The organism is Pseudomonas sp. UBA6562 (assembly GCF_002434265.1).
Taxonomy (GTDB): domain Bacteria; phylum Pseudomonadota; class Gammaproteobacteria; order Pseudomonadales; family Pseudomonadaceae; genus Aquipseudomonas.
On record NZ_DJJS01000007.1, the window covers coordinates 500775 to 833651 of the forward strand.

General features: G+C 63.8%; 300 protein-coding genes, 1 tRNA gene, 8 pseudogenes and 2 riboswitches. Of the genes and pseudogenes, 155 read left to right on the forward strand and 154 right to left on the reverse strand.

The genetic code is table 11. The annotated features are described in order from the left end of the window. On the forward strand, positions 1-1864 hold a 1864-nt coding region (locus B4M43_RS14280; RefSeq protein ID WP_296268085.1), incomplete at its 5' end, for a YDG domain-containing protein. A 13-nt stretch (positions 1865-1877) separates the two neighbouring features. Beyond that, complete coding sequence (locus tag B4M43_RS14285; protein ID WP_296268086.1) at positions 1878-3542, forward strand: ShlB/FhaC/HecB family hemolysin secretion/activation protein; 1665 nt, start codon at positions 1878-1880, stop codon at positions 3540-3542. Between the two features lie 1152 nt (positions 3543-4694). On the opposite strand, the gene B4M43_RS14290 is transcribed toward B4M43_RS14285, so the two are convergent. Then, entirely contained in the window at positions 4695-5099 is a 405-nt protein-coding gene (locus B4M43_RS14290) for a DUF2251 domain-containing protein (protein WP_296268087.1), read from the reverse strand. A gap of 332 nt (positions 5100-5431) precedes the next feature. Between B4M43_RS14290 and B4M43_RS14295 the strand changes: the two genes are divergently transcribed. Beyond that, positions 5432-6340, forward strand: a complete 909-nt coding sequence (locus tag B4M43_RS14295; protein ID WP_296268088.1) for a LysR family transcriptional regulator — start codon at positions 5432-5434, stop codon at positions 6338-6340. Here the strand turns inward: B4M43_RS14295 and B4M43_RS14300 are convergent. Further along, the gene (locus B4M43_RS14300) at positions 6326-7105 is read right to left on the reverse strand and encodes a substrate-binding domain-containing protein (RefSeq protein WP_296268089.1); all 780 of its coding nucleotides are present in this window, start codon (positions 7103-7105) and stop codon (positions 6326-6328) included. The genes B4M43_RS14295 and B4M43_RS14300 overlap by 15 nt on opposite strands. Positions 7106-7122: 17 nt before the next feature. Next, positions 7123-8421 (reverse strand): MFS transporter, encoded by a 1299-nt coding sequence (locus tag B4M43_RS14305; protein ID WP_296268090.1) that lies wholly within the window; start codon positions 8419-8421, stop codon positions 7123-7125. A 320-nt stretch (positions 8422-8741) separates the two neighbouring features. Here B4M43_RS14305 and B4M43_RS14310 point away from each other — a divergent pair, with 320 nt between their 5' ends. Further along, the gene (locus B4M43_RS14310) at positions 8742-9269 is read left to right on the forward strand and encodes a DMT family transporter (protein ID WP_296268091.1); all 528 of its coding nucleotides are present in this window, start codon (positions 8742-8744) and stop codon (positions 9267-9269) included. Between the two features lie 8 nt (positions 9270-9277). On the opposite strand, the gene B4M43_RS14315 is transcribed toward B4M43_RS14310, so the two are convergent. From B4M43_RS14315 to B4M43_RS14330, 4 genes are all read right to left on the reverse strand, one after another. Then, the gene (locus B4M43_RS14315; RefSeq protein ID WP_296268092.1) at positions 9278-10186 is read right to left on the reverse strand and encodes a LysR family transcriptional regulator; all 909 of its coding nucleotides are present in this window, start codon (positions 10184-10186) and stop codon (positions 9278-9280) included. A 219-nt stretch (positions 10187-10405) separates the two neighbouring features. Continuing rightward, positions 10406-10726, reverse strand: a complete 321-nt coding sequence (locus B4M43_RS14320; RefSeq protein ID WP_296268093.1) for a DUF6555 family protein — start codon at positions 10724-10726, stop codon at positions 10406-10408. Positions 10727-10869: 143 nt separating this feature from the next. After that, positions 10870-12042, reverse strand: a complete 1173-nt coding sequence (locus B4M43_RS14325; protein WP_296268094.1) for a zinc-dependent alcohol dehydrogenase — start codon at positions 12040-12042, stop codon at positions 10870-10872. Positions 12043-12143: 101 nt separating this feature from the next. Next, positions 12144-12353 carry a general stress protein gene (locus tag B4M43_RS14330; RefSeq protein WP_296268095.1) on the reverse strand — a complete coding sequence of 70 codons (210 nt, stop codon included), beginning with the start codon at positions 12351-12353 and terminating at the stop codon, positions 12144-12146. A gap of 310 nt (positions 12354-12663) precedes the next feature. On the opposite strand from B4M43_RS14330, the gene B4M43_RS14335 reads away from it, so the two are divergent. Further along, a complete protein-coding gene (locus tag B4M43_RS14335) occupies positions 12664-16794 on the forward strand; it encodes a CheR family methyltransferase (RefSeq protein WP_296268096.1) in 4131 nt (1376 codons plus the stop codon). A 57-nt stretch (positions 16795-16851) separates the two neighbouring features. On the opposite strand, the gene B4M43_RS14340 is transcribed toward B4M43_RS14335, so the two are convergent. Beyond that, the gene (locus B4M43_RS14340) at positions 16852-17403 is read right to left on the reverse strand and encodes an ATP-dependent Clp protease proteolytic subunit (protein WP_296268097.1); all 552 of its coding nucleotides are present in this window, start codon (positions 17401-17403) and stop codon (positions 16852-16854) included. Positions 17404-17748: 345 nt separating this feature from the next. On the opposite strand from B4M43_RS14340, the gene B4M43_RS14345 reads away from it, so the two are divergent. Genes B4M43_RS14345 through B4M43_RS14355 form a run of 3 tightly spaced genes read left to right on the forward strand, consistent with a single transcriptional unit; the run spans position 17749 to position 20716 of the window. After that, a complete protein-coding gene (locus B4M43_RS14345; RefSeq protein ID WP_296268098.1) occupies positions 17749-18534 on the forward strand; it encodes an endonuclease/exonuclease/phosphatase family protein in 786 nt (261 codons plus the stop codon). Next, positions 18531-19754: a cardiolipin synthase ClsB gene (gene clsB, locus B4M43_RS14350; RefSeq protein WP_296268099.1), complete on the forward strand. Its 1224-nt coding sequence runs from the start codon at positions 18531-18533 to the stop codon at positions 19752-19754. The genes B4M43_RS14345 and clsB overlap by 4 nt, the downstream gene beginning before the upstream one ends. Next, the gene (locus B4M43_RS14355) at positions 19754-20716 is read left to right on the forward strand and encodes a lysylphosphatidylglycerol synthase domain-containing protein (protein ID WP_296268100.1); all 963 of its coding nucleotides are present in this window, start codon (positions 19754-19756) and stop codon (positions 20714-20716) included. Before clsB ends, B4M43_RS14355 begins: the two co-directional genes overlap by 1 nt. Positions 20717-20743: 27 nt before the next feature. Here B4M43_RS14355 and B4M43_RS14360 read toward each other — a convergent pair whose 3' ends face one another. Beyond that, positions 20744-21436 carry a tRNA (adenine(22)-N(1))-methyltransferase gene (locus B4M43_RS14360; protein ID WP_296268101.1) on the reverse strand — a complete coding sequence of 231 codons (693 nt, stop codon included), beginning with the start codon at positions 21434-21436 and terminating at the stop codon, positions 20744-20746. A 150-nt stretch (positions 21437-21586) separates the two neighbouring features. Here B4M43_RS14360 and B4M43_RS14365 point away from each other — a divergent pair, with 150 nt between their 5' ends. The 3 genes from B4M43_RS14365 (at position 21587) to B4M43_RS14375 (ending at position 26304) form a co-directional block, all read left to right on the forward strand. Beyond that, positions 21587-21967 (forward strand): RidA family protein, encoded by a 381-nt coding sequence (locus B4M43_RS14365; protein ID WP_296268102.1) that lies wholly within the window; start codon positions 21587-21589, stop codon positions 21965-21967. A gap of 99 nt (positions 21968-22066) precedes the next feature. Then, positions 22067-24169 (forward strand): TonB-dependent receptor, encoded by a 2103-nt coding sequence (locus B4M43_RS14370; RefSeq protein ID WP_296268103.1) that lies wholly within the window; start codon positions 22067-22069, stop codon positions 24167-24169. A 131-nt stretch (positions 24170-24300) separates the two neighbouring features. Next, positions 24301-26304 (forward strand): peptidase U32 family protein, encoded by a 2004-nt coding sequence (locus B4M43_RS14375; protein ID WP_296268104.1) that lies wholly within the window; start codon positions 24301-24303, stop codon positions 26302-26304. A gap of 136 nt (positions 26305-26440) precedes the next feature. On the opposite strand, the gene B4M43_RS14380 is transcribed toward B4M43_RS14375, so the two are convergent. The 3 genes from B4M43_RS14380 to B4M43_RS14390 form a co-directional block, all read right to left on the reverse strand. Further along, positions 26441-27730 carry an NTP/NDP exchange transporter gene (locus tag B4M43_RS14380; protein WP_296268105.1) on the reverse strand — a complete coding sequence of 430 codons (1290 nt, stop codon included), beginning with the start codon at positions 27728-27730 and terminating at the stop codon, positions 26441-26443. 4 nt (positions 27731-27734) lie between these two features. Continuing rightward, positions 27735-28646 carry an aldo/keto reductase gene (locus B4M43_RS14385; protein WP_296268106.1) on the reverse strand — a complete coding sequence of 304 codons (912 nt, stop codon included), beginning with the start codon at positions 28644-28646 and terminating at the stop codon, positions 27735-27737. A 232-nt stretch (positions 28647-28878) separates the two neighbouring features. Continuing rightward, positions 28879-29337, reverse strand: a complete 459-nt coding sequence (locus B4M43_RS14390) for a beta-carotene hydroxylase (RefSeq protein ID WP_296268107.1) — start codon at positions 29335-29337, stop codon at positions 28879-28881. A gap of 399 nt (positions 29338-29736) precedes the next feature. Between B4M43_RS14390 and B4M43_RS14395 the strand changes: the two genes are divergently transcribed. Beyond that, complete coding sequence (locus B4M43_RS14395) at positions 29737-30450, forward strand: MgtC/SapB family protein (RefSeq protein ID WP_296268108.1); 714 nt, start codon at positions 29737-29739, stop codon at positions 30448-30450. A gap of 74 nt (positions 30451-30524) precedes the next feature. Here the strand turns inward: B4M43_RS14395 and B4M43_RS14400 are convergent, their stop codons facing one another. Next, a complete protein-coding gene (locus B4M43_RS14400; protein WP_296268109.1) occupies positions 30525-32090 on the reverse strand; it encodes a GGDEF domain-containing protein in 1566 nt (521 codons plus the stop codon). 220 nt (positions 32091-32310) lie between these two features. Here B4M43_RS14400 and B4M43_RS14405 point away from each other — a divergent pair, with 220 nt between their 5' ends. Beyond that, positions 32311-32577, forward strand: a complete 267-nt coding sequence (locus tag B4M43_RS14405) for a hypothetical protein (protein WP_296268110.1) — start codon at positions 32311-32313, stop codon at positions 32575-32577. 19 nt (positions 32578-32596) lie between these two features. Here B4M43_RS14405 and B4M43_RS14410 read toward each other — a convergent pair whose 3' ends face one another. Next, on the reverse strand, positions 32597-33622 hold the full coding sequence (locus tag B4M43_RS14410; protein WP_296268111.1) for a DNA-binding protein: 1026 nt from the start codon (positions 33620-33622) through the stop codon (positions 32597-32599). Between the two features lie 374 nt (positions 33623-33996). Here B4M43_RS14410 and B4M43_RS14415 point away from each other — a divergent pair, with 374 nt between their 5' ends. From B4M43_RS14415 to B4M43_RS14425, 3 genes are all read left to right on the forward strand, one after another. Continuing rightward, positions 33997-36345: a putative bifunctional diguanylate cyclase/phosphodiesterase gene (locus B4M43_RS14415; RefSeq protein ID WP_296268112.1), complete on the forward strand. Its 2349-nt coding sequence runs from the start codon at positions 33997-33999 to the stop codon at positions 36343-36345. A gap of 67 nt (positions 36346-36412) precedes the next feature. Then, positions 36413-37363 (forward strand): site-specific integrase, encoded by a 951-nt coding sequence (locus B4M43_RS14420; RefSeq protein ID WP_296268113.1) that lies wholly within the window; start codon positions 36413-36415, stop codon positions 37361-37363. 64 nt (positions 37364-37427) lie between these two features. Further along, entirely contained in the window at positions 37428-37610 is a 183-nt protein-coding gene (locus tag B4M43_RS14425; RefSeq protein ID WP_296268114.1) for a hypothetical protein, read from the forward strand. Positions 37611-37683: 73 nt separating this feature from the next. Here B4M43_RS14425 and B4M43_RS14430 read toward each other — a convergent pair whose 3' ends face one another. Both B4M43_RS14430 and B4M43_RS14435 read right to left on the reverse strand, forming a co-directional pair. Next, positions 37684-38694 carry an alpha/beta hydrolase family protein gene (locus tag B4M43_RS14430; protein ID WP_296268115.1) on the reverse strand — a complete coding sequence of 337 codons (1011 nt, stop codon included), beginning with the start codon at positions 38692-38694 and terminating at the stop codon, positions 37684-37686. A gap of 197 nt (positions 38695-38891) precedes the next feature. Next, on the reverse strand, positions 38892-39500 hold the full coding sequence (locus B4M43_RS14435; RefSeq protein WP_296268116.1) for an FMN-dependent NADH-azoreductase: 609 nt from the start codon (positions 39498-39500) through the stop codon (positions 38892-38894). Positions 39501-39730: 230 nt separating this feature from the next. Here B4M43_RS14435 and B4M43_RS14440 point away from each other — a divergent pair, with 230 nt between their 5' ends. Continuing rightward, complete coding sequence (locus tag B4M43_RS14440) at positions 39731-40660, forward strand: LysR substrate-binding domain-containing protein (protein ID WP_296268117.1); 930 nt, start codon at positions 39731-39733, stop codon at positions 40658-40660. An 11-nt stretch (positions 40661-40671) separates the two neighbouring features. On the opposite strand, the gene B4M43_RS14445 is transcribed toward B4M43_RS14440, so the two are convergent. Both B4M43_RS14445 and B4M43_RS14450 read right to left on the reverse strand, forming a co-directional pair. After that, positions 40672-41055 carry a DUF1294 domain-containing protein gene (locus B4M43_RS14445; RefSeq protein ID WP_296268118.1) on the reverse strand — a complete coding sequence of 128 codons (384 nt, stop codon included), beginning with the start codon at positions 41053-41055 and terminating at the stop codon, positions 40672-40674. A gap of 136 nt (positions 41056-41191) precedes the next feature. After that, complete coding sequence (locus B4M43_RS14450) at positions 41192-42022, reverse strand: undecaprenyl-diphosphate phosphatase (protein ID WP_296268119.1); 831 nt, start codon at positions 42020-42022, stop codon at positions 41192-41194. 284 nt (positions 42023-42306) lie between these two features. Here B4M43_RS14450 and pnuC point away from each other — a divergent pair, with 284 nt between their 5' ends. From pnuC to B4M43_RS14465, 3 genes are all read left to right on the forward strand, one after another. Beyond that, entirely contained in the window at positions 42307-42873 is a 567-nt protein-coding gene (pnuC, locus tag B4M43_RS14455) for a nicotinamide riboside transporter PnuC (RefSeq protein ID WP_296268120.1), read from the forward strand. Next, positions 42870-43400 (forward strand): AAA family ATPase, encoded by a 531-nt coding sequence (locus B4M43_RS14460; RefSeq protein ID WP_296268121.1) that lies wholly within the window; start codon positions 42870-42872, stop codon positions 43398-43400. Before pnuC ends, B4M43_RS14460 begins: the two co-directional genes overlap by 4 nt. Positions 43401-43526: 126 nt before the next feature. Further along, on the forward strand, positions 43527-45758 hold the full coding sequence (locus B4M43_RS14465) for an LTA synthase family protein (RefSeq protein WP_414707844.1): 2232 nt from the start codon (positions 43527-43529) through the stop codon (positions 45756-45758). A gap of 69 nt (positions 45759-45827) precedes the next feature. On the opposite strand, the gene B4M43_RS14470 is transcribed toward B4M43_RS14465, so the two are convergent. Together B4M43_RS14470 and B4M43_RS14475 are read right to left on the reverse strand one after the other, a co-directional pair. Next, a complete protein-coding gene (locus tag B4M43_RS14470; protein WP_296268123.1) occupies positions 45828-47126 on the reverse strand; it encodes an ATP-binding protein in 1299 nt (432 codons plus the stop codon). A gap of 6 nt (positions 47127-47132) precedes the next feature. Then, positions 47133-47834: a response regulator transcription factor gene (locus B4M43_RS14475; protein ID WP_296268124.1), complete on the reverse strand. Its 702-nt coding sequence runs from the start codon at positions 47832-47834 to the stop codon at positions 47133-47135. Between the two features lie 157 nt (positions 47835-47991). Here B4M43_RS14475 and B4M43_RS14480 point away from each other — a divergent pair, with 157 nt between their 5' ends. Genes B4M43_RS14480 through mobA form a run of 3 tightly spaced genes read left to right on the forward strand, consistent with a single transcriptional unit; the run spans position 47992 to position 52934 of the window. Further along, positions 47992-49167: an efflux RND transporter periplasmic adaptor subunit gene (locus tag B4M43_RS14480; RefSeq protein ID WP_296268125.1), complete on the forward strand. Its 1176-nt coding sequence runs from the start codon at positions 47992-47994 to the stop codon at positions 49165-49167. A gap of 11 nt (positions 49168-49178) precedes the next feature. Beyond that, complete coding sequence (locus tag B4M43_RS14485) at positions 49179-52304, forward strand: efflux RND transporter permease subunit (RefSeq protein WP_296268126.1); 3126 nt, start codon at positions 49179-49181, stop codon at positions 52302-52304. Positions 52305-52364: 60 nt separating this feature from the next. Further along, a complete protein-coding gene (mobA, locus tag B4M43_RS14490; RefSeq protein ID WP_296268127.1) occupies positions 52365-52934 on the forward strand; it encodes a molybdenum cofactor guanylyltransferase MobA in 570 nt (189 codons plus the stop codon). A 30-nt stretch (positions 52935-52964) separates the two neighbouring features. On the opposite strand, the gene B4M43_RS14495 is transcribed toward mobA, so the two are convergent. Together B4M43_RS14495 and B4M43_RS14500 are read right to left on the reverse strand one after the other, a co-directional pair. After that, on the reverse strand, positions 52965-54164 hold the full coding sequence (locus B4M43_RS14495) for an aromatic amino acid transaminase (protein ID WP_296268128.1): 1200 nt from the start codon (positions 54162-54164) through the stop codon (positions 52965-52967). A gap of 116 nt (positions 54165-54280) precedes the next feature. Continuing rightward, positions 54281-55300, reverse strand: coding sequence for an Ldh family oxidoreductase (locus tag B4M43_RS14500; protein WP_296268129.1), 1020 nt, complete (start codon positions 55298-55300; stop codon positions 54281-54283). A 303-nt stretch (positions 55301-55603) separates the two neighbouring features. Here B4M43_RS14500 and B4M43_RS14505 point away from each other — a divergent pair, with 303 nt between their 5' ends. The 7 genes from B4M43_RS14505 (at position 55604) to B4M43_RS14535 (ending at position 60229) form a co-directional block, all read left to right on the forward strand. Further along, positions 55604-56017 carry a hypothetical protein gene (locus tag B4M43_RS14505; RefSeq protein ID WP_296268130.1) on the forward strand — a complete coding sequence of 138 codons (414 nt, stop codon included), beginning with the start codon at positions 55604-55606 and terminating at the stop codon, positions 56015-56017. A 375-nt stretch (positions 56018-56392) separates the two neighbouring features. Further along, positions 56393-57205 carry a gamma-glutamyl-gamma-aminobutyrate hydrolase family protein gene (locus B4M43_RS14510; protein ID WP_296268131.1) on the forward strand — a complete coding sequence of 271 codons (813 nt, stop codon included), beginning with the start codon at positions 56393-56395 and terminating at the stop codon, positions 57203-57205. A gap of 178 nt (positions 57206-57383) precedes the next feature. Further along, positions 57384-57722, forward strand: coding sequence for a hypothetical protein (locus B4M43_RS14515; protein WP_296268132.1), 339 nt, complete (start codon positions 57384-57386; stop codon positions 57720-57722). Between the two features lie 343 nt (positions 57723-58065). Next, positions 58066-58902 (forward strand): bifunctional allantoicase/(S)-ureidoglycine aminohydrolase, encoded by an 837-nt coding sequence (locus B4M43_RS14520; RefSeq protein WP_296268133.1) that lies wholly within the window; start codon positions 58066-58068, stop codon positions 58900-58902. A gap of 234 nt (positions 58903-59136) precedes the next feature. Beyond that, entirely contained in the window at positions 59137-59346 is a 210-nt protein-coding gene (locus B4M43_RS14525) for a hypothetical protein (RefSeq protein ID WP_296268134.1), read from the forward strand. A gap of 172 nt (positions 59347-59518) precedes the next feature. Beyond that, positions 59519-59767 carry a cytoplasmic protein gene (locus B4M43_RS14530; protein ID WP_296268135.1) on the forward strand — a complete coding sequence of 83 codons (249 nt, stop codon included), beginning with the start codon at positions 59519-59521 and terminating at the stop codon, positions 59765-59767. Positions 59768-59842: 75 nt separating this feature from the next. Then, positions 59843-60229: a VOC family protein gene (locus tag B4M43_RS14535; protein WP_296268136.1), complete on the forward strand. Its 387-nt coding sequence runs from the start codon at positions 59843-59845 to the stop codon at positions 60227-60229. An 11-nt stretch (positions 60230-60240) separates the two neighbouring features. Here B4M43_RS14535 and B4M43_RS14540 read toward each other — a convergent pair whose 3' ends face one another. The 3 genes from B4M43_RS14540 to ptrR all read right to left on the reverse strand — a co-directional run bounded on the left by B4M43_RS14540 (position 60241) and on the right by ptrR (position 62418). Beyond that, complete coding sequence (locus B4M43_RS14540) at positions 60241-61113, reverse strand: Ku protein (protein ID WP_296268137.1); 873 nt, start codon at positions 61111-61113, stop codon at positions 60241-60243. 90 nt (positions 61114-61203) lie between these two features. Then, positions 61204-61386: a KGG domain-containing protein gene (locus B4M43_RS14545; RefSeq protein ID WP_414707845.1), complete on the reverse strand. Its 183-nt coding sequence runs from the start codon at positions 61384-61386 to the stop codon at positions 61204-61206. Positions 61387-61545: 159 nt separating this feature from the next. After that, complete coding sequence (gene ptrR, locus B4M43_RS14550) at positions 61546-62418, reverse strand: putrescine utilization regulator PtrR (protein ID WP_296268138.1); 873 nt, start codon at positions 62416-62418, stop codon at positions 61546-61548. A 105-nt stretch (positions 62419-62523) separates the two neighbouring features. Between ptrR and B4M43_RS14555 the strand changes: the two genes are divergently transcribed. Then, on the forward strand, positions 62524-63909 hold the full coding sequence (locus tag B4M43_RS14555) for an aldehyde dehydrogenase family protein (protein ID WP_296268139.1): 1386 nt from the start codon (positions 62524-62526) through the stop codon (positions 63907-63909). 16 nt (positions 63910-63925) lie between these two features. On the opposite strand, the gene B4M43_RS14560 is transcribed toward B4M43_RS14555, so the two are convergent. Both B4M43_RS14560 and B4M43_RS14565 read right to left on the reverse strand, forming a co-directional pair. After that, positions 63926-65839: an AAA family ATPase gene (locus tag B4M43_RS14560; protein WP_296268140.1), complete on the reverse strand. Its 1914-nt coding sequence runs from the start codon at positions 65837-65839 to the stop codon at positions 63926-63928. Positions 65840-65913: 74 nt separating this feature from the next. Beyond that, complete coding sequence (locus B4M43_RS14565; protein WP_296268141.1) at positions 65914-68430, reverse strand: UvrD-helicase domain-containing protein; 2517 nt, start codon at positions 68428-68430, stop codon at positions 65914-65916. A gap of 177 nt (positions 68431-68607) precedes the next feature. On the opposite strand from B4M43_RS14565, the gene B4M43_RS14570 reads away from it, so the two are divergent. From B4M43_RS14570 to B4M43_RS14590, 5 genes are all read left to right on the forward strand, one after another. Then, positions 68608-69306, forward strand: a complete 699-nt coding sequence (locus tag B4M43_RS14570; RefSeq protein WP_296268142.1) for a pirin family protein — start codon at positions 68608-68610, stop codon at positions 69304-69306. Positions 69307-69475: 169 nt separating this feature from the next. Then, the gene (gene mexE, locus B4M43_RS14575) at positions 69476-70717 is read left to right on the forward strand and encodes a multidrug efflux RND transporter periplasmic adaptor subunit MexE (protein WP_296268143.1); all 1242 of its coding nucleotides are present in this window, start codon (positions 69476-69478) and stop codon (positions 70715-70717) included. A gap of 12 nt (positions 70718-70729) precedes the next feature. Further along, positions 70730-73912 carry an efflux RND transporter permease subunit gene (locus B4M43_RS14580; RefSeq protein ID WP_296268144.1) on the forward strand — a complete coding sequence of 1061 codons (3183 nt, stop codon included), beginning with the start codon at positions 70730-70732 and terminating at the stop codon, positions 73910-73912. Continuing rightward, positions 73909-75324 (forward strand): efflux transporter outer membrane subunit, encoded by a 1416-nt coding sequence (locus tag B4M43_RS14585; protein WP_296268145.1) that lies wholly within the window; start codon positions 73909-73911, stop codon positions 75322-75324. Before B4M43_RS14580 ends, B4M43_RS14585 begins: the two co-directional genes overlap by 4 nt. Before the next feature lie 268 nt (positions 75325-75592). Next, complete coding sequence (locus B4M43_RS14590; protein ID WP_296268146.1) at positions 75593-76597, forward strand: FecR family protein; 1005 nt, start codon at positions 75593-75595, stop codon at positions 76595-76597. Positions 76598-76600: 3 nt separating this feature from the next. Here B4M43_RS14590 and B4M43_RS14595 read toward each other — a convergent pair whose 3' ends face one another. Beyond that, positions 76601-77920 (reverse strand): Na+/H+ antiporter family protein, encoded by a 1320-nt coding sequence (locus B4M43_RS14595; RefSeq protein WP_296268147.1) that lies wholly within the window; start codon positions 77918-77920, stop codon positions 76601-76603. A 652-nt stretch (positions 77921-78572) separates the two neighbouring features. Here B4M43_RS14595 and B4M43_RS21170 point away from each other — a divergent pair. Continuing rightward, positions 78573-79601: pseudogene (locus B4M43_RS21170) on the forward strand (HAMP domain-containing protein); the annotation flags it as partial. A 102-nt stretch (positions 79602-79703) separates the two neighbouring features. Further along, positions 79704-80459: a methyl-accepting chemotaxis protein gene (locus B4M43_RS21175; protein ID WP_414707856.1), complete on the forward strand. Its 756-nt coding sequence runs from the start codon at positions 79704-79706 to the stop codon at positions 80457-80459. A gap of 165 nt (positions 80460-80624) precedes the next feature. Here the strand turns inward: B4M43_RS21175 and B4M43_RS14605 are convergent, their stop codons facing one another. Both B4M43_RS14605 and B4M43_RS14610 read right to left on the reverse strand, forming a co-directional pair. Continuing rightward, positions 80625-81806 carry an MFS transporter gene (locus B4M43_RS14605; RefSeq protein WP_296268406.1) on the reverse strand — a complete coding sequence of 394 codons (1182 nt, stop codon included), beginning with the start codon at positions 81804-81806 and terminating at the stop codon, positions 80625-80627. A 102-nt stretch (positions 81807-81908) separates the two neighbouring features. Then, positions 81909-82583: an RraA family protein gene (locus B4M43_RS14610; protein ID WP_296268149.1), complete on the reverse strand. Its 675-nt coding sequence runs from the start codon at positions 82581-82583 to the stop codon at positions 81909-81911. 238 nt (positions 82584-82821) lie between these two features. Between B4M43_RS14610 and B4M43_RS14615 the strand changes: the two genes are divergently transcribed. Both B4M43_RS14615 and B4M43_RS14620 read left to right on the forward strand, forming a co-directional pair. Then, positions 82822-83799, forward strand: coding sequence for a hydroxyacid dehydrogenase (locus B4M43_RS14615; RefSeq protein ID WP_296268407.1), 978 nt, complete (start codon positions 82822-82824; stop codon positions 83797-83799). Positions 83800-83885: 86 nt separating this feature from the next. Continuing rightward, a complete protein-coding gene (locus tag B4M43_RS14620; protein WP_296268150.1) occupies positions 83886-85214 on the forward strand; it encodes an MFS transporter in 1329 nt (442 codons plus the stop codon). A 156-nt stretch (positions 85215-85370) separates the two neighbouring features. Here the strand turns inward: B4M43_RS14620 and B4M43_RS14625 are convergent, their stop codons facing one another. The 3 genes from B4M43_RS14625 to B4M43_RS14635 form a co-directional block, all read right to left on the reverse strand. After that, the gene (locus B4M43_RS14625) at positions 85371-86084 is read right to left on the reverse strand and encodes an IclR family transcriptional regulator (protein WP_296268151.1); all 714 of its coding nucleotides are present in this window, start codon (positions 86082-86084) and stop codon (positions 85371-85373) included. A 186-nt stretch (positions 86085-86270) separates the two neighbouring features. Further along, on the reverse strand, positions 86271-87653 hold the full coding sequence (gene cysS / locus B4M43_RS14630) for a cysteine--tRNA ligase (protein ID WP_296268152.1): 1383 nt from the start codon (positions 87651-87653) through the stop codon (positions 86271-86273). A gap of 9 nt (positions 87654-87662) precedes the next feature. Further along, a complete protein-coding gene (locus tag B4M43_RS14635; protein WP_296268153.1) occupies positions 87663-89366 on the reverse strand; it encodes a glutamine--tRNA ligase/YqeY domain fusion protein in 1704 nt (567 codons plus the stop codon). 232 nt (positions 89367-89598) lie between these two features. On the opposite strand from B4M43_RS14635, the gene B4M43_RS14640 reads away from it, so the two are divergent. Further along, positions 89599-90099 carry a peptidylprolyl isomerase gene (locus tag B4M43_RS14640; protein WP_296268154.1) on the forward strand — a complete coding sequence of 167 codons (501 nt, stop codon included), beginning with the start codon at positions 89599-89601 and terminating at the stop codon, positions 90097-90099. Next, complete coding sequence (lpxH, locus tag B4M43_RS14645; protein ID WP_296268155.1) at positions 90096-90839, forward strand: UDP-2,3-diacylglucosamine diphosphatase; 744 nt, start codon at positions 90096-90098, stop codon at positions 90837-90839. Before B4M43_RS14640 ends, lpxH begins: the two co-directional genes overlap by 4 nt. Here the strand turns inward: lpxH and B4M43_RS14650 are convergent. Further along, positions 90836-93142 carry an acylase gene (locus tag B4M43_RS14650; protein WP_296268156.1) on the reverse strand — a complete coding sequence of 769 codons (2307 nt, stop codon included), beginning with the start codon at positions 93140-93142 and terminating at the stop codon, positions 90836-90838. The two genes, lpxH and B4M43_RS14650, sit on opposite strands and share 4 nt — an antisense overlap. Positions 93143-93348: 206 nt before the next feature. Between B4M43_RS14650 and B4M43_RS14655 the strand changes: the two genes are divergently transcribed. Then, positions 93349-93714 (forward strand): fe2+ zn2+ uptake regulation protein, encoded by a 366-nt coding sequence (locus tag B4M43_RS14655; protein WP_296268157.1) that lies wholly within the window; start codon positions 93349-93351, stop codon positions 93712-93714. 37 nt (positions 93715-93751) lie between these two features. Here the strand turns inward: B4M43_RS14655 and B4M43_RS14660 are convergent, their stop codons facing one another. Next, entirely contained in the window at positions 93752-93943 is a 192-nt protein-coding gene (locus B4M43_RS14660; RefSeq protein ID WP_296268158.1) for a hypothetical protein, read from the reverse strand. A gap of 367 nt (positions 93944-94310) precedes the next feature. On the opposite strand from B4M43_RS14660, the gene B4M43_RS14665 reads away from it, so the two are divergent. After that, the gene (locus tag B4M43_RS14665) at positions 94311-94679 is read left to right on the forward strand and encodes a transcriptional regulator (protein ID WP_296268159.1); all 369 of its coding nucleotides are present in this window, start codon (positions 94311-94313) and stop codon (positions 94677-94679) included. A 130-nt stretch (positions 94680-94809) separates the two neighbouring features. Here B4M43_RS14665 and B4M43_RS14670 read toward each other — a convergent pair whose 3' ends face one another. The 3 genes from B4M43_RS14670 to B4M43_RS14680 are packed head-to-tail and all read right to left on the reverse strand — an operon-like array spanning position 94810 to position 100931. Next, positions 94810-98433: a translocation/assembly module TamB domain-containing protein gene (locus B4M43_RS14670; protein WP_414707857.1), complete on the reverse strand. Its 3624-nt coding sequence runs from the start codon at positions 98431-98433 to the stop codon at positions 94810-94812. A 59-nt stretch (positions 98434-98492) separates the two neighbouring features. After that, positions 98493-100235 carry an autotransporter assembly complex protein TamA gene (locus tag B4M43_RS14675; RefSeq protein WP_296268161.1) on the reverse strand — a complete coding sequence of 581 codons (1743 nt, stop codon included), beginning with the start codon at positions 100233-100235 and terminating at the stop codon, positions 98493-98495. Between the two features lie 51 nt (positions 100236-100286). Next, positions 100287-100931 (reverse strand): GNAT family N-acetyltransferase, encoded by a 645-nt coding sequence (locus B4M43_RS14680; protein WP_296268162.1) that lies wholly within the window; start codon positions 100929-100931, stop codon positions 100287-100289. 137 nt (positions 100932-101068) lie between these two features. On the opposite strand from B4M43_RS14680, the gene xthA reads away from it, so the two are divergent. Next, the gene (xthA, locus tag B4M43_RS14685) at positions 101069-101884 is read left to right on the forward strand and encodes an exodeoxyribonuclease III (RefSeq protein ID WP_296268163.1); all 816 of its coding nucleotides are present in this window, start codon (positions 101069-101071) and stop codon (positions 101882-101884) included. A gap of 219 nt (positions 101885-102103) precedes the next feature. Here the strand turns inward: xthA and sodC are convergent, their stop codons facing one another. From sodC to B4M43_RS14700, 3 genes are all read right to left on the reverse strand, one after another. Continuing rightward, positions 102104-102625, reverse strand: a complete 522-nt coding sequence (sodC, locus tag B4M43_RS14690) for a superoxide dismutase [Cu-Zn] SodC (protein WP_296268164.1) — start codon at positions 102623-102625, stop codon at positions 102104-102106. Positions 102626-102776: 151 nt separating this feature from the next. Further along, a complete protein-coding gene (locus B4M43_RS14695) occupies positions 102777-103724 on the reverse strand; it encodes a FecR domain-containing protein (RefSeq protein WP_296268165.1) in 948 nt (315 codons plus the stop codon). Continuing rightward, a complete protein-coding gene (locus B4M43_RS14700) occupies positions 103721-104236 on the reverse strand; it encodes a sigma-70 family RNA polymerase sigma factor (protein ID WP_296268166.1) in 516 nt (171 codons plus the stop codon). The genes B4M43_RS14695 and B4M43_RS14700 overlap by 4 nt, the downstream gene beginning before the upstream one ends. Before the next feature lie 174 nt (positions 104237-104410). Here B4M43_RS14700 and B4M43_RS14705 point away from each other — a divergent pair, with 174 nt between their 5' ends. From B4M43_RS14705 to B4M43_RS14720, 4 genes are all read left to right on the forward strand, one after another. Beyond that, on the forward strand, positions 104411-104779 hold the full coding sequence (locus B4M43_RS14705; RefSeq protein ID WP_296268167.1) for a glyoxalase superfamily protein: 369 nt from the start codon (positions 104411-104413) through the stop codon (positions 104777-104779). Between the two features lie 169 nt (positions 104780-104948). Then, positions 104949-106526: an ABC-F family ATP-binding cassette domain-containing protein gene (locus B4M43_RS14710; protein WP_296268168.1), complete on the forward strand. Its 1578-nt coding sequence runs from the start codon at positions 104949-104951 to the stop codon at positions 106524-106526. Between the two features lie 171 nt (positions 106527-106697). Continuing rightward, positions 106698-107147, forward strand: a complete 450-nt coding sequence (aroQ, locus tag B4M43_RS14715; protein ID WP_296268169.1) for a type II 3-dehydroquinate dehydratase — start codon at positions 106698-106700, stop codon at positions 107145-107147. Positions 107148-107152: 5 nt separating this feature from the next. Continuing rightward, positions 107153-107995: a shikimate dehydrogenase gene (locus tag B4M43_RS14720; RefSeq protein WP_296268408.1), complete on the forward strand. Its 843-nt coding sequence runs from the start codon at positions 107153-107155 to the stop codon at positions 107993-107995. A gap of 41 nt (positions 107996-108036) precedes the next feature. On the opposite strand, the gene B4M43_RS14725 is transcribed toward B4M43_RS14720, so the two are convergent. Both B4M43_RS14725 and quiC read right to left on the reverse strand, forming a co-directional pair. Then, positions 108037-108708 (reverse strand): TetR/AcrR family transcriptional regulator, encoded by a 672-nt coding sequence (locus B4M43_RS14725; RefSeq protein ID WP_296268170.1) that lies wholly within the window; start codon positions 108706-108708, stop codon positions 108037-108039. A 119-nt stretch (positions 108709-108827) separates the two neighbouring features. Next, the gene (gene quiC, locus B4M43_RS14730) at positions 108828-110735 is read right to left on the reverse strand and encodes a 3-dehydroshikimate dehydratase QuiC (RefSeq protein ID WP_296268171.1); all 1908 of its coding nucleotides are present in this window, start codon (positions 110733-110735) and stop codon (positions 108828-108830) included. A gap of 506 nt (positions 110736-111241) precedes the next feature. On the opposite strand from quiC, the gene B4M43_RS14735 reads away from it, so the two are divergent. Further along, on the forward strand, positions 111242-112615 hold the full coding sequence (locus B4M43_RS14735; protein ID WP_296268172.1) for an MFS transporter: 1374 nt from the start codon (positions 111242-111244) through the stop codon (positions 112613-112615). Between the two features lie 83 nt (positions 112616-112698). Here the strand turns inward: B4M43_RS14735 and B4M43_RS14740 are convergent, their stop codons facing one another. From B4M43_RS14740 to B4M43_RS14760, 5 genes are all read right to left on the reverse strand, one after another. Next, a complete protein-coding gene (locus tag B4M43_RS14740) occupies positions 112699-113577 on the reverse strand; it encodes a DMT family transporter (RefSeq protein WP_296268173.1) in 879 nt (292 codons plus the stop codon). A 459-nt stretch (positions 113578-114036) separates the two neighbouring features. After that, a complete protein-coding gene (locus tag B4M43_RS14745; protein ID WP_296268174.1) occupies positions 114037-116523 on the reverse strand; it encodes a sensor domain-containing protein in 2487 nt (828 codons plus the stop codon). 127 nt (positions 116524-116650) lie between these two features. Continuing rightward, positions 116651-117124 carry a GNAT family N-acetyltransferase gene (locus B4M43_RS14750; protein WP_296268175.1) on the reverse strand — a complete coding sequence of 158 codons (474 nt, stop codon included), beginning with the start codon at positions 117122-117124 and terminating at the stop codon, positions 116651-116653. A 98-nt stretch (positions 117125-117222) separates the two neighbouring features. Continuing rightward, positions 117223-117975 carry an anti-sigma factor family protein gene (locus B4M43_RS14755; RefSeq protein ID WP_296268176.1) on the reverse strand — a complete coding sequence of 251 codons (753 nt, stop codon included), beginning with the start codon at positions 117973-117975 and terminating at the stop codon, positions 117223-117225. Next, a complete protein-coding gene (locus tag B4M43_RS14760) occupies positions 117972-118493 on the reverse strand; it encodes a sigma-70 family RNA polymerase sigma factor (RefSeq protein ID WP_296268177.1) in 522 nt (173 codons plus the stop codon). The genes B4M43_RS14755 and B4M43_RS14760 overlap by 4 nt, the downstream gene beginning before the upstream one ends. A gap of 126 nt (positions 118494-118619) precedes the next feature. Between B4M43_RS14760 and B4M43_RS14765 the strand changes: the two genes are divergently transcribed. The 8 genes from B4M43_RS14765 (at position 118620) to B4M43_RS14800 (ending at position 129206) form a co-directional block, all read left to right on the forward strand. Next, positions 118620-119666, forward strand: coding sequence for a catalase family peroxidase (locus tag B4M43_RS14765; RefSeq protein ID WP_296268178.1), 1047 nt, complete (start codon positions 118620-118622; stop codon positions 119664-119666). Beyond that, positions 119663-120196 (forward strand): cytochrome b, encoded by a 534-nt coding sequence (locus tag B4M43_RS14770; RefSeq protein WP_296268179.1) that lies wholly within the window; start codon positions 119663-119665, stop codon positions 120194-120196. Before B4M43_RS14765 ends, B4M43_RS14770 begins: the two co-directional genes overlap by 4 nt. A gap of 145 nt (positions 120197-120341) precedes the next feature. Beyond that, complete coding sequence (locus B4M43_RS14775) at positions 120342-120887, forward strand: cupin domain-containing protein (RefSeq protein WP_296268180.1); 546 nt, start codon at positions 120342-120344, stop codon at positions 120885-120887. Further along, entirely contained in the window at positions 120820-121182 is a 363-nt protein-coding gene (locus B4M43_RS21230) for a DUF7693 family protein (RefSeq protein ID WP_422662666.1), read from the forward strand. The genes B4M43_RS14775 and B4M43_RS21230 overlap by 68 nt, the downstream gene beginning before the upstream one ends. A 142-nt stretch (positions 121183-121324) precedes the next feature. Continuing rightward, positions 121325-124672 carry a dermonecrotic toxin domain-containing protein gene (locus B4M43_RS14785; RefSeq protein ID WP_296268181.1) on the forward strand — a complete coding sequence of 1116 codons (3348 nt, stop codon included), beginning with the start codon at positions 121325-121327 and terminating at the stop codon, positions 124670-124672. After that, entirely contained in the window at positions 124630-126189 is a 1560-nt protein-coding gene (locus B4M43_RS14790) for an NEL-type E3 ubiquitin ligase domain-containing protein (RefSeq protein ID WP_296268182.1), read from the forward strand. The genes B4M43_RS14785 and B4M43_RS14790 overlap by 43 nt, the downstream gene beginning before the upstream one ends. Positions 126190-126516: 327 nt before the next feature. Then, positions 126517-128226 (forward strand): amidase, encoded by a 1710-nt coding sequence (locus B4M43_RS14795; protein ID WP_296268183.1) that lies wholly within the window; start codon positions 126517-126519, stop codon positions 128224-128226. A 56-nt stretch (positions 128227-128282) separates the two neighbouring features. After that, complete coding sequence (locus B4M43_RS14800; RefSeq protein WP_296268185.1) at positions 128283-129206, forward strand: pyridoxal-phosphate dependent enzyme; 924 nt, start codon at positions 128283-128285, stop codon at positions 129204-129206. 8 nt (positions 129207-129214) lie between these two features. Here B4M43_RS14800 and B4M43_RS14805 read toward each other — a convergent pair whose 3' ends face one another. Continuing rightward, complete coding sequence (locus B4M43_RS14805) at positions 129215-129733, reverse strand: GNAT family N-acetyltransferase (protein ID WP_296268186.1); 519 nt, start codon at positions 129731-129733, stop codon at positions 129215-129217. Positions 129734-129852: 119 nt separating this feature from the next. Between B4M43_RS14805 and B4M43_RS14810 the strand changes: the two genes are divergently transcribed. Next, on the forward strand, positions 129853-130344 hold the full coding sequence (locus tag B4M43_RS14810; protein WP_296268187.1) for a hypothetical protein: 492 nt from the start codon (positions 129853-129855) through the stop codon (positions 130342-130344). A 129-nt stretch (positions 130345-130473) separates the two neighbouring features. On the opposite strand, the gene B4M43_RS14815 is transcribed toward B4M43_RS14810, so the two are convergent. Next, a complete protein-coding gene (locus B4M43_RS14815; protein WP_296268188.1) occupies positions 130474-130929 on the reverse strand; it encodes an NUDIX hydrolase in 456 nt (151 codons plus the stop codon). A 166-nt stretch (positions 130930-131095) separates the two neighbouring features. Between B4M43_RS14815 and B4M43_RS14820 the strand changes: the two genes are divergently transcribed. Both B4M43_RS14820 and B4M43_RS14825 read left to right on the forward strand, forming a co-directional pair. After that, positions 131096-132121: a UV damage endonuclease UvsE gene (locus B4M43_RS14820; RefSeq protein WP_296268189.1), complete on the forward strand. Its 1026-nt coding sequence runs from the start codon at positions 131096-131098 to the stop codon at positions 132119-132121. Between the two features lie 41 nt (positions 132122-132162). Then, positions 132163-132630: a hypothetical protein gene (locus B4M43_RS14825; RefSeq protein WP_296268190.1), complete on the forward strand. Its 468-nt coding sequence runs from the start codon at positions 132163-132165 to the stop codon at positions 132628-132630. Between the two features lie 54 nt (positions 132631-132684). Here the strand turns inward: B4M43_RS14825 and B4M43_RS14830 are convergent, their stop codons facing one another. Continuing rightward, entirely contained in the window at positions 132685-134004 is a 1320-nt protein-coding gene (locus B4M43_RS14830; RefSeq protein ID WP_296268191.1) for an LLM class flavin-dependent oxidoreductase, read from the reverse strand. Beyond that, positions 134001-134984, reverse strand: a complete 984-nt coding sequence (locus B4M43_RS14835; RefSeq protein ID WP_296268192.1) for an ABC transporter substrate-binding protein — start codon at positions 134982-134984, stop codon at positions 134001-134003. Before B4M43_RS14835 ends, B4M43_RS14830 begins: the two co-directional genes overlap by 4 nt. A 288-nt stretch (positions 134985-135272) precedes the next feature. On the opposite strand from B4M43_RS14835, the gene B4M43_RS14840 reads away from it, so the two are divergent. Further along, positions 135273-135881, forward strand: coding sequence for a cysteine dioxygenase (locus B4M43_RS14840; RefSeq protein ID WP_296268193.1), 609 nt, complete (start codon positions 135273-135275; stop codon positions 135879-135881). Continuing rightward, positions 135878-137461, forward strand: a complete 1584-nt coding sequence (locus B4M43_RS14845) for a rhodanese homology domain-containing protein (RefSeq protein WP_296268194.1) — start codon at positions 135878-135880, stop codon at positions 137459-137461. The genes B4M43_RS14840 and B4M43_RS14845 overlap by 4 nt, the downstream gene beginning before the upstream one ends. Positions 137462-137855: 394 nt before the next feature. Here B4M43_RS14845 and pgm read toward each other — a convergent pair whose 3' ends face one another. The 3 genes from pgm to B4M43_RS14860 all read right to left on the reverse strand — a co-directional run bounded on the left by pgm (position 137856) and on the right by B4M43_RS14860 (position 143487). Next, a complete protein-coding gene (gene pgm / locus B4M43_RS14850) occupies positions 137856-139493 on the reverse strand; it encodes a phosphoglucomutase (alpha-D-glucose-1,6-bisphosphate-dependent) (protein WP_296268195.1) in 1638 nt (545 codons plus the stop codon). A gap of 83 nt (positions 139494-139576) precedes the next feature. Next, positions 139577-141838 carry a helicase C-terminal domain-containing protein gene (locus B4M43_RS14855; protein WP_296268197.1) on the reverse strand — a complete coding sequence of 754 codons (2262 nt, stop codon included), beginning with the start codon at positions 141836-141838 and terminating at the stop codon, positions 139577-139579. Then, a complete protein-coding gene (locus tag B4M43_RS14860) occupies positions 141835-143487 on the reverse strand; it encodes a VRR-NUC domain-containing protein (RefSeq protein WP_296268198.1) in 1653 nt (550 codons plus the stop codon). The genes B4M43_RS14855 and B4M43_RS14860 overlap by 4 nt, the downstream gene beginning before the upstream one ends. A 357-nt stretch (positions 143488-143844) precedes the next feature. Between B4M43_RS14860 and B4M43_RS14865 the strand changes: the two genes are divergently transcribed. After that, complete coding sequence (locus B4M43_RS14865; protein ID WP_296268201.1) at positions 143845-144402, forward strand: DUF1523 family protein; 558 nt, start codon at positions 143845-143847, stop codon at positions 144400-144402. 88 nt (positions 144403-144490) lie between these two features. Then, on the forward strand, positions 144491-145747 hold the full coding sequence (locus B4M43_RS14870; RefSeq protein ID WP_296268203.1) for a VWA domain-containing protein: 1257 nt from the start codon (positions 144491-144493) through the stop codon (positions 145745-145747). A 45-nt stretch (positions 145748-145792) separates the two neighbouring features. Here B4M43_RS14870 and B4M43_RS14875 read toward each other — a convergent pair whose 3' ends face one another. The 15 genes from B4M43_RS14875 to B4M43_RS14945 form a co-directional block, all read right to left on the reverse strand. After that, on the reverse strand, positions 145793-146371 hold the full coding sequence (locus B4M43_RS14875) for a TerD family protein (protein WP_296268205.1): 579 nt from the start codon (positions 146369-146371) through the stop codon (positions 145793-145795). A 30-nt stretch (positions 146372-146401) separates the two neighbouring features. Then, complete coding sequence (locus B4M43_RS14880) at positions 146402-146977, reverse strand: TerD family protein (protein WP_296268206.1); 576 nt, start codon at positions 146975-146977, stop codon at positions 146402-146404. 30 nt (positions 146978-147007) lie between these two features. After that, a complete protein-coding gene (locus B4M43_RS14885) occupies positions 147008-148042 on the reverse strand; it encodes a TerC/Alx family metal homeostasis membrane protein (RefSeq protein ID WP_296268208.1) in 1035 nt (344 codons plus the stop codon). Between the two features lie 11 nt (positions 148043-148053). Next, positions 148054-148503, reverse strand: a complete 450-nt coding sequence (locus B4M43_RS14890) for a tellurite resistance TerB family protein (protein ID WP_296268209.1) — start codon at positions 148501-148503, stop codon at positions 148054-148056. A gap of 42 nt (positions 148504-148545) precedes the next feature. Continuing rightward, a complete protein-coding gene (locus tag B4M43_RS14895; RefSeq protein WP_296268210.1) occupies positions 148546-149739 on the reverse strand; it encodes a TerD family protein in 1194 nt (397 codons plus the stop codon). Further along, positions 149736-150323: a TerD family protein gene (locus B4M43_RS14900; protein ID WP_296268211.1), complete on the reverse strand. Its 588-nt coding sequence runs from the start codon at positions 150321-150323 to the stop codon at positions 149736-149738. Before B4M43_RS14900 ends, B4M43_RS14895 begins: the two co-directional genes overlap by 4 nt. A gap of 2 nt (positions 150324-150325) precedes the next feature. Beyond that, positions 150326-151081 carry an HAD family hydrolase gene (locus B4M43_RS14905; protein ID WP_296268212.1) on the reverse strand — a complete coding sequence of 252 codons (756 nt, stop codon included), beginning with the start codon at positions 151079-151081 and terminating at the stop codon, positions 150326-150328. Continuing rightward, entirely contained in the window at positions 151078-152031 is a 954-nt protein-coding gene (locus B4M43_RS14910) for an HpcH/HpaI aldolase/citrate lyase family protein (protein WP_296268214.1), read from the reverse strand. The genes B4M43_RS14905 and B4M43_RS14910 overlap by 4 nt, the downstream gene beginning before the upstream one ends. Next, positions 152028-153122, reverse strand: coding sequence for a cysteine protease StiP domain-containing protein (locus B4M43_RS14915; protein WP_296268215.1), 1095 nt, complete (start codon positions 153120-153122; stop codon positions 152028-152030). The genes B4M43_RS14910 and B4M43_RS14915 overlap by 4 nt, the downstream gene beginning before the upstream one ends. Beyond that, entirely contained in the window at positions 153115-153873 is a 759-nt protein-coding gene (locus B4M43_RS14920) for a trehalose phosphatase (RefSeq protein ID WP_296268217.1), read from the reverse strand. Before B4M43_RS14920 ends, B4M43_RS14915 begins: the two co-directional genes overlap by 8 nt. After that, complete coding sequence (locus tag B4M43_RS14925; protein WP_296268218.1) at positions 153863-154984, reverse strand: phosphoribosyltransferase domain-containing protein; 1122 nt, start codon at positions 154982-154984, stop codon at positions 153863-153865. Before B4M43_RS14925 ends, B4M43_RS14920 begins: the two co-directional genes overlap by 11 nt. Positions 154985-155048: 64 nt before the next feature. After that, a complete protein-coding gene (locus B4M43_RS14930) occupies positions 155049-156182 on the reverse strand; it encodes a trypsin-like peptidase domain-containing protein (protein WP_296268220.1) in 1134 nt (377 codons plus the stop codon). A 66-nt stretch (positions 156183-156248) separates the two neighbouring features. Continuing rightward, positions 156249-157250 carry an ATP-grasp domain-containing protein gene (locus tag B4M43_RS14935; protein WP_296268222.1) on the reverse strand — a complete coding sequence of 334 codons (1002 nt, stop codon included), beginning with the start codon at positions 157248-157250 and terminating at the stop codon, positions 156249-156251. Positions 157251-157553: 303 nt separating this feature from the next. After that, a complete protein-coding gene (locus B4M43_RS14940) occupies positions 157554-158927 on the reverse strand; it encodes a hypothetical protein (RefSeq protein WP_296268224.1) in 1374 nt (457 codons plus the stop codon). A 224-nt stretch (positions 158928-159151) separates the two neighbouring features. Continuing rightward, a complete protein-coding gene (locus B4M43_RS14945; protein ID WP_296268227.1) occupies positions 159152-160177 on the reverse strand; it encodes a zinc-dependent alcohol dehydrogenase family protein in 1026 nt (341 codons plus the stop codon). Between the two features lie 209 nt (positions 160178-160386). On the opposite strand from B4M43_RS14945, the gene B4M43_RS14950 reads away from it, so the two are divergent. The 6 genes from B4M43_RS14950 (at position 160387) to B4M43_RS14975 (ending at position 165448) form a co-directional block, all read left to right on the forward strand. After that, positions 160387-161301: a LysR family transcriptional regulator gene (locus tag B4M43_RS14950; protein ID WP_296268228.1), complete on the forward strand. Its 915-nt coding sequence runs from the start codon at positions 160387-160389 to the stop codon at positions 161299-161301. A gap of 344 nt (positions 161302-161645) precedes the next feature. Further along, positions 161646-161945 (forward strand): His-Xaa-Ser system protein HxsD, encoded by a 300-nt coding sequence (hxsD, locus tag B4M43_RS14955; protein WP_296268229.1) that lies wholly within the window; start codon positions 161646-161648, stop codon positions 161943-161945. After that, the gene (gene hxsB / locus B4M43_RS14960; protein WP_296268410.1) at positions 161942-163429 is read left to right on the forward strand and encodes a His-Xaa-Ser system radical SAM maturase HxsB; all 1488 of its coding nucleotides are present in this window, start codon (positions 161942-161944) and stop codon (positions 163427-163429) included. Before hxsD ends, hxsB begins: the two co-directional genes overlap by 4 nt. Next, on the forward strand, positions 163429-164664 hold the full coding sequence (gene hxsC, locus B4M43_RS14965) for a His-Xaa-Ser system radical SAM maturase HxsC (protein ID WP_296268411.1): 1236 nt from the start codon (positions 163429-163431) through the stop codon (positions 164662-164664). The genes hxsB and hxsC overlap by 1 nt, the downstream gene beginning before the upstream one ends. Beyond that, positions 164661-165269: a His-Xaa-Ser repeat protein HxsA gene (gene hxsA / locus B4M43_RS14970; RefSeq protein ID WP_296268231.1), complete on the forward strand. Its 609-nt coding sequence runs from the start codon at positions 164661-164663 to the stop codon at positions 165267-165269. Before hxsC ends, hxsA begins: the two co-directional genes overlap by 4 nt. 50 nt (positions 165270-165319) lie before the next feature. After that, positions 165320-165448: a hypothetical protein gene (locus tag B4M43_RS14975; RefSeq protein WP_296268232.1), complete on the forward strand. Its 129-nt coding sequence runs from the start codon at positions 165320-165322 to the stop codon at positions 165446-165448. Positions 165449-165507: 59 nt separating this feature from the next. Here B4M43_RS14975 and B4M43_RS14980 read toward each other — a convergent pair whose 3' ends face one another. Further along, positions 165508-166470, reverse strand: coding sequence for an IS481 family transposase (locus B4M43_RS14980; RefSeq protein ID WP_296268233.1), 963 nt, complete (start codon positions 166468-166470; stop codon positions 165508-165510). 347 nt (positions 166471-166817) lie between these two features. On the opposite strand from B4M43_RS14980, the gene B4M43_RS14985 reads away from it, so the two are divergent. The 3 genes and pseudogenes from B4M43_RS14985 to B4M43_RS14995 all read left to right on the forward strand — a co-directional run. Continuing rightward, positions 166818-167375, forward strand: a complete 558-nt coding sequence (locus B4M43_RS14985) for a hypothetical protein (protein ID WP_172488780.1) — start codon at positions 166818-166820, stop codon at positions 167373-167375. 2 nt (positions 167376-167377) lie between these two features. After that, positions 167378-168046 carry a hypothetical protein gene (locus tag B4M43_RS14990; protein ID WP_296268234.1) on the forward strand — a complete coding sequence of 223 codons (669 nt, stop codon included), beginning with the start codon at positions 167378-167380 and terminating at the stop codon, positions 168044-168046. A 129-nt stretch (positions 168047-168175) separates the two neighbouring features. Continuing rightward, positions 168176-168401, forward strand: a pseudogene (locus B4M43_RS14995) (transposase); the annotation flags it as partial. 294 nt (positions 168402-168695) lie between these two features. Here the strand turns inward: B4M43_RS14995 and B4M43_RS15000 are convergent. Together B4M43_RS15000 and B4M43_RS15005 are read right to left on the reverse strand one after the other, a co-directional pair. Next, the gene (locus tag B4M43_RS15000) at positions 168696-169580 is read right to left on the reverse strand and encodes a type I restriction enzyme HsdR N-terminal domain-containing protein (RefSeq protein ID WP_296268235.1); all 885 of its coding nucleotides are present in this window, start codon (positions 169578-169580) and stop codon (positions 168696-168698) included. A 322-nt stretch (positions 169581-169902) separates the two neighbouring features. Continuing rightward, positions 169903-172833 carry a DEAD/DEAH box helicase gene (locus B4M43_RS15005; RefSeq protein WP_296268236.1) on the reverse strand — a complete coding sequence of 977 codons (2931 nt, stop codon included), beginning with the start codon at positions 172831-172833 and terminating at the stop codon, positions 169903-169905. A gap of 329 nt (positions 172834-173162) precedes the next feature. Here B4M43_RS15005 and B4M43_RS15010 point away from each other — a divergent pair, with 329 nt between their 5' ends. From B4M43_RS15010 to B4M43_RS15030, 5 genes are all read left to right on the forward strand, one after another. After that, complete coding sequence (locus B4M43_RS15010; protein ID WP_296268237.1) at positions 173163-173819, forward strand: hypothetical protein; 657 nt, start codon at positions 173163-173165, stop codon at positions 173817-173819. Positions 173820-173858: 39 nt separating this feature from the next. Continuing rightward, on the forward strand, positions 173859-174464 hold the full coding sequence (locus B4M43_RS15015; RefSeq protein ID WP_296268238.1) for a DMP19 family protein: 606 nt from the start codon (positions 173859-173861) through the stop codon (positions 174462-174464). A gap of 102 nt (positions 174465-174566) precedes the next feature. After that, positions 174567-175058, forward strand: coding sequence for a DUF1543 domain-containing protein (locus tag B4M43_RS15020; protein WP_296268239.1), 492 nt, complete (start codon positions 174567-174569; stop codon positions 175056-175058). A 104-nt stretch (positions 175059-175162) separates the two neighbouring features. After that, positions 175163-176026: a glucose 1-dehydrogenase gene (locus B4M43_RS15025; protein ID WP_296268240.1), complete on the forward strand. Its 864-nt coding sequence runs from the start codon at positions 175163-175165 to the stop codon at positions 176024-176026. A 128-nt stretch (positions 176027-176154) separates the two neighbouring features. Beyond that, positions 176155-176658 carry a CinA family protein gene (locus B4M43_RS15030; protein ID WP_296268241.1) on the forward strand — a complete coding sequence of 168 codons (504 nt, stop codon included), beginning with the start codon at positions 176155-176157 and terminating at the stop codon, positions 176656-176658. A 53-nt stretch (positions 176659-176711) separates the two neighbouring features. Here the strand turns inward: B4M43_RS15030 and B4M43_RS15035 are convergent, their stop codons facing one another. Continuing rightward, positions 176712-177311 carry a DNA methylase gene (locus tag B4M43_RS15035; protein WP_349681653.1) on the reverse strand — a complete coding sequence of 200 codons (600 nt, stop codon included), beginning with the start codon at positions 177309-177311 and terminating at the stop codon, positions 176712-176714. Here B4M43_RS15035 and B4M43_RS15040 point away from each other — a divergent pair. Then, the gene (locus tag B4M43_RS15040) at positions 177298-177807 is read left to right on the forward strand and encodes a GNAT family N-acetyltransferase (protein ID WP_296268242.1); all 510 of its coding nucleotides are present in this window, start codon (positions 177298-177300) and stop codon (positions 177805-177807) included. The two genes, B4M43_RS15035 and B4M43_RS15040, sit on opposite strands and share 14 nt — an antisense overlap. 43 nt (positions 177808-177850) lie before the next feature. Here B4M43_RS15040 and B4M43_RS15045 read toward each other — a convergent pair whose 3' ends face one another. The 5 genes from B4M43_RS15045 to cobW all read right to left on the reverse strand — a co-directional run bounded on the left by B4M43_RS15045 (position 177851) and on the right by cobW (position 184966). After that, entirely contained in the window at positions 177851-178288 is a 438-nt protein-coding gene (locus B4M43_RS15045) for a PACE efflux transporter (protein WP_296268243.1), read from the reverse strand. A gap of 171 nt (positions 178289-178459) precedes the next feature. Continuing rightward, positions 178460-179074: a vWA domain-containing protein gene (locus B4M43_RS15050; RefSeq protein ID WP_414707858.1), complete on the reverse strand. Its 615-nt coding sequence runs from the start codon at positions 179072-179074 to the stop codon at positions 178460-178462. A 53-nt stretch (positions 179075-179127) separates the two neighbouring features. Continuing rightward, positions 179128-180129 (reverse strand): ATP-binding protein, encoded by a 1002-nt coding sequence (locus B4M43_RS15055; RefSeq protein WP_296268244.1) that lies wholly within the window; start codon positions 180127-180129, stop codon positions 179128-179130. 1 nt (position 180130) lies between these two features. Continuing rightward, positions 180131-183892 carry a cobaltochelatase subunit CobN gene (gene cobN / locus B4M43_RS15060; RefSeq protein WP_296268245.1) on the reverse strand — a complete coding sequence of 1254 codons (3762 nt, stop codon included), beginning with the start codon at positions 183890-183892 and terminating at the stop codon, positions 180131-180133. Positions 183893-183895: 3 nt separating this feature from the next. Continuing rightward, complete coding sequence (gene cobW, locus B4M43_RS15065; protein WP_296268246.1) at positions 183896-184966, reverse strand: cobalamin biosynthesis protein CobW; 1071 nt, start codon at positions 184964-184966, stop codon at positions 183896-183898. Positions 184967-185073: 107 nt separating this feature from the next. Further along, positions 185074-185263: riboswitch (cobalamin riboswitch) on the reverse strand. Between the two features lie 82 nt (positions 185264-185345). Next, positions 185346-185572: riboswitch (cobalamin riboswitch) on the forward strand. Positions 185573-185664: 92 nt separating this feature from the next. Here cobW and B4M43_RS15070 point away from each other — a divergent pair. The 6 genes from B4M43_RS15070 to B4M43_RS15095 all read left to right on the forward strand — a co-directional run bounded on the left by B4M43_RS15070 (position 185665) and on the right by B4M43_RS15095 (position 191859). Continuing rightward, positions 185665-185850, forward strand: a complete 186-nt coding sequence (locus tag B4M43_RS15070; RefSeq protein WP_296268247.1) for a CbtB domain-containing protein — start codon at positions 185665-185667, stop codon at positions 185848-185850. Positions 185851-185860: 10 nt separating this feature from the next. Further along, complete coding sequence (locus tag B4M43_RS15075; RefSeq protein WP_296268248.1) at positions 185861-186550, forward strand: CbtA family protein; 690 nt, start codon at positions 185861-185863, stop codon at positions 186548-186550. After that, a complete protein-coding gene (locus tag B4M43_RS15080) occupies positions 186543-186944 on the forward strand; it encodes a cobalamin biosynthesis protein (protein WP_296268249.1) in 402 nt (133 codons plus the stop codon). Before B4M43_RS15075 ends, B4M43_RS15080 begins: the two co-directional genes overlap by 8 nt. Positions 186945-186975: 31 nt before the next feature. After that, complete coding sequence (gene cobM, locus B4M43_RS15085) at positions 186976-187722, forward strand: precorrin-4 C(11)-methyltransferase (RefSeq protein ID WP_296268250.1); 747 nt, start codon at positions 186976-186978, stop codon at positions 187720-187722. A 239-nt stretch (positions 187723-187961) separates the two neighbouring features. Then, positions 187962-188576, forward strand: coding sequence for a response regulator transcription factor (locus tag B4M43_RS15090; RefSeq protein ID WP_296268251.1), 615 nt, complete (start codon positions 187962-187964; stop codon positions 188574-188576). Positions 188577-188583: 7 nt separating this feature from the next. Beyond that, complete coding sequence (locus B4M43_RS15095; RefSeq protein WP_296268252.1) at positions 188584-191859, forward strand: transporter substrate-binding domain-containing protein; 3276 nt, start codon at positions 188584-188586, stop codon at positions 191857-191859. Here B4M43_RS15095 and B4M43_RS21180 read toward each other — a convergent pair. Together B4M43_RS21180 and B4M43_RS21185 are read right to left on the reverse strand one after the other, a co-directional pair. Next, positions 191834-192328, reverse strand: a complete 495-nt coding sequence (locus B4M43_RS21180) for a methyl-accepting chemotaxis protein (protein ID WP_414707859.1) — start codon at positions 192326-192328, stop codon at positions 191834-191836. The genes B4M43_RS15095 and B4M43_RS21180 overlap by 26 nt on opposite strands. 45 nt (positions 192329-192373) lie before the next feature. After that, positions 192374-193189, reverse strand: a pseudogene (locus B4M43_RS21185) (PAS domain-containing protein); the annotation flags it as partial. 353 nt (positions 193190-193542) lie between these two features. Here B4M43_RS21185 and B4M43_RS15105 point away from each other — a divergent pair. Next, entirely contained in the window at positions 193543-195093 is a 1551-nt protein-coding gene (locus B4M43_RS15105) for a sensor histidine kinase (protein ID WP_296268254.1), read from the forward strand. A 102-nt stretch (positions 195094-195195) separates the two neighbouring features. Here the strand turns inward: B4M43_RS15105 and B4M43_RS15110 are convergent, their stop codons facing one another. Further along, the gene (locus B4M43_RS15110) at positions 195196-196215 is read right to left on the reverse strand and encodes a LacI family DNA-binding transcriptional regulator (RefSeq protein WP_296268255.1); all 1020 of its coding nucleotides are present in this window, start codon (positions 196213-196215) and stop codon (positions 195196-195198) included. 210 nt (positions 196216-196425) lie between these two features. Between B4M43_RS15110 and B4M43_RS15115 the strand changes: the two genes are divergently transcribed. The 3 genes from B4M43_RS15115 (at position 196426) to B4M43_RS15125 (ending at position 198894) form a co-directional block, all read left to right on the forward strand. Further along, positions 196426-196965, forward strand: a complete 540-nt coding sequence (locus tag B4M43_RS15115; protein ID WP_296268256.1) for a gluconokinase — start codon at positions 196426-196428, stop codon at positions 196963-196965. Positions 196966-197071: 106 nt separating this feature from the next. After that, on the forward strand, positions 197072-198424 hold the full coding sequence (locus B4M43_RS15120) for a GntP family permease (RefSeq protein WP_296268257.1): 1353 nt from the start codon (positions 197072-197074) through the stop codon (positions 198422-198424). Positions 198425-198567: 143 nt separating this feature from the next. Next, complete coding sequence (locus B4M43_RS15125) at positions 198568-198894, forward strand: hypothetical protein (protein WP_296268258.1); 327 nt, start codon at positions 198568-198570, stop codon at positions 198892-198894. Positions 198895-198911: 17 nt separating this feature from the next. Here the strand turns inward: B4M43_RS15125 and B4M43_RS15130 are convergent, their stop codons facing one another. Then, the gene (locus B4M43_RS15130) at positions 198912-199826 is read right to left on the reverse strand and encodes a site-specific integrase (RefSeq protein WP_296268259.1); all 915 of its coding nucleotides are present in this window, start codon (positions 199824-199826) and stop codon (positions 198912-198914) included. Between the two features lie 440 nt (positions 199827-200266). Here B4M43_RS15130 and B4M43_RS15135 point away from each other — a divergent pair, with 440 nt between their 5' ends. Next, on the forward strand, positions 200267-200527 hold the full coding sequence (locus B4M43_RS15135; protein ID WP_296268260.1) for a DUF1652 domain-containing protein: 261 nt from the start codon (positions 200267-200269) through the stop codon (positions 200525-200527). Between the two features lie 10 nt (positions 200528-200537). Here the strand turns inward: B4M43_RS15135 and B4M43_RS15140 are convergent, their stop codons facing one another. The 6 genes from B4M43_RS15140 to B4M43_RS15165 all read right to left on the reverse strand — a co-directional run bounded on the left by B4M43_RS15140 (position 200538) and on the right by B4M43_RS15165 (position 211636). Next, positions 200538-202040 carry an efflux transporter outer membrane subunit gene (locus B4M43_RS15140; protein WP_296268261.1) on the reverse strand — a complete coding sequence of 501 codons (1503 nt, stop codon included), beginning with the start codon at positions 202038-202040 and terminating at the stop codon, positions 200538-200540. After that, the gene (locus tag B4M43_RS15145; RefSeq protein ID WP_296268262.1) at positions 202037-205144 is read right to left on the reverse strand and encodes an efflux RND transporter permease subunit; all 3108 of its coding nucleotides are present in this window, start codon (positions 205142-205144) and stop codon (positions 202037-202039) included. The genes B4M43_RS15140 and B4M43_RS15145 overlap by 4 nt, the downstream gene beginning before the upstream one ends. Beyond that, a complete protein-coding gene (locus B4M43_RS15150) occupies positions 205141-208239 on the reverse strand; it encodes an MdtB/MuxB family multidrug efflux RND transporter permease subunit (RefSeq protein ID WP_296268263.1) in 3099 nt (1032 codons plus the stop codon). Before B4M43_RS15150 ends, B4M43_RS15145 begins: the two co-directional genes overlap by 4 nt. Beyond that, entirely contained in the window at positions 208236-209492 is a 1257-nt protein-coding gene (locus B4M43_RS15155) for an MdtA/MuxA family multidrug efflux RND transporter periplasmic adaptor subunit (RefSeq protein ID WP_296268264.1), read from the reverse strand. Before B4M43_RS15155 ends, B4M43_RS15150 begins: the two co-directional genes overlap by 4 nt. 207 nt (positions 209493-209699) lie before the next feature. After that, positions 209700-210200 carry a thiol peroxidase gene (tpx, locus tag B4M43_RS15160; RefSeq protein WP_296268265.1) on the reverse strand — a complete coding sequence of 167 codons (501 nt, stop codon included), beginning with the start codon at positions 210198-210200 and terminating at the stop codon, positions 209700-209702. Between the two features lie 161 nt (positions 210201-210361). Beyond that, positions 210362-211636, reverse strand: coding sequence for an aromatic amino acid transport family protein (locus B4M43_RS15165; RefSeq protein WP_296268266.1), 1275 nt, complete (start codon positions 211634-211636; stop codon positions 210362-210364). A gap of 213 nt (positions 211637-211849) precedes the next feature. Here B4M43_RS15165 and alkB point away from each other — a divergent pair, with 213 nt between their 5' ends. The 3 genes from alkB to B4M43_RS15180 all read left to right on the forward strand — a co-directional run bounded on the left by alkB (position 211850) and on the right by B4M43_RS15180 (position 214669). Then, positions 211850-212524 (forward strand): DNA oxidative demethylase AlkB, encoded by a 675-nt coding sequence (gene alkB / locus B4M43_RS15170; RefSeq protein ID WP_296268267.1) that lies wholly within the window; start codon positions 211850-211852, stop codon positions 212522-212524. Positions 212525-212620: 96 nt separating this feature from the next. Beyond that, positions 212621-213550 (forward strand): LysR family transcriptional regulator, encoded by a 930-nt coding sequence (locus B4M43_RS15175; RefSeq protein ID WP_296268268.1) that lies wholly within the window; start codon positions 212621-212623, stop codon positions 213548-213550. A gap of 63 nt (positions 213551-213613) precedes the next feature. Continuing rightward, a complete protein-coding gene (locus B4M43_RS15180) occupies positions 213614-214669 on the forward strand; it encodes a tetratricopeptide repeat protein (RefSeq protein ID WP_296268269.1) in 1056 nt (351 codons plus the stop codon). Between the two features lie 65 nt (positions 214670-214734). Here the strand turns inward: B4M43_RS15180 and B4M43_RS15185 are convergent, their stop codons facing one another. After that, the gene (locus B4M43_RS15185; protein ID WP_296268270.1) at positions 214735-215193 is read right to left on the reverse strand and encodes a nucleoside deaminase; all 459 of its coding nucleotides are present in this window, start codon (positions 215191-215193) and stop codon (positions 214735-214737) included. A 213-nt stretch (positions 215194-215406) separates the two neighbouring features. On the opposite strand from B4M43_RS15185, the gene B4M43_RS15190 reads away from it, so the two are divergent. Further along, positions 215407-216204, forward strand: coding sequence for a CSS-motif domain-containing protein (locus B4M43_RS15190; RefSeq protein WP_296268271.1), 798 nt, complete (start codon positions 215407-215409; stop codon positions 216202-216204). 22 nt (positions 216205-216226) lie between these two features. On the opposite strand, the gene hppD is transcribed toward B4M43_RS15190, so the two are convergent. Beyond that, positions 216227-217303: a 4-hydroxyphenylpyruvate dioxygenase gene (gene hppD / locus B4M43_RS15195; RefSeq protein ID WP_296268272.1), complete on the reverse strand. Its 1077-nt coding sequence runs from the start codon at positions 217301-217303 to the stop codon at positions 216227-216229. A gap of 305 nt (positions 217304-217608) precedes the next feature. Between hppD and B4M43_RS15200 the strand changes: the two genes are divergently transcribed. After that, positions 217609-219195 carry an EAL domain-containing protein gene (locus B4M43_RS15200; RefSeq protein ID WP_296268273.1) on the forward strand — a complete coding sequence of 529 codons (1587 nt, stop codon included), beginning with the start codon at positions 217609-217611 and terminating at the stop codon, positions 219193-219195. A gap of 30 nt (positions 219196-219225) precedes the next feature. Then, positions 219226-220113, forward strand: coding sequence for an EamA family transporter RarD (gene rarD / locus B4M43_RS15205; RefSeq protein WP_296268274.1), 888 nt, complete (start codon positions 219226-219228; stop codon positions 220111-220113). Here rarD and B4M43_RS15210 read toward each other — a convergent pair. The 6 genes from B4M43_RS15210 to B4M43_RS15235 form a co-directional block, all read right to left on the reverse strand. Next, positions 220076-221647, reverse strand: coding sequence for a TerC family protein (locus B4M43_RS15210; RefSeq protein ID WP_296268275.1), 1572 nt, complete (start codon positions 221645-221647; stop codon positions 220076-220078). The two genes, rarD and B4M43_RS15210, sit on opposite strands and share 38 nt — an antisense overlap. Positions 221648-221905: 258 nt before the next feature. Beyond that, positions 221906-222283, reverse strand: coding sequence for a response regulator (locus B4M43_RS15215; RefSeq protein WP_296268276.1), 378 nt, complete (start codon positions 222281-222283; stop codon positions 221906-221908). Positions 222284-222327: 44 nt separating this feature from the next. After that, positions 222328-223554, reverse strand: a complete 1227-nt coding sequence (locus B4M43_RS15220; RefSeq protein WP_296268277.1) for a hybrid sensor histidine kinase/response regulator — start codon at positions 223552-223554, stop codon at positions 222328-222330. Next, positions 223548-224123 (reverse strand): chemotaxis protein CheB, encoded by a 576-nt coding sequence (locus B4M43_RS15225; protein ID WP_296268278.1) that lies wholly within the window; start codon positions 224121-224123, stop codon positions 223548-223550. Before B4M43_RS15225 ends, B4M43_RS15220 begins: the two co-directional genes overlap by 7 nt. Beyond that, complete coding sequence (locus B4M43_RS15230; protein ID WP_296268279.1) at positions 224120-224941, reverse strand: CheR family methyltransferase; 822 nt, start codon at positions 224939-224941, stop codon at positions 224120-224122. Before B4M43_RS15230 ends, B4M43_RS15225 begins: the two co-directional genes overlap by 4 nt. Continuing rightward, positions 224938-228411 (reverse strand): response regulator, encoded by a 3474-nt coding sequence (locus B4M43_RS15235; protein ID WP_296268280.1) that lies wholly within the window; start codon positions 228409-228411, stop codon positions 224938-224940. The genes B4M43_RS15230 and B4M43_RS15235 overlap by 4 nt, the downstream gene beginning before the upstream one ends. Before the next feature lie 255 nt (positions 228412-228666). Here B4M43_RS15235 and B4M43_RS15240 point away from each other — a divergent pair, with 255 nt between their 5' ends. Then, a complete protein-coding gene (locus B4M43_RS15240; protein WP_296268281.1) occupies positions 228667-229023 on the forward strand; it encodes a response regulator in 357 nt (118 codons plus the stop codon). Between the two features lie 6 nt (positions 229024-229029). Here B4M43_RS15240 and cobF read toward each other — a convergent pair whose 3' ends face one another. After that, positions 229030-229779 carry a precorrin-6A synthase (deacetylating) gene (gene cobF / locus B4M43_RS15245; RefSeq protein ID WP_296268282.1) on the reverse strand — a complete coding sequence of 250 codons (750 nt, stop codon included), beginning with the start codon at positions 229777-229779 and terminating at the stop codon, positions 229030-229032. Positions 229780-230061: 282 nt separating this feature from the next. On the opposite strand from cobF, the gene B4M43_RS15250 reads away from it, so the two are divergent. The 3 genes from B4M43_RS15250 to B4M43_RS15260 all read left to right on the forward strand — a co-directional run bounded on the left by B4M43_RS15250 (position 230062) and on the right by B4M43_RS15260 (position 231522). Continuing rightward, positions 230062-230424, forward strand: coding sequence for a histone-like nucleoid-structuring protein, MvaT/MvaU family (locus B4M43_RS15250; protein WP_296268283.1), 363 nt, complete (start codon positions 230062-230064; stop codon positions 230422-230424). A 225-nt stretch (positions 230425-230649) separates the two neighbouring features. Continuing rightward, positions 230650-231171 (forward strand): lactoylglutathione lyase, encoded by a 522-nt coding sequence (gene gloA / locus B4M43_RS15255; protein ID WP_296268284.1) that lies wholly within the window; start codon positions 230650-230652, stop codon positions 231169-231171. Positions 231172-231273: 102 nt separating this feature from the next. Then, positions 231274-231522: a hypothetical protein gene (locus tag B4M43_RS15260; protein ID WP_296268285.1), complete on the forward strand. Its 249-nt coding sequence runs from the start codon at positions 231274-231276 to the stop codon at positions 231520-231522. A 62-nt stretch (positions 231523-231584) separates the two neighbouring features. On the opposite strand, the gene B4M43_RS15265 is transcribed toward B4M43_RS15260, so the two are convergent. Beyond that, on the reverse strand, positions 231585-232412 hold the full coding sequence (locus B4M43_RS15265; protein WP_296268286.1) for a shikimate 5-dehydrogenase: 828 nt from the start codon (positions 232410-232412) through the stop codon (positions 231585-231587). A 187-nt stretch (positions 232413-232599) separates the two neighbouring features. Between B4M43_RS15265 and B4M43_RS15270 the strand changes: the two genes are divergently transcribed. Continuing rightward, positions 232600-232992, forward strand: coding sequence for a hypothetical protein (locus tag B4M43_RS15270; protein WP_296268287.1), 393 nt, complete (start codon positions 232600-232602; stop codon positions 232990-232992). Between the two features lie 228 nt (positions 232993-233220). Beyond that, the gene (pbpG, locus tag B4M43_RS15275; RefSeq protein ID WP_296268288.1) at positions 233221-234144 is read left to right on the forward strand and encodes a D-alanyl-D-alanine endopeptidase; all 924 of its coding nucleotides are present in this window, start codon (positions 233221-233223) and stop codon (positions 234142-234144) included. A 59-nt stretch (positions 234145-234203) separates the two neighbouring features. On the opposite strand, the gene B4M43_RS15280 is transcribed toward pbpG, so the two are convergent. Next, positions 234204-234860 carry a CoA transferase subunit B gene (locus tag B4M43_RS15280; RefSeq protein WP_296268289.1) on the reverse strand — a complete coding sequence of 219 codons (657 nt, stop codon included), beginning with the start codon at positions 234858-234860 and terminating at the stop codon, positions 234204-234206. A gap of 33 nt (positions 234861-234893) precedes the next feature. After that, positions 234894-235592: a CoA transferase subunit A gene (locus B4M43_RS15285; protein ID WP_296268290.1), complete on the reverse strand. Its 699-nt coding sequence runs from the start codon at positions 235590-235592 to the stop codon at positions 234894-234896. 111 nt (positions 235593-235703) lie between these two features. Between B4M43_RS15285 and B4M43_RS15290 the strand changes: the two genes are divergently transcribed. From B4M43_RS15290 to B4M43_RS15300, 3 genes are all read left to right on the forward strand, one after another. Further along, positions 235704-236609: a LysR family transcriptional regulator gene (locus B4M43_RS15290; protein ID WP_296268291.1), complete on the forward strand. Its 906-nt coding sequence runs from the start codon at positions 235704-235706 to the stop codon at positions 236607-236609. Further along, positions 236597-237418: an aldo/keto reductase gene (locus B4M43_RS15295; RefSeq protein ID WP_296268292.1), complete on the forward strand. Its 822-nt coding sequence runs from the start codon at positions 236597-236599 to the stop codon at positions 237416-237418. The genes B4M43_RS15290 and B4M43_RS15295 overlap by 13 nt, the downstream gene beginning before the upstream one ends. An 89-nt stretch (positions 237419-237507) precedes the next feature. After that, positions 237508-238170, forward strand: coding sequence for an HAD family hydrolase (locus B4M43_RS15300; RefSeq protein ID WP_296268293.1), 663 nt, complete (start codon positions 237508-237510; stop codon positions 238168-238170). Positions 238171-238179: 9 nt separating this feature from the next. Here the strand turns inward: B4M43_RS15300 and B4M43_RS15305 are convergent, their stop codons facing one another. Further along, the gene (locus B4M43_RS15305) at positions 238180-240351 is read right to left on the reverse strand and encodes a response regulator (protein WP_296268294.1); all 2172 of its coding nucleotides are present in this window, start codon (positions 240349-240351) and stop codon (positions 238180-238182) included. A 191-nt stretch (positions 240352-240542) separates the two neighbouring features. On the opposite strand from B4M43_RS15305, the gene B4M43_RS15310 reads away from it, so the two are divergent. Together B4M43_RS15310 and B4M43_RS15315 are read left to right on the forward strand one after the other, a co-directional pair. Continuing rightward, positions 240543-240938, forward strand: coding sequence for a MerR family transcriptional regulator (locus B4M43_RS15310; RefSeq protein ID WP_296268295.1), 396 nt, complete (start codon positions 240543-240545; stop codon positions 240936-240938). Between the two features lie 22 nt (positions 240939-240960). Next, complete coding sequence (locus B4M43_RS15315) at positions 240961-241872, forward strand: hydroxymethylglutaryl-CoA lyase (RefSeq protein ID WP_296268296.1); 912 nt, start codon at positions 240961-240963, stop codon at positions 241870-241872. Positions 241873-242563: 691 nt separating this feature from the next. Here the strand turns inward: B4M43_RS15315 and B4M43_RS15320 are convergent. Further along, on the reverse strand, positions 242564-243079 hold the full coding sequence (locus B4M43_RS15320; RefSeq protein ID WP_296268414.1) for an MgtC/SapB family protein: 516 nt from the start codon (positions 243077-243079) through the stop codon (positions 242564-242566). A gap of 159 nt (positions 243080-243238) precedes the next feature. Between B4M43_RS15320 and B4M43_RS15325 the strand changes: the two genes are divergently transcribed. Both B4M43_RS15325 and mapR read left to right on the forward strand, forming a co-directional pair. Beyond that, positions 243239-243478, forward strand: coding sequence for a DUF3203 family protein (locus B4M43_RS15325; protein ID WP_296268297.1), 240 nt, complete (start codon positions 243239-243241; stop codon positions 243476-243478). Positions 243479-243603: 125 nt separating this feature from the next. Further along, positions 243604-245013 (forward strand): GntR family transcriptional regulator MpaR, encoded by a 1410-nt coding sequence (gene mapR, locus B4M43_RS15330; protein WP_296268298.1) that lies wholly within the window; start codon positions 243604-243606, stop codon positions 245011-245013. 154 nt (positions 245014-245167) lie between these two features. On the opposite strand, the gene B4M43_RS15335 is transcribed toward mapR, so the two are convergent. The 4 genes from B4M43_RS15335 to B4M43_RS15350 form a co-directional block, all read right to left on the reverse strand. Further along, positions 245168-246703 carry a DHA2 family efflux MFS transporter permease subunit gene (locus B4M43_RS15335; protein WP_296268299.1) on the reverse strand — a complete coding sequence of 512 codons (1536 nt, stop codon included), beginning with the start codon at positions 246701-246703 and terminating at the stop codon, positions 245168-245170. After that, positions 246700-247914, reverse strand: coding sequence for an HlyD family efflux transporter periplasmic adaptor subunit (locus B4M43_RS15340; RefSeq protein ID WP_296268300.1), 1215 nt, complete (start codon positions 247912-247914; stop codon positions 246700-246702). Before B4M43_RS15340 ends, B4M43_RS15335 begins: the two co-directional genes overlap by 4 nt. 30 nt (positions 247915-247944) lie before the next feature. Next, positions 247945-248418, reverse strand: a complete 474-nt coding sequence (locus B4M43_RS15345; RefSeq protein WP_296268301.1) for a MarR family winged helix-turn-helix transcriptional regulator — start codon at positions 248416-248418, stop codon at positions 247945-247947. Positions 248419-248639: 221 nt separating this feature from the next. Then, positions 248640-249038 (reverse strand): hypothetical protein, encoded by a 399-nt coding sequence (locus B4M43_RS15350; RefSeq protein ID WP_296268302.1) that lies wholly within the window; start codon positions 249036-249038, stop codon positions 248640-248642. Between the two features lie 243 nt (positions 249039-249281). On the opposite strand from B4M43_RS15350, the gene B4M43_RS15355 reads away from it, so the two are divergent. The 14 genes from B4M43_RS15355 to B4M43_RS15420 all read left to right on the forward strand — a co-directional run bounded on the left by B4M43_RS15355 (position 249282) and on the right by B4M43_RS15420 (position 262197). Then, positions 249282-250616 carry a lysine N(6)-hydroxylase/L-ornithine N(5)-oxygenase family protein gene (locus tag B4M43_RS15355; RefSeq protein WP_296268303.1) on the forward strand — a complete coding sequence of 445 codons (1335 nt, stop codon included), beginning with the start codon at positions 249282-249284 and terminating at the stop codon, positions 250614-250616. Between the two features lie 187 nt (positions 250617-250803). Next, positions 250804-252015: a PepSY-associated TM helix domain-containing protein gene (locus B4M43_RS15360; RefSeq protein ID WP_296268304.1), complete on the forward strand. Its 1212-nt coding sequence runs from the start codon at positions 250804-250806 to the stop codon at positions 252013-252015. After that, positions 252012-252551 (forward strand): thiamine pyrophosphate-binding protein, encoded by a 540-nt coding sequence (locus B4M43_RS15365; RefSeq protein ID WP_296268305.1) that lies wholly within the window; start codon positions 252012-252014, stop codon positions 252549-252551. Before B4M43_RS15360 ends, B4M43_RS15365 begins: the two co-directional genes overlap by 4 nt. Further along, positions 252548-252868, forward strand: a complete 321-nt coding sequence (locus B4M43_RS15370) for a hypothetical protein (RefSeq protein ID WP_296268306.1) — start codon at positions 252548-252550, stop codon at positions 252866-252868. Before B4M43_RS15365 ends, B4M43_RS15370 begins: the two co-directional genes overlap by 4 nt. Next, entirely contained in the window at positions 252865-253434 is a 570-nt protein-coding gene (locus B4M43_RS15375) for a DUF6162 family protein (protein WP_296268307.1), read from the forward strand. The genes B4M43_RS15370 and B4M43_RS15375 overlap by 4 nt, the downstream gene beginning before the upstream one ends. Positions 253435-253449: 15 nt before the next feature. Continuing rightward, a complete protein-coding gene (locus tag B4M43_RS15380) occupies positions 253450-254367 on the forward strand; it encodes a metal ABC transporter solute-binding protein, Zn/Mn family (RefSeq protein ID WP_296268308.1) in 918 nt (305 codons plus the stop codon). Then, entirely contained in the window at positions 254364-255107 is a 744-nt protein-coding gene (locus B4M43_RS15385; protein ID WP_296268309.1) for a metal ABC transporter ATP-binding protein, read from the forward strand. Before B4M43_RS15380 ends, B4M43_RS15385 begins: the two co-directional genes overlap by 4 nt. Further along, on the forward strand, positions 255107-256006 hold the full coding sequence (locus B4M43_RS15390; protein WP_296268310.1) for a metal ABC transporter permease: 900 nt from the start codon (positions 255107-255109) through the stop codon (positions 256004-256006). The genes B4M43_RS15385 and B4M43_RS15390 overlap by 1 nt, the downstream gene beginning before the upstream one ends. A 2-nt stretch (positions 256007-256008) precedes the next feature. After that, on the forward strand, positions 256009-256926 hold the full coding sequence (locus B4M43_RS15395) for a metal ABC transporter substrate-binding protein (RefSeq protein ID WP_296268415.1): 918 nt from the start codon (positions 256009-256011) through the stop codon (positions 256924-256926). Positions 256927-257189: 263 nt separating this feature from the next. Further along, a complete protein-coding gene (lpxO, locus tag B4M43_RS15400) occupies positions 257190-258089 on the forward strand; it encodes a lipid A hydroxylase LpxO (protein ID WP_296268311.1) in 900 nt (299 codons plus the stop codon). Positions 258090-258171: 82 nt separating this feature from the next. After that, positions 258172-258738: a GNAT family N-acetyltransferase gene (locus tag B4M43_RS15405; RefSeq protein WP_296268312.1), complete on the forward strand. Its 567-nt coding sequence runs from the start codon at positions 258172-258174 to the stop codon at positions 258736-258738. Between the two features lie 194 nt (positions 258739-258932). Then, positions 258933-259877 carry a hypothetical protein gene (locus B4M43_RS15410; protein ID WP_296268313.1) on the forward strand — a complete coding sequence of 315 codons (945 nt, stop codon included), beginning with the start codon at positions 258933-258935 and terminating at the stop codon, positions 259875-259877. Positions 259878-260407: 530 nt separating this feature from the next. Further along, a complete protein-coding gene (locus tag B4M43_RS15415) occupies positions 260408-261730 on the forward strand; it encodes an MFS transporter (protein WP_296268314.1) in 1323 nt (440 codons plus the stop codon). 104 nt (positions 261731-261834) lie between these two features. Then, a complete protein-coding gene (locus tag B4M43_RS15420; protein WP_296268315.1) occupies positions 261835-262197 on the forward strand; it encodes a hypothetical protein in 363 nt (120 codons plus the stop codon). Between the two features lie 110 nt (positions 262198-262307). Here the strand turns inward: B4M43_RS15420 and B4M43_RS15425 are convergent, their stop codons facing one another. The 5 genes from B4M43_RS15425 to B4M43_RS15445 all read right to left on the reverse strand — a co-directional run bounded on the left by B4M43_RS15425 (position 262308) and on the right by B4M43_RS15445 (position 265858). Beyond that, complete coding sequence (locus B4M43_RS15425; RefSeq protein WP_296268316.1) at positions 262308-263411, reverse strand: DUF1615 domain-containing protein; 1104 nt, start codon at positions 263409-263411, stop codon at positions 262308-262310. Positions 263412-263567: 156 nt separating this feature from the next. Beyond that, entirely contained in the window at positions 263568-264287 is a 720-nt protein-coding gene (locus tag B4M43_RS15430) for a thioesterase II family protein (RefSeq protein WP_296268317.1), read from the reverse strand. 9 nt (positions 264288-264296) lie between these two features. Next, positions 264297-264518 (reverse strand): MbtH family protein, encoded by a 222-nt coding sequence (locus B4M43_RS15435; RefSeq protein ID WP_296268318.1) that lies wholly within the window; start codon positions 264516-264518, stop codon positions 264297-264299. Positions 264519-264649: 131 nt separating this feature from the next. Then, positions 264650-265051, reverse strand: a complete 402-nt coding sequence (locus B4M43_RS15440) for a hypothetical protein (RefSeq protein WP_296268319.1) — start codon at positions 265049-265051, stop codon at positions 264650-264652. Between the two features lie 96 nt (positions 265052-265147). Further along, positions 265148-265858 (reverse strand): NUDIX hydrolase, encoded by a 711-nt coding sequence (locus B4M43_RS15445; RefSeq protein ID WP_296268320.1) that lies wholly within the window; start codon positions 265856-265858, stop codon positions 265148-265150. Between the two features lie 143 nt (positions 265859-266001). On the opposite strand from B4M43_RS15445, the gene B4M43_RS15450 reads away from it, so the two are divergent. The 3 genes from B4M43_RS15450 (at position 266002) to B4M43_RS15460 (ending at position 269232) form a co-directional block, all read left to right on the forward strand. Further along, positions 266002-266652 (forward strand): nicotinamidase, encoded by a 651-nt coding sequence (locus B4M43_RS15450; protein WP_296268321.1) that lies wholly within the window; start codon positions 266002-266004, stop codon positions 266650-266652. Then, a complete protein-coding gene (gene pncB / locus B4M43_RS15455) occupies positions 266649-267851 on the forward strand; it encodes a nicotinate phosphoribosyltransferase (protein ID WP_296268322.1) in 1203 nt (400 codons plus the stop codon). The genes B4M43_RS15450 and pncB overlap by 4 nt, the downstream gene beginning before the upstream one ends. Before the next feature lie 166 nt (positions 267852-268017). Continuing rightward, positions 268018-269232, forward strand: coding sequence for an aldose 1-epimerase family protein (locus tag B4M43_RS15460; protein ID WP_296268323.1), 1215 nt, complete (start codon positions 268018-268020; stop codon positions 269230-269232). 11 nt (positions 269233-269243) lie between these two features. Here B4M43_RS15460 and B4M43_RS15465 read toward each other — a convergent pair whose 3' ends face one another. Continuing rightward, positions 269244-270794, reverse strand: coding sequence for an MFS transporter (locus tag B4M43_RS15465; RefSeq protein ID WP_296268324.1), 1551 nt, complete (start codon positions 270792-270794; stop codon positions 269244-269246). Positions 270795-270901: 107 nt separating this feature from the next. Here B4M43_RS15465 and B4M43_RS15470 point away from each other — a divergent pair, with 107 nt between their 5' ends. Continuing rightward, positions 270902-271864, forward strand: coding sequence for a LysR family transcriptional regulator (locus tag B4M43_RS15470; RefSeq protein ID WP_296268325.1), 963 nt, complete (start codon positions 270902-270904; stop codon positions 271862-271864). A gap of 76 nt (positions 271865-271940) precedes the next feature. Here the strand turns inward: B4M43_RS15470 and B4M43_RS15475 are convergent, their stop codons facing one another. Next, a complete protein-coding gene (locus B4M43_RS15475) occupies positions 271941-273353 on the reverse strand; it encodes an amino acid permease (RefSeq protein WP_296268326.1) in 1413 nt (470 codons plus the stop codon). A 651-nt stretch (positions 273354-274004) separates the two neighbouring features. Here B4M43_RS15475 and B4M43_RS15480 point away from each other — a divergent pair. Continuing rightward, positions 274005-275429 carry a PLP-dependent aminotransferase family protein gene (locus B4M43_RS15480; protein ID WP_296268327.1) on the forward strand — a complete coding sequence of 475 codons (1425 nt, stop codon included), beginning with the start codon at positions 274005-274007 and terminating at the stop codon, positions 275427-275429. On the opposite strand, the gene B4M43_RS15485 is transcribed toward B4M43_RS15480, so the two are convergent. Beyond that, a complete protein-coding gene (locus B4M43_RS15485) occupies positions 275415-275915 on the reverse strand; it encodes a hydrolase (RefSeq protein ID WP_296268328.1) in 501 nt (166 codons plus the stop codon). The genes B4M43_RS15480 and B4M43_RS15485 overlap by 15 nt on opposite strands. A gap of 265 nt (positions 275916-276180) precedes the next feature. On the opposite strand from B4M43_RS15485, the gene mrdA reads away from it, so the two are divergent. The 3 genes from mrdA (at position 276181) to B4M43_RS15500 (ending at position 280555) form a co-directional block, all read left to right on the forward strand. Then, positions 276181-278061, forward strand: a complete 1881-nt coding sequence (mrdA, locus tag B4M43_RS15490; protein WP_296268329.1) for a penicillin-binding protein 2 — start codon at positions 276181-276183, stop codon at positions 278059-278061. Between the two features lie 154 nt (positions 278062-278215). Next, positions 278216-279229: an XdhC family protein gene (locus B4M43_RS15495; protein ID WP_296268330.1), complete on the forward strand. Its 1014-nt coding sequence runs from the start codon at positions 278216-278218 to the stop codon at positions 279227-279229. 195 nt (positions 279230-279424) lie between these two features. Then, on the forward strand, positions 279425-280555 hold the full coding sequence (locus B4M43_RS15500) for a GAF domain-containing protein (protein ID WP_296268331.1): 1131 nt from the start codon (positions 279425-279427) through the stop codon (positions 280553-280555). An 86-nt stretch (positions 280556-280641) separates the two neighbouring features. Here B4M43_RS15500 and B4M43_RS15505 read toward each other — a convergent pair whose 3' ends face one another. Further along, positions 280642-280800, reverse strand: coding sequence for a hypothetical protein (locus B4M43_RS15505; protein WP_296268332.1), 159 nt, complete (start codon positions 280798-280800; stop codon positions 280642-280644). Positions 280801-281023: 223 nt separating this feature from the next. Between B4M43_RS15505 and B4M43_RS15510 the strand changes: the two genes are divergently transcribed. Next, positions 281024-281548, forward strand: coding sequence for a GAF domain-containing protein (locus B4M43_RS15510; RefSeq protein WP_296268333.1), 525 nt, complete (start codon positions 281024-281026; stop codon positions 281546-281548). A 79-nt stretch (positions 281549-281627) separates the two neighbouring features. On the opposite strand, the gene B4M43_RS15515 is transcribed toward B4M43_RS15510, so the two are convergent. Next, on the reverse strand, positions 281628-281861 hold the full coding sequence (locus B4M43_RS15515; protein WP_296268334.1) for a hypothetical protein: 234 nt from the start codon (positions 281859-281861) through the stop codon (positions 281628-281630). Positions 281862-282071: 210 nt separating this feature from the next. On the opposite strand from B4M43_RS15515, the gene B4M43_RS15520 reads away from it, so the two are divergent. After that, on the forward strand, positions 282072-282395 hold the full coding sequence (locus tag B4M43_RS15520; protein ID WP_296268335.1) for a hypothetical protein: 324 nt from the start codon (positions 282072-282074) through the stop codon (positions 282393-282395). A 67-nt stretch (positions 282396-282462) separates the two neighbouring features. Here the strand turns inward: B4M43_RS15520 and B4M43_RS15525 are convergent, their stop codons facing one another. Together B4M43_RS15525 and B4M43_RS15530 are read right to left on the reverse strand one after the other, a co-directional pair. Continuing rightward, positions 282463-282597 carry a hypothetical protein gene (locus B4M43_RS15525; RefSeq protein WP_296268336.1) on the reverse strand — a complete coding sequence of 45 codons (135 nt, stop codon included), beginning with the start codon at positions 282595-282597 and terminating at the stop codon, positions 282463-282465. A gap of 111 nt (positions 282598-282708) precedes the next feature. After that, a complete protein-coding gene (locus tag B4M43_RS15530; RefSeq protein WP_296268337.1) occupies positions 282709-282951 on the reverse strand; it encodes a hypothetical protein in 243 nt (80 codons plus the stop codon). Between the two features lie 348 nt (positions 282952-283299). On the opposite strand from B4M43_RS15530, the gene B4M43_RS15535 reads away from it, so the two are divergent. Further along, on the forward strand, positions 283300-283482 hold the full coding sequence (locus B4M43_RS15535) for a hypothetical protein (RefSeq protein WP_296268338.1): 183 nt from the start codon (positions 283300-283302) through the stop codon (positions 283480-283482). Between the two features lie 66 nt (positions 283483-283548). Here the strand turns inward: B4M43_RS15535 and B4M43_RS21190 are convergent. Continuing rightward, positions 283549-283729: pseudogene (locus B4M43_RS21190) on the reverse strand (methyl-accepting chemotaxis protein); the annotation flags it as partial. A 66-nt stretch (positions 283730-283795) separates the two neighbouring features. Continuing rightward, positions 283796-284860: pseudogene (locus B4M43_RS15540) on the reverse strand (PAS domain-containing protein); the annotation flags it as partial. Positions 284861-285118: 258 nt separating this feature from the next. On the opposite strand from B4M43_RS15540, the gene B4M43_RS15545 reads away from it, so the two are divergent. After that, a complete protein-coding gene (locus tag B4M43_RS15545; RefSeq protein ID WP_296268340.1) occupies positions 285119-285358 on the forward strand; it encodes a hypothetical protein in 240 nt (79 codons plus the stop codon). A 61-nt stretch (positions 285359-285419) separates the two neighbouring features. Further along, positions 285420-285929, forward strand: coding sequence for a hypothetical protein (locus B4M43_RS15550; RefSeq protein ID WP_296268341.1), 510 nt, complete (start codon positions 285420-285422; stop codon positions 285927-285929). A 9-nt stretch (positions 285930-285938) separates the two neighbouring features. Here the strand turns inward: B4M43_RS15550 and B4M43_RS15555 are convergent, their stop codons facing one another. Together B4M43_RS15555 and B4M43_RS15560 are read right to left on the reverse strand one after the other, a co-directional pair. Beyond that, entirely contained in the window at positions 285939-286247 is a 309-nt protein-coding gene (locus B4M43_RS15555) for a hypothetical protein (RefSeq protein ID WP_296268342.1), read from the reverse strand. Positions 286248-286340: 93 nt separating this feature from the next. Then, positions 286341-287267: a LysR family transcriptional regulator gene (locus tag B4M43_RS15560; RefSeq protein ID WP_296268343.1), complete on the reverse strand. Its 927-nt coding sequence runs from the start codon at positions 287265-287267 to the stop codon at positions 286341-286343. A 146-nt stretch (positions 287268-287413) separates the two neighbouring features. Here B4M43_RS15560 and B4M43_RS15565 point away from each other — a divergent pair, with 146 nt between their 5' ends. Both B4M43_RS15565 and B4M43_RS15570 read left to right on the forward strand, forming a co-directional pair. Further along, on the forward strand, positions 287414-287845 hold the full coding sequence (locus B4M43_RS15565; RefSeq protein ID WP_296268344.1) for a DMT family transporter: 432 nt from the start codon (positions 287414-287416) through the stop codon (positions 287843-287845). Positions 287846-287855: 10 nt separating this feature from the next. Continuing rightward, on the forward strand, positions 287856-288332 hold the full coding sequence (locus B4M43_RS15570; protein WP_296268345.1) for a DMT family transporter: 477 nt from the start codon (positions 287856-287858) through the stop codon (positions 288330-288332). A gap of 272 nt (positions 288333-288604) precedes the next feature. On the opposite strand, the gene B4M43_RS15575 is transcribed toward B4M43_RS15570, so the two are convergent. From B4M43_RS15575 to glnT, 5 genes are all read right to left on the reverse strand, one after another. After that, positions 288605-289906, reverse strand: coding sequence for an ammonium transporter (locus tag B4M43_RS15575; protein ID WP_296268346.1), 1302 nt, complete (start codon positions 289904-289906; stop codon positions 288605-288607). Positions 289907-289964: 58 nt separating this feature from the next. Continuing rightward, positions 289965-291290, reverse strand: a complete 1326-nt coding sequence (locus B4M43_RS15580) for an FMN-binding glutamate synthase family protein (RefSeq protein ID WP_296268347.1) — start codon at positions 291288-291290, stop codon at positions 289965-289967. Positions 291291-291305: 15 nt separating this feature from the next. Continuing rightward, on the reverse strand, positions 291306-291980 hold the full coding sequence (locus B4M43_RS15585) for a protein glxC (RefSeq protein WP_296268348.1): 675 nt from the start codon (positions 291978-291980) through the stop codon (positions 291306-291308). Positions 291981-292008: 28 nt separating this feature from the next. Continuing rightward, the gene (locus B4M43_RS15590) at positions 292009-292914 is read right to left on the reverse strand and encodes a class II glutamine amidotransferase (protein ID WP_296268349.1); all 906 of its coding nucleotides are present in this window, start codon (positions 292912-292914) and stop codon (positions 292009-292011) included. Between the two features lie 91 nt (positions 292915-293005). Beyond that, positions 293006-294340: a type III glutamate--ammonia ligase gene (glnT, locus tag B4M43_RS15595; RefSeq protein WP_296268350.1), complete on the reverse strand. Its 1335-nt coding sequence runs from the start codon at positions 294338-294340 to the stop codon at positions 293006-293008. 259 nt (positions 294341-294599) lie between these two features. Between glnT and B4M43_RS15600 the strand changes: the two genes are divergently transcribed. The 7 genes from B4M43_RS15600 (at position 294600) to B4M43_RS15630 (ending at position 302216) form a co-directional block, all read left to right on the forward strand. Further along, entirely contained in the window at positions 294600-295193 is a 594-nt protein-coding gene (locus B4M43_RS15600) for a helix-turn-helix domain-containing protein (RefSeq protein ID WP_296268351.1), read from the forward strand. 213 nt (positions 295194-295406) lie between these two features. After that, on the forward strand, positions 295407-296273 hold the full coding sequence (gene purU / locus B4M43_RS15605; protein ID WP_296268352.1) for a formyltetrahydrofolate deformylase: 867 nt from the start codon (positions 295407-295409) through the stop codon (positions 296271-296273). Then, positions 296270-297181 carry a bifunctional methylenetetrahydrofolate dehydrogenase/methenyltetrahydrofolate cyclohydrolase FolD gene (gene folD, locus B4M43_RS15610; RefSeq protein WP_296268353.1) on the forward strand — a complete coding sequence of 304 codons (912 nt, stop codon included), beginning with the start codon at positions 296270-296272 and terminating at the stop codon, positions 297179-297181. The genes purU and folD overlap by 4 nt, the downstream gene beginning before the upstream one ends. Next, the gene (locus B4M43_RS15615) at positions 297163-298404 is read left to right on the forward strand and encodes an FAD-dependent oxidoreductase (RefSeq protein ID WP_296268354.1); all 1242 of its coding nucleotides are present in this window, start codon (positions 297163-297165) and stop codon (positions 298402-298404) included. The genes folD and B4M43_RS15615 overlap by 19 nt, the downstream gene beginning before the upstream one ends. Before the next feature lie 15 nt (positions 298405-298419). Further along, entirely contained in the window at positions 298420-298725 is a 306-nt protein-coding gene (locus B4M43_RS15620) for a sarcosine oxidase subunit delta (RefSeq protein WP_296268355.1), read from the forward strand. Then, positions 298722-301625, forward strand: coding sequence for a 2Fe-2S iron-sulfur cluster-binding protein (locus B4M43_RS15625; RefSeq protein WP_296268356.1), 2904 nt, complete (start codon positions 298722-298724; stop codon positions 301623-301625). Before B4M43_RS15620 ends, B4M43_RS15625 begins: the two co-directional genes overlap by 4 nt. 3 nt (positions 301626-301628) lie before the next feature. After that, positions 301629-302216, forward strand: a complete 588-nt coding sequence (locus tag B4M43_RS15630; protein WP_296268357.1) for a sarcosine oxidase — start codon at positions 301629-301631, stop codon at positions 302214-302216. A 51-nt stretch (positions 302217-302267) separates the two neighbouring features. On the opposite strand, the gene B4M43_RS15635 is transcribed toward B4M43_RS15630, so the two are convergent. After that, a complete protein-coding gene (locus B4M43_RS15635) occupies positions 302268-302789 on the reverse strand; it encodes a cysteine hydrolase family protein (protein WP_296268358.1) in 522 nt (173 codons plus the stop codon). A gap of 166 nt (positions 302790-302955) precedes the next feature. Here B4M43_RS15635 and B4M43_RS15640 point away from each other — a divergent pair. Continuing rightward, positions 302956-303030 (forward strand) — tRNA-Asn (locus tag B4M43_RS15640). 22 nt (positions 303031-303052) lie between these two features. Continuing rightward, positions 303053-305359: a hypothetical protein gene (locus tag B4M43_RS15645; RefSeq protein ID WP_296268359.1), complete on the forward strand. Its 2307-nt coding sequence runs from the start codon at positions 303053-303055 to the stop codon at positions 305357-305359. A 40-nt stretch (positions 305360-305399) separates the two neighbouring features. Here B4M43_RS15645 and B4M43_RS15650 read toward each other — a convergent pair whose 3' ends face one another. The 7 genes and pseudogenes from B4M43_RS15650 to B4M43_RS15675 form a co-directional block, all read right to left on the reverse strand. Continuing rightward, positions 305400-305849, reverse strand: a complete 450-nt coding sequence (locus tag B4M43_RS15650) for a hypothetical protein (RefSeq protein WP_296268360.1) — start codon at positions 305847-305849, stop codon at positions 305400-305402. A 66-nt stretch (positions 305850-305915) separates the two neighbouring features. Beyond that, positions 305916-306788 (reverse strand): methyl-accepting chemotaxis protein, encoded by an 873-nt coding sequence (locus B4M43_RS21195; RefSeq protein WP_414707860.1) that lies wholly within the window; start codon positions 306786-306788, stop codon positions 305916-305918. Further along, a pseudogene (locus B4M43_RS21200) lies at positions 306774-307889 on the reverse strand (methyl-accepting chemotaxis protein); the annotation flags it as partial. The gene B4M43_RS21195 and the pseudogene B4M43_RS21200, both read right to left, overlap by 15 nt. A 55-nt stretch (positions 307890-307944) precedes the next feature. Beyond that, positions 307945-308304: a lipoprotein gene (locus tag B4M43_RS15660; RefSeq protein WP_296268362.1), complete on the reverse strand. Its 360-nt coding sequence runs from the start codon at positions 308302-308304 to the stop codon at positions 307945-307947. A 351-nt stretch (positions 308305-308655) separates the two neighbouring features. After that, positions 308656-309087 (reverse strand): carboxymuconolactone decarboxylase family protein, encoded by a 432-nt coding sequence (locus B4M43_RS15665; protein WP_296268363.1) that lies wholly within the window; start codon positions 309085-309087, stop codon positions 308656-308658. 26 nt (positions 309088-309113) lie between these two features. Further along, positions 309114-309734 (reverse strand): FMN-dependent NADH-azoreductase, encoded by a 621-nt coding sequence (locus tag B4M43_RS15670; protein WP_296268364.1) that lies wholly within the window; start codon positions 309732-309734, stop codon positions 309114-309116. Next, positions 309731-310177: a GNAT family N-acetyltransferase gene (locus B4M43_RS15675; RefSeq protein WP_296268365.1), complete on the reverse strand. Its 447-nt coding sequence runs from the start codon at positions 310175-310177 to the stop codon at positions 309731-309733. The genes B4M43_RS15670 and B4M43_RS15675 overlap by 4 nt, the downstream gene beginning before the upstream one ends. 87 nt (positions 310178-310264) lie before the next feature. Here B4M43_RS15675 and B4M43_RS15680 point away from each other — a divergent pair, with 87 nt between their 5' ends. Further along, a complete protein-coding gene (locus tag B4M43_RS15680) occupies positions 310265-311665 on the forward strand; it encodes a PLP-dependent aminotransferase family protein (RefSeq protein ID WP_296268366.1) in 1401 nt (466 codons plus the stop codon). 68 nt (positions 311666-311733) lie between these two features. Here the strand turns inward: B4M43_RS15680 and B4M43_RS15685 are convergent, their stop codons facing one another. Together B4M43_RS15685 and B4M43_RS15690 are read right to left on the reverse strand one after the other, a co-directional pair. Further along, positions 311734-313008: a Y-family DNA polymerase gene (locus tag B4M43_RS15685; protein ID WP_296268367.1), complete on the reverse strand. Its 1275-nt coding sequence runs from the start codon at positions 313006-313008 to the stop codon at positions 311734-311736. Next, positions 312998-313426 carry a LexA family protein gene (locus tag B4M43_RS15690; RefSeq protein WP_296268368.1) on the reverse strand — a complete coding sequence of 143 codons (429 nt, stop codon included), beginning with the start codon at positions 313424-313426 and terminating at the stop codon, positions 312998-313000. The genes B4M43_RS15685 and B4M43_RS15690 overlap by 11 nt, the downstream gene beginning before the upstream one ends. A 469-nt stretch (positions 313427-313895) precedes the next feature. Here B4M43_RS15690 and B4M43_RS15695 point away from each other — a divergent pair, with 469 nt between their 5' ends. From B4M43_RS15695 to B4M43_RS15705, 3 genes are all read left to right on the forward strand, one after another. Further along, positions 313896-315026, forward strand: a complete 1131-nt coding sequence (locus B4M43_RS15695) for a GGDEF domain-containing protein (RefSeq protein ID WP_296268369.1) — start codon at positions 313896-313898, stop codon at positions 315024-315026. 980 nt (positions 315027-316006) lie between these two features. Then, entirely contained in the window at positions 316007-316921 is a 915-nt protein-coding gene (locus B4M43_RS15700) for an alpha/beta hydrolase fold domain-containing protein (RefSeq protein ID WP_296268370.1), read from the forward strand. 298 nt (positions 316922-317219) lie between these two features. Next, positions 317220-317597, forward strand: a complete 378-nt coding sequence (locus B4M43_RS15705) for a hypothetical protein (RefSeq protein ID WP_296268371.1) — start codon at positions 317220-317222, stop codon at positions 317595-317597. Between the two features lie 87 nt (positions 317598-317684). Here B4M43_RS15705 and B4M43_RS15710 read toward each other — a convergent pair. The 3 genes and pseudogenes from B4M43_RS15710 to B4M43_RS15720 all read right to left on the reverse strand — a co-directional run. Continuing rightward, a pseudogene (locus B4M43_RS15710) lies at positions 317685-317990 on the reverse strand (IS66 family transposase); the annotation flags it as partial. 459 nt (positions 317991-318449) lie between these two features. Continuing rightward, the gene (locus B4M43_RS15715) at positions 318450-318983 is read right to left on the reverse strand and encodes a GNAT family N-acetyltransferase (RefSeq protein WP_296268416.1); all 534 of its coding nucleotides are present in this window, start codon (positions 318981-318983) and stop codon (positions 318450-318452) included. Between the two features lie 350 nt (positions 318984-319333). Then, on the reverse strand, positions 319334-319603 hold the full coding sequence (locus B4M43_RS15720) for a hypothetical protein (protein ID WP_296268372.1): 270 nt from the start codon (positions 319601-319603) through the stop codon (positions 319334-319336). A 378-nt stretch (positions 319604-319981) separates the two neighbouring features. Between B4M43_RS15720 and B4M43_RS15725 the strand changes: the two genes are divergently transcribed. Then, on the forward strand, positions 319982-320305 hold the full coding sequence (locus B4M43_RS15725) for a YceK/YidQ family lipoprotein (RefSeq protein ID WP_296268373.1): 324 nt from the start codon (positions 319982-319984) through the stop codon (positions 320303-320305). Between the two features lie 415 nt (positions 320306-320720). Then, positions 320721-321038 (forward strand): annotated as a pseudogene (locus tag B4M43_RS15730) (site-specific integrase); the annotation flags it as partial. Positions 321039-321450: 412 nt separating this feature from the next. Here the strand turns inward: B4M43_RS15730 and B4M43_RS15735 are convergent. From B4M43_RS15735 to B4M43_RS15745, 3 genes are all read right to left on the reverse strand, one after another. Further along, complete coding sequence (locus B4M43_RS15735; RefSeq protein WP_414707846.1) at positions 321451-321612, reverse strand: hypothetical protein; 162 nt, start codon at positions 321610-321612, stop codon at positions 321451-321453. 164 nt (positions 321613-321776) lie between these two features. Then, complete coding sequence (locus B4M43_RS15740) at positions 321777-322154, reverse strand: response regulator (RefSeq protein ID WP_296268374.1); 378 nt, start codon at positions 322152-322154, stop codon at positions 321777-321779. Positions 322155-322205: 51 nt separating this feature from the next. Further along, the gene (locus B4M43_RS15745) at positions 322206-322346 is read right to left on the reverse strand and encodes a DUF2514 family protein (protein ID WP_414707847.1); all 141 of its coding nucleotides are present in this window, start codon (positions 322344-322346) and stop codon (positions 322206-322208) included. 212 nt (positions 322347-322558) lie between these two features. Between B4M43_RS15745 and B4M43_RS21205 the strand changes: the two genes are divergently transcribed. Beyond that, on the forward strand, positions 322559-322927 hold the full coding sequence (locus B4M43_RS21205) for a response regulator (RefSeq protein ID WP_414707848.1): 369 nt from the start codon (positions 322559-322561) through the stop codon (positions 322925-322927). Positions 322928-323207: 280 nt separating this feature from the next. Here B4M43_RS21205 and B4M43_RS15750 read toward each other — a convergent pair whose 3' ends face one another. The 10 genes from B4M43_RS15750 to B4M43_RS15795 form a co-directional block, all read right to left on the reverse strand. Beyond that, entirely contained in the window at positions 323208-323720 is a 513-nt protein-coding gene (locus B4M43_RS15750; protein WP_296268375.1) for a DUF2514 domain-containing protein, read from the reverse strand. Beyond that, the gene (locus B4M43_RS15755; protein WP_296268376.1) at positions 323717-324160 is read right to left on the reverse strand and encodes a structural protein P5; all 444 of its coding nucleotides are present in this window, start codon (positions 324158-324160) and stop codon (positions 323717-323719) included. Before B4M43_RS15755 ends, B4M43_RS15750 begins: the two co-directional genes overlap by 4 nt. Before the next feature lie 59 nt (positions 324161-324219). Next, positions 324220-325263, reverse strand: a complete 1044-nt coding sequence (locus B4M43_RS15760; protein ID WP_296268377.1) for a phage late control D family protein — start codon at positions 325261-325263, stop codon at positions 324220-324222. A 62-nt stretch (positions 325264-325325) separates the two neighbouring features. Continuing rightward, entirely contained in the window at positions 325326-325532 is a 207-nt protein-coding gene (locus tag B4M43_RS15765) for a tail protein X (RefSeq protein ID WP_296268378.1), read from the reverse strand. Further along, entirely contained in the window at positions 325507-326352 is an 846-nt protein-coding gene (locus tag B4M43_RS15770) for a phage tail protein (RefSeq protein WP_296268379.1), read from the reverse strand. Before B4M43_RS15770 ends, B4M43_RS15765 begins: the two co-directional genes overlap by 26 nt. A gap of 9 nt (positions 326353-326361) precedes the next feature. After that, positions 326362-329805, reverse strand: coding sequence for a phage tail tape measure protein (locus B4M43_RS15775; protein ID WP_296268380.1), 3444 nt, complete (start codon positions 329803-329805; stop codon positions 326362-326364). Positions 329806-329940: 135 nt separating this feature from the next. After that, positions 329941-330234: a phage tail assembly protein gene (locus B4M43_RS15780; RefSeq protein WP_296268381.1), complete on the reverse strand. Its 294-nt coding sequence runs from the start codon at positions 330232-330234 to the stop codon at positions 329941-329943. A gap of 45 nt (positions 330235-330279) precedes the next feature. After that, positions 330280-330789 (reverse strand): phage major tail tube protein, encoded by a 510-nt coding sequence (locus B4M43_RS15785; protein ID WP_296268382.1) that lies wholly within the window; start codon positions 330787-330789, stop codon positions 330280-330282. 12 nt (positions 330790-330801) lie between these two features. Next, complete coding sequence (locus tag B4M43_RS15790) at positions 330802-331962, reverse strand: phage tail sheath family protein (RefSeq protein WP_296268383.1); 1161 nt, start codon at positions 331960-331962, stop codon at positions 330802-330804. 84 nt (positions 331963-332046) lie between these two features. Then, entirely contained in the window at positions 332047-332721 is a 675-nt protein-coding gene (locus B4M43_RS15795) for a tail fiber assembly protein (protein ID WP_296268384.1), read from the reverse strand. Between the last annotated feature and the right edge of the window lie 156 nt (positions 332722-332877).

A 332877-nucleotide genomic window follows, 5' to 3' on the forward strand; every position in this document is an offset into this window, starting at 1 on the left:
AGCCAATCTGGCGGTCACTGGTATAGCCGCTGCCGATAAGGTTTATGACGGCACCACTGCGGCAACCTTGAACGGCACCGCGCAGGTCAATGCGTTCGGCAACGACGCCGTGGTGCTAAGCGGTACCGGCACCGCCGCCTTTGTCGACAAAAATGCCGGCACGGGCAAGGCCGTCACGGCCAGTGGCTACACTCTAAGCGGAAGCGATGCGGGCAACTACGACCTCGTCCAACCGGTCGGCCTCAGCGCTTCGATTAGCAGAGCGACTCTGGCGGTCACTGGGGTTGCCGCTGCCGACAAGGTCTATGACGGCACTACTGCAGCGACTCTAAACGGCACCGCGCAGGTCAATGCGTTCGGTAACGACGCCGTGTCGCTAAGCAATACCGGCATCGCCGCCTTCGCGGACAAGAATGCCGGTACGGGCAAGACCGTAACGGCCAGTGGCTATACCCTGACCGGAAGCGACGCCGGCAACTACAACCTCGTCCAACCGATCGGCCTCAGCGCTTCGATCAGCAGAGCGAGTCTGGCAGTCACAGGCGTCACTGCGAGGGATAAGACCTACGACGGCACCACGCTTGCGGCCTTGACGGGCAACGCTTTGGTCACAGGATTTGGCAACGACGTGCTGCGTGTGGATGGTTCCGGCGTGGGTGCGTTCATCGACAAACAGGCGGGCACGGGTAAGTCCGTGCTGGTCAGTGGATACACCCTTGCAGGTGCCGACGCCGGTAACTACACGCTGATCCAACCCGCCGGGCTGACCGCCACCATTGCCAGAGCCGACTTGGCCTTGGCCGGGCTCAGCGCCAACGGCAAAGTCTACGACGGCACCACCGCCGCCACGTTGAGCGGGACGGCCAGCGTCTCGGCCCTGGCGGGCGATTCCGTTACCCTGAGCGGAAATGCCAGCGGCAACTTTGCCGACAAGCAGGTTGGGGTGGGGAAAGCGGTTACGGTTTCGGGCTACTCGTTAAGCGGTGCCGATGCCGTCAACTACAACTTGGTGCAGCCGACCGCGCTTACTGCCGACATCCGCAAAGCCGCACTGGACCTCTCAGGCCTCGCCGCCGCCAACAAAATCTACGATGGCACGACAGCTGCGACCTTGATCGGCGCCGCGTCGATCAACCCATTGGGTAACGACAGCGTTTTCCTCAGCGGCCCAGGGACCGCTGCGTTCGCCGACAAGAACGTTGGTGCGGGCAAGGCCGTCAGGGTCGACGGCTTCGGCCTCACCGGCGCTGACGCAGAGAACTACATGCTTGTGTTACCCATGGGCCTTTCGGCGGACGTCACCCCGGCCAGTCTCATGGTGTCGGGCATCAGCGCCAGCTCCAAGCTCTTCGACGGGGGCAGGGCGGCAGCGGTCGACGCCAGTGGCGCACGCCTGAATGGGCTCGTTGCGGGAGACGACGTGAAGCTGGCCTCGGCAGGTACCTTCGCCGACGCCTCCGTGGGCACCGGTAAAACGGTCACGCTGAGCAACGAACTGCTAGGCGCCGACAGCCGTAACTACCTGCTGGCCGGCCAGACCACGGCATTGGCTGACATTCTAGCGCTGCCCATCGTATCGCCTTTGCCGATCGAACCGGTGCTGACGGTACAGGACGCGGTTGCCCAGGTGCAGTCGTTCATCCTCGCCCCGCAGGCGAAAGTGCAGCCCAGGGCGCTTAGTTTCTCTTCGACCCTCGACGTACGCAACGTTCAGCAGGTCGGCGACGAGCCACGTAGCGGGGAGGGCGACCGCGACGACGTCCTCCTTGAGGCTACGCCCGCGTTCGCAGCCCCTGCGCCTCTACTGACCATCCAGAACGGTGGTGTGCAATTGCCGCCATTCGCCGCCAGTGAAAAGCGATAATCCAATGAAAAAAATGACCGTATCGCCATTCCTACACAGTCCCATGGCCGCTGCACTGGCGCTGGCCTGTTTCGCCCATCCGGCCGTCGCGCAGACGTTGCCGGATGCGGGTGTGATCTTGCAGCAGGTCGAACCCAGCCTGCCATCCCCGTCGCCCTCGGCGGCGCCGGCGGTAGAGGTGCAGTCGGGTGGTCAGGCGCCGCTGCCCGAGTCGCCGCCGTTTCTGGTGAACAAGCTGCTCATCACCGGTAACACCCTCTTTTCTGTCGATGAGCTGCACGGCTTGGTCGCACAGGAGGAGGGCAGGCCGATGACGCTGTCGCAGATCGACGCGTTGGCCGGCCGCATCACAGCTTTCTACCAGCAGCAGGGATATCCCCTGGCTCGGGCCATCATTCCCGCCCAGACGGTCAGCGAAGGCGCCGTGAAAATCCTGGTGGTCGAAGCGCGCTATGGCCAAGTGCAACTGAACAACCGAAGCGACGTGCGCGACGGCTTGCTCGATTCCACTTTGGCTCCGCTGCGCAGTGGGGCGGTCATCGATGACGCGTCCCTCAATCGCAGCCTTTTGCTGTTGTCTGACATTCCAGGTGTCGGCGTGGCGGCAACACTCAAGCCGGGCGCTGCCGTAGGGACGTCCGACTTGGACGTCGCTACAGTCGACAACCCGGTGCCGCTGGCCACCGTCGCCGTGGACAATTTCGGCAACCGCTACATCGGCCGCGAACGTCTGTCGGCCAACCTGACGCTGCTCAATCCGCTGCACCTTGGCGATGTCTTCACGACTACCCTGGTGACGTCCGGCAGCGGCATGAACTTCGGGCGCCTGTCTTATGAGGCACTGCTCAACGGCGCGGGCACTCGGGCTGGCGCTGCCTACTCGCACTTGAACTACAGGCTCGGCGACAGTTTCAGCGACCTGGACGCCAACGGCACTGCTGAATTGGCCAGTGTCTGGCTCAGCCAACCGTTGCTGCGCAGTCGAAACGCCAACCTCTATGCCCAGGCGCAATTCGACAACAAGCGCCTGCGCGACGACATCGATGCCACCGACCTCAGTAACGATCGCGACCTGAACAACTGGGTGCTCAGCCTCAACGGCGATGTCCGCGACGACTTTCTGGGCGGCGCGATCAGCGCCTGGAGCATCGGCCTGACCAGCGGCCGGGTGAACGTCAAGAGCGGACCGGTCACGAGCCAAGCCGAAGGAGGCTTTTCCAAGCTCAACGCCAACTTCTCCCGCCTGCAGGGCCTGACGCCGGCCGATGCGATCTACCTGAGCCTGGCCGCTCAGTGGAGCGACGTGAACCTGGATTCCGCCGAGAAAGTCACCGTCGGTGGGCCCTACAGTGTCCGTGCCTATGACGTTGGCGTGCTGTCGGGCGATATTGGCTATGCGGGCACGCTCGAATTGCGTCACGACCTTGGGACGGGATGGGCAGGGCGCTGGCAGGCGATTGGCTTCTTCGACAGCGCCTACGTGAAGATCAACCGTCGTCCTATTGGCGTGACGGACAACAGCGCGACGTTGTCCGGTGCTGGTGTCGGCCTGAACTGGAGCGGACCGCAGCAATGGCGCGCGTCGGCCTCATTGGCGACTCCGGTGGGCGACGAGCCTTCGGTGGCGGGTAGCCAGTCTACGGTGCGGGCTTGGGCGACGTTGAGCAAGGCGTTTTGAGTGGGATTTGGGGGTATCAGGGGTTCAGTTGCAGTATCAGAGACGGTGTGATGTGAATATACGGTTGCGACTCGCTCGAATCCGGATGCTCGAGATCGAACCGCCACGCCAGGTCTGGTGTGGCGGTACTGCAAGCCATAGCCTGTGCTTCGGGGAAATCGTGACTGCTCATCGCCGGTTCGAAAATCTCGGTACGCTACCCAGGCGCGTGGGCGCGTGAAGTCGCTCGCTCAACCATTCGGTCTGCTTGATCGATACAGCAACGCCATCAACGGACACTTTGTCGCCCTGAATCCTGAAAATAGCCAAGAGTCATCGAGCTCCGGAGTTTGCCGGTGATCATGGCTTTGGATTTGTCTGCGATCGTCATTCACTGATCAGCATTCGCTTGTGGCTGCCTTGGACGTTAAAGAGTCAGGGTTCGTCGAGCAGCTTCAATCCATCCAGTGCATTCAGTGCGCTAAGCCTGGGATTGATCATGTTGCCAACTGAGGTCAGGCGATCTTTGGCTTTATCGAAGCTCAATTCAATGCAGGCATCAGGTTGTGGAGTCTGGGGCTGAATAACCGAAGGGAAAGAGCAAGATAATGCTTAATTTAACATAATGCACATTATGCGCATCCGGCGATTGTGCTTCAATGTGGGTATGGGTAGACCGTGAAAGCCCAGAGATCAACTGGCACCCGTGTCATCTCTGTAAAAACACCCATACAGATCCTAGATCTGTTCAAACTGAAGAATCGCTCATTCCTACACGTGCCATGGTCATCAAGCGCTTCGGCTACCTCAAGACTGTTTGTCTAATCCCAAACGACTCACTGCTTCCAAATTCCCAACGTCACCCGATACAACCCGCCATTCGTTCAAGCACAAACACGTCCACCCAGGTGCGCAGACTCAAACACGATTCTAGTGCTGCACGCGTTGGCGATTGGGCTAAAGCAGTTAGGTCACCGGCGCAACATGCAAAACAAGTCAGTTATCAGGACAGGCGAAGTTCAAGAGTCCAGGCTCATCGAGCGATCCTTATGCCGATCAGGCCTCGGGCTAGGCCGCTCAACCCAAGTCAAGCGCCTTGTTAGCGTGAGCTATCCAGTCCTCATATCGCATGTCGGATGCCTACTGCATGTAGAAGGCATACAACCGATAGACCTACTCGAACAAACCCAACGCATCATCCGCCCATTGATGTCCAGACTCGGACCAGGACGTGCCCGAAGATTCAGGAAATCCACTACGGCAATACCCGCGCTTTGCCTCAAAATCGAACACTGCATGGGGGTAATCGTTGATCAATAGCACGGCTTTCTCATGGTCTTTCGACCAACCCACGCGCAGGTTTGAAGGCTTGTCGCGGTCTGAAATCTGCTGTACGTCGTAGATGTGTAAGGCATCCTGTATGGGGTTGTCGCCGTTGGCGATGTCGAGTGCATAGAAATAACCGGTTTCCCCGTCGTCTTCGAATACCACTACATTCGGGCCTTCGTGCGATGGAGCTTCTATTACCAAACCGGTGCCGGGCCGCAGTTCGATGTCGGCAGCTAGGTAAATTGGCATGTACAGCCTTCTTTTTCAGTAGTTTGAGGGCATTTCGGCTATCCATGAACGGTTGATTGAAGCTGTTCGCGGCTAGACCGGATCTCTAGCCATCGCTGGTTTCACTCCCCTGCGCATAGGGGCCATCCATGGATAACTCAACTAAATATTCATTTAGTCGAATTAACTTATTGTTGCTCCACAGTACATCTGAGTTTCACCTATCACCCTAACCTTTTATCCAAACACCTACCATTGCAGGCCTAAGCAATGCCGCTTCACATTGGCCCAGTCCGAACAACTCACGTAAAGTCACCCCCCCATCCTCAAGCCTTCAGCATGCGACTGCCCCCATGTCCCTCAATTTCGATCTGAACGACCTCCTGGCCTTCCGCGCCGTCGTCGAACACGGCAGTTTCCGCAAGGCCGCCGAGGCGATCTCCATCACCCAACCGGCGCTGAGCCGGCGTATCGAAAAGCTGGAAACCGCCCTCAACGTTAAGCTCCTGGTGCGCACCACCCGCCGAGTCGATCTGACCAGCGTCGGCCGCGCCTTCCTGCCACGTGCCGAGCGCATTCTCGATGAGGTCGATACTGCCCTCATGACCCTAGGCGACAGCAGCTTCATGATGACCGGCAAGGTCACCATCGCCTGCGTGCCCTCCACCGCCTACTACTTCATGCCCACGGTGATCAGCGCTTTCCACCGCACCTACCCCAACATCAACGTGCGCGTCTTCGATGCCAGTGCCAACGACGTCAACACGGCCGTGGCCTTCGGCGAAGCGGATTTCGGTTTGAGTTTCACCGGCAACCTGGCACCGGAGCTGGAGTTCGAACGCCTGCTGCGCGAGCGCTACGTGTTGGCCTGCCGCAAGGACCACGCCTTGGCGGACTACGGCAGCGTCACCTGGGAAGAGATGTTCACCCACGACTACATCGGTCTGGACAACACCTCCGGCAACCGCCTGCTGCTCGATCAGGCGCTCTCAACCCTGCGCCCTGCCCGCCCTTGCGTGTGCATGACGCGGCACGTCACCACCATGCTGGGCTTGGTCGAAGCGGGTCTTGGCGTGGCAGCGGTGCCCTCCATCGCCATGCCCATCGGCGATCATCCGATGCTGGTGAGCGTGCCGCTGGTGGAGCCGGAGGTATATCGCGATGTGGGCGTGATCAAGCGCCGGGGTCGAACCCTGACCCCGGCGGCGTTGGAGCTGGAAACGCGGATCCGTGCGATGCAACCTGTCTCAGCGGGGGACTGAGTCCAGGCCAGTGGCTTGCACGGTCGGCTGTACGGCAGGCGACGCCAGGTAATCGAGCAGTGCCTTGGCCTCTTTGGGGTGGTCGGCATTGACCGGGATACCGGCCGCGAAGCGGGTCACCGATTGCAGGTCTTCAGGGATCTTGCTGACGAACTCGGCACCTTCCACCGGCAGCAATTCCGCAACCTGCTGGAAACCGAGCTGATAATCGCCCTTCGCGACCACCGAACCCACCGGCGTACGCTCGATCATCTTGCTCTTGGGCTTGAGTTGCGCCTCGATGCCCAATTTCTTGAACAGCTCCTTCTCGATGTACACGCCGCTGGCGCTGTCCGAATAGGCGACCGATTTAGCACCGAGCAACACTTGCTTGAGCTCGGCATCGGTAGCGATCGACGGCTTGGGCGTCCCGGCCTTGACCGACATGCCGATACGCGAGTCAGCCAGTTCCACCCGCGAAGCAGGATCGACCTTGCCTTGCTTGATCAGCTCGTCCAGCGCATAGCCAACCATGATCACCACATCGGCGTGCTCGCCACGGGCCAGCCGGTTGGGGATCGCCTCGGCGGCCTGGCCCATGGAAGGCCCGGAAATGGTGGTCAGGGTGTCACCCGACAGCTTGGTGTATTCCGGCCCCAGGCGCTGGTAGGCGGCAGAGAACCCCCCGGAAGTCATGACGTTCAGCGATTCGGCCTGGGCCGTACCGGCGAGCGCCGCGCAGGCCAGAAACAGTGTGGCCAGTGAGGTTTTGTGCAGTGCGTGCATAACGGTTTTCCTGATGATCAAACGGCGAGACGGGGTTGCGCGGCCAGACGACGGTACAGCACCAACGTGGCGCACAAGGCGCAGGCGGCGGCGAAGGTCACCCAATAGGCAGGCGCTGCCTTGTCGCCGGTCAGGTGGATCAGCCAGGTCGACATGGCCGGAGTGAAGCCGCCGAACAGTGCCGTGGCCAGGCTGTAGGCCAGAGAGAAGCCAGCCACCTTCACTTCCGGCGGCATGATTTCGGTGAGTGCCGGAATCATCGCGCCGTTGTACATCGCATACAGGAACGAGAACCACAGCAGCACTTCGAGCATGTGCGCGAAGCTTGCGGCTTGGGCCAGGTACGACAGCGCCGGGTAGGCGGTGAGCACGGTCATCACGGTCATGGCCACCAACATCGGTTTGCGGCCGACGCGGTCGCTGAGCATGCCGCCGATGGGCAACCAGAAGAAGTTCGAGACGCCGACCAGCAACGTCACCAGCAAGGCATCGGTGGTGCTGAGGTTGAGTACGGTCTTGCCGAAGGTCGGCGCGTACACGGTGATCAGGTAGAAGGCGCTGGTGGTCATCGCTACCATGAGCATGCCGGCCAGCACGATGCTCCAGTTGCTGGCCAAGGTCGCCATCACCTGCTTCATGGTCGGGCGGTGGGTGCGCTTGGCGAAGGCTTCGGTTTCCTGCAAGTTGCGACGCAGCAGGAAGATGAACGGGATGATCATGCAGCCCACGGCGAACGGGATGCGCCAGCCGCCGTCGGTGATCTGGGCGGGCGTCATCCACTGGTTCAAGCCATAGCCCAATGCGGCGGCGACGATGATCGCCACTTGCTGGCTGCCGGACTGCCAGCTGGTATAGAAGCCTTTGCGCCCGGGTGTGGCCATTTCCGCCAGGTACACCGATACACCGCCCAGTTCCGCACCGGCCGAGAAGCCTTGCAGCAACCGCCCGATCAGCACCAGTGCCGGTGCCCACAGGCCGATGCTGGCGTAACCGGGCACCAGAACGATCAGCAGCGTACCGCTGGCCATGATCGACAAGGTGACGATCAGGCCTTTGCGCCGGCCGACGTCGTCGATATAGGAACCCAGCACCACGGCACCCAGCGGACGCATGAGGAACCCTGCGCCGAACACCGCGAAGGTCATCATCAGCGAGGCGAACTCGCTGGAGGCCGGGAAGAACGCGGTGGCGATCTGCGTGGCATAGAAGCCGAACAGGAAGAAGTCGAATTGTTCGAGGAAGTTGCCTGAGGTAACGCGGAATACGGCTGCGGCTCGGGATCGGGCAGAACCCGCAGCGGAAGGTGAAGCGTGCATGGTCATTCTCCAGCGATATTTTTGAAATGCTTGTTACGCTTGATGCGGAAGTATGAATGACACATCTTGAAACGATTAGTGCTAGTTTTTCATCGATTGATGCAAACCTATTATCAATGGGTGTTGGATTCAGGGAGGATTCTGTACTCAAGGGCTGCCCACTACATCACACCCCTACCCCCGCACTCCCTATGATTTTCTGTCCGGACGGCCTCCATCATTCGTTAGGCGAATACAGCTAGTGCGCCGATTCGATTTCAATTCGCACCACGCATATTCGAACATGCCTCATTGTCACCCTGGCTGTCGGAGGCCTGAAGATGTTCGGCAAACTGTCCCTTATCGCAATCGTCCCACTGGTGCTGGCCTTATGTGCAGGCGCACTGGTACCTCTACAGGCTTCGAGCAACGCTGCGCTGGGACGTGAACTGGGGCACCCGCTATGGGCCTCGTTGGTGTCCCTGCTGGTAAGTACGGCCGCTTTGCTGATCGCCCTGCTGGTGTTGCGCGTGTCCCCGCCTACCCTGGCAAACGCTGTGCAGGGCCCGTGGTGGCTCTGGATCGGCGGCCTGGGCGGTGCTTTCTACTTGGCAATGGCTACGGTTCTGCCGCCCAGGTTCGGTGTGCTGAATTTCATGCTGTTGGTCATGGTGGGTCAGGCTGTGGCGACCATGCTGATCGACCATTTCGGTCTGCTGGGCTTGCCTGCCAGGCCCGCCACTCTGCTGCGGGTGACCGGTATGCTGATCATCCTTTGCGGCTTGGTCATGGTTCAAATCGGCGCGAGCAGGCCTGCAGCCCCAACCTTAGTGACCATCTCTGCCCCCGAGACGCTGCCGCCCAAGTGAGGCAGGCGTCAATCCGCCCGGCTGCAGTCGGCAATCGCCTGACGCATCCAGCGATTGGCCGGGTCGCTCTCGCGACGGCTGTGCCAGGCCTGCTGGTACGACAAGACCGGCAACGCCAGCGGTGGATCGAAGGTACGCAGCGTGGGATACCTGGCCAATTCGCCCACCGACCAGCTGGCCACCGTGAGGATCAGATCCGTCCCCGCGATCAGCTCAATGGCCGCGCTCCAGTGCGGCAACGCCACCGCCACCCTCCGGCGCACACCCATGCGTGCCAACACCCGCTCGATTTCCTCATTGGCATCCGGCCGCAGCGCAAGCATCACGTGGGGGCGTTCCAGCCATTGTGCGAGGGTCATGCCACCGGGGTCGGGCAATGTCCCCACGTCCGCCAGACTAACGAAATGCTCGGCGAACAGGGTCTGTATCTGAATATGTTGCGCAGGCTCCGGGAAAATACCGAGTGCCACATCGAGTTCACCGTCAGCCAGTTGCGCCATCATCGATTCGCGGCTGGCCTGGCTCACCGCTAGGTCCACACCGGGCGCGTGGTGGCGTACGTGACGCACCAGTTTGGGCAACACGCGGTGCGAAGCATAGTCCGACAAGCCCAGACGAAAACGTGTTACCGAACACGTCGGCTCGAAAGCCGATGGTCCAACCAGGTCATTAAGGTGACGCAGAGCCGTTTCCAGCGGATCGAGCAAGCTTTGCGCCCTGGCGGTAAGCACGAGTTGGCCATCGCGGCGAATCAGCAACGGGTCGTCGAAATGCCGGCGCAATTGCGCAAGCGCATGGCTCACGGCAGGCTGGCTCTTGTGCAGGCGCACCGACGCACGGGTGACGTGACGCTCCAACAGGAGTGCGTGCAAGGTCAAGAGTAGATTGAGGTCGATTCTGCGCAGGGCTTCGAGCATGGGTCAGACCGGCATGGCGATGGGCAACGACCAGTTAAGCACGGGTACCCTGCTGCAGCGTGTGGTCGGTGACGAATATCCATCGGATGCATCGAGGCAGGAAAGGCAAGAATGGGACGTGAAGCGCTGTAGGGACCGTAGAAAAGTACATGAAACATCAGGCCTCTGCCAAGGCAGGGAATATGCCGAACGCGCGCATATTCGCAGAGGCCAGGGGCATCAGGCCAGAACGGTCGTTTCGCCACCGCTCGATACGTCTTCCCCACCGCGCTTGTGCGCCGCATGGGCTTGACCGCTTGGCGGCGTTTCCCGGCTACCCGACAAACGCCAATGCACCTCGGTGATGCCATAGCGCTCGGCCATCGGCCGGCTGACTTTGCGGATCTTTTCCCGACCGAACTTGGGAATGATCCCGATCCCGGCGTCACAGCTTGCCCAGTGCCATGCCTCTGCATTGTCCATGCGCTCCAAACGGATGATGAAGCTGCGCTCTTGGTCGTGCAGTCGGTAGTCGATGATGTAAAGCTGTGGAGCTGGCATCGAAGGGCCCTCCTAATTCTCCATGGATGACGTGTGGTTGATCGACGGCGTTCGGGAAAATTCAAAAGAAATCGACGCGCCTATACCAAAGGCCTGATGGCGATGTGCCGGTTGTCAGGCCATGGTCTTGAACGCGGGAGTGGTCAATTGCCTAATTGCAGCACGACCTTGCAGCAACCTTCGCGTTTTTCGTCGTACATCTCGTAGCCGCGCACGGCATCCTTGAGCGGCAACCGGTTGGTGATCAGCCGCTCGGGATGCAGCTTGCCCGCTAGAAGATGCTCGCACAGTTCCGGCAGGTGCTTGTGCACGTGCGTCTTGCCCATGTGGAACGACAGCCCTTTGTCGAATGCCGCACCCAGTTGCAGGCTGTGCATCAAGCCCGAATACATACCCGCCACGCTGACGATGCCGCCGCGGCGTACGGTCTCGATGCACTGACGCAGCGCCTTGCCGCTGCTGCCCTCGAAGCCGAAGATGTTCAGCACCGACTCCAGCGTGGTGCCGCTGGCTTCGAAGCCCACCGCGTCGATGACCGCATCGACGCCGCGCTCGCCCTGGGTCTGTTTGAGGATGGTCCGCGCCGCATCCTTGTCGTGATAGAAGTTGACCGGAATCACGCCATAGGTGTCGGCAGCGAACTTGAGCCGGTAACTGTATTCGTCGACCAGAAAGATCTGCCCGGCGCCCAGCATGCGTGCACATTCGGCAGCCAGCAGGCCGACCGGGCCGGCGCCGAAGATCGCCAGCGAAGAGCCCTCCCCGACCTTGGCATTGAGCACGGCCTGCCAAGCAGTCGGCAGGGTATCGGAGAGCAGCAGTGCCGCCTCGTCGGAGATGCCGTCGGGCACCTTGAAGGCATTGACGTTGCCCTTGGGCACCCGCACGTATTCGGCCTGGCCGCCCGCCACGCCACCATATAGATGTCCGTAACCGAACAGCGCAGCGCCACTGTGGGTAGGATGCTCGCCGGAAATGACCGTAGGCGTGGGATTGGTGGTTTCGCAAGCCGCATACAGCTGTTGCTTGCAGAAGTAGCACTCGCCGCAGGCGATGATGAACGGCACCACCACCCGGTCGCCTTCGGCCACGGCCGTCACCGCGCTGCCTACCTTGACCACGGTGCCCATGAACTCATGGCCGAGGATGTCGCCCTTCCGAACGCTGGGAATCTTGTCGTGGTACAGGTGCAGGTCTGAGCCGCAGATACCCGAGAGCGTTACCCGCACCAGCACGTCGTCGTCCTGCTGAAGGACGGGGTCGGGCACCGACAGCAACTGCAACTCACCTGCGCCTTGGTAGGTCAATGCGAGCATCGTGGTTCTCCTTCAGACGAAAAAGAAACGACCCCATGGGAAACAGATCCACGTGGGGTCTTCCATCCAGCCTAGCAAAGGCTCGGACGTTGCGTAGGCGGCTATTGCGCACCACTGCCCCGATGGCTGTTCTGACCGCCCTTGCGGCCGGCTTGGGAAGCGCGCTGCGGGTCGTTGGCGAAATTGCCGCCCGACACCTTGCCGCCTTTCTGGCCTGCGCGGGCGGCGCGGTCCGGGTCGTTGGCGAAGTTGCCGGCGTTGGTCTCTTTAGTTCCGCCACGTTGGCTGGGCTGTTGGGTATCGCGCGCCATGATGTTCTCCCTACTGGCTATGAGGTCGAAGGCAGCGGCCGGCTGCGGACGCTGTACAGCGTGTGAGCGCGACAAGGACAGGATGATTGCATGACGTCCAAGGCCAGCTGACAAACGGTGCGAAGCCACTTGCGTGAGTGGTTCGAAACGGGCAGCTGCGCGACCTTTGCCAGATCTTGAGTCCCAGGCTGGATTGTGGCGGATGTTTGCCCTCGGCTGTCGTCGATCCGTCTGCGACAGGCTTATACTCGCAGTCCTTTTGCCTGGTGACTGCTTCCAGGACCCTGTTCGCTCGCCCAAGGCACTGCCGATGACCCCACGCTCCCCAAAGCCCACCGTTGCGGGCCCTAAGAATAAATACCTGAGCCCCAGCCACCTGGACTTTCCCGTGGTGGGCATCGGCGCCTCGGCCGGCGGCCTGAAAGCCATCTGCAGCTTTTTCGAACACACCCCGGCCGATACCGGCATGGCCTTCGTCGTGGTCCTGCACCTGTCGCCGGACCACCATAGCCAGGCCGATCTGATCATCCAGCGCCATACGTCGATGCCGGTGCGCCAAGTCACCGAGCCGGTGCCGATTCAGGCGAACCACATCTACGTGATTTCGCCCGCCAACCGGCTTTCCACCAACGACGGTTACCTGCGCGTACGCCGCGCCGAGCGGCCTGGCGGCGCGCACACGGCCATCGACCTGTTCTTCCGCGACCTGGCCGACGTGCACCAGGAGCACGCCTTCTGCGTCGTGCTGTCAGGCACCGGCAGCGACGGCGCCGTGGGGCTCTCACGAATAAAGGAACAAGGCGGTGTGACGCTGGTCCAGAGCCCTGACGATGCCGAGTTCGACGGCATGCCGCGTGCTGCGCTGGAAACCGGACTGGTGGACATGGTCCTGCCGGTGGCGCAGATCCCTCAAAAACTCATGGAGCTGTGGCGCACTGCGCGGCAGGTGAACTTGCCCAGAATCGACGACGACCAACGCCCTCCCGCCATGGGCACCGAGCAGGCCGACCCGGAGCGCGCCGATCCCCTGCTCGACGACATCCTCGCGCAGTTGCACAACAGCACGGGTCACGACTTCCACCACTACAAGCGCGCCACCGTATTGCGTCGCCTGGAGCGTCGCCTGCACGTCACCGGCCAGACTGACCTGCGCGGCTACCTGAGCTACCTGGAAGGCGAACCCGAAGAGGCCCAGGCCTTGCTGGCCGACATGCTCATCGGCGTGACCAACTTCTTCCGCGACCGCGAAGCCTTCGAAGCACTGGAACGCCACGTGCTGCCGGCGCTGGTCAGTGACCGCGACGACCCGCTCGAGCACCACGAGATGCGCATCTGGTCGGCCGGTTGCTCGTCTGGCGAGGAAGCCTATAGCGTGGCCATGATGGTCATCGAGCAGCTGGCCATGGAGCAGCGCAGTGCCAAGGTGCAGGTGTTCGCCACCGACCTCGACGAGCGCGCCATCGCCCAGGGCCGCGCCGGGCTGTATACCGAGTCGATCGCCGCCGACGTCGCGCCCGCGCGCATTCGCCAGTTCTTCGTCAAGGAAGACCAGCACCTGCGGGTGCGCAAGGAAGTGCGCGAAAAGGTGCTGTTCGCCCGGCACAACCTGCTGTCCGACCCGCCGTTCTCGCATCTGGACCTGGTGGTCTGCCGCAACCTGCTGATCTACCTCGACCGCGACGTGCAGCGCGAGATCCTGCGCATGTTCCACTACGCCCTGCGGCCAGGCGGCTACCTGTTCCTCGGCAGTTCCGAGTCGGCCGACGTCGCCGCCGAGCTGTTCACGCCCATCGACAAGCGCAACCGCATCTTCCGCGCGCGCAACGTGCAAAGCCGCGCGCGGCGCTCCAGCCAGCTGCCTGCGTCGAGCGACAGTCTGACCAGTAGCGAGCCGGCCAAGGCCAAGGGCCGTCCGGGACGCAAGCTGTCCTACGCCGAGATCCACCACCGCGCCCTGGCCCGGCGTACCCCGCCAAGCCTGATCGTCGACCCCGATGGCCATATCCTGCACATGAGCGATGGCGCCGGGCGCTTCCTGCGGCACATGGGCGGCGAGCTCAGCCGCACCCTGCTCAATTTGGTGCTGGCGCCCTTGCGCCCGGCCCTGCGCAGTACGCTTCTGCAAGCCCAACATACCGGGCAGGCCGTGACCTCGCGGTCGGTCAACCTCGACAGCAGCCAGGTCGACATCCTGGTCCAGCCGCACACCGACGAGCCCAGCGGCAGCGAATGCCTGTTAGTGGTGTTCGAAGAGCGCGAACCCGACCGCCCCGTGCCGGTGGCCACCGGCATCCAGCAGACCGACGACATGATCCTCGCCACCCTCGAAGGCGAGCTGCAGCGCACGCGTTTGCAGTTGCAGGAAACCATCGAGCAATCGGAGATCTCCAGCGAAGAGCTGACCGCCTCCAACCAGGAAATGCAGGCCATCAACGAAGAGCTGCGCTCGGCCAGCGAAGAGCTGGAGACCAGCAAGGAAGAACTGCAGTCGATCAACGAAGAACTGCTCACGGTCAACTACGAGCTCAAGACCAAGGTCGAGGAAACCGACAAGGTCAACGACTACCTGAGCAACCTGATCGCCTCTACCGACATCGCCACGGTCTTCGTCGACCGCAATCTGCATATCCGCTGGTTCACCCCGCGCGCCACCGACATCTTCAGCATGCTGCCGGTCGATACCGGGCGCTCGCTGCTCGACATCACCCACCGCCTGGAATACCCGGAGCTCGCCGACGACGCCCGCGCCGTGGCCGAGCGCGAGACCACCATCGAACGCGAGATCGTCGGACGCAACCAGCGCTGGTACCTGGCTCGCCTGTTGCCGTACCGCTCCAGCGAGCAGCATATAGACGGCACCGTACTGACCTTCATCGACATCAGCCAAAGCCGTGCCGCTGAGGAGAACCTGCGCCTGGGCGAAGAGCGCATGCGTCTGGTGGCCGAAAGCACCCATGAGTTCGCCATCATCCTGCTCGACGAACACGGTGTGATCACCGACTGGAACACCGGCGCCGCGCTGATCTTCGGGTATGCCAAGGACGAAGTGATCGGGCGCCATTTCGAACTGATCTTCACCCCGGACGATCGCCGTGACGGCATACCCGAGCGCGAGTTGCGCGAAGCCCGGCACCAGGGCCGTGGCCAGGACGAACGCTGGCACGTGCGCAAAGACGGCAGCCGTTTCTACTGCAGCGGCGAAGTCACCCAATTGGCCGGCAACCGTCTGGCCTATGTGAAGATCGCCCGTGACCTGACCGGGCACAAGCGCCTGCACGACGAGCAGAGCAAGCGCCTGGCCGAATCGCAGAGCAGCAGCCATTTGAAGGACGAGTTCTTCGCGGTCATGTCCCATGAGCTCAAGCACCCGCTCAACCTGATCCAGCTCAACGCCGAAATCCTGCGTCGCCTGCCGCTGCTGAGCGGTTCCAGCTCGGCAAGCAAGGCCGTGGGGGTGATTTGCGAAGCGGTCACCAGCCAGGCGCGGATCATCGACGATCTGCTCGACGTGGCACGTATCCGCACAGGCAAGCTCAAGCTCAAGACCCAGCCGGTGGACCTGTGCGCCACCTTGCGCGGCATCCATGCCGTGGTGCAGAGCGAGCAGTACCCGTGCAATGTCGTCCTTGAGCTGCCACCCAGCGACGTCGAGGTGTACGTCGACGGCGACAACACGCGCCTGGAGCAGATCATCTGGAACCTGCTCAACAACGCCATGAAGTTCAGCCCTGCCCACAGCGACATCCACTTGGCCCTGTCGAGCCACGACGGCTGGGCGCAACTGGACGTGATCGACCATGGCATCGGCCTCAATCCCGAGAGTCTGGAGAACATTTTCGAGCTGTTCAGCCAGGCCGAGCCGCAGGTCGCACAGCCCGGCCGCGAGGGGTTGGGTATTGGCCTGTCGCTGGTGCGCCAACTGGTCGAAGCGCACGGAGGCAATGTGGTGGCCCGCTCGGCAGGTTTGGGCAAAGGCTGCACCTTCACCGTACGTCTCGAATGTTGCAACAACGACCAGCAGGCATCCGCAGCCGTGACTGACGAGCAAGAGGTCGGACGCCTGAGTGGCGTGCACGTGCTACTGGTGGACGATTCGCCCGATGTGCTCGATGTCATGCAACAACTGCTGGAGATGGAGAGCGCCCAGGTCACCGCGTTCAGTGACCCCATCCGGGCCTTGGCGGCAGCAGGCACGGGCAGTTTCGACATCATCCTCTCGGATATCGGTATGCCCGGTATGGACGGCCATGCGCTGATCAAGGCGTTGCGCAAGTTGCCGAACCTGCGCAGCACACCCGCGATCGCCTTGACCGGCTATGGCGCCAGCGCGGACCAGCACAAATCGCGGCAGTCCGGCTTCGATCGGCACCTGAACAAGCCGGTGGGCTATGACGAGTTGATCGACACCATCGAGTCGCTGAATGCCAGCGAACCTTACTGAGCCTGGGCAGCGGGGCCGCACGGGCGGCCCCTGCTACACGGCGCCCAGCCCAGAGGCTCAGGCATGCACGCTCCACTGCACCGCATCCACCTCGATCGGCAATTCGTCGATTTCGGTCAGCATGCCGCTGGCCAGGCCCTCCTTGGGGCTGAGAATGCGCGGGTGGGACATCAGGTAGCGCGGCACGTCCAACGGCTCGGCCGCGCCCGCCGTGCGCTCGGCCACGATATCGGCATACAGGCGCAGGTCGTAGTCCAGGCTCATGGCGTATTCGGCCATGCGGCCATGGTCGACCGAGCCGTGTAGCGTCCAGTGGAACGGGTGGAAGAGGAACTTGCTGTAGGTGCAGGCCGTACGGCGCTCGCCGGCCAGGAACAGAATGTTGCCCATCGACTCCACGGTGCCCAGGTTGTGGGTATGCACCGGGATCGGCAGCGAGCGCAGGAAGTTGTACAGGGTGAAGCCGTAGCTGCACTCGCCGCCCATGGTCGCGACGTTGATCTGGATGAGCGTCGCCCCTTGGTGCAGCGCCTTGGCACAGGTGTTGATGAGGTTGCCGCAGGTCGAAGAGTTGATCGGCCCGGTGTAGTGGATGATGTGTCTGGCCATGGGGGTCTCCGTCGGGGCGGGTGGCGCGAATGCGTCTCCGGTGGAATCGCAGGGCCGGGCAAAGTTCCACTGGCCCTACCCTGCACAGCGCTCAGGCGAGGCACTTTGTGACCGACGCCGCTTGCCCTGCGCACTGCTCACGACAGCTTGCGACCAACAAGCGCTACAGCCCGCAGCTGATTACGCCGGCCGGTGAACCTCGTGGACCCGCCGCAGGTCGATTCCATATCGACTTTTGGAGACTTTCCGCGTGCGCGAACCTCGCCTCGACCCCCGCCGCTGCCCAGCGGCCATCCCCTCTGTGCGAACGTGGCCAACAAGTGCGCGCATGTCCGGGGTGGCCCCATGACTGTCCGCAGCGCGCAATCCAATCCCGCTGTGGCCGCCGCTACGGCGGTCAACCGCCTCAACGTCCTGACGCTCAACGTGCACAAGGGTTTCACCCCCTTCAACCGACGCTTCATCCTGCCCGAACTGCGCGACGCGGCGCGCGCCACCGACGCCGACCTGGTGTTTCTGCAAGAAGTGCACGGCAGCCATCGCGAGCACGCCGAACGCCACCCGACCTGGCCTGAAGCGCCGCAATACGAGTTCCTGGCCGACAGCATGTGGCCGCAGTTCGCCTACGGTCGCAATGCCGTGTACCCCCATGGCGACCACGGCAACGCGCTGCTGTCGAAATTCCCCATCACGTCCTACGACAACCTCGACGTCTCGGTCCAAGGCAACGAGCAACGCGGGCTGTTGCACTGTCGCCTGGAAGTGCCAGGGCATGACGAAGTGCATGCCGTGTGCGTGCACCTGGGCTTGCGCGAAGCGCACCGCCAGCGCCAGGTCGGGCTGCTGCTGGAGTTGCTCGACAGCCTGCCGTCCAACGCGCCGGTGATCATCGCCGGCGACTTCAACGATTGGCGGCTCAAGGCCGACGCGGTGCTCTCCGAGCGCTTGATCGAAGCCTTCGGCGAGCGTTATGGCACGCCGGCGCGCAGCTTCCCGGCGCGCCTGCCGCTGCTGCGCCTGGACCGCATCTACCTGCGCAACGCCATGCCAAGCCACGCGCAGGTCTTGTCCAAATACCCCTGGTCGCACCTCTCCGACCATGCCCCCCTCGCTGCGCAGGTGATCCTATGAAACGCCCATGGGCACAAGGCAACAAAGTCGACCTGCTGATCAACGGCGAGCAATTCTACCCCCGGGTGTTCGAGGCGATCGCCCAGGCGCGGGAAGAGGTGCTGCTGGAAACCTTCATCATCTACGACGACAAGGTCGGCCAGCAGCTGCGCCAGGCGCTGATCGACGCCGCCAACCGCGGGGTGCGGGTCGAGGTAGCGGTGGACGGCTATGGCTCGGCGTCGCTGAGCGATGCCTTCGTTTCGTCCATGACCCAGGCCGGCGTGGGCTTTCATGCCTTCGACCCGCAACCGCGGGTGGCCGGCATGCGTACCAACCTGTTCCGCCGCCTGCACCGCAAGATCGTGGTGATCGACGGCGTGCGCGCCTTCATCGGTGGCATCAACTTCAGCATCGACCACCTGGGCGAGTTCGGGGCCATGGCCAAGCAGGACTATGCGGTGGAAGTCACCGGCCCCGTGGTGACCCAACTGCATTCGGCCAGCAAGCGCCTGATGAGCGCGGTGTTGCAGCCGCCCAGCCAAGTCCATCCGCAGCTCGAACCCACGGGCGAGGTGACGTGCGTGGTGGCCGAGCGCGACAACGGCATGCACCGCAAGGACATCGAGGCGTACTACATCGAAGGCATCCGCATGGCGCGCGAGCGCATCGTCATCGCCAACGCCTATTTCTTCCCGGGTTACCGCCTGCTGCGCGAACTGCGCAACGCGGCGCAACGTGGCGTGGAAGTGATCCTGATCCTGCAAGGCCAGCCGGACATGCGCTGGGTGCGTGCGGTATCGCGTCTGCTCTACAACTACCTGCTGCGCCACGGCGTGCACGTCTACGAGTACATCCAACGCCCGCTGCACGGCAAGGTGGCGCTGATCGACGACGAATGGGCGACCGTGGGCTCTAGCAACCTCGACCCGCTCAGCCTGTCGTTGAACCTGGAAGCCAACCTGATGATCCGTGACCGGGCCTTCAACCAGCAGTTGCATACGCATTTGCAGGAGCTGCTCGACCACCACTGCAAGACCGTGACCCTGGAACGCATGATCCGCGGCTATTGGTGGCGCGCGCCCCTGATCTTCATCGGTTTCCATGTGACGCGCTTCTTCCCCCGGGTGGCCGGCTGGCTGCCGGCGCACCGCCAACGCCTGCAATCGCTGCAGCCGGAGGTCCAGCACAGCACCAATACCCACCCCAACAACACCGACCTGCACGAGGGGCCGACCTGATGCCAGCCAAGCAAACCTGGATGACCTGGGGTAAGCGCGTGCTGACCCTGCTGTTCATCGTCCTCATCCCCGCCCTGCTGTATTCCCTGGCGCGCAACCTGGACTGGAACGAAGTGCGCGATTCGCTGATGGCCTACAAGCCCAGCACACTGGCCATCGGCCTGGGCATCGCCGCGTGCAGCTACGCGGTGTTCGCCAGCTACGACTTGCTGGCGCGGGCCTATACCGGACACAAGCTGCCCGCACGGCAAGTGCTGCCGGTGGCGTTCGTCTGCTACGCCTTCAACCTGAACTTCACCACCTGGGTGGGCGGCGTGGCCTTGCGCTACCGACTGTACGGGCGCCTGGGCCTGGACAATGCCACCATCACGCGCATCCTCACCCTGGGGCTGTTGACCAACTGGATGGGCTACATGCTGGTCGCAGGCAGCGTGTTCGCCTTGCGTCAGGTGCAGCTGCCGGACAACTGGGCGGTGGGTGTGACCGGCCTGCAATTGATCGGCGTGGCGATGCTGGCGGTGGTCGCGGCCTATCTGCTGGCTTGCGGGTTGGCCAAGCGCCGCGAATGGTCGGTACGCGGGCACGAAATCACTTTGCCGTCGCTGCGTCTGGCGCTGTGCCAGGTGGCCTTGGGCGGCAGCAACTGGCTGCTCATGGCCGCGCTGATCTGGTGGCTGATGCCGCAAGAGGTGTTCTTCCCTTCGGTGTTCGGCGTCTTGATGATCAGCTGCGTGGCCGGCGTGGTGGCGCACATTCCGGCGGGCCTGGGCGTGCTGGAAACGGTGTTCCTGGCGCTGCTGCAAGGCCAGCTGAGCCAGGGCAATCTGGTCGCGGCCCTGCTCGGCTACCGTACCTTGTACTACCTGATCCCGCTGGTGATCGCCGTGATCATGTACCTGGTGTTGGAAAAGCGCGCCAAGGCCCTGCGCAAGCAGACCGACACCCACCCCGCCCGCTCTTGAGCCCGCCTGGGCCGGCCTCGGTCGAGGTCAGCCCAGCAGCTCGGTGATCCATTGCACCTGCTGCCCCACTTCTTGTCTTTTCGCTTCCGACACGTCGCGTGCCTTGGGCCAGCTGGCCATCACCCGCTGCTTGCGTTGCAGGTTCAACCGCCACTTGGCCAGGAACAGCGGGCTGCGCTCGGCCATCAACAGCGGGCCGAAGTAGCATTCCTGTGGCGTATAGCGTGGTCCGTCGCCTCGCCGCGCCACGACGATCTCGTAAGTGAAGGCGTTTTCCTCGAGCATTTCTTCGTGGACGATGCGGTAGCCGTGGTCGTTCAGCCAGCCGCGGGTGACCCATTCGCGCACGTTGGGTTGCAGTACCAGCAGCTCGTTGCCGCTCAGGCGCTGGTGGTCGGCCTCAAGGATGTCGCGGATGGTTTCGCCGCCCATGCCGCACATCGTGACGGCGCTGACCGCATCGCCCGGTTGCAGCACGCTCAGGCCGCTGCCCAGGCGTACGTCGATGACGTCTTGCAGTTCGTGCTTGCGTACCATGCGCTGCGCCGACTGGAACGGCGTGCGCGCCACTTCGCCGGCAATGGCGCCGACGATGATGCCGCGCAGCGTCAGGGCGATAGGCAGGTAGCCGTGGTCCGAGCCGATATCGGCCAGGCGCGCGCCCTGCGGGACATGGGCAGCGACGCGCTCCAGGCGCTGCGACAATGTGTTCTCGTTCAACCCTGACCTCGGTATGCGCTTCGACTCTGTGGGGGCGCGATTCTGCGGATGCGTGGCGTGCATTACAAGCCATCACAGCCCACAGTCTCGACCGCGACGGGTCGCTGCAGTAGGCTTGGCGGCTTTCCCCTTCAGCCGGCAAGGACTTCCATGGCCCACCACGACATCACCTTCACCCCGGACAGCGATGCCGAGTCGATTTCCTCCGACGTCGCCGAATTCAACGGACTGCTGGTCACCACGCAGATCCCTACCCGCGCCGACGGCAGCCTGGAGCTGGGCGACATCGTCACCCAGTGCGAGTGCACCCTGCAGGCGCTCAAGGATGCCCTGGAACGTGCCGGCAGCGGTCTGGACCGCGTATTGCACCTGACCATCTACCTCACCGACATGGCCGACCGTGCGGTCTTCAACGAGGTCTACCAGCGCTTCTTCGCCAAGCCTTGGCCGGTGCGCGCTGCGGTGGGCGTGGCGTCGCTGGCCTTCGACGGCATGCGCGTTGAAGTCACCGCCATGGCTGCCAAAGCCTGATCGACCGCCAGCCATAGTCTGCGGCGGCCGAAGCCACGGCCGCCTTTTTCAACGGCGCTTGGCGCCGCTGTCACATCGCTTTCGCAGGATCCCCTTCGCATGCCCTCTTCTTTCTCCTGGCGCCGCCCGCTTACGGCGCTGCTGCCGGGCCTCGGCCTGTGTGGCGCCGCCTGGGCGCAGACGCCCGGGACCGTGACCTTGCTCGACCCCTTGGTAGTGACCGGCAGTTACGCGCCGAGCGCCAGTTTCGCCCTGTCGTTTTCGGTCGATACCGTTGAGCGTGAGCAATTCGCCGACGGCCAGTTGGGGGTGAATCTGTCCGAGGCGTTGAATCGGGTGCCGGGCGTGGTGGTGCAGAACCGCCAGAACTATGCCCAGGACCTGCAGATTTCCTCGCGTGGCTACGGCGCCCGTTCGGCCTTCGGCATCCGCGGCTTGAAGCTGATCAGCGACGGTATCCCGGCCAGCACCCCGGACGGCCAGGGCCAGGCCGCCTCGTTGAACCTCGACGTGGCCGAACGGATCGAGGTCTTGCGGGGCCCGGCGTCGGCCATCTATGGCAGCAATGCCGGCGGCGTGATCCAGATGTTCTCCCGCGACGGCAGCGGCGCGCCCAAGGTCGGCGCGGCCACCACGGTGGGCAGCGACGGTTTCGTCAAGAATCGCCTGTACGGCGAAGGCGGCAACGACCAGGCAGGTTTCCTCCTCGATGCCTCGCGCATGGACACCGACGGCTACCGCGACCACAGCGCCGCGCGCCGCGACCAGACCTTCGCCAAGGTGCATGTACGTCCCGACGAGGACAGCCGCCTGGCATTGATCGCCAGCACCCTTGAGCAGAACGGCACGCAGGATCCGCTTGGGCAGAGCTGGGACGCCTATCGGCACGACCCGCGCTCGGTCGCCGCCGTGGCCGAGCAGTACGACACGCGCAAGAGCATCCACCACCAGCAGTTGGGCATGAACTACGAACGGGCATTCGGCGATGCGACCTTGCAGTTCAACCTGTATGGCGGGCAGCGCAGTGTGATCCAGTACCTGTCGATTCCGCGCAGCACCCCGGGCAACGAGCGCGGCGGCGGCGTGGTCGACTTCGACCGCGCCTTCCACGGCGGCACCTTGCGCTGGATCCAACCGATCGCCAGCGCATCCGGCGAGCTGAGCCTGACTACGGGCCTGGACTACGACCAGAGCCGCGACGAGCGCCGTGGTTTCCAGAACTTCAGCGGCGACACCCTGGGCGTCAAAGGCGAACTGCGGCGCAAGGAAACCGACACCGCCACCAGCCTCGACCCTTACCTCCAAGCCCATTGGCAGCTCGACCGCTGGACCTTCGACGCCGGGCTGCGCCACAGCAGCATGCGCATGGAGGTGGACGACCGGTTCCTCGGCGACGGCGACTCCAGCGGCTCGAAAACCTACCAAAACACGCTGCCCAGTCTCTCGGCGATGTACGCCTTCACCCCCGCGCTGCAAGGCTACGTCAGCCTGGGCAAGGCCGTGGAAACCCCGACCCAGGCCGAGATGGCCTATGCACCGGGCGCCGCCGGGGCATTCAACTTCGGTTTGCAGCCAGCGACCAGTACCCAGTACGAGCTGGGCCTCAAGGCACGGCCCGATGCGCAGACGCGTGTAAACCTGGCCGTGTTCGAAATCCGCACCCGCGACGAAATCGTGGTCGCTGCCGCCAGCAATGGGCGCACCAGCTACCGCAACGCCGGCAAGACCTTGCGCCGGGGTCTGGAGTTGAGCGTGCAGCGCGAGCTGGACGAGCACTGGCAGACCAACCTGGCCTATACCCTGCTCGACGCCACCTACGAGCAAGCCTTCGAGCAGAGCGGCGCCATCGTCGACAAAGGCAACCGGCTGCCTGGCGTACCGCGCAGCAACCTGTTCGCCGAACTGTTGTGGAAGCCACGCGCGGGCATCAGCATGGGCCTGGAGGGCCAGCTGCGCAGCAAGGTGCAGGTCGAGGACAGCAACCAGTCCCGTGCAGCGCCAGGTTACGCGGTGTTCAACTGGCGCACGCGCTTCGAGCAGCACCTCGGGCCGTGGACGTTCGACCAGATGGTGCGCCTGGACAACCTGCTGGACCGCCAGTACGTCGGTTCCGTCATCGTCGGCGACCGCAACGGGCGCTTCTACGAAGCGGCGCCGGGGCGTTCCTGGTACGCAGGCGCCGGGCTCGAATACCAGTTCTGAACGCCGCTTCGCAGGCATGGGCCGGGCGCCGCACGGCAGCCCGGCCTGCAACTGGGCAGCTCGAGGGTGCCCCACACGCATTTCGCCGCTACAATCCCCCGCCTCGACCGTGACCAGCCTCTAATAACGATATGTCCCTTCCCAAGCACCACCTCGAACTGCTCAGCCCCGCCCGCGACGTGGCCATCGCCCGCGAAGCGATCCTGCACGGCGCCGACGCCATCTACATCGGCGGCCCCAGCTTCGGCGCGCGGCACAACGCCTGCAACGAGGTTAAAGACATCGCCGAGCTGGTGACCTTCGCCCGTCGCTACCACGCGCGGGTGTTCACCACCATCAACACCATCCTCCACGACAACGAGCTGGAGCCGGCCCGTGCGCTGATCCACCAGCTCTACGACGCAGGCGTCGATGCGCTGATCGTGCAGGATCTAGGCGTGATGGAACTGGACATTCCGGCCATCGAGCTGCACGCCAGCACCCAGACCGACATCCGCACCCTGGAGCGCGCGCGCTTCCTCGACCAGGCCGGCTTCTCGCAACTGGTCCTGGCCCGCGAGCTGAACCTGCAACAGATCCGCGAGATCGCCAGCCAGACCGATGCGGCCATCGAGTTCTTCATCCACGGCGCACTGTGCGTGGCCTTCTCCGGGCAGTGCAACATCTCCCATGCGCAGACCGGGCGCAGCGCCAACCGCGGCGATTGCTCCCAGGCCTGCCGCCTGCCCTACACCCTCAAGGACGACCAGGGTCGGGTGGTGGCGTTCGAGAAGCACCTGCTGTCGATGAAGGACAACAACCAGACCGCCAACCTGCGCGACCTGGTCGATGCCGGCGTGCGCTCGTTCAAGATCGAAGGCCGCTACAAGGACATGGGTTATGTGAAGAACATCACCGCCCACTACCGCCGCGAGCTCGACGCCATCCTCGAAGACCGCCCTGAGCTGGCGCGTGCCTCGAGCGGGCGTACCGAACACTTCTTCGTGCCCGACCCGGACAAGACCTTCCACCGCGGCAGCACCGACTATTTCGTCAGCGACCGCAAGATCGACATCGGCGCCTTCGATTCGCCGACGTTCACCGGTTTGCCCGTGGGCGTGGTGGAAAAGGTCGGCAAGCGCGACCTGCAGGTACTGACCGAGGTGCCGTTGAGCAATGGCGACGGCCTCAACGTACTGGTCAAGCGTGAGGTGGTGGGTTTCCGTGCCAACATCGCCGAGCTGCGCTCCACCTCCGAGCAGGACGGCGTAACCCAGTACCGCTATCGCGTGGAGCCCAACGAGATGCCGGCCGGGTTGCACGCTTTGCGCCCCAACCATCCGTTGTCGCGCAACCTCGACCATAACTGGCAGCAGGCCTTGCAGCGCACCTCGGCCGAGCGCCGGGTGGGCGTGAGCTGGCAAGCCGAGCTGCGCGAGTCGCACTTGCAACTGACCGCCACCAGCGAGGAAGGCGTCCGCGTCCAGGTGCGTCTGGGCGGCCCATTCGGCCCTGCGAACAAGCCGCAGCAGGCGCTGGAGCAGTTGCACGACCTGCTCGGCCAGTTGGGTACCACGCAGTACCACGCCAGCGCCATCGCGCTGGACGCCCCGCAGGCGTTCTTCATTCCCAACTCGCAGCTCAAGGCCCTGCGCCGCGAAGCGGTCGAGGCGCTGACCGAGGCGCGCGTGCAGGCCCACCCACGCGGGGCGCGCAAAGCCGAAACCGTACCGGCGCCGGTCTACCCGGAGGCGCACCTGTCGTTCCTGGCCAACGTCTACAACCAGAAGGCCCGCGACTTCTACCACCGGCACGGTGTGCAGTTGATCGACGCAGCTTACGAGGCGCACGAGGAGCATGGCGAGGTGCCGGTGATGATCACCAAGCACTGCCTGCGGTTCTCCTTCAACTTGTGCCCCAAGCAGGCCAAAGGCGTGACCGGCGTACGTACCAAGGTGGCGCCCATGCAGCTGGTGCAGGGCGATGAGGTGCTGACGTTGAAATTCGATTGCAAGCCATGCGAGATGCATGTGATCGGCAAGATGAAGGGCCACATCATCGATCTGCCGACCCCCGGCAGCGGTGGCGTGCATCAGGTGGTGGGGCATATCAGCCCCGAAGACCTGCTCAAGACCATTCACCGCGCGCCGCACTGATGCTGTCAGCCGTCCAGCAGTAGGCACTTCGCTTCTCTGCGGCCACATCGCCGCGATAGACGCTCTGTCTTCGGCCCGTCCATGCCCAGCATGGACGGGCCGAGTCGTTTATCGGCAACCGATGAGGGCGCAAATGCTAGCGTGAGGTCTCTTGTGCGGCTTCCAACAGGCGTTGACGGCGTCCCAACCAACGCCCGGTCAACCCCCAACCGAGCGCTAACACGGCGCCGATCAGCATGGCGGCTTGCGGATGGTCGCCGAGCATGTCCAGGGCTCGCTTCACCCAACCGCTGAGCGCATCACCGCCGCGGTAGACGACAGTGTCGATGAAGTTCTTGGCTTTGTACTTGTCTTCGGCCGGTAGCACGGTGAACAGCATTTCCCGACCCGGCCGCACCAGGGCGTACTCGCCAGCACGCCGGGCAACCATAACCAGCACGAACAGGGTAAAGGTCGGCAACAATGCCAGCGCCACGAACCCAACCGCCATCAGCAGCGGCACGCCCATCAGCAGCACCCCTACGCCAAGGCGCTTCGCCAAGCGGCCGGTAAAGAACAGTTGAGTGAGAATGGCCAGCGTCTGCACGGCGATGTCGATCAAGCCGAACACCTGGGTTTGCCGGGTACGGTCGGTGAAGGTCTCGCTGACGATGCGCGCCTGTTCGAAATACAGGAAGGTGCTGACGCTGGCCAACAGCAGCACGAACAGCGCGATGCCTAGCAGAAACGGCGAGCGCAGGACCGCGCTGGCACCGGCCCAGGGGTTGCCGCCCAGCGGCCGTGAGGGGGGCTGTGCGCTGCTGCACGGCAATGGATGACGCACCCGCCAGCGCTGCAGGTACAGTGCCGCGCCGATACTGCCCAGCAGGAAAACCGCCGCCAGCAGGAGCAGCCCGGCGTGCCCCAGCGGTGCCACCAGCAGCGTGCCCAGAATCGGCCCGCTCAGGCCGCCCAGGCTGGCACCGGCAGCGAGCAGGCCGAACAGGCGCTTGCTCTGCTCGCTGGAAAACAGGTCGGCCAAGACGCTCCAGGCCAGCGAGATCGCCAGCAGGTTGAACACCGACAACCAGATGTAGAACGCCCTGGCCTGCCCTACGCCATTCGGGTCCTGGGCCAGTAGCCAGGCGAACACCAGCAGGTGGCTGGCGAACAGGCCGTAGGTCCAGGGCAGGATGCGCTGACGCCGGACCTTCGACACCAGCCAGCCGAACAGCGGCAGGCACACCAGCGTGGCGATGAAGGTGCCGGTGAACACCCATTGCAGGTTGTCGACGCCGCCCGCCACGCCCATGGTTTCGCGTACCGGGCGCAGCATGAAGTAGCCGCAGAACAGCAGATAGAACAGGGCGAGCCCCGCACAGACCGGTGGGCCTTCGCCGGGCTCCAGATTCAGCCAGCGGTGCAGGCGCTGAGGCAACGTGCGCATCGGCTCAGGCGAACTGCTTGATCAACGCGCGGCGCTGCGTATCGTCGAGCATCGGGCCTTGGCCGGCCTTGAGCTGGTCGAGCTGACGATCGAGCCGTCCCGTGGCGGGAATCACCGCCGTGACCGCCGGGTGGTTGATGGCGAACTTGAGGAACAGTTGCGCCCAACTGCCGATGCCCATTTCAACGGCCCAGCCAGGCAGTGCCTGGCCTTTGACCTGGGCGAACAGGCGACCGTCGTCGAAGGCGCGGTTGACCAGCACGGCGACGCCTTTGGCTTGGCACAGCGGCAGCAGGGTCTCGGCGGCCTGCGGGGCATTGACGGCATAGTTGATCTGGACGAAGTCCAACGGCTCCTGCCGCACGATCCGCTCGACGTCGGCGTGGCCGCTATTGAGGTAGTGGGTGATGCCGACGTAGCGCGTCTTGCCTTGGGCTTTGAGCTCCCGGGCATAGGGCAGTTGACGCTTCCAGTCGCGCAGATTGTGGATCTGCAACAGATCGACCTTGTCGGTGCGCAGGCTTTGCAAGGTGCCAGCCCACTGCCGCTCGGCGGCCTCACGGCTGTCGGCGGCGATCTTGGTGGCCAGGAAGCATTGCCGGCGCCAGCCACCTTGCTGCAAAAGCTGGCCGAGCACGGCGTCGGCGCCACCATAATTGGGCGAGGTATCGATAATCCGTCCGCCCCCGGCGAAGAATGCGGCTACCGCTTGTTGCAGTTGCTGATAGGCCGCCGAACCCGGTTCCACTTCGAAACTGCCCGAGGTGCCTGCACCGATGACCGGCAATGCCTCGCCGCTGCTGGGGATGGTACGGGTGAGCAACCCGCTGTTGGTGGACGCCGCCGCTAACCAAGGGCTAGCGGCAAGCAGGCCTAAAGCGGCACCGGTGCGTAGGACATCACGGCGTCCATACATGGGAAATCTCCGATAGCAGGGCGGAAATTTCTAAGGCTAGACGTTGAGAACCATATAGGCCCGCTGCTATGTGTCTGAATGTGTACATGGATTTGGATTGGATGCTGGCTCTGGATTTGCTCCGTTTCTGCCTTCCTTCACTGAAGCAGTCAGGCCGGCGTTGCCGGCCATCGCGGCTCATCGGAGCGTCGAACCGGCCGCTCCTACACTGAAATCAGGCCAGGTACTCCTGTTACCTGAGCCGCTTGCGCAGCTGCCGCCTCAGCACTTTCAAAGGCGGCGCATAGAAAAAACCGAACGACACACTGCCGCGGCCCTTGACCGCATGGTGCAGGCAGTGGGCACGGTGCAGGCGCTTGAAATACCGGTTGAGCGCCTTGGGCGCACGCGGCCAGTGGCGGTGGAAGAGGCCGTCGTGCAGCACGACATACAACACGCCATAGCCAGCCACACCCCCGCCCACCCATTGCAGCGGCGCATACCCGGCCCGGCCCAGTGCCACCAGCCCGATCGCAATCAAGGCTAGCGCCAACAAGTACACGTCATTGAGCTCGAGCATGCCGAGTTGGGGCTCGTGGTGGGAGCGGTGCAGCCACCAGCCCCAGCCGTGCATGACGTACTTGTGGGCCAGGGTGCCGACACCCTCCATCGCCAGCAAAGTGCCGAACAGAACGGCGAGGTTGTACAGCATGGGACGGGTCCGCGAAAAACGAGGGCTGGCAAGGTTACCACTGCGGTGGTCGGCCTCGCCAATGCGCTCGTCGTGTAGGAAATTTCTGTGTTTGCTCGGCAACCTGAGCTGCCCGTTGACCTCCTCCCTGGGGATCCCTAACGTGCGCCTCGCACTTTTGCATCCCTACACAGGAGTCCTGCATTGGACAGTAGCCCTAGTCATGTGCGACAGGCCCACGGGTCGCGCTAGTCCGGCAGTCCAATCGCCAGGCTCGGCGCCCGCGTCGTCCCTGGTAACCCCGGCCCTTGGGCCAGGCTTCTCATTCCGTGCCCTTGTGGCCCTGCGCATCTCTGGTTCGATCCCTACCGCCTTGCGCGGTAAAAACGCAGGCAGTGGCCTGCACAGAGGTTTGTTGTCATGGAATGGAACGTCTTTCTGCTTCGCGCGGCCACCGCGCTCCTCCTCGGCGCGCTGATCGGCGCCGAACGTCAACTGCGCCAGCGCCTCACCGGCCTGCGTACCAATGCGCTGGTCAGCACCGGCGCCTGTCTGTTCGTGCTGATGACCCAAGCGGTGCCCGGGATGCAACCGGCCGATGCCTCGCGGGTGGCGGCCTATGTGGTTTCCGGCATCGGCTTTCTTGGTGGCGGCGTGATCATGCGCGACGGCTTCAACGTCCGCGGCCTCAATACCGCCGCCACGCTGTGGTGTACGGCGGCAGTCGGGGTGCTGTGCAGCCTGGGTCTGCTGCTCGAAGCGGCATTGGGCAGCCTGGTGGTGCTGTGCGCCAATATTCTCCTGCGCGAGGTCGCCCAGCGCCTCGATCGCCAGGACGTGGTGCCCGCCAGCGAGGTCGAACAGCATTTCGAAGTGCGGGTGATCTGCCGCGCGCAAGACGAGATTCAGGTGCGCAGCCTGATGCTGCACAGCCTCAACGATCCGCAACTGCGCTTGCAGTCGTTGCACAGCGAGGACTTGGCCGACAGCGACCGCCTGGAGGTGCGCGCCGAATTGCTGGGGGGCGCGCAAGCGCCGTTGCAATTGGAAAGAATGGTGAGCCGAGTGAGCCTGGAGAAAGGCGTCAGTTCGGTACGCTGGCAATTGTTGACACCCGCCCTGGCAGTGGACTGAACGACCAACGCACCGAGTGGTGCGGCATGCACGCCGTTCTACAGGGGCGACGCACCTGAACCGTCAGGGACGGATCAGCCAACACCGTCCGCCACGTCGCAGGTCACATGCAGGCGGTCGCGGCCTTGCTCCTTGGCGGCATACAACGCGCCGTCGGCCGCCGCCATCAAGGTCGCCGCCGTCAAGGCCTGCCGCGCCGGATAACCCACGGCGATACCGGCACTGATCGACACGATGCCCAACGGGCTGGCCATGTGTTCGATGCCCAGTCTGCGCAGGTTGTCGAGGATCTCCTGCACCAGGGTCGTGGCGCCGTCCACGTCGGTATCGGGCAACAGCAGGGTGAACTCCTCGCCGCCATAGCGCACCGCCAGATCGCCTGGGCGCTTGAGCGCCGTCTGCAACACCTCGCCTACCCGCTGCAAGCACCGATCGCCGGCTGGATGCCCGTAGTGGTCGTTGTAGCGTTTGAAATAGTCCAGATCGAGCATCACCACCGCCAACGAGTAATCCTGGCGTCGTGCGCGGCCCAATTCCGAGTCCAGCACACCGTCGAGTCGACGACGGTTGCCTAGGCCTGTGAGGGCGTCGGTCAGCGCCAGGGATTTCAATGTCTGATGCGCCTGCAACAATGCCCGCTCGATGGCGATGCGCTCACGCAACTGACGCAGCACGATCCAGCCGAAAGCCGAGAGGCCGATCAACAACAGCACCAGGATCAGCACACTTTTGATCATGTCATGGCGCCACGGCTCGACGATCGACTCCCGCGACAAACCCGCTTCGGCCACCAGGGGGTAAGTCGGCAAGGCCTGAAAGGCGTAGATGCGCTGGGTGCCGTCCACCACTGCCGTGGCTTCGGCCACGCCTTGGTCGGCATGGGGCAGATGCTTGAGGAAGATGTCGCTCTTGGCCAGGCTGGTGCCGATGATCTTGTCGCTGAAAGGCCGGCGCACCAGGATAGTCCCGTCGCGCATCGCCAACACCAGCGCGCCGCGCTGGTCGATCTTGAAGTCGCCGTAATATTGCAGGAACCAGTCGACCTTGATGGTCCCCAGCAGCACGCCGGCGAAGCTGCCATCGGGCGCATCGAGGCGGCGCGAGATGGGGATGATCAGCTCGCTGGTCGAGCGGCTCTTGATCACCGGACCGATGTGTACGTCGCGCGAAGCATGGGTGCGGTGGTACTCGAAATAGTCGCGATCGGCATTGTTGGCGTTGGCCGGAACGGAAGTCTTGTCCGTCACCAGCCAATAGCCTTGGGCGTCGTAGATGAACAGGCCGTGCAGTTGCGGCATGATCTGCGCTTGCTGATGCAGCAAGCGATGCAGACGCTTGCGATCGAGGTTGAGAATACCGTCGCCCTCCACTCGCTCGGCCAGCGCGGCGGTGATGGCGTCGACCTGGCGAATCGCGTCCTCGGCATGCTGGGCGGTGGCCCGCGCTAGGTTGCTGACCGAGTTCTCGGCATTGACGAAGGCGTGCCGGTAGTCGCGCCAGATGCGCCAACCCTCGACCAGCACGAAGGTGAGCATCACCACCGCCATGAAGCTTGCGACCAGCCGGAACAGCGTCGCCGCGCGCGCTTCTCCACTGGCGGTGAGCAGGCCTTCGTCGTCCTGTGGTTTGCCTGAACGCATTGCGATCCCTGTTGTAGAGCTATCCGGCCGTGACTATAGCGCCCGCGACGCCACTACGCAGCGCTTGTGTAGCATGGGAGCCGCGAGCGAACGGCACGGTTCCTTCGCAGTGCACCAACTTGGCGCAGAAAAAATTCAAACGTTTGCGCTCCGATGGGCTCAACCGTACTGCACATGGCGGCCATCGCTGTTCAGATGAACCCAACCTCGAGGTAACTACATGAGCAACCAAGCATTGCAATCCGAACTGCTGACGCGTCTCCTGCATGCCCATCCCCATGGGCTGGGCAAGGAGATCCTCGACAACTACCGTGGCGAAAAAGCCGTGGCCGGCATGCTCAAGACGCTGCAGGACCAAGGCCTGATCCATGACGGCAGCGTGACGGTGGACGAACACAATGTCAGCGTCAGCTACCCGATCAAACTGTCCAGCGCGGGTGTGGAATCGGCCAAGGCCGCCGAAGCGGCCAAGAACGGCGAACACTGATTTTCGACCGGCCCCTCGCCTAAGGCGTGGGGCCTATTTGCGTCTGCATCCCAGCTTCAAGCTGCTCCTCTAGCTGACCTGCGTGCGCCCTGCACGCCTGCCACCCTTCCCTAGCGTTCTGCAACTCCACCTGCAAACGCTCCAGTTGCCGAGCCTGCTCCGTACAGATGCCCTGCCGCTGCTCCAACGCTTGCGCCTGGCTCCCGACCTGTCGCCGCAGTTCGTCGCTGGCCCCCTGCACCTGCGCGAGCATCGAGCGCAAGCCGTCGATCTGCGCGTCGCGCTGTTCGAGATGCTCGTCGCGCACCTTGAGCTGCGCGACGGCTTGACGCTGCTCGGCGAGCAGCCGCTCGTTGTCGCGGTGCAGGCGGGTCAGCTCGTCCTGCTTGACGATGACGCTCTGCTGCACCTGGCGCAGTTCGACCTGCAGCTGTTGCACCTGTCCTTCGTGGCGACGCTGGTCCTGCTCGCGTTGTTCGCGGGTAGCGGCGCGGTAGTGCTCCAAAGCGTCGCGTGCGTGCCGATGCTTCTCCTCCAAAGAGCGCAGGTGTTCGTCCTTATCGGTTAAGCGTACCTGCAACTCGCCTAGGGTCTGGTTGAGGCTGGCGTTGCGCAATTGTTCAGCTTGCAAGGAGGCGGCGGTTTCGAGCAGCCGCTCGGACTCGGCGGCCAACGCCTCTGCTTGCACCTGCTGGTGCTGGTGGGCTGTAGCGAGCGCCTGCTGGGCCAGGTCGAGTTGGGATTGCAGGTGTTCGCGTTGCTGGTCGAACGCTGCTTGCGCACTGCTCAGCTCCGCCCGCGCTTCGTCCTCCACCTGCCCGGCCAGCAGCTGAACGAAATGGGCGAGCTGTTCGCTGAGCGTAGGTGCACCGCCTACGGCTGGATCTTGCGCTTCCAGCTCTTTGAGATAGCGGTGGATGGTGGTTTTCGAGCCGGTGTTACCCAGTTCGACACGGATCGCATCGATACTGGGGTTTTCTCCACGGGCCATGAGCGCCTGACGTGCCTGTTTGACCACTGCCTTGTTTATGCCGCCTCTGGCCATACCTACTCCGACAATTTCGTACTGTGTTACGTACCATGTAATTACGTAATATTTTGCGCTTAAAATTTCGAACTTTAAAGCGACTATTCACATTAAATAATCACGGCTTATCGCATCTGATAGGCCGTTTGAAGCTTTGTGCAGGTATTCCCGATAGCGACCAGTACGAAATGGCCGTTTTAGGCAATTTTGGAAAAAGCCCATAAAGCGGGCGTTTGAGGCATACGATCCGTTAGATGCCAAGACACAGGCCTCGCTTAGGGTTGGAAAAAAGCGATGAGATCGTCAGTAGACCGGCATTTCGCCACTAGTCATTCGGCTGTCATGTGCCTGCCGTACCTTCCCGGCCACCCCCAGGCCGAGGTGCCCTTACCGTGACCCGTCGTACGTTTTCCTCCGCCGGTCTGCTTCCACAGCTGTTGCTGACGTTGTGCGTCGTCACCCTGCTGTTTCTTTGGGGGCTGCATTTTTCGCAAAGGGCCGCCCTGCGCGAACAGGCGTTGCAAGCCAAGGCTGCCGAGCACTTGAACCTTGCCAGCGTCATGGCCCAGAGCCTGCGCCAGGTCGTCGACCGCGCGCAGGCGGTCGGACGGGTGTCGCGGGCAAGCGCCTATGACCAAGGGTCGGCACCTTTCAACTTGGCGCTGTTGCTGGCACAGGACCCTGTATTCGCCCGCATGGCGCTCTACGACCGGCAAGGCTCGTTGTTGTCGTCGAGCCAGCCGGACGACCTGATCAGTCTTCCCAGCGCTTGGATGGCGCAGTTGATCCGGCAGGTCGGGCGCAGCGGCTTCGCGCCGCTTCTGGTTCACTTCGATCTACCGGCCGATGCGGCATCCGCCGCGCCGCGCTTGCTGTTCATGCTGCCGCTCGATGCGCCAGCGCGCCGTCACGCAGGTCGTGCACCCGCGAGTGCACTCGACAGCGTCCTGCTGGTGGAACTGGATGCGGGTTATCTGGCGGCGCTGTCCCACTACATCGGTCTGGGAAGCAGCGGCCTGGTACGGGTTCTGCAGGACGACGGTCAGGAGCGGCTACGCATCGACCACCAGGGGGTGACGGCAGCGGGCCAGGTGCTGATGCCGACGCTGCCCGCCGATGCTGGCGATGCCGGGTTGATCACCCAAGCCAACGCGCAGGGTGTCTATCAGAGCCTGTACCGGCGTTTGCCCGGCTATGGCTTGAGCGTGGTGGTCAGTCAGTGCCACGAAGAAATTCTCGCCGCTGCCAGCGCGGCCACGCTTCGCCAGCTCTGGCTGAACCTGTGTATGACCGTGTTAATCCTGGCTGGTCTGGGATGGGGCCTGCGCCTGCTGCACAAGCGTCAGGACGCCTTCAATGCGCTGGAGCAGGCGCAACGCATCAACCAGCAGTTGATCGGTCGCCTGGAAGACGCGCACCGTCTGAGTAGCCACGCTGCGGCCACCGACCACCTGAGCGGTTTGCTCAACCGTCGGCAGTTCGTCGAACAAGCCGGCCAGGCGCTGATCGTGCAGCGCGGTCGGCGGCAACTGCTGGCCATCCTGTTCATCGATATGGATCGCTTCAAGTCGATCAACGACTCGCTCGGACACAAGGTCGGCGACCTGCTGCTGCAAGCTGTCGCCGGGCGCATTCGACGGCTGCTGGCAGACACCGACCAAGCCTCGCGCTTTGGCGGCGATGAATTCGTCGTGCTCCTGGCCGGTGAGCGCAGCGAAGAGCAGATCGACGCCTGGGTGCGCACCCTGGTGGAGAAACTCTCGGCCACCTACGCCCTGGACGGACAGGAGGTCAACACCAGCCCTAGCGTAGGCGTGAGTATCTGCCCGCGCGACGGCCAGGACATCGACAGCCTGATCCGCTGCGCGGATGCTGCGATGTATTCGGCCAAGCAGGCCGGCCGGGCCCAATACCGCTTCTTCGACCCGTCGCTGAACCTCTCCGACATCCAGGCCTTCACCTTGGAGCAAGCCTTGGGCAATGCTCTGGCCGAACGCCAGTTCGTCCTGCACTATCAGCCCCAGGTGCGCCTGGACACGTTGCAGGTCACCGGCTACGAAGCCTTGGTGCGCTGGCAGCATCCGCAGTTCGGCCTGCTCTATCCCGACCGCTTCATCGGCCTGGCCGAGCGCAGCGGCTTCATCGTCGCCTTGGGCTGGGAAGTGTTGCGCATGGCGTGTGTCGAGCTGGTGCGCTGGTCGCAGCGCGAGATGGCGACACGCTTGGCGGTCAACGTGTCGGCCTTGCAATTGCGCCAAGGCGATTTCAGCCAGCGGCTGCTGGCCAAACTGCGCCACCATGGCCTGACACCGTCGCAACTGGAACTCGAGATCACCGAAACCACGGTGCTGGACGGCGAAGGCATGGCGCTTGAGCACCTGCGCCGACTGCGCGCGGCTGGAATGTCCATCAGCCTCGACGATTTCGGGTGCGGCTATGCCGGTTTCGCCCACCTGCAAGCGCTGCCTTTGAGCAAGCTGAAAATCGACCGTGCCTTGATCGCGCCGCTGTGCAACAGCTATGACGACAGCCCGATCGTGTCCTCGACCATCATCCTGGCCAAGCGCCTGGGCCTGGAAGTGGTGGCCGAGGGCGTGGAAACCCGCGAGCAGTTGGTGTGCCTGAAGCTCGCCGGCTGCGACATCGCCCAGGGCTACCACTTCAGCCGTCCGCTGTGCGCCACGCAGTTGGAGCAGTACCCGCCCTTTCGCGGCGCTGCGCGCGCGGCGTGCAGCCATTGAGCCATGCCCTTGGCCGTGGCCGGACACTGGTTTAAGGTGGCGGCATTTCCTGCTTGAAACCGCCACCATGACCGACATCGAGCGCTACGTTCGCGCCGCCACCCGCGATAACACCCGCCGCAGCTATCAGGCGGCCGTGGAGCATTTCGAAGTGCATTGGGGCGGCTTTCTACCGGCGACCGCCGACAACATCGCCCGTTACCTGGCCGAGCACGCCGACGTGCATGCGGTCAGCACCTTGCGCCAGCGCTTGGCGGCGCTCAGCCAATGGCATGTCAGCCAGGGCTTCCCCGATCCGACCAAAGCCCCACTGGTGCGCCAGGTGCTGCGCGGTATCCGTACCCTGCACCCGGCGCCGCCGCGTCAGGCCGCGCCGTTGTTGCTGCAACACCTGCAAAGCGCCATCGATTGTTTCGAGCGCGAGGCGGCGCAGGCGCTCGCCGAGCATGATCTGCCGAACCTGCTGCGCGCCCGTCGCGACGGCGCCTTGCTGTTGCTGGGCTTCTGGCGTGGTTTTCGCGGCGACGAACTGGCACGGCTGCAGGTCGAACACATCCAGGCTCAGGCCGGTGTCGGCATCAGCCTGTACCTGCCGCGCAGCAAGGGCGACCGTGAGGCCCATGGCGTACAGCACCGCACCCCGGCGCTCAAGGCGCTGTGCCCGGTCAACGCCTATCTGCAATGGATCGAAGTCGCGGGCCTGGCCCACGGCCCGGTGTTCCGCAAGCTCGACCGCTGGGGCAACCTGGGCGATGCCCCCCTCAACAGCAACAGCCTGATCGGTCTGTTGCGGCGCATGCTCGAGCGTGCGCAGGTGCCTGCGGCCCTGTACACCGGGCACTCGCTGCGCCGCGGCTTCGCCACCTGGGCTACGGCCAATGGCTGGGAGCTGAAGTCACTGATGAGCTATGTGGGGTGGAAGGATGCCAAATCGGCCCTGCGCTACATCGACGCCGCGCAGCGCTTCGGCGAGTTGGCCATCGCAACGCCGCCCGTCTTGCTCGCGTCGAAAGACTGAACACACAGGTGCGTATGCGGACCTAAGGTTGTGTCGTCAATGCAAAACCTACAGGAGACTGGCCATGGCCGATCCACGCGACGCCGACCCGTACATCGACAACGACCTGCACATTCCAGGCGAACCCAAGCACGACAACCCCAACACCGATCCCAACCGTAGCGACACCACCTCGGATCAGGACGCCCCACCCGCACCCGAATGGCCCGAAGGCCAGGTGCCGCCGGAAGATCAATCCGGCGGTTGACTACCCGCCTCGTCTGCCACCCGCCTGGCTCGCAAGGGGCCGGTCGGTGGCCTGAGGCATCGGCCACATCGATTCAGCGTTGCACCTGCTGCTCACCGCTCTGCAAAGCCCTCCTGAAAAACCTCGCCGCCTCGCGTTGCAACGTGCGATGGATGCGCTGCCTGTCCACGCCTTCGGCGTCCTCGCACAAGACCTTCATGCGCTGCGCCTGCTGCGGTTCGCACGGCGCCATGAAGACGAAGTGCCCTGCGCCTTCCAGCAGCCGGTAGTCGGGCGGCTGTGGCAGTTTGCGCGCCAAGGCCTCGGCATTGCGTTCGAGCATGAGCAACTGATCGTGGTCGCCGCTGTAGATCAACGCCGGCACCTGCACTCGGGCAAGAGACTGGCGCCCGAACAGCAGGCTCAGCGGCGCCATCAACATCACCGCGCCGACCCGCGGATCGGTCCGCGGCCCGAGCTCCGCATGGTCCGCACGCAACACGCCCTGGTGTTGACAGGCGTCGGCGTCGTCGGGGTATTGCGCGCAGTGCTGTGGCAGGCGGGCCGGGTTCGGCTCGGCGCCCGCCAGGATCAGCGCGGTTTCGCCGCCTGCCGAGTAGCCGATGACGCCTACTTTGCCGTGGTCCAGCACGGCGCCCAAACGGGCGTCGGCGCGTACCGCAGTGATCGCAGCGCTGACCTGTAGCGGTCGGCCATACAGGTTGCTCGACGCACCCAGACGGCTATGGTCGCGGGCGTTGTCGCCTGGATGCTCTACCGCCACTACCACGAAACCTCGCCGTGCCAGAGCCGTGGCCAGATCGTGCAAGGCCAGGGGACTACCGCTGTTGCCGGGCGACATCACCAGCAATGGAAAACGACCGACCGCCAACGGCAGCCGCTCAGCGGCTTCGACCCGATAGCCTTCGAGCAAGGTCGAGGCAGGCGCCGCCTCGGACGGATAGAACGCCAGCGCCTGCATCGGCAGGCCGTCCACCGGATCGACCAGGTGCAGCGTTTGCAGGCCGGCGCTCCACGCGCTCGCCTGAGCGGGCAGGATCAGCGCGTTCAGGACCATGACGATTGCCAGACGCAGCGAGCCCATGTCGCGTTTCCCGTGCAGGGTTGCAGTGAGGTCAGAAAGATTTCCCAGGCATCTGTCCCGATTGGGGTCCAGAAGCGTTCAGCACTGGCTGAATAGCCACAGGCTAGAGCTTGGCACTGCACATCCAGATGAAATTTCGATGAAAAAAACCGGCTGACGCAGGAAGCGCCAGCCGGCTTTGGGCACGACACCGTCGATCAGGCGGCGAACAGCCCACCGGCAATCTGCGCCTGGGCAGCCGCCATCGCTGCGTCGCGTTGTTCAGGCCCGTATGCCAGGCCCTGGGCCCGCACGATCTGCAAGTCGGTGATGCCGATGAAGCCCAGGAACACCTTGAGGAAATCTTCGTGGCCTACGCCGCTCGCCTGCCCTTCGTGCAGACCGCCGGCGGTGGACACCAGCACTACGCGCTTGCCGCCGCACAACCCTTCGGGGCCGGATTCGGTGTAGCGGAAGGTCTGCCCGGCTACGGCGATACGGTCGATCCAGGCCTTGAGCTGGGTCGGTACGCTGAAGTTGTACATCGGCGCGCCGATCACCACGGCGTCGGCCGCGAGGAATTCGGCGAGGGTCTGCGCGCTGAGCTGCGCCTCGAAGGCTTGCGCGGCGTCACGCGCGGCTTCGGCCGTGCCGGCGGCGAGCAAGGTGGCGGACGAAAAGTGGCTGATGGCATCGGCCGCCAGGTCGCGGTAGGTGACCTCGACGCTGGGGTCCGCCGCCTGCCAGGCCTGCACGACCTGCTGGGTGAGTTGGCGCGAGGCGGAATGTTCGCCGAGGATGCTCGAGTCGATGTGCAGAAGTTTCATGGAAGTCTCCTAAAGGGCAGGCAAGCCGCAAGCTGCTTTGAATGCTGACCATCCTAAGGGAGATGGTAATGACTGATAAGTTAGTAAAAATACGCTTGATCGTCCTATTAGTAGGACGATCAATTTCGGCACGCTCGGCGCTGCCAAGATGTTCGGTACTGCAGGCGTACTCTTTTCGATGCTGGGTTGTGCTGGCTATGATGCCGTCCTTTATACGACCGGCCAGCGCCATGACCTCTGCACGCCTCCATTCAACCGCGCGAGACCTCAACGATCTGTTCTATTTCGCCGAGGTGGTAGCCGCCGGAAGCTTCGCTGAAGCCGGCCGGCGCCTGGGCATTCCCAAGTCGCGCCTGTCGCGCCGCATCGCCGAGCTGGAAGAGCGGCTGGGCACGCGCCTGCTGCAACGCACCACGCGCCAACTCAAGCTGACCGCGGTTGGCGAGCGCTACTTGCAGCATTGCCAGGCGATGCTGCTGGAGGCCGAAGCCGCCGACGAAGTGGTGGCCAGCATGAGCAGCGAACCACGCGGGCGGCTGCGGGTGTCGTGCCCGGTGGCGCTGGGCCATGCCTTCCTGCCGGACATCGTCCGCGGCTTTCTGGCGCAGTACCCGCAGGTGCAGTTGGATATGGTCCTGGTCAACCGTCGGGTCGACCTGATTGCCGAAGGCATCGACGTGGCCTTGCGCGTACGCGAGCCGGGCGACGAAGACGCGGCACTGGTCACCCGCCGCCTGGCCCAGGCGCAGATGCAACTGGTGGCCGCGCCGGGTTTTGCCACGGGCTTGAGCGACCCCGCGCAGTTGGCCGGCCTGCCGATACTGGGCGCGGTCGAAGCGGATCGTCTGGTACACCTGCGTTTGCTGCACGAGGATGGCCGTCGCCACGAACTGGCCCTGGAGCCGCGCCTGGCGGTGGACGACTTCGTCATGCGCAATGCGGCGGTGCGCGCGGGGCTGGGCTTTACCGCGCTGCCCAGTCTTTCCTGCGAGGCGGAACTGGCGCGTGGCGAGCTGGTGCGTCTGCTGCCTGGGTGGTCGTTGCCCCTGGCCTGGTTACAAGCGGTCTACCCTCATCGACGCGGACTGCTGCCGGCGGTGCGCGCCTGGATCGATCACCTGGCGGCGTCGTTCGAAACCTGTGGGGCGCGTTATGTGTGATGTCCAAGCAATCAGCCTGCCAGCCGGGCATTGAGCACAGGCACCAGCCACAGTCCTTGATGGATGGCCACGATCAGCCAGAACACGGCCTGATACGTCAGCTTGCGCGTCTTGTGCCGCCACAGTTGCTGCGCCAAAAGCGCGCCGGGCCAACCTCCACACAGTTCGAACAGGTGCAGGCAGCGCTCGGGTATGCGCTGACCTTGCAGGCGCGCCTGGCGCTTGTCATACCCATAAAGCGCCAGGGTGGCGAGGCTGGTCGCCACGTAAGCCCCCAGCACCCATGGCGCCAGCCAGGCCCACGCGCCGGTCATGGCGGCCAAATGCGTCAGACCAAGACCCGGCAGCGCGCAAAGCATGACGAAAACGATCAGTTTGACCCATGGGTGGCGCACGCCGGGGGTTGGCTCGGGCGCTTGTCGTCTACGTGGCGCGGTCCTTTCGGCTGCGGGGTGGTTAGACCGTTCGCTGACCGCCGTTATGCGTCGGTTAACGGCCTGGGTTGACCGCGAGCTTCCTCGGTTCGCCACCTCAGGCGCTCGCCGTCGACCAGTCGACCCAACCGAATTGCCAAGTGGCCAGGATCAGCAGACCGAAGACGATACGGTACCAGGCGAACACGGCGTAGCTGTGGTTGGCGATGAACTTGAGCAACGCCCGCACCGCGATCATGGCGAACATGAACGACACCACGAACCCGATGGCGAACACCGGCAGATCGCTCGGCTGGAACAGGTCTCGGTATTTGTAGCCCGAGTACACCGCCGCGCCGACCATGGTCGGCATCGCCAGGAAGAAGGAGAACTCGGTCGCCGCCTTGCGCGACAAGCCGAACAGCAGGCCGCCGATGATGGTCGAGCCCGAGCGTGAGGTGCCGGGGATCATGGCCAGGCACTGCACGAAACCGATCTTCAGAGCATGGTCCCAGCGCATCTGGTCGACGTGCTCGACCTCTATGCGATGCTCGCGCCGCTCGGCCCAGAGCATGATCACGCCGCCTATGACCAGGGCCGCGGCCACGGTGATGGGGTTGAACAGGTACTCATGGATCGTATCGGCGAAGATCACCCCAAGCACTACGGCCGGCATGAAGGCGATCAGCAGATTGAGGGTGAAGCGTCTGGCGGGGGCCCGGGTCGGCAGGCCCACCACCACGTCGAGGATCTTGCGGCGAAACTCCCAGACCACCGCCAGGATCGCGCCGAGCTGGATGATGATGTTGAACGCCATGGCCCGATCGCCGCGGAAGTCGATCAGATCGGCGACGATGATCTGGTGACCGGTGCTGGAGATCGGCAGGAACTCGGTGAGCCCTTCGACGATGCCCAGAATGATTGCCTGAGCGGCACTCCAAAAATCCATCCATACCTCACGATGCGAGAGTAGTCGTTGTCGGCCGGCACGAAGGCGCGGACACATGAAGGTGGCATGACGTGTCCATGTCTGCGTGATAACTGCGCAAGCGCGAAGAAAGGCGCCTTTTTACAGCGACCCTTGGGACCAATACCAGCAGAAAAGTTCAGCGTCACAAAGGTTTCATCCAATTCCTACGGTATAGGCACAAAGCAAGGTCCAGCTTCTGGACGGTAGCATTGTATGTAGGCCGGGTTACAATCGCCGCCCCTTTCCCTGTCACAGGAACGCCGATGTCCGGCCTAGAACTGTTCGCTGCCGCGCTCGGCGTCATCGCCGTCTGGCTCACGGTCAAACAGAACCCCTGGTGCTGGCCCATCGGGCTGGTCATGGTGGTGCTCTACAGCTGGATCTTCTACGAGGTGAAGCTGTATTCGGACATGCTCCTGCAACTGATCTATGCCGTGTTGCAGCTCTACGGCTGGTGGCAGTGGACCCGTCCCGGCCGCCCTGCCAAGGCCCGCCATGTGACGCGCCTGGGGCTGCCGGCGATGGGCGCCGGGTTGGCGCTGGGCCTGCTCGCCAGTTTGGGTCTGGGTGCGGCCATGGCGCACTGGACCGACGCCGCCCAGCCCTGGCTGGACGCTGCCCTCACCGCCTTCAGCCTGGTGGCGCAGCTGTGGATGGCGCAAAAGCGTCTGCAATGCTGGACGCTGTGGGTGGTGCTCGACGTGATCTTCGTCGGTTTGTTCCTGTACAAGGGGCTGTACCTCACCGCCGGGCTGTATGCCCTGTTCACCCTGATCGCCATGCGCGGGTTCCTCGAATGGCGACGCGACCCTGCATTGGTGCCGGCATGAAAGTGGTGGTGTTGTGCGGCCCGGAATCGAGCGGCAAGAGCTGGCTGAGCGGCGAGCTGCAGCGGGTGTTCGGCGGTGTGGTGGTCGGTGAGTACGTGCGTCATTTCATCGAGCGCGAGCAGCGCGACACCTGCTATGCCGACATCCCCGCCATCGCCGAGGGGCAACTTGCATGGGAAGACCAGGCCCGTGCCCAGGCGCCCGACCTGCTGATTCTCGATACCCATCTACTCAGCAACATCCTCTGGAGCCGAACGTTGTTCGGCGACTGCCCGGCCTGGTTGGAGGAGGCGCTGCTGGCCCGTCGATATGACCTGCATCTTTTGCTGCGTCCCGAGGGCGTGGACTGGGTGGGCGATGGCATGCGCTGCCAGCCGGCGCTGAGCGAGCGCCAACGGTTTTTCGATGACAGCCTGCAATGGCTGATCCTGCACCAGCGTCCCGTGCAGATTCTCCAAGGCGCCTGGGAGCCACGTCGGCAGGCGGCGATCGAGGCGGTGGCGCAGTTGTTGGGCCGGTCGACCTGAACCAGCGGGTGGTTCAGCGCTGAAACACCGATGCCCGTGCAGGCCGACCTCGGTGTGGCACTTGCCGCTTTCGGCTTGCCTGCGGCGGTGCCCTGTTATCATCACCCACACGTTTGTGACCATCCGATGACAACAAGGACTTTTCTCGTGAGCCACCCCACCGGCACGCCGCTGCGTTACGGCGCCCGCACCCTCACCCTGACGGCCCTGGTGCTGTTGATTCCGCTGGCCAGCCGTGCGCTGCTGGGCTGGTCTAACCCGGCCGGCTACCTGTCGGACCTGGCCATCGGCAGCGCCCTGCTGTTGCTCGTACAGCGCCGGGCCTGGTGGATGGCGTTGCCGGTGTTGCTGGTTTGGGCCGTGCTGCTCGTGGCTTCGGCCGAGCTGGTCAGTGCAGTCGGGCGACTGCCGACCAGCGCCGACCTGGGCTATCTGTTCGATGCGCAGTTCCTGGAAAACTCCGCCGGTGGCGCCCTCGCCCACGGCTGGTTGCCGTTGCTGCTGGGCGCTGGCGTGCTCGCCTGGCTGCTGAGCCGCTGGCGCGGCAGAGGTGCCAGCGAGCGACCGCTGCCAAAAGCGCTGTGGGCGCTGCCGCTGGCACTGCTCGGCGTGCACTGGGCCGGCCAGCACGTGTTGCCGTCCGAGGCCGAACCCTGGCGGCAATACAACCTCGGCCACCAATTGCTGGCCGCCGGCACCGGCGAGGTGCAGCGCGAGGTGGGCCACTGGCTGGGTACCGATACGCCGGCGCCGGCGCTGCCTACGGCCGGGCTGACCCAGAGCGATCTGATCGGTCAACGGTTGTTCGATGGTCCGGGCCAGGCGCGCAACCTGCTGCTGATCACCCTCGAAGGCATTCCCGGCGCTTACCTGCGGCCCAACCGCGAAGCGCTGCATAGCCGCTTCGACCAGGACCTGATGCCCAACCTCAGCCGCTGGGCCGAGCGCGGCATGAACACCCCCGACTATGTGTTGCACAGCCACCAGACCATTCGGGGGCTGTACGCCATGCTCTGCGGCGATTACGACAAACTGGCCGACGGCACGCCCAAGGGCGTCGAGCTGTTGACCCAGCAGGCGCGCAACCGCGATTGCCTGCCGGCCCAATTGCATGAAGCAGGGTTCGCCACCCACTACCTGCAAGCGGCCGGGCTGCGTTTCATGGCCAAGGACCGCATCATGCCGCACATCGGCTTCGAGGCTGTGCACGGCCAGGAGTGGTTCGCCAACGACAACTACCTCGAGTTCCCTTGGGGCAAGGACGACCGCGCTTTCTTCGAGGGCGCGCTGGACTACATCGGGCAACTACGCGATCGGCCGCAACCCTGGATGCTCACCCTGCTCACCGTCGGTACCCACCAACCCTACGCTGCGCCGGACGCCTACCTGGAGCGCTATGGCTCGCCCAAACAGGCCGCCGTGGCCCATCTGGACGATGCACTGGGCCGGTTCCTCGAGGCTCTGGAGCGTCAAGGCGTGCTCAAGGACACGCTGGTGGTGATCACATCCGACGAATCCCACGGCATCGATGGCGTGCGTCTGGCTTCATCGTGGGGGTTCAACCTGACTTTGGCGCCAGAGCAGGCGCAGTTGCCGCGGCTCAAGCCGGGTACCTTCGGCCATGTCGACCTGACCGCCTCGCTGCTGGACTATTTCGCCCTGCCCATCCCCGCCTCGCTCGGCGGACGGTCGCTGTTTCGCAGCTACGACACTGGCCGCGAGATGATCTCGTTCACCAACGGCATGCTGCGCTACCACGACGGCCACGACACCTTGACCGAATGCGATTTCCAACAGCGCTGCCGACGCTATGCCAGTCGCGGCTTCATCGCCGACCGCGCCACCTACTTGGGCCAAGCCGACGACAGCCGTGGCCCGCAGATCGCGGGGCTGGCCGAAGCGCTGGACCAGTCGCTGCTGAACACGCCGCTGAACCTGCGCTATCAGTTCGGCGGCCCTAGCGCCATTGCGCTGCAACCGCAGATCCGCGACGACTGGGCCGACAACCTGATCGGCGCCCAGTACCTGGAAATGCCCAAAGGCAGCCGTACCCGCGTGCACCTGAAAGTGCGCATGCTGGACCCGGCGCACACCGCCTACATCCAGCTCAAGGCCAAGGAATTCGAGCAGGACGTGCAACTCGGCTTTCCGCAAGAAATGCAGGTCACAGCCGAGCAACCGCTGGACATGCAGTTCGACTTCGACAATCCCACCCTACGCAAGGCATTCTCCTTCCACCTGCTAGGCTACGGCGGCGGCGAAGTGGAAATCAGCGACTTCAGTGTGATCACCGCACTGCCCGACGAAGAGCTGCCGATGGACGACCTGCAGGACAGCGCGCTGGCCCATTCCAGCTAGGCCCGCCCCTTCAGGCCCAAGGCCTTGCCAGCGCGCGACATGGGCAGGCTGCCGGGGCAACGTCTCGCTTCAGGCCCCAGGCAACCTGATCACGAAGCGTGCCCCACCCAAGGGTGACTGCTCGACCGTCAGGCTGCCGCCCTGGCCTTCGATGGCGCGTCGGCTGATCGCCAGGCCCAGGCCGAAACCGCCAGTGCTGCGGTCGCGGCTGCGGTCCAGGCGGTAGAACGGTTGAAAGATACGTTCGCGTTCTTCGGGCGGAATGCCGATACCGTCGTCCTCCACTGTCAACACGCAACCGCCCCCGGCCTCCAGGTGCAGGCGCAGCAGCAAGCGCCCGTCGCAATAGCGCATGGCGTTGCGCACCAGATTCTGTACGGCGCGGGCGGTCAGCCGCGGGTCGAGAACGAAGCGCGGCAGGGGCTCGTCGGCGCACACCTCCCAGGCGATGGCGCGGCTGTCGAGTTCCTCGGCGAAACCGCCGAGCACGCTGTCGAGCAACTCGGACAGCGACACCTCGACCTGCTCGCGGGCCTGTTCGGCATTTTCCAGGCGGCTGTAGGACAGCAACTCCAGCACCAGTTCGTCCAACTCGCGCACATGCCCGACCAACTCCATCAGACGCTTGCGGCTGGCGGCGGGCACCTCGTCGTAGAGCAATACCAGGCCGAAATCCAGGCGCGTCAGGGGCGTACGCAACTCGTGCGAAACCGCGTTGAGCAGCTCGCGCTGCTGGTTCAGGTGGCGCTCCAGGTCGCTAGCCATGGTGTCGAACACCCCGGCCAGTTCCCCGATGTTGGAGTGCGCCGAGATGTGCGTGCGCTCGCCGAGCTGCCCGCGCCCCAGCCGCCGTGCGGTGTGCTTGAGCCGTTCCAGGTCGCGCCAGTGCGGCCAGGCCCAGATCAGGATGCAGCCGAGCAAGGCGGCGCCGATCAGGACCGTCACGCCCCACGACAGCAGGTTGATGTCCAGCGGGTCGGGCGGGTTGTAGAGGCGCACTGCCCAGGTGTCGTCGATCGGCGCGAGCGCCGTTTGATAGAAGCCCCAGTCACCGAGGCGCACCACGTTCAGGCCCTGGCGCAGGCGCTGGCGTTCTTCGCTCGACAGGTCGGCGTCTTCCAGAGGCAGCAGAGTGACTTGCAGCGGGGCGAAACGTTCGTCGAGGTCTGCCGCCACGGCCGGCCACTGCGCCCTGGGCGTCTGGCGGAACTGCTGCACCAACAGCGATTGCACGCCCTTGGCCATCTCCAGGTTGTAGGCGGTGTAACGGCTGTTGAAGACACTGACGATGGTGTCGGGAATGAGCAGGATCGCGCTGGCGTAGGCCACGATGATCAACAGGTACAGGCGAATCAGCAGTTTGAGCATGGCGGCTCAGAACTCCCATTCGCTGCGGCTGAACAGATAGCCCTTGCCCCACACGGTCTTGATCTTGCGCGCCTCGCCCGCGCTGTCGTCGAACTTGCGCCGCAGCTTGGAGATGGCCACGTCCACCGAACGGTCGGTGCCGTTGAACTCGATGCCGCGCAGTTGTTGCAGGATGCGGTCGCGGCTGAGCACTTCGCCGGCATTGCGCGCCAGCACCACCAGCAGGTTGTATTCGCCGCTGGACAGCTCCACTTCCTCGCCACGCCAGCCGACCCTGCGTTCGGCGAGGTCGATGGACAGCCCGCCGATCTGGATCTGGTCGTGGTCCAGGCGCGGTTCGTTGACGCTGCTGCGGCGCAGCAAGGTGCGGATGCGCGCCAGCAGCACCCGTGGCTCGCAGGGTTTGGTGACGTAATCGTCGGCGCCCATTTCCAGGCCCAGGACCTGGTCGTGGCTGTCGTCGCGCGCGGTCAGCATCAGGATCGGCAGGCTTTGCGTCTCCTGGCGCAGGCGCCGGCACACCTGCAAGCCGTCCAGGCCGGGCAGCATCAGGTCGAGCACCACCAGGTCCGGGCGCTCGCGGTGCACGGCCTCGAGCACCTGATCGCCCCGAGCGATGACGTGCACATGAAAATCGTTGCGGCGCAGATAACTGGCGATCAGCTCGGACAGGGCAGTGTCGTCTTCGACCAGGAGAATGTTCGGCATAAGGGGCTTCGTCAGCGGGAGCAATCGGCGGAGGATAATGAATCCTACGCAGGTAAAGGCCGCTTCTTCACAGTTTTTCACACACGTCCTACAGAGCTTCACAGCTGACCAGCAAGCCTTGCCGTAGCATACGACGGTCATTCTCGGGAAAGTCCGTATGTCCACTCCACTCCCCCTCCCTCTGCGGCGTTGCGCGCTGCTTGTCCTGCTGGGCCTGGCACTGGCCGGCTGCAACGATGCCGCCGACCCGGAACAACAGCCCCCAGCGCCCAAGGTGCGTGTCGAAACCCTCCAACCGCGCGCGCTGGCCATCAGCACCGAACTCAGTGGCCGCCTGCTGGCGCCGCGGGTGGCCGAGGTGCGCGCCCGGGTTCCCGGTGTGGTGCTCAAGCGTATGTACCGCGAAGGCAGCGACGTGAAACAAGGCGACGTGCTGTTCCTGATCGACCCGGCGCCGCTCGAGGCCGACCAGGACAGCGCCCGCGCCGCCTTGGCCCGCGCCGAAGCCACGCGTTATCAAACGCGTCTGCAAGACCAACGCTATCGCCAGTTGGTCGACGAAAACGCCATCAGCCGCCAGGAAGCCGACAACGCCCGCGCCGCCGACCTCCAGGCCCAGGCCGCCGTGGCCGAGGCCAAAGCTGCGCTGGAACGGGCGCGGCTGAACCTCGGCTACGCCACGGTCACCGCGCCGATTGCCGGGCGCATCGGTCGCGCGCTGGTCACTGAGGGGGCGTTGGTCGGCCAGGGCGAAACCACGCCGCTGGCGACCATCCAGCAGTTGGACCCGATCCATGCCGACGTCACCCAATCGACCCGCGAGATCAACGCCCTGCGCCGCGCCTTGCGTGCCGGGCAGTTGCAGCAGGTGGGCCAGGACCAGGCCGAAGTCACCTTGATCCAGGACGACGGTCAGCCCTACCCGCGCCCGGGCAAGCTGCTGTTCTCCGACATCAGCGTCGATGCCAGCACCAACCAGATCACCCTGCGCAGCGAATTCCCCAACCCCGACCTCGACCTGCTGCCCGGCAGCTACGTGCGCGTGCGCCTGGAGCAAGCGGTGCAGCCCCAGGGCTTGAGCGTGCCGCAGCGCGCCATCAGCCGCGACACCGCCGGACTGCCCAAGGTGATGGTGGTCGACGACCAGTCGCGGGTCAGCGAACGGTCGATCACCCTGGGTTCGGTGCAGAACGACCGCTGGATCGTCACCGCCGGCCTCCAGGCCGGCGAACGCGTGGTGGTCGAGGGGCTGCAACGCATCAAGCCAGGCGAACCGGTGCAGGTCGAGGCGGCCGATACGGCGCCGGACCTCGCCAAGCACAACGACCAGTGAGGCGCTGACACATGCCGCAGTTTTTCATCGACCGGCCCATCTTCGCCTGGGTCGTGGCGCTTTTCATTCTGCTCGCCGGGGCGTTGGCCATTCCCAAGTTGCCGGTGGCGCAGTACCCCAACGTCGCGCCGCCGCAGATCGAAATCTACGCCGTCTACCCCGGTGCTTCGGCCACTACCATCGACGAGACCGTGGTAAGCCTGATCGAGCAGGAGCTCAACGGCGCCGACAATCTGCTGTATTTCGAGTCCCAGAGCAGCCTGGGCAGCGCCACCATCACCGCCACCTTCGAGCCCGGCACCCTGCCGGACCTCGCCCAGGTCGACGTGCAGAACCGTCTGAAGGTGGTCGAGTCGCGTTTGCCGCGTGCCGTGACCCAACAGGGCCTGCAAGTGGAAAAGGTGTCCACCGGCTTTCTGTTGCTCGGCACCCTCACCTCGGTCGACGGTAGCCTCGACGAAACGGCCCTGAGCGACATCCTGGCGCGCAACGTGATGAACGAGATCCGCCGCCTCAAGGGCGTCGGCAAGGCGCAGCTTTATGGCTCGGAGCGGGCCATGCGCATCTGGATCGACCCGCGCAAGCTCGTAGGCTACAACCTCACCCCTGTCGATGTGACCGACGCCATTGCCGCGCAGAACGCCCAGGTGGCACCTGGCAGCATCGGCGACCTGCCGGGGCGCAAGACCCAGGAAATCACCGCCAACGTGGTGGTCAACGGCCAACTGAGCACGCCCGAAGCGTTCGCTGCGGTGGTGCTGCGGGCCAACCCCGATGGTTCGGTGGTGACCCTCGGCGACGTGGCACGGGTGGAGGTCGGTGCGCAGGAGTACCAGTTCGGCACGCGTCTGAACGGCAAGCCGTCCACCGCTTTCGCCGTGCAACTGTCGCCGGGCGCCAACGCCATGGAGACCGCGACCCTGGTGCGCAACAAGATGGAGGAGCTGGCCAAATTCTTCCCCGAGGGCACCCGGTACGATATCCCCTACGACACCTCGCCCTTCGTCAAGGTGTCGATCAAGCAGGTGATCACCACCCTGTTCGAGGCCATGCTGCTGGTGTTCGCGGTGATGTTCCTGTTCCTGCAGAACGTGCGTTACACCCTCATTCCCACGCTGGTGGTGCCGGTGGCGCTGGCGGGCACATTCGCCGTGATGCTGGGGCTCGGCTTTTCCATCAACGTGCTGACCCTGTTCGGCATGGTCTTGGCCATCGGCATCCTGGTCGACGACGCCATCGTGGTGGTGGAGAACGTCGAGCGCATCATGGCCGAGGAAGGCCTGTCGCCGCGCGACGCGACGCGCAAGGCCATGGGCCAGATCAGTGGCGCGATCGTCGGCATCACCCTGGTGCTGGTGGCGGTGTTCCTGCCCATGGCCTTCATGAGCGGTTCGGTGGGGGTCATCTACCAGCAGTTCTCGGTGTCGATGGCGGTGTCGATCCTGTTCTCGGCGTTCCTGGCCCTGAGCCTGACGCCGGCCTTGTGCGCCACCCTGCTCAAGCCGCTGGCCAAAGGCGAGCATCACGAAAAACGTGGTTTCTTCGGCTGGTTCAACCGGCGCTTCGCGCGCATGACCGAGGGCTACGAGGGCTGGGTCGGGCAGGCCCTGACCCGGTCCGGGCGCTACCTGCTGGTATATGCGGCGTTGCTGGGCGCGCTGGCCTATGGCTTCAGCCAGTTGCCCAGCGACTTCCTGCCGACCGAGGACCAGGGCTATACCATCACCGACATCCAACTGCCGCCGGGCGCCAGCCGTGCCCGCACCGAGCAGGTAGCGGCGCAGATCGAGGCGCACAACGCGCAAGAGCCGGGTGTGGCCGATACCACGGTGATCCTGGGCTTCAGCTTCTCCGGCAGCGGGCAGAACGCCGCCCTGACCTTCACCACGCTCAAGGACTGGTCCCAGCGAGGGGGCGACGACAGCGCGCAGTCGATCGCCGACCGCGCCAACGCGGCGTTCAGCCAGATCAAGGACGCGGTGGCCTTCTCCGTGCTGCCACCGCCGATCGACGGTCTGGGCGAATCCACGGGCTTCCAGTTCCGTCTGCAAGACCGCGCCGGCCTCGGCCATGCGCAGTTGATGGCGGCACGCGACGCCCTGCTCGCCGCGGCAGGCGACAGCAAGCTGCTGACCAACGTGCGCGAGGCCTCGCTGGCCGAGAGCCCGCAGGTGCAGCTGGACATCGACCGGCGCCAGGCCAACGCCCTGGGCGTGTCGTTCGCCGACATCAGCGCGGTGCTCGACACGGCGGTGGGCTCGACCTACGTCAACGACTTCCCCAACCAGGGCCGCATGCAACGGGTGGTGGTGCAGGCCGAGGGCGACCAACGCAGCCAGGTCGAAGACCTGCTGGACATGCACGTGCGCAATGCCAGCGGCAAGATGGTGCCGCTCGCCGCCTTCGTCAGCGCCCGCTGGGTGACCGGCCCGGTGCAGTTGACGCGCTACAACGGCTATCCGGCCGTGTCGATCTCCGGTGAGCCGGCGGCGGGCCTGAGTTCCGGCGAAGCCATGGACGAAGTGCAGCGGCTGGTCGATCAATTGCCGGCGGGTGTGGGCCTGGAATGGACCGGGCTGTCGTTGCAGGAACGCTTGTCGGGCAGCCAGGCGCCGCTGCTGTTGGCGCTGTCGCTGCTGGTGGTGTTCCTGTGCCTGGCGGCGCTGTACGAAAGCTGGTCGATCCCGACCGCAGTGCTGCTAGTTGTGCCGCTCGGGGTGTTCGGCGCAGTGCTCGCGGTGATGCTGCGTGGCATGCCCAACGACGTGTTCTTCAAGGTGGGCCTGATCACCCTGATCGGCCTGTCGGCGAAGAACGCCATCCTCATCATCGAGTTCGCCAAAGCCCTGGTGGACCAAGGCTTGGACGCGCGCGATGCGGCCTTGCAGGCCGCGCGCCTGCGCCTGCGGCCCATCGTCATGACCTCGCTGGCGTTCATCCTCGGCGTGGTGCCGTTGGCCATCGCCACGGGCGCGAGTTCGGCCAGCCAGCAGGCCATCGGCACCGGGGTGATCGGGGGCATGCTCAGCGCCACCCTGGCGGTGGTGTTCGTGCCGGTGTTCTTCGTGGTGGTGATGCGCCTGGCCGGCCGTCGCGTGGCGGCCGATGTGCCGCAAGCCGGCGCGGAGCACGACTGACTGGACACGGTGCAGGCCACATGGGAGGGTTCCGGGCGTCATTGCCCGGAGCCCTTTTCCATGTCGGATGTTTCTTGCTGTTCGGTGCTGGTCCTGGCGGGAGGGCGCGGCCAGCGCATGGGAGGCCGTGACAAAGGGTTGATCCCTTGGCACGGCAAGCCCTTGATCGCCCACTTGCATGAAGTGGTGCGCCCCTGGACCGCTGACCTGATCCTGTCCTGCAATCGCAATGCCGCGCTGTACGCCGCCTACGCCGATCAAGTGGTCAGCGACGAGCAAGCGGACTTTCCAGGCCCGCTGGCGGGCGTGTTGGCGGGCTTGGGGGTGGCGCGCCAGCCCTGGGTGGCGGTGCTGGCCTGCGATGCGCCACGGATCGACCGGGCGCTGCTGGACGCGCTGCTGGCGCGGGCCCTCGAGGGCGGCGGCGCGGCGATGGTGCGTCAGGGTGTGTTCTGGCAGCCGATGTTCAGCGTGTTGCCGCGCACCAGCCTGGGCATGTTGCGCCAGGCGTGGGACGACGGAGAGCGCAGCTTGCACCGGGCCTTGGCCCGTGGCGCGTTGCTGGCGGTGGAGTGCGCCGAGGGCGATCCGCGCCTGGAGAACTTCAACAGCCCGGAGCATTACGCGTAGAGGCGGCCGACCGGCCGCCCCTACAGCGGTTTACCCGTGCTGGACGGCGGCGAAGGCTTCGGCGACGCGGCGCAGGTTGTCCTTGCGCAGGCCTGCCATGCACACGCGGCCGCTGTCGATCAGGTACACGCCGAACTCGTCGCGCAGGCGCTGCACTTGGGCCACGCTGAAGCCGGTGTAGCTGAACATGCCGCGCTGGCGCAGCAGGAACTGGAAGTCCTGCCCGGGCAACAGCTCGGCCAACTGATCGACCAACCCTTGGCGCATGTCCAGGATGCGCTGGCGCATGGCCTCGACCTCGGCCGCCCAGCCTGCATTGAGCGCGGCATCGCCCAGCACCCCAGCCACCAGCCGTGCGCCGTGGCACGGCGGGCTCGAGTAGTTGCGACGCACGGTGGCCTTGAGCTGGCCGAGCACGCGCTGGGCGCTGTCGGTGTCGTCGCTGACCACCGACAGGCCGCCGACGCGCTCGCCATACAGCGAGAAGATCTTCGAGAACGAATTGCTGACGAGGCACGGTACGCCGGCGCGGGCCATCTCGCGGATGGCGAAGGCATCCTGTTCCAGGCCTTCGCCGAAGCCCTGGTAGGCAATGTCGAGAAACGCGATCAGTTCGCCCGCTTTGACGACTTCGACCACTTGCTGCCACTGCTGCGGATCGAGGTCGACACCGGTCGGGTTATGGCAGCACGGGTGCAGCAGCACGATGCTGTGCTTGGTCAGCCCTCGCAGGGTGGCGAGCATGCCGGCGAAGTCCAGGCCGCGGGTGCCCGCGTCGAAGTACGGGTAGGTGTTCACGGTGAAACCCGCGCCTTCGAAGATCGCGCGGTGGTTGTCCCAGGTCGGGTTGCTGACCCACACCTGCGACTGCGGGAAGTAGCGCTTGAGGAAGTCGGCGCCCACTTTCAAGGCACCGGAGCCGCCCACAGTCTGCACCGTGGCGATGCGACCGGCCTGCAAGGCCGGGTGCTCGGCACCGAACAGCAGCGCCTGGGTCGCCTGGCGGTAGGCGGCCAGACCTTCCATCGGCAGATACAGCGACGCCTGATGCGGCTGGTCGGCCAGGCGCTGCTCCATCTCGGCGACCGCCTCCAGTTGCGGAACCACGCCGCCCTCGTCGTAGTAGAGGCCGATGCTCAGATTGACCTTGTCGGCGCGCGGATCGGCCTTGAAGGTTTCCATCAATGAGAGGATCGGGTCGCCCGCATAGGCATCGACATGTTTGAACACAGCGCACAGCTCCTTGGCTCAGGTCGGGGGGAAAAGCTGCCTGAGCATACCCGTCCTGTCGGCCGAGGAACATCACCGCGACGCAATGCGCGCCTGCAACCGCGCAAGCGCCGTATTCAGAGCTCGCGAAGTTGAGCCAGCGCCTCAGCCGCCAGCGCCACGCCTTCACGCGAGGCGATGGCGCGTTCGTGGTGTCGGCGCTCGCCTGGCAGCCGGCTCAGGCCCGCTTCCTGCATCCGTTCGAGCAATGCGCGGCTGCGCTGGGCGAAACGCTGGCCTTGGGTCTTGCTGGGGTCGATGAGCACGAGCAGCTGCCCAGTCCAAGGCGTTTTCGCGCCTGGGTGGCGGGTCCAGTCGAACTCCCAGGAAAAATGACCGCCGGTGAGCGCGGCGGCGAGCAGCTCGACCATCATCGACAACGCCGAGCCTTTGTGATCGCCGAAAGGCAACAGCGCTCCGCCCTCCAGCACCGCTTGCGCATCGGTGGTCGGCTCGCCTGCGGCGTCCACGCCCACGCCTAGGGGCAAGGGCCGGCCGGCGCGCGCGGCGAGCTGCACGTCGCCATGGGCCATGGCGCTGGTGGCCATGTCGAAGACGATGGGCGCTTGCCCTTCACAGGGTGCAGCGAAGGCAATCGGGTTGGTGCCGAAGACCGGCTTTCGCGCGCCGTGGGGCACCACACAGGTCATGCTGTTGACCACGCTCAAGGCGATCAGGCCTTGCTCGGCGAACGGTTCGACGTCGGGCCAGAGCGCTGCGAAATGGTGGGAATTGTGGATCGCCAACGCGGCCACCCCGGCACTGCGCGTCTTGTCGAGCAGCAGGTCGCGCGCTGCGGCCAGCGCAGGCTGGGCGAAGCCGCCGAAGGCGTCGACGCTGACCAAGCCTGACGCCACGTCGCTGACGCGCGGCTCGGCCTTGCCGTCGACCCAGCCGCTGTCCAGCGTCGAGACATAGCCCGGAACACGGAACACACCATGGCTGTGGGCACCGTCGCGCTGGGCGCTGGCGCAGTTGTGCGCCAGTACGGCGGCGACTGAGTCGCTGCAGCCATGACGCTGGAAAATGCCTCGCAGCAGCGCTGACAGTTCGGTGAAGGGAATACGCACGGTCGAGGCGGAATCAGGGACAGACACGGGGAGCTCCTTCCAGGGGGCGAGACACACCAGCATGGCCGTGGCCCAGGCATGACGCAACCAGGAAGCGCAGCAGAATGAGGCCGTCGATGGCTCGGCTCGATTCAGTAATGACTTGGCCGGACCAAAAGCGTTGTGTGGAGCGATTCGGCGCTTGCCGTGGGTCGGTGCTGACCGCTCGGCGCTCTGCCAGGGCGGGTTGGTTGAGTAGGCGCCAGGCAAGCGGTGCGTCGGCCTGGCATCGTGCTAGCATCGGCCCGGATTGCCCTATTCCCGGCGGCAACATCTAGGAGTGACATCGGTATGGCTGTGCCTTCTCGCTTTGCGGTCTTGGTCTTGGGCCTGATGGGCATCGCGTCGCTCGCGGGCTGTCAGTCGACGGACGATGTGCTGCCCCAGCGCCTCCCAATCCAGGCGCCTGAAGTCGAGCCTGCCCCGCAGCCCTCCGAGGTCTCCGCCGCGCTCCAGATCATGCTCCCACGGCGCTTGGTCGAGCAGCGCTCGCCGGCGCTTGGCCAGCAGCTGCAGTCATTGGGCGAGCAGTTGGCCAGTCATGGCGAATCGAGTCTGGTGACCATCGTCACCACCGATCCTGCGACATTCAGTTACTTGCAGAGCCTGATCGCCGTCGGCGCTGGAAGCAGTCCATCGGTGCAGTACGCATTGCAAGAACGACCGGATGCGCACCAGAGCCTGGTCCTGGTCAGCCATCCCTGATGGCCTTGCCCGGGTGTGCATCAGTTTCCGCACATAGGTGCGTAGCTCAAGATTTCCAATACGTTAGCGAAACATCATTGCAGCTGCGCAATGATTCGACTGCGCCCGTCAAGTATTGTTGACTTACCCAGGGGGGCAAGCCTTGCCGGGCAAGGCCTGCGGCGTGCAAGCGCCTGGCCGGTCCGGCCATGGCGATCGCCAGTAGCCTTGTAGGCCGTTTGACATATCGAACGGCTCTGGCAAGCTGTGGCCACCCCCCGACCGGATTGACAGCGTTTCCCGCTGTACCGGCAGTGCTCGGGGTGTCAGGCGCGTCGAGCCACCCGGTTCCGCCCTGCACGATCATGACGGGCCATGCCTGTCCCAAGGTGACATATGTCCAACAGCAACATTGGCAGTACCTCTACTTTCCCGCGCAAACCCGTGGTTCTGATGACCATGGGCACGCAAGAGCGTAAAGGCCATGACTATCAGGTCATGACTCACAAATACATCACCCCCCTGGTCGAGTTCGGCGGTTGCGTGCCGGTGCTGGTGCCCACCTGCTGCGGCATCGATGAGTTGGAAACCTACCTGTCCATGGCCGACGGGGTGTACCTCACCGGTGCGGGCAGCAACATCGACCCAGGCCTGTACGGGCAGGAGAACCAGACGCCAGGCAAGGCTCAGGACAAACACCGCGACGTATTCGACATTGCCTTGGTGCAATTGGCGTTGGCCCGTGGCCTGCCGATCTTCGGCATCTGCCGCGGCATGCAGGAAATCAACGTGGCGCTGGGCGGCGACATCTACCAGAAGGTCTATGCCGAACCCGGCTTCAACGACCACCGGGAAAACCCCGACGACCCTGTCGAGGCGCAATACGCGGCGGCCCATGGGGTACAGATCGCCACGGGCAGCTGGCTGGAAACGGCCCTGGGCACCGACCGTATACGCGTCAACTCGCTGCATGGCCAAGGCCTGCGCACCCTCGGTCAGGGTCTGGAAGCCCTGGCGGTAGCCGAGGATGGCTTGGTCGAAGCGATCCATGCCCCGAGCCTGTCGCCCTTCCTGTTCGCAGTGCAATGGCACCCGGAGTGGCAAGCCGCCAGCAATCCCAACTCCGTCGCTTTGTTCAAGGCTTTCGGCGACGCATGCCGTGCACGCGTGCAACAGGCCCAAGGCAGTGCCCGCGCCGCCATGGCGTGATGAACAACCTGACACTGATAGAACGCCACGCAAGGTGGCGTTCGCTCGAATGAACAGGTGTCGAGAACACCGCCCGTCGCTATTCGTTCTCCTGTAGCTATCTGACAGCATTTTGCTGGCCCCGTGCTTTTCTAGCACAAGGCAAAATCCTGCTTCTTCAAATGCTTAGGACGATTACATGCGGCTTTTTCTACTGTACTCATTCGGTGCCCTCACCTTGCTCAGCGCCCAAGCCCAGGCACGAGCATTGACCGAGCACGACCGCCAACTGTGCAATTGGGGTGGGCAGATCGCCGGCAGTGCCCAACAAGCCAAGCTGTCGGGCGTGAATGTGTATACGCAGCGTAAGCGCCTACAGAACCACAAGTTCGCCAAATCCTGGATGCGCATGACGGCCATGGGGATTACGGAGCAGACCTACAACAGCCGCTCACAGCTGCCGGCGGTTGAAATTAAGAAAACTTATATCGAGCAGTGCCTTCAGCATTCCAAGAATAAAAAGACAGTAAAATCATAGAGCTAATGATTCATGTTCATGTGGAATATTTAAAGTGGATTCTTGAAAATAGCTTCTGAAGTCCTCGGTTGCACCCGCTTGATGCATCCTGCCGGCATCTATAGCGCGCCTGCTGCCGGGCTGGCGATCTCGATTGCCCAGCTAGGGCCCATGGGCGCGTGTGCCCTCGGTAGGCCGATACGAGCATGGGATGGAAAGCAATTCAAAAAATAAATACGTAGCATTCCCACATTTAATTTGTAGATGACAGCTCGCGGCCACTATGCTCGCCGTACCTTCCCGGCGGCGCACCGGCCGGTGCGGTCCACGGCACGGGAAGAGAACAACAACGTCGAGACCGTCCATGTCCAAGCACTCCTATTTCGCTCCCCACGGTGGTCATCCGGGTCAAACCGAACTGCTGACCGACCGCGCGATGTTCACCGAAGCCTATGCCGTCATTCCCAAAGGCGTGATGCGCGACATCGTCACCAGCCATCTGCCCTTCTGGGACAACATGCGCATGTGGGTCATCGCGCGGCCCCTGACCGGCTTCGCCGAAACCTTCTCGCAGTACATCGTCGAAGTCGCCCCGCAAGGCGGCAGCGAGCGTCCGGAACTGGACCCCAACGCCGAAGCGGTGCTGTTCATCGTCGAAGGCCAGTTGGACATTACTCTGGACGGCCAGCAGCACACCCTGACCCCAGGCGGCTACGCCTTCATCGCCCCCGGCGCCGAGTGGAGCCTGCGCAACCGCAGCACCAGCAACGTCAGCTTCCATTGGCTGCGCAAGCACTACCAGCGTGTGGAGGGCCTGGATGCTCCGGCTTCGTTCGTGACCCACCGCGACAACGCCACCGTGATCGAAATGCCCGGCACCGAGGGCTGCTGGATCACCACGCGTTTCGTCGACATGGCCGACATGCGTCACGACATGCACGTCAACATCGTCACCTTCAAGCCGGGTGGCGTGATTCCTTTCGCCGAAACCCACGTGATGGAACACGGCCTTTACGTACTCGAAGGCAAGGCCGTGTACCGCCTGAACCAAGACTGGGTCGAGGTCGAGGCCGGCGACTTCATGTGGCTGCGCGCATTCTGCCCCCAGGCTTGCTACGCCGGGGGGCCTGGTCCGTTCAGCTATCTGTTGTACAAAGACGTTAACCGTCACGCACACCTCACGCTCAACCCCAAACGCTGATGCTGGCGCTGCTGCCTGGCTTACGTCGGGCAGTCCCCCAACACTTGCGTCAAGGCATAGCCTGGCATTTCTGTCAGTTGCCTGTACCGGAGCGGTCGACAACACTGACGGTCATACGCCACGTTCGCAGTTCGCGCATCGAGCCGCGAACATGGTCATCCGCGACGCGGCTCCGGGTCGTGCCTACCGGCCGGGCCCAATGCTGCGTGTCCCCGCTGCCAGGAGCTTTTAGCCATGACCCAATCACGCGTCAGTACCCAGTTTTTCTATCAGAACGATAAGTTGATTTCGTTGGTCCAGCCCGGAGCGAATCGCACGCTCTTTCGCGGCGAGGGCGTACCCTTGGCGGAACTCGCGCCCGATGACGACTCAGGCAACGTTCAGTTACTCGTGACCGACCAGCAGCAGTCGGTGCTTGGCGTGAGCGGCGAATCGCAAGACTGACTGCCCCCAGGGCGGAGCCCCCCACCGCCCTTGCCCTTCCCGCCGTTGGTCACGCGGAACCTTCCGCCCGTCGCGCCTATCTCACAGGCATGCAGCCAGGGCGCCGACGTCGTACCCTTCAACCGGGTCTACCGCGCTTGCGTCCGTCCCCGACCCCTGACGGAGCAGATTCGTGAACCATGACATCCTCAATGCTCACCGCTTTTCTTCGTGGAATCGCGAGCAATTGCTCACCAGCAAATATTGCGCCTGCTTCGCCTGCCTGGCCCGTTTCACCCCGGTCAAGATCAGCGAATGGACCGACGACGAGCAGACCGCAGTCTGCCCCGAGTGCCAAGTCGACGCCGTGTTGGGCAGCGCTTGCGGCGTCGATCTGACTGACGAGTTCCTGCAGCGTATGCACGAGTACTGGTTCGAGTAGCACGCCGCTCTGGACGGCCCCTACCGTCGCAAAGCTTTACCAATACGAACAATCACAACATTCAAGGAAACGCCCATGAAGATCGTGGTGACGCGGATTTTCGTCGATGACCAAGCCAAAGCCGGCACGTTCTATCACCATGTTCTGGGGTTCGAGCCCAAACAAGATGTTCCGATGGGCCAGCACCGCTGGCTGACCTTCACTGCACCTGGGGATTCCCAAGGCGTCCAGCTATCGCTGGAACCCAATCTGCACCCGGCCGCCAGCGCTTTTCAGACCGCCCTCAAGGCAGATGGCCTGCCGGCCATCACCTTCGAAGTGAAGCATGTCGAAGACGAATACCGGCGCTTGATCGAAGCAGGTGTGGAGTTCGTCAAACCGCCCACCAGTGACGAAGGCTTCGTCGTGGCCGTGTTCGACGATACGTGCGGAAACCTGGTACAGCTTGCCCAACGGCACTGACGCGCTGCCGGTCAGGACGCTTTACGCGAGCGCTTGGCCGGTTTCTTCTCGGCAGACGCCGAGCTTTTCTTTTCGCCGGTTTTCTTGGCAGTGCCTTTGCCCGCCAGACTGCGTTTGAGCAGTTCGGTGAGGTCAAGGATGTCCGCACCCTTGCCAGCGCCGCCGGCCTTGGGCTTCTTCACTGCACTGAGCTTGCCCTTGCGCGCCTTTTCCCGCACCAATTGCATGATGGTGTCGCGGAAGGCGTCATGGTACTCGTCCGGCGACCAAGGGCCGCTCATGTCTTCGACCAGGCGTTTGGCCATGTCGCGCTCTTGCTTGGTCAGGGTCGCCTTGGTGACTTTCTGATCCAGCTCGAGGGTGTCCAGGCCGCGGACCTCGTCAGGCCAGCGCAGTGTGATCATGACCAGGGCATCGTTCAGGGGGCGCAGCAAGGCCAAGTGCTGGCGGGTATGCAACACCACCGTGGCCAAGGCCACCTTGCCGGAGCTTTGCAAGGTTTCCCGCAGCAGGGCGTAGACTTTGCCGCCGCGCTTGTCCGGGCTCAGGTAATACGGGGTGTCGAAATGCTGCAGAGGAATTTCGGAGGCTTTTACAAAGGAAAAGATATCGATGGTCTGCGTCGCTTCAGGCCTGGCCTTGCGAATTTCATCTTCGCTGATCACCACGTAGCGGCCTTTTTCGTACTCTACCCCCTTGACCACGTTGTCCTTGTCGATGTCCTTGCCGGTGGTCTTGTTGATGCGTTTATAGCCGACGCGGTCCATGCTGCGCTTGTCGAGCCAGTCGAAGTCGACACGCTCGTCGCGTACGGCGGTATTGAGGCTGACGGGGATGTGGACCAAGCCAAAGCTGATGGCGCCCTTCCAGATCGCTCTCGCCATGGGCGGCTCCTTCATGACAGGGGGGGCTGCATAAAACGGGGGGTGAAAAATCGCAGTGCCAGCCAAGCTGACACTGCGTCTGGGTCGGTGTTAGGAGCGTCCGCCCTTGCCACCGCCCGAACCTGAATTGTCTTTGCTCGTACCGCTGGATGCCTTGCCGCCTTTCCTACCGGCTTCCGACGCTTTTTGCGGGTCGTTGGCAAAGTTGCCACCGTTACCCTTGCCGCCGTGGCTACCCGACTTCTCACTCGTCTTGCTGTCTTTCTTGTCCATGATCTTTCACCTATAGGGCTTCAGAAAATGCACGACAACATGCCGTACATAGCCTGGGAGTACGGTCAATGAAAAGGATTCGATACTCCGCGCCGTTGCCGGACCGGTGGCACTAACAGACGCTTGAGGGTTAATTGAGACGCCAAGCAACCGCCTGCATTAGAGCTTCTGCGAGACGTTTTCTTCGAGCAACTGGATGAACGTACTCAAACTGCGCGATACCGTCCCACGCCGCCAGACCAGCCAGGTTTTCAAATAGCGGAAATCTTCCGACATCGGCCAGGCGCTGACCATGCTGCACCCGGGCATGTTGTCGAGCATGCTGCGCGGCAGCATGGCCAGACCTGCGCCGGCGCTGACGCAGGCCAGCATGCCATGGTAGGACTCCATCTCGTGGATCTTGCCCGGCACGGCGTTGTCCTGCACGAACCAGTTGGCGAAGTGGTGGCGGTACGAGCAGTTGGGGCGGAAGGCGTAGATGTTCTCGCCGTTGACGTCCTGGGCACGGGTCACCGGGGCGTGGTTGAGGGGCGCGATGATGACCATCTGTTCTTCGAACACCGGCATGCCTTCCAGCGTGGGGTGCAGCACCGGTCCGTCGACGAAGGCGGCGACCAGACGCCCGCTCAGCACCCCTTCGAGCATGGTCCCGGAGGGGCCGGTCGAGAGATCCAGGTCCACTTTCGGGTAGCGCTGGTTGTAAGCCGCGAGCAGCGCTGGAATACGCACGGCGGCGGTGCTTTCCAGAGAGCCCAGGGCGAAGGTGCCTTGCGGGTCTTCACCGGCGACCGTCAGCCGCGCCTCATGCACCAGATCGAGAATGCGGCGGGTGTACTCGAGGAAATTCCACCCCGCTGGCGATAGGCGCAGGCGGCTCTTCTCACGGATGAACAAGTCGACGCCGAGGTCTTCCTCCAGTTGCTTGATCCGTGTGGTGAGGTTCGAGGGCACGCGGTGGATCTGCTGTGCGGCGGCGCTGATGCTGCCATGCTCGGCTACGGCCTTGAATATTTCCAGTTGCACCAGATCCATAATCATTCTCCAAACGTGAACATTGCGCTCATTATTATTCAGTTTTCAGTAGCAAGGCGAACCATTAGTCTGAACTCAATCACCCATGAGCACAGGTAGTTCGCCATGACCACGATCAGCAGCCACACCCACGCCATCTCCGTCGATCCGTTCACCGGCGAACAGATCGGTCACTATCCGTTCGACGATGCCGCCACTCAACAGGCCTCCCTGCAACGTGCGGCCGACGGCTTCAAGCAGTGGCGCAAGGTGTCGGTGGCAGAACGCAGCGAGCACCTGGCGCGTTTGGCCGACACCCTCGAAGCCGGGGCCGAAGCCTTCGCGCAGATGATCGCCCGGGAAATCGGCAAGCCGATCAGCCAGGCCCGTGGCGAAGTCGGCAAGTGCGTGGGCCTGTGCCGTTGGTACGCCGAACACGGTCCGGCCATGCTCGCCCCCGAAGCCACGCAGATCGCCACCGCGCGCATCGAGTACCGCCCGCTGGGGCCGATCCTGGCGGTGATGCCGTGGAACTTCCCAGTCTGGCAAGTGCTGCGCGGCGCCGTTCCGGCGCTGCTGGCCGGCAACACCTATGTGCTCAAGCACGCTCCCAACGTGATGGGCAGCGCCTACCTGCTGCTGGAGCTGTTCCAGCGCGCCGGTCTGCCGCAGGGCGTCTTCGAGCTGCTCAACGTCACCCCCGACGGTGTGACCCGTGCGATCAACGATCCGCGCATCGCCGCCGTCACCCTGACCGGCAGCGTGCGCGCCGGCATGGCGATCGGCGCCCAGGCAGGTGCCGCGTTGAAGAAGTGCGTGCTGGAACTCGGCGGTTCCGATCCGTTCATCGTGCTCGCCGACGCCGACCTGGACGCCGCCGTGAAGGCTTCGGTGATCGGTCGCTACCAGAACACCGGCCAGGTCTGCGCCGCTGCCAAGCGCATGATCGTCGAAGAAAGCGTGGTCGAGGCCTTCACCGCCAAGTTCGTCGAGGCGACGCGTGCCTTGACCGTGGGCAACCCGCTGCACGACGACACCTACATCGGCCCGATGGCACGCTTCGACCTGCGTGACGAGCTCGACGGCCAAGTCCAGGCCAGCCTTGCCGAAGGTGCCACGTTGCTGCTGGGCGGCCACAAACTCGAAGGCGTGGGCAACTTCTATGCACCCACCGTGCTGGGTGACGTGACCCGCGACATGACCGCCTTCCAGCAAGAGCTGTTCGGCCCCGTCGCGGCGATCATCAGCGCCCGGGACGCCGAGCACGCGGTGGAGCTGGCCAACGACAGCGAGTTCGGGCTGGCGGCGACCATCTACACGGCAGACCTGGCCTTGGCCGAACGCATGACCAGCGCCCTGGACACCGGTGGCGTGTTCATCAACGGCTATTGCGCTTCCGACCCCCGCGTGGCCTTCGGCGGCGTGAAGAAAAGCGGCTTCGGTCGCGAGCTGTCGCACTTCGGCGTACGCGAGTTCACCAACGTGCAGACCGTGTGGCTGGACCGCAACTGACCGACCGGGCCGCGCTTCAGCCGCGGCCTTGGTCCTTGACCCAATCGAGCACCCCGCCCGGCACGATCAATTCGTGCCGGGCGCGCGAGCAGGCGGTGTACAAACCGGCCAGGGTGCGCGCACGCTCGTTGCGCCCACCACCGGCACTGGGCGAGACCATGAGCTCTGGCGAGACCATCACACGTGAGAATTCGCGGTTCTTCACGTCTTCCACACGGGCCAGGAACAGGGTCGGCGTCTTGGTCCAGCGGTAGCGGCTCTTGGCCTTGGCGAAGTCTTCGGCGGTATAGCCCCTGCGCAGCATCTGCGCCACGGCGGTGAAGGCGCGGTCGTCGCTCTTGTCCTGCTCCAGGGCCTGCCAGCTGGCATATCGGAACAACAGGCGGTGGCGTGGCCGAGTGCCGTAGCGGAACAGCTCGATGCAGTCTTCGACGAACAGCTCGAATTCCTTGCGCGCTTCGGGCAACAGCACGAACGGCACCCGTTGGTGGCTCAGGCGCTGAAACCAGCCGAACAGGCCCCACTCGTCGTCCACCAGCAGCACAGTGGGCTGCTCGGGCACGCTTACCGCATCGTAGAAGCTGATCCGGGTGTAATGCTCGGCCGTGCCGGTGAACGCGGCCTGGATGCTGGCCGGATGGGCTTCGATCAGGGGGTTGAGCACCGCGTCCATGGCCGGGCCTGCGCGTAGTGAGCGGTGGATGATGCGCTGGCGGATGAAGCTGCCGTGGTGGGCGCTCAGGCCGTTGAGGTTTTGCAGCTCGTCGCCCAAGGCGATGATCGATTGCGGGCTGCGGTCGAGAATCGCCAGCATGGGCGCCGACAGTTCGTGGGCCTCGTCGACGATGGCATGGCTGAAGCGGCCGTCGATCACCTCGTCGAGCAGTGACAGCAGCTTGATGCGGTGGTAGTCGCGGATCGGCAGTTGCACCTCGCGCGCCGAAGGGCGGATCAGTTCTTGCCAGTAGCGCCGGGCCATCTCCAGCAATACTTCCTGGTCGAGCGTCGTCAGCCCCGGCCCGGCCCACGGCAAGTGGCGCAGTTGCACGTCTGGCTCACCGCCGTGGCAGAAGCTGCGCACCGCACCGATGCACACGGCGACCACCTCGCGCGCCGCCAGCGGGCCGACGTCGGGGATGCCCAGCCACTGCACGACCTTGGCCTCCTGCGGCCGCCACGACAGCTTGGTGCGGTAACGGTCGCGCACGCGCCAGCCTTGGGCCGTCTGGTCGCGGTCGAGGATCAGGTCGGCCAGCTGGCCGAAGGTCAGCGCGGTGAACGCATCGGCGTTCTTGACCCGTGCCTGCAACGCCCGCAACTGCGCCTCGGTGCGCGCCAACAGCAAGGTGCGCGGCGGCTCCAGCAGGCGCGCCAACTGATGGATGAGGAACGTCTTGCCGGTCCCGGCGAACCCCTGCACTGCCACCGACTCTTCGGCACCGCAAAGGAATTCGCGCAGCAGCCGTTGCTGCGGGTCGCTCAACACCAGGTCGCTGGCCAACCCCGGCAGTGGCGCAGGATGCAGTGGCGTGACGTGCTGGCGATAGCGCGGCGAGAAGCCGAAATCCCAGCCCCCTTCGGGCGTACGCAAGCTGGATCTGTCGAGCGCCACCTCGGCATCGAGCAGGCCAATGGCATTGACGCCCAGCAGGCCCAGACCCTTGGCGAAGGTAACGGCCTCGAAGCGCTGGCGCACCTGCTCCAGAAACCGACCCGGTGCGTTGGCCTCGACTTCGTCGGCGATCGCCAGCACCTCGGCGAAGCGCCGCTCCAAGGCTTCCACCCCCAGCGCCGTCGTGGTCTGGCGCGGCAAGTTGAGGATGAACAGGATTGCGGCGGCTTGCAGGGCATCGGCCTGGCGCAGCAAGCCGTGATCGGCGCCGCGGGCCAAAGCCTCGGCGTCGTCGTGGGTCAGGGGCAGGTAGAACATCGGCACCTCGGCGAACAATGCCCGGCACCATACCAACAATCGCTGCGCCCTGCCCGATTGGCGCTACCTGAGCCTCAAGGCAAGCGTTGGTCGTCGAAACAAGGCAGCTGGCTCTGCACCTGATTGGACGCCCGCGGCACCTGCGCCGCATCGGTGCTGGGCTTTTCCACGTGCCAGTAGCAGTACCGGACCGCGCGGGTCACGGCCACATACGCCAGGCGTTGCACTTCGTCTTTCTGCGCAGTGTCGAACGGCTGTGCGTCGCCTGCACGGCCTAGGCCAGCCAGGCGATACACCTGGTTCTTGTAGGGCGAGCTGGTCTGGTACTGGCAGTCGCCGAGCATGAACACCGCATCGGCCTGCAAGCCCTTGGCGCTATGGTAGGTCAACTGGCGCAGGCGCCGTTCTGCGGCGGGCAACCTAGAATCGGCTTTAACTACAGCTTCAATATGCTCTGAAATCAATAACTTATCGCTTCCTTTTCGAAACAACATCATAACCGTTTCGCCCGCGTCGTAGTGCTCTTTGAGCGTTGCGGCGAGGGCCGCCTCATTACGGTCCATGACGTTGACCGGCGTATTGGGCAGCGCCGCCGCCAAGCCGCTCGCCGTGGCCTTCTTGCCGGGGATCGCAGGCGTACCGCGCACTAGGTGCTCGGCCGCATCGATGATCGACTGCTGGCTGCGGTAGTTTTCCACCATCATCACCCGGGTATGGCTTGGCGACAGGAAGGTCTTGGTGAAGGCCATGAAGAAGGTCGGCGAGCTGCCGCGCCAGCCGTAGATCGATTGCCAGTCGTCGCCCACGCACAACAGGGACGACTGCTGCGCATTGCGCCCTGCATGCAGCTGCGGGCCACGGCGACGGATCTCCCTAAGGCTGGCCCGCAGCCAGCTGACGATCTGCGGCGAGACGTCCTGGAATTCGTCGACCATCACGTGCGCCAGCGGGCGCAGAAGCGGGTCGGGCAGCAGATGCAGGTTCTCCGGGTGGCGCTCGCTGAACAGCGCGAACATGCGGTTGTAGGTCATCACCGGCGGCGACTGCGCCAGCAGATGGGCCTCCAGTGCCTGATGGTACAGCGCTAGCGCCTCGAAAAAGGCAGCATCGCTGTCCCCTGGCGCGAAGCGCATCCCCGCCACCGCAGCATTGACCTCCAGACCAAGGTTTTCGATGAAGTTGCTGGCGGCGACGAACGCATCGAGCAACGGTGCGGCAGCCAGCTCGCCTTTGACCTTGAATTCGAAGCCAGGCCCGGCTACCGCCTCCCCGGCCAGGGCCGCCGCCAAGCGCTTTGCCGAAGCATAGTTGTCCAGCCATATCAAAGGTTTATCGCAGAAAGCTTGAAACAAGGTGCGTTTGACAGCCCATTCTGCGCGCACTGTGAGCTTGGCACCGGGGCGTTGGTATTGCGCGCTTTCGTTAGGATCGAAACCCAGCATGACCCAGGCATCCAGCCCTTCCAAGCGACCATGGACGTGGAAACGGCTGCCACGGATCTCAAGGGTTTCGCGGCACGGCTCGATACCCTGGATCGGCCAGGCGCCTGCGGCGAACCACAGGTCTTCGATCACATCGCACAGCTCTTCGTCGCGCTGGGCGGCAAGCTGGGTCACCTGCGCGCGTTTCTGCACGTCCGGGTGCTCGGGGTCCAGGGCCTTCAATTGCAAAGCCTCGCAGCGCATCTGGGCGACCAGTTCGGCGAAACGCGGGCTGCTGTGCAACAGGTCGCGATAGCACAGGTTCATCTGCTGGCGCTGTGCCTCGTTCAAGCGCAAGTCGAACGGGTTGCTGTCGGCGTCTTGCTCACGGCCTTGCGGCAGATCGTTGCCCAGCGTCTCGAACGCGCGCAACTCGCCAAAGCCCGGAAGGCCGCGTACCCAAGGCAGGATGCGTGAATGGAAGGTGCGCACCAGGTCACGGGCCTGTGCCGGGTCCAGGGCTACTTGCCAGAGGCCGAACACGTGCAGCAGCCGCTTGATGAAGTCCTTGCGCGATTCACGGGTGAAGGTCACCACCGTCATGGCGTCGAGTTCGAAGCCCAGGTAGCGGTGCAGCAACAGCAGCCGCAGCACCAAGGACGTCGACTTGCCGGCCCCCGCTCCGGCCACCACGCAGGTGGACGGGGTGTCGCTGAAGATCAACTTCCATTGCGCCGCACTCGGCTGGGCGGTGGCCGGCAGGCGCTCGGCGACATCAGCCTTGAAACGCTTCTTCAGTTCGGCGCTTAGTGGCAGGCGCCAATCTTCGAACAGGTTCAAGTCCTGCCCAGGCACGGCGGGTGTGGGTTCGCGGCTGTCGCGAATCACCAGCACCTGGCGACCGGCCTCGAAACCTTCGGCATGCCCTTGTTCGAAGCCTTCCCGACTGCCCTGGCCATGGCCTTTGCGTTGGCCGCTGGCGTGGCCGAGGAACCAGGAGTCGCGATGCTGTGCCTGCAACCCGCTCAGGCCGCGGCCCAACAGCCGCGCCGCGAACCGACGCAACCAGGGCAATTGGGCCGGAGGGGTCAGCGCCGGTGGCACCTCGGGGAAGTCGTCGGACACGGTCGTTTCCTTGTTCTTCAAATCAACGCGGCATGTTCGCCGCATCTGTAGGAAAGCGCCAGCGATTGCTTGTAGATCAGGGCATTAGCCGATGAATCGCAGGCAGATACGCAAGTAAATATATCTATTAATCGAATACTTTAAAGCCAAAATTTACGCTTTTTATCGATGATTCGAGCGCGCATGATGAATCCATTCCACCTTCCCACCTTGGAGCCTCCCATGCTGCAACTGCGCCCCTTCGCAACCCTTGGCCACGCCAACCATGGCTGGCTCGATGCCCACCACCATTTCTCCTTCGCCGAGTACCACGACCCGGCCCGCATGAACTGGGGCAACCTGCGGGTCTGGAATGACGATCTGATCGCTGCCGGCAGCGGCTTCCCTGCCCACCCGCATCGCGACATGGAAATCATCACCTATGTTCGTGAAGGTGCCATCAGCCACGAAGACAGCCTGGGCAACAAGGGCCGCACCGAAGCCGGCGACGTGCAGGTGATGAGCGCAGGCACCGGTATCGTGCACAGCGAATGGAACAGCGAGCCGGTCGATGTGCGTCTTTTCCAGATCTGGATCATTCCGGAGCGCCGTGGCGATGCGCCCTCCTGGGGCACCCGGCCCTTCCCGCGCGGCGAGCGCGACGAAGGCTTCGTGACCCTGGCCAGCGGTCGCGACGGCGATGACGACGCCCTGCGCATCCGCGCCGATGCGCGCCTGGCCGCCGCCACGGTGCGCGCGGGCGACACCGCGGTGTACACCTTCGAACCTGGCCGACGTGGGTACCTGGTACCGGCGCGCGGTGTGATCGAGGTCAACGGGCTGCGTGCCAATGCGCGCGATGGCGTGGCGATCGAGCAGGAACGCGAAGTGCACGTGACGGCCATCGAAGACGCCGAGATCGTGTTGGTCGACGTGGCCTGATCGAACGGGTGGGCGGTCCTCACTGGGTCCGCCTATCGCCGTTATCGACTGGCAGACATACTTTGCATCATTCAGATCGATAATAACCTTCGTCCCATTCGATTCGTCCGCTTCATGCCACCCGCGCACACTCCGCCCACTTTCCTATCGGTCAATGGCGGGCTCTCCCATGCAACGTTCCTCCCTTCCCTTGCGTTTTCCCCTGGCGGCCCTGGCCGTACTGGTGATCAGCGCTTGCGGCCGCGCGCCCGACGCGGTGCAGGCGCCCGCAGCTCCCAAGGTCACCGTGGCCAAAGTGATCGAACAGCCGATCAACGAATGGGACGAGTTCACCGGCCGCCTGGAAGCGCCGGAAACCGTCGAGGTGCGGCCACGGGTTTCCGGGCAGATCGACCGTGTGGCCTTCACCGAGGGTGCGCAGGTCAAGCAAGGCGACCTGCTGTTCCAGATCGACCCGCGCCCCTTCCAGGCCGAAGTGCGACGCCTGGAGGCGCAACTGCAGCAGGCCCGCGCCAATGCCAGCCGCAGTGACAACGAAGCCCAGCGCGGTGCCCGTCTGCGCGACAGCAACGCCATTTCCGCAGAACTCGCCGAATCGCGCAGCAGCGCTGCCGCCGAAGCCAAGGCCGGTGTCGCGGCGATCCAGGCCCAGCTCGACCTGGCGCGCCTGAACCTGAGCTTCACCCGCGTCACCGCACCCATCGCCGGGCGCGTAGGCCGCGCGCAGTTCACTGCGGGCAATATCGTCAGCGCCGACGTCACGCCGCTGACCACGCTGGTGTCCACCGACAAGGTCTACGCCTACTTCGACGCCGACGAGCGCGTCTACCTCAAGTACGCCCAGCTCGCCCGCCAAGGCCAGCGCGGCCAGACCACCCCGGTGTACCTGGGCCTGAGCAACGAGGTCGACACCCCGCACCTGGGCCAGATGAACTTCGTCGACAACCAGGTCAACCCGCGTACCGGCACCATTCGCGGCCGCGCCGTGTTCGACAATGGCGACGGGGCGTTCACCCCCGGCCTCTACGCGCGGCTGAAACTGGTCGGCAGCGCCCAGTACGACGCCGTGTTGATCAACGACGAAGCCGTGGGCACGGACCTGGGCAAGAAGTTCGTGCTGGTGATGGACAAAGACGACACCGCCGCCTACCGCAGCGTCGAACTCGGGCCCAAGCTCGAAGGCCTGCGCATCGTGCGCAGCGGCCTCGGCAAGGACGACCGCATCGTGGTCAAGGGCCTGCAACGGGTGCGCCCCGGCAGCAAGGTCACGCCCCAGGAAGCGCCGATGGCCAGCGATGCCACCCTCGCCGCCCTCGCCCGTCAGCGCCAGGCGCTGCAAGCCAGCCAGCCGGCCCCCAAGGCCGCAGCGGGCGACGCCAAGCTCGCCAGCGTTTCGGCCCCTCGCGGCTAAGGACTCAGACCGATGAACTTCTCCCGCTTTTTCATCACCCGGCCGATCTTCGCCGCAGTGCTGTCGTTGATCCTGCTGATCGCCGGCAGCATCGCGCTGTTCCAGCTGCCGATCAGCGAATACCCCGAAGTGGTGCCGCCGACCGTGGTGGTGCGCGCCAACTTCCCTGGCGCCAACCCCAAGGTCATCGGTGAAACCGTGGCGTCGCCCTTGGAGCAAGCCATCACCGGGGTCGAGAACATGCTGTACATGTCCTCGCAGTCCACCGCCGACGGCAAGCTGACCCTGACCATCACCTTTGCCCTAGGCACCGACCTCGACAATGCCCAAGTGCAGGTGCAGAACCGCGTGACCCGCACCCAGCCCAAGTTGCCCGAAGAAGTGACGCGCATCGGCATCACCGTCGACAAGGCCTCGCCCGACCTGACCATGGTCGTGCACCTGACCTCGCCCGACCAGCGCTACGACATGCTCTACCTCTCCAACTACGCCATCCTCAACGTCAAGGACGAGCTGGCGCGGCTGAACGGCATCGGCGACGTGCAGTTGTTCGGCATGGGCGACTACTCGCTGCGGGTCTGGCTCGACCCGAACAAGACCGCCTCGCGCAATCTGACCGCCAGCGACGTGGTCACCGCCATCCGCGAGCAGAACCGCCAGGTCGCGGCCGGCCAGCTCGGCGCACCGCCCGCGCCCGGCGCGACCAGCTTCCAGCTGTCGATCAATACCCAAGGCCGCCTGATCACCGAAGAAGAGTTCGAGAACATCGTGGTGCGCGCCGGCGCCAACGGCGAGATCACGCGCCTCAAAGACGTCGCCCGCGTCGAGCTGGGTTCGAGCCAGTACGCCCTGCGTTCGCTGCTGAACAACCAGCCAGCCGTGGCCATTCCGATCTTCCAGCGTCCAGGCTCCAACGCCATCGACATCTCCGATGCGGTACGGGCGAAGATGGCCGAGCTGAAGAAAGATTTCCCCGAGGGCATGGACTACAGCATCGTCTACGACCCCACGGTGTTCGTGCGCGGCTCCATCGAAGCGGTGGTGCATACCCTGTTCGAAGCGCTGATCCTGGTGGTGCTGGTGGTGATCCTGTTCCTCCAGACCTGGCGCGCCTCGATCATTCCGCTGCTGGCGGTGCCGGTGTCGCTGATCGGCACCTTCGCGGTGATGCACCTGTTCGGCTTCTCGCTCAATGCGCTGTCGTTGTTCGGCTTGGTGCTGGCCATCGGCATCGTGGTGGACGATGCGATCGTGGTGGTGGAGAACGTCGAGCGCAACATCGGCCTTGGCTTGAAGCCCATGGAAGCCACACAGAAAGCCATGGGCGAAGTCACAGGCCCCATCGTCGCCACGGCGCTGGTGCTGTGCGCGGTGTTCGTGCCGGCGGCGTTCATTTCCGGGCTGACGGGCCAGTTCTACAAGCAGTTCGCCCTGACCATCGCCATTTCCACGGTGATCTCGGCCTTCAACTCGCTAACCCTGTCGCCGGCCCTGGCCGCAGTGCTGCTCAAGGACCACCACGCGCCGAAGGACCGCTTCTCGCGCCTGCTGGAGCGCTTGCTGGGCGGCTGGCTGTTCGCCCCGTTCAACCGCTTCTTCGAGCGCGCCTCACTGCGCTACGTAGCGGGCGTGGGCCGGGTCATCCGCTCCAGCGGCATCGCGCTGTTCGTCTATGCCGGGCTGATGGCCCTGACCTACCTGGGCTTCGCCTCGACGCCCACCGGTTTCGTGCCTGCGCAGGACAAGCAGTACCTGGTGGCCTTCGCGCAACTGCCGGATGCGGCGAGCCTGGACCGCACGGAAGCCGTCATCAAGCGCATGAGCGAAATCGCCTTGAAGCAACCCGGTGTATCCGACTCGGTGGCCTTCCCGGGCCTATCGATCAACGGGTTCACCAACAGCCCCAACAGCGGGGTGGTGTTCACGCCGCTGAAACCCTTCGACGAACGCAAGGACCCAAGCCAGTCGGCCGCCGCCATCGCCGCCGCGCTCAACGCCCAGTTCGCCGACATCGAAGACGCCTACATCGCCATCTTCCCACCGCCACCGGTCCAGGGCCTGGGCACCATCGGCGGCTTCCGCCTGCAGATCGAAGACCGCGGCAACCTGGGCTACGAAGCGCTGTACCGCGAAACCCAGAACATCATCGCCAAGAGCCATGACGTGCCGGAACTGGCCGGGCTGTTCACCAGCTACCAGGTCAACGTGCCGCAGGTCGATGCCGCCATCGACCGTGAGAAAGCCAAGACCCATGGCGTGGCGATCAACGACATCTTCGACACCTTGCAGATCTACCTGGGCTCGCTGTACGCCAACGACTTCAACCGTTTCGGCCGCACCTACCAGGTCAACGTCCAGGCCGAGCAGCAGTTCCGCCTCGATGCCGAGCAGATCGGCCAGCTCAAGGTACGCAACGACCGTGGCGAGATGGTCCCGCTGGCGAGCTTCCTCAAGGTCAGCGACACCTCCGGCCCCGACCGGGTGATGCATTACAACGGCTTCATCACCGCCGAGATCAACGGCGCTGCGGCGCCCGGCTACAGCTCCGGACAAGCGGAAGCGGCGATCGAGCGGCTGCTCAAGCAGGAATTGCCCAATGGCATGGTGTTCGAATGGACCGACCTGACCTACCAGCAGATCCTCTCGGGCAATACCGCGCTGCTGGTGTTCCCGCTCTGCGTGCTGCTGGCGTTCCTGGTGCTGGCGGCGCAGTACGAAAGCTGGAGCCTGCCGTTGGCGGTGATCCTGATCGTGCCGATGACGCTGCTGTCGGCCATCACCGGGGTGATGCTGGCCGGTAGCGACAACAACATCTTCACCCAGATCGGCCTGATCGTACTGGTGGGCCTGGCGTGCAAGAACGCCATCCTCATCGTCGAGTTCGCCAAGGACAAGCAAGCCGAAGGCCTCGACCCGCTGGCGGCCGTGCTGGAAGCCTGCCGTCTGCGCCTGCGGCCGATCCTGATGACCTCGATCGCCTTCATCATGGGCGTGGTGCCGCTGGTGCTGTCGTCCGGCGCCGGGGCCGAAATGCGCCATGCCATGGGTGTGGCGGTGTTCTCGGGGATGATCGGGGTGACGCTGTTCGGCCTGTTCCTGACCCCGGTGTTCTTCTTCCTGATCCGCCGTTTCGTCGAACGTCGCGAGGCGCGCAAGGCCGCCGTTCGCCCCGTCGCCCTGGAGAGCCAGCCATGAACCTACTCAAAGCCCTGACCCCGAGCTTGTTGGCACTGGCCCTGGCGGCCTGTGCGGTGGGCCCGGACTACCACGCGCCGGATACCGTGCCGGCGCAGCTGGACGCGCAACTGCAAGGCCAGCGCCTGGACCGCGCGCGGTTCGAGAGCGCCTGGTGGCGGCAGTTCGACGACCCGGTGCTGAACCAGTTGGTCAGCGTCTCGCTGGCCGGCAACCGCGACTTGCGTGTGGCGTTCGCCCGGCTCAAGGCGGCGCGCTCGCTGCGTGAAGAAGACAGCCTGGACCGCGTACCGACGGTCACCAGCCGCGCCAGCAGCGAGCTGGGCAAAAGCCAGATTCCGGGGCAGACCGACGATCGGGTCAACATCGAGCGCTATGACCTGGGCCTGGACATGGCCTGGGAGCTTGACCTGTTCGGCCGCATCCAACGGCAGATCGAAGCCAGCCAGGCCCGTGAGGATGCCGCGGCCGCCGACTTGCAACAATTGCAGGTCAGTTTGATCGCGGAGCTGGTCGACGCCTACGGCCAACTGCGTGGTGCTCAACTGCGCGAACGCATCGCCACCGACAACCTCGACAACCAACGCCAGTCGCGCTCGCTCACCGAGCGGCTGCGCGATGCGGGCGTGGGCAACGAACTGGACGTGATGCGCGCCGAGGCGCGCCTGGCCGGCGTCGAAGCCACGGTGCCGCAATTGCAAGCGCAGCAGGCGCGGGCAAGCAACCGCATCGCCACCCTGCTCGGCCAACGTGCCGATGCGCTGAACGTCGACCTCTCGCCCAGGGCTTTGCCGGCGATCGCCAAGACCCTGCCGGTGGGCGACCCCGGCGAGCTGCTGCGCCGGCGCCCGGACATCCGCCGCGCCGAGCGCGAACTGGCCGCTGCCACGGCCTCGGTCGGCGTGGCCACAGCCGATCTGTTCCCACGGGTCAGCCTCAGCGGCTTCCTTGGTTTCACCGCCGGGCGAGGCTCGCAACTGGGCAGCGCCGCAGCCAACGCCTGGGCCTTGGGGCCTAGCATTCAATGGGCGGCGTTCGACTTGGGCAGCGTGCGCGCCCGCCTGCGCGGCGCCAAGGCCGACGCCGAGGGCGCACTGGCCAGCTACGAGCAGCAGGTGCTGCTGGCCTTGGAGGAGTCGGCCAATGCCTTCAGCGACTACGGCAAGCGTCAGCAGCGGCTGCGCGCCCTGGTGCGCCAGAGCGAGGCCAGCCGCAAGGCTGCGGAGCTGGCCTCGATACGCTACCGCGAAGGCAGTGTCGATTATCTGGTGCTGCTCGATGCCGAGCGCGAACGCCTGGCGGCCGAGGATGCGCAGGCCCAGGGCGAGGTCGAGCTGTACCAGGGCATCGTCGACATCTACAAAGCCCTGGGTGGGGGCTGGGAGCCGACGGTGGTGGCCAGCGCCCGCTGAATGCGAAAGGGGTGCGTCAATGGCGATGCCCCTATTGCAAGGTTCGAAGGGCCGCTGTGTTCGGCCCCTGACGACCACGAGGACTGCATACGACCGTTCGCCTGCGCATCGCGCAGGCACCCTCCATTTCGGCTGCCATGCAAGGTGGCGGTGAGCGACAACGGGTTGTGCAACCCAGCAGAAAAATCGCATCTGATAGTGGTTCGCCATTATCCCGGTTCTCGCACGGGGGCCGTCGGGGTTAGAATGCGCAAAATCCGGAGCGCCGATGAACCACGAACGCCTGCCCCCAAATGACCCCGATGCGATCACCGATGCCGCCGCGCACTGGTGCATGCGCCTGCATGCCGACGACTGCACCGAAGCCGAACGCCAGGCGTTCGCGCAGTGGTTGGCGGCCGATCCCCGGCATGCCGAGGAGTACAAGGCCATTGGCGCGATCTGGCAGAACGTCGAGCATGTACCGCGCAGCCAGACCCATCTGGTCTACAACCCGCCCTACCGTCGTCCGCCGCTGCGCTATCGCCTGCGTCGCTTTGCGCCCGCCTTCGCCTGCGCTCTGCTGGCCCTGCCCGTTGCCGGTTGGTTCGGCTGGGAGCAAGGACTGCTGCCCAACAGCTACCAGCACCTGAGCAGCGGCGCTACCCGGCAGACGGTGCAGTTGAGCGACGGCAGCCAGGTCGAGTTGAACCTGCACACCGAGTTGCGGTATTTCAACTTCAAGGACCAGCGCAAGGTGGTGCTGGTCGAAGGCGAAGCCTTCTTCAAGGTCGCCCACGACAGCGAACACCCGTTCATCGTGCAGGCCGGGCGCGGTCATACCCGCGTCACCGGCACGCAGTTCAACGTGTGGAAATATCAGGACCAGGTCAAGGTCACGTTGGTACAGGGCTCGGTGCTGGTCAGCAGCGACGGCGACGACGGTTATCGCCTCAGCCCCGGCATGCAGGCCACCTACCGCAAGGGCGACTTCGAGCCGCAACTGGCGCAGAACGACGACTACGAACGCAGCCTGGCCTGGCGCAGCGGCAAGCTGGTGCTGGACGACCTCAGCCTGCAACAGGCCCTGCCCATCATCAGCCGCTACCTCGACAAGCCGCTGCGCGTCGCCGACGACAGCACCGGCAAGATCCGCATCAGCGGCGTGTACAACACCGGCGAGGTCGAGCGCCTGGTGGCCATGTTGCCCAAGGTGCTGCCGGTCTACCTGACCCGCAGCAAGGATGGCGGCACCGTGCTCAACCGCATCGCCCTGCCGCCACCGCGCGGCTGAGCCTTACAGCACCATCGCCGCCAGCCAGCCGAAGGCCAGCAACGGCAGGTTGTAATGCAGGAAGGTCGGGACCACGGTGTCCCAGATGTGGTGGTGCTGGCCGTCGACGTTCAGGCCCGAGGTCGGCCCCAGGGTCGAGTCCGAGGCGGGGGAACCGGCGTCGCCCAAGGCCCCTGCCGTACCGACGATGCACACCGTGGCCAGCGGGTCGAAGCCCAGTTGCAGGCACAGCGGCACGAAGATCGCCGCCAGGATCGGCACGGTCGAGAACGACGAACCGATGCCCATGGTCACCAGCAACCCCACCAACAGCATCAACAGCGCGCCGATGCCCTTGCTGTGGTCGATCCACTGGGCCGCGGCCTCGACCAGCGACTTCACTTCGCCGGTGCTTTTGATCACTTCGGCAAAGCCCGACGAGGAAATCAGGATAAAGCCGATCATGGCCATCATCTTCATGCCTTCGGTGAACAGGTCGTCGGTGTCTTTCCAGCGCACGATGCCCGATAGCGAGAAGATCAAAAAGCCGACCATCGCGCCGATGATCATCGAATCCAGCCACAGCTGCACCACGAACGCGGCCAGAATGGCCAGCCCGGCCACCAGCAAGGTCAAAGGGTTGTACTGCACGCTGACCTGCTCGACCTGCTCGATGCGTGCCAAGTCATAGTCGCGCTTGCGCCGGTAGCTGACGAACACCGCCACCAGCAGGCCGAAGAGCATGCCAGCCGCAGGCAGGGCCATGGCATGGGTGACGTTGATGCCACTGACGTCGACTCCGGCGCGGCTGACGTTGGCCAGCAGGATCTGATTGAGGAAGATGTGGCCGAAGCCCACCGGCAGGAAGATATAGGGCGTGATCAAGCCGAAGGTGATCACGCAGGCGATCATTCGCCGGTCGATGCGCAGTCGGGTCAGCACATACAACAGCGGCGGGACCAGCAGCGGAATGAAGGCGATGTGGATCGGCAGGATGTTCTGCGACGCCACCGATACCACCAGCAGCAGCCCGATCAGCAGCCACTTGACCTTGCCGCCTTCGGCCTGCCCCTGGCGATCGAACATCGCCAGCGCGCGGTCGGCCAACGCGTGGGCCAGACCCGACTTGGCGATGGCCACGGCGAACGCGCCGAGCAAGGCGTAGGACAACGCCACCGTCGCGCCGCCGCCCAGGCCGGTGTTGAAGGCTTGCAGCGTGCCTTCGATGCCCAGCCCCCCGACCAGCCCACCGGTCAGGGCGCCGATGATCAACGCGATGACCACGTGCACACGGGACAGGCTCAGGACCAGCATGACGCCGACCGCGGCAATGACTGCATTCATTTCTTCGAGTACCTCGTTGCGACAGACGAAAGCGAGCGCACCGGCGCCAGGCTGCCTAAGGCAGGGCCGGTACGAAAGGATGGTTGTTCTTGGAGGGCGCACACTCTGAAGCAGCCCCGCCCGCTTGTCAAAGCGACGCAGCCCACGGCTCGCCCGCCCGCCAGGTTTTTCTTGAACGCTTGGATAAAGAAAAACTGGGCACCGCCGATGCAGTTGCGAGCCCAGGAAACCAACGACGGACCCGCGGGCCGACGCCAGGCTGGAGGGATCAAGCCGGGCGCTTGCAGGGCGCGCCTTCACGCAAGGCGCCCGGGCAGGAGTGCGTGGCAGCGCCACGGGATTACGCGGGTGGTGTCGTCCAGAACTAGAACCGATTCCAAGAGAGTGCCTCATGCCGCTGCGTCAATTGTCCATCCAATGGAAGATCACCCTGCTGGCCGGCTTGTGCCTGGCCAGCATCGTCACGTTGCTGGTCGGCCTATCGCTGTATCGTATGAACGCCAGCGCCGGCCTGGTCGAAGCCAGCAGCATGCAGATGCTGGGCAAGGTCGCCCAGGCGCGGCTGGAAGCGCAGAGCGAGGCCCAGGGCCTGAACGTGCGCCGCCAGTTCATGGACGCCTATCAGTACGGCGCCGGCGTCGCGCGCCAGGTGATGTTCGTGCGCGAGCAGGCGCGCAAGCGTCAGTTCGACGCCCGCGACCTGCGCCAGGACCTGACCGACCAAGTGCACAAGGCCTTGCAAGGCAACCCCGACCTGCTCGGCTTTTCGCTGGTCTTCGAGCCCAATGCCCTCGACCGCCAAGACAGCCAGTTCGCCGGTCAGGAGGCTTTGGGCAGCAACGCCGACGGCCGTTTCGCGTTGTACTGGTCGCAACCGCGCCCCGGCCAGCTCACCGCCATGGCCTTGCCCGAGCGGGACATGGCCGACACCAGCATCGGCCCGAGCGGCGAGCCGGCCAACACCTGGTGGGTCTGCCCCCGCAGCACGGCCAAGGTGTGCATCAGCGAACCCTACTTCTATGCCATCGACGGCCAACAGGTGCTGATGACCAGCATCGTCTTCCCGCTGATGGAGAACGGCAAGGCCATCGGTACGTTGTCCACCGACATCAACCTCAACAGCCTGCAAGCCATCAGCGAACGTGCCAGCGCCGGCCTCTACGAGGGCCGCACCACGGTCGGCATTCTCAGCCCGGCCGGGTTGCTGGCTGGCTACAGCGCCGACGCCAGCAAGCTTTCGCAGCGCTATGAGCAGGTCGACCCGGCGCAAGGCGCAGAGCTGGTGCGCACTCTAGGTCAGGGCCAGGCGCAGCAGGTGGTCGAACACGAGCACCGGCTCAAGGTGCTGACCAGCTTCGAACCGGTACCCGGCAGCAAACGCTGGGGCGTCTTGCTGGACCTGCCCAAAAGCGTGCTGACCGCACCTGCCGAAAGCCTGAAGAGCGAGCTCGACACCCTCAACCGTGAGGGCATGCTGCTGCAATTGGCCCTCGGCATCGCCGCGGCCATCGCCGGTCTGCTGCTGGTCTGGCTGCTGGCGCGCGGTGTGACCCGTCCGATCCTGGGCGTCGCGGCCAGGCTCAAGGACATCGCCAGCGGCGAAGGCGACCTCACCCGCCGCTTGACCTACGACAAGCGCGACGAACTGGGCGAGCTGGCCGGCTGGTTCAACCGTTTCCTCGACAAGCTGCAACCGACCATCGCCGAGGTGAAGGCCTCGGTGCAGGCCGCACGCGGCACCGCCGACCAGTCGGCGGCCATCGCCAGCCAGACCAGCGCCGGCATGGAACAGCAGTACCGCCAGGTCGACCAGGCCGCCACGGCCTCCCACGAAATGAGCGCCACCGCCCAGGACGTCGCCCGCAGCGCGGCCCAGGCGGCGCAAGCGGCGCGCGATGCCGACCAGGCTACCCGCGAAGGCTTGACGGTGATCGAACGCACCACGCAAAGCATCGACCACCTGGCCGCCGACATGAGTACGGCCATGGCCCAGGTGGCGGGGTTGGCACAGAACAGCGACAAGATCGGCTCGGTGCTCGAAGTGATCCGCTCGATTGCCGAACAGACCAACCTGCTCGCCCTCAACGCCGCCATCGAAGCGGCCCGCGCGGGCGAAGCGGGTCGCGGCTTCGCCGTGGTGGCCGACGAGGTGCGCAACCTGGCCCGAAGGACCCAGGAGTCGGTCGAAGAAACGCGCCAGGTGATCGAAGCCCTGCAAGCCGGCACCCAGGAGGTGGTCGGTGCCATGCAAGGCGGCCATCAACAGGCTCAAGGGGGCGTGGAACAGGTGTCTGCCGCTGCGGCTGCGCTGCAACGGATCGGCCATGCGGTATCGGTCATCACCGACATGAACCTGCAAATCGCCAGCGCTGCGGAAGAGCAAAGCGCCGTGGCCGAAGAGATCAACAGCAACATCGCCACCATCCGCGACGTGACCGAGTCGCTGTCGGGGCAGGCCAACGAATCGGCGCGGGTCAGCCAGTCGTTGAACCAGTTGGCGAATCAGCAGCAGGGGTTGATGGATCAGTTCCGCGTCTAGGGGCTTGGTAGACGGTACGGCCGGCCTTGCTGGCCGTGCCCGATGCACGGCGTTGGCAGCGCCTTGGTCAGCGCAGTTGCCATGACCGTGCATTACCCTCGCATGGGATTTGGCGGTTGGCCCGCGAGGCGTGCGCCGCCCCGCTCCAGCCGTTGCCCTGGCGTGCTAGCGCCGCCGCCTGGCGATTTCGCGCGCGACCGTCACCACCAGCAACATCCCGCCGGCCAACCCCAAGGTCAGCGACGCGCCCACCTGGGCAGCCACAGCGCCCGCCAGCAGACCACCGATCGCTTCGAAGCCAAAGCGCAGGGCGATGTAGAACGACACCACCCTGCCGCGCAAAGCGCTCGGTGCCCCACTCTGCAATTGCATGTTGGTGCTGACGTTGCTCACCGTGATGCCGAAGCCCAGCGCGCCCAGCGCCAGCAGTGCCACCGGCAACGGCCCAGGTGCCGCCAAGCCCAGCAGGCCTGCTGCGCAGAGCACGGCACCGGCGGTGATGAACCTTCGCAGGCGCGAAGACGAACCGCTAAAGGCCAGCACCAGCGTGGCGACGAATGCCCCTGCGCCGGCAGCGCCCCACAGCCAGCCCAGGGTCCGCGCATCTCCCTGGTACACCGACTTGGCCAGCACCGGCAGCAGCGCCGTGTAGCACGAGGCCAGGACATTGACCACCACCACGCTGACCATCAGGTGCCGCACATCGAGCGTGCACCACAGGTAGCGCAGGCCTTCGCGAAAGACCTCGCGGGTCGAGCCGCTGGCTTTGCTGGCAGGGCTGCCGCGCACCTTGAGCAGGCCTACCAGCAGCGCAGAAAACGCCAGCGCCGTGAGCAGAAAGCACAACGCCTCGCCCGCCCAGGCGATCAGCGCGCCGGCCAGCGGCGGGCCGACGAAGCGCGCTGCGTTGATCAGCATGGCGTTGAGTACCAAGGCATTGGGCAGGTCGGCCGGGTCGGCGACGAAGCTGCCGATCAACGCCTGGCGCAGCGGCGTTTCGAAGGCGTTGAGCAGGCCCAGCAGCAAGGCCATGCCGACCAGGCTCGACGCATTCAACAGGTGGGCATAGGCCAAGCCGGCCAAGGCCAGCGACTGCAGGGCCAGCAACGTCTGCACCGCGATCAGCAGGCGGCGCTTGTCATGGCGGTCGGTCCAGGCGCCGGCGATGGGGCCGATCAGCAACTGCGGCGCCAGGGTGACGAAAGCGATCACGCCGAGCAGCGTAGGCGAATCGGTCAGATGATAGGCCAGCCAGGCCAGGGCGACCTGCTGCACCCACTTGCCGAGGGTCGACACCGCCTGGCCGGTGAAATAGATCTGGAAGGCCGGATGCGCCAAAGCCCGCACGGGGGCGGGCCAGGCGCGTACGGGGACGCGGTGTGGATCGGGCAAAGCGCTACTCCTGTGGGTACGGCGACCGCTCGGCCCAGCCGCGCAACTGCGCGCAGGTCAAGGCAACAGGCAGCCTTTGGCTTTCAGCGAGGCCAGGACCCAGGTCCGGTCGTTGGTGCCCTGGGCTATCTGGTCGAGTTGTTTCTGTTCGGCGGCATGCTTGGCCGCGGCACGGTCGTATACCTCGCCCACCTGATCGAACGGGACGCACAGCAGGCCGTCGTCGTCACCGATGACCAGATCGCCGGGCTCGATCACCATGCCGTCGATGGCGATGGGCACGTTGATCTCGCCTGGACCGTCCTTGTAGGGGCCGCGATGGGAGATACCCGCCGCGAACAACGGAAAATCACCGGCACCGAGGGTGCCAGCATCGCGGATCGCGCCATTGATGACGATTCCGGCCACGCCGCGCTTGATGGCGTACGCGACCATCATCTCGCCGATCAGGGCGTTGGACAGGTCACCGCCGGCATCCACCACCACCACGTCGCCGGGTTCGGCGATATCCAAGGCGTAATGCAGCATCAGGTTGTCGCCCGGGCGCGCCTTGACCGTCAATGCCGCACCCGCCAGCACACCGGCGCGGTGCATGGGGCGGATGCGTGCGCCGCCGGCGGTCATGCGGTTCATCGAATCGCTGATATTGGCCACTGGCACGTCACGGTAGCGGGCGACCCATTCGGCGTCGACTTTACGGGCACGCTGCAGAACTCTGAATCCAATGCTCATGTGACCAACCTCTTGCTGGTGTCGTAGGTGAGCAGTAAGCCTGCCCCTTTTTTGTTTTTTCAGAATGGCATTTCATTTAAACCATTGCAACGCCTCTTAACTACACTTTCAAGCTTCTACAACAGGATTGGTTTTTGCTTATTGCAACGTCGTTTCAATATGGTTAGTGTTTGCTCAACTCGCCGCCGCGTGTGGCGTAGATGCTCCAACCACAAGAACAAGGCATACGACCATGAGCATGACCAAGACCGTTCTGCTGACCGGGCCCGAGCTCGCACCCGACGCCATGCGCTTGGCCGCCGACCAGGGCGTGCGTGTGGTTCCCACTGCGCCCTACCTGCCCGCCGCCGAGCTCGAGGCGATCATTCGCGCCGAGCAGCCCGACGCGATCATCGTCCGCCAGGGCGAACTCAACGCATCGATGATCGCTGCCTCCTCCAACCTGAAGGTGATCGCCAAGCACGGCGTGGGCTACAACACCATCGACATTCAGGCCGCCGCCGCGCGTGGCATTCCCGTGACCATCGCGGTCGGGGCCAATGCGCAGTCGGTCGCCGAACACGCCTTCGCCCTGCTCTTCAGCGTGGCGCGGCAAACGGCATCGCTCGACGCGCGCATGCGCGCCGGGCACTGGGACAAAGCGTCGGCCAATGGCGTAGAGCTGTTCGGCAAGACGCTCGGGCTGGTCGGCCTGGGTTCGATCGGCAGCGTGCTGATGGACCTCGTGGCGCCCTTGCAGATGAAGGTCAAGGTTTACGACCCGTTCCTGGGACAACTGCCTGAGCGTGCCCATGTCGAGCGGGAAACCGATTTCGACCGACTCCTCGGCGAAAGCGATATCATCAGCCTCCATTGCCCCCTGACCGAGACCAACCGCCACCTCATGGGCGCCGCCCAGTTCGCCCGTATGCGCCCGGGTAGCATCCTCATCAACACGGCCCGTGGCGAACTGGTCGACACCGCGGCACTGGTCGAGGCCCTACGCTCGGGCCAGCTTGCCGGCGCCGGGCTGGACACCTTCGAGCCAGAGCCGCCGCCGGCCGACAGCCCGTTGTGGAGCTTGCCGACCTTGGTCGCCACGCCGCACGTCGGCGCCAACACCTCGGCGGCGCGCGACCGCGTAGGTCTGCTCGCGTTGCAGCAGGTATTCGCGGTCTGGGCAGGCGAGCCGCTCGACCCGCGCTGCGTGGTCAACCGCCAACTGCTGAACAACTAGCCTTTCGCCGTACGGCCGGGCTTTGCCGAAAAAAGCCCCAACCCAGATCCGCGTAACTCCAGAAAAAATAACAATTGGAGCGCCCCATGACTGCGACCACTCCCCCCGTCAGCGAACTCGAGCGCGCCACCATGCGTCGCGTCGCCTGGCGTATCCTGCCGTTCCTGATCGTCTGCTATCTGATCGCCATTATCGACCGTGGCAACATCGGCATGGCCTCTTTGCAGATGAACGAAGACCTTGGCCTCACCGCCAAGGTCTTCGGTTTCGCCAGCAGCCTGTTCTTCTTCGCCTACTTCCTGGTCGAGGTGCCGAGCAACCTGGCCATGCAGCGCTACGGCGCGCGCATCTGGATCGCTCGGATCATGATCACCTGGGGCATCATCTCCGCCGGCACCGCCTTCGTAGGTGGTGCGAACTCGCTGTACGTCATGCGCTTTCTGCTCGGTGCGGCCGAGGCTGGATTCTTCCCAGGCGTGCTGCTCTACCTCACCTACTGGCTACCCGCCGCCTACCGCGCACGCATGGTGGCGATCTTCATGGTCGCGATCCCGGCGGCCAACTTCATCGGCTCGCCGCTCTCCGGCCTGCTGTTGAGCCTCGACGGTTGGCTGGGCATGCGCGGTTGGCACTGGCTGTTCATCATCGAAGGCATCCCTGCCGTACTGCTCGGCGTTGCTTGTCTGTTCGTGCTGACCGATCGGCCCGAGCAAGCCAAGTGGCTGACTGACGAGCAGCGCAGCTGGTTGATCCAGCGCCTGTCCGAAGAATCGGCGAAGAAAACCGCGATCGGCCACATCTCGCTGTGGAAACTGCTGCGGCACAAGGACATCTGGTTGCTGGCCCTGATCTACTCGGGCGCATCGGCTGCCGGCAGCACCATGAGCGTGTGGGCGCCACAACTGCTGAAGACCTTCGGACTCAGTTCGATGGAGATCGGCCTGGTCAACGCCATCCCCTATGGCCTGGCGTCGGTGATGATGGTGATCTGGGGCCGCAGCTCCGATCGCACCGGTGAACGCCGCTGGCACACGGCGATGACCATGCTGCTGATCGCGGCTGGCCTGCTGATGACCCTCTTCACCTCGTCCCTGCCCGCTACCGTGCTGATGCTGAGCATGGTGCTGATCGGCGCCTACTCCATGAAAGGTCCGTTCTGGGCGCTGGTGTCGGGCTGGCTGTCGTCCTCGACGGCCGCTGCGGGCCTTGCGGCCGTCGGCGCGTTGGCGAACCTGATCGGCGGCGGCCTGATGGTCAACGCCTATGGCGCCATCCACGACGCCACCGGTAGCTACGCCATCGCACTCATGCCGCTGGCTGCGCTGTGCACCTTGGCAGGCGTACTGGTACTGATCATCGGGCGCAAGCGCCAGCAAGAACAGGCCCAAGCGGCCCACGCTGCCGTGGCCAAGTAACGCTCCCGCACATCGTTCCTGCCCAGCCGTTGCATGGGCAGGAACCGATGCATACCCGCCGACCCAAGCCGATTGCCTGACCCCGCGGGCATGGAGCTGGCGTCGGCAACGTCGCATGCAAGCCAGCAACTGCTGAGCCTGCACCCACCTGCGGCGTCACTTCACAGACGCTGCGCCCTCTTCGATCTTGCAGCCCAAGCTGCGCATCAGATCGCGCGCGGTGTCGAAAAACACCTCGCGCAAGGTGTGCGCCGTCTCTTCCGTGAGGCGGCTGGCCGGACCGGACACCACCAGCGCCCCCATCAGCTCTTGCTGGGCACCATAGATGGGCAAGGCCATCGAAGCGGCATGCGGGTCGGTGGCACCGCGCGAATAATAAGGCTTTTCGAGCGCCATACCGGCCGCATAGTTGGCCCTCAGAGCCTGCGCGCCTGCGGCTTCGTCCATGGGACGCATGTCGCCGGGTTGCAGGTTCAGGCGCAGGCTGTGTGGCGAATTGACCCGGTATTGGCACATCCGGTAGGCACCGTGCCGGACATAGAAGGAGGCCGTTTCGCCCGTCTGTTGCGACAGGTGGTGCAGCCTGGGCATCACGTGCCGCTCTAGATCCAGCGCTTCCTGGTAGACGGCGTTGAGGCGCATCACCTCGCTGGCCAACTGATAGCGGCCGTCGGCCATACGCGTGATGAAACCGTGGGTTTCGAGCGACACCATCAGGCGCATGATGGTGCTCTTGATCAGCCCGGTGCGCTCGGCGAGGTCCACCAGGCTCAGCGCCGTGTCACCCATTTGGAAGGCCGTCAGGACAGTGAGCACCCGATCGGCCGAGGCCACACCATTCACCGCCGGGCGCGGTCGCGCTTTTACCATTGCGAATACCTTCTAAGGCTTGCAGCCCCTGGGGACTCGGGGCCGAGAAAAAGGAAATGAGGGGGCGGCATTGAGCGCGTGTGGCTGACCGGCTCGGCCAGTTGCACACGATGCCAATGCGCGAAGCGCGTCAGCGGCATGGCCGTCCGGCGGCCCTGGTGGTTAGGGCCGCCCTCCGCCGATCGATCAGTCCGCCAGGCGCCAGGTGGTGGTGCCTTTGCTGTCTTCCAGCACCACGCCCATGGCCGTGATCTGGTCGCGAATGCGGTCAGACTCGGCCCAGTTCTTCTCGCTGCGCGCTTGCAGGCGCGCCTGGATCAGCGCTTCCACTTCGGCGGCGTCGACCTTGCCTTCGGCACCTGCGCGCAGGAAATCGTCGGCCTCCAGCTGCAGCACACCCAGCACGTCGCCCAGCTCGCGCAGACGCCCGGCCAGCCCAGCGGCGGCATCAGGGTCGCTCTCGCGCAGGCGGTTGATTTCGCGGACCAGGTCGAACAACACAGCGCAGGCTTCGGGGGTGCCGAAGTCGTCGTTCATCGCCAGGGTGAAGCGTTCGACGAACGCCTCGCCACCGGCCGGCGCCATCCGCGGCAGCCCGCGCAGGGCATGGTAGAACCGCTCCAGGGCGGCCTTGGCGTCGCGCAGACTGTCTTCGGAATAGTTGATCGCGCTGCGATAGTGGCTGGCGACCAGCAGATAGCGCACCACCTCGGGATGGTACTTGTCGAGCACGTCGCGGATGGTGAAGAAGTTGTTCAACGACTTGGACATCTTCTCGCCATTGATGCGGATCATGCCGCAGTGCATCCAGGCGTTGGCGTACGGCTTGCCGGTGGCCGCTTCGCTCTGGGCGATCTCGTTCTCATGGTGCGGGAACTCCAGGTCGCTGCCGCCGCCGTGGATGTCGAAGCTCTCGCCCAGGCAGCAGGTCGACATCACCGAGCACTCGATGTGCCAGCCCGGACGCCCCGGCCCCCATGGCGACTCCCAGCTCGGCTCGCCGGGCTTGACGCCCTTCCATAGCACGAAGTCGAGCGGGTCCTGTTTGGCCTCGCCGACTTCGATGCGCGCGCCGATGCGCAGGTCTTCGACCTTGCGCCGCGACAGCTTGCCGTAGCCGACGAACTTGCCGACGCGGTAGTACACGTCGCCGTTGCCCGGTGCGTAGGCATAGCCCTTGTCGATCAGGGTCTGGATCATCGCGTGCATGCCGGGGATATGGTCGGTGGCACGCGGCTCCTGGTCCGGCGGCAGGATGTTGAGACGGCGTTCGTCCTCGTGCATGGCGTCGATCATGCGTGCGGTCAGTTCATCGAAGCGCTCGCCGTTCTGGTTGGCGCGGTTGATGATCTTGTCGTCGATGTCGGTGATGTTGCGCACGTAGGTCAGCGCATAGCCGCTCTTGCGCAGCCAGCGCGTGACCAGGTCGAAGGCCACCATGCTGCGGCCGTGGCCCAGGTGGCAGTAGTCGTACACGGTCATGCCGCACACGTACATGCGCACGTTGTTGCCGTCGAGCGGTTTGAAGACTTCTTTCTGCTTGCTCAGGGTGTTGTAGACGGTAAGCACGACGGTTCCTCAGCTGCCCCAGGAGTCACGCAGGGTGACGGTGCGGTTGAACACGGGACGGCCCGGCTGGCTGTCCTTGAGGTCGGCGCAGAAATAACCTTCGCGCTCGAACTGGAAGCGGTCTTCGGCCTGGGCCTGGGCCAGCGACGGCTCGGCGCGGCAACCGCTGAGCACTTGCAGCGAGTCGGGGTTGATGTTGTCGAGGAAGGTGCCGCCGTCTTCGGTCTTTTCAGGATTGGCCGAACGGAACAGGCGGTCGTACAGGCGCACTTCGCACTCGACGCTGGCCGCGGCCGGCACCCAGTGGATCACGCCTTTGACCTTGCGCCCTTCGGGGTTCTTGCCGAGTGTATCCGGGTCGTACGAGCAACGCAGCTCGACGATGTTGCCATCGGCGTCCTTGATCGCTTCGTCGGCGCGGATCACGTAGCTGCCGCGCAGACGCACTTCGCCGGCCGGCTCCAGGCGCTTGTAGCCCTTGGGCGGGGTTTCCATGTAGTCGTCGCGGTCGATGTACAGTTCGCGGGCGAACGGCAGCGTACGCACGCCCATGTCTTCCTTGGGGTGGCGCGCCAGCTCCAGTTGCTCGACCTGGCCTTCGGGGTAGTTGGTGATGACCACCTTCAGCGGGCGCAGCACGCACATGGCGCGCGGCGCGGTGCGGTCCAGGTCGTCGCGGATGCTGAATTCGAGCATCGACATGTCGACCACGCCATCGGAACGGTTGGTGCCGATCATGTCGCAGAAGTTGCGGATCGACGCCGGGGTGAAGCCGCGGCGGCGGTAGCCCGATAGCGTCGACATGCGCGGATCGTCCCAGCCCTCGACGTGGTTTTCGTCGACCAGCTGCTTGAGCTTGCGCTTGGAGGTGATGGTGTAGTTCAGGTTCAGGCGGCTGAACTCGTACTGGCGCGGGCGCGCCGGCACCGGCAGGTTGTCCAGGAACCAGTCGTACAGCGGGCGATGGCCTTCGAACTCCAGGGTGCAGATGGAGTGGGTGATGCCTTCGATGGCGTCGGACTGGCCATGGGTGAAGTCATAGTTGGGGTAGATGCACCAGGCGTCGCCCGTCTGGTGATGGTGCGCGTGGCGAATGCGATAGAGGATCGGGTCGCGCAGGTTCATGTTCGGCGAGGCCATGTCGATCTTGGCGCGCAGCACGCGCTCGCCATCCTTGAACTCGCCGGCCTTCATGCGCGCGAACAGGTCGAGGTTCTCTTCGACGCTGCGTTCGCGGAACGGGCTGTTCTTGCCCGGCTCGACCAGGTTGCCACGGTATTCCTTGGCTTGCTCGGGGGTCAGGTCGCAGACGTAGGCCTTGCCGCGCTTGATCAGCTCGACCGCCCACTCGTGCAACTGGCCGAAGTAGTCGGAGGCGTAGCGCACCTTGCCGGCCCACTCGAAGCCCAGCCACTTGACGTCGCGCTGGATGGCGTCGATGTATTCCTGGTCTTCCTTGGCCGGGTTGGTGTCGTCGAAGCGCAGATGGCACGCGCCGCCGAATTCCTCCGCCAAGCCGAAGTTGACGCAGATCGACTTGGCGTGGCCGATGTGCAGGTAACCGTTGGGCTCTGGCGGGAAACGGGTGACGATGCCGGCGTGCTTGCCGGCGTCCAGGTCGGCCTGGACGATGGGCCGCAGGAAGTTCGCAGGGGCTACGGGAGCGCCTTTGGCGGCAGCGTTGGGCGCGTGGTCGGCAGTGGGCTTGCTCATAGGATCCTTGAATGCACGTGTCGGGCCGGGTAGGCCGATCGAATCAAAACGCCTATCATAGCCGATGCAGTCAAGGGGCTGACAGCCGAACACCGCAATCCAGTGCGATTTGTCTCGGTCAGGCCCGGGCACGGCACCTTCGATGTGTCGCGCAGGTCCCATCCCTCGTCAGGTAAGCGCATGCGCCTGGCGCAGCGCCCATTTCCACATGCCTCAAAAAGCGAGTTCCCGCATGTCCAAAGTCAAACTGAGCACCAACCACGGCGACATCGTCCTGCAACTGAACGCCGAGAAAGCCCCGCAGACCGTCGAGAACTTCGTGCAGTACGTCAAGGAAGGCCACTTCGACGGCACCGTCTTCCACCGCGTGATCAAAGGCTTCATGATCCAGGGCGGCGGTTTCTCGGCCGAAATGAGCCAGAAGAAAACCCGCGCCAGCATCCAGAACGAAGCCGACAACGGTCTGAAGAACCAGAAGTACAGCATCGCCATGGCCCGCACCATGGACCCGCACTCGGCCTCCGCGCAGTTCTTCATCAACGCCTCGGACAACGAATTCCTCAACCACAGCGGCAAGAACACCCAGGGCTGGGGTTACGCGGTGTTCGGCGAAGTGATCGAAGGCCGTGAAGTGGTCGACGCCATCGAACAGGTCAAAACCGGTTCCAAATCCGGCCATCAGGACGTGCCGGTCGACGCGGTGGTCATCGAGAAAGCCGAGATCGTTGAGTGATACTGCTGATCTCCGATCTGCACTTGCAAGAACAACGCCCGGACATCACCCGGGCGTTTCTCGATCTGCTGTCGGGCCGTGCGCGGCAGGCCGAGGCGCTGTACATCCTGGGCGACTTCTTCGAAGCCTGGATCGGCGACGACGCCATGACGCCCTTCCAGCGCTCGATTTGTCAGGCCCTGCGCCAACTCAGCGACAGCGGCACCCAGGTGCTGCTGATGCACGGCAACCGCGACTTCCTCATCGGCAAGGCTTTCTGCAAGGCCGCCGGCTGCACCCTGCTGCCCGATCCATGCGTGGTGGAACTGGCCGGCGAACCGGTGCTGCTGATGCACGGCGATACCCTGTGCACGCAAGACGTGGCCTACATGAAACTGCGCCGCTACCTGCGCAACCCGCTGACGCTCTGGCTGCTGCGTCACCTGCCGCTGTCCACCCGGCATAAGCTGGCGCGCAAGCTGCGCAGCGAAAGCCGTGCGCAAACGCGCTTGAAAGCCAGCGACATCGTCGACGTCACCCTCGACGAAGTGCCGCGGCAGATGGCGGCCCATGGCGTGCGTACGCTGATCCATGGCCACACCCATCGCCCGGCGGTTCATGAGCTGCTGGTCGAAGGCCAGCCGGCGCGGCGCATCGTGCTGGGCGACTGGGACCGCAGCGGCTGGGTGCTGCAAGCCGACGAACACGGCCTGCAGCTGGACAGCTTCCCTATCGAGCAGCCGTCTGCGGACCGCGCTTAGCGCGGCCGTTGGGCCTCGTCGGCCTCACTGATGCTGTAGGCCCGGTACTGCGGATCGGCCTCGATCTGCGCTTCGGTGAACGGCAGTGGCGCCAATTGGCGCGCGGCGAAGGCGCGGGTCTGGTCGTCGAAATGCGGCGAAGCCGCTTCGCTGGACAGCGAGAACGCCAGCAAACCTTGGGCTTGCGGCCCTTGCGCGGTGAAGCTCACCACCTGCAAGTAGCTCGTACCGCTCACCACCCGCCGCTTACCCGGCGCCACCGGTACGCTGACCATCGAGTTGTACACCCCAAGGGCCTGCGACCCTCCCGCCACCGGGGTGCCCGCGGCCGACTGCTGGATTTGCCCCCACTTCGCGTGGTCGGCGATACCCGCCTCGCGCACCTTTTCCAACGACGCCAGCGCCGCTTCGCGCAGATGGGCGCGCACCGCCGCCTGCTCGACCGCAAGGCCGCGCGGGGTATGCTGCGGGTCGGCGGGATCGAACGGCACCCGCCACAGTTCAGGATGGTTAGCGAGGTCGGCGAACAGGTTCTGGAAGTGCACCCAGCCCAGCCCGCTGTCCAGATCGGCCTTGCCGTCCCAGGCCTCCAGGCTGGCGCACAGGGCCGCCAGGTCGCTCTGTACCGTGGCGCACCACTGTCGCAGATCGGGTCGCAGCAGCTGCGCCAGGTAGACCTCGTCGTCCAGCACCAGATCGCGCAACGCCGCAGCGTCGAGCTTGCCCTGCCCTTTCAGGCGTTCGAGCGCGAAGCGGCTGCGCAGGCCCAGCGGCTGCTCGGCGCGGCTCACCACTGGCGAGAAGCCGGTCAGCGGTTGCGCGGGGTTGACCATCCAGGCCGAATCGTTCGAATGCTGCACGAAATCGCGCCGTTGCAGGCTGGGCAGTTGATTGGCCGGAAAGATGCCCGGCTGCGCCGCCTGGGGGTCGACCTTCCATGCGCAGGTTTGGCGCGAGCCGTCGAGCACCACCAGTGGCTGGCCGGCAGCCGCCGGGTCGCTGCACGTGGCCAACAGCGCTTGGTCAACGTAGGGCACCACCGACTGGTTCAGGTACAACGCCTCACCGCCGGCGTCCACAGCCAGGGTGTTGACCCATGGAATGCCTTGGGTTTCACCAATGGTTCGTTTAAGCGCGCCCAGGCTGTCGGCGCGGTTGATCTGGTACCACTGTTGCAGCACTCGCGTATTGGCCAGGTTGGCATCGCGCAGGCTGTAGGCGTGCTGGCCGTCCCAGTCCAGGCGCCCAGGCCATTGCACGATGGGCCCGAAGACGGAGCTGTAGACTTCGCGGCGTACTGGGTTGAGCCGGCCCTGCTCGTCCTTGACGGTGACGGTCAACGTCTGGCGCTGCAAAGGTCGAGACACACCGTCGAGCAGGTAACGGGTCGGGTCCTTGGGGTCGAGCTGCAAGCGGTAGAGGGTGAAGTGTTTGGAGCTGTCGACGGTGTGCGTCCAGGCCAGGTGTGGGTTGAAGCCGATGTTGATCAGCGGCAGTCCGGGCAATGCGGCGCCCATGACGTCAAGCTGGCCGGCGATGGTCAGGTGCATCTGATAGAAGCGCAACCCGCCTATCCAGGGGAAGTGCGGATTGGCCAGCAACAGCCCATGACCGTTCGCCGAGCGCTGCGCGCCGACTGCGATGGCGTTGCTGCCACGCTCGCTGGCGAAGCGTTGCTGGCGCGCCAGGGCACTGGCGAAATGCGAAGCGGCGGGCGCCGTGGCCAGGCCCGGTGGCGTGGCGCCGGCCAATGCTTCGGCGAACTGCCCGACACCGCCTTCGGCGAGCAGGCGGCGGGTCAGCTTGGCCAGGTCGCGACTGGTGATCGGCCGTACGCCCGCACCGTCGCCACATTCGCTGGGCAGGCCCTGGGCGCGGCGCTCGGCCAGCACGCGGTTGTAACCACTGGCATAGCCGTCGAGCAAGGCGCGCACTGCTGCGGGTTGCGCCTGCAGGAAGTCGTCGACTGCGGCCGGGGTATTGAGCCAGGTGAAAAACAGGTCGCTGTCGAGGTTGTTACGCCGATCGACGGTCGTGCCTTGGCTGCCGTGGTAACGCGACCGCTCGCCGTTCACGGTCAGCACTTCGTCGGCCAGCAGGCACAGGTTGTCCTGGCCGTAGGCATAACCGATGCCATAGCCCAGGCCCCGCTCGTCTTTGGCCAGAATGTGCGGCACGCCGAATGTGGTACGACGAATCTGCGCGCTGGCCTCAAAGGGCGCGGCATGGACTTGGGCGCCGACGGCGGCGAGGAAGACGGCTGACAGACTGAGGCACGCCAGCGGGCGCGAACGTGTGGTCACAGGGGCTCCTGATCGATTCGAGGGTCATCACGATCAAACGAAGCGAAGGGCGCAGAAATTTACCTGGTCAGGTGCATGCGCGGAGATCGGACCGCACCCTGGCGTCGAATTTTTTCCAACTCGGGTGCAGTTTTTTCGTTCTCGTTCGTCTTACTTCATTGAGGCACACACATTTGGGACCGAAAACGAAAGGGAGCATTCTGCACATGTACAACCCGACACCGCGTGCTGAGCGAACCAAGCCGACCGGCCTAGGCCCAAGCGGCACCGCACAGGCCGCCCAGGATCGCCTTGGCAACGAACAGATCCGCGAATTGCTGCGTGTCTACGGCTTGCGCACCAGCCTGATCCGGCTGAAGGTGATCGACGCCTTGCACATGGCCGACAAACAAAGCCGCCGTATCGGTGTGCGTGGCGTGCACGCGCAGTTGGAGCAACTGGATATTCCGTTGTCGTTCCTGAGCGTGCGCGAAGTGCTCAAACGCTTGTGCGTGGAGGGCGTGCTCACCTTGGGCGACGACAAGTGCTACAGCCTCAATCCACCCGCGTTGGCGGTCCTCGAGAAGCGTTGACGGCCAGTATCGCCGGGCGCAATGACCGGCCTGAGACTCAGCGCTGCCTGACTTTGCGGCGCAGAATCCCGTTGATCACCACGACCACGACGGCAATGGCGATAGCCAGGTACTGAAAGGTCTGTTCGCTGATGGTGCCTTGCTTCTGCAGGTGGGACAGGCCCAGCATCAGGCCCAACATGACCACGAGAATCAGGATCGAGTATTTCAGGCGCTGCATGTGTGTCATCGAAAAAATCCCTGGCGCATCAAGTGAAAGGAGGATTGGACGTGGCGCGCATCATACCGCGCTGGCGCGGACGCTGCCTTCTCGGATGGGTTCGCCCAGTTGCTCGAGGGTGGCGCTAGGCATTTCAACTTCAACTGACATCCCACTCCGACAAATCAGCCTTAGCGGGCTTGCCAAGCGATTCTTCTTACGTCTGCGCACTATGATGCCTGCGAACTTGACCCCTCAATGACTACGAGAGGCGGCCCGATTGTCGCCTAGCGACCCCTCAGACGCTGTTCGACAATTCGCCCAGGTTCCGGGGTATTCAAGCGTGCCGCCATGTGCCGAATGCCTATCGTGCCCACCCCAATCTGAGGATCTCATCATGGATATGCCCGATCTGTCCCACATCGATACCCACCAACTTCCCGAATCGCTGCAGTCGCTCATCGAATGCATCGGCATCGAAAACGCCTACAAACTGACCCAAGCCTACGGTGGTCGACCCAAGTACATTCCCAAACACCGCGAACGCACCCGCCTGATCGACGTGCTACCCCTCGATGCGCTGGATTCGTTGATCAAACGTTTCTCCGGAATGGCCCTGGAAATCCCCAAGGTCGATCATTTCCAGCGGCAGATTCGCAATCTGCAAATCCAGCAAGAAAGTGCCAATGGCTGTTCGCGCAGCTTGTTGGCCGATAAATACGGCCTGAGTCTGCGCCAGATCGGCAACATTCGCCGCCAGCACTGATCCCTTTCCCCACTGGATATGATCCAGCCATGAGCCAGACCTACAGCCAGGATGCCGCAGGCCCTGCCCACCGCATCCTGGCCCTAGCCAGCGGCTCGAACGGCCTTGGGGCCAGAATGCCTAGGCAACGTCAGAAATCCCTTTTGTAGAAGATGTCCAGCGAACTGGCCACGCCACTCGCGGCTTCCACGTATACCTTCTTGCTCAGCTTGTAGCGCAGCGCGATGGTATTGGCCGGCTCGAATACGCCTACCCCATAACGCAGGCTCAGACGCTCCGTCAGATTGCCGCTGGCCACCACGCTGGTGGTGTCGCCGCTGCCTTCGGTATCGAGCTGGAAGTCCTCGATGCCCAACCGCGTGGCCAGGCCACCGGTTAAGCCTGCGCTGCCGGCCAGACCCAATCCCAACGCAGCCTGGGCGAGCATGTTGTTGTCCTCGCCGGTATTGCCCAGTGGACGCCCGAGTACCAGATACGACAGCGCCTGCTCTTGGCTCATGGCCGGCTCGGCGAACACGGTGGCGGTCGGCTGTTCGGCGTTGCCGGTCAGGCGGATCCCTGCGGTGACGTCATCGACCTGGCGGATCGCCTCGATATCCAGGTACGGCTGGGCGATGGGCCCGGCGAACAACAACCGCGCGCGGCGTATGGTCAGGCGTTGACCATAGGCACGATAGCGTCCGTCGGCCAAGTTGAGTTCACCGCGCGTGTCCATGTTGTCGCCGATGTGCACCCGTCCTTTGAGGTTGGCGGTGAGACCGAAGCCGCTGAACGCCAGTTTTTCGCGACCTACCTCGACGTCGATGTCCATCGCCATGGCCATGGGCGGTTTGCCCTCGGCAGTCTGCTCGCCCACGATCACCGTGTCGTCCGACACCTTGACCGTCGAGGGCGGCAGTTGGCGGATGGTGATGTCGCCTTTGGGTACCTGGACCTTGCCGACGATCGCCAGCTTGTCGTCGATCAGGCGGATGTTGAGGTCGGGCGCCACGTCCAGGGTGGCATAGGGTTCGACGGTAACCGGCAACTGCTGGCCCTGCACGCGCACGTCGACGCCCAGCGCCTGGCCCCAGGTGATTTGCCCACCGATTTGCCCTCGCCCCGTTTCGCCACTGCGCCAACGGCCATCGAGCTGCACCTGCTCACCGGCGATCGCGGCCTGGATCGACAAGTCCTGCAAGCTGAGGGGCAATTCCGGGCCGCTGACTTCGCCGCCGCTGAGCGTGACGTTACCGTTCACCAGGGGCGCCAGCAGCGTGCCGGAGATACGGCCACTGCCGTTGAGTTGCCCGGCCAGGCGCTCGACCATCGGCGCGAAGGGTCTGGCCACGGCCACGTCCAGCCCGCGCAAATTGAAATCGCCGGATAATGGCTTGTTCGTAGCGACCGGATCGATACGGGCGTTGAGAGTGAGCGCGCCCAGGCGGTTGCCCTGGAACGTCAGCTGGGTATCGACCTGACGTGGGGCCAAGGTGCTGTCAACACGCAGGGCCTGGTAAGGGAAGTCGATCCAGCGGTCGTTGTCACGCAGGCTCAGGGTGCCGCCGCTGGCATCCACGCGCACGGTGCCTTTCGGGCCGCTAGCCGGCACGTCGAGGTTGACGTCGGCATTGAGCAGGCCTTTCCAGGCGAAGTCCTTCGGCATCCACTGCGCCAGGCTCTGCAATGGGAACTGCTTGAGGTGATAGCGAATACGCGGATCGGGCGCCAGGCGTTGGTCGTCGCCACACAAGCTGGCCTGCCCGGAGCGCCAGCAGTGGGCGCCCAAGTCCAGTTGCCCGCTGGCGAGCCGTTTCACGCCCGCCGGGCCTTGCAGACGCCAGTCCTGGCCGCCGGCCTGTACCCGACCACTGGAAAGTCGGCCGCGCCAGTCGCCTTTAGCCATGACGCCGTCGAGCGCCAGGTCGAGTTTGAGCTGCGGGCCATCGAGCCCCAGGGTGACGGCCTGCTGGGCGCTGGTGCCCTTACCGTTGGCGACCAGGGTCCCCAGCGCCGTATCGCCGGCGTGGATCTGCGTGGCCTTGAGGTCGACCACGGCGCGCTGGTTCTTGTCCAGATTGGCGGCAAGGTCAAGGCGCTGAATGCGATTGGCGTCCTGCGCCAGCCCCACGCCCAGCACCTTCAACGAACCCTGCGGCGCGTCGAGGGTGCCGGCCACATCCAGGCGGCCGTTGGCCTGGCCTTGCAGACCCGGCCAGAGCTGGCCCAAACGCGGCAGGTCGAGGTCGATGCGGCCGGCCAGCCGCTGTTCCAGGCTACCGCTGCCTTTGATGGAATTGGCGCCCAACTGGATGGCCAGCGCACCCAGCGTCCAGCGCTCGCCAGCCCCTTGGGCATCGACCTTGAGCATGGCCGGCTGCCCACGCAGGCGCCCCTTGAGGTCCAACTGCGCATCGAGATCGAGGTGCTGGTCTTTCATCTGCCCTTTGCTACGTAGAGGGCCGGCCAAGGTACCGGGCAGTTCCGCAACCCAGTAGGCCGGATCGAGCGCCGACAGTTGCAGGTCGACGTCCCAGGCCAGGACGTCGGCGAAGCGCAGCGCGACGCTGCCCGCCGCCTTGCCCTGCCCGGCCTTGAGGGCCAGCTTGGGCAGGCGCACCTGAGTCAGATCGCCCTCGAATGGGCTGGCCAGGTTGAAAGCGCCGGCCGGCCCGTCCAGATCGCCATCGAACCGGCCACTGTAGTTGCCATCGACGTAGTTCACTTGCGCCTTGAAGCGCTTGAGCGTGACCTGCGGCGCCTGTTCGAGCGGGTACAGGCGCAGCCAAGGGAAGTCCAACCAGTCCAATCGAGCGTCGGCCTTGAAGCCTTTCTGCCAGTCGGCGTTTGCTTGCAGGTTGAGGCGTTGCTGCTCGCTGGCGGTCAGGTCGAGGGCTTTGAGCTGGGCGCCTTTGGCATCGGCCCGGCCCATAAGGGCCAAAGCGATGGGACCTTTATCCGCTGGCAGACTGGCTGAACCGCTGAGCGCGAAGCCTTCCTGCAAATCTCCATGAGCATCTAGCTGCAAATCATTGAATTGCAAGGTATCTGGGAGCGCTTGGCTGGGTTTGAACGCTTGTGAACGGATCTGTACCGTGGCGGGCAAATGCTCTGCCAGCGCTTGCACTTGGCCGGTCAGTGTCGCATCGAGGTAACCCTGGGTGACGGCCTCGACCGCCAAGGTCTTTTGCAGCTCGCCCTTGACGTCCAGTTGCAGGTGCAGCGGTTTGCCGTCAACTGGCGGCAACTGCACGTTGCCGCTCAACTGCAAGGGCCAGTCGCCATTGGGCGTCACCAGGCCTTGCAGCTCGGCGTGCAAGTCCTCGCGCTGCACCTGCAGGCGGTCGATGCGCAAGCCTTGGGCAGTCCAGTGTGCGGCCAGTTGCAGATCGCCCAACAGGTCGTTGCCGTCAAGGCGCAACTGGCCCACCTGCAACTCACCCAGCTCGATGGACAACGGCAGGTCCAAGTTCGGCAGCTGGAGCGGGCCGCTGTCCGGGTCGGGCTCACTGGGGGCGAAAGCCATGTCGATGCGCTGGGCTTGCAGACGGTCGATGCACAGCGCCGAGCGCAGCAGACAGGCCGGCGTCCAGTCCAGTTGCGGCGCTTGCACGACGACGCGATGCTTGCCGTCGTCCCATACCAGTTCACGCGCCTGCCAGTGGCCGCCGAGGTGGCCTTGGAAATCGCTGACCTGCAAGCCGGGCACTCGATCCAACGCCCAGCGACTGCCGCTTTGGCTGCCGAGCACCACGGCCAGGATGACAATCACCATCAGCAACAGCGCGGCGATCACCAATGCGCCGATCTTCACACCTTTCTTCACCCCTGCCCTCACAGTTCCGGCCCCATCGAGAAGTGCAGGCGGATGCCGCCGTCGTCGTCCAGCGCTTTGGCCAGGTCAAGGCGCAGCGGCCCGATCGGCGACACCCAGCGCACGCCGAAGCCGACACCGGTCTTGAGGTTGGGCAGGTCCAGGGTATTGAAGGCATTGCCCTGATCGATGAAGGTCGCCACGCGCCATTTCTCCGTCAGCGAATATTGGTACTCGGCGCTGGCCGCGACCATGTAACGCCCGCCGATACGGTCGCCGTCGCTGTTTTTCGGCGACAGCGTCTGATAGTCGTAACCGCGCACGCTCTGATCGCCACCGGCGAAGAAGCGCAACGAGGGCGGCACGTTGTTGCTATAGCTGTTGGTGGCGCTGCCGCCGAACTGCACGCGACCGAGCAGGCGGTGGTTCTGCGCCACCGTGGTCAGGCCCTTGAGGGTGACGTTGCCGTACAGCAGGTTGGTGTCCGAACCCAGCCCTTCCTTGGCCACCTTGGTGTCGAACTGCACGCGGTAGCCGTTGTGCGGATCGATGCGGTTGTCGCTGCGCAGATAGGCATAGCTGACGCCGGGCATCAGCAGGTTGCTCAGGCCCGAGTCGTCGCCGAGCTTGTATTCCTCGCGCTGGTACTTGAGCGAGATGACCCGCTGCCAGCCGCTGGGCAGCTTGCTGTGCCATTCGGGCCCGACGGTGAGCAGCTTGCTGAGGGTATCGGTGCCAGCGATCTCTTCGTTCTGGTAGCCGCCGGCAAAACGCAGCTTGTCGGTGAGCGGCGGGTCGAGCGGCACGTCGTACCACAGGCCGACGTTCTGCCGAGGCGCGGACAGTTCGGTTTCCCACCCGTAGCTGTGCCCCTGCGGGTTGACCCAGTGGCGCGTCCAGTTGGCCTTGCCGCGCGGCCCGACGTCGGTGGAATAGCCCAGACCCAGGCCCAAGGTGCGCGGCTTGCGGGTTTCCAGATTGACCGCCACCGGCACCTGTTCGCCGACCGCCGCCGTGGGCGCGGCATCCACGCGCACCCCTTCGAAATAACCGCTGGACTGCAAGTCGTTGGTGAGCTCGGCGATCAGCTCGGAATCGTAGGGCGTGCCGGGTTTGAAGCCGACCATGCGCTGCAGCAGGTCGTCGTCCAGCGGCGTGTCGCCGTCGAACCTCACCGCGCCCAGGCGGTAACGCGGCCCGCTCTGGTACACCAGGTCGATGTCGGCGATGCCGGCCCGCGGGTCCACCGCCAGGCGCTGCTGGGTGAAATGGCCGCTGAAGAAGCCATAGCGCGACGCCTGGTTTTCGATCAGTTGCTTGGCGCTTTCGTAATAGCCGTGGTTGAGCGGCTGGCCCGCGCGCAACAGCTTGCCGTCGGGCACGCGAAAAGCCGTCATTTCGCTGGCCGGGCCTTCGACGCGCAGGTTGACGTTGCGCAGCCGCACCGGCTCGCCGGGCACGATCGACAGCACCAGACGCGGCGCTTGCTCGGCCGTGGCCGGCGGTTGCACCTCGGAGGCGATCTGCGCCTGATAGTAGCCCAGCGCCTGTGCGGCCTTGCGCGCCTGCTCCTCGGCACCGCGACTGAAACGCAGCAAGGCGTCCTCGTCCCGGTCGCCCAGGCTGCCGACATAGCCCTCGACATTGGCCTTGAGCGCCTTGTTGGCCGGTTTGACCCGCACCACCAATTCGCTCTGACCCCACGCGCTGAAACTGGCGACCCAGATGATCAGGCCCCAGGTAACTCTTCCTGAATACGTCATGCGCGGCATGCTACCAGAGGCCAGTGTCGATGAAAGCGCTTTGCGGTGGATTCATGTCGGTAAGACCTGCGACGAGGTCGGTGCCGGATGGAAGAACACCTGCTCGCTGACCGGCCCCACTGCCACTTCGCCCAGCATCTGATAACCCTGACCTTGCAGGAACAGCATCGCGTGAGGGTTGCTGGTGTTGAGCACCACACCTTCGGTGTTGGGATCTTCGGCGCACCAGTCGTGCACCACCTGCAACAGCTTGTTGGCGTACTGCTCGCCCTGGAAATGCGGATGGATGCCCAGCAGCGGCAGCACGTGCACCTGATCGGTAGGCAGCCAGGTGGACAGCGCACCTTGGTAGTCCAAATAGCGTCGGGTGCTGCGCAGCCCCGCACCGAGGATCATGCGCAGGCGCCAGACCCAGCTGTCGGCCACCCCTAGACGGCGCTGCGGCGGGACGATCAGTGCGACGGCCACCAGGCGGTCCTGTTCCAGCAGGCCAATGGCGGGCAGGTTGAAGTTGAAGTGCTGACGCACCCACTCCTTGATCACCACGCGCAGCCTGCGCTCGTAACCGGCGCGTTTGGCGTCGAACAGGTAGGTGTAGGTGGGTTCGGGCGCATAGGCCTGGAACAGCAGCGTGCGCACCTCGCGGGCAAAGCCGCTGTCGAGCATGCAAACCTGCGTGGCAGACGGGGTCGTCATGGGCGATGGAACTCCTGGAGTGGGCGTTTAGCCTTGGAGGGGCGCCGCTTCGCTTCGTTCACCGCCGGCCGAGCACGCTGGTGATCGAGGGCGCAGTCCGCTAGCATCCGGCTTTTGACCAGGGCCAGCGTTTCCCCATGAAGATCGTCTGTTTCAACATCAATGGCCTGCGCGCGCGGCCCCATCAATTGGCCGCGCTGATCGAAAAGCACCAGCCCGACGTCATCGGCCTGCAGGAAACCAAGGTCAGCGACGAGCAGTTTCCCCTGGCCGAGGTGCAGGCGCTGGGTTACCACGTGCACTACCACGGGCAGAAAGGCCACTATGGCGTCGCCCTGCTCTCGCGCCAGGCGCCGCTGGAGCTGTTCAAGGGCTTCGCGGGCGACGAAGAGGATGCGCAGCGGCGCTTCATCTGGGGCACCTTCGCCGACGCCAACGGCATGCCGATCACCATCATGAACGGCTATTTCCCCCAAGGGGAAAGCCGCGACCACCCCACCAAGTTTCCGGCCAAGCAGCGTTTCTACAGCGATCTGCAAGCGCTGCTCGAAAGCCGTTTCAGCAACGAGCAACCGCTGATCCTCATGGGCGACCTGAACATCTCGCCGCAGGATTGCGACATCGGCATCGGCCCGGACAGCGTCAAGCGTTGGCTCAAGGCCGGCAAATGCAGTTTCCTGCCCGAAGAGCGCGAGTGGCTGGCGCGCCTGAAGAGCTGGGGCCTGACCGACAGCTTCCGCCATCTGCACCCCGAAGTGGACGACCGCTTCAGCTGGTTCGACTACCGCAGCCGTGGCTTCGAGGACACGCCCAAGCGCGGCCTGCGCATCGACCTGATCATGGCGTCCAATGGCTTGCTGCCCCGGGTCAAGGATGCGGGAGTGGATTACGCGCTACGCGCGATGGAAAAGCCTTCGGACCATGCGCCGATCTGGTTGGAACTGGAAGACTGAGTCCGATCGGGTTGGGATTCTGGGGTCCCAGCCAGGTGCTTGAAGACCGCCCCTGATGGAGCGGCCGGTTCGGCGTTCCGATCAGCGACGATGGCCTGCGTAGCAGACCCGATGGCTACGACAGGTTTCCACGGGATGCTCAGCAGTGAGTGAGACAGTGCGGCATCGTCGCCCATCGCGGCTAAAGCCGCTCCAACGTTGGAGCGGCCTTGCAAGATCTTACTTGACCACACCGCACGCCATGCGCGCACCGCCGCCGCCGAGTTTTTCCGGGTGGTCGCTGTGGTTGTCGCCGCCGGCGTGGACCATCAGCGCGTGGCCTTTGAAATCGTCGGCTTTCAAGCGCGGCGCCAGTACCGGGTAGGTGGCCTTGCCGTCGGCACCGACGTACAGCGCCGGCAGGTCGCCGCGGTGGCCGGTGTCGTCGTAAGGGCCTTTGTGCGCGTTGGTGGTGTCCGGGTCCCAGTGGCCGCCGGCGGCCCCGGCGGGCACGGTCTTGCCGTTGTCCTGGGAGGGGTCGCAGGAAGCGTTCTGGTGCAGGTGGAAGCCATGTACGCCGGGTGGCAGGTCTTTCAGATCCGGGGTCAGCAACGCGCCGTACTTGTTCTGTTCGATGGTGACGGTGCCGATCGACTTGCCCGCGCCATCAGGGCCGGCGAGCTTGAGCTCGACCGTCTGGGCGGCCTGGGCCAGGCCTGCGCTGGCCAACAGTGCGGTCATGAGAAGTGCTTTGGCTTTCATCTGGGTGTCTCCTTGGCATCGAAAAGGTGGGATCGTTCCTTGTACGGCAAGCCGGCGAACCGCCTGCGTGTCAGATGGGACTGCATCGGCGCGCTGCGATTCCATCGTGCCACAGCTTGTAATACTTAAGCCGTCGAACGCGACCGGCACCTCAGGCGGGCTGCGCGCGCGCACTCAGGGTCACCCAGTAGCGTGTGCGGTACTGCACCCGTAGCGGTAGGCTGGCGGCCAGCAAGGCCAGGATGCGGTCGGTATCGTCGAGCGTGAAGGTGCCGGTGACCGCCAACCGTTCAAGGCTGGCCGGCCAGCGCAGCAGGCCCGGCCGATAACGCTGCAATTCGCGCAGGAATTGGCCCAACGGCTGGTTTTCGACGATCAGCACACCCTGCTGCCAGCCTGGCAAGTGCGTATCGAAGGCATGCACGTTCTCAACGCCAGCCGTGCTTAGCCATGCACGCTCGCCGGCCACCAGCCGCCGTTCGCGCCCGAGCCGCGGCTGCACGCGCAGTTCGCCGCGCTGCACCGACACCAGACAGCGCTCGTCCCCATCGCGCACGCACAGGCTGGCGCCATCGGCATCGAGGTGGCCGTGCCGGGTGCTTACGCGCAAAGGCCCGCGACCGTCGAGCGCCATTTCGCCCTGAAGCATATCCACTTCGAGCAGGCTCGCGCCGTAGCGGATGTTTACCGCACTGTCCGTGTTGAGCTGCAAGCGGCTGCCATCGGCGAGCGCCAACCCTCGGCGCTCGCCGATGGCTGTGGCGAGGTCCGCGCGCCAGCGCTCGACGGGCAGTTCACGGTAGGTCAGCCAGGCCAAAGGGGCACAGGCCGCAAGGGTCAATGTCTGGCCCAACAGCTTGCGCCGTTGCGGGTCGGGGCGGTCGAGGCAACTGAGGCCGACCGGCGCCGGCACCTGGGCGAATCGGCGGCGCAACTGCTCGGCCCGCTGCCACAGCGCCTCGTGGGCGGCGCTGCGCGCGCGCCAGCCTTGCAGCCGGCGCTCGGCGTCGGCATCCATCTCTCCGGCATCCTGCAACGCCAGCCACTGCGCCGCCTCGCGGGCCAGGCGCCGGGCATGGCGGTCGACGCCTGCGTTCACAGGTCCACCAGCAAGCAATGCTCGTAGGCCTGGGCCATGTAGCGTTTGACGGTGCGCGAAGACACCTGCAAGCGCTCGGCGATGCTGGCGTAGTCGAGCCCTTCGAGTTGCGCCCAAAGGAACGCCCGTCGCACCGCCAGCGGCAGGCCGTCGAGCAGTTCGTCCAGCGCTTGTAGGGCTTCGAACACCAGCCAGCGCTGCTCGGCCGAAGGTGCCAGTGCTTCGGGCAAATGTTGCAGGGCCTCCAGATAAGCCCGCTCCAGACTGCGCCGCTGGTAATGGTTGACCAACAGACGCTTGCCGACGGTGAGCAAGTAGGCACGCGGCTCGCGCAAGCTCGGCAAACGGTTGCCGCGCTCTGCGGCCAGCACGCGCATGAACGTGTCCTGGGTGAGGTCGGCCGCCGCCCAGCGGTCGCCGAGCCGCTGGCGCAGCCAGCTTTCCAGCCAACGGCTGTGGTCGCGATAGAGGGTGCTCAGGCAAGGGGACGGCGCCGCAACGGAATCGGTCATACAGGGGCACGCCAGGCAGAGGAAGGATGTAAATGCGAGTGATTCTAATTGCTTCATGACAGGCCGCCAAGCCTGAACTCGGTATCGCGCTCTATACTTGGCAGGGCTGCGCATTGCGCTCGACATCGTCCATCCCGGACACCCCTTTCACTGCCTCGGCCAAACGGACTGACCATGCATTTGCAACCTGCCATCCCCGTACTGCGCATCTTCGACGTCGACAAGGCGAAAGCCTTCTACCTGGACTTTCTCGACTTCACGCTGGACTGGGAACATCGTTTTTCCGCCGATTTGCCGCTGTATGCCCAAGTGCATCGCGACGGGCTGATCCTGCACCTCACCGAGCACTATGGAGACGCCACCCCCGGCTCCACCGTCTTCGCCTGGGTCACGGACCTGCATGCACTCGAGCAGCAGTTGCAGGCAAAGCGCTACCCCTACGCCCGCCCTACCGTAGAGCCTGTCGATTGGGGTTTGCAGATGCAGATCCGTGACCCTTTTGGTAACCTCCTGCGCCTGTGCCAACACGGCGATCAGCCCTGAACGCCCGACGGGCCGGGCTTTACCCATACCGCCCGGTCCATTACCCTGGCGATCCTTCCCCCTACCGAGGTGTTCGTCCGATGCGCCATTGATGCCGCCGTCTCTCCGACGGCCAGCCTTCACCCCCCAGCCTTGCCTTGGGGATGTCGCGGCATGAATGGACTGCTCCATGACGAATCCTTCGATCCTGACGCTCGACCGCGTCACCTATGCCCTGCCCAACGGCCGGCTCCTGTTCGACGAGCTCGACGCCACCTTCGACCGACGCCCCACTGGCCTGGTCGGCGCCAATGGCGTGGGCAAGAGCCTGCTCGGCCGATTGCTGGCCGGCGACCTTGCACCCACGGCAGGACGCTGCTTGCGACATGGGCAGGTGCATCGCCTCGACCAGCACATTCTTCGGCGTAGCCGCAGCGTCGCCGACCTGGCGCAGCTCGCACCGGTGCTCGATGCCCTGCGCCGCATCGCCCAGGGTAGTGTCGACCCGGCCGATTTCGACACGGTGGGCGAGCGCTGGACGTTGGCCGAACAGCTACGCGCGCTGCTCGACCGACAAGGGCTCGGCGGCCTGGACCTGTACGGCAGCGCCCGCGACCTGAGCCCTGGCCAAGCGATGCGCGTGGCTATCGGCGGAGCGTTTCTCGCCCAAGCCGACTACCTGATTCTCGATGAGCCGAGCAACCATCTGGATCGGGAGGGCCGCGCCCACTTGCAAGCGCTGATCGAACAATGGCCGCGCGGCCTGTTGTTGATCAGCCACGACCGCGCGTTGCTCGAACCGCTGCAACGCACGCTGGAACTGAGCGCGCTGGGCCTGCGCAGCTACGGCGGTGGTTACGGTGCCTACCGCCAGGCCAAGTCCGGCGAACAGGCCAGCGCACAGCACGACCTGGACCGGCTCAAACGGCAACGCCAGCGTGACGCGCTCGACGCGCAAAAGCAGCGCGAACGCCAAGCGCAGCAGCAGGCACGCGGCCGCGGCGATGCCCGACAGGCCAACCAGGCGCAGATCCTGCTCGATCGCCAGCAGCAACGCAGCCAGGCCACAGCGGGCAAACGACAGCGCTCGCAGCTAAAGGCCCGCCAAGCCCTGCACGCGCAGATCGGCGAAGCCGCCCGCCTCGTCGAACGCACAACGGCGATCAGCGTGCAGCCGCCGACCGCGCAGCGCCCTCTCGGTCGCATCCTGCTCAGCCTGGAGCATGTGCAACTGCCCTACGGCCATGCCAAGCCCCTGAACCTGCGCCTGCTGGCCGGCGAACGCCTGGCGGTCACCGGCGCCAACGGCAGTGGCAAATCGACCCTGCTCAAGCTCATCCATGGCGATCTGTCGCCACGCGCGGGCTGCGTGCGCCTGCACGGCACCGTGGCCCTGCTCGACCAGCAGGCCAGTGCGCTGCCACCCGGCCGCAGTGCCTTCGAGCATCTGCGCCAGGCCAATGCCCAGCTCGATTCCGGCACCCTGCGCACGTGCCTCGCCCAAGCGGGGCTGGACGCTGCGCGGGTCGACCTGCCCAGCCGATTGCTCAGCGGAGGCGAGCGGATGAAGGCGGCGCTGGTCGCACTGCTGCACCGGCAACAGCCCATCGATCTGCTGTTGCTCGACGAGCCCGGCAACCACTTGGATCTGGCCGCACTGGAGGCTCTGGAACGGATGCTGGCGCAGTTCTGCGGCAGCGTGCTGGTGGTCTCCCACGACGAGGTGTTGTTGGAACGGTTGGAGCTGATGGGTCGGTTTGCGCTGTGAATCCGATCAAGACTTTGAAGAGAAAATTTTGCGGGGCTGAACACCTTCAATCAGTAGCTTTCCAGTGCGATTACCGCCCACTTTCCATACTCATTTTCATTGCTCTGTTGACGAATTAACTGCCTGGTACAAAGATCGGCAATATTCAACAACAACAAGGCGATAGCCCCCATGAATCCTCGAATCCTGGTGCTCAACGGTCCCAACCTCAACCTGCTGGGCGCCCGCGAGCCCGACCAGTACGGCAGCGAGACCCTGGCCGACATCGCCCACCTGTGTGCCACCAGCGCCGACCTGCATGGCTTGGCCCTTGAGTTTCGGCAAACCAACCACGAAGGCGAATTGCTCGACTGGATTCATGCCGCCCGCGGCCGCTGCCAGGGCATTCTCATCAACCCGGCCGCCTGGACCCACACCTCGGTGGCCATTCGCGATGCGCTGATCGCCAGCGACCTGCCCGTGATCGAGGTGCACCTGTCCAACGTGCACAAGCGCGAGCCCTTCCGCCACCGTTCGTTCGTCTCGTCGGTCGCCGTCGGCGTGATCTGCGGCCTGGGCAGCCACGGCTACGCGCTGGCGCTCAGCCATTTCGCCCAACTGCTCAAGGAGCGCGCCCAGTGAGCGACCTGCACGAATCGATTCTCGCCGGCCTGATCGGCCGCGGCATCCAGGCCTCGCGCACCCCTGCCCTGCACGAACGCGAAGGCGATGCGCAATCGTTGCGCTATCTCTACCGTCTGATCGACGCCGACCGCCTGCAGCTCGAAGACAGCGCCCTAGAAAGCCTGTTGCAAGCGGCCGAACGCACCGGCTTCACCGGCCTCAACATCACCTTCCCATTCAAACAGGCGATCGTGCCGCTGCTCGACGAGCTGTCGAGCGAGGCCCGCGGTATCGGTGCGGTCAACACCGTAGTGCTGCGCGATGGTAAGCGCGTGGGCCATAACACGGATTGCCTGGGCTTCGCCGAGGGCTTTCGGCGCGGCTTGCCTGGCGTGCGCAGGCGCCAAGTGGTGCAGTTGGGTGCAGGTGGCGCCGGTTGCGCCGTGGCCCACGCGCTGCTGGCCGAAGGCGTCGAGCAGCTGCTGCTGTTCGAGGTCGACGCGTCGCGTGCGCAAGCGCTGGTGGACAACCTCGCCGAACGCTTCGGCCCCGGCCGTGCCGTGCTAGGCCAGGACCTGGCCCGCGCCGTGGCCACCGCCGACGGCCTGGTCAACACCACCCCCGTGGGCATGGCCAAACTGCCCGGCACACCCCTGCCGCCAACCCTGCTGCACCCGCAGCTGTGGGTCGCCGAAATCGTCTATTTCCCACTGGAGACCGAGCTGCTGCGGCATGCCCGCGCGCTCGGCTGCCAGACCCTGGACGGCGGCACCATGGCCGTGTTCCAGGCGGTCAAGGCGTTCGAGCTGTTCAGTGGCCGCTTGGCGGACGCCGAGCGCATGCAGGCGCATTTCGCCAGCCTCTGACACCTGCGGGCCCGCGCGTCAGCGCTCGCCCGCACACTGCCTCAGGCTTGCATGTAGCGCATGACCACGTCGCAGATCATGTCTTTCTGCCGCTGCTTGATCTGCTCGTTCGACAACTCGATCTGGAACAGCTCGCCGAAGGTGTGGCGATTGGAAATGCGGTAGAAGCAGAACGAACTCATCAGCATGTGCAGGTCGATGACCTCGATGCCCGGGCGGAACACGCCCTCCTCCACCCCACGGGCCACGGCCCGGCCGAGGATCTCCAGCACCATGCTGCTCATCTCGCGGATGTGCGGGGTCTGCTTGACGTACTCGCCGTAGTGGATGTTCTCGGTACTGACCATGCGCACGAAATCGACGTTGCGGTCGTGGTGGTCGAAGGTGAATTCCACCAGGCGGCGGATCGCTTGCACCGGCGGCAGCGATTCGAGGTCGAGATCGTGTTCGGTCTTGCGGATGTCGCCGTAGAGCTTGCGCAGGCACTCGACGTAGAGCTGCTCCTTGCTGCCGAAGTAGTAATAGATCATGCGCTTGGAGGTGGCCATGCGCTCGGCGATGGCGTCTACCCGCGCACCGGCCAGCCCCTGTTGGACGAACTCCTGGATGGCGGCCTTCAGGATGTCTTCGCGGGTCTTCTCGGGGTTGTTCTTGCGCGGCTTGCGGCCCCGCGTGGCGCTGGGCTCGCGGGGGTTGACTTGCACATCACTCATACCGGCTCACAGGTTCTTGTTGGCGTCGGCCGATTATCCGTGAGGGCGGCAGCCCAGGGAAGCGCCATGGACCGTCGGTGGCGATGCGGCCGCCCCGGGCCGCCGCTGCATGCCTTTGTTCAGCGTACCGACTTGTGTGCTGCCCCGCTGCGCGCCTTGGCCATGGCGGTCAGGCGCACCGTCACATTGGCCGCGCCGTAGCCGGCGTAACCGCCTTTGCGCTGGAGGATTTCGAAGAAGAAGCGGTCTTCGAAGGCTTCGGTATACACATGGAACAGCTCGCCACCTTGCGCGTCGCGGTCGTACAGCACGTTGTAGTAGGCCAATTCGCTGAGGAACTCGTCGTCGAAGTCGAAGCGCGCGGCCAGGTCGTCGTAATAGTTGAGGGGGATTTCCAGCAGCGGCACACCAGCGTCCTTGGCCCGCGCCACTTCGCGGAAGATGTCTTGGCACTCGAAGGCGATGTGGTGCACCCCCGAGCCTCGATAGCTGGACAAGGCATGGGCGATGGCGGTGTTGCGGTTTTCGGAAATGTTCAGCGGCAGGCGCAAGGTGCCGCATGGGCTGCGCAAGGCACGGCTCTTGACCAGGCCGTAGGGGTCGGGCAGCACCACTTCATCGTCGGCGGTGAAATCGAACAGGCTCTTGTAGAACAGCACCCAGGTATCGAGCATCTCCGCCGGCAGGGCCAGGGCCATGTGGTCGATGCGCAGCAGGCCGCCTTCCCCGCCCGCTGGGGCACCCAGCTTGAAGTCGGTGTCGTAGAGGCTCTGACCGCCGCCCGCAGGCTCCACCAGGTAGATCAGGCTGCCGTCGGGCGCGCGCACGGCGGGCACTTCGCGCTCGTTGGGTCCGACCAGGCCGCGGTAGGGCTGGCCACCGTAGGCGGTGGCGCGTTGCAAGGCCGGCGCGGCCTGATCGACGCGCAGCGCCGTGGCGCATAGCGACGGGCCATGGGCTTCGAAGAAATTGTGGGCGAACGAGTAGGGCTCGGCGTTGAGCACCAGGTTGATGTCGCCCTGGCGCAGCAGGCGCACGTCCTTGCTGCGGTGTTCGCCGGCCTCGCTGAAGCCCAGACGCTTGAGCCAACCGGCCAGGCGCGCGCCAATGGCTTCGTCGACGGCGAACTCGAGAAACTCCACGCCCTGGTATCGACTGGCCGGTGCAGGTGCGAACAGCACGCCGGGCTCCAGTTCGGTGCCTTCGGCAGCCAGGCGCAGGCGAGTCTTCTCTTCCAGGTACAGCAGCGAGCGCAGGCCGTCGACGGCGTTCTGCCGCGGCGGCGCGGCGCGGAAGCCGTCGTTGAACACCTCCAGCGACAACGGCCCGCGGTAGCCGCTGGCCAGGATCGGCGCGAGGAAGCCGGCCATGTCCATTTCGCCCTGGCCGGGGAAGCAGCGGAAATGCCGGCTCCACTCCAGCACGTCCATGGCCAGGATCGGCGCGTCGGCCATTTGCACGAAGAAGATCTTGTCCCCCGGTATGTCGCGGATCGCGCTGGGGTCGCCCTTGAGCGACAGCGTATGGAAGCTGTCGAGGATGACGCCGAGCGAGGGGTGGTCGGCCTGGCGCACCACATTCCACACTTGCTGGTAGGTATTGACGTGGCGGCCCCAGGCCAGGCCTTCGTAACCGATGCGCAGCCCACGCCGGCCGGCATGCTCGGCCAGCAGGCGCAAATCGTCGACCAGAACATTTTCATCGCCCAAGGCGTCGGCCTGGGTGTTGCTGCACACCAGCACCAGGTCCGTACCCAATTCCTGCATCAGATCGAACTTGCGCTCGGCGCGGTCGAGGTTGCGCTGAAGACGGTCGCGGCGGCAGCCCTCGAAATCGCGAAACGGCTGGAACAAGGTGATGGCGATGCCTAAGTCCGCGCACATCTGCCGCACTTCGCGCGGGCTGCCGGCGTAGTACAGCAGGTCGTTCTCGAAGATCTCGACGCCGTCGAACCCGGCTGCGGCGATGGCTTCGAGCTTTTCCGGCAAGGTGCCGCTCAAGGACACGGTGGCAATCGAACGTTTCATGCGGCAATTCCTTGTAAAGTAGCGCGCGGCGCGATCGGCGCGGGCAAAGAGCGCGCAACGGGTTTCTTGGCAGGATCGATTATTGGCAGGTAAAGTCGCGCCCACAACGGGATTTGTACGGAATGGTTAGTTTTGCGTTCGATTACCGAACAGAACCGAATCACACGAATTGATTCACTTCATGGCACTGGACAACCATTGCGCTGCGCCCACCTCACACCTTCGGATCGCACTGCCTTGTCGACCGAGGGTTGGACACTGCGAGGGCGCACCTTGCGCCACCAAACAATAATTTCAATAAATCGGGTAACCCCCTATGCACAGCCCTGTCGTCCTTGCCCGCCCCTGCATGCCCCGCGCAAGTCGCTGCCCTTGCGCTCTTCGCTCTGCTCGACCGCCGCTGCCGGCACTCATTGCGGGCCTGCCGACGCCCGCCTGAATCCGCCTACCCGATGCGTTGCCGACACCGCCGCGCGCGGTGACTAACAAGAACAACGGAGAACACGATGGCCAAATCCAGCTCCCAAGCCAAGAAAGCGACCGCCAGCGGGTGGATCGGCTCGGCCTTGGAATACTACGACTTCTTCATCTACGCCCAGGCTGCGGCGCTGATCTTCCCGCAGATCTTCTTCCCGTCGATGGACCCGAAGATGGCCATCATCGCCTCGCTGGCGACCTATGGCGTGGGCTACCTGGCCCGGCCGCTGGGCGCCGTCGTGCTCGGCCACTGGGGCGATACCCGCGGGCGCAAGCACGTGCTGCTGCTGTGCATGTTCCTCATGGGCCTGTCGACCATGGCCGTGGGGCTGCTGCCGACCTACCACGACATCGGCATCGCCGCGCCGCTGATCCTGGTGCTGCTGCGACTGGTGCAGGGCTTTGCGGTGGCTGGGGAGATTTCGGGGGCCAGCTCGATGATCATGGAGCACGCCCCCGTGGGGCGCCGCGGCTACTACGCAAGCTTCGCCCTGCAAGGGGTGCAAGCCGGTCAGGTGCTGGCCGCTGCGGTGTTTCTGCCGTTGGCGTATTTCATGCCCAGCGAAGCGTTCAACGACTGGGGTTGGCGCATCCCGTTCCTGCTCAGCGTCCTGGTGCTGATCGCGGGGTTCATCATCCGCAAGGAAGTCCACGAGACGCCGGCCTTCGTCAACGAAGAAAAACAGGCTGCGGTGGCCAAGTCGCCGATCCGCGACGCCTTCCGCTACAGCTGGAAGCACATCGTGCTGGTGATGTTCATGGCGCTGATGAACGTGATTCCGGTGGTGGCCACCGTATTCGGTGCTGCCTACGCGGTGCAGCCGGCCTACGGCATCGGTTTCGACAAGAGCGTGTACCTGTGGATTCCGGTGATCGGCAACATCGTCGCCGTGTTGGTGATCCCTTTCGTGGGCAACCTGTCGGACCGCATCGGCCGGCGCCCGACCATGATCGCCGGGTGCCTGGGCTCAGGCCTGCTGGCGTTCGTCTACCTGTACGCGATCAGTATCCATAACGTACCGATGGCGGTGGTCACCTCGATCCTCATGTGGGGCTTGGTCTACCAGGGCTACAACGCTGTGTTCCCAAGCTTCTACCCCGAGCTGTTCCAGACCCGCTACCGCGTCTCGGCCATGGCCATCGCGCAGAACATCGGCACCATGCTCACCGCCATGCTGCCGGCGCTGTTCGCTGCCGTGGCACCGCCCGGCTCGGACAACATCCCGCTGGTGGTCGGTGGTTTGGCCTTCTTCATCACCTGCATCTGCGCACTGGCCGCCTACCTGGCGCCGGAAACCCACCGCTTGGCGATGGAGGACCTGGGCAAGGCCGATGCCCTGCCCATGGCCAAGGAGACGTACGAGGCCAGCCGGCAGAACAGCCTGCGCGCCATGAGCCACTGATTCATCCGCCGTCATGCAAAGGGGGCACGTCGCCGGCGACGTGCCCCCTTTGCCGTTCAAGCCCTGCAGCGGCCGGTCAGTGGTTACTTACGGCGTTGCATCAACGCCGCACCCAGGCCGCTGAGGCAGATGATGGCGATGCCGATCAGGCTGATGCTGTCGGGCATGTGGCCGAAGATCACCCACCCCAGCAAACCGGCGAAGACGATCTGGCAGTAGCTGAACGGTGCCAGCAAGGCCGGCGCTGCGAAGCGGAAGGCTTGCGTCAGCAGCAAATGCGCGCTCATGCCGAAACCGCCCAGCGCCAGCATCAGCAGGGCATGGTCCCAGCGCGGTGTGGCCCAGAAGAACGGTACCAGCACGCTCATGACCAGGGTGTTGCACAATCCCGCATAGAAATTGCTGGTGGTCGGGCTGTCGATGGTCGAGAGTTTGCGGGTCAACAGCTGGTAGAAGCAGAAGCCCAAGGCCGAACCCAGCGGAAACAGGATCGCCGGGGTGAACATGGCGCCGCCCGGATGCACCATCACCATGACCCCGATGAAGCCCAGCACCACCGCCAGCCATTGACTGCGGGTCACATGTTCCTTGAGCAGCGGCACCGACAGCGCGGTCACCAGCACCGGCGCCAGGAAGTTCACGGCCGTGGCTTCGGCCAGCGGCAGGTAATGCAGGCCGGTGGTGAACAACAGGCTGGTGCTGAGCAGGCTCAGGGCGCGCAAAGTCTGCAACAAGGGGCGGCGGGTGCGCAGCACGGCCATGCCGGATTTGGGCAGGAAGATGCCGGCCATCAGCAGCGTGTGCACCACGTAGCGCGCCCACACCACCATCACGATCGGGTAGATGCCGCCTAGAAATTTGGACAGGGCGTCGTGGCTGGCGAACAGGAAAGTGGCAGTCACCAGCAGGGCCATGCCATGCAGGGGTTGGTTGACGCCGGACAGCGGGGTACTGGAACTCATGCAGGTCTCGCGCAGAGACGCCATGGGGGACGGCGTCGAGGGGGCAAAAGGTGTGGCGTGCTGCGATTATGGGCGTAGGCGCCCGACAAGGCCATGCCGGGCGGGCGGCCAGCCGGTCATACGGGTGCCATTGCGTTTCACGACCGCCGGGCTGCCACTTCGATCAACGCAGGTGACGACAGTTCACGCGCCCAGGCGCATGGCCAGCGGTTAACGAAGCCAGGCGGGTCGGTCAACTCATCGCAGTCTGTTCGTACGGAAGCGGGAGTCTAGAAGAATGCGCGCAAAAAACCCTGCGCCATGTTCGGTAATCGACCAGTTTCGTGCGTCAAGTAACGTGTCTGGCTCACCGCGCAATATGCAGCCTTGGCATTCGACGCTCGGCGCCTAGTAAGCCCACTTGCCCCGGTCGCTTCGAAGGGGGCCCGTCCGCAGCTGTAGCCTCGGCCGCGATGCTCCCTACTCCTGCGAACGCTGCAAGCGCATCAGACGCTCGCTGGCAGGCACCGGCCGACCATAGAGATACCCCTGCAGGTGCGAGCAGCCTTCCGCCTTCAGGCGGCGCATCTGCTCGGTGGATTCCACACCCTCGGCGGTGGTCTTGATACGCAGGCTGTTGGACAGCTCGGTGATGGCGCGGATGATCGACATGGCTTCGCGGCTCTCGCACATGTCGTGCACGAACGACTTGTCGATTTTGATCCGGTCGAAGGGGAACGAGCGCAGGTAGCCCAGCGAGGAATAACCGGTACCGAAATCGTCCAGCGAAATCGACACACCCAGCGCTTTGAGCGCGCGCAGGGTCTGCAGGTTTTCCTCGCTGTTGCCCAACAGGACAGATTCGGTGATTTCCAGCTCCAGACGCGCGGCCGCCAGGCCCGAGTCGGCCAGGGCCAGGGCCACGACGTTCGGCAGGTTGACGTCTCGGAACTGCACCGGCGACAGATTGACCGCCACGGTCTGCTCGCCGGGCCAGCTTGCCGCCTCCTGACAGGCAAGGTTCAAGGCGCGGATGCCGATGTCGTGAATCAGCCCTGTCTCCTCGGCGATGGGGATGAAATCCATGGGCATGATCATGCCGCGTACCGGGTGCTGCCAGCGCAGCAACGCTTCGTAGCCGCTGACGCGGTCGTGGCGATGGTCGATCACCGGTTGGTAGTGCAACTGCAACTGCCCCAAGTGCAGCGCGGTGCGCAGGTCGGTCTCCACCAGCCGGCGCTGGCGCGCGGCGACGTCGAGTTCGACGTGGAAGCTTTCGAAGCGGTTGCGACCGTTGCGTTTGGCCTCGTACAAGGCCATGTCGGCGTAGCGCAGCAGTTGCTCGGCTTGGGTATGGTCATCGGGCGAGACGGCGATGCCGATGCTCACACCGATGCTCAACTGGTGGCCTTCGATGCGAAACACCGGGCCACTCGCGGCGATCAGACGTCGGGCAGTCTGGTAGGCGGCTTCGCGGTTGTCGAGCCGGGTCAGGACCACGGCGAACTCGTCGCCGCCCAAGCGCGCCAGGGTATCGTGCTCGCGCAGCTCGCCGCGCAGGCGCTTGCCCAAGGCCCGCAGCAGCTTGTCGCCGAAGGCATGGCCGAGGCTGTCGTTGATGTTTTTGAAGTTGTCCAGATCAAGGCACAGTGCCGCGACCAGCTTGCCCTGCTCTTCGCCACGCGCCAGCGCCTGCTTGAGCCGCTCGCTGAATAGTGTGCGGTTGGGCAGCCCGGTCAGGGCATCGTGGTGGGCCATGTAATGGATCTGGGCGTGGGCGGCCAACTGTTCGGTGGCGTCCTCGGCGACGAACAGCATGTAGTCGGCCTGGCCCTCGGAGCGCTCGCAGCGCAGCACGCGGCTGCGCAAGGTGCGCATGCCGAGTGCGGTTTCCACACGGCTCTCGTCGGCGAAGGGACGATCATTGAGCGCACCGCGCTGCAACTGCTGCGCCAGGTAACTGGCCGTGACCTCGGGCAGGCACTGCTCGGGCAACTGGCCGATCATGCTCGCCGCCTGGCCGCCGAACAAGCGCTCGGCCTGCTGGTTGGCCAGCAGGATCTGGCGACTGCTGGCGTCCTGCACGATCACACTGGCCGGAATGTTGGCGATCACCGAATCGAGGAACTGCGACAACCCGGCCATCTCCTGGCTGTGCTGCTCGGCCGCCTCCTTGGCCCGCAACAGGGCCTGCTCGTAGCCGCGCTGTTCGGTCATGTCGCGGGTCACCTTGGAAAAGCCGAGCAGCTCGCCGCTGTCTTCGTCGTGGATGGCTTCGATCACCACACTGGTCCAGAAATGCGAACCGTCCTTGCGCTGGCGCAAGCCTTCGGCTTGGAACCTGCCCAAACGCAGGGCGGTGTCCAGGCCGGCCTGGGGCAGCCCGCCCAGGCGATCCTGCTCGGTGTAGAACACCGAGAAGTGCTGGCCGACGATCTCCTCGGCGCGGTAGCCCTTGGTGCGTTCGGCGCCGGCATTCCAACTGGCGACATGGCCACGGGTATCGAGCAGGTAGATGGCGTAGTCGCTGACGCCCTGTACCAGCAGGCGGAAGTTGCGCTCCTGCTCGCGTTGGGCCATATGCGCCCGATATTGCTCGGTGCAGTCGCGGGTGATCTTGGCGAATCCGACCAGTTGCCGATCGTCGTCGTACACCGCATCGATCACCACGTGGGCGCGAAAGACCGTACCGTCTTTGCGCAAACGCCAGCCTTGCTCTTTGAAGCGACCGGTCTGTCGCGCCTGGGCCAGGTTGAGGTCGGGACAGCCGGCCAAACGCTCGGCTTGGGTGTAGAACAGCGAGTAATGCCGCCCCACCACTTCCTCGGCGCTGTAGCCCTTGGCGCGTTGGGCACCGGCGTTCCAGTTGGCGACGATGCCGTCTGGCGTGAGCAGATAGATGGCGTAGTCCACCACGCTCTGGATGAGCAAGCGGTACATGGCATCGGGGCTGGCAACTAGCGACATGGAAACGAACCTGTGGCATCGGCGAAGAAGGCGCTTGCCCCTGTATCGGGGACACCCTGGATTTCAGAATGGTGGCATTATGCCTTCTCTGAGTCGGTTTGTGTGTTTGGCGACCGTCGGCGACCGGTCATGCCGGCTGCAGCGCCTTGTGCATCGGGATGCAACGCAAGTGGACACCCGAAGGCGAGTGGTACACCGCTTCGCTGTCGCCAATGAAGCCGCAGCGGCGATAGAAGGCTGCGGCATTGAGCGTGGCCTCCAGGCTCAGATGGCTCCATCCGGCGGCGCGCGCCAAGTCTTCGAGGTGCTCCACCAGGCGCCGACCGATGCCTTGGCCCATGGCGTGGGGCGCGACGAACAGGGCGCCCAGCTCGCCCACCTGGGGACCGAGCATGATGGTCGCCACCACCTCGCCGTGTTGGCAGGCTACGTGGAAGTGACGCTCCACCAGGTCGGCGTACCAAGCTTGGGGCTCGCCTTGGGTCCATGTCAGCAGGTCTTCGCGCGAATAGACGCCCATGCACTGGGCGTGGATCGCTGCGCGGCGGATGTCGAACGTGGCCTGGGTATCGGCGCGGGTGGCAGGGCGAATCTCGATCATGGCGGTTCCTTGCGAGCGATCGGCGCGGTTTGACGGGCTGCGACGTTGCCCGTCGACCCTTGACCCTAACCGAGCGGGATCGGGATTTCACTCCTGTGTTACAAACTGAGGTCCAGCGCCTGGCGCAGTGGTTCACCGCGCACGTCGTCGGCAGCGCTGACCAGGGCGAAGCTATAGGCGCCATGGGACCAATAGCGGGCTGCCAGTTGCCCCTCGGTACGTTCGCCGCTCGGCATGCGCGCATAGCGCTCGCCGGGAGAGCGTAGGAACAGGCTGACACGCTGGCCCGTGCCGTCTTCGAACACCAGCAGTGCGGCGGCGCCCTGCTCGTTGCTCAACAACCGCGCACCCACCGGCAGCAGGCCATAGCCACTCAGATCGGGCAACTGCCCGACCCGGGCGAAGTGCTGGTCGAGCCAGGCTTGCAAGCGTTGCGGCTCGCGCGCCTGGATGTCTAGCGAAGCGCTGCTGGCGAACAGCCGGTGGGCCTGCAAGGCGTCGGCCATCGGCAACGCCTGCCCTGGCTCGCTGATGCTGCGCGCCTGCCAGCCGCCGACGCCGCCCAAGCCCAACGCCAGCACCAGTACCGCCGCGCTGGCCAGGCGCCGTTGCCGGCGTTGGCGCAGACGGCGTTGCAACTGCGCCAGTTGCAGCGGCTCGCCCTGGGGCTGGCCGGACATTCCGGCCAAGGCGGCGCGCAGGCGCCGGGCATCGTCCTGCCAGGCCTGAATGCGCATGGCCTGCTCTGGGTTGGCGTTGAGCCAGACCTGCACCTCGGCGCGTCGAGCGGCGTCGAGGCGCTCGTCGACGAAGGCATGCAGCTCGGCTTCGGTAGGGGTCAGACGGGTCATTTCAGTCTCCGCAAGGCCGGGGGGCGCGGCGTGTCTTCGGTCAGGTCGCGCAAGGCCGCGCGGGCACGCGACAAGCGCGACATCACCGTCCCGATGGGAATGTCCAGGGCCTGGGCGGCCTCTTTGTAGCTCAAGCCTTCGACGCTGACCAACAGCAACAATGCACGCTGTTCGCTGGGCAAACGGGCAAACGCACGCAGATCGGCTTGGGCCAGCACACTGGCCTGCGGCTCGTCGGCGGGGCCGTCGTGTTCCGCTTCGCTGCGCCCGAACCAGGCCAGCCACCGCGCATGCAGACGCTCGCGGCGTTTGCCGTCGAGGAACAGCCGGTATTCGATGGTGAACAACCAGGCGCGCAGTTGCTCGGGGTCGCGCTGCTGGCCGCGGCGGCTCAAGGCGCGCTCCACGGTGGCCTGCACCAGGTCGTCGGCGCTGGCGGCGTGGCGCGTCAGGCCCATGGCGAAGCGCCGCAGACGCAGCAGCAAATCACGCCATTGATGTTCGTCGAGTTCGTGCATAGCCGATGTGCGCCGCAATTGGGTATGTGCAGCAGACGCTCCGCCGGGAAATGTATTCCCTGGCGGCGGAATAAAATTTCTTCTGCTGCGTCGTACTCGCTCATCGACTGCTTCGGACCTTCTCCCATGAACACCCCTCTGCACGGTTCGGCCAAATGGCTGCGCCTGGTCGCCATCGGTGGCGCCCTGACGGCACTGGCCGGTACCTTCGCCTATGCCGGCGGCTGGCTCGGCGCTCCGGCATTGACCCCGCAACGCATCATCGACACCTTCGAAGCCCAGGCCGGGCACCATCCGGGTTATCGCAAGAACCACGCCAAGGGTCTGTGCGTGGCGGGTCGTTTCCTGAGCAGCGGCCAGGCCGCCTCGTTGTCGACGGCGCGCGTGTTCAGCCAGGCCGAAGTGCCGGTGATCGGTCGCTTCGCCATCGGCGGCGCCAACCCGTTCGCCCCGGACACCGCCGTGCCTACGCGCAGCCTGGCCCTGGACCTGCGCAGCGACGACGGCCAGACCTGGCGCACGGGCATGAACAACCCGCCCGTGCTGGCCGTCAGCACCGCGCAGGGCTTCTATGACCAGGTACTGGCCAACACGCCCGATCCAGCCACCGGCAAACCCGACCCGGCGCGCCAGCAGGCGTTCTTCGCCGCACACCCGGAAACCGCCGCCTGGCGCCGCTGGGCGGCGAGCTATAAGCCCAGCGACAGCTTCGCCAGCACCGCCTACCACAGCATCAATGCGTTCGTGCTGGTCGATGCCCGCGGCAACGCCCAGCCGGTGCGCTGGCAACTGGTGCCGCAAGCACCCTTCCAGCCCCTGCCCGCCCAAGTGGACGACAAACAGTTCCTGCAACACGACCTCCAGCGCCGCCTGGCGCAAGGCCCGCTGCGCTGGACTTTACGCCTGACCCTGGCCGAAGCCGGCGATGCGGTGGACGATCCGGCCCAGCAGTGGCCTGCCGAGCGGCGCAGCATCGACGCCGGCACCTTGCTCATCGAACGTGTCGAGGGTCCGGAACAAGGCGCCTGCCGCGACCTCAACTTCGACCCGTTGATCCTGCCCAGTGGTATCAAGGCCTCGGCTGACCCCATCCTTGCCGCCCGTTCGGCCGCCTATGCCGTGTCGTTCGACCGACGCAGCCGCGAAACCCTCAGCCCAGGAACCAAGCCATGAGCGCGCCCACCACCTTCCACCCTTTGGCGCGGCTGTTGCACTGGCTGATGGCGGTGCTGATCCTCGCCATGCTGTTCATCGGCGTGAGCATGGTCAGCGACCTGTCGCTGCGCCATCCCGTACTCCTGCAACTGCACAAGGCGACGGGCCTGGCGCTGCTCGCCCTGGTCATCGTGCGCATCGGCATGCGCCTGAGCGTGCCGCACCCGCCGCTGCCGAGCGATCTGCCGCGCCTACAGCGCTGGGCCGCCGGGGCCTCGCACCTGGCGCTCTACATGCTGATGCTGGGTATGCCGCTGCTGGGCTGGGCGATGCTGTCGGCCGGCGGTTACCCGCGCCCGCTGCAACTGCCGGCCATCGCGCCCCATGACTTGCAGCTGTACGCCGTGCTGCGCCTGGCCCATGGTTGGGCCGGCTACGCGTTGTTCGGCGTGGTGCTGCTGCACTTAGGCGCCGCCTTGATGCATGCGCTGGTCAGGCGCGACGGTGTGCTGGCGAGCATGTGGCCGGGTCGCCGTCGTCCCGAGTGAGCGAATGCCGCCCCTGCACTTGAGCACACCGTTATGGCCGCCCGGCACCTGCGCCTTCGTCGTTCGAGGGCGCAGCGCGCCTACGGGCGGAGTGTGTTTTAATGTTTCGCCCATTTTTATCGACACCTCTGACAACAAGGCGGCTATGGACACCGGGACTCGACTCAAGCTGGTGCGTGAACGCAACAACCTTTCCCAACGTGAACTGGCCCGCCGCAGTGGCCTGACCAACTCCACCATCTCGCAGATCGAACAGAACCGCGTCAGCCCCTCGGTCAGCTCGCTGAAAAAGCTGCTCGAAGGCATTCCCATGTCCCTCGCCGAATTCTTCAGCTTCGATGAACCGGCCCGCGAGGAACGCTACGTGTTCCGCGCAGGCGACCAGCCCGACCTGGGCCGCAACGGCCTGCGCATGCTGCTGGTCGGCGCCAGCGTCGAAGGCCGGCAGATGCGCATGCTGCGCGAGCTGTACGCGCCGGGGGCCGATTCGGGCGAGCCGATCGTGCATGCCGAAGGCGAAGAATGCGGGCTGGTCACGCGTGGCACCGTCGAGCTGTGGATCGACGGCCAGGTCAGCGTGCTCAACGCCGGTGACGGCTATTACATCCCCACTACCCTTCCCCATGCCTTTAAGAACCTTGGTCAGGACGAGGCCGAAATCATCAGTGCCAACACCCCCGCGAACTTCTGAAGTCGCCGCACCCAGCGCCCGCGAAGTCTGCCAACGTCTGCGCGAGGCTGCGCTGGGTGTGCGGGACTTGCACATTGTGGCCCGCAGCGGCGAAGGCGAGGTTCGCCTCGACATCGAAGGTTGGACACTGACCTTGCTGATCGACGCCGAGGGCTTGGCCCGCTGCCTGGATTGCCACACGGCAACGGGCGGGTCTGCAAGCCTGGACGACTGGCCCCGTTACGGCACCAACCCCACCGATCTGCTCAGCCTGTGGGAACGCCAGCGCCTGGAGCAGGCGTTGGGCGGCGACTGACGTTCGCATACCAACATTCAGGCCGGCGCTGGACTGAGCACAAGCGGGCGGCACAAGGCCCAGTATTGGTGGTGCCAACGTACTGCCTGCAACCGCCGCTTCTTTCATTTCATCGACGTTCCCACCTCCCGAGGAGTACGTCGTGACTCAAGCCACCCTACTGCACCACGCCCAAATACTGCGCACCTTGCCGCAATGGAGCCGCCAACTGCCGCCCGGCACCATTCGCGATGTCATCGCGCAAGCCCGTCCCGTCTACCTGGATGCCGATGGCAAACCCTACCCCTGGTACGCCGATGCCGCGTTATTGGAGCGCGAAGCACTGCTACGCGCGCTCGACCGGCGCCGGGTCAGCGCCAAAACGTTGCAGGCGCACTTGAGGGGCCTTCGAGGCGTCAGTGAATTCTCTGCGCCCTTGCTGCAACAACGTTTGGGCTTGCCAATGTCGGTGCTCGACGCGCAGTACCGTTACCAACCTGTAGAGGTCGCGCAGCCGACACCGCCCAGTGGCCCGAACGTGTCTACCGGTCTGCTGCCGGTGATCGCCAAGGGCGAACCACAGTTGCGCAGCCTGCTGGAGGCCGCGCTGCACAATTTCGAAGGCCTCCATGACACCACCCGCCTGAGCCAGTTGCAATGTAGCGCTGAAGATTTCTCGCCCATTCCGGGCCTGCACGTAGCTGACTTCATCGACCACTGCCGTGCTCTGGACCTGGGCCAACGTTACCAAGAGCACCTGAGCGAGGTGTACGACGGCACATCGGCCGCCGCCATCCGCGCTGCTGCCATCGCTGCGCGCCAAGACGAGTTCCGGGTCCAGGTACGTATCGCTGCGATGAAAGGCGCAGTCACGGCCACTTGGTCCGGCGCTCTACAGGCGCTCTGCAGCGATATGCCACTGACCCGCCCGCTACGCTGCTGGCAGATAGCCTTGTTCGGCATACCGATCCATGAACTGCTGTTGATCGCAGACACAGATCCGCAGAGCGACGCCACTGTAGTGGTGTACTGGCCCGACAGCCCCACCCCAATACGCGCTTTCGCATCGTTACAGGCAGCCTTCGCCGACATGCGCAGGCGCTTGGCCGAGCCCGACGTTCTGCGCCGACTGGTGGCGCTGGCGCCGCACCGCTTGCAGCCCGAACTGACCCTAAGGCTTGAGCGCGCGCTGTTCGAAGACCCCGACGCCAAGCCGTTAACCCGGCGCAACACCGTGCATCTGGACACCTCCGAGTACCCGCTGGACCACCCACTGTGGCACTCGCTCGAAGAAGAGCACGTTCGCCGCCTCAAGGGCGATGCGCGCAGTGTCGCCGTACCCACGGCCGATGTCGACCAAACGGTGCGCCTGAAACAGCTGGCCTACTGGCTCGATGTTGGGCTGACGGTGCTCAACGTAGCAGCGATGTGCGTGCCCGTGCTCAATCCGCTGTTGCTGACCATCGCCGCCGCGCAGATCACTGGCAACGTATTCGAGGGCATCTCTGCCTGGGAGGACGGCGACAATGTCGAGGCCCTGGCGCAGCTGGAGTCGATACTGCTCAACGTGGCCGTGTCGGCGGCAGTGGTCGGCGGCGGCGTGGCGCTGCAGGCTTCGGGCTTCGTCGATGCCATGCACAGCATCACCGTCGAAGGGGCCGAGCGCTTGTGGAGCCCCAGCCTGCGTGGTTACGCCAGCGAAACCGAGCTGCCTCTGCTTTCTGAAGCCAATGCCGCAGGCCAATACTATGTCGAGGGGCGCCACTTGGTGCGCATCGACGGCACCTTTTACGAGCAGTTCGAGGACGGCGTAGGCACCTGGCGAGTGCGTCACCCCAGCCACAGCGCCGCCTACGCGCCTGCGTTGGCACACAACGGTGAAGGGGCCTGGCGGCTGGCCTTGGAGCGCCCCCTGCAATGGGATCTGGACAGGTTGCTCACGCGCCTCGGCCAACAGAATCGATACCTGAACCTGGACGATGTACGCGGTGCCTGGCTGAGCACCGGGATCGCCCCGGAAGTGCTGCAGGCCCTGCACATCGATGGGCAACCGTTGCCGGCGTTGTTCAAGGATGCCTTGGCCTGGCTCAAGGCCGACCAGCGTGTCACGCAGGCTATCGATCGAATCCGTGCCGGTGCGCCGCTCAAGGCCTCGGACAACTTCGCGCTACCGAGCCTGGTGCATCTCGAAGGCTGGCCCGAGAACCACTTGATCGGAATCTTCGATGATCCCCAAGGCGCGCAGGCTTCGACCCTGTACGGCCGCCTGCCGATCCAGCCCGACGATGTGGTCATACGGGTCGGTCGCAGCGAGCTGGAAGCGGGCGGGTTGGTGCGCGCGGTACTCGATCAGATGGCCGATCCTTCGGTGTTGGACGATGCGTCGCAGCTTGGCGAATCGCTTGCCGACAGGGTTCAGGCACGTTTGGCCGAACACTTGCTGGAGCCTCGAGGTGCGATAACGCAGCGCTTCTATCAGCTCTTGGCGCCCACGCTGTCGGGTGCAGGAACGCTTTTGGCGGGGCAGTTCCCCGGGCTGCCCGTAGTCTCGATCGAGGCCATCGTCGGTAAAGCCAGCGAAGCGGAGCGTCAGACCATGCTGGCGCCGGCAGGTCGCATTCCTCTGCGGGTGCTGGAGGAAGCCCGCGTGATGCAGGCAAACGCCCGTTTGAACCGCGCCCTACTCGGGCTGTACAGGCCCACGCTGGCCAACCACGACACCGCCTTGCTGATCCAGGGGTGGCAGGCCGAAGATGCGCAACTGCAAGGCATGTCGCTCTGGCAACGGGCGACCAACGACCGTGCGCGCAGCGCCGAGTTGATCGGTCAGCAACCGATCCGGCCAGGTTACCGCTCGCCGCTCGCGCTCAGCCATGGGCGGATCGGCTACCCCCTGAGCGGACGCGGTGTGCCGCGACGGACGAATGTCGTCGCGCTGCACGAGCTGGGATCGATCTACCCTGGGCTGAGCGAGGACGAATTGATGACGCTGAGCGCCGAGATACAAGCCAGCGCCGGCCTGAGCACAGCGATCATCGCACTCAGGGCCGAACTGGAGGTGTTGCAACTCGACCTGCGCGACTGGGCGCGAGCGGCTACCGACAACCTGCAGCGCGACGACCGCCTGCGCTTCGGCGAGCGACTGACCGCAGCTTGGCGCAGAATGGGCAACACGCCCAACACCAGCCTCGCCCTCGAGCATCTGCAAATCGGCGAGCTGCCCACCATTCGGCACGGTTTCCCCATATCCGTAGCTTGCGTCTGGAGGACCTGGGCCTGCAACGGCTCGACAGGGGTTTCCTCGAACGCTTTCCTGCTGTCGAGCGGCTGGGCATCATTCAGCACCCTCAGATGGACGCCGAGTCGCTCTTCCAGGCCCTGCAAGCCACGCCCAATCTTGAGGTGCTGGACCTTGCAGAAAGCAATATCGCGCAATTGGGAGCCTCGGCCGAGCAGGCCCTGGGCGCGATGCGACGTCTGCGTGGGTTGTCGTTCAGGCGTAATCGGCTGACGCTGGACGAACCTGCACAAGCGCTGCTCGCTCGCCTACCACTCAACGTATTGAACCTTTCCAGCAACGGAATCACGCTCACCGAAGCACAAGCCCTGCGCTTCCAAGACTTGGTGCATCCCGAACAGTTGTCGCTGAGTTTCAACCCGCTGGGGATCGCGCCGGATCTGCGCTATATGGGGCGCTTGCATACGTTGTTGATGATCGACTGTGGGCTGGAGGTTTGGCCCGAAGGGCTGACCGTGCTCATGAGCCAGCCGCAATACCGATTGCGCAGCATCGAGCTGTCGATGAACCGGATAGCGGCCCTGCCCCAGACCGAAACCCTGCTTGCCACGCCCTACGCGCGGGATCTGGCAGCAGGACTGCCCGGACGCCGCTGGAACATGGACTTCAACGGTATGGACCCCGCCACGCGTAGCCGTCTGCAGCAAGCCCGCGTGAGCGTCGAGGAAAATGCGATTGAGCTGCCTGCGTGGCAGGTGCGCTGGCGTACCGGCATCACCGCGGAGCAGGATGCCTTGTGGGACACCTTGTTCGCCCAGGGTGGCAACCGACCCCTGGCCGGTGTGCTGGAGCGTCTGAGCGACTCTGCCGAAGCGCGCAGCCATGAAGACGGGCTGCGCGAGCGGGTCTGGAGCATACTCGAACGTGCCAGCCAGGACGATGCCCTGCGTCAGGCGCTGAACGAGGAAGCCGAAACGTTCCCGCCCACCTGTGGCGACGCGGGTGCCGACGCTTTCAGCGCGTTGGAAATTCGCCTGTTGATCCAGAATGCGAGCCTGGGCGCCGATCCGCTGCTCGATCAGTACCAGCTGCTGCGCCAGATTTTCCGCCGCGAGCAGGTCAATACCCTTGCGCAACGCATCGCTTGGCATCGCAGCGTGCGCAGGGCCGCGGTGCTGGAAGCTCAGACCACAGGCGACGAAAGCCACTTACCCCTGCTGGATGAGTTGGACGACGTAGCCGTCAGCTCGGACCGAATACTGTTGAACATGCCGGTCGACGAAATCGAAATACGTCTGGCGCTACGACAGATATTGGCCGGCCCACTGGATTATCCCGAGCCGAGTTCGGGCATGCTGTACGCGCAACTGGCCAACATCAACGCACGCATCGTGCAAAACGTCGCGACCGAGGTGGGCAGACTCGATCAGGATGTTGCGTTGCGGCGCCAGTGGCTGGTGGACCAACCACAGTGGCAGCACACCTTGCGCACGCAGCATGCCGAGCAGTTCGAAGCCCTGACCGACTTCTGGCGCACGGGCCTGGACTACCTCGACTACAGCCAGGACGAACATGCCGAGCCGGTCACACAACTGCCGCCGTCAGTGCGCACGCTGCTGGAAGACGTGCTGGGCGAGTCGCTGCTCGATGCCGCTGGCAACCTGAGCCGCGTCAGTGTTACCGAAGGCCAATACCTGGAGGCCGTCCGGCGCATCGGGCTACAGCGCGAGGAAACCGAGCGCGGCCTGTTGGACAGCCTGACCCGCGCGGTGGAACAGCGTTCGAACTGACCTGACCGTCGAGCTGCCGCTCGCCACGGGGGCTATCATGGCGCGGCAGGCCTCCAGGGCCTGGCCGTGCCGTTTTGCAAAGGCCCATTGCCGGGCCGCATGCCTGTTTCGCGATGACGCTTCTTGTACACTGCCGCGACGCCACACAGCGAAGCGTTTCCTGCCGCACACACCGCGTCGTCACTCCCGGGGGCGACGTAGGCCCGGCAGCACCCGCAAACGTTTCTGCTGCCACTGAACACACGAGCCCTGCACGTGCAGGCGGCCCGCGCGCCTGCGGCGTCCGATTGGCCAGTATCCACTCAGCCCCTTTTTTCAGGTGAACGCATGATCGAGGTAACCGAGCTTTCCATTGCCGACCTGCGCGAGGCGCTCGCCGCTGGCCGCACCACTGCGGTCGAGCTGGTCGAAGCCTACCTGGCGCGCATCGCAGCTTACGATGGCCATGCAACCGCCACCGCCCTCAATGCCGTGGTGGTGGACAATCCCGATGCGCTGCGCGAGGCGCAGGCGTCCGATGCCCGACGCGCCCGTGGCGAGTCGCTGGGGCCGCTGGACGGCATTCCTTACACCGCCAAGGACAGCTACCTGGTCAAGGGCCTGACCGCCGCTTCCGGCAGCCCGGCGTTCCGGCACCTGGTGGCGCAGCGCGATGCGTTCACGGTCGAACGCCTGCGCGCCGCCGGCGCCATCTGCCTGGGCAAGACCAACATGCCGCCCATGGCCAACGGCGGCATGCAGCGCGGCGTCTATGGCCGCGCCGAAAGCCCCTACAACGGTGCCTACCTCACCGCGCCCTTCGCTTCCGGCTCGTCCAACGGCGCGGGCACCGCCACGGCGGCCAGCTTCAGCGCCTTCGGCCTGGCCGAAGAAACCTGGTCGAGCGGTCGTGGCCCGGCTTCGAACAACGGCCTGTGCGCTTATACCCCCTCGCGCGGGGTGATCTCGGTACGCGGCAACTGGCCGCTGACCCCGACCATGGACGTGGTGGTGCCCTACGCGCGGACCATGGCCGACCTGCTGGAGGTGCTCGACGTGGTGGTGGCCGACGACCCTAACCCGCGCGGCGACCTGTGGCGCCTGCAACCCTGGGTGCCGATCCCGGCGGCCAGCAGCGTGCGCCCCGCGTCCTACCCTGCCCTGGCCGCAGACGCCAATGCCCTGCGCGGCAAGCGCTTGGGCGTGCCGCGCATGTACATCAACGCCGATGACGCGGCCGGCACCTCGGACAAACCCGGCATCGGCGGGCCTACCGGACAGCGCATCCACACCCGCGCCAGCGTCATCGACCTGTGGCAGGCCGCGCGCCAGGCCTTGGAAGCGGCCGGCGCCGAAGTGGTCGAAGTGGACTTCCCGCTGGTGTCCAACTGCGAGGGCGACCGCCCGGGCGCGCCCACGGTGTACAACCGCGGCATCGTCAGCCGCGAATTCCTGCACGATGAGCTGTGGGCCTTGTCGGGCTGGGCCTTCGACGACTTCCTGCGGGCCAACGGCGACCCGGCGCTCAACCGCCTGGCCGATGTCGACGGCCCGCAGATTTTCCCCCACGACCCCGGCACCCTGCCCAACCGCGAAGACGACCTCGCGGCCGGCATGGACGAGTACGTCAACATGGCCAAGCGCGGCCTGAAAACTTGGGACCAGATCGACACCTTGCCCGACGGCCTGCGCGGCCTGGAACAGACCCGCAAGCAGGACTTGGAAGATTGGATGGCCCACCTCGGCCTGGACGCCGTGCTGTTCCCAACCGTCGCCGACGTGGCGCCGGCCGACGCCGACGTCAACCCAGTCTCGGCCGACATCGCCTGGAGCAACGGCGTCTGGGTCGCCAACGGCAACCTGGCGATCCGCCACTTGGGCGTTCCCACGGTGACGGTGCCCATGGGCGTGATGGCCGACATCGGCATGCCGGTGGGCCTGACCTTCGCCGGCAAGGCCTACGACGACTCGTCGCTACTGCGCTACGCCTGCGCCTTCGAAGCCACCGGCAAACGCCGCCAGGTGCCACCGCGCACCCCCCCACTGGGCGCGCGTTGATTTGCCGGCCGAGCACCGCTATGGTGCTCGGCCGACCTCATTTGCGGAGTTGTCCGATGGCGCTGCACATCAATACCCCCCTGCTCGAATCGCGCCCCCTGTCGCTGGCGGCGCAGCGCAGCGTCTGGATCAAGCTCGATGCCTTGCAGCCCTGCGGTTCGTTCAAGCTGCGCGGCGTGGGCCATGCCTGCGAAGTGCACCATGCCTGCGGTGCCCGGCACTTTGTGTCTTCCTCGGGTGGCAACGCCGGCCTGGCGGTGGCCTATGCCGGGCGCCGCCTGGGCGTGCCGGTCACGGTCGTGGTGCCGGAAACCACCAGCGCCCACGCCAGGGCGCTGCTGGCCCTGGAAGAGGCCAAGGTGATCGTGCACGGCAGCGCCTGGCACGAGGCCAATGCCCTGGCGCAGACCCTGGTCGGCGAACACGATGCCTTCATCCACCCCTTCGATGACCCGCTGCTGTGGGAAGGCCACGCCTCCCTGATCGACGAAGTCGCCGCCACGGGGCTGCGGCCCGATGCGGTGGTGCTGTCGGTGGGCGGCGGCGGTTTGCTCAGCGGTGTGGTGCAGGGACTCAAGCGCAACGGCTGGAACGACGTACCGGTGCTGGCGGTGGAAACCCAAGGTGCCGCGTCGTTCAACGCGGCCGTGCAGGCCGATGCGCTGGTGGAGCTGGAGCGGCTCGACTCGATCGCCACCAGCCTGGGCGCCAAGCGCGTGGCCGAGCAGGCTTTGATCTGCCATCGCACCCACCCGGTGCAGAGCCATCGGGTGACCGACCTGCAAGCCGTGCAAGCCTGCGAGCGCTTCCTGCACGACCATCGCGTGCTGGTCGAGCCGGCCTGTGGCGCGGCGCTGGCCCTGGCCTACGCGGCCGAGGGGTTGGGCGAGTACCGCAATGTGCTGGTGGTGGTGTGCGGCGGCGCGACGGCGACGCTCGAGCAACTGCGCACATGGCGCGAGGCGCTGCTGCCAGCCTGAAGACGGCCTCAGGTCGGCAGTTGCCCGGGAGCGATCAAGGGCAGGGCCATGTGCGTGGTCTGCCACACCGGGTCGCTCTCGATGTGCTCGATGACGAAGCCCTGGCGCTGCCAGAACGTGATGGCACCTTGCAGGAACGGATGGGTGTGCAGGTATAGGCATTCCACGCCGGCGGCAACCGCCTCGTCGCGCAAGGCTTCGAACAGCGCCGCCGCCAGGCCCGCGCGGCGATACTCGGGCAGCACGAACAAGCGCACCACTTCCACAACGTCCACACCGCGATAATCGAGTTGGGCGAAGCGGTGGTCATACGGCACATAACCGATCACTGCGATCAGTCGGCCCTGGTCGCGGGCGGTGAGAAAACAGCCTTCGCCGTGCACGTAGGTGCGCTCGAAATGCAGCAAGTCCTCGGGCGTAGGCGTGTCGGCGAGCTTGGGAAACAGGCTGGCGCGGGCGCTGTCGACGAAGCGCACGATCTCGTCGGCGTCAGAGGCGCTGGCGCGTTGCAAGGTCCAGGTGGGCATGGGTGTCCAATGTCGAGTGGCGAAGACCCGCGGTTCTACCGCAGTCGGCGCTTGCCCGCAACCCGGCCGCGCTGCCATGCAGTACACTGGCGCCCCGCCTTGGCCCAGGTCGTCCGCGCATGTCCCGTTCCTTTGTTGTCTTGTTGACGCTGCTGGCCACGCTCGCCGGTTGCGACCAGCCCGCCGGCCATCCGACCCGCGAAAAGAAGATTCTCGCCCAATTGCCGTGGCAAGAGGCCTACACGCACAACATCGAGCGCATGGGCCAATTGCTCGCGCCGCGCTTCCCGGCGTTGTCCGAAGAACAGGTCGACCAGGTCCTGCGCGAGCACCTGACCATGGAGGACCAGCGCCAGGACCTGCTCCGGCTGTACAGCGAGCAGCACTTCAGCGACGTCGAGTTCGACCTGGTGCTAGCCGCCACTGCCGACCCGGTCAAGGCCAAGGCCTTGGGCCAGAGCCTGGAAGGCCGGCAGCTCAGCGAAAAGCTCACCCGCCTGATGCGCGAAAGCGCCAACGACCCGGACGCCAAGGCACGCGCGGCGCAGCGTATGCAGCAGATCGAAGAGGCGTTGGGCCGGATGCAGCGGCAGGCTCTGGAAGCAGGTTGAGGTGTGCCCCCTTCCAGCCAGGCCAATGTTGGTCTAGTGAGAGGTAAGGCACCCAAAGCGGGGGCGGCTTTCGTTACGACCACCATTAGGGCCAAGACGCTTCTGACACATCGCACCTGCCATGACGGCTTACCCACGCGGACGGCCGACCTGGGCTAACAAGGCCAGCAAATCGTCAGGCCAGACGATGTCCTGGGTCTCCAACAATTCCTGACGGCTCCACCAGCGGTGCGCGGCAAGCACCTCCACCTCGAGCGCCGTCCAGTTGACCTCGGATACCGTGGTGTCGGCTACCCGTACCACGAAAAACTGCTCGACGACCTTCACCGCCTCGCCACAGGGCAACGTCATGTCGAAGCGACGCTCGGCTACTGGCTCGCCCACATCGCCGACTTCGATGCCGGTTTCCTCCCACAGCTCACGCCGCGCCGCCTGGGCGAAGCTTTCCCCAGCCTCGACCCCTCCGCCGGGTGTGGCCCAGCACGAGGTGCCGGCCAGAGCCCCCTGATGGTGGACGAAATGGAACAGCAGGACCCGCTGTTGCGAATCGAGCACCAGCAACCGGGCCGAAGGGCGTTCTCGCATGCTGCACATCCTGAAAGGTGGGTGTCGGGAGCCCGCCGCGGGCACCTTGGTGGTGAGACCGGCCAACGCCTCGCGCGGTTCATCGCCGGCGCCTTGGCGGGCGATGGATCGTTCTGCCTCGGGCCATGGTCCACTGCCTGCCTGTCGCCGAACCTTGGAGCCAACGATGCCCCGCTTGGGCTTTGCCTGTATGTACCGCCACCCGCACCGCAGCCATTCGATCAAGGAACTGGAAGCCATCGAGCGGGCCTTCAACACCCGCACCACCACGTTGCGCTGGCTGTCCTCGGCCAGCCTGGAGGCGGCCCGCGACAAGCTGATCGATCTGATCCAGCACAACCTCGAGGCGCAGCTGCGCCTGGTCGACTACGTCGCCGGCCTGCCGCCGGCACTGCACATGCTGCGCCTGTCCAGCGACCTGCTGCCGCTCTACAGCCATCGCGACGTCGCCAGCTTCTACCAGGCCCCCGACATCCAAGCGCTGCTCGAGCCGCGTTTCGCCGCCATCGGCGCGCGGGCGCGCGAAGCCGGCGTGCGCCTGTCGTTCCACCCTGGGCAGTACTGCGTGCTGGGCTCGGACCGTCCGGAGGTGGTGGAAGCCAGCCTGGCCGAATTCGAGTACCACGCCGACATGATCCGCCTGATGGGCTACGGCAAGCAGTTCCAGGACTTCAAATGCAACGTGCACATCGCCGGGCGTCTGGGGGCGGCCGGCATGCGCGCGGTGTGGCCGCGCCTGTCGGAGGTGGCGCGCAACGTCATCACCCTGGAAAACGACGAGAAGACCTATGGCGTGGACGACTGCCTGGGCCTTGCCGACTTGGCGCCAGTCGTGCTCGACATCCACCACGCCTGGATCCACGAGAACGACTACGTGGCCCGCGACGATCCGCGCCTGCTGCGCATCATCGACAGCTGGCGCGGCGTGCGCCCGGTGATGCACTACTCGCAGCCGCCCGAGCGTTTACAGGACTTGGGTTTCAGCGCCGAACGCAAGCTGGAGATCCCCGCGTTGCTCGAAGCGGTGAACAAACGCGATCTGTATGGTCATAGCGATCTGATGTGGAACGACTGGACCAATCGCTACGCGCTGCAATTCGTCGACGCCTTCGACATCATGTTCGAGGCCAAGCACAAGAACCTGGCGACGCTCGACTTCTACCATCGTTACCTGCTCGGTGCGGCCATTTAGCCGCGTCTGGCCTCTATTTCACTCAAGCAAAGGTCACCCCCATGCTGCGTTCACCTCGATTCATCCTGCCCCTGCTGCTGGTCGGCGCCTTGGCCGCGTGCGGCAAAAACGACCGCGAGGCGCAGATCGACGCGCAATTCCCGCTGCAACAGAACTACCAGGGCACCATCGACAGCATCGTGCCGCCCTTTGCGTCGGCACATCCCAACCTGCCCGTGGAGAAGATCAAAGAGGTGGTGCGCGACCACTTCACCTTCGACGAATACCGCGACGACATCCACAAGCTGTACAGCGAAGAACACTTCAGCGATGCCGAATTCGCGCAGGTCACGGCCATGCTCAAGGACCCGGCCAAGGCCCAGCAATTGGGCAAGACGCCAGAAACCAAAGTCATCGGCGAGAAGCTCAACAACTACATGATGCAGACCGCCACCGATCCCAAGCTGCGCGAGCAGGCCACCGAGCGGGTCAAGGACATCAGCGAAGAGCTGGAGAAGATGGACAAGTAACTCCCTCAGGCGCGTCGGGGCGTTCGCCCCTTGCGCCTATCCGGGTCGCGCGGCCTAGTGACGATTGGCGGGAATTGCCAGGCCCAGGCTATCGCGCAACGTGGTGCCTTCATAGGCGGTGCGATACAGACCCCGCGCCTGCAGCAACGGAATCACCTCCTGGGTGAAACGCCTGAACTGTTCTGGGTGGCCGATGTACAGGTTGAAGCCATCCAGCGCCCGTGCCTCGAACCATTCGCTCATGGTTGCCGCTACGGTTTCGGCCGAGCCGACGAAGGCTCCAGGGCGCATTTTTCTGCCGAACTCCACGGCCTGGCGCAGGCTCAAGCCGTTATCGGCAGCGTGTTTGGCGATGCGCTGGGCGTTGGTGAAGAAACTGCTGCGGGCGTAGTCCAGACTTTGCTGGGGGAAAGGCGCGTCGAGGTCGTACTGGCTGAAATCGTGCCAGCCGAAATTGCGGCCGAACTCCTTGAGCGCCAGCTCGAAGCTGTGGTCGGTGTCGTGATAATGCCGCTCGATCTCGCGGGCATGGGCATCGGTATCGCCCACATAGATCTCGGCGCCCGGCAGCACCAGCAGTTGCTCGGGATCGCGCCCCAGCTGGGCCGCACGGCCCTTCACATCGCGATAGAACGCTTGGCCCTGCGCGATGCTGGCGGCATGGGTGAAGATCACGTCCGCCGTGGCCGCGCCCAGGGCACGCCCCTGCTCCGAGTCGCCGGCCTGGAAGATCACCGGCTGGCCTTGCGGCGAGCGTTGGATGTTCAGGGGGCCGACCACCTGGAAGTGCTCGCCGCGGTGGTGCAGGGTGTGCAGTTTGCCGGGGTCGAGAAACTGTCCGGTGTCACGGTCGCGGACCAGGGCACCGTCCTCGTAGGACTGCCACAACCCTTGCACCACCTCCACGTGTTCCTTGGCGCGGGCGTAACGGGTGTCGTAGTCGTAGTGCTCGTCGCGCCCATAGTTGCCGGCCGTACCGGCGTCACCACTGGTGACCACGTTCCAGCCCGCGCGGCCCTTGCTGATCAGGTCGAGGGACGCCAACCGGCGCGCGACGTTGAAGGGCGCGTTGTAGGAAGTGGTCAAGGTGCCGACCAGGCCCAGCCGCTTGGTGCTCACCGCCAGCGCCGAGAGCAGCGTCAAGGGTTCCAGGCGGTTGAGGTAGTGCGGTGGCGAGCCCTCGGTGATGAACTGGCTGTCGACGATGAAGATCAGGTCGAACAGCGCGGCTTCGGCCTGGCGGGCGATGTCGATGTACCAGTCGATGTTGACGCTGGCGTCGGTCGGCAGCGCCGGGTCGCGCCACAGGTTGTGCCGGCCGGGGCCGCCGCAGCCCATGGTCAGGGCGCCGAGCTTGATCTGACGCTGGCTCATGGTTGGGTGGCTCCTGCCTGGCGGTTGCCATCGGTGCCACTGGCCACGGGCTGCAAGGCGCCAGCGAAGGAGTCATCGAACAACGTTGCCGCCGAGTAAGTCTTGATCAGGCCCAAGTCGGCGAAGAAAGCCACGGTTTTCTGCGCGTCCTGCACCACCTGTGGGCTCAATGGGCCAAGGTCGGTACGAGCGCGGGCGAACCAGGCGCGGGCGATATCGCGGTCGGCGCGGGTGCGCTTGGACCAGGCATCGGCATAGGCTTCGGTGTGCGCCGGGTCGCTCAGCGTCCATGCTCGGGCTTGTTTGAGACGGCGCAGGAAGTCGTCGATCTGCGCGCGTTTCTCGCCCACCGCGTGGGCGTTGGCGACCACGAAGCTTTGCGCCGGAATCAACCCCTCGGCCGTGGCGATCACCCGTGCTCCGTGACGTTCGAGTTGCGTCACGTAGGGCTCCCAGGTGGCGATCACATCGACCGAACCGCCGTCCAGCGCATGGGAGGCGTCCAGGGCGCTGAGGTAGCTCAGCGACAGGGCATCGCGGGGTACACCGGCCTTGTCCAAGGCGCTGAGCAGCAATTGCTGGCTCCACGAGCCCTTCCACACCGCCGCGCGTTTGCCGCGCAGGTCTTGCAGGCTATGGATATCGGAGTCCTTGCGCACCACGATGGCCACGCCGGCGAGGTTCTGCCGGGTCACGGCGATGACCTTGATCGGCGCACCCAGAGCACCCAGGAACAAGGGCGGCGCATCGCCCAGCAGGCCCAGGTCGAGGCTGCCGACGTTGAGCGCCTCGGCCACGGGCGAACCTGCGGTGAATTGTTTCCACTCCAAGGTATAAGGCAGATCGGCGAGCACGCCCGCCGCTTCCATCACGGCGCGGGTGTTGAAGCTTTGGTCGCCGACCACCAGGGTCTGGGCGGCCGCGCTCAGGCTGAGGGTCGAGGCCAGCGCAAGGGCGGCCCAGCGTTTGAGATAGCGCACGTTCGTTCTCCATGTGCCGTTAAGGCAAGTTGGGCCGATCCGCGCGAGCGGTCTCGTATCGCTCCTGGGAGCTCATGTCGGGGTAGACGTTTTATTCATAAGCGATGATTTTTTTATAATCTAAACGTCTTTGTACGGGGCTGTGAAATTCGCTTTCGACCTAACCTAATGCCTTTCCGGTACGACACAAGAATATTATTTTGCATATTAGCTTATTGTTATTTTGCATTTTAATAATACTTTCAAGCTTGCTAGGGTGCAGCCAATCCGACAGCAAGAGCCGTTTCCATGAGCCATGACATTCACCCTGAGCGTATTCGCCAGTTTCTCGCCGAACTGAGCGAGCTGCTTGACCAGCAGCCTGCGGAAGCCGCCTTGCTCGAACGGGGCGAAGCCCTTTTGACACGGCTGGTCGCCCACGACGATTGGCTGCCTGCGGAACTCGCCGAGCCGCACCCGGAGCACTACCAGCAATACCTGCTGCATTGCGATGCGCGTCAGCGCTTCAGCGTGGTCAGCTTCGTCTGGGGGCCGGGCCAGCGCACGCCAGTGCACGACCACCGGGTCTGGGGGCTGATCGGCATGCTGCGCGGTGCCGAGGACGCCCAGGCGTATGGACGCGACAGCGCAGGCGCTCTGGTGCCGCACGGCGCTCCGGTGCGCTTGCGTCCCGGGCAGGTCGAGGCGGTGTCGCCGCGTATCGGCGACGTGCATCAGGTCAGCAATGCTTTGTCCGATCAGGTTTCGATCAGCATCCACGTCTATGGCGGCAACATCGGCGCCGTCAAACGTGCCGTCTACCTTGCCGACGGCAGCGAAAAACCTTTCATCTCCGGTTATTCCAACCGCCACCTGCCCAATCTCTGGGACTTGTCCAAGGAGCGCCCCGCGCCATGACTGCACGCCCTACCCGCCACTTCCAAGCCATCCAACGCGCGCTGCTCGCCGGGGAGGAACTGGCCTTGATCGATGTCCGCGAGGAACACCCGTTCGCCCAGGCCCATCCCTTGTTCGCCAGCAACATCGCCTTGTCGCGACTGGAGCTGGAGGCGTATGCGCGCATTCCACGGCGCGACACGGCCATCACCGTCTATGACGACGGCGAAGGCCTGGCCGACATCGCCGTGGATCGTTTGCGAGCCTTGGGCTATGTCGATGTGGCGCTGCTCGATGGCGGCCTGGCCGGCTGGCGCGAGGCCGGCGGCGAACTGTTCCGCGACGTCAATGTGCCGAGCAAGGCGTTCGGCGAACTGGTCGAGCACGAGCGGCAAACGCCGTCGCTGTCGGCCGAGGCCGTGCAAGCGCTGCTGGATGAAAAAGCAAACGCGGTCGTGCTCGACGCGCGTCGTTTCGACGAGTACCAGACCATGGGCATTCCCGGCGGCATCAGCGTGCCGGGGGCGGAACTGGTGTTGCGTGTGGCGGACATCGCGCCAGACCCCAAGACCCAGGTGATCGTCAACTGCGCCGGGCGCACGCGCAGCATCATCGGCACCCAATCGCTGCTCAACGCTGGCATCGCCAACCCGGTGGCGGCACTGCGCAACGGCACCATTGGCTGGACATTGGCCGGTCAGGCGCTGGCCCATGGTCAATCCAACGCCTTTCCCGAGGCCAGCACCAAACACCGTGAGGCTGCTGCCGACAAGGCCCGCGCCGTCGCCGACCGCGCCGGCGTGCTGCGCGTGACTGGCGACGAGCTAGCGCAGTGGCAGGCCGATGTCGCACGCACCACCTATGTGTTCGACGTGCGCACGCCGCAGGCCTACAGCGCCGGACATCTGCCGGGCAGCCGCTCGGTACCGGGTGGGCAATTGGTACAGGAAACCGACCATGTGGCCAGCGTGCGCGGTGCACGCATCGTGTTGGTGGACGACGACGGCGTGCGCGCCAACATGACGGCCTCGTGGTTGGCGCAGATGGGTTGGCAGGTGGCGGTGCTCGACGGTTTGGGCGCCGAGGACTTCAGCGAAGTCGGTGAAGGCCGGACCCATTTGCCGACGCCACCGGCGGTAAACGCGATCAGCCCGGCGCAACTGGCGCAATGGCAGGAACAGCCGGGCACGGTGCTGCTGGACTTCACCACCAGCGCCAACTACGTGCAACGGCACATTCCCGGCGCGCACTGGGCGATCCGTGCGCAGTTGCCCCAGGCGCTGGAACGCCTGCCAACGGCCGAACGCTACGTGTTGACCTGCGGCAGCAGCCTCTTGGCACGCTTCGCCAGCCGCGACTTGCAAGCGCTGACGCAGGTGCCGGTGTACGTGCTCGAAGGCGGCACGGCGCGTTGGATCGCCGAGGAGCGGGCATTGGACAGCGGCGAGCGGCACTTGGCGGTACCGCGCACCGATCGTTACCGGCGCCCTTACGAGGGCACCGATAATCCGCGCGAGGCAATGCAGGGGTATCTGGATTGGGAGTTCGGGTTGGTCGCGCAACTGGAGCGCGACGGCACGCATGGTTTCAGGGTGCTGTGAGAAATACAGGCAGTGCTATGCCTGAAACGGGCAAAGACCGCAGAGCGGTCTCGTGCCCGATGTCACTCGGTTGGCGAAGCGATGTTGATTGGGGCTGCTTTGCAGCCCATCGCGGCTAATCGGTGCGCCGAATCGGCCGCTCCTACTGGACAGGCGTGACTCTATGGAAGCAGCCGATTCGGCGGTCGTATTGGCCGGCAACGCCGCCCCGAGGGCTACCTTTAAACCCCCACGGCCCCTGTAGGAGCGGCTTCAGCCGCGATGGCCGGCAACGCCGGCCTGATGGCTCCTACTTCCTCCCATAAAGAGTAAACGCGCCTGATGCCAGAGCGGCGCTGCCGACCCGTGAACCGGAGCGCCGGCCGTCGCTCCTCGTATCACCCGCCAATCGCGATCAGGCGATGGCGGTATCCACCAGCACTTGCGCCTCGGCCACAAGACGCTGCAAATGCGCTTCGTCGACGAAGCTTTCTGCATAGATCTTGTAGATATCCTCGGTGCCCGAAGGGCGCGCGGCGAACCAGCCGTTGGCCGTCATCACCTTGAGGCCGCCGATGGCCTGACCGTTACCCGGCGCGTGGCTGAGGATCTGCTCGATAGGCTCGCCGGCCAGTTCCTTGGAAGTCACCTGCTCGGGGGCCAGCTTGCTCAGCAGGCCTTTCTGCCGTGCGTCGGCCTTGGCCTCGACGCGAGTGGCGTAAGGCTTGCCCAGGGTCGCGGTCAGGTCGGCATAGGCTTGGCTCGGCGTACGGCCGGTACGCGCGGTCATTTCGGCGGCCAACAAGGCCGGGATCAGGCCGTCTTTGTCGGTGCACCAGACCGAACCGTCCAGACGTAGGAACGATGCCCCCGCGCTTTCTTCGCCGCCAAAGCCCAGGGAACCGTCGAACAGGCCCTGTGCGAAGAACTTGAAGCCCACCGGCACTTCGAACAGCTCACGGCCCAGGCCCTGGGTGACGCGGTCGATCATGCCGCTGGACACCACGGTCTTGCCGACCTTGGCCTGTGGGTTCCAGTGCGGACGATGGCGGTACAGGTAGTCGATGGCCACGGCCAGGTAGTTGTTCGGCTGCAGCAGGCCGTCGGCCGTGACGATGCCGTGGCGGTCGTGGTCCGGGTCGCAGGCGAAGGCCACGTCGAAGCGCTCGCGCAGACCGATCAGACCTTGCATGGCGTGGGGCGAGGACGGGTCCATGCGGATCTGGCCGTCCCAGTCGACGCACATGAAGCGGAAGGTCGGATCGACTTCGCTGTTCACCACTTCCAGGTTCAACTGGTAGCGTTCGGCGATGGCGGCCCAATAGCGCACGCCTGCCCCGCCCAACGGATCGACGCCCAGGCGCAGGTTGGCCTTGCGGATCACGTCGAAGTCGATGACGTTCTCCAGGTCCGCCACGTAGTGGCTGACATAGTCGTGACGCTGCGTGGTCGGCGCCTGCAAAGCCTGCTCATGGCTGATGCGTTTGACGCCTGCCAGGTTCGCGGCGAGCAGTTCGTTGGCTTTGGCTTCGATCCACTTGGTGATGTCGCTGTCGGCCGGGCCGCCATTGGTGGGGTTGTATTTGAAGCCGCCGCTTTGCGGTGGGTTGTGCGAAGGGGTGATGACCACGCCGTCGGCCAGGCCTTCAGTGCGCCCGCGGTTGTAGCAGAGGATGGCGTGGGACACCGCCGGGGTTGGCGTGTATTCGTCGTCCTTGGACAGCATCACCTGCACGCCGTTGGCCGCCAGCACTTGCAGCGCCGTGGCCGCGGCTGGGGCCGACAACGCATGGGTATCGGCACCGATGAACAGCGGGCCGGTGATGCCATTGGCTTCACGGTACAGGCAGATGGCCTGGGAAATGGCCAGTACGTGGTCTTCGTTGAAGCTCAGTTCCAGGGAGGTGCCGCGGTGGCCCGAGGTGCCGAAGGCCACGCGCTGACCGGCGATGCCCGCGTCTGGATGGCCGGTGTAGTAAGCGGTCAACAGGCGGGGGATATCGACCAACACGCTGGCCGGAGCTGGCTTGCCTGCCAATGGACTGAGCGTCATGCAAAAACCTCGAGATCACGGAATGTAGGGGTAAGAGCGCACAGTGTACGAAGAGTTGCAGCATCGGGCGACGAGTACGGCGATTATTCCGTGGCGTAGCGCCACCAACCGGGAAACATCTGTTGCACCCGTGGCTCGGCGAAGCGCTCGTCGATCAACATCAACACGCCACGGTCCTGGTCGCCGCGGATCACCCGCCCAGCCGCCTGGATCACCTTGCGCACGCCCGGATACAGATAGGCGTAGTCGAAGCCGGCGCCGTACTGGCGGTGCAGGCGCTGCTTGAACTGCTCGTTGACCGGGTTGACCTGCGGCAGACCCAAGGTTGCGACGAACGCACCGATCAGACGGGTGCCGGCCAAATCCACGCCCTCGGCGAAGGCTCCACCCAACACCGCGAAGCCCACCCCCCGCCCATCGACCACGAAGCGTTCGAGGAAGGCTTCGCGCGCGGCCTCGTCCATGCCGGCGGCCTGGGCCCAGGTGGGAATCTGCGGATGACGCTCGGCCAGGTGCCCGGCCACTTGCTGCAAGTATTCGAAGCTGCTGAAGAACGCCAGATAGTTGCCGGGCTGGCGTTGGTACTGTTCGGCGATCAGCTCGACGATGGGCGCCACCGAAGCTTGGCGCTGTTGGTAGCGGGTTGACACCTGGCTGACGATGCGCACCTCCAGTTGCTCGGCCTGGAACGGCGCCTGCACTTCAAGCCAAGCGGTGTCGTCGGGCATGCCCAGCAGGTCGCGATAGAAGCGTTGCGGGCCCAAGGTGGCGGAAAACAGCGTGACGCTGCGCGCGGCGCGCATGCGCGGGTTCAACAAGCGCGCCGGCACTACATTGCGCAGGCACAGGGCGGCCAGCTTGCGCTTGCGCGGGCCGTTGCGCAGGGTGATGTCGAACAGGTAGTGCTCGTCGAACAGCTCCGCCACCCGGCTGAACTGCAGGGCACTGAAGTAGAACTGCAGCAGCGCCGGGTCGATCTGCGTCGGGGTCTGTTCCAGGCGCTCCTGCACCTGGCCGAGGAACTGCTGCAACACCCGCAGGAACGCCTCGGGCAACCGCTCGCTAGCCTGATACGGCGCGACCTGATCCCTGAACAGAGCGTTCCACTGGCGGTTGAGCTTGTCGAGGGTCTTGTCCAGACCTGCGGGCGGATTCTGCCGCAAGGCCAGCAGTTGCCCTTGATCGAAGCTGGCGCTGTACATCTGCCGGCCGCGCTCGACCAGGTTGTGCGCCTCGTCCACCAGCACTGCCACGCGCCACTGGTTGGCCTGGCTCAAGCCGAACAGCAAGGCGTGGGCGTCGAAGTAATAGTTGTAGTCGGCGACGACCACATCGACCCAGCGCGCCATCTCCTGGCCCAGGTAATAGGGGCAGACCCGATGCGCCTGGGCCACCTCGCGCAGGCTCGCCTGGTCCAGCACCGGGCGCAGCCCTGCGGCCTCGCGGGCGGCGGGCAGCCGATCGTAGAAACCTTGGGCCAAGGGACAGGATTCGCCGTGGCAGGCGCTGCCCGGATGCTCGCAGGCCTTGTCGCGGGCGATCAGCTCCAGGGTGCGCAGCGCCGGCTGGGTGCTGGCACGCTCGATCTGCTGCAAGGCGTCCAGGGCCAACTTGCGCCCCGGCGTCTTGGCCGTGAGGAAAAACACCTTGTCCAGCTGTTGCGGGACTACGGCTTTGAGCAGCGGAAACAGCGTGCCGAGGGTCTTGCCGATGCCGGTGCTGGCCTGGGCCAGCAGGCAACGGCCGGTGCTGACCGCCTTGTACAGGGTTTCGGCCAACTGGCGCTGCCCCTGACGGAACTGCGGATAGGGAAAGGCCAGGGTTTGCAGGCCTTGGTCGCGTTCGGCCAGACGGCGTTCCTGGGTTTGCGCCCAAACCAGGAACCGTTGGCACTGCAGGTCGAAGAACGCCTCGAGCTCCGCAGCGGTACAGGTCTGGTCGATCAGGGTCTGGCGATCGCTGTCGACGTCCAGGTACACCAACACGACTTCAATTGCGTCCAGCCCACGGCTCTGGCACAGCAACCAGGCGTAGACCTTGGCCTGGGCCCAGTGCAGTTGCCGATGGTTGTCGGGCTGGCGGGACAAGTCGCCGCGGTGGGTCTTCACCTCTTCCAGACGATTGCGCAGCGGGTCGTAGCCATCGGCCCGGCCGCGCACCTTCAGGCCCAGGTATTCACCGCTGAGGGGCACCTCGACTTCGTAGTCGGCGCCTCGGTTCGCCGCCACACGGCGGTGGCCCTCGATGCCCTCCTGCGCCGTAGGCGACGGCGTGAAGCGCAGGTCCAGATCGCCCACCTTGGCGCTGAACTCGCACAGCGCCCGTACGGCCACGCTGTAGGTCATGCCGCCTCGCGCCAGCGCACGTGGCAAACCTCCACGGGAAGCCCGTGCTGCTCGCAGAAGGCCAGCCAGCGCAACTGGTTGTCTTGCAGGCGGTCGCCAGGGCCTTTGACCTCGATCATCCGGTAGCGGCCCTGATCGGGCCAGAACTGGATCAGGTCGGGCATGCCGGTACGGTTGTTGCGGATGTCCTGCAACAGGCGCAGGAAGCAGGCCTGCAGGTGCGCCGGCGGCAGGCAGTGCAGAGCCTGCTCGAGCAGCGTCGGGGTCAGTACCTGCCAGATCACGAAGGGCGACTGCAAACCGTACTTGGCGGTGAAGCGTTCGACGATCACCTGGCGGTAGCTGCCGTCGGCCAGTTGCTCGAGGCAACGGTCGAATTGGGCTTGGCGGCGCAGCTGGAAGTCGACGTCGTGCAGGTCTTGCGGCGCGCTTTGGAACGGGTGGAAAAAGGCCCCTGGAATGGGCGCGAACACCGCATCCCAGCACAGTAGGCCGAACAGGCTGTTGAACAGCGTGTTCTCCACGTAATGCACCTCGCCGCCGGCGTCTTCGAGCAAGTGCTGACGCACGGCACGCTCGACGCCGAGCGCGGCCATCTCGCGCGGCAGCTCTAGCTCCAAGGTCTGTACCGCGCGGGCGCGGCGGCGCGACTGCGGCGGGCCGCCGAGCTTGCGCAGCAGGCGCGGCAGCATGCGTTCGCAGGCCTGGGCTTCCAAAGCGTTGGCAGGCGCCGCCGCCATCTGCGTGGCCAGCTCGAACGCTGCCTGCCACTGCTCGCTGCGCTCATGCACGCGGACCTGGCGAATGCGTGCTTCGGCGTGGCTGCAATCGCGGTACACCACCAGCGCCAGCGGCCAATCGGCCAGCCGCTCGCACTGCTGGCCGACCTGGAACAGCAAACGCGAGCGGCGCCGCTCCAGCCAGGGGTTGTCGGCGTGCAGGCCCTGCACGGCCGCATGCAGTTCGGCGGGCGACGCGCCTGCGTCAAGGCGTTCGGCGCATTGGTGCAAAGCCATGGCTAAAGCGACTTCGCTGCGCTGGCGCAACGCGCGGGAATCGGCGCAGAAGGCCACCCGTTCGAAGCGCAGTACGCCCATGTCGGCCAAGACGAATTCCGACCAATCCTGGTAGAGATTGCCGAAGAACAGCAGCCTCAGGCGATCGCACAGCGGTTGCAGCTGCCAGTGCAGAATGCGCACAGGCAACTGCGGCAGCCACTCGGCCAGCGGCCGGGCAGGCAATTTCAGTTCGGCAAGCTGCAACAGCAGCTGTGACTTGGCGGCCCGTGGCCGCGCCAGCAGATGGCCGAAGCCTTGGGCCAGCTCGTCCTTGAGCAGCACGGCGCCCAACTGTTCCAGACTCAACGACGTGTCGTCACGGACCCAGCCCTGCTCCAGAAGGGGTTGCAAGGCCAGGTGGGTGTCGCCGATCTCTGCGTAGTCGAGCCGATCGTCACGGAACAGCTCGCCTTTGCGCATCACCATGCGCACCAGCAAGGCCTGGGACGTTTCAGGCAGTTCGACGAATCGCCGGACGAATGCCTGCTCGTCGTCGTCGAGCAGATCGGCATAGCGCATCTCGACCCAAGCCAGCACCTGGCGGAAGTTATGCAGGTAGTAGAGCGGGTCTTCGACGGAGTGGGCGATCACAGTGCAAGGGCCGGGCAGCGTAAAAGGGGCACTGTTTATACATACAGATCCGCTTCGGTGACAAGCGCCGTGGATCGGATGGGCTACCGTGCCTTTGCTGCCCTTTCCTTCTATCGCCCGTAATTGCTTGGTTAGCTGGCGATCATCGGAATTTGGCTTGGGTAGCTTTACTGACGGGCGGCATGGTTTCGACTTATCCAGAGGCGCCCACTTGGCGCTGTTTCAGCCTGGATTCGGCCCTGGGCCTGCACACCTGCACGCACGCCTGGAAAGACGAAGGATTTTGCAACATTTAAGCGTTACACCCGCTATCGTTTCCCCTGCATATTCGCCCATTTCCAGCAGAGTGAACCCCGTATGCCTTGGTTGAAACGTTTGATCGCGGTGCTGTGCCTGCTCGTGCTCGCAGCCCTGGCGCTGAGCCTGCATTACTACCTCCCGCGCCATGAAGTGGTGCGCGTCACCGGGGTCGAGGTCAAGCGCATGGACGCCGACGGGGTGATCAACGCCGAGAACCCGGCCGACGGTCCGACCCGCGACGTCTACTTCATCAACACCGTCACCAACGACGCCACCCGCGACGTGACCGTGTACCGCAACGAAGACACCGGCTGGGGCTTCCCCTGGTACTTCAAGTTCGACAGCGCCGACCTGCAGGCCAAGGCCCAGGACTATTCGCGCGACGCCAACCAACTGGCGGTGATCCGCTACTACGGCTGGCGCTTCCAGATGTTCTCGATGTTCCCGAACGTCACCGACATCAAGGCCACCAATACCGCAAGCACGCCGTTCCCAGTGTTCAACACCCTGTTCTTCGCGGTGTTGCTGCTCATCGTTCTGGGCATCGTGCTGGCGGTGCGCAACCGCTTGCGCCGCCGCCACCGGCCGATGGCGCCGGACATGCCGCCGCGCTGAAAGCGATTGCCGACATTGCCGCTGCGCCAAGGTCCGATGAGGCGCAGCGGCCTCCCTGCCCTGCTTAGCATTCGAACAAGGAGATTCCATGCAACTTACTCAGGGTCAGCGCCTCCCTTTGAGCAGCCTCGGCCTCGGCACGCGCGTCAGCGTGGCGGTCAGCATCGAATGTCGGCATGAAATCGACTTCGCCTGCTTCGGCCTCGACAGTCAAGGCAAACTCTCGGACGACCGCTTCATGGTCTTCTTCAACCAACCCAGCGCCCCTGCAGAAGCCATTCGCTTGCGTGGCCCAGGCCAATTCGATATCGATCTCGCCGCGCTGCCGGCCAGCATCGAACGGCTGGTGTTCACCGCAGCCATCGATGGCGACGGGGCGATGAACGCGATCGCGAGCGGACGCTTCACGGTCACAGGCACCGGTCAGTCCGCCCCAGCCACGTGCGAGTTCGGGCCGAGTATCTTCAGCGCCGAGAAAGCCATCATGGTCCTCGACCTTTACCGCAAGGGCGGCGAATGGCGCGTGCTGGCCAACCTGCAAGGCTTCAGCGAAGGTTTGGCTGCATTGGTTCGACACTTCGGCGGTGAAGTGCTGGACGAGCCTGCACCCGTACCCGCAGCCGCTACCGTGCAGGCCACCTTCTCGCTCGAGAAGAAAGTCGCCGCTGCGGCACCGGCGCTGGTCAGCCTGGCCAAGAAGGCGCAAATCAGCCTGGAAAAGAACAACCTCACCCAGGTCAAGGCCAAGGTGGCGGTGGTGCTGGATGCCTCGGGCTCGATGAATGGCCAATACAGCCGTGGCCGTGTCCAGGAAGTGCTCGATCGTCTACTGCCCCTGGCGGTGGCCTTCGACGACGACGGCGAGCTGGACGTATTCGCTTTTGGCGCCAAACCGGTGCAACTCTCCCCTGCTACGCTGCACAACTACCAGCACTACGTGACCAGCGATCAAGGCGGCTGGCGCAAGTGGAACGTCGGCGCACGGATCAATGACGAGCCCAAGGCCATGCGCCTGGTCATGGATTACTACCGCCAGGCGGGCGACAGAACTCCGGTGTACATCCTGTTCGTCAGCGACGGCGGTGTGCACGAAAACCGCGCCATTACCCGCCTGATGATGGAAGCGTCCAACCAGCCTTTCTTCTGGCAGTTCGTCGGCCTGGGTGGGTCCAATTACGGGATATTGGAGAAGCTCGACGACATGGCTGGCCGTGTCGTGGACAACTGCAACTTCTTCGCCTTGGACGACCTGCACGATGTGTCCGAAGAAGTGCTGTACGACCGGCTGATGGAGGAATTCCCCGGTTGGCTGCGGGAAGCGAAAAGTAAAAACATCATCGCCTAGACGAAAAAAACCCCTGCAAGCAGGGGTTTTTTCATGGCGTCGGGGTTAGCCGATGCTTACACCATGGGCTTCGGCCAGGGGCTTGAGGCCACCCGCAAAACCTTGGCCAATAGCCTTGAACTTGAACTCGTCGCCATTGCGGTACAGCTCACCGAAGATCATGGCCGTTTCGGTGGAGGCGTCTTCGCTCAGGTCGTAGCGCGCCAGTTCCTTGCCGTCGGCCTTGTTGATGACGCGGATATAGGCGTTGCTCACCTGACCGAAGCTCTGCTTGCGTGCATCCGCGTCATGGATGGTCACGGCGAAGACCAGCTTCTTCACGTCCGGGGCCAAACCGGTCAACTTCACATTGACCTGCTCGTCGTCGCCATCGCCCTGACCCGAACGGTTGTCGCCCAAGTGTTCGATGGAGCCGTCGGCCGACGTCTTGTTGTTGTAGAAGATGAAGCCGGCATCGTTCAACACTTTGCCGTTTTCACCCACTACGAACACCGATGCGTCAAGGTCGAACTCTGCGCCGTCGGTGACGCGTGCGTCCCAACCCAGACCGACCGTGACTTCCGCAAGGCCCGGGGCCTCTTTGGACAGCGATACGTTACCGCCTTTGCTCAAGCTGACTGCCATGGGGTGTGTTCCTTCTTCAAGAATGAGAAATCAGAATGCGAGACCGAAGCCGGTCGCAACGGCTTTGAGGCCGCCTGCATAGCCCTGGCCTACGGCGCGGAACTTCCACTCACCGGCGTTGCGGTAGAGCTCGGCGAAGATCATCGCTGTTTCGGTCGAGGCGTCCTCGGCCAGGTCATATCGCACCACTTCATTGCCATTTGTTTCGTTGACCACGCGGATGAAGGCGCCGCCCACTTGACCGAAGTTCTGCCGACGCGCGTCGGCGTCGTGGATGGTCACGGTGAACACGACCTTTTCGACATCGGCCGGAACGCGGCTCAAGTCGACCTTGATCACTTCGTCGTCGCCGTCACCAGCACCGGTCCGGTTGTCGCCGGTGTGCTCGACCGAGCCATCGGCGCTCTTGAGCTGGTTGTAGAAGATGAAGTCGGCTTCGCTGCGCACCTTGCCGTCGCCCTTGAGCAGGAAGGCACTGGCATCGAGGTCGAACTCTTGGCCGTCGGTCGCGCGCGGGTCCCAACCCAGGCCTACGATCACCCGAGTCAGAGAGGGATCGGTCTTGGTCAGGCTGAGGTTGCCACCTTTGGAAAGGCTGAGTGCCATTTGACTAACTCCTTGTGTTTTACCGAGATTTCACTTGGATTCTGCCGATGCGTCGTCCTTTGCGGGGAAGATCACACTGGCGAGGATACCGATGACCAGGGTCACCATGACGATGAGCAAGCTGGTGTTCGGATCGATGGTGTAGCCGTGGTGGAACATGTGGTCAGTGGCGTTGAGCGCCAGTTTCAAAGCGATGAAGAACAGCAGAGCGATGACCGCTTTCTCCAGGTGCACCAGATAGCGCTTGAGCGCCTCGAGCACGAAGTACATGGTCCGCAGGCCAAGAATGGCGAACAGCATGGCCGAATAAACGATCAACGGCTCTCGGCTGACGGCGATCACCGCCGGTACCGAGTCGAAGGCGAACAGCACGTCGGACACTTCCACCACCACCAGGCAGAGGAACAGCGGCGTGGCGAACAAGGTGCCTTTGGCAGCCAGGCTCATGCCCTTGTTCTCGGGTTTGAGCAGCTCACCTTCGAGCTCCTTGCGGCGCACGAAGAAGTGGTTGCCGTGCAGTTTCGGCCAAACCGGGAACAGCATCTTGGCGAAGCGGTAGGCGATGTGCTTGGAGTAGTCCTCCTCCTCTTCGTCGTCGCCGCCGCTTCTGAGCATCATGATCGCCGTCCAGGCAACGATCACCGCGAACACCACCTCGACCCACGGGCCGAAGGCCAGCAGGCCGGTACCGATGGCTACGAACACACCGCGGAAGACGATGGCGCCGATGATGCCCCAGTACAGGATGCGGTGACGCAGGTTATCCGGCACCTTGAACCAGGCGAAGATGGCCATGAAGACGAACAGGTTGTCGACGCTCAGCACTTTTTCCAGGGCATAGCCGGTCACGAACAGGCTGGCCACCTGTGGGCCGTGATGGATGTAGAGGAAGCCTGCGAATGCCAGGGAGATGGCGATCCAGAACACCGACCAGATGGAGGCGTTGGCCAGGGTGATCTGCTTGTCGCCACGGTGCGTGACCATGTCCAGCAGCAGCGCGCCGACCGCGATGCCGATGAAGACCGCCATGGTCAGCGGGGGAAAACCGATATGGGTAGCTTCCACAGTTGTTTACCTTAGAGTTCGAAATCAGCCGGGTTGAGACCCAGCTCCATGCACATCTGGCGGCAAGCCGCCTTTTCCTTCTCGTCGAAATCGCCGTCCGACGCCCCGATGGCGCAGGTCACGCGGATCAGCAGGCGTGCGGCGCTTTCGTTGTCCTTGATCCTGCCGATCACCTTCAAGGCCTCTGCCTGACCGATCTGCGGGTCGAACTCGAACTTGGCCACCGCATCGTTGAACACGGCCAGCACGTCAGTGAGGCTGAACACCTTGAGTTCCGGGGAGGTATTGAGAAACGCCGCCATCTTCTGCTTTTCTTCGGCACCCGCGCCATTGCTGGCCATGGCCACCATGGCGCTGGCGTTGGAAATCGCCTCCATGAATTTGCGGTTCTTGTGCTTGGCCACCTCGGTGGTCAGCGTTTCGCGGGCTTTAGCCGCGTTGGTTTTGAGCCATGCCAGCATGGGTATCACCTCTACAGACGGGCTCGGCCCGTGAATGATGAGTCACTTGGAACCTGCGCTCCAGCGCATGCCCCAGTTGTAAGCCTTGTCCATCGGTTCCTGGGAACGGTGGAAATCGACACGGCGGGTCACTTTGACCGAGCCGCCGTCGTTTTCCAGCAGCGCGATGGCGCAGCAGCCCAGGCGGCCGCCCTCCTCGTTCAGGCGCACCTCGATTTCCGGTTGGCCTGGGACGAAGATCGTCACCACGCCATCGGTTTCGGCCCAATTGGGTGCGCCCTCGTAGATGAAGGCGTAGACCAATATGCGGCGTACTTCGCTCCAGCGGTCGCCATTGATATGCAGCCATTCGCCGCCGGACACGGACCCGGTACGGTCATCGCCCATCAGTTGCACGTACGGCTCGTCGTGCAGCGAACCGAACGCGTTGCCCAGCGCCTGGACCACGCCTTTATAGCCGTTTTGCAGTTCGAACAGGCAACCGACATCGAGGTCGACCGATTTGCTGCGGCCGAAGAACCCCGTCTTGCCTTTGTTCCAGTTGAGGTTGACGCGAATCTCACCGAAACCGCCGGCCTTTTTGTCGAGGCTGATGGACGCGCGGGACTTGTCGAGGGTGATCTTGCTCAGGCTGACGCTGGGCTTAGGCGCAGGTGGGGGCGCTGGCGTGGCGGCCGGTGTCGGTGCGGGCGCAGGGCTCGGGGCCGGTGCAGGGCTGGCAGCGGGCTCGGGTGCGGCGATGTCCACGCCGAAATGGGTCGCCAGCGGGGCCAGCCCGCCGGCGAAACCTTGACCGACGCAGCGGAATTTCCAGGCGCCCTGCCGGCGGTAGAACTCGCCCAGAATGAGCGCGGTTTCGTTCATGCCCGCCGTCGGAATCTGTGCCTCTGTCCCGTTTGAAAGGCGAACGCTGAGGCTGGAAACGCGCGCAAAAGCGGCCTTGTTCTCGTGGATGGTGGCAGTCAGCGCGACCTTGTCGATGGCGGCGTCGAGACGGGGCAGGTCGATCGAGAACACCGCGCGCCCAGGGTTGCTTTCGACCAGTTGTATGGCGCCCGACAGCACGTTGGGCTGGCCATAGAAGCACATGTCGTGGTCGCTGCGCACCTTGCCGCTGACGGCCAGGGCGAACGCCGAGACGTCGATGTCGGCACCGGGAATGGCCGAATAGACCACTTCCACTCGGCTGAGCGCGGTGTCGACCGCAGCGTTGGCGCCCGGAGCGAGGCTGGTCATGCGCGCACCGCCTGGGCCGCGAGACCGACCAGATCGTCGACCGTACGCCCGCTGGCGGTCGAGCCGATGGTGTGGAACTCCCAGCCCGTCGCGCCTCGCGACAGGCGCGCCATGACCAGACCGGTATGCGCGCCTTGCTGGGACAGGTTGAAACGTGCCAACTCGACGTTGTTCGCCGGGTTGACGATACGGCAATAGGCGTTTTGTACGCGCTCGAAGTTTTCCCCGGTAAAGGAATTGACGGTGAACACCAGGTGAGTCACTGCCGCCGGCAGGCCATTGAGATCGACCTGGATGGATTCGTCGTCGCCATCGCCCTCGCCGGTACGGTTGTCACCGTTGTGCACTACCGATCCGTCGCGCGACTTGAGCTGGCGGAACCAGACCACGTCCATCGACTTGAGGTTGGCGTCGAACAGGATGCACGAAGCGTCCAGATCGATACCCCCGCCGCCGCCGAACAACTTGCCCAGCAGACCGGCCTTGACCGGGTCCCAGCCCAGCCCAAGGGTGACCTTGGACAAACCACTACCGGCGGTCTTTTCCAGGGAAATGCTTTGGTTCTTCGAAAGGGTGAGTGCCATGGTTACGCTCCTTGTTGATCGTCATGCTGCCGGGTCGCAGCGGCGTTGCCGGTGACCGAGTGCTTCATCACTTCGCCTTCTTGCAGCTTGGCGCCGATACGGCGAATGTTCAGCCGCCCACGCTGCCAGCGCGGGTGGAAGTGCCGCCAGTGCGGTTCCTGCGCCGCCGCCAACAATTCATGGTCGCCACGGGTATCGCCCCAAGCCCGCAAGCGGTACTGCTCGAGCGCGCCATAGATGGCCTCCAGGCGCAGCACCTTGTTCTCGCAGCGGCAGTTGCTCCCGCTGATGGCACCGGTGAGGCGGCCATCGACCACTTCCAGTTCGGTGGCGATCAGTTTGATGCCCAGGTGCTCGGCGAACGGTTTGAGCACGATACGCGGCGACGCCGAACAGATCGTGACATGCGCGCCGCTGGCGACTTCGGCCGCCACCGAGCGGACCCCGGCCGGGCGCATCAGGCGCTTCCAGTAGGCCGCCCTGAACTCACCGGCCTTGCGCTGCACCCACTGCTCTTCCACGCCGGTCAGGAAGGTGGCGATCAGAATCGCCTTGAGTTCGTCGCGGGTCAGGCCTTTGCCGATGTAGCGCAGGCAGTCGGGCAGCATGCGCAGGGCGCGAGCGGCGAAGGCACGCTTGCCGAACGCGAACAGCAGAAACGGCAAGAAACTGTCGCGGTGGGTCAAGGTGCCATCGAAGTCGAATACCGACAGAACATCTGCGCCTGCAGGGCCCGCCTCCATCATTTCCTGGGTCATCGAGCGACCTCCGCTAATCGTACCGGTTCTGCGATCCCGCCTTCGGCGGGCTTCACTCCATGCCATTTGGCGCGTTCCAGGATGTTGGTCGCCCAGCTCTGGTGGGTGGCCGGCTCCAACATCGCATCGTTGTGCCTGAATACCGCAGGCGCGGTGTCGTTGAGAATCATACGGGCGCAATTGAGGTCTTCGATGGACACCCGAAATGCCTCGTTGATCGGCGCGATCTGAGTGGGATGGATCGCGGTCTTGCCGACCAGGCCGTGGGCGATGTCCAGCTGTAGCTCCTCGGCCAGCAACGCAGGCGTCGCCAACTGCTCGAATACCGGACCTGTCAGCGCGAAGCCCTGCGCGCCGAGCACACCTGCGAGCATCGGAATCACGTAGCCCATCGGGGTTTGATAGAGGGTGGTGGCCGGGTTGCGACGCAAGCCCAGGCAACTCATCAGGTCGTTGCCGCCGATGCGCAGCGCCAGTACGCGTTCACCCAGCGCTTCGTGCAGTGCAGAGCCCAAATCGGCCATGGCGTTGGGGTGGAAGACCTCGCGGGTCTCCAGGGTCGGCATCAGCAGCAGGTCGGGATTGGCTACCGCCAGCGCCCATTGGTTGAGGCTGGCCATGCACAGCTTGGGCAACACGAAACCATCGGCGCTGGTGATGTCGGCCCAATCGTTGAGCCGGGCGGCCATGTCGGCATCGCGCGGCCGGATGAATACCAGCGGGCCGCTGTTGGCCTGGTCGTGACGCAGGCGGGTTTTGCTCTGCGCCAGCACTTCGCGTAGCGACGCCAACGCGTGGTCGACGTCGGTGGCGGCCACGGCGTCTTCCAGGCAGATCACCAACGAACGCAGGCCGGGCAGTTTCGTGCCCTGCACAACCTCGAGAATGTCTGGCCGGGTGGCCGGCATATACAACGTGGCGCCCAGGGCGAATGGAGAAATGTGTTTCATCGGCTGACCCCCCGAATGATGGTGACCGCTCGATAAGGGCCGAGTTCATCGCCCACGGCCTGAACCTCGATACCGGCGCGGTCGGTCAGGTGGATGAGCAGTTGCACGTCGGCGTCGCCGCGGTCGCGTACCAACACCTGATCGGGCACGCGGCGCAATACCGCCCGTGTCGCCTCGGCGATACCGGGCTTGATGCGATTGAAGTTGGCGATGTCGAAACGCCTGGCCAGGCCCTGCACCACCGCAAGCGCTTCGGCTTGCAATCCCGCGGCTTGGACAGGCGTCCAAGGCCGGGCCGGTACTGCGGCCACCCCTACCCGCGCCGCCTCGATCCGTTCGATGAAACTGCGGGTCACGTCGTGCTCGCGCAGCGCATCGTAGACCACACAACCATGTAGGCCGCCTTCGACCGGCCAGATCGAGCGCGACACCAGCCCCGATACCGTTGCGCCCAGGATGCCCGAGGGGATGATCCAGTCCTCGGCAGAGGCCGCCAGCCAGGCTCGCCCGCACGGGTCGGCGAGCACCACCAGACGCGGCGCGTCGGTGAAGCGCGGGTCTGCCCCCAGGCAACGTTGCAGCTCGCCGGCGATTGCACCCTTGCCGGTCCAGCCATCGACGAACAGGATGCTGTCTGCGCCATGGGCGTCGACGATCGCATCCAGCGCGTCCTGATCGATGCCACGGTCGCGCACGATGCTGATGCCGTAATGCCGCACGTCGCGCCCTAGATCGCGCAGCGCCCGGCGGAGCAGCACGCCGAGCGGCAGCCCGGCGCGCACGAAGGACACCAGCGCCAAGGTCGTGCCCGGCGCGTGTCCGGCAAGCGCCAGCGCCAGGGCCTGCACGTCGGCGGCCATGCGCACGCCATTCTGGCGCAGGCTGCGTTCATACAGGGTCATGTGCGTGGCCGAGGGCGCATGTTCGGCGCTGATCATTTCCGAGTAATGCTTCTGCTGGGTCTGAATTAGCCGTTCCTTTTCCAACACGTCGGTCAGCTCGAGGTTGACCGGGCGCAGCAGGAACTGTACGTCGTCGGGCAGGTAGCTGCCGCTGCCGACGGTTGCGCAAGGCAGTCGGAGTTCACGCATCGGCATGCTCCTGCACCAAGGCCGCCAATTGGCTGCTCGCAGGGGTCGCCCAGAAGTCGCACAGATTCATGAAACCAAGGTCGGTGATGCTGTCGCCAAAGCCCAATACCGGGCGTTCGCCCCGTTCGCGTCGATCGCGTTCGAGGTAGTGGCGCACCGCCTGGCGCTTGGACAGTCCGGCCGGCAGCAGTGCGAGGTTGTTGCCGTTGCGGTGGCTGTGCATGCCCGCCAGCAAACCCCGGGTCTCGAGTGCGTTGAGCACCCGCAACAGGTCATGATCTTGGCCGTCATTGTGTTTGACGACCACGTAATGGCGCTGGTCCGCCTCCTCCACTACCCAACCGCGCAGGGAAACGCCCAGCTCGTCGGCCAGGCCCAGTGCGGTCTCGCACAGCGCCGGCAGGCGCTCGTGGAATGGGCCCAGCACTTCGCCCATCACGGCGTGCCACTGGGCATCCACCTGGCCCTCGGCATCCAGGATCAAACCGCCATGGGCGCAGATCGCGCCGCCGTCGAACGCCAGCTTGACGCGGCCGAACGCCTCGGCACTGCGGGCCGTCACCGGGACGACGTCGGCACTGCCCAACAACCAATTCAGCAAGGCTTGCTGCACGGGGCTCTGATAACCGCTCACCTCGCCTGCCACGTCGTACGAAGCCGGATGCCGAGCGCCGCCTGGCGGCATCTTACGGGCGGTCTGAAACAGCGTGTCGTCCAGGTCGACCAGGACCAGGGGGCGTTCATTCGCCATCGACGATGACCTCCGCATCAAGGGTTTCGATCAGCGAACGCGGCACGGCCTCGGCCGCCGTTTCGCTGCAGATCAGCACGCGGTCGAACTGGCCGGGTGCCACGTTGTAGAGAAAATTGACGATGCCCAGGCCGTAATTGTCGGAGAAGCTCAACGCATGCTCGATGCAATGGCCCAGCGCGATCGGTGAGCGGGTAGTGGAACTGAAGCGCACGTCGGCACCGGCCCGTGCGAGGCGCTCGGCCAGGAGAAAGGGTTTCCATACGAACTCGCCGGTGCCCAGGACCAACACCCGCTCGCCGGAGCCGACGCGAACATTCAGGCCGAGCGTGTCCTGGATGCCGCAAGTGCCCAGGCGCCCCCAATCGTTGGCCGGGTCCACCGGCCAGTCGCCGACCGCTACGGTGCCGGTCTCCGGCATCTGCGGCAGGGGTGCAGTGGGGTCTTCGTCGAACCGGTAGCTGCCTTTGAGCAGTGACACCTGCTGCACGGTGGAACCCAGGTGGTTGCCCAAGGCATCGCTCGACCAATCGGTCAGTACGCAGGTGACGACACGTTCGATGTGGTCCAAACCGGCGTCGAGCAACGCACGGTGTACGTTGACGAAGGTCCGCCCGGTCGAGGCTTCGTCGTCGATCAGCACCAGCGAGCGTGCGCTGCGCAGACGCGCGGCCAATTCCGGATCGACCGGTTCGTGGATCAGATGGGCGCTGGCATGGCTGTGCTCTTCTTCGAAGCGCGCGAAGATCCGCTCGCCGACCGGATGCCGCGTGCTGACCAGGTACATCGTGTCGTCACGCCCGGCGCTATAGGCGCGGTGTACGCCGGCGCCCAGTCCGACGGCCGTCTCGGCCATACCGAGCATGAGCACCGGGCCTGGCAGGTCGGTGGGGATCTGCGCAGCCAGGGCTTGATAGGACTGCTCCATCAGCGCCGGTTCGACCGGGATGTGTTTGCCCAGCACGCGCGAAACGAAAAGGAACGCGCGCTTTGGGTTACGCCGCTCGGCAAAGCCGAACAGCGAGTGCGCAGGTACGTCGCCGCCCTGTACATCGACTTCGAGCACGCCACGCGTAAGGGTCGCGCTGAGCCGGGTAGGTTGCTGGTTCACTGCACTGTGTTCCCTGTGTGGAAGAAGTCCCTAGGACGACGTCTGTATAAGCTGAGGCAGCGCATCACCGGCGCGCCTCGATTTTCCAAAGCGACGGCTGCGCGGTTCTAGCGATCTCGGCAGCACTTTTCGACGGACTGGCCGCGTGCGTCAGGAACGGTACGTGGCAAGCTTCGAGAAAGGCTGCCAGCAGTTGACCCTTTACGGCGAAATTCATGCTTTGCGCGTCGGCGACCGTGGAGGTCACCATCCCCACTACCGCACCGCTGGCGTCGAACAACGGGCTGCCGCTCGAGCCTGGCTGGATAGCGGCCGTGAACTGCAACAAAGTGGTGTCATTGCGCAGGCCGAACATGGCCGACACACCGCCTTGGGTCACGTGCGCACCCCCGCCGGCCAAACCTGACAGTGGGAACCCCACCGCCGTGACCGGATCGCCCAGGCTACACCCGCCTACCGCGGCGATGGGCAATGGTTGCAAGACGGCGCCGTCGACCCGCAGCAAGGCCATGTCATTGGTGCTGTCGACCATGATCGGCTCGGCCCGGTGCCTGCCACTGAAAGCATTGATCTCGATCGTTCGCATGCCTTCGATGACATGCGCGCAAGTCAGCAGCGTATTGCTCGAAACCGCAAACCCGGTGCCGGTCGCCCCGGAAGGGCCGACGTCGGGACTAGCGCCACGCCCTGCGGGGCGGTCGGGGTGCGCTTCGTCCAACTCGATGCCCAGCCGCCTGCCGAAGGCTGCGAGGCCATAGGCCGAACCTTCGGCCAATGCGCGGAATTTCCACTGCCCGCCGCGCTGGTAGAACTCGCCGAGGATCAATGCGCTTTCGCCGTGGCCGCTGACGTCGAGGGTGTAGCGAATCCGCTGTTCGATATCGAGGGTGAAGGCGCCTACTGCGCTCAGAGGGCCGAGGTTGTCATAGCGGTACACCAGCAGCAGGACGCGATCGCTGCCCGGGGGTAGCGCTTCCAGGCGCAGTGTGCAACCGACGTAGGACGGATCGCCGCTCCAGGTCATCCAGCTCGTCTGTTCGACGTGCAACAGTGCCGCAGGCCCGGTGGGCGCACGGCGCTCGGTCACCGGCAGCAATGCCACAGCAACCGACGCGCCGAAGGCGTCGGCGAGCGCGGTGGTCAGTACCCAGGCTGTTTCGGAGCTGCGTAGGGCTGTATTGGCGCCGGGTGTCAGCATGGCTCGCTCCGTGAATGACGAAGGTCTGGGCGATCAGTGGCGACTGCGAATGGATAGGGCATGGTGCTAGCGCTCCGGCGCGGCTACGGCAACAGTAATCGGTTTTACCCTGACGCCCTCGTTCCACTCACTGCGCGGCTCAGGCAACCCCAGCCGGCGTGCTGCGAAAATACCCGGCAGATTGACGCCCGTCAGGCGCGTATAGCCGATTCCGCCGGAATAGCGTGGGTTGATTTCCAGAAGCCTGGGTTGGCCGTCGCCATCGTCACGGGTTTGCACGTTGACGATGCCGTCGCATTGGAAGTGCTCCGCAGCGGCCAGCGCCAGCCGGGTCGCCGGCGTGTCGCGCTCAAAACGCTGATGCGCGCCGGACTTGCGGCGTCCGACATAGGCCACCACCCTGCCAGCCTCGCAGACCATGTCGACCGAGCATTCGGCACCGGGCAGATAAGGCATGACCAGCATCGGTTCGCGCGGCGATTGCGTAGCGTAGGCCTGGAGGTAGGTGGCAAAGTCCACTTCCCGACTGTCGGGGTTGGCGAAACAGCGGAACGGGTCGAGACCCTCGCGCAAGCGCCAGAAACCTTGGCCGTAAATGCCGACTACCGGTTTTATGCACACTTCACCGCTGGCACGACACGTTTGGTACGCGGTGGCCAGTTCGTCGGGATTGGTGACGGTGATGGCAGGAATGCAAGCGAGCCCGGCAGCTTCGGCGCGGGCGGTGAACACGGCCTTGTCGTCGACCCACTGAAAAGTCCGAGCGCTCAGCCCGCCGGTGACGAGGGTCAGGCCAGCGGTTTCGAAGGCCTGGCGTTCGGCTTCATAGGCTGCGCCCAAGCGTCCGGCCAATACAACTTTGACGCCGTGCTCCAAGGCCGTACGGATCACCCATTCGATACGTGCCTCAGATGCTTCGGGCTCACGCAGCGCGAGGTCGGCCACGCCGGTGATTTCCGGTCGATCGCCGCGATGTGAAGCGATTATTCTGACGTGCGCAGGCAGCGCTTCGCGAGCGCCCAGCAGGATGTCGCGTTGGGACGCTTGCCCTTCCAGAAACCAGATCATGGGTTACCCAAAGATGATTGAACTGCGGACACCACAGGGCCGCATCCTGTCAAGCGCGAAGCACCGCACCGGCACACCACGAAACGGCCTCAGTATGAGCCTGGACACGCTCCGTGCGTAGCCCTCCAAGTCGTTGAAAGTACGGGAATTGTATTGCGACTTGTGAACACGACTGGCACGCGGTCATTGTGCCACGTTAGGGCTTGGAGCACGTGTAATGGTAAAAATTCGTCTGGCCGAATCAGACTACCTTTACACCTATATAGCTCAAGACGACACCGAGCGGTGAACAATGGAGCGGCTTTAGCGAGCGCTCGGTTTCAGCAGCCGCAAACTGGCGTCGCGCCGGGCCAGATGCCGTTGCAAGCAGAGGGCACGGGCGTCCGCCCGCAAACCATAGAGTCCTTGAAGGCGCGCCAGCGACAAGCCACTGACGTTGACCAGCCAACGCAGTACGGCATCCGGGCACATCCGGCCTTGCAGGGCGTTGTGCAGGTAAGGCAGCGCCACTTGCATGTTGGGATGGCAGCGCCGCACGAAAGCGTCCAGTCGAGCTCCGCGCTCTACGAACGGCGCGAACAGCAGACAGGCGAGCTGTTCCTCGCCCAGGCCATAGCTGCGTTGCAGGCGTTGTTCGCTTTCACTGTGCAGGTTCGACCCACTGACCGTGTCCGCTGGCAACCCTGGTGCCTGCATCGGCGATATGTTCGGCTGCCCATGCGCAGCCCCCAAGTACTTGGCCTGGAGCTCGCGCAGGTAGCCGAGCAGCGGCGGATCGGTAAAGGTATGCAGGCCGCCGCGGTAGGCGTCGTTCGCAAAGCGACAGCCCAACATGCCCTGCAAACGGTCCTGCTGCCCGATGTGCTGCAACAGCTCGTCGAGGCTCAACAGTTGCAGGTTGCACCCGTAGACAGCCGATCTTGAAGCCAGGTCGCCAGGCGGCGCAGCTAGCTGTGCCATGCGCGTCTGCAGGCGCGCAAGCGCTTGGATCATCGCACTTGCGCATTGAAACGCCGGCGCCCTACCCGGTTCGATCAGGCGCAGACAGCGCCGGCTCCAGGCCAGCAAGCGTAGGCGCTGGGCGTGTGGCATGGCGGTGACCAACGCGCTGACCCCATTTCGGCCCCGCACTGCGGGGGCGCAGGCCTTGGCCAACTGCAACCACAAGCGACTGCCCATGAGCCCGCATGCCGAGCCCTGCTGAACATGGCCGAAGAGCAGCCAGGCCTCGCGAGCCGAGGCTTGGGGTTGCTGGAGCGCAAAGACATGAGCGTCGAAAGGGCGCAACCCGTCGGTATCGGCCAACAGCAACTCGACGCGGCTATCATCGTGCAAACACAGCGCGTCGAAGCAGTGCAGATGATTGGCCCGCTCCAACGCGTCCGTGCCTGGCTGGCACGGCACCAGCACGCGCAAGACGAAGGTCTGTGAAAAACGCTGAGCGAGGCTCAGTTGCGCCGCTCGCAGGCAGGCCAGCAGGTGGGCACTGGCGCGGTCGTTGCCATGCAGTACCAGTAAGCGGAACTCGCCGATCCGCTCCACACCCCCTGCGGCTACCAACAGCCGCTGGATCAGCAGTTGCAGCGAGGCCCGCTGCGCTTGGTTCAGGTGATCGAGCAGGCGGTCGAGCACCTGCTCGAAAATGGCCTGCATGGCATGGTCGTGCATCTCACTCATCGCGTGATTACCTCGTCCCTGAGCAACTCGGGCGAACGAATAACCGGCGTCCTGCGATCGGCACGATCAAGAGGAAGCCTTTCCTACTGGTGACGGTAATAATTCACCAAGGAATTAGCGATGAGGGTTTATTCCGGAAATGTGTAGGAAAGGTTGTTTTGCAGCGTAGGAGTTTTCCTAGCTCCCACTTGCGAGGGCTTACGCCCATACCCAAATGGGAACGATCACTCTGCGCTGGCGAGGTCCAGTACCACACGCCCGCCACAGGGGCAGTCGTCCATGTAGCGATGAGCCTGGACCACTTCCTCGAACGGATAGACCTTGACGATCTGAGGCGTCAGCAAGTGCTCGGCGGTGAAGCGATTGATGTCTTGCAGGGCGCGCTGCAAGGCTGGCTTGTCTTGGTCGATGCCCAGCTCAGGCTTGCCGGTGAAGTTGCTCACGCAGTGCAGATGGAACTGGATGTTCTTCTTGAATGCCGCGCAGGCCGGGAACGGCGTCTGGTTGCCGCCTTGCAGGCCGTACAGCACTAAGCTCCCACGCGGCGCCAGCACATCGCCCAACAGCGACATCTGCGGGCCGCCCAACCCGTCGAGTACCATGTCCACACCGCGATTGGCGGTGAACTTGTTGATTTGCAGGAGCAGGTCCTGCTCTTCGGTGACGATGACGTGCTCGGCCCCTAGGCCCAACAAATACTCGCGTTGCTCGGCCCGCTTGGTCGCCGCCAGCACCTTCAGGCCCAACGCCTTGCCAAGCTGCACGAAGGCAGGGCCGGCGCAGTGGCTGGCGTCGGTTACCAGCGCCGTTTGCCCAGGCTTGGCCCGGGCCAGGTCCATGTAGGCGAAATAGGCGATCAGCAGCGGCGTGTAGTGCGCGCTGGCTTCGATGGGCGTGAGCACGTCGGGGTAGCGCGTCAAGGCACAGCGCGGCAGCACGATGACATCACCGTAGACGGGGTGGTCGTTGGGGCTGGTGGCCGGGAAGCTTGCCACCCGATCGCCGACCGCCAAGTCCTCGACGCCCTCACCCACGGCGCTTACCACACCGGCCATTTCATGGCCAATGCCCGAAGGCAGACGCACCTGGGACAACGCCAGGTCCTGCCGCCAGAGTACGTCGTACCAGCTCACACCGATGGCTTGCACGCGCACCTGCACCTCGTCCCTGGCCGGCGTGGGCTCGGGTCGTTCCTCGCAGCGCAGCACATCGGCGGCGCCGAACTTGTGGAAACGGATGATGCGGGACATCGCCTACCTCGACTGTGTGAATCTCGTAAGACCGGACTGTATCCGGAGGCCAGCGCTTAGGCCATCAGTGGTGATTAATAGTCGACATGCCTGCCATCGATTGGGTTCGAGGCAATTGGCCCATGTCAGCCTGAAAACGATGCAGGGTAACAGCCTTTGCCCGTAAGATTCACCTCTGCTCCCGCCCAGGCAACAGGCCAAGCCCGCCCATGAACCGTAACGACCTGCGCCGTGTAGACCTCAACCTGCTGATCGTGTTCGAGACTTTGATGCACGAACGCAGCGTGACCCGTGCCGCCGAAAAGCTGTTCCTTGGCCAGCCGGCGATCAGCGCCGCGCTGTCGCGCCTGCGCAACCTGTTCGACGACCCGCTGTTCGTGCGCACCGGACGCACCATGGAGCCCTCGGCCCGCGCCCAAGAGATCTTCGCCCTGCTCTCCCCGGCACTGGACTCGATTTCCACCGCCGTCAGCCGCGCCGCCGAGTTCGACCCGGCCACCAGCAACGCGGTGTTCCGCATGGGCCTTTCGGACGACGCCGAATTCGCCCTGTTGCCGCTGCTGCTCAAGCGCATCCGCGCCGAGGCTCCTGGTATCGTGCTGGTGGTGCGGCGGGTCAACTACCTGCTGATGCCCACGCTGCTGGCCTCGGGCGAAATCTCCGTGGGCGTCAGCTACACCGCCGACCTGCCGGCCAACGCCAAACGCAAGGTGCTGCGCCGCAGCGCACCGAAGCTGTTGCGCGCCGATACGATGCCTGGCGCGATCAGCCTGGACGACTTCTGCAGCCGGCCCCATGCGCTGGTGTCGTTCGCCGGGGATTTGTCCGGGTTCATCGACGAGGCGCTGGCAGAGCTGGGCCGCAAGCGCCAGGTGGTGCTGGCGGTGCCGCAGTTCAATGGGTTGGGGAGTTTGCTGGCGGGCACCGACATTCTTGCCACGGTGCCGGATTACACGGCCGATGTGCTCACGGCGGCGGGTGGGTTGCGGGCGGAGGAGCTGCCATTGCCGGTGCAGCATTTTGAGTTGCACATGGCGTGGCGAGGCGCGCAGGACAACGATCCGGCGGAGCGGTGGTTGCGGTCGCGAATTCAGATGTTTTTTGGCGATCCTGACAGCCTTTAGGGGGCGTCTGGCAGACTGTTCGGCTGATCATTTCTACTTTTCCACTAACCACGGAACTCCATTCACTTCCAGTGGATTGCTGCGTTGGGGGCAAATCTGAGGGCATGCTTGGGATTTTTTTAAAAGGATGCCCCCAGCCTTGGGCCGGCGGGCTATTGATGAGGATGGATGCACTGAGGGAGATGTGGATCCTCGCCCTTACCCATATCAATGACCGAGCCCTGGTGAACGCATCACCCACCACGCCAAACAAATGCGTGCAAATGTAAAAAATGATGATGGCATAATGCCTTGGAAACCGGCAGAATCCACACGTTCCCAACGGATTTGAAGGACCGGTTCCGATGACATGGCCAGTCACGCTGAAACTCGACAGCGCAGCCTACCCGCTCAGTGTGGTGCAACGCGTCGCTTACTCCCTGGCCGACACTGTCGCGATCCAGGTCGGCATTGAAGCCAATCAGATAAGCCTCACGGCCCGCCCCGCTGAAGTTAGGCTAACGCTTTCCCCGGAGCAGGCTCACTCGCTGATCCTCCAGCATCTGAACGACTTCGCCCTACGCGACCATATCAACCGCGAAACAACAGGGTTGCGCGAAGTACTGGCTCGAGCCGCGCTCGCTGGATGTGGGATTTCGCAGTGACACTAATTGCGACAGATTCCAAGCACTACCGCTTGCTGCCTTTTCGATTCATGCGCATGAACACGGGACATGACCATGACATCCTGCTCACCTCCGATACCGGTGAGTACATGCACGTGAACGATGCGCAATTACGAGCCCTCAGTTACTTCGACGTTCAAGCAAATACGCCTTTCTACAAGGACCTGCTGGCCCGCCACTTCATCTACGAACCCGGCCGCCACGACCCGTTTCCGGAAATGGCAGCGCAGTTTCGCAGCCGCAAGGACTTCATCTTCCAGGGCCCTGCACTGCACTTGTTCGTGGTTACATTGCGCTGCAATCACACCTGCCAATACTGCCAGGTGTCGAGGGCCCCTCTGGGAGGGTCCGGCCACGACCTGTCGGAAACGGACGCACAGGCGGCAGTCGATCGCCTGTTCGAATCGAATGCTCCCGCCCTGACTGTGGAGTTTCAGGGCGGCGAGCCGCTTCTGGCCTTCGAGCGCGTCCGCCAGATTGTCGAAAGGGTCGTCGAGCGGAACGTGGATGAACAACGGGATATCCAGTTCGTCATCACCACCACATTGCACCACCTGACGGAGGAAATACTCGACTTCGCAAAAGAATATCGCATCCAGTTTTCAACCTCGCTCGATGGACCGGCACCCTTGCACAATGCCAACCGCCCTACCCCGTCACGAGACTCCTACGAGCGTACTGTAAAAGGCATCCAGCGGGTCCGTGATCGCCTTGGCCATGATGCAGTTTCCGCGTTGACCACACTGACTTCAAGAAGCCTCGAACAGCCTGAAGCGATCATCGATGAGTATGTAAAACAGGGCTTCTCCAGTATCTCGCTACGACCTCTGAGCCCTTATGGATTTGCCACCAAGAGTGCCCATCGGCTTGATTACCCTATTGAGCGATACCTGGCCTTCTACAAGAAGGCACTGGCCTATTTGCTGCATATCAACCAACAGGGCGTATACCTCTCAGAGAGTTATACAAGCCTGTTGCTGAAGAATATCCTGACACCCTTCTCCTCCGGCTATGTAGACCTCCGCTCCCCTGCTGGCGCAGGCACTGCGGCGCTGGTTTACAACTATGACGGTTACGTCTATCCATCGGATGAAGCCCGAATGTTGCTGGAGATGGGTGAAGAAGGCTTTAGGCTCGGCAACGTACACCAACCCTTGTCAGAATTACTTGCATCTCCCGTTATGAATGCGCTGCTCGCCAGTGGTGTAGCAGAGGCGCTGCCGGGCTGCTCCGACTGCGCACTTGTCCCATACTGTGGTGCCGACCCTATCGAACACTATGCCCGCCAAGCTGACCCGATCGGACACCGAGTGTTCAGCAGCTTCTGCAAAAAGAACATGGGGTTGCTAAAGCATCTTTTCGGCCTGCTTTGCGATGGCGACGACAACGTGCAGAGGGTGCTGCTGTCTTGGCTGAACAGGCGGTCTTACAAAGATGTCCTGTTCCCGGGTTATAGGGGCTGATAGCGATGCTGCGCAAAGATACCCACTTCGAAATCCATTATCTGAATGAGCCGAAACTGCTCAAGGTCATCACTCTGGATGAGTTCATCGAACAAGGCCTGGCTGTTTGTGCCGGAAGCGCTGAGTTCGGTGACCTGCTGCTTTGGCTGCCAAACGAAGAACGGCTACGGAACCCGCATCTGCTCTCATTACCAGTGGGTGGATTCCTGATCCCGGAACCATTGATCGGCGACTTCGACCGCGCGCAGCTACACCTGCACACACCCAAAGATGCGGATGTCGTGCAGCCTGGGGATGTCATTGCCATCACACCAGGCAACGCTTTGGTGCGAGTGCTCTATCGACGAGGCTCGGACAGCAACCTGCTGTTCATGACCGATCGTTGCAACAGCCTCTGCCTGATGTGCTCGCAGCCGCCCAAAGATATCGATGACCGCTGGCATATCGAGGAGAACCTACGGCTAATCGACCTGATGGACCAGGGCGAGGAAAATCTGGGAATCAGCGGCGGAGAACCAACGCTTTATCGCGATGGCTTGCTCGAAATTCTGGCCAAGTGTAAAGCCGTTCTGCCGCAAAAATCCATTCATGTGCTCAGTAACGGGCGCCTGTTCCAAGAACCGAGTTGGATCGCTGCGCTTTCTTCCATCGGTCACCCTCAGTTGAGCTGGGGCATCCCGCTGTATGCCGACAATGCCGAAGACCATGACCATGTGGTGCAGGCTCCCGGCGCGTTTAGCGAAACCCTGCAAGGACTTTACAACCTGGCGCGCGCCAACCAGATCATCGAGATACGCGTTGTGCTCAATCGCCTGACCGCGCCACGCTTGCCAGAGCTCGCCCACTACGTGTTCAGGAACCTGCCCTTCGTACAGCATGTTGCGCTGATGGGTATCGAAAGTACCGGCCTGGCCAGGAAGAACTACGAAGCACTGTGGATTGACGCGCTGGACTACCAGGAGTCGTTGAGCCAGGCCGTGTATTTCCTGTTCAACCGCGGAGTGCCGGTTTCGATTTATAACTTGCCCTTGTGCCTGATCCCGGCCCACCTCTCGCGTTTCGCGCGCCAGAGCATCTCGGACTGGAAGAACCTGTTCATCGATACCTGCCAGCAATGCGCTGCCGTCAAACATTGCTCCGGCTTCTTCAAATCACACACCGACCGCTGGCAGAGCCGCGGCGTACAACTTCTATCGACCGAGGCCTTTAGCGCCTATGCAAGGAGTGCACAGTGAAATTGCTCGACCGCTGGAAATTCCTGATCAGTGGGATCAGCTTGCTGCCAATGGCAGGTACCACCCTGGCACAGGCGGGCCATCTGTCGCTCGCCGATGCGAACTGGCAACCCAACGACAAGCTACAGCCCCCGGTGTTTGCCGATACGCTCAATGCGCCAAACACCGTCAATATCTACGCGGCACATCGCTCGCACAGTTCTCACCGGTCCCACAGTTCGCACAGTTCTCACTACAGCGGATCGGGTGGCTATAGCGCACCTCGCTACTACAGCCCACCCGCTGCCAGTACCCGAAGCTACAGCGCGCCGAGCACTTCGAGCAGCACCTCAAGCAGTAGCAGCCTTTATCAGTCACCCGGAACTACAAGCGGGACAAGCTCGAGCACTTCAAAGAACCGCGCGACCAATGCGCAGAAAAGCAACCTGGTCACCCGTGTGCAGACCGCGCTGATGGTGCGCCAGTACTACCAAGGCACCATTGATGGTGTGATGGGCAAGGCGACACGTGGTGCGTTGATGGCTTTTCAGATGGACAGCGGGCTGACCGTGAATGGCCGGATGGATACACCATCGCTGAATGCGTTGGGTATCAAGATTCCTTAAGTCGCTTCAGGTTAAAGCTAGCGCTCGTTCGGCAACGAAGGAACTATCCCATGCAGCACATCATTCAAGTCGACAACACTCTCTGGGCATTGATCAGCCGCCTGCAAGGCAAGGAATCGCACACACCATCGCATGGCGCCTGTGTTCGTATCACGACCTTGAGGCAAATCACGTTGTGATCGAAGCCGGATCTGAGGGCTCGCAGTTGACGCTGATTCGAGCAGCTTTTCAGCAAACCCTAGGTGTACGGTCCCGGAATGAGATGGTGCGGATTGGTAGTGAATCGCTCTGGGTTTATCGTCCAGGCCTCACAGATCACCTTGAATGGAGTGCGCCATCGCAAGGCCTTGAGATGTTTGGCGAAGTTGTACGCCGTTATGAAAGCCAATACGTGCGCCTTTAGTGCGGCGAAGTCGGGGTAGTGGAAGGCCTTGATCGTGGCGTCTTTGATCGTACGGTTCATGCGCTCGACCTGGCCATTGGTCCATGGGTGGTAAGCCTTGGTCAGTCGATGTTTTATGCCGTGGTCGTAGCAGACGCGATCAAAAATGTGCCCACCGAATCTGTTGGTCGCCCCGTTGCGATACCGTGCCTGTTCGGTGAAAGCTGCATCGTTGTCAGTCAGAACGGTGTGGATCTTGTATGGGAAAGCCTGCACGACCTGGCGCAAAAACTCAGCGCCATTACGCTTGGTAGCGGCGTTGAAGAACGCGGCGCAGGTAAACTTCGTAACGCGATCAACCGCCACGAACAGGTGCTGCTTGCCCGTTTCAAGGCGTAGCTCCGAGCTATCGATGTGCAGATAGCCCATCTCTGTTTTGTCGAATTTACCGCGCTTGGCCGCGCCTGCACTTTTAGGCGCTTGGCTGACCCCGTGGCGCACCAAGCAGCGGTGCAAGGCGCTGCGGGTCAGTTGCGGAAAGTAGTCAAGTAAATGGCCCAGCCTGTTGTCCAGGGGCATCATCGTGCGCCGTCGAAACTCCACCACCATGGCCTCTTCGGAGGCTGTCAGATTGGCACTGCGTGGGTTGGCAGGCCCCATTCTAGCGTCCTGCATCGTGGTTCTTGCCCGCCACTTTGCGACAGTCTTCACGTTTAAACGGTAGAGGGCGGCAAGCTTTCGATTCGACTCTTTCGACGCTTGGAGCTCGGCTCGAATTCGCGGCGTTGTGCGGGCTGAACCATGGATACGTCCTTCCAAAATACATCCTCCTCCTGAGGGGTTAAGGATGCACTATGACTTTCTGGGACTGAACACCTAGTCTCGAATAGCCATTCACTTCCAGCTAATTGCTACATTTGGGGCAAATTTGAGGGCATGGTTTGGATGGTTTAAAAAGGATGCCCCCAGCCTGAGGCCAAGTAGGCTATTGATGAGGGTGAATGGACTGAAGAAGATATGAGCCCTCAGCCCTATTCCGTATCAATGGCCGAGTCGTAGTGAGCGCGCCACTAGCCGCACTGAACAAATGCGTGCGAATGTAAAAAAATATGACGGCATAATGCCTCGTCAATGCCTCCTCCTCCTGTCCCATGCAAGGAATGCCGGTGAAACGCATCCAACGAGATTTCGTAACCCTCTTCAACTGCCTCTGGTATCGCGACTTTCCCGTGACAGAGGAGCACTCCATGGCCAACCCTGCCAACTGGACTATTCATATCGGCCTGGTGGTCAGGCAATGCGCGACCCTGCTCGGCGCTCGCGCACTGTTCGAGCAAGGCGGCCGTACCGATGCAGTCATACGTTTTCCGGAACAAACCCTGGCCTATGTGGAATGGGAATGGAAACGCGCCCATACCGATATTAATGAGTTCGAAAAGCTGCTGAAACGCGCCGATGATGCAGTGTTTCAGACCTTCATCGGCTACACCAGGGTCAATGAACTGCAGATGGCGCTGGAGCGCATACACGGCGTATGGGAACACGCGGACAAGCCATTGCTGGTATTTCTCGTGACCTATGAATGGCACGGGCGCAGTCGCTATTTCAAGGAACTGAAAACCTACGAATTCGCCAGGGGCCGCTACAAGCATGTTCGCAGCCAGCCAGCATTGCCCTGGCTGGTCAACCGCAAGACCTACAACAACGTCGGCGAGGATGCTTGAAGGTGAACAACATCCAAGCCCTGAAGCTGGTCGATGCGGTGTTCGCCGACATTCTACTGGCACGCTCCGTCGATGATTTTTCGACCATCGTCTCCCAGCGCCCCGACCTTCATGTCAATCGACTGGACCGTAAGGACTACCCGGAACTGCGGCTCTCGATCAACAGCGATGAGATTGCCACCCTGGTAGCCGACGGGCTGCTGACCGACGAGGGCGAGTTCCCCCCCCGAATCAGCGCCAGGACGCTGTCCCCGCTGGAAAAGCTGCTCTATTCCGTCGCCTGGAAGAACGGCGACCTGCCGAAGGTGACGCACATCGTCGAAGGAGTGCGCGGCGTCCATGCCGACACTGCACGGAAAAACGGCCCGGGGCAGGTGTTCCACCAGTTTGGCCGCCACCTTGCCGACAAGCGCGAGCCCATCATCGACCAGCATGTCCTGCGTGCTTTCCTGCTATGGCGCGCCGATCGCAACGACGAAAAAAAGATGGACTCCATCCGCCGGATCACGTTGCTCAACAACCAGGTCTCTGCGATCAACGATTACAAGAGCTGGCTGAAAACCGAATGCTTCGACCCGCAACTGAAAGAGTCAGCGGATTACCTGATGCACATCGACAGCACGCTATTCGCCCTAGGCAAAACCATCAAGCTGGGCAAGTGCGCCGGATGATCTCCGTTCCGTGGCCATGAAGCGGGGTGCGGATCAACACCTCGTTCATTACTCCTGAAACACCTCGATGCGGTGGTCGCGCAGGTAGTCCGCCATCCCGCCTAGCACTATAGGCAAATGGGTATGTTTATGACTAACAGCAACGGCAAAGGTAGCGGCGAAGTGTTTGGTCAAGAGCGGCACCGGCGCTGGAGCCCCGAGCAGAAGCTGCCATGGTGCACAAGAGCCTGGAGCCTGGGCAGAGCGTCTCGGTCGCCGCCAGGTGCAACGGTATCAATGCCAACCAGCTTTTCCTGTGGAGCAAGCTTTACCAGGAGGCAGCTTGTCGGCAGTCAGCGCCGGTGAAGCCGTCCTTTAGGCCTCTGAGCTGAACCATGCGCTAAAGCAAATCCTTGAGCTGCGGCCGCCTGTGCTGGCTATCTACCTATTCATGCCACGGTCAGTCTTGCCCAAGCAGGTAGGGCAATTCTGCATCAGCGCCACATCAGGCAGAAGAAAGCGCCCGTACCGGGCGCTCGACGTGGCTGTTTGCCAACAACCAACGGTCTACAACGACCATAATTCCGAAAATTGCGTGGACTGCCGTACATCTTCCTCTAATTTAATACAACACCGAAGAGGTCAGTTGTTTCACCAGCAACAGAACACGTCAAATAAAATTATTTACAATGAGAGGCATAAAAATCTCATCTGAATTTTCTTCTAGCTTATCACCAACACGACAATCCACAGTTGTATATATCGACGCATTTGTAAACCTGACGCAAGACCTTCCTTCGGATTTTCGTTCAAGGAGAGTTTTCATTGCGTCTGCGGGCAATTTAGATTTCAACTGAGCAAGGGCGCTCAGCCCGAAATCTAGCGAAACAACATAGCTGTCACCACCAGGCACCGCAGTACCACTTCCAGTTGTGAACATATTGCCATCAAGCTGGGCAATGAAACTTATGGGAACATCTGGGAAGATTAGATGCTCGACCTCATGAAAGCCAAGCCTCTTGAGATGTAGGCCAAGGTCCTTTGCTAACTTAAACTCATAACTCAATGAGTTTTCTGGACCCAAAATCCTCTTCAGCTCATCTAGATATTGAGGCAACAGAGCCATTGCAAAATGCAATATAGGGTCCGACTTACTTACATTAAAAAGCACAAACTCCCGGCCATTACACAATGCGAACATTGGCACACGAATTTCACTATGAATAGCATAAGAATAAGCCTGTTCAACGTGAGCCCCTGAAGTGATATTTTCGCCCGGCCCCTTTGCTTCAAGAAGCCATGAATACCTACCACTTACTTCAAAAAGGTAATCTGGTATACAGGTAATCTTTTTTCGAGAGCTACCAATCGATACGAACGGATGAACAAGCGGCTTACTGCGAACAATTTTATATGGCTTACTAGCTGAATACCCTAGGCACTTCAATATAGGAAGAATAATTTCCTCCCTAACAGAGTCCTCCTTGAAATCTGGATCATCAAGCTCCTCCAATTTAAAATCTTTGATCGGATTAAAACTCTCCTCAATTCTCATCGAGCCTCCAAATTTCAGCCATTAAAAAATAGTCATAACTCAGACATTTAGTAGAGCGCAGAGTGCCGAATGACGAAGCTTTTGTCGTCAGCCCCTTACGCTTACTTTCAAAAAACACCATCAAATAATTTATTCTAACTGGCAATTCTGACATACGTCCCTTACCACCTAAACCAATTACTCTCTCGAGTGCTTAGCCGCACTAATCTCATCGAACCCGGTAGCAAGCGCACATGCAGGCTTGAACTCCATAGCCTTCTTTAACTCCCCAGATTGCAGTTGACGTGAAGCCTCTCCACTTCAAGACGGTAGCAACCTCACTTTAACCATTGGTGATAACTCTCACATCCGAGCCGGATACGCTCTTAATGTACGAGTAACTGGTGCCGAGCACAGCTAGCTGATCAGCGGAGATTTTGGCTGCCGAGATGGCTGGTTGGACGATCACAAAACGAAAAATCATCTCGTGATCGTGGCACTTATTGCGCAGCAGCTCTAAATCGACGGGTTCGCCCTTGAGGATCCTGTCAAACCCTTTTGACAACGAGTACTGATAGCGCTCCAGCAATCGGTTAAAGAACTTTTCTTCGGTGTGCAGCCACTTCACGGAGCGTGATGCCTGACCGCAGACTTCGTAGACGTCGGACACCCGGGCGCCCGGTTGATCCGCGCCAGGACAGTACTTGCAGTGGTACAGGTCGACAAAGATGGCATCCTTGCTTTCCTTGATCGCCACCAAATCGGCGATCTCGCCGGCGCCATCATCGTTGAAAATGAACGTGTAATCGTTCTCGATTTTGCTATAGGTGAACCCCTGAACTGTGTCCGGGTTGCGTTCCGCCCTCATCGACTCGCTGTGGATCTGGGTCGTGCCCCAGTCCCACGGTTCGATCAAGGCGACCGGCAGCTTTAGGTCCAAACTGTTGGGGGAGTAGTAGCGGTAGTTGCCTTCGACCATCGAACCATCGACGGCCAGCAGCACTAGCGGGTTGCTATCCATGTACTGCTCGAACGAGCTCTCTTCAGCGGAGACGATCTTGACCCCTGGGCAAGAAAATTTGTAGGCGTCATCCAACAGTCGGATCTTGATATCCGGTAATTGACGCGCCGTACCATCGACTGCCGTTGCGCTGATGGGTACTTGCAGGGTCAATGCATCTACTCGCTGGGGCTTGCCCAATTCCACATCCAGCAAGTTGAACACCTCAGCCACGTACGCCAGCGAAATCTTCTGCTCATTTTCAATCAGGATCGACGCCGGCCAATCGGCATAGAACAACCCCGTCGGCCACGCCCCCTCAATCTTTTCCGAGCGAATTACATCTTTGAGTATTTCGGACGGGTTGATCGTCGCGTCGTTGAGCTTGTGCGAGGCACGCTTGCACCACTCTATCCAGTCGTTGATGCTGGAAGCGTTCATCTCCCAGATCTTGCCCTTGTGCGAACATCCGACGGCAGTGCGCTGGCCATCTTCGTAGCCGGTGGCGAAGATGTTAGATTTTCTCGCCGTGCCGTTCTCGATTTCACTGATGACGGTATTGATGTCGCGCCCAACATGCATGGTGAAGCGCAGATCCTTGCGCATGCGCGAAAGGCCCACGTTCTGCAGCTTCATGAGTTTAATGCCGTGTAGGGTACGGAAGGTCGGTTCGCCGCTGATGCGCCGGGAATCCTTGGCGATCAGGCTCAGGAAACGGTTCGCTTGCGACTCATCCCCGGAAGAATGGACGAACAGCGTCTTGTCGGACTCATGGTAGTACGCCAGGTAGAGAATCCAGTTGGTATCCATGATCGTGGACGTCTGCGCCCAACCGACGGGCGTTTCGCGCCGCGTCACCATGATGATGGTGTCGGCCTCGTCGTTGATGGACAGGAGCTGCAGCGGCTCTTTCTTCTGCGAGAAATGCTTGGCCTTCTCAGGTCGCCAGTCGTCAAGCTCCACGTGGTAGGCGACCGCACTGATCTTGGGGTTGGGGTTCAAGCCGAAAATGTCCTCGGCATCGGCATCCTCAGGAAACTGTTCGGTGAATGTCTCCTTTTCGATCTCGCGGGCGATTTTGTCCTGGCTGACATCGCGAATCACCGCACTCCAGTCGGCACTTTCCTTGTACAGCACCGCCATCTGGTAATCGACTTTCTGGTTGGCGATATTGGAGACGAACTTGGCGTCACCGAGCGTATCATCGACTCGTGTTAGACGACCGATAAACTGCAGGGTAACGGCGGGACTGCGGTGCTGGTCGTGGATGGCTGCAATCTTCAGCTCCGGCAAGTCGAAGCCTTCGCCCAGCATGTCCACACAGACAATGATCTTGTATTTCTTCTCGACGATTTCATCCAGTAGTCTAGCCCGGTTCGGCACTTTGCTGTGGATAAGGATGGGCGAAAGATCCTCATGCTGCTTATACAGCTCAAAAAGTGCGGCGGCACGTTTTTGCGACCGGGCACGTACCATCAGCAGGTGGTTGAACCCCTGCGCGCGGTCGTTTCGCAACAGCTCGACCGCCTTGTCAGCCACCACCTGGTCGGCCAGTTCCAGGTTGTACTCGCGCACCGGATGGAACTCGATCGCCTTGAAGTAGCCATCGATCTGGGCATCCTTCAGCGGGTAGTTGTAGATGATCTTGCCATCCAACGGCTGGTTGTCCTCCCGGAACGGAGTGGCGGTGAATTGCAGGCTGGGCTTGTCTTTGAACGCAGTTTTAACCCTGTCCCAGGTCAGGGCGGCCACATGATGCGCTTCATCGATGATCAGGTGACTGCACAACGCCGCCAAGGCCTCCAAGGCCGGTTGGTCGAAACGCTGTAGCGCTTGCGGCGTGGCGACGATCACATTGGCATCAGCCAGCTGTTGGACCTCATCAGCGGCCAGACCTGAGCCGATAGCCCGCACCACCGGGTTGAGTGCGATAGCCGAAACGGCGCCGATCTCCCGCAACTTCTTCAGTTCATGGCATTTGTCGGCCAGTTGGGAACGCAACGCGTCAGAGGGCACCAGCACAAGGGTCCTGGCCAATCGCCCGGCGACTAGCAACCCGAGCATGGTGTCGGTTTTGCCAGTGCCGGTCGGCATTACGATTGTTGCGGTCGTGGTGGGGGCCATCACCAAGTGCCCCAGGGCGGCATACAGCGCAGCCAGTTGCGGCTTGCGCAAACCCGGCGTCTGGGTTTCTCGCACATCCAGATTGAAATTGAACAGATGCTGCTGCCAACTGCGATAGACGTCTGCGTACTTCCCTGCTTCAACGGCCATTACGGGTACCCGATTGGAGGATGAGGATTAGCCCTGCCTAGCTAATGGCTACATGCTACCAGCGAAGAACTGGCGTGGTGTAGGCCTGCCAGACACCAATCTCCTGCCCTAGCTAACCAATCATCCGGCTATCCCTTATGCACCCCAGCCTGCAGTACACTGAAAGCCATCAACGACCACCTTGCTCCGCTTCAGAAATCGCCAATGCTGATCGTCTGCGCACCCGTCGCGACTGGGGGCAAAATTGGGCCACAGCCTCAAAATTCCATCCTGAAACTACCGCCCTAGAGCCAAGTAAAAATGTTTTTTGGCGACCCGGATAGCCTGCTATGAACCTGAGCCAGGACGCTGCAATGCAACCCTCCTTCGAACGGCTCGCCCTCAAGCTCGGCCTCGAGCTACCCGACCGTCTGGCAGCACTGATCGCCCTGGCTCAATCGGGCAATGATTTGCGATTCAGCCCCTACGACCTGCTATGGCTTTCACCCCAAGAAGCCGAACGCGAGATCGACGAGTGGCTCAACCCGACGGACCAGCCCGGTCGGACGTTCCTGCCATTCGCAACCAACGGCAGCGGCGAACCCTACTGCTTCGTACGCCTGGAAAACGGCGCCATGGGTATCGCGCAGGCCTTGCATTACGGCCAGGCCACAAGCCTTGCTTACACGGACGCCTCCCCATGGATAACAAGCCACTACGTGCGTCTCGCGGCCGACCTGTCCCCTTTGCCAATGCAAGCGCAAGATGGCACTGCGCTGGTGAAGGAAGTGCACTCGCTCCATTCGGCACTCCTGCCAGCCGATCATGCGCTGCTCACCGAGCTGTTTTCCCGGCCCTGTGTGACGATGGCTTTCCAAGACGGTCCCAAGAGTCGTCCGAGAACAGTCAATGCCTTCATTTCCCGAGAGGAGGAGCGATCGTTGCTGGACCGCCTCGAGTTACCCGATCCTATCGAATTCGCCGTGCTGCGCGATTGGATGCGCTGAGTGCGCCTCGACCCGACAAGACCCTGACGGAGTTCCCCTATGAGCGACAAACAGCCCTGCCGCCTTTGCGCAGCGCCGATAGTGGCCTCCACCTTCGAGCGCAACGACGGCTTGTGCATGCCCTGCAAAGGCGGCTATCGGGAAAATATCGAAGCCGGCAAACGCCGGGCCGAAGAGCACAGGCGTTACCTTGCCAGCCCGCAAGCCCTGTATTGGGAGGCCTTGGTCAACCGCGTCCACAACACGTGCGCAGGCTTCGCGGGGCTGACTTTGGCAGAGCAGCGTTATTACGCTGTCAGCGTGTTACAGGGCGAAGTCTACAATGGCGGCTTCGACCAGTATTTCGGCAATTCTTCAGGCGATCATTATGCGCACGCTTGCGCGGGCCTTCTGGAACTTGGTGCGACGCAAACCCTGGCCCTGCTCGAAGAAGCCAAACGTGTGCTCTTCGGCATTGAACCTGTGCCCAGCGAGCAAGATGCACGTCAGCTGAGCATGCCTACTTATGCAGACGAACGGGACCTCGAATGCGAGGCTGCACTGGATGCCCTCGACACTCGGTTCTACCAGGACACCGAGCAACTGGACGAGCGTTTGCTGAGGTATGCCGACAAGCACCGGTTGTTCGAAATCGACACCGACTGACAACGTTATGGTGTGCTTGCCCACTACCATGCCGCCATCGACTTCGATGCGAAAGCACCTTGAGCGACGCCCCATCCCTGCTGGCCCAAATTGGATACCCCCATGCTCTACATCGTCATGCTCGGCGGTCGCCACCCCCGCGCCAGCATCGAAGTCCACGACGTGCTGTTCGCCCAGGCCGAGACGCTGGCCGACACTTATTCGCAACTACGCGCCAATTGGTTCGGCAGCCCCAAGGGCTTACACATCGACGCCTGGATGGAGGTCGACGGCGTGGATGCCTATCGCATCGCGTTCAGCCAGGCCAGCCCGGCGCCAGGGGCGCTGCGGCTGTTCTTTCTCAACCTGGGCGGTTACGAACCCGGTGTGTTCGGCGAAGCCCACCACTACCTGCTGATAGCCGCACCGGACAAAGCCACTGCCAAGCGCCTGGGCAGGCACCGCATGGCGAAGGGTTGGATCAAGGCACACACCGACGCGGTCTTGGACATCGACGACTGCCTGCCCATCGACCTGGTGGGCGGGCGCTATGTGCACCTGGTCGAAGGCGAACACCGCGGCATTGTCCAGCACAGCGACTATCTGCCGATCTGAGTGACCGACTGCCGTCCGTCGCCGAATTTCATATCCGCTACAACACGTGTGGATCACGCCCTTCGAAAGATTCATGAGCATTGTCTTTTACAGGAGCTTCAATCATGCGTGAGTACCCCAAACCGCCCTTCCCGTCCCAGCCTCAATCCGTGCCGGGCTCGCAGGCGAGAATGGATCCGTATCCCGATTGTGGCGAGGAGTCCTACACGGGCCATGGCCGTCTGGAAGGCAAGATCGCGCTCATTACAGGTGGCGATAGCGGCATTGGCCGTGCCGTCGCGATTGCCTATGCCCGGGAAGGTGCTGATGTAGCCATCGCTTATCTGGACGAACACGATGACGCCAAGGAAACCGAACGCTGGGTCTTGGCTGCGGGCCGCAGGTGCCTGTTGCTGCCGGGCGACCTCGCCGACAAGCAAACCTGTTACGACACGGTCGACAAGACCCTGGCCGAATTCGGACACATCGACATCCTGGTCAACAATGCCGCCTTCCAGATGTCTCACGACAACCTCGAAGACATCTCGGACGATGAATGGGTCATGACGTTCGACGTCAACATGACAGCTATTTTCCGCATTTGTCAGCGAGCGGTCCCGCACATGAAAAAGCGCGGTGGTGGCTCGATCATCAATACCAGCTCCGTCAACTCCGACGATCCGTCACAAGCATTGCTGCCTTATGCAACCACAAAAGGCGCGATTGCCAATTTCACCGCCGGGCTTGCTCAAATGCTGGCCAAAGATAATATCCGCGTGAACAGCGTCGCCCCGGGCCCGATCTGGACACCGTTGATTCCGGCCACCATGCCCGCCGAAGCGGTGAAGAATTTCGGCTCCGGCTACCCCATGGGCCGCCCCGGCCAGCCGGTGGAAGTGGCGCCGATCTATGTGCTGTTGGGTTCAGACGAGTCGAGTTACATCTCGGGTTCGCGCTATGCCGTCACCGGCGGCAAGCCGATACTCTGAGAGCAGGAACCAGGCCCGCTCCGGCGGGCCTTTCCCCTTTCTACCGACATCGACACACCTTCGCATTTCGCTTGAACTGACCAGCCCCTGCCTGTTCAACGCTCTACAGACATCAAGGTAACTCCGCCATGACACGCGACCCCTCCTTGGCCGTTCTGAACTACCTCAAAGCCCACGATCTGCTGCTCACCACCGCCGAATCCTGCACCGCAGGGCGCATGGTGGCGATGCTGGCCGAGCACGAAGGTGCGGGCGAAGTGCTCGAGAGCGGTTACGTCGTTTATTCGCCAGGAGCCAAGCAGCGCCTGCTCGGTGTCGACCCTGGCACCATCGAACGCTTTGGTCTGACCAGCGAAGCGGTGGCCTGGGAGATGGCCCGCGGCGCCCTGCGCGATAGCCCTGCCAACGTAGCCATCGCCACCACGGGCGTGGCGGGCCCTGCACCTGCCTCGGGCGTCCTGCCTGGCACCCTGTGTTTCGCCTGGGCCTTCGCCGGTGAAACCGACGCTGTCTTCACCGCTACCCAGCGTTTCTTCGGGGAGCGTGCGGATGTTCTGCACAATGCAGCGCTGCATGGTCTGACGCGCTTGGTGCACTACCATGAACGTTGGCTGAGAAGCGAACGAGCCTGATCCATCCGTGGCCTAGTTCGGAGCGATTGGCTGCGAACCAGCGTTCATCCAGGTCAGCTCCGCTTGGAAAGCGCGAAAAGCCCTTGAGCCTCGCGCATGAAGATCTCGACCGTTTTCGGACCGATGCCCTCGAACTCGAGCAGCCATCGTTCGAAGCTTGCACGCGTGGTTTTTCCGGCCCGCAAGCCTGCATGCTGGTCGGGCATCTGCGCTGCGAACTTCCGCGCCAATGCCTGTAGGCGTCGAGCGGTCGATTCGTCATAACGCGTGTAGCCTGCCTGGCCGAGTGAACGCACCAAGGTCGAATGACCGCACTCCACGAACTTGGCCGGTGAATCCAAACCCTGTCGTTCCACCAGCTGCCGATAGGCCGCGACGGCTACCGATGCGCGGATACGCTTGCCGATCAGAAAAGCGGCTACCAGCCAGAGGAACACATCTGTGCCGCACGGGTTGTCGAGATCGAGGCCGAGGTCTTGGGCAGTGATGGGCTGCATAGGCACCGTTTTAGGCAGTTGAGAGACGAAGCTGCCAATCGACAGCGTCTGCCATGGTAGGTTGCCATGGTCAGCATGGCGAGCCGTCGAACCTGACCAAGCTCCGAGTACACCCGTACACATGACCACAAGGATGAGCCCCGTGAACAGCGACACCCCCCGCATCGACATCGTCCCCCTGAGCGAAACCCACCTGACCGGCATCACCGCGCTGTACCACGAGCCAGCGGTGTGCCGACAAGTGCTGCAAATGCCCTACCAGTCCACCGAAGTCTGGCGCCAACGGTTGGCGGCGAGCAGTGAACGGCGTGTCCAGCTGGTGGCGCTGCACCAAGGCGAGGTCATTGGCAACATCAGCCTGGAGCAGTCACCACGCATCCGCCAAAGCCATGTCGGTGGCTTGGGCATGAGCGTAGCTAAGGCCTGGCAAGGGCAAGGAATCGGATCGCGGTTGTTGCAGACGGCGCTGTCGATTGCCGACGACTGGATGAACCTGCGCCGCGTAGAACTGACGGTATTCGCCGATAACGAACCGGCTATGGCCCTCTACCGCAAGTTCGGCTTCGAGGTGGAAGGTCGCTTGCGCGACTACGCCGTACGCGACGGTATCTACGTGGACGCCTTGAGCATGGCGCGCCTGCGCGCTCGATGATGCCCAGTGCGGGACGCCGACGGCGCTCCCTGCCCTATGCCGCTCAACCTCGGCACTCACCCTGCTGCGCCGACAACGGCACGTCGAACACCTTGTCGAAGGCCCACTGGAACGCGAACGCATAGACGAAGAAGAAAGCGAACAGCGCCAGGTTGGTCAGCAGCGCTTGCCATAGACCGATCTCCAACCAGAACGCCACCAGAGGCAGCAGCAACAGCACCAGGCCGCCTTCGAATCCCAGCGCGTGCAGCAAGCGGCGCCACAGCGTGCGCTGACGCTGGGCGCGACTGGCTTCCCAGCGTTCGAACGCCCAGTTGAAGGCCATGTTCCAGCTCAGGGCGATACCCGACATCAGGAGCGACAGCACCGTGGAATGCGCCATGCCAGTGTCGAACAGGAACGCCAGGGCCGGCGCCACGCAGGCCACGGCTATGACTTCGTAGAGGATGGCTTGGACGATCTTGCGGGCCTTGCCTTGCATGGGAAATTCCTTGGCGGTGGCCGTTGAGGTTGTAGCGTGGTGAGGCTTTAGAGGCAAGAACGGCCTGTTCGGTGTGCGTCAATCAAGGGGCACGCTGTCCCTCGTCCAGCCCCATTGTGCTCAGGCCGAGGCGCCCATACGGGATAAAGCGCCTCTTACGGCAAGAGCACGTCACTCGATCCGTCTCAAGGCATCCAAATGCCAGTACTCGGCAGCCAACTCGTCGGCCAACTGTCGCGCCCGTCCCAGCCGCACCGGCGCCCGCTCGATGTCCACCAGCACACTGGCACACGGCAACGGCGCCAAGGCCTGCCAGCGCTGCAAACGGCCGTCGGTGAAGACGAAGCAGCGCTGCACTTCGGCCGGATGCTGGCGTGCGCGTGCGACCAGCCACTCGCGGGCCTGCGCCAGCGCCGCCAACAGCGGCGTGCCACCACCGGCGCCGAGCGCCTGCAACCAAGGCTGCAAGGCTGCGGAGGCCTTGAGGCCATGGCGCTGCCAGCGCGGCTCGCGGCCACTGGCGGTCAGCAGGGTAAGACGGGCGCGTTGCCGATAGGCTTGGTCGAACATCTGCGCCAGCAGCCCTTTGCACTCGGCCAAGGCACCGTGGCGACGGGTCGAGCCCGAGGCATCGACGATCACCAGCCACAGCTCCGGGCCTTGGCCCTGGCGCTGTTGCCAGCTCAGGTCGCGACGCTGCCTGGGCCGGCCTTTGAGCAAGGTGGGCACCCAGGCCACGCGGCCCTCGCCGGCGCTACGCGCCTTGCCACGGGGCGTGCCGACCAAGCGCCCCGGTCGAGGTCGAGCATCCACCGCATGGGCGCCACGCGCGCGGATGCTCAGGGCTTTTTTGCCCAATTCGGCACCTCGCGCCGGGCGCCGCCGTTCACGGCTTGCGGCGGCAACGCGCCCCAGTCGCCGTGTCCTGCCTGCGGTTCGTCGGCCTGGCCGGCAGGCGGCGGTGGTGCGTTGGGCGCCTGTTCGGGCGCCGATTGCCGGCGCCGATGCCGCAGGGCGAATTCGGCCACCGCCTGGATATCCTCATCAGCGATCTGGCTGGCGCCACGCCAAGCAGCGTGGGCACGGGCCGCACGCAGCCAGACCAAGTCTGCGCGCAGGCCGTCCACGCCGGCGGCGAAGCACTGGGCGGCGATGTTGGCCAGGGACGCGTCGTCCAGCTCGATCTGCGCCAATGCCGCCCGAGCGGCCTGGCAGCGCTCGCGCAACTGCGCCTGCGCCGCCTCCCACTGGGCGCTGAAACCTTGCGGGTCGGCGTCGAAGGCCAGCCGCCGGCGAATGATCTGCTGGCGCGCCTCGGGCGCGGGCGAGCCGTCGAGCAGCACGTTCAAGCCGAAGCGGTCGAGCAGTTGCGGGCGCAACTCGCCCTCTTCCGGGTTCATGGTGCCGATCAGTACGAAGCGCGCCGAATGGCGGTGGGAGATCCCGTCGCGCTCGACCCGATTGACGCCACTGGCGGCCACATCCAGCAGCAGATCCACCAAGGCGTCGGGCAACAGGTTGACCTCGTCGACGTACAGCACCCCACCATCGGCCCGAGCCAGCACGCCAGGCGAGAACTGCGTCTTGCCCTGCCCCAAAGCCGCATCGAGGTCGAGGGTGCCGACCAGGCGCTCTTCGCTGGCGCCCAGGGGCAAGGTGACGAAGGGGCCGTCATCGAGCAACGCCGCCAGACCACGCGCCAGTGTACTTTTGGCCATGCCGCGCGGGCCTTCGATCAGTACGCCGCCGATCTGCGGGTCGATGGCGGTCAGGCACAGCGCCAGCTTCAGGTCGTCGGCGCCGACCACGGCGGCCAGCGGGAACTGCACGGGTTCGGTCATATCAGGCATCTTCCTCGCCTTCGAGCAAATGGGATTCGAGCGCTTCGCGGTACTCGCCCGGCGCCTGCCACAGTCCGCGCTGCTGCGCTTCGAGCAGGCGCTCGGTGAGGTCGCGCAGGGCTTCGGGGTTATGTTCGCGCATGAAGTCGCGGGTGGCCGGGTCGAGTACGTAGGCGTCGGCCAGGGATTGGTAGTGGTGGTCGTCGACTAGGTGCGTGGTGGCGTCGAAGGCGAACAGGTTGTCCACCGTCGCGGCCATCTCGAAGGCGCCTTTATAGCCGTGCCGCTTCACCCCATCGATCCACTTGGGGTTGAGCGCACGGGCGCGGACCACCCGGTTGAGCTCTTCCTTGAGGGTGCGGATGCGTGGCCGGTCGACCTGGCTATGGTCGCCGTGGTAGCTCGCCACCTGGGTTTGCGCCAGGGTTTCCGCAGCCGCCAGCATGCCGCCCTGGAACTGGTAGTAGTCGTTGGAATCGAGCAGGTCGTGCTCGTGGTTGTCCTGGTTCTGCACCACCGCCTGCACCTGGCTCAGACGCTGGGCGAACTGCGCGCGCGCCGGGGTGCCTTCGTCCTGGCCGCCGTAGGCGTAGCTGCCGTGGTTGAGGTAGACCTGGGCGAGGTCCTCGCGTTTTTGCCACAGGCGCCCGTCGATGGCGTTCTGCACCCCTGCGCCATAGGCTCCGGGTTTAGCGCCAAACACTCGCCAGCCGGCTTCACGGGCGGCTTGCTCGGCGTCGACGCCCTTGGCCAGCAGCGCGCTGCGCTCGGCGCGTACGCGGGCGGCCAGGGGGTTCAAGTCGTCGGGTTCGTCCAGAGCGGCGACGGCCTGCACGGCGGCATCGAACAAGCGGATGAGGTTGCCGAAGGCGTCGCGGAAAAAGCCCGATACGCGCAGGGTCACGTCCACCCGCGGGCGGTCGAGCACGCTTACCGGCAGAATCTCGAAGTCGTCGACCCGCTGCGAGCCGCTGGCCCACACCGGGCGCACGCCCATCAGCGCCATGGCCTGGGCGATGTCGTCGCCGCCGGTGCGCATGGTCGCCGTGCCCCATACCGACAGGCCGAGCTGGCGCAGGTGGTCGCCGTGGTCCTGCAGGTGCCGTTCGAGCAGCAGGCTGGCCGAGGCGAAGCCCAGGCGCCAGGCCGTGGTGGTGGGCAGGTTGCGCACGTCCACGGTGTAGAAATTGCGCCCGGTGGGCAGCACGTCCAGGCGCCCGCGGCTTGGCGCACCGCTGGGCCCTGCGGGCACGAAGCGCCCGCTCAGAGCGGCCAGCAGGCCTTGCAGCTCGGCCTCGCCACACCCATCCAGCGCTGGGGCTATTTGCCTCAGCAGACCGTCGAGCACGGCGTGCACCGGCTGCCAGGCAGGTTCGGCCGGCACGGCCAAGGTGCCGGCCAGGGCCGCCTCGATCAGCGCCAGGGCATGCAGCTCCAGGCGCTCGCGGGTGTCGCCATGGGTGCGCCAGAGGCTGTCGTCGACGCCCAGCAGGCATGCGGGCTTGGCGCCGTGCCAAGGCTCGCCGAGGTCGCAGTCCAGGGGATCGAAGCCCAGCGCCAGGGCCTTGGCCAAAGCCCGCAGCAGGCTGGCGTTGGCGCCTTGGCCGTCACCGCGCTCCACGCGCAGCAGGGCCAGCAGGGTATCGCGGCGCAAGCGGCCTTCGGGCGACTGGCCGAACACGTGCAGGCCGTCGCGGATCTGCGATTCCTTCAGGTCGCACAGGTAGGTGTCCAGGCGTGGCAGCCAGAGCGCGGCGTCGTCCAGCTGGCCTTCGAGCTGCAGTTCGCGGTCGATGTGGTTGGCTTTGACCAGTTCCAGAATCTCGCGCTGCAGTTCGCGGGCACGGCGTGGGTCGAGCAGTTGCGCTTCGTAGTACTCGTCGGCCAGGCGTTCGAGGTGGCGCAGCGGTCCGTAGGTTTCGGCGCGGGTCAGCGGCGGCATCAGGTGGTCGATGATCACCGCCTGGGTCCGGCGCTTGGCCTGGGCACCTTCGCCCGGATCGTTGACGATGAAGGGGTAGACGTTGGGCATCGGCCCGAGCAGCGCATCGGGCCAGCACTCGGCCGACAGCCCCACGCCTTTGCCCGGCAGCCATTCCAGGTTGCCGTGTTTGCCGACGTGGATCAGCGCGTCGGCGCCATAGGCGTGGCGCAGCCAGAAGTAGAACGCGAGATAACCGTGCGGCGGCACCAGATCGGGGTCGTGGTAGACCGCGCTGGGGTCGAGCTGGTAGCCCCGGGCTGGCTGGATGCCGACGAAGGTCGAACCGAAGCGCAGGCCGGCGACCATCATGCGCCCGGCACGGCACATCGGGTCCTGTTCGGGCGGGCCCCAGCGCTCCAGTACCGCCTGGCGGTTGCTCGGCGGCAGACGGGCGAAGGCTTGCTGGTAGTCCTCCAAGCTCAGGCTCTGGGCGCAAGGGCGCTGGTCCAGGTGGTCGAGGTCGTTGGTCACGCCGCCCAGCAAGGCTTGGATCAACGCAGTGCCGGTCTCTGGCAACGCCTCTACCGGATAGCCCTGGTCGGCCAGGGCTTGCAGGATGTTCAGCGCCGCGCCCGGCGTATCCAGACCCACGCCGTTGCCGATGCGACCGTCGCGGGTCGGGTAGTTGGCCAATACCAGGGCGATGCGTTTCTGCGCGTTGGGCAGGCGCGCCAGGACCACCCAGCGGCGCGCCAGCTCGGCGACGAAATCCATGCGTTCGGGATGCGCGCGGTAGCAAACCACATCGGCCTGGCTGCGCTCGCTGCGCCAGGCCAGGTCCTTGAAGCTGATCGGGCGGGTGATGACGCGTCCGTCCAGTTCAGGCAGAACGATGTGCATGGCCAGGTCGCGGGCGCCCAGGCCTTGCTCGTTGGCTTCCCAAGCCGGCTGGTTGTCCTGGGCGCAGATCGCTTGCAGCACTGGCACGTCGCGACGCAACGGGCGCAGGTTGGGCCGTTCCGGGCTCGACAGGGCGAAACCGGTGGTGTTGACGATCACCTCGGCGTCGACTTCGTCCATCCAGTGCTGCACCTGGGCCAGGCACTCGGGCTCCTTGAGGCTGGCGACCGCGATGGGCAGCGGGTTGAGGCCGGCCGCTCGCAAACGTTCGCAGAACACATCGAGAAACGCGGTGTTGGCCGCCTGCAAGTGCGAGCGGTAGAACAGCAGCGGCGCCACCGGCCACTCCGGCTGCCACTGCGCATACCAGTCCTGCAACGTGGCGCTGGCCACCTGAGGGTGGTAGACACTGGTGCGCGGCAAGGGCTGCGGCTCCTGCCAGGGGTAGTCGCGGCCCAACCAGGTGCTGGCCAGGCAGTTGAACAGGTTCAAGGCGTTGGCCTTGCCGCCCTGGCGCAGGTAGTGCCAGAGCCGCTCGGCGCGGGCGTCGCGCACGCTGCCCAGATCGGTCAGCTCGGGGTCGGGGCGGTCGTCCCCCGGTACCAGGATCAGCTCCACACCGCGCTCGGCCAGTTGCACCAACTGTTCGATGCCGTAACGCCAATAACCCACACCCCCGTGCAGCGACAGCAGGATGACCTTGGCGTGGCGCAGCACCTCGTCGACGTACAGGTCGACCGAGGCGTGGTTCTGCACTTGCATGGGGTTGGCCAGGCGGACGCTGGGGAAGTCCGCCGGCAGGTGCTCGAGCGTATCGGCCAACAGCGCCAGGTGCGAATCGCCGCTGCACAGGATCACCAGCTCGGCCGGGGTCTGACCCAGATCGGCGATGCTGTCGTCCGGCACGAAGCCGCCGGGCTGGGTACGCAACAGGTGCATCGATCAGGCGCCCAGGGCTTGGCGCAGGCGCGCGCCGAGCTGCTCGGCGTCGAGGTCCTGGCCGATCAGCACCAAGCGGGTGATGCGGGCTTCATCGGCGCGCCACGGGCGGTCGAAGTGCTTGTCGAAGCGGCTGCCCACGCCTTGGATGAGCAGGCGCATGGGTTTGCCGGGAATGGCGGCGAAGCCTTTGATGCGCAGGATGTCGTGCTCGGCCACCAGTTGCGCCAGGGCATCGAGCAGCAGGCGCTCGTCGGCTTCGGGCAGCTCCAGGGAGATGGAGTCGAACGCGTCGTGGTCGTGGTCGTCGTGCTCGCCGTCTTCGTCGTGGTGGGAGTCGTGATGGGTGCGGCGGCCGTCGATGTGCGCCTCAGACTCGGCGCCCACGCCGATCAGCACGTCCAGTGGCAAGCGACCGCTGCTGGCCTCGATGACCTTGACCGCCGGCGGCAATTCTTCCTGGACTTCGGCGCGCACGCGGGCCAGACCCTCGGCGTCGATCAGGTCGGCTTTGTTCAGCACCACCAGGTCGGCGCTGGCCAGTTGGTCGGCGAACAGCTCGTGCAGGGGCGATTCGTGGTCGAGGTTGGGGTCGAGCTTGCGCTGGGCGTCCACTTGGTCGGGATAGGCGGCGAAGGTGCCGGCCGCGACCGCCGGGCTGTCGACCACGGTGATCACCGCGTCGACCGTGCAGGCATTGCGGATTTCCGGCCACTGGAAGGCTTGCACCAGCGGCTTGGGCAGGGCCAGGCCGCTGGTTTCGATGAGAATGTGGTCCAGGTCGCCGCGGCGCGCCACCAGCTCGCGCATGACCGGGAAGAACTCTTCCTGCACCGTGCAGCACAGGCAGCCGTTGGCCAGTTCGAAGACCCGGCCCACCGCCTCCTCTTCCGTACAGCCGATGCTGCACTGCTTGAGCAGGTCGCCGTCGATGCCCAACTCGCCGAACTCGTTGACGATGACCGCGATGCGGCGGCCCTGGGCGTTGTCCAGCATGTGCCGGAGCAAGGTGGTCTTACCCGAGCCGAGGAAGCCGGTGACGATGGTGACGGGAAGCTTGGCCAGTGTTTTCATGTCTCAGTGCCCTTGGCAGACGGCGCGGGCATGCGGGACGATCGCCCGCGGCCGGAGCGGCCAGGCGTGCTCGCCACCGGATCACCCCGCCCGGTTGATGTCGAAAGCGTACCGAGGCAGGTCTCCTGGCTCGCACCCTGGCCTTGGGGCCGTGCCGATGGCGCCTTCCCGCGTGCGCGCAGTGGCTGTGCCGATCGGCTGGGATGCCTACAGTTGCGGGGGCAGCCGCGGCTCCACCGCGTTCCCGTCTTAGCTCAGTGGGCGAGGGAAACCATGCCCCCTGAGAACCTCGAAACGGCAAGGCTACGCAGTGCCCCGCGTGGGGTCAACCGCTGCCGCCGAGGGGCGGCCGATTGACGGGAATCATGCCCCATGGTTTGCTAGCGCCCTTGCGTCAGGTGCCCCTACGGGGTGAAACGGGAAACCGGTGCGTCACGGTCTGCAACGGCAGGCCAGACAATGCCGGTGCTGCCCCCGCAACGGTAAGCGAGTCATGCGTCTGCAACACCACTGCGTCGGCGCCAGCCACGTGGGAAGGTCGACGCGCTCTGGGGAGCCAAGCTCCCGCTCGCAAGCCCGGAGACCGGCCTGGCGTCTCGATCAACCCCCGCGGTGGGCGGGCGCCGTTGCCTGCACTTGGCGTGTCCGCGCCGGGGCGACCGTGCGTGACCTGCCGATTCCCAGCCGAGGAACACGTCATGCCGATCACCAGCAGCAAACCCGCCATCAGCCCCTCCGCCACCCTCAGCCAACGCCTGGTCATCGCCATCGGCGCCGGCCTGTTGGGTCTGAGCCTGGTGTATTTCGCCGGCTTCTCGCACATCGACGCCGTGCACAACGCCGCCCACGACACGCGCCACAGCGCAGCCTTCCCCTGCCACTGAGGACGCCGGCATGCTCACTCGCATCGCCCGCACTGCGGGCTTCAGCGGCTTGCTCGCCGCGCTGTTGCTGACCCTGCTGCAGAGCTTGTGGGTCAGCCCGTTGATCCTTCAGGCCGAAACCTACGAAAACGCAGCGCCTGCGGCCCAGACGCACAGCCATGCCGAGGGCGCTGCCGCCCATGAGCATTCCGCTGAGGCATGGTCGCCCGAGGACGGCTGGCAACGGGTGCTGGCCACCACCGGCGGCAACCTGGTCGTAGCCGTAGGCTTTGCCTTGCTGCTGGTAGCGCTGTACAGCCTGCGCGAACCCAATCGCGTCGCCAGTGGCGCGCTTTGGGGCCTGGCAGGCTTTGCGGTGTTCTGCCTGGCGCCGACCTTGGGCCTGCCGCCCGAGCTGCCCGGCACGGCCGCTGCCGACCTGGCCCAGCGACAGACCTGGTGGATCGGCACCGCAGCCGCCACGGCCTGTGGCCTGGCGCTGCTGGCGTTCAGCCGTTCCTGGCTCTTCAAGCTGCTGGGCGCTGCGCTGTTGGTCGTGCCGCACCTGATCGGCGCTCCGCAACCTGCCGTCCACGAAAGCCTGGCGCCCGAGGCGCTGGCGGCGCAGTTCAAGCTCGCTTCCTGGTTGACCAATGCGGCCTTCTGGGTCGCCCTGGGCCTGCTCAGCGCCTGGCTGTACCGCCGCGCCGAACGTGCCTGATTCCCTTGCGCTGTATGCCGGGCTCGGCTGCCGCAAGGGTTGCGATGCCGCGCAGTTGTCGGCATTGCTGTCGCGAACCCTGGAGCGACACGGCCTTCCTCTGAGCGCCGTGCGTGCCCTGGCCAGCATTGCCGGTAAGGCCCGGGAACCGGGCCTGCTGGCATTGGCCGGGCAATTGCAGGTGCCACTGCTGGTCTTCGACGTCGCCAGTCTGGAAGATCTGCAACCCTTGCTCAGTCACCGCTCGGCCATCGCTTTCGCCCACAGCGGCTGCTGGGGTGTGGCCGAGAGCGCAGCGCTGGCAGCCGCGCGCCAGGTGGAAGGTCGCTGCACGTTGCGCGTGGCGCGGCAAGTATCGGGCTCGGCTACCCTTGCGCTGGCTTGGCAGGGATAATCGCGGCCCCTCCCCTCTGCAAGGACGTTTCATGACGGTCTATTTCATCGGTGCCGGCCCAGGCGATCCCGAGCTGATCACGGTCAAGGGCCAACGCCTGATCCACCAATGCCCAGTGATCATCTACGCAGGCTCCCTGGTACCCGAGGCCGTGCTGGCCGGCCACCGGGCTGTCACGCTGCTCAACAGCGCCGAGCTGCACCTGCAACAGATCGTCGAGGCCATGCTCGATGCCCACCGCCAGGGTCAGGATGTGGCCCGCGTGCACAGCGGAGACCCCAGCCTGTATGGGGCCATCGGCGAGCAGATCGCGCAATTGCGCGTCCACGGCGTCCCCTACCAGATCGTTCCGGGCGTCACCGCCACCGCAGCCAGCGCCGCCCTGCTCGGCTGCGAGCTGACCCTGCCGGGCGTGGCGCAGACGGTGATCCTCACCCGCTACGGCGACAGTTCGCCCATGCCCGAAGGCGAGCGCCTGGCCGACCTTGCCCGGCACGGCTGCACGCTGGCCATTCATCTGGGCATCAAGCATCTGGCGCGCATCGTCGACGAGCTGCTACCGCATTACGGCGGTCACTGCCCAGTCGCCGTCGTGCACCGCGCCAGCTGGCCGGACCAGGACTGGGTGCTCGGCACCCTGGACGACATCGCAGGCCAGGTCCGCGCCAAGGGCTTTCGGCGCACGGCGCTGATTCTGGTCGGCCACGTTCTGGGCGATACGCCCTTCGCCGAATCGGCGTTGTACCGCGCCAGCCACGCCCATCTGTATCGCCCCTGAAACAGGCCAAAAGAGCCCTGGCAGGCGTGCCGGTGCAATCGCGCAGAGATGGCCTAGACTGAGGTCATCCGAAGAGCTTGTAGGAAACTTCCTCAGAATTGTCTTGCTTTTTCAACACTTCGGCCTCGACCGTTACCAAGCCATCCGATTCGACGTATGGTGCGCGTCCTCCGCTGAGGTAGCGGCGTGTTCCTGGGTGATTTCAGGAAACGGACCACATTTCCGATAGGAGTTTCCCCATGACCAGCGTCCTCGTAGTCGATGACCACGCGGCTATCCGGTTCGCCGTCAGCATGTTGCTGGAAAACCAGAAGTTCCAATTGCTCGGCACCGCCAGCGACGGTATCCAAGCGGTAGAAATGGCCCGCAAGCTGTCGCCCGACGTGGTGATCCTCGACATCGCTCTACCGCGTCTGGATGGCATGGAAGTGATCAAGCGCTTGCAGTTAATGGAGCCTGCGCCGAAGATCATGGTCCTCACCGGCCAGCCGGCCGACCTCTACGTGCGACGTTGCCTGGATGCTGGCATATCGGCCTTCGTCAACAAGGACGAAGACCTCGACGCCCTGGTCTTCGCGCTCAAAGCCATGGTCAAGGGCTATTCGACGTTCCCCCAGATGTCGGTCAACAGCAGCTCCCTGGAAAGCGAGGCCAACCGTCTGGGCAGCCTGTCGAACCGCGAAGTCGAAGTGCTGCGCAGGCTCACCCGAGGCGAAAGCAACAAGGCCATCGGTGAGAAGATGAACCTCAGCGCCAAGACCATCAGCACCTACCGCGGGCGCATCATGGACAAGCTCAAGACCGAATCGCTGGTGGAAATGGTCGATCTGGCCAAACGAAACAACGTGAACTGACCTAGGAATGAAGCCGATGCTGCCAACGCTGCTATTGACTGGGCTGTTGGCCTTTTCGGCCGACGCCTGGTCACAGGTCGACAGCCAGCCTCGCCAGTTGCTCGCCCGCTCGCAGAGCGCAGCACCGCCCATGGCCCTCGACGAGCAGGATCGCCGTTGGCTGGAGCGGCGCAAGGCCTTGGTGGTGGGCAGCTCGACACCGGACTACCCGCCGTTCGAGATCAACACCAGCCAGCACGACTACGAGGGGCTCAGTGCGGACTATGCAGGGTTGATCGGCGAGCAGCTGGGCATTCCCATTCAGGTACAGCGCTTCGCGACACGCACCGAAGCGATCCGGGCGCTGCACGATGGGCAGATCGACTTGCTCGGCAGCTCCAACGCCTTCGAGGCCGACGATGCCGGCCTCATCCTCAGCCAACCCTACGCAGACGACCTGCCGGTCATCGTCACCCAGCCAGGCCGGCGTCTGCGCAAGCATGACGACCTCACCGGGCTGCGCCTGGCCACCGTGGACCACTACCTGCCTACCGCCACCGTGCAGCGCCTCTATCCCAAGGCGCAACTGAGCCTGTACCGCTCGACCCTGGCCGGGCTGGCTGCGGTGGCCTTGAATCAGGCCGATGTGTACCTGGGCGATGCCATCAGCACCGACTACCTGATTGGCATGAGCTACCCAGGCCAACTGAAGATCGACCAATTCGTCGATCGGCCGACCGGTACCTTCGCCTTTGCCCTGCGCCGTGACAACCCGCGCCTCAAACGCTTGGTCGACCAGGCGCTGGAGCGTGTCTACAACAGTGAGCGGCTGAACATCCTGCGGCGCTGGACCAGCGGCAACACCAGCATACTGCTGGAACGCAACCTCAATGCACTGACCAGCGAAGAACGCCGCTGGATCGACCAGCACCCTACGGTGCGGGTGATGGTCACCGAAAGCCTGGCGCCGCTGACCTTCACCGACGACAACCAGCAACCGCGCGGTGCGACCGTCGACCTGCTCGAGCAGATCGGCCTGCGCACTGGCTTGCGCTTCCAGATGGTGCGCAGCGATTCGGTGCAAGAAATGGTCGACCAGGTGGTCCGTGGCGATGCCGAGCTGGTGGGCGCCTTGGGCTACGGCACCGAGCGCGCCTCACGCCTGCGCTTCACTCGGCCTTATTTGGTCAGCCCGCGGGTGCTGGTCACGCGTAGCGACCAGCCTGCCCTCGCTCCCGGTCTGCTGGACCAGCAGCGCGTAGCCCTCTTGGCCGGCTCGCCCATGCGCGAGGAGCTGCATGCCCGCTATCCACACCTGCGTTTCATCGAGGTCGCCAACCCTCTGCGCATGATGGAGGCCGTCGCCAATGGCGACGCCGACGCGGCCTTGAGCTCACAGGTCAACGCGACCTACTACATCAACCATGTATTCAAGGACATTCTGAAAATCGCCTCGGTGCTGGACGAGGAACCAGCCGTAGCGGCATTCGGTGTGGCACCGCAATTGCCGCTGCTGCAAAACATCCTCGACAAGGCGCTCATGAGCATTCCACCCGACGAGCTGGAGCAGTTGATCAACCGCTGGCGCGTCAACGCGGTGGCCAGCGACAGCCCCTGGCGCGACTACCGCACGCTCATGCTGCAACTGGCAGTCTTTTCCCTGGTGCTGTTGGCCGGTGTCGTGTTCTGGAACACCTACTTGCGCAAGCTGATCCACCAGCGCACCGAAGCCCAGCGAGCGCTGCAAGCACAATTGGCATTGAGCCGAAGCCTGTTGGAACAACTCAGCCAGGCGAAGAACGACGCCGAGCAGGCCAGCCAGGCGAAAAGTACTTTCCTGGCCACCATGAGCCACGAGATCCGCACCCCCATGAATGCGGTGATCGGCCTGCTGGAGCTGGCGCTCGAAGACAGCCGGAGCGGTCACTGCGATACCGTGTCGCTCAAGACCGCGCACGATTCGGCCGTCGGCCTGCTCGAACTGATCGGCGACATCCTCGACATCTCTCGGGTGGAAGCCGGCCATCTGACGTTGCATCCGGCACCGGTGGACCTGCTGGAAAGCGTTCGCACCACGGTGCGCGTGTTCGAAGGCAATGCGCGGATCAAGGGGCTGGAGGTTCAGTTGCAGTTACCCAGCGAACCGGCTTGGGTGCTGATCGATCCGGTGCGCTTTCGTCAGGTGCTGTCCAATCTGCTGAGCAACGCCATCAAGTTCACCGATCACGGCAAGATCGTGGTTTCGCTGCAGGTCACTCCGTCCACGAGTAACGACAGTCTGTCCGTCGAGCTGCAGGTGCAGGACAGCGGCGTAGGCATCAGCGCCGCCGACCAGGCTCGGCTATTCACTGCCTTTACCCAGCTCGGCAGCGGGCAAGCGCGCCAGGGCGCCGGCCTGGGATTGGTGATCAGCCGCACGTTGTGCCACCTGATGGGCGGCGAGCTGGAGTTGCAAAGCGTGGAAAGCGTTGGCACCCGGGTCAGCGTCCTCCTCGATCTGCCCAGTGCGCAACCGGTGGCGCCATCCCAGCCAGCCAGTCTCGACACACCGACACCTGCCTGCTCGCTCAACATCCTGGTGGTCGACGACTACCCCGCCAACTTGCTGCTGATGGACAAGCAGCTGACCGCCTTGGGCCACCGGGTGATGTTGGCCGAACACGGGGTGGCGGCCCTGGCACTCTGGCAGGCCCATGCCTTCGATCTGGTCATCACCGACTGCAGCATGCCGGTGATGGACGGTCATGCCCTGGCTCAGCGCATCCGCGAGCTGGAGCGCCAAGGGCAGCGGCCGGCGTGCGTCATCATCGGCATCACGGCCAACGCCCAGGTCGAAGAGCGCCAGCGCTGCCTGCAAAGCGGTATGGACGACTGTCTGTTCAAACCGGTGGGGTTGCGCACGCTCAAGGCCCACCTGCCCACCCAAAGCGTGCAGCCACGAACGCTGCCCACACAGGGCAGCGGCTTCGACCTGAACAGCCTGCTGCACCTCACCCAGGGCGACGAGCAGTTGGTGCGCCGGCTGCTCGAGCAGCTTGCCCAGAGCAATGCCGAAGACTTGCAGGCGCTACGAGAGCTGGGCTCGGCGCCCACTGCCGAGGCTGTGCAGGCACTGGTGCACCGGATCAAGGGCGGTGCCAAGATGCTCAAGGTCAAAGCGGTGGTCGAGCACTGCGAAGCCCTGGAGCTGGCCTGTGCCACCGGCAAACCGCTCGACCCTGCGCGCCAGGCGTTGGAAGCCTGTCTGCAAACGCTGGCGAGCGAACTGACACACGAGCTCAACGCAACTGAAGCGTCGAGCTGATCTGGTTGATCGCTTCGACCACATCGCGCGAGCCTTGCTGGATCTGCATGATCACCGTGCCCGCCTCGCTGGCCAATGCCACCCCTTGACCGGTACGGTCCAGGCTCGACTGCATGCTGGCTACGGCGGTGAGCGACAAGTCATGGTTGTGCCGGACCACCTCCACGATCTCCACCGTAGCCTTGCTGGTGCGCGCCGCCAGATTGCGCACTTCATCGGCCACCACCGCGAACCCACGTCCGTGGGCGCCGGCACGGGCCGCCTCGATGGCGGCATTGAGCGCCAGCAGGTTGGTCTGCTCGGCAATGCCGCGGATGGTCAGCACGATCTGGCCGATGGTGTCCGACTGCCGGCTGACCGCGTCCAGGTTTCGCGCGGCGTCGTTGAGTTCCTGCGAGATCTGTTCGATCACCGCCACGGTCTGCTGCACCACCTCGGTGCCTTTGCGTGCGCAGACATCGGTTTGCACGGAGCTTGCGTGCGCCGCCTCTGCGGCCGTGTGCTGGGTAGTGACCTGGGCGGTGATGTCGGTGGCGAACTTGACCACCTTCTGCAGCCGGCCTTTGTTGTCGAAAATGGGGTTATAGGAAGCTTCCAGGTATACCGTGCGTCCGTCTTTACCGACCCGCTCGAAGCGGTGCGAGTGATACTCGCCACGGTTGAGCGAGGCCCAGAACTCGCGGTATTGCGCCGACTCGCGCTCCCTGGGCAGGCAAAACAGACTGTGATGGCGCCCGACCACCTCATCGAGCGTATAGCCCAGTGTGGAAAGGAAGTTGTCGTTGGCCGTGAGCACCTCGCCCTGCGGGGTGAACTCGATGATCGCCATCGACCGGCCTATGGCGTTCAGCAGACCGTCCTGCTCGTGGGTCTGCCGGACTCTGCGCGTGATGTTGGCCGCGACCTTGATCACCCGTACCACCATACCATGCTCATCCAGCACCGGCAGGTAGCTGGCCTCCAGCCAGACCTCATGGCCATCGCGATCGCGGCGTTCGAACGTGCCGCTGGCAACGATGCCATGGGCCAGGTCTTGCCAGAACAGCCTGTAGGCCTCGCTCTGCGCGTAGGCCGGATCGCAGAACAGCCGATGGTGCTGGCCCTGAAGTTCCTCCAGCGCGTAGCCGGTGGCCTCGCAGAACCGTGCGTTGGCGTCGAGGATGGTGCCGTCGGGCGCGAATTCGATGATCGCCATGGCTCGGTCGAGGGCCGCATACCTGGCCTCGCTGCGCGCCAAGGCTTGGCGACCGCGCTGAATTTCGACCAGATCGGATTTGCGATGGAACTCGAACATGACGCCGGCCTCCTTTATGCGCGGTAAACTGAGCATACCTTGGCGTCTTAGCTTGGCAAGCGATCTGCCACTACGTTCGTCGCCAGCGCGACGCTACCGGTCGCATGGTCTGTCGGGCCCTTGCGCTCCAAGCGGATGCACAGCATTAGCGGACTCCGTCGATCCGTTTCCACCGATTCGGAGCATTGGCCAAGGTCGAATGAGCGATACGAGGTCTGCCTATTTCGACGTACCCGATCAGATACGCAGACGATGGCTACTCCTATCGACGCGATCCGTGTAAATTGCACCGCGTTCCAGCCCCGGACCTGACATTCGCACCGAATCGCCCGCGCTGACTTGGGCGCTTGAGTGCCCCCCTCCCCATCTGCCAACGCTGGACACTTGCCATGCCTCACCTGTCACCCGACGAAGTCATTCGCGCTGCGTTGCAGATTTCGCACAACCGCCTGCGCAAACAGCACGAACTGGTGGTAGGTTTCGCCGTACAGTCGCTGAAGATGGGCTGCCTCGACGAACTGCTCACCCAAGCCTGCGCCACTGCAGCCCAAGGCATGGACACGCCTTTCGCCAAAGTCTTGCAACCTGTGCCGGGTACGACGCTGTTTCGCCTCACCCATGGGGTGGGCTGGTCGCCCAAGGACATCGGCACGGCCACCGTAGGCGCGGACGATGCCAGCCCGGCAGGCTACGCCTTCACCAACAATCGCCCGATCATTTCCAACCACTTGGGCCAGGAACTGAGGTTCAGAACACCCTCGCTGTTGCGCGACTACGGCATCGAACGCGCGATCAACGTGCCAGTGCGTGGCACGGCGGCCACGTTCGGCGTGCTGGAAGTCGACAGCCGCGACGGTGACGACTTCATCGACAGCGACGTGGTGTTTCTCGAAGGGCTGGCCAACATCATCTCCATGGCCACCGAGCGGCTGGCCGCCCAGCTGGAGCGCAATAGCCCCCACGCCTACTCCGAGACCGTGCTCAACGCAAGTCCCGACTGCGTGAAGATCCTCTCGCGCGACGGCGAGATTGAGTTCTTCAACGAAGCCGGCCTGTGTCGGATGCAGATCGACGACATGCGCGCTGTCGCTGGCAAGCGCTGGGTCGATCTGTGGCCCGACGGTGCAAAAGCCGCCATTGAGAATGCTTTGCTTCAAGTGGGCCAGGGCAACTCGGTGCGGTTCGAATCGGGCTGCCCCACGGCCAAAGGCGAACCGAAGTGGTGGGACGTCACCGCCGCGCCGATTCTTGGCCGCGATGGCCAGATCGAAAAGATCATCGCGGTCTCGCGCGATATCACCGAGCGCCACGAACAGGAGCGGCGCCTGACGGCCCTGGTCGAGGCGCAGAACACCCAGTTGACGGAACACGGCCTGCACCTCGAAGAAACCCACCACCGGGTGAAGAACAGCCTGCACCTGGTCAACACCTTGTTGTTGCTGCAGGCCAACCTGTCCACCGAAGACACGGTCAAGGCCCAACTGCGTACCGCCGCCAGCCGTGTGCAGACCATCGCCACGGTACACGAGCAGTTGTATCAGGATGTCCAAGGCGAAGAGGTGAGCGCCCAAAAGTACCTGAGCGCGCTGCTCGCCGACATGAAGGCGGCTTTCGGCGACCCGCCCATCGCCTGGACCGTGGAAGACTTCCTGTTGCCAGCCGAACGTATGGCGCCGTTGGGGCTGGTGGTTTCGGAACTGGTGACCAATGCTTTGAAATACGGGCGCGGCGCCATTACCGTCGACGTCGTGCGTCGGGCGCAAGACGCCTTGATCGTGGTGTCCGACGAAGGCGACGGCTTCCCGGAGCACTACCCCAAGCCGAGCGGGACCGGGCTGGGCATGCGCATGGTCAAGAGCTATTCGCGCTATGGCGAAGAGGCCATTACGCTGGATACGTCCACGGGGCTCAGCACGATCAAGGTGCGCTTCAAGCTTTGAATGTGCGGCCTTTCGCGACAGTGCTCGAGCGATGCGTGAAGGGGGGACAGACCGTCCCCCGCTTTTCCCAAGGGTGCGGTGCGCTGGCTGCACCTGAAGCCCTCAGGAGCTTTCGCGCACCATCAACTCGAAACCCAAGTCCTGCTGCGGCGTCGTCACGGCTTTGCCATCGAGTAGCGCGAGCAAGGCCTGGGCTGCCGCGCGGCCTACCGCCGCCCGTGGGGTGCGAATCGAGGTCAGGCGCGGGACCATGTGCGCCGAAGCCGGCAGGTCGTTGAACCCGACCATGGCCACACGCTGCGGCACTGCAACGCCTTCGCGCAGGGCTTGCAGGATGGCCCCCTGGGCCAAGTCGTCATTGCAGAAGAACAAGCCATCGACATCGCCGGCACGCGCCAGCATCCGGCTGAACAACGCGCCGCCCAGCGCGATGGAGGAAGGTTCGGGCACCAGCAACTCCAGTTCCGGCGCGCTCAGGCCAGCTTCTCGCAGGCCCTGACGAAAGCCTTCGGCCCGCTGCATGACGCGCGGGTCGAGTTGCGCGGCGATGAAACCCAGCCGGCGCCGGCCACGCTCCAGCAGATGCCGTGCGGCGGCGCGTCCGGCCTCGAACTGCGAGAAGCCCACCGCAAAATCCTCTGCCTGCCCGCCCAGCTCCATCATGTACACGCAGGGTATGGCACTCGCAGCCAGCATGTGCAATGACGCCTCGCTGCGGTCGAAACCGGTCAGCAACATGCCGCACGGCTGGTAGGCCAGGTAGTTGCGGATCAGGTTCTCTTCTTCGGCGCTGTCGTAGTGATAGTTGCCGATCAGCACTTCCAGGCCACGCGGGCGCATGACCGTATGGATCGCTTCCAGGGTATCGATGAACAGCTGATTGGACAGCGAAGGAATCAGCACGACCACCGAATGGCTGCGTGCCGAGGCCAGCGCACGGGCGGCGGAGTTGGCGACGTAGCCCAGGGCGGTGGCAGCCGCGCGCACCCTTTCGGCCAGTTCCGGCGCAACCGTGGCCACGCCACGCAGTGCGCGGGAAGCGGTGATCGGGGAAACGCCGGAAAGCCGGGCCACTTCGGCGAGAGTGGGACGACCTGTGGTACGCGAGCCAGAGCGAGTCATGAGATTTGTAATTTTTTACTACTTGCATGGGCTGGGAACGGTCACTAAGGTAGCGCTGTCTCACGCCCCAGGCAACGCATCCTTGCTGGCCGACGTTGCCTATGCGTCCATACTGCGTTCAGCACAAGATCAATAAAACCCGGGAAAGTCACGCGCCGCTGGCTTGCGCCAACATCAAGACAGCGCTGTCTTGCCCCGCAGGAGGTACTGATGAACCCTTCCCTGTCTGCCCTCGTCGTCATGGGCGTGGCCGGTTGCGGCAAAAGCTGCATCGGCTCTGCCATCGTCGCCACCAGCGGCGGCCGCCTGATCGAAGGCGATGCGTTCCACCCTGCCGAGAACATCCGCAAGATGAGTGCCGGTATCGCCTTGGACGATGCCGACCGCGCCGGTTGGCTGGTGCGTCTGGGCGAAGAGCTGCAAGCAGCCATCGCCGCTGGCGAGCGACCCGTGCTGACCTGCTCGGCGCTCAAGCGGCGTTATCGGGAAACCTTGCGCGAGGCCGTGCCGGGCCTGGGCTTCGTGTTTCTCGAACTGACGCCCCTGGAGGCGGAAAAGCGTGTGCTCGCCCGTCCGGGCCACTTCATGCCGGCCAGTCTGATCGACAGCCAGTTCGCCGCCCTGGAGTCACCCACCGGCGAGGCGCTGACCCTGACCCTCGACGCCACCCGCCCCATCGTGACCCTGGCCGAGCAGGTCGACGCCTGGCTAAAGCACCCCGGTGAGTCGGGCCTGGCCCGCACGGCCTGATGGCCGCGCTCCCGGCTCACCAAAGACAGCGCTGTCTGGACTACCCTGTATTCGCTAGAACACGCGGCCCGCAGACACAACAACGATAAAACCGAGGCTTACTCCCATGTTCGGAATGGCTACTGACACCTTCCTGCTGCTCGATGCACTGGTCACCATCGTCGGGTTGATCGTGCTGATCACCCACTTCAAGGTTCACCCCTTCGTCGCCCTGACCCTGGCCGCAGGTTTTCTCGGCCTGACCTCCGGCATGCCGGTGGCCAAAGTGATGAAATCCTTCCAGGACGGCTTCGGCGGCGTGCTGGGCTTCGTCGGCATCGTGTTGGCGCTGGGCACAATGCTCGGCAAGCTGATGGCCGACTCGGGCGGCGCCGACCAGATCGCGCAGACGCTGATCCGCGCGTTCGGCAAGCGCAACGTGCACTGGGCCATGATGTTTTCGGCCTTCCTGGTCGGTATCCCGCTGTTCTTCGAAATCGGCTTCGTGCTGCTGATCCCCCTGGTATTCATCGTCGCGCGGCGCACTGGCGTGTCGCTGGTGAAGATCGGCATCCCGCTGTTGGCCGGGCTGTCGGTGGTGCACGGGCTGGTGCCGCCGCACCCGGGCCCACTGCTGGCCATTGGCATCTTCAAGGCCGACATCGGCAAGACCATCTTCTATGGCCTGCTGGTGGCACTGCCCACCGCGATCATCGCCGGTCCCCTGTTCGGCACCTTCATCTCGCGCTATATCCCCGGTACGCCGTCGCAAGAGCTGATGGACCAGATCGCCCGCGAATCGCAGGCCCGTGAACTGCCGAGCTTCACCGTCACCCTCATTACCGTGCTGCTGCCGGTGGCGTTGATGCTGCTCAAGACCTTCGCCGACGTGGTGCTGCCCGCAGAGCACATCGTGCGCCAGTGGCTCGACCTGATCGGCCACCCCATCACCGCTCTGCTCGCTGCCCTGCTGCTGGCGTTCTACACCTTCGGCTCGGCGCGCGGCTTCTCGCGCCAGCAGATCATGAAGATGCTCGACCAGAGCCTGGCGCCCACGGCGGCCATCGTGCTGATCGTCGGTGCGGGGGGCGGCTTCAAACAGATGCTGGTCGATACCGGCGTGGGCAACGTGATCGGGCAGATGGCGGTGCAGGCGGAAATCTCGCCGATCCTGCTGGCCTGGCTGGTGGCGGCGGTGATCCGTGTGGCGACCGGTTCGGCGACCGTGGCGACCATCACCGGTGCCGGCATCGTGGCCCCGGTGGTGGATTTGATCCCCGGCGTGAACCGCGAGCTGCTGGTGCTGGCCACCGGCGCCGGCTCGCTGATCCTTTCGCACGTCAACGACGCAGGCTTTTGGTTGGTCAAGCAGTACTTCAACATGACCGTGGCTGAAACCTTGAAGACCTGGACGATGATGGAAACCCTGCTATCGGTGGTCGGCATCATCTTCATCATGGCGTTGTCGACGCTTGTGTGACCGTTGATCGGAACGGTCGCACCATCTTCCAGGGCTGATGGCCAAAAGCCCTAGAGGCCCTCGCCCCGCACGCTCGGCGCGCCCACTCCCGTGTTTGGTGGGCTGGGCGAGGGCCCTCCCGATCATCGCTGGAGTGCGCCACTATGAAACGATCCCTGCTGTTAGTCGCCCTGCTCGTCTCGCCGTTGACATTCGCCGCCGCCGGCGCGGGTACGGGCACCACCTTCCCGGACGACCCACATAACCCTGCGCCGACTCCGGGCGTGGACAGCACCCTTAACCCGGTGGAAAAGCCGATGCCGCGCGACACCGACCCACGTCTGCCAGGCGACGACCAACGTCTGCCGGGCGAAGATCAGCGCACGCTGACCAACCCTGCCGACGACCAGAGCCTGCCTGGAATGGGCACTGGCACCGGCACCGACGCTGGTGGGGCCACCATGACCCCTGGTGCCACCCAACAGCCCTGAGCGGCGAACGGCGCAGGTCAGTAATCGAACCGATCCACTGCCCTGCGCCGTTCGTTGTCGTCCCTGCGGTCATAAGCGGCCGTCGTCTGGATGTTGGCGTGGTGCGCCAATTTTTGCGCAATCGACAGATCGTGCTCTTCGATCACCCGCGTGATGAAGGCCCGGCGAAAATCGTGGGGCATGATCTTGATACCCACCTGAGCCCCTCGCTGGCGCGCGATGTAATAGATGGCGTGTTTGGTGATGCGCGCGCGCGTGATGTGGTTGCCACGGCGAATACGGTTGAACAAAAAGCCGTCGTCCGCCGCCCCTGCCGGCAGTTGCGCCTGTCGCAGCTCGAGCCAGGCCTGCAACTTCTCGAACGCCCAGGGCGGTGCGTATTTGAGCAATTGACGGTTGCCCTTGCCCCGCACCCGTAGGCTTCGCTCCTTGAAGTCCACCTGATTCAGGTCGATATCCACCGACTCCGACTTGCGCATGCCTGTGCCATAGAGCAAAGCGATGATCGCTGCGTCACGCACCCCCTGGGGCCGCGGATCGGCGGCGCACACGTCCATCAGTTCGCGGATCAGGCTGCGGCGCAGATTACGCCCGGGCGGCAGGCGGGTACCGTTGTCCGGTTTGACCTCGCGGATGCGCAACAAGTGCTCGTGGTCGATCAACCCCTGGCGCCAGGCCTCGTTCATCACACCACGAATGGCGTTGACGTAGAGCGAAGAGGAGTTGGGCGCGTAGCCATCGGCGCGCAGCGCCGCCACCAGGCCGATGATGTGCCCCGGCTCCAGACGCTGCCAAGGCACTTCGGTGATGTCCTGGTCTTCGAAGCCGAGCCGGTCGGCGGCGTCTTGCAGCACATAGCGCATGGTCTGCTGGCTGGACGGTGCCAGGCGGGTGAGGTATTGCAGCAGAGGGTTTTGCAGGAGGTCTGACAAGGCGCGAATCCTGTTGCGGGGCGCAGGCGACGTGGGGCCGTCACGAGCGCAGGCGGTTCAGCCGGGCGCGTCTGGTTCGGTGCGGGCAAGCCGGGCTACCGTGTGCAGGGTTATAGCGCTGCCGGCGATACAGCGGGCCATGGTAACCCATTCGTCGCGTACCTTCGAACCTGGCACCAAGCCGACCGACACCAGCCTCTAAGTCCGGTAGCCGACCGTTGGTCCGATGAAAGCTGGCGCGCCAATATTTGCAAATCCCTGCCGCCCCGCTCTAACGCGCAGCCGCAAGCCAACGTCCCGAGTGTGATTGAGCGCGCAGCGTCATCAAATAATCATGTTTTGAGCGGAACCTTCCTCGACATGGCTGCTAAGGTAATGATTCCCACAAGGGCGCGCCCAAAGATGCCCCATCACCGGTTCACCTGAATACGGAGGCTGGCATGAACAAGATGACGTTTCCCAACGCTTGCCAAATGATGCGCTGGCATTTCCACCCCTTGGGCTTCGAGGCCAGCATGGATGCGCCGAACAGCATGATCGTGCGCCTGTTCGACCGCGCCAGCGGCGAAACCCTCATGGCCATCGCTGGCATTCCCTGCGCGGCGATCATGGCCCCGGCCGACGTCGAGTGGATCATCGAATCGGTCGAGGCGGAGATGGACGCCTTCGTCCCCTATTGCACCCTGCGCAACGCCAGCTGAGGCGATCCGATCAGCGCGGCGTCAGCGCCTGGGTATCTGCCGCAGCCTGCTGCTCGTCCCACCCGCCGCCCAGCGCCGCGATCAATTGCACGCTGGCGACCAGCCGGCCTTGCAGCAACGACAGCGCACTGCGCTCGTTGCTGAGGGCCGTGGCCTGCACGTTGACCACGTCTAGATAGCCGATCAGCCCTGCGCGGTATTGGTTCTGCGTCAAGCGCAGCGACTCGCGGGCAGCTTCCAAGGCTTCCTGGCGTACCACCGACTCGTCGCCATACACGCGCAACTGCACCAGATAGTTTTCCACCTCGCGGAAGCTGTCGAGCACGGTCTGCCGGTATTGCGCAGCGGTCTGGTCGTACACGGCCACGGTACGGTCGACCTCGGCGCTGCGCTGGCCGGCATCGAACAAGGTCATGGCCAACGATGGCCCGACCGACCAGAACCGGTTGGGCAGTTCGATCCAGTTGCGGAAGCTGCTGCTGGAATAGCCGCCGCTCATGCTCAGGCTCAGGTCAGGGAAATACGCGGCGCGGGCCACGCCGATGCTGGCATTGGCGGCCATGACCCGGCGTTCGGCGGCGGCGACGTCGGGACGCCGTTCGAGCAGTTGCGAAGGCAGTTGCAGGGGAATGGCCGGCAACTGAGGTATCGCTTGGCTTACCGGCAGGGAGAAGTCCGCTGGCGCCTTGCCCATCAGCACAGCGATGGCGTTCTCGTATTGCGCGCGCTGCCAGGCCAGGTCGATCAGGTCAGCCTCAGTGCTCTTGAGCTGGGTGCGGGCTTGGGCCACGGCGTCGGGGCCGGAAATGCCGGCGCGGTACTGGTTCTCGGTCAGGCGCAGCGAGCGCTGGTAGGCCGCCACCGTAGCCTCGAGCAAGCGTTTCTGCTCGTCGATGACGCGCAGTTGCAGGTAGTTCTGCACCAGCTCGGATTGCAGGCTCAGGCGAATCGCCGCCAGGTCGGCGATGCTGGCTTCGGCGCTGGCCTCATTGGCGTTGAGCGTTTCGCGCAGTTTGCCCCACAGGTCGACCTCCCAGTTCACACCCAGTTGCGCGTTGTAGGTGTCGCGGATGCCGCTGCTGTTGTTCGACAGGCCCGAATTGCTGCTGCCGGCACCTTGCGCGGCGCGGGTCTTGCCCACGCTCAGGTCGAGGCTGGGGAACAGCGCGCCGCGGCTGCTGCGCACCAGCGCGGTGGCCTGGCGGTACTGGGCGGCATATTGGGCCACGGTCTGGTTGTTGGCGTTGAGCGCCTCGACCAGAGCATTGAGCTGGGGATCGTCGTACAGCCGCCACCAGGCGCCGCGCTGCACAGCGTCGGCGGGCTTGGCCTGGGTCCAGCCGTCGGCGTGCTTGAACTGCGCCGGTGCCGCCAGCACAGGTCGTTCGTAGTCGGGACTCAGGCTACAGGCACTGAGCAGCGCCAGGCACAGCCCGGCGCCGAGCACACGCGAACCACGGCCGTTGCTCAACCGCTGCAGGGCTCGGTGAAGGGAAGTCTGGGCGAAAGTCATAGCGGGGTATCCAGGGCAGCGTCGGTGCGCACGCCGCGCCAACGGTTGAAGCGATGGCGCAGGCGGTCGAGGTACAGGTAGACCACCGGGGTGGTGTACAGCGTGAGGATCTGGCTGATGAACAAACCGCCGAGAATGGTCAGGCCCAGGGGCTGGCGCATTTCGGCGCCTTCGGCCGCGCTCAGCAGCAACGGCAAGGCGCCGAGCATGGCCGCCAGGGTGGTCATCAGGATCGGTCGCAAGCGCAGCAGGCAGGCCTGACGGATCGAGGCTTCCGGGCCCAGGCCGTCGTTGCGCTCGAACTGCAGCGCCAGGTCGATCATCAGGATGGCGTTCTTCTTCACCACGCCGATCAGCAGGAACAGCCCGAGCATTGAGATCAGGCTGAACTGGCCGCCGGTCAGGTACAACGCCAGCAAGGCGCCCACCCCGGCAGAAGGCAGGGTGGAAAGGATGGTCAGGGGGTGGATGTAGCTTTCATAGAGTACCCCCAGCACCAAATACACCAGCACCAGCGCGCCGAGGATCATGAACGGCTGGCCTTTCTGCGTCTCGGCGAAGGCATCGCCGGTCCCGCCCAACTTGGCGATCACGCTCTCCGGCAGGCCCACGCGAGCCACCGCGCGTTCGACGGCGGCCAGCGCCTGGTCGGGGCTATAGCCTTCGGCGATGTCGAAGGCGATGTCGTCGGAGGCGAACTGGTCTTCGTGGCTGACGCGGTCGCTGGCCAGGGTGTTTTCGTAGCGCGCGATGGTCGACAGCGGCACCCGCGCGCCGCCCGCGGTGATCACATAGACCTGCTGCAGAGTGCTGGGATCCCAGGCATAGCGTGGGTTGATCTCCAGCACCACCTGGTACTGGTTGAGGCTGTCATAGATGGTCGATATCTGTCGCTGGCTGTAGGCATTGTTCAGCACCGTGGTGACCATCGACATGTCGATGCCCAGGCGCTTGGCCTGGTCGCGGTCGACCACCAGGGTCACCTGTTGGGTGCCGGCGCCGTCGTTGGCGTCGATCGCCGTCAGCTCGGGCAACGCACGCAGCGCGGCGGTGACCTTCGGGTACCACTCGCGCAGGGCTTCGAGATCGCCGCTCTGCAAGGTGTAGAGGTACTGCGAGGAGCTCTGGTCGCGGCCACCGCCGCCCAGTTGCAGGTCCTGGTCGGCCATCAGGAACAGCCGCCCGCCCGGCACCTTGGGCAATTCGCGGCGCAGCCGTTCGATGACCTTCTGCGCGTCGATGTTGCGCTCGGCGATGGGCTTGAGGCGTACCAGGACCATGGCGTTGTTGGTGCCGCTGTTGCCACCGATGAAACCGGCCACGCTCTGCACGGCCGGGTCGGCCAACAGGGCGCGGCGGTAGATTTCCATCTTCGGCTGCATGACCGTGAACGACAGGCCGTCGTCGCCACGGATGAAGCCGATCAGTTGCCCGGTGTCCTGCTGCGGCATCAGGGTCTTGGGCACGATCACGTACAGCGCGACGTTGAGCACGATGGTCGCCAACAGGCTGAGCAAGGTCAGCCGTCGATGGCGCAAGGCCCAACCCAGGCTGCGGTCGTAGGCGGCGACCATGCGCACGTGCTGGCGGTCGCTCCAGCGCTGCAAGCGGTTGCGTTCGGCCTGGTGCGGCTTGAGCCAGCGCGCGCAGAGCATCGGCGTCAGGGTCAGCGAGACCAGCAGCGAGACCAGGATCGCCGCCGCCAGGGTCACAGAAAACTCCATGAACAGACCGCGCACCAGACCGCCCATGAACAGGATCGAGACGAACACCGCCACCAGCGACACGTTCATCGACAGCAGGGTGAAGCCCACTTCCTTGGCGCCCAGATAAGCTGCCTGCATGGGCTTTTCGCCGTTCTCGATGTGCCGCGAGATGTTTTCCAGGACCACGATGGCATCGTCCACCACCAGGCCTGTGGCGAGGATCAGCGCCATCAGCGACAGGTTGTTCAGGGAAAAGCCGCACAGGTACATCACGGCGAAGGTGCCCACCAGCGATACCGGCACCGCCAGGCTCGGAATCAGCGAGGCGCGCAGGTTGCCGAGGAACAGGTAGACCACCAGGATCACCAGCACCACGGCGATCAGCAAGGTGTGTTCGGCTTCGGCCAAGGTGGCCTTGATCACCGGCGAGCGGTCCATGGCGATGTTCAGCTGCACGCTGGCCGGCAGCAGCGATTGCAACGCCGGCAGTTGCTGCTTGATCTGCTCCACGGTCTCGATGATGTTGGCGCCGGTCTGGCGGTTGACCACCAGCAGCACGGCGGCCTGGTCGTTGAAGAAGCCGCTGTTGTAGCGGTTCTCCACACCGTCGCTGACCGTGGCCACATCCGACAGCCGCAGGATGGCGCCGTCGGTCTGGCGGATCACCAGCGACTCGTAGTCCTTGGCCTTTTCCAGCTGGTCGTTGGCCCGTACCTGCCAGTTGCGCCCGGCGTCCTCGACGAAGCCCATGGGCCGACGCTGGTTGGCATTGGCCACGGCGTTGCGCACATCGTCCAGGGCCAGGCCGTATTGATTGAGCAGTTGCGGCTCGAGGGTGATGCGCACGGCCGGCAGCGAACTGCCGCCGATCTGCACCTCGCCTACCCCGCTGACCTGGGCCAGGCTCTGCGACAGGATGGTGTCGGCCAGGTCATAGAGCTGGCCCTTCTGCAACACGTCCGAGGTCAGCGACAGCACCATGATCGGCGCTTGCGACGGGTTGATCTTCTTGTAGGTGGGCATGCTGCGCATGCCGCTGGGCAAGAGGTTGCGCGCGGCATTGATGGCGGCCTGCACCTCGCGGGCTGCGGCGTCGATGTCGCGGCCCTGGGCGAAGCCGATGATCACCCGCGTCGAGCCCTGGTTGGAATTGCTGGTCAGGGTGCTGACCCCGGCGATGCTGCCGAGCTTGCGCTCCAGCGGCGTAGCCACGGTCGCCGCCATGACCTCGGGGCTTGCGCCCGGCAGGTTGGCCTGCACCACGATCACCGGGAAATCCAGTTGCGGCAGCGGTGAGACCGGCAGCAAACCGAAGCTGACGCCGCCCAGCAGCATGATCGCCAGGCTCAGCAGCAGCGTCGCCACCGGCCGCCGGATGAAGGGTGCCGACAGGTTCATGCCTGGTCCTTGCGCGCATCGGCGTGCGGCCGCCAGCGCCGCGCCAGGCGGTCGAAGTACAGATAGATGACGGGCGTGGTGAACAGCGTCAGGACCTGGCTCACCAGCAAGCCGCCGACCATCACCAGCCCGAGCGGCTGACGCAGCTCAGCGCCGGACCCGGTGGCGAGCATCAGCGGCACCGCGCCGAACAGCGCGGCCAGGGTGGTCATCAGGATCGGCCGGAAGCGCAGCAGCGCCGCCTGGTAGATCGCGTCACGCGGGGCCATGCCTTGGTTGCGCTCGGCCTCCAGAGCGAAGTCGATCATCATGATGGCGTTCTTCTTGACGATGCCGATCAGCAGAATGATGCCGATGATGGCGATCATGCCCAGGTCGTTGCCACTGATCAGCAAGGCCAGCAGGGCGCCGACCGCGGCCGAAGGCAAGGTCGAGAGGATGGTCACCGGGTGCACGTAGCTTTCGTACAGCACCCCCAGCACGATGTACATGGTCACCACGGCGGCGAGGATCAGCAGCAAGGTGCTCGACAACGAGGCCTGGAAGGCTTCGGCCGCGCCCTGGAAGCGGGTCTGCACGCCGATCGGCAGGCCGATGTCCTGCTCCACTTGTTCGATCACCTTCACCGCTTCGCCCAGCGACACGCCTTCGGCCAGGTTGAACGACATCATCACCGCCGGGAACTGGCCGATATGGGAAATCGCCAGCGCCGCTTGGCGCTGCTCCACCGTGGCCAGCGCCGACAGGCGCACCTGGCCACCGTCGGCGGCCTTGACGTGGATCGACTCCAGCGCGCTGATGCCGGCACTGCCGGCGTTCTGCGATTGCAGCACCACGCGGTACTGGCTGGCCTGGGTATAGATAGTGGAAATCTGCCGCTGGCCGAAGGCGTCGTACAGCGCGCCAGTGATCTGCGCGGTGGTGATGCCCAAGCGGCTGGCCTTGTCGCGGTCGATGGTCAGGTACACCTGCAAGCCTTGGTCCTGCAGGTCGCTGGCCACATCCGTCAGCTCGCTGCGCTGCTGGAGGGCGCGCACCAGTTTCCCGCTCCATTGCGACAGCATGTCGGCGTCGGGCGACGACAGGCTGAACTGGTACTGGGTACGGCTGACCCGGTCTTCGATGGACAAATCCTGCACCGGCTGCATGTACAGGCGGATGCCCACCAGTTTGTCCAATTGCGGCTGCAAGCGCTCGATCACCGCGCCCGCGTCGTCGTCGCGCTGGCCATGGGGTTTGAGGTTGATCAGCATGCGCCCGCTGTTCAAAGTGGCGTTGTCGCCGTCCACACCGATGTAGGACGACAGGCTCTGCACCGCCGGGTCTTGCAGGATGATATGGCTCAGCGCCTGTTGGCGCTCGCTCATGGCGGCGAACGAAGTAGCCTGGGGCGCCTCGGAAATGCCCTGGATGACCCCGGTGTCCTGCACCGGGAAGAAGCCCTTGGGCACGATCATGTACAGCACCACCGTGAGCGCCAGGCTGGCGACGGCCACCAGCAAGGTCAAGGGCTGGTGCTTGAGCACCCAGGTCAGTGCGCTGGAGTAGTGCTTGATCAGCCAGTCGATCCACGCCCCGCTGGCGCGGTAGAAGCGGCCCTGCTCGTGCTCCTTGGGCTCGGCCTTGAGCAGGCGTGCGCACATCATTGGGGTCAGGGTCAGCGACACCACCAAGGAAATCAGGATCGCCACCGCAAGGGTGATGGCGAACTCGCGGAACAGGCGCCCCACGACGTCGGCCATGAACAGCAGCGGGATCAGCACAGCGATCAGCGACAAGGTCAGCGACACCAGGGTGAAGCCGATCTGCCGCGCGCCCTTGAGTGCGGCTTGCAGCGGCGTCTCGCCCTCTTCAATGTGGCGGGCGATGTTCTCCAGCATGACGATGGCATCGTCGACCACGAAGCCCGTGGCGATAGTCAGCGCCATGAGGGTCAGGTTGTTGATCGAGAAGCCGGCGAGGTACATCACGCCAAAGGTGCCGATCAGCGACAGCGGCACCGCGATCGACGGAATCAAGGTGGCGCTGACCCGGCGCAGGAAGACGAAGGTGACCATCACCACCAGCACGATGGCCAGCAGCAACTCGTGCTGCACGTCGGTCACGGCCGCGCGGATGGTCTGGGTACGGTCCGTGAGCACGCTGACGTCGAGCCCGGCCGGCAGGTTGTCGGTGATCGACGGCAGCAGTTGCTTGATCCGGTCCACCACCTCGATGACGTTGGCCCCCGGCTGGCGCTGGATGTTGAGCAGCACCGCCTGGTTCTCGTTGGCCCAGGCGGCCAGGCGTTCGTTCTCGGCGCCATCGACGATCTCGGCGACGTCCTTGAGGCGCAAAGGCGCGCCATCGTTATAGGTGAGGATGAGGTTGGCGTAGTCCTCGGGCGAGCGCAGTTGGTCGTTGGCATCGAGCATCGACACCCGCGTCGGGCCGTCGAAGTTGCCTTTGGGCTGGTTGACGTTGGAGGCGCCGATCAGGGTGCGCACGTCTTCGAGGTTGAGTCCGGCGGCGGCCAGGGCCTCGACGTTGACCTTGATGCGCACCGCCTGGCGCTGGCCGCCGGCGATGCTGACCATGCCAACGCCGCTGATCTGCGCGATTTTTTGCGCGACGCGGGTGTCGACCAGGTCGTTGAGTTTGGGCAGCGGCAAGACCTTGGAGGAAATCGCCAGGGTCAGTACCGGGGTATCGGCCGGGTTGACCTTGTTGTACACCGGCGGCGCCGGCAAGTCGCTGGGCAAGAGGTTGCTGGCGGCGTTGATGGCGGCCTGCACTTGCTGCTCGGCCACGTCCATGTTGACGTCCAGGCTGAAGCGCAAGGTCAGCACCGAGGCGCCGCCCGAACTGGTCGAAGCCATCTGGGTCAGGCCGGGCATCTGCCCGAACTGTCGCTCCAGGGGCGCGGTGACCGCGCTGGTCATCACCTGCGGGCTGGCACCGGGGTACAGGGTCATCACGCGGATGGTCGGGTAGTCGACCTGGGGCAAGGCCGACACCGGCAGCAGCGTGTAGGCGATCAGGCCGGCGAGCACGATCGCCAGCATGCTCAGCGTGGTGGCGACCGGCCGCAGGATGAACAGGCGCGAGAGGTTCATGCACCCGCCTTGGCAGGCGCGCTCGGCTCGGCGGTGCCGCCTTTGTCCTGGCCTTGCAGGTGCTGGCCGGGGGTGGTGGGGACTTCGGCGCTGTCCTGCACCACTTCGACCAGGCTGCCCTCGCGCAGGCGGTCGGTGCCTTCGAGCACCAGGCGATCGCCTGCGGCCAGGCCTTCGAGGATCACACTGCGCTCGCCGTCGCTGGCGCCGACCTTGAGCTTGCGCACGTTGACCTTGTTCTCGGCGTTGACCACATAGGCGAAGGTGCCGTCGTTGCCGAACTGGATCGCTGCGGCAGGCGCCATGACCACCTGCTTGAGGGTGTCGGCCAGCACTCGAACGTTGAGGAACTGATTGGGGAACAAGGCCTGGTCGCGGTTTTCGAAACGCGCCTTGAACTTCAGGGTGCCGGTGGTGGTGTCGATCTGGTTGTCAGGGCTCGACAGCACGCCGACGGCCTGCTGCTTGGTGTCGGTACGGTCCCAGGCTTCCACCGGTAGGCGAGCGCCTGTGCGGTAGCGTTCGAGCACGGTGGACAGCTCGGTTTCCGGCAAGGTGAAGGCGATGTCGATCGGTTGCGTCTGGGTGATCACCGCCAGGGCCGTGGTGTCGTTGGCGGCGACCAGGTTGCCCAAGTCCAGCTGACGCAGACCCACGCGGCCATTGATCGGCGCGCGGATCTGGGTGAATTCCAGGTTCAGGCGCGCATCGCTGACCGCGGCCTGGTTGGTCTTGACCAAGCCCTGGAATTGCGCGACCTGCGCCTCGGCGGTGTCGAGGGTCTGCTTGGCGATGCTGTCTTCGGCATACAGACCTTTATAGCGGGCGACATCGACTTGAGCGTTCTTCAACTGCGCCTGGTTCTGCGCCAGGGTGCCCTCGGCCTGCTGCAAGGCGATGCGATAGCTGCGCGGGTCGATCTCGGCGAGCAGATCGCCGGCCTTCACTTGCTGGCCTTCCTCGAAGTGGATCTTCACCAGCTCGCCGGAGACGCGGCTGCGCACATTCACCGTATTGGTGGCGGTGACCGTACCCAGCGCCTTGTAATAGAGCGGGAAGTCGCCCACCTGGGCAGGCTCGACGCGCACCGGCACCGCTTCGCCCGAGCCGCCGAAACCTGGCCTGCCGCCTTGTTTGGCCGCCGTTTCCTTCGAGGCCCCGGGCCACAGCCACCAGGCCAACGCAGCCAGTAGCAGCACAATCAACAGGCCGATCAGCCAGCGGCGAGGAGAACGAGAGACGGGAGCATGCATGGGTTGAACAGACCTTGTTCGCAAAACGGCGGGAGAAAGGAGGTGAACGATAATCATCTGACGGGTTTTAGCAAAGCGCCTTTACCCCGGCTTTACCCAGGGCTGACGTCAGAGACGCCGCGCACTGTAAACGAAAACGGCCTGGAGCACTGTCCAGGCCGTTTTACACAGGCGCAACGAGCCGGCCGCAGGGGCCGGCGGGCCGGCTTACTTCAAGACAGCCAGCGCGGCGTCGTAGTTCGGCTCGTCGCCCACTTCGCTCACCAGTTCGCTGTGCAGCACACGGTCGTTTTCATCCAGTATCACCACGGCACGGGCGGCCAGGCCTTTTAACGGGCCGTCGGCGATGGCGACGCCATAGTCCTGGAGGAACTCGACGCCGCGCAGGGTCGACAGGTTCTGCACGTTGTCCAGGCCCTCGGCGCCGCAGAAGCGGTCCTGGGCGAACGGCAGGTCGGCGGAGATGCACAGCACCACGGTGTTGCCGAGGTCGTTGGCCTGGGCGTTGAACTTGCGTACCGAGGTGGCGCAGGTCGGCGTGTCGACGCTGGGGAAGATGTTCAGCACTTTGCGCTTGCCGGCGAAATCGTTCAGCGATTTGTCGGCCAGGCCTTTGCCGACCAGGGAGAAGGCTGGCGCTTGCGCACCGACCTGTGGCAGTTGGCCGTTGACCTGGACCGGGTTGCCTTTGAGCGTGACTTGAGCCATGGAATGCATTCCTCGATGACGGTTGTGTAAAGCCACCGAGTTAACCACGAAGCGCCGGACGTGCCTACGATGGCGAACGAATTAATGCCCCTGCGCTGCTCGCCATAGACGTAAAAAAGCCCGGGCCGCCAAGCGCACCCGGGCCGTGGTTCGTCAGGCGATCAGCTCAGCAAGCCATACACCACCGAGGTCAGCGCCACCAGCCCGACCAGGGTCACGAACACGTTGGACATCGCCCCACTGTATTTGCGCATCGCCGGCACGCGGCGGATGGCGTACATCGGCATGAGGAACAGCAGCACGGCGATGATTGGGCCGCCGAACGACTCGATCATGCCCAGAATGCTCGGGTTCAAGGTGGCGACGATCCAGCACACCACCAGCATCAGCGCAGCCACCACGCGGTCGAGGGTCTTGGCGCTGGAGCGCAGGCCGGTTTTGCCGAGCATGCCCTTGAGGCCTTCGCTGGCGCCGATGTAGTGGCCGAGGAACGACTTGGCGATGGCGACGAAGGCGATCATCGGCGCGACGAACCCGATGATCGGGTTGCCCAAGTGGTTGGCCAGGTACGACAGGATCGACAGGTTCTGCGCCTTGGCCTCGGCCAACTGCGCGGTGTCGAGGGTCAGCACGCAACTGAAGACGAAGAACAGCACCATGGCCACCATCAGCAGGTGGGCGCGCATCAGGATCTGGCCGCTGCGCTCGTCGGCATGCTCGCCATAGCGACGCTTCTGGTCCACGGCGAAGGCGGAAATGATCGGCGAATGGTTGAAGGAGAAGACCATCACCGGAATCGCCAGCCACACCGTGTGCAGGAAGGCCGAACCTGCCGGCACATGGTGCGCGGTTTCGAGAATGCCGCCGGTCCAGTGCGGAATCAGGTACAGGCCCAGCAGCGCCAGCGCGACGATGAAGGGATAGACCAACAGGCTCATGACCTTGACCGTAGCCGCTTCGCCGCAGCGCACGATAGCCAGCAGGCCGAGGATCAGGCCGAACGCCAACAGCGCGCGTGGGGGCGCTTGGAGGTGCAGCTGGTGCTCCATGAAGCTGGTCACGGTGTTGGTCAGCGCCACGCTATAGATCAGCAGGATCGGAAAGATGGCGAAGAAGTACAGCACGGTGATCACCGCACCGGCCGTGAGGCCGAAATGCTCTTCGACCACCTCGGTGATGTCGCCGCCACGGCCCGACAGCACGAAGCGGGTCAGGCCGCGGTGGGCGAAATAGGTCATCGGCAGTGCCAGCAAGGCCAGCACCAGTAGCGGCCAGAAGCCGCCCAGGCCTGCGTTTATCGGCAGGAACAGCGTGCCGGCGCCGATGGCGGTACCGAACAGGCCGAGCATCCAGGTGGTGTCGTGACGTGACCAGCTGGCCAGGGCTGTCGGGGTCGATTGGTATTGTTGTTCAACGCTTGGGGCCTGCTCATTCATTCCGGGTGCAACTCCACTCGCAAGACTGCAACAGGCTGAGCGCGGCGAAACCCGCGGGTTGCGCCAGCTCAACCGAAAAGAGGGGCGCGATTGTGCACGTAATGGCAACGCTTGCGAAGCCCCGCCCGAGCAGTGGTTGCACCTAGAGCTACCAGGGTGCCAGCATCCGGGTGGCGCACGCGGGCGTTGGTCTGTCGGCAGGCCAGGGTTAGAATGAGCCGCTATTTACCAGCGTATACGGCCATCATGCAGTCCGATCTCGACCTGTTCGGTAGCCAACCCCAGCGTTTGGCCACCCACACCGTGCTACTGCCCGGCTTCGTATTGCCGCGTCTCGAAGCGCTGCTCGATGCGCTACGCCCGGTGTTGCGCACGGCGCCCTTTCGGCACATGGAAACGCCTGGCGGGCAGACCATCGCGGTGGCCTTGAGCAACTGCGGCGACCTGGGCTGGGTCAGCGACCGGCGCGGCTATCGCTATACCACGCACGATCCGCTCAGCGGCGCACCTTGGCCCGCCCTCCCCGCGCTGCTCGCGCAGTTGGCCCATGAGGCCGCCGACGCCGCTGGTTTCGACGACTTCCACGCCGACACCTGCCTGATCAACCACTACCTGCCCGGCACGCGCTTGTCGCTGCATCAGGATCGCAACGAGCGCGATTTCAGCCACCCCATCGTATCGATCTCGCTGGGCCTGCCGGCGGTGTTCCTGCTGGGCGGGCAGCAACGCGGCGACGCCACGCAAAAGGTGCCGCTCGCCCATGGCGACGTGCTGGTCTGGGGCGGTGACGACCGTCTGCGCTTCCATGGGGTGCAGCCGATCAAACCGGGCGAGCACCCACGCATGGGCAGCCGGCGAATCAACTTGACCTTGCGGCGCGCCAGCTGACGACGGCACATCATGGATGCTCCGCTGGCACCGCGAGCGCCAGGCGCATTATGCTAGGCCGGCATCTTTGCTCCTGCCACTATGTGAGTGCCGAATATGAAAATCGATGACATGGATGCCTTCGTGGCCGTCATCCGTTGCCAGTCCACCAACCTCGCGGCGCAGGCCCTGCAGCTGACCCAGCCGGCGATCACGCGCCGGGTGCAGCACTTCGAAGAAGATCTGGGCGCCGTTCTGCTCGACCGCAACACCAAGCCGCTCAAGCCTACGTCCATGGGGCTGCGGGTGTACGAACAATGCAAGGCGATCCTGCGCGAGATCGATGCGCTGCACGAACTGGTGGCCAACGACGGCGCCCCTTCTGGCAGCCTGCGTCTGGGTGTGCCGCAAACCCTGGGCGATGTGGTGTTGCTGGATGCCCTCGGCGCGCTGCGTGAGCGCTACCCGACACTGCGCACGCAAGTCAGCAGCGGTTGGGGCAGCAGCTTGCTGGCACGGATGGAAAACGGCGAACTGGATGCGGCCGCCGCGCTGTTTCCACCCGGCAAGATCTTCCCCGAAGGCATCGTCGGGCGCTCGATGCTGCGTCTACCCTTGCAGGTGGTTGCGGCCAAGGGCAGCGTGGCCCGTCGTACGTGCAAGCTCAAGGATTGCTACAGCCAAGGCTGGGTGCTCAATCCAGACGGCTGCGGCTTTCGCGCCGGCCTGCAGCGCGCCCTGAGCGAACAGGGACTGAACCTTGCGATCAATCTGGAGACCTTCGGCACCGATTTGCAATTGGGCCTTGTGGCCAATGGCCAAGGATTGGGGCTGGTGCCAGAGCCGCTCTTGCGTGGCAGTGTCCATCGCGAGCGTTTGGAGGTGCTGAGCGTCAGCGATTTCAAGCCACAGGTGGACCTTTGGCTGCTGCATCCACGCTATTTGGGCAACCTCATGGAACCGGTGGAGCTCTTCGGCGAGGTGGCTGCGGCCCGCTTGCAAGGCCGTGCCCACATAGCGATCGATGCAGAGGGTGCCAATACCTGAGCCGTTGCAATTGCCCGGCGTCTGTCCCAAGCTCTGACCCTTGCTTTTGCCAAGGACCAGACGATGCCTAGACGCAACCGCCTCCTGACCGCCGCGCTCCTGGGGGCTGTCGGCGTGGGGACGCTCAGCTACCTCTGGCGCGAGCCGATGCCGACACCGAGCGCTGCGCCGCCGGCCAGTTATGCCAAAGCCCTGCGACTGGCGCACGATGGCCAGCCGGGGGCCGCCCGCCTGCTCTATCAACAGCTGCAACGCCACGATCTGTCGCCCATGCGCCGCGCGGCACTTTATGAAGAACTGCCCAACTACCCGTCCTCCATTGCGTTGAAGCTGGCCAAGCAGGATCTGACCCATGACGACCCGCTGGTGCGTCGAGCTGCGGTCATGGGCATCAAACGCCTGCTGCCGCCAGCGCAACGCAGCATGGCACTAGGGCCGTTGCTCGAAGACGACGACCTGAGCGTGCGGCATGCCGTGGTCGATGCGTTGCTGGGCCTGTCGCCCGATGCCGTGGGCTTGTATTTCAGCCCCTTGCAGGAGGCGCTCGAAGCCTATCAGCAAGTGCTCGAAGGCCAGCCCGACGATGCCGACGCGCAATTGCACCTGGCGCGGCTGTACCTGCACGAGCAAGCCTACACGCAGGCTGCCGCCGCCCTACGCCGCTGTTTGGCGCTGGACCCGCAGAGCACCGACGCCCTGGCCACCCAGGTACGTTTGCTCGAGCGCCAGGGTGAGCACGACGCCTCGCGCCAGGTGTTGGCCAAGGCCCTGCTGGAAAACCCGAACTCCGCGTTTCTGCAGCATGAATTGGGCTTGTGGCTGTTGCGCCACGCGCAAACCGAATACGCCTTGTTGGCCTTTTCCAAAGCCGTGGAGCTGGAGCCGGACAATGCCGACTACCGCTACACCTTGGCGACCACGTTGCATGAGTTGGAGCAGGTCGATGCGGCGCAGACCCAATTACAGACACTTCTCGACCAGCATCCCAACCACCGTCGAGCACGGCTGTTGCTGATCGCCTATTGGAAGGAAACCGGCCAGTTGCAGAACGTACAGGTGCTGTCAGCCGAGCTGGAGCGGCAAAACGCCGACGATCCTGCGTTGCAACAAGGGCTTTGACCTGGCAGACAAGTATCTGCTTTCGATACAGCGACAGGCTTATGGCGATGCGAGCAAGCCGTGGGTCAGCGGCCGATGTCTTCGTCCCAGATGCTGGGGTGTTGCTCAATGAAGCGCTGCATGAGGTGCTGGCAATGCTGATTGTCGAGCACCTGCACCTCTACTCCGCGACTGCGTAGCAAATCCTCTTCGCCCATGAACGTTCGATTCTCGCCTACCACGACCCGGCCGATGCCATACAGCAGGATCGCCCCGCTGCACATTGGACAGGGCGAGAGCGTGGTGTAGAGGGTCGATTCACGATAGATGGCCGCGCTCAGGCGGCCCGCGTTTTCCAGCGCGTCCATCTCGCCATGCAGAATGGCGCTGCCTTGCTGAATACGGCGGTTATGTCCGCGGCCAATGATTTCGCCGTCGTGTACCAGGACCGAGCCGATGGGGATGCCACCTTCGTCGAACCCCTTCTGGGCTTGTTCGAGAGCCGCTTGCAGATAGCGTTCGTGCGAGGTATGGGCATTGGCCATGATGACTCCGGAAGGCGGGTAGATACCCAGGCTAGCACGTGGCCTGGGCTTGATCGACTGGGCCTGTGACAAGTCCTACAAGACAGGTCTCGAGTGCACGTGTTTTACAGGAATTTACCCACCCAGACCTCATGAGCTTTTCCCCTACTCTGCGCTGATTCCCTACGCGCAACGGTTGCGCGGGTATGTCTGCCGCTTGAGGATCCCTCCCCCATGACCGCACTTCGCCAGCCTCTGCATTCGCTTCGCAGCCTTCTGCTGATTGGAGGAATCTGCTTGATTCCCATTTTTTGCGGCACCTTGGTGATCGTCCAGCAAATCGATCGTGCCCTGGATGTGGCTGCCCGGGCCGCCGGGCAGCGTGCGCTCTATGTGGTAGACCGGGTATTCGACGCAGTACGCGAGACTAGCAATATAGCCATGCACAGCCCCCTCCAGGATTGCTCGGGGATGAGCACGCAATTGGCCACTCGAGTCAAGGCCAATCCGATGCTCCAAGCCTTAGCCCTGCAACAGGCCAACGGCAACATCTGCGTCTCCAGCGAAACGGACCGGCCTACAGCGGCCACGTTCGAACGCCTGGGCGATCAACGCATCACGTTGAACACACCCACCCCCGACAACGCGTTGGACAGTCTACTGACGTTCGCCTGGCACGCTGATGACCACACACTGCTGGCCACCGTGAAGGGCCGGCAATTGCATAGCCAGCTCTCGCAGTTCACCAATGGCGAAATTCTGCAATTGGATTTTGTGGATCATTCGATTTGGATCACTCAACACGGCTTCGAGCGGAGCAATGCCAAGCTGACCCTCAACCGCGCCAGCAAGCTGTCGACGCAGTACGACTACACCGTGCACGTGGGCTACGGCCCCGACACCTTCCGGCGCATGTTCTGGCGCTATGCGCTCAGTGCCCTGCCGTGGCTACTGGTGGTTGGAGTGGTGACGGGCGTCGGCGCTCACCTGCTCAGAGCGCGCAATAACCGCAAGACGCAGATACCGTCTTGACGGTACCTGCATCGCGTTGGCATCACTCGGTTTGCAGCACGCCGCGCAGCACCTGGTCGCGCTCGATCGATTCGAACAACGCTTTGAAGTTGCCTTCCCCGAAGCCGTCATCGCCCTTGCGCTGAATAAACTCGAAGAACACGGGGCCCAGCAGGGTCCCGGAGAATATCTGCAGCAAAAGCCGCCGATCGCCTTGCTCAGACGCGCCGTCCAGAAGAATCCCACGAGCCTGCAGCGCATCGACCGGCTCACCATGGTTGGGCAGCCGCTCTTCGAGCATATCGTAGTAGGTTTGCGGCGGCGGCGTCATGAACACCATGCCCAGGCCTTTGAGCGCATCCCAGGTCTTGATCAGATCGTCGGTCAGGAAGGCCACGTGCTGGATACCCTCACCGTTGAACTGCATGAGGAACTCTTCGATCTGCCCCGCCCCCTTGGAAGACTCCTCGTTGAGCGGAATACGGATCATGCCGTCAGGTGCGGTCATGGCTTTGGAGGTCAGCCCGGTGTACTCGCCCTTGATGTCGAAGTAGCGAATCTCGCGGAAATTGAACAACTTCTCGTAGAACCCCGCCCAATACGCCATACGCCCGCGATAAACGTTATGGGTCAAATGGTCGATGATTTTCAGGCCCGCGCCTTGCGGGTGGCGGTCCACGCCTTCGAGGAAGGTGAAGTCGATATCGTAGATCGAGCTACCTTCTTCGAAACGGTCGATCAGGTACAGCGGCGCACCGCCAATCCCCTTGATCGCCGGCAAACGCAGCTCCATGGGGCCGGTTTCTATCTCGACGGGCTGCGCACCGAGCTCCAGCGCCCGGGCATAGGCCTGATGGGCATTGCGTACGCGAAACGCCATGCCGCATACCGAAGGGCCGTGCTCGGCAGCGAAATACGATGCCACGCTCTTGGGTTCGTTGTTGAGAATGAGGTTGATGTCGCCCTGGCGATACAGGTGTACCGCTTTGGAACGGTGCGTAGCGACATGGGTGAAGCCCAGCGCCTCGAATACCGGCTCGAGCACGCCTGGTGCAGGCGCTGCAAGCTCGATGAATTCGAAGCCCATCAGGCCCATAGGGTTGTCGAAGAGATCAGTCATGGAATTGTCCTTTGTCAACGAAAAAATCAGCGGTCTATGTAACCTTGTTTTTCTCGTTGAACCGGCGGTGAGCACGGTATGCCTCGCACACTGCGGGCGAGGAAATCACCAATGATCAGCTTGAACCCATAACGCGCCATAACCACTCGGCCTCGACGGACTGCCTTCCGGGGGAAGGCTTATTGTTTTATTCGTAAATCGATTCTACATAGCGTAATAGCGTTTGTCGCCCGCTCATTATTGCCTCTGGCCGACAAGCGACTATCCTGTGGCAAAACTTCCCTATGCGACAAGGTTAGACCTCCATGCCCTTGACGGCTCGCCGCCTTACTCACTGGAGTTGGCGCACTCTTCTGCCCTGGGCTTTGGTGATCCTACCGCTGCTGATCGGCACCCCCGCACTGCGTTGGCAGGCTGAGCGCGAACTCGAGGCGCAAAGCCACAGCGCGGCCCTGCAGGTATTGCAGCAGGTCGAACGCATCCTCGATCATCTGTCCACTGCGGCCCATACTCTGCTGCCACTGGCCGGCCAGCCCTGTGAACGGGCCAGCCTGGCCCTGCGCGCCGAAGTCACGCGCAACGCTTTCGTCCGCTCGACGGTGCTGTTCGACCAGGAGCGGGTGTATTGCACATCGCTGCTCGGCGGTTACGACGAAGCGGTCGATGTCGACGATTACACCGAGGGCACCCTCTGGTTGATGGATGGCAACTCCGTCACACCCGGTCATCCGCTGATGATCTATCGCACGGGCGAAGCCCGCCGCGGCGTGTTGGTGACGGTTGATGGCGAACACCTGCTGACCTTTTTACGTCTTTACGGCGAGGACCTGGCCCTGCAGATCCGCGTGGGCGAACACTGGCTGGGCGCCGACGGCCAAGTGCACACCGGTACGCCGCCCGCCCCCGCGCATGCCCTGGCGCAATTGGCTTCGACCCGCTACCCGATCAGCACGCAGGCAGGCTTTAGGAAAAACCTGTCCTTGGTTTTCATGCTCAGCCATTACCCTGCCCTGTTCGCCTTGCTACTAGGCATCGGCCTGCTCGCCGGTAGCGCATGCCGCTGGCAGATACGCCGCGCCTCCTCGTCTCGCGCCGAACTGGAACGCGCGCTGCAAGCCGACGAGTTCATTCCCTACCTGCAACCGGTGGTGCGTAGCGGCGACTATCACTGGGCCGGAGTCGAAGTCCTGATGCGTTGGCAGCATCCGCGCGAGGGCTTGGTGCGACCCGACCTTTTCATCCCCTACGCCGAGCACAGCGGGCAGATCGTCGCCATGACCCGCGCGCTGATGGAGCGCACCGCACGCAGCCTGGCGCCGTACGCCGCACTGCTCGACGACGGATTCCACATCGCCTTCAATATCACTGCCAATCACTGCCGCAACCTGGCTTTGCTCGATGATTGCGCCCACTTCCTCGCCCAGTTCCCGCCAGGCCGCGTCGCCCTGACGCTGGAACTGACCGAACGCAAACTGATCGAGCCCGATGCGGCCACCCTTGAGTTGTTCGCCAAACTCCACGAGATGGGGGTGATGATCGCGCTCGACGATTTCGGCACCGGCCAGTCCAGCCTCAATTACCTGCACCAGTTCAACATCGATTACCTGAAGATCGACCGCAGCTTCGTTGCCATGATCGGCGGCGAGGCGCTGTCGCTGCACATCCTCGAAAGCATCATCGAGCTGTGTGAAAAGCTGGGCTTGGGCATCGTCGCCGAAGGGGTGGAAACGCCCGAACAACGCGATTACCTGGCCCGCCACGAAGTCGAGTACCAACAAGGCTATCTGTTTGCCAGGCCCATGCCCGTGGCCGACTTCCTCACTGCCCTGGCCGCACGTCCGGGGCCGCCGGCCTTGTCCGCCAGGACGCCGCCTGAGATCATCCGCGATTGACCACAGGTCCAACTCAGGAAAGGGGCAATCGTGTCCAGGGGCATCGTTACTTCGGTATTGGCGTCGTGTCTGTTCGCCGTCATGTACTTCTACACCTCACTGCTCGCGCCACTGGACGGCGAGGAAATCTTTGGCTGGCGCATCTTGCTGACCCTGCCCTGCCTCACCCTGTTCATGTGGGTGACCAAGGACTGGCAACGGGTCGGCGAACTGTTGGGTCGCGTGCGCCGCACCCCTGCGCTGTTGGTAGGTATGCTCGGTACCTCATGGCTCATGGGCGTCCAGCTTTGGTTGTTCCTCTGGGCACCGTTGCATGGGCGCAGCCTGGAAGTGTCGATGGGCTATTTCCTGTTGCCCTTGGCCATGGTCGCCACCGGGCGCCTGGTGTACGGCGAGCGGCTGTCCCGCCTGCAGTGCATAGCGGTGGGTTGCGCAGCGTTGGGGGTGGCCCATGAGCTGCTCCAGCACGGCAGCTTCGCCTGGGAAACCCTGGTGGTGATGTGCGGCTATCCGGTGTATTTCGTGCTGCGCAAGCGCTGCCGTACCGAACACCTGGGCGGCTTGTGGTGCGACATGTTCCTGCTGCTGCCCTGGGCCGTCTATTTCGTGGTCCAGGGGCCGCTGTCGTCGGCCGATCTGGCCGAGCATGCCAGGCTCTATGTGTTGATTCCGCTGCTTGGCGCGATCAGTGCGGGCGCGCTGATCGCCTATGTGATGGCCAGCCGCTCGTTGCCGTTCACCCTGTTCGGCCTGCTCAGCTACGTCGAGCCCGTGCTGCTGGTGGGCGTGGCGCTGCTACTGGGCGAGACCATAGGCCCCGACCAGTGGCTGACCTACCTGCCGATTTGGGCGGCGGTGCTGGTGCTGGTGCTCGAAGGCCTCAAGCACCTGGCGCAGCAGCGTCATCGTCGCGGCTGAGGCGAACCTGGCGCACACGCCGCTCTTCGACCGCCACCACGGTCAACGTCCAGCCATTGCAGCTCAAGCGGTCACCGATCACCGGCAAACGATCGAGCAGGCTCATCACCAGGCCTGCGAGGGTTTGATAGTCCTCGGTGGCGCGTGCGGCGAAGCCGGTGCGCGCCTGGACCTGGCTCAGGTTGAGCGCACCGCTGGCGACGAAGCCCCGGCCTTCCTCGACGATCTCCGGCCCCCCGATTTCGCTGGCATCGGGCAGCTCGCCGGCGATCGATTCGAGGATGTCGGTCATGGTCAGCAACCCGGTGAAGTCACCGAACTCGTTGATCACGAAGGCGATGTGCGTCGATTGCGCGCGCATCTGCTCCAACGCATTGAGGATGCTGAAGCTCTCCAGCAGGTTCAGCGGCACCTGCACCATGCTTTCCAGGTCGGGCTGGCTGCCGGACAGTAGCGCCTTGAGCAGTTCCTTCTTGTGCACATACCCCAATGGCTCCTCGATGTGCCCGGCACGAATCACCGGCAGGCGCGAGTAAGGCGAATGGGCCAGGTTCAGCGCATTGGCCTTGGCGTCCAGCGCCAGGTCGATGGCATCGACCTCGGCGCGTGCCGTCATGACCGTGCGGATCGGCCGCTCGGCGAGGTTCAGCACGCCACTGATCATCACCCGCTCACGGCGATCGAACAGCACCTGGGTTTCGCCGTCCTCCACCAGGTCGGCGATGTCTTCGCCCACTTCGTCGCTGCTGACGCGACGGCCGCCCAGCAGTCGCAGTACCGCGTGCGCGGTGCGTTCACGCAGCGGCAGTTGCCCTTGCACACTACGTTTGCGCCGAGCGGTGGCCAGTTGGTTGAACAGCTCGATCAGCAGCGAGAAGCCGATGGCGGCGTACAGGTAGCCTTTCGGGATATGGAAGCCGAGGCCTTCTGCGGTCAGGCTGAAGCCGATCATCATCAGGAAGCCCAGGCACAGCATGATCACCGTGGGATGGGCATTGACGAAGCGGGTCAGCGGCTTGCTGGCGATGATCATGATGCCGATGGAGAAGATCACCGCGATCATCATCACCGACAGGTGCTCGACCATGCCCACGGCGGTAATCACCGCGTCCAGCGAGAACACCGCATCGAGCACCACGATCTGCGCCACGATAGGCCAGAACGCGGCGTGGCGCAGCGGTCCCTTGTTCTGCGGCGCATGCCCTTCCAAACGCTCGTGCAGCTCCATGGTGGCCTTGAACAGCAGGAACACACCACCGAACAGCATGATCAGGTCGCGCCCGGAGAAACTCTTGCCGAATACCTCGAACAGCGGCGCGGTCAGGGTCACCATCCACGAGATGCTCGCCAGCAGGCCCAGACGCATGACCAGCGCCAGGGTCAGACCAATGATCCGCGCGCGGTCGCGCTGATGGGGCGGTAGCTTGTCGGCGAGGATGGCGATGAAGACCAGGTTGTCGATACCGAGCACCAGCTCGAGCACGATCAACGTAAGTAGGCCTAGCCAGGCCGTGGGGTCAGCTAGCCATTCCATCAGCGGATACTCACGGCAGGGTCAAAGGAAGCGATCGGGCGGGAGGGTCTTGGCGACCCGAAGCGGGGAGGCTCGGTAAAAGCGCTCATAGGGACCTTGATAGAAATTGCGGAAGATGATCCTACAACCCATTCAGACAAATCTCACAGCGAGAAACTATTACAAACTGTAGCCAGACTTTCCCTGGGACCTGCGCGGCGTACCCATAGCGTGCGCCCCGCCTCTACACAGGGTAACGGGCTGTCTCAACCCCACCTTTCAACGCAACAGGTCTTCGATCTGCTCATGCAGGGTGTTCAGATCGAAAGGTTTTGCAAGAATCGGCGCCTTGCGCGCGATGGGGCTGCCCGATTCGACGATCTCAGCCGGATAGCCGCTGATGAAGATCACCTTCAGGTCAGGCCGCAGCTTCACCGCAGGTTCGGCGATCTCCACGCCCGATACCCCGCCCGGCAGACGAAAGTCGGTGACCATGAGATCCAGATGGGGCTTGGTGGCCAATATCGCGAAGGCCTCTTGGCTGTCGGCAGCGACCAAGACGTGGTAGCCCATATGCGACAGGTATTCGCTCAAGACCATTCGGATCGCCGGCTCGTCCTCGACGACCAGCACTACATCTTGTGCATCTTCACTCATAACAAAGCCTTTGAATTCAACAAGTCGCCCCTATGACCTCGCGCTCAGACAGAGGTTGCCTGCGCGTGGTCGCTTTGTGCCGCTGCGACTGGCAACGGCAGGTACACGCTAAACGTAGAGCCTTTACCTTCCTCGCTGTGCACTTCGATGCGCCCGCCGTGGGCCAGTACGATCTGCTCGGAAATGTACAAACCCAGCCCCAGACCGCTGCGCGCGTGCTGCGCCGCCACGCGCTCGAACTGCTGGAAAATACGTTTCTGATTCAGCTCGCTGATACCGATACCCTGGTCCTGCACCTGCACGCAGACCATCCCGCCCTCTTGGTGCATGCGCACATGGACGGTCTTGCGATCACCGTAGCGCAAGGCGTTGGACAACAGATTGGCCAGGACCTGCTCGACCCGGAACTCATCCCAATTGCCGCACATGGGCCGACAGGCGCTTAGCTCGATACGCGTTTGCAGCGCTTCTGCCTGAGCGTCGAAACGTTCGACCAGATTGAGCAGCAAAGCGCTCAAATCGAATGGCTTGGGTTTAATCGACAGCTTGCCGGTGCGAATCCGCGACACGTCCAGCATGTCTTCGACCAATCGGATGAGGCTATTGATCTGCCGTTCGTCGCGCTCGACCATCGACTGCAGCTTTTCCGGGCTGAAGGCCGCCAGGTTGCCGCGCGCCAGGTTCATCTTGCGCAGCTGGGTTTCGAGGATCAGGCCATTGAGCGGCGTGCGCACTTCATGGGACACGATCGACATGAAGTCGTCGCGCATGCGTACCGCGTGCTGCAATTCGGTCTGCGTGGCCTGCAATTGATCGAGCAGCAGGGCCTGTTCCTGACGCCCCCGCTCCAGCGCCTCGAGCTGACGATCGAGCACTTCGCGTTGACGGAACAGATCGACGAACACCGACACTTTGCTCTTCACCGCCAAGGTGTCGAGGGGCTTGTGCAGGAAATCCACCGCGCCGCTTTCATAGCCCTTGAAGGCGTAGTCCATGTCGCGGCCCGCGGCGCTGACGAAAACGATGGGAATGTGCTTGGTCTTTTCCATGCCACGCATCAATTCGGCCAGTTCGAAACCGTTCATGCCGGGCATCTGCACATCGAGGATGGCCAGGGCGAAGTCGTGCTCGAGCAGCAGCGACAGTGCCTGGTCGGCCGACAACGCCTGATGCACTTGGCGGTCCGCACCTTGGATCAGGGCCTCCAATGCCAGCAGGTTTTCCGGCAGGTCATCGACGATCAACAGTTTCGCGGTGATGTGGCTTAGCATGCGCTGGCTTCCAGGGTGGCGAGCAACTGCCCGATACCGCTCAGAGAAAGAATGTGGTCGGGCGTGTGCAATGCCAGTGCCGCCTGCGGCATCAGCCCCACCTGTGCGTCATGGGGGTCCTGGACGATGGTCCGGCCGCCCTGTTGTTTGATTCTGGCGAGCCCCTGTGCGCCATCTTGATTGGCCCCGGTCAGAACGATGCCGAGCAGGTCGGCACCGTAGGCATCGGCAGCGGACTCGAACAGCAAGTCGATGGACGGACGCGAATAATGCACCGGGTCCTCCTGACTCAGTGACAGGCTGAAGTCCTGCTCGACCGACAAATGATAACCAGGGCCTGCGACGTAGATCATGCCATCGACGATACGTTCCTTGTCGCAGGCTTCGCGCACAGGTCTCGCCAATCGGCGCTGCAGCACTGCAGCCAGATGGCTGGGCCGATCGGGCGGTAGATGCAGCACGCAGAGAATCGGTACGCCGAAGGCTGGCGGCAGCTGCCCGAGCACCTCGAACAGGGCGGCCACCCCGCCTGCCGAAGCGCCGATGACGATGGCGCGTGGCGTGATCATGATTTGCGAAAGATCCGTTCGGGGCGCACCAGCGCCTCGAATCGATCGGCATAGGCGGAAAAGTCGATCGACTCCTTGCTGCCCAGCACCAGAAAACCGCGGTGGCACAGCGACTCGTGAAAGAGACCGAAGGCACGGTCTTGCAGCGTCTTGTTGAAGTAGATCATCACGTTGCGGCAAGACACCAATTGGGTCTCGGAAAATACACTGTCGGTGGCCAGGCTGTGGTCGGCGAAGGTCACGTTTTCGCGCAGGCTGCTGTCCATGATCGCGTTGCCGTAGGCTGCCGTGTAGTACTCGGAAAAATCGCGGCGGCCACCGGCCTGGCGGTAGTTCTGCTCGTAGGCCTGGATGTTCTGCAACGAGTAGATGCCTTGCTTGGCGCGTTCCAGCGAGTACGGGTTGATGTCGGTGGCATACAGGATGCTGCGTTCGAGCAGACCCTCCTCGCGTAGCAGGATGGCCATGGAATACACCTCTTCGCCCGTGCTGCACCCGGCGATCCACAGCTTGATCGAAGGCCAGGTGCGCAGCAGCGGCACCACTTCGTTGCGCAAGGCCAGGAAGTGGCTGGGGTCGCGAAACATTTCGCTGACCGGAATCGTCAGGTACTGCAACAGTTCCATGAACATGCCGGGGTCGTGCAGCACGCGTTCCTGCAGCGCCGACACCGTGCGGCAGTCGAACTGGCGCACGGCGTGCAGGATCCGGCGCTTGATCGAAGCGCCGGAATAGTCGCGAAAATCATAGCTGTATTTGAGGTAGATCGCCTCGATCAGCAGTCTGATCTCGATGTCGGTATCACGGTCGATAGTCAAATGCGCTCCAACTGCGGCAGCCACACGCGAATCAGGGAGAACAGGCGGTCCAGGTCGATGGGCTTGGCCAGATAGTCGTTAGCGCCGGCCTGCAGGCAACGGTGCTGGTCGTCCTTCATGGCCTTGGCGGTCACGGCGATGATCGGCAGCTTGCGCCAGCGCGGTTGCTGACGGATCAGGCGCGTCGCTTCGTAACCGTCCATCTCCGGCATCATGACGTCCATCAGCACCAGATCGACATCCTGATGCTCCTCGAGGCGTTCGATGGCCTCGCGGCCATTGCGCCCGATCAGCACCACGGCGCCCTTCTGCTCGAGCGCGCTGGTCAGGGCGAAGATGTTGCGCACGTCGTCGTCGACCAGAAGGATGCGCCGGCCTTCGAACACCCGGTCGCGGCTGCGCGCGGTCTTGAGCATGCGCTGACGCTCGTGGGACAGCTGCGACTCGACCTTGTGCAGGAACAGCGTCACTTCGTCGAGCAGCCGCTCCGGCGAGCGCGCGCCTTTGATGATGATCGAGCGCGAATACTTGAGCAGTTCAGCCTCTTCTTCGCGGGTCAGGTTGCGCCCGGTGTAGACGATCACCGGCGGGAAGGCGCAGATGTCTTCCGTGGTCATGCGCTTGAGCAGCTCGCCGCCCAGCATGTCGGGCAGTTTGAGGTCGATGATCATGCAGTCGTAGACGTGTTCGCGCAGCAGATCCAGCGCCTCCTGGGCCATGCCCACGGCAGTGATCTCGATGTCTTCGTCGCCGATCAGGCGGGCGATGCTTTCGCGCTGCAGGTCGTCGTCCTCGACCAGCAGGATGCGCTTGAGCTTTTGCGTGAGCTTGGCTTCCAGACGCCCGAAGACTTCCTTGAGCTCGTCGCGGGTGGCGGGCTTGACCGCATACCCGATGGCGCCCATGTGCAGGGCCGCTTCGACGCGGTCTTCCACGGAGATGACGTGCACCGGAATGTGCCGGGTTTCGGCGCGTTCCTTCAAGCGTTGCAGCACGGTCAGACCGGAATGGTCGGGCAGGCGCATGTCCAGCAGTACGGCATCGGGAAGGTAACGCGCGGCGAGCTCGAAGCCTTCGTCGGCGCCCTGGGCGTGCAGGCAGTTGTACCCCAGCTCGTGGGCCAGATCATAAAGAATGTGGGCGAAGTTCGGTTCGTCTTCGATGACCAGGATGCAGCGCTTGTCGAACGGCGCCAGCTCACGGTCGTCGGCGAAAGCCGGCGCCTGCGCCAGGCTGGGCCGCGCGATCGGCGCGTTGGGTGCCGGTGCGGCCGGCAGGCGGTCGAGCACCGGACGCAGAATGGGGATGTCGTCCACGAGCTCCTCGGCCTCGTAACGCTCGGGCAGAACCAGGCTGAACAGGCTGCCCTGCCCTGGCTGGCTCTGCACGGTGATCTCCCCGCCGAGCAACTGTGCCAGGTCGCTGGAAATGGACAGGCCAAGGCCGGTACCCCCGTAGCGGCGGTTACTGGTGCCGTCGACTTGGTGGAACGCGCCGAAGATCGCCTGTTGCTGGTCCTGGGGGATGCCGATGCCGCTGTCCTGGACCGCGAAGACGATACCGCGCGCCGGGTCGTGGCTGATGGTCAGGCTGACCTTGCCCTGTTCGGTGAACTTGATGGCGTTGGAGAGCAGGTTTTTGAGGATCTGCTCCAGGCGCTGGCGATCGGTGTACAGGGTAGCCGGCACTTGCCCCTGCAACTGCACTTCCAGGGCCAGGCCCTTGTCGTTGGCCAGAGGCAAGAACATGGCGCGCAGGCCGTCGACCAGTCGCTCCAGCGGCGTGGTCTGCGGGCGTACTTCGAGCTTGCCGGCCTCGACCTTGGCGATGTCGAGAATGTCGTTGATCAAATTCAGCAGGTCGTTGCCAGCCGAGTAGATCGAATCGGCGAACTTGACCTGCTCGGGGGTGAGGTTGCCGCTGGCGTTCTCGCCCAGCAGCTTGGCCAGAATCAGCGAGCTGTTGAGCGGCGTGCGTAGCTCGTGGGACATGTTGGCGAGGAACTCGGACTTGTACTGGCTGGAGCGTTGCAGGTCGTCGGCGCGCGCCTGCAATTCCTGTTGCGCGGTATTGAGCTCGCTGTTCTTGCGGTCCAGCGCATCGGTGCGCTCGGCCAATTGCTCGTTGGTCTGCTCCAGCTCCGCTTGCTGGGTTTCCAGATAGGCCTGGGATTCCTTGAGCACGCGCGATTGTTCTTCCAACTCTTCGTTGGCGGTTTTCAACTCTTCCTGCTGCACTTGCAGCTCTTCGTTGAGTTGCTGGGTTTCGGCCAGCACTTCTTGCAGGCGCTGGCGGTAGCGCGCGCTCTCGATGGACGTGCCGAGGCTGCCGGCCAGACGTTCGAGCAGTTCTTCGTCGCGCGGTTGCAGCGGGCGCAGGAAGCCCAGCTCGATCACGCCGTTGACTTCGGCGTCGTGGCTGGCCGGGACCAGCATGGCGCTACGCGGCAGGCCGCTGCCAAGCCCCGAGCTGAGCTTGTGGAACCCTTCGGGCAGATCGTCCAGACGAATGACCTTGCCCTCACGCACCGACTGCCCCAACAGACCGTCATGGGCTTGCAGCCGCTGCTCGCGCGCCTGTTGCTCGACATCCAGTCCATAGCTGGCCACACGGATCAATTGCCCATGCTCGTCTCGCGCATAGACTGCGCCCACCACGCTGCCCAGATAAGTGGCGAAGAAGCGCAGGATGCTGTCACCGAGCTTGGGCAAGGTCAGCTGGCCCAGCACTTCACCGGCGAGTTGGGTCTGGCCGTTGCGCAGCCAGGCCTGATGCTCCAACCGCTCGGTGGCGCGTTGCTGCGCCCAAAGGTTCTCGTCGTAGCTGGCCGACAGCGCCAGCAGATCGCGACGGCCCAGGTAGGCCAGCAAGGCGGTGAGCCCCACGATCAGCACGACGAAGGCACTGATGATGAGGGTGGTGACGTCGCTGACCGTCTCGGTGCGGGCAGCGCGCAGTTGCTGTTCGTTGTCGATGAACGCGGCGTATTCCTTGCGCATCTGGTCGGTGATGCGCTTGCCACGACCATTGCCGATGGCCTCGCGGAAACCCTCGCCCTTGCGACGCTGTTCGATCATCTCGCTGCCGAAGTCGTTCCAGGCATGCTGCAGGGCTTTCAGACGTTCGATGCGGTCGACTTGTTGCGGGTTGTCGCTGACCAGATCGCGTAGCGCATCGAGGCTGCCGAAGATCTGTGGCTTGGCCACTTCGTAGGGATCGAGGAAACGCTCGTCGCCAGTGATGAGAAAGCCGCGCATGCCGGTTTCCATGTCGATCGACAGCTTGACGGTTTCGTTGGCGTTGCCGATGACGTGATCGGTGTGTTCGACCCACTTCATGGCCGACAACAGGTAGCTGACCACCAAGACGAAAGCCACGGCACTCAGCAGCCCGACACCCAAAGGTAGGCCCACGTTGCGGCTGAGCAGTTTGCGGAAACTGCGTTGGTCCATCGAAGCTGCTTGAATCATCAGTTAACGCCCGAACGAAAGAAGTCTGTTGAACGGTGGAGCGGAACGCCATGCCAATTCTGTCGGCGCCCGTTTTTGCCCTACGGCAAAAGGGCGCCATTCTACAGCGCTTCGCGCGCGAGGGCAGGCATTTAGCCAGTCTTGGATGGGTAGGGTTCGCGAAACGTTCCATCGGCGTGCGTGCAGGGGTATCCTGCGGAACTTCTCATCGCCACCGGGCACTGAGTAGACACCCCTTCAGAACAGGATTGATTCATGCAACTACTGGTTGTCGAAGACGACGACATCGTCCGCATGTTGATGGTCGAAGTGCTCGACGAATTAGGCTACAAAGACGTTCTCGAAGCCGATAGCGGCGAACAGGCGTTGGTCGCGCTCGAGGATTCGACGCTCCACCTCGACCTGCTGATGACGGATGTGGGCCTTCCCGACATGAACGGCAGCGAGCTGGCGGCCAAGGCCCGCGCGCTGCGACCGACGCTGCCCGTACTCTTCGCAAGCGGCTATGCCGAGAGCATGGCGATCCCCGAAGGCATGCACATGATTGGCAAACCGTTCAGCATGGAAGCGCTTGGCGATAAGATCCGTTCGATATTGGGCGAGCTGCCTTAAACACCCTTATTGCATCCTTCTCAACAAGTACGTGTCCATGATCCAGCCTTTGCGGGCACGTGCCTCTTTTCGCGTTTGCGCAATGCGTTCCTTCACTTCGTGCAATGGGCCTGAGACGAGTACCTCGTCCTCGCTGCCCAGATAGGCACCCCAGTAGATGAACAGACCGTCGGCGGCGATACGCTCGAACGCGTTCCGGCCATCGAGCATCACCAGCACATTGTCGATCTCGGCAAGTTCGCCCAATCGCCGGCCGGGCGCTATCGTCAGTAATCCACTCGTGTCATTGAGCGGCACGGCGTGACGCGCAGCCAACGCTTGGACGCTGCTGATACCGGGAATCACCCGTAGAGCGATGTCGATCCCGCGCTGCCTGACCCGATCGAGCAGGCGCAACGTGCTGTCGTACAACCCAGGGTCGCCCCACAACAAAAACGCTCCCACTTCACCAACCGCCAATTCGTCCTCGATCAAGCGGGCATACAAAACCGCACGCTGTTCATGCCAGTCCCGTACCGCTTTCCTATAGTCACTGGCCTGTGAATCGCGTTGTGCGTCGTCGATCTGCACGACGCGGTAACTGCCAGGACGGGCGTGACGCTCGATCAACTGCCGGCGCGCCTCGATCAGCTCGCGTTTTACCTCACCTTTGTCGATCAGGAAGAACACATCGGCATGTTGCAACGCGTCGATCGCTTCGAGCGTGATTTGCCGAGGGTCGCCTGGACCGATACCAATCAAGAGAAGCTGTTTCATCGGTTGGCCTCCTGGCCCAGATTGAACAATGCCTGGCGTGCAGCGCGCGGCGATATTTTTGGCAGTGGAAAAGTTCACTTTGAAGTTGCAACTTGCTGGATGAAGTGCGCGGCTTTCGACCGCTACTAGTTACAGAATTTTTCATCGAAGTTTGGGTTTACCGAGTGCGTACCGACAACTACACTGGCTCGCATCGGACAGCTTCTTGCGTCTGAAGTGGTTGCTAAAAAGTGCTGTTCCTATTTTCAAATCCGGCCCCGTTGTGCTCAAGGAGTAATGTCCATGTCCAGACTCGCTGAATTCCGCGCCGCGGAAAAAGCCCTGCAAGACCAGATCGCCCAATTGGAATCGATGAAGAAAGATGCCGGCCTCAAGCGCGAAATCGAATTCGAGCAAAAGCTGCTGGTGTTGATGAAAGACTACAACAAGGGCTTGCGCGAGATCGTCGCCATTCTCGACCCGAAAACCCCGAGCAAGGCGCCTGCACCCGCCAGCAAGCAGCATCGCCGCCCGCGTGTGACCAAGGTTTACGAGAACCCGCACAATGGCGAGCTGATCGAAACCAAGGGCGGCAATCACCGCGGTTTGAAAGCCTGGAAAGAGGAATACGGCAGCGACACGGTAGAAACTTGGCTGCGCGCATGAAACATGAACAAAGCGTTCACAGATTTTTCACAGCGGGCGCGGCATTATCGAACCAGCTAACGGACTAGCGACCCCATCACGCGCCCGCACACGCGGGCCTCTAATTCCAACGCCCTGCACCTCGTGCAGGGCGTTTTCATTTGTGGGATGGCATTTCTTCCGTATCATGCATGCCTGTTCGTTTCGCTGGAGCCCCAGGCCCGGCTTTAATCATCTGGAGACCCCATGAGCCTGAACGATCTGCAAAACCTCCCGGGCATCACCGCCCAACCCGATGCCGCCACCAGTAACTTCGTGTTCAACCACACCATGCTGCGGGTCAAGGACATCGAGAAGTCCTTGGACTTCTATACCCGCGTCCTGGGTTTCACCCTGGTCGACAAGCGCGACTTCGCCGAAGCCGGTTTCAGCCTGTATTTCCTGGCCCTGACCGACAAGAGCGCGATTCCGGCGGATGACGACGCACGTCACCAATGGATGAAGTCGATTCCAGGCGTATTGGAACTGACCCACAACCACGGCACCGAGCACGATGCCGACTTCGCCTACCACGACGGCAACAGCGACCCTCGCGGTTTCGGCCACATCTGCATTTCCGTCCCGGACGTCACCAGCGCCTGCGCACGCTTCGAGGCACTGGACGTGCCGTTCCAGAAGCGCTTGAGCGATGGCCGCATGCACCACCTGGCCTTCATCAAGGACCCGGATGGCTACTGGGTCGAAATCATTCAGCCAGCCCCGATGTGATCCCCGGTCGGCGCCCGTACGTTCGTCGGGCGTCGTCTGCGCCCTGCCTGGCTGTGGTATAGCAAAAGAGCACCTATTGCGAACCACGGCGAGGTAAAGACCATGCACACCCTGCACTGTGAATACCGCGAGCACACCATCACCGCCAGCGTGATGGCCCACCCCGACTCCCCCCTGCCCTACGCCGCCGGCTGCCTGATCACGGCACCTGACGGGCGGGTCAGCAGGCGCTTGTCGCTGCCTGTCGAGATGAAGTTCATGGCCGATCTCGAGCATGCCCAGCAGGCGGCGCTGGCCCACGGCCGTTGGGTGGTGGACCAGCAGCTCGATCGACACGCCCAGCGCTTCTGACCGGTTGCGCGGGCGCCCAGCGCCCGCGCTGCACAGGCTCCGCCCCACGAAGCGCCCGGCCATCAGCCCTCGCGGGCGAACGCCACTGCTTCATCGACCTGGGCAGGCGTAGGCCGGATGCCGGTGTACAGCACGAACTGCTCAAGTGCCTGCAAGGCGATGACATCGACACCGGTTATCACCGCTTTGCCCTGTGCGAGCGCCCGTGCAACCAACGGCGTACGTTCCGGCCGGGCGACAACGTCGAATACCCATTGTGCCTCGGCGATGGCCGCCTCGCCGAACGCCAGTTGATCGGCTTCGGCTCCGCCGAGCATGCCGAGGGGTGTGACGTTGACCAGCATGGGCAGCGGACCCAGGCCCTCCACGTCCGGCACCCAGCGGTAACCGCAGGCATCCGCCAACTTGCGGCCGGCCGCCTCGTTGCGCGCCACGATGGTACCGTCGGCAAAACCGCTGTCGCGCAGCGCACAGGCCACAGCCTTGGCCATGCCGCCACTGCCGCGCAACGCGAAGGCCGTGGTCGGGTCGACCTGTCGCTGCTCCAGTAGCTGGCGTACGGCGAGATAATCGGTGTTGTAGGCCGTCAGCCGTCCGGCGTCGTTGACCACTGTGTTGATCGAATCGATGGCGGCGGCGGAAGGATCGATCGTGTCGACCAGGGCCATGCAGGCTTCCTTGAACGGCATCGACACACCACAGCCACGAATCCCCAAAGCGCGGATACCCGCAACGGCAGCGGGCAGATCCTGGGTGGTCATGGCTTTGTAGTAGTAGTTCAGGCCCAACTGGCGATACAGATGGTTGTGAAAGCGCACCCCGAAGGTACCGGGCCTTCCGGCCAGAGAGATACAGAGAACGGTTTCGGGAGTGGCTGCGATGGGCGTCATTTGAGTTCCTCGTTTTGAAATCGACTTAGGCGATGGTTGGGTTATACCCCATTGCGCTCGATATCGAGCCGCAGACTCACCGCTCGTCCGACCTTACATAACCTTTACGCTGCCGGACGCTGCATTGGTTCGAAACTGCGGTCATAGTGCTACGCCCCTGAACCTGGGGCGTTTCGGAGGATTCGTTATGAAGCGTCACCTGCCAGTGATCGCGTTGCTGATCGGGGCCTTGGCCGTGAGTGGCCCGGCCGCTGCCCATGGCTGGCGTGGAGCGGGGCCGATTCTGGGTGCGGCCGTAGTGGGCGCCGTCGTCGGCGCGGCCGTGTCGGGAGGCCAGGACCGCACCGTCTATGTCGACCGCGAGCCAACTTACTACGCGCCGCAGCCGGTCTATGTGCAGGCACCGCCGCCTGTCTACGTAGAAAGGCCGCCGGTGTACGTGCAAGCCCCACCCCCGGTGTATTACCAGCAGCCCTATGTAGTGGAGCGCTACGTGCCGGCACCGCCGCCGCCACCGCATTACCGTCGCTACTACGGCCCGCCACCGGGGTACTACGGCCCACCACCGCCCCGCTGGTGAAGCCTGACGCATGCGCACTCATTCCCCGGTACCCATGGCCCGCTTTCAGCGGGCTTTTTCATGCGCCCATGCAGCCCCCGGCCGACGAATGGATGAAGTTTTTGTCATACGGCCTGGCGGCTTTGACAAGCAATCGACAGCGTCTGGCCCATACTCCACAATGCGCCGCTTTTCGAGAGGGAAATCCTTTCGTAGCCAATGACATACCCACCATTAGTGAGCCTCGACGTGAAAACCTCCCTGTCCATCCTCAGCCTGCTGTTGTTGCTCACAGGACCCGCGATCCTTCCCGCCGCTGCCGCTCAAGCACCGGCCCAGGTGCAACGCGACCCGGCCAAGCTGCACCTGGCCTCTGGCAGCGCCTTGTTGATCGATCTGAACACGCGCAAGGAACTCTATTCGAGCAACGCCGAACGCGTGCTGCCGATCGCCTCGGTCACCAAACTGATGACTGCCATGGTCGTGCTCGACGCCAAGTTGCCGATGGACGAAATGCTGACCATGACCATCGCCAACAATCCCGAGATGAAGGGCATCTATTCACGTGTCCGCCTGGGCAGCGAGTTGAACCGTCGCGAAACCCTGCTGATCACCCTGATGTCGTCGGAAAACCGCGCTGCCACCAGCCTCGCCAACCACTACCCCGGCGGCTACGGCGCCTTCATTAAAGCCATGAACGCCAAAGCGCGCAGCCTGGGCATGAGCCATACCCGCTACGTCGAGCCGACCGGGCTGTCGACGCAGAACGTCTCTACCGCACGCGACCTGGCCAAGCTGCTCATTGCCTCGCGCAGCTACCCCATGCTCAGCCAACTGTCGACCACACGCGAAAAGACCGTGGCGTTCCGCAAGCCCAACTACACCCTGGGCTTTCGCAACACCGACCACTTGGTCAACAAGAGCAATTGGGACATCAACCTGACCAAGACCGGTTTCACCAACGAGGCCGGACACTGCCTGGTGTTGCTGACCAAGATGGACAACCGCCCGGTGGCGATGGTGATCCTCGATGCCTTCGGCAAGTACACCCACTTCGCCGATGCCAGCCGCATGCGCCAGTGGCTGGAAACCGGCGCCACCAAACCTGCGCCGGCCGTGGCCTTGCAGTACAAGGCCGAGCGCCACGCGCGCACTCGCTTGGCGGCTGAGTAATGAAATAAAGCGCCCGCCGCCGGCGACGGCGGCAGGCGCAATACCGGCCTCTTACTGAGTCAGAACGTCATTTCCTTCACATCGGGCGCCACGATCAGCTTGCCGGCCGTCTTGTCGACGATTTCCTGCACGCTTACCCCCGGCGCCGTCTCTCGCAAAATGAAGGCACCGTCCTCGATTTCCAGGTAGGCCAGGTCGGTCAGCACCTTGCGGATGCAACCGGCGCCGGTCAGCGGCAAGCTGCAGCGCTCTAGCAGCTTGGATTCACCGTCTTTCGAGGCATGGGTCATGGTGACGATGATGTTCTCCGCGCCAGCCACCAGGTCCATGGCGCCGCCCATGCCCTTGACCAGCTTGCCCGGGATCATCCAGGAGGCGATGTTGCCCTGCACATCCACCTCGAAGGCGCCGAGCACGGTGAGGTCCACGTGCCCGCCGCGGATCATCGCGAAGGATTGCGCCGAGTCGAAGATCGACGCGCCGCGGCGGGCAGTGACGGTCTGTTTGCCAGCATTGATCATGTCGGGATCGAGCTGGCTTTCATCGGGGAACTCGCCCATGCCGAGCAGACCGTTTTCCGATTGCAGCATCACATCCATGTCGGCCGGTACGTAGTTGGCCACCAGGGTGGGAATGCCGATGCCGAGGTTGACGTAGTAGCCGTCTTGCAGTTCACGGGCGACGCGTTGCGCCATTTGTTCGCGGGTCAGGGCCATGATCGGGTTCTCTTGGAGGAATGAGGCCAGGGCTCAGGCCTTGACGGTACGTTTTTCGATGCGCTTCTCGAACTGGCCTACGATCACCCGATCGACGAAGATGCCCGGCGTATGGATTTCGCTCGGCAACAGCACGCCAGGCTCGACCAGCTCTTCCACTTCCACCACGGTGATGCGGCCGGCCGTGGCTGCCAGCGGATTGAAGTTCTGTGCCGTGTTGCGGTACACCACGTTGCCATAATGGTCGGCCTTCCAACCCTTGACGATGGCGAAGTCGCCGGTGATGGCTTCTTCGAGGATGTAGGAACGGCCATTGAACTCACGCACTTCCTTGCCCTCGGCCACGGGTGTGCCGAAGCCGGTGGCGGTGAAGAACGCCGGGATACCGGCCCCGCCTGCACGCATCTTTTCCGCCAGGGTGCCTTGAGGGGTCAGTTCCACTTCCAGTTCGCCGCTGAGCAGTTGCCGTTCGAATTCGGCGTTTTCGCCCACGTAGGAAGCGATCATCTTGCGGATTTGTCGGTCTTCGAGCAGCACCCCCAGGCCGAACCCGTCAACGCCGCAGTTGTTGGACACCACCGTCAGGCCGCGCACGCCCAGGTGCTTGATTTCGGCGATGAGGTTTTCCGGGATGCCGCAGAGGCCGAAGCCACCGGCCAGCACCGTCATACCGTCTGTGAGCCCTTCGAGGGCTTGTTGATAGCTGCTGACGCGCTTGTCGAGTCCGGCCATGGTGGGTTGCCTTGTGCGAGAGAAAAGGTATGGCCATGTTCACGCCTGACGACTTATTTGTTAATTTTGTTTTCGTGATGGATTGATAAAACTTCCAAAAGAGCATCTGCCATGAACGTCAAGCAGCTACGGGCCTTCGCCAGCGTCGCCAAGTTCCAGAGCTTCGCCCAGGCCGGCGAGCACCTGCACGTCTCGCAACCCGCACTGAGCCTGACCATCAAGGCCTTGGAGGAGAACCTCGGCGGCGCGCTGTTCACCCGCACCACCCGCAGCGTCGCCTTGACCGCCGAGGGCGAGGTGCTGTTGCCGCTGGCGCGGCGGCTGTTGGCCGAATGGGACGACACCGAACAGCAGCTGCGCCAGCGCTTCACCTTGCAACTGGGCCGCGTCGCGGTGGCGGCGATGCCGTCGTTCGCCGGCAACCTGTTGCCGCCGGCACTCAAGGTGTTCCGTCAGCGCCATCCCAAGGTCAATGTCACCGTGCATGACGTCATCAACGAACAAGTGCTGGAACTGGTGCGCCACCGCCGCGTCGAACTAGGCATCGGTTTCGAACCGGACAGCGGCGAAGGTTTGCACTTCCACCCGCTCTATATGGACCGTTTCGTCGCCGTGGTACCTGCCGACTCGCCTCTGGCGAGTCGTGCGCACCTGGCCTGGCGCGATCTGCTCGACCAGGACTTCATCGCTTTGCAGCGCCCTTCGGCCGTACGCCTGCTGCTCGAAGAACATGCGCCCGTCGCAGCAGGATCGCTGGCCGTGGCGTTCGAAAGCCACCAGCTGTCCACCATCGGGCGTATGGTCGCCAGCGGTCTGGGCGTGAGCGCGGTGCCTGCGCTGTGCATCCGCCAGATGCAGGAGCTGGGCGCCTGCTGTGTGCCTCTGGTGGAACCCAGCGTGGAACGGCGCATCGGCGTCATGGCGCTGAGCGAACAGAAACTTTCCACCGCAGCCCAGGCGTTGCTCGATGTGCTGCTGGTCCACACACAGATTCCGGAGATGACATGCACTACATGAAACTGGCAGGTCGCGATGTTCCGGTCATTGGCCAAGGCACCTGGTACATGGGTGAGCGCCCCGACCAGCAGGCGGCCGAAGTGGCCGCGCTGCAACAAGGCATCGACCTGGGCCTGACCCTGATCGACAGCGCCGAAATGTACGCCGAGGGCGGTGCCGAGCGCGTGGTCGGCAAGGCCATCGCCGGACGCCGCGACCAGGTCTGCCTGGTCAGCAAGGTGTATCCGCACAACGCCAGCCGGCGCGGCGTGGTCGAGGCCTGCGAGCGCAGCTTGCAGCGCCTGGGCACCGACCACCTCGAGCTGTACTTGCTGCACTGGCGCGGCCAGCATCCACTGGAGGAAACCATCGAAGCCTTCGAGCGCCTGCGCGAACAGGGCAAGATCGGTGCCTGGGGCGTGTCCAATTTCGACCTGAACGACATGCAAGGCCTGCCCTCCTCGGCCTGCGCCGCCAACCAGGTACTGTACAACCCCAGCCAGCGCGGCATCGAATTCGATCTGCTGCCCTGGAGCCGCGCCCAAGGCATGCCGGTCATGGCCTACTGCCCGCTGGCGCAAGCCGGACGTTTGCTCGGGCACCCCGTGTTGGCCGCAATCGCCGAAGCGCATGGGGCGACCCCGGCCCAGATCAGCCTGGCCTGCGTGGTCCAAGGCGGTGGTGTGGTGGCCATCCCCAAGGCGGTCAAGCCCGAGCATGTGCAGCTGAATGCGGCAGCCGGCGCCCTACGTCTGACCCCTGAAGACCTGCACGCCATCGACGAGGCCTTCCCAGCGCCGACGCGCAAACAACGACTGGCTATCGTCTGAGGCATTTGTTCGCATACACCTGAAAAAGCCTGCGTCGCCCTGTAAAGGACGACAGTCGCTGCTCAGGAACGCTCACCAAAGGACTTCCCATGCTCACCGCTTTACTGTTCGACCTCGATGGCACCCTCACCGACACCGACACCCTGCACCTGCAAGCCTTTCGCGACCTGCTTTTCGAGCACGATGGCCGTGAGCTGAGCGCTGCAGAATTCGAGACCAAGGTCAGCGGGCGCGCCAACCAAGCACTGTTCGCCGACCTGTTTCCCGAACGTTCGCCTGCCGAGCGTCAAGCCTTGGCCGATCGCAAGGAGGCGCTGTTTCGCGAGCGCTCGCCGAACCTGAAGCCCTTGCCCGGCCTGCTGGGTGTGCTCGAGCATGCACGCCGTCTGAGGCTCGGCCTGTGCGTGGTCACCAACGCGCCACGGCTCAACGCCGAACACATGTTGCGCGCCATGGGCCTGGATCGGGCATTCGACCACGTGCTCGTCGCCGAGGAGCTGAGCCGGGCCAAACCCGATCCCCTGCCCTACCTCACCGGCCTCCAACGCTTGGGCGCTGAAGCCGCGCGAGCCTTGGCGTTCGAAGACTCGTTGCCAGGCGTCACGGCAGCGAACGCCGCAGGCATCTTCACGGTAGGCTTGAGCACCACGCAGCCGGCGCAGCGGTTGCTGGAGGCCGGTGCGCAGTTGGTGATCGAGGACTTCGACGATCCGCGCTTGTGGGCTTTGCTGGAGACCCACGGCCAGGTTTGACCCAACCGTTTAGCCAGCATTGGACTCAAGCAACCGGGCCAGCCCCTGCGCCAGCTCGGCGCGGCGGAACGGCTTGCGCAGCACCTCGAAACCGTTCAGTTCGCTCGGACTGAGGTTGGCATAGCCGGTGATGATCAGCACCGGCAGCTGGGCCAAGCGCTGCCGGGCCTGCTGGGCGAACTCGGCGCCGGTCATGTCGGGCATCACTTGGTCGGTCAACAGCAGATCGGGCACAAAGCCGGCTTCGAGCAACGCCATGGCTTGCGCGGCGCTTTGCGCTTCGGTGACTTGATAGCCCAAGTCGCGCAACTGCAACGCCGTAGCCTGGCGCACGATTTCTTCGTCGTCGACCAGCAGCACATGGCAACCGCTCGGGGTGGGCAACGGTTCGGGGCAGTCGCCGTCGCGGCACGCAGCCGGTAGCGCAGTCGCCGGTAGCCACAAGGTCGCCTGGGTGCCCTGCTGCTCCTGGGAACGCAAGGTGAATCCCCCGCCCGATTGCAACGCCAAGCCCTGGACCATCGGTAGGCCCAGGCCCACACCCTGGCCGACGGTCTTGGTCGAATAGAATGGCTCGGTGCAACGCGCCAGGACCGCCTCGGACATCCCGCAGCCGTCGTCGGCCACTTGCAGCCAGATCAACTGCCCGGCGAGGATGCCGGCAGGCCGCGCATCACAGTCTTCCACCAAGCCAGCGCGAATTTCCAGACGCCCCCCGTGGGGCATGGCGTCGCGGGCGTTGATCACCAGATTGAGCAGCGCCAGCTCCAATTGGCTCGGGTCGATGACCACGCCCGGCAAATCGGCATCGATGTCCACGTGCAAGGCGATGGTGGGCCCCAGCGAGCGGGCGATCAGCTCGCGCATGCCTTCGATCAGACCGGCCAGCGCCACCACCTCGGGCTTCAAGGTCTGTCGCCGGGCAAAGCTGAGCAGGCGTCCGACCACCGTGCGCGCTCGGTCGGCAGCCAGCAGCGCGCTGTCGATCAAACGCCCCGAGCGGGGATCGGGCACGCGTCGCTGGATCAGCTCCAGCGACGCGATGATCGGGGTGAGCATATTGTTGAAATCGTGGGCGATGCCGCCGGTGAGTTGGCCGATCATTTCCATCTTGCGCGATTCGTGCAGTTGCAGCATCGACGCTTCCCGCTGCGCAAGCATGCTGGATACACGCTCCTCCAAGCTGACGTTCAAAGCCACCAGGCTTGCTTCGGCGCGGGCATGCACGATGGCCGTCCAGGCCAGCTTGGCGGTTTCTTCGATCAGCAGACGCTCGTCGTCGATGAAGACGTGTGGCGTATTGAAGTGCACGGCCAATGTGGCATCCAGGTGCTCGCCCGTGTGCACCGGCACCAGCAGGCTGGCACATAGGCCGCTACTGCCCGGCGCAGTGCGGTTGCCGACCACCGCCTGGCCCTGTGCCAAGCATTCGTGCAGGCGCTCGCCATGGTGCGCGTAGGATTGTTCGCGCTCCAGCACAGGCACCTCGGCGAGCCATTGCTGCTCGATGTGAAAGCGCTGGCCGTCACCGGCATCGCGACCGAAGAACACCCGTGATGCCCCCAAGTGCTCGCCAAGACGACGTATCGCGAACGTTTCGATTTGCGCGGCGTCCTTGATCTGCGGCAGGGTCCGACCCAGTTCCAGCAGAAAGGCCTGGCGCCGCTCGAACTGCACCCGCGCGGTCGTTTCGGTGACGATGCACAGCACGCCCCCTATGGAGCCGTCGACCTCGCGCACGGCCGAATAGGACACATCGAACCAAGCGGTTTCGCCCAGCCCGTGGCGTTCGATATAGAACGGCCGGTCGCTGGCCGAGAACGTCTCGCCGGTCTCGCGCACGCCCCGCAACAGCGGCTCGAGGTCGTCCCACAACTCGCTCCAGTTCTCCTGAGCTGGGCGGCCCAGCGCCTGGGGGTGTTTTGCGCCGATGGTCGGGGCGTAGGCGTCGTTGTACAGGGCCACATACTCCGGGCCCCAGAACAACACGATCTGCGCCTTGGCCGGCAGGATCGTCGCCATCAAGGTTTGCAGACTCGGCGGCCAAGACTGCGCGGCGCCCAGCGGTGAATCGTGTACATCCAAGGTGCGCAGCAAGGCAGCGACCGTTCCACCTTCGCGCAAGAAGCCAGGTGGAACGGCATGCGGGCGCTCTACGGCGCCGTCGGGATAGAGGTTCATTGCATGGAGGCCATCGAAATCAAAGGGCCAAAACTCGGGTTCTGAAGCCTATGAGATCAATCTGACGCAGATGTTCCACTCAAAGTCGGGCAAACCATACGGACGGTGACCGCCTCAGCTCGCTCGAGTGCTGCTTGACGTGTACGTCAAGGCGGTTATAGGTTGGTCGCACCTTGCGCCCGAGCCCGACCATGAGCAGCCACACCTACAGCATTTCCGACCTGTCCCGCGAGCTGGACATCACTACCCGCGCCATCCGTTTCTATGAAGAACAAGGCCTGCTGGCGCCCGAACGACGTGGTCTGGAACGCGTCTATTCGGCCCGGGACAAAGTCACGCTCAAGCTGATCCTGCGCGGCAAGCGCATCGGTTTTTCATTGGCCGAATGCCGTGAGCTGATCGGTCTATACGACCCCGCAGGTGGCAACGCCCGACAGTTGAACAGCATGCTGGCCAAGATCGCCGAGCGTCGCGCCCAGCTCGAACAGCAGATGCTCGACATCCAGCAGATGCACCTGGAGCTCGACACTGCCCAAGAGCGCTGCGAACAGGCATTGGCCAACACCGGCGCGCCTCCTACCCTTTGAGCCTTCGTCAAGGAACACAATCATGCCAATGCCCTCCTCCGTGCGTCTGGTCGACGTCGGTCCGCGTGACGGTCTGCAGAACGAAGCCCGCCCCATCAGCGTGGCCGACAAGGTCCGTCTGGTCGACGACCTCACCGCAGCCGGCCTGGCCTACATCGAAGTCGGCAGTTTCGTCTCGCCCAAGTGGGTGCCGCAGATGGCCGGCTCCGCCGAGGTGTTCGCCGGCCTGACGCCACGCGCAGGGGTCACCTATGCGGCGCTGGCGCCCAACCTGCGCGGTCTGGAAGATGCGCTGGCCGCCGGCGTCAAGGAAGTGGCCGTGTTCGCGGCCGCTTCCGAGGCGTTCTCCCAGCGCAACATCAATTGCTCGATCGGCGACAGCCTCAAGCGCTTCGAACCGCTGATGGCACTGGCACAGGCCGAAGGCGTACGGGTACGCGGTTACGTGTCGTGCGTACTGGGCTGCCCTTATGAAGGCACGGTACGCGCCGAACAGGTGGCGCCGGTGGCGCAGGCCCTGTATGGCATGGGCTGTTACGAGGTTTCGTTGGGCGACACGCTCGGTACGGGCACGGCCGGCGACACGCGGCGGTTGTTTGACGTGGTCGGTCGGGTCGTGCCGCGCGCGCAACTGGCTGGTCACTTCCATGACACCTATGGCCAGGCCCTGGCGAACGTCTATGCCAGCCTGCTCGAAGGCATCGGCGTGTTCGACAGCTCCGTGGCCGGGCTGGGTGGCTGCCCCTATGCCAAAGGCGCTACCGGTAACGTGGCCACCGAAGACGTGGTGTACCTGATGCACGGGTTGGGCATCGAAACCGGCATCGACCTGGACCTGTTGATCGCCGCAGGGCAGCGCATCAGCGATGTATTGGGGCGGGCCAGTGGTTCGCGGGTGGCACGCGCTCGCAGCGCAGCCATGGCCTCGCAGTGACACACGTGGGGCATTGAGTGTTACCGCCCCCCAATGATCGGCAAGAAATCGGGTAACAGGGAAACAATTCGACAGAATTTCAGGAGGCGCTGAACTAGCTGAATCGGCTAAATGCCTGTTTTAAAAGGCTTTTGAAAAGTTGGCACGCCACCTGCTATATCTTTCGTACAACAAGAACAAAAAAACGCACCACCCAATAAAAACAACAGACAACGGTTCTGACATAACAAGAACAACACGGCAGAAGCGTAGCAAGCAGATCTTTTTGGAGTCGATGGGTTTTCCGGGGTATTGCCCCGCACCTGGCACAGAACAACAAAACTACCCTCAGGTAGCGACAGTCAGGCTGGATCAGCAATGATGAACATCGATCAGCGCTCAAAAAAATACGTTTGCTCTTGAGCCCCGCATGGGGGCCACCGCTCCACCCGGACACACCGACAAAAACAACAAACGGTACGTCCCGAATAATAAGAAAGCGCAGGCAACATACCTCAAGGGGAGCTTCGGCTCCCCTTAGTGCTTTCTAGGGTTGGGTGGTTGCGGTCCGGTCCGCACTGGGCCGGGAAACGATCCAGGCGCATCGACCGGGGCCGTTCGGGCACTGCGCGCCACTCGAACCGACGCCGCTTTGCGGCCCAGGGTGTCCAGCGGCGCGCTCAACCCCGCCCCCTATGCGCCTCGAGCTGGGTCAAAGCTTGGTTTTTTCCTCCTTCATCTTGTCCTCACGCGGGCCGCCAATCCGTTCGACCAACGCCGGCATGCTGCTCAGCACCAACAAGCCCAGCACCGTACTGATCAATGCCGTGGCCTCGCGACCCATGCCCGCCGCCGTGCCGATCGCCGCCGTCATCCACAGACCCGCCGCCGTGGTCAGCCCCTTGACGTGACTGGGATCACTGCCGTTGCCCTTGAGGATGGTCCCGGCCCCCAGAAAGCCGATACCGGCCACGATGCCCTGGATCACCCGGCTCATCGCCTGCTCGTCGGCACCGGCCATGCTCGGGGCCAGCACGAACAGCGCGGCGCCCATGGACACCAGCATGTGCGTGCGCACGCCCGCCGACTTGCCACGGTGTTCGCGCTCGAAACCGAGTACCGCGCCAAGCACCGCCGCCATCGTCAAGCGCACCAGAATCCGCGCCACCTCCTGCTCGTCCGTGACGTCGGCGAACTCCGCCACCACTGCCGTCCATATGTTGTCCAACCAATCGTACATCGGCATTCGCTCCTGGGTTCCATTCAGTGCGTTGACCATCGCTCACTGCTGGAGTGCCCTCGCCTGCCGTTCGCCGGTTGCGGGGAGCCACCCAACCAGTCGGGCAGTCACAACTTCTGCCTACCTATCCAGAGAGAGGAACTCCACATGCCCGTCCACATCGACGAAACCACCCATCGTTGCACGCTGACCGGCGCCGACCTGCGCCTTGAAACCGCCGGCTCCGACGTCGAGATCGTCACCGACGAACAACTACGCATGTCGGTCGCCGTGGCCGCCGGGCAGCGCGTGCCGGTCACCGAAGCCGAGGCCGATGCACTGACCGTGGCAGGCGCCAGGGACGGTCGCAAACACCTCAAGGCCAGCGTGCCAGGCTCGGTGATCTGATCGGGCCCGCCACTGATACGGTTTTAGCAGCGTGAATTGAGGCTGTACTGCAAACAGCGACGCGGCCATAGTGGCAGGCGGTCGACGCCGACCGCCCTGCCCACCCGCCTGCCCGCCGAGCTGCCATGAAACGCTACGAACGCTTTGCCGACGACATCGCCGAACTGATCCGCAGCGGGGTGCTCGGCCCCGGTGAGCGCCTGCCGTCGGTGCGCTATGCCAGCCAAACCCACGGCGTCAGCCCCTCTACCGTGTTCCAGGCCTACTACCTGCTGGAGCGTCGCGGCTTGATCCGCGCCCGGGCGCGATCGGGCTATTTCGTCAACAGCCACGCCCCGCGCGCCTTCACCGAGCCGCAAAGCCTGGCGCCGACCAGCGAGTCGACCGATGTCGACGTCAGCGACCTGGTGTTCTCTATCCTCGACTCCATCAAGGACCCGGCCACCGTGCCGTTCGGCTCGGCCTTCCCCAGCCCCAAGCTGTTCCCGCTGCAACGCCTGGCCCGTTCGCTGGCCAGCGCCGGACGCAACATGGACCCGCAGGTGGCGGTCACCGACCTGTCGCCGGGCAACCCGCAACTGCGCCGGCAGATCGCCCTGCGTTACATGGTCGCCGGGCTGATGCTGCCCATGGAGGAATTGCTGATCACCAACGGCGCCCTGGAAGCACTCAACCTATGCCTGCAAGCGGTGACCGAGCCGGGCGACCTGGTGGCCATCGAGGCGCCGGCGTTCTATGCCTGCCTGCAAGTACTGGAGCGGCTCAAGCTCAAGGCAGTGGAGATTCCCGTGCAGCCGCGCGAAGGCATGGACCTCGCAGTGCTGGCGCAGACCCTGGACAAGCACCCGGTCAAAGCCGTGTGGTGCATGACCAACTTCCAGAACCCGATGGGCGCCAGCATGCCGGAGGCCAACAAGCAGGCGTTGGTGGGGTTGCTGCGCAAGCATCAGGTGCCGTTGATCGAAGACGACGTGTACGCCGAGCTGTATTACGCCCAGCACGCCCCCAAACCGGCCAAGGCCTTCGACACCGACGGGCTGGTCATGCATTGCAGCTCTTTCGCCAAGAGCCTGGCCCCGGGCTATCGCATCGGCTGGGTCGCCGCCGGGCGCTACGCACAGAAGATCGAGCGGCTCAAGCTGATGACCTCGCTGTGCGCCTCGATGCCGGCCCAGGCCGCCATCGCCGACTATCTACAGCACGGCGGCTACGATCGCCACCTGCGCAAGCTGCGCTACGCCCTGGAAGGCCAGCAGGCCAACATGCTCGCCGCCGTGGCCAAGTATTTCCCGGCACAAACGCGGGTCAGCCGGCCCAGCGGCGGCTATTTCCTGTGGCTGGAACTGCCCGAGCGCATCGATGCCCTCAAGCTGTTCCACATGGCCCTGGCCCAAGGCATCAGCGTCGCCCCGGGGCCGATCTTCTCCCCGACCCGGCGCTTCGGTCACTGCATCCGCCTGAACTACGGCAGCCCTTGGAGCGAGAGCTCGGAGCGGGCCATGGAAACCCTGGGACGGATCATTCGCTCGTTCTAGGCTCTGTACGAAATGTATCTGCATTCGCCCATACTGCGTTGAAACGGAGCTCGGAATGCTCATGTACTCCAGTACACTCCGCTTCCTCCCCCCGTTTCGCCTTGTCTGGCCTTCGCGCAGACACCTTTCGTATAGAGCCTAGGCCAAGGCGAGGTCAATGCCCGCCCGAACCCGGCGGCGCCTTGGCGCTGAACGGCGGCTTGGCGAACCACACCAGCAGAATCAACCCGGCGAAGATCCAGGTCATCAGGGTGAAGTAGTCCACCGTCGACATCATGTAGGCCTGGCCGTTGACGATCTGTTCGAGCTGGGCGTAGTTCTGCAGGCTGGCGCCGCCCATCTGCTCCAGGGTATGGCGGGTCGCCGGGTCATACGGGGTGATGTGCTCGGTCAGATAGGCATGGTGCTGGTCGGCGCGGCGAATCCAGATCCAGGTGGTCAGGGACGCCGCAAAGCTGCCGCCCAGCGTACGCAGGAAGGTGGCCAGGCCCGAGCCGTCGGCGATCTGGTGCGGCGGCAGGTCCGAGAGCAGGATGCTCAAGGTCGGCATGAAGAACAGCGCCACGCCGATGCCCATGAACAGTTGCACCAAAGCGATGTGCTGGAAGTCCACCTGACTGGTGAAGCCGGCGCGCATGTAGCAACTGGCGCCGATCGCCAGGAATGCCAAGCCCGCCAGCAGGCGCAGGTCGAAGCGGTGCGCGTACTTACCCACGAACGGCGACATCAGCACCGGCAGCAGGCCGATGGGCGCCACCGCCAGGCCCGCCCAGGTCGGGGTATAGCCCATCTGCGTCTGCAACCACTGCGGCAGGATCAGGTTGATGCCGAAGAACCCGGCATAGCCGCCGACCAGCACGATGGTGCCCACACGGAAATTGCGGTGCACGAACAGACGCAGGTTCACCACCGGATGCCGGTCGGTCAGCTCCCAAATGACGAAGATGCACAGGAACACCAGGGAAATCAGGCTGCCGGCGATGATGAACGGCGATTCGAACCAGTCCAGGTCGTTGCCCTTGTCGAGCACCACCTGCAAAGCGCCGACACCGACGATCAGGGTCAGCAGGCCGATGTAGTCCATGGGCTGACGGCTGGTGTGCACCGGCCGTGCGCGCATCTGCTGGCGCACCACCGCAGCGGCGAACAAGCCGATGGGAATGTTGATGAAGAAGATCCACGGCCAGCTGTAGTTGTCGGTGATCAGGCCGCCGAGGATCGGCCCGGCGATGGGCGCCACCACCGTCACCATCGCCAGCAGCGCCAGGGCCATGCCGCGCTTGGCGGGGGGATAGACGGCGATCAACAGTGTCTGGGTCATGGGGTACAGCGGGCCGGCCACCACCCCTTGCAGCACCCGGAAGCCGACCAGTTCGGGCATCGACTGGGCGATGCCGCAGAGGAACGAGGCCAGCACGAACAGCAGGGTCGCCCAGATGAACAGCTTGACCTCGCCGAAGCGCCGGCTCAGCCAGCCGGTCAACGGCAGGGCGATGGCGTTGCTCACCGCGAACGAGGTGATGACCCAGGTGCCCTGTTCGTAGCTCACGCCCAGGTTGCCGGAGATGGTCGGCAAGGCCACGTTGGCGATGGTGGTGTCGAGCACCTGCATGAAGGTCGCCAACGACAGGCCGATGGTGGTCAGCAACAGGCTCGGCGGCGTGAATTGGGCAGCGGCCGGCTGGCTCATGGCGCGGCCGTCTTGCCGGCGGCGCTGTTGTCACGGATCAGTCGGGCGATCAGCGCATCGGCCTCGCCCAATTGCTGGTCGTAGACCTGGGTGCTGTAGGTGGCCTGTTGCGGAGGCTGCTGGGCCAGCACCGGACCGTCCTGGTCGTGTAGATCGACTTCGACCACGGTAGATAAGCCGATACGCAGCGGATGGCGCTGCAACTGCTCGCGATCCAGGGCAATGCGTACCGGCACCCGCTGCACGATCTTGATCCAGTTGCCGGTGGCGTTCTGCGCCGGCAACAAGGCGAAGGCGCTGCCGGTGCCGGCGCCCAGGCTCTGCACGGTGCCGCGGTATTCGATGTCGTCGCCGTAAAGATCGGCGGTCACGCTCACCGGCTGGCCGATGCGCATGTCGCGCAGCTGGGTTTCCTTGAAGTTGGCGTCGATCCACACCTCGTCCAGCGGAATCACCGCCATGGTCGCGGTGCCCGGTTGCAAGCGCTGGCCCAGCTGCACGGTGCGCTTGGCCACGTAGCCGGTCACCGGCGCCACCAGAGTGGTGCGCGCATGGTCGAGGTAGGCCTGGCGCAGCTCGGCGGCGGCGGCCATGACCTCGGGGTGCGAGGCCACTTGGGTGTCGTCGACCAAGGCGGTGCTGGTGTTGAGCTGCTGGCGGGCGCTGTCCACGGCGCTTTGCGCGGTGGTCAGGTCGTCGCGGGCGTGGGACAGCTCTTCGGCGGAAATCGCCCCGCCGTCAGCCAGCGCCTTGCGCCGGCTGTAGTTGTCGCGCGCAGTCTTGAGCGCCGCCTGGCGCGACTGCACCTGGGCCTTGAGCGCATCGACGTTGCTGTACAGACCGCGCACTTCGCGCACCGTACGCGCGAGCTTGGCCTGGCTGGCCTGCAAGGCCACCTCGGTATCGGACGGGTCGAAGCGCAGCAGTACCTGCCCGGCCTGGACCAGATCGCCATCGTCGGCACCGATGCTGGTGACCGTGCCGGTGACCAGGGGCGTGATTTCCACCACGTTGCCGTTGACGTAGGCATCGTCGGTGTTCTCTTCCCAGCGTCCGACCAGGCTGTACCACGCCCAACCGGCTGCCGCGCCGAGGATCACCAGCAACAACAGGCCGAGCAGCCAGAGCTTGCGCTTGCGCGAGCTGGCGGGCTTGTCGGCGGTTTGGCCAGCGGGCTCGGCGGGAGCGTTGGCGTCGGGGGAAGTGGCCATGGCAGTACCTTGGAAAAAGTCGGAAGGGGTTCAACGGTTGCTGAAGCGACGCACCGTCATCGGGTCGCCGGCAGCGAGCAGGATCTTGGCCAATAGGCGCTCCAGAGTGCTCAGTTCGTCGGCCTCGAGCACGCCGACCAACTCGTTCATGGCCTTTGCGCCGACCTCGGGCAGGCGGTCGGCCAGGCGCTGACCTTCAGCGGTCAGCACCAGGCGCACTTGACGGCGATCCCGTGGGCAGCGCTGGCGTTGGATCAGCCCCTTTTGTTCGAGGCGATCGAGCATGCGCGTCATGGAGCCGCTGTCCAGGCCCAGGCACCGACACATTTCGGCGGGCGTATCGAGCGCCAGTTGGGTGATGATCACCAGCACCTTGAACTGCGCAGCGGTCACGCCTTCGCTCTCCAAGTGCGCATCGAGGATGCGGTCCTTGAGGATCGCTGCGCGCCCTAGCAGCAAGCCGAGCGAGCAATCAGAAAAGTTGTCTGGCGTGAAGAATGGCATCGCACGCGCCCAGGCTAAGTGTGTGCAAATGTTACTGCCTAGGCAGTGAATGTCAAAGACTTTATTAGCAGCCTAATTAATTAAGCGGTCTGCCGCCGCCTGATGTGAGCCGCAGAGAGGCGGCAACCCCTGCCGGGCAGGTGCGCATGGGGCTTGTACCTGCTCAGGGTTGCTGAGCGGCGCAGCCGGGATCGACGCCGCATTCGCAAACGTCTCCAGGCTCAGGCCTGGGTACTGACCATGCTCCCAGCACTGCCCTTGTTCGCTTCGGCCAGCGCTGCCAGCAACTGACTGGTCGCGGTCATCAGGCTGGCATTGAGCGTGGCGATATTGGCTTGCTGGGCGGCCATGGCGGCCTGCTTGGCCTGGTCGCTCGTCTGCTGGGCACTGATGGACTCCAACTGGCGCTGCGCTTGGGCCAGTTGCTTCTGCAGATCCTTGATCATTTGCTTGAGTTCTTTGATCGCATCCGATTCGGTGTCTTCGCTGCTGGCGCCGCCTGCCGCCGGCGCCTGGGTCTGCAAGCCCTCATTGAACGCCTTGCCTTGCAGCTGCACGGCCGAGGTCTGTTCGGTGGTGCTGGAGATGTCTGTGGCGACAGAAGTAGAAGCAGGACTCATCGCTGATGGCACGACGAGGTTGGAAAAATTCACCATGGGTCCTCCTGGAATGGGCGTGGTGGGGCGTAGCCGCTATATCGGCAGCTGGCCCGAAAGCTGTAGGACCCAAGGCCGGCTTTTCTACGCCGCAGTGAAGCCGCCGCCGCTAAATTCCCCCAAGACTGGCTCGTTCCCTTGATGTACCCGTGCAGGCGCTGCACCCCTCGGCAGGCATGCCGCTTTCCACTCCTATGGACATCCGCCATGAGCCAGACTTCACCTTCAGCCCCTTTGAAAGACCTGATCGGCGTGGGCTTCGGCCCTTCCAATCTGGCTTTGGCCATCGCCCTGGAAGAACTCGCGCACACCCACGGCCATGCCCTCGATGCCCTGTTCATCGACAAGCAGACCGACTACCGCTGGCATGGCGAGACCCTGGCCAGCCAGAGCGAGCTGCAGATCTCCTTCCTCAAGGACCTGGTGTCGTTGCGCAACCCCACCAGCCCCTACAGCTTCGTCAACTACCTGCACCAGAAGCAGCGCCTGGCCGACTTCATCAACCTCGGCACGTTCTACCCCTGCCGCTTGGAATACAACGACTACCTGCGCTGGGCCGCCGAGCATTTCGCCACCCAGGCGCAATACGGCGAGCAGGTGCTGCGTATCGAGCCCGAGGTGCACCAAGGCCGGGTCGAGCACCTGCGGGTGGTCTCGCAGGACGGCCAGGGCCGGGAAATCGTGCGCCGTAGCCGTTCGGTGGTGGTGGGCACCGGCGGCACGCCGAAGATTCCGGAGATTTTCCGCAGCCTGAAGGACGACCCTCGGGTGTTTCACCACTCCCAGTACCTGAGCAGCGTCGCCAAACTCCCCTGCACCCAGGGCAAGGCCATGCGCGTCGCAGTGATCGGCTCTGGACAGAGCGCCGCCGAGGCGTTCATCGACCTCAACGACAGCTACCCGTCGGTGAAGGTCGACATGATCTTGCGCGCCGCCAGCCTCAAGCCTGCCGACGACAGCCCCTTCGTCAACGAAATCTTCGCGCCCGACTACACCGATCTGGTGTTCAACCAGCCGGCGGCCGAGCGCGGCAAGCTGATCGAGCAGTTCCACAACACCAACTACTCGGTGGTGGACCTGAACCTGCTCGAACGCATCTACGGCATCCTCTATCGGCAGAAAGTGGCCCACCAGTTCCGCCACAACGTGCTGTGCCGACGCCAGGTCGAAAACGTAGTGGCCCACACGGACGGCATCGAGCTGACCGTCACCGACCTTGCCACCGGCCAGCAGCAGACCCACCGTTACGACGCCGTGATTTTGGCCACCGGCTATGCCCGCAGCTCGCACCGCGAACTGCTCGCGCCGCTGGCCGGCTACCTGGAGGACTATGCCGTGGACCGCAACTACCGCGTCTTGACCAGCCCAGACCTGCAAGCCTCGGTGTACCTGCAAGGCTTCTGCGAAAGCAGCCATGGCTTGAGCGATACCCTGCTGTCGGTGCTGCCGGCGCGGGCGGCGGAGATCGGCGAAGCCCTGTTCCAGGAGCTGGGCTGCCAACGGGGGCGCATACCGCGGTCGGCGCTGGCTGACAGTGCTTGAGATAGCTACCACCCTGTCCTGTGATCCCCTTGAAACCGGCCTGCGCGACAACCGCACAGGCCGGTTTTCAGCGTCTGAAACAAATTCTTTCAATTAAGTGCGTAGGATTTTTATTCTCATTCGTCCTTACTAGTGCGGCCCATTTAGGCTGGGCGTTCGCTCGACCCCATTTCTAGAAGAACGACTGATGGCTCAATCCCCCAAAAAATCCAAATCCAGGCTGTGGTTCCTGGTCCACAGCTGGCTCGCGCTGCCGATCTGGTTTTTCGTGTTGATCGTCTGCTTCACGGGCATGCTCGCCGTGGTCAGCCATGAAATCGTCTGGTTGGCCGACCCGGACGTGCGCGCCACCGCCCCCGCTTCGGACGCCGAACGGCTGAGCTATCAGCAGGTGATCGATGCAGTGCACGAAGCCCAACCGGAACTCGCCGTCGAATGGCTGAACCAGCCCGACGGCTCGCATTTCGCGCTCAACATGGGCGTCACCCGGCCCGATGGTTCCAAGCCCACGCTCTACGTCAATCCCTACACGGGGGCGATCCAGGGCCAGGCGCCGGACTTCAACTTCCAGGCCTTTACCCGTGCGCTGCACGGTTGGTGGTTGGTGCCCTTCACGAGCGGCTACAGCTGGGGCTGGTACCTGGTGTCGCTGCTCGGGCTGCCGATGCTGGCGTCCTTGGTCACAGGGCTGGTGGTCTACAAGAAATTCTGGCGCGGTTTCTTCAAGCCGGTGCGCACGGGGCATGGCTCGCGCATCTTCTGGGGCGACCTGCACCGTCTGGCCGGGGTCTGGTCGATCTGGTTCATTGCGGTGATCTCCATCACCGGCACCTGGTTCCTGATCCAGGCGATCCTGGCCGACAACCACATCACAATTTCCAGCGAGCCCGTCGTGCCGGTGATCGCCCGCGAGCAAGTGCCGCAGATGCCCGACGGCAGCCCGGCGCCACGCATCGACCTGGACCAGGCGATGCTCATCGCGCAGCAGCAGATGCCGGGGCTGGACTTCACCTACGTGTTCATGCCGGGCACCGCCTACAGCCACATCTACATGATGGGCCGCGGCTGGTACCCGTTGATGATGCAGACCGCGTCGGTCAACCCCTATACGCAGAAGGTCGACAGCCGATTCGTGCTCTCGGACCGTACGGCCCTGGAGTTCGTCACCGAATCCATGCGCCCCCTGCACACCGGTGACTTCGGCGGCCTGGCGATCAAACTGGTGTGGTTCTTCTTCGGCCTGGTGCTGACGCTGATGGTGCTGAGCGGCCTGTTGATCTGGACCAAACGCACCGCCCAAGCCACCGCCGCCGCCCTCAAGCGCCGCGAGCGGCCGGCGCGGACTAGCGCCGACACGACACATAAAACGCCCGAGCCCGCCATGGAGGTGCAACCATGAGCCGCGCGCAAACCCTGCCGCCGACCGGCTTGAGGCACTGGTGGCTGAAGTGGCGCTTCCACTTGAATATCCTGCTGATCCTGATTCCGCTGGCATTCATGCCCAAGTACTTCGCCGACATGCGCCTGTTCCGCGGTGACGACGGCCTGGGCCAACACATCCAGGCCGACATCCCGGTGGGTCGCTGGAGCGTGAGCCTGGCCGAAATGCTCGACCAGCCACCCGTGCAAGACGGCCCGGCCGGCTATTTCAAGGTCTTCAACCTGGCCCTGTGCGCCGCCTGCGACGAAGGCGTCAAGGCCATCTACCTGCGCATCGGCAAGCCACGCAGCCTGCGCGCGGCGGGCAGCATCCTGTTCGGCTCGCAGTACCGCATGGCCACCTCGCTGCCGATTCCGCCGCGCACACGGCCCGACGCCCAGATCTGGATCACCATCGAAGGCTGGGACGGCAAGCTATACCAGGCATCCGTACCCCTGGCCGACGCATCGCCCGCGACTGCGGCCTGGCTCGCCAAACAAGGAGGCAACCCATGAAACACCTGATCCGCAGGCTCGCCCTGCCCTTGCTGATACTGGCCGCAGGCCCGGCGCTGGCCCACAATCCGATGTGCGAATGCGACGAGAAAGGCGACGGCGAAATCACCTGCAAGGGGGGCTTCTCGGACGGCAGCGGCGCCCCCGGGGTGACCCTCGACGTCATCGGCTACGACGAGCAGGTACTGGTCGGCGGCAAACTCGGCGACGACTCGACCCTGACCTTCAAACGCCCCGACGGCGAGTTCTACGTGCTGTTCGACGCCGGCCCCGGCCACGTGGTGGAAGTCGACCACGCCGACATCGCCGCGCCATGAGCCGGGCTCAAGTCGTGCGCCCGGCCGGTGCCGGGCATGAAACCCTGTACGTACTGCTGGCCGCGCTGGTGATCGTGCTGCTGGCCGCTGCCGTGGTCGGCGTACGCGGTGCCCGGGAAGACGAGGTGGCGCTGGGCGCCCACGAGATCGACGCCCGCCGCGACCTCACCCCTGCCGAGCAAGGCCTGTACACCGACCTGCGCGTGGCCGCCGACGAAATGTGTCTGCTGCGCGAAGACACTGGCAGCAGCCCCGACATCGACGTCCTCGCCGAGGAAGGGCTACCGCCGTTCGTGGTCGACGCCAGCAGCGAAAGCCGTGGCCGCCACCAATGGCAGCGCCTGAGCGACGACGCCTACCTGGGCCGTAGCCAAGCCGCAGAAGTGGCCGGGAGCTTCCTGTTGCTGCTGCCCGCCGAGGCCGACGCCGAACCGGTGGTGTGGCTGCGCCGCCAGCGCGACGTCGCGCCACCGCTCGACCGCTCCGCCACGGCCCTGGCCGACGCCGGTTGGCAGCAGGTCGTCAGCCACTACGACGCTGGGGTTACCCGCCAGCACCGCCACTGATACAAGGACTCCCCCATGTTCCGCTCCGCCCTGGCGCGTCGCGCCCTTGCCCTGCTGGTCGCCTGCGCCTTGCCCGCCCTGGCCCTGGCCGATGCCGGCAAACCCCTGCGTATCGGCATCACCCTGCACCCCTACTACAGCTACGTGAGCAACATCGTCGGCGACAAGGCCGAGGTGGTGCCGCTGATTCCGGCCGGTTTCAACCCGCACGCGTACGAGCCGCGCGCCGAAGACATCAAGCGCATCGGCACCCTGGACGTGGTGGTGCTCAACGGCGTGGGCCATGACGACTTCGCCGACCGCATGATCGCGGCCAGCGAAAAGCCCGACATCAAGACCATCGAAGCCAACCGCAACGTGCCCCTGCTGGCCGCGACCGGCATCGCCGCGCGCGGCGCCGGCAAGGTGGTCAACCCGCACACCTTCCTGTCGATCAGCACCACCATCGCCCAGGTCAACAATATCGCCCGCCAACTGGGCGAGATCGACCCTGCCAACGCGGCGTACTACACCAAGAACGCCCGTGCCTACGCCAAGCGCCTGCGCGGCTTGCGCGCCGCCGCCCTGGCCAAGGTCAGCGCGGCGCCCAACGCCAATTTCCGCGTCGCCACCATCCACGCCGCCTACGACTACCTGCTGCGCGACTTCGGCCTGGAGGTCACCGCCGTGGTGGAACCGGCGCACGGCATCGAGCCGAGCCCGGCGCAGTTGAAGAAGACCATCGACCAGCTCAAGGCGCTGGACGTCAAAGTGATCTTCTCGGAGATGGACTTCCCCTCGGCCTACGTCGAGACCATCCAGCGCGAAGCCGGTGTGCGCCTGTATCCGCTGACGCACATCTCCTATGGCGAGTACACCAAGGACAAGTACGAGGTGGAGATGCAGCGCAACCTCGACACCGTGGTGCGCGCCATCGAGGAGAACCGCACATGACCGCCGCCCAGCCCATCGGCGTCGGCGGGCCGCGCATCGAGTTCGCCGGCATCGACCTGACCCTGGGCCGCACGCGCATCCTCGAGCAGGTCAGCTTCGACGTCGCCGCCGGCAGCATCCACGCGATCGTCGGCCCCAACGGCGGCGGCAAGAGCTCGCTGATCAAGACCCTGCTCGGGCAGATGCCGCACCAGGGGCGCTTGACCCTGCACTGGCCTGGCCCGAGCGAAGTGGTCGGCTACGTTCCGCAGGCCCTGGAGTTCGACCGCGGCCTGCCGATGACCGTGGACGACTTCATGGCCGCCATGTGCCAGCGTCGTCCGGCCTTCCTCGGTTTGTCGCGCCGCGTGCGGCCGGCCATCGACCAGGCGTTGGAGCGGGTGGGCATGCTCGACAAGCGCAAGCGGCGCATGGGCGCGCTGTCGGGCGGCGAGCGCCAGCGCGTGCTGCTGGCCCAAGGACTAATCCCGGCGCCGCAATTGCTGGTGCTCGACGAGCCGATGTCGGCCCTCGACGAAGCCGGCATTCAGGTCTTCGAGCAGTTGCTGCATGCCTGGCGCGCCTCGGGCACCACGGTGCTGTGGATCGAGCACGACTTGCAGGCCGTATTGCGCCTGGCCGACCGGGTCACCGGGCTGAGCCGCCAGGTGCTGTTCGACGCCGCACCGGCCGAGGCGCTGACCCCGGAACGTCTGCTCAGCCTGTTCTCCGTCCATCCACGCCGCGAGGGCGCCGCCTGATGAGCTTCGAAGTGTTTCGCCAACTGATTCAAGAGTGGGCCGCCGCCGGGTACCTGCCCGAAGCGCTGGCCTATGGTTTCGTCATCAACGCCCTGCTGGCCGGGGCGATGATCGGGCCGGTCCTGGGCGGGCTGGGTACGTTGGTGGTGGTCAAGCGTTTCGCCTTCTTCTCCGAAGCGGTCGGCCATGCCGCGCTAACCGGCGTCGCCATCGGCATCCTGCTCGGCGAACCCTATACCGGCCCTTACGGCAGCTTGTTCGGCTACTGTCTGCTGTTCGGCATCCTGCTCAACTTCCTGCGCAACCGTACCGGGCTGTCGCCCGACACCTTGATCGGCGTGTTCCTCTCCGTGTCGCTGGCCCTGGGCGCCAGCCTGCTGCTGATGCTGGCCGGCAAGATCAACGTGCACATCCTGGAGAACGTGCTGTTCGGCTCGGTGCTGACGGTAAGCCCCGAAGACCTGCTGGTGCTCGGCATCGTCGCCTTGCTGGTGGTGGCCCTGGCGGTGCCGCTGTACAACCGCATCATGCTCGCCAGCTTCAACCCGCAGCTGGCGGCGGTGCGCGGCGTGGCGGTGAAGACCCTCGACTACCTGTTCGTGGTGCTGGTGACCCTGGTCACGGTAGCGGCGGTGAAAGTGATCGGCGCCATCCTGGTCGGCGCGTTGCTGGTGATTCCTGCGGCGGCGGCGCGCCTGGTGAGCCAGTCGCTCAAGGGCTTCTTTTTCGCCTCGGTGCTGATCGCCACACTCAGCACCCTGGCCGGCATCCTCTTGCCGATCGTCTTCGACCTGCCCATTCCGTCGGGCGCGGCGATCATTCTGGTGGCCGGCGTGTGCTTCGCCCTGGCCGCCCTGGCCCGCGCCCTCGTTCCACGCCTGCAAGGAAACCCGGCATGAACCTGTCCCTCAAGCATTTGACCCTCGCTCTCGCCCTGGCCGGTGTGCCCTGCCTGGGCGTGGCGGCGCCTGCCAGCCACGCCGGCACTGGCGCCACCGGCTCGTCCAGCGCCACGGTGACGGTCCTGACCACCTTGCCCGTCACCCACAGCCTGGCCGCCGCGCTGCTCGAGGGCACTTCGGTACGGCTCGAGCGCGCCGCGCCGGCCAACCTGCCGGCCAGCCGCCAGCCGTCGTTCTTCAGCACACGCGGTGGCCCCAGCCTGGACAAGGCCGCACGCCAGGCCGATGCCGTGATCGGCTTGCGCTCGATCTGGCGCGACGATCCGCTCTACCCAATGGCCCGGCGCAGCAACATCCGCATCGTCGAAATCGACGCTGCGCGGCCGGTAGACGGCGCTCTGCCGGGTATCGCCGTGCAGGGCGACGATGCCTTCGCCGGTTATCCCTGGCTGAGCCCGACCAACCTCGGCCGCATGGCCGACGTGCTGGCCAGCGATCTGGAACGCCTGGCACCTGCCGACAAGGCGCGCATGCAAAGCAACCTCGCCGGGCTCAAGCGCCAGTTGCTGGCGTTGCAGTCGGCCAGCCAGACGCAACTGGCCGACGTCGACAACCTGAGCGCGGTCAGCCTCTCCGAGCGCCTGAACTACCTGGCCGGCGGCATGAACCTGGACCTCATCGACCAGCCGCTGCCCGCAGGCGATCGATGGGACGCGGCGGCCCTCAAGCTGCTGGGGGACAACCTCCAGGCGAACGATGTGGCCCTGGTGCTGCATCATCGCCAACCCGACCCCGCCGTGGCCGAAGTCATCAAGGCAGCGGGCGCCAAGCTGGTGGTGGTCGACAGCGATGCCGACGACACGCTGGCTGGGCTCAAGGCCAGCGTCGAGCAAGTGGTGGCAGCCCTGCGCGGCTAACCGGCTGCGGCGCTTCCGGCAAGCAATGGCGGGAGTGCTGCGGCCAACCAGTGCTACAGGGCATCTTCATTTAGAGGGCGCAGCACCCGACCCGCGCATTCGAGCAAGCGCCTGGCCAGCTCTGGATGCTGCGCCAGAGGGGCTGCGGCGCACCGCAACACACCCAGTCACCTATGTAATGGATTGTACAAAGCAGAAGGCCAATTGCTATGCTGGCGCGCTTGGGCCACTCCCCAGGCCGCCTCTATCAGTAAGTACCGTTCATGAAAATCGCTCTCGTCCTGATCTTCGTCCTGTCCATCGGTTACGTGCACCTGCGCGGTCGCGTGCGCCACAAACTGACTCGACAACTGGGCGACCACTCCAGCTTCCTCGCGCCGATCAACTGTTTCCTCTACCTGTTCTCGCGCCACCCTGCCAAACCCTACCTGCCGGTCGAAGCCTTCCCTGAACTCGCACCCTTGCAGGCGCATTGGCAGGAAATCCGCGAAGAGGCCGTTCAGTTGCTGCATGGGGGCGAGATCAAGAAGTCGGAAAACTATGACGACGTGGGTTTCAACTCGTTCTTCAAGACCGGCTGGAAACGTTTCTACCTCAAGTGGTACGGCGAGAGCCATCCGTCGGCGCTGAGCCTGTGCCCGCGCACCACCGAACTGCTGCAAGGCATCGGCACGGTCAAGGCGGCCATGTTCGCCACCCTGCCGCCGGGCGCCAAACTGGTGCGCCACCGCGACCCTTATGCGGGCTCCTATCGCTACCACCTGGGCCTGGACACCCCCAACGACGACGGCTGCTACATCGACGTCGACGGTGAGAAGTACGCCTGGCGCGACGGTGAGGCGGTGGTGTTCGACGAGACCTACATCCACTATGCCGCCAACACCACCGAACACAACCGCATCATCCTGTTCTGCGACATCGAACGCCCGCTCAAGTACCGCTGGGCCACTGCGTTCAATCGCTGGTTCAGCCGCAACGTCATGTCCGCAGCGGCCGCGCCCAACGATGCCAACGACAAGACGGGCGCGATCAATCGTCTGTTCACCCGCATCTATCGCATCCGCGAACGCGGCAAGGCGCTGAAGAAGCGCAACCGCGCCCGCTACTACCTGGAAAAATGGGCCGTGGTGGCCGCGTTGGTCCTGGTGTTCATCTACATCTGAGTCTGTCTTGGGCCACCGGCACTTGCCGGGTGGCCTGGGGCGTCCCACACTGCGCGGTCCGTTCGCACAGGAAAGCCTGCCCATGCACATCCGCCCCATGACCCCGGACGACTTCGAGCGCTTCTGGCCCACCTTCCAGGCCGTGGCCCAGGCGCGCGAGACCTACGCCTACGCCCCCGACATCAGCTTCGAGCAGGCGCGTCAGCTGTGGTTGGAACTGCCGATGCACACCCTGGTGGCTGAGGACGAGGGGCAACTGCTGGGTTCCTACTACCTCAAGGCCAACGCCGCCGGCCCCGGCTCGCACGTAGGCAATTGCGGCTACATGGTCTGTGAAGCGGCACGCGGCCGCGGCGTGGCGCGGGCGCTGTGCGAGCACTCGCAGAAGCTCGCGCGCCAGGCGGGCCTGCTGGCGTTGCAGTTCAATTCGGTGGTGGCCACCAACGAGGTGGCGGTCGCGCTGTGGCAGGCACTGGGCTTCGAAACCGTCGGGCGCCTGCCCAAAGCCTACCGCCATGCCCGTTTCGGTCTGGTGGATTGCCTGGTGATGTACAAGTGGCTGGCCGACGAGCCGGTGACCGAGACACCGCCCTTGCTCATCGGCCGCAAGAACATCGAAGCGCGGGTGTCGCGCCGCCGAGGCCGCTGACCTGGAAGAAGTCCCGGGGTGACATCCGTGGCGCCTTCGCACAGCGCAGTGCCTTGCAAAGCCCGACATGCAACGGTTTTTTGCGCAAGCTTTGCGCTCGCTCACATTCTTAAAGGCCCTACGAGTCAAAACCGCTGCCAGGCCGTTCGTTGCGATACCCTACGCAACGTTTCCCTCTGTCCGGAATTCGCCTGATGCCTTCCTCGCCCGACGCCTCGCGTACCCCGTCCGCCGACCCTACGCTGACCTGCGCCTACGACCTGCTGCGCCACTCGCAACGCCCGCTACCAGACGCGCAGCGCGGCGCCGAATGGGCCGGGGGCTGGTGTCTGGGTTTGCCGCCCGGTATTCGCCCTAGCCAATGGCCACTCAGTGAGACCTTCGGCCACCCGCTGCGGCATGCCTTCACCCTGCACATTCCCGCGCAGTACCGCACCCAGGGCGATACGCGCGTGGCCCTGAGCCTGTTCGTCGACGATCAGTTCGACGAACTGTCGGCCAATGAAGCGGTGGAAGCCTTCTTCGCCGCTGAGCTGCCTGAAGCTGCTCCGCAAGACCCAGCACTGCACGTGCTGTGGCAACACGCCAGAGACCGCCATCCTGCGCGGTTCGACATGCGCGACATCCTCAGTACGCAATATGCCGGCCTGTGGCTGACTCAAGCCGAGTTCGACGGGACGCTCTGCCCTGCCCCGCGCTTGCCCGCCAGTACGTTGCTCGGCCCTGAGCCGAGCTGGCATACACAGCCCTATCCGACCTACTTCTACGACCTGCGCATCCGTGAACCCAACGCGCCGCCCATCGAACTGTTGCCGCACGCCGGCCTGGAAACGGCGCTGCCCATCTACGCGCAGCTGCGCGAGGGCGACCCCAACGTGGGCAAGCCGCCGCGAGAGTGGGACGACGAATGCGTCGAAAGCGGCTATGTGCCGGCTTTCGGCGAATCGGCCGAGGGACTGGACCTGGAACGCTTCTTCGGGCGCAACCATCTGGGCGGCACGATGATGCCAGTGCAGGGTTACCCGGAGTTCGGCCCACGCTTTCTGGAGTTCGAAGAGGATTTCGGCGGCTTCAACTTCGGCTGTGGTACAGGCCAGATAGACCTGGCGTCCATGCAGTTGGACTGGGCGTGCGGCTAGCAGGTCTGGACCTGGAAGGGGAGTAACGTCCATCGCGGCTGATCGGAGCGCCGAACCGGCCGCTCCAACAAACGTCATGGCCGCGATGGGCATGCTCTTGTTGGAGCGGCTTTAGCCGCGATGACCTGCGCAGCAGGTCCAATGGCCGCGATCACTTCCGGTCAGGTGCGTGGCGACACGGAGTGCTCAGCTGACCGCCATTGCTCCTTACGTTTCCCGCACTCGACACTGCGTCATCCTGTCGCAGCAAATTCCTCAGCTCGGCGACTCGCCGAACCGTAGAATCCGCCCGGCCTTTTTAGTCCAGTCGCCACGAACGCTGGCCATCCGTCGCCATGACCCTCCACGCTCCTGCGCCGCCCTGATCGACCAGGATCCATCCGCCCGCCCGCTCGTTCGCGGCCCGCGGTCGCGTCATGTCTCGGTCGCAGACATTCCCTGGCACTTTGCTGCAGCGCCGGCCTCCAAGGCCTGCTCGATCCTGCATGCCTGAAAGGGCGTCCGTCGTTTTCCTACTTCTAGAGGTACGTATGTCCGTGCGTTTGCTGGGCATGGCGCTGGCGCCATTGCTCGGGTTGTTCATCGTTGCGTTGGGCAACGGCTTCCTGTCTTCGCTGACCACTCTGCGTCTGGGCGAGGCCGGTGAGTCGGCCACCCTGATCGGTGTGGTGGCGTCCGCCTACTTTCTCGGCCTGACCCTGGGCGCGCTGTTCAACGACCGGCTGATCCTGCGCATCGGCCATATCCGCGCCTATACCTGCTTCGCCTCGCTGATCGCCGCGACCATCCTGCTGCAAGGGCTGTTCGTCGACACCTGGGGCTGGATGGTGCTGCGCCTGATCAACGGCTGGGCCACCGTCGGTGTGTTCCTGGTGATCGAAAGCTGGATGCTGCTGGCCGGCGACGCGAAGATTCGCGGGCGCCTCTTGGCGCTGTACATGATCGCGCTGTACGGCGCCGGGGTGCTGGGCCAGGCGTTCCTCGGCGAGTTGGCCGGCTGGGGCGCGACCGCGCCGTTCATGGTCGCCGGTATGCTGGCCTCGCTGTCGATCCTGCCCATCGGTGTGCTGCCGCGGGTCTCGCCCTTGCTCGACCAGGTGGAACCGCTCAAACCGCGCCAGCTGCTCAGCGTGACGCCCAGCGGGCTGGTCGGCTGCTTCGGTTCGGGCGTGGCCATCGCCGCGGTGTACTCGCTGCTGCCGCTGTACCTGCAACGCATCGGCCTGGACACCGGTGAGGTGGGCCGCATGATGGCTTGGGTGATCCTCGGCGCGATGCTTCTGCAATACCCGGTAGGGCGCTGGTCCGACCGTACCGACCGCCAGGACGTGCTGATCGTGCTGGGGGCGGTGTGCGTGGCGCTGTCGGTGGGCATTCTGCTGTTGCCGTCGGGCTCGCCACTGTTGCCTGCGCTGCTGTTTCTGCTGGGCGGCGGGGTGTTCGCGGTGTACCCGGTTGCGGTCAGCCATGCGGCCGACCGGGCGCCGGCCGACGCCATCGTGCCGATGATCCAAGGCATGCTGCTGATCAACTCGCTGGGTTCGGCGATGGCCCCGCTGATGATTTCGCCTGCGATGACCGCCTACGGTGAGACCGGCCTGTTCTGGGCTTTCGCGGTGGTCAACCTGGGCATGGTCGGGTTCTTCCTGTGGCGCCGTGGCAAGCGCCCGGCCCCCGAGCATCCGGCACCCTTCGCGCCGTCGGCGACCTTTTCGCCCACTGGCGCCGAGCTGCGGGTGACCGAAGAACTGATCCATGCGGCCCATGAGCACCCCACCATGGCCGATACGCATTCCTACGCTGAGGTAGAGACAGTCGAGAGCGCCACGCCACCCAAGACGGATGGCGCGTAACATCCAGTAACCTCAAGCGCATGACCGTCTGTCGTCTGCCGGGCACCGTCGCCCGGCCGGCGCAGCCGAACCGAATGTAAGATCCCTTCCTTCAGGAGATTCACATGATCAGCATTCGCCCGCTTTCCATCGCACTCGCCCTGAGCCTCGGCCTGGCCTCGGCCGGCAGCTTCGCAGCCACTACCGGCACCTCCACCGGCACCACAGGCGCCGGCCATTCCACCACCCATGGCACCGGCGCTGACACCAGCACCGGCATGGGTACTCCGGGCAGCACTACCCCGGGCACCACCGCAGGTGATGGCAGCAGCGTCAACTCCAACGCCAGCGGCATGAAAAACCATTCGGGCACCAGCACCGGTACGGGTACCAATGCCGATTCGGCTGCCGGCATGCCGAAGCCCAAGAACAACGACGGCAGCACCAATTCACTGCCTGGCACCGACAATACCGCGCCCAAGCAGTGAGGCATGGTCGGCGTTGACCCGTGCTTGCGGGTCACGCCATTGCCTTTGCCTTCGGCCGTGAGCCGACCGTTATTCGATGCCCTTCCCGCTTGCCCCGCCTTTCCCCTCTCTCAACGCTGCATGCAGCGCTGGTAACGCGCATCCACACGCTGTGCGAACCAGGCCGTGGTGAGCTTGCGCGTGATCTTCGGGCTTTCCAGCACGATGCCGGGTAACACCGCGCGCGACACGGGCTTGCCAGCTTTGGCATCGGCCAAGGCGAAGACTCCGGTGTAAAGCGCCGTCTCTTCGAACGCCAATCCGTCTTCCTGCTCCAACTGCCGACGAATCTGCGGGTTGCGCAAGCCAAGCTTGCCGCCCAGGGTTCGGGCCGCCTGCTCGGTCTTGCCGGGCATTAGCGCGCCGGGGTCGATCAAGTCGCCGTCAAGCGCCAGAGGAGCGCCCGTCACACGACTCAACGCCGCCTGGAACGCGGCGTCGCGGCTCGCGTACCAACCGGCGTTGAAGTCGGCGAAGCGGTACAGCGGCTGGGTGTAATGGGTGGGGTAACCCAACAGGTGGACGATGCCGAAATACAGCCCGCCCCGGCGTGTGAACACTTCCTGGCGCAAGGTTCCACTATAGGTATAGGGATAGTCCTGCGCGTGTTTCTGAGCGAAATCGACGCTGACTTGCATCGGCCCACCCGTGCGCACGGGGTTGAGCCCGGCGAACAACGTACGGCCCAGCGGCAGACTGGCGATGACGTCGTCGTACAGCGCACTCAGCTCGCCCTCGCTGCGTACGGCCAACAGGCGTTGCTGGTAGGTCTTGCCGTTGGCGGAAGTGCTGTCGAGCGCGACGTCGACCAACAGGTTGGGTATGTGCAGGCGCCCCGCACGCCGATCGATCTCCGCCCGGGCGATGCGGCCCAGGCCCGGCACCTGCGGATCGGCGTTGAAGGTCGACTCCTGCTCGGCCACCGCCAGTACCGCGCACAGGTTGCTGCGGTCGGCGGGCAGGCGCTGGGCGGCCATGGCGACTTGTATGTCTTCGGCCCAGCCCTTGCGGTCGTTGAGGTGCGCGGGTAGCAAACGCAGTAGTTGGGCGCGTACCGCGGCAGGATCGTCCTGGGGGTCGGGCGCGGCTGCGCGCTGACCGGTGCAACCTTGCAGCAACGCCAGCACCATCAATCCGGTGCAACTGGCGCGTAGGCGCCAAGAGCGGGCAGGCATCGTGGGGGGCTTGGCCGCATGCAGTGCGCTGCCGGGCGTCTGCCATGGGCAGGGCAACGACGTGGCCTGAAGCCGATCGATCAACATGCGGACGTCCCGTGCTTGGAATAGCGGCTTAGCCTCCCCTAAGCAGGGAGCCACGTCAATCAAGCGCCATCAAGCACGCAGACGATGCGGCTGCAAACGGCTGGCCAGCGCTTCCAGCACGCGATCTTCCTCGGTATGGATGAAAAAATGCCCGCCTGGAAACATCTGCAGGTCGAAGGGGCCCAAGGTCTCCTGAGCCCAAGCCAGCAACTGCTCCTGGGTGGCACGGTCAGCGTCGCCGGCCAGCACATGCAACGGGCAACGCAACGGTGGCCGCTGGCGATAGGCATAGCGGCCGCACAACAGGAAGTCGGCACGCAGGATCGGCAGGGTCAGGCCCATCAGTTCTTCGTTGGCCAATACGTCTTCAGGGGTGCCCTGCAATTGGCGCAGCTCATCGATCAACTGAGGGTCGGACTTGGGCTCGCGCCAGTCCCTGCCGTCGTATTCCTCGCGGCGCGTCGGCGCCGCCGTACCGCAGGCGAACAGGGCCGACGGCGCCGGGCAGCCCAGGGCTTGCAGCTCGTGGGCCAACTCGAACGCCAGCAGCGCTCCCAGGCTGTGCCCCAACAGCGCATAGGGCTTGCTGGCGGCCAGTCGCTGCTCGACGGCCAGTTGCCGGGCCAACGCCTGCATGTCGGTCTGCAACGCTTCGCCGAAGCGCGCGCCACGTCCAGGCAGCTCCACCGGGCGGACGTTCAGCCAAGCGGGCAGCTTCCGCCGCCAGCGCGCATAGACCATGGCGCTGGCACCCGAATACGGCAGGCACAACAGGTTCAGTGCGGTCACCGCAGGGCCTCAGGACGCGGCGCTTTCGGCCATCTTCTGGCGCAGGCTCAAGGGCCGCATGTCGGTCCACACCTCGTCGATGTAGGCCAGGCATTCGGGCTTGAAGCCGCTCTTGCCGACGGTGCGCCAGCCGTTGGGGATCGCCTTGTAGTCGGGCCAGATGGAGTATTGCTCTTCGTGGTTGACCACTACCTGGAACACGATGTCGTCGCGGTCGAATACGGAAGTCATTGCCTGTCTCCTTGAAGGTGGGGCCACTGCGTGGAACGCAGGGCAGGTCTTCAAAAGACGTAGGAGCGTTCTGAGAAATTAGTCAGACGAAACCGCAGAACCTAGCCAGTCACACCGTGGGTCAAGCCCCCTCACGCACCGCCCAGCAAATCGTGGGCGTCAAGCAAGCGATAAAGCACTTCAGGATTGCGCTCCAACCCACGGCGGATGGCTGCGGGAATTTCCCGACGGGTTTTCCGGCACAGGCCGGGTTGCGCGTCAATGTCGATCTGCACGCCGCGCCCGCTGCGCACCTCATGGTCGCCAGGGCCGATGTGCAAACGGATGCCGAGGTTGTCCTGTAGACGCTGTTGCAGACGATAGAGGTCGGCAAGGTCTTGCAGGTTTTCCAAGCGCTCGAGCAGGCGCCGCTCTTCCTGACGGGTCAGCAGCAGGATGCGCTGGGCCGGGGACGGGCTTTCGGCCAATCGCTCGCGACCGCAGTCGCAGGCACCGGGTGGGCAAGGTTGGCGCAAGGGCGTGGGTTGGGTCATGGCCTCAGCATAGCCTGTATGTAACAGGTTGCAGGCCAGAGACTGCGGGGCGTCTGGCACCCATGCCCTGCCTCGGCGCCAGGGCGCCGAGGCGGCTCAACTGCCCAGGCCTTCGGGCAACAGACTGCGCTCGAAGGTGAACAACCGATCGGCCTGGGGCGTATGCCGGTACAACTGCTGCGGCCGCCCGAGTCGCGGCTGGTTGCGCTCCCCGGTATCGCTCACCCACCCCAGCTCTTTCATGCGTTCCAGGCGCTTGCGCAGCGAGGTGTTATTGACCGTAGCGCCCAGGCAAGCCTGGGTGGCGTGCAAGGCATCGAGCACGGTGAAGCGCTCGGGCGCCAGGTACAGCGGCAAGCTGCTGTACACCGTTTTGGTCGCCAGACGCTCGCGGGTCAGGCGCACCAGCAAGTTATGGTCGAAGGGCAGCAGCACCTTGCGCTGCAACACGCTGTCTAGTTCGAAGAACCCTAGGTCGTCGCCCGACAGCACGGTATCGGGCGCCAGCAACGCCAAGTAGTACGTGCTCAGCGACCACCCGCGCGGATCGCGAAAGGCATTGCCCTCGGTGCCGACCTGCTCCAGGTAACGCGGCTCGACCCGCGCCTTTTCCCGCAAGGCGCGCTCGGCGGCAGTCGCCAGGCTGTTGTCGGGGCTACGCCCGTTGACGATGACGCCAGGCAGCGCCCAGTCGCCCAGGTGCGGTTCGCGTTCACGGCGGTGCAACAGCACTTGCAAGGTTGCGGTGTCAGGGGCCATGCGCAGCGCGACGATGTCGACGCTGGCCAGAACTTCGGCACGGCTCATGGCGGCACTCCAGGAATGAGAAGTCGAGATATTCCACCAGAAATACAATTCATGACAAGACCCATATTTTTCAAGACTCAAGGCTTGACATACTTATTACACCAGGTGAATTATATAGGCATTCCCGCACAAGGAGTCATGTGATGAAGATCGCCAGTTTCGATGTCGACGCGCAGAACGGCTTCACCTGCAACGCCCCCGACGAACTGCCCGTCCCCGGCGGCCACGAAATCGTCCCGGCCTTGCAGGCCATGGCCCAGCGCGCTGACCTGCGCCTGGGCAGCAAGGACGCCCACCCGCGCAATGCCGTGTGGGTGGTGCCGGAGCACGCGCAGATGCTGCAACCGCTCGACCTGCCCAACGCCGACCTGACCTGGGTCAGCCACTGCGTTCCGGGCACGCCCGGCTTCGAACTGCTGCCCGGCCTGCCCGCGCCCATCGACTACGACTACTTCGTCTGGAAAGGCGTGGAGCCCGACCTGCACCCCTACGGGGCCTGCTACCACGACCTGGCCGAGCGCCGCTCCACCGGTGCCATCGAATACCTCAAGGCGCAAGGCGTAAGCGTGGTGCTCGTCGGCGGCCTGGCCCTGGACTACTGCGTCGCCACCACCGCACGCCAACTGCGCGATGCCGGCCTGCAGGTGCTGCTCTATCTGCCGGCCTGCCGCGGGCTGAACGCGGCGGGTTGCGACAGCGCCTGCGAGGCCATGGTGGCCCACGGTATCCGCCTGTGCGCCGACGAGAGCGCCCTCGACCAGACCCTCAACGAACTGCGGGAGACCTTGCAATGAGCGAACACATCTTCGGCGACCGTATCGTCCAGAACCTGCTGGACACCGACTTCTACAAGATCACCATGATGCAGGCGGTGCTGCACAACTACCCCAACACCGAAGTGGAATGGGAATTCCGCTGCCGCAATGGCGAAGACCTCTCCCCTTACCTGGCCGAAATCCGCTATCAGGTCGAGCAGTTGGCCGAGGTCTCGGTCACCCTCGACCAGTTGGCCTACCTGGAAAAGATCCCGTTCATCAAGCCGGACTTCATCCGTTTCCTCAGCCTGTTCCGCTTCAACCTGCGTTACGTCCACATCGGCCTGGACGACAGTGGCCAACTGGCCATCCGCGTACGCGGGCCTTGGCTGCACGTGATCCTCTACGAGATTCCTTTGCTGGCGATCGTCTCCGAGGTGCGCAACCGCCAGCGTTACCGCGACGTGCGTCTGGAGCAGGTGGGCGAGCGTCTGTACCAGAAGCTCGACTGGCTGCGCCAGGAAGCCAGCGATGCCGAACTCGCGGGCCTGCAACTGGCCGACTTCGGCACCCGCCGGCGCTTCTCCTACCCGGTCCAGGAAGAGGTGGTGCACATCCTCAAGCGCGACTTCCCTGGCCGTTTCGTCGGCACCAGCAACGTGCACCTGGCCCGCGAGCACGAACTCAAGCCCATCGGCACCATGGCCCACGAATGGTTCATGGCCCACCAGCAGCTCGGCCCGCGCCTGGTCGACAGCCAAGTCGCGGCGTTGGAATGCTGGGTGCGCGAATACCGCGGGCTGCTGGGCATTGCGCTCACCGACTGCATCACCATGGACGCCTTCATGGACGACTTCGACCTGTACTTCGCCAAGCTCTTCGACGGCTTGCGCCATGATTCGGGCGACCCATTGGCCTGGGCCGAAAAAGCCATCGCCCACTATCAGCGGTTGGGCATAGACCCGGCCAGCAAGACGTTGATCTTTTCCGACGGCCTGGATTTCGCCAAGTCGCTGGCGCTGTACCGCGCCCTGCACGGACGCATCAACGTGAGTTTCGGCATCGGCACCAACCTGACGTGCGACATTCCAGGAGTCCAACCGATGAACATGGTGATCAAGATGACGGCCTGCAACGGCGCGCCGGTGGCGAAGATCTCGGACAGCCCCGGCAAGACCCAGTGCCGTGACGAGAACTTCGTCAGCTACCTGCGGCATGTGTTCAACGTGCCGGGTTGAGCCCGGCTGCCGCATCGACGCGGCAGGCAATGGATGAACATTCGAGCGCTTTTGCTTGGCTGGCGTCGTGAGCTCACACGGTGCCCGCCAAGCCGCCGCTTTCCCTACTTGCTGAAACGTTTCTGTGGGGCTATAAAAACGCACAACTCCAATAAAGGCCGTTGCCATGACTCCGCTCAAACTCCTCGCCACCCTTGGCGCGCTGTCCGCTGCCACCCCCGTCTCGGCCTGGGACTACGTCCTGCTCGACACCGATAAAGCCGCCCAGCCCTGGCAGATCACCAGCGCACAACTGGGCGTCAAGACCGACAAGCCGTTCAGCGTCACCCTGCGCACCTTGCACGGTGGGCGGCAGGAAGGCGTCAGCATCGTCGACATCGACAACGGCACGATGAAGCTCTCGGTCGTGCCCACGCGCGGCATGAACGTGCTGCACGCCTCGGTCGGCGACGTGCGCATGGGCTGGGACTCCCCAGTCAAGGACGTGGTCAACCCCGCCTTCATCGAGCTCAACGGTCGTAACGGCCTGGGTTGGCTGGAGGGCTTCAACGAGCTGGTGGCCCGCTGCGGCTACGAGTGGGTCGGCCATCCGGGCGTCGACAACGGCGAGCTGCTGACCCTGCACGGCCGCGCGGCCAACATTCCGGCGAGCAAAGTCACCCTGCACATCGACGAACGACCGCCCTACGCCATCACCCTGCGCGGCGAGTTGAAGGAGCAGGCGTTCAAGAAGGTCGATTTTTCGGTCGCCACCGAGCTGGTCACCGAACCTGGCAGCGCGGCGTTCGCCCTCAACGACACCCTGATCAACAACGGCGATTACACCAAGGAATACCAGGCCCTGTACCACAGCAACTTCGGCACGCCGCTGCTCGATGAAGGTGCCCGCTTCGTCGCTCCGGTGAAGCAGGTGTCGCCGTTCAACGACAAGGCCAAGGGCGATCTGGCCGACTGGCAAACCTATCGCGCGCCCACCAAAGACTACGACGAGACGGTGTACAACGTGGTGCCCTATGCCGACGACAAGGGCGACACCTTGACCGTGCTACACAACAAGGCCGCCAACCTGGGCGTCGCGGTGGGCTTCAACACGCAGACGCTGCCGGTGTTCTCGTTGTGGAAGAACACCGACACGCAAGGCCAGGGTTATGTCACCGGGCTGGAGCCGGGTACGAGCTTCTCGTACAACCGCCGCTATCAGCGGCCGCTGAATCTGGTGCCCACGATCGGGCCGAAGGAGCAGCGGCAGTTCCGCATCAGCTACAGCTTGCTGGCGGACAAAACTGCCGTGGACCAGGCCCTCAAGCAGATAAGCAATATTCAGAAAGGCCGCGAAACGCAGGTGCGACCGACACCCTTGGTCGACCTGAACGACCAGTGATCGTCCCGCGATCAGACGTTTCGCCCTGATGCCGTTCCAGGCGTGCTGTATGACGCAGCCGGGGACTCGGCTGCCGGCGGCTCATAGGGGGCCGCCTGTTCGCCTCGGCCCAGCAGCAGCCAGGTGGCGACGGCTACCCCCAAGGTGACGCCGCTCAATATCAGCATCAGCGTATCGAAACCGTCGAGGTAGGCGACACGCAGCAACTGCGGATCGAATGCAGGGTCCAGCGTGCCCAGCGACAGAAGCTGGGCTACCTCGCTGCTGCGCTGGCCAGGCATCAGGGGTTCGAGCCGGCCGGCCACCAGCACGCCGAGCAACGCGACGGCAGTCGCCAGCGCAATGCCCTCACCTGCCACTCGCGTGGTATTGAAAATACCCGCAGCCATGCCGGCCCGCTCGCGAGGCACCACGCCAACGGCCAACCCATCCATCAGCCCCCACGGAAGCGCCGTGCCCATACCGATCGTCAGCATCGTACCCACGAATCGTGGCCCCGCCTCGGTAGGCGTATGCGCCAGAAGATAAAGACCCACAGCGGCGATCGAAAAACCGACCGCACACAGCTTGCCTGCCCGGATCCATCGTGACAGCCAGGCCGCCAGTAGCGGCACGACCAGCATCGGCGCAGACAGGGCCAGCAGCAGCAAGCCACTGTCCGAAGGTGCGATGCCTTCGACACCCAAGCGAAACGTGAGCAGTACGATCAAGACGATATAGCAATAGCAGGTACCGATAGGCAGTAACTGCACGCCTATGAACCGCGGGTACCTGAACAATGTCAGCTCGAGCATCGGTTGCTCGATATGCAGTTCGATCATCACGAACGCCGCCATGCTCAGCGCCGCACCCGCCAGGAGCCCAATGACCAAAGGCGTGCGCCAGCCAGTCTGGGGCGCAAGAACGATCGCTGCGGTGAGCAACACGAGCATGGCCGAGAAGCTGGCAGCGCCTGCCCAATCGAACGCGTATGCCTTGGGGGCGCGGGTCTCCCGCATCCAGACCACCGCCACCAGCAGCGAGACTGCCGCGAAGATTGCGGGGGTGGCAAAGATCGCACGCCAACCGAAATGCTCGAGTAACAGGCCGCCTGCGAGGGGGCCGAAGGCCAGCCCTATGCCAAAGGTGGTACCCAGCAGACTGAACGCACGTGCCCGCGCCCGACCTTCGAACACCTGGGCCAGTGCCGCAGAACCGCTGGCCAGGGTGGCCGCAGCGGCAGCGCCTTGCACCGCCCTCAGCACGATCAGCCAGCGCATGCTGGACACACCGGCAAGGGCGATGCTGACCGTTGCCAGCAGTGCCAACCCTGCGATGAACAGCCGCTTGCGGCCGTAGGCATCGGAGAGGGTGCCGGCGGCCATGAGCAGACTGCCAAAGCTGAGCATGAAAGCGTTGGTGACCCAGGGAAGCTGGGACGGCTCAGCGGCCAAGGCCCGACCGATCGCAGGTGTGGCGACGGCGCCACCCGTGAAGCTCAATGGCAGCACCAGCGCCGCAAGGCAAATGGCGCACAGAACATGTAAACGTCCTCTTGGCGAGGCACCTTGAGCGATCTGCATGACGTGAATCCTTATGTTGCAAGATGGGCAACAGAATCTATAAGGTCCGCAATTGCGGAAAAACGCCCTGCCGCTCCACTGTCAACGGACGTAATGGATGTAATTCAATGCAAAGTCTCAATGGCATCCTGGCGTTCGTGAGAACGGCCGAACTCCTGAGTTTCGTCAAGGCAGGCCGGGCCATCGGCATTTCCGCCTCGGCTGTGGGCAAGAACGTTGCCCGCCTGGAGGCCTCGCTGAACGTACGGCTTTTCCAGCGCCACACCCGCAAAGTAAGCCTTACCGACGAGGGCCAACTGTTCTACGAGCGCTGCCGGCCCATCCTCGACGACCTCGAAGATGCCCAAGCCATGCTGTCGCACGTCGCGCAGACGCCACGCGGTCGCTTGCGCATCAGCCTGCCGACCATCGGCTATCGCCTGGTCATGCCGCTGATGGCCGAGTTTCGCGACACCTACCCTGAAATCGAACTGGACATGGACTTCAGCGACCATCTGGTCGACCTGGTCGACGACCGTTTCGACGTGCTGGTGCGCAGCGGCGGGTTGACTGATTCCAAACCCATGTCGCGGCAGCTGGGACCGTTCCAGTTCGTGCTGTGTGCGTCGCCTGCCTACCTGGCGCGCAAGGGCTGGTCCCGCACGCCTGCCGAACTGACGTCGCACGACTGCTTGCTCTATCGCTTCGTGACGACGGGCAAGGTCATGCCCTGGGACCTGGCCGAAGGCGCCTCGCCTCGCTCCATCGTGCCCCCTGCGGCGATGACCCTGAACAACATGGAAGCGATCCTGATGGCGGCGCAAAACGGCCTGGGCATCGCCTACATGCCGGACTTTCTAGTGCGTGAATCAATGGCCGCCGGCTCGCTGCAAACGCTTCTGGACGGGTGGACCACGGACGGAGGACAGTTCTGGGCCCAGTGGCGGCCTAGTCGGCACTTGTCGCCCAAGATACGCGTGTTCGTGGACTTCCTCTCGGAGCATCTGTCGCGACGGCACCTCTCTCAAGCCACAGCGGGCCAGTCAGCTAGAGGTACAGCGGCGGGCAGGGCCTTGCAGGGAGAAGGCTAAAGCGATCCCGCCGAGCGGCCATAAAAAAACCCGCGTTCGCCAACCCTGGCGAACGCGGGTTTTCCATACCCTCAGATCAAGCGCGCTTGGCGCTACGCATCTGATGGATGATGCCCATCACCACGACCACGGCCGCTGCAGCGCCGGTGGAGACCACCAGGATCTGGTAGTCGGGCATGAAGGCCATGACCACCAGACAAACCACGATGAAGGCGATCACCAGGTAGGTCAGCCACGGGAACAGCCACATCTTGAGCTGGATTTCCTTGCCTTCGGCGATCAGCTTGCGGCGCATGCGCAGCTGCGAGAAAGCGATCACCAGATACACCAGCAAGGCGATCATGCCGGTGGTGTTCATCAGGGTTTCCAACACGTCCTGCGGGCGCAAGGTCTCGCTGAAGTTGATCAGCGCGCAGAACACTGCGACCAGGCACGAGCCGATGATAGCCAGCACCGGCACCCCACTGTTGCCACGGGTGCGCTTGAACAACGCCGGCGCGTCGCCGCGCTTGGCCAGGGAGAAGAGCATGCGCGAAGCGGTGTAGTGGCCCGAGATCAGGCAGCTGCTCACCGAGGTCAGCACCACGAAGTTCATCAGCAGCTCGGCGTAGGGCACGCCCAGCAGCTCCAGGGTGCGGCGGTAGGCGCCATAGCCGGAGATGCCCAGGTGCGGGTCGTTCCACGGCACCAGGCAGACGATCAGGAAGATCGAGCCGACGTAGAACAGGCACACACGCCACACCACCGAGTTGGTGGCCTTGACGATCTGACGGGCCGGATCCTTGGATTCGGACGCTGCGATGGTGACGATTTCCGCACCGAGGAAGGCGAACATCACCCCCAGCAACGCACCGATGACCGTGGTGAAGCCATTGGGCATGAAGCCTTCGGCGGTCAGATGGGTGATGCCGCGCACCTCACCGAACTGCCAGATGTTCAACACCGCGGCGGTACAGACGATCAGGAAGCAACAGATCGCCACCACCTTGATCAACGCGAACCAGAACTCGAACTCGCCGTAGTGCTTGACGTTGAAGAAGTTCACGGTGATCAGGATCAGCGTGGTCGCCAGCACGAACACGTTGACGCTCACGTCGGGGAAGAAGCCGTGCAGGATCTTGCCCGCCACGTAGGCTTCCCAGGCCATGAGGATCACCCAGTACCACCAGTACAGCCAGCCGATGGTGAAGCCTGCCCAACGGCCGATGGCGCGGTCGGCATAGGTGGAGAACGAACCGGTGTCGGGCGACGACGTGGCCATTTCGCCAAGCATGCGCATGATCAGCACGACCAGGATGCCGCCGGCCAGGTAGGCCAGTACCGAAGCGGGCCCGGCGCTGTGGATCACGCTGCCGGAACCGACGAACAAAGCGCCGCCGATGACGCCGGCGATCGACATCATGGTCAGGTGGCGCGGTTTGAGCGAAGCGCTGAGCTTGCTCTCGTTCTCCACGGTCGCGGAAGTGGTGGAGGTGGATGTTGCGTCCATCAGTGGTGTACCCCGTGCTTCTTTTTATCCAAGGAATTTGAGTGAGACCCCGATGGGCAGCGGCCTCACCTGTACAGCATGTGCAGACATCGAACCAAACGGGACGCGTCGGGTCAGACCACGGCATGCGTGGCAGCCTCTATCGGAAAACGAACGGTTTGCTCGGACGCGACCGTGCGCCCCGCTCCCGCTCCGCCTTGCCGAACCCCAGGTTCATTTCGTGCGGCAACGCCGCACACAGACGTTCAGGCCTTCCTTGGCAGCCTGCTGGCAGGTCGCCGGCATCGCCGGCAGCCCTACCAAAACGTAAAAAAGCCGAACGCCGGCTAGACTCCAGCGCGTTCGGCCTCCACCGGTTCGCCGCTCGGAGGCGGCGTCTGCCGGTTGTTGCTATGTTCGAGCGGCGGATGGGCATTGCCGCTGCTTCGGGCAGGGTCCACGCCCCTTCGACATTCGACTGCTCAACACCCTGGGCGAATGTCCGAAACAGGTCATTTCGGCCAGTGTGTGGCGCTATCTGATACCTAATGTAAAAATGTCTGACACATTGAGCCATGCACAGCGCAGTGAAATCCGCACTGCACTGTACAGGCCGTCGATGCTGTACACCGCTCGCCACTCGGCACGTCCGCACTCCCCCAAGGCCCCAACATGCTCGAACTACGTCCAGACTCCGCTACGCCGTTGGTCAACCAGATCATCGACGGCCTGCGCGAGCTGATCGACGCGCACACCCTCAAACCGGGCGCCAAGGTGCCCTCGATCCGGGCGTTCGCGGCGACCTATTCGGTCAGCACCTTCACCGTGGTCGAGGCCTACGACCGCCTTGTGGCCCAGGGTGTGTTGATCAGCCGTGGCAACGCCGGCTTCTTCGTCAGCCGCGTCAGCGGCGAGCGCCTCGACGGCCCCACGCGCGACACCGACGCCGCGCGCCCCTCGTTCAATGCCGAGTGGTATCTGCAACAGATCTTCGAAACCCGCCAGCTGCCGTTCAAACCCGGTTGCGGCTGGCTGCCCAACGACTGGATGTATGAAGACGGCCTGCGCCGCGGTCTGCGCCAGGTAGCTGGGAGCCCCCTGGAGCTGTCGGGTTATGGCGACCCCCTGGGGCTGCCGGAACTGCGCGCCGTGACCGCGCAGAACCTGCAACAGGAACTGTCGATCGTCGCCAACCCGGCGCAGCTGCTGCTCACCCACGGTGCCAGCCAGGCGCTGGACCTGGCCGTGCGCACGCTGGTCCGCCCAGGCGATGTGGTGCTGGTGGACGACCCTGGTTACCCCAACCTGATGAGCATCCTGCGCTTCCAGGGCGCCACGCTGGTCGGCGTGCCGCGCACGCCCAACGGCTACGACCTCGACCAGCTCGAACGGCTGCTGGCCGTGCACCGGCCCACGGCCTTCTTCACCCAGCCGCACCTGCACAGCCCGACGTGCTCGCGCACGCCGTTGGCGCAACTGCACCGGCTCCTGCAACTGGCCAGCCAGCACGGTTTCCGGCTGATCGAGAACAACCTCTACGCCGACATGATCGCCGAGCCGCAGCCCTGCCTGACCAGCCTCGACCACTTGCAGCAGGTGGTGTACGTGGGCAGCTATTCCAAGAGCATCTCGCCCAACGTGCGGGTGGGTTACCTGTTGGCCAACCCGCAGCTGATCCAGCAGCTGTTGACCCTGAAGATGCGCTCGGGGCTGACCACCTCGCAGGTGATGGAGCGCGTGGTCTATGCCGCGATCATCGACGGGCGCTGGCGCAAGCACCTCAAGCGCTTGCGCCAGCGGTTGGCCCAGGCCCATCAAGACGTCGGCGCACGCCTGCAACGGCTGGGCTTCGAGCTGTTCGTCGAGTCCGACGAGGGCATGTACATCTGGACCCGCCACCCGCAATTGCCGGACAGCGCGGTGCTGCTCGACGAGGCGCTGAGCCAGGGCATGATGCTGGGCCCGGGGCAGCTGTTCATGGTCGACGCGCAGCCCACGGGCTGGATGCGTTTCAATGTGGCGTTCAGTACGGCGCCGCAGCTGTGGGAGCTGTTCGAAGGGTTAATGGCCAAGCATGTGCGCCTACCGGGGCGCTGAGGGCGCGGGTTCCTGCGAGCCGGCCAGTACCTCGGCGCGGGTCGTGACGTGTCGCAGATGCTGGACCCACAAGGCCTGGCCCGTCTGCCCCGAGCGGTCCAGCCAGGAGCCGATGCTCAGGTCGGTGACCAGCGTCGGCGTCAACCCGGCATCGAACAAGGCAAAGCCTGCCGCCAGCAGACCGCTGTCGGCCCCTACTCCGCACACCAGCACGCGCTCGGGCGCCAGCTCGCGCAAGTAGTCCAGCGCCTCGGCCGGCAGGCCATAGCCATGCTTGACGAACACCCGATCCGCTTCGTGCAGGCTTTCGTCGCTACGCGCCGGGTGCCAGCCCGCCTGGCGCTGGAAAGGCGTGCGTGCCTCATCGTGCAAGGTCAGCGTCGCCAGCGTCAGCAACCGCGCCGAGAACGCCCGCACGCCATCGACCAGCCATTCGGGCGGTTCGAAAGTGGCCTGGACGTCATTGATCAGCAGCACCTGGCGCATGCGCCCTCCCCGTGCGACGGCAAAAAGCGCGCAGTATAGCCAGCCGGCGGCCGCCCCTGCACGGTGCCAGAGCGATTTCGCCCAGGCTGCGCCTGCACCCATGAAACATTGTTCATGGACCTGCGATGCCCTGGCTGTGGGGCCCACGGCATTAGCCAAGGCCTGCGCACCGCCAGCGTCTTGAGCCCCAGGGGCGGCTTGCGTAGCATCCGCACGCTCGCGTCCCAGGCGCCGCCGCCCGCCAGCCCGCTATCCAGAGCCCGTCATGCCCCAGCCCATCCCCCTCAAGGACCACGAACGCGAAAAATCGCTGGTCAATCGCCGCTTGCTGGTTTGCGCGGGGCTGACCGTGGCCTTGGTCGGCGCTCTGGTCGGGCGCCTGTACGTACTGCAGGTGATCCAGCACGACAAGCAAAGCGCCGTGTCGGAGAACAACCGCGTGCACATGCTGCCGATTCCGCCCGAGCGCGGCCTGATCTACGACCGCAACGGCGTGGTCCTGGCCGACAACCGCCCCAGCTTCAACCTGACCATGACCCGCGAGCGCGCAGGCAACGTGGCCCAGGTGCTGGACCAGCTCACCGAAGTGCTGGGCCTGGACGCCGAAGACCGCCAGCAGTTCGACAAGGACCTGCGCCGCGGTCGCAAGCCTTTCGAGCCGGTGACCCTGATGGTGGGGCTGAGCGAGCAGCAGATCGCCCACATCGCGGTGAACCAGTTCCGCCTGCCGGGGCTGGAAGTGGAACCGCAGTTCATCCGCGAATACCCCCTGGCCGAACATTTCGCCCACTCGGTGGGCTATGTGGGGCGGATCAACGAGCGTGAAGCCAAGACCCTCGACCCCACCGAATACCGCGGCACCGAGTCGATCGGCAAGACCGGCATCGAGCACTTCTATGAGGACCGCCTGCACGGCCACGTCGGCTACGAAGAAGTGGAAACCAACGCCCAGGGCCGGGTGATGCGCGTGCTCAACCACCGCGACCCGACGCCGGGCGAAGACATCGTGCTGAGCCTGGACGCGCACCTGCAACAGGCGGCCGAACACGCCCTGGGCGAGCGCCGTGGCGCGGTGGTGGCGCTGGACCCGGCCAACGGCGACATCCTGGCGATGGTCAGCAACCCCAGCTTCGACCCCAACCTGTTCGTCAAGGGCATCAGCTTCAAGCAGTACGCCGCCCTGCGCGACTCCATCGACCGCCCGCTGTTCAACCGTGTGCTGCGCGGGCTCTATGCACCGGGCTCGACGATCAAGCCGGAAGTCGCCATCGCGGGCCTGGACAGCGGCGTGATCAGCCCCGCCAGCCGGGTGTTCGACCCCGGTTACTACGAACTGCCCAACTACGCCCACAAGTACCGCAACTGGAACCGCAGCGGCGACGGCTGGGTGGATCTGTCCGCCGCGATCATGCGCTCCAATGACACCTTCTTCTACGACCTGGCGCACAAGCTGGGCATCGACCGCCTGCACGACTACATGGCCGAATTCGGCCTCGGGCAGAAGGTGTCGCTGGACCTGTTCGAGGAAGCGGCCGGGCTCATGCCCTCGGCGCAGTGGAAGCGTGCCACCCGGCGCCAGGCCTGGTTCCCGGGCGAGACGCTGATCCTCGGCATCGGCCAGGGCTACATGCAGGTAACGCCGCTGCAACTGGCCCAGGCCACCAGCCTGCTGGCCAGCAAGGGCGTGTGGCACCGGCCGCACCTGGCGATGAGCGTGGGCGGCCAGACGCCGGTCGACCCCAACCCCATGCCCGACATCGTGTTGCGCGACGCGCATGCCTGGGACGAGGTCAACCAGGGCATGCAACGGGTGATGCACGACCCGCGCGGCATCGCCCGTGCTTCCGCAGCGGGCGCCCAATACCGCATCGCCGGCAAGAGCGGCACCGCGCAGGTGGTGGCGATCCGTCAGGGCGAGCGCTACAACCGTGAGAAAACCCTCGAGCGCCATCGCGACAACGCGTTGTTCGTCGGCTTCGCCCCGGCCGAGGCGCCGCGCATCGTGGTCGCGGTGATGATCGAGAACGGCGAGGCCGGCGGCCGCGTGGCGGGCCCGGTGGTGCGCGAGGTGATGGACGCCTGGCTGCTGGATGACCAGGGCCATCTGAAAGCGGCGACGACTGCGGCCAAACCCCCGCACGCGTGAGCCTGGGCGGCGGTTTGGCGTCGATCGCTGAGCCTTGGGTCACCACGTTGCTCGATACTTGCCATCGAAAAGGAATGCTCCGGCGCCTGCTGCGGTCCAAGCGCCATTGGGCACTGTCGCCCGCGCTATGGCGTTCACCGCGCGAAGGATTTTCATGGAAAGCATCGATCTGTTGGTTCTACGCACTGCCTGTGACTGGCTGGCCAGCGGCGAACGGGTGCTGTTGGCGACCGTTGCGGGCACGTGGGGGTCGTCTCCACGTCCTGTGGGCTCGATGATGGCGCTGCGCGCCGACGGCCGTGTGGTGGGCAGCGTCTCCGGCGGCTGTATCGAAGACGACCTGATCCAGCGCTACACCCATGCACACGGTGGCCCTGGCATGCCGGCGCGGGTCACCGAGGTGGTGCGGTACGGCGTCAGCGCCGACGAAGCACACCGCTTCGGCCTGCCCTGCGGCGGCACCTTGGAGCTGGTGCTGGAATTCGCGCCCGAGCTAGCGTCGTTGCGGGCGCTGCTCGCCGAGTTGGACGCTGGCCATCTGGTGCAGCGCCGGCTCGAACTCGACAGTGGCAAGGTCGCGCTGACCGTCACCGACCAACCCGCAGTGTCCGGCCTGCAAGGCCAGGTGATGCACACCACGCTTGGCCCAGGCTACCGCTTGCTGTTGATCGGTGCCGGGGCGCTGGCCGAGTACCTGGCGACCATGGCCCTGTTCAACGGCTTCAAGGTGGCGCTGTGCGATCCGCGCAGCGAATACCGCAGCACCTGGTCGGTGGCCGGCGTCGAGCACCTGCCGGGCATGCCCGACGACGTGGTGCGGGCGTTCGGCGCCGACCAGCGCAGTGCCATTGTCGCCCTGAGCCACGATCCGCGCCTGGATGACCTGGCCCTGCTCGAAGCCCTGCAAGGTCCGGCGTTCTACATCGGTGCCATCGGGTCGCGGCGCAACTCGCAAAGCCGTCGCGAGCGGTTGATCGAACACTTCGGCCAGACCGAAGCGTCGCTGCAGCGCCTGCACGGCCCCATCGGTCTGCACATCGGCAGCAAGACACCTGCGGAGATCGCCGTCAGTGTGATGGCCGAGCTTCTCGCAGAAAAGAACGGCGTAGCCTTGCCTGGCGCGGTGCGCGTGGCGGCGGGCAAGCAGATCGAAGAATGCGCGGCCTAGGCTCATTGCCGGTCAGTCAAGCGATGGGCTGCAACGCCGCCCCAACTGAAATTCCTTCGCCTTGACTGACGGCGTCAGGCCCAGGTGCGCTTGACGCGAATTTGCACGGATGATGACGATATTAGCGTCCATACAAGTGGAACAGTGGCAATTTGGGTGCAATACTCTCGCACCTGATTGTCAGAGACATCACCCATGCGTGTATTCCTTAGTCACTTTCGAGACCGCGCATTGGAAGTGATGGCTTCGGGCACTTCCATTCAGGGCCTGCTCGGCGAATTCGCACTGGCCTTGCAGGTCGAAGTCCCCGATGCCGTGGTCGGCATCCTGGTCCTGGACACGCCCGGCAATACGTTTCGCCACGCCATATTCCCCGCCATGCCCACGACCTTCACCACCGCATTGATCGGCAACCCGATCAGCGCGGGCCGCGGTTCCTGTAGCCATGCCGTACGCACCGGCAAGACCGTCGAAGTGCCCGATGTGGCGTCGGACGAGCGCTTTTCCGAGCAGTGGCGCGACGAGTTTCGCAAGCACGATCTGACCTCGTTGATTTCGGTACCGGCCATCGGCACAGACGGCGAGGTACATGGATCGCTCGCAGTCATACATCCCATGGACATGGGCCTGACCAAGGAGCAACGGGTGTTCCTGTCGGGCGCGGCGGGCTTGTGCGCCCTGTTCTGCCGTTACAGCCGCACCCAGGAGTCGCAGACTTTGCTGATCGGTGAGCTTGAACACCGCATGCGCAATCTGTTCTCGACGCTTTCCGGAGTGGCGGTGCTGACCCTCAGAAACTACCCGGAGCCCGAGCAGTTCCGGTACATGCTCGATCAGCGCATGGTGATGATGCAGCGCGCCCATGCCCTGGCGCTGTCCCCGGCGGAAATGCCGCTGGCCTCGCTGCTGAGCGAGGTCCTGTCTCCGTACAGCGACCGTTACCGGATCCGTTTCGACGGCCCCGCCATTTTGTTGGCCAAGGAGGCAGCGGCGGCCTTCGCCATGGTGGTCCATGAACTGGGTACCAACGCCGCGAAATACGGCGCGCTCTCGCAACCGGGGGGCGAGTTGCACATCAGCTGGCAAACCGAACAACGCTCGCCCGACGATGCGCACGACGGCTTCAGCTTGAGCTGGCAGGAACTCAACGGGCCCGTAGTGCTAGCGCCGTCGCGCAAAGGCTACGGAACGCTGATGGTCAACGGGGCGCTGCGCAATGCGTTCAACGGCTCGGCCGCCTTCACTTACGAAGCGGCAGGGTTCAATTGCCTGATCAGCGCGCCGTTCAACGAGCGCCTCGGGCGGGCAGAGCCACATCATGACTGACCTGGCACTGCCCTGCGCTTCTCACATCGAGGTGCGGCGTTAAGGTGCAACCAGTCGTTCAGTAGCGGTTGCAGCGGCAATGCCGCCTATTGATCGTCTGGATGCTCGGATGTCACCGAATCGTTGACTTCGACGTCCGGCATCTCTTCATCGAGACCAGCGTCATCGTCTTGCAGCTCAGGTGCCTGTTTGGTGGCCGGATCTTGCGGTGCGGGATCGCGTGGCACGGTTGGGTGGTTGTCCATCGTCGTATCTCCAAGCCGACGGGCGAAGTGCCCGTCCGTATAGCTGTGAGGACCCTCGACCCGGGCAGTGCCCGCTGCCGGACCGACGGCGGCGCTACCTCCTGATTAATCACATGGTAGAAGCAGACCTGGGGAACGTTTTTCGGCGCGAATTGACGGCTTGCGCGAATCGCCGCACTCCCCTCACACTGCCGCATCCACCGCTTACCGAGGCTTGCAGCGCATGTCGCCTTATTCGTCACAGCACCAGTATTACCTTTCAGGCGCGGAACGCTCGGCGATCGCGGAAATCGAGGGTACTACCAACATTCTCAAACTGGTCTTGAAGTACACGGCCATGCCGTTCGCGGCTATCGCCAAGTTCAACGACAACGACTGGGTCATCTGCGCGGCGCTGGACAGAGGCGACTTCGGCCTGGAGCAGGGCGACGCCTTTCCACTGGAACGCACCGTTTGCAGCGAGTTTTTGCGCGCGCCGGAAGCCTTGCTGGTGCCCTCGCTGACCCAGGATTCGCGTTTCGCCCTGCGCCCCATCGTCAATCAGCTGGGCTTGGACAGCTACGCCGGGGTGCCGATTTTCCTGCCCAACGGCGACCTGTACGGCGCTTTATGCGCGCTCGATACCCGCGAAGCGTATTTCGACGACCCGGACCTGGCCGAAGTACTGTCCCTGTTCGCACGCCTGGTAGGGTGCATCCTGTATGCGTGCATCGAAGATCAGGCCGTGGAGCCGGTCGAATCTGTCTGACCGACCCTAGCGCTCCAACGGCCCTGAACGACAAAGCCCAGCACTGATGCTGGGCTTTGTCGTTCAAACGCCGAGCGGATCACTCGGTCTTGGCGGTGCCGTTTTCGCGGGGCACCTGGGAGTCTTGGTCCGAGCCTGGGTTACCCGCCGGCGGGTTCCAGTCTTCAGGCTTTTTGCCTTCCTGGGAACCGACACCTTGCTTGGGCTCGGACGACGTCTGCTCGAGTCCCGAACCGTGGCCTTCGCCGGTATCTGGGGTGTCGCTGCTCGGGCCTGGATAAGGTGCTGCGGGTCCATTGTTGTCTTTGATCACGATCGTTCTCCGCTGGTGGACGCAGGCCATCTGCATCTGAAACATTGGAAGAACGTCACTCGCCGAAGTGCGATGGCATTGACGAACGGCACGCGCCTGCACACTGCCCTACCCTTTCGACGAGCCGAACTGGTAGGGTTGCACCGGTATTCGCGGCACACCCCTGTGCTCGATCGAGTCGACGTCATCCGTTCAATAAGGAAGTACCCGATGAAACGCTATCTGGCCCTGGCTACCTTCGCTGCCCTGGTTGGCTGCAGCCATGACACACCTGTCCCGAACACGCCGAACCTTGAAGGCAAATGCGACGAAGTGGCAAGGTTCGACCTGTCGTTTTCGCGCTTCGACGAAGTCGCGCAGGACATCGGCAACGACAGCGGTTGCGTGATCAAATCCGATCTGAACAGCACGGGCGCGGTGAAGCCCAATGTGGTGAAAGGCGAAATGACCCGCCGCGAAGCCATCCAGGCGGCCATTCAGAGCACCGGCCTGCAGATCGTCAACCACCAGCCCGACCAGGTCACGGTGCAGTAACGGTGCGGGGCGGTCGGCGCGCTTGCCCTGTCTCGCTCGATGGCAAACGCGCAGTGGGTCGCAGGGCTCAGCAGTAACCGGGCGGGATCCCGTCCTTGTTCTTGTCCTTGAGGCGCTCGCGTTCTTCTTCGGTGGCGTGCGCCGGTACGTCGTCCTGCTGGGCAGGGGTGGGCTTGGGTTGCTCTTGCTTGGGATCGGTCATGTCAACGTCCTCGACTGAAAAGTGACGGACGTTGGGCAGCAATGGACGGCCATATGTTCAGTCGGACCGGCGGCAACCCGCTTCACGACGAGCCGCCGCCGGCAAACAGCGTCATTTGCGTGTCTTTGGCTGGATCACCTGGGTGTAGAGGAAGTAGCCACCGGCGATTTCGGCGACGGCGAGCACGCCATGCAGCGGTCCGAACATGAAGGACGAGGCGATGAACGCCACGGCGACGATACCGGCGAAGATCTGCAGGATCTGCACGGTCTTGGGCGACACCGCGACCTTGCCATTGACCACGTAACCGGCGGCCAGGCCGATCAAGATACCGATGATGATGCGAGTGAACATTGCAGCTCCTTACTCGGGCGAGACGCCGACGTCGTTTAACGTGCTGGTGAGGTATGTGGACCGGGCGCGAAAGCTCGCGCCGAACCATCTTACACATCCGCACTGGCGGCGCAGAGGCGCGGACATGACCGACGCCCATGTCAACACGCCTGGCCCATCGATGCTGCTCGCCAGGCGAACTCGAGACGCCCCTGGACGACAATCGAAGATCGGACGGGAGCTTGCGTGCACGCTGCGGTCCAAGCGTACAGCGAGCCCTGCTCCGACCTGGACGGCGGTGCCGCGCCACCTCACACGACAGGTGCGCACACCCTTCGCTCTGCCCACGATCCACTTTGGAGAACAGCCATGCCAGTGACCGTCAAAAAACTCGAAGGCGATGACATCCCTCCCCACCGTCGCCGCGAAGACGTGACTCAGATATTTCGTGTGACGGACGACGACGGTGTCGAGCATTTCGTCGACAGCGACGAGGCGGCCGCGAAACTTGCGGTCACCCTGAGCGAGCTGGACCGAGACGAGCGCGTTTGAACCCAACGCCTCGCCTGTAATGGGCCCGCAGTCAGCGGGCGATCATGCTGGCGGCCTGCTCGGTTGCCTCGGTGGTGCGCGTCGCCAGCTTGCGCACCTCGTCAGCCACCACGGCGAAACCGCGCCCCGCTTCACCGGCGCGAGCCGCTTCGATGGCCGCGTTCAACGCCAGCAAATTGGTCTGGCTGGCAATGCTCTGGATGGTGGCGACGATGCTCGACAACTGGGCGATGTTGGCTTCCAGGGTTTTCTGATAGTCGGCTTGGGATTGGCGCATCGCGCGCTGCTCGTGCTGCAGGTGGACGTCCACCAATGCCCCCACCACCCGCAACGGCAGGCCATCGGCGTTGCGCCGCGTCTGGCCGCGGGCGCGGAACCAGCGGTACTCGCCCGAGCGGTGTTTGAGGCGGTACTCGATGTCGAATGGGGTCTTGCCGCTGCGGTCGGTCAAGTGCGCGGCGAAGGCTGACAGGCTGCGCTCCTTGTCTTCCGGATGCAGGCGCGAGGCCCAGCTGTCGAGCACGTCGGGGAATTCCTCGACCGTTTCGAAGCCCAGCAGACGGCGGAACTGCGGCGACCACCAGAAGGGATTGCGCGGGTTGACTGGATCGCCTGCGATCACTTCCATGTCCCACAAGCCGTCGGACAGCATCTCACGGGCCAATTCGAAACGGGTGATGATCACATCGTGCTCGCGATCGCGCTCCAACTGGTCGTGGATGTCGCGCAGCGAGCCGGCCACGCGTAGAGGCGCGCCTTTGCCGTCGCGCAGGGTTTCGCCCTGGGCATAGAACCAGCGGTAGGTGCCGTCTTTCATGGCCAGGCGGTTCTTGACCCGATAGGGAGTGCTGCCCGAGCGGTCGTTGAGATGGCGCGCGAAAGCGTCGAGGGTGGCCTGCTTGTCTTGTGGGTGCAGGCGGTCGGCCCAACTCGACAGCACGTTCGGGAAGTCATGTTCGCCCTGGAAACCCAGCATCTGGCGCAATTGCTGCGACCACCAGAACACGTTGTGCGGATTGACCGGGTCACCGGCGACCACTTCCATGTCCCACAAGCCTTCGCTGGACGCACGGTTGACCAGATCGAAGCGCACCTGATGGCGTTGCGCAGCGGCGCTGGCTTGGGCCAACTCTGCCTCGGTCGCAGCCAGTCGCTGCTCGACTTCGGCGCTTGCCTGAACCTGCGCCTGCTCACGTGCTTGCAGGGTTTGCCAGGCTTGCAGCACGGGTTGGTTGCGCGAGCGCTGTTCGAGTTGAGGGGGTTGCAGCGTGGTGACGGCCTTGACCAACTCGTGCAAAGCCTTGCGGTCGCGCCGCGGCGCCAGGAAGGAAAACATGGGGTAACCTCTTGATGGAAAAGGCCTGATCCCTGGCGTCATTCACCTGCATCGGCGGCGTTTTACGTTTCTGTAGCATGTTGTTTCATTTATTTGGACAAGCCCCCAACGGCGTATAACTTTTTCCGCAGCGTTTTCCCTAGTGACTTTGCACGCGGATCTTTTCAGCCGAGGACGAACGCCGCAGTGGCAGTGCGTGTGCGAAGCAGCGCAAGTTCCGGCGCCACGCCATTTGACGAGCAGCCTTCGAGCAGGCAGTTTGCACGCCTTCCTATCGACTTCACGGAACTGGAGGTCTTCATGCCCAACGTGTTTAGTCGTTTGTTCAGGCGCAAGCCTCAGACCACCAGAGCATCGGCGCAGCCTACCGACCTGCCCAACCCTCTGGGGCCGATGCTCGCCGGCCTGCCCCTGGCCGAGTGCGCCTCGCGGCACGCCTCGCACGACTCCAGCCACCATCATCACCAGGCGGATTGCTCGTCGTCCGATAGCGCCGGCGACAGCGGGTCCAGCGACGGGGGGGCCGGCAGTTGCGACTGATCGACTCCATACACCCGCATCAGGTCGATGGCGGGCATCCGCCTCAGGGTGCGCAGCGCCCATGAACGTCTCCGAGCACGTGACGGTGAAGTGCCCCCGGTGCGGCGCCTGTGCCCAGTTCCATGAGCCGTTCGCGTTCCTGCGGGCAGCGCCCACCGGCCAGACGGCCATTGCCTGGGGCGGCTGGTTCGTGGTCGAGCGCTACCCCGACGTGCTGCCCTGGCAGGCGCCCAAGGGCCGTTCGAGTCAGTACCTGGTGCATGGCGGCGACGATGGCCGGGGCTATGCGGTGTTGCATCGCGGCGTGGTCGATTGCCGGGCGTGCATGGCGCGTTTCGTCCATGAGCTGGCCTGGCCCGACGACCTGTGGTGGCAATGGTCGATCCGTGGTCATCTGCTGTGGGCCTGCGACCGGGCCCAGGCTGTGCAGATTCTCGACTACGTGCGGGCCACCGACCGACCGGCCCGTTCCATCCACGGGCCGATCGGCAGCCTGCCTAGCGTGTTTCTCTCGGCCAAGATGCGCGGCGCTGTGGTCAAGGCCATGGAAAAGACACTGGCCGCAGGCTGAGTCTGGCGCTTATTGCTCGCGTTTCTTGCCAATCACGACGGCGCCGCGGGTGATCGAAAAACCCACATCGCCGACGTAGTTGCCGTTGCTCTGCAGGCATTGCTCGGTCTGGCCCATCGAGACCGGCACCACGTTGACCACGTCGTATCCCTCGGCGTCGTAGGCCTCGTACATGTCGCGCAGCAGGTTGGCATACTCGTCGAAGTTGACGTGACGGCTGCTGTAGACCTCCTTGGTCTTGTTGCCGAAAAGGCCAGCGGGTTTGGTTTCGCTGGTCAGCGAGGCGTAGAACCAGCGCGAAATGAATTTGCCGGACATGGGGGCTCCTTAGAGGGCGTTGGGAAGAGCCGGATATCTTGCACCCGTTGGCGCACAGTGCAACAGCCCTTCGCCTCGGGCGCTTCGACAGACTCAGGCCAACGCGTCCCAATAGGGTGGATCACCAATGGCCTCGACCAGGTACTGAGTAACGGCGCTGACCTTGCGCGAGCGCAGGCGGCTCTGCGGCGACAGCACATGGATCGCACCCGGATCGGCTTCGACTGCGGCCGTCCAGTCCGGCAGCAGCCGCACCATCTGCCCGCTGGCGAAGGTGTGCTTGTCGTACAGCCAGGTCGGAAACAGCACGATGCCCCGTCCGGCCTGTGCGGCCGCCACCAATACCTGCGCATCGTTGCTGCGCAGCGGGCCCTGCACGTCGATGACCTGCGGCGCCGCGTGCGGCGACTGCCGGAAGAACCAGCGCTGCGCACCCGCCAAGCCCTTGTAGACCAGACAGCGATGCTGGGCCAGCTCTTCAGGGCAAGTGGGTGCGCCGAAACGTTCGACATAGGCCGCGCTGGCCGCCAGCACGTACTTCTGCTCGGCCACTTGGCGGCCGATCAGGCCCGAGGGTTCCAGATGCCCGACGCGCAAGGTGATGTCGGCACCCTCCTGGACCGGATCGATGAAGGCGTCGGTCAAGGTCAACTCGATGGTGATGTCGGGGTAGGTGTCGGCCATGCGGTTGAGCAGGCCGGCGATCTGCAACTTGCCCAAGGCTACCGGCGCATTGATACGCACCAGCCCCTGCACGGCATCCGGCCTGCCCTGCAGCGACTCGTCGGCGGCATCGAGCAACTCGAGCACTTCGCGCAATTGATAGTAGTAGCGCTCCCCCGCCTCGGTCAGCCGCACGCCACGGGTGTTGCGATAGAGCAATTGCTGCCCGAGGCTCTTCTCCAACGCCGCGATGAACCGCGAGACAGAAGAAGCCGGCACCTGGAAGTGCCGGGCTGTGGCGACGAAGCTGCCGGTCACGGCGACCATGACGAAGAAGCGGTGGGCCTTGAGGTGCATGTGGGTCCTTGGGACAAACGGGCCGAAGGCCCTTACGATCAACCTGGGCGTTGCGATTGCAGCAATGGTGTTTTGCTGGGAGCCGCAATTGTGACGATTAGCGCACCGAAATACCATGCCGCCCTTGATTCAGGAGATCCACCGTCATGCAACAACTCTGGATAGTGCCCCTCGTCGTGCTTGCGGGCATGGGGCTTTCCGTCGAAGCCGGGCTGCTCGGCCCGTTGGGCGAAACCGTCGGCCACGGCTGGGCGGTGTTCGGCATTTTCAGCCTGGGCTCGCTGCTGCTGACCTTCGGCCTGATCTTCGGCCGGCCGAAGCTGGCAGCGATGTTCGCCAAGCCGCGCTGGATGCTGGCAGGCGGCCTGTTGGGCCCGCTCTACGTCGGCGCCTTGACCCTCGCCACGCCGCACATCGGCGTCGGCCTGACCATGGTCGGCATCTTGTTCGGCCAGGTGGCGGCAAGCCTGGTCATCGACCACTTCGGGTGGCTGGGCGCGGAGAAAAAACATGTCGACGGCTACCGTCTGGGCGCTCTAGTGGCGATTCTCGGCGCGCTGTGGCTGATCAATTCGTAAGGGGAAACCGATGCTGTTCATCATGCTGGTGATCGTAGTTCTGGGCGGCGCGGTGTTGTGCGCGCAGTCCGCCATCAATGGGCGTTTGGGGCATCAGGTGGGCGTGCTGGAAAGCGCCTGGCTGACGTTCGTGATGGGTGCGATGGTGAGTTTTCTGTATGCCTTCCTGTTCGAACCGCAACACGCGATGAACCTGTTCAGCGTGCCGCGCTGGCAGGTGACCGGTGCGTTCTTCGGGGTGGTGTACATGCTGGTGATCGTCTTCGCCGTGCCGCGTATCGGCACCGCAGCGGCGACGGTGGCGGTGATCAGCGGGCAGCTGTTGATGAGCCTGCTGATCGACGACTTCGGCTGGTTCGGCAATGCCGTGATCGAGTTGGACACTTCGCGCAAGGTTGCCATCGGCCTGCTGGCGGTGGCGTTGGTGTTGATCTACAAGAGCAATACGGCCGCGCGGGCCGCCGAGGCCACGCGCGCATCGGCCTAGCGCCACACCGCTCGCCGTCGATCCAAGCCAGGCCACGCCCCAATGCCGATCAGTCAAGCAATCGAGGCCGCTTAGCGGCTCATTGCGGCTAATCGGAACGCCGAACCGGCCGCTCCCACAGGATGGTTAAACTCCTGTGGGAGCGGCTTTAGCCGCGATGGGCTGCAAAGCAGCCCCAAGTGACACCACTCCGGCTTAACTGACTGACATTAGGCCAGCCCCTGGCTCAGACGCGCGCCATCCAAAAGCGTGGGTGCGGCAGGCGGTTCTACCTACAGGTTGTAGGCCCGTTCGTTGTGCGTCGTCAGGTCCAGCCCTTCTTCCTCGTCTTCACGGTCGACACGCAAACCGATGGTCAGCTTGAGCACCGCGAGAATCGCCAGGCTCACTGCCAGGCAGTAGGCGAAGGTGAAACCCACCCCTTGCAACTGCACCAGCACTTGCCGCCCCGGCGTGATGCCTTCCACATAACCACCCAGCGACGGCGCCGCAAACACGCCGGTCAACACCGCCCCGATCATCCCCCCTACCCCATGCAGCCCGAACACATCCAGGCTGTCGTCATAGCCCAGCGCCCGCTTGAGCCGAGTCACGGCGAAGAAACAGCCGACCCCGGTGAGAATGCCGATGGCCAACGCGCCGAGCGGCCCGACGAAAGCGCACGCCGGGGTGATGCCGACCAGCCCGGCCAACGCGCCAGAGGCTGCACCCAGCGCCGTGGGCCGACCGTCCACCAGATGCTCGGTGAGCAGCCAGCCGACGATGCCTGCACACGCTGCCACCATGGTCGCCAGCATGACCACGCCCGCCCCTTGGTTGGCGGCCAAGCCCGAGCCCACGTTGAAGGCGAACCAGCCGACCCAGATCAACCCCGCGCCGACCAGAGTCAGGCCCAGGTTGTGCGGTGGCATGGGCGTTTGCGGATAGCCTTTGCGCTTGCCGAGCATGTACGCCGCCGCCAGCGCCGCCCCCCCCGAATTGATGTGCACGGCGGTGCCGCCGGCGAAATCCAGCACGCCCCAGTCGACCATCAACGCGCCCGGCCCGCCCCACACCATGTGCGCGATGGGCGCATAGACCAGCACGAACCACAGCGCCATGAACAGCAAGGCCGCGCCGAACTTCATGCGCTCGGCGAAGCCGCCAGCGATCAATGCCGGGGTGATGATGGCGAAGGTCAGCTGGAACACCGCGTAGACCCCCTCCGGGATACTGCTCACCAAACTGTCATGGCCGATGTCGAGCATCAGCGCCTTGTCCAGGCCGCCGATGAAGCTGTTGAGGGTCAACTGCCCGGCGACCATGCCCTGGGTGCTGACCACCAGGCTATAGCCGAACAGCACCCAAAGCACGCCGATCACGCCCGCGATGGCGAACAGCTGGGTGAATATCGAAAGGAAATTCTTCGCCCGCACCATGCCGCCATAGAACAGCGCCAGGCCCGGCAGACACATCAGCAGCACGAACATCGCCGCGCAGATCATCCAGGCAGTGTTACCGGTATCGAGGCCCGGCTCGGCCGCCTGGGCCAGCGGCGCGGCGGCCAACGCGAGTAAGGCAAAGGCACGCTTCATGGGTTCGCTCCTTTACGAATGAAAACCGCCGGCATGCGGGCCGGCGGTATGGTGTGGATCAGTACTGGGCCTGTCCCGGCACCCAGGCCGTGCCCGCCAGCGGCACGCGGGCCATGGCGGCGGCTTCCACGGTCAGGGCTACCAGGTCTTCCGGGTCGAGGTTGTGCAGGTGCGACTTGCCGCAGGCACGGGCCATGGTCTGCGCTTCGAGCACCAGCACCCGCAGGTAGTTGGCCAGGCGCCGGCCGGCCTCTTCGGGGTGCAGACGTTTGGCCAGCTCCGGGTCCTGGGTGGTGATGCCGGCCGGGTCGCGGCCGTTCTGCCAGTCGTCATAGAAGCCTGCGGCCGAACCGATCTCGCGCAGTTGCGCGTCCAGACGCGGGTGGTTGTCGCCCAGGGCCACCAGCGCGGCGGTGCCGATGGCCACCGCATCGGCGCCCAAGGCCATGGCCTTGGCGACGTCGGCACCGTTGCGGATGCCACCGGAGACGATCAATTGCACCTGACGGTGCATGCCCATCTCCTGCAAGGCCTGCACCGCTTGCGGGATGGCCGGCAGGATCGGGATGCCGACGTGCTCGATGAACACCTCCTGGGTCGCCGCCGTGCCGCCCTGCATGCCGTCGAGCACGATCACGTCGGCACCGGCCTTGACCGCCAGCTTGACGTCGTAATACGGGCGGCTGGCGCCGATCTTCACGTAGATCGGTTTTTCCCAATCGGTGATCTCACGCAGTTCGGCGATCTTGATCGCCAGGTCGTCCGGGCCGGTCCAGTCGGGATGGCGGCAGGCGCTGCGCTGGTCGACGCCGATCGGCAGCGTGCGCATGCCGGCCACCCGCTCGGTGACCTTCATGCCCAGCAGCATGCCGCCGCCACCGGGCTTGGCGCCCTGCCCCAGGACGATCTCGATGGCGTCGGCCTTGCGCAGGTCGTCGGGGTTCATGCCGTAGCGCGACGGCAGGTACTGGTACACCAGATGCTGCGACTGGCCGCGCTCTTCCGGGGTCATGCCGCCGTCGCCGGTGGTGGTGCTGGTGCCGGCGATGGTGGCGCCACGGCCCAAGGCTTCCTTGGCGTTGGCCGACAGCGCGCCGAAGCTCATGCCGGCGATGGTCACCGGGATCTTCAGGTGGATCGGCTTCTTGGCGAAGCGCGTGCCCAGCACCACGTCGGTGCCGCATTTTTCGCGGTAGCCTTCCAATGGGTAGCGCGAGACGCTGGCGCCCAGCAGCAGCAAGTCGTCGAAGTGCGGCAGCCGGCGTTTGGTGCCGCCGCCACGGATGTCGTAGATACCGGTCTCGGCGGCGCGCTGGATTTCCTGGATGGTCAGCCGGTCGAAGGTGGCCGATTCGCGCAGCACGGGGGGAAATTGTTCGCTCATGGGTAGGCTCCTGGCTCAGTACGCGCTGGCGTTGTCGACTTTGAAGTTGTACAGCTCACGGGCCGAGCCGTAGCGTTTGAAATCGGCGGCCCGGTGCGTCAGCCCCGCCTGGTCGAGCAAGGCTTGCAGCTCTTCCAGATGTTCGGCGCGCATGGCCTTTTCGACGCAGTCCGAACCCAGCGACTGCACCGAACCCTTGACGTAGATGCGCACCTCGTACAGGGAATCGCCCAAGGCATCGCCGGCATCGCCGCACACCACCAAACGCCCGGCCTGGCCCATGAAGCAGCTCATGTGGCCGATGCTGCCGCCGACCACGATGTCCACGCCTTTCATGGAAATGCCGCAACGCGCCCCGGCGTCGCCTTCGATCACCAGCAGCCCGCCGTGGGCGGTGGCGCCGGCGGCCTGGGAGGCGCTGCCCTTGATGCGCACCGAGCCGGACATCATGTTCTCGGCCACGCCCACGCCGACGTTGCCGTGCACGGTGATGTCGGCCTGCTGGTTCATGCCGGCGCAGTAGTAGCCGGCATGGCCGTCGATATCCACCGAGATCGCCTGGTCGATGCCCACGGCCAGGTTGTGCTTGCCGGCCGGGTGGCTGACGCGCCATTCGCGGTCTTGCACATCGCCGTGCAGGGCCTGGTTGAGGTCGCGCACCGAGGCGCTGGAAAGGTCGATCGTTTTCATGGCTGTCTCCAGTGGTTCGGGGGAAGGCTCAGGCGCTTTCGCGCTCCCAGACGTACAAGGTGGCCGGCGCCGGCTCCCAGACCTTGGCCTTGTCGATGCCCGGCAGGCTGGCCAGGGCCTGGTATTCCGAGGCCATGGCCACGTAGTCGTCGGTTTCGGCCAGCACCGCAGGCTTGCAGGCGATCGGGTCGCGGATCACGGCAAAACCGTTACGGGTGCCGATGGCGAAGGTGAAGAAACCGTCGAGGTCCTGCAGCGCGCCGTCCAGGGCCTGGGCCAGGGTGTCGCCCTGTTGCAGGCGCCAGGTCAGGTAGCCGGCCGCGACTTCGGTGTCGTTGTCGGTTTCGAAGCTGATGCCCTGGGCCTTGAGCACCTGGCGCAGACGGAAGTGGTTGGACAGCGAGCCGTTGTGCACCAGGCACAGGTCGGCGCCGGTGGAGAACGGGTGGCTGCCTTCCATGGTCACGGCGCTTTCGGTGGCCATGCGGGTATGGCCGATGATGTGGCTGCCCTGCATGCCGGCCAGGCCGAAGCGGCTGGAAATCTCGGCCGGTAGGCCCATGCCCTTGAGGATCTCGATGCTCTGTCCGGCACTCATGATGCGCACTTCGTCGGCGAACTCGGCCAGCGCCGCGCGCGCGGCCGCCTCGCTCGTCTGCACCTTGAGCACGGCGGCGCTGGCGTTCTGGAACCAGTCCAGCGAGCAGGCCAGGCGCGCTTCCAGCTGGCCCATCAGGGCCGCCCAGGGGTAGTCGGCGCGGGTGGCTTGCAGAGTCAGCTTGAGCCAGCCGTCGCCCACTTCATCGCCATAGATGGCGAACCCTGCGCTGTCCGGGCCACGGTCGGTCATCGCTTGCAGCATGGGTTCGAACAGTTGGCCGAGCTGGGCTTCGAGCTCGGGTTTCTTCAAGTACAGACCTACGATTCCGCACATAAAAGCCTCACTTCGTTGGGCAGCCGGCGGCAAGCGGCAGGCTGCAAGTTGTCCGTGTCGAACGGGAAAGTTTTCGCGGGCGGCGTGCCGCTCAGAAGAATTCGGTGTAGCGCTGGATCTCCCAGTCCGAGACGTGGCGGCTGTATTCCACCCACTCCATCCGCTTGAGCTTGATGAATTCGTCAACGATCTCGGCGCCCAGCACCTCGCGGAACAGCGGGTCGGCCTCGAGGGCGTCGGCGGCCTCCTTGAGCGACTGCGGCAAGGTGGCGATGCCACGCGCGGCGATGGCGTCCAGGCCGAGGCTGTAGAGGTTCTCGTTGCACATCGGCGCAGGTTCCAGCTGGCGGTCGATGCCATCCAGACCTGCGGCGATGATCGCGGCGGTGACCAGGTACGGGTTGCAGCCGGCGTCGGGCAGGCGAAATTCCAGGCGACCGTAGGGAATGCGCACCATCGCCGACCGGTTGTTGGCGCCCCAGGCGACGAAGGCCGGCGCCCAGGTCGAACCTGACAACGAGCGGCCCACCACCAGGCGTTTGTAGGAGTTCACCGTGGGCGCGGCGAAGGCGCACAGCGCCGGGCCATGGGCCATCAGGCCGGCGGCGAAATGGTAGGCGAGCCTGGACAGGCCCATGCCACTGCTGTCGCTGTCGTCCTGGAACAGGTTGGGGTTGCTGTCGCTGGCCAGCGACAGATGGAAATGCATGCCGTTGCCGGCGCGCTTGGGGTCGGGCTTGGGCATGAACGAGCAGATCATCCCCAAGTCGTTGGCAATTTCACCGGCGGCCATGCGGAAGAACGTGAAGCGGTCGGCCGATTCCAGGGCGTCGCTGAAGGTGTAGTTGATCTCGAACTGGCCGTTGGCGTCTTCGTGGTCGATCTGGTAGATGTCGAAGCCCACCGGTTGCAGGGCTTCGGTCAGGCGCTCGAGGAACAGCCGCGAGCGCGACAGGCCCTTGTAGTCGTAGCAGGGCTTGTCAAGGTTGTCGGAGGCGTCCACCAGTTGCAGCTTGCCCTGCTCGTCGCGGCGGAACAGGCTGAACTCCGGTTCCAGGCCGGTGTTGAGCGTCCAACCCTTGTCGGCCAGGCGCTGCACCTGCTGCTGCAACACGTAGCGCGGGTCGTACGGCCAGGGCTGGCCGTTGACGTGGCCCACGCACACAACACGGCCATAGCCCGGTTGCCAGGGCACTGGAGTCAACGTCGACAGATCTCCCCGAGCCATGAAATCGGGGCCATGCGGCTCCATGCCCATGCCACAGATGGCGAAGCCGGCGAAACCGGCGCCCTGCTCGGCGACCATCTTCAGGCCCGAGACCGGCACCGATTTGGTCTTCGCCGAGCCATGGATATCGACGAATTGCGCCAGCACGTACTTGATGCCGAACTGGTCGAGAATGCGCTGGGTGTCTGCTGGCAACATGGGTTGATCACTCCTGGATGAGGGCACGGCGAGGTGGGCCAGTGGGTATTTCCAATCAGGAAACTTACTTTCACCACAGGAATGCAACGGGCTTGCCAACTTTGCGGGTTGCGTTGCAAATCACAGGAAGCGCGCTTTTCCCTCTGTCTATATGGGAAACTTCCTTTCACCGCAGGAAACCCAGTACTTGGCCCAGAGCTTTTTGCTAATTCCTGGTGCGAAAATAATATTCTTGAACTGAAACCGTGCAGGAGCCTACATGTCCACCGAGATCGAACCCCGGCTGCGCCTCGAGCAGTTTCTCGGCTTGCAACTCAAGCGTGAGCGTCAGGCCCAGGCGCTGAAACTGGCCGACGTGGCACGCATCGCCGGCATCAGCCAAGGCATGTTGAGCAAGATCGAAAACGCCCAGGTGTCGACCAGCCTGGATACCCTGAGCCGCCTGTGCGACGTGCTGGGGATGCCGATGTCCAAGCTGTTCGCGCAATACGATCAGCCAGACGGCAACGCGCTGCTGGTCAAAGCGGGCGAAGGCATGGAGGTAGTGCGCCGCGGCACCGAGAAAGGCCATACCTACCAGTTGCTCAACCACACCCGCGGGCCGAAGAAGAGTTTCGAGGCGTACATGGTGAGCATGGACGATGCCAGCGAGGAGTTCCCAACCTTCTCCCACCCCGGTACCGAGCTACTTCACTTATTGGAAGGCGAGTTGGTATACCGGCACGGCAACCAGCTGTACCGGATGCAGGCCGGCGACAGCTTGAGCTTCGATGGCGAAACCCCCCACGGGCCAGAGGAGCTGGTGCGAGTGCCGATTCGGATGCTGTCCGTCATCAACTACGGTACCGAGTGACGACGATCCGCTGAACAGGGCAGTCGTCGCACCTCCCACCCACCTGTGACCTTTCCTCTCAAGATAATAAATTTCCTACCAGATATAGACCTGGCGATCAACTTCGCCTATAAACCCGCAAAAGGAAATTTATATTCCTGCCAAGAATTATTTAGTACCACTCCCTTTCGCCCTTGTGCCCGACCTGCCCCACTTCATCACGAGGATCCGAGCATGCACCCCGCTCCCGACCACTTCATCCTGCGCGTCAGTTGCCCGGCGGTGTCCGGCATCGTCGCGGCAGTGACCACGTACCTCGCCGAGCAAGGTTGCTACATCAGCGAAATGGCGCAGTTCGACGACGAGGACAACGGCCGCTTCTTCATGCGTGCGGTGTTCCGCTACAACCTCGGCGTCACGGGCGATACGGCGCAGCTGGAAGCCGGCTTCGGCGACGTGGCCGAGCGCTTCGACATGGACTGGAGCCTGCACAGCAGCGCGCGCCCGACCCGCGTGCTGCTGATGGTCAGCAAGTTCGACCATTGTCTGGCCGACCTGCTCTATCGCCACGCCAAGGGCGAGCTGGACATGCACATCACCGCTGTGGTTTCCAACCACCTCGATCTGCGCGCCATGGCCGAGCGCCAGGGCATCCGTTTCATCTACCTGCCGGTGAGCAAGGACACCAAGCAGGCGCAGGAAGCGGCGCTGATGCGCATTGTCGAGGAGACCGGCACCGAGCTGGTGGTGCTGGCGCGCTACATGCAGATCCTCTCCGACGACCTGTGCTGCCAATTGAGCGGCAAGGCGATCAACATCCACCACTCCTTCCTGCCCGGCTTCAAGGGTGCCAAGCCCTACCACCAGGCCTACCAGCGCGGGGTCAAGCTGATCGGCGCCACGGCCCACTACGTCACCAGCGACCTGGACGAAGGCCCGATCATCGAGCAGGAGGTGCAACGCGTGGACCACGCTTACAACCCTGAAGACCTGGTCGCCATCGGCCGCGATACCGAAACCATCGCCCTCTCGCGCGCCGTGAAGTACCACCTCGAGCACCGGGTGTTCCTCAATCACGACCGCACGGTGATCTTCAAATGAACGCCCTTTCCAGCGTCAAGCTGATCGACGGAAAGGCCTGTGCGGCGAGGGTGCTGGTCGAGGTGCGCGAGCAGGTGCATGCGCTGCGCGAGCACGGTACGCAACCGGGGCTGGCCGTAGTGCTGGTCGGCACGGACGCCGCCAGCCAGGTGTACGTGCGCAACAAGGTGCTGCGCGCCAATGAAGTGGGCATCCGCTCGCTGGAGCATCGCCTGCCCGCCGCCACCCGGCAGACCGAGCTACTGAGCCTGATCGCGCGGCTCAACGAAGACCCGCAGGTGCACGGCATCCTGGTGCAACTGCCATTGCCGGCGCACATCGACGAACACCGCGTGCTGCAAGCGGTGAGTCCGCTCAAGGACGTCGACGGCTTTCATAGCGAGAACGTCGGTGGCCTGGCCCAGGGCCGCGAAGTGCTGACGCCCTGCACCCCCAGCGGCTGCATGCGCCTGCTGCGCGAAGCCTGCGGCGAGCTGCGCGGCAAGCACGCCGTGGTGGTGGGCCGCTCCAACATCGTCGGCAAGCCCATGGCCGCCCTGCTGTTGCAGGCCGACTGCACGGTGACCACGGTGCACTCGCGCAGCCGCGACCTGCCGGCGCTGTGCCGCCAGGCCGACATTCTCGTGGCGGCGGTGGGCAAGCCTCGCCTGATCGGTGCCGACTGGCTCAAGCCCGGCGCGGTGGTGATCGACGTCGGCATCAACCGCATCGACGAAGACGGCCGCAGCCGTCTGGTCGGCGACGTCGACTTCGCCGCCGCCCTGCCCCAGGTCGCAGGCATCACGCCGGTGCCCGGCGGCGTCGGCCCGATGACCATCGCCTACCTGATGAAAAACACGCTGCTGGCCTTCGCGCTGCAGCAACAGGCCACTCGCCAGGAGCGCACCCCATGCCCTTCGCCCTGCTGAAACACGGCTTGAGCGCCGACTACCCGGTCGATGTCGACCTGCCGCCGCCGTGCGAACTCAAACCCCACTACGACGTGGTGATCATCGGCGGCGGCGGGCACGGCCTGGCCATCGCCTATTACCTGGCCAAGTACCACGGCATCACCAACGTCGCGGTACTGGAAAAGGCCTACCTGGGCGGTGGCAATACGGCGCGCAACACGGCGGTGATCCGCTCCAACTATCTGACCAGCGAGGGCGTGCGCTTCTATGCCGAATCGGTGCGGATGTTCCAGAACCTGTCCAACGAATTCGATTTCAACATCATGTATTCCGAGCGCGGCCAGCTCACCCTGGCGCACACCGACGCCACCGTGCGTGCCTTCCGCCAGCGCGCCGAGGTCAACAAGCACTTTGGCGGGCGCACGGAAATGATCGACCGTCAGCAGATCCGCGAACTGGTGCCCAGCCTCAATCTCGACCCCGGCCACCTGCCGGTGCTGGCCGGGCTCTGGCACATCGACGGCGCCACCGCGCGGCACGACGCCGTGGCCTGGGGCTATGCCAAGCAGGCGGCCAAGCGCGGCGTGGAGATCCATCAGCTCACCGAAGTGCAGGACCTGGTGATCCGCAACGGCCGCATCGAGGCGGTGAAGACCAACCGTGGCACCGTGCAGTGCGGCTGCGTGGTGCAGGCGGTGGCAGGCGCCAGTTCGCTGTTGATGAACAAGGCGGGCATTCGCGCGCCGATCCAGACCTACCCGCTGCAAGCCATGGTCACCCAACCGCTCAAGCCGTTCCTCGACCCGCTGGTGAGCTCCTCGGCCCTGCACTGTTACGTGCAGCAGACCAGCCGTGGCGAAATCGTCTTCGGCGGTGGCTCGGACCCTTACCCGCTGTACGGCAGCCGCTCGACCCTGGACCTCAAGGAAAGCCTGCTGGCCCATGCCATCGAGATGTTCCCGTTCATGGCCAACGCCAAGCTGATGCGCCAATGGGCCGGCAGCACCGACATGACCCCCGACTACAGCCCGATCATGGGCCTGTCGCCGGTCGACAACTATTACCTGGACGCCGGCTGGGGCACCTGGGGCTTCAAGGCCACGCCCATCTGCGGCAAGACCATGGCCGAACTGGTCGCCAGCGGCGGCAGGGTCCCCGAGCTGATCGCCCCCTTCGCCCTGGAGCGCTTCAGCCGCTTCCAGCAAGTCAACGAAATGGGCGCTACGGCCGCGAGCCACTGACAGGAGCACCAGACGATGAAGATTCTGACCTGCCCCTTGAACGGGCCACGCAACATCAGCGAGTTCTCCTACGGCGGCGAGCTCAAGCCGATGCCCGATCCGGCCACCTGCAGCGACGTCGAATGGGCCGACTACGTGTTCAACAGCGCCAACCAGGCCGGCGTGGTCACCGAATGGTGGCTGCACAACGCGTCGAGCTACTGGTTCCTGGCCGAGCGCCACACCGTCAGCGACCAAGTGCTGCGCACCTTCGACCCTAAAGACATGTTCGACCGCCGCGTCGACTTCGCCCCTGCCGCCACCCCGGAGATCGCCGGATGAACAGCCCTGTCCGCCTACCCGCCCCCATGGGCCTGCTGATCGACCGCGCGCGGCCCGTGCGTTTCCATTTCGACGGCCAGGCTTGCGAAGGTTTCGCCGGCGACACCATCGCCAGCGCGCTGCTGGGCAACGGCCGCTGGTTGCTGTCGCGCTCGTTCAAGTACCACCGCCCGCGTGGCCCCTTGAGCATGGCCGGGCAAGACGCCAACACCCTGGTGCAATTGCCCGACGAACCCAACGTGCTGGCCGATCTGGAGCACATCCGCGACGGCCTGGAAGTCGAAGGGCAGAACTACAACGGCAGTCTGAACGACGACCGCGACGCCTACCTCGGCACGTTCTCGCGCTTCATGCCGGTGGGCTTCTACTACCGCGCCTTTTACAAGCCCAAAGGCATGTGGAAACGCTGGGAGCCGCTGATTCGCAAAAAAGCGGGCCTGGGCGTGCTCAATCTCGACTTCAAGCCGCAGTACTACGACAAGGCTTACCTGTTCGTCGACCTGGCCATCGTCGGCGCCGGCCCCGCCGGCCTGCGCGCCGCTCTGGAAGCCGCCAATGCCGGGGCCAAGGTGCTGTTGATCGAGCAGCAACCGGTGCTCGGCGGCTCGCTCACCTATGCCCGCTTCGACATCGCCGGCACCCGTGCCGCCGCCCTGCGCGAAGAACTGCTGGCCGCCATCGATGGCCACCCCAACATCCAGGTGCTGCTGCAAGCCACCTGCAACGGCTGGTTCACCGACAATTACCTGCCTGTGATCCAGCACCAGCGCATGTACAAAGTCCGCGCCACGCGCTGCCTGGTCACAGCCGGCGCCTTCGACCAGCCCGTGGTGTTTCGCAACAACGATCTGCCCGGCGTGATGCTGACCAGTGCCGCCCAGCGCCTGATGAAGCTGTACGCGGTCAAGCCCGGCCAGCGCGCGGTGGTGCTCACCGGCCACGACGACGGTTACCTCGCCGCACTCGACCTGCAAGAGCAAGGCGTGGCCGTGGCGGCCGTGGTGGACATGCGCGCCGCGCCGCTCGATCCCGCCCTGGCCGCCGAACTGCAACGGCGCGCCATCCCCCTGCACCTGGGCAGCACCGTCTACGAAGCCCTGCACGAAGCGGGCATGCGCCACGTCAGTGGTGCGGACATCCGCCCCATCGTCGGCCAGGGCAAGGTCGGCGTCCAAGGCCTGCGCGTGGCCTGCGACCTGTTGTGCATGTCGGCCGGCTACATGCCGGTCTACCAACTGCTGTGCCAGGCCGGCGGCAAGCTGAACTACGACGTCGAGCGCGACGCGTTCGTCATCGACCAATTACCCGCCGGGTTGGACATCGCCGGTTCGGTGAACGGCCGCCACCACCTCGACAACGTGCTGGCCGACGCCACCCGCAGCGCCGGCGAAGCCTTGCTCGCCCTCGGCCTGCCGGCACCGGCGCTGTCCGACTCGGTGCTCGAAGCCAAGGTCAACTTCCCCTGGCCGATCTTCCCCCACCCCAAGGGCAAGGATTTCGTCGACTTCGACGAAGACCTGCAAGTGCGCGACATCGTCAACGCCACCCGCAGCGGCTACCGCGACATCCAGCTGGTCAAGCGCTTCTCCACGGTCGGCATGGGGCCTTCGCAGGGCCGTCACTCGGCGCTGCCCACTGCTCGCTTGGTGGCCCAGGCCACCGGTCGCAGCATTGGCGAAACCGGGGTGACCACCGCCCGTCCGCCCTTCCAGGCGGAAAAACTCGCCCACGTAGCGGGCCGCGCCTTCGACCCTTACCGGCAAACGCCGATGCACCGCCGCCATGTGCAGGCCGGCGCCAAGCTGATGCCCGCCGGCGCTTGGCAGCGCCCGGCCTACTACGGCTCGCCCGAACAGCGCGACCCGTGCATGCAGGCCGAAGCTCGGCACGTGCGCGAGAAGGTCGGCTTGATCGACGTCTCCACCCTGGGCGGCCTGGACGTGCGCGGGCCGGACGCGGCCGAACTGCTCGAGCGGCTGTACACCTTCGGCTTCGCCAAGCTGGCCATCGGCCGTACCCGCTACGCCCTGATGACCAACGAGCACGGCGTGGTGATCGACGACGGCGTCTGCGCGCGCCTGGCCGACTGGCATTTCTATGTCACCGCGACGACCAGCGGGGTCGATCGTCTCTATCAGCAGATGCTCAAGTGGAACGCCCAGTGGCGTCTGGACGTGGACATCACCAACGTGACCGCTGCTCTGGCGGCGGTGAACCTGGCCGGGCCGCTGTCGCGTCAGGTGCTGGAACGGGTCTGCGACGACGTCGATCTGTCGGCCGCCGCCTTCCCCTACCTCGGCGTACGCCTGGGCAAGGTCGCTGGCATCGCCGCACGCATCCTGCGGGTCGGCTTCGTCGGCGAGCTGGGCTATGAAGTGCACGTGCCGGCGCGCCATGCCGAGTACCTGTGGGACGCGCTCATGCAGGCCGGTGCCGGCCTGGGCATCCGCCCGTTCGGGGTCGAGGCGCAGCGTTTGCTGCGTCTGGAAAAGGGCCACGTGATCATCGGCCAGGACACCGACGGCATGACCCACCCCGCCGAGATCGACATGCAATGGGCCATCGGCCGCAAGAAACCCTTCTTCGTCGGCAAGCGCTCCATCGAAATCCTCGAAGCCCAGCCGCTCAAGCGCAAGCTGGTCGGCTTCAGCCTGCCGCAAGGCAGCCCGCAGCCGCTCGAAGGCCACCTGGTGCTCGATGGCCCGGACATCAGCGGCAACGTCACCTCCTGCGAGTACTCGCAGACCCTGGGGCAGATCATCGGCCTGGCGTATGCCGGCGCGCACCAGGCCACGCCGGGCATGCACATCCCGATCCGCGTCGAAGGCGGCGCGCTGGTGCATGCCACGGTGGTGCCCTTGCCTTTCCACGATCCCGACAACTCGCGCCAGGAGCTCTGAGCCATGACCAGCCTCAACACCCCCACATCCAGCCGCCGGCCCGTGCCGGTGGAGGCAGCGGCCTGCAGCCTGAGCGACCTCACCGAACTGCCCCGCTACGGTCTGCGCGGTAGCGACAGCGCAGGCTGCCTGCTAGCCCTCGGCTACAGCTTGCCCGAGCGCCCCAACCAAGCCGTGCGCCAGGCCGACGGCAGCTGGGTCGCACGCCTGTCGGCGACCGAATACTTGGTGCTGGGCAGTGACGAGGACCAGGGCGCACGTGTAGCAGCGCAGGAAGCCGAGTGGGTCCAGGACGAGCGGCGCAGTTACTTGCTGCCGCGTCAGGACAGCCATGCCTGGCTACAGTTGTCCGGTGTTCGGTGCAGCGCCGTGATGGCCAAGCTCTGCGGCGTCGACCTGCGTGCCGAAGCGTTCGCGGTCGGTGCGGTGGCGCAGACCTCGGCGGCGCGGATCAATGTGATCGTGGTCAATGTCGGGGACGAACGAGGAGCTGCGCTGGCACTGCTCTTCGATCGCGCGTCGCTGAGCTACTTCACAGACGCCGTGCTCGATGCGATGGCGGAGTTCGTGGCGGGTGCGCCTGCCGGTTGAAGGCAGGCGTTCGACATCCCTTTGGCTGCGCCTTGGCTCAGCCGCAGGGCGTTAGTCGAAGTGCCATTCGCTCGCCGGCAGCACGCGGCAGAACGGGCCAGCCAGCGTCGCGTTGTGGTGAGCGACGATGGTTTCGGCGCTGAGCAAGGGCGTGTCGCTGCAGGTATGGCCGTCGGCGATCAGCACTGCGTCGAAGCCCAGGCCGCGGGCGGCGCGGCAGGTGCTGTCGACGCAGTACTGGGTTTTCATGCCGGTGACCACGATCCCATCGATGCCACGTGACTGCAGGCTGGCTGCCAGGTCGGTGTGCTCGAAGGCGCTGGGGCGGCGCTTCTCGAAAACGATTTCATCGCCACGCAGTTGCAGTTCCGGGGCGATTTTGGTCAGTGGGCTGTCGGGTGCGATAGGCGAGCCGGCGGGGCCGACATGGCGCGCCAGGAAAATCGGCGCGCCGGCTTCGCGGGCCTGGTGCATGAGCATGTTGAGGGTGCCGAACAAGGCGGCACTGCGCCAAGGCGTTTCCGGTCCGTGGATGAGACCGACTTGAATGTCGAGGATCAACAGGGCGTGCATCGAGGGCTATTCCTTGCAGTCGATTGGGCGTAGGGAAATTACGGTGCGCTGGCCTAGTCGGCTTTGCCGCCCAGTGAAGCTGGCCAGGCGCTGGTGAGTGGCAATCGGCAGCCGATTGCCCAACACTTCACAGGCGCCAGACTTTAACTGACAATGCCCATCCTGTTCCGGGGTAATTCAGCGGCAGAATACTCGGCTGTTAACCGAATCGGCGCTGGTTCGAATCCAGCCCCCGGACCCACTCCCTTCATGCGATGAGCCCCATGCGCAAACGCGATTCCGACTCTGCCCAGGCACCTGGCATCGGCGCGGGCTATGCAGCCTTCCAGCTTTCGAAAGCGCTACTCGCCTTGAGTGACAGCCTTCCTCCAGAGGCACGCACGCGTGCGGCCAAACGGGTCGAACGCTGGCAGCAAGTGGTCGCCCACGCGCTTGGGGGCAGCGCGCAGTACGGCTCGCGCACACCCTTGCCCGACGTACCCGCCTGGGTCACGCTCGAGGTCAGCACCGGCGGCTTTGCGACCGGGCAACTGTTGGCAGGCGGGGACCTGACCGAATATGAGCGCCATTTGGCGGCAGCGCTTCCGAGCATTCGCAGCGGTGCCGAGCGGCTCGACATCAACGCTTGGCACCTCACTGACGAAGGTCTGGCGGCCCTGCGCCAGCAGTTGGTCGACGGCAACTACCGGGTCGATGTGCCGGAAGCCGCTGCGCTACCGACCGTGGCCTGGTTGCTGGGTGAACAACGTGTGGACGAAGCGCGATCGCTGATCGAGACCCTCGCGCCGTTTTTCGACCGTTTGCGCTTCTTCCCGCTACCCGGCCAGGGTCTGCCCGTGTTGGCGGCACAGGTGCAGGTGTCCACCGCCGGCAAGGTCCGGCAGCATTTGGCCAGGCTGCCAGCCCAGCCCCGTCTGGCCGTGCAGAAGCGGGTCATCGAGCAGCGCCTGCCGCTGTACGATGCGGCCATCAGCCATTTCCTCCTGACCTATGCCGACGACTGGCCGTGCCAGCACTACCCGCCGGCCTGGCCGGAACAGGCCGCGCAACTGGGCATCCGCTTCGACACGATGTGCCGCGCAGGCACTCCGGCAAAGGGCCGTGTCGTGGAGCTGTACGCCCGGCTCGGACAATGTGCCCAGGCGCCGCAAACGCTGACGCGCAACCAGCTCGCACGGGTACGCCAGATCATCGCCGACTTCGTCCGCAAGCATGGGCGGCCCGGTTCGGCGACCCATCTCGCGCAACGGGCACGGCAACAAGCGCAAATCGCTGCGCCGGGTTATCACCGGGTCGCCGCCGCCGTGGCGGAGCGCATGACGCCGTATCCGTCCGAAGCCGGCATCCGCGATTTCGCCCCCCTGCTACACCCCATTACGCCGGCAGAATCGCAGGTGTTCGAGATTGCTGCGGGCGTCCTGTTGCCTGAGGCGGTACGCCGTCGCCTGGAACGTTGCCGCAGGGGCACGATCGCCGAACTGGTCGACTATGGGCTGATCACCTCGGGCGAAACCGTCGCCAAGGTGCTGCCGGCCATGACCGCCGAAATCCACGGCGCAGGCTTCCAGGACCCTGCACTGCGCAAGCTGTATGCCGCAACCTACCAGGCGTTCCGTCGCCGCCGCTCGCTGCTGTTGCTCGACCTGCAACACCAGGTCGCCTTGAACGAACTACCGTGGGTGGCAGTGCTCAAGGCCGACGCCCAACCGCAGGCGGTGACCGCAGACATCGCCCGCCAAGCGCTGGTCGAAGCCTCGGCCACGACGCTCGGCGCCTTCCCGCAGGCGCTCGTGCCCAACAAGTTGCTGCAGGAGTTCGACGCTCTGGCCAAGGCGGCGGGCCTGTCGCTGCCTTTCGTCAATGAAGTCGCCACCGACATCTTCATGGGCGCGTTTTCCAACACCTTCATCGAAGCCGCCAGACGTGCCGCCGGGCCGTTGACCGGGACCTTGTACGCCCGCTACTTCGATATCGATACGCAAGCCCTGGCAGCGCTGCCCGATAGACCGAAAGCCAAGGCCAACGCCGGATGGCGGCGAACGCCAGACGACTGCGACGCCCTGGCGAAACTCTGCGTCCGCCGCGCGGGCGCCGAACAGGCGCCGCGCAACCCGGCTACCAACGGCACGATCGTCGAGCAGCAGCAGATTCTGACGACGCAGAACCTGGTGCCGTTGCTCTGCGAGCTCGATGTGCAGACGTTGTTGCGGCCGAAACTAGGACCAATGGCCCTCGCCTGTTTCGAGTGGATCTGTCTACGCCAGCAAATACCGCTGGCGCATCACCCTGCGCGGCTAGCGATGCTGAAGAACACGGCGTATGCATGGCGACAGATGCTGTTCTATCTGTCGCTGCTCGATGAGCCTGCAAGCGGCTCGGCCATTGCAGACATCGAGCGCCACTTTGCAGCACAACCGGCGCTTTTCCGCGAGCGTTTCCTGCCAGTGATGATGGGGTTACGCGTGGCCGCAGCCGGGCGCCGACTGCCGCAAGGCGAAGTCACGACCGAGGGGGCGCGAGTGTTTCTGGGGTGGTCGAGCCAGCGCCATTGGTTGATGCCCCGGCCGTGACCGCGGTCGTCACCGTGCCTTGCCGAGCGCAGACACGCTGCTAACGCCGGTCGTCATCCATAGGGGTATAGACCCTACGGTCCTCACTGAGTCGATACAGCATCGAGCGCCTCATCCGGGGTCGCAATGCGTGCAACAGCGCGATTTCCACGGCCCAGCCACCCAGGAGAAACACCGTACGGCCAGACTTGCCCCACGGCAACTCGAACGAAACCGCTGCAATTGCAAACATGATGCTGAGCACGAACGCCATGGTGGTCATGGCATTGACGAACCAGTTGAACATTTTCCATCGTGCGGGTAATCCCTCCAGTGGGCCCACTGCCAACAGTGCAATGCCCAGCGGCATCGACACCATGGCCCATAGGAGGGACATGCCGCCGTGATGCAGGCAGGCGATCCACAGCGCAAATCCGACCCAGGCCACTGTCCGGGACGGATTGTCGGTCAGGGTTCTGCGCAGTTTTTCGATCAGTCGGCCTGATGCCATGGCGGTCGCTCCTTTATAGCGAGCGCAGAGCCTAACATTGGGCACGGCAAGCAATGTCACTTCGCCTCAAACCTTGAACCGCCCCGCCATCTCCTGCAGTTGCACCCCGATCCGCGCCAGTTCCGCGCTGGAACTCGCCGTCTCCTCACTGGCCGCCGCCGTTTGATCGGAAATGTCGCGCACCTGGGTGACGCCACGGCTGATCTGCTCGCCCGCCGCGCTCTGCTGCTCGGCCGCGCAAGCGATCTGCTCGTTCATGGCCTCGATGTCCTTGATCGAACCGGCGATGCGCTTGAGCATCTGTCCGACCTCCTGGGACAGGCCGACACTGTCGTCGGTCAGTTGCACGTTCTGCTCGAGTACATTGCCCATATGGTCGGTGCTCTGGTTGAGCGCGGCGATCAGTTGGGTGATCTCATCGGTAGAGCTGCGCGTGCGCTGCGCCAGCCCGCGCACTTCATCGGCCACCACGGCGAAACCGCGTCCCGCCTCGCCTGCGCGTGCCGCTTCGATGGCCGCATTGAGGGCCAGCAGGTTGGTCTGTTCCGACACCGACTTGATGACGTCGAGCACCCCACCGATGCTGTCGGCGTGGCTGCGCAAGGTCTGCATCACGGTTTGCGCCGCCGACATTTCCTCGGCCAGCCGCTCGATCTGCGCGACGGCCTTGTCCACCGCCTGATCGCCCTGACTCGCCTGCTGACTGGCTTGCAGCGCGGAGGCGGCGGCCTGACCGGCGTTGCGCGCCACTTCATGGGTGGTGGCGGTCATTTGCTGCATGGCCGTGGCGATCTGCTCGGTTTCGCTCTTCTGCGCCTGCACGCCCGCGCTGGTCTGCTCGGTCACGGCCGAGAGCTGCTCGGCGGCGCTGGCGACCTGCACCACGCCGTCGCGCAGCTCGCTGACCAGGCCGTGCAGGTTGAGGGTCATGCGCTGCATGCTCGACTGCAAAGCGCCGAGCTCGTCGGTGCGAGTAACGGTCTGGCGGTGGGTGAAGTCGCCACGGGCGACGGTTTCGGCGATTTCTACGGTTTCCTTCAAAGGCGTCACGATCGAACGGGTGATCAGCCACGCGGCCGCGCCGCCTAGAACGATGGCGACGGCCAGCCAGAGCAGCAAGGTGCGCTGTGCGTCGCGCACATCGGCCTGCTGGAACTCGACCTGGATGGCGGTGAGCTTGTCGGTCAGTGCCAGCAGTTCGGCGATGGTCTTGCTGATGCCCGACTGACCGGCATCGACCCGACCCTGGGCTTGCACGGTCTGCTGGATGCGCTGCTGGTAGGCGGTCACTTCCTCGATCATCGTCTGCACATAGGACTGCGGCAGCGAGCTACTGGCGAGTTCACGGGTCTGGCTGAGCATTTCGGTCACCGCCTCGATGGCCGCCGCTTCCAGCGCCGGGCTGGGCGTGGCGGCATAGGTGCGGAAACTGATGCGCATCCGCTGCAGGGTCAGTGCCAGGCTCCCCAACGACTGGCGGTCGTCATAGAGCCCGCCGTCGGCGTTGCCCACATCCCACAGCCGCTGCAGCGCCTCGTTCATGGTTTCCGCCGACGCGGTGGCATTGTTGCGTGCCTCCTCGCGTTCACGGGTAGCGGCCACCGACTGGTCGTAAAAGCCGCGATAGTTCTTCAGCAGCCCGCCCGCCTGGCCGATCAGCGCCTGACTCTGCGCCGTACGGAAGCGCGGGGCCATGCTTTGCACTTGTGCGTTGGTCGCCTCCAGGGCGGCAAGCCACTTGGTCGCCTGCTCGTCGGAGGCATTGACGAAATACACCAGCCGCTCGATGCGCATGTCCCGGGCCAGGGTGCTCAACTTGGCGACCTCCTGCATGCGCGTATTGCGCTCGGCCAGGATCTGGCCGGTCTGCCAACCGGTATAGGCGACCAGCACGATCAGCGCGACCAGCAGGGAGAAGCCGAGTGCGAGCTTGATGCGCACGCTGAGATTGTTGAAGGCGTCGAGGCGGGATGATGGCATCGGAGAAGACTCGAGAGAGTGAGGAAGCGCCGGCATGGGGTCTATGGCATACAGAAGCATCGGCTCGAAACGTCTTTCCTTGATGGCGGAATGCGAAATTGAAGGCGGTCAGGCACTACTGCGCGTCACCGGCCTGGCCGCGGACTGCCTGAAGCCGCATTACTTCATAAGCGAGCGCGTCGCAGGCCGGTCGCGTCAACGTGCCCTGTTGCTGGATTTCGATGGCGGCTTGTTGGCGCTCCTTCTGCAATCTGGACGGGTCGTAGTCGAACTCGGCCATCCGCTCCTTGAGCATCCGGCTGCTCGCGGCGGCCAGATCGGCATCCATCATCCCCGCAGCCGCGCACTGCTCGCTGAGCGTCGAGGACAGGGCTATCGCCCGGTACTGGGCAGCCTGCATGACAGGTTTTTCGGGCTGGGCAGCGCAGCCCGACAATACGACGGCGGCGACGAGCGCGCAGATGGAGCGTTTCATTGGATCACCTCGTGCGATGGAGAAAGGTCGTGGGGTGCGCAGCGGGTGCGGATGGCCTCAAGAGCCAGCCCGGCCGCCGTTTCGAGATGCCGGGCGAGCACCCGCGCTTCGTCATGATGGCGGCGAGGGTCGTCTTTCACCAACCCCTACACCGTTTTAAACGTTTTGCAGCACCTGAGCCTTGATGGGATTATGCGCCACGGGCCAGGTTTGCCAGTCGACGGTGCAGACTATGCCTGACGCCCCGGCCGGTTGCGCAGTTGCTTGTACAAAGGTGCAAGCGACAGAGACAGCCGACCGCTCCCTGATGACGTGGCTCACTCCGCTACACCGTCAACGATCACTTCGTCCTCAAAGCTTCATACCCACCGCTAACCGATTAAAGGCATTCATCAACGCCGCTGCAAAAGTCAGGTCGGAAATCTCGGCGTCGGAGAAGTATGCTTTCAAAGGCTCGTATAACTCGTCTGGCGCCCCCTTCTCGCTGACGTACGTGAGCGCCTCGACCCATGCCAGGGCGGCCCGCTCGCGCTCATTGAACAGTTCGCTGATCCGCCAGCCTGCAAGGCAATCCAGCTTCTCTTGCGGCACTTCACATTCGCGCAGGGTCTGCGAATGCTTGCCCAGGCAAAAAGCGCAGCCGTTGATCTGTGAGATACGCAAATACACCAGTTCGAGCAGCGGCAAGCCTAGCGGGCTCGTGGCCAGCGCCGTATTGGTGGCGAGCAGGCCTTGATAGGCCGCAGGAGAAAGGGAAGCAAACGGCAGTCTGAGTTGACTCATGGTGAAAGTCCTCTATAGAAAAAATATCAGATACAAACGAGGTTGTTGAACAGCGGTTCCAGTGACAGCACGCTCCGGGCATCCTCGACCGTTGCGCGGACAGCCTCTTCACCGAACACCAGCCCTTGGAGGTACGTGAACTGCAGTTCGAATAGACCGAGGGTGTTGAGCGCCTGGCACAGGTAGGGCGTTAGAAAGTCCGGTTGGCGTGCCCGCGCGCCCTGGTGAAAGCCGCCGGAACCCACCAATACGTACACAGGGCGGTCATTCAGCAGGCCGGTCTTACCCTGCGAATGCGAACTGAATGTCCGGTGAATACGCAGGACGTAGTCGATCCAGAGCTTGAGTGCGGCGGGCAGTGTGAAGTTGTGCAGGGGGGTGGCAATGAGTAGAAGATCGCTGCGTTCCAACTCGCCGATCAGCACTTCGGAAACCTCGAACGCCGGCGAGTCGAATGGCGTCGCAGTGGTCAGGGCATGGGCGTAGCTCATATCGAGCGGTGGCAACGGATGCGCGCACAGGTCACGCTCAACCAGTTCAAGCCTTGGATACCGGTACCGCAAGGACGTCACTAGCTCCAGTGCCAACTGGTTCGCATGGGAATCCTGTCCATTGGGGCTGGCGTTGATCAACAGGACGTTGTTCATACCCGGCTTTCTGCTCGAAGGCCCTGGGTGAAATGCATGCCACGGGCCAGCAGCCCCTGGCGAAAATAGAAGCGCTGGGCCAATGGCATATGCAATCCGGTATCCAGCACAAAGTGATCACACCCCTCTTGCACGGCTTCGTCGCGAACAGCGGTCAACAGCCGCGCCCCCAAACCGCTGCCCTGAAGGTCAGGAGCCACCACCAGGTCGTCGACGTACACGAAACGCCCGTAGAGCAGGTTTTCCAGTTTGCGATAACCAACCAGGCCGACGATGCGCTCACGGCCCCACACCGCCAGTAGACGGTAGCCCTGCTCGGTCTGCCGAACCAGCTGCGCCACGTAGCTGGCCGGGTCGGTGAGATGCGGCCGCAAGACGCGCATCAAGTCGAAACTGGCCTGAAAGGCCCCTTCGCTCTCGAGGTGTTGAAATGTGTAAGGCATGCCCGTCGTCCGTTGGAGAGAGATGGCCTACTTTAGAGTCGTAATGGCTTAAGCTACAGGTCCAAAAAATGCATAAATGACTAGGCCATGATCGTTCCCTTCGAGTTGGACCCCAGCCAGCCTGTGCCGATCTATCGCCAGATTTATCAGCGGTTTTGTGAATGCATTGCTGACGGCCGCCTGCGCCCGGGGGATCGAGTACCTGCCGTTCGCGCGTTAGCGGCGGAGCTGAACCTGGCGCGCGGCACAGTGGATGCGGCCTACCAGTTACTGATTGGCGAGGGCTACCTAATTGCCCGCGGGGCGGCCGGGACCGTCGTCACACCACAACTGGCGCCTGTTGCCTCGCCCACGCATCGTGCCCCCGTTGCTTCGACGACGCATCAAGCCGCCCATTGCGGGGCGCTGCCGCTAGCACTGCAGATAGGGCTTCCCGCGCTGGATGCTTTCCCCCGCAAGCTCTGGACAAGACTGGCGGGCCGTCAACTGCGACAGGCCGGCCTCGAAGGCCTTGTCTACCCGGACTCGCGAGGCTATGCACCGCTGCGCTCGGCTATCGCGTCGTACCTGGGGATCTCGAGAGGTATCACCTGCCACCCGGATCAGGTTTTCGTGTGCGCCGGCTATCGCGCCTGCCTCGACCTGATCAGCCACACGTTGATGCGCCAAGGCGATACGTGCTGGCTGGAGGAGCCCGGCTACTTCATGGCCAGGAACGCCTTGCTGGAAGCGGGCGCGCAATTAGTGCCGGTTCCAGTGGATGACCAGGGCCTGAACGTCGCGCAAGGCATCGCCCGAGCGCCGGATGCCGGCTTCGCAGTGGTCACTCCGACCCACCAAAGTCCACTGGGCGTGTCGTTATCACTGCCGCGGCGATTTGCGTTGCTGGACTGGGCCAACCGCCAAGGCAGCTGGATCATCGAGGACGATTACGACAGTGAATATCGCTATCAAGGCAAGCCCTTGCCAGCCCTCAAGAGCCTCGATCAGCAGGGCCGCGTGCTTTATACCGGGACCTTCAGCAAAGTACTGTTTCCAGGCCTGCGCTTGGCTTATCTGGTTGTGCCAGCCGAACAGAACCAAGCGTTCGCCCGTCAGGCGGATCGTCTGCACAACCACTGCCCACATCTACTTCAAGCGACCGTCGCCGCTTTTCTCAACGAGGGTCACTTCGCTCGGCATTTAAAGAAAATGCGGACCCTCTACGCGCGCCGCCGTCAATGGCTTGTCGATGCACTGCACCAACAATTCGGCGACCGTCTGCAGATCAGCGCTCAGGTCGGTGGCATGCATCTGGTCGTGGGTCTTTGCGAGGGTAATGATATCGAGCTCGCTCAGCGTGCCCGGGCCGCTGGCATCGCTGTCGAACCGCTATCGCGTTGGTACTTGGAAGCCAAGCCTAGACACGGTCTGGTGCTTGGCTTCACAAACATCACCTGCGTCGAACAGGCGTCGATTGCGGCACTTCGATTGGCTGAAATCATGTAGTTGGACGGGGGTACCGGAGAAGTCTCTGTCTTTGTCTCCGGTTCCAGCCAGCCAGATCGCTCGAACGCTCATCCACGGATCGTCCATAGCTGATCCAGCCGAGTGGTGTACGCCTGGCTGATCATGTCGCGCCTCATCGCCCACTCCGGCGACGCCGGCACGCTAGCCGCCCGCACCGTTCCCCTCCCCCAACGGCTGTTGATCGTGTCCACCACCTGCATCAATCGATCGCATTCGACGGGCTGGGCAGGCGTGAACAAATCCCCGGAATACTCGCCTGCCTTGCGCAGGTCCATGAGCAAGACCTCGGCTTTGCTGTAGCGATAGCCTTCGCGGAAAACCAGGCCCACCGCTTCGGTAGCCAGGCGGGTCAGCAGCAAGGTGTCATTGGTGGGATAGGGCAATTCGACCAGCGCGCCCTGGGCATGGTGTGGCTCACCTACGCTGTGCATGCCCGTGCGGATGCTCACGCGCATGCGCTTGCACATCGACCCTTGCGTCCGCAGTTTCTCGGCCGCCCGGGCGACGTAGGTGGCTACCGCCTGCTCGATGGGTGCCAATTCGCTCAGGCGCATGCCGAACATTCTGCTCGAACATATCTCCTGCTTGTCAGGCTCGGTTTCGTCCAACTCCAGGCAGGAAACACCGTTCAGCTCCCGCGCTGTCTTTTCCACCACGACGCTGAACTTCTCCCGCAGCGTTCTTGCGTCCGCGTTGGCCAGGTCCATTGCCGTCCGTATACCCATCTCTGCCAAGTGGCCAGTCATGCGCCGGCCAATCCCCCACACTTCGCTCACTTGGGTATTGCGCAGCACCCAGTCGCGCTTGAAGGGATCGCAGATGTCGACCACGCCGCCCGTCTGCGTCAACAGCCGCTTGGCGGTGTGGTTGGCAAGTTTGGCCAAGGTCTTGGTGGCCGCAATGCCCACGCCCACCGGAAGTCCGGTGTACAGGTAAATGCGGCTGCGAATAGTTCGGCCCAAGTCGGTCAAGTTTTCGCGGATTCCGGTGAGATCGGCAAAGCACTCGTCGATGCTATAGATCTCGACCTCCGGCACCATGCCTTCGATGATGCTCATGACGCGCTCACTCATGTCGCCGTACAACGCATAATTGCTGCTGAACGTCTTGACGCCATGCTGGCGTAATGTGTCCCTGACCTTGAAGTAAGGGTCGCCCATCTTCACGAACGGCTTGGCGTCATATGACCGGGCGATGACACAACCGTCGTTGTTCGAAAGTACCACGATCGGCGTTTTGGCAAGGTCGGGTCTGAACACGCGCTCGCAACTCGCATAGAACGAGTTGCAGTCGATCAGCGCGAACACCTGCTCACTGCGCATGGTCGCGCACGCTATACCGAACGACGCCCCAGATGGACAGCTCGTCGCCTTCCATGATGTAGCGCGGCGGGTAGGAACGGTTTTCCGATTTGAGTATGACCACCCCATTGCGACGGTGAAGTCGTTTACATACAGGTTCGCCGTTGATGGCGGCGATCACAATGTCGCCATGCTCGGCCTCACGTCCTCGGTCGACGATCACCAGGTCACCGGAGTAAATCCCCGCGCCCTGCATGCTGTCACCTTCGATCTTGGCCAAGTACACCTGAGGCGCACGGAGCTCGAACAACTCGTCTAGCGAGATATGCTGCTCGATGTGATCGGCTGCTGGCGAAGGGAAGCCCGCAGGGATGAGGAAGGCGTAAACCGGGTGACGTTCGGTGCCGTCGGTTGGCTTACCCAGGTAGGTGATTGACATGGTTGGAGGGCCTGAGGGTTATCTGTATGTATATACAGTTAATCCAGCCCCTGGTAATTGGTCAACGTGGATGAGCGTTTTTTCGGACAGGCGTGAGGCATTGCCGCTTTGGACATCGTTCGACCGATACGGCAATAGAACATCATCTTCGCCTATTTGGTTGGCATCGGACCGTTAAGTAAGCGAGAAGTAGCGCACTTGAACATCGCCTTGTTTAACGCGGCATCGAGTGAATAAACCGTGCTGTTTTCAATCGACGACAAGAATGGCCGCCCAGCTGGCTGGCTTGGGATCGTTCTTCATATTTGCAGGGTCCACTGTGCAGATATGGCAAAATGATACCATTTAGGGCGTAACCGATGACCGAAGCATCAGTGACAGGACGGAGTGCTGACAATACCGCCCTACGCAGCCATACGAATTCGCACATCCGGCGCACGACCGACGCCCACAACAGAGAAGGTTGCGAATGGACCTGACCACGCTGCATTTCACCGATGCATTGGTGAATCTAACGTGCGGGCTCATGTGCTTCGCTATCTGGGCAAGCAGGCCTGGCGATAGATGTTTTGCCTATTGGGGCCTCGGCGGCTCGTTGTATGGCCTTACCGCCTGCTGGCTGCCCTACCTCCCGGACGGCAACATCGGTACGGGCCTTACCTATTCGGCGCTGCAGATCGCCAACATCATGTTCTGGGCAGGGTATCGGGTGTTCGACGGTGTGCTTGCCGTTCCTGGCTGGCTGCTGGGTTTGCCGACGATCCCTCTGCTGACCGCGCTCGCGTTCGGATATCCCTCCTATACATCGATCTTCGCCGAGCAGGCCACGATCGTCGCTTACTGTGCGATTTCGCTAGCCCAAGTGGGGTACGTACTCAAAAAGTCCGATGCACTGTATTCCCCGCGGTCCATCTCTGCCTATGCGGTGATCGTCATCCTCCTGTCCGTCATGCTGACGGGCATCGCCTGGAATGACCAAACTCAGAATGACACTCATGCCACGTTGTTCATATTGACCGATCATGCAATGACCATCGTCTTCATGCTGGCCGTCATTGCGATGGTCGGTCAGCGCGACTTCAGGTCGCTGGTCAACGCTTCGCGCCGAGACCCGCTCACCCAGGCGCTCAATCGTTCGGGGCTCGACGATCTACTGTCGAAGATCGACACCGATGCCGCTCTGCTTCTGATAGATGTCGACCACTTTAAAATGATCAATGACCGTTTCGGCCATGCGGCCGGCGATGAAGTGTTGCGTGCACTGGTGAACCGTATCGCCAGCGTTTTGCCTATTGGCGACCACCTCGTGCGTTTGGGGGGCGAGGAGTTTCTAGTGATTTCGCAGCCGCCGGATACTTTGCAAGCCGCAGCGTTGGCTGAGCGCATCTGGGCCGCGGTTCGCAACGAGTCGTTCTCGTACGAAGACGCCAAGATCGACTTTACCGTCAGCATCGGGTGCGCGTGGTTCGCGAGCGACGAACCGTTCAGGCAAGCGCTCAAAAGAGCCGACAGCGCGATGTACCGCGCCAAGCGGTCCGGACGTGACGTGATCGTTGAAGATTGGGAAAGCATTGCGTCGTCCGACCGATCGTGTGTCTAGATGATGTTGCCTGGGCGGCGCGTGACATTGCCGAGCGCTTTTCAGGAGGTACCTATGCCTGGGCCAAAGTCGGTCTGGACCATTGATCGCTTCATGAAAGCTCTGGTAGATGCCTGGGCATTGCAACGTAGAAATGACATGGCGGGCACCATACCCATTTGCAGTACGACCACCGGAGCGCAGCCCGATCGAATTCGACGCTTGCGTCGACAATCGAACGCGGGAACGGCTTTGTGCTAATTTCGACTGTCGTAAGATTTGAGGGTCACACATGGCAGGCAATATAAAAAGATTTGATGATTTCGCGCAGAGGATTTTGGCGGGTCTACACGAAGCATTCCCAGCAGCCCGTTACATAGGACCCAAGGAAGCCGGACTCAGTGATGAAGCGCCTGCCCTCAATACATCCGGGGGGCGATCCGCATCCGATGAATGGCATACATTGGACACAGAGCTCGCGGGCGTCCTTACCTGGCTTATGGAGCAAGGTCTGGTCCGTGACCGGCAGAACAAGTTCGGCGCAAGCCATATCTTGACCGCAAGAGGTTTTGAGGTATTACACCGGCTCGACCCCAAGTACGAGATTCCAGCGGTTGCGAGGCTGCTGGATTGAAGAGTCGCAGGTTGTAATAGATGTGAAAGGCGTCGAACTTAAGGCAAGGCATCGCGCCGTTTCAAGTTGGACAGGCTGCTATAGACGCAGCCGGGCTGGTGTAAACGCCCTACTCACTGGGTGAACGCATGACTCCCGGGCTCTGGCTCAGGGCTCGGCTATTGACGGAGCCATGGCTGGGTACCGGGCACCGTAACCCATGCCGGCCTTGTCAGCCGCCAAAGACCAATCCGTATCAGCGTCAGCAGTTGGATTGACTTGCAACCGCAAGCGCAGCCAAACGGTCAACGTATACATCTGCATTACCGGAGCCCATGCCATGTTGAACCGTCAAACCGTTGGTGGCACAGACCAGGAGCTCGCGCACATGCGCCGACTCAACAAAGTCTTGGCTCGGCTGCCGCGCTTTCGCATCCCGCATAAGCTTGTCCTGCGAAGCATTCAAGGGCTGCTCAAACTGAGCCAATTGCGCAACACCAAACTCGTTCGGCATGGGGTACGTGCCGAGTGCAAAACAGTCAGCGTAGAAGGCGCGACTGCTTCGGTACGCATCCTGCACCCCAAGGATGCGCCAAAGGCCGTAGTGCTCGACATCCATGGTGGCGGCTGGGTGATCGGTAGCCCGAGCATGAATGATGCCCTGAACCTGGGGCTTATGAATGCCTGCGACATGGCGGTGGTGTCTGTCGACTACCGTCTTGCGCCAGGTGCGTCCATTGAAGAGCAGATACAAGACTGCCTAATAGCTGCACGCTGGTTGCTCGATCCTTGCAACCCCACCTTCCGGGAGCTGCCGGTGATCATGGTGGGTGAGTCAGCCGGAGGGCACCTTGCCGCCGCCTGCTTGCTGGGCCTCAAGGCGTGGCCCGAGCTGCTGCGACGCATCCAGGGTGCGGTGCTCTACTACGGAGTGTACGACCTCGCCGGCACCCCAAGCGTGCACGCTGCAGGTCCCGATACTTTGGTGTTGGATGGGCCAGGGATGGTAGATGCGCTGCGTCGATTGACCCCAGGGCTGAGCGATGAGCAACGTCGGGCGCCGCCCCTGTCGCCGCTGTATGCGGATCTAGACGGCCTGCCACCCGCATTACTGGTCGTTGGGGAACGCGACCCTTTGCTGGACGACACGCTACAGATGGCGACGTGCTGGGGCGAGGTGACGGCGGTCGACCTATGGATGGTGCGGGAGGCACCGCACGGCTTCGTGCACTTTGGGGTAGGTCAGACGGTTATCGAGGGGGTGTGGCGGTGGGTGCTGTCCAGGCAAAAAGACTGCCGTTGAGTCGGTTGGGAATACCCGCCACAGCTTGATCACCAGAACCGGAAAATGCGATGTAGGCACGAACGGAACATCGACGCCGATACCTTCTAAGTCGGCAATGTCTGATTCAGGCTTTCTGACGCTCATTGCGTGAAGATCTTCACCTTGCATTCGGTTCGTAAGCGTTCGCTGAAGTCACCTTGCATGGCTTGGGCGCGCATCGACTTGGCTGAATGCGCGCAAGACAGGATCGCTCTATGATTCGGTGAGTCCACGTCTGATAATACCTCGGACATCAATATTCAAGGCAAGGCCAACAATGGACTACCGTGCAACGCGCTACGCCTTATTTGCTTTTTCCTTCTTCGTAATGTGCCAACCCGTACAAGCATCGGCGTGGCAAATTTGCCGTATGGAGCTACATATCACCGATGTGTTGAAGCTTCCCTATCCAAGGCTACAGGCCCAGGTCGTGAAGGTAAGTCAGGCATCGACCACGGCGGAATGCCCGGAAAAGGGGGCGACTATCACATTCGTACCGGAAACTGCTGATTACCAAAACACGCTCCCACGCAGGCAGTGGCCCAAAAAAGGCCAGATGATGCACATCGACTATCGATATCTAGATGGGACGTGTAAAGGCGATGGCCATCCCCATGCGTGTCGTATTGAACATTACCCCTTGGCGGGTACGTAAGCGCCCGGCGAGCTCACCTTGCGTAAGTCAGGCGGGCACCCATTGATGCGGTGGCAATCGCCCAAACTCACTGGGTCGCTGGGTCGGCAGCCGCGTCAGTATTCGACAACGATCTTTATCGCTCATGTCCTGCGCTTGGTGTTCGATCTCGTACAAGCCGTTTATCGAGTGCAGAGCCTGTTCAGCCAACCGGCTTTTGTTCGCCACCTGCAGATCGAAAAACTTGCGACGGGTGAGTGTTATAGGCGCAGATGTAAACTCCGGGGGTTTTCTTCTCACCCGGCGCAAGCATTTGCACCGGTGTTTCCATCAGCGTAAGTCACGTCCTCTGTGGATGACCTGCGCTGGCACCGGCGCCTGGATCAGTGTTTCGCACTGACGGCAGGCCCATTGATTTCAACTCTTTGTCCGGAAAAAATCGAGAGACCGGGTATGAGGCGAACATTTGATCGTGATCTACCTAAGCTAGAGGTGAACTCAACAGATCCGCGACCATGCCCCATGCCGACTCTGAACTGTTGACGTTTAGCCCTTACAAGATCTCTCGATAAATAGTTGATAACTTTGCAATAGCCTCACCGTTTACGGCAATGGATTTCAAGCACAATGAGCAACTGACGAGGCCAACTGCAAGGGCCTCTCAAATCCCAACCCTTGCTTTCATCACATTAAACCCCAGGACGGTCACTGATTCGAGGTCGAACCCGCCTATGTGTTTCGATAAAAAGGTCAGAGACCAGAACTCAGGCCCCGTCCGAAATTTCCTAGCGCTTCGCCATCACAGGATTTCTTTCCGTTGATGGCTGAGGAATCTACAAAATCCTTAGGGCTGTGGGGCAGTGACTAGATTTCTCAGAATTTCGTACAGCGCCTAGGGTCTGTAGACAGTAAACTGTACTGGTGGAGGCTCAAAAACCTGCCGTCCTTGAACTCCACATCGCGCAGGGTGCCTTCACGCTGGAATCCGAACTTCCTCAGCAGTAAGCAACTGGGCTCATTTTCCGGCTCAACGTCTGCATGAATGCGATGCAAACCCAGATTGCCGAACCCGTAGTCAATCACTGACGGCAACGCTTCGGAGAGTAGGCCTTGACGCCAATACTCAGGCATCAACCAATAGCCGATCTCTGCCTTTCGGTGGGCGTGGGACCAGTCGTTGAGGCCGCATGCCCCTATCAACGGCTCATGGTGGATGAGGGACATTCCCCACCAGATACCAGACCGCTCGGTAATGATTCGTTCAAACCAGCGCATTTGTTCTTCGGTCTCGGTGAGACTCGAATAGGACACGCCGTAATGAGCGACCACGCGAGGGTCGGAAAGGGCCTTGTACACATCGACCACGTGCATAGGCAGTATCTTTCTCAATATGATTCTTTCTAACATGAACTCGGGAAATACGGTGGACACTTGGTAGGACCGGTTGCCTCAAGGGGGTCGCTAAGTTAACACGGACGCGGCTTCCCTTTATCCCCCAAACTGGCTGGTGCTCAGCGCCGGCAGGCTCGAGCTAGACCTTCCGTGGCGCCTGGCGATTACGTTGTACGGACGCTTATACTGCATGTCCCTATTTTGGCTCCCTCTGTAGTTCCTGCTGCAACCCTCTCCCTCTTTCCATTGCCGCCGTATGGCCGTAAAACGGACCATGCTTCCACGCTCTGCCGGCCGGCGCGGCGAATCCAATTCGTTATCCGCGCCCGCTACCGCATGCAGAGCAAGGGTTAACTGTCGGCAGTTTATCTGGCCTCGGATGCGAGTGTCCGAGCTCGCTCCACTCCCCAGGCCAAAGCTTTGGTGACGGTTTCTCCTGGACGTCTGCTGTACGCCTCTTCGCGGATCGTTCTTCCTGAAGGCGCGTACACGCCAATGAACATCTGCGTTTCTCCAGTCCTTGATAATCGAGCTTGGACGTCAAAATTGGTCCCATCAGAAAGCATTTCTTCGTGCGTTCTGCTGTGAATCCTGACATCTGCCCAATTCCAATATTTATTTCCTCGTACTCGCATAATCACCTCCCTATGCCTGTGCCGGTCCGACACGTCTACAGGACACGCGACAAAATACGTCGAGTCAAGCGGTGCAGATCACACCATGACTATAAGGTCACAAATAGGTCGCCGCTGAAATGACGGTTCCGCTTACCAAATTTTGCTCTCGCTTGCTGCCGCGATAGGCCGGCAGAGGAATCCGCGTATTCTGCGCCACGCACACCGTATGGCCGGCTTGCGCAGGCTGGCTCAAGGTCCGCTTAACCCTACAAGCACTTTCGTCTTTCCACCGAGTAGAGAATGGCAAGGGTTTTCTCAAGGCATGGAAAAAGCCCGCGCTAGGCGGGCCACACGAAAGACGCGTTATGATCGGGTCATCTCACTGGGAGTGACTTCATGAAAGGACTATGGATGGGAATGACGCTCGCCTTGGCGTTGGGCGGGTGCGGGACCGTACGCACGGTGTCCAACGAGTCAAAAGCCGTGGACGATCTGGCGAAATGGCAGACTCATTGCCATACGATTCCGCGGGCGTATAGTGGCGTTGCTTATCAGTTCTGCAATTTGAACGGGCCTCCGCGAACAGGTCCGCATTGGGCTACATTCCCGATCCTGCTCGACATGGCAGCGTCGGGAGTTGTCGACACCGTTGTTCTTCCTTACACCGGCTATCAGCAGTATAAGCAAGGCAATGTGCCAATTCGTAGGCTGGAATACTGATACCCCTCCCTAGGTCGCGGTGATCTCGGCTAGACTAGATCAGGCGGTCGGGGGTTCGGTCTCCCCCACTGCTGGCTCCTTTGCAGTAATCGATAACTTGGCGCTGTAGTCCTTCAGGACTTGGCACACGCATACCTGGGCACTCGCGAATTATTTAAAACCCCGCGGGCGCGGGCGTCTGCCTCTTCATTGGATGGCACAGCAGGTCTTGTAGCGGTGTCGCAGGGGTAACGCGCGTACCAAGCGCCGAGTCGCCATCGGACCTGGCCTTCGTCTCGACCTGCACCGCCGCGTTGATGTTGCCCAGTGGGGTGAGCAAGTCGTCTATCCGCTGTTTTTCCGCCGCCAACTCGTCGCCTTGCTGGGTGACGGTAACGCCGGACGAGTCTATAGCCTTACCTGACGCTGCAGCCGCAAGTGCTCGGTGACCTTGACGCCGTTCGTATTCCCGCCTTCCAAGAACGTCGAGTATGTGAAGCAGGCCTCCGATCTGCACAAGCAGTGGGTACCGGCGCTGGGTGAGCTGGGGATTCGACGCCGTCCCCCGTATAACTGCCGTCACACCTATGCGACAATACGCTTAATGTCTGGTCTGAATCCCGCATTTATCGCCCAACAGCTGGGTCACAGCGTTCGAATGCTGTTGTCGACCTATGCCCGTTGGCTTAACTCAAGCTCCGATTGGAGCGAGCTGGAAAAACTCAAAATTGGTATCAAATCGGTATCAGGTTGAGATCCGGCCCTGTAAGTGACTGATAGGTTAGCCCTTTGATCTCTACCGCCAACATCACCATGCACTATCTCATGAGTGATCGCAGGTGAATGAGTGTTGATCCTGTTGGGCTACAGAACGCGGCTCCCCTCTCCGCACCATATGCAGTGGTCCGTCGAATGGTCCCAGCCGCCATCAGAGGCTTGATGCCGATTCGGCATAACACGCTAAATTTTGTGCTCTGATCTAGGTTATTATCCACAATGCCAAAATGGCAAAAGCCGCCACATTAGTCGGTAAGCGGCTTTTGCCTTATGTCATTTCGCGCTACTAAGTACCAAGCTTCATGGCCGTATTTCTATGCGTCAAAGATACGCTCCAAGTTTTTCACTCGACGGTGGCAGCAGCAAACCCAATTGCGTAACCCGCCGTATCAATGCTTTGTGATCGCCTGGAGGCCGTAGGCGTAAAGCTGGTAGTCCGTCACCGCCTGGTAGGCTGACTCGGCGAGCACGCGCAGGCGCTCGACCTGCTCTGCCGGTTCGCAGGCATCTTGGGCCTCGTTGTACCGGCGCAACGCTGCAGTGGCCTCCAAGATCAGCGGCTCTCCTGCATCAGCCAGTCCTCGAATCGTTCGCTTTATAGTCACCCCAGCACGCCTATTGTCAGAGTGTAGTAGCCTTCATGGAAAGCAGCATGTGAAGTAATCAGCTTTCCATAGTCATCATTCAAGCTGAACAAAGCTAACTTACCAAAGCGCTATATGGCTTTCAAAACAGCACCGGTTAATTGCACTAGCGCCCATGGCTTCGGCAGGAAGTGTATCTGACTAGAAAGCTTTCGATGAGCATCTATGTAACCTGTCGTAAGAATGAAGGGAATATGCGGATAACGGCCCGCCAACATTTCCGCAAGCTCAGCACCATCCAGCTGACCAGGTACTGTCAGATCAGCAACTACTAGACCAATATCAACTGACGCACCCATAGCATATATCAGAGCATCATCAGCAGTCGCAAATTCGACTACTTCAAAATTAAGCTCTCGAATTGCATCAACCATTAAGCTGCGCAATAGATCATCATCCTCAACCACTACAATGATTTTCTTTGAGGCCATCATGCTGTCTTGCGTCATTAAAGTCGCTCATTGGAATAAAGCTTCTGTAGACGCGCATTTTGATACAAATCATTCATGCTTGCCACTCAATTCCGTCAAAGCGTCGTACTCCTTAGCGCATTGCTGTACAGATATCCGGGCTCTTTCATACGCTTTCGCCAGCTCTCCCGCTCGAGCATCAGCCCGTGCGAGCAGCAAGGATAGCGCCACCTACGCTCACCTCGAGAACGTCGTCCTTGCGTGGGCCTGTAAGGCAACCGCTGCTGAATGGCGGAAGCGGGGGCTATAAATGAAATTTGTTGTACAGCCTGCGCTCGAAACGGCTAATTGTTGTACAAAATAGACCGCTCATCTTTTATCAGGAACTCGGCTCTGATAAGCGCTCACTATCACTGATTAGGCCTATAACTGGTGTGGTGAATATGAAACGGGTTTTGATCGTGGAAGACGAACCAATGCTTTTAGAGCTCCTCGTCACGATCATCGACGAAATGGGTTTCACCACAACGACAGCTGCTACTGTCGATGATGGAATCGAGCTGCTAGGTGCCCATGCTTGGGCAATGGTCGTAACGGACGTTAGAACGCCTGGACGCTCAGATGGCTGGGATCTGGCATGGACTGCTCATCACCAATGGCCGAGCCTGGCTGTGATTGTGACTAGTGGCGGCAATGCCCACTTTGGGAAGCCACTGCCCTCTTCGGCTGTATTCCTTGCCAAACCATGGTCCATAGAACAGATGACATCACTAGTTCGAAGCCGCGCTGGAGGCTTCGCTTCCTCCCCTTAGTCGTTTAGGGTCGACTGCTATCACTGTACAGCCAACCGCGCCAACTCTAGCTCCCGAAAAGCGCTCTCAATCTCAGTTCGCAAAGTCTTCAAGATTGATTCGGAGCTGCCAAAGTCTCGTGCGCGGTGATACAAGTCCACTGCTTTTGAGGCCCGATCAACGCTACGCAGGTACCTTTCGATAGCCTCATCATAAGCTCGGAGAGGCATTTTTCCTGAGGGCTCGTCTGCCATACGTCTTGATCAGGCTGAATAAAATGAGGACCGTATTTTGAAACAAGTCAATGGTTGAGGCTAGCCCCTCTCGTTAGCTGATCGTACTCGTTCGAGCACTGCTGACCCGCTATCCGGGCTTGGTCATACGCTTTCGCCAACTCTCCCGCTCGAGCATCAGCCCGTGTGAGCAGGTCGGAGAGCACCATAGCGGCGCGGGTGGCTGCCTGGCCTCGGGCGACAGCGACGGTATCCGGGCCGGGGCAACTGACGGCGGCGGCGAACTGATCGGCGTCGTGCTGCAGCCGCTCGCCAGCAGCATCGGCGCCAGTAGCGCCAGCGTCAGCCACTTGGTGTTGTTTGTATGCATGGGCTCTCGTCTCTTCCTGCGCCTTAGCGCGTTGTTGTTCTTCCTCGCGGGCGGCCCGCTCGCCCACGGCTTCGGCCAGTCGGACGCTACCGTCGCGCTGCGCCGATGCGGCCAGAGCATCGCTGCGCTCTACCGACCGGCCGTGCTGGTAGGCGCCCCAGTACGACGCCAGCACTAGGGTCAGCAGGCCCAGCCGCACCGGCCAGGTCATGCCAGCGCCCGCCGCACGCCTTCATCGATCACCGCAGCCGAGTACGGATTGCTGCCGTTCTCATGAGCGATGATGCCGGCCACCATGCCGCGCAGCGTGGCCAGACTCTTGATGTCGATCATTGTCGTGGGATCCACGCCGATGCGCGTGGCCACCGCGCGGGCGTAGGCCTGAGTGTCGTTCTCATTGCTCGGCGCCCAGCGGTTGATGGTTTCGAGCACGGTGTCGATGCCCTTGCCGCCGACGCCAGGCATACCGTCTTTGCTGCGGTAGTTGATCAGCAGCTTGCCTAAGGCGCGGATGCCGTTCTCGGGCGAGTCGAACCGGGCGAAGCGCGGCTTGGCCACACCTTCCTCAAGGCCCAACTGGCCTACCCAGTCGTTGCGTGGGTTGTAGTCGATATTGCCGGGGTTGTTGTTGCGGATGCCGCGTGCGGTCATGGGTCAGCTCCAAATAAAAAACCCCGCGATGCGCGGGGTATTGGTGGATTGGGGGAAGCTCATAGGTCCACGACCTTGAGGGGTTTTGTCTCTTTCTTTTTCTTGCCGGCGGCTTTTGCTTTGCCCTTCTTGCCACCGTTGCATTCCACAGACGTGGTCCAGCCGGACTGGGTAAATACCTGTTCCACGCCGTCCACTAGATACTCACCGTCCAGCCCGGGCTTAAAGCCCTCGGCATTGATCGACCGTTCAGCGAACAGATCGGCACGCCCGGCCATTTCGAGGCGTACAGCGGCAGTGCTGCGGTTGAATGCGGCCAGACGCGCCTTAGCGGCCTGCTCGGCAGCGCTCTTGTTGGGGTAGGTGTGTCGATCGGTATGCACCGGCGGCAGGCTGTCCGGGGCGTCATCGTTGGCCAGCTCCACGACCTGCAGCTTTCCGGTCTTCGGGTCTTGGTGCTGGGTCTTCACGGCCTTCTGCGTGTTGCGATCGCCAAGCCGGAATTGGTACCGACTCACGTCGGCTCTGTTGATCGTCACCACCGACAGCGTCTTGCCGGACGCGCTCTGGCCACCTTGGCGGGGCATCACCAGCAGTTTGCTTTCGGCCACCTTGGCCGTGCAGTCGTACTGCCTGGCCAGGCGGGTGATGAAGTTAAAATCGGACTCATTGCGCTGGTCGATTCGCTCGACCTTGGTACCCACCGAACACACCGGCTCCCAGCCGTTGCGCTTGGCGATATCGTTGACGATCTGCGACAAGGGCGTGCCTTCCCAGCTACCGCTACGCACGGTCTTACCGCTGCCGCGCATGTCGCTTGCCTTGCCGCGTATAACGATCGTGTCAGGCGGCCCGCTTACCTCCACCTCGTCGACCCTATAGGCGCCCATCCGGGTAAGCGCCTGGCCCACATAGCCCATCATCACCGTGACGTTGCTTCCGCGCGAAGGCAGGGCAACGGCTTGGTCCCGATCGTCAATTCGCAGCTCGAATTCGTCCGAGTCCATCCCGGGCTTGTCCGAGATACGCAGCATCAGCAGTCGGTCGTTGATCAGCGTGGTGATGTCCCGGCCGTCTGCAATGATCCGGTAGGTAGGTTGCATGGTTCAGGCTCCAGAAAAGAAAACCCCGCACTGGGCGGGGTTCGTTACGCGTAACGGGAGGGTCAATCCCATAGCTGAATGAGTTCGGTGGTCTGCGCCGCCAGATCTGGCAGGTAGATGAGCACCCCGGCGCGATAGGGCTGGTCGTGCTCGGCCAAGCCCTGATTGGCGTTCAGCACAGCTTCAACCGCCCCTTTCAGATGCCCATAGTGGTGGTAACAGATGCTGTCGAGCAGATCCCCGTCAGACGTTCTGCAGGTCATTGCCATAGCTCACAAACTCCAAGGTGAACGCCTGTTTTCGCGGAATGCCGCCGGCGAGCAGGTTGCTTTGCTCTTCTTCCACACTGAGCAGGCACCAGGTACCCAGCACCTCGCCATAGCCTGTAGTCAGGCCCACCGGCTGCAAGGCGCGCCCGATGCTGCGCAACGTGTTCAGTTGCTTGAGACCGCCCTTGAAGCCCGGGAAAATAGCCCCCTTGAGCGTCAACTTGTCTTCGCCCAGCCCCACCGCCTGCTGCGCGATACTGCGCGTCAAACGCTCCTGCCCTGCCCACTTGAACGACGTTTGCCGGCGCAGTTCGTCAAACGCTGCCGTATCGATGTTGAAGTAATACGGCTGCGCGTTTGGCTCAACCGGCTGCAAGATCAGCAGGTGCGGGAAAGCCTTCACGGCATCGGCCTTGGGCGTGAGTTGCGGCGCTAGTGCGCTGCTCGGCACGACGCTGGCCAGCGCCGGTGAAGACTTGCCTGCAAGCCGCCCGATAGCGGCAGTCGCCCGGCCGGCCTGCTCCTTGATAACGCCAAGGCGCTCTTGCACCTGCCCCACCGCCGCAACCGCCTGACCGTATGTCGACGTCACCCGCCCCACGGCGGACTGGGCCACGCTGATGGCGCGCATGGTGCGCTGCAGCTTGGCGCCGATCGCCGGCCCAACGAATGGAACGCTTTCGAGATCCGAGGCCGCACCGGTGATATCGCTCACAGCGCCGTTGAGCGGGCTGACCATGCCGTCCATGCTGGTACGGCCAGCCTCCTTTGCTGCTACCAAGTTGGTCAGCCCTGATTGCAGTAGCTCCATGTAGGGCATAGCCCCTCCTCAAATGTGCGGTGCGTCGAACAGCTGCGTAGAGGCCTGCCGCGCCGCGACCTCGCGGGAAAAGGCTTCCCACTGCGCTCGCATGTGCGGCTCCAGCTCACGGGCCAGCTGGGCGGGATCTTTGACATCGCCCTGGACCGTGATCTGTAGGCTCGGCTTGAACTCAAATTGCTGCTCTACCTTGGGCGCGGCTGCCTTGGCCGGCGCCGGCGCTTTGGCGAGTACGGCCGCTGTCTGCGCCGGCGGCACGGCCAGCTCCCGCACCAGATCACCCAGCGCTGCAGGTGGCGGCGCCTTAGCCGGCAGCACCAACGGGCTAGCAGGCCTGTCGGTAGCCCTGGGCAATTTCAGCGCTGCCTGCACGGCAGGCGGTAGGGGCGGGCCGCTGTCGTCCTGGCGCTCTACCGGTCTTTTTGGTGGAACCAGATCTGCGCCAGGGAAGCGCACCTGTTGAGCCGGCAATGCCGGCACCATGAACGCGGCCCCATAGCCCGGGGCGGGCGGATCGTATGTAACCTTCTGATCGCCGGCGGGCTTGGCCTGCTGACCCACCGCCTCACCGACAGTAGGCAATAGCTGCGCAGGCGGCACCGCCGCAGACACGGCCGGCTTGGGCATGGCCTCTGCTGGCCTGGCCAGCGCCTTTACCTCGACCTGCCCGGGCTGGCTTGGCGTCACCGGCGGTAGAACTACCGGACCAGGCTTGACCACTACAGGCGGGACCGTGGCCCCGCCGGCGGGCTTGGCCTCGATCGGTACCGCCGGTTGACCTGGCGCCGCCGGCGGTAGGACTACCGGACTAGGCCTGACCACTACAGGCGGGACCGTGGCCGCGCCGGCGGGCCTAGCCTCGATCGGTGCCGCCGGCTGACCTGGCGCCGCCGGCGATACGACCACCGGACTAGGCTTGACCACCACCGGTGAAGCGGCGGCCGCGTCTGTGGGCTTGGTTTCGGCTGGTCCAGTCTGCTGGCTGGCTTCCGCCGGCGGGGGCTGCTTGGATTCGTCCTTGTCTTCGTCGTCAGACCCAAACAACTTTTTACCCAGCCAGCTGCCGCCGGCTTCGCCGCCCAGGCTGCCGAGGTAAGCCCCGACCGCACCGCCGATCGCCGTACCCAAAATCGGTACGACGGACCCGATCGCTGCTCCAGCAGCGGCGCCGGCGAGGGTGCCCGCCAGGCCGCCAGCGGCGCCGCCATACCCTTCGGCCTTCTCGTCCTGAGTTTCGGCGTTCTGGTAGGTGTCAACCGCGTTGATTCCAGCTTCCAGCAAGGCACCCCCAGGGATACCTTTACTCACGGCGCCCAACTTGCCGACCATGCCGGTCAGGCGCGCCATGCGGCCCGGTACCGGTCGTGGTGGCGGCGGCGGTGGCGGTGTCGGCGGCGGGCTTGGTGGTCGACCGGCGCCGTTGCGGCCGGACCTGCGTCGGCGCGATCCGCGCCGGCGGCCTTGGCCACCTTGCCCCGGGCCGGCCGGCGACCCGCCTACAGCACCTCCGATGGCACTGGCGTTAACCACAAATACCTTTTGCGGCTCACCACTACCGCCGTCACCATCGTTGGCCGCTCCGTCCTCGTCAGGGCGCAGCAGATCGAGCACTTTCAGCCCGGTGTCCATCAGGCTAAAGGGCTTTTTGCCGCCCTCCTCGGCAGCATCGGCACCTTCATTTTCAGGCTCGGCCGCGTCCTTGCCTCCAAGCGCTTTGATTCCGCTTGCCAGCAGGCCAAGGGCAATTTCCCGCTTGCTCTTGGGCTGGTCGTCACCATCCCCGTCAGCATCACCAGCTCCAGGGTTGGTGACGAAGACCTTTTGCACCTCCCCGGGCTTTCCGGTACGCCCAAGCAACGCACCGCGACCAATGTTCAGCAGCCCCTTACCAATTTTGAAGGCGCTGAACACGGATTTTAGCGCTATGAAGCCTGCACCAACTGCCACCATGCCGGCGACGACAGGCTTGGAGTTGTCCGATAGCTCAGTAAAGCCCTGGGCCGTAGCAGTGATGGCCTTAGCCACCCCATCAGTCATCGGCCGGATGGCATCGCCAATGCTGCGCATCGAGTCGTTGACCGACTGCATTGTCTCCGCCCACAGCTGCGAAGACGTTTCCCGGCGCTCAGCCAGGTTCTTGTCGAGAATCCCCGACGCCTTTCGGGAGTCGGCTTTTAACTCTTCGTACAGCCCCCGGTTCTGCCCGTAGGCGGTGAGCGCTGCCTTGACCTGCATGTCGGCAAAGATGTCGCCGGTGCGCAAGGTTTTTTCCAAGGCATCGAGCGCGGCCCGGGCTTTCTCTGGATCGACCTCCTTGTCGATTTTGGCCTTGGCCTGCTCGATCTTCTCAGCCTTGGCAGGGTCGGTCGCCTTGACGTATTTCATGGCCAGGGCCATGGACGCCTCGATAACGTTCATGCCCTTCTGCAGGCCCGTATTGAGCGAGGCCTGATAGTCGATGCCGGCGTCTTTGTAAGCCTTGACCACGTCGCCGGCGCCTAACTTCTCCATCCAGTTCTTGAAGTTGTTGGCCGCTTCATCCGAACTGCCGGCAGTCTTCATCTGCACTTGCAGCATCGAGCCGAGCGAGGTCACGGCATCCAGGCCGGTAATCCCGTTCTTCTCCATGCCTGCGAGCAGCTGCGGAAACCACTTGGCCATGTCGCTGGCTTCGAAGCTGCCCGCCTGGCCTTGATAGGCGATCGCCTCAAGGGCCTGCTGCATGACCTTGGGGTCAGTGATCTTGGCGTTCTGCTCAAGCGCCTGAATCATCGACGCCGTGTCGACCCCCGATGCGCCCTGCCCGATCGCAAACTTGGCCGCGACTGGGGCATACGACAGCGCCTTGTCCAGCTCCATGCCGGCGCCCACCAGCTGGTTGACCAGATCCGCCACGTCGTTGCGCGACATGCCGGTATTGCTGGCCGTGTCGATCACCGTACGGTTTAGCTGGGCTTCTTCTGGCTTGTTGACGATGTCGGCCTTGATCGCAATGTCACGGATAATCGCCTGATAGTCCGCGCTGATCTTGGCCGGCACAGTGACCAGGCCGGTGGCCACCACCGCCTGCCCAAGGCTCGACTTGAGCGAGGCCCGGCCCTGCTCGACCTGCTGGTGCCCTTTCATCTGCAAGTCGGACGCCCTGGCCACCTGACCGAGGCGTGCGTACTCCGATGCAAGCCTGCCCACCTCGACGCCTTGCTTGCGCAGGGCGTTGTTGTTGGCCTCCAGCCTGTTGAGCAGCTTGCTTGCATTGGCGGCGCCGCTTTCATGGGCTTTGCGCCACTCGTCGCGCAGGCGCATGGTCTCGCCGATCATGCCCTTGAGGGCCTTGGCCTTGTTGCCTTGCTTCTCCAGCTTGTCGATGCGGCCTTCGACGTTCTTGAACGCGGCGCCGACCGACGAACTGACGGCGCCGCCGATCACCACTGCTAACGCCAGTTTGCTCGACATCAGCTATCCCCCGGGCTTTAGTCCGAAAGCCACCACACCATGTCGGCAAACGTCATGGTCATAATCTCGGTGGCGGAAAAATTCAGCTCAGCAGCCAGACGCTTGGCCAGCTGCTTTTGCACAGTGGGGCTGAACTCAGCGTTCGCTGACCAGAAAGCGGTAGCCCAGCTTGACGCGCTCGTAGTCCTTGAGCGTCATGTTTTCCCAGTCCTTACTCCCTACCTGGGCCAGGGAGGCGAACAGGTTCAGTTCGAGCTGTTCGTTATCAGACCCGCATGCCGCCGTGGCGGCGCGCATGTCGCGCACAGTGGGCGTGCGCATATGCAACGAATCAACCGTGGTGCCGTTGAGTTCGGTGGGGGTACTCAGCTTAATGGTGACGCCGTCAGCGGCGACGGAGAGGAAGGCAGGGGCGATTTTATTGGTCATGGTGCAAGATCCTTGATTCGAATGTGATAGAGGTGAAAGAGAGCCTTACAGGCCCAGGTCAGCGCGCTGGCTGGCCAGCTGGTCGACGCCGTCGATAACGCGGCGCATGCCTACCGGGTCGATCTCGTACACCGTGCGGCCGCCGACTTCGAGCTTGTAGAAGGTCACTGCGACGTTGTGCTTGATCTCGGCCTTGTCGCCGGCCTTCCAGTCGCCCATGTCGACCTCTTTCAGCGAGCCGCGCAGGGTGACGATTACGGGGGTGGTCTTGCCGCCCTGGCCTTTGAACGAGCCTCGGAACGTGCCGTTGAACGCCTTGCCATCGGCCAGGCCGAAGAATTTCAGCGACTCGCGGCGGACGCCAGTGGTGACAAACCCGGCCTCCATCTTTTCCATGCCCTGATCCATCTCGATCGGCATGTCCATGCCGCCAACGCGATGGTCTTCGGTCTTGAGGGTGAGCTTGGGCAGGGTCAGGCTTGGAACATCGCCCTGGAAGCTGATGCCGTCTGCGAACAGGTTAAAGTTGGCCAGGGTTTCGGGAATCATTGCCATGCTGTGCGCTCCTTAAGCGTTGTCGAGGATTTCGTTCAGGTACTGATCGGTGACTTCCACGCGGAAGTTGGGGTTTTCGGCCGGCGGCACGTCGGTGAAACGAATGTTCCAGTACACCTTGCCCTGGCCCAGTTGAGAGGCCGTGTTGAGGTCAGGATCTGCGTAGACTTCGAAGTTGATCACTGCCCCCTGCGCTTTGAGATCGCGCATGAAGGATTGCAGGCCCTCGGTCACGTCCTTGACGTAAGTGGCCGTGATCGAGCGGTCGACCGCCCATTTGTGCCCTGCCTGAATGGCATCCATGATGATGTCCAGGGTGCGCACCCGCGTGACGAACGCCCATTTCGCATCGCTCGACAGCGTGCGGTTGCCCCACAGGCGGAACCCGTCGTCGCGAATGATCGTTGCCACATTGGCGTTATTGAGCAGGTTGGCCCGGCAAGTCTCGTCGCCGTCCAGAAACTCCACCGAGCGCGTGGTGCCGGTGATCCCGACCAGTTCCTTGTTGGAAGGCGATGCCCAGAACCCGTAGTTGGCATCGGTCCAGGCAAACACGCCGGCGGCCCAGGCCGAGGCCGGCGCGTCGACCGTGGTGCTGGACGTGGTGTCCCAATACTGCACACCGGGGTCGACCATGAAGGCGCGCTTGGCGCCAAAGTTCTTGGCGTAGGCTTTGGCCGCTTCGTCGGTCGTGCCCGGGCCGTCGATGATGGCCAGGCCGCGCAGCTTGTCGGCCAGGCTTACCAACGCGGTGCCCACGGGCAGGGCCGAGCTGTGCTTGGGTGCAATCAGCAGCCGAGGCTGGGCATTGAAGCGGCTCTTGCCGTCCAGCAACGCCTGCAGGCCGGTACGCTTGCCGTTGGCCAGCACGCCGCCGATGATCGCCGAAGCCTGCGCCGCCGCTTCGGCCACCTTGGCGACGCCACACGCGACGATTACAGCCTTGGATCGGGTAAAGACGGCGATGCAGGCCTTGGTGATCGCAGCGTCTGGCCCCCAAGCCGAAACCGCTTCGCGCTCGGTGGTGATCAGCACCAGGTCATTGGCCTGTGCGGTGAAGGCCGGCGCCGGGGTAAACGTGTCGACCAGGCCAATGATCGAGGACGACGGCAGGGAGATGTTGCGCGCGCCGGTGTCGACGCTCGTTACGGTAACGCCGTGGAAGAAACTCATGGATGGATCTCCAGATATGCGAAAGCCCCGCATGCGGGGCTTGTGGTACTGCGGAAATGAAAACGCCCCGTCAGTGCGGGGCGTTTATTCGGTTTGCGAAGCCAGCCACGTGGCCAGCGCTTCGTCGTTCGGGCTGCTCGGCCAGTCGTCGTCGGCCGGTGCGCTGGTGGTGATATCCAGTCGGCTCAGCTGGACGCGGTAGACCTTCCACGCTTTGAGTGCGGCCGTTTCGGCCTCGCTGGCCATGTCCAGATCGACGGCATCTTGCAGGGTGTTGATGCGTCCCGTTGCGTACTGGTTGGCCAGCAACTGCTTGCGGTAGGCCGTGCGGCGCGCCGCCTCAGCAATGGCCGCCTCGTCCGGCACCCACTTGTCTTCCTGCCAGGTGTCGAACGCCGTTTCCGGCGCCTGGGCGGTGTAGCCGTCCGGCAGATCGCCCAGTTCTTGCCACCGCTGCGGCTCGCCGGTTTTGGTGCTGTACACCAAAGCGCCGCGATGGTCGGCCACAAGCTGCCAGGCCTTGCCATCCTCGACCGCGACCGCTACGAAGCCTTCCACTACTTCCGGCGGCTCCAGTTGGCAGCTATGCGCTGGAAACAGCCACTCACCCGGCTCCAAGGGGCTGGGGTCGGCCAAACCGCTCGACAGGAATTCACCCGTGCTTGGTGCCAGGTTGCAGATCTGCGGGGCCATGACGCCCGGCAACTGCCACCAGGGCGTTAGGTCGTCGGTGGAGTTGGTGGTTTCTTGCTCTTGCATGGTGCGGTCCTGTCTCAGTATTTGATGCACGGCAGATAGGCGGTGTTGTACGGGCGCGCCTCGCTCTCACCGGACGCGGCGATAATGACGGAGTGCTTGTGAGCCCCGCCCGAGCTGGTGGAAATGGTTTGGTATCCGTCGCTTTCTTGGTCGCCG

Excerpts from the sequence above, each read along its gene's own strand:
- B4M43_RS14285 (WP_296268086.1), top strand. The coding sequence starts at position 1,878 with ATGACCGTATCGCCATTCCTACACAGTCCCATGGCCGCTGCACTGGCG.
- B4M43_RS14290 (WP_296268087.1), bottom strand. The coding sequence starts at position 5,099 with ATGCCAATTTACCTAGCTGCCGACATCGAACTGCGGCCCGGCACCGGT.
- B4M43_RS14295 (WP_296268088.1), top strand. The coding sequence starts at position 5,432 with ATGTCCCTCAATTTCGATCTGAACGACCTCCTGGCCTTCCGCGCCGTC.
- B4M43_RS14300 (WP_296268089.1), bottom strand. The coding sequence starts at position 7,105 with ATGCACGCACTGCACAAAACCTCACTGGCCACACTGTTTCTGGCCTGC.
- B4M43_RS14305 (WP_296268090.1), bottom strand. The coding sequence starts at position 8,421 with ATGCACGCTTCACCTTCCGCTGCGGGTTCTGCCCGATCCCGAGCCGCA.
- B4M43_RS14310 (WP_296268091.1), top strand. The coding sequence starts at position 8,742 with ATGTTCGGCAAACTGTCCCTTATCGCAATCGTCCCACTGGTGCTGGCC.
- B4M43_RS14315 (WP_296268092.1), bottom strand. The coding sequence starts at position 10,186 with ATGCTCGAAGCCCTGCGCAGAATCGACCTCAATCTACTCTTGACCTTG.
- B4M43_RS14320 (WP_296268093.1), bottom strand. The coding sequence starts at position 10,726 with ATGCCAGCTCCACAGCTTTACATCATCGACTACCGACTGCACGACCAA.
- B4M43_RS14325 (WP_296268094.1), bottom strand. The coding sequence starts at position 12,042 with ATGCTCGCATTGACCTACCAAGGCGCAGGTGAGTTGCAGTTGCTGTCG.
- B4M43_RS14330 (WP_296268095.1), bottom strand. The coding sequence starts at position 12,353 with ATGGCGCGCGATACCCAACAGCCCAGCCAACGTGGCGGAACTAAAGAG.
- B4M43_RS14335 (WP_296268096.1), top strand. The coding sequence starts at position 12,664 with ATGACCCCACGCTCCCCAAAGCCCACCGTTGCGGGCCCTAAGAATAAA.
- B4M43_RS14340 (WP_296268097.1), bottom strand. The coding sequence starts at position 17,403 with ATGGCCAGACACATCATCCACTACACCGGGCCGATCAACTCTTCGACC.
- B4M43_RS14345 (WP_296268098.1), top strand. The coding sequence starts at position 17,749 with ATGACTGTCCGCAGCGCGCAATCCAATCCCGCTGTGGCCGCCGCTACG.
- clsB (WP_296268099.1), top strand. The coding sequence starts at position 18,531 with ATGAAACGCCCATGGGCACAAGGCAACAAAGTCGACCTGCTGATCAAC.
- B4M43_RS14355 (WP_296268100.1), top strand. The coding sequence starts at position 19,754 with ATGCCAGCCAAGCAAACCTGGATGACCTGGGGTAAGCGCGTGCTGACC.
- B4M43_RS14365 (WP_296268102.1), top strand. The coding sequence starts at position 21,587 with ATGGCCCACCACGACATCACCTTCACCCCGGACAGCGATGCCGAGTCG.
- B4M43_RS14370 (WP_296268103.1), top strand. The coding sequence starts at position 22,067 with ATGCCCTCTTCTTTCTCCTGGCGCCGCCCGCTTACGGCGCTGCTGCCG.
- B4M43_RS14375 (WP_296268104.1), top strand. The coding sequence starts at position 24,301 with ATGTCCCTTCCCAAGCACCACCTCGAACTGCTCAGCCCCGCCCGCGAC.
- B4M43_RS14380 (WP_296268105.1), bottom strand. The coding sequence starts at position 27,730 with ATGCGCACGTTGCCTCAGCGCCTGCACCGCTGGCTGAATCTGGAGCCC.
- B4M43_RS14385 (WP_296268106.1), bottom strand. The coding sequence starts at position 28,646 with ATGTATGGACGCCGTGATGTCCTACGCACCGGTGCCGCTTTAGGCCTG.
- B4M43_RS14390 (WP_296268107.1), bottom strand. The coding sequence starts at position 29,337 with ATGCTGTACAACCTCGCCGTTCTGTTCGGCACTTTGCTGGCGATGGAG.
- B4M43_RS14395 (WP_296268108.1), top strand. The coding sequence starts at position 29,737 with ATGGAATGGAACGTCTTTCTGCTTCGCGCGGCCACCGCGCTCCTCCTC.
- B4M43_RS14400 (WP_296268109.1), bottom strand. The coding sequence starts at position 32,090 with ATGCGTTCAGGCAAACCACAGGACGACGAAGGCCTGCTCACCGCCAGT.
- B4M43_RS14405 (WP_296268110.1), top strand. The coding sequence starts at position 32,311 with ATGAGCAACCAAGCATTGCAATCCGAACTGCTGACGCGTCTCCTGCAT.
- B4M43_RS14410 (WP_296268111.1), bottom strand. The coding sequence starts at position 33,622 with ATGGCCAGAGGCGGCATAAACAAGGCAGTGGTCAAACAGGCACGTCAG.
- B4M43_RS14420 (WP_296268113.1), top strand. The coding sequence starts at position 36,413 with ATGACCGACATCGAGCGCTACGTTCGCGCCGCCACCCGCGATAACACC.
- B4M43_RS14425 (WP_296268114.1), top strand. The coding sequence starts at position 37,428 with ATGGCCGATCCACGCGACGCCGACCCGTACATCGACAACGACCTGCAC.
- B4M43_RS14430 (WP_296268115.1), bottom strand. The coding sequence starts at position 38,694 with ATGGGCTCGCTGCGTCTGGCAATCGTCATGGTCCTGAACGCGCTGATC.
- B4M43_RS14435 (WP_296268116.1), bottom strand. The coding sequence starts at position 39,500 with ATGAAACTTCTGCACATCGACTCGAGCATCCTCGGCGAACATTCCGCC.
- B4M43_RS14440 (WP_296268117.1), top strand. The coding sequence starts at position 39,731 with ATGACCTCTGCACGCCTCCATTCAACCGCGCGAGACCTCAACGATCTG.
- B4M43_RS14450 (WP_296268119.1), bottom strand. The coding sequence starts at position 42,022 with ATGGATTTTTGGAGTGCCGCTCAGGCAATCATTCTGGGCATCGTCGAA.
- pnuC (WP_296268120.1), top strand. The coding sequence starts at position 42,307 with ATGTCCGGCCTAGAACTGTTCGCTGCCGCGCTCGGCGTCATCGCCGTC.
- B4M43_RS14460 (WP_296268121.1), top strand. The coding sequence starts at position 42,870 with ATGAAAGTGGTGGTGTTGTGCGGCCCGGAATCGAGCGGCAAGAGCTGG.
- B4M43_RS14465 (WP_414707844.1), top strand. The coding sequence starts at position 43,527 with ATGACAACAAGGACTTTTCTCGTGAGCCACCCCACCGGCACGCCGCTG.
- B4M43_RS14470 (WP_296268123.1), bottom strand. The coding sequence starts at position 47,126 with ATGCTCAAACTGCTGATTCGCCTGTACCTGTTGATCATCGTGGCCTAC.
- B4M43_RS14475 (WP_296268124.1), bottom strand. The coding sequence starts at position 47,834 with ATGCCGAACATTCTCCTGGTCGAAGACGACACTGCCCTGTCCGAGCTG.
- B4M43_RS14480 (WP_296268125.1), top strand. The coding sequence starts at position 47,992 with ATGTCCACTCCACTCCCCCTCCCTCTGCGGCGTTGCGCGCTGCTTGTC.
- B4M43_RS14485 (WP_296268126.1), top strand. The coding sequence starts at position 49,179 with ATGCCGCAGTTTTTCATCGACCGGCCCATCTTCGCCTGGGTCGTGGCG.
- mobA (WP_296268127.1), top strand. The coding sequence starts at position 52,365 with ATGTCGGATGTTTCTTGCTGTTCGGTGCTGGTCCTGGCGGGAGGGCGC.
- B4M43_RS14505 (WP_296268130.1), top strand. The coding sequence starts at position 55,604 with ATGGCTGTGCCTTCTCGCTTTGCGGTCTTGGTCTTGGGCCTGATGGGC.
- B4M43_RS14510 (WP_296268131.1), top strand. The coding sequence starts at position 56,393 with ATGTCCAACAGCAACATTGGCAGTACCTCTACTTTCCCGCGCAAACCC.
- B4M43_RS14515 (WP_296268132.1), top strand. The coding sequence starts at position 57,384 with ATGCGGCTTTTTCTACTGTACTCATTCGGTGCCCTCACCTTGCTCAGC.
- B4M43_RS14520 (WP_296268133.1), top strand. The coding sequence starts at position 58,066 with ATGTCCAAGCACTCCTATTTCGCTCCCCACGGTGGTCATCCGGGTCAA.
- B4M43_RS14525 (WP_296268134.1), top strand. The coding sequence starts at position 59,137 with ATGACCCAATCACGCGTCAGTACCCAGTTTTTCTATCAGAACGATAAG.
- B4M43_RS14535 (WP_296268136.1), top strand. The coding sequence starts at position 59,843 with ATGAAGATCGTGGTGACGCGGATTTTCGTCGATGACCAAGCCAAAGCC.
- B4M43_RS14540 (WP_296268137.1), bottom strand. The coding sequence starts at position 61,113 with ATGGCGAGAGCGATCTGGAAGGGCGCCATCAGCTTTGGCTTGGTCCAC.
- B4M43_RS14545 (WP_414707845.1), bottom strand. The coding sequence starts at position 61,386 with ATGGACAAGAAAGACAGCAAGACGAGTGAGAAGTCGGGTAGCCACGGC.
- ptrR (WP_296268138.1), bottom strand. The coding sequence starts at position 62,418 with ATGGATCTGGTGCAACTGGAAATATTCAAGGCCGTAGCCGAGCATGGC.
- B4M43_RS14555 (WP_296268139.1), top strand. The coding sequence starts at position 62,524 with ATGACCACGATCAGCAGCCACACCCACGCCATCTCCGTCGATCCGTTC.
- B4M43_RS14560 (WP_296268140.1), bottom strand. The coding sequence starts at position 65,839 with ATGTTCTACCTGCCCCTGACCCACGACGACGCCGAGGCTTTGGCCCGC.
- B4M43_RS14565 (WP_296268141.1), bottom strand. The coding sequence starts at position 68,430 with ATGCGGCGAACATGCCGCGTTGATTTGAAGAACAAGGAAACGACCGTG.
- B4M43_RS14570 (WP_296268142.1), top strand. The coding sequence starts at position 68,608 with ATGCTGCAACTGCGCCCCTTCGCAACCCTTGGCCACGCCAACCATGGC.
- mexE (WP_296268143.1), top strand. The coding sequence starts at position 69,476 with ATGCAACGTTCCTCCCTTCCCTTGCGTTTTCCCCTGGCGGCCCTGGCC.
- B4M43_RS14580 (WP_296268144.1), top strand. The coding sequence starts at position 70,730 with ATGAACTTCTCCCGCTTTTTCATCACCCGGCCGATCTTCGCCGCAGTG.
- B4M43_RS14585 (WP_296268145.1), top strand. The coding sequence starts at position 73,909 with ATGAACCTACTCAAAGCCCTGACCCCGAGCTTGTTGGCACTGGCCCTG.
- B4M43_RS14590 (WP_296268146.1), top strand. The coding sequence starts at position 75,593 with ATGAACCACGAACGCCTGCCCCCAAATGACCCCGATGCGATCACCGAT.
- B4M43_RS14595 (WP_296268147.1), bottom strand. The coding sequence starts at position 77,920 with ATGAATGCAGTCATTGCCGCGGTCGGCGTCATGCTGGTCCTGAGCCTG.
- B4M43_RS21175 (WP_414707856.1), top strand. The coding sequence starts at position 79,704 with ATGGAACAGCAGTACCGCCAGGTCGACCAGGCCGCCACGGCCTCCCAC.
- B4M43_RS14610 (WP_296268149.1), bottom strand. The coding sequence starts at position 82,583 with ATGAGCATTGGATTCAGAGTTCTGCAGCGTGCCCGTAAAGTCGACGCC.
- B4M43_RS14615 (WP_296268407.1), top strand. The coding sequence starts at position 82,822 with ATGACCAAGACCGTTCTGCTGACCGGGCCCGAGCTCGCACCCGACGCC.
- B4M43_RS14620 (WP_296268150.1), top strand. The coding sequence starts at position 83,886 with ATGACTGCGACCACTCCCCCCGTCAGCGAACTCGAGCGCGCCACCATG.
- B4M43_RS14625 (WP_296268151.1), bottom strand. The coding sequence starts at position 86,084 with ATGGTAAAAGCGCGACCGCGCCCGGCGGTGAATGGTGTGGCCTCGGCC.
- B4M43_RS14635 (WP_296268153.1), bottom strand. The coding sequence starts at position 89,366 with ATGAGCAAGCCCACTGCCGACCACGCGCCCAACGCTGCCGCCAAAGGC.
- B4M43_RS14640 (WP_296268154.1), top strand. The coding sequence starts at position 89,599 with ATGTCCAAAGTCAAACTGAGCACCAACCACGGCGACATCGTCCTGCAA.
- B4M43_RS14655 (WP_296268157.1), top strand. The coding sequence starts at position 93,349 with ATGTACAACCCGACACCGCGTGCTGAGCGAACCAAGCCGACCGGCCTA.
- B4M43_RS14660 (WP_296268158.1), bottom strand. The coding sequence starts at position 93,943 with ATGACACACATGCAGCGCCTGAAATACTCGATCCTGATTCTCGTGGTC.
- B4M43_RS14665 (WP_296268159.1), top strand. The coding sequence starts at position 94,311 with ATGGATATGCCCGATCTGTCCCACATCGATACCCACCAACTTCCCGAA.
- B4M43_RS14670 (WP_414707857.1), bottom strand. The coding sequence starts at position 98,433 with ATGGTGATTGTCATCCTGGCCGTGGTGCTCGGCAGCCAAAGCGGCAGT.
- B4M43_RS14675 (WP_296268161.1), bottom strand. The coding sequence starts at position 100,235 with ATGACGTATTCAGGAAGAGTTACCTGGGGCCTGATCATCTGGGTCGCC.
- B4M43_RS14680 (WP_296268162.1), bottom strand. The coding sequence starts at position 100,931 with ATGACGACCCCGTCTGCCACGCAGGTTTGCATGCTCGACAGCGGCTTT.
- xthA (WP_296268163.1), top strand. The coding sequence starts at position 101,069 with ATGAAGATCGTCTGTTTCAACATCAATGGCCTGCGCGCGCGGCCCCAT.
- sodC (WP_296268164.1), bottom strand. The coding sequence starts at position 102,625 with ATGAAAGCCAAAGCACTTCTCATGACCGCACTGTTGGCCAGCGCAGGC.
- B4M43_RS14700 (WP_296268166.1), bottom strand. The coding sequence starts at position 104,236 with ATGACCGATTCCGTTGCGGCGCCGTCCCCTTGCCTGAGCACCCTCTAT.
- B4M43_RS14705 (WP_296268167.1), top strand. The coding sequence starts at position 104,411 with ATGCATTTGCAACCTGCCATCCCCGTACTGCGCATCTTCGACGTCGAC.
- B4M43_RS14710 (WP_296268168.1), top strand. The coding sequence starts at position 104,949 with ATGACGAATCCTTCGATCCTGACGCTCGACCGCGTCACCTATGCCCTG.
- aroQ (WP_296268169.1), top strand. The coding sequence starts at position 106,698 with ATGAATCCTCGAATCCTGGTGCTCAACGGTCCCAACCTCAACCTGCTG.
- B4M43_RS14725 (WP_296268170.1), bottom strand. The coding sequence starts at position 108,708 with ATGAGTGATGTGCAAGTCAACCCCCGCGAGCCCAGCGCCACGCGGGGC.
- quiC (WP_296268171.1), bottom strand. The coding sequence starts at position 110,735 with ATGAAACGTTCGATTGCCACCGTGTCCTTGAGCGGCACCTTGCCGGAA.
- B4M43_RS14735 (WP_296268172.1), top strand. The coding sequence starts at position 111,242 with ATGGCCAAATCCAGCTCCCAAGCCAAGAAAGCGACCGCCAGCGGGTGG.
- B4M43_RS14740 (WP_296268173.1), bottom strand. The coding sequence starts at position 113,577 with ATGAGTTCCAGTACCCCGCTGTCCGGCGTCAACCAACCCCTGCATGGC.
- B4M43_RS14745 (WP_296268174.1), bottom strand. The coding sequence starts at position 116,523 with ATGTCGCTAGTTGCCAGCCCCGATGCCATGTACCGCTTGCTCATCCAG.
- B4M43_RS14750 (WP_296268175.1), bottom strand. The coding sequence starts at position 117,124 with ATGATCGAGATTCGCCCTGCCACCCGCGCCGATACCCAGGCCACGTTC.
- B4M43_RS14755 (WP_296268176.1), bottom strand. The coding sequence starts at position 117,975 with ATGACCCGTCTGACCCCTACCGAAGCCGAGCTGCATGCCTTCGTCGAC.
- B4M43_RS14760 (WP_296268177.1), bottom strand. The coding sequence starts at position 118,493 with ATGCACGAACTCGACGAACATCAATGGCGTGATTTGCTGCTGCGTCTG.
- B4M43_RS14765 (WP_296268178.1), top strand. The coding sequence starts at position 118,620 with ATGAACACCCCTCTGCACGGTTCGGCCAAATGGCTGCGCCTGGTCGCC.
- B4M43_RS14770 (WP_296268179.1), top strand. The coding sequence starts at position 119,663 with ATGAGCGCGCCCACCACCTTCCACCCTTTGGCGCGGCTGTTGCACTGG.
- B4M43_RS14775 (WP_296268180.1), top strand. The coding sequence starts at position 120,342 with ATGGACACCGGGACTCGACTCAAGCTGGTGCGTGAACGCAACAACCTT.
- B4M43_RS21230 (WP_422662666.1), top strand. The coding sequence starts at position 120,820 with ATGCCTTTAAGAACCTTGGTCAGGACGAGGCCGAAATCATCAGTGCCA.
- B4M43_RS14790 (WP_296268182.1), top strand. The coding sequence starts at position 124,630 with ATGCGACGTCTGCGTGGGTTGTCGTTCAGGCGTAATCGGCTGACGCTG.
- B4M43_RS14795 (WP_296268183.1), top strand. The coding sequence starts at position 126,517 with ATGATCGAGGTAACCGAGCTTTCCATTGCCGACCTGCGCGAGGCGCTC.
- B4M43_RS14800 (WP_296268185.1), top strand. The coding sequence starts at position 128,283 with ATGGCGCTGCACATCAATACCCCCCTGCTCGAATCGCGCCCCCTGTCG.
- B4M43_RS14805 (WP_296268186.1), bottom strand. The coding sequence starts at position 129,733 with ATGCCCACCTGGACCTTGCAACGCGCCAGCGCCTCTGACGCCGACGAG.
- B4M43_RS14810 (WP_296268187.1), top strand. The coding sequence starts at position 129,853 with ATGTCCCGTTCCTTTGTTGTCTTGTTGACGCTGCTGGCCACGCTCGCC.
- B4M43_RS14815 (WP_296268188.1), bottom strand. The coding sequence starts at position 130,929 with ATGCGAGAACGCCCTTCGGCCCGGTTGCTGGTGCTCGATTCGCAACAG.
- B4M43_RS14820 (WP_296268189.1), top strand. The coding sequence starts at position 131,096 with ATGCCCCGCTTGGGCTTTGCCTGTATGTACCGCCACCCGCACCGCAGC.
- B4M43_RS14825 (WP_296268190.1), top strand. The coding sequence starts at position 132,163 with ATGCTGCGTTCACCTCGATTCATCCTGCCCCTGCTGCTGGTCGGCGCC.
- B4M43_RS14830 (WP_296268191.1), bottom strand. The coding sequence starts at position 134,004 with ATGAGCCAGCGTCAGATCAAGCTCGGCGCCCTGACCATGGGCTGCGGC.
- B4M43_RS14840 (WP_296268193.1), top strand. The coding sequence starts at position 135,273 with ATGAGCCATGACATTCACCCTGAGCGTATTCGCCAGTTTCTCGCCGAA.
- B4M43_RS14845 (WP_296268194.1), top strand. The coding sequence starts at position 135,878 with ATGACTGCACGCCCTACCCGCCACTTCCAAGCCATCCAACGCGCGCTG.
- pgm (WP_296268195.1), bottom strand. The coding sequence starts at position 139,493 with ATGACGCTCAGTCCATTGGCAGGCAAGCCAGCTCCGGCCAGCGTGTTG.
- B4M43_RS14855 (WP_296268197.1), bottom strand. The coding sequence starts at position 141,838 with ATGACCTACAGCGTGGCCGTACGGGCGCTGTGCGAGTTCAGCGCCAAG.
- B4M43_RS14865 (WP_296268201.1), top strand. The coding sequence starts at position 143,845 with ATGCCTTGGTTGAAACGTTTGATCGCGGTGCTGTGCCTGCTCGTGCTC.
- B4M43_RS14870 (WP_296268203.1), top strand. The coding sequence starts at position 144,491 with ATGCAACTTACTCAGGGTCAGCGCCTCCCTTTGAGCAGCCTCGGCCTC.
- B4M43_RS14875 (WP_296268205.1), bottom strand. The coding sequence starts at position 146,371 with ATGGCAGTCAGCTTGAGCAAAGGCGGTAACGTATCGCTGTCCAAAGAG.
- B4M43_RS14880 (WP_296268206.1), bottom strand. The coding sequence starts at position 146,977 with ATGGCACTCAGCCTTTCCAAAGGTGGCAACCTCAGCCTGACCAAGACC.
- B4M43_RS14890 (WP_296268209.1), bottom strand. The coding sequence starts at position 148,503 with ATGCTGGCATGGCTCAAAACCAACGCGGCTAAAGCCCGCGAAACGCTG.
- B4M43_RS14895 (WP_296268210.1), bottom strand. The coding sequence starts at position 149,739 with ATGACCAGCCTCGCTCCGGGCGCCAACGCTGCGGTCGACACCGCGCTC.
- B4M43_RS14900 (WP_296268211.1), bottom strand. The coding sequence starts at position 150,323 with ATGGCACTCACCCTTTCGAAGAACCAAAGCATTTCCCTGGAAAAGACC.
- B4M43_RS14905 (WP_296268212.1), bottom strand. The coding sequence starts at position 151,081 with ATGACCCAGGAAATGATGGAGGCGGGCCCTGCAGGCGCAGATGTTCTG.
- B4M43_RS14910 (WP_296268214.1), bottom strand. The coding sequence starts at position 152,031 with ATGAAACACATTTCTCCATTCGCCCTGGGCGCCACGTTGTATATGCCG.
- B4M43_RS14915 (WP_296268215.1), bottom strand. The coding sequence starts at position 153,122 with ATGCGTGAACTCCGACTGCCTTGCGCAACCGTCGGCAGCGGCAGCTAC.
- B4M43_RS14920 (WP_296268217.1), bottom strand. The coding sequence starts at position 153,873 with ATGGCGAATGAACGCCCCCTGGTCCTGGTCGACCTGGACGACACGCTG.
- B4M43_RS14930 (WP_296268220.1), bottom strand. The coding sequence starts at position 156,182 with ATGCTGACACCCGGCGCCAATACAGCCCTACGCAGCTCCGAAACAGCC.
- B4M43_RS14935 (WP_296268222.1), bottom strand. The coding sequence starts at position 157,250 with ATGATCTGGTTTCTGGAAGGGCAAGCGTCCCAACGCGACATCCTGCTG.
- B4M43_RS14940 (WP_296268224.1), bottom strand. The coding sequence starts at position 158,927 with ATGAGTGAGATGCACGACCATGCCATGCAGGCCATTTTCGAGCAGGTG.
- B4M43_RS14945 (WP_296268227.1), bottom strand. The coding sequence starts at position 160,177 with ATGTCCCGCATCATCCGTTTCCACAAGTTCGGCGCCGCCGATGTGCTG.
- B4M43_RS14950 (WP_296268228.1), top strand. The coding sequence starts at position 160,387 with ATGAACCGTAACGACCTGCGCCGTGTAGACCTCAACCTGCTGATCGTG.
- hxsD (WP_296268229.1), top strand. The coding sequence starts at position 161,646 with ATGACATGGCCAGTCACGCTGAAACTCGACAGCGCAGCCTACCCGCTC.
- B4M43_RS14975 (WP_296268232.1), top strand. The coding sequence starts at position 165,320 with ATGCAGCACATCATTCAAGTCGACAACACTCTCTGGGCATTGATCAGC.
- B4M43_RS15000 (WP_296268235.1), bottom strand. The coding sequence starts at position 169,580 with ATGAGAATTGAGGAGAGTTTTAATCCGATCAAAGATTTTAAATTGGAG.
- B4M43_RS15005 (WP_296268236.1), bottom strand. The coding sequence starts at position 172,833 with ATGGCCGTTGAAGCAGGGAAGTACGCAGACGTCTATCGCAGTTGGCAG.
- B4M43_RS15010 (WP_296268237.1), top strand. The coding sequence starts at position 173,163 with ATGAACCTGAGCCAGGACGCTGCAATGCAACCCTCCTTCGAACGGCTC.
- B4M43_RS15015 (WP_296268238.1), top strand. The coding sequence starts at position 173,859 with ATGAGCGACAAACAGCCCTGCCGCCTTTGCGCAGCGCCGATAGTGGCC.
- B4M43_RS15020 (WP_296268239.1), top strand. The coding sequence starts at position 174,567 with ATGCTCTACATCGTCATGCTCGGCGGTCGCCACCCCCGCGCCAGCATC.
- B4M43_RS15025 (WP_296268240.1), top strand. The coding sequence starts at position 175,163 with ATGCGTGAGTACCCCAAACCGCCCTTCCCGTCCCAGCCTCAATCCGTG.
- B4M43_RS15030 (WP_296268241.1), top strand. The coding sequence starts at position 176,155 with ATGACACGCGACCCCTCCTTGGCCGTTCTGAACTACCTCAAAGCCCAC.
- B4M43_RS15045 (WP_296268243.1), bottom strand. The coding sequence starts at position 178,288 with ATGCAAGGCAAGGCCCGCAAGATCGTCCAAGCCATCCTCTACGAAGTC.
- B4M43_RS15055 (WP_296268244.1), bottom strand. The coding sequence starts at position 180,129 with ATGACCGAACCCGTGCAGTTCCCGCTGGCCGCCGTGGTCGGCGCCGAC.
- cobN (WP_296268245.1), bottom strand. The coding sequence starts at position 183,892 with ATGCACCTGTTGCGTACCCAGCCCGGCGGCTTCGTGCCGGACGACAGC.
- cobW (WP_296268246.1), bottom strand. The coding sequence starts at position 184,966 with ATGAAAACACTGGCCAAGCTTCCCGTCACCATCGTCACCGGCTTCCTC.
- B4M43_RS15070 (WP_296268247.1), top strand. The coding sequence starts at position 185,665 with ATGCCGATCACCAGCAGCAAACCCGCCATCAGCCCCTCCGCCACCCTC.
- B4M43_RS15075 (WP_296268248.1), top strand. The coding sequence starts at position 185,861 with ATGCTCACTCGCATCGCCCGCACTGCGGGCTTCAGCGGCTTGCTCGCC.
- cobM (WP_296268250.1), top strand. The coding sequence starts at position 186,976 with ATGACGGTCTATTTCATCGGTGCCGGCCCAGGCGATCCCGAGCTGATC.
- B4M43_RS15090 (WP_296268251.1), top strand. The coding sequence starts at position 187,962 with ATGACCAGCGTCCTCGTAGTCGATGACCACGCGGCTATCCGGTTCGCC.
- B4M43_RS15095 (WP_296268252.1), top strand. The coding sequence starts at position 188,584 with ATGAAGCCGATGCTGCCAACGCTGCTATTGACTGGGCTGTTGGCCTTT.
- B4M43_RS15105 (WP_296268254.1), top strand. The coding sequence starts at position 193,543 with ATGCCTCACCTGTCACCCGACGAAGTCATTCGCGCTGCGTTGCAGATT.
- B4M43_RS15110 (WP_296268255.1), bottom strand. The coding sequence starts at position 196,215 with ATGACTCGCTCTGGCTCGCGTACCACAGGTCGTCCCACTCTCGCCGAA.
- B4M43_RS15115 (WP_296268256.1), top strand. The coding sequence starts at position 196,426 with ATGAACCCTTCCCTGTCTGCCCTCGTCGTCATGGGCGTGGCCGGTTGC.
- B4M43_RS15120 (WP_296268257.1), top strand. The coding sequence starts at position 197,072 with ATGTTCGGAATGGCTACTGACACCTTCCTGCTGCTCGATGCACTGGTC.
- B4M43_RS15125 (WP_296268258.1), top strand. The coding sequence starts at position 198,568 with ATGAAACGATCCCTGCTGTTAGTCGCCCTGCTCGTCTCGCCGTTGACA.
- B4M43_RS15135 (WP_296268260.1), top strand. The coding sequence starts at position 200,267 with ATGAACAAGATGACGTTTCCCAACGCTTGCCAAATGATGCGCTGGCAT.
- B4M43_RS15140 (WP_296268261.1), bottom strand. The coding sequence starts at position 202,040 with ATGACTTTCGCCCAGACTTCCCTTCACCGAGCCCTGCAGCGGTTGAGC.
- B4M43_RS15145 (WP_296268262.1), bottom strand. The coding sequence starts at position 205,144 with ATGAACCTGTCGGCACCCTTCATCCGGCGGCCGGTGGCGACGCTGCTG.
- B4M43_RS15150 (WP_296268263.1), bottom strand. The coding sequence starts at position 208,239 with ATGAACCTCTCGCGCCTGTTCATCCTGCGGCCGGTCGCCACCACGCTG.
- B4M43_RS15155 (WP_296268264.1), bottom strand. The coding sequence starts at position 209,492 with ATGCATGCTCCCGTCTCTCGTTCTCCTCGCCGCTGGCTGATCGGCCTG.
- tpx (WP_296268265.1), bottom strand. The coding sequence starts at position 210,200 with ATGGCTCAAGTCACGCTCAAAGGCAACCCGGTCCAGGTCAACGGCCAA.
- B4M43_RS15165 (WP_296268266.1), bottom strand. The coding sequence starts at position 211,636 with ATGAATGAGCAGGCCCCAAGCGTTGAACAACAATACCAATCGACCCCG.
- alkB (WP_296268267.1), top strand. The coding sequence starts at position 211,850 with ATGAGCCGCTATTTACCAGCGTATACGGCCATCATGCAGTCCGATCTC.
- B4M43_RS15175 (WP_296268268.1), top strand. The coding sequence starts at position 212,621 with ATGAAAATCGATGACATGGATGCCTTCGTGGCCGTCATCCGTTGCCAG.
- B4M43_RS15180 (WP_296268269.1), top strand. The coding sequence starts at position 213,614 with ATGCCTAGACGCAACCGCCTCCTGACCGCCGCGCTCCTGGGGGCTGTC.
- B4M43_RS15185 (WP_296268270.1), bottom strand. The coding sequence starts at position 215,193 with ATGGCCAATGCCCATACCTCGCACGAACGCTATCTGCAAGCGGCTCTC.
- B4M43_RS15190 (WP_296268271.1), top strand. The coding sequence starts at position 215,407 with ATGACCGCACTTCGCCAGCCTCTGCATTCGCTTCGCAGCCTTCTGCTG.
- hppD (WP_296268272.1), bottom strand. The coding sequence starts at position 217,303 with ATGACTGATCTCTTCGACAACCCTATGGGCCTGATGGGCTTCGAATTC.
- B4M43_RS15200 (WP_296268273.1), top strand. The coding sequence starts at position 217,609 with ATGCCCTTGACGGCTCGCCGCCTTACTCACTGGAGTTGGCGCACTCTT.
- B4M43_RS15210 (WP_296268275.1), bottom strand. The coding sequence starts at position 221,647 with ATGGAATGGCTAGCTGACCCCACGGCCTGGCTAGGCCTACTTACGTTG.
- B4M43_RS15215 (WP_296268276.1), bottom strand. The coding sequence starts at position 222,283 with ATGAGTGAAGATGCACAAGATGTAGTGCTGGTCGTCGAGGACGAGCCG.
- B4M43_RS15220 (WP_296268277.1), bottom strand. The coding sequence starts at position 223,554 with ATGCTAAGCCACATCACCGCGAAACTGTTGATCGTCGATGACCTGCCG.
- B4M43_RS15225 (WP_296268278.1), bottom strand. The coding sequence starts at position 224,123 with ATGATCACGCCACGCGCCATCGTCATCGGCGCTTCGGCAGGCGGGGTG.
- B4M43_RS15235 (WP_296268280.1), bottom strand. The coding sequence starts at position 228,411 with ATGATTCAAGCAGCTTCGATGGACCAACGCAGTTTCCGCAAACTGCTC.
- B4M43_RS15240 (WP_296268281.1), top strand. The coding sequence starts at position 228,667 with ATGCAACTACTGGTTGTCGAAGACGACGACATCGTCCGCATGTTGATG.
- cobF (WP_296268282.1), bottom strand. The coding sequence starts at position 229,779 with ATGAAACAGCTTCTCTTGATTGGTATCGGTCCAGGCGACCCTCGGCAA.
- B4M43_RS15250 (WP_296268283.1), top strand. The coding sequence starts at position 230,062 with ATGTCCAGACTCGCTGAATTCCGCGCCGCGGAAAAAGCCCTGCAAGAC.
- gloA (WP_296268284.1), top strand. The coding sequence starts at position 230,650 with ATGAGCCTGAACGATCTGCAAAACCTCCCGGGCATCACCGCCCAACCC.
- B4M43_RS15260 (WP_296268285.1), top strand. The coding sequence starts at position 231,274 with ATGCACACCCTGCACTGTGAATACCGCGAGCACACCATCACCGCCAGC.
- B4M43_RS15265 (WP_296268286.1), bottom strand. The coding sequence starts at position 232,412 with ATGACGCCCATCGCAGCCACTCCCGAAACCGTTCTCTGTATCTCTCTG.
- B4M43_RS15270 (WP_296268287.1), top strand. The coding sequence starts at position 232,600 with ATGAAGCGTCACCTGCCAGTGATCGCGTTGCTGATCGGGGCCTTGGCC.
- B4M43_RS15280 (WP_296268289.1), bottom strand. The coding sequence starts at position 234,860 with ATGGCCCTGACCCGCGAACAAATGGCGCAACGCGTCGCCCGTGAACTG.
- B4M43_RS15285 (WP_296268290.1), bottom strand. The coding sequence starts at position 235,592 with ATGGCCGGACTCGACAAGCGCGTCAGCAGCTATCAACAAGCCCTCGAA.
- B4M43_RS15290 (WP_296268291.1), top strand. The coding sequence starts at position 235,704 with ATGAACGTCAAGCAGCTACGGGCCTTCGCCAGCGTCGCCAAGTTCCAG.
- B4M43_RS15295 (WP_296268292.1), top strand. The coding sequence starts at position 236,597 with ATGCACTACATGAAACTGGCAGGTCGCGATGTTCCGGTCATTGGCCAA.
- B4M43_RS15300 (WP_296268293.1), top strand. The coding sequence starts at position 237,508 with ATGCTCACCGCTTTACTGTTCGACCTCGATGGCACCCTCACCGACACC.
- B4M43_RS15305 (WP_296268294.1), bottom strand. The coding sequence starts at position 240,351 with ATGAACCTCTATCCCGACGGCGCCGTAGAGCGCCCGCATGCCGTTCCA.
- B4M43_RS15310 (WP_296268295.1), top strand. The coding sequence starts at position 240,543 with ATGAGCAGCCACACCTACAGCATTTCCGACCTGTCCCGCGAGCTGGAC.
- B4M43_RS15315 (WP_296268296.1), top strand. The coding sequence starts at position 240,961 with ATGCCAATGCCCTCCTCCGTGCGTCTGGTCGACGTCGGTCCGCGTGAC.
- B4M43_RS15325 (WP_296268297.1), top strand. The coding sequence starts at position 243,239 with ATGCCCGTCCACATCGACGAAACCACCCATCGTTGCACGCTGACCGGC.
- mapR (WP_296268298.1), top strand. The coding sequence starts at position 243,604 with ATGAAACGCTACGAACGCTTTGCCGACGACATCGCCGAACTGATCCGC.
- B4M43_RS15335 (WP_296268299.1), bottom strand. The coding sequence starts at position 246,703 with ATGAGCCAGCCGGCCGCTGCCCAATTCACGCCGCCGAGCCTGTTGCTG.
- B4M43_RS15340 (WP_296268300.1), bottom strand. The coding sequence starts at position 247,914 with ATGGCCACTTCCCCCGACGCCAACGCTCCCGCCGAGCCCGCTGGCCAA.
- B4M43_RS15345 (WP_296268301.1), bottom strand. The coding sequence starts at position 248,418 with ATGCCATTCTTCACGCCAGACAACTTTTCTGATTGCTCGCTCGGCTTG.
- B4M43_RS15350 (WP_296268302.1), bottom strand. The coding sequence starts at position 249,038 with ATGAGTCCTGCTTCTACTTCTGTCGCCACAGACATCTCCAGCACCACC.
- B4M43_RS15355 (WP_296268303.1), top strand. The coding sequence starts at position 249,282 with ATGAGCCAGACTTCACCTTCAGCCCCTTTGAAAGACCTGATCGGCGTG.
- B4M43_RS15360 (WP_296268304.1), top strand. The coding sequence starts at position 250,804 with ATGGCTCAATCCCCCAAAAAATCCAAATCCAGGCTGTGGTTCCTGGTC.
- B4M43_RS15365 (WP_296268305.1), top strand. The coding sequence starts at position 252,012 with ATGAGCCGCGCGCAAACCCTGCCGCCGACCGGCTTGAGGCACTGGTGG.
- B4M43_RS15370 (WP_296268306.1), top strand. The coding sequence starts at position 252,548 with ATGAAACACCTGATCCGCAGGCTCGCCCTGCCCTTGCTGATACTGGCC.
- B4M43_RS15375 (WP_296268307.1), top strand. The coding sequence starts at position 252,865 with ATGAGCCGGGCTCAAGTCGTGCGCCCGGCCGGTGCCGGGCATGAAACC.
- B4M43_RS15380 (WP_296268308.1), top strand. The coding sequence starts at position 253,450 with ATGTTCCGCTCCGCCCTGGCGCGTCGCGCCCTTGCCCTGCTGGTCGCC.
- B4M43_RS15385 (WP_296268309.1), top strand. The coding sequence starts at position 254,364 with ATGACCGCCGCCCAGCCCATCGGCGTCGGCGGGCCGCGCATCGAGTTC.
- B4M43_RS15390 (WP_296268310.1), top strand. The coding sequence starts at position 255,107 with ATGAGCTTCGAAGTGTTTCGCCAACTGATTCAAGAGTGGGCCGCCGCC.
- lpxO (WP_296268311.1), top strand. The coding sequence starts at position 257,190 with ATGAAAATCGCTCTCGTCCTGATCTTCGTCCTGTCCATCGGTTACGTG.
- B4M43_RS15405 (WP_296268312.1), top strand. The coding sequence starts at position 258,172 with ATGCACATCCGCCCCATGACCCCGGACGACTTCGAGCGCTTCTGGCCC.
- B4M43_RS15410 (WP_296268313.1), top strand. The coding sequence starts at position 258,933 with ATGCCTTCCTCGCCCGACGCCTCGCGTACCCCGTCCGCCGACCCTACG.
- B4M43_RS15415 (WP_296268314.1), top strand. The coding sequence starts at position 260,408 with ATGTCCGTGCGTTTGCTGGGCATGGCGCTGGCGCCATTGCTCGGGTTG.
- B4M43_RS15420 (WP_296268315.1), top strand. The coding sequence starts at position 261,835 with ATGATCAGCATTCGCCCGCTTTCCATCGCACTCGCCCTGAGCCTCGGC.
- B4M43_RS15425 (WP_296268316.1), bottom strand. The coding sequence starts at position 263,411 with ATGCCTGCCCGCTCTTGGCGCCTACGCGCCAGTTGCACCGGATTGATG.
- B4M43_RS15435 (WP_296268318.1), bottom strand. The coding sequence starts at position 264,518 with ATGACTTCCGTATTCGACCGCGACGACATCGTGTTCCAGGTAGTGGTC.
- B4M43_RS15440 (WP_296268319.1), bottom strand. The coding sequence starts at position 265,051 with ATGACCCAACCCACGCCCTTGCGCCAACCTTGCCCACCCGGTGCCTGC.
- B4M43_RS15445 (WP_296268320.1), bottom strand. The coding sequence starts at position 265,858 with ATGAGCCGTGCCGAAGTTCTGGCCAGCGTCGACATCGTCGCGCTGCGC.
- B4M43_RS15450 (WP_296268321.1), top strand. The coding sequence starts at position 266,002 with ATGAAGATCGCCAGTTTCGATGTCGACGCGCAGAACGGCTTCACCTGC.
- pncB (WP_296268322.1), top strand. The coding sequence starts at position 266,649 with ATGAGCGAACACATCTTCGGCGACCGTATCGTCCAGAACCTGCTGGAC.
- B4M43_RS15460 (WP_296268323.1), top strand. The coding sequence starts at position 268,018 with ATGACTCCGCTCAAACTCCTCGCCACCCTTGGCGCGCTGTCCGCTGCC.
- B4M43_RS15465 (WP_296268324.1), bottom strand. The coding sequence starts at position 270,794 with ATGCAGATCGCTCAAGGTGCCTCGCCAAGAGGACGTTTACATGTTCTG.
- B4M43_RS15470 (WP_296268325.1), top strand. The coding sequence starts at position 270,902 with ATGCAAAGTCTCAATGGCATCCTGGCGTTCGTGAGAACGGCCGAACTC.
- B4M43_RS15475 (WP_296268326.1), bottom strand. The coding sequence starts at position 273,353 with ATGGACGCAACATCCACCTCCACCACTTCCGCGACCGTGGAGAACGAG.
- B4M43_RS15480 (WP_296268327.1), top strand. The coding sequence starts at position 274,005 with ATGCTCGAACTACGTCCAGACTCCGCTACGCCGTTGGTCAACCAGATC.
- B4M43_RS15485 (WP_296268328.1), bottom strand. The coding sequence starts at position 275,915 with ATGCGCCAGGTGCTGCTGATCAATGACGTCCAGGCCACTTTCGAACCG.
- mrdA (WP_296268329.1), top strand. The coding sequence starts at position 276,181 with ATGCCCCAGCCCATCCCCCTCAAGGACCACGAACGCGAAAAATCGCTG.
- B4M43_RS15495 (WP_296268330.1), top strand. The coding sequence starts at position 278,216 with ATGGAAAGCATCGATCTGTTGGTTCTACGCACTGCCTGTGACTGGCTG.
- B4M43_RS15500 (WP_296268331.1), top strand. The coding sequence starts at position 279,425 with ATGCGTGTATTCCTTAGTCACTTTCGAGACCGCGCATTGGAAGTGATG.
- B4M43_RS15505 (WP_296268332.1), bottom strand. The coding sequence starts at position 280,800 with ATGGACAACCACCCAACCGTGCCACGCGATCCCGCACCGCAAGATCCG.
- B4M43_RS15510 (WP_296268333.1), top strand. The coding sequence starts at position 281,024 with ATGTCGCCTTATTCGTCACAGCACCAGTATTACCTTTCAGGCGCGGAA.
- B4M43_RS15520 (WP_296268335.1), top strand. The coding sequence starts at position 282,072 with ATGAAACGCTATCTGGCCCTGGCTACCTTCGCTGCCCTGGTTGGCTGC.
- B4M43_RS15525 (WP_296268336.1), bottom strand. The coding sequence starts at position 282,597 with ATGACCGATCCCAAGCAAGAGCAACCCAAGCCCACCCCTGCCCAGCAG.
- B4M43_RS15530 (WP_296268337.1), bottom strand. The coding sequence starts at position 282,951 with ATGTTCACTCGCATCATCATCGGTATCTTGATCGGCCTGGCCGCCGGT.
- B4M43_RS15535 (WP_296268338.1), top strand. The coding sequence starts at position 283,300 with ATGCCAGTGACCGTCAAAAAACTCGAAGGCGATGACATCCCTCCCCAC.
- B4M43_RS15545 (WP_296268340.1), top strand. The coding sequence starts at position 285,119 with ATGCCCAACGTGTTTAGTCGTTTGTTCAGGCGCAAGCCTCAGACCACC.
- B4M43_RS15550 (WP_296268341.1), top strand. The coding sequence starts at position 285,420 with ATGAACGTCTCCGAGCACGTGACGGTGAAGTGCCCCCGGTGCGGCGCC.
- B4M43_RS15555 (WP_296268342.1), bottom strand. The coding sequence starts at position 286,247 with ATGTCCGGCAAATTCATTTCGCGCTGGTTCTACGCCTCGCTGACCAGC.
- B4M43_RS15560 (WP_296268343.1), bottom strand. The coding sequence starts at position 287,267 with ATGCACCTCAAGGCCCACCGCTTCTTCGTCATGGTCGCCGTGACCGGC.
- B4M43_RS15565 (WP_296268344.1), top strand. The coding sequence starts at position 287,414 with ATGCAACAACTCTGGATAGTGCCCCTCGTCGTGCTTGCGGGCATGGGG.
- B4M43_RS15570 (WP_296268345.1), top strand. The coding sequence starts at position 287,856 with ATGCTGTTCATCATGCTGGTGATCGTAGTTCTGGGCGGCGCGGTGTTG.
- B4M43_RS15575 (WP_296268346.1), bottom strand. The coding sequence starts at position 289,906 with ATGAAGCGTGCCTTTGCCTTACTCGCGTTGGCCGCCGCGCCGCTGGCC.
- B4M43_RS15580 (WP_296268347.1), bottom strand. The coding sequence starts at position 291,290 with ATGAGCGAACAATTTCCCCCCGTGCTGCGCGAATCGGCCACCTTCGAC.
- B4M43_RS15585 (WP_296268348.1), bottom strand. The coding sequence starts at position 291,980 with ATGAAAACGATCGACCTTTCCAGCGCCTCGGTGCGCGACCTCAACCAG.
- B4M43_RS15590 (WP_296268349.1), bottom strand. The coding sequence starts at position 292,914 with ATGTGCGGAATCGTAGGTCTGTACTTGAAGAAACCCGAGCTCGAAGCC.
- glnT (WP_296268350.1), bottom strand. The coding sequence starts at position 294,340 with ATGTTGCCAGCAGACACCCAGCGCATTCTCGACCAGTTCGGCATCAAG.
- B4M43_RS15600 (WP_296268351.1), top strand. The coding sequence starts at position 294,600 with ATGTCCACCGAGATCGAACCCCGGCTGCGCCTCGAGCAGTTTCTCGGC.
- purU (WP_296268352.1), top strand. The coding sequence starts at position 295,407 with ATGCACCCCGCTCCCGACCACTTCATCCTGCGCGTCAGTTGCCCGGCG.
- folD (WP_296268353.1), top strand. The coding sequence starts at position 296,270 with ATGAACGCCCTTTCCAGCGTCAAGCTGATCGACGGAAAGGCCTGTGCG.
- B4M43_RS15615 (WP_296268354.1), top strand. The coding sequence starts at position 297,163 with ATGCCCTTCGCCCTGCTGAAACACGGCTTGAGCGCCGACTACCCGGTC.
- B4M43_RS15620 (WP_296268355.1), top strand. The coding sequence starts at position 298,420 with ATGAAGATTCTGACCTGCCCCTTGAACGGGCCACGCAACATCAGCGAG.
- B4M43_RS15625 (WP_296268356.1), top strand. The coding sequence starts at position 298,722 with ATGAACAGCCCTGTCCGCCTACCCGCCCCCATGGGCCTGCTGATCGAC.
- B4M43_RS15630 (WP_296268357.1), top strand. The coding sequence starts at position 301,629 with ATGACCAGCCTCAACACCCCCACATCCAGCCGCCGGCCCGTGCCGGTG.
- B4M43_RS15635 (WP_296268358.1), bottom strand. The coding sequence starts at position 302,789 with ATGCACGCCCTGTTGATCCTCGACATTCAAGTCGGTCTCATCCACGGA.
- B4M43_RS15645 (WP_296268359.1), top strand. The coding sequence starts at position 303,053 with ATGCGCAAACGCGATTCCGACTCTGCCCAGGCACCTGGCATCGGCGCG.
- B4M43_RS15650 (WP_296268360.1), bottom strand. The coding sequence starts at position 305,849 with ATGGCATCAGGCCGACTGATCGAAAAACTGCGCAGAACCCTGACCGAC.
- B4M43_RS21195 (WP_414707860.1), bottom strand. The coding sequence starts at position 306,788 with ATGCAGCGCATGACCCTCAACCTGCACGGCCTGGTCAGCGAGCTGCGC.
- B4M43_RS15660 (WP_296268362.1), bottom strand. The coding sequence starts at position 308,304 with ATGAAACGCTCCATCTGCGCGCTCGTCGCCGCCGTCGTATTGTCGGGC.
- B4M43_RS15665 (WP_296268363.1), bottom strand. The coding sequence starts at position 309,087 with ATGAGTCAACTCAGACTGCCGTTTGCTTCCCTTTCTCCTGCGGCCTAT.
- B4M43_RS15670 (WP_296268364.1), bottom strand. The coding sequence starts at position 309,734 with ATGAACAACGTCCTGTTGATCAACGCCAGCCCCAATGGACAGGATTCC.
- B4M43_RS15675 (WP_296268365.1), bottom strand. The coding sequence starts at position 310,177 with ATGCCTTACACATTTCAACACCTCGAGAGCGAAGGGGCCTTTCAGGCC.
- B4M43_RS15680 (WP_296268366.1), top strand. The coding sequence starts at position 310,265 with ATGATCGTTCCCTTCGAGTTGGACCCCAGCCAGCCTGTGCCGATCTAT.
- B4M43_RS15685 (WP_296268367.1), bottom strand. The coding sequence starts at position 313,008 with ATGCGCAGTGAGCAGGTGTTCGCGCTGATCGACTGCAACTCGTTCTAT.
- B4M43_RS15690 (WP_296268368.1), bottom strand. The coding sequence starts at position 313,426 with ATGTCAATCACCTACCTGGGTAAGCCAACCGACGGCACCGAACGTCAC.
- B4M43_RS15695 (WP_296268369.1), top strand. The coding sequence starts at position 313,896 with ATGGACCTGACCACGCTGCATTTCACCGATGCATTGGTGAATCTAACG.
- B4M43_RS15700 (WP_296268370.1), top strand. The coding sequence starts at position 316,007 with ATGCGCCGACTCAACAAAGTCTTGGCTCGGCTGCCGCGCTTTCGCATC.
- B4M43_RS15705 (WP_296268371.1), top strand. The coding sequence starts at position 317,220 with ATGGACTACCGTGCAACGCGCTACGCCTTATTTGCTTTTTCCTTCTTC.
- B4M43_RS15715 (WP_296268416.1), bottom strand. The coding sequence starts at position 318,983 with ATGTTAGAAAGAATCATATTGAGAAAGATACTGCCTATGCACGTGGTC.
- B4M43_RS15720 (WP_296268372.1), bottom strand. The coding sequence starts at position 319,603 with ATGCGAGTACGAGGAAATAAATATTGGAATTGGGCAGATGTCAGGATT.
- B4M43_RS15725 (WP_296268373.1), top strand. The coding sequence starts at position 319,982 with ATGAAAGGACTATGGATGGGAATGACGCTCGCCTTGGCGTTGGGCGGG.
- B4M43_RS15740 (WP_296268374.1), bottom strand. The coding sequence starts at position 322,154 with ATGACGCAAGACAGCATGATGGCCTCAAAGAAAATCATTGTAGTGGTT.
- B4M43_RS21205 (WP_414707848.1), top strand. The coding sequence starts at position 322,559 with ATGAAACGGGTTTTGATCGTGGAAGACGAACCAATGCTTTTAGAGCTC.
- B4M43_RS15750 (WP_296268375.1), bottom strand. The coding sequence starts at position 323,720 with ATGACCTGGCCGGTGCGGCTGGGCCTGCTGACCCTAGTGCTGGCGTCG.
- B4M43_RS15755 (WP_296268376.1), bottom strand. The coding sequence starts at position 324,160 with ATGACCGCACGCGGCATCCGCAACAACAACCCCGGCAATATCGACTAC.
- B4M43_RS15760 (WP_296268377.1), bottom strand. The coding sequence starts at position 325,263 with ATGCAACCTACCTACCGGATCATTGCAGACGGCCGGGACATCACCACG.
- B4M43_RS15765 (WP_296268378.1), bottom strand. The coding sequence starts at position 325,532 with ATGGCAATGACCTGCAGAACGTCTGACGGGGATCTGCTCGACAGCATC.
- B4M43_RS15770 (WP_296268379.1), bottom strand. The coding sequence starts at position 326,352 with ATGCCCTACATGGAGCTACTGCAATCAGGGCTGACCAACTTGGTAGCA.
- B4M43_RS15775 (WP_296268380.1), bottom strand. The coding sequence starts at position 329,805 with ATGTCGAGCAAACTGGCGTTAGCAGTGGTGATCGGCGGCGCCGTCAGT.
- B4M43_RS15780 (WP_296268381.1), bottom strand. The coding sequence starts at position 330,234 with ATGACCAATAAAATCGCCCCTGCCTTCCTCTCCGTCGCCGCTGACGGC.
- B4M43_RS15785 (WP_296268382.1), bottom strand. The coding sequence starts at position 330,789 with ATGGCAATGATTCCCGAAACCCTGGCCAACTTTAACCTGTTCGCAGAC.
- B4M43_RS15790 (WP_296268383.1), bottom strand. The coding sequence starts at position 331,962 with ATGAGTTTCTTCCACGGCGTTACCGTAACGAGCGTCGACACCGGCGCG.
- B4M43_RS15795 (WP_296268384.1), bottom strand. The coding sequence starts at position 332,721 with ATGCAAGAGCAAGAAACCACCAACTCCACCGACGACCTAACGCCCTGG.